Genomic DNA, 455,860 nt, shown 5'->3' on the forward strand with positions numbered 1-455,860 from the left:
CGCGCCCGCGCCGGACGACACGACGTTGCCGACGTCCGCACCGGACCTCGCCGAGTCGGTCGTCTACAGCGCCGGCAAGCCGGAAGCCCTCGCGCTGCTCAAGAACAAGAACATCGTCCTCGACGCGGCCGGCAAGAAGGAGCTCAGGGCGTCCCACGTCGATCCCCGCGTCGTCGCCGTGCTGACGAAGCTCAGCGCCGACCACAAGATCACCGTCAACCGCTTCGCCGACGGCGTCGACATCTCGGCGATCGACGGCGAGCCCGTCAGCCCGGACAGCCCGATCGCCCGCGAGGTCGCCTCCGAGCTCTCGCAGCTCAACAAGGACTACCGGCCGGACGAGATCGGGTCCCCGTTCCAGATCCGCGGCCACGGCTACTTCACCGACGCCGAACACCAGACCTCGATCCACGTCGGCTTCCAGGACGACCTGCCCGAGGACTGGAAGCCGCCGTCCGACGTCGCCGTCAAGGAGACGGTGGCGCCGCCCGAAGCCGCCCCGCAGACGCCCGCCGTCGCGCCCGCGCCCGACGCGGCGCCCGTCGCCGCGCCGCCGGTGACGCCCGCGCCGGTCGCCCCGACGCCGGCGCCCGTCGCCGAGGCCGCCGCGGCCGACCCGCCGCCCAAGCGCAACCGCGAGTCCCAGCTCTTCCTGAAGGCCGTCTCGGCCACGGCAGCGGCGAAGGAGTCCAGCGAGGCGCGCAAGAACCCATCCCAGATCTTCCAGCAGGTCGTCGAGGCGCCGAAGCCCAAGACGCCCGTCGCCGTGGCCGCCGCGGTCGACCCGGCGGCGCTCGCGCAGGCCGTCGCCGCCCCCGGCGCCTACCCGGGCGACAGCGCGTCGCAGGAGCAGGTCGCGGCTTGGATGGCGTCCGAGGCGCAGCGCCGCGGCCTCCCGCCCGAGCTGCCGCTGATGGCCTCGCTCGTCGAGTCGGGGATGAAGAACCTGCACTACGGCGACGCCGACTCGGTGGGGTTCTTCCAGATGCGCGTCGGGATCTGGGACTCCGGGCCCTACAAGGGCTTCAGCGACCATCCGGAGCTGCAGCTCAAGTGGTTCCTGGACAACGCGGAGACGGTCAAGAAGGCGCGGATCGCCGCGGGCAAGCCGATCGACGACCCGAACCAGTTCGGCGACTGGATCGCCGACGTCGAACGCCCCGCCGAGCAGTACCGCGGCCGCTACCAGCTCAAGCTCTCCGAGGCGCAGGAGCTGATCAAGAACCGGCCCGCCGTCGCCGCGCCGGCGGCCGCCCCGGCCGCGGTCGAGGCCGCCGCCGCGGTCGCTCCCGCCGGCGGTGGCGGCAGCTCGCTCGGCGCCGCGGCACTGCAGATCGCCCACTCCCAGAAGGGCGTGCGCGAGATCGGCGGCGCGAACATGGGCCCGCAGGTCAACCAGTACCTCGCCGCGGCCAAGGTCGCTCCCGGGAACCCGTGGTGCGCGTCGTTCGTCACGTGGTCGCTGGAGAAGGCCGGCCACAAGATGCCGGGCCAGGGCTGGGCGGCCGTGCAGACGTGGGTGCGCAACGCCGAGGCGGGCCAGAACAACCTCAAGATCGTCAGCCCCGAGGACGCGCGGCCCGGGGACATCGTCGCCTATGACTGGGGCGGCCAGGACGACTTCGGCTCCGACGGCCACATCGGCTTCCTGGACAGCACCGTCCAGGGCGGGAAGTTCAAGGCGCTGGAGGGCAACAACGCCGACGCGGTCACGAGCACGGACCGCCAGATGGGCAGCGCGAACATCAAGTTCATCCGGATCGAGGGCAACGCGTCGCCGGGCGCCGCGGCGCAGGTCGCCCAGCCGTCGGGCAACGGCGTCGCGCAGGTGGCCGACCAGGCACCCGCGGGCGGCCGCGCCTCGGCCCCGATCGACCCGACGCAGTTCGGCGCCGAGGGCGGCGGCGGCCAGGCATCGGCCGAGGCGCTCGCGCTGCTGAACAACAAGAACGTCGTCTTCGACTCCGACGGCATCGCCGACATCAAGGCCGGCCGGATCGACCCGCGGGTCGTGGCAGTGCTGACCAAGCTCTCCGGCGAGCACAAGATCACGGTCACGTGCATGTGCTCGGACCACGACAAGTTCACCGCGGGCGGCTCGGTCTCCAACCACCACTTCGGCCGCGGGATGGACATCGGGGCGATCGACGGCGAGATCGTCGGGCCGGGCAGCCCGCTGGCGCGCGAGGTCGCGTCAGAGCTCTCGCAGCTGAACCCCGACTACCGCCCGAACGAGATCGGCTCGCCGTTCGCGATCGCCGGCCCCGGCTACTTCACCGACGCCGCCCACCAGAACCACATCCACGTCGGGTTCAAGCAGGAGATCAGCGCGGACTGGAAGCCGCCGGCGGACGTCGCGTCCGCCGCCCCCGCGCCGGTCGCCACCGCGGCCGCCGTCCAGCCCGGCACGCCCGCGCCTGCCGGAGCCGCCGCCGCTGCGGCCGCCGCCGAGCCGCCGCCCAAGCGCGACAAGGCGTCGCAGCTGTTCCTGAAGGCCGTCACCGCGAAGGCCGCCGAGTCGGACGCCAAGGAGCGGGCGAGCACGCCGTCGCAGCTCTTCCAGAAGGTCGATGCGCCGCCCAAGGCCGCGGCCGCCGCGGCACCCGCACCCGCGGTCGACCCGGCCGCCGCACAGCAGGCCGCGCCCGCCCAGCCCGCGGTGGGGCAGGCCGCCGCGGCCGCCGATCCCGCTGCCGCGGCGGCCGTCGCCGCCGCCGCGCCCGACGCCTACCCGGGCGACAACGCGCCGCAGGCGGAGATCGCGGCGTGGATGGCGGGCCAGGCGCAGAAGCGCGGGCTGCCGCCGCAGCTGCCGCTGATGGCCTCGCTCGTCGAGTCCGGCATGAAGAACCTCAACTTCGGCGACGCGGACTCGGTCGGGTTCTTCCAGATGCGCGTCGGCATCTGGAACCAGGGCGCTTACGCGGGGTTCCCGGACAAGCCGGAGCTGCAGGTCAAGTGGTTCCTCGACCAGGCCGAGGCGGTCAAGCGCCAGCGTCTGGTCGCGGGCAAGTCGGTCAGCGATCCGAACCAGTTCGGCGATTGGATCGCGGACGTCGAGCGCCCCGCCGCCCAGTACCGCGGCCGGTACCAGCTCAAGCTCGATGAGGCCAACAGCCTGCTCTCCCAGGCGCCGTCGCAGCCCGCCGCGGCGCCCCCCGCGGCATCGCTCCCCGTGGCTGACCCGGCCGCCGCTGCCGCTTCCGCCGCCGCGCTCGGCGACGCCAAGCTCCCGGCCGAGGTGCTCGCGCCGGTCGAGCAGGCGATCGCGGCCGGCGACGCGCCCGGGCCGAAGGCGCTCGCGGCGATCCAGGAGGCGTCGAAGTACATCGGCACCGATTACAAGTGGGGCGGGTCGACGCCGCAGACCGGGTTCGACTGCTCGGGCCTGATGCAGTGGGCCTACGCGCAGTCGGGCATCCAGATCCCGCGCGTCACCTACACGCAGATCGCGGCCGCCAACGGGGTCGAGATCGCCGACCGCGCCGCGCTCAAGCCCGGCGACCTCGTGTTCTTCGCCAACCAGGGCGACGTCCACCACGTCGGCATGTACCTCGGCGGCGACAAGTTCCTGCACGCGCCGCACACCGGTGACGTGGTCAAGGTCTCGAGCCTCGACGAGCCGTACTACGCGTCGCAGTTCGCGGGCGGGCGCCGGTTCGACCAGGCCGCCGGCGTCGCCGCCGTCCCCGCCTCGGCCCCCGCGGCGGCGCCGGTCGCCGCCGCCGCGGCAGCGGCACCCGCCGCACCCGCGATCGACCCCGCCGACGTCGCCAAGGCCCAAGCCGCGGTCGCGCGCGACGCCGCCGAGGTCCGCCGCAACGCCTCGCAGCTCTTCCAGGCCGTCAAGGCGGTCGAGGCCTCCAAGGAACGCGAGAAGAAGGTCTCGATGATGTTCCTGAAGGCGATCGACCCGTCGCAGGTCAAGCGGCCCGCCGCCGCTGCCGCCGCGGCGGCGCCGCCGCCCGCCGCGCCGCCGGTGACCCCGCCCGCGGAGCCCGCCGCCGCCTCACTCCCCGTCGAGCCGACCCCACCCGCCGCGCCGGTCGCTCCGACGCCGCCGTCGGAGGTGGCCGCGCCCGCTCAGCCCGACGCCGACGCCGCGACGCCCGCGGGCAAGCCGGCGCAGGCCGGCGCGCCCGTCTCGATCGACCTCGCCGACACGACCACCGACTACCCGGGCGACAACGCCGGCCAGGCCGCGCTCGCCAAGTGGCTGGGCAAGCAGGCCGAGAAGGCGGGCCTCCCGCCCGAGCTGCCCGTGATGGCCTCGCTCGTCGAGTCCGGCGTGCGCAACCTCAACTACGGCGACCGCGACTCGGTCGGCTTCTTCCAGATGCGCACCCAGATCTGGAACTCCGGCGCGTACGCCGGCTACCCGCAGAAGCCCGAGCTGCAGGCCAAGTGGTTCATCGACCAGGCGCTCGCGGTCAAGAAGCAGGCGATCGCCCGCGGCGACGTCAACTTCGGCAAGGACCCGAACGCGTTCGGCGAGTGGATCGCCGACGTCGAGCGCCCGGCCGAGCAGTACCGCGGCCGCTACCAGCTGCGGCTCGGCGAGGCCCGCAAGCTGCTGGGTTAAGCGGGGGGTTCCGGGGGCGGCAGCCCCCGGTGCAAATCGGTGCGGCCGCTCCGAGGGGCGGCCGCAGGCGAAGCGTGTGTTTCGTGCGGGCGGTCTAGCCCTCGCCGCCGCCGCTGACGCCGCCGCCGCTGCTGCCGCCGCTCGAGCCGCCGCTGCTGCCGCCGGACGAGCCGCCGCTGCTGCCGCCGGTCGAGCCGCCGGTCGAACCGCCGGTGCTGCCGCCGGTCGAACCGCCGGTGCTGCCGCCGGTCGAACCGCCGGTGACGCCGCTGCTGCCGCTCTGCGGGGTGACGTTGTTCTGGGGCGTGACGTTGTTCTGCGGCGCGGTGTTGTTCGAGGCCGCGGCCTTCTTCTTCGGGTCCTTCTTGAGCGTCGGCAGCTTCGTGAACTTCGCGGCGGCCGCGGAGCCGGCGGGCAGCGAGTAGCCGGCGTTGGTCATGCCCTCGAGCGCCGTCTTCATGTCGTCCTGGAAGCCGAGCGCGGCCTTGCCCTGGCGGGCGTATCCGGCGCGGTCCTTGCGCTTGCCCTCGCCGGCGGCCTTGCGGTACGCCGCGCCGGCGCCGCCCAGAGCGTCGACCATCTGCTTGCGCAGGACGGTGTCGGCCGGGCTGATCTTCAGCTTGCCCAGCGACTTGGCGGCGCCGCTGTACGCGCCCCACAGCTGGTTCGTGGCCGCGACCTGGGAGGTGCGCTTGCCGGCGTTGCTCAGATTGCGGGCCGCGGTCTTCTCCTTGGCCTCGAGGCGGCCGAGGATCGTCTGCACGTTCTTGGCGAACTTGGCGTCGGGGCCGACGCCGAAGACCGTGCCGTCCGTGATCTGCATCGAGGAGGCGATCGAGCCGCAGGTGTCGCCCTCGGCGAAGCACGCCATCGTCGCGACGCCCGCGCTGGTGGGCACGGAGTAGACCGACGCGGTCTTGTCGCCGACGGTCACGCCTTCGTGCAGCAGCGCCTGCTTGCCGTCGCCGATGTCGACGGTCTTGGCCTCGGGGATGTCGCCCTTGCGCAGATCGCCCGGCAGCAGCGTCGAGTTGTTCGCGGACTTGTCGGCGGTGCCGATGACGACCGTTCCGCCCTTCGGGCCGCCGATGGCGACCGGGCTCTCGATGCCGGGAACCGCGGGAGCCTCGCCGGTGCCCTGGGACCAGCCCGCGGGCACCTGCAGCGCGATGCCGCCGGCGGAGATCGGCACGGCCGCGCCGGGCGTGGGGGAGGCCTTCGCCTGCGGGGTGCTGGTCGGGGTCGCCGAGCCACCGCCGCCACCGCCGCCGAGCGCGACGACGCCGATGATGGCCACCGTGGCGACGCCACCGACGATCGCGGCGGGCACGATCCACTTCGGCCGGCCGCCGCCGCTGTCACCCGTGTCCTGCTTGGGCGGCTTCGGCGTCTTCTTGGGCGGCTCCGGCAGCGTCTGCGGCATCATCGTGTCGGCGACGAGCGGCGTGGACGGCTGCGGATCCGGGGTGAGCGGCGGCGCGCTGTACGGCGCGGGCGTGACCGGGGCGGGGGCGACGGCCTCGACCGGCGGCGGCGTCAGCGCCGGCTCCTCGGTCGGCGGGCGTGACGGCTCCGGCGCGATGTAGGTCTCGAAGGACTTGGCGGGCTCCTCGACGGGCGGCGGCGCGAGGCCGGCCGGCGGCGCGGAGAAGTTCTCGGCGGGCGTCGGCGTGACGACCTCAGGAGGCGTCGGCGTCGAGGGCGCGACGTTGCCGAGGCCGGGCGCGGTCTGGAAGCCGGTCGGCGCGGCGTCGACCACGGGCTCGGCGGCCGGCGGCTCAGGCGCGGCCTGCGGGGCGGCGGCGATCAGCGCGTCGGTGGGCGGCGGCGGAGCGGGCGTGCCGAAGGTGACGAAGCCGGTCTCGGCGATCGGCTCGGGGTCCGGCTGCGCGATCGGCGTGGACGGAACCGCCTGCGAGGGCATCGGCGTCGGCGGGCCGACGATGGGCTCGGGCAGCGGCGTCGCGGTCTCCGACGGCGGCGGCGTGTACATCGGCGGCGCAGCCGAAGGGCCGGTGTCGGACGCGGGCGCGCCCCAGGCGAAGGACTTGAACTCCTCGGACGCGGCGTCGCCGGTGGAGGTGCCCGGGAACGGGGCGGGCGTCAGCGGCTGGGCGCCGTTGGACTGGGCGGTCTCGCGCTCGATCAGGCGGGCCTCGCGGCGCCAGCGCGGGCCGAGCAGCCCGAGCACGATCTCCTCGAACTCGTCCCACGCGTCGTTCGCGTTCTGCGTGCGCGAGCCCGGCTCCTTGACCAGCAGCTTCTCGATCCAGTCCGAGATGCGCTGATCGACCTCGGGGCGGATCGACTTGACCGGCGCGATCGGCTCGTTGACGTGGCGCAGCAGGATCGCCATCGGCGCGTCGGAGTCGTGGAACGGGACGTTGCCCGTGAACATCTCGAAGGCCATGCAGCCGACCGAGTACAGGTCGGTCCAAGGGCCGATCTCCTGCGCCATCGCCTGCTCGGGCGCCATGTAGGTCGGCGTGCCCACGGTCGTGCCGGTCGCCGTCAGGAACGCGCCCGTCTGCATCTTCGTGGTCGCCTTGGCGATGCCGAAGTCGGCGATCTTCACGCGCCCGTCCGAGGTGACCATCAGGTTCTCGGGCTTGAGGTCGCGGTGCACGATGCCCTGCGCCTCGGCGTTGGTCAGGCCGGCGAGCAGGCCTTCCAGGACGCCGCCGATCTGCGCCAGCGTCATCCGCCCCACATACGGTCGCAGCGAGCCGCGCTCGACGTACTCCATCGCGATGTACGGCGTGCCGTCGTGCTCGAAGTAGTCGTGCACGGTCACGATGTTCGGGTGGCTCAGCGAGCCGGCGACCCGCGACTCGCGCAGGAACCGCTGGGCGAACGAGGGGTCCGAGGCGTGGAACGCGCCGAGCTCCTTGAGGGCGACGAACCGGTCGAGGTCCGTCTGACGCGCCAGGTACACCATCGCCATACCGCCGCGACCCACCTCCCGGAGGATCTCGTAACGGCCGACTGTTTTCATAATGGCGTCAGGCATCCCTGCGTTCCCGTTGTTGCTGACCTCGGAGGCTCCGCGTAGTATCGCCACGCAACCTCAAAGCGGCAACCACTCTTAAGGGTGAAGCTCTTCGTCCTCGACACCCACACGATCTACCGCCGGGGACTGGTGGCTTGTCTTGACCTGCTCGAGGAGGTCGAATCGGTCGCCGACGCCGAGCGTGTGCGCGACGCGTGGGAGCATCCGGCGCTGTTCGATGCGGACCTCGTGCTGGTCGATCCGTCGCTGCCGGGCGGCGCGGACTTCGTCACCGGCGTCCGCGAGACGATCGGCTCGCGGGTGATCGTGTGCGCCTCAGAGGCCGGCAAGGACGCTGCGCTTTCCGCTCTGCAAGCGGGCGCGGTCGGCTACTTACGCAAGGACGAGCTGACCCCGGAAACGCTGTCGTCGGCGGTGCGCGCGGCAGCCGACGGGACGAGCGTCGTGGCCCCCGACATGCTCGAGCACCTGCTGGCCAAGCTGCCCGAGTCCGCCGAGGCCAAGCCCACACCCGCGCGGCTCACCGATCGCGAGCAGCAGGTGCTGGCGCTGATCGCGGCGGGCCATCCCACCCGCGAGGTGGCGTTGGAGCTCTCATACTCTGAACGCACCGTGAAGAACGTTCTGCACGATGTCGTCACGAAGCTCAACGCGCGCAGCCGCTCGCAAGCAGTGGCTTTCGCAGTACGCGAAGGTCTCATCTAGATTGTCGTTGTGCTGACGCAGTGGCTGGACGGGCGGCGCATGGTCATCTGCGCCGGCTCGGGCGGCGTCGGCAAGACGACCACCGCTGCCGCGGTCGCGCTCGGGCTCGCCGAGCAGGGCAAGAAGGTCGCCGTGGTGACGATCGACCCCGCGCGGCGGCTCGCCGACGCCCTCGGGTTGCAGGAGCTCGACAACGAGCCGCGTCGCGTCGAGGCCGACGTCGCGGGCGAGCTGTGGGCGATGATGCTCGACGCCAAGCGCACGTTCGACGAGCTGATCGAGGCGCTGGCGCCGGACGAGCGCACCCGCGACGAGGTCTTCGCCAACCGGATCTACCAGCAGCTGTCCAGCGCGGTCGCCGGCTCGCAGGAGTTCACCGCGATCGCCAAGCTCTACGAGCTCGACCGCTCCGGCGAGTTCGACGTGCTCGTCCTGGACACGCCGCCGTCGCGCAACGCGCTCGACTTCCTCGACGCCCCCGGCCGCCTGACCCGCTTCTTCCAGGGCCGCGCGATCCGCGTCTTCCTGCGCCCCGCCGGACTGAGCGGGCGCATCATCGGGCGCGGCGGCAGCGTCGTGTTCAGCATCCTCCAGCGGGTCACGGGCGTCGACCTGCTGCGCGACCTCTCGGTCTTCTTCCGCTCGCTCGGCGGGATGATCGACGGCTTCACCGAGCGCGCCCGCCGCGTCGGCGCGCTGCTCTCGGACCCCGCGACCACGTTCCTGATCGTCACCGCCCCGCGCCACGACCCGGTGGAGGAGGCGATCTACTTCCACCGCAAGCTGCGCGAGGCCGACATGCCGTTCGGCGGCCTCGTGGTCAACCGCGTGCATCAGCCGCCCGACGACGCGTTGCCGGACGCGGTCGCGTCGGGCCTCGGGCCGGCGCTGGCCGAGCGGGTCACGCTCGCGACGAGCGAGCTGGCCGCGCTCGCCGCCCGCGACGCCGCGAACGTCGCCCGCCTGCGCGACGCGCTCGCCGACCCGCCGACGATCCTCGTCCCCGAGCTCGACGACGACGTCCACGACCTGGACGGCCTTGCGCAGATCCGCGAACACCTCTTCTGAGGCGCTCGTCCGCATGGTCCGGCTGCCGCCTGAGCGGCGCGGCTCCGGCTGGCCGTGGACGATCCCCGCGCTCGCCGGCTTCGAGGAGCTGCCGCTGAACCCGGCGGTGACGTTCCTGGTGGGCGAGAACGGCTCGGGCAAGTCGACGCTGGTCGAGGGGATCGCGGTCGCCGCCGGGTTCGCGCCCGAGGGCGGCAGCCTCGGCTTCGGGGCGCGCACCCGGGACGAGACGCCGCCGCTGGGCGACGCGCTCGTGCTCGTCCGCGGCGCCCGCCGTCCGCGCACCGGGTTCTTCCTGCGCGCCGAGAGCTTCTTCAACGTCGCCACCCGGATCGACGAGCTCGACGAGGACCCGCCTCCGCGCGGGCAGGACCGGCTGATCGACGCCTACGGCGGCGTCTCGCTGCACGAGCGCTCGCATGGCGAGAGCTTCCTCGCGCTCGCCATGCACCGCTTCGGCCCGAACGGCCTCTACGTGCTCGACGAGCCCGAGGCCGCGCTCTCCCCGCAGGGACTGCTGACGCTGCTGCGGCGCATGCACGAGCTGGTCGTCGAGGGCTCGCAGTTCATGATCGCCACCCACTCGCCGGTCCTGCTCGCCTACCCGGGCGCGCTGATCTACGAGCTGGGCGAGGACGGGCCGGCGCCCACGGCCTACGAGGACACCGACCACTTCCAGCTGACGCGCGCCTTCCTGGACGCGCCGGACCGCTTTCTACGCCGGCTCTTCGACGACGCGTAGGTCGTCGGCGATCCGGCGCAGCGCCGGGTCCAGGTGACCGCAGAGCACGTCGCGCAGGACCGCCCGCAGGCAACCGCCGAGCTCGGACACGAGTGCCTCGACGCCCTCGCCAGGGCGAACGAAGCCGGCGACCGCGGCGCGCTCGAGCGAGATCGCCTCGCGCACCCGCGCCTCGAGGCGGGCGCGGTCGGGCGCCTCGGCGCAGATCGCGGCCATCCGCTCGGCGACGCCGTCGTAGCCCGTCCGGTCGACGTCGGCGAACAGCGCCTTGGCCGCCAGCAGCCAGTCGGTGAGCGCCTCGACGTCGTTGCCGCGCTCGCAGCCGAGCTCGAACCGGCGTAGCGCCCACGCGAGCTCGCCCGAGCGGGGCATGCGGCGGGAGACGAGGCCGCAGAACGCGCGCAGCGGGTCCTCCTCGTCGGCGTGGAGCAGGCAGTCCCCCGCAGGGCGGCGCAGGCCGGTGGCGAGCGGGATCGCCATCCACGTGCTGCCGTCGGTGCGGGCCCAGGCGGTCGGACCGAGCGCGGGCTCGGCGTCATCCCACAGCCGCAGGGCGGTCTGGAGCTTGCGCAACCGGCGGCCGGCCGCCTCGAGCGCGCGGCCCTCCCCGCGTGAGCTCTCCAGGGCCAGCACCGCGACGGTGGCGTGCGGGTCGTCGGACAGGCCGTCGGGCGCGTCGGCCAGCGTCGTCCCCCGCACGAGCGCGAGGCCCTCGCCGAGCGGGACCTCGTCCGTCTCGATCACGAGGCCCTCGACCTGCGCCAGCACGACCGAGAGCTCGCAGCCGCTGTAGACGACCTCCTCGAGCTCCGCGAACGCGGCGCGGAAGCGGTCGGCGTCGAAGACGAACTCGGTCTGGTCCCCCCAAACGGCGCCGAGGAAGGCCTGCAGCGCACAATCCGGCAGCGCGCGGGCGTCGCCGGCGGGGACGCGGCGGCCGCGGTGGCGCAGGTATCCGGGCAGGTCGGGCAGCTGGGCGAGCCCACGGGCCGCGGCTGGGTAGGAGGGCAGCCGGGAGAGCATGCCGATCCGCTGCGCGATGAAGCGGCCGGTCAGCGGCTTGTAGCAGTACAGCGGCGCCGATCGGGTCGGCGTCGCGTCGAGCTCGAACGGGATCTCGGCGCCCCCGGACACCTCCTCAGCCAGCTGCCAGGCGGCTTCCTCGACGAAGGCCGCGAGTGAGTCATGCAGCGCCCGGTTGTGCATGGCGGCGCGATTCCACGCGCAGGGGCGGGCTCCTGCCCGCTGCAACGTTTCCGTCCGAAGACTGTGCTACGCGGCGACGACTTCGGGCGCTTCGGCGCAGGAACCCTGCGCGCCGAGCCACTCGGAGCCGTAGGTGCGCATCGAGTCGATGATCGGCACCAGCGCGCGGCCCTTGTCCGTCAGCGCGTACTCGACCCGCGGCGGGACCTCGGGGAAGGTCGTGCGGTGCAGGATCCCCTCCTCCTCGAGCGAGCGCAGGCGCAGCGAGAGCGTGCGCGGGGAGATCCCCCCGAGCGAGCGCTCGAGCTCACAGAACCGCGACCGCCCTTCGGCCAGGTCGCGGACGATCAACAGCGTCCACTTGCCGCAGACGATCTCAGCGGTGCGACAGACTGGGCAATCGGGATCCGGCATCGATTACCCAGTCTAGCCGCAAAGCTTCATTTCATGAAGCGAGCTGGCCCGCGCGCCGGCCGAAATGCGGCGCCAGGGTCTGGCCCCTTAGATGTCGGTCGGTCCCGCCGCGCGACTTCGTCCCGCGGACCTAAAGGGGCCTGACCCCTTTAACCGTTGAGCAGGCTTCCGAGGCCGCCGCCCGAGGAGTTCTGGGCGACCGGGACGATCCGGCCCTCGGACGGCTGGACGAGCACCCAGCCCTGGCCCTGGAAGGACATCTGGACCGACTCGCCCGAGCCGCGGCCGACCAGGTTCTTCATCTTGAAGTCGGTCTTGATGCCGGTCGAGACGCCCGAGGACCAGGTGATCGCGGCCTGCGCGTCGGCGAACGTCGGCGCCGAGGCGACGTTGAGCAGGACGGGCGGGCCGTCGGAGAGGATCGCCACCCAGCCGGTGCCCTGGAGGGCCATGTTGAACAGGCCGCCGCCCATCATCGAGGAGGCGCCCTCGACGCGGCGGATGTCCCAGTCGATCCCGGTGTCGAACGCGAGCAGGTTCGGCCCGTTGACCGTGATCATGTCGTTCTCGAGGTAGATCAGGTGGATGTCCTGCGCCTGGTCGGCCAGGAACACTTCGCCCCGCCCCGTGACCTTCATCAGCTGCGTGCCCTCGCCGGTCACGGCCTTCTTGAGCATGCGGCCGAGGCCACCCGAGCCTGCATGCTCGAAGGTCACGTCGCCCTGGTAGGCGACCATCGACCCCAGCTTGGACTGGATGGTCACCTGGTCGAGGCGGACCTTGAGGAGCTTCGAGTTCTGAAGCGCGAAGGCGTCCTGCGATTGCGTCTCGTTGAACTGCCCGAGGGTGGTCTGCATGAGCGCAAGCCTCGCGACCAATCCGGTGACCGTCAAGGTGAGTTACCCCGCGTAATGCAGCTGGGGCAGCCGTCAACGCAGCGGGACGGAAAACTTCTCATCCGGGACTCACCCTGCTTAGAGTCGCTGGGCATGTCCACTGCAGCCCGAGCGCTCCTGGCGGCCACCGCCGCGGTGGCGCTGATCGGGGCGCCCGCCGCCCAGGCGTCGCCCAACAACAACACGGTCGCCAAGCTCACCAAGGCCGTGACCGCCGAGGGGGTCCTCGACCACCTCGAGGCGCTGCAAGCCATCGCCGACGCCAACGGCGGCAACCGCGCCGCCGGACGCCCGGGCTTCAAGGCGTCGGTCGACTACGTGGTCGGCCAGTTGCGCGGCGCGGGGTACACCCCGCAGGTCCAGGAGTTCACCTTCGACTACTTCGAGGAGAACTCCCAGCTGATCCGCAGGAGCCCCTTGCCGCGGACCTTCGCCGAGGGCACGGACTTCCTGCGCAACGCTTTCGACAGCGGCACGCCCGAGGGCACCGCGACGGGGGCGCTGCGGCCGGTCGACCTCGTCATCAACCCGGCAGGCCCGCCCAATTCGAGCTCGAGCGGCTGCGAGGCCGCCGACTTCGCCGGCTTCCCGGCCGGCGCCGTGGCGCTCGTCCAGCGCGGGACCTGCGGCTTCGCGGTCAAGGTCCTCAACGCCCAGGCCGCGGGCGCGAGCGCGGTCATCGTGATGAACGAGGGCCAGCCGGGCCGCACCGGCCTCGTGAGCATGATCGGCGACGCCACCGGCCTGCACATCCCCGCGGTCTTCACGACCTTCGACGCGGGCGTGAACCTCGCCGAGGTCCCGGGCTCGACCGTGACCGTGACCGTCGACTTCACCGCCGACCAGCGCACCGCCTACAACGTCCTGGCGGAGACCGCCAACGGCAACGACGCCAACGTCGTGATGGCGGGCGCCCACCTCGACTCGGTCCAGGACGGCCCGGGCATCAACGACAACGGCTCCGGCAGCGCCGCGCTGCTGGAGACCGCGATCCAGATGGCCAAGGTCAAGCCGGCCAACACCGTGCGCTTCGCGTGGTGGGGCGCGGAGGAGTCGGGCCTGCTCGGGTCAGAGCACTACGTGGGCGAGCTGACCGAGGCGCAGGCCGACGACATCGGGCTCTACCTCAACTTCGACATGGTCGCGTCGCCGAACTACACGTTCGGGATCTATGACGGCGACAACTCGGGCGGCACCGCGGCGCCCGGGTTCATCCCGCCCGGCTCGGCCGAGATCGAGGACGTCTTCGAGCGCTTCTACGCGTCCCGCGGCGAGCCGTTCGTCGACAGCGAGTTCTCCGGGCGCTCGGACTACGGGCCGTTCATCGCGGTCGGGATCCCGGCCGGCGGCCTGTTCACCGGCGCCGAGGTGCCCAAGACGGTGGCCGAGGCCGCGATCTTCGGCGGCACCGCCGGCATCGCGCTGGACCCCTGTTACCACGCGGCGTGCGACGACATCGACAACATCAACGTCCACGCGCTGGACGTCAACGCCGACGCGATCGCCACGGCCGTGCTGACGTTCGCCTACGACACGTCAGCGGTCAACGCCGTCGCCGGCAAGCCCGGCAAGAGCAACGGGCTTTACAAGCTCAGCGCGAAGCGCTGACCCGTCTGTCGCCCTCCGGCGTGGCTAGAACGCCACGCCGGGCGGCGGCGCCGAAGGCGCGGGCGGCGCGGCCGAGGGCGCGACCGTCGCCTGGACCTGCGGCTCGGGCTCGGTGACCGTGGAGAGGTCGGCGACCGGGCCGCTGGCGGCGACCATCAGCTTGAAGTCGTGCGGCGAGGTGGCGGCGCGCATCGCCTCTTCGTAGGTGATGCGGCCGGCATGCAGGTGCTTGAGCAGGTGCTGGTCGAACGTCTGCATGCCGTAGTAGCCGCCCTCGGCGACGACCTCCGGCAGCTGCCCGGTCAGCTTCGGGTCGAGGATCATGTCGTGCACGCGGCCGGTCATGATCATGATCTCGCAGCACGCGACGCGGCCGTGCCCGTCGGCGGTCTTGACGAGGCGCTGGGAGACGATGCCCTTCAGCGTGCCGGCGATCATGGCGCGCGCCTGCTGCTGCTGGTGGGGCGGGAAGAAGTCGATGATGCGGTTGACGGTCTCGGGGGCATCGACCGTGTGCAGCGTGGAGAGCACGAGGTGGCCGGTCTCGGCCGCGGACAGCGCGGTGTGCACCGTCTCCTCGTCGCGCATCTCGCCGACCAGGATCACGTCCGGGTCCTGACGCAGGACGCGCCGCAGCGCGCGCTTGAAGGACGCCGTGTCCTGGCCGACCTCGCGCTGGTTGATGATCGAGTTGCGGTCGCGGTGCAGGAACTCGATCGGGTCCTCGATCGTGACGATGTGCTTCTGCATCGTCCGGTTCATGTGGTCGATCATCGCCGCGAGCGTCGTCGACTTGCCGGAGCCCGTGGTGCCGGTGAGCAGGATGATCCCGCGCTCCTGGGTGGCGAGCTTGGTGACGGCCTCGGGCAGCCCGAGCTCGTCGACGGACTTGATCGTGACCGGGATGGCGCGCATGACGATCGAGATCGAGCCGCGCTGCAGGAACGCGTTGACGCGGAAGCGGCCGAGGCCCTCGACGGAGTAGGAGAAGTCGACCTCGTTCTCGGCCTGGAACTCGGCGACCTTCTCCGGATCGACCAGCATCTGCTGCAGGGCGTTGCGCGTGTCCTCGGGGAACAGGCGCTCGGTGCCGGCGATGGGCTCCAGGTGGCCATGCAGACGGATCAGCGGATAGGACGGAACCTTCAGGTGCAGGTCGGAGCCCTCCGCGGCAATGAGATAGCGCAGGGCGTGATCGAGATCGAAAGCCATACGCCCTCATCATCGGCGCCCCCGGTACGCCTCTTGAGCCGCCCTGGGGTCTTCACCCCATACCGTCAGAGCTCCGACGGGCGGACCCGGCGGGCGTTGACGGCGGTCATCGCGCCGCGCGCCTCGAGCGCCTCGCGCAGCGTCTCGGCGGCGGCGGCCACGCGCTCCGCGCCCAGCGCGGCGACCAACTCGGCGTTGAGCTCGGCCCGGATGGCGCGGCCGGCCTCGAGGACCGCGCGGCCGCGCTCGGTCAGCGCCACCCGCCGCACGCGCCCGTCCGCCGGGTCCGACCAGCGCTCGACGTAGCCGAGCCCTTCGAGCTCGCGCACGGTCTTCGAGACGGCCTGCGACGTGACGCCCAGGTTCTCGGCGATCTCGCCCACGGCCCGCGGGCCCTCGACCAGCTGCTGGATCAGGAACCCGTGGGCGTACCGGACCCGCGGATGCTCGACCGCCAGCCGCTCGAGGACCTCGCCATTGAGCACCTCGCCCAGCAGCTGCGTCCAGAGCACGAAGTCCTTGTCATGTAACCCTGATTGTGTAACCATGGTTTCATGATACTCCATGACTTCTTCGACGCCGTCGCCCGCTTCGACGACGACGCCATGGCGCGCCTGATGCACCCCGAGGCGCAGATCTCGGAGATGCCCAACGCGATCAACCGCGAGGGCACGGAGCGAGACGTCGAGCAGGCGCGCGCGGCGTTTGCCCGCGGCCGCGGCCTGCTCGCGTCACAGACCTACGACGTGCACCAGATCGTCGAGGCCGGCGACACGATCGCGGCCCGCGCGACCTGGCACGGGAAGATCGCGGCGACGGGTCAGGAACTGACGGCGCACATCGCCACGTTCACGCAGGTGCGTGACGGAAGGATCTTCCGCCACGCGACCTACGACTGCTACGAACCGATCGGAGAGCCGACTTAAGGTCGGATGATCGGGGTGGGGCGGAGGGGATGTCCGCCCTTATTTCGTTTACGCCACGTCGCGGAGCTTCTGGGCTTCCGCGAGCGACTGCAGCTTCTTGAGCGACTGGTTCTCGATCTGGCGGATGCGCTCGCGCGTCACGTTGAACGTGCGCCCGACCTCGTCGAGCGTGCGCGGGTGCTCCCCGCCGAGCCCGTACCGCAGCTCGAGGACGCGGCGCTCGCGGTACGAGAGGTTCTCCAGCGCCTCGCGCAGCGCTTCCTTGGTGAGGATCTCGGCGGCCCGCTCGTAGGGGGACTCGGCGCGCTCGTCAGCGATGAACTGACCGAACTCCGACTCCTCCTCGTCGCCGACCGGCTTCTCGAGCGAGACCGGCGCCTGCGCGGAGCGCTTGATCGAGTCCACTTCCTCGGGGTCGATGCCGGTGACTTCGGCGATCTCCTCGGGGGTGGGCTCGCGGCCGAGCTCCGTGACGAGCTTGCGCTCGGCGCGACCGATCTTGTTGAGCTTCTCGACGACGTGGACCGGGATGCGGATCGTCCGGGCCTTGTCGGCGAGGGCACGCGCGATGGCCTGGCGGATCCACCACGTCGCGTATGTCGAGAACTTGAAGCCCTTGCGGTAGTCGAACTTCTCCGCCGCGCGAACGAGACCGAGCGTCCCCTCCTGGATCAGGTCCAGGAACGGCAAACCTTGGTTGCGGTAGTTCTTCGCGATGGAGACGACGAGCCGCAGGTTGGACTCGACCATCTTCTGCTTGGCGTCAAGGTCGCCACGCTCGATCCGGCGAGCGAGGTCCACCTCTTCCTGCGCTGTGAGCAGGCGCACCTTGCCGATGTCCTTCAGGAACAGCTGAAGGGAATCGGTCGTCATGTCCGGCTTGAGGTCGATCGTGGTCTTCGCCTTGCGCCGACCTCGCTTGTCCGGCGCACGATCTTCCTGCCCGGCGGCCAGCGCCGGGTCGATCTCCTCGACCAACTCGATCTCGGAGCGCTCGAAGAACGCGTGCAGCTCTTCGAGATCCGCCTCGTCGATGTCCTGTTCGGACAGCGCCGTCGTGATCTCGGCAAACGTGAGGACGCCGACCTGCTGACCCTTGAGGATCAGCCCTTTGACTTCTTCGAGTTCTTGCAGATCCACAACAGACATGGATGTCCCGTTCTAGCGAGGCTCTGTGAGAGCCGGCCTTTCTGGATATGTGTTGCCTGGCGGTCCTGCGGTAGGGCGATGTGACCACCCTCCCCCACGGCCGTCGAGGCTGAGTCTAGGCGCAACGAATCGCGACTTCCAGCACCAGTTTTCGGCGGGTCCGGAATCCGGCGGCCCACTTGGCCCGCGCGTACACTCCAGCATGCATGGCGGAGAACCCTCCGAAGCGGAAAACGAATGCCAAGCGCCCGCCCGACGGCGTGCTCGGCAAGCTTCCGGCGAGTCGCCCCGAACGCATCGGCAAGCCGCGCCACGCGGCCTCCGCGAACGGCACACGTCCGAAGCGCAAACCGGCCGCCGTCACGCCCGGGTGCCCGCCGCTGAAGGTGTCACGGGCGACTGACGCGCCGCCGCCGCGACCGATCGGCCCTCCGAAGGGGACGGAGTTGGTCGCCACGTCGATCCGCGCCGTCGGCGAACTCGCCCAGGTGGGCCTCGTCGTCGGGGGAAAGGTCCTCAAGCGGACGATCGATCGGATACCTCGGCCTTAGCGTCCAGGTAGCCGAGCATCCGATTTGTCAGGGCGGTCAGGCCCGGCGCCGGGCTCTCGACCGCGAGCGGGCGGTCGGCGAGCATCGCCAACAGCCGCTCCGACCACTCCGGCGTGCTGCGCGCCGCGATCGCCGCGCCGACCTGCGCCGCACGGCGCACGACCGTCGGGTCCATCGTCCAGACCGCCTCGAAGACCCGAGCGCCATTGTCGGGGAGCGGCGTCTCCCACCCGACCAGGCACGCGGCGTAGCCTGGCGCGTCGACCACCACCGCCCACTCGTGGCCGAGTGGCTCGAGGTGGCCGATCGGGATCTCGGCGGGACGGTTCTCGTCGTCGGCGCGCAGCTCGTCGAAGCCCGCGAAGACGCCAACCGCGTCGGCGATGTGCGCCAGCCGCCGGTAGCGGTGCTCGACCGCCCGATAGTTGGCCTCCGACTGGAAGGCACCGATCACGATCGGCCCCGCGGCGCGCGCCAGCGCCTCCTCCTCGATCGCGCGCGAGAGCGCGATCAGCGTCGGCCGGTGCAGCTTCTGCGGGCGTACCGGCGCGTCACCGGAGGCGAGCGCGGCGAAGATCGACGGGCGGTCGGTCGCGCCCTCCAAAGACCTGGCGCGCTCGAGGGCTGCCGGAACGGAGAGCCCGCGGTTGCGGTAGGCGACGACGCGCCGCAGCGCGACCACGTCCTGCTCGGTGTAGACCCGATAGCCCGCCGCGGTGCGGGAAGGCTCAGGAAAGCCGTACCGCTGCTCCCACATGCGGATCGTCCCGGCGGCCACACCGGTCTGCTCGGCCAGATCCTTGATCGCGAGCTTCTTCATGCCAACCGGAGAACGTACGGGGCCGCGCCCAATCGGGATTCCCAACGTCCCAGGTGGGTAGCGAAACGTTCGTGCGCGAACCCGACCCGATCCTGATCACCGGCGCGACCGGCTACGTGGGCTCCGAACTGGTTGCGGAATTGCAGGCCCGAGGGCACGCGATCCGGACCCTGAGCCGGAGCGGCGCAGGCGGAGGCGACGCACGCACCGGCGACGTCTTCACCGGCGACGGCCTCCCCGAGGCGCTCGCCGGGGTGAACACGGCGTACTACCTCGTCCACTCGATGGGCGCGGGCCGCGACTTCGCGGCCATGGACCGTCAGGCGGCGGTCAACTTCGCCGAGGCGGCCGCGCAAGCCGGCGTCGAACGCGTGCTCTACCTCGGCGGGCTCGGCTCCGAGGACTCCGAGCACCTGCGCAGCCGCCACGAGGTCGCCGAGCTGCTGCGCGCCCGGCTCGGCGAGCGGCTCGTCTACGTGCGGGCGGCGATGATCATCGGCCCCGGCAGCGCGTCCTACGACATCCTCGAGCACCTCGTCAAGCGGTTGCCGGTGATGATCGTGCCCCGCTGGCTGGACACCAGGACGCAGCCGATCGCGCTCTCCGACGTCGTGCGGACGCTCGCCGACGCGGGCGAGCGCGAGACGGCGCCGGAGGAGCTCCAGCTCGGCGGCGCCGAGGTCCTCACCTATCGTGAGATGATGCGCCGCGCCGCACCGCTCATGGGCCGCCGCCCACCGCTCGTCATCCGCGTTCCCGTGCTCACGCCGCGCCTGTCGTCTTACTGGGTCGCCCTCGTGACCCCGGTCTCCTACGGGCTCGTCAAGCCGTTGGTGGACGGTCTGGGCGCCGAGATGATCGTCGAGCGCGAGCCGCCGGCGGGCCTCAACGACCAGCCGCTGGGCTTCGAGGACGCGGTGAGGGAAGCAATCGCGTGAAGCTGCTCAACCGCCAGGGCGAGCGCAGGATCGCGAACGCGGTCCTCGCGGATCCCGAGGAGCACACGGTCATGGACGCCGAGGGCGCTGTGCGTTCGATCCAGGCCGCGAACGTCGACATGCCGACCGACGAGCTGCTCGAGCTGTGGAAGCCGGTCAACCTCGAACGCCTCGCCCGGACCTACTGGAAGTACCTGTCGCGGGTCACGCTCGGGATCATCCGCGTCACCTACACGGAGTCCGAGCGCGCGGTCGTGGTGATCGGCCGCCCGCTGGTGCTGCTGCGCTTCCGCGCGCCCGAGTACGACATCTCCGACGACCGCGGGATCGTGCGGTGGCAGATCCAGGACGGGCTGCTCGTGTCCAAGCGCAACGAGGGCTACCTGGAGATCGACGTCAAGCGGATGGAGTCCGACCGCGAGGGCTATTCGCGCGTGCATGTCGAGGTCGAGGTCGCGAACTTCTATCCCGCGCTGTCGACATTCATCGCGCGCTGGGTCTACGTCAACACCCAGTCGCGCATCCACGTGCTGGTGACGCACGGCTTCCTGCGCTCGCTGGCGCGGCTGCAGCTGGAGGAGTCCGCCGTGGGGCGGTTCTCGGGCCGGGAGCTCAAGGGCGCGGTCAACGTCGGCGACACGCCCTGGCAGGGCGTCGCCGCGCTCACGCTGATCCTAGGAGTGCTCGCGTCATCCCTGCGACTTCGACGAGCGCGGCGTGCGAAGAAGGGCTGGCGCCGATGGAGTTGATGAAGCCGTGGAAGAGCCCGGGGAACCGCCGCAGCTGCGACGGGACGCCGAGCTCGCGCAGCTTGGCCGCGTAGGCCTCGCCCTCGTCGCGCAGCGGGTCGAAGCCGGCGGTCACGAGCAGCGTCGGCGCCGAGTCCTTCAGCCGCGGGTTCAGCAGCGGCGAGATCAGCGGGTCCGCGGGATCGGTGTCCTGCGCCAGGAAGTGGCCCGTGAACCACGTCATCAGCTCGTCGGTGAGGAAGAACCCCTCGCCGAACATGTGGCGTGACGGGCGCTCCTGCGTGGCGTCGACGACCGGGTAGATCAGCAGCGCGAGGGCCGGGTCGAACTCGATCGCCAGCGTCGCGGCGAGGTTCCCGCCGGCGCTGTCGCCGCCGACGGCCACGCGCTCGTGGCGCTCCGCCGCCCAGCGGTACGCCGCGCGGGCGTCCTCGACGGCGCACGGGAACCGGTGCTCGGGCGCCTTGCGGTACTCGACGCTGAGCACGTCCACGCCCGCGTGGCGGCACAGCACGCGGCACGGCGCGTCGTGGGTGTCGAGGTCGCCGACGACGAAGCCGCCGCCGTGCAGGTAGAGCAGCAGCGGCTTGGTGCCCGGCTCCGCCGACGTGTAGCGGCGGGCGGGCAGGCCTTCGACCATGAGGTCCTCGACGCCGCCGACGGGCACGGTCCGCGTCCCGCGGGCGAGGAACGCCTCTTCGCGGGTCAGCTCGCGCGCCCGCTCGACGGTCAGGTGCTCGTCCCAGGCGGGCGCGCCGAGCACGTCGCGCAGCGCGAGCATGAGCTGCACGTCGGCCTCCAGCCGCTGGCCGTCGATGACGATCGGCGGCTGCCGCGACAGGCGCCGCTGGACCCGCGGCGAGAGGCGGGCGAGGCGCTGCGCGATGTACGCCTCGCCCTTCACCCCATCCGGTAGCCGGTCAGCTGGCGCAGCTTGGTGCGGTCGTGGCGTGAGGCGATGCGGCGCACCGTTCCTGAGCGGCTGCGCATCACCAGCGACTCGGTGGTCGCGCCGCGCGCGCCCTCGTAGTGCACGCCCTGGAGCATGTCGCCGTCGGTCACGCCGGTGGCGCTGAAGAAGCAGTTCTCGCCCTTGACCAGGTCGTCGTGGGTCATCACCTTGCTGACGTCATACCCGGCGTCCACGGCCTTCTGCGTCTCTTCGTCGTCGCGCGGCCACAGCCGGCCGATCATGCCGCCGCCGTAGCACTTCAGCGCGGCCGCGGTGATCACGCCCTCGGGCGTGCCGCCGATGCCCCACAGCAGGTCCACCGGGCGGTCCGGCGCGGCCGCCAGCAACGCGCCGGCGACGTCGCCGTCGGTGATCAGCCGCACGCGCCCTCCCGCCTCGCGGATCTGCTTGATCCCCTCCTCGTGGCGCGGGCGGTCGAGCACCACGACCATCACGTCGCGGACCTCGACGCCGCGGCGCTCGGCGATCAGCTCGACCGTCTTGCCGAGCGGGCGGTCGAAGTCGAGCAGGTCGACCAGACCCTCGGCGGCGGCCATCTTCTCCATGTAGAAGACCGGTCCCGGGTCGAACATCGTGCCGCGCTCGGACAACGCGATCACGCTGACCGCGTTGGGGCGCCCCTGCGCGGTCAGGCGGGTGCCGTCGAGCGGGTCGACCGCGATGTCGACGTGCGGCGGCGTGCCGTCGCCGACGACCTCGCCGTTGGCCAGCATCGGCGCCTCGTCCTTCTCGCCCTCGCCGATCACGACCACGCCGTCCATGTGGATCGTGTGCAGCACGGCGTGCATGCCGTCCACCGCCGCCTGGTCGGCGGCCTCCTTGTCGCCCATGCCGACGAAGCGCGCGGCCTGCAGCGCGGCGGCCTCCGTCACGCGCACGAGCTCGAGCGCGAGGTTGCGGTCCGGCGGCATGTCGTCGCGTGGCGCGGTCATAGGACTCCTGGGGGCTTTCGTGGTCGTTCAGTGCCGCCGGCACGCGTCGCGCCGCCGACGATGATCGCCGCGATGCCGAGCAGCGCGACGAACCAGCCGTACTTCAGCGAGATCTGCCCGGACGGGTCGCCCGGCCGGTCGATCAGCCCCACGTAGAGGACGAGGACGAGCGCGATCATCCCGACCACCGCGGTCATCTCCCCGCGCGGCCAGGACAGCTGGTGGTCGCGCACGATCACCCACGCGAGGATCAGCGGCGCGGCCGCCGCCGCGAGCAGCAGCCAGCGCAGGATCGGGTGCGCCTCCCACGCGCTGAACGAGCCGGTGGCGCCGTCGATGTTCGCGTTGCGGTTGTCCGGGTTGGTCGCGTACCAGGGCAGGAACACGCCGAGCGCGAGCAGCAGGCCGCCGACCACGGCGACCAGTTCCCCGCGTCCAAGACGGCCGAGGCTCATGTGGGGCGAGCCTATAACGTGCCGTGAGGTGAGCGACGCACTGGTGGTGGGGGACGACGGCAAGGCGCGGTGCTACTGGGCGACGTCGGCGCCCGAGTACATCGCGTACCACGACGAGGAGTGGGGCCGACCGGTCACCACCGACCAGGGGCTGTACGAGCGGATGACGCTCGAGGCGTTCCAGTCCGGGCTCGCGTGGATCACGATCCTCCGCAAGCGCGAGGGCTTCCGGGCGGCGTTCTCCGGCTTCGACATCGAGGCGGTCGCCGCGTTCGGCGAGGAGGACGTGGCGCGGCTGATGGCCGACGCGGGGATCGTCCGCAACCGGCTGAAGATCGAGGCCGCGATCAACAACGCCCGCGCCGCGCAGGACGTCGGGCTCGCCGAGCTGATCTGGTCGCACGCGCCCGATCCGCTCCCGCCGAGGCCGCGCGGGCGAGGCGAAGGCCAGGCGACCACGCCCGAGTCCGTCGCGCTCGCGAAGGCGCTGAAGAAGGCGGGGTTCCGCTTCGTCGGCCCGACGACCGCCTACGCGATGATGCAGGCATGCGGCCTCGTCGACGACCACTTCGAGGGCTGTCATGTTCCGGCGCCTGATCGACGGGGGTGAGGTCGGCGCGCTCGAAGCGCTCGGCGACCTCGGTGCCCGCGCCACGGACGAGCGGCCGCACGTCTTCTTCAACTTCGTCACGACGCTCGACGGGCGGGCGGCGCTGGACGGCACGACGCGGCCGTTGGGCGGCGAGGGCGACCTCGAGCTCCTGCTGTCGCTGCGCACCGTCGCCGACGCCGTGCTCGTCGGTCCGGGAACGATCCGCGCCGAGGGCTACGGCCGGCTGATCGGTCCCGACCGGCGCCCGGAGCCGCCGCCGGTGGTGCTGATCTCACGGCGGTTCGACCTCCCCTGGGCGGCGCCGCTGTTCGAGGCCGCCGACCAGCCCGTGATCGTCTACACGCAAAGCGACGGACCGGTGCCCGAGGTGGCCGCGCCGGTCGAGGTCGTGCGGCTCGCCGACGCCCGGCCGGCCGCCGTGCTGGCCGACCTGCGCGCCCGCGGCGTGCGGGCGCTGCTCTCAGAGGGCGGGCCGACGCTCTTCCACGCCCTGCTGCAGGACGGGCTCGTCGACGAGCTGTTCCTCACCGTGTCGCCCCTGCTCACCGGCGACCAGGCCGAGACCGGCATCCTCTCGGGCGCGCGCCTGCCCGAGCCGGCGCGCATGCAGCTGTCGGGGGCGTTGAGGGCCGGGGACGAACTGTTCCTGCGCTACGCGACCCTCCGCTAGCTTTGGGCTCGATGTTCCGGGGGATAGTGGTTGCGGTCGCGCTCGTGTGCGCGCTGCCGGCATCGGCGCGGGCCGCCGACATCAGCGTCGACGCCAACGGCGTCCTGCACTACACGGGTGCCGCGGGCAAGACGAGCAACGTGCGGTTCGCGGAGACCGCGCCCCTCACGGTGACCGTGCAGCGGTTCGCGGGCAGCGGCGACGACGACGACATCACGACGCCCGGCGCGGGATGCACCGGCACGAACCCGTACGTCTGCAGCGGCGTCGAGAGCGCGATCCTCGACGCCGGCGACATGAGCGACCGCGTCGAGGCCGGCTGGCTCGCGACCCCGAACGACCCGAGCAGCTTCACCGGCCTGAAGACGATCCCGGCGCTCATCACCGGCGACGAGGGCAACGACGTCCTCGCCGGCGGCAACGCCGACGATCGCATCGACGGCGGCGCCGGCAACGACGACATCGACGGGTTCGCCGGCAACGACACGCTGCTCGGCGCCGACGGGAACGACGACCTCAAGCCCAACAACGGCAGCGACACGGTCGTCGGCGGCGATGGGATCGACACGGTGACCTACGGCCGCCGCGTCTCGCCCACCTACTCGCTCGACGGGCTGCGCAACGACGGCACCGCGGGCGAGAACGACCTGATCGGCGCCGACGTCGAGAACGTCGAGGCCGCGGCCGACAGCGACACGCAGACCGTCACGATCACCGGCGACGGCCGCGCCAACCGGCTGACCGTCCAGGTGGGCAAGGGGAACATCACCGGCGGCGAGGGCGCCGACGTCCTCGAGGGCGCGAACCAGGACGACACGATCAACTCGCGCGACGGCTCGCCCGACGTCGTGATCTGCAACGGCGGCACCGACACGGTGCTCGCCGACACGCTCGACCAGATCTCCCCCAGTTGCGAGAACGTCCAGGTGCTGGCCACGCCGGGCGGGCCCTTCGACGACCGCCCGCCGATGCTCGCCTGGGCCGCGCCCGTCGCGAACGCGGCGATCACCGCCAACGCGACGACGGTGCTGTCGGTCAACGCCTCCGACGACCGCGGGCTGGCCAAGATGCAGTTCTACGACGACGACCGGCTCATCTGCGAGCTCACCGCCCCGCCGTTCGACTGCGCGTATCAGCCGCGCGGCGGCGACGTCGGCCGCAACACGCTGATCGCGGTCGCCACCGACGGCGCCGGCCAGACGACGAGCGCCGTGCGCGCGATCACCGTCCGCCGCTTCGCGGCCAAGGACATGACATTGACGCTGCGCCCGAGCCGCGACCGCAAGGCGCCGTACGCGTTCAGCCTCGAGGGCAAGATCACCCGCCCGGAACCGGTCTCGCCCTCGCAGGGGTGCACGGGGACGATCACGTTCTCGGCCAAGCGCGGCACCAAGCTGATCTCCATCAAGCGGGTGACGCTCACCCGCACGTGCGAGTACAAGTCGACGTTCTCGTTCAAGACCCGCACCGCATCGAGGGTCCGCTTCCAGGCGAAGTTCGGCGGCAACGAGGTGCTCACCGGCGCCTCGTCGAAGGTCCGCAGCGCCCGCCTGGGCTAGCGTCCCTGGGATGCACATCGAGGGAGCGAACGCGCTCGTAGCGGGAGGGGCGTCGGGTCTCGGCGCCGCCACCGCGCGGGCGCTGCATGAAGCCGGCGCCAACGTCACCATCGCCGACATCGACGCCGAGCGCGGAGCCGCCCTGGCCGACGAGCTCGGCGCGCGGTTCGTCGCCACCGACGTCACCGACGAGGCCCAGGTCCAGGCCGCCGTCGACGCCGCCGCGGGCGAGGACGGGCTGCGCGTGAGCGTCAGCTGCGCGGGCATCGGCCCGGCCGAGAAGACCGCCGGCCGCAAGGGCCCGCACGACCTCGCGCTGTTCGAGCGCGTGATCGCGATCAACCTGATCGGCAGCTTCAACGTCCTGCGCCTGGCCGCAGCGAAGATGCTCGCCAACGCCCCCGACGACGAGGGCCAGCGCGGCGTGCACATCAACACCGCCTCGATCGCCGCCTTCGACGGCCAGATCGGCCAGGTCGCCTACTCGGCGTCCAAGGGCGGCATCGTCGGCCTCACGCTCCCCGCCGCCCGCGACCTCTCGCGGGACGGCATCCGGGTCTGCGCGATCGCGCCGGGCCTGTTCGACACCCCGCTGCTCGCCGGCCTCCCGGAGGAGGTCCGCACCTCCCTGGGGGCGACGGTCCCCAACCCGCCGCGCCTCGGCCGCCCCGACGAGTACGCCGCGCTGGCGCTGCACATCGTGTCGAACACGATGCTCAACGGCGAGGTCATCCGCCTCGACGGCGCGCTGCGCATGGCGCCGCGCTAGCCGCGTCAGCACACCGACCCGGGTGGGCGCGCCCGATCGCGGCGCGCGCCCGCTGCGCAAACGGAGCAGGCGAAGTAGCATCTCAGTCCACCCCACTGAGATCTATTGCGTGTGGCCATAGCGGGTGGTACTCTTACGAGAAGTAAGTACCTTCGAGAAAGTGAAACCGCACGCGATGACATCCCTCTTGCTCGTCCCGCTGGACGACACGGTGGTCTTCCCCACCATGGATGTGACGCTTCCCGTCCACGTGGGCGACGAGGAGCGGGTCCTGTTGATCCCGCGTCACGACGGCGAGTTCGCCAAGGTCGGGACGATCGCGGAGGTCACGGACCACATCCGACTTCCTGGTGGCGGCCGTGCCGTCGCCCTCTCCGGCGTCGCCCGCGGCGTGGCCGGGGCGGCCCACACCGATGAGCTCGGGCGCCTGCTGATCGAGGTCGCCGAGCACGTCGACGACAAGCCGGTCGACGGCCGCACCCGCAACCTGGAGCGCGAGTACCGCGCGATCATCGAGGAGATCCTCGAGCTGCGCGGCGCGGACGACCGGATCGCGCAGTTCCTGCGCGCGATCGCCGACCCGGGCCCGCTCGCGGACACGATCGGGTATGCGCCCGACGTCTCCTTCGAGGACAAGGTCCGCGCGCTGGAGACGCTCGACGTCGCCGATCGCCTCGCGATCGTCGTCGAGCTGCAGCGCGAGCGCCTGACCGAGCTGCAGCTGCGTAAGAAGATCCGCGAGGACGTCCAGTCCGGCGCGGACAAGCAGCAGCGCGAGTACATCCTGCGCAAGCAGATGGAGTCCATCCAGCGCGAGCTGGGCGAGGACGGCGCGTCGGTCGCCGAGGAGTACCGCAAGAAGATCGCCGAGGCCGGCATGCCTGACTCCGTGAAGGAGCAGGCGGACAAGGAGCTCGCGCGCCTGGAGCGCATGGGCGAGCAGTCCGGCGAGGCGTCGATGATCCGCACGTACCTCGACTGGCTGATCGCGGTGCCGTGGAGCAAGACCTCCGACGAGAAGCTCGATCCGAAGTCCGCGCGTGAGGTGCTCGACGCCGACCACGCGGGCCTGGACGACGTCAAGGACCGCATCACCGAGTACCTGGCCGTCAAGAAGCTGCGCACCGAGCGGGGCATCAAGGAGGACAAGCGCTCCGGCGCGATCCTCACGCTGATCGGCCCGCCTGGCACCGGCAAGACCTCGATCGGCGAGTCGATCGCCCGCGCGACCGGCCGTGAGTTCGTCCGCATGTCGCTCGGCGGCGTCCGCGACGAGGCCGAGATCCGCGGTCACCGCCGCACGTACATCGGCGCGCTCCCGGGCCGCCTGGTGCGGGCGCTGCGCGACGCGGGGACGATGAACCCGGTGATCATGCTCGACGAGGTCGACAAGGTCGGCGCCGACTGGCGCGGCGACCCGTCCGCGGCCCTGCTCGAGGTGCTCGATCCGGCCCAGAACCACAGCTTCCGCGACCACTACCTGGACGTGGAGCTCGACCTGAGCCAGGTCATGTTCATCGCGACCGCCAACGTGGCTGAGACCATCCCCGGTCCCTTGCTGGACCGCATGGAGGTCATCCGCTTCGACGGCTACACGGTCGCCGAGAAGACCGCGATCGCGCGTGGCTACCTGTGGCCGCGGCAGCGTGAGCGCAACGGCCTGCTCGAGGAGGAGATCTCGATCTCCGACGAGCTGCTGACCCAGATCGCCTCCGAGTACACCCGTGAGGCGGGCGTCCGCAACCTCGAGCGCGAGCTCGGCACGATCCTGCGCAAGACCGCGACCCGGATCGCCTCCGGCAAGGCCGAGGCGCCGGTCGAGATCAACCTGGAGATCGTGCGCGACGCGCTCGGCCGCCAGAAGGTCTTCCAGGAGGCGGCGCTGCGCACGGCGGTCCCGGGCGTGGCCACGGGCCTCGCGGTGACCGGCACGGGCGGCGACGTCCTGTTCATCGAGGCGACCCAGATGAAGGGCAAGGGCCAGGGCGGCCTGACCCTCACCGGGCAGTTGGGCGACGTGATGAAGGAGTCGACGCGGATCGCGCTCTCCTACGTCCGCGGCCACGCGGACGAGCTGGGCATCCCGGCCGACGCCTTCGATGACCGCGAGTTCCACGTCCACGTGCCCGCCGGCGCGATCCCGAAGGACGGCCCGAGCGCCGGCGTCACGATGACGACCGCGCTGGCGTCGCTCCTCACCGGGCGCCCGGTCAAGCACACGGTCGGCATGACCGGCGAGGTCACGCTGCAGGGCCGCGTGCTGCCGATCGGCGGCCTCAAGCAGAAGGTCCTGGCCGCGCACGCCGCGGGGCTGACGACCGTGATCCTGCCCGAGCGCAACCGCGGCGACCTGGACGACGTCCCCAAGGACGTGCGCGACGTGATGTCCTTCCACCCCGTCATGAGCATCGACGAGGTGCTCGAGCTGGCTTTGGAGCCTGCGCCGAATACGGTGGCTGTGTGACGGCAGCCTTCCGGCGCTTCGAGGGAGGCGGTGACGGCCCGGGAGGGCGTCACCGCCAACCCCCTCCTGCGGGCAAGCCCAAGACGCCCGACCTGACGCGCCGGATCGTCCGGCTGTTCCGCCCGTACCGCGGGCGCCTCACCGTCGTCCTGATCCTGATCGCGATCGCGGCGGCGCTGTCGATGATCTCGCCGTTCCTGCTCAGGGACGTGCTCGATCACGCGATCCCCGACAACGAGGACGACCTGCTGTTCGCCCTGGTCGGCGGGATGATCGCCATCTCGATCGCGACCGGGGTGCTGGGCGTCGGCCAGACCTGGCTCACCAACGTGGTGGGCCAGCGGGTCATGCACGACCTGCGCACGCAGGTCTACCAGCACCTCCAGCGGCTCTCGCTGGCGTTCTTCACCAAGACCCGCACGGGCGAGATCCAGTCGCGGATCGCCAACGACATCGGCGGCGTGCAGAGCGTCGTGACGTCGACCGCGGCGTCGATCGTCTCCAACGTGACGACGGTGATCGCGAGCGTCGTCGCCATGTTCCTGCTCGACTGGCGCCTGGCGCTGTTCTCGCTCGCGCTGCTGCCGTTCTTCGTGCTGCTCTCGCGCCGTGTGGGCGCGCAGCGGCGCAAGATCACGACGGTCAAGCAGGGCGCGATGGCCGACATCTCCTCGCTCGTGCAGGAGTCGCTCTCGGTGAGCGGGATCCTGCTCGGCAAGACGATGGGCCGCTCGCCCGAGCTGGCCTCCCGCTTCGAGCGCGAGTCGGAGAACCTGGCCGACCTCGAGGTGCGCTCGCGGATGGCGGGCCGCTGGATGATGGCCGCGATCCAGACCTCGTTCGCGGTCATGCCCGCGCTGGTCTACCTGTTCGCGGGCCTGGCGCCGGGCGCCGCCTCGATCGGCACGATCGTCGCCTTCACCACGCTGCAGACGCGGCTCTTCTTCCCCGTGCAGTCGCTCTTGAGCGTCGCCGTGGACATCCAGACCTCGGTGGCGCTGTTCGACCGCGTCTTCGAGTACCTCGACCTGCCGATCGACATCCACCCCGGCACGCGCACCTTGGACGACGTCCGCGGCGAGGTCCGCTTCGAGGGCGTCTGGTTCCGCTATGGGGACGAGTGGACGCTGCGCGACATCGACGTCACCGTCCCGCCGGGCACGCGCACGGCGCTGGTGGGCGAGACGGGCGCGGGCAAGACCTCTTTGGGCTACCTCGCCGCGCGGCTGTACGACCCCGAGCAGGGCGCGGTGACGATCGACGGCACCGACCTGCGCGAGCTCACCTTCGACTCGCTCGCGGACACCGTGGGCGTCGTCTCACAGGAGACGTACCTCTTCCATGCCTCGGTGCGCGAGAACCTGCGGTTCGCGCGGCCGGACGCGACCGACTCCGAGATCGAGGACGCGGCGCGCGCCGCCCAGATCCACGACACGATCGCGAACCTGCCCGACGGCTACGACACCGTCGTCGGCGAGCGTGGGTTCCGCTTCAGCGGTGGCGAGAAGCAGCGGATCGCGATCGCCCGCACGATCCTGCGCAACCCGCCGGTGCTCGTGCTCGACGAGGCGACCAGCGCGTTGGACGTCGCCACCGAGCGGGCGGTGGGCGAGGCGCTGGAGCGGCTCGCCGAGGGCCGCACGACGCTGGTCATCGCGCACCGCCTCTCGACGGTCCGCGACGCCGACCAGATCGTCGTCCTCGACCAGGGCGAGGTCGCCGAGCGCGGCACCCACGAGGAGCTGCTGGCGCTCGGTGGCAAGTACGCCGCGCTCGTGGCGCGCGACGAGGGGTCCGCGCTCCGTGCGTAGCGCGGCGTGGGCCGGCGCACGGTGCGTCGCGGCGCGTCAGCCGCGGGCTTTCGCGCCGCCGCGGAAGCGGCGCACCTTCGCGCCGCCGCGCGGCCGCTTCCCCGGGCGCGCTTTGGTCACCTTGGCGTCGATCGGCGTGCTCATGTCGGCCTGGATCTGGGCCGGCGTGAGCGCGCTGTCGTAGACGCGGACCTCGTCCAGGCGGCCCTTGAACCACTCCTTCCAGACCGCGTTGCCGCCGAAGCGCAGCGGGTAGGAGCCGCCCGCGATCGTCCCGCTGAACGGGGCGCTGCCGGACAGCCTGCCGTTGACGTAGCGGCGGATCGTCCTGCCGTCGTAGGTCATCGCCAGGTGCGTCCAGGTCCGCAGCTTCGGCGCCGTGCCGCGGGCGAACTTCGAGCCGATGCCGGCCTCGTCGCCATAGAGCGACCAGGCGGCGTCGCGCCTGGTCTCGCGCAGCGCGAGCGAGCCGCCCTTGCGGGTCGGGTACACCCACGCCTCGACCGTCATCGCCTTGGCGAGCTTCGGCGCCTTCACGGTCACCCAGTCGTCGACGCCGTCGAAGTCGAGCGCATTGCCGAACTTCCCGCCGCGCACGCGTAGCGGCCCTGAGAGCTTCCCGTTCGTCACCTTCGTGCCCGACGGCTCGTCGAAGCCCCAGGCCGCGACCGCCTTCGGGCGAGGTGGCGCCGCGCAGACGCACGGCGGCGGGCCGGCAGAGGCGAAGTTCGCCGTGTAGGTGATGCTGCCGCCGTCGGGCACGGTGGTCGTGTGCACGCGGGCGCCGCCGTCGCTCCATGACGTCCATGGGAGGCCCGCCTGCGGCGAGGGCGCGTTGAGCGAGACCACCGACCGCGCGAGCACCGTGCGCGTGAAGGGCGCCGGCAGCGACTCGCTCCCGAACGGCAGCTGCATGCCGGGCGGCGAGCTCGCGAGCGTGACGTCGGTCGTGCGCGGGTCGAGCCGGACCGTCTGCGTGGTGTGCAGCCCGTCGGCGTCGGTCGCGGTCGCCGAGAGCTCGAGGTGCGACGGGTACTCGTGGTCGGGGGCGACGAACGAGCCGGACGTCCCGGTGAAGTTCTGGAGCGCGTGCGTGTGGCACTGGCTCGCGTCCAGCCGCGAGCAGTGGCGCAGGTTCAGCGCCCACGTGAGCGTGCTGCCAGGGCTCCCGTGGCCGGCGAAGGCGATCGTGTCCCCGACGGCCCAGGTCGTCGCCGACGTCGGCGTGTCGATGGCGGCCGTCGGCGGGACGCCGACCGTGATCGTCCTGCTCGCGGTCCCGCTCAGGCCGGCGCGGTTGGTCACCCGCAGGCGCACGTCGACGTACCCGCGCCTCGTGTAGGTGAAGACCGGCGTGTCCGAGGTCGAGTCGTCGTAGGCGCCGTCGCCGTCGAGGTCCCAGGCGTAGTCGAGCGCGCCGTTCTCCGGATCGTGCGATCCGCGCCCGTCGAAGTGGACCTCCAGCGGCGGCTCCTTCGCGTCCGCCGAGGCCGTGATGCTCGCCGTCGGCGCGCGGTAGGAGATGCGGCGGATCTCGCCGTCGTTGAGGTCGGCGTAGTAGAGCGCGTCGTCCGGCCCTTCGGTGAGGAACACCGGCCCGGGGGCGTCGCCGGCGAACAGCCGCCGCTGCGCGGGGTCCGGCTGCCCGTCGTCACCGAGCGGCATGAACCAGAGGCAGTTGCGCGAGTAGTCGCCGAAGAACAGCCCGCCGCGATAGGCCGCGGGGAACGCGGTGCCGGTGTAGAAGGTCACGGCGGAGATCGACGAGTCGCCGGGCGCGCAGCCGTCGCCGTCGACGACCTCGTCCGCGTGGTTGTAGGTGAAGACCGGCGGCGTCGCGGAGCCTTCGGCGTAGAGCGTCTCGCACGTCGTGAAGTCGTAGTCGTCGTAGGCGGGCTGGCGGCCCGGACCCTCGTAGCAGGGCCAGCCGTAGTTGCGCACGATGCCGTCGACCGGCACGCGGTTGAGCTCCTCCCACGTGGTCCAGCCGACGTCGCCCAGCCAGATGTCGCTCGTGCCGGGGCGGAAGGTAAAGCGGAAGGGGTTGCGGAAGCCGTAGGCGACGACGTTCTCGCGGCTGAACGACGGGTGGTCCGGGTCGATGCGCAGGACCGCGCCGTCGGGGGTGAACGGCTGCCCCGCGGGGCGGCGATAGGCCTGGGCGCGCAACGCGCCGCCCTGGCTGTCGGGCGGGCCGATGTCGCCGGCGGTGTCGGGCGGGTCGCCGCAGACGTTGCCGATCTGGCCGAAGTCCGGGAAGTCGAAGTGCGCGCCCTCGCCGGCGCTGAGGTAGAGCATGCCGTCGGGCCCGAACGCCAGCGTGCCGATCGAGTGGCTCGGGAACTGCTGGCAGAAGTCAGTGGCCAGCACGTGCTCGCCGCCGGACGCGTCGAGCCACGAGAGGCGCCCGTCGATCCTGCAGCCGGGCGCGAGGGTGCCGCCGTTCGGGCAACTGTCGCCCCACCCGGTGTCGTGCGAGTACAGGACGAAGACGCGGCCGTCGGGCGCGATCGCCATCCCCAGCAGACCGCGGTCCCAGTAGTCCTGCACCTGCGCGCGCAGGTCGGCGAAGCGCGTCGGGGTCGGGTCGTCGACGGAGTCGTACGTGTAGATCAGCCCGGCCTTGGTGGCGACGAACACGCGGCCGTCAGGCGCGAAGCGCACCACGGTCGGGTTGCCGAGCCCTCGCCACACGGTGGACTCGCTGAACCCGGGCGGCAGCGTCGTCGCACGCGCGGGTGCGGCGAGAACTCCGACGAGCAGGACAGCGACCAGCAGAACCCTCCGCACGGGGCGGACTGTACGGCCCGCCCCGTGAGAGAACCTAAACGAACGTCACGGGTGCAGCCATTTGCCGTGGTGGGTGAAGCGGCCGCGATAGTGCTTGATCCTCGCCCCGGTGCGCCTCGGCGGCTTCTTCACGCTGGCCGTCGCGACCTTCCGCGCGAGTGTCGCGGTGCTGACCGCCTTGGCCATGTCGGCCTGGATCTGGACCGCGCTCAGCGGGCGGTCGTAGACGCGGATCTCGTCCAGCCGGCCGCGGAACCACTCCGGCCAGATCGCGTTGCCGCCGAAGCGCAGGGGCTGCGTGCTGGCGCGCAACGTCCCGATCTGGGCGCGGGTCCCGGTCTGGACGCCGTTGACGTACATGCGGATCGTCGCCCCGTCGTAGGTGACGGCGAAGTGCGTCCACGTGTTCAGCGCCGGCGCGGCGGTCCCGCGCGCCCACAGGTCGCCGCTCGTCGCCATGTGCCCGCTCGGGAGCCCGCCGTCGCCGAACGGGTACAGCGCCCACGCCAGGTCGCTCGCGGTCTCCTTGAGCGCCAGCGTGCGCCACCCGCTTCCCCCCGTCGGGTACGCCCAGCCCTCGAGCGTCATCCCGGTCGTCACCCGCAGCGACGCGCTGTCGGCGACGGTCACCCAGTCGTTGACGCCGTCGAAGTCCAGCGCCGAGCCGAACCGGCCCGCGCTCGTCCGCGCCGGGCCGTTGAGCGTGCCGGTGTTGCCGTTGCCGGACGCGTCGGCGGTCGTGGCACCGGCGGTCTCGTCGAAGCCCCAGGCGCCGACGAGGCCGGAGGAGGGCGCCACGACCGAGAACGTCACCGGCACGGTCTTCGTCTGGCTCGCGCCGACGAGGGTGACCGTCGCGTTGTAGGTGCCCGGGCTGAGGCCCGCCGGATCGGCCGTCAGCGTGACGGTCGCGGGCGCGGTCCCCGAGGCCGGCGACGCGGACAGCCACGCGGCGTCGTCGGACACCGTGAACGCCAGGGCTCCGTCGCCCGCGTTGCTCACGGTCAATGGCTGCGAGACCGCGCCCTGTGACGAGGCCAGGGTGACCGCGGCCGGCGCGACGGCGAGCACGGGCGGGAGCGGGGTCGCCGAGCCGTAGGCGGCGCCGGAGACCGGACCGTCGCTGTAGCGCCCGCCGATCGCCCACGTCGCGGGCAGCGCGGTCAGCGTCGTGCCCGCGCTCGTGCGCTCGAGCCCGCCGCTGCCGCCCGCGCGGTCGCGCCAGGCCAGTTGGCCGGTCGAGTCGGCGGGGTTGAGCAGGGCGAACCAGTACGCGGTCCCGTTGACGAGGTTCACCGGCGCGTTGAGGGCGGCGCTGTTCCACGCGCCCGCGGTGGGTGCGGCGATCGTGCCGGTGCCGAGGAGCGCTCCCGCCTCCCCGCCCGCGTCGGCGTAGAGGCCGAGCACGACCTTGGACGCTCGGCTGGAGGCGTCGAGGTAGAGCCGCAGCGAGCGCGCGGGGCCGGTCCGGGACGCCGTGATCCGGTAGACCTCGCCGTGGCCGGCCGCGGCGGAGGACGTGTTCGTCCCGATGGCCTCGGTGCCCGCGAGCGGCACGTCGGCGGTGGTGTCGGTGAACGTCGCCGTGTAGGTCGCGGTGCCGGAGGCGGGCGCGGTGATCGTGTGCGTGCTGCCGCCGCCGTCGCTCCACGAGGCGAAGCTGAACGCGCCCTGCGGGGTCGGCGCGGCGACCGTGGTGGCCGAGCGCGCGATCACGGTGCGGGTGAACGGCGCCGCGAGCGTGTCGCTTGCGAGCGAGAGCTGCAGGCCGGCCGGGACGGTCGTCAGCGTCAGGTCCGCGGTGCGCGGGTTCAGCTGAACCGTCTGCGTCGCGGTCAGCCCGGCCGCGTCGGTCGCGATCAACGACAACTCGAGGTGCGAGGGGTACTCGTGGTCGGGCGCGACGAAGCTGCCGGAGGCCACGCCCACGAAGTCCTGGATGTGGTGGGTGTGGCAGTTGGTGGCGTCGGTGCGCGAGCAGTGGCGCATGTCCAGTGCCCAGCGCAGGGACGCGGCGGGCAGCGTCGCTCCGGCGCTGTTGCGGGCCGAGCCGGAGAAGCTGATCGTGTCCCCGACCGCCCACGTGGTGGCGTTGGTCGGGGTGGCGATCGTGACCGTGGGCGGGGCGCCGACGGTGATCGTCGTCGAGGTCGTGCCGGTCGAGCCCACCGTGTCGGTCACGCGCAGGCGCACCGTCACGGTGCCCGCGGAGGGGTACGTGAACGAGGGCTTGGCGGCGGTCGAGTCGTCGTAATCGCCGTCGCCGTCGAGGTCCCAGGCGTAGGTGAGCGCCTGACCGTCGGGGTCGCTGGACGTCGTCCCGTCGAAGGCGACCGTCAGCGGAGCGAGGCCGGAGGTCGGTGTCGCCACGATCCGCGCGGTGGGCGCGCTGTTGTTCGCCGCGATCCGGCGGACGGTCCCGCCCGCGAGGTCGGCGTAGTAGAGCGCGCCGTCCGGGCCCTGGGTGAGGAAGACGGGGCCCGCCGCGCCGGCGAGGAACGTCTGGCGCGTCGCCATGTCCGGCAGGCCGTTGGCGCCGGGGTAGGCGACCCAGATGCAGTTGCGCGAGTAGTCCGCGAAGAAGAGCGCGTTCTTGTAGGCCGCGGGGAAGGCGTCGGCGGTGTAGAAGGCCAGGCCGGAGATCGAGGACGAGCCGGTCGTGCACGTCTCGTTGGCGACGATCTTCTCGTTGTGGTTGTAGGCGAAGTACGGCGCCTGCACCGCGCCCGTTCCCTGCGCGTAGAGCGTCTCGCAGTTGTCGAGGTTCAGCGCGTCGTAGGAGCCCATCCGCGGCGTGCCCTCGTAGCACGGCCAGCCGTAGTTGCGGACCTGGCTCGCGTCCGGGACGCGGTCGATCTCCTCCCACGTGTTCCAGCCGACGTCGCCGGCCCAGATCTCCCCCGTGCCGGGGCGGAACGTGAAGCGGAACGGGTTGCGGAAGCCGTGGGCGACGATCCGGCGGCGGTTCGGATCGGCGTTGCCGATCGCCGGGTTGCCCGCGGCGGCGGCGCCCGTGTCGGGGTTCACCCGCAGGATCGCGCCGTCGAGCGAGGCGGTCTGGGACGTCGGGCGCCGGAAGGACTGCGCGCGCAGCGCTCCGCCCTGCGCCGTGGGTGGGGTGAGCGTGGCGCTCGGCGGGTCGCCGCACGGGTTGACCGGGCTGCCGTCCTGGCCGTAGTCGGCCCAGTTGAAGGAGGCGCCGTCGCCCGCGCTGACGTAGAGCATGCCGTCGGGGCCGAAGTCCAGCGTGCCGATCGAGTGGCTCGGATACTGCTGGCACCAGTCCTCGATCAGGACCGTCTCGGCGCCGGTGGTGGAGATGCGGCTCAGGCGCCCCGTGACGACGCAGCCGTCGGCGGTCGGGCCGGGCGGGGTCGGGCAGCCGTCACCCCAGCGGGGCTGCTGGGTCGAGTCCGGCGCCTTGTCATAGGCGTAGAGGACGTAGACGTACGGGCGGCCGGTGGTGAAGCCGGGGTCGAGCGCCATGCCGAGCAGGCCGCGATCCCAGTAGTCGTGGACCTTGCTCCGCAGGTCGACGAACTGCGTGGGCGTGGTGTCGTTGAGGTTGTCGAAGACGTTGACGATCCCGCTCTTGGAGGCCACGAAGACACGGCCGTCGGCGGCGAAGCGGATCACCGTCGGGTTCCCGAGCCCGCTCCACACCGTCGTCTCGGTGAAGCCCGCGGGCAGCGTTCCCGCCAGCGCCGGTGCCGCCAGGGGCGCCCGCCCGAACACCCCCGCGACAGCTCCCGCAGGTGCGGCTAGGGCGGCGGCGAGCAGCACGCCGACGATGGTCAGACTCCGGACCAGGCGCATCCGCCGACCCTACGTCTCATGAGAACCGGTCCGCTACTACACCTTGGTTCAGTGCTTCGAGCCTCGTACGTCCGCCGAGTCGCGCTTGCAGACCGGCTCCGCGTTCGTACGGTAAGCGCGTGCGCCGCCCCTCGGCTCCCATGCTCGTCGCCCTGCTCGCGCTCTTCGTCGCCCTCGGCGGCCCGGCGCAGGCCAAGCACCTGATCAACGGCAAGGACATCCGCCGCGGCACCGTCTCGACGACGCAGATCAAGGACGGCACCGTCGCGGTCCGCGACCTCGCGCCGAGCACCGTGCGCACGCTCCTCGGCACCCCCAACAGCTCGATCACGTGGGACAAGCTCGCGGGCGGCGCGATCGGCACCTTCGCGATCGCCGACGGCTCCGTCGCCGCCGCCGACATCGCCGACGGCGCGGTGGGCGGGTCGAAACTCGCCGACGGAGCCGTGACCGGCGCCAAGGTCGCCGACGGCACCTTGACCGCCGCGGACATCGCCCGCTTCAGCGGCGCCTTCCGGATCCTCGCCGACGACCTCGGCACCATCCGCGCGCACACCTGCTGGAGCCGCGAGCCGCGCGGCCTCGCCCCGGAGACCGCCGGCGCCGACATCTCCCAGGACGCCCTCCTCGTCGTCCCCCGCGGGTCCTTCAACGGCCAGATCTTCAGCTTCAACTACAAGACGAACGCCTCGAACCCGAACGACCCGGGCGCGGTCAGCCGCTTCGTGTTGACGCTCTGCAACCGCACGGACGCCGACGAGACACCCCCGTCGATCGCGTTCAGCTACATCGTCTTCGACCTGCCCTAGGCGTACTTCCGGGCGACACGCTCGGCTGACGCCGGGTAGCCGCCGCCGAAGAGCGCCGCGTGCACCAGCAGCGGGAAGAGCTGGTAGAGCTCGACGCGGTCCTCGTGGCCCGGGGCGAGCGGGTAGCGGTCCTCGTAGGCGTTGAGGAACGCTCGGCCGGGGGCGCCGAAGAGACGCAGCATCGCGAGGTCGACCTCCCGGTGGCCGCCGTACGCGGCGGGATCGATCAGCCAGGGCCGCCCGTCGCGACCCCAGAGGACGTTGCCGCTCCAGAGGTCGCCGTGCAGGCGGGCGGGCGGCTCGGGCGGGCCGGCGAGGTCGGCCATCCGCGCGCAGATCGACTCGACGGCCTTGTTGCCGAAGCGGGTGAGGCCGGCGTGGGGCAGAACCGCGAGCAGCCGCCGCTCGGCGTAGAACGTCGCCCAGTCCGGCGTGGGCGCGTTGGGCAAGGTCAGCCGCCCGAGCCGCATCGTCTCGCCGCCCTGACGCGGCGTGCCGAACTCGTCCGCCCCCGCCGCGTGGACCGCCGCGAGGCCTGCCCCGAGCGCGGCGGCGTCGCCGCGTCCGCCCTCGTCGACCCAGTCGAGGACGAGGACGTCGTCGCGCACGCCGAGGACCTCGGGGACGCGCAGGGCGCCGGGCTCGGCGAGCCAGCGCAGGCCGGCGGCCTCGGCCGCGTACTCGCCCGGCGCGACGTCGTCGCGGGTCTTGACGAACGCGAAGCTCTCGTCGGTGAACTGGACGCGGTAGGCCTCGTTGATGTCGCCGCCGCCGACGCGCTCGATCCGGCCGATCTCGCGTCCGGTCGCGGCGCGAACCGCGTCGTCAAGGCGCACCGCGCGACCCCCGGGACGCCCGAGACCGCGCGGCCGGGGCCTCGGCGCGATGGGCCGGGCTCCTCACCGGAGCGCGTCGAGCAGGCCCTTACAGGCCGCCTCGACCTGGTCGAGGACCTTCTCGAAGCCGTCCGGCCCGCCGTAGTAGGGGTCGGGGACGTCGAGGTCGGGCGAGCCGATCGACGCCGGGTCGAACTCGCGCAGCAGCCGCGCCTTGCCGGCGACGTCGCCGTCCGGGGAGAACGTGCGCAGCTCACGGAGGTTCTCGCGGTCCATCGCGAGCAGCAGATCGAAGTGTTCGAAGTCGCGCGGGCGGACCTGGCGGGCGGCGCCCTCGAGCGTGATCCCACGGGCCGCGGCGGCGGCCGTGGCGCGGCGATCGGGCGAGTCGCCCGCGTGCCAGGAGCCGGTGCCGGCGCTGTCGATCTCGAACTCGTGCTCGAGGCCCTCGTCACGCACGAGGCGTCGCATCACGCCCTCCGCCGTCGGCGAGCGGCAGATGTTGCCCATGCACACGAAGAGAATCCGGTTCATCGCGGGCGTCCTCCCTCTTGCGCCACGGCCTGTGCGGCGAGCTCGACGCCCGCGGCCAGCGCGGCCTCGCGGTCGCCGGGCCAGACCGACAGGAAGCCGGCGGCGAACGCGTCGCCCGCGCCGGTCGTGTCGACCACGTCGTCGACCGCGACGGCCCGCGTGACGATCCGCTTCAGCCCATCGCTCCAGTACGCCCCGTCGCGCCCTTGCTTGACCGCGAACTCCTTGACGCCGGGCAGGTCGCCGCCGAGTGCCGCGAGCTCGTCCTCGTTGGGCAGCAGCAGATCCACCGGGCGTGCGCGGTGCAGAAAGGCGGGGTCGTCGATCAGCAGCGCGGCGGACGCGGGGTCGACGCTGATCGACATCCCCGCGTCGCGCGCCCGGTCCATGGCCTCGAGCGCCGCCCCGCGTGACCCGGGCCGCATCAGCGAGTAGCCCGACACATGCAGGGTCGCGCCCGCCTCGAACACGTCGTCGGGCAGCTCGGAGGCCGACAGCGCCGTGTTCGCGCCCGGGTCCGGCAGCATCGTGCGCTCGCCGCCGGGGCTGACGAGGACGATGCAGGTCCCCGTCGGCAGGTCCAGATCGACGCCCACCCGCAGATCGACACCGTCCATCGCGCTGAGCGCGACGTTGCGCGCGTCGTCGTCTCCGACCCGTGCGATCAACGTGACCTCGACGCCCGCCCGCGCCAGCCACGCGGCCGTGTTCGCGCCGGCTCCGCCGGGCCGGAGAGAGATCCGCGCGGGCGTGTCCGACGCCACCGCGAGCGGCGCGTCATGAAACGCGACGACGTCGAGCATGACCTCGCCGAGCACGACGACGCGCTTCACCGCGCGCCTCGCCGGCCGTGCCCGCTCGTCGCGTCACCGCGCCGCGCGCTCATGCCGCCGCGATCTCCGCCGCCAGCGCGGCATTGCGCAGCACCAGGCGGACGTTGGCCCGCAGCGACTCGCCGTGCGTCTCGGAATGAAAGCGCTCCAACACGAACGGGGTGACGTCGCGGCCGCGGACGCCCGCCTCCGCGGCGGCGGCGAGACCCTCCACCAGCGTTCGCTCGTGCAGGTCCGGGTCCATCTGCTCGTCCAACGGATTCGCGACCACGACGCCGCCCGGCGCACCCACGGCGAGCCGCGCGCGCAGGACGTCCGCCGCTTCCGCGGGCGAGTCCACCCGCCACGGCACCGGCAGCCCGCTCGACGTCAGATAGAACGCCGGGAACGTGTCGGTGCGGTAGCCGAGCACGGTCACGTTCAGCGTCTCCAGTCGCTCCAAGGTCGCCGGGATGTCGAGGATCGACTTCACACCCGCGCAGACGACGCAGATGCCGACCCGCGCCAGCGTGCCGAGGTCCGCCGACTCGTCGAACGTGTCGGCCGCGCCACGGTGGACCCCGCCGAGGCCGCCTGTCGCGAAGACGCGGATGCCCGCCCGCTCGGCGAGATGGGAGGTCGCGGCCACGGTGGTCGCGCCGAACGCGCCCCGCGCGAGCACCGGCGCGAGGTCGCGGACACCGCACTTGGCGACGCCGTCGGTGTTCGCCAACGCCTCCAACGCCTCGTCGTCGAGCCCGATCCGCACCTCGCCGCCGACGATCGCGATCGTCGCCGGCACGGCGCCCTTCGAACGCACCACGTCCTCGATCTCGCGCGCGACCCGCAGGTTGTCGGGCCGCGGCAACCCGTGGGCGATGATCGTGCTCTCGAGCGCAACGACAGGACGCCCCTCCTCGAGGGCCGTCCGGACTTCTTCGTGGACCCGCATCGCGCGCCCACGTTAGCGCCGAACCTAAAGGGGCCTGACCCCTTTAGGTTTGCCGGCGCCGCCCGGGGAGCGGGGCGACGCCGGCCGGGGGCAGCTAGGCCGCGGTGGGCGTGTCGTCGTCGCCGGGGTCGTCCTCGGCGAGGATCTTGTAGAGCGCGCGGCGGGTGTCGGCGAGGATCTTGCGGGCCTCGTCGGTGTGACCGGCGGCGGCGACCTGCATGGCCGCGGCGCCGACCTGGAACATCAGGCCGCGGAGGTCGAAGACGCCCTCGTCCATGCCGCCGGTGGCGGCCTCGAACGGGTCGCCGAGCTCCTCGCGGTTGTTGGCGACGTAGTCGCGGCCTTCGGCCGTGAGCTCGAACGCCCGCTTGCCCTCGGACTCGGCGGCCTTGACCAGGCCCTCGTCCTCGAGCTGCTGGAGCGCGGGGTAGACCGAGCCGGGGCTCGGCTTCCAGACGCCCTCGGTGCGGCGCTCGATCTCCTGGATCAGCTGGTAGCCGTTCTGCGCCTGCTCCTCGAGCAGGAGGAGCATCGCGGCGCGGACGTCACCGCGACGGGCACGCCCGCCGCGACCGCGGCCGCGGTGGCCGCCGGGACCGCCCCAGGGCGGACCGCCGGGGCCGGGGCGGGTGGGATCTCCCCAGAAAAAGGCCTTGAACTGCCGGGGGTCGCCGCCGAACGGGCCGCCGCGGCCCGTCATGAACGCGACGAGGTCCTCCCAACCGCGGGGACCGCGGTGGTGGTGGTGGTGCTGGTGGTGGCGACGATGACCGCCGCCCCAGGCTTCTGCGGATGCAGCATGCATGTCGGAAGTCCTTTCGCTTCGATCTATTCCGATGCATCAACGATATATCGGAACCTATCGTCTGTCAAGCTCATCTCAGAAATTCGCGCTTCCGTACGATCAGTAAGTGGCCGACTCCCCTCCCACATCCCGCATCGCCCGCACCCGCCGCTTCGGCGGGCTCGTCGCCGGCCAGGGCCTCAGATGGGCCGGCACGCGCGCGGCGAACACGCTCCGCAGCGACGAGAAGGCCGACGCGGCCACGGGTGAGCGCGCGGCGGCGACCGCCCGCGAGCTCGTCAAGCAGCTCGGCCAGATGCGCGGCGCGGCGATGAAGATCGGCCAGGTCCTCTCGACCGTCGACTTCACGGCCATCCCCGAGTCCGAGCGCGAGGAGTTCAAGCAGACCCTCGCGGCCCTGCGCGACGACGTCCCGCCGCTCCCCTTCAACAAGATCGAGAAGCTGCTCAAGGACGAGCTGGGCGAGAAGCTCACCGACGTCTTCAGCGAGTTCGAAGAGCAAGCCTTCGCCGCGGCGTCGATCGGCCAAGTCCACAAAGCGGTCACGACCGAGGGCAAGCGCGTCGCGGTCAAGATCCAGTACCCGGGCATCGCGGAGGCGGTCGAGACCGACCTGCGCAACATGCAGATGATCTTCCCACTCGTGAAGCGCCTCGCCCCGGGCCTCGACGTCAAGGCACTCGGGCAGGAGCTGCGGGAACGCATCGGCGACGAGCTCGACTACGAGGTCGAGGCGCAGAACCATCGCGCGATGGCGCGCGCCTGGCGCAACCACCCGTTCGTCCACGTCCCACCGGTGGACACACAGCGCTCGAGGAGGCGCGTCCTGGTCACCGAGCTGATCAGCGGCAAGCGCTTCGAGGAGATCAAGCGGCTCCCGGAGGCCGAGAGAGACCGCTTCGGCGAGATCGTCTTCCGCTTCTTCTTCGGCACGCTCAAACACACCCGCCGCGCGAGCGGCGACCCGCATCCCGGCAACTACCTCCTGCAAGACGACGGCAAGGTCGGCTTCCTCGACTTCGGCCTGATGCGCGTCGTCGACGCCGACTACCTCGAAGGCGAGCGCCAGCTCGCCCAGGCGGTCGAGCGCGGCGATGCCGCAGCGGTTCACCACGGCCTCGCCCGCCTCGGCTACCTCCCGCAGCCCGACGAGTTCGACGAGAACCGCCTGCTCGACCAGATCCGCACCGCCGGCGAGTGGTACCTCGAACCGGGCTTCAGGCGCCTCAGCCCCGCCTACGTGACCGACCTGATCGACCGCGGCTCGAGCCCCCGCAGCGCCTTCTTCGAGGAGATGCGCCGCCAGACGATCCCACCGCAGGCGCTGCTGATCCGCCGCATGGAAGGCCTCGTGCTCTCCACGCTCGGCGAGCTGCGCGCCGGCGCCGACTTCTCCAAGCTCGGCAGCGAGTACTGGAGCGACGCGCCGCCGAGCACTCCGCTCGGCGTCCAAGACGCCCGCTTCTGGGGGTTACCCGGATATACCGGCTAGCGGCGCGCCCGTACGCTGCGCCGACATGCTCGCCGCCGCCGCCACCGCCATCGCCCTCCTGCCCGGGGTCCTCACGAACACGGTCCCCGAGGTCAAGCAGCAGACCCCGCTCCCGATCCTGCTGCCGAACAACTTCTACAGCGACTTCGACCCGGTCTATCCCTACGGCTCCGGCGACAAGAAGTCCTACGACATCGGCGTCGCCGCGGCGCCCGATTGCGGCGGCGCGAACGCCTGCTTCGCCGCCAGCTTCTCGGCCCAGAAGGGCGGCAAGCCCTACGGGAAGGGCAAGGTCACGCTGACCAAGGGCCGGCACGGGCGCTACCAGCCGCTCGGCTGCGGGGCCTCGTGCTCACCGCCGTCGATCAGCTGGAAGGAGCGCGGCGTGACCTACACGATCCAGGCCAAGGTCGTGGGCAAGCAGAGCGACCGCGCGCTGCTGGTGAAGATGGCGAACGAGGCGATCAGGCAGGGACCGCGGTAGCCCCGGCCTCGCGCTCGGCGGCGATCAGCACCGCGTCCAGCAGGCCCGGGAAGCGCGCGTCGACGTCCTCGCGGCGCAGCGAGACGTGCCGGTGCGTGCCCTCGGCCCGCGTATGCGTGATGCCCGCCTCGCGCAGCACGCGGAAGTGGTGCGAGCGGGTGGCCTTGGAGATGCCGAGCTCGAACGTCCCGCAGGTGCGCTCGCCTTCGGCCGCGAGCTGACGCACGATCGCCACGCGCATGGGATCGCTGAGCGCGGCCATCACGGCCGCCAAGGTCATCTCGTCCAGATGAGGCTCATCGGAGTGCATGGTTCGACAGCCATCGTACTAGGCGATCCTCGCGAGCGAATTCGTCGCTGCTTCGGTCGCTTGGAGAATCGCTTCGCGGATTCTCCCACGTGCTACGTTCCAGAAGCAATGTTCGAAGATCGTCGAACTTCCGATGCCCTCCCCTCCCTGACCGCCGCGCTCGCGTGGGGCGCGATGTTCCCCATCGCCGCCTCCGCGATCCACCACGTCGACGCCTTCCACCTGACCGCGGTGCGCTACCTCGTCGCCACGGCGATCTTCCTCGGCCTGCTGGCGCTGATCGAAGGCGGCCGCGCCCTGCTCCCCCAGGGCCGCGCGCTCGAGCTGTTCATCCTCGGCACGCTCGGCTTCGCCGGGTTCAACCTGTTCACGTATCTCGCGCTCGAGCACGTCCGTCCCCAGGACGCCTCGCTGATCGTGGCCACCTCGCCGCTGCTGACCGTCTTCGCCGTCTGGCTCACGACGCGCCAGAAGCCGAGCAGAACCACCTTCGGCGCGATGCTCGTCGCCCTGTTCGGCGTGATGCTCGTGATCACGCACGGCGACCCCTCCGCACTGGGCGGCAGCGCGGGGGACCTGCTCGTGCTCGCCGGCGTGGCCAGCTTCGTCGCCTACACGACCGGCGCGCGCCGCTTCGCCGACTTCTCCCCGCTGCGCTACACCGCGCTGAGCGCGACCGGCGGCACGCTGACGATCCTCGCCGTCACCGCGATCCTGACCCTCACCGGCACGTACCCGATGCCGAGCGCCGCCAACTGGGGCGACGCGTGGACGCAGACGATCTACATCATCGTCGCCGGCGCCGTGATCGGCGTGCTCGCCTGGAACGAGGGCGTGAGGCGGATCGGCGCGGCCAACGGCGCGCTGTTCATGAACCTGGTGCCGGTCGTGACCTTCGCGGTCGAGATCGGCCGCGGCTACCGGCCGGGCGAGTTCGAGATCCTCGGCGCGCTGCTGACGATCGGCGCGCTCGTGTTCGCCAACCTCGCCGCGCGCCCCCGCCGGGTCCTAGAGCCCGAGCTCGCGAACGCCTAGCTCGTCCGCGCCGAGATGGTGCGCCAGCTCATGGCGCACCGTGCGGGTGACCTGATCGCGCAGCAGGTCCGGGTCGTGCCCGAAGTCCCGCAGCAGCGTGTCGCGGAAGATGATGATCCGGTCGTGGTAGTTGTCGCGGGCGACCGTGTCGCCCTGGTAGAGCCCGTAGGCGCCGGCCTGGCGACCCTTGTCGGAGATCACGACCGGCACGCGGTCCAGCGCCTTGATCAGCAGGTCCGGCAGGTCGTCGAGCGCCTCGCGGACGAGCGTCTCGAAGTCATGGCGGTCGTACGGGTCGAGCGCGAGGAACTCGCCCTCGTCCGGCTCGGCGGCGAGGTTCTCGCGTGCCAGCTCCTCCGAACGGATCACCAGCCGCTCGAACTCGGCCTCGTCCTCGGGGTCCTGATAGTTGGCCATCTTGCTCACGATCAGCCCGATCGCGAGCGCCGCGACCGCCGCGCAGACGACGACGATCGCGAGCACCTCGAGGAAGCGCAGCCAGCCACTCGGCGACAGGCCCTGGAGCAGGGTCGCGGCGGTGAGCGCCACCGCCAGGCACAGCACCGTGGTGAAGGCGACCCGTCGCCCGGTCGGCCAGCGCGAGAGCATGAGATCCAGGCTACCTGAGTGACCTTGCGATCACGAGACGTTGGATCTCGTTCGTGCCTTCGTAGATCTGCGTGATCTTCGCGTCGCGCATGTAGCGCTCGACCGGGTACTCGTTGACGTAGCCGTAGCCGCCGAGGACCTGGACGGCTTCGACGCTCACCGCCATCGCCGTGTCGGAGGCGAACAGCTTGGCCATCGCCGAGTACTTGCCGGCGTCGGGCTCGTGGCGGTCGATCTTCGACGAGGCGCGGTAGAGCAGCTCGCGCGCGGCGGCCGTCCGGGTCTCCATGTCGGCGAGCTTGAACTGGATGCCCTGGAACTCGGCGATCGCCTGGCCGAACTGCCGGCGCTCGTTCGCGTAGGCGACGGCGTGGTCGGTCGCGCCCTGCGCGATGCCGACGGCCTGGGCGGCGACGCCGAGCCGCGAGTGGTCGAGCGTGCCGAGCGCGACGTTCATGCCCTTGCCCTCGGTCCCGATCAGGTTCGAGGCGGGGATGCGGACGTCGTCGAAGATCGGCTGGCCGGTCGGCGAGCCCTTGATGCCGAGCTTGTGCTCGAGCTTGCCGACGGAGAACCCGGGGCGGTCGGCCTCGACGACGAAGGCGCTGATGCCGCGCGAGCGGCCGGCGCTGGGGTCGGTCTTGGCAAAGACGATGTAGAAGTCGGCGACGCCGAGGTTCGAGATCCAGTTCTTGGTGCCGGTGACGATCCACTCGTCGCCGTCCTTGACGGCCTTGGTGATCATGCCGCCCGGGTCCGAGCCCGCCTCGGGCTCGGAGAGCGCGAACGCGGGCGACCACTCGCCGCTCGCGCACTTGGGCAGGAACCGCTGCTTGAGCTCGTCGGAGCCGAACAGCTTGATCGGCAGCGTGCCGAGGTCCTGCAGCATCAGGATCAGCGCCGTCGAGGCGCACGCGCGGGCGACCTCCTCGATCGCGACGCTGAGCATCAGCGCGCCGGTACCGGTCCCGCCGTACTCCTCGTCGAACGGGAGGCCGAGGAGATCCTGCTCGGCGAACAGCTTGCGGAGGTCCCAGGGGTACTCCGCCTTGGCGTCGATCTCGGCCGCGCGCGGAGCGACTCGCTCGCGCACGATCTGGCGGATGGTGTCGCGGAAGTCGACCTGATCCGGTGTCAGGGCATACGCGTCAACGGCGCTTGTCGGCATCCCGTCCAGCTTAGTTTGCTCCGGAGTTCGGCTGGGGATGCCAGCACTGTGGAACTCGGAACATCACTCTTCCTGATCGCCGTCGGAGCGATCCTCACGTTCGCCATCAACGCGAGCATCAGCGGCATCGACATCGCGACCGTCGGGATCATCCTGATGATCGTCGGCGTCGTCGGACTGCTGATCTCGCTGCTGTATTGGGGCCCACGCCGACGGAGCGCCGTTGTCGAGCGCCCCGTCGTTCGTGACCGCGAATACCTCTAGAGGCCTTCCGGGTGGCGGGCGGTGTAGCCGTCGCCCGGACGCATCTCGGTGCTCCAGCGCGGGCCATTGCCGCCGTTCCAGCCGGTGTCGAACCGCAGGCCGGCGACCACGAGGTAGGAGTGCCCGCTGTTGGCATAGCTCGTGATCCACTGCCCCTCGCCGGCCTCGCCCCAGGACATGAACTCCGTGGAGTTCATCGGCCGGCTGACCAAGCCGGCGCCATGCAGGGCATAGGACTCGCTCCCCGAGCAGTCGTAACCAGAGTCTTCCCAATCCCCGTGGCCGCCGCCGTACTTGTACGGCTTGCCCACGATCTCGTTCGCGGCGGCGATGACCGCCGCGACCTCGGGCGGTGCGCCAGCAGGCGCGACCGCCAGCCCGTCGGACCCCAGCGTGGCCTTACCGGTCGGCGCAGCGACGGGCTGCACGCCTCCCGTGTTCTGCAGACCGGCAGCGTCCTGGCCGACCTGGCCGCGGAGCGTCGCCGCGTCCTCGCGGGTCACGACGCCGTCGATCGGCAGCTTGGACCTGCGTTCCCAGGACCGCACACGCTTCTTCGTGCCGGGGCCGAACTGACCGTCGACCGTGGTCTTGAGCCCGACCTTCGTCAGGAAGTCCTGGAGGACGCGGACGTCGGTTCCGCGCATTCCCTGGCGCAGATCCCGTTCTCCGAAAGTGATGCGGCGAGCGTCTGCCTGAGCGACAGGCAGCACTAATACAGCCAAAAGCAAGCCCGCACAGAGCGTGCGACAGCGTGACAAGACGATCTCCTCTTTCCGACCGCCTACGGGGTTAGCTGTCGGGCTCGCGCGGAAAGCGTCGCGCTACACCGCATATTGCGGCGATTCGCCCCCGGAGCAGTGACCCCTGCTCCAAACCTTGGTTCCCCCGCCCGCTCGTGACCTCGGTCAGTCGCGGCTCGGCGTTATGTCCCGTGTTCCGGCGGGGACTGTAGCTGATCCTGGAGCGGATAGCCTCCCCGATTCGGGTGAACTTAATCCAGACACCTTTCAAAAGCACGTTCGATATCGCCACCTCCGAGCTCGATCCGCCCTTCGCCGTGATCGACCTGGATGCCTTTGACCACAACGCTTCCGACCTGCTCAGGCGGGCTTCCGGGGTGCCGTTGCGGCTCGCCTCGAAGTCCCTGCGTGTGCGCGCTCTACAAGATCGAGCGTTGGCCGCCGGGTTCGCCGGAACGCTGTGCTTCACCCTCCCGGAAGCGCTCTGGTTGGCGGAAAACGGGTCCGACGATCTGGTCGTCGGCTACCCGACGGTGGACCGGAAAGCGTTGCGTGCGCTGGCTCACAGCGACGCCCGTGAGCGGGTCACGTTGATGGTCGACTGCATCGAGCATCTGGACGCGATCGAGGCCGCCGGCGGGGACGGTCCGATCCGGGTCTGCATCGACATCGACGCGGGTTGGCGGATCGGTCTTATGACGATCGGGGCGAAGCGCTCACCGCTGCACGATTCCGAGCATGTGACAAATCTTGCAAGCGCAATCGTCTCGCGCGGGCTACTGCTGGACGGTCTGATGGCCTACGAAGGGCAGATCGCCGGCGTCGGGGACCATCCGCCCGGGAAGCCGCTGCTGCAGCTCGTGCTGCCGATCGTGCAGGCGTTGTCAGCGCGCGAACTCGCGCGCCGGCGGGCGGAGATCGTCGCCGCGGTGCGGGCGATCGCGCCGCTGCGGTTCGTCAACGGCGGCGGCACGGGGTCGATCGAGCGCACGGCGGCCGAGCCGGCCGTGACCGAGGTCGCCGCCGGCTCGGGGCTCTTCGGCCCGACGCTCTTCGACACCTATCGCTCCTTCAAGCCCGCGCCCGCGGCCTGGTTCGCGCTGCCCGTGGTGCGCAAGCCGTCGCCGAAGCTGGCGACCGCGCTCGGCGGCGGCTACCCCGCGAGCGGTGCCCCGGGGCGCGACCGTCTCCCGCGCCCCGTCCTGCCTGCCGGGTTGAAGCTGGACGCTCGCGAGGGCGCGGGCGAGGTGCAGACGCCGCTGCTCGGTCGCGCCGCCGCGGCGTTGAAGGTCGGCGACCGCGTCTGGTTCCGCCACGCCAAGGCGGGCGAGCTGTGCGAGCGCTTCGACGTCGTGCACCTGCTGCAGGGCGGGCGCCTGGTGGACACGGTTCCCACCTACCGCGGCGAGGGCAAGACCTTCCTCTAGTCGTAGTACTCGAGGTTCTCGCCGAGGCGCACGAGGCTCCGCTCGCGGCCGTTGCCCCACTGGATCTTGTTCGAGTCGGGGTAGACCGAGTACCAGACCTCGTCCTTTGTGGAGAGCATCATCAGCCGGACGGTGTCCTCGCTCGCGTTGAAGACCTGATGCGCGCCGTCCGGTCCGACGGCGAACGCCGCCGTGTCCCCCGGCCCGAGCACGTCGGTTCCTTCGGGGTGGCGCACGCTCACGCTCCCTTCGAGCACGACGATCCACTCCTCGTCGGACTCGTAGTGGTACGGGCACAGCGCCTGGCCGGGCGGGAGCTCGTAGATCGAGGCGCCGATCCGGCTCGCCCCGATCCGGGGCCCGAACCGGTCCATGCCCGCGCGAAAGCCCTCGGGATCGGCGTCGTCGTACTCGAAGGTCGGCTTGAAGATGTTGAACGTCTTCATGGACCCAGGATGTCGCGGATCCAGGCGTTGGCGAAGCGACCCTGCGGGTCGTAGGCGGCGCGGATGCGCTGGAAGTCGTCCCAGCGCGGGTAGCGCGGGGCGAGCTCGTGGCTCGTCAGGAAGCTTCGCTTGCCCCAGTGCGGGCGGCCGCCGAGCTCGGCCATCGCCGCCTCGACCTCCCTGAACGCCGGCTCGTACGGCATGCCTTGGAAGACGTGGACGGCGACGAACGCGCTGTCGCGGCCGTGGGCGGGTGAGAGCAGGGCGTCGTCCCCAGCGGTGAAGCGCAGCTCGATCGGAAAGCTGACGTCGTGGCGCTCGAGGGCATCCCGGGCGGCGTTGAGCGCCGGTACGGCGTGCTCGCGCGGGACGCTGTACTCCATCTCCTCGAAGCGCACCAGGCGGTCGGAGGCGAAGATCGCGTAGGACCAGTCGACCCGCTCGCGCTGGGAGGCGACCCTCGAGGCGAAGCGGTTCAGGCTCGGGATCGTGCGCGGGAAGCGCTTGGCGACCTCGTTGACGGCCCGGAACGCGTGGTTCTCCAGCAGGATGTCCGAGACGTAGGCGCTCGCCTTGTTCGGGGTGGCGGGGGCGTCCTCGGTGCGGTCCAGCGTGCGCGTGATCGCGACGTCCGCGTGCGGGAACGTCCAGAACTCGAAGTGGTCGTGGGCGTCGGCGCGCTCGTGCAGGTGCTCGAGGACAGGCCCGAGCGGCTCCGGCTTGTCGGTGTGACGCAGGCGGAACGCGGGCACACATCGAACCGTGACCGCCGCGATGATCCCCAGCGCGCCGAGGCTCACCCGCGCGGCTTTGAGCTCGTCGCCGTCGGTGATCGTCCGCTCGCGGCCGTCGGCGTCGATCAGCTCGACGCTCTTCACTTGGCCCGAGAGGTTCGGCAGCCTGGTGCCGGTGCCGTGGGTACCGGTGGCGAGCGCGCCCGCGAGCGACTGGACGTCGATGTCGCCCAGGTTCGGCATCGCGAGGCCGCGCACGTGCAGCTCGCGCGACAGCGCTTTCAGGCGGATCCCGCTCTCGACGCGGACGTGCGTGCCGTCGACGTCGAGGACACGGTTGAGGGCGTCGAGCGAAACGAGCGTCCCGTCCGTGACGGCGCCCGCGCTGAAGCTGTGGCCGGCGCCCGCGACGCGGATCGGGCCGGGCGCCGTGGCGACGATCTCCGCCAGCTCGTGGCGGGACCTCGGCTGCGCGAAACGCCGGGGAGTGGCGCGTTGCGAACCGGACCAATTGACCCATTCCACGCTTGCGCACGGTACCGTCAAGGCGATGGATGTCGCGCCTGAGCGGGTGGCGGAGCTGCAGCGTGAGGGGTCGATCCAGCTGATCGACATCCGCGAGCCCTACGAGTGGGAGGCCGGCCGGATTCCGGGTGCGCGCTTCCTGACGATGGGCGAGCTGACCGCGCAGGCGGGCACGATCCATCCGGACACGCCCGTGGTCTTCTACTGCCGCGTGGGGGGACGCTCGGCGATGGCCGCCAACGCGTTCCGCCGTGCGGGCTATGACGCGTACACGATGACCGGGGGCCTGATCGAGTGGGAGGCGCAGGGATTGCCGCTCGAGCCCGACGATGGGCATGTAGCGGATCACTGATCGCGGTCTTGCTCTGCGCGGCGCCCGCCTCTGGAGCGCCATCGCTGGTCAAGGTGGGCGACTTCGACGGTCCGACCTACGCGACGGGTGCACCCGGCGACGCCTCGCGGGTGTTCGTGGTCGAGAAGCCCGGGCGGATCCGGCTGGTGCGCGACGGCGCGGTGCTGGCGCAACCGTTCCTCGACGTCTCTTCGATGACGCTGAGCGCCGACGAGGAGCGCGGGCTGCTCTCGGCCGCGTTCGCGCCGGACTACGCGACGTCGGGAAAGTTCTACGTCTACCTGACGGCGCGGCCCGACGGCGCGCTCCAGATCTGGGAGTACACGCGCTCGGCGGCGAACCCGGACGTGGCGGACGCGTCGAGCGGGCGGCTCCTGCTGGCGATCCCGCACGCCGACGCCGCCAACCACAACGGCGGCCAGCTGCAGTTCGGGCCTGACGGCAAGTTGTGGCTCGGGACCGGCGACGGCGGGGGCGGCAACGACCAGTTCGGGCACTCGCAGGACCCTGCGTCGCTGCTGGGGAAGCTGATCCGGCTCGATCCGGCGTCGCCGGCGCCTGAGATCGTCGCGCGCGGGCTACGCAACCCGTGGCGCTTCTCGTTCGATCGCGCTTCGGGGCAGCTCGTGGTCGGTGACGTCGGCCAGGACGCGTGGGAGGAGATCGACGTCGGCGTCGCCGCGAACTACGGCTGGCCGTGCTTCGAGGGCACCGCCCGCGGGCCGTCGTCGCCCGCCTCGTGCATGTCGGGCGCGACGCTGCCGGTGCTGACCAAGTCACACGCCGACGACGGGTTCTGCTCGATCACCGGCGGCTACGTCGTGCGCGACCCAGGGCTGCCGACGCTGGCGGGCCGCTACCTGTACGGCGACTTCTGCAACGCGGCGCTGCGCTCCGTCGACCTGGCCGCGCCGGCGTCCGATGCCGCCGTGGGCCTGTCGGTGAACTCGTTGAGCTCATTCGGCGAGGACACGTGCGGGCGGATCCTCGTGGTGTCGCTGGCCGGGCCGGTGTACCGGCTGGTCGACGGCGCGTTGTCGGCATGTCAGTCGAGCGCACCTGGACCGACGGCGCCTCCCCCCGACACCCGCGCCTGCGTATTGTCCGCCCGCGTGACGGGGATGCGCAGCCTGCGCCGCACACGTCGGCTGACGGTCGCGCTGCGGACGGACGAGGCGTGCACCGCGGTCGTGAGCGCCCGCGTGCGCGGCGTGGCGTCGTTCCGCGGCGCCCGCGTCGGACTGGAGCGCGGCAAGCGCACCGTGGTGCGCGTGCGGCTGACCACCCGTGGCGCCCGGGCACTGCGACGCGCGCTCCGCCACCACACCTCCGTGCGCGTGGCGGTGACCGTCCGCGCCACAGACGCCGCCGGCAACGTCGCCCGGTTGTCGCCGACGGTGAAGGTGCGCCGATGACGCGCCCGCCCACCGCCTCGCGGCCCGCGGCCTCGCGGCCCGCCGCCACGCGGCCCGCCGCCACGCGGCCCGCGGCCTCGCGGCCCGCCGCCACGCGGCCCGCGGCCTCGCGGCCCGCCGCCACGCGGCCCGCCGCCACGCGGCCCGCCGCCACGCGGCCCGCGGCCCCGCCGCCCGCCGCCACGCGGCCCGCGGCCTCGCCGCCCGCCGCCACGCGGCCCGCCGCCGCGCTCCTCCTCGCGGCCCTCTTCGCGCTCGCCCTCGCCGCGCCCGCCCACGCCGCGCCGAGCCTCGTCTCCCTCGGGTCCTTCTCCACGCCGACCTACGCGGCGGCGCCCGCGGGCGAGCCGACGCGGGTCTTCGTCACCGAGAAGGGCGGGCTCGTGCGGCTGATCGTCGACGGGCGCGTGCAGGCGGCGCCGTTCCTCGATCTGCGGTCGATCGTCCAGTCGAGCGAGAGCGAGCGCGGGCTGTTGTCGATCGCGTTCGCGGCCGACTATGCGACGTCCGGCAAGTTCTACGTCTACCTGACCGCGAAGGCGCCGCTCGGGGAGATCCAGGTCTGGGAGTACACGCGCTCGGCGGGCGATCCGAACCTCGCGGATCCCGGCTCCGGCCGGCTGCTGATCGGCATCCCGCACACCGACGCGGCCAATCACAACGGCGGCACGGTGCAGGTCGGGCCGGACGGGAAGGTGTGGCTCGCGACCGGCGACGGCGGCGGCGCGAACAACCAGTACGGGCACTCACAGGACGACGGGTCGCGGCTCGGGAAGCTCCTCCGGCTCGACCCGGCGGCGCCGTCGACCAGCGTCGAGCAGCTGAGCCGCGGCCTGCGCAATCCGTTCCGGTTCACGTTCGCGCCCGACGGGACGATCGTGATCGCCGACGTCGGGCAGGGCGCCTGGGAGGAGATCGACGTCGGCGTCGCCGCCAACTACGGCTGGCCGTGCCGAGAGGGCGCCCACGCCTACCGCTCCGACCCCGGCTGCGCCACCGCCACCCTGACCGACCCGGTCGTCGAGAAGAGCCACTCGCCGGACGGCTTCTGCGCGATCGTCGGCGGCGTCGTCGTGCGCGATCCCGGCCTGCCGACCCTCAACGGCCGCTACGTCTACGGCGACAACTGCAACCAGGCGCTGCGGTCGGTGAACCTCGCCGCACCGACCTCCGACGCCGCCGTCGGCCTCAACGTGCCGCAGCTGGCGGGCATCGGCGAGGACGCCTGCGGCCGCGTCCTCGTCGTCTCCCTCGGCGGCACCGTCTCACGCCTCCAGGACGGCACGGCGACGCCCTGCGAGGTCGTGACGCCCACCCCGACGCCGACCGCCACCGCCACGGCGACGGCGACGGCGACAGCCACGGCGACCGCCACCGCGACGGCGACGCCGACGGCCACGCCCACCGCGACGGCAACCGCGACGCCGACGGCCGACCCGACGGCCACGCCCACCGCGACGGCCACAGCCACCGCGACGGCAACCGCGACGCCGACGGCCGACCCCACCGCCACGCCCACCGCGACGGCCACAGCCACCGCGACGCCGACGGCCGACCCCACCGCCACGCCGACCGCGACCGCGACGGCGACGGCGACGGCGACGGCAACGGCCGACCCCACCGCCACGCCCACTACCACGGCGACGCCGACCGCCACCGCTTCGGCGACCGCCACGGCGACGCCGACCGCCACCGCCACGCCGGACGTCACCCCCGCGCCGTTCTCGGCCCCGCCCAACCTCTTCCCCGCCGCGGACCTGCGGCCGTGCACGATCTCCAGCCGCGTCACCGGCCTCCGCTCACTCGCCCGCCGCGGCTATCTCTCGGTCGCCCTGCGCACCGACGAGGACTGCCGCGCGACCATCAGCGCACGCGGGTTCCGCACCGTGAAGGCGAACCTCGAGCCCCACCTGCGGATCGTCGTCAAGCTGCGCCGCACGACGAACCGCGCGCGCTCGATCCAACTCACGATCGAGACGCGCGACGCCGCCGGCAATCTCCGTCGCCTGCGCCAGACGGTGAAGACCCGCTAGTCCGACTCGACCCCGCGGATCATCCCGTTCCGGAACGCGTCGACGAAGCGGCGGTGGTCCTCGCGGGTCAGCCGGCCGTAGTCGGCGCCCCACTCCGCCAGGGACGACACGAACTCGTCCTCGCGGCCGCCGATCACCGCGGTGATCTTCTCCTCGACCTGCACGTCCACCAGCGGGTGCTCGTTCCCCGCATCCGAGACGCAGTGGACCTTGGCCGTCGCCCGCCCGAGGTCGTTCACCAGCGGCACCATGTCGTCCATCTCGGACACGGCGTCCCAGTCCAAGTCCGCCTCGTAGGGCGAGAGCTCCTTGATCACCTGGCCGACGCCGTCGAGCTCGCACCATCCGACCCACGGGTCGGAGTGGGCCTGCAGCGCGCCCTGGGACACAGCGGTGCGGTGACCCTGGTGCTCGAAGTAGGCGCTGATCTTCTCGTCATGGACGATCCGCGAGACCGCGGGCGTCTGCGCCTGCTTCATCGACAACACGACGTCGTTCTCGAGCGCCTGCGTCCGCCCCTCGACGAGCAGGTTGTACGCGCGCAGCCCCGCCGAGCCGATGCCGAAGCCCGACCGCCCCACGATGTCCTTGACCTCGTACGAGATCGACTGCTGGCGCTTGGCCTCGGGAATCGACTCCAGATAGGAGGCGTAGGCGCCGCGGACGGCGTCCTTCTCGGCGTCGTCGAGCACCCGCACGCCGGGTACCACCGACAGCCGCCGGTCGCCGCCCTCGATGTGCGTGGTCATCTCGAGGATCGAGAGCCTCGTCTGCATCCGCGCATCCTCCAGAACGGCGTGCAGAGGCCCGCTCGTGTTCTCCAGGGTCAGCCGGAAGTCGCGATCGACCTCGGAGGTCGCAAACAGCCGCACCGTCTTCACGTACGCCCGCGCGTAGGTCTCGATCAGCGACGCGATCGAGGCATCCGAGAGCGCCTTGCGGAACCCGAGCAGCGCCAGCGACGCCGCCATCCGCTGCAGGTCCCACGTGTAGTGGCCGAGGTACGCCTCGTCGAAGTCGTTGACGTCGAACACGAGGACGCCGGCCGAATCCATGTACGTGCCGTAGTTCTCCGCGTGCAGGTCCCCCTGGATCCAGACCCGCGACGTCGACGAGTCGACCCACGGGTCCTCGAGCCGGTCGACGTCGGAGTAGAACAGCGGCGCGCTGCCGCGGTAGAAGGCGAACGGGTCCGCGGCCATCTTGCGGAACTTCCCGCGGAAGGCGCGCGGGTCGCGCTCGATCAGGTCCTCGAAGGCGTCGACGAGGACGGAGACGATGTGCTGCTGGCGGTCTGAGTCGGATGCGGCGAGATCGGAAATGGCGCTCATCGCCGCGAATCATCGCGGTTAACGAGAAACGGCCACGACGATGTCGTGGCCGTACTCTGCGAATCCTTCCGCGCCCCCTCCGTGAGGATGAAATCCTGTCCGAACGCCCTCCGTAAGCGTGAGGATCAGGATGGCATCGCACCCGGAACGGGCCAATCGGACATGTGTCTAGGCGGCTGCTTCCTCCGCCAGGGGCTCGCGCTCGTAGGCGGTCGCCGGAACCCGCTTGTAGGGCTGTTCCGGCTCCTGATGCTCCTCGTGGTAGGCCGATTCGGCGTTCACGGCCCAGAGGTCATGCTTCGTACCGGCGATGATGTTCTCGACCGCGCGCATGGCGGTGAGCATCGAGTGGTCCGAGTTGTTGTAACGGTGCAGACCGTTGCGGCCGACCTGCTGGATGTTGGCGATGCCCTCGAGCCACTCGCGGATGACCGCGACGCGGTCGGAGTAGTCGGCGTCGTACATCGGGTAGGCCTTCGGGACGCGCGTGACGAACCCGCGCTCGACCTTGGAGGCCGAAGCGAGGCCCAGCTTCTCGATCTCGCGCTTGCCGAGCTCGACGAGGTCCTCGTCCGAGGACTCCCACAGCTCGTCGCCCTTGAAGCAGAAGTACTCCATGCCGATCGAGGCCTTGGACTGGTCCGGGACCATCCACGGCGACCACGAGCGGAAGTTCTGGATGCGGCCGACCTCGACACCGGGCTCGTGGATGTAGATCCAGTTGTCCGGGAACAGGTCCTCACCGTCGATCACGAGCGCGATCGTGAGGAAGTCGCGGTAGCGCAGGCCCTGCGCGGCGGCCTGCACGGTGCCGGTCGCGGCCGCGCCGGAGAGGCCGACCGTCGCCCGCAGCGGAAGCGAGGAGATGACCTCGGACGGCTCGATGCGCTCGCCGCCGGCCTCGATCGCGACGATCTTGCCGTCGCGGACCTCGAGCTTGGTGACCGGGCAGTTGAGCCGCACCTCGCCGCCGTGGGCGATGATCTCGTCGGCCATCGTCTCCCACATCTGCCCCGGGCCGAAGCGCGGGTAGTGGAACTCGTTGATCAGCGACTTGATCTTGTTGCCCTTGTTGCCGAAGAACGCGGCCTTGGCGGCGGAGAAGAACGAGAGGCCCTTGATCCGCTGCGCGGCCCACTCGGCCCGCACCTCGGAGGCCGGCACGCCCCACACCTTCTCGGTGTAGGACATGAAGAAGTGCTGGTAGAGCCGCTTGCCGAACCGGTTCGATACCCACTGCTCGAGGTTGTCCTCACGACCATTGGGCGTGATCGCGGCCCAGAGGTAGGAGAGAAGACAGCGCGTGAGCTCGACCGGGCCGAGCTTCTTGATGACGTCCTGCCCGTTCAGCGGATAGTCGAGGAACTTGCCGCGCCAGTAGATGCGCGACATCCGGGGACGCTTGAGGAACTCCTCCTTCATCACTTCGTGCCAGAGGTCGTCGACCTCCTTGGACTTGGTGAAGAAGCGATGGCCGCCGAGATCGAACCGGTAGCCGTCACGAACCTCGGTCTTGGCGATGCCGCCGACCTGATCCTCCGCCTCGAACACGATGACGGGGCGCCCCTCCTTCGCGAGGAGGTATCCAGCCGTGAGGCCGGCGGGGCCGCCGCCAAGGACAGCGACCGGCTTCTCAGGCCGGAACCGACGCGGGGCGTCGGTCGGCGTGTAGTCAACGGTGGACATGGCCATCACCTTGCCCACTCGCCGGGTCTTTCCCGCGCGTTGCTAAAGCCCGCTAACACCCCTTAAGCCCAGGCTCTAACCTCTCCGCCCGTGCAGGCAAGCAGTGCGCTGGACATCCTCCTGGTCGATGACGACCGTCCCTTGCGGGAGATGCTGACGCGTTCCTTCGAGCGCGAGGGCCACCGAGTCACGGCCGTGCCCGACGGCGAGTCCGCTCTCGCCACCGCCCAACAGCGGTCCTTCGACGTGGTGCTGCTCGACGTCGCGCTCGGTGCCGGACCCACGGGGTACGACGTCGCCCGCGAGCTCCGCAGCCGTCGCGACGTCGTGCCGATCATCATGCTGACCGCCCTCGATTCCGAGGCCGACGCGGTCCAAGGCCTCGAGGCGGGGGCCGACGACTACGTCACCAAGCCCTTCGGCCTCGCCGAGCTGCGCAGCCGCATCCGTGCCGTCCTGCGCCGCGCCCAGGGCCGCGTCGTCGAGGGCAACCTGCGGGTCGGCCCGGTCACGCTCGACCGCGACCTGCGCCGCGTGACGATGGAAGGCGAGCCCGTGCGACTGACCTTCAGCGAGTTCGAGCTGCTCGGCTGCCTGATGTCGCGCCCCGGTTACGCGTTCAACCGCCAGGAGCTGCTGCGCGCGATCTGGGGCGACTCCGCCTACCGCGACCCGCGTGCGATCGACGTCCACATCCGCCACCTGCGCGAGAAGCTCGAGCCCGTCCCGGAGGAGCCGAGCCTGATCCTGACCGTCCCCGGCCAGGGCTACCGCTTCCGGGAGGCATGATCCGAACCGCACTCCGAGGCCTGCGCGGGAGGCTGCTGCTCTCCCTCGTGGCCACGAGTGCGATCACGCTCGCGGTCGCCGCCGCGATCACCCTGGGCCCGCTCCAGTCGCGGCTCCGGGACGAGAGCCAGACCGCGTTGCAGCAGGCGACCCAGGAGACCCGGTACGACTTCGCCAACGCGCTCGAGAAGACGGCCAAGCCGAAGAAGGACGAGAACGAAGTCGGCCGGCAGAGCCGCCGGGCCGCCGCGCTGGGTGACGTCGCCCGCGACCTGCGCGACCGGACCAACGGCGCGCGCGTCATGGTCACCGACCTCACGTTCACCGACCCGTCCGGCGAGAACGCTCCGGCCTTCCTGTACGACACGGACTTCCAGTCGATCGCGTCCGGCAACGCCCTCCGGCTCGCGATCCGAGCGTCCGTCGAGGGCGTCGAGGAACGGCAGATCGTCGACGACGAGCTGACGTTCGCGATGCCGCTCTTCAAGGGCAACGAGGTCGACGGCGTGGTCGTCGCGCAGCGCAACCTGACCGAGGTGTCCACCACGGTCCGCTTGGTGCGCAACGCGCTGCTGACCGCGGCGGCGATCGGGCTCGTGGTCGCGATCGGGCTCGCGCTCGGCCTTTCCAGCACGCTGACCCGCAGGCTTGGGCGCCTCCAGCGCGCCGCGCTGCGGATCACCCAGGACGGCCCTGAGGCGCCCGCCCCGGTCGACCGCGGCCGCGACGAGGTCGGCGACCTCGCCCGCGCCCTCGCCCGCATGCAGGAGGAGCTCAGGCGCCAGGAGGCGGCGCGACGGTCGTTCGTCGCCACGGCCTCGCACGAGCTGCGCACGCCGCTGACGACGCTGCAGGGCACGATGGAGCTGCTCGACGAGGACCTGCAGGAGGGCGGCGACCTCACCGACGCCCAGGAGCAGGTCGCCAGCGCCCGCGGCGAGCTGCGGCGGCTCTCGGTGCTGGCGAGCGAGCTGCTGGACCTCTCCCGCCTCGACGCCGCCATCCAGCTGCGCAACGAGCCGGTCGAGCTCGGCGAGATCGCCCGCGCCGTCGCCGCCGAGTTCTCGCTGCGCGCCGCCGACCGCGGCGTCGACCTGCTCGTCGACTCGCCCGGACCGTGCTGGGCGCACGCCGACCCGGCCGCCTGCGTGCGGGTGGTGCGCATCCTGATCGACAACGCGCTGCGCTACGCGCCGCGCGGGAAGCCGATCTCGATCACCGCGACGTACGCGGGCTCCCGCGTGTCGGTGCGGGTCTCCGACCGCGGCCCGGGGGTGCCGGTCGAGGAGCGCGAGCACGTCTTCGAGCGCTTCCACCGCGGCAAGGCGACCAGCACCGAGACCGGGTTCGGGCTCGGGCTCGCGATCGGGCGCGAGCTGGCCGAGCGCATGAACGGCACGCTCGAGCTCTCCGACTCCTACGAGCGCGGCGCCTGCTTCGTGCTCACGCTGCCGGCTAGCGCGTCTTCACCAGCACCGTCGCCTGCACCGGATTCGGCCGCGGCGGCGTGAACGCTGACGGCTGAATCGAGGCGATCTCGAGCCCCGGGTAGTTGGAGAGGAACTGCGACCACTCCTTCGACCGGATCCGGATCAGCTTCGTCCACGGCGCCCGCCAGCGGTTGAGCGTCCACGTGATCGGCTCGACCAGCACGACCCGCGCGCCGACCGGGAGCGCGTCGATCACCGGCTTCAGGTCCTTCTCGGGCGTCGTCCTGTCCAGGCGCTCGACGCCGTCGCGCCAGTCCCAGACGCCCAGCTCGGTCTGCGCGCCGGTCAGCGTCGCGTACTTCAACCCGTCAGGCAGGTAGTAGTGCAGGACCGGGATCGTCTCCGGCTGCGTGGAGATGACGAGGTCGCCGGGCTGCAGGCTCGGCGCGATGTTGTGGGCGATCGCGCGCACGTTGGACTTCTCGACCGGCGCCTTGTCCTGCGCCCACATGATCACGACCAGCGCGAGGCCGACGACGCCGAGCCGCCGCGCGGAGGCGAGCCCGCCGGCGGCGAGCAGGACGAACGGCGGCAGCGCGACGGCCAGGTAGCGGTTCGCCCACGCCGGTGAGCTCTGCGAGAGCAGCCAGGCGATCGTGGGCGTCAGCACGGCGATGATCGCCAGGCACAGCGCGGCCTTCCCGCGCTCGCTCAAAGGTCGCCTGAGCAGCGTCAGGAGCCCAGCCCCGGCGCAGATCAGCAGCACGATCTGCGGCATCCGCCCGAGCAGCACCCCAGGGACGCCGAGCAGCGAGTCGAACGCGGGCGCGTCCGCCCAGGGCGCGCCGGTGTGGGCGGCCTGGTAGAGCGTCGTGGGGATCCACGGCAGGTAGAGGACGAGCAGGCCGCCGAAGCCGAGCAGCGCGTCGCGGAAGAGCTGGCGGCGACGCGGCTTGTCCGCCAGCGCCCAGAGCATCACCCAGGCGACCGCGGCGCTCATCGTGAAGAAGATCGGCCAGTTGTGCGTGTAGAGCGCGACCGCCACCGAGACCGCGAAGCCCGCGATCCATGGTCGCCGGTTCTCGGTCTCCAGCGCGTAGGCCTTGATGAAGCAGGTGGTCGCCGGGATCGCCAGCAGCGTCACGAGCGAGTACATCCGCGCCTCTTGGGCGTACTGCGCCAGGAACGGGTTGAAGGCCATCAGCACCGCCGAGAACCACCCGGCCCGCAGCGTCCCCCAGATCAGCCGGCCCGCCCAGAACCCGGCGGGGATCGCCAGCAGCGCGAACAGCAGCGACAGGCCGCGCACGCCGGACTCGCTGCGACCCGCGACGTCCAGCCAGAAGTGCAGCAGCATGTAATACAGCGGCGGCGAGCCGTCCTCGCGCAGCGCGAACGGGATGTCCGACAGCGGGCGGTCGGCGATCCCGACGCTCAGCCCCTCGTCGATCCAGAAGCCGATTCCGAGCTCGCTCGTGCGCAGCAGCAGCGAGATCGCCACCAGCGCGCCGATCCCGGCGGGCACGGCGACGCGCGCACCGGTGATGGCGCGCGCCTTGACGCTCCAGGACGGTCGTGACGCGATCGTGCTCATCGGGCGCAGGAAGAGCCGATGACCCACTTGCGCGTCCGGGCGATCTCCGGGAAGCGCGGGTCGCGGGACAGGGCGGAGTAGCTGGGGGCGATGGTCGAGCCGGGCGGGAAGGCGAAGATCTCGGAGTCCATCTCGTGCAGATGCATGTACCACGCGACGGCCTGCGTCTGGAAGGCCCCCGTGTACACCGTTCCGCAGGACTTCAGCTTGGCCTCGCCGCCGCCGGCCTTGATCGCGTCCGGGACGGTGCCATACAGGTCGGCCTCGGCCTGGATGCGCATGCCGGCCTCGTCGAGCTCGTGGATGTCCTCGAGCACGAACGGCGCGGAGGCGCCGGCGATCGCCAGCGCGAGCAGCGCGGCGGGGATCATGCCGAAGCGGGCGTTGGTGGACTTCACCAGCCACACCCACCCGGCGCCCGCGAGCACGCACACGAGCGCGGCGGGCAGCGCGATGTAGCGCAGGTTGCCGGCGAAGCCCGCCTGGGTCATCGCCGCCACCGCGATCATCAGCACGGTGCCAATCAGGGCCATCGCCAACTGCAGCCCGTCCTCGCGGCGCTTGATGAACGCCCACAGCGCGGCGGCGACGGCGATCACGCCGCCCACGTAGACCGGCGGGCTCAGCACCGACGCCGATCGGTTGAAGACCTCGATGAACGGGTGCGCCGCGAACGCGGCCGAGTCCGGGTTGGGCTGACGGGCGCGCGCGGCGGCGCGGAAGAAGTCCCCCGAGCCGAAGTACTCCGGCACGAACCAGAGCACGATCAGCGCGAAGCCGCCGCCGAGCACCAGCGCCGTCGTCTTGACCGGGAGCTTGTTCTCGCGGTGCCAGTCGGCGGCGATCAGGTAGAGCCCGTACAGCGCGATGAACGGCCACACCTCGGGTCGCAGCAGCGCGGCGCCGAGCCCGAGCAGGAACGCGTCGCGGCGGCGGCCGTCGAGGTGGCGCTCGATCGCCCACAGGCAGAGCGCGACGAGGATGCCCTCGGAGTTGCCGCGGAAGAAGTTGCGGATGAACTCGTCGGCGAGGATCAGCGCGCCCGCCGCGATCAGCCCGGCGACCGGTCCGGCGAGACGCTTGCCGAGCCGGAACGCCATCGCGAACGCGAGGATGCCGCCCGTCCGCGCCACGACCAGCCACAGCAGCGGCGCGCCGTCGTCGCCCGCGAGGCTGAACGGGGTCGTGAAGATCACCGGGAGCGGCTTCCAACTCGGCCCAGTGCTCGTCACGAGGTCCAGGTGCGCGACCTCGCGCCCCCAGATGATCCACGCCCACGGGTCGTAGGTCGGGACGCTCGGGAGCAGGAGCGAGAGCGCGGCCAGCGCGACGCAGCCGAGCAGCAGCAGCTTCCACGGCTGGGCGGGAGCCGATGCCGTGTCGGCGGTCTCGGGCGGCGGCGCGAACCGGTCGAGCATGCGCGACGCGCCCGGGGCCAATGCGGTCAGGGGCGCGAACGCCAAGCGGTCACCTCAGGCCGAGGGCGGCGGCGATCCCGGGATGGGGCTCGGCGGTCAGGTCGATCTGGACGGTCGGCTGGCCCCACACGGCGAGGCCGCGGTCGAAGGCGCTGATCGGCAGCTGGGACGCCTCGGCGAGGTCCCGGGCGCGCCGCTCGAGCAGCATCCGATCGCCGGACACGAGCAGGCGCTTGGCGGCGTCGGTCGTGGCGTCGTCGTCGGCGAAGTGCAGCGCGTCGGCCTCCAGCGGGTAGATGTCGGCGGCGCCGAGCGCGGTCAGCAGGTCGTAGCGCATCGCGCGGGTGAAGCCCGGCAGCGCGAGCCGCTCGAAGACACGCGCGAAGCGGCGCTCCGGCGTCCAGATCTCCTCGCCGGTGAACGCCTCTTCCTGCGTCGGGCCCTGGCGCTCCACCCAGGCGCGGTACGCGGCGGCGGTCTTGGCCTTGGCCTCGGGGAGCGCGTCGAGGTCGCCGGCGTCCTCCCACGCGGGCCGGGTCTGGTCGATCAGGTCGTAGAGCTCGGGCGCGAGCGCGAAGAGGAACGCCAGCCACGTCGCGTGCTCGACGTCGGGCGTCTCGTCGATCGCGGTGAACGGGCCGGGCGGGTCCAGCCGCTCGTGCGCCTGCGTGACCGCGATCGCCAGCCGCTCGGCATCGGCCGTCGCCTTCAGGCCGGGGGCGAGCGGGTTGCGGTAGCCGTCGTCGGTCGCGCGCGCCAGCTGGCGCGTGACGAGCCGGCCGGAGCCGCGCGAGTTCGACGAGGACCCCTTCGTGGTCTTCGCTCGCGACTTCGGCGTCGACGTCGCACCCGGCTTGCGCACGGTGACGTGGCGCACCGGGGTCGCCTCGCGGAGCTCGCGGGCGCAGATCGGGCACTTCGAACTCAGCCGGTTATGACGGCAGAACATGCCTGGCATCAACAGATCACGCTAGCGGGTTGTGGGAATGATCGAGCCTTCTCGCGATGGTGCTAACACGACGCTTCGACGCCGCATCCGCTCCCCCTCCGGGCGGTCGGGGGCGAGCGTGAAGCGCTGGTTGATCGCTCTGATGACTTCCCGCATCTCGAGCGTTGCGAACGCGGCGCCGAGGCATCTTCTCGTTCCGCCGCCGAACGGGATGTAGGGCGCGTCCGGGCGACGGTGGGCGAGGTAGATGCACGCGGCGACGTAGACGTCCTTCGGGATCGTGTGGCCCTGCAGGCTGTAGGGCTGGAGCGTCTTGCGGGCGGTGATGCTCAGGACAGGGCGCGTGGTCAGGACGTGCTTGACGAAGGCGTCGATGTCCTGGTCGGTGTCGAGCGGCGGTTGCTCGCGGGCGAGGCGCTCACACGCCCACGCGAGCGCGGTCGCGGTCGTCTCGTGGCCGGCGGCGAGCAGCGTGACGAGTTGGTCGCGCAGCTCTTGGCGGGTCGCGCCCGCGGCCTTGAGCGTCGTGAGGATCGAGTCGCCGTCGGTGGCGTCGTCGATCCGCGCGTAGACGAGCTCGTCGATCCGGGCGACGGCTCGGGTGAACCGCTTGTGCGGCCCGAGCAGCGCCATCGCGATCAGGTTCGGCATCGAGCCGGTCATGTCGAGGGCGGTTCGGAGCGCGTCTTTGAGTGCATGGTCGCGGCTGCCGAAGATCACCCGCTGGATCACCTCGAGCGTGATCGCCTGCATCCGCGGGAGCGTCTTCACGGTGGTTCCGGCCGGCCACGTGTCGAGCTCCGCGTGGGTGATCTCGGAGACGGTCGCGGCCCACTTCCTGAGCTGCTCCCCGTGGAACGGCGGGAGCATCAGCCGGCGCTGCTTGAGGTGCTCCTCGCCGTGCAGGATCAGCACGCTGTTGGGGCCGACGAACGGCTCCATGATGCTCGAGCTGTCGCCGGCCTGGAGGACGTCCGGCGGCGCGGCGTAGATGCGCTTGATCTCCTGCGGGTCGGAGGTCAGGACGAGCGGCGCGTCCATCCAGACCGTGTTGAGCGTGAACGGCTCGCCGTAGCGCGCTTGGGCGCGGCGCAGCAGCGCGGTGGGCCGGATGATCCACTCGACGGTCTGCAGCGCGGCGGGCTCCTTCGGACCGGGCGGCAGACCGTCACGCATGCGGCAGTATGAGCACGAAACGGGCGCCTGTCGGTTCGCCGGGCCCCGGTTCCTCCTCCTGCAGCTTCAGCTCGCCGTTCATCCGGCGCGCGAGCTCGGCGCCGATCGCCAGCCCGAGCCCGAAGCCCGGGGCGGTCGTGTGCTCGCCGCGCTGGAAGCGCTCGAAGATCGCGGCGCGCTCCTGCTGCGGGATGCCGTCGCCGCCGTCGAGGACGCGCACCTGGACGTGGCCGTTGACCTGCTCGGCGCGCACCTCGACGGGCGCGTCGGGCGCGTAGCGGACCGCGTTGTCGATCAGCAGGCGCACGATGCGGGCGACGCCCTCGGGATCGCCCTGCGCCCAGCACTCGTCGTCGGGCTCGATCCACCGGGGTTGCGCGAACTCGGCGGCCACGGCCCGGGAGAGCTCGCCGAGCTCGATCGGCTCGCTGCGCAAGGGGGCGCCGGCGTCCAGCCGCGAGAGGTCGAGCAGGCCCTTGCTCAGGCCGCTCAGCCGTTGCGCCTGCATGAGCGCTTGTCTGACGTCCGCCTTGATGCGCTCGGGATCGGTCTCGTCGACGGTCAGCTCGAGCAGGTTCTGGAGGCTGGTCAGCGGTGTCCGGAGCTCGTGCGAGGCGGTGGCGACGAACATCCGTCGCGCGTCCTCCTGCTGCGCGAGTCGCTGCTGCAGGCCGGCGAACGCTCTCGCCAGCTCGCCCAGCTCGTCGCGGGCGGTGTCGACCTCGGCGGGCGCGAGGACCGGGTCGGCGGCGAGCATCGCGTCGCTCAGGCCCCGGAGCCTGCGCAGCATGCGCCCGGAGAGCGCGAAGCCGGCGATGAGCGCGAGCGCGAGGCCGGCGAGCGCGGCGCCCGCGAAGGCGTCGGCGACGACCGAGTAGGTGCGGCCGACGTCGCCGAGGTGGCGGCGCAGGGTGAGCGCGGCGGGCTTGTCGTCGAAGCGCAGCGGGATCGCGGCCTGGGCGACGCCGTGGTGGATGTCGCGCACGTCGCGGCGGGTGGTGAGCGCTTTGTGGGCGTCGGCGAGGCTGCCGCGGACGTCGGGGTCGGTCTCCGCCCGGACGCCGTTGGCGTCGACGAGGACGATCTGGGCGCCGGTCGCTCGTGCCAGCGCGCGCATCAGCCGCGCCGGGTTGGTGTGGGGCGGGAGGCGCTCGAAGCCGGGTCTCGCCGCTTCCGCGCGGAGGATCAGCGAGCGGGCGGCGTCGTCTCTGAGCCGGGCCTCCAGCGGCGGGAGGAGCGCGAGCGCGGCGACGGCCAGCGTCGTCGCCGCGGTCGCGAAGAGCGCGAGCACGAGCCGGGCGCGCAGCCCCACGCCGCCCCGTGGCAGCACGGCGCGGGAGCGAGCCGCCAGGCGAGCTCCCGCCGGAGCACGCGAGCGCGCAGCGCGAGTCGTGCGTCGCATCCTCACGCGGCGAGTCGGTATCCCGCTCCTCGCACGGTCAGGATCAGCTCGGGCTTCTCGGGCGCGTGCTCGAGCTTCTCGCGCAGGTGGCGGACGTGCACGTCGATCCCCCGCGGGTCGCGGAACGCGCTGTCCCCCCAGATCGCCCGCATCAGCTCCTGCCGGTTCAGCAGGCGTCCCGGCGCGGCCATCAGCGCGGCGATCACCTCGAACTCGCTGAACGTCAGGCTGACCGGCTCGCCGTTGCGCTTGAGCTCGCGGGCGCCGCGGTCCAGTGAGAGCGGGCCGGACTGGAGCACGTCGTTCGCTCGCGGGCCCGCCCGTCTCAGGACGGCGCGGATGCGGCTCCGCAGCTCCGCCAGCCCGACCGGCTTGCCGACGTAGTCGTCCGCGCCCGCCTCCAGGCCGAGCACGGTGTCCGCCTCGGAGTCGAGCGCGGTGAGCATGATGATCGGGACCGTGTTGTGCCGGTTGCGCAGCGTGCGGCAGACCTCGTAGCCGTCCGGCCCGGGGCCGAGCGCCGCGTCGAGCAGGACCACGTCGAAGCGGTCCGTCGTCGCCCGGTCGATCGCGGTCCTGCCGTCAGCGACCGCGAACGTGGCGTGTCCTTCCCGCTGAAACGAGCGGGTGAGCGTTTCGCGCAGCGTCGACTCGTCGTCGACGATGAGGATCGAGAGCGAGCCTTCTTGCATTGGTCTTGTGGGTACCGGCGCGCGCTGAGGCGGGGATGAGCGCGAACAATGTCCCGGGCTTCTGTTGCGCTTGGCGACTGACGTCTTTTCCGTGTTTCACGGCCCAGCGGGCGGCCTGCCCGCAGCCGCTGCGCCAGGTGTGCGGCCCGCACGGCCCGGCGACCAGCACGTAGCCGACCTCGTCGTTTCGCACGTCCTTGCGCAGCGTCCTGAGCGGCGTCAGGGGCTTCCCGAGCTGCGTGCCGAGCATGAGGATGGGCCGGTCGTCGCGCTCGATGAGCGGGGCGGCCTTGGCCGCGGTCGCCGACGCGAGCTCGTACCGCGTGCGCTGATGGCGCTTCAAGAAGGCGGACAGGTGGGTGGCTTCGGTGGGCGTCAACGAGCCGAGATGCCCGGAGTCCGACGCGTCCAGGCGCACCACCCGCACGGCCTGCACAGCGGGTGGGGCCAGCAACGCCGCCAGCAGCAGCGCGCCGACGGCCTTGCGCTGGGTCAGGGAGACGATGCCGGCGCCGAGCGCGAGCGCCACGGGCGGAGCGAGCACGTCCACGTACCGGACCTTCAGGTCAGGCATGAACGACAGCACCGCCACCCCGGTGGCGAGCCACGCCGCGACGAACAACGCACCCGCCCTGGCGCGCCGGTCCGCCCGCCACCCGAGCGCCACCGCGAACGCCCCGATGACGACGGCGGGCAGGAGCTCGACGCCGAGCAACCCCCGCAGGTCCGCCTTCGTCGAGAGGAGCCGCCCGGGCCCGGCCTCGGCAGGAGCCACCGCCCCGAGATCGCTGCCCGCAACCGCGCGCGCCCGACCCGCGCCACTCCGCGCCGCGCCACTCCGCGCCGCGCCAGTCCGCGCTGCCCCACTCCGCGCCGTCCCACCCGCGCCACTCCGCGCCGCCCCAGCCGCGCCACTCCGCGCCGTCCCCCTCCGCGTCGCCCGACCCGCGCCACTCCGCGCCGCGCCGCGCCGCGTCGCCCCACCCGCGCCACTCCGCGCCGCCCCAGCCGCGCCACTCCGCGCCGTCCCGCTCCGCGCCGCCCCACCCGCGCCACTCCACGCCGTCCCACCCGCGCCACTCCGCGCCGTCCCACCCGCGCCGCTCCGCGCCGTCCCACCCTTCACCGGGCCCGCCAGGCGGGCGAGGCCGTCGTACGCGAACGCGGCGCTGATCGCCGTGCCGTCGTGGGAGCCGTAGGCCCACGGTTGTTCGCGGCCCGGGGCCGTGCTCACGACGACGAACCACGAGAGGCCGACCGCGAGCGCGACCGCTGCCCACAGCACCAGGCGCGAGAGGCGTTCACCGACGGCCAGCGGGCTCGCCGCGAAGTAGAGGACGACGAGCGCCGGGACCGGGATCAGCGCCTGGAAGAGCTTGACCGCGAACGCGGCGCCGACCGCGGCGCCCGCGCCCGCGAGCAGCCAGCGGCCGGTCGCCGCGTCGCGTTCCTCCGCGCGCGTCGCCGCCACGAGCGCCACCGCGGCCAGCAGCGCGAAGGCGACCGCCAAGGCGTCCATCGTGTCGCTGCGGTCGGTCAGCACCGCCAGCGGCGCGACCGCCACGGCGGCCGCGGCGGCCCAGCCCGCGTACCGTCCCCACAAGGCGCTGCCGAGGCGCTGCACCAACGCGACCCCCGCCAGGCCCGCGAGCGCCGCGGGCAGCAGCAGCGACACGGTCGAGAACCCGAGCAGCTTCGTCGCGATCACCTGCGGCCACAACGCGACCGCGGGCTTGTCGATCGCCACGCTCCCGCCCGGTTCGAGCGCGCCGAAGAGGAAGTCGTGCCACGAGGTTCCCATCGAGCGCACGGCGGCGTCGTAGAAGGGGTCGGGCGCGACGCCCCCGAGTCCGCTCAACCGCAGCGCCAGCGCGGCGGTGCAGACGAGCACCGCGGCGCTCGTCGCCGCCGCGCGCCCCGTCGCGAGCGGGACGGCGGCGGCGACACGCCGGCCGTTCACGCGAGCGCGCGCCGGAGGCGCAACAGCTCCGCGGACGCCCGGAACACGACGCGTGGCCGCAGCCCGCTCTGGCGGCCGGCGTTGCGGGGCAGGTGGCGGACGTCGCGCTCGCAGATCCGCGCGCCGGCCATCCGCGAACGGGCCAGCAGCTCGGCCGAGATCACGGCGCCGCTGCTCGTCAGCTCGAACGACTCCAGCACCGAACGGCGCACGAGCTTGAACGCGCAGTCGACGTCACGCACCCGCAGGCCGAGCGTCAGGTCGACCATCCGGTTCCAGACGGCGGCGGCGGCGCGGCGCCGGCGCGGGTCGTTGCGCACGCGGCGGTAGCCGGCGATCAGGTCGTGGTCGGCCGCCAGCGGGACGAAGCCGGCGAGATCGACCAGGTCGAACTGCAGGTCGGCGTCGGTGAGCAGGACCCACGGCTGCGTCGCGGCGGCGATCCCCGTCCGCAGCGCGGCGCCGTAGCCGCGGTTGCGCGGGTGGGCGACGACGTGGACGTGCGGGTCGCCGGCGGCGAGCCGCGTCGCCACGGCGTTGGTGCCGTCGCGCGAGCCGTCGTCGACCACGATCACCTCGTAGGCGAGCGCGTTCATTCTCCCCGCCCGGCACGCCATCCGCACCGAGGCGGCGACGTTGGCCTCCTCGTTGTGGCAGGGGAGGACGATCGACACGCCTTCGAGCACGGCGGCGGTGGAGGGGGAGGCAACTGCGGTCATGTCCCCAAGCTGCGCCAGAAGCGGTTGGAGCGGCCTAGCCATCCCGTTGCGATCTCGTTGGTTCAACGGAGCAGCCGCTGCATGAAGCGGTTGTTCTCGCGACCGGTCGCGGTGTGGGTCGGGTGGGCGCCGAGCCGGTGCAGGAGCGGCGCGGTCGCCGGCGCCCACACCGCCAGCAGGAACACGGTCAGGGCGATCGCCGCCGCACGCGGCGCACCCGGCAGCGCCAACGCCGCGAACGGCAGCACCCACAGCACGTACCACGGCATCGCCCACCCGAGCGAGACGACGAGCGCCGCCAGCACCCACGCCGCCGCGACCTCCCAGCGCCGCGTCCGCCACGTCCAGCAGGTGAAGCCCACGGTGACCAGCACCACCGCGACCTCGAGCTGGCCGCGTAGCTGCGCGTCCAACCCGCCGTGCCCGAGGGCCAGCCCGGCGAGGTTCGGCAATGACAGCCCGGCGACGAGCCGCGCCTGCGTCGAGTCGTTCGGCAGGTGCCCGTGGAACCCGAGCCAGACGACCGCGAGCGCGGCGGCGCCGCCGACCGCCACGCCCGCGGCCGCCCGCCCGCGGCGGGGTGACCCCGCCACGAGGACCGGGATCGCCAGCCCGGCGCTCAGTTTCACGGCGGCCGCGGCCGCCCAGAAGCTCCCGCCGAGCACCTCGCGGCGACTGATGGCGAGCAGCGCCCCACCCAGCAGGAGCGCCATGAAGAACACGTCGTTGTGCACGCCGCCGACGCCGTAGATCAAGACCAGCGGGTTCAACGCGACGAAGGCGACGGCCCGGGCGGGATCGCGTCCGAGGCGCCGCGCGAGCAGCGCCACGAGCACCGCGACGGCGATCGCTGCGACCCCCACGCTCGCCTTCAGCACCCAGTACGCGACCGGCAGCGAGAACGCCGCCAAGCCCTCGGTCGCGAGCGTGAACAGCGGTCCGTACGGGCTCGGCAGGTGGTGCCAGGTGGAGTAGGGATAGGCGGGATCGCCGCGCGCCTGGATCGGCAACGACGTGTACGGATCGAGCCCGTACAGCGGCACCATCCGCCCGTAGTGCAGGTAGTTGAACGTGTCCGTGAGCGAGAACGGCGGTGCGAGCGTGAGCACGGCGACGGCCGCCACGACCGTGGCGAGGACGGGCGCCAGCCCGACCCGCGGCGCGGTCGCGACCGCGAGCAGCCAGCACGCGGTCAGCCCGAGCAGCACCAGCGTGATGTCCCAGCGCAGCGATCCCACGCTGGTCGTCAGCCCCGGCCAGCGCCCCGCGAGCGGTCCGCCGAGCCAACCTTCGTCCCCGTGCAGTGTTGGAGGGGACAGGAACGAAGGCCGCTCGGCTGCGGCGAGCGCGGTCACGGTCGCGCCCGCCACCACTCCCGCCAGGGAGAGGGCGGCCGCGGCGCCTCCGATTGATGTTGCGGAGGCGCCGCGGCCGGGGTCGTCAGACGACGGCGGGGTCAGGAGGGAAACCGTCGGCTGCGTGCCATCCATTCCACCTCGCGGCCTGTTGGGATTGGGTTGGGAGGTCTTGAGGATCGCCTTGCGCCACGCGGATAAAGGGGCCTGACCCCTTTAGGTTCGAAGACATGGCCCGCTTCGTCCGCTTCTGCCTTGTGGGTGTCCTGAACACCGTCGTGACGCTCGGCGTCTATGCCGTGGCGCTGCGGCTCGCGGTCCCGTACCTACCGGCGGGTGCGCTGGCCTACGGACTGGGTGCGGTCAACGGGTTCGTGCTCAACCGGGCGTGGACGTTCCGGGTCCGCGGGCACCCGATGCGGTACGCCACCGTGGTTGGCATCGGTTTGGCGCTGAACGCGCTCCTCCTGCGTTGCGCGGTGGGCATGAACGTGCCGCGAGGACTGGCTGAGGTGGCCGTTGCGGCCCCGGTTACCCTCGTGACGTTCGCCCTCAGCCGCAGGTGGGCGTTCGCCTCTGATGTCACGTCACGTAAGCCTCAAGCTGGCCTTGGCCGCGCTCGTCGTTTTGAGCGTCCTCGCGCTGCTCGCGTACGACACGACCGACCCGCCGCAGACAGCGGTGGCGGCCACTGACTGCGTGGCCAAGCCGGGCGATCAGCGCCTCGGCGACACCCTTCTGCACATCCCGCCCAAGCCGCCCGTGGGGCTCGTGATCGCGCTCCACGGCGCGGGCGGGACCGGGGACGGCTTCGCGGGCGGGACCGGCTTCTCCGACGCGGCCGACGATCACGGCTTCGCGGTCCTCTACCCGAGCGCCGCGAAGCGCCACTTCTGGAGCCTCAACGACCAGATGGGGACGACCGACCTCGAGAACCTCCGCGCGCTGCTCCCGCAGGCCGAGGCGCTGGCGTGTACCGACCGCGTCTTCGCCACGGGGGTCTCCAACGGCGGCGGGTTCACCGCCCGCGTGGCCTGCGAGCTCGACGACATCGTGGCGATCGCCCCCGTCGCCGGCGGCTACCGCGCACTCGACCCGTGCCCGTCCACCCGCCGCGTCTCGCTCCTGGAGATCCACGGCACCGCCGACCACGTCGTCCCGTACAACGGCAAGAAGCCCGACTACGCGGGCTCGGTGCCGCGGTACCTGTCCGGCTGGGCGAAGCGGGACGGCTGCACCGGCAAGACCTCCAAGCGCGAGACGAAGGTCGTCACCCACCTCCGCTACTCCGGCTGCGCAGCCGGCCTCGCGGTCGAGCACCTCCGCCTCAAGGACGTCGACCACGGCTGGCCGGACGCCGCCTGGGGCCTCGACACCAACGAAGCCGTCCTGCGCTTCTTCGCCCGCAACCTGAAGGGTCAGACCCCTTAAGCGAAGCACGCTGTAAAGCCAAAACGAATGTTGAGGGGACTGACCCTTCAGGTTGCGCGGAGGGCCTCGGTGGGTGAGAGGCGGGCGGCGCGGAGGGCTGGGTAGAGGCCCGCGACCCCGCCCGCCACGACCGCCACGATCACGCCGCCGGCAAGCGCCACGGCCGGCAGTGCGGTGGTCCAGTTCTCGTGGGTGGCGTAGCCGAACGTCACGACGGCGCCGAGCAGCGTCCCGAACGCGCCGCCCAACCCCGCCAGCAGCAGTGACTCGGCGAGGAACTGCACACCCACGTTGCGGCGGGTGGCGCCCAGGGCACGACGGAGGCCGATCTCAGAGCGGCGTTCCAACACGCTGATCACCATCACGTTGGCGATCCCCACGCCGCCCACCAGCAGCGCCACGGCCCCCAGCCCGAGGAACAGGGACGTGAACGCGGTCTTGGCCGCCGCACGCGCCTCCAACGCATCCGAGGGCCGCGAGACCTCGACCTCCTCCGGGTTCTCCGGGTTCGCGGTCGCGCCCAGCAGCGCCCGCACCTCCTCCACGCGCTCCTGGTCGGCGCGCACGTAGACCGTCGACGCCGTGCCGTCGGCGTCGAAGAGCGACTCGGCGATCGGGAACCCGATCAGCGCGGCGGTATCGAGCTGCGGCGCCAAAGTCACCGGGTCGAGGATGCCGACGACCGTGAACCAGCGGTCGACGAGCCACACCCGCGAGCCCGTGTCGGCGATCCCCAACGTCAAGGCCGCCTCAGCGCCCAGCACCACCGCCGGGTACCGACTCGTCGCCGCGTTCAGGAACGTCCCATGCGACAGCGTCGCGCCCACCGTCCCCCGCAGCGACGGATCCGCGGCGGAGATGTTGATCCCGCCCGTCTCGTTCTTGTCGACGTACGGCGAGCGCCGCACCGTCCCCTGCACACCCACGGTCGCCGCCACCGAACCCACGCCATCGACCCGCCCCAGCATCGCCGGCGCCGCCTTGGGCAGCACCGCGTCGTCGCCCATGAACGACTGTCCGGGCGCGACCTGCAACAGGTTCGTCCCGAGCTTGTCGAGCTGGGCCAACAGATCCGCCTTCGAGGACTCCGAGATCCCCAGCACCGCCACCATCGAGGCGACGCCGATCGCGATCCCCAAAGCGGACAGCGCCGCCCGCGCCCGCCGCGTCCGCAGCCCGAGCGACCCGGTGCGCAATACGTCCGCCGCGGTCATGCCACCAACTCCCCATCACGAATCTCCACCCGCCGCGGAAACGCATCCGCGATCGCCAGGTCGTGCGTGATCGTCACGATCGTCGACCCGGCCGCGTGCAGCTCCTGCAGCAGCGCGAGGATGTCCGCACCGGTCCGCGAGTCGAGGTTGCCGGTCGGCTCGTCGGCGAACAGGATCGCCGGACGTCCCACGAGCGCCCGCGCGATCGCCACCCGCTGGCGCTCGCCACCCGACAGCTTCGACGGCGAGTGCGTCAACCGGTGCGACAGACCCACCGCGTCAAGCGCCGAGCGCGCGCGCCGCCGCCGCTCCGCCTGCCCGAAACCCGCATACAGGAGCCCCGTGGCGACGTTGTCCAACGCGCTCATCCCATCCAAGAGGAAGAACTGCTGGAAGACGAACCCGATCTCGCGCGCCCGCAACGCCGCCAACGCGCGCTCACCGAGCTTCGCGGTGTCCTGCCCGGCCACGTGGACCGAACCCGCGGTCGGCCGCTCGAGCGTCCCCATGACGTGCAGGAGGGTCGACTTCCCCGAACCCGACGGGCCGACGACCGCGCACGCTTCGCCCGCCCGCACGGTCAAGGACACGCCGCGCAGCGCGTCGACGCCACCCGGGTAGGACTTGCGCACCTCCACGAGGTCGAGGACCGTCGACGGCGGCGCAGCCACGAGCGTCATAGCGCCGTCACCACCTTCTCGCCCTCGCGCAGGTCGCCTTCGACCTCGACGAGATCGTCCGCGTACAGGCCGGGCGTGACCTTGACCATCCCACGCCCGACGACCTCGACGGCGTACCCGCCGCCCTGACGCGCCAGCAGCGCCTTGATCGGGACGGCCAACGCGTCCTTGCGGGTCTCGACGGAGAAGCCGACGTCGACCGGCGCCTGGTCGAGGTTGTCCGCCTTGCCCGGGAGCGTGATCGTGACCGTGATCGTGGACCCGTCCTCGGACTTGGTGGCGACCTTCCCGACGTCGGAGATGCGCCCGTTCACGGTGCGCCCCGACGGCAGGTCGACGGTCACCCGATCGCCCGCGTGCGCCAACCGCTGACGTGACGCGTCGATGTCGACGCTGACGACCCGGTCCTCCGACGAGAGCTCGCCGAGCGGCTTGCCGGCGCCGACCTGATCACCCACAGCGGCCTTCGCCTCACCCACCCGCGCCGGCCCGTCGTGGAAGACGACCGAGCCCCGAGCGAGCTTGCCGGTGTCGTCGAGATCCCGGTCTCGCTGGAACTGCTCGACGGCGTCGGTGGTCTCCCACGTCCAATCGCGGTCGACGTCGCCCGGGTCGTACCCGAGCTCGCGCAGGTTGCGCTCGAGCTGGCGGACGTCGTCGCCGTCGGTCATCCCGGGCCCGAAGTCCCGCCACGCGGGGAGCGTGCCGTAGAAGAGGAACGCAGACGGCACGTCGTTCACCGCGTACAGGGAGTGCCCGCGCGTGACGACGCTGCCCGGGTCGCGCAACGCCGTCAAGGTCCCCGTCGCGGCGCACACGAGCGTGGTGGTGTCGGCGTAGCCGAGCGTCCCGGCGACGCTGGCGCGGTCGACGAGATCCGTCCGCTCGACCGGCGCCGTCGCCCGCGCCGGCCCTTGCGACGCCGCCTTGACCGGCGTCTCGCCGCCGGTCGCCACCACGACGCCGCCGGCGGCCGCGGCGACCACCGCGACCCCGCCCGCGAGTCGCCGGCGCATCAGTTCTCATCCTCTCCGGCCGACGAGGTGCTCGGCCCGTCCGGCATCGTCTTCTCGCACGCCTTCTGGGCGGCCTGGAACTTGGCCCCTTCCGGGTTCATGCTCTTGTCGATCCGCACCCGCGCGCCGCCGTTGGAATCGAACTGCGGGTCCGGGAAGTTGTCGATGCCGTGCTCGCGCATGCACCGCGCGTTGGCCAGCGCCGCCTTCTTGAACTCCTCCTTCTGCTCGGCGGACATCTCCGGCGCCTTGATCTGGGCGCGGTACTTGTCGCACGCCTTCTCGGCCTGCTGGACCTTCTCCGGGTTCTTCGGGTCGCCCTTCATCCGCTGGGTGACGCGCCCGCCGTTGAACTGCGGGTCCGGCATGTCGACGCCGTTGGACCGCATGCACTTCGCGAAGTCGAGCATCGCCTTGCGGTTCTTGGCCTCCTGCGTCTGGGCGGAGGCCGGCTTCGAGGGGTCCTCCTCGGCGCCACAGGCGACGAGTGAGGCGGCCGCCGTGACGGCGACGAGAAGGGAAACGATCTTCATACCCGACATCTCGCCGGTCGGGTATGAGACCGCCTTCAGCCGAACCTAGGGATTTGCTGAGAGGACCGGGAGACGCAGGCGCAGCAGCGCGCCGCCGCCGTCCGCGGCCTCCGCGGCCACGGTCCCGCCGTGCCCTTCGGCGACCTGGCGCACGATCGCCAGGCCGAGGCCGGAGCCGGGCCGTCCCCGCGCCGTGTCGGAGCGGAAGAAGCGGTCGAAGACCAGGTGACGCTCATCCGGGTCGATCCCCGGGCCGCGGTCGCGGACCGTCAGCTCGCCGTCGCGCAGGCGGACCTCGACCACGCTCCCGGCCGGGCTCCACTTGGCGGCGTTGTCGAGCAGGTTCGCGACCGCGCGGTCGAGCCGCGCCGGCACGCCCTGAACGAGCGCCGGTTCGAGCTGCGTCTGGAACGTGACGAGCGGCGTGTGCCTTCGCGCCCGCTCGACGGCCGTCGCGACCAGCCGGTCGAGCCGGACGTCCTCGACGACGGGCGCCTCGGGCTCCTCGTCGCGGGCGAGCTCGACCAGGTCGCCGACGAGCGCGCTCAGCTCCTCGAGTTGCGCGACGAGGTCGGCTCTGAGCCGGTCGCGGTCGCCGGGGTCGGGCGGACCGCCGCGGGCGAGCACCTCGAGGTTGGTCCGCAGGCTGGTCAAGGGTGTGCGCAACTCGTGCGAGGCATCGGCGACGAGCTGGCGTTGCGCGCGCTGACTTCGCTCGAGCGCCTCGAGCATCGTGTTGAAGGACGTGGCGAGGCGCGAGACCTCGTCCTCGCCTTGGGCGTCGATGCGCCGTGACAGGTCACGCGTCGTGGCGACGTGCTCGGCGGTCTCGGTCAGCTCCACCACGGGACGGATCGCGGTCCGCGTCGCCAGGCGTGAGAGCACGATCGCGAGCGCGATCCCCGCCAGCGCCAGCAGCCCGAGCGCCCAGCGCAGCGTCCCGAGCGAGGAGTCGACCTCGGCCAGCGGCCGGGCGACGAAGATCGCCAGGCCGTTCGGTCCGCGGCTCACGAGCACGCGCATCCGCGTCCCCTGGATCTTCTGGTCGGCGATGAACGGCTGGCGCTTGCCGACCGCGACGTCCTGCATCTCCTGCGTGTCGCCGAGCGGCTCCGGGCCTGGCTCCTGCCGGATCGTCCCGCCGGCGGCGAAGCGCGAGACGCGCACCAGCGCCGGCGACTCGCCGGCGAGCAGCATCGTGTCGGCGGCCGCGCCGGCCGGGCCTTGGCCGCGCACGGTCAGCTCCGGCGGGACCGGGGCCATCGCCGCCTGGTCGCGCAGCGACTGGTCGAGCCGGTCGCGCAGCGTGTCGCGCACGACCCAGTAGGCGAGCGCCGAGCCGAGCACCACCGTGACGGCCACCGCGACGCCGCATGAGAGCGCGACCCGCCTCCGGAAGCTCACTGTTCCCGCAAGACGTAGCCGACGCCGCGCACCGTCTGGATCACGCGCGGCTCCCCCAGCTTGCGCCGCAGGTAGCCGACGTAGACCTCGAGCGAGTTCGAGCTCGGCCCGAAGTCGTAGCCCCAGACGTGCTCGAAGATCTGCGTGCGGGTGAGCACCTGGCGCGGGTGGTTCATCAACAGCTCCAGCAGCAGGTACTCGGTGCGGGTGAGTTCGATCAACCGCTCGCCCCGGTGCACCGTGTGGCCGGCCGGGTCGAGGACGATGTCCGCGTAGCGCAACGGATCCTCGACCGGGCTGCCGGTCCGCCGCAGCAGCGCCCGCAGCCGCGCGCCCAGTTCCTCGAGCGCGAACGGCTTCACCAGGTAGTCGTCCGCTCCGGCGTCCAGCCCCTTCACGCGGTCGGGAACGGCGTCGCGCGCGGTGAGCATCAACACCGGCGTGCGGTCACCCGCGGCGCGCAGCCGCCGGCACACCTCGAGCCCGTTCGGCTCGGGCATCAGCACGTCGAGGACGATCGCGTCCGGCGGCGTGTGGGCGAGCGCGTCGAGCGCCTCCGTACCGTCGGAGGCGAGCTGCACGCGGTAGCCGTCCATCCGCAGCGCGCGGTCCAGCGCGTCGCGCACCGAGGGCTCATCGTCGACGACCAGGATCCTCACGGACCCATGGTCTGTGAGTTAACTGAGAACTGAGTAAGAGACCGCTACGTCCAGGGGTCCAGCGGGAGGCGGCTGGGGTAGCCGGTCTCCGCCGCGTGCCAGTGACCGACCTCGTTCTCGTCGACCTGCCAGCACAGGTAGACCTCGCGCCCGTCGCGCAGGGCGGGGAAGTCGATCAAGCCCGCCTCGAGGTCCCGAACCAGGAGATCCAGTTCCTCGAGGTGCTCGAAGCCCAGCGTCGCGGCCACGGCGGCCTGCGCGCGGACGCGCCCCGGGAACGCGCCGCCGACGACGTCGGCGAGCGTCGCGAAGCCCGCGTCGAAGCCCTCGTCCTGCAGGACGTGCTTGGCGTCCTGGAGACGACGGACGGTCATGCGGACCTCCGGGAGGAGCGCATTCGCCTGCTCGGCGGTGTAGTGGCGCTGGTGCAACATCTCGAACATGGTGTTACCCGTATTCGGCCGCATCAGACGTTTCTCCCCCATGTCTAGACCAAGGTCTAGGGCGCTGAACCTTCGATCAGCTGCGCCTCCCAGGAGGAGGGGGTGAAGATTCTGCCCGGCTGGGCACCGATCGCGAGGACCGTCGTTCCGGGCTCTTTGGCGACCGCGACACGCGACAGCGAGGGGTCCTCCACGAAGACGACCGTGCCGGTCGGCGCGTCGACCGTCTCGGTGCCGACCGCGAACGACGCGACCCCGCTCAGCACGACGTAGACCTCCTGGTGGCCGGAGTCGATCTCGTCGTGATCGACGATCACCTGCACGCCCGCCTCCGGCGCGCGGTACGCGTTGAGGCCGAACGCGCTGACGCCCAGCCGGTGACGCAGCGTGATCCAGTCGGCGCCCGTGTCATCGTCACGGATGGTGTCGACCGCGTCGATCCTGAGCGTCTTGAACCCGGACATTCGTAACCCCCTACTGTTGTTCACAGGTTATGGCCACCGTACCCGCTGAGCTGGAACTCGTGTTGGATTTCCTCAACACGCGCGAGCTCGGTGCGGGAACTGACGTGCTCACAGGCGAGTGGCTCGTTGCGCACGGGCTGGGAGATGACGCCGATGTCGAGGCGGCGCGGGCGTTCCGAGAGCGGCTGCGCGCCGTGCTGAGCGGCGAGCCGGTCTCGCTCGACGCGACGCTCACGGTGCGCCTCGAACCGGCGGGTCCGCGGCTCGAGGGGTCCGATGCGGTCTCGCGCGTGCTGGCCGTCATCGCCGCCTCGACCTCCTGGGACCGCGTGAAGGTCTGCTCCGCCGAGGACTGCCGGTGGGCGTTCTTCGACACCTCGCGCAACCACTCGCGCACGTGGTGCTCGATGAGCGACTGCGGGAACCGCGCGAAGGCCCGCGCCTACCGCGCGCGTCAGTCGCCGAACGCGGGCGCGTAGCGAAACGCGCCGCGGATCTCCGGCGCGTAGGCCGGCAGGGCGAGCGCCATCCACGCTTCCGGCGGCGCGTCGTAGTGGGTGGTGATGCCGAACGCGGCGGCGGCGGGGCGAAAGCCGAAGCGCGGGTAGTACGTGGGGTGGCCGAGGAGGGCGATCAGCGGGTACTCGGTGCGGCTCGCGCGCTCGATCGCCTCCTGCATGAGCGCCGTGCCGATGCCTTCGTGTTGGTGCGCCGGGTCGACCGCGATCGGGCCGAGGCCGAGCGCCGGGTGCTCGCCGACGTGGGCGTGGCTGATGGTGACGTGGCCGCGGAGCTCGTCGTCGACGAGACACAGGCCGGGGACGTGGTCGTCGGCTGCTCTGAGGGCGTCGACGAGCTCGGCCTCGAACGTGCTCGGCGCGAACGCGGCGAGGTCGAGCTCGCGGATCCTGGCGTAGTCGCCGGGCTGCTCGGGCCGGATGCTCACAGCTCGAACTGGTCGTCGCCGGCCTGCAGGACGACGGGTTCCCCTTCGCGCGCGGCGAAGGTGATCGGCAGCTGCGGGTCGTGCGTCTGGAACTCGGCCGTCGCCACGGTCAGGCCGCCGAACGCGGCCGCGAGCGCGAGCGTGATCGATGCGAGGTGGTCGATCGTGCCGAGCGGCGCGGCGAGCTCGCCCGTGTTCGGGTCGAGATGGATCGCGGAGGCCGGGGTCGGGCGGATCTCCGGCAGCGGGCGGGCGGGTGCGGGCACGGTCGCGTCGGCCGGAATGAAGGCGAGCGTGTCGCCCTCGGTGATCTCCAGGCCCTCGGCGGTCGACTCGAGCATCGCGTTCTCGCCCTCGGGCGTGTGGATCAGCAGCACGACGCGGGTGGCGTGCGAGGCCTGCTGGAACGTGCGGATGGTCGCGATCTCCTCGCTGTGGCGGGCGAGGGCGATGAGTGCGGCGGGGTCCATGGTCCTTATGCGGCGGCGGCGCCCGCGTGGCGCGCTTCGACTTCGTGGGGATTGTTCTCGTAACCGCCGCGCACGTAGCTCCACCACATCTTCAGCCGGTGGTCCTGGTCCTGCCACACGTGGCACAGCTCGTGGGCGATCAGGCTCGGCGAGACCTGGCTGAGCGGGAACTTCAGCAGGATCAGCGGGCCCATCTCGTAGCCGTGGAAGCGCCGGAACCACGGCAGCTTGAAGAGCAGCGGGACGTGCAGGATCCGGACGTGGTCGATGTTCACGAGCGTGGGATAGAAGCCGAGCTGGTCGAGCGTCGCCTTCGCGCGTTGCAGGGCGGCACGTTCCTCGGGCGTCTTGCGCAGCGTCACAGCTCGAGCAACGGCGAGATGTAGGCCGCGACCGCCTCGTCGGCGAGCGTCGCCGCGTCCGTCGGCACGGACGCCTGGCGGGTGCGGATGTGGTTCGCGGCCTCGATCAACACGCCCGCCCCGAGCGGCGCCCCGAGCGCGAGCAACGTGTCGACCGCCTCCTGCGCCCGCGGGTCGGACTGCGCCACGAGTGCCTTGAGCGTGTCCGCCGGCGGGCGGGCGACGTCGATCGCCGCGAACCGCCGCAGGACGTTCGCCCCGCGCGGCGGCGAGCCGTTCCAAGTCGCGACGACCCGCCAGCCGCGGGCGGGACCGGCCTCCTCGCCGTCGAGGGTGACGGGCACGCCCGCGAGCAGCGTCGAGAGCGGCTTGAGCGCCTCATCCGGATTCGCCTGGTCGAGCTCGTCCGCGATCACCCAGCGTCCCCGCGGCGCCGCGTCGGTGAGGAGTGCCTGTGACGGCGCCCCGGTGATCACGGTCGCCCCGTGCGCATGCCCGGCCTGCGCCGCCGCCCGCGTGATCGCGAGGGCGAGCGTCGTCTTCCCGGACCCGGGCGCCCCGGTGAGGACGAGGTGCTTCCCGGCGTTGAGCGCGGCGGCGACGTTCGCGTACGTGTCGTCGGCGAGTCTGAGCCCCGCCTCCTCCGCTGCGGCCCGGATCGCCCACGCCTCCACGAACACGCCCGCCGGCGGCGGCGTCTCCCGCCGCGGCGTCGTCGGCGTCGGCCCGGCCACGGGCACGACCGGCGGCCCCTGCGACACGGCCGGTGCGGGCTCCGGCGCGACTGTGGGCGCGGCCTGTTCGGGCGCGGCGACGGGCGGCGCGGACGACACGGGCGGCTCCCCGACGGCCGGCGCGGCCTGGCCGGGCGCGGCAACGGGCGGCGCCGACGACACCGGCGCGGCCTGCTCGGGCGCGGCAACGGGCGGCGCGAGCGACACCGACGGCTCCGCCGCCACCGGCGCGGCCTGCTCGGGCGCGGCAACGGGCGGCGCGGACGACACCGACGGCTCTGCCGCCACCGGCGCGGCCTGCTCGGGCGCGGCAACGGGCGGCGCGGGCGACACCGACGGCTCCGCCGCCACCGGAGCGGCCTGCTCGGGCGCGGCAACAGGCGGGGCGGACGACACGGGCGGCACGGCGACCGGCGGCACGGACGCCACAGGCGACTCGCCGGCCGCCGGCGCGGCCTGTTCGGGCGGCGCCGACGACACGGGCGGCTCGGCCGCCGCCGGCGCGGCCTGGTCGGGCGCGCCAACAGGCGGCGCGGAGGATACGGGCGACTCGGCGACGACCGGCGCGGCCTGTTCGGGCGGCGCGGACGAGACCGGCGGCGCCACAACCTCCGGGGGCGGCGGCGACGGCGCGGCCGCGAGTGGGTCGCCGGCGACGACGGCCGGCGGCGCGAAGTCGTCCGCCGGGGCCGTTTCGGGCGGCGCCGAGGACACCGGCGGCGCGGCCACCTCAGGCGGCGCCGAGGACACCGGCGGCGCGGCCACCTCGGGCGGCACCGAGGACACCGGCGGCGCGGCCACCTCAGGCGGCGCCGAGGACACCGGCGGCGCCGCCACCTCGGGCGGCGCCGAGGACACCGGCGGCGCCGCCACCTCGGGCGGCGCCGAGGACACCGGCGGGGCTTGCGACGCCGGCACCTCCGGCGCGGCTCCCGCGAGCGGGTCGCCCGGGGCGACGTGCGGCGGCGCGGTCTCCTCCACCGGCGGGGGCGTGGACGCGGTGGCGCCGGGGGTGATGACGGTCGGGGCGTCGACCGGCGGCGGGTAGACGACGTCGGGCTCGGCGGCGAGCGGGTCGCCGGAGGTCAGCTCCGGGGCATCGTCGTCGTCGCCGTAGTCGGTCGACGCGGCGCGGGGGACGATCGGCGGGCGCGCGGGCTCCTCGGGCTCGCGAGGCGGCGCGACCGACCCGATGCTGCCGACCACCGTGTGGTAGCCGTTGTCGTCGTCATCCTCGGGCTCGGGCTCAGGGGCCTCCGCCACGACCGGCTCCGCTGCCGGCTCCGGCGGGGGCGGCGGCGCTTCCTCCACCGCGTACTCCGCCTCCGCGGCCGCGGCGACGGCGTCGGCGCCGCCCGGGTTCAGCTGGGCGGCGATGTCCGGCAGCGACATGTGGACGGGCAACGTGAGCTCGCCGCGGACCAGGTCGCCGGTCGGCGTGAGCCGGTCCTCGGCGTCGATCATCTCCATGTCCCGCAGCAGCGCGAGGTGGCGCTCGCCCTGGATCTGCAGCGTGTTCTCGTTGTCCCAGCCGGCGCGGCCGAGGTAGGCCATCGAGCGGCCGAAGTCCATCGTCGCGACGCGGGTGCCGGGGGGCGTCGAGGCCAGCAGGCTCAGGCCGATCGCCAACCCGTGGAAGATCGAGTCGGTCATGTGCTTCTCGCGCAGCTGGCGGCGAAGCCACTCGGCCTGCTGGTCGCCGATCGAGAACGGAGCGTCCGGGTCGCCGGAGCGGATGTAGCGCTTGCCGACCTCGGTCAGCTCGACGACACCGCGGTCCTCCTTGACGAGACCCGCGGCGCGGGCGAAGGAGATGAAGTGGCGCATCCGGCCGAGCGCGTTCTCGAGATCGGGTGGGAACAGCTCGTCGAGGCTGAACTCCGTCACGAACTCGTCCGTGCGCAGCCGGCCGCGCTTGTCGATCGCTCGGAGGAGGCCGTGCGCGTGGCCCAGGCTGTCGGCGGGGATGGGACGCATACGCGCTGACTTTAATGCGCGCGCGGCCCCGCACTCGGGCCGCGCGCACCAACACGGTCAGCCGGAGGAGGGCCGGCCGGACGCGGTCGACGTCTCCGTGGGCGTCGCGGCCGCCGCGTTCGCGGTCTCCTTGGGCTCCGAGCGCGGGGGCGCCTTTGCGGTCGGGCTGGTCGCCGCCGGCTTGGCGCCCGCGGGCTTCGGCTTCGCCGCCACCGGCGGCTTGGGCTGAGCGGGCGCGGACGGCTTCGGCGCCGCCGGGTTCTTCGCCGCCGGCTTGGCCTTCGCGGGCTTCGGCTTCGCCGCCACCGGCGGCTTGGGCTGAACGGGCGCGGACGGCTTCGGCGCCGCCGGGTTCTTCGCCGCCGGCTTGGCCTTCGCGGCTGGAGGCTTGGGCTGGGCCGGCACGGTCGGCTTCGGCGCCGCCGGGTTCTTCGCCGCGGGCCGAGCCGGCCTCGTCCGCCCCGCCTTGACGGTCGAGGCGCGGCCCGACGGCTTCGGCTTGCTCGCCCGCGCCGCGGGCTTGCGCGTGGCGGTCGCCGACTTCGGGGCGGCAGGAGCACCCGGCCGGGGCGCCCCGACGCCTTCAGGCGACGGTGAGGTGGTGGCCGGCGGCGGGACGGTGGTGTCGTCCTCGCGCCGCAGCAGCCCTTCCGCCACTCCGACGGCCTTGCGGGCGGCGCCGGCGGCGGTCTCGATCAGTGTCTTCGGTAGGGACATCTCACCTGAGTCTGCCCGCGCCCGCCGAGAACTACGCGAGGATCGCGAGCGCGGCGTCGCCGCAGGCCAGCGCGAGCGCCTCGGTGGCCGTGATCCGCTCGACGAGCGAACCGTCCCCCAGGCGCAGCTCGCCCGTCACGCGCCCGCCCATCAGGGCTTCCGCGAAGTGCAGCTCGAGCTCGCCCGAGGAAAGCTCCTGCGACCGCTCCCACGCAGCGTCCACCTCGGCCAGCACATGCGCGGGCGGGCCAAGAAGGGGGTCGTGGGCGTGCGTGAAGCGGTACATCAGTGTCCTCCAGACGATCTACGGAGCTTGCACTCCGATTGATCGACTGGGCACCTCACGCACTCATGGGGTGGACACCCCAAGGCACCTCAAAAGTCGCTAAAGGCCCGCGGGATGCCGCGCGACGAAGCCCGCGGTGGAGCGTCCGTCGTTGGACCAGCGCGAACCGGTGACCCGCGTGGCGGAGGTGTCGAAGCGGATTCCCGCCACCTCGAGGAAGACGTGGCCGGCGTTCGCGTAGATCGTGACCCACTTGCCCTTGCCCGGCTCGCCCCACGACATCAGCGGCCCGGACGCCAGCGGCGCGTTCAGCAGCCCCGCCGCGGCCAGCGCGAAGGAGACCGAGCCCGAGCAGTCGTAGCCCGTGTCCAACCACTTGCCGTGCCCGCCGCCCCACAGATAGGGCGTGCGCGCGATGCCGTTGCCGGCCTCGATGATCTGCTTGACGGCCTCGGGCGCCTCCAGCGGCGGGAGCGCGACGCCGTTGCCGAGCGCGACCGCCTTGTCGACGGCGTTGTTGCCGCCGCTCGCCGGGTTCTTCCCGCGCACGGCCGCGGAGGCCTCGCGGGTCGGCTTGGCGTCGTTCGCGTTCAGGCCGGGATCGGCCGCAGGCGCCTGCGCCGTCGGCGACGCCGCGCCCGCCACGGGCTCGACGGCCTTGGCCCGTGAGCCGGTCAGCGGCGGGAGCGACACCTGGTCCTCGGACTTGGGCGCCACGAGCGGGGTCTTCGCGGCCGCCGCGACCTGGGGCGACGGGTCTTCCTTCCCGGCCGCACCGAGCGCGTACCAGCCCCCGCCGAGCGTGACGAGCCCGGCCGTGGTGGCCATCAGTGCGAATCGGCGCATCCAGCCACTATGCCCGCGGGGGCGTTTCGAAGACGTAAAAATTCCCACCGCGAACCACATCGGCGGGCGAAGCGAACAACTTAACTTCCGATCGCCTGCGCGAGGTCCTCGACCAGGTCTTCGGCAGCTTCGATCCCGCATGACAGCCGGACGAGATCCGCGGGCACCGCGGCGCCCGAGCCTTCGACCGACTGGTGCGTCATGGCCTGCGGGACCTCGATCAGCGACTCGACCCCGCCGAGCGACTCCGCCAGCGAGAAGATCTTCGTGCGCGAGACGATCCCGACCGCGTCCGGATGCCGGAACGAGACCATGCCCGAGAACCCGGGCCAGCGGATGTCATACGCGCCCTCGACGCCCTCGAGCCACGACACCATGACGCGCGCGTTCTCGGTGTGCGCGTTCATGCGCAGCACGAGCGTGCGCAGCCCGCGGTGGGTGAGGAAGGAGTCCAGCGGCCCCGGGACCGCGCCGATCGAGTTCTGCACGAACCGCACCGCCGCGTGGCGCTTCTCGTCGCGCACCACCACGGCCCCGCCGACGGCATCGGAGTGCCCGCCGAGGTACTTGGTCGTGGAGTGCACGGCGGCGTCGGCGCCCAGCTCGAGCGGCCGCTGGTAGACCGGCGTCGCGAACGTGTTGTCGACCGCGACGAACGCGCCGTTGGCACGCTCGATCACACCCGCCAGGTCGATCACCTTCAACGTCGGATTCGTCGGCGTCTCGACCCACACGAGCTTCGTGGAGCCGTTGACCGCCGCCGCGACCGCGTCGAGGTCCGTCTGGTCGACCATCGTGTAGTCGAGGCCCCAGCGCGACAGGACCTTGTCGACCAGCCGGTACGTCCCGCCGTACAGGTCGTCGGGGATGACCACGTGATCGCCCGCGTTGCAGACAGCGGTGATCAGCGCGTGCGTGGCCGCCATTCCGGACGAGAAGGCGCTCGCCAGGCCGCCCTCGAGCTCACCGAGCGCCCGCTCCAGCGCGGACCGGGTCGGGTTCGCCGAGCGCGAGTAGTCGTAGTCCTCGACGAACTGCCCGGGAGCGGGCTGCACGTACGTCGTCGACTGGTGGATCGCCGGCACGACCGACCCGTACGTCGGGTCCGGCTCGAGCCCCGCGTGGACGGCCTTGGTCGCGAAGCGGGTCATGCGATCACCAACGATTCGAGGAGGTCCGTCCGGGTCACGATGCCCACGGGCCGCCCGTGCTCGGACACGATCAGCGCCTGCGACTCGCCCGTCAGGAGCTCCACCGCCTCGCGCACCGGGTCCTTCGTCGAGACGCCGTTGAACGGCGCCTCCATCACGTCGTTGATCGTCGCCCCCATCACCGCCGGATCGCTCATCGCGGCGCGCAGCAGGCCGCGCTCACCCACGCTGCCCACCACCGTGTAGGGATCGTCCGCGGAGACGACCGGGAGCTGGGAGACGCTGTGCTCGTGCAGCAGCGAGATCGCCTCGCGCACGTGCTGGTCGGTCTGGACGACGACGAACGGCGGGATCTCCCCCGCGGCCGTCTTCTGGCGCAGGACGTCGCCGACCGTGCGGTCGCCGCCACGCTCCAGGAAGCCGTACTGCTGCATCCACTCGTCGTTGAAGATCTTCGAGAGGTAGCCGCGCCCGCCGTCGGGCAGGATCACGGCGACCATCGCGTCGGGGTCGTCGATGCCGGCCGCGACCTCGAGCGCCGCGTGCATCGCCAGCCCGCAGGAGCCGCCCACGAGCAGCCCTTCGGTCTCGGCCAGGCGGCGGGTGGTGAGGAACGAGTCGCGGTCGGAGACCGTCACGTAGCGGTCGACCACCGACGGGTCGTAGGTCGCCGGCCAGAAGTCCTCGCCCACGCCCTCCACGAGGTACGGGTGGACCTCCTCGTTGGAGTAGATCGAGCCGACGGGATCGGCGCCGATCACCTCGATCGCCGGGTTCTGTTCCTTGAGGTACTTCGCGATGCCGGAGATCGTCCCGCCGGTGCCGACCCCCGCCACGAAGTGGGTGAGCTTCCCGCCCGACTGGCGCCACAGCTCCGGGCCGGTCGTGGTGTAGTGGGTCTCCGGGTTGGCCGGGTTCGCGTACTGGTTGGGCTGGAACGCGCCCGGGATCTCCTTCGTCAGCCGGTCGGCGACCCGGTAGTAGGCCTGCGGCGACTCGGGCGACACGTCGGTCGGGCAGACCACGACCTCGGCGCCGTAGGCGCGCAGCAGGTCGATCTTCTCGCGCGACATCTTGTCGGGCATGACCGCGATCACGCGATAGCCCTTCAGGCGCGCGGCGATCGCGAGGCCCGTGCCGGTGTTGCCGGACGTCGGTTCGATGATCGTCCCGCCGGGGCGCAGGCGGCCGTCGCGCTCGGCGGCCTCGACCATGCGCATCGCCACGCGGTCCTTGATCGAGCCGCCCGGGTTGAAGTACTCGACCTTGGCGACGATCTGCGGCGCGCAACCCTGGCCGATCCGGCTCAGGCGTACGAGCGGCGTCTCACCAACGGTGTCGAGGATGGAGTCTTTGATCTCGGTCATGACGCGACGGCCTTGTAGCCGGTCTGGCCTCCTGGCAGTTCGGTCTTCTCCAGCTTGCCCTGCTCGATCAGCTTCGCGAGCGTGTTGTACGTCACCGCGCGGGAGATCTTCGTCACGTCGGAGATCTCCGCCGCGGTCGCGCCGGGACGGTCCCCGACCACGCTGAGGATCGCCTCGCGGTTGGCGCCCCGCGGCGCGCGCGTCCGGGCCTTGCGTGGGCTCGTGCCCTTGGTGGCCGCCGGACGGCTCGGCCCGGCGAACGGCGGCAACGCCAACGCCGCCTGCAGCCGCTCACGCTCACGCATGAGCGGCTCGACCCCGGCGAGCTCGCGATCGACCTCCTTGAGCCGATTTTCGAGGTCCCGCCGTAGGTCACCGATGAAGTCGCTCACGGCGCGTGAGGGTAGCGGGGCGCGAAAAACACCGCAATTTGCGGACAAATCGCCGAACGGGGAGGGACGAGAACCGCACCGATCCGCCTAAATGCTGCGAGAGGGCGAACGGAGAGGATTGCTGTAGTGGCGGCGTTGGGCGAACGCGGCGTGGCAGATGACGCGCGGAGGGTCGAGGCGATGGTCGCGCGGCACGGCGCCGCCGTCCTGCGCGTCGCGAACCAGTTCTCCCTCTGCCACGACGACGCCCTGGACGCCTACCAACGCGCGCTGGAGATCTACCTGCGCAAGCTCGCGACGGTCGACCCGGCCACCGAAGGGGCGTGGCTCCGGGTCGTCGTGAAGCATGAAGCGATGGCGATCCGGCGCGCGCGGCTGGCCTCCGTCGACCGCGAGGACGTCGACCTCGACACGAGCGTGCACCACGGCTTGCGCGATGTCGAAGACGAGGTCGCCGGCGGCGAGCGGGTGGACCGGTCGGTCGAGGCCCTGAAGGCCTTGAAGCCCGACGAGGCGCGGGCGCTGCTGCTGAAGGCCGAGGGTCTCTCCTACCAGGAGATCGGCCGCCACTTCGGGTGGACGTACACGAAACTCTGTGGCTCGGTTTGGCTCGGCGGTGGCGCGAGCGCGAACGCCTGCCACGGCCCCCGGTAGTTCTCGGTCGTGTATTGCTGGAAGACGCGCTCTCCGGCTCGGAGCCGCACGTCGGCGCGGAAGCATCCGTTGTTGATGTCCAGGTACACGCCTTGCATCGTCTTGCGTAGCGCGGCGTTGAGTTCGTCCACCCCGCGCGCTTGCTTGAGTTCGCCGCGCACCACACCCACGATCTCGCTGTAGTAGTCGAGTGCGGCGTCGTGGCTCGGGGCGGCTTCCCACTCCGCTACCCGCGCCTCGGCATCCCCGACCGTCACGGCCTGCGCGCTGGCGGCCTGCTCGGCGGGCATCACCGCGCGCAGCGCCGCGTCCGCCAGCGTCTCGTCGCTGTCCTCGAGCAGCCGGAGGTGTTGCTCCCGCAACCGTTGGACACGGCGCTCGAGGCCGCGCAGCTTCTCGCGCTCGCGCGCGAGGGCGGCACGCAACGCCTCCAACTCGCCGTCGCGATGCTCGGACTGCGCCAGCACCCACTGCGCGAGTTGCTGGCCGATGATGCTTTCCAGGTGCCGGAGTACCGCGCCCTCCGCCATCTCGCACGAGATAGGCGGCGCATCGCAGAGCCCCGAGTTCTGCATCACGCGTCGGCACCGGTAGCCGTAGCCGCCGAGCTTCGCGTAGTGGCGCACATAGAGCGTCCCGCCGCACCGCAGGCAGAACGCGAGCCCGCCGGAGAGCATCCGCTTCTGGCTCTGCGATGGCCTGCCGCCTTTCCGGGCTTGCACCGCCGCCGGGTCCATCCGCTCAAGCTCAGCGTTGATCCGCTCCCACCGCTCGCGCTCGATCACGGGCGGGTAGCCGGTGCCGCCGCAGTAGTCCTCGTTCCGCACGATGCGGCGCACTGAGCGCGCCTCCCACGGCTTGCCCCGGCGCGTCCGCAACCCGTCCGTGTTCAGCTTGCGGGCTACTTCGCCGGGCGTGCTCCCCGCCTCCACCGCGTCCATGATCGGGTGGTACACGGCCCCCATGCGCTCGTCGTTCACGACGCGCTGACTGCACCCCACGCCGTCCACGATGACGGGCACTGCGTCGTAGCCGTCTGGGAGCGCGCCCACCGGCTTGCCCGCGCGTGCCCGCCTCGCCAACCCGCGCGTCACCGCCCGGCTCTTACGCTCGCTGTCCGCGTTGTTCCGGTCGCCGCGTGAGGCCACGCTGCTCAGGTCGCGGAACGTGGCGTCGTCGTCTACGGAGCGGAGCCGGATCGTGCCCCCCTCGAACTTGAGCGCCCACAGCGCCAGCTCCACGAGGTGCCGCGCCTGCTTGCCATCCCCGCGCGCCAATCGGTCACTGTCCTGTACCCAAAGGTCGCATCGGCCGTGCTCGCGGGCCAGGCGTTCCGTGTGCTCCATCGCCCGCACGAGATCTTCGCCACGGTTGCCCTTCCACGCGCTCGCGTTCTCGTCCTTGTACTCGGCTTCGACGTGCTGCCCCGCTCTCTCGGCGGCGGCACGCGCGTCGTCTAGCTGCTCCGGGATCGAGTCGCGTTCGTCCGGTGTGCTCTTGGCCGCGTAAACGACGGCCGGTGGGGGTGCGTTACGCTCGTGAGCGCCCACGTTTGTCCTCTCTGTCTTGGCTTGGCTTCGTGGGCCGTGGCCTCGGAGCGTTGGCGCGCTCGCGAGGCCGACTACTTGGCCCGCCCCAATTGTACGGGCGGCCCCGGCAACTCGACCCGAAGCGGCGCCGGCATCTCGCCACTCAGCTAGGGACGCCCTCGCATCCGGGGTGAGTGCCCACTAACGTCCGGCCGGTACCGCGTTCCGCCGCGCAGCGGCAGGCCCGCATCCGGCCCTCGCCCATCCCTCCGAGGACCGCGCCGATCCCGACGTGCCCCATCGTTATGGACCTCAACGATGGGGCACGTGGCGTTTCATGGTGAACGCGCCGCGATGTGTGTACGTTCTGGGTACGGCGCGCCTCTAAATTGACCGGGGGAGCGACGGCGGCAGGTGAAACAGGCACCGATGCCGTGCCGGGGTGGTAGCTGGCGCGGGCCGCCGAACCCGAACGGTGCGAGGGATGCGGGCATCTTTCTCCCCCGTTGAACTCGCACCGTTCCGGGGCCGACTCACTCACAGCATTCTTTTTCACTGTGAGCCTCGACATGTGTGAGTGACCGTGCTTCATTCATCTCAGTTGCCCACCACCCACCGGCCACTGAGCCAGGGAGCACCACATGTCCGAGCAGACCGCCACCCCCACCCTCCGCGAGCAGGCCGACGCCGCCGCCGCCAAGCTGAGCACCGTGCAGGACGCCATCACGGCGATCACGGTGGAGCTGGAGAAGGGCGAGGCTAAGGGAGCCGCCAAGAGCAAGCTGACGAAGGCGCTCGGCAAGCTGGAGGCCGAGGCCGCCGCGCTGAAGCCCACCGCCGAGTTGTTCGCCACGAAGAGCGGCCGGAAGCGCCCCGCCGCCAGCGTGGCGAGCACAGACGGCGAGATCACCTGCAAGACGTGCGGTGAGACGCAGCCGGAGACCAAGTTCCCGACGATCAACAGCGCCAGCGGCAAGCGGGGCGAGGAGTGCCGCGCCTGCCAGCGTGAGCGCCGCGCCACGAAGGCCGCCGAGCGCGAGGCCGCCGCCGCACCGAAGCCGAGCGCCCGTAAGCGCGCCCCGAAGGCCGGGCCTGCCGAGCAGCGTGGGGCCGCCACCGAGGCCCCCGTGAGCGCGCCCGCCGCCGCGTAGCCACCACCGAACACCCGAGCAGCACCCGCGCCCCGGCTAGCCACCGGGGCGCTTTGCTGTGCGGCCCCGTGCGGGCCGCGTGAGCCCGAGGACCGGCAGGCCCCTACTCACGGCCCGGCCGCCGCTCCCTCGGCCTGAGAGCGGGCTACGCTCCCGCCGAGCGGTGGAGGGCTCACCCTAGGAGGTCAGCCGTGCTCACCGGGTCCCATCAGCCCGGACGCGTCGGTGCCGAAGCCGCTCACCTCTGCCGTGTCCCGGCCGCGTCTGCGCCCCGGTGCCCGAACCGCTCGGACACCACCCGAGGCCGCCGGCATCAATTCCCGTGACGACCGCCGACGACGTGCGACAGCGGCACGTTCCCTCACACATCCGGCCCGCATCCGACCCGAAGGAGGGGGGGCGGGGTCGCATCGCCGACCGCCCGCCGGGGCGGCACCCGGCAGGTGCTCACCGCGCGCGCCGCGCCATCGTGTTACGGGAGGTGACAGTAACTTCCCGTGGTGTTCGTGGGGAACGCCCAGATTGTGATGTTCTGAGTGTTCGTGTACATCGTTGAGTTATGCCGTATGTGAACATCTACCTCAGCGATGAGGTAAAAGAGCGGTTCGACTCAGCTCGCGGTGATGTGAGTGCAAGTCGATGGGCCGCCAGAGCCATCGAGCAGCGGTTGGAACGTGAACCGCCGCCGGAGCTGGTGAACACTGAACCGTTGCTCGGGATGGGCCGGGGCCGCATGGGCGGTCCGCGGTCGTCAAAGCGCAAGCCGAGGGGTGAGCGATGAACCGCCAGCAATGGGTGACGGCGCTCGTGCTCGTCCTCGTGTTCATCGCGTTGATGTATGGGTTCGTGCTGCCGCTCGTGCACAGCGTCCAGGACACCGTGGGGGCCGCGCAGACGGCCACGCAGACGGCGCAGCAAACCGCGAGCGCCATGCAAGCGATGGCCGCGTCGATGAAGCGCCTACAGGCCGCCATCGACCCCGACAGCGACGCCGCCAAGAACGTCGCCACGAAGGAAGCGCAGAAGGCGTGGTGCAAGGACTGGCAACACGGGTTCAAGCCGTGGGACCCGGAGGTCAGCGGCACCGGCTGGTTCCTGAAGATGCCGAGCGGCCCCGGCAAGCACTACGCGACGGAGGACGAGGCGCGGGCGGAGGCGCAGCGGCTCGCGGAGCAGTTCGGAGAGAAGGCGGGGTGCTGACGTGGTTATCCGGACGATCGATGTGGTGGAGCGGGCGCTCCGGCACGCGCCGCTCCTCGTAGCGCTCGCCGTCTGGTTCGTCGCGGTGGCGGTGCTCGGGAGCGTGCTCGGCACGGTCGCCGCCTACGGGGGCGGGTGGTGGCTCGCCAGGGACGCGATGCGCGGGCTGCATCGGCGGTACGGCCCGGCGGTGCTCGTCGCCGCCGTCGCGCTCATCGTCTGGGAGTTTGCGGTGAACGCGCTCGGGTTGTGGCTCGGCACCGCCGGGACGCTCGCGACGGTGGCGCTCACGGTGTGGGCGAACTGGCCGTGGTTCCGGGCTCAGTGGCGTGTCCTCCGGGCGTGGCGGGATTGGCGGAGGGCGTGCGCGGCGTGCGGGCTCTCCCGCCCGGATCGCCCGGCCCCGAGGTTGCGGAGGTTCGCGAACTCCCGCGTGGGGATCGAGCTCACCGTCGATTGTGGGCACGGGTGGACCGCGAGCGATGTGGAGCGAGCCGCACCCGGCCTTGCATCGTGGTACCGGGCACGGGAGGTGCGAGTGAGCCAGGACACGGCCGACGCGGGCCGCTGCACGGTGCTTGTCGTGGCCCGCGACCCACTTGCCCGGATGGCGGGCACCCCGTGGCCCAACCTAGACGCCATCGGGCTCAGCATGTGGGACCCCATCCCGCTCGCGCTGGATGCGAACGGCCAAACCAGACGAATCCGGCTCCCCGACAGCCACCTGCTCATCGGCGGCGAACCCGGCGGCGGCAAATCCGTCGCCATGTCGATGATCGTCGCTACCGCCGCGCTCGACACAACCTGCACCGTGTTCGCGCTCGACGGCAAGCAAGTCGACCTCGTGCCGTGGGAGAACTCGTGTGCCGCGTTCGCCGGGGCCAACATGGAAGATGCGCTCACGGTCCTGCGGGACGCCGAAGTCTGGATGGACAGCGCATACGCGGCGCTCCGGGCCGCCGGTAAGCGCAAGGTCACCGAGGGCGATCCGCTCGGCGTGCTCGTTGTCGATGAGCTGGCGTACTACGCGAACTCGGGCAAGACCAGCAAGGAGTTCAACGGCAAGCTCCGCGATCTCGTGGCACGCGGGAGGGCCGCCGGCTTGATTGTTGTGGCCGCCACGCAGAAGCCGAGCACCGACACCATCCCGTCCTCGATCCGTGACCTGTTCCCGGCCCGGTGGGCGCTGCGCTGCTCCACCCCGGAAGCCTCGGACACCGTGCTCGGCAAGGGCCGCGCGGCAGCGGGCACGGACGCCTCCCGCATCGCCCGTGAAGCCAGGGGCACCGGGTACGTTCTCGATGAAGGATCCGCGCCCGTGCTGTGCCGCTCTTACTTCATCAGCGATGACCAGCTAGAGGCCTTGGCAGGGAGGGCCGCCAACCAACGCAGCGCAGGGCCGCCCACGCACTCCCTCCCCGGTGCGGTCGGTGTTGTCGCTCCGGGTGCGGTGCCCGGTGGCGGGGAGGTGGGGATGGGGAGCGGCGAGCACGCACGAAGTGCGAGCGCAGTCGGGGAGCCTTTCCCCGCGCTCTCCCCTTCCCCGGCGGTAGTCGTCCCGGGTCCGGGGGGTCCTGAGCCGGGCGTGTCGGGTGGGGGGAAGGAACCCGTGGCGGCCAGGGCTCACGGGGCGGGGGGCCAGTGGGGGCCGCTTATCGCGGTGGAGCTGGCGGAGCGGCCGGGCAGCAACGCGGAGATCGCGCGGCGGCTCGGGTGCGACCGGACGACGGTGGCGTACCACCGGAGGCGGCTCGCTACGTCTGATCTGTCGTGACGGTTGTGACGCGACGCATATGTCCGCCATAGCCGGTAGCGTCACGACTTGACTAGTCATCCGTGGCTAGCGGTACAGGAGCGCCCGCCCCGTAGCTTCATCTCGCCAAAGGTTCCGCTACGGGGCGGGAACCTGCTTGCCATGCCTGAGGGGTTATACGGATCGTCCCGGTCGGTACCGGGCGGTGTCCGGGCGTTGGCCGGACACGATTTGACACCAGTTGACATCTTTGGACACCGTTGGACACCGTGGTTGCCGTCACGGGGTTCCGCGAGAGCGCGCGAAAACCCGCATTCGCCCGTAAAAGCCCTCCGAAGCGAACGCCGACGCGCCAACTTGGTTCCGCAGGTGCGGTTGCGGTCCCCCTGGCCCCGGATTTCGCCCGGCTCGAACCTGTGTCCGGAGGTGCTGAGCCCGGAGCCCTGGGTGGCAGGACTCCGGGCGGCGAGGTGCGGCTACCGGGGCGCGGGTGGTTTGCGCCGGGGCGGGGTGCCGCCGTAGCCCCGGTGCACGATGTGCGGGTCTGGCGCGGCGGCCTCGTCGCGCAGCGCCCGGATCTCGTCCACGGTCACGCCGAGGTCCCTGGCGAGCTTGTAATCGCCCCGGGGGTCCGTGAGGGCCGCGCGCTTGATCCACGGCGCGATGGTGCGAGTCTTCACCCGCCTCATCCGAACCCCCCGGCGCGGGCGTGCGTCTCCGTGAGGAGCACGTAAACGACGCGGCCGTCGAGGTCGGGTTCGTTGCGGCGCACGTAGGAGGCTTCGCGCGGCCCGAACTCGGAGCGCTCGAAGACGCGTAGCTGGCGCGGTAGGTCTTCTGCGTCACGGTCCTGGCAGCGGCCGTCGAATGGCCCGCCGTGGAACGTGGCGGTCACTGGCGCGTTCATGGCTACTTGATCTTCAGTGCCCTGAACGCGCTGGGCACGAGGACGGTGGACGTGTTCCGCCAGAACGCGTACAGCCCGCGCTTGCCCATCGGGCGGCGGTTCGGCCCCATCACGTGCTGCACGAACTCGACGCTCAAGCCGACCCGGTCCGCGATGAGGAACTGCTTCCAGTCCCCCGCGATCATGAACACGTTGCCGGTGCTCACGGCACCGTTCATCGCGGACCACTCGAACTTACGCCGTCCGATCATTGCCCCCTCGCGCGTCGGGAGCAGCGGCGGCGTTGGGCCGTTCCCGCCGACGAGCTGGTACGCGTAGTCGAACGCCACCGGGGAGGCGGCCACGGCCGTGCGCTGCTGCCACCGCGTCGGCACCGCCTGAAGCAGCGTGTACACGTCGCCCACCGCGAACGTCGCCGAGCCCGCGCCCGTCACCACGGCGATGGCGAGGGTGCCGGTGCCGCCCATGATTCCGCGTGGCTCGTCCACGCCTGTGCCGTCGTAGAACTTCTGGTTCTCGAGGTTGTTCTTGGCGTCGCGGAGCAGGCCGCCGAGCTCGGCCTGGAGGCCCTGCCAGTCCTGCCCGATCTCGATCGAGTATTCGATCCATGCCTGGGCCTTCGCGGTGTCCGCCTCCGGCTGCCCGAACGTCGGCGTGTCGTCGCTGACCTCGCTCAACTCGGGGTCGTAGGAGGCGACGACACCGGCGCTCGTGACGCCCTTCCACTTGTCGGTGGAGATCGTCTCGACGCGGGCGAAATCGCGCACGCCGCTGTAGCTGCCGTCGTTGGTCAGCATGATCGTCGGATCGAGCGTGAGCGGAAGGGCGTAACCGCCCGCCGAGCCGGTACCCACCGCCATGGCGCGCACCGCCTCGGCCTCGATGACCTCCTGCCACGCCGCGCTCTCCTTCTCGGTGAAGCTCAGGTGCGCCAACGCGCCGCGCGTTGCGACCTTGTGGAACGCGCCCGCGTAGGCCGGGTCTGCCACCGCCGCGAGGTACCGGCTGTCCATGCCGGTCCGATCCCCGGTGCGCACGAACGCGTCGAGTCGGTCGCCGGCCTCGGGGCTGAGAACATCGGCGTTGCGCTCGATGGCGCGGAGCGCGTTGTTCCGGTAGTGGTGCGGGGAGCGCTGCGAGGGGTGCTCCGCCTCCACGCGGCGGGTGTGGAACGTCGCTCCGCGTTCGGTGCCGGGGCCGCCTCCGTTGCGGGTGAGTTCGGCGATGCGCTCGGAGCGTGCTCGCGCATGTTCGAGCTGCTCGTTGACCGCGTTCCAGCGGAGGCGGGCTGGCTCGTCCATCAGCCTGCCCGCGTACTCGGCGTCGAGATCTCGGAGCGCCTCGACCATCTCGTCGGTGTCCCGGTACTCGTACGTGACGCCGCCGACTGTGACTCTGAACACTTCTGCACCTCACAGGTGTGAATCTCCCTGTGAAGTGCCGTGCGCGGCGGCTTCACCCGAACGGGCTCATCGTAACCGGGTGTGCAAGATGAGCGAGTGCCTTTGGAGTTACTCGAACTGCCTGAGTACCGAGTGTTCAGGCTGCTACTTGAGGAACAACTCGTTGCCGGGTGGGACTTCGATACAGCGTGGCAGCGGGCGGCGGAGTACACGCACGCGGACGGGGATGCGCGCTTGGCCGCCGCCCGGCACCGCTGGCGGCCCGTCTACAGCGGGGGGTGCAGCAACCCTCTGAGGCCGAGAGACACCCCGCCACCGAAGCCGCTACGTAATCCAGCGCACCCCGTCCGCACGCCCGAGCCCGCCGTGCTCGAACGCGAGTACAGGCCCATCTCGGAGTTGCCGCCGCCCGCACCCATCGGCACGTGCCGCATCTGCGGCGACCCCGAGCACATAGGAGGCCTGTGCGGCTACCACTACATCGTTAGCGGCCGGACAGTGCCGTCGGCACCCACTACCCCTTGAAGTCGTTGAAGGCTTTGAGCAACTTCATCGTGGAATCGTGGTCGAGGCCCTCACCCTCGAAGCGGACCTCGTAGAGCCCTTGGAGGTTGGAGGGAAGCGTCGTGCCCTTCTCCACCAGCAGGATGAAGCGCCCCGCGTAGAGGGCCATTGCCGCGCCGATCTCGATCAGCACGTTCTGGTTGACCATCTTGTACTCGTTGCCGTCCTCGTCCTTGACGAGCCTCTCGGTGCCCACGTGGATGATGCCCGCGCCGCACGAGCGCATGTCGTCCATCACTTTGTCCGGCACCGGCTTCGAGATCGTCTCGTGCTCCACCGACACGACGGGCTCGAAATCTCCGTAGGCGAGAAGTTCCTTGAGTTGCGCCACGACCTTCTTGTTCTTGCCGTGGCTGATGAAAACGCGCCGGTTCGGCTTGAGCGCCTCCTCCACGACGGCCGGGGGCACGGGTGCCTGCGGCTGCGCGATGCGCTTAGCAACCGCCACGTCCTCCGCTGTCAAGCTATTCGGAAGCGCCGCTTGCTCGTCGGTATCGGCGTCCTCGTCGTACAGCAGGTCCGTATCGGTAGCGGCGGTGTGCGCGGACTGCAAGTTGACGTACTTCTTGCCGTTGATCTCCGTCAGGAGGCCAAGGCCGTCCGCGCTTTCCACGATGAGTTCGAGCGTGCGTTCCGTGGCGCTGGCGGCCACGCCCATGGCCTCAAGGACGTTCTGGCCGATATCCGCTCGCGGCAGCGGAGAGCCATCGTACTTTTCTAGGAACTCTCGAACCACCCGTGGCCGCAGCACGGCCTCGCGCTTTGCGGTCTGGTCGTCGCCCTCCAATGTGGGAGCGACCACCCGAAGTCCCAACTCGGTGATGGAGATCGACGACGCGTTGGGTCCGCCCTCCGTGAAACCGTAGGCAATGGACGCTCCTGCCAACATCCGGAACGTTCCAGTCGTAGGTGCCATGTTCATCGCCGCCGCAACGTCGAGTGGTCGCGTGGGCTGCTTGCCGTAGTGCTCGGCGATGGCCCGCGGAATCCGCAGCGCCTCCTCGATCGTGTGCCGGGGCACGTCGGCCTGGCTCACGTAGTTCCGCCCGGCGGGCTTCGAGGTGGCCGGAGTGGCCGGGGCGGCCTTCGGCTTGGGCTTGGCTTTCGCCTTCGGTTTGGCGGGTTCGTTCTTTGATGCCACGCCCTCTTTGTATCAACGGTCACGGACGGCGTTCAAAACGCGCCGCGCACTTCGGGCTTCTTGCGTGGTAGTGGCGCTACTCGCTTCCGGCCTCCAGCGCGGCGATCTCCGCCCGCAGCTGATCGCCCCACGCACCCCGCACCGCCAGTTCGTCCCGCGTGCGGGTAAGCAGCACCTCCGGCCGCACGAATTCTCGATCGCACGGCAGCGCCACTAGATCGTTGCCGTCCAAGTCGAGCGCATGAAGCAGCCCAACGTCGTCCGGCTCGTACGGTGGGTTCCCTTGTCCGTAAATCCAGATCGTCACCGTAGTTCCCTTCGTTGCTGTTCTCACCTGAGCCCAGGCCCATCCAATGAAGAAGGAAACGTTGGCGGGGCTCGGAGCGTACTGCCCCCATTCTGGGAGACAGTAACGCTTTGAGGTATCCAACGAAGTGAGGTATCGACGGAGACTCATCGCTGCGGGGACTCAAGTGACGCCAGGTACCAGCTTCCTCGTCTCGTCCCCACCCTGCCAGCGCTCGCGCGCTCTGGACTTTCAATCCGTACCGGGCTCAGTACGGCTCTGGTGATTCGAGCCCCCCGGCTATCCGACGCCGTTCGCCTTATCCGCCTGCCTATTGAAGCGAGTGAGAGTTGCGAGGCTCTTCCAACTTTTCACTCACCGAGGAGGTAACAGCGTGTTACGCTGCGCTCACTCTCTGTGCTCACGGGGAAACGTACAACGCCTCTCAGGAACGGGCTCAAATTCCTGGGAGGCGTTTTTACGTTCAAGTGTGTGTCACTTCACCCCCGGTGCCGGTATCTCGCTCTGCTCCGGGGCGCAGCACCCCGCCTTACGGGCCGGGGAGCGCCTGAGCGGCCCCACAGGCGTGCCAGGTGGCACCGGCAAGCTGAGCGGTGGGAGCGCGAGCCCCCCACTCCAAACCCCGCCATTGACCAAGGTCAACCGGTCGATCACCGAGGGTCGCGCGCGGTTCCTGAAGGTCTTCTCGCGGCTCGAGGCGGGCGAGGAGTGCTCGGCGCACGAGGACGCGTTGAACGCGCTCGCGGCGGGGACGGCGACGAGCGCCGACGTGGTCTCGATCCGCCCGCACCTGCGCCACTGCGCGACGTGCCGGGCGGCGGTGCGCGACATGCGCTTCTCGCGGACGCGGCGGCTCGCGCTCCTGCTGCCGTTCGGGTGGCTCGCGCGGCTCTTGTCGCGGTCGGAGGTGGCGTTGTACTCGTCGGCGGGCGGTGGGCGATTCGGTCCGGCGGCCGCGGTGCTGGGGATCTGTCTCGGCGGCGGGGTCGCGGGCGCGGCGTGCGTGATGACGGGCGCGGTGCCGGCGCCGCCGATCATCGCCCACATCGCGAGTGATCCACCGAAGGCGAAGCCGCCGAAGCGGGTGGAGACCAAGAAGCGCTCGCCGGCGCGCGTGGCGAGGGTCACGCCGACCCCGGTCGCCACGCCGTTCGCCCGCGCGACCGCCACTGCGACCGCGGCGCCGCGGGTGAAGACCGTGCGCACGAAGGCGGCGGCGAAGAAGAAGCACCCGGTGGCCGCCGCGAGCCGCGACGAGTTCACGTTCGAAGGCGCGGCCGGCTCGGGCGGGGCGACGACGCCGCCGCGCGCGTCCGCCGCGAGCGTGAAGTCGGGCGGCGGCAGCACGAAGTCGGCGTCATCGGGGAGCGGCAGCGGCGGCGGCGGCGAGTTCGGCTTCGAGGGCGGCTGACAAGATCCGCGGCATGGAACTGATGGAGTACCTGACGCGCTTCGCCGGGCAGGACGACGTGCTGGCGCGGGTCGAGCGCGAGACCCGGGAACGCCCGAACGCCGCGATGCTGTCCCGCCCTGACCAGGCGCGGCTGCTGACGTTGCTGGCGCGGATGCTGGACGCGCGGGAGGCGCTCGAGATCGGCACGTTCACCGGCTACGGCGCGATCTGCATCGCGCGCGGGCTGGCCGAGGGCGGGCAGCTGACGTGCTTCGAGGTCGACCCCGAGCTCGCGGACGTCTCGCGAGCGAACGTCGAGGCGGCGGGCCTGAGCGATCGCGTGACGATCAAGGTCGGCCCGGCGGGCGAGAGCCTCGCCGCGATCCCCGAGGTGCCGCACGTCGACCTCGCCTACGTCGACGCCGACAAGGACGGCTACCCCGCCTACTACGAGGCGCTGGTCCCGCGCATGCGACCGGGCGGCGTGATCGTGCTCGACAACATGCTGCTCGGCAAGCGGGTGCTCGAGGAAGGCAACGAACGCGGCGAGCGGATGACCGCGCTCAACGAGCGGATCGCGGCCGATGAGCGCGTCGAGTCGGTGCTCCTGGGCCTCCACGACGGGCTGACGATCGCGCGGATCATCGGATCGTGAGCGGGGTCCCGATCGGGAGCTCGCGCGCCAGCTTCAGGATGTCCGCGTTGCGCAGCCGGATGCAGCCGTGCGACACCGCGCCCGGGATCAGGTCCGGACGATCGGTGCCGTGGATGCCGACGTACCCCCCGCCCGGCCAGTCGGTGAGCGTCTCCGAGCGCGCGCTGGTCCCGAGCGCCACCGGCCCGTAGAACGCGCTCTTGTAGCGGGTCAGCCGGTTGCGGACCACGAACGTCCCGCGCGGCGTCGGCGCGTCGCGCGTCCCGATCCCGACCGGCACCCGCAGCACCGTCCGCCCGTCCTTCGTGAGCGTGAGGCGTCGCGCCGCGAGGTCGACGACGATCCGCGTCCCCACCGTCCCGTAGGCGCCGAGCGCCGACCGCGGCACCCACCCGGTCGTCCCGTTCGGCAACGCGGGCAACCGCACCTTGACCCACAGGTGCCGCCGCCCCAGCGGCAGCACGATGTTCGTCGTCGCCTCCGGCGTGAGCGCGCTGAGCGTCCCGACCTTGCGCGCGGCGCGCGACGGCGCCGCCCGCGCGACCACGTCGGACCGCACCGCCGCCCACGTCGTCTCGCCGCGGTGTCGCGGGAGCGGCACGGGCGCACCGATCTCGAACGCCCCCTTGGGCGTCGCGGGCAGCCGCGCGGCGGACTCGCGTGGAGTGGCGCGCGCGGGGGAAGAAGCGCCGCCGCGCGGCACGAGCGCGGCACCGGCGAGCACGACCGCGGCGATGACGAGGCCGGCCGCGACCGCAAGCGCACGCGACCGACGAACGCCGGCGCGGCCCGGCGGGGCGGCGCCGCCCGGCCCGGCGTGGCCCGGCGCGGCGTCGCGGCCCGGCTCGGCGTGGCCCGGCGCGGCATCGCGGCCCGGCGCGGCGGCGCGGCCCGGCGCGGCGTCGCCTCCCGCCGCGGCGGCGCGGCCCGGCGCGGCGGCGCCGCCCGGCCCGGCGTGGCCCGGCGCACCAGGTGCGCCGGTTTCGTCGCGGTTTCCGCGACGAAACCGGCTCACCCGGTGAACTTGGGCTTGCGGCGCGAGCGCGTCTTCACCACGAAGTGGGTGTCGGCGACGATCGCCAGCGTGGACTTCATGGAGCGCGGCTCGTCGAAGGCGTCGGCGGCCGGCGCCACACCCGCCAGCCGGCGGATCCATGCGGCGTGGCGCGCTTCGACCGAGTGGATCGCCAGCGCGGGCACCAGATACGAGCGGCTCTGGATCAGCGGCGCCTGGGCCTTGTAGGCGGCGACCGCGAGGTCCTCGAACGCGACCGCGGTGTTGCGGAAGCGCTCGGCGTCCTCGGTCGCGCCGCGGAAGTCGAAGCGGGGCCGCGCGACGGCGCGCGACCCGAGCACCTCGCGGAACGCCTTGACGTGGGCGCGCTCGTGGGCGGCGACGACCTTCGCCTGCTCGGCCAGGGGACCCGTCAGCGCACCGATCCGCTCGACCTCGGAATAGAAGGAGTCCTGGACGTACTCGAGCGTCAGCGCGTAGTTGAGGATCGCTTCGTCGCGGCGCGAGATGGCCGCCGAGGCGGGCGCCGAGGATGCGGCGAGCAGCGCTGCGCTCCCCAGCGCGGCACGCGCGAAGAACTGCGCCCGCGTCGTCCCGTGCAGCGTGTCCAACGCCGATCCGATCGCTCCGTCGCGGTCGACGTCGCCGAGGTTCACTGCACGTACCCGCTGCCCTTGAAGGTGTCGATCACGCGCTGGGCGTCGACGGTCGGCTCGGCCGCGTGGGGGGCGGGGTTCATCCCGCGCAGGTCGCGAATCCAGGCCGCGTGGCGCGACTCGACGGACACGATCCGCGCGGCCGCGCGCAGCGACTCCTTGGTCAGGTTCGGCGCCTGCGCGTTGTACGCCGCGACGCCGAGGTCCTCGAGCTTGAAGGCCGCGAGCGAGAACTTGTCCGCGTCAGACGTGTCGTCGCCGAAGTCGGTCTTCGGCGCCTTGCGCGCCGCGCTCCCCAACGCCTGTTTCAGGAACGCGATGTGCTCCTGCTCCTGCGCGGCGACCGTCGACGCGAACGTCTTCAACTCACCCGTCAGCCCCGCCCGCGACAAGCCCTCCGCGTAGAACGCCGCCTGCACGTACTCGAGCAGCAGCGCGAAGTTGAGGATCTCCGCATCCTGCTTGGCCGACGGCGCGGAGACGGCGGGATCCGCGTGCTCGCCGAGGACCACGCCTCCCACGGCGATCCCGCCCAGCGCCACCGCGCCCGCCTCGAACGCCGCCCGCCGCGTGATCAATGCGGCTCCCGCTGCGCGGTGCGCGCAGGAACCGCGTCGCGCTCGGCCTCGAGCGCGGCCTCGAACGACGGCGCGCGGGCGCCCGGCACCGGCGGAGGCGGCGGAGCGGGCCGCGCGGGCTGCGGGTAGTCGCGCCACTGGAAGCGCCTGGGCGCGACCGGCTCCGCGGCGGCCGGCTCCTCGATCGGCCGCTCGCGTCGCCGGCGCAGCCCGAGCCCGACGCCCGCGCCGAAGGCGAGCACCGCGGCAAGCCCGATCGGGACGGCCAGCGGCACACCGCCGCCGCCGTCGTCAGCGGAAACCGCACCCGCCGGAGTCGCCGACGGCGCCGCGGACGCAGATGCTGACGGTCCCGGAGTCACGGTCGCGGGCGCCTGGCCGGGCTGCAGCGGATACGCCTGCCAGAGCTCCTTGGGCGAGGGGGTCTGCTCCTGCGCGCGCGCCGGGGCCGGCGACAGGACCGCCAGCCCCACGACCACCCAGAAAGTCCGTGCGCTTACAGTCAGAGGTTCAGCCTAACGGGATCGGATGACCCCGTCACGCCATCACTGTTCGACTTCGGACGGGGCCTTGATCTCGCGCTTGAGGATCTTCCCGGTCGGCCCCTTCGGGAGCTCGGAGGAGAACCAGATCTGGCGCGGGTACTTGTACGCGGCGACACGCTCTTTGACATACGCGCGGATGTCGTCGGCGGATGCCTCGGCACCTGTCTTCAAAACGACAGCCGCCGCGACCTCCTCGCCCAGCGCGTCGTCCGGCACGCCCACGACCGCCGCCTCCGAGACCGCCGGGTGCTCGTAGAGCACCTCCTCGATCTCCCGCGGGTAGACGTTGTATCCGCCGCGGATGATCATGTCCTTCTTGCGGTCGACGATGAAGAAGTAGCCGTCGTCGTCCACGGTCGCCATGTCGCCGGTGGCGAACCAGCCGTCGCGCATCACGTCGGCGGTCGCGTCAGGCCGGTTCCAGTAGCCCTTCATCACGTTGTGGCCGCGGATCACGATCTCGCCCACGCCGCCCTGCTCGACGTCGTCGCCCTCGTCGTCGACCACCTTCATCTCGACCCCGGCGATCGGCGTCCCGATCGAGCCCGCCTTGCGCTCGGCGTCGGGGTGGTTGAACGACGCCACCGGCGAGGTCTCGCTCAGCCCGTAGCCCTCGAGGATGATGCAGTCGAACTTCTTCTCGAACGCCCGCATGACCTCGCCCGGCATCGCCGACCCTCCGGTCACGCACACGCGCAACGAGGCGGTGTCCGAGGGCTCGGGCACGTTGAGCATCGCGTGGTACATCGTCGGCACGCCCTCGAGCACGGTCACGCGATCGCGCTCGATGATCTGCAGCGCCTTGGCCGGATCGAAGCGCGGGATCAGCGTCAGGCACGCGCCGTGGGCGATCGCCGCGTTGAGCCCGCACGTCTGCCCGAAGGAGTGGAACAGCGGGAGCGCGCCGAGGATCACGTCCTCCTCGCCCACGTCGATCAGCGTCTTCGCCGTCACGGTGCAGTTCTGGCGCAGGTTGTCGTGGGTGAGCTCGGCGCCCTTCGGCGTCCCGGTCGTGCCGCTCGTGTAGAGGATCACGGCGGTGTCGTCACCCGCCCGCGGCTCGTCCTCCGGCGCCCGCGGCGCGCCCATCAGCAGCTTCTCGAACTCGTTCGGCGTCACGAGGATCAGCTCGGCGTCGGTGGCACCCTCGCGGGCCGCCTCCTCGAACCCGTGCCACGCGAACAGGACCTTCGCGCCGGAGTCCCCGAGGTAGAACCCGACCTCGCGCCCCTTCAGCAGCACGTTCATCGGCACCACGACCCCGCCCGCGCGCAGGATGCCGTAGTAGACCGCGCCGAAGTACGGGACGTTCGGCAGCATGATCCCGACCCGGTCACCCGGCGCCACGCCCTTGTCCTTGAGCAGGCCGGCTACGCGCGTCGCTGCCTCGTTGAGCAGCGCGTAGTTGAGGACGGCGTCGTCGAGCTTGAGGGCCGGACGGTCGGCGAACTTCGCCGCCGTGTCCGTCAGCAGCGTGGCAAGGGACATGAGAGCGACCCTACCGTCACGAGAACGGTTTGGCCGCCATCACGAAGATCGCGAGCAGCACGACCACGCCGAGGAAGCTCTCGGACGCCATGTAGCGCCGGTACACGCGGTCGTATTCGGCAGAGCCCGGGTCGAGCGCCGCCAGCTGCCGCACGGCGGGGACCACCACCCCGCCGCCCACCACCGCGATGATCGCGATGGCGCCGATCCCGACGCCCACGAACGGCTCGTCCCAGCGATGCCCGTCGGTCGCGAGGTAGATCCCGAACACGAGCACGAGCACGGTGAACGGACCCGTCACGACGTTGTTGAGCCGGTGCTGCGCGGCGTGCAGGCCCGGCAGCGCGGCCGGATGGTGGCGGCGGACGTACGGCACGAGCAGCGGCGCGCTGAGCGGAAGGCCGTACGCCGCGACGACCGCGATGATGTGCAGGGCGACGACAACGGTGTAGGTGCTCACGTGCGTCCAGGATGCACCGACGGACCCCTGGAGAATTCCCCTGACTTTGCTCGAACGCGACTCCGAGCGCGCCGCGATCGCGGCGGTGCTCGACGGTGCGGGTGGTTGCGTGCTGGTCTCCGGGCCCGCCGGGATCGGCAAGACCGCGCTGCTCGCCGAGGTCACGCACGAGCGCGTCCTGCGCGCCCGCGGGTCTGAGCTCGAGCGCTCGTTCGCGTTCGGCGCCGTCCAGCAGCTCTTCGCCCACGTCCCGGTCCCCTACTCCGGCGCCGCCCGCCACGCCGCCGGGGCGTTCTCAGCCGGAGGGGAGCCTGACCACGCCGTCCTGCACGGCCTCTACTGGCTGACGGCGGGCCTCGGCCCGGTGGCGATCGTGGTCGACGACGCCCACTGGCTCGACCAGCCCTCGCTGCGCTGGCTGGCCTACATGGTCAACCGCGTCGCCGACCTCCCGCTGGCGCTGGTGATCGCCGCCCGCAGCGACGAGCAGGACGAGCTGCTGCGCCGGATCGCTCTGCACCCGTCGACCACCGTCGTCACGCCGAAGCCGCTGTCACGCGACGCGGTCGCCGAGCTGGCGGGCGAGGAGCGGGCGACGGCGATCCACGAGGCCACCGGCGGCATCCCGTTCTACGTCCACGCGATGGCGGCTTCCGACGACGACTCCGCGCCGCGCTCGGTGGTGGAGTCGATCGCGCTGCGCCTGCAGGAGCTCGAGCCGAACTGCTTGCGCCTGGCCCGCGCGATGGCCGTCGCCGGCGGCGGCGGGACGATCGCCGCGCGGCTCGCGGGCCTCGACGTCCGCGACACCGTGACCGCCGCGGAGGCGTTGGCGAACGCCGAGATCCTCGACGGCGACAACTTCGCCCACCCGCTCGTCCACCAGGCGATCTACGCCGCGATCCCGGCCGCCGACCGCGCCGAGCTGCACGCGCAGGCGGCGAAGCTCGTGACCGGCCCGGAGCGGATCGCCGCCCACGTGCTCGCGGCCGGACCCGGCGGCGGCGTCCCGGCCGCCCGCGCGTTGCGCGAGGCCGCGACGGCCGCCTGGGCCCGTGGCGCGCCCGAGACCGCCGTCGCCTACCTCGAGCGAGCCGCGGAGGAGCAGCTCCCACGCGGGGAGCTCGTCCCGGTGCTGCGCGAACTCGCTCGCGCGCTGATCGCCACCAAGGGCCCGGGCGGCTTCCCGGTCCTGCGCCAGGCGCTGGCGCTGGCGTCCGGCGACGAACGTGAGGAGCTGGTGCTCGAGCTCGGCCGCGCGCTGATGATCCAGGGCTACTTCAGCGACGCCGCCGCCGTGTTCGCCCGCGGAGACGGTGAGGAGGCGCGGACCGAGCTCGCGACGGTCAGCGTGCTCGACCTCGCCCTCGTGCGGGGCTTCGGCGGCCTCGACGCGCTCGCGGCGCAGCTCCCGCCCGGGGCGTCCGCGGTGGGGGCGTGGATCGAGGTCGCTCGCACACCTCCCGCCGGCGTCGGCGCCGATCACGCCGAGCTCGCCTTCCCGGACGCCGGGCCGACGTCGATCGCCGCGGCGCTGATCGCGCTGATGGCGGCGGGCCGGCTCGAGCAGGCGGACGCGTGCTGGACGGCCGTGGCCGACGCCGCGCGGGCGGCGGGGGAGCTCGAGCGGCTGCGGCTCGCGGTCGCGCTGCGGGCCCTGGTGCGGGTGCGCCAGGGGCGGATCGCCGAGACCGAGGCCGACCTGCGCGAGCTGATCGCGTGGGTGAGCGAGCTGCCGGTCACGTACGGCGACTACCGGATCGCGCTGCCGTGGGTGATCTCGCCGCTGGTCGACGCCCTGCTGGAGCGCGGCGAGGTCGCGGAGGCGAGCGAGTGGGTGAGGCGCACGGGGCTCGAGCGCGACTGGCCGGAGATCTTCGGCTTCACGTTCCTGCTCGACACGCTCGCGCGGCTGCGGCTCGCGGAGGGACGGTTCCCGGAGGCCCTGAACCTGGCGCGGGAGTGCGCGAGGCGCCAGCGGGCGTGGGGCTTCAAGAACCCTGGCTTCGTCGCCTGGGGCTCGACGTTGGCGCTCGCCGCGCACGCGACCGGCCGCACCGAGGAGGCGCTCGACGCCGTCGACGAGCAGGCCGACTGGGCGGAGCGCTTCGGCGTCGCGCGTGAGCACGGGCGCGCGCTGCTCGCCCGCGCCCGCATCACCGGCGAGGGAGCGGAGCGGGCCGCCGCGGTGCTGCAGGGTTCGGAGGCGCGGCTGGACTACGCGCACGCGCTGGCCGAGCTCGGCGACCGCGACTCGCTGCGCGCGGCGCTCGAGCTGGCGGAGCGCTGCGGCGCCACCGCCCTGGCGTCCCGCGCCCGCGACGCGCTCGTCGCCACCGGCGCCCGCCCGCGCCGCACCGCGCTCACCGGCGCCGCGGCGCTGACCGCGGCCCAGGAACGCGTCGCGCGGCTGGCCGCCGGCGGCCTCGGCAACCGCGAGATCGCCGAGCTGCTCTTCGTGACCGAGAAGACCGTCGAAGGCCACCTCGGCGCCACCTACCGCAAGCTCGGCATCGCGTCCCGCAGTCAGCTCTCCGACGCGCTCCGAACCGATCCCGCCGACGCCGCGTAACGCGACCGCCACTGCGGAGGGGAGGGCCGCGGTGCCCAGCCGCCGGAGCCGTGGCGCGCCCGCGCCCGCGCGCCCGCTCCGGCGGCCGCCCCTACTTAAGGGGTCAGACCCTTAACAATTGTTTTGGCTCTACAGCGTGCTTCGCAATGTTGAGGGGTCTGACCCTTTTAGGTGAGCGCTTCGCGGGGGACCACGACGACGGGGACCGGGGAGTGGCGGACGATCTTCGCCGCGCGGGAGCCGAGGAAGACGCGGGCGATCGGGCCGACCGAGGACGAGCCCACGACGAGCACGTCGCCGTCGGCCCACTCGATGTCCTCGAGCGCCTCCTCCCACGTCTCGCCGCGGCCGACGACCACCTCCTGGTCGAGCGCGCCGACCACGTCGTCGGTCCACTGCGCGACGATCGCGTCCTCGCCCGACTGGCCGACGCCCGCTTCGATCGGCGCACGCGGACGCACGGCGAACGTGACGACCCGCAGCTCCGCACCCACCCGCGCCGCGACCCGCGACGCCGCGGCGACCAACGTGTCGTCGGTCCCCCCGAACGCCGCCGTCACGCGCCGCACCGGGCACCCGCCGCGGCAGCGGAACCCGCGCGGCGCCAAGGCGATCGGGATCGGCGAGCTGTACAGCAGCCGCCCGCTGACCGACCCGAGCGCGACCTGGCCCATCGCCCCCGCCGCGGCCGAACCGAGCACGATCATCGACGCACCCCGCTCCTCCGCGACCTCCAACAGTCCGGCGGGAGTCGAGCGGGCGTGATGGACCACGTACGACGCGTCCACCGACAGCCGCGAGCGCGCCTCGTCCAACGCGGCCTGGGCCGTCTCGGCCAGCGACGCCTGGTACTCAGCGTCGACGCGGCCCGGTCCGGGCAGCCAGGGCTGGGGCACGACCGAGACCACCACGAGGTCCGAGTCGCCCGTCCGCGCGAGCATCGAAGCGAGCTCCAGAACAGCCCGCCCACGCCCATCTGGCGCGTAGCCGACGACGAACGTCATGCGGCCTTCTTCCCCAGCTCGGAGTGCTTGATGCCGTAGAAGAAGTACCAAGCCAAAGCGACGGAGGACCAGATGACGAACACGTAGATCGTGACCGCCCGCAGGTCCTTGATGATCCAGAAGCAGCCCGCGATCGACAGGATCGGCACCACCGGGTAGAGCGGCACCTTGAACCCGCGCTCCAGGTCCGGCGCGGTGCGCCGCAGCACCATCACCCCCACCGACACCACCAGGAACGCGACCAGCGTCCCGATGCTCGTCATCTCCGCGAGGAAGTTGATCGGCAGCACGCCTGCGAGCAGCGAGACCACGATCGCGACGATGATCGTCGCCGGCACCGGCGTCATCGTGCGCGGGTTCACCTTGTGGAAGATCGGCGGGATCATCCCGTCGCGGCCCATCGCGAACAGGATCCGCGTCTGGCCGTAGATCACGACCAGCGTGACGCTGAAGATCGAGACCACGGCGCCCGCGGCGAGCACGGTCGCCGGCCAGGTCGAGCCGGTCACGTCCTCGAGGATCGCGGCGAGGCCGGCCTCCTGCCCGTCGAACGCGGACACCGGCTGCGCGGCCACGGCGACGATCGCCACCAGCACGTACAGCGACGTCACCGCGACGAGCGAGATGATGATCGCCAGCGGCATCGTCCGGCGCGGGTTGCGCACCTCCTCGCCCGCGGTCGAGACCGCGTCGAGTCCGATGTAGCTGAAGAAGATGATCCCCGCCGCCGACGTGATCCCGCCGAGGCCGAACGGCGTGAAGTCGGACAGGTTGTTGGAGTCCCAGCCCTGGACGCCGAGGACGACGAACAGGATGAGCACGCTGATCTTGATCATCACCATCGCGGCGTTGACCTTCGCCGACTCGCTCGCGCCGCGGATCAGCAGCAGCGTGCACAGCCCGACGAGCACGACCGCGGGCACGTTGAAGACGCCGCCGGCCTCCGGAGCCTTCGAGAGCGCGTCCGGGATCGTGAAGCCGAAGAGGTTGTTCAGCAGCTCGTTCAGATACTGCGACCAGCCGACCGCGACCGCCGCCGCGGACACCCCGTACTCGAGGAGCAAGCAGGCGGCGACGACCATCGCGACGCCCTCTCCAAGCGTGGCGTAGGCGTACGAGTACGACGAGCCCGACACCGGCACCGCGCTCGCCAGCTCGGCGTAACAGATGGCGGTCAGGCCGGCCACGGTGCCGGCGAGCACGAACGACCAGATCACCGCCGGCCCGGCGACCGGCACCGCCTGCGTGAGCACGATGAAGATGCCGGTGCCGATCGTGGCGCCGATCCCGAACATCGACAGCTGGAACAGGCCGATCGAGCGCGACAGCTCACCGGAGCCCGAGTCCGCCCCGGTCTCCGCGGTCATCGCGGCTACGGGCTTACGACGCAGAACCTGCTCCCGCAGGGGCTGCTTCACAGCATCCATATCTCTCCTCTCGAGGGGTGCTTCTATGCGTCTCGCGCGAGCAGGTCCGCCCACGTCTCGCGCCGTACGACGACCCGCGCCGCGCCGTCGCCGGCGAAGACGACCGGGATGCGGCGGGTGCCGTTGTAGTTGTTGGCCATCGTGTGGCAGTAGGCGCCGGTCGCCGGCACCGCGATCAGATCTCCGACGACGGGCGTCTCCAGCGCCACGCCGTCGATCAGCACGTCGCCGCTCTCGCAGTGGCGGCCGACGAGCGCGTACCGCTCGCCCCCACCGGTCACGCGGTTGGCGACGGCCGCCTCGAAGCGCTGGTCGAACAGCGCGACCTCGAGGTTGTCGCCCATGCCGCCGTCGACGGCGACGAACTGCCGCTTGCGGGTGACGACGCGATACAGGGTCGACGCATTCGCCGCGACCATGCTGCGGCCCGGCTCGATGATGATCTCGGCCTCCGCCGGCAGGTGCTCGCGGGCCGCGCCGATCAGCGCGTCAAGGTACTCCGGCACGCTCGGCGGGTGGTCGGCGTACGAGTACCGCGCGCCCAGACCGCCGCCGAGGTCATAGATCTCGAACTCGCCCAGCGCGGCGACGGGCGCGACCGAGTCGGCGAACGGCTCGACGTCGAGGATCTGCGAGCCGACATGGACGTGCAAACCGCGCATGCGGAGCCGGTCCGACCGCTCGATCCGCTTGATCAGCGGCGCGGCGTCCACCGGCAAGAGGCCGAACTTCGAGCCCTCGTGACCGGTCAGGACGTGCGCGTGGGTGTCGGCGGTGACGCCCGGGATCACCCGCACGAGGACGTCGTGCCGGGCGCCGGTCGCCTCCAGCCGGTCCACGTCGTCGGCGTTGTCGACGACCACCAGCCCGATCCCGTGCTCGGCCGCGAGCGCGATCTCCTCGTCGGTCTTGGCGTTGCCGTGGTGGACGATCAGCGCCGGATCGACGCCCGCCTTCAGCGCGGTGACGATCTCGCCGCCGCCCGCGACGTCGAGCCCCAGACCCTCCTCGACCATGACCCGCTGCACAGCGGTCGCGGGGAACGCCTTGGACGCGAACACGACCCGCGAGCGCGGCCAGCGCGCCGCCAGCTCGGCCCGGTACTCGCGCGCCCGCGCCCGCAGCGCCGGCTCGTCGACGATCAGCGCCGGGGTTCCGAACTCCTCCGCGAGCGCGTCGGCACGACATCCACCCAGGAGCAACATCCCGTCCGCGGCGAGTCCGCTCGAAGGCGGGAAGAGCGAGAGCAGGTCGGCCATGGCGGGACCTTATGAGTGGGAAACGAACGTTGCCTCTGTGGGAACTCCAACATCGTGCCCGCCGCTTCGTTAGCGTGCCGAACATGGCTGTCCTCGATCGCTTCCGGCTCGACGGCAAGGTCGCCGTCATCACCGGCGCTTCGTCCGGGCTGGGCGCCGCGTTCGCGGTCGGCCTCGCCGAGGCGGGGGCCGACGTCGTGATCGCCGCCCGCCGCGCGGACCGGCTCCAAGAGACCGCGGAGCGCGTCGGCGCCCTCGGCCGCACCTCCCTGGCGGTGACCGCGGACGTCGCCAAGCCGGAGGACTGCACGCGGATCGTCACCGAGGCGATGGACGCGTTCGGCCACGTCGACGTGCTCGTCAACAACGCGGGCGTCGGCACGGCCGTCCCCGCCTCGCGCGAGACGCCCGAGCAGTTCCGCGGCGTGATCGAGGTCAACCTCAACGGGTCCTACTGGATGGCGCAGGCGTGCGGGCGGGTGATGCAGCCCGGGTCGACGATCATCAACATCGGGTCGGTGCTCGGCCAGACGACGGGCGCGCTCCCGCAGGCCGCGTACGCGTCGAGCAAGGCGGCGATCATCGGGCTCACGCGCGACCTCGCGGTCCAGTGGACGGCGCGCAAGGGCATCCGCGTGAACGCGCTCGCCCCCGGGTTCTTCCCGAGCGAGATGACCGAGCAGTACCCGGAGGGCTACATCGAGAGCATGATGGCCCGCGTGCCCGCCGGCCGGGCCGGCGATCCCGACGAGCTCGTCGCCGCGCTGCTGTTCCTCGCCAGCGATGCATCTTCCTACGTAACCGGCGTAGTCCTTCCGGTTGACGGCGGCATGCTCGCTACCTGAAAGGCGAGGTAGCCGAACCCAAAAGCACCCCCGACCCGGATTAGGGTCGGTTGGTGATGCGCACCCTCGCCGCGACGCTGTTTGCCGTCCTCGCCTTCTGCTCGCCCGCATTCGCCTCCTCGGTGACCAACGTCACCGTGGACAACTCAGCGCCGTCGTCGGCGGCCGGCGCGCGGACGAGCTACGTCGTCTCCTTCAAGGCGACGAACGGGATCGCAGCGTCAGGCCGCGTCACGGTGACGTTCCCGGCGGCCGCGGCCTTCGAAGGCTGGGCGGGCGGGACGATCGTCGCCGGCGGCACGCAGGTCGGCAACTGCGGCTCGCCCAACAATGCGGTCGTGCAGTGCTCGCTCTTCACCGGCCAGACGGTGGCGACGGGCGCGACCGTCACCGTCACGCTCAACGGCGTCCGCAACCCCGGGAACGGCGCGAACACGCTGAGCGTGTCCACCACCGTTGACGCCGATGCCGTCAACGCACAGTTCGCGCTGACCGCGGCCGGAACACTCTCCCAGGTGATTGTCGACAATTCGACACCGTCCCCCGCGACGGGTGCGCGGACGCGCTACCTCGCCTCGTTCAAGGTCTCGGCCGGCGGCGGCCTCTCGCAGCAGGCGAACAGCCGGATCGACGTCGTGTTCCCGCCGGGCACGAGCTTCCTCGGCTACGCGGGCGCGAGCGTGACCGTCGGCGGCACTCAGGTCGGCAACTGCGGTTCGCCGAGCAACGGCGCGATCCAGTGCTCGCTGTTCACCGGCGAGACGGTCGCCGCGGGCGCCACGGTGAACCTCGCCTTCAACGGCATCACCAACACGACCGACGTCGGCCAGCGCACGATCAGCGTCGACACCACCTCCGACACCGCACTCACGCCGTCCGCGGCGTTCACGGTCACCGCCGCGAACCCGGTGACGGGCGTGAACGTCGTCAACGCCAGCCCCTCGGCCGCCGCGGGCGCGCGCACCCGCTACGTGATCAGCTTCACCACCTCGGCCACCGGCGGGCTCTCCAACGCCGCCAACAGCCACATCCAGATCCCGTTCCAGAGCGGGACGACGTTCGCGGGCTGGGCGGGCGGCACGATCAGCGCCGGCGGGCAGGACGTCGGCAACTGCGGCGCGCCCAACGGCCTGCTCCTCGACTGCTCGCTGTTCACGAACGCTTCGATCCCGCCGTCGACGCAGGTGACGATGACCCTCACCGGCGTCAGCAACCCGGACACCCCGAGCACGGCGACCAAGCTCAGCGTCAACACGACGTCCGACCCCGCGCTGGTCTTCTCGCAGAACTTCACGGTGCTACCGGCGAATGCGTTGACCAACGTGACCGTCGCCAACGCCGCCCCGAGCGCCGCGGCGGGCGCTCGCACGCAGTACGTGGTCCGGTTCACGACCTCGGCGACCGGCGGGCTGTCCAACGGCGCCAACAGCCGGCTCGACTTCACGTTCCCCGCGGGCACCACGTTCCCCGGCTGGGCGGGCGGAACGATCAATGTCGCGGGCGCCGCGGTCGGCAACTGCGGGGCGCCCAACGGGCTCGCCGTGCAGTGCTCGCTGTTCACCAACGGCGCCATCGCCCCGAGCACCGCGGTCGAGGTCGCTTTCACGGGTGTGACCAACCCCACGACACCGGGCGCGGACAAGGCCGTCTCGGTGTCGACGACGTCGGACCCGGGCGCGGTGGCGTCAGCGCCCTTCACCGTCGTTCCGGCGGGGACGCTGAGCGCGATCACGGCCGCCAACGCGAACCCCTCGAACGCCGTGGGCGCGCGCACGACCTTCGTCGTCACGCTCAAGCTGTCCGCCACCGGCGCGCTGTCCACGGGCGGGAACAGCCGGCTGACGTTCACCTTCCCGACGGGGACGACGTTCGCCGGCTGGACGGGCTCGACGATCCGCGACGTGACGAGTGCCACGGACATCGGCAACTGCGGAGCGCCGAGCGGGCTCAACGTCACCTGCTCGCTGTTCACCAACGCGAGCGCCGCCGCCGGTGACGTGCTGCGGGTCACGTTCAACGGCGTCGCCAACCCGACCACGACGGGCACGGACAAGACCGTCTCGGTCTCGACGACGTCGGACCCGGCGGTGATCGCCTCAGCCCCGTTCAGCGTGATCTCGGGCGGCGCGCTCACCAATGTCGGCGTGACCGCCGCCTCGCTCACGCCGTCGGCCTCGACGACCTACGTCGTCCGGTTCACCGCGTCGGCGACCGGCGGGCTCTCCAATGCCGCCAACAGCCGCATGGACTTCACGTTCCCGACGGGCACGACGTTCACCGGCTCCAGCGCCAGCGTGCTCGACGTCACGAGCGGGGCGGTCGTCGGCAACTGCGGCGCGCCGAACGGGCTCACCGTGGAGTGTGGCTTCTTCAGCAACGCCGGCGTCGCCGCGGGCGACGAGCTGCGCACGACGTTCAGCAGCGTCACGAACCCCCCGACGGCCGGGCCGTACCAGCTCAGCGTCACGACGACGTCCGACCTGCCGGCGACCGCTTCGGCGAGCTACGCCCAAGGCGACACGGTCGCGCCGGACACCACGATCGACTCCGGCCCGACCGGTCCCGATCCGTCGCGTTCCTTCACGTTCTCCTCCAGCGAGCCGGGCGGGACGTTCGAGTGCCGTGTCGACTCGGGGCCGTTCACCGCGTGCACGTCGCCGTACACGACGCCCGCACAGACGGCCGGGGCGCACACGTTCGGCGTCCGCGCCGTCGATGCCGGCGGCAACCCCGATCCCACGCCCGCCACCAGGACGTTCACGATCACCCTGGGCGCGCCGGACACGACGATCACCTCGGGCCCGTCCGGCACGATCGGTGTGACCTCCGCCGCGTTCAGCTTCGATTCCCCGGACGCGGGCGCGACGTTCGAGTGCGCGCTCGACGGCGGCTTCACGCCGTGCACGTCGCCGAAGTCCTACAGCGGGCTGAGCGAGGGCGCGCACACCTTCAGCGTCCGCGCAGTGAGCGCGGGCGTGACCGACCCGACCCCCGCGACGCGGACGTTCACGGTGGCGACCGCGACGCCGACGCCGACGCCGACGGCAACCGCGACGGCCACGGCCACCGCGACGCCGATCCCGATCGCCACGACCGCTCCGACGCCGGTCCCGACCGCCACCGCCACCCCGACGCCCACGCCCACGCCCACGCCGCAGGCGGAGTTCAAGCAGGACGTCGTCGTCGCTCCGATCGAGGGCACCATCGACGTGTGCGACAAGCCCGGCGTCAACTGCCGCAAGCTCGCCGCGGGCACGGAGGTGCCGCTCAACAAGACGATCGACGCGCGCAACGGCACCGTCGAACTGAGCACGGTCGGCGCGGACGGGAAGGTCGAGACCGCGAAGTTCTACGACGGCATGTTCAAGGTCTCCCAGACCGCCACGACCACCGACCTGACCCTCAACGAGCCGCTCGACTGCTCGAAGAAGGGCAAGCAGGCGAGCGTCTCGGCGGGCAAGAAGAAGCCCAAGTCGCGCAAGCTCTGGGGCGACGGCAAGGGCCGCTTCCGCACCAAGGGCAGCTACAGCGCCGCGACCGTCCGCGGCACCAAGTGGCTGGTGCAGGACACGTGCACGAGCACGCTGACGCGGGTGGCCCAGGGCGTGGTGTCCGTGCGCGACAACGTGCGCGGCAAGACGGTCACGCTGCGAGCGGGAAAGAGCTATACGGCAAAGCGGCGTTGACCTCCCAGAGCGAGATCGGGGCCCGCGCCCCGGTCGAGATCGCCATGATCGACCCGAGAGCCTGCAGGAACGCGGGGCCGCGGTCGCGCAGCGGGAGCTCGGCGTCCTCGCGCGTCTCCCACAGCATCAGCATCAGCGCCTTGCCGGTCTCGCGATCGACGAGGTTGAGCGTGCCGGCGAAGCCGCGCTCGGCCTCCAGCGCGGGGAGCATCTCCTCGCGCACGATCCGGTCCATCTGCTCGCGCAGCTCGGGGGTGGTGCCGCCTTCGACGAGTTGGCAGTACATGTCAGGTCTCCTGGTTCGAGTTGGAGACCGGACGATCCCGGACGCGGCGCCCCGCCACCTCGGGGGGACCCCCGAGGGGTTCCCCTAAAGCGGGGGGGTCCGGGGGGCGGCAGCTCCCCGGTGGATCACAACGATGTCGTCCGCGCCGACGCCCGCGCGGAACAGCCGCTTCGCGGCCTCCATCACGGCGCCGTTGCGCTCGGCCACCGGCAGCCACACCCGCGCGCCGTCGGCGTACGGCGGCTGCTCGCTCATGTCCTCCAGCGCGATCATCGCCGCGTGGGCGGCGGCGGGATGCGTCAGCGTGACCTCGATCTGCATGCGCACATGCTCGCGCGCGATTAGGTCTGGTTCTGTCCTCAATACACGCGATGATGGCGTTGTGAGCGAGACCACCTCGAGCCGCCTGCTGACCCTGCTGTCGCTGCTGCAGGGCCGTCGCGACTGGCCGGGGTCCGAGCTCGCGGACCGGTTGGAGGTGTCCGCGCGCACGGTCCGGCGCGACGTCGAGCGGCTGCGTTCGCTCGGGTACCCGGTCGAGTCGATGACCGGCCCGGCGGGCGGCTACCAGCTCCGCGCCGGGACCGCGATGCCGCCGCTGCTGCTCGACGACGACGAGGCGATCGCGATCGCCGTCGGCCTGCGGACCGCCGCGGGCGGCTCGATCTCGGGGATCGAGGAGACCGCGGTCCGCGCGCTGGTCAAGCTCGAGCAGGTCCTTCCCTCCCACCTGCGCCGCCGCGTCCAGGCCCTGACGGCCGCGACCCAGACGCTCAACGTCTACGGCGGCCCGACGATCGACCCGCAGACGTTGACGCTCCTCGCCGCCGCGGTGCGCGACCACGAGCGCGTGCGCTTCGCGTACACCTCCCGCGACCGTGCCGGCACCCAGCGCGAGACCGAGCCGCACTCGCTGGTCAACGCGGGCCGCCGCTGGTACCTCGTCGCCTACGACTGCGGCCGCGAGGACTGGCGCACGTTCCGCGTCGACCGCATCGAGGGCGCGGCCTCGACCGGCGCCCGCTTCCACCCGCGCGAGCTCCCGGCCAAGGACGCCGCCGAGTACGTCCAGCGCTCGCTGCACTCCTATCCCTCCCGCTACGAGGCCCGCCTCACCGTCGAATGCGCCGCGGAGGAGCTCCAGGGCCGCCGCTGGCTCGGCGGCGACATCACCCCGCTGGCCGACAACCGGTGCGAGTTGCGCACCTCCGACGACAACCTCGACTGGCTGGCGATGCGGATCGCGATGCTCTCGGCGCCCTACACGGTCCACGAGCCGCCCGAGGTGATCGAGCGCCTGCGGGCCATCGCCGACGGCATCGCGAGCGCTACGGTTCGCTCACCCACGACGGGAGGAGAACGCGATGCCGGTCGACCCGCAGATCCAGGCGCTGCTCGATGAGATGGAGGAGGCCGGGGCGAAGCCCTTCGAGGAGTTGACCGTGGCCGAGGCCCGCGCGGCCGCGTGGTCGTTCGCGGCGCTGCAGGGCGAGCCCGAGGAGGTCGCGTCGGTCGAGCACACGTTCATCCCCGGCCCGACCGCCGAGATCCCGGTGCGGATCTACACGCCCGCGGGCGCCGAAGGTCCCTACCCCGGCCTTGTCTACTTCCACGGCTCGGGCTGGGTGGTGCTCAACATCTGCGTCTGCGACACGACGATGCGCGCGCTGGCGAACTCGACCGGCTGCAAGGTCGTCGCGGTCAACTACCAGAAGGCGCCGGAGCATCCGTTCCCGATCCCGTTCGAGGACTGCTGGGCCGCGACGAACTGGGTCGTCGAACATGCGGACGAGCTCGGGCTCGACGCGGCGCGCATCGGCCTGATCGGCGACTCGGCGGGCGGCAACCTGGCGGCCGCGGTCGCACTGCGGGCACGTGACGAGGGCGCACCCAAGATCGCCTTCCAGGCGCTCATCTACCCCGCCGTCGAGCACGGCTGGGACACGGCATCCGCGCACGAGAACGCCGAGGGCTACCTGCTCCAGCGCGAGTCCATGCACTGGTTCTGGGACCACTACATCCCGGACAAGTCGGTCGCGAAGGACTGGCGCGTGTCACCGCTGCTGGCGGCCGACCACTCCGGCCTGCCACCGGCGTTCATCGCCACGGCCGAGTACGACCCGCTGCGCGACGACGGCCGCGCCTACCACGCCAAGCTGCACGACGCCGGCGTCCCGTCGACCTACGTCGAGTACGACGGGATGATCCACGGCTTCTACTGGATGCAGGGCATCGCCGATGGCGCGCGACGCCTGCACGAGGACCTCGCGGAATCGATCCGCGCGGCCCTGCAGCCGATCGCCGCCTGACCGTACGTCTTTCGTATTAAGGATCCTAGGGCGGGTCCTCATGTTGCCCACATCAACAGGCACTGGGGATCCCCCGGATGCGATAGAGGTTCTTGAGCGGAGAGGATTGCCTTGTTCGATCCTCCCCCAATTCAAGGAGCTCCATTGCTCTCGTTCTCCTCACTCCGCCGCCTGCGCACGGCGGCGGCCGGCATCGCCGTGGTCGGTGCCGTCGCCCTCGTGCCGACCGCGGCTCAGGCGTACAGCACGCCGACCCAGTCGTGCACGTTCACGCCGTTCAAGTACTGCTACGACGACGGCGGCTCCCCGCTGGCCCGGACGAACTCGCAGGACATCGGGTCCGGCAAGCACATGACCTCGACCGCGACGGAGTTCCGCAACGGCCTCCTCACCGTCGACAGCTACGCCAAGAACGACAACTGGTTCTACGGCATGCGCCCGAAGACGCTCGTCGTCGCCGTCGACAACATGGGCCGCGCGATCTGGGTCTCCCAGGTCTTCAACAGCGCGACCGTCTGCGGCGTCACCGACCCGACCTGCGCCAGCCAGCGCCGTGAGACGTTCACCGAGTCGTTCCCGGACGCGGTCGGCCACTACACCGCGGACCTGCGGATCTACCACGCGGACAGCCCGAACTACATCGACCTGCGCAACCGCACGATCGACGCCATCAAGGCGACCGGCGACATCGCCCAGGAGATCAAGGACGTCCTGAACCAGCTCCAGAAGTGACGTGACGCGGGCCGCTCGTGGGAGCGGCCCGCCTGCGTTCAGTCCAGCAGGACGTGCAAACGGCGCTCGATCGCGCCGGCCATCGCCTCGCGGATCGGGCCTTCCTCGAAGCGCTCGATCAGCTCGGCCATGAAGCCCTCGATCACGAGGCGCTTGGCGAGCGCGTCGCCCAGCCCGCGCGAGTTCAGGTAGAAGACCTGCTCGGGGTCGATCTGGGCGATCGCCGCCGCGTGCGTGCAGCGCACGTCGTTGGCCAGGATCTCGAGGCCCGGGATCGCGTCGGCGTGCGCCTTCTTGGAGAGCAGCAGGTTGCGGCACTCCTGGAAGGCGTCGGTCTGCTGGGCGCCCGGGTCGACCTTGATCATCCCGCGCCAGACCGCGCTCGAGCGGTCGGCGAGGATGCCGCGGAAGGCCAGGTCGGACGTGGTGTTGGCCGCGCCGTGCTCCTGCAGCGTGTGGAAGTCCACGTGCTGGCGGCCGTGCGGGGCGTAGGCGCCGGTGACCTTGGCGTGCGAGCCCTCGCCCGCCAGCAGGGTCTCGGTGAACACCTTGCCGTTGCCCGAGCCGAAGCCGGCGGTCACCCAGTCCAGGTGGCCGTCGCGGGCGACCTCGGCGCGCTGGGACCCGAACACCCACGACTTCTCGTTCATGTCCTGGGCGCCGACGAAGCGCAGCTTGGCGTTCTGGCCGACGCGCAGCTCGACGACGCTGTTCAGGACGGTCTCGTTCTCGGCCGTGCCGGAGAGGTGCTGCTCCCAGACCTCGGCCTCGGCGCCCTCCTCGACGACGATCAGCACGCGCCGGTGCAGCGCGACGTGGTCGGCGTCGGAGATCGCGGTCAGCACGATCGGCTGCTCGACCTTGACGTTGCGCGGGACGTAGACGAACGCGCCGCCGGTCCAGCCGGCGTCGTTCAAGGCCGTGAAGACGTCCTGCTCGGTGTCGACGACCTTGCCGAGATGCTGCTCGACCAGGTCGGCGTGCGTCTCGCAGGCGAGCGTGAGCGGCAGCACGAGCAGGTCGTCCGGCGTGTCGCCGCCGTCGATCACGCGACCGTCGACCTGCCCGAGATGGTGCGCGCCCTCGGGCGGGGTCAGCAACGTCTCGACGCGATCGACAGCGCTCGCATCACCCTCGCCGGGCGCGGCGGCGGAGAACGCCGCCAGGTCGAGCTTCGTGATGTCCGTGAACTCCCAGCCGGCCTTGCCCTTGTGGCGCGGCAGGTCGAGCTCGGCGGCGCGGCGCGCCGCGTCGTTGCGGCGCTCCTTCAGCCACTCGGGCTCGCGGACGGTGGCCAACTCAGCCAATGGAACCCTCCATCTGGAGCTCGATGAGGCGGTTCATCTCCACCGCGTACTCCATCGGGAGCTCCTTGACGATCGGCTCGATGAAGCCGTTGACGATCAACTTGCCGGCCTCGTCCTCGGGGATGCCGCGGCTCATCAGGTAGAAGAGCTGCTCCTCGCCGATCTTGGACACGGAGGCCTCGTGTCCGACGTCCACGTCGTCCTCGCCGATGCGGATCGTCGGGTAGGTGTCCGAGCGCGAGTGCTCGTCGAGCAGCAGCGCGTCGCAGACGACCTTGGACTTCGAGCCGTGCGCGCCCTTGGCGACCTCGAGCAGACCGCGGTACGAGCTGCGACCGCCGTCCTTGGAGATCGACTTGGCGAAGATGTTCGACGTCGTGTTCGGCGCGGCGTGGACGATCTTCGCCCCGGCGTCCTGATGCTGGCCCTTGCCGGCGAAGGCGATGCTCAGCACCTCGCCGTGCGCCCGCTCGCCCGTGAGGTAGACGCTCGGGTACTTCATCGTCAGCTTGGAGCCGAGGTTGCAGTCGACCCACTCGACCGTCGCGTCGGTCTCGGCGATCGCGCGCTTGGTGACGAGGTTGTAGACGTTCTGCGACCAGTTCTGGACCGTCGTGTAGCGGATCCGCGCGCCCGGCTTGGCGATCAGCTCGACGACGGCGGAGTGCAGGGAGTCCGAGCTCCACACCGGCGCGGTGCAGCCCTCGACGTAGTGCACGTAGGAGCCCTCGTCGGCGATGATCAGCGTCCGCTCGAACTGGCCCATGTTCTCGGTGTTGATGCGGAAGTAGGCCTGCAGCGGCATCTCGACGTGCACGCCCGGCGGGACGTAGACGAACGAGCCGCCCGACCAGACCGCGGAGTTCAGCGCCGCGAGCTTGTTGTCGTTGGCGGGGATGATCGACGCGAAGTACTGGCGGACGAGGTCCTCGTGCTCGCGCAGCCCCGAGTCCATGTCCATGAAGATGACGCCCTGCTTCTCGAGGTCCTCGCGCACCTGGTGGTAGACGACCTCGGACTCGTACTGGGCGCCGACGCCGGAGAGGAACTTGCGCTCGGCCTCGGGGATGCCGAGACGGTCGAACGTGTTCTTGATGTCCTCGGGGACGTCGTCCCACGTGCGCGACGACTTCTCCGAAGCGCGCACGAAGTAGTGGATGTTGTCGTAGTCGACCTCGGCCAGCATCGGCGAGCCCCAGGTCGGCTGCGGGCGGGCCAGGAAGTAGTCGAGCGACTTCAGCCGGAACTCGCGCATCCACTGCGGCTCGTTCTTGAACTCGGAGATCTGCGCGACCAGCTCCTTCGACAGGCCCTTCGGGGCCTTGAAGGCGTAGCCCGTCTCCGGGTCGTGGAAGCCGAACTTCGACTCATAGTCAGAATTGATGCCGACCAGCGCCTGCTGCTCGGCGATCACCTCGGGAGTAGCCATCAGGTCAGTCGACCTCCACTCGAATCACGCCGTCCTCGACGACCACCGGGAAGGTGTCGACGGGCACGTACGCAGGCAGGTTCAGGGGCTTTCCGGTTCTCAGGTCGAAGCGCGACCCGTGCCGGGGGCATTCGATGACGCAATCCTCTTCGTCGAGCTCACCGTCGACGAGCTCGCCGTCGTCATGCGAGCAGCGGTCCTCGATGGCGAAGATCTCGCCGCGACAGTTGACGACGCCGATCTCGAGGTCCTCGTGTACCACCAGGCGCTTGGCGCCGGGCGGCAGGTCCTCGAGGGCACAGATGTCGATCAATTCGCTCACGCAGAGAAAATCCGAGTCCGGAGGTATGGATTCTATCGACGGGCCTGTGGCTAGCCTGGGCTGATGGCTCTGAGGCCGCTCGTGGGGGTCACCACGTCCGAAGTCCGACGCGCGGAGCGCACGCAGCCGCTCCCTGAAGGCGAGCCGCCGCAGCACGAGCTGGCGCTCGGCATGCCGTACGTGCGCGCGCTGGCGCGTGCGGGAGCGATCCCGGTCGTGCTCCCGCCCCTGCGCGTGGACGACGTCCCGGCGCAGCTGAGCTGCCTGCAGGGGATCTGCCTCTCGGGCGGCCCGGACCTCGACCCGACGAAGTACGGCGCGTCGCCGGTGGCCGAGCTCGGGCCGATCGAGCCCGCCCTTGACGACTTCGAGCTCGCCGTCGCGCGGGTCGCCGACGCCGCCGGCCTGCCCATCCTGGGCATCTGCCGCGGCGCGCAGGCGCTCAACGTCGCCCGCGGCGGCACGCTGCACCAGCACCTCCCGGCGATCACCGACCACTCGATCGCCCACCGCCAGACCGACCCGGGCTGGGTCGAGACGCACCCGGTGCACGTCGCGGGCGACTCCCGCCTCGCGCGCGTGCTGGGGCTGGAAGAGCTGTGGGCGAACTCCTTCCACCACCAGGCCGTCGACCGGCTGGGCAGCGGTCTGACCGCCGTCGCGTGGGCGCCGGACGGGACGGTCGAGGGGATCGAGGACTCGGGTGAGCGCTTCGTGGTCGGCGTCCAATGGCACGCCGAGACGCTCGACCGCGGTCCGGTCCACCCGCGCCTCTTCGAGGCGCTCGTCGCCGCCGCCTCGGGCGCGCGCCTGGACCTCGCGGCCTAGCTGGCCGCGTAGAGGAACATCAGCAGCACGACCGCCTCGATCGCGCCGATCGCCACCCCGACCCAGCCCAGGATGAGCCCCACCTGGGCGTTCTGGCCGCCGCCGATCCGCCCGCGCGACTCCGCGATCTCCGCGCGCGCCTGGGTGGCGAACACGATCGCCAGGACCGAGCACACCAGTGGGCACACGATCAGCCCGGCGATGCCCAGGATCAGCGAGGCGAGCGCCTTTCCGCTCGACTCCGGTTGCGGGTTGTACGGCCGATATGCGTTCTCCCAGCTCATCGGTGCGGCAACCTACACCGGCAGCGGGCCGCCGTCCATGGCAGACTCGTTCGCGATGCGTGACGGTGCCGGGCTTCTCGCGCTGGGCTGCGCGCCGTTCGTGGCGGGCGCGATCGTGCCCGCGGACGGGAACACCGGGCTGATCTGCCCGTTCCGCGAGATCACCGGGCTCCCCTGCCCGCTGTGCGGGGCGACGCGGGCGTTCGCGCTCGCCGCGCGGGGGGACGCGCGCTTCCTCGACTACAACGGGGTCTGGGTCGTGCTCGCGGCGCTGCTGATCGTCGCGGGGGTGGTGGTGCTCGTCACCCGTTGGCGCCCGCGCGTGAGCACGGCGCTCCTCGCGGGTGTGGTGGTCGCCGCGGCGTGGGGCTACGCCTTAGCGCACCGCACCGCGATCGTCGGTTGACGCGTTAGCTCGACGCGATGCCGCCGATCACGGCGAGCGTGAAGAACAGGCCCCAGAAGCCCAGCGAGACCCAGCCGAGGACGATCCCCGCGACCGCGACGCCGCGGCCGCCGAGCTGGCCGCCCGCCGCGTCGATCTGGCTCTTCGCCTGGTAGCCGAAGACGAGCGCGAGGACCGAGGCGATGATCGGACAGAACACGAGCCCGACGATCCCGAGGATCAGCGACGCGACGGCCTGACCCGGGGTCCGCGGCTGCGGGGTCCAGCCTGCGTACTGCTGCTGCGGCGCGGGCTGCTGCCACTGCGGCGCGGGCTCGCGTTGCCACTCCGACTGCGGCTGCTGCTGCCACGCGGGCGGCTCGTCGGGCTGCTCGCCGAGCGGGTTCCCGGACGTCCACTGGGGCTTGGACTCGTCCTCGCGCCGCTGCCACTGCGGGTTCGGGTTCTCGTCTCCCGGGAGGCTCATGTGCGCACAACCGTACCCCAACCTTTAGCGTTCGTGGCGATGTCCTGGAACCTCGACGGGCGCGTGGCGCTCATCACCGGCGGCGCGTCGGGCATCGGCGCCGAGCTCGCGCGCCAGCTCGCGGCGCGTGGCATGCGGATCGCGCTGATCGACCGCGACGAGCGGGTCGCCGCTGTCCTCCCCGGCGCCGAGACCGCGGTCGCCGACGTGCGCGACCGGGACGCGCTCACCGCGGCCGTCGACGACCTCGCGCGCCGCCTCGGCGGGATCGATGTCGCGGTCGCCAACGCGGGGATCGCCACGGGCGGTCCGCTGCGGATGGTCGGTCCCGACACGGTCGAGGACACGATCGAGATCAACCTGCTCGGCGTGTGGCGGACGGTGCGAGCGGCGATCCCGCACGTGCTCGAGCGCCGCGGGCACATCCTGATGATCGCCTCGGCCGCGGCGGTGCTGCCGGCGTCGGGGCTCGGGGCGTACAGCGCGTCCAAGGCGGGTGTCGAAGCGCTCGGCCGTTCGCTGCGGGTGGAGCTCAAGCCGCACGGCGTCTCCGTCGGCGTCGGCTACTACCTGTTCCTCAACACGCCGATGGTGACGGTGGGTGAGGCGAGCCCGGTGCTGAGCGGGTCCAAGTCGCGGCTCCCGTCGCCGATCGCCAAGACCTGGCCTTTGGAGCCCGCCGTCGCGCGCACGGTCGCGTCGATCGAGAAGCGCTCGCGGGCGGCGGTCTACCCGCCGTTCCTGCGCGGGATGATGGCGCTGCGCGGGCTGCTCGACAACCCGCTCGCCGACCGCGCGATGGTCGCGGGCGTCACCGACATGGAGACGGCGTTCGCCGCCGAGGCCGAGCGGGTGGGTGCGGACGCCGCGGCTCGGAGCGTCGGGAACAATTGATCGATCGTGTCATCGCCGGGCACCGCATCACGCGGCTGGTCGGCCGGGGTGGGATGGGCGTGGTCTATGAGGCGGTCGAGGAGGCGCTCGGGCGCACGGTCGCGTTGAAGCTGGTCGCGCCCGAGCGGGCGGGTGAGCCGGGTTTCCGCGAACGGTTCATCGCGGAGTCGCGGCTGGCGGCGTCGATCGATCACCCGAACGTCCTGCCGGTCTTCAAGGCGGGTGAGGAGGACGGGCTGCTGTACCTGGCGATGCGGTTCGTCGACGGGGCGGATCTGCGGTCGCTCTCACCGCTGGAGGAGATGCGCGCCGCGCACGTCGTCGCGCAGGTGGGGTCTGCGTTGGACGCCGCGCACGCCCGCCGGCTCGTGCATCGCGACGTCAAGCCCGCCAACGTGCTGATCGCCCCGGGCGACCACGCGTACCTGACCGACTTCGGGCTGGTGAAGGCGCTCGACGACAGCGGCGGGCAGACGGTCAGCGGGCATCTGGTGGGCACGCTCGACTACGTCGCGCCGGAGCGCATCCGCGGCGAGGGGGACGGCCCGGCGGCGGACCTCTACTCGCTCGGCTGCGTGCTCTTCTACGCGCTCACCGGGCAGGTGCCGTTTCCTTTGGAGGGCACCGAACGCAAGCTCTGGGCGCACCTGTCCGAGCCGCCGCCGAAGCTCGACTCGCCGTTCGACGCGGTGATCGCGCGAGCCTTGGCGAAGGATCCGCTGGAGCGGTACGAGTCGGGCGCCGCGTTGGGCGTCGCCGCGATCGCCGCCGCGGGCGGGTCGCAGCCTTCCCCGCTGTTGGACGCCGCACGTCGGTGCGAGCGGGGCATCCGCGTCGCTGCGCCGGAGTTCGCGGGCGAGGCGGCGGGGCTGCTGGCGGCGTTCGAGCACGCCGCGCACCGTGCCGCGCTGCTGCGGGAGGCGCTCGCCGACACGCCGCCGGAGCGGATCGAGCGGCGCCTGGCGGAGGTGCGCGGCGGGCAGGACGCGGGCAAGGCGAAGCTCGTCGCCGCTTTGGCGCGCCACCTCGCCGTCCAACGCAAGATGCAGACCGCGCTGGCCGCCTACGACGCCGACACCGAGCGCATCCTGATCGAGCTCGAGACCGTGAGGGGGCGGGTGCTGGCCGACGACACCGCGGCGGCCGAACGGCTGGCCGCGCTGCAGGACGAGATCGAGACGATCGCCGACACGCTCGACCGCGCAGGTGGGGAATCCACCACCTAGGGAAGCTTTTCGCTTCCTCGACGTCATCAGATAGTGACGACATGTCGACGATCTTCAGCACGATGCGCCGCACAGGGCGGCGCCGCTTCATCGAGAGCTACGAGTTCTCCGCGGCTCTGCGCGACAAGCTGGTGGGCGAGCTCGGCAGCGGCCACGCCGCCGACGTCGCGCTCGACGGCCTGCGCGGGTGGTACCTCGCCTGCCTGTACGCCGACAACCGCCTGATCGGGATGCCCTCCAAGGCCGTCGACGAGGCCTGGCACGAGATGATCCTGATCACCCGCGAGTACACGTCCTTCTGCGACCGCGCCTTCGGCCGCTACCTGCACCACAACCCGGACTCGACGCTCTCGGTCTCGATGGACGACATCACGGCCCTCACGCTCGCGATCGTCGACAAGCACGAGCTGCCGATGACGCTCTTCACCGCCGACCAGGAAGCCGCCCTCAAGGACGGCTTCAACTGGAGCTCGCGCGACCTCCGCCGCCTCCGCAACATCACCAGGCGCAACGACCGCGCGCGCAACCGCCGCCGCAACGCGACCGCGGGCGCGGGCTTCGCCGGCGCCTACGTCCCCGGCGACGGCTCCTCGTCCGACGGAGGCTGGTCGTTCTTCGGCCTCTTCGGCGACGACGGAGGCGGAGGCGGAGGCGGCCACCACGGCGGGGGAGGCCACGACGGAGGCGGCGGCTGCGGCGGAGGCGGGTGCGGCGGAGGCGGCGGCTGCGGAGGCGGCGGCAGCTAAACCCCACCTAAGGTGCCTGGCACTTAAGGTTGGCTTTAGCTTCGGATCGCGCTGCAGAGCGGCGTTCGGAACCTAAAGCTGCGATAAGGGGTCAGGCAATTTAGGTTGGGTTTAGGTTTCTAGTCCGAGGACGTCCCAGGCCGGGGTGGGGGTGGCGAAGCCGCGCAGGGGGAGTTCGCCGGCCGGTTGGGTGATGGCGAGGGACTCGGTGGTGGCGAAGACGCGGCGGCTGATGAGGATCTGGCCCGGGGCGGCGGACTCGCAGAGGCGTTCGGCGAGGGTGGGGACGGTGCCGACCGGGGCGTACTCCCAGCGGTGCTCGGAGCCGATGCGGCCGACGGTCGCGTGGCCCAACGCGATGCCCGCGGCGAGTTGGAGGTCGAAGCCGAGTCGGCTCCAGGCCTCCGCCAGCTCCCACACGCGGTCGCGTAAGGACAGCGCGAGGCGCACCGCCGCGCCCGCCGGGTCGTCGCATGGGGTCGGGTCGTTGAAGACGACCATCAGCTCATCACCCGTCAGTCGCACGAGCGCGCCCTCGGAGGCGTCGACCAGCGCGCCCAACGCCGCGTGGTAGCCGTTCAGGACCGCGATCACGTCCTCCGGCTCGGCGCGCTCGGCGAACGAGGCGAAGCCGGCCAAGGCGCAGAAGCAGACGGCGATCTCGCGCCGATGCGCGTCCAGGACGGCCGGGTCGGATTTGACCAGCTCGGCGACCTCGGCCGGGAGGAAGCGACGCAAGCCCCGGTTGAACGCCTCGATCTCGTCGTGGTAGGCCTTCACGCGCAGGAGAGAGCGGACCCGCGCGAGCAGCTCGGCGTGGTCGAACGGCTTCGTGACGAAGTCGTCGGCCCCCGCGTCGAGCCCGCGCCGCTTCTCGGCCTCGCCCGACGCCGTGATCATGATCACCGGGATGAACGCGGTCGCGGCGTCCGCCCGAATCCGCCGGCAGACCTCGTAGCCGTCGATCCCCGGCATCATCACGTCGAGCAGGACGAGGTCGACGCCGCCGGCCGCGACGAGCGACAACGCCTCCGCGCCCGACCCCGCCTCACCCACGGCGTACCCCCGCGGTTCGAGCACCGCCCGCAGCAGCCGCACGTTCGCGGGCAGGTCGTCGACGACGAGGATCACCGGCGGATCAGCGCCTCGACCTGCCCCGGCAGCGCGCGGATGTCGACCGGCTTCTCCACGTACCCGTCGAACCCCGCCGCGAGGATCCGAGCGCGGTCGTCCTTCATCGCGTACGCGGTCACCGCCAGCACCGGGATCGACGCCGTCGACGTGTCAGAACGCAGCGCCGTCAGCGCCTCGAACCCCGTCATCCCCGGCAGGTTGATGTCCATCAGGACGGCGTCCGGCTTCTGCACCCGCGCAAGCTCGATCCCCGCCTCGGCGTCGCGCGCCTCCAACACGGAGAACCCGGCATGACCCAGGACGTCGCGCACGAGCTTCAGGTTGCGCTCGTTGTCCTCCACGATCAGCACGACGCCGGTCACAGCACCGCACCCACCGGGATCGCGAACCCGAACGTCGACCCCACACCCACCGCGCTCTCCACCCACATCCGCCCGCCGTGCAGCTCGACGAACCGCTTCGACAAGGTCAGCCCGAGCCCCGTCCCCTCGACCGACGCCCGCCGGTCGCCACGCTGGAACGCCTCGAAGATCCGCTCCTGGTCCTCGACCGCGATCCCAACGCCCGTATCGCGGACCGAGACCACCGCCTCCTCACCCACCACGCGCGCATCCACGGAGACCGACCCACCCACCGGCGTGAACTTGACCGCGTTGGTCACCAGGTTCACCACGACCTGCTTGAGCTTGACCTCGTCCGCCCACACATCACCCACGCCGGAGGAGATCGACAAGGCCACCGTCAGCCGCTGCCGCGCAGCCCGCTCGCGCACCAACGCCAGCCCCTGCTCCAACAACGACGGCAACGAGACCAGCGACGGCTCGAGCTCCATCCGCCCCGCCTCGACCTTCGACAGGTCGAGGATCTCGTTGATCAGCTCGAGCAGGTGCCGGCCGGAGTCGCGGATGTCCCGCACGTACTCCTCCTGGCGCTCGTTCAAATCCCCGAACATGCGCTCCAACAACACGTCGCTGAACCCGATGACCGCGTTCAGCGGCGTCCGCAGCTCGTGTGACATCGAGGCCAGGAACTCCGACTTGTGCGCGGACGCGATCTCCAGCGCCCGCGCGGTCATGACGTTCTGGATCGCGATCACGCCCTGCGTCGCGAAGCCCTCGACCAGCGCGATCGTGCGCTCGTCGAACGGCGCGATCCGCGCCCGCCACAACACGATCACGCCCAGGACCCGATCCTCGGCCAGCATCGGCACCCCGAGCATCGTGTGGAATCCGCCGAGCTCGAGCGCCCGCGACATCGTGTACCGCGGGTCCGACGCCGCGTCGTGGATCTGCATCGTCCGGCGCTCCGCGAGCACGAGGTCGACGACGCCCCCCGAGCCCGCCGACAGCGGCACCTCGGTGATGTACTCGCGGTACGCCTGCGACGCGCCCAGCATCGCCTCGACGCGGTAGACGTCGCCGTCGAGCACGTAGATCAGCCCCGCGTCCGCGCGGCACAGCCCGACCGCCTGCTGCAGGACCGTCTCGAACACCGGGTCGAGTTCGAAGGTGGAGGACCCGAGCACCTCCAACACGTGCGCGGCCGCGGACTGGCGCTCGAGCGCCTCCGAGAGGTCGCGCTCGAGCTCCGCGATGCGCGCCTGAAGACCGGCCGTCACACGGCCAAATCTGTCACATCTCGTCGCACGACCCAGATCGCGAGCAGCGGCAGGACGAGCACCGCGGCGAGACCGCCGATCTCCGCGACCGCGTCACCGGCGGAGAACCCGTCGAGATGCAGCGCGTGGAAGATCCCGTGCACCAACGAGAACACGGCCCAGGCCACGCACAGCGGGACGATCAACGCGCGCGCCAGCGTCACCGCCGCCCACACGAAGAGGATCGTGAACGCGAGATAGAACCCGCCGACGTCGCGGATCAGGTGCTCGTTGTACGGCGGGAGCAACTCCACCCACCCGCGCCCGAACGGGAAGCCGTCGTAGAAGGACCGGGGCGCCACCGTGCCCTGCACGGCGATCACCGCCGTCGACACGGCAAGACACACCATCGTCACGCGCAACAAAGACCTCATGGCAGCCTCCGCAGCTTCTCCGGGTTGCGCTGGACGTCGATCGCCACGATCTTGCCGTCGTCGATCGTGAAGCTCATCACCGTCGCCTGGCCGTCGTGACCGATGCCCAGCCAGCCCGGCAGGCCGTTGACGTCGACCAGCTCGAAGTGGCCGCCCGCCTCAGCGGCTTTCTCCGCGAGCGTCTTCGCCAGCCGCGCGACGCGGTCGGCGCCACCGATCGGCTTGCGCGCCGCGGTGACGATCCCGCCGCCGTCGGACGTGAACACGACGTCCGGGTGCAGGAGCTCCATGAGCCCTTCCAGGTCTCCCTCCGCGGCGGCGCGGCCGAACGCGAGGACGACGTCGCGCTGCTGCTCCGGCGAGGCCGGGAAGCGCGGGCGCCGCGCCTCGACCGCCTTGCGCGCCCGCGACGCGAGCTGCCGCGCCGCCGCCGGCGAGGTCTGCAGCGAGCTCGCGACCTCGTCGAACGCGTAGCCGAAGATGTCGTGCAGGACGAACGCGATGCGCTCGTTGGCCGACAGGCTCTCGAGCACCACCAGCAGCGCGAGCGACACGTCCTCGGCCTGCACCGCCCGCTGCTCGGGAGACGGCTCCTCGACGATCGGCTCAGGGAGCCACGGCCCGACGTACGCCTCGCGCCGCACCCGCGCGGAGCCCAGCGCGTCGAGCGCCAGCCGCGACACCGTCGTCGTCAACCAGCCCTGCAGGTCGCGGATCTCGTCCGCGTCCACCCGTTCGAGCCGCAGCCACGCGTCCTGGACCACGTCCTCGGCCTCGGCGAGGCTGCCGAGGTAGCCATAGGCGAGCCGGACGAGCCGCGGTCGCAGCGCCTCGAAGCGATCCGCAAGCGTCTCGGCGGTCATGACGCGAGCCAGCGGTCGAACGTCACGGTCCCGCGCCACGCGGACGGGTTGGTCAGCCCACCGCCGCGCAGCGAGCGGGTGACCAGCACGCGCAGCAGCAACGCCCGCGACCCGGTCGAGGAACGCCAGCGCCGGGCGAGCTCGCGCGCGTCGACGACCTCCGGCCCGGCGAACTGGGTGATCCCCCGCGACGGCTCGGCCTCGGCCGTGTCCGCCAGCACCCGCCCCACCTCGCATGGATCGACGGGCTGCAGCGGGACCGCCACCGACGGCACCACGCCGAGCTTCGAGGAGACCGCGAACGTGCGCGCCACCAGCGTGTGGAACTGCGTCGCGCGGATGATCGTCCACGGGACGCCGGCGCGGGCGATCTCCGCCTCCTGGGCGAGCTTGGTCTTGTAGTACCGGCCGCCGACGCGGTCGATCCCGACGATCGACACGCCCACATGGTGCCGCACGCCCGCGGCGAGCTCGGCCGCCAGCAGCCGCCGGGTGCCTTCGACGAGCACGTCGCGCCCGCCGTTGGACGCATCGATGACGACATCGACCCCCGCCAGGGCGCGATCCAACCCGCTGCCGTCCTGGAGGTCCACCGGGTATTCCGGCGCGTGCCGTGAAAGCACCCGCACCGAGTGCCCGCGCTCGGTCAGCTCGCGCGCCGCCTCGGCGCCCACCGTTCCGGTCCCACCCACGATCGCGATGTTCATATCGAGTGGACGGGATAGCCCCGCGAGATGTGACGTACGGGCAGCCACACTTCCGATCGCCCGGCCGTCGACTACGCTGGCGCGGTCATGACGATTTGCTGAGACGCCCCCCGCAGCACCTCGGTCGTCCGCAATCGTTCATGCTCGTCGCCGCCCATTCGCAGGTTGCCGCGACAGCGCGCACGACCGCTCCGCCGCCTCATCTCGTCTGAAACGGAGCGTTCCCATGCCTCGCAAGCCCCAGCTTCCGCCGAAGAAGCGCGTCGTGCTGCCGCCCAAGAAGGCCGCCCGCCCGACGCCCAAGCCCCAACCGCGGGTGCTGCACAAGCAGCACCGCGGCGGACGGTAGGCAACGACCTAGGCGGCTGTCTCGGCCGCGTCCCACGACGCGGCGTGGCCGAGGCTGGCCGACTTGATCACCTTCAAAGACAACATCGCGCACTTCAGGCGCGTCGCCGAGATCTCGATGCCGAGCAGGTCGAGCACGAAGTCGCGCTCGAGCTTCAGCAGCGACTCCACCGGCATGCCGATCAGCTCGTCGGAGGCCATCGACGCCGACGCCTGTGAGATCGCGCAGCCGTGGCCGGAGAAGGCGATATCGGCGACCTTGCCGTCGTCGTCGACCTTGATCTGCACGCGAAGCTCGTCCCCACACAGCGGGTTGGTGTCGAAGAACTCGAGATCGGGCTCTGCAAGCTCACCCCAGTGATGTGGGCGCTTGTAGTGCTCGAGGATGTTCTCGCGGTACAGGTCGTCCATGCTAAGCAAACACCTCCTGCACCTTCGCGAGGCCGGCGACGAGCGCGTCGATGTCCTCGCGGGTGGTGTGGACGGCGATCGACGCCCGCGTCGACGCGGGCGCGCCGAGCCGGCGCATCAGCGGCTGCGCGCAGTGGTGACCGGCGCGGACGCAGACGCCGTCACGGCCGAGGATCTCGGCGACGTCGTGCGGGTGGATGCCCTCGAGCTCGAAGCTGACCAGCGCGCCCCGCGCGTCCACGTCGGACGTGCCGTGGTAGGTAAGGCCTTCCACCTCGGACAGCCGCTCGAGCGCGTAGGCGGTGACGTCGCGGCCGTGCTCGCGGACGGCGGCCATGCCGACCCCGCTCAACCAGTCGACCGCGGCGCGCAGGCCGATCGACTCGGCGATCGGCATCGTGCCGGCCTCGAAGCGCGCGGGCGGCTCGGCCCAGGTCGACTCGAAGTCGCCGACGCGGGCGATCATGTGCCCGCCGCCGAGGAACGGCGGCATCGCCTCCAGGAGCGAACGGCGTCCGTGCAGCACGCCGATCCCGGTCGGCCCGTAGGCCTTGTGGCCGGTCCAGGCGTAGAAGTCGGCGCCCAGCTCGGACACATCCACCGGCATCGACGGCACGGCCTGCGCCCCGTCGACGATCACCAACGCGCCCGCGGCGTGCGCGCGCTCGACGATCTCGGCGATCGGGTTGATCGTGCCGAGGACGTTGGAGACATGGGCGACCGCGACGAGCTTCGGGCCTTGGGCCAGCAGCGAATCCAACACGTCGAGGTCCAGGAGCCCCTCGTCGGTCACCGGCACGTAGGCGAGCCGACAGCCGAGCAGTTGCCAGGGGACGATGTTGGAGTGGTGCTCCATCTGGGTGATGAGCACCAGATCGTCGGGACCCACGTTCGCCCGGCCCCAGGAATACGACACGAGGTTGATCGCCTCGGTCACGTTCTTGGTGAAGATCGTCTCGCCGGGCGTGGACCCGACGAACCGGGCGACCGTGTCGCGCGCCGCCTCGTAGGCGTCGGTGGCCTCGGAGGCGATCTCGTAGATCCCGCGGTGGATCGACGCGCGGTAGGTCTCGTAGTAGCGGTCCATCTCCTCGATCGCCGGGCGGACGGTCTGCGAGGTGGCCGCAGTGTCGAGATACACGAGGCCCTCACGGGCCAGCGTGGGGAACTCAGAGGAGGTCGGGACCGCTAGGGACATGGCTAGGCCGCCGCCGCAACCTCGTCGCGAATCCAGCCGTAGCCCTTCTCCTCGAGCACGGCGACGAGCTCCGGCCCGCCCTCCTTGACGATCCGCCCCTCGAACATGATGTGCACGAACTCGGGCTGGATGATGTGCAGGATGCGCTGGTAGTGGGTGATGATCAGCACGCCCATGTCGGTGCCCTCGGAGACCGTGTTCACGCCCGCGGCGACCGTGTTCAGCGCGTCGATGTCGAGGCCCGAGTCGGTCTCGTCGAGCACGGCCAGCTTCGGCTTCGTCAGCGCGAGCTGGAGGATCTCCATGCGCTTCTTCTCGCCGCCCGAGAAGCCGTCATTCAGGTAGCGCGACGAGAACTCCTTCGGCACCTTCGTCAGCTCCATCGCGGCCTCGACGGTCTTGCGGAAGTCCTTGAGCGAGATCGCCTGCTCGCCGCGGCCCTCGCGGTGCGCGTTGATGACCATGCGCAGGTACTTGGCGACGGTCACGCCCGGGATCGCGACGGGGTACTGGAAGGCCATGAAGAGCCCGGCGCGAGCGCGCTCGTCCGGGTCGGCCTCGGTGATGTCCTCGCCGTCGAAGATGATCTGGCCCTCGGTCACCTCGAGGTTCGGATGACCCATGATCGCGTTGGCCAGCGTGGACTTGCCGGAGCCGTTCGGGCCCATCAGCGCGTGGAACTCGCCCGCGCGGACGTGCAGGTCGACCCCCTTGAGGATCTGCTTGTCGCCGGCGCTGACGTGGAGGTTCTTGATCTGGAGCTCGCCCATGTGTCCTTGGTGTTCTGTCGCTTAGGAAGCCGGTACGGATTGCGTGACGGTGATGTGGCCCGCCGCGGGACGCTGGTCGAACTCGACGAGCTCCGCGAGGGTGGTGCGCTGCAGCGAGCGGATCACGCCCATCTGCACCCGCGTCCACAACAGCTTGGTCGAGCACGCGCCGGCGTTCTCGCCGTGATGCGAGCACTGCACGCGACCGTCTGAGTCGTCGAGGAAGCAGTCCATCGGGGCGATCGCGCCCTCGAGCGCGAGCACCGCCTGGTCCATCGTGATCTCCTCCGCCGGCCGGGCGAGCACGTAACCGCCGTGCGCCCCGCGCGTGGAGGCCACCAGCCCGGCCTTCTTGAGCAGCGCGGCAATGCGCTCGCAGTAGGCCAACGGGAGGTTCTCCGCCTCGGCGATCGCCTTCAGGGAGACCGGATGCCCGTTGCCGTGACGCCCGAGCTGGATGAGCAGCCGCACGCCGTATTCGGCCTTGGTGGTGAAGATCATCGCCGCTAAAGCCTACCAACGAGGTCGGAGTTGCCCGTGCGAGCCCGCACAGGGCCAAGATGTGCCGGAAAGCAGGGCCCATGGGGCGTCCACCCCTGGGGGGAACACCCCTTCCCCGGGTGGGGGAGGAGCGATTTATCGGGGCTTTGGGTCCGCTCCGATGCGTCAGCCATCACCGCCCGGCTTGGTTCGCCGGGCACCCATGTACCTCCCCGTCCCCGGTCCCCCTTGCCGGGGACGGGTGCCCCCTTGTCGGCCCCGTTTGTTGAGGTCTCGATGTCCCCTGCTTCATCCGTTCTGCGTCCGCCCGCGGTCGTCAGCACGCCTGTCTCGGCGCCCACCGTCGCCGTCGTCGGGCTCGGCTACGTCGGGCTGCCGACGTCGCTCGCCCTGCACGAGTCAGGCGCCTCGGTGATCGGCCTCGACGCGTCAGCGGAGCGCATCCGCGCCATCCACGCCGGCGCCGTCGACCTCGTCGAGCGCGACCGCCCGCGGCTGGAGGCGGCGCTGGACTCCGGCCGCATGGTGATGACCACCGACGCCGCCGACCTGGCCGCCGCGGACGCCGTGATCATCTGCGTCCCGACCCCGGTCGACGAGCGCCTGCGCCCCGACCTGCGCGCCGTCCGCGGCGCCTGCGCGACCGTCGTCGCCCACGCCCGCGAGGGCCAGACGATCGTGCTCACCTCCACCACGTACGTCGGCACGACCCGCGAGCTCCTCTGCGCCCCGCTGATCGAGCGCGGCCTCGAACCCGGCCGCGACGTCCACGTGGTCTTCGCCCCCGAGCGCATCAACCCGGGCGACACGATGTGGGAGCAGGCCCGCGTCCCGCGCGTCGTCGGCGGCGTCACCCCCGAGTGCGCCGCGGCCGCCGCGCGCGTCCTCGGCCCGACCGCCGAGCGCCTGCACATCGTCTCCTCGCCGGAGGCGGCGGAGCTGACCAAGCTGCAGGAGAACACGTTCCGCGCGCTCAACCTCGCGTTCGCGAACGAGATGGCCGCGGTCGCCGCGCACCACGGCCTGGACCCGATCGAGATCGTCGACGCGGCCGCGACCAAGCCCTACGGCTACCTCGCCCACTACCCGGGCCCGGGCGTCGGCGGCCACTGCATCCCCGTCGACCCCTACTACCTGCTCTCCCCGCTGCAGGCCGCGGGCGTGCGGCTGCCGGTGATCGAGCGCGCGATGGCCTCCGTCGCCGCCCGGCCAGGTCAAGTCGCCGAGCGCGCGATCACGCTCCTCGCCGAGCAGGGCGTCCATGCCGAGGGCGGGCGCGTACTCGTCTGCGGCGTCGCCTACAAGCCGGGCGTCGAGGACTACCGCGAGTCGCCCGCGCTGCAGATCATCGAGCACCTCGAGCGCTACGGCGTCAGCGTCGGCTACCACGACCCGCTCGTCCCGGCGGTGCCCGGCCACGGCCTGCGCTCGATCGCCCACCCGCGTCCCGGCGACCACCACCTGGTGATCGTCGCCGTCGTGCACCCCGGTCACGACCTGTCCTGGCTCGACGCGTGCCCGCACGTGCTCGACGCGACGTACAAGACCCCCGGCGGCCGCGCCCGCCACTCCCTCTAGATGTCTCCCAAGATCCCGTCTCCTCCCTCCGCGCTCCGCGGCGGGGCGCTGGACCGCGCCCTGCGCGGCGTCAGCGTGCTCTACCTGGTGGTTCTGCTCGCCGCGATCGTCGCCTACAAGGCGGTCTTCGTCGGCATGCTCACCGTCGATCCGTGGTTCACCCTCTACGGCCTCGTCGTCTGCGCGTACATCGTCACGCGTTTCTTGCTCAGCCTCCTCTACAAGCCGGCCCCCGACGCCGGCCTGGAGCCGCGCGTGGCGATCGTCATGCCGGGCTTCAACGAGGAAGCGGCGATCGCCGGCTCGCTGCGGTCGCTGCTGGCGCTCGACTACCCCGCCGACAAGCTCGAGATCGTGGCCGTCAACGACGGCTCGACCGACAGCACCCTGGCGCAGATGCACGAGGTCGCGGCGGAGGCCGGCGGCCGCGTGCACGTGATCGACCTCGGCACCAACCAGGGCAAGCGCGCGGCGATGGCCGCGGGCATCCGCGCGACCGAGGCCGAGATCATCGCCTTCGTCGACTCCGACTCCGTGCTCGAGCCCGACGCGCTGCGCATCCTCGTGCAGGGCTTCGCCGACGAGACCGTGGGCGCGATCTGCGGCCACGCCGACGTGCTCAACCTCAACGACTCGTGGATGACCCGCATGCAGGCCGTCCGCTACTACGTCGCGTTCAAGGTCTGCAAGGCCGCCGAGTCGGTCTTCGACGCCGTCACCTGCTGCTCGGGCTGCTTCTCGGCCTACCGCCGCAAGGCGATCATGCCCCACCTGGAGTGGTGGGAGGACCAGCACTTCCTCGGCCTGCCGTCGACCTTCGGCGACGACCGCTCGCTGACCAACTGCGTGCTGCGCGACTGGAAGGTCCGCTACGAGAGCCGCGCGATCTCGCACACGCTGGTGCCGGACAACTTCCAGGTCTTCATGCGCCAGCAGCTGCGCTGGAAGCGTTCCTGGACGCGTGAGTCACTGATCGTCTCGACCTTCATCTGGCGCGAGCATCCGGTCGCCTCCGCGAGCACCTACCTCGGGATCGTGCTGCCGGTCATCGCGCCGATCGTCGCCGTGAAGGCGGTGCTGCTCTCGCCGCTGCTGCACCACACGGGGATCCCGTTCCTGTACCTGCTCGGCGTCTACGCCATGGCGGTCGCCTACGGCCTGTACTACTCGGCGCGCCGCCCGCGCTACGACTCGCTGTGGATCTACGGCGTCGTCTTCTGCTTCTTCTACCTGATCTTCCTGGTCTGGCAGACGTATTACGCGATCGCGACGTCGCGCTCGGCCTCGTGGGGCACGCGCCCGGCGACCGCCGGCATGGAGACCACGCCATGACGTTCAAGCGCCTGCGGTCGATCGCCATCGTGCCGCTCTCGCTGATCCCGTTCGTGATCGCCGTGCCCGGGATCGCGAGCTCGCATGACCGTTACAAGCGCGAGCACGCGTCGGACCCGTACGCCGCCCCCGCGGTGAAGCTCGTGGCCCGCGAGCGGGAGGCGATGCCCGCGTTCGAGACCGGCACGGGCGGGATTCCGGTGCTCGTATGGCACGGCATCGGCCCGGCCGATGACGGCTACACCGTCACGCAGCAGGCGTTCGCGAAGCAGCTCGCGCTGCTGCACAGCCTCGGCTTCGAGTCGATCTCGAGCGAGCAGTACGCCGCCTGGCGCGCGCACAAGCCGGTCGAGCTGCCGGCCAAGCCGATCCTGCTCACGTTCGACGACGGCCGCCTGGACAGCTACCGCGGCGCCGACCTGGTCCTCGAGCGCGAGGGCATGCGGGCGACGATGTTCGTCATCACCGGCCGCATCAAGGACACCGCCGACGACGCGGTCCTGAGCTGGGCGGAGCTGCAGAAGATGCACCGCAGCGGCCGCTGGGACGTCGAGCCGCACGCCGATCTGGGCCACACGCTGATCCCGATCGACGCCCACGGCGGCCGCGCGCCCTTCTACGCGGCGCGGCGCTTCACCCGCTCGACCGGCTACGAGAGCCTCGCCGACTGGGAGGCGCGCACGACGACCGACGTGCTCGCCGTGCGGGCGGACCTGCTCGCGCAGGGCTTCACGCCCCACCTGTTCGCGTTGCCCTATGGCGACTACGGCCAGTACCGCTCGGACCCGGACATCCCGCGCCTGCTGAGCGAGCTGCTCGAGCGCCAGTTCGGGACCTTCTTCACGCAGCCGAGCCAGCCCGGCTACTCGCGCCCCGGCGACGGCGCCGCGCCGCGCTTCGAGCTGCACACCGACACCGGGCTCGCCGCCCTTTACAGCTGGCTGCGCTACAGCGCGCCGGCGAACGACCTCAAGGACTAAGACATGTGCGGAATCGTTGGTTACACGGGCCGCCGGCCCTGCCGGCCCCTGCTCCTGGACGGCCTCTCGCGGCTCGAGTACCGCGGGTATGACTCGGCCGGGATCGCGCTCGCCGCAGACGACGAGGTCGTCACCACGCGGGCCGTCGGCAACCTCGACGCGCTGCGCGCGTCGCTCCGCGGTGAGTCGGACGCGTTCACGGGCATCGGCCACACCCGCTGGGCGACGCACGGCCGCGTCAGCGAGGAGAACGCGCACCCGCTCTCCTGCGAGCAGGGCCGCGTGCACCTGGTGCTCAACGGCATCGTCGAGAACCACCTCGAGCTGCGCGCCCGCCTGCAGGGCTCCGGCGTCACGTTCTCCTCGCAGACCGACGCGGAGGTCGTGGCGCACCTCGTCGCCGCCCACTACGACCGCGACCTGACCGCCGCCGTGCGCGCGGTCCTGCCGCAGCTGCAAGGCCACTTCGCGATCGTCGTGATGGCGGCCGACGCTCCCGGCGTGCTGGTCGGCACGCGGCGGGAGTGCCCGCTGGTCGTCGGCGTCGGCGAGCACGGCCACTTCTTCGCCTCCGCGGTCGCCGCGTTCCTGAGCGAGACCCGGCGCGTGATGGAGCTCGAGGACGGCGACATCGTCACGCTCACCCCCGACGGGCCGCAGCTCGACGGCGCCTTCCGCGCGACGATCGACGTCGGCTTCGAGCACGAGACGCCCACGCGCGGCGCGTTCGACACGTTCATGCGCAAGGAGATCTCCGACCAGCCGGCCGCGGTCGCGCGCACGCTGTTCGACTCCGGCGCCGCCGGGCTGGACCCGCAGCGGGTCCGCGACGCGCGGTCGCTGCGGATCGTCGCCTGCGGAACGTCCTACAACGCCGGACTCGTCGCCCAGCACCTGATCGAGCACTGGGCCGGGCTGCCGGTCGAGGTCGAGGTCGCGAGCGAGTACCGCTACCGCACGCCGCTGCCGGGCGCCGGCGACCTCGTGCTCGGCATCACCCAGTCGGGCGAGACGGCGGACACGCTGGCGGCGATGCGCGCCGCCCGCGAGCGCGGCGCGCTCGTGCTCGCGCTGACCAACGTCGAGGGCACCGCCGCGACCCGCGAGGCCGACGTGACCCTGTTCACCCGCGCGGGCCTCGAGGTCGGCGTCGCGGCGACGAAGACCTTCACCGCGCAGGTCGCCGCGCTGGCCGCGTTCGCGGTCCGGCTCGGCATCGCCCGCCGCCACCTCTCGCCGGAGGAGGCGGACGCGATCGTGCAGGACCTCGCCCGTCTCCCCGACCTGATCGAGCAGACGATCGCGGGCGCCGAGGACTGGGCCGAGCGGGCCGCGGAGGAGCTGCACGACGCGCCGCTGTGGATGTTCCTCGGGCGCGGCGCCGGCACCGCGGTGGCGATGGAGGGCGCGCTGAAGCTCAAGGAGGTCTCCTACGTCCCGGCCGACGCGTACGCGGCGGGCGAGATGAAGCACGGGCCGATCGCGCTGCTCGGGCCGGGGACCCCGGTCGTGTGCGTCGCGACCTACTCGCCGGTGCTGGACAAGCTGCTCTCGAACATGGCCGAGGTGCGGACGCGCGGGGCGCGAGTCCTGGCGGTGGCGACGGCGGGCGACACGCGCCCCGCGGCCTACGCCGACGACGTCGTCGAGGTCCCGGACTCGCGGTGGGAGCTGCAGCCGCTGCTGGCCGTGATCCCCCTCCAGCTGCTGGCGTACCGCGTCGCCTCGGCGCGCGGCCTCAACGTCGACCAGCCGCGCAACCTCGCCAAGACCGTGACGGTGGAGTGATGAGACGCAGTCGAATCGTCGGGCTCGCCGTCGCCGGGCTCCTCCTCGCCGCCCCCGCGCAGGCCGAGGCCGCCTCGGCCTGCGCGGGCCTGAAGCCGACGTCGCTCAAGGCCAAGGCCGACGCGGCCGGCACCTCGGTCACGCTCACGTGGAAGGCCAAGCGCGACAAGCGCACCGCCTGGCGGGTCGTGCGCGACGGCAAGACCGTCGGTCAAACGCGGACGCTGAAGATGCGCGTGCGGCTCAAGCCGGGCCGCAAGCACACGCTGCGCGTGACCGCCTACGTGGGTGGGCGGGCGACCAAGTGCCGCGCGTCGTACGTCGTCGCCGCGGCCAAGGCCGCGCGGACGGGGCTGCCGAGCGCGGTCAGCGCGCTCTCGGCCACGCCGGTCGGCGCCGACCAGCTGCGGATCGCGTGGGGCGCGGCGGAGGCGGGCGGATCGCCCATCGCCGGCTACCGCGTGCTGCGCGACGGCCGCGTGGTCGGGCAGGTGAACGCGCTGTCGACGATGGTCAAGATCGCGCCGGCGCGCTCGTACACGATCCAGGTCGCGGCGGCGGGCCGCGACGGCAAGCTCGGGCCGCTCTCGACGACCGTGACCGTCGCCGCCGGGCACGTGGGGCCGACCGCCCCGCTCGCGCCCGCGATCGCCGACGTCACCGACACGAGCGCGACGCTCTCGTGGGGCGCGTCGACCACGTCCGACAACGCGACCATGTCCTACCGCGTGCTGCGCGACGGCAAGGTCGCGCAGACCGCGCGCGGGCTCTCGTCGGCGGTCAAGAACCTCGTCTCGGCGCGCAAGGTCGCCCTGTCGGTGCAGGCCGTCGACTCGTACGGCTGGACCTCGCCGGTGTCGGAGGAGATCAGCTTCGTGACGGGCCACACCCCGCCGGGCGTGCCGGGCACGCCCGCCGCCGACAGCGTCGGCGACACGCGCCTGCACCTCGGCTGGGGAGCGGCGTCCGTCCCGGCCGGCACCGCGTTGCGCGGCTACCGGCTGCTGCGCGACGGCGTCGTCGTCAGCCAGGGCGCGTCGCCGGACGCGTGGGTGGGCAACCTCGCCCCGCTCGCCACGCACACGTGGACCGTGGCCGCGGTGGACACCCTCGGGTACACCTCGCCCGCCTCCGCCCCGGTGACGGTCAAGCAGGCCGCCCCGCCCGCCGCCGCCGGCAGCGCGCAGACGTTCCTGCTCGCCTCCACCGACGCGTCCTTCGCGGCCTTCCAGAAGCACTACACGCAGATCGGCGTCGTCTATCCGACGTACTACGACTGCGACATCACGAACGCGGCGTGGATCGGTCGCAACGACCCGCTCGTGACGAGCTGGGCGCAGGCGCGGCAGGTCAAGGTGCTGCCGCGCGTGAACTGCCAGAACACCGCGATCAACCACCGGATCCTGACCGAGCCCGCGCTGCGCGCGCAGTGGCTGGACACGATCGTCGGCGTCGTCCGCGACAACGGCTACGACGGCATCAACATCGACTTCGAGGCCGTCGCCGCCGCCGACCGCAACGCGCTGACGTCGTTCATGACCGAGCTCTCGTCCCGGCTTCACGCGATGGGCAAGCTGGTCTCGCAGGCGGTCTCGGCGAAGGTCAAGGACGTCCTGAACCACCCGCGCTCGACGGCGTTCGACTATGCGGCTCTCAGCCAGCAGGTCGACTGGGTGTTCGTGATGGCCTGGGGCATCAAGTACGCGAGCTCGACGCCTGGCGCGCAGGACGACATCCGCTGGGTCAAGCAGGTCGCCGACTACGTGGCCACGATGCCGCTGAAGTCGAAGTTCGTGATGGGCACGATGCTCTACGCGATGGACTGGCCGGCGGGCGGCGGGCCGCAGCATCTCGCCTCCGCGTGGCACTTCGGCGAGCTCACCGACCTGGCGTCGCGCTACGGCGCCACGCCGGTCTACGACGCGGCCCAGGACTCGATGCACCTGGCCTACACGGACGCAGGCGGCGTCCCGCACGACGTCTACTACTCCGACGCCGCGCTGGTCGAGCACCGGATGGAGCTCGCCCGCGCGCGCGGCCTCGGCGTCGGGTTCTGGCGGGTGGGCCAGGAGGACGAACGACTCTGGTCGTCCGCCCTCCTGCAGTAGCGGCTACTTGCGCTTGTTCGCGCGCGCCTGGGGCGCGGACAGCGTCGTCGGCGCCTTCGCCGTCCCGACCGGATCGACCGTCCAGTCGGGATGGCCGGGCATCTTCGGCGTCTTGGTGCTGTAGAGCCAGTCGCGCAGGAACGGGGTGACGGACCGGTCACCGCTGATCTGCGTGGCGAGCGCGATGTAGTCGTCCGTGGACACGGACTGGTCCTTGAACCGGTCCACGTAGGCGCGCTCGATGCGCTGGAAGGCGGCGGCGCCGATCTTCTGGCGCAGCGCGTAGAGCACGAGCGCGCCGCCGTGGTAGCGCTGGAGGTCGAACAGCGTGTCCTCCGAGGTCGGCAGCGCGACCGGGCCGGAGTCCGCGCGCCACTGGTCGCCGTGGGCGTAGACGGCCTTCATGAGGTCGTCGAAGTCGGCGTAGCCCGTGTCGTCCGGGTAGCCCTCGGTGTCGCCCTCGAGGAAGCCCTTGGACTCGGCGTAGAGGAACTCGTACCAGCTCGCGTGCCCCTCGTTGAGCCACAGGTCGCTCCACGAGTACGGGGACACGCTGTCGCCGAACCACATGTGCGAGAGCTCGTGCAGCAGCGTCGGGTCCCACGTGTCCTGGGTGAAGAAGGTGAACCACGAGGTGTCCATCAGCTCGAGCGTCTGGGTCTCCAGCGCGAACCCGAGGTCGGCCTCGACCACGAGCGACCCGTAGAGGTCGAACGGGTAGCGGCCGACGGCGTTCTGCATGTAATCGATCTGCCCCGGCGTGACGCCGAGCAGCGGCTGGATGTCCGCGGTGATGTTCTTGGACGTGACGTCGCGCAGGAACACGCCGGAGTGGAAGCCGACGTTGGTGACGTCGTACTGGCCGACGGCGAGCTGCAGCAGCTCGGTCGCCATCGGCTGGCGCTGCACGTAGACGAAGTGGCTGCGGCCGCGGTCGGTCCACTGCGCGAGCTTGACCCCGTTGGAGACGGCGGTCTGGCCGGCGGGAACGTCGAAGCGGATGTCGAACGTCGCCTTGTCGCGCGGGTGGTCGTTGGACGGCAGGAACAGGTGCGCCCAGTTCGGCTGCGGCGCCGTCGCCGAGCCCTGCGGGTGGAAGAAGAACGCGGTCGTCGAGAAGTCGTCGGAGTTCGCCTCGGTCGGCACGGCGACGAAGTGCGAGACCTGGACGACGAACGGCAGCCCGTTGCGCAGCGGCAGCTTCGGCGTGATCACCAGGTCGTCGGGCGTGCGGGTGAACCTGGCGGGCAGCCCGTTCACGGAGATGCTCCCGACCGACTGGCCCGCGAAGTCGAGATCGAAGCGGCTCAGGTCCTGCGTGGCCTTGGCCAGGATCGTGACCGTGCCGTCAATGCTCTGTGTCGGCGCGCTGGTGGCGTAGCGCAGGTCCAGGTCGTAGTGCTGGACGTCGTAGCCGCCGTTGCCGAGGTTCGGGAACAACCGATCCCCGAGCCCGGGCGCTCCGGGCGACGGCGCGGCCTGCGCGGACGCTGCGAACGACAACGTCGCAGCGACGGCTGCGAGCAGGAAGACCCTCTTCATTGACCCTCTCCCTCGGGTTGCGACTGGCTTGGCGGCCGACCCTACTCCGTCCGCAGACCCTCCGGTCGCATAGTGCGCCACAAAACAGGAAGACTGGCCGCCGTCACCAGCAGGACCACGAGCACGCCGACGAGCGCCATGGCCGCGGCGTCCCCCCACGCGACCCGCACGGTGGTGTCCAGGATTCGCAGCAGGACGGCGCCGAGCGCGACGCCGGTGACGACCGCGATGCCGATCCCGAGCGCGACGGGAACCGCGGCCTGCCACAGCACGGACCAACTGAGGGTGCTGCGGCGCGTCCCGAAAGCGACCAGCACCGCAAGTAGGCGCCGCCGCTCCCGCAGCTGCTCGAGCGCGGTCAGCAGCAGGCTGAGTCCGATCAGGCCGATCACGATCGACGCCCCGATCAGCATCGCCCGCCGCAGCTGCGCGAACTGTGAGTCGGTGCGGGTGCGGCGCAGCTCCTGCACGTCGATCCGCGGGCTGAGCGTGGCCGCGGCGTTGCGCACGCGCTCCTGGGCGTCGGCGCCCGGGGCGCGGACCCACGCGAACACGAACGGCCGCGGGAGCTGAGCGCCGCGGAGCGCGCCAGGCGTGGCGAACAGCCCCGTCCGCATGAGCCCGGTCGGGTCCTCGCGGGTCGCGGCCGTCTTCACGCCGTCCGGGACCTGCCACGTGGTCGCGCCGAAGGTCAGCCGCGCGGGCGGCGTCGCGCCCGCGGCGAAGATGTCGCCGTCGCGGCAGTCCCCGACGCGCGCGACCTCCCGCAGCGCCGCGCACGGCGCGACCGTGAGCGTCGCGTCCGGCTCCTCCGGCGTGTACTGCGTGAGCGCCGCGAACGCGCCGAGCCGCCGGCCGAGCGCATCCGCGCCGACCCCGCGACCTTCGAACTGGGCGTACAGGGTGGCGCGGTTCAGATCCGCGCCCGTGTTCTTCGTGAAGTCGTCCTGGATGCCGGTGAAGACCATCTGCAGGGCGATCGCGCCCGCGACGGCGACCGTGATGCCGCTCACGGCGCGGGCCGGGCCGCCGGGGTCGAGCTGCAGGCGGCGCACGGCGAGCTGCCACGCCACCTTGCCGCCGCCCAGCCGGGCGACCACCCGCTCGACGACCCACGGGAGCAGCGCGGCGACCCCGACCAGCAGCGCGATGACGCCGACGGCGACCTGCAACTCGCCGACGTTCTCTGTGGTGTCGCCGGCGGCGGGCACGAGCGCGAGCAGCCCGGCCACGGGCAGCAGCAGGCGCCACCAGAGCCGGCGGCGGCGCGCCGCCTCCGCGCGGCGGACGACGCCGAGCGGCTCGGCCACCACCCGGCGCAGCGCGAGCAGCGAGACCAGCACCGCCGCGGCCGGCACGCCGGCGACGACCGCCGCCCCGAGCAGCGGGCTCGGCGTGACGTCGCGCGGGTACACGCTCACGTCCCAGATCGAGACGTGGTCGGCGAAGCCGCGCAGCACGACGAACGCGAGCGCGCCGAGGACGAGTCCCGCCCCGGCGCTGATCAGCGCCTCGCCCGCCGCGATCCGGCGCGCCATCCGCTGGTCGGCGCCGATCAGCCGCAACGCGGCGAGCCGCCGGTCGCGGTCCTCGCCGCCGGTGCGCACCGCCGCGCCGACGAGGACGGCGACCGGCAGCAGCAGCGCGACGAGCACGATCACGATGAGCAACGCGAGGATCGGATTCAGCGGCGTCGGCGCCGCGTTGGAGCCGAAGTCCTCGATCCGCCGCACCCCCGCGCCCTCGGTCAGGTCGCGCGCGCCCGCGTAGAAGGCGAGGTCGGTCGGGCCGAGCAGCCCGGCGGGCGCGATCGTGCCGACCACCCTGCCGGGGATGCGCGGCGCGAGCAGCCGCCGCCCGTCCGGCGTGGCGAGCAGGTCGCGCAGCGCGGGCGAGACGAAGACCTCACCGGCGCGCGGGACCCGCGTGGTGCCGGGCGGGAACGCGTCGCCCTGCAGCAGCCGCCCGCGGATGTCCCGCCCGCGGAACCGCGTGTCGGCGTCGGCGACCAACACGCCACCCGCGCGGGCCGCCCCCGCGGCACCGCTCTCCCCGGCGGCGCCGCCGTCCGTCGCCCCGCCGGCCCCCGCGGCCCCGCTCGCCCCGGCCGCGCCGCCGTCCGTCGCCCCGCCGGCCCCCGCGGCCCCGCTCTCCCCAAGGTCACTCCGGGCCTGGCCGCGGGCCTGGCGGCCGTCGTGGATCGCGGGGATCGACGCGGCGATCAGCAGCACCGCGACGCCGAGCGCGACGCCCAGTGCGGTGATCGCCGAGCGCAGCAGCCCCGCGCGACCGCCCGCCAGGGTCAGCCGCGCGCCGAGCGCGAGGTCGCGCACCACGCGCCCTCGCGGCGCGACGCCTTGGGCGACCTGGGCGGTCACGACGAGACCGGGCTCAGCGTGCGGCCGTCGCGGACGATCACCTCGCGGTCCGAGTACGCGGCGACCCGCGCCTCGTGGGTGACGAGCACGATCGCGGTGCCGCGGTCGCGGGCCGCGCGGGTCAGCAGCTCCATCACCCGCTCGCCGTTGAGCGAGTCCAGCGCGCCGGTCGGCTCGTCGGCGAAGAGCACCCGCGGGTCGGTCACGAGCGCCCGCGCGACCGCGACCCGCTGGCCCTCGCCGCCCGACACCGTGCCCGGACGCTGGGCCGCGACGCCCGCCACCTCGAGCACCTCGAGCAACTCGTCGGCCCGCGCCTCCGCCACCCGCCGCGACACGCCGTCGAGCCGCAGCGGCAGCGCGACGTTCTCGCGGCAGGACAGCTCCGGCACGAGCTGCCCGAACTGGAACACGAACCCGAACTCGGAGCGCCGCAGCGCGGACCGCTGCACGTCGTTCATCGCCGACAGCTCGCGGCCGTCGTAGACGACCGTTCCGGCATCCGGCGGCACGATCCCCGCGATCACGTGGAGCAGCGTCGACTTACCCGACCCGCTCGGGCCCATCACGGCCACGATCTCACCGGCGTCGATGGCGAAGTCGGCGTCCAGCAGCGCGTCCGTCGCGCCGTACGCCTTCCGCAGGCCCGTCCCCGAGAGAATCACGCCGTCATCTCCGCGCCCAGCGCGTCCAGCCGCGCCGCGGTCAGCTCCAGCCAGCGCAGGTCCGCTTCGAGATGGAACAGCGCGTGGTCGCAGATCAGCTGGTCGGCGATGTCGCCGCCCTGCTTGCGCCTGGTCAGCTCCCGCATCAGCCGCAGGTGCTCGCCGCGCTGCGCGTCGAGCAGCTCGTTCGCGCTGCGCCCCGTCAGCAGGGCCAGCACCACCTTCGAGTACAGGACGCTCTGCAGGTAGGGCTCGGGCTTCTCGGGCTGGCTCAACCACCGCTCGATGTCGGTCACGCCGGCCGAGGTGATCGCGTAGCGCTTGCGCTCAGGCCCCGCCCCCGGCTCGACCCCGTCGACCTCCACGAGGCCGTTCTTGAGCAGCCGCGCGAGCGTCGCGTACACCTGCCCGTACGACAGCGGCCGGTCCGCCCCGAAGCGCTCGTCGTAGGCCCGCTTGAGGTCGTAGCCGTGCCGCGGGCCGCCTTCGAGCAGCCCCAAGAAGGTGGTTCCGATCGCCATGCGACAAACTATACACACCGCGTATACGCACAGCGTATACAGAGCGGCCTTCTACTGTGCAGGCCGCTCATGGCTCTCCGCGAAGACCTCAGAAACGTCGCCATCATCGCCCACGTCGATCACGGCAAGACCACGCTGGTGGACGCCATGCTCTGGCAGTCCGGCGCGTTCCGCGACAACCAGGACGTCAACGACCGTGTGATGGACTCGATGGACCTCGAGCGCGAGAAGGGCATCACGATCCTCGCGAAGAACACGGCGGTCCGTTACAACGGCGTCAAGCTGAACATCATCGACACGCCCGGGCACGCCGACTTCGGCGGCGAGGTCGAGCGCGGGCTGAAGATGGTCGACGGCGTGCTGCTGCTGGTCGACTCGTCCGAGGGGCCGCTGCCGCAGACGCGGTTCGTCCTGCGCAAGGCGCTCGAGGACAAGCTGCCGGTGATCCTCGTGGTCAACAAGGTCGACCGCCCGGACGCCCGGATCGCGGAGGTCGTCGACGAGGTCTACGAGTTGTTCATCGACCTCGGCGCGTCCGAGAGCCAGATCGAGTTCCCGATCGTCTACACGAACGCCAGGGCGGGCAAGGCGAGCCTGACCACGACCGACCAGGGCGAGACGCTGCAGCCGTTGATGGACACGCTGCTGGAGACGATCCCGGCGCCGGCGTATGACGAGGACGCGCCGTTGCAGGCGCACGTCACCAACCTCGACGCGTCGCCCTACGTCGGCCGCCTGGCGATCTGCCGCGTGCACAACGGCACCATCAAGAAGGGTCAGCAGATCGCCTGGTGCCGTGCGGACGGGGAGGTCTCCAGCGTCCGCGTGGCCGAGCTCTACATCACCGAGGCGCTCGATCGCGTCGACGCGGCGGAGGCCGGCCCGGGCGAGATCATCGCCGTCGCCGGCATCCCGGAGGTCACGATCGGCGAGACCCTGGCCGAGAAGGACGACCCGCGCCCGCTGCCGGTCATCACCGTCGACGAGCCGTCGATCTCGGTCACGATCGGCATCAATCACTCGCCGCTCGCCGGCCAGGACGGCGACAAGCTCACCGCGCGCCAGATCCAGGACCGGCTCAACCAGGAGCTGATCGGCAACGTGTCGATCCGCGTGCTGCCCACCGAGCGCCCCGACACCTGGGAGGTCCAGGGCCGCGGCGAGCTCCAGCTGGCGATCCTGGTCGAGATCATGCGCCGCGAGGGCTACGAGCTCACCGTCGGCAAGCCGCAGGTGGTCATCCGCGAGATCGACGGCAAGCGCCACGAGCCGGTCGAGCGCATGACGATCGACATCCCCGAGGAATACGTCGGCGTGATCACGCAGATGCTCGCGCTGCGCAAGGGGCGGATGGAGCAGATGATCAACCACGGCACGGGCTGGGTCCGGATGGACTACCTCGTCCCGGCCCGCGGGCTGATCGGCTTCCGCACCGAGTTCCTCACCGACACGCGCGGCACCGGGCTCCTGCACCACGTCTTCGAGCGCTGGGAGCCGTGGGCGGGCGACATGCGCCTGCGCCCGACCGGCAGCCTCGTCGCCGACCGGCGGGGGAAGACGGCGAGCTTCGCCCTCTTCAATCTGCAGGAGCGCGGGACGATGTTCGTCGAGCCCGGCGAGGAGGTCTACGAGGGCATGATCGTGGGCGAGAACGCCCGCCAGGAGGACCTCGACGTCAACGCGGTCAAGGAGAAGCAGCTCACGAACGTGCGCTCCTCCACGTCCGACGTGCTGGTCCGGCTCGTGCCCGCCCGCAAGCTCTCGCTCGACCAGGCGCTGGAGTTCGTCCGCGAGGACGAGTGCGTCGAGGTCACGCCGCATTCGGTCCGGATGCGCAAGGTGGTGCTCGCCGGCGTGGACCGCGTGCGCGAGGCCCGCCGTCTCAGGGCGTGATTCCCCGCCTACACTAGGGCCGCAACGGCACAGATGCCCATCGGCCCCCCGAAGTTCGAGGACTTACTCGAGGCTGCTCCCGACGCCATGGTGGGGACGGATGCCTCCGGCGTCGCCGTGTTCGCGAACGAGCGGGCGAAGGCCATCCTGGGACGCGATCCGGTGGGCGAGCCGCTCGGCGAGCTCCCCGCCGGCCTCGACGTGACGACGCATCCGATGGGCTCCTACCAGCTGGTCGTGCTGCGCGACGCCGACCCGCGCGCGCTGCGCGCCGTGCTCGACAACACGCCCGCCGCGATCTTCCTCAAGGACCCCGACGGGCGCTACCTGCTGGTCAACCGGGCCTTCGAGAACCTCCACGGGCGGCCGGCGAGCGAGCTCGTGGGCCGGCTGGACCGGGACGTCCTGCCGCCGGACATCTCCGAGCGCATGCGGGTCGACGACCTGCGGGTGATGTCCGACCGCAAGCCGATCGAGCTGCAGGAGGAGGTCCGCCACGGTGAGACGACACGGACGTTCCTCTCGGTCAAGTTCCCGCTGATCGACGACGAGACCGGCGAGCTCTACGGCGTCGGTGGCGTCGCCACCGACATCACGCATCACTCGCGGCTCGAGGCCCGCCTGCGCGAGGCGCAGCGGCTCGAGGCGGTCGGCCAGCTCGCGGGCGGCGTCGCCCACGACTTCAACAACCTGCTGGCGGTGATCGCCAATTACGCCCAGTTCGTGCGCAAGGAGCTCGACGACGGCTCGCGCCCCGCGGGCGACATGGACCAGATCATCACGGCGTCGCGCCGCGCGAGCGAGCTGACCCGCCGGCTGTTGTTGTTCAGCAGGCGCCAATCGGGGACGCCGGAGGTGCTCTCCCTGCGCCGCGTGATCGAGGGCGTCGAGCTGCTGCTGCAGCGCACGCTCGGAGATGGCATCCACCTCAAGGTCGAGTGCGACGACCGCCTCTGGGACGTCGAGGCCGACCGCAGCCAACTCGAGCAGGTCCTGATGAGCCTGGCGCTGAACTCGCGCGAGGCGATGCCCGAGGGCGGCGAGCTGCTGATCAGGGCCGAGAACGCGGTCATGCGCGACCAGGCGAGCCCGAGCTCGCGCGCCGTGCGGCTCACGGTCGCCGACACCGGTCGCGGGATGGCGCGCGAGGTCACCGCCCACGCCTTCGAGCCCTTCTTCACCACCAAGGCCGTCTCCGGCCACGGCGTCGGCCTCGGGCTGGCGACGGTCTACGGGATCGTGACCAACGCCCGCGGGCGGATCGACCTCGAGTCAGAGCCCGGCGTCGGCACGACCGTGACCGTGATGCTGCCCGCGGTGCGGCGAGCGGGCGATGACGCGCCGTCGCCGAGCGCCCCGCGCGGACGCGGCGAGACGGTCCTGGTCGTCGAGGACGCGGACGCGGTGCGGGTGCTCACCGGCCGCCTGCTCTACGCGGCGGGCTATCAGGTGGTGAGCGTCGAGTCCGGCGCGGTCGCGCTGGAACGGCTGGACGCCGCCGACGTCCTCGTGACCGACGTCGTCATGCCCGGCATGAGCGGCGTCGAGCTCGCCGTGACCGCCCGCGAGCGCCGCCCCGGCCTCCCGGTCGTCTTCGTCAGCGGCTACACCGGAGACACGACGATCGCCGGGTCCGATGACCCGGCGACCGCCTTCCTGGCGAAGCCGTTCGACGGCGATGACCTCCTACGTGCGGTGCGCTCGACGCTCGACGGCGCGAAGTCGCCCCGAACCTAAAGGGGCCAGGCCCCTTTAGGTTCACTCGTAGGCCAGCGCCCTGAGAACGTCGATCCGCGATGCCCGGCGTGCGGGCAGCGCGGCGGCGATCACCCCCGCGAGGGCGGCGATGATCGCCACGGCCGCCAGGCTCGGGGCGGGGACCGCGTAGCTCAGCCCGTACTTCCCCAACCAAGCCACGACGCCGGCGGCGAGCGCGAGGCCCGCGCCGATCCCGAGCACTGCGCCGATCAGCGCGGTGATCACGCTCTCATGGCGGACCATCCGGCGGACCTGACGGCGATGCATGCCCAGCGCGCGGAGCGTGCCGAGCTCCCGCGTGCGCTCGAAGGTCGAGAGCACGAGGGTGTTGACGATCCCGAAGAGGGAGACGATCACGGCCAGCGCGAGCAGCACCCACAGGACGGCCAGGATCTGCCCGATCCAGCTCGTCTGCGAGTCGATGAACGCGTCCTTGTCCTGGACCTGCGCGTTCGGGTACGCCGCGAGCGCGCGAGCCACCGCGTCACGCGGCCCGTCCACGAACGTCAGGCGGTTGCGCTGTTGGTCGAACGCCGAGTCGTACGCGGCGTGCGAGATCGTGATCGGGCCGAGGCTGAGCACGTCGAACGCGGGTGAGTCTTCGATCCCGCGCACGACCAGCTTCAGCTGCTCGCCCTTCATCGAGGTGACGGAGAACGTCGACCCCACGCGAAGCCCATGCTTCTTCGCGTAGCCGTCGTTGACGATCGCTCCGTCCGAGCCGAGCGTTGCGAGTGCCTCCTGGTCGCCCTCCTTGTAGTCGTAGTGGAAGAGCCGTGCGATCGATGCCGGATCGACGGCGTTGATGCCTTCCTGCTTTCCGAACACGAGCGCGCCGTCCTGGCGCAGCGAGCTGACGGTGCCGATCCGTGACACGGCCTGCTCGATCTTGGGGTCGATCGGCGACCATCCGTCGGCCGCCGTGACGATCGTCTGCGCCTGCACCTGGCGGGCGAGTTGTCCCCGGCCCTGGTCCTCCAGACCCTGGGCGACGATGGTGACCGCGGTCACGAGCGCGACGCCGATCATCAGCGCCGACGCGGTGGCCGCGGTGCGGCCCGGGTTGCGCATCGCGTTGTCGCGGGCGAGCCGGCCGGCCGCGCCGCCGAGCCATGCGGCGGGCCGGCCCACGACGCTCGCGACGCCGCGCACCGCGCGGGCGAAGAGCCGGACCTTGATGGGGTTGGCGTTCTCGCGCAGCGCCGCGACCGGGGCGATCCGGGTGGCGCGGCGGGCGGGGATCGCGGCGGCGAGGACCGTCGCGAGCGTGCCGACGAGCAGCGACACGACGATCGTGCGGGTCGCGAGCTCGAGGCCCTCGGCCGGCAGGTCCATGCCGAGGGCGGTGAAGATCTCGTTCAGCCCCGCGGCGAGCCCGACGCCCACGCCGATGCCGGCCGCGGACGCCAGCAGCCCGACCAGCAGCGCTTCCAGCAGGACGCTGATGCGCACCTGGCGGCGGGTGGCGCCGACCATCCGCAGCAGGCCGAACTCCTTCGTGCGCTGCGCGACCGTGATCGAGAGCGAGTTGAAGATCGTGAACGCGCCGACCAGCACCGCGACGCCGGCAAACGCGAGCAGGACCGTACGGATGATGCTCACGAACAGCTCGAGCGAGTCGAACGTGAAGCGGTCGTCGTCGGCGGCGCTGCGGACCTCCGCGTTCGGGACGGCGGCGGCGATCGAGTGCCTGATGTCGCTGCGCTTGTGCGCGCGGACGAGGATCCGGTCGTAGCCGTCCTTGGCGAACAGGCCGCGCGCCGTCTCGAGGTCGAAGATCGCCGCGCTCGCCTTGCCGAGCGACTTGACGTCGGCGAACGTGGCGATGCCCGTGATCTTGGCCTTGACGGCCTCGCCGCGGGCGGAGACGCGGATCGTGTCGCCGATCCGGTGGTGCTGGGACTCGGCCGTGGCGCGGTCGATCACGACCTGGCCGGGCCCGCTCGCCCACGTCCCCAGATGCAGCCGGAACGGCGTCAGCCGCTGCGCGCCGGGGACCTCCGAGTCGAATCCGATGCCGAAGTACGGCCCGGTCCCGACCGGCTTGCCGTCCGTGCCGATCACCTGCGCGGTGTCGGTGATGTCGCCGACCGCGACCGCGACGCCGTCCGCCTCGCGCACCTTCTCGAGCGCGTCGGCCGAGATCGTCGGCGCCTGCGCGCGCACGTCGGAGGTCTGCGAGCCGCGGAACGCGGTCTTCGTGACCACGACGGCATCCGTGCCGTCGTACGCGGCGTGCGTGAGCGTCTTCGCCGCGCCGGACATCGTGTCCGTGAGCGTGTAGGCCGCGCAGACGAACGCGACACCGACCACGATGGCAAGCGTGGTCAGGGCCGTTCGCACCGGGCGAGCGGCCAGGCCCTTCCACACGACTTTGATCACGACGCGGCCTTGAGCGCGTCGAGGATCGCGTCCTCGGTCGGGTCCTGGAGGTCCGCGACGACGCGACCGTCCGCGAGGAAGAGCACGCGGTCGGCGGTCGCGGCGGCGCGGGCGTCGTGCGTGACCATGACGGTCGTCTGGCCGTCCTCGTCGACCGCGGTGCGCAGCAGATCGAGCACGCCGGCACCGGCCGCGGAGTCGAGGTTGCCCGTCGGCTCGTCGGCGAAGAGCACGGTCGGCCGGCAGATCAGGGCGCGGGCGACCGCGACGCGCTGCTGCTGGCCGCCGGAGAGCTGGGCGGGCTTGTGGTCGCGGCGCTCGGCGAGGCCCATCTTCTCCATCAGCTCGTCGACGACGTCGCGCTCGGGCTTGCGGCCGGCGATCGCCAGCGGCAGCAGCACGTTCTCCTCGGCCGACAGCGTCGGCAGCAGGTTGAAGGACTGAAAGACGAAGCCGATGTGCTTGCGGCGCAGGCGGGTCAGCTCGCGGTCGGACATGCGGGTGATGTCGACGCCCGCGATGTGCACCGCGCCCGCGTCGGGCGTGTCGAGGCCGGCGAGCAGGTGCATCAGCGTCGACTTGCCCGAGCCCGACGGTCCCATGACCGCGGTGAACTGGCCCTGCGGCACCTCGATCGACACGCCGCGGAGCGCGTGCACCGCGCTCCCGCCCTCGCCATAGGTGCGGGTCAGGGCGGTCGCGGAGACGGCGGCGTACTCGAGTTCGGGGAGCTGCGCGAGAGCGGTCATTTCCATCCTTGGGGAGAAGGTCAAGCAGTCAGTGCGGGGAGGGGAGCGCGTCGGTCGTGTCAGCGAGCGGGCGGGCGGCGCCCGGAGACCCGTGCACTGCTCCCGGCCAGCAGCGGGCGCCCGCTCTCGGCGTCGAACGGGACCGGGGCCCAGCGCGAGCAGGCCTCCGGGTCCGTCAGGACGGCGAGCACGGCCGCGGGGGGCGTGGTGGCGGTCCGGGTCTTCATGGGAGGAACCGTCGCAGTCCGGACGTCGCACGTCGTCGGCCCGGATGACGATTGTCGATCTGCCTCAGGAGGACACGGGGTCATCCTCAGGGATGACCCGCAGATCCTTCGCGCTGACGAGGACAGCGGGTGACGCGGGCGTCAGACTTGTCCGGATGCCCGCCAGTGTCCGTTCGCGCCTCCCGCTCCTGGTGGGAGTGGCGCTCGCGCTGGAGTTCTGGGCCGAACTGTTCTTCACCGTCCCCGCGGACACGCCGTACCGCGGGCTCGTCTTCGTGCTCCTCGGCGTGCTCGCCGTCGCGGTCGTCGAAGGCCGCAAGTACCCGCTGGCGGGCGCGGTGACGGGCTACGGCGTCGTCGCGCTGCTCCCCGCGTTGTCGCACGTCTACTACGACCAGCTGTTCCTGGCGTTCGCCGCGCCGTTCGTCACCGCCTACTGGCTCGGTGCGCACGGCTCGCGACGGACGCTGGCGATCGCGATCGTCCCGTGCACGGTGTTGTCCGCGATCGCGACCGAGCCGTACGACAACGAGCGCTTCACCGGCGCGCTGTTCACGGTGATGATCTCGCTGGTGGCGCCGATCGTCGTCGGGCGCCTGCTGCGCAGCCGCGCGGCGCTGAACCGCGCGCTGCGCGAGAAGGCGGCGCTGCTCGAGCGCCGCCGCGAGGAGGCCGCGGGCCGCGCGGTCGTCGACGAGCGCACGCGGATCGCGGGCGAGTTGCACGACGTCGTCGCCCACGCGCTGAGCGCGATGACCGTGCAGGCCACCGGCGCGCGGCGGCTCGCGCTGACGCGACCGGAGCTCGCCTTGGCGGCCTTCGGCGCGATCGAGACGGCGGGCCGCGAGGCGCTCGACGAGCTCCGCCGCCTGCTCGGTGTCCTGCGCCGCGAGGACGCCGAGATCACGTTGAACCCGCAGCCGTCGCTGCGCCACGTCGGATCGCTCCTGCGCCGCACCGCGGCCGCGGGTCTCCCCGTGACGATCAAGGTCGAGGGCGACGAGCGCGAGCTCGCCGCCGGCCTGGACGTCACCGCCTACCGCGTGGTCCAGGACGCGTTGGCGGCCGCGCTCGACGTGGGCGGCGCCGGCCGCGCCGAGGTGCGCCTGCGCTACAGCGCCGCCGCGCTCGAGGTCGTCGTCCGCGATGACGGCCCGGGCGCCGCCGCCGCCCGCCCGCTGATGGGCATCCGCGAGCGCGTCGTCCTGCACGGCGGCCGCTTCGTCGCCTCCCCCCGCCGCGGCGCCGGCGGCCACATCGTCCGCGCGACCCTCCCCCTCGACGGCGCTCCGATCGCCCAGACCGACGAGCCGGCGGAGCCGCCGTGCGAGCTCTCCCAGCGCCGCGACCGCGCCCTGCGGAGCCTCCGCGCGGCGACGCTGGGCCGCGTGGCGGCGCTGCGCACGCGCGGTGTGACGGCGCGACGCGGCGACGCGACCGAGCGCCGCGGCCTCCCGCCCGCGTCCGCCGCCGTGGGCGCGCCAGCCGGCGCACGGCCGCTCGGCGCCGCGCCCGTGTCGCTCGCCGCGCCCGCCCCGCGTGGCGCCGCGTCGCGGCTCTTCCGGCGGCTCAGCCGCGCCGATCGGTTCGACCTCGCGGGCGCCGCGGTGCTCGCCGTCGCCGGGATGGTCGAGGTCGCGTTCCTCCCCACCCTGAGCGGGCCGCTGGTCGCGAACCTCGTCGTGGCGCTCGGCTACACGCTGCCGTTCGCGTGGCGGCGGAGGGCGCCGATCCCGGCGGCCCTCACCGTGGTCGTGGCGACGCTGACGATGGCGTTCTTCCTGACGCCGATCAAGGACCTGTTCGTGCCGTTCGTGGTCGTGCTCGCGGTCGTCTACACCGCGGCCGCCTATCGCGACGGCGTCCAGGCGTACAGCGCGCTGGGGATGGTGCTGGTCGCGATGCCGATCATCGTCGCGACATTCGACCACCACGAGCCGGGCGATTACTTCTTCCCGCCGCTGGCCGCGGTGCTGGCCTGGCTCGCGGGGCGGATCGTCCGCGCGCGCACCCGCCTCAGCGCCGAGCTGCACGAGACCGCGGCGCGGCTCGCGGAGGCCAACGAGGACGCGCAACGCCAGGCCGCGACCGACGAGCGGCGGCGGATCGCCCGCGAGATGCACGATCTCGTCGCGCACTCGATGAGCGTGATGGTCGTCCAGGCGGGCGGCGCGCGGCGGATCCTCGCCAAGGACCCGGCCCGCGCGCTGGAAGCCGCGACCCGCATCGAACGCACCGGGCGCGAGGCGCTCGGCGAGATGCGCCATCTGCTCGGCGTGCTCAACGGCTCCGACCAGCCGCCGGCGCTCGCGCCGCAGCCGACGCTGGCCGAGATCGGCGAGCTCGTCGCCCGCGCCCGCGCCGCCGGGCTGCCGACCGTGCTCGAGTTCCGCGGCGACCGTCGCGACCTGCCCGCCGGCCTCGACCTCGCCGCGTACCGCATCGTGCAGGAGGGCCTGACCAACGCCCTCAAGCACGCCGGCCGCGCGCCCACGACGGTGATCGTCGACTGGTCGTCCGAGCACGCCCTCACGCTCGAGATCCGCGATCACGGCCACGCCACGCCCCGCAACGGCGCATCCGGACACGGCCTCGTCGGCATGCGCGAGCGGGTGCGCCTCTACGGTGGCGAGCTGGACACGGGTCCCGCCGACGGCGGCGGCTGGCGCGTGCGCGCAACCCTTCCCATGGCAATCCGAGAAGAATTGACGGTGGCATGAGCGTCCGACTCCTGATCGCAGACGACCAGGCGCTCGTCCGCGCCGGCTTCCGGATGATCCTCGACGCCGAGGACGACCTCGAGGTCGTGGGCGAGGCGACCGATGGCCTCGACGCGGTCGAGCAGGTCCGCAGGCTCAGGCCCGACGTCGTGCTGATGGACATCCGCATGCCGGAGCTCGACGGGATCGAGGCCACGCGCCGCGTGCTCGCCCAGGCCGGCGAGCACCCCGTGCGCGTGCTGATGCTCACCACGTTCGACCTCAACGAGTACGTCTACGAGGCGCTGCGCGCGGGCGCGAGCGGCTTCCTGCTCAAGGACGTCCCGCCCGAGCAGCTCGCGGCGGGCATCCGGATCGTCGCCCAGGGCGAGGCGCTGCTGGCGCCGTCGATCACCCGCCGGCTGATCCAGGAGTTCGCCGCGGCCACGCCCACGCCGCCCGCGCCCCCGCCCGGCCTGAGCGAGCTGACCGCGCGCGAGCTCGAGGTCTTCCGCTGCGTCGCGCGCGGGCTCTCCAACGCCGAGATCGCGGCCGAGCTCGTGGTCTCCGAGACCACCGTCAAGACCCACGTCGCCCGGCTGCTGATGAAGCTCGGCCTGCGCGATCGCGTCCAGGCCGTCGTGCTGGCCTACGAGTCGGGCATCGCGGTGCCGGGCAAGAGCTGACTCCCGCCTGGCGCCGGGGGCCCGACCGAGGTCCCCGCGCCGCCCCAGCCGAACGACGGCTCGGGCTTTCCATTCGCCATCAACCTGACCCGCCCCGACCCGTCACACGCGTAGCAGTGCGACGTCTCCCGGTACGTCTTCGAGTGGTGGACGATCCGCTTTCCCAGCCCGCGACACTGCAGGCACATCCGTGTCCTGTCAAACAAACCCATCGGTGCGAGAGCGTACCCGACGCTCGCTCAGGATTCCTGGACTAAGTGCTAGGCCGCGAGTGCTGTGCCTCCCGCGGTCCGCAGCCAGACAATGTCGCCCGCGCTGAGGTCGAGCTGCTCGGCCTCGGTGCGCGTGAGCTGCGCGAAGACCGGCTCGCCCTCGGGCAGCAGGAGCTCGACGCGGACCTCGAAGCCCAGGTAGCTGACCCGCTGGACCTGCGCCTCGCGGCCGCCGCTGTCGGGATCGGGGTCGATCGCGATGTCGTGCGGGCGCACCAATGAGCGATCGAAGCGCGCTACCGGGCCGAGGAAGCCCATCACGAACTGGTTCGCCGGCCGGTCATAGAGCTCGCGCGGCCCGCCGACCTGCTCGATGTGGGCGTTGTCCATCACCGCGATGTTGTCGGCGATCGACATCGCCTCCTCCTGGTCGTGGGTGACCAGGAGCGTGGTGACGTGGACCTCGTCGTGCAGCCGCCGCAGCCACTCGCGCAGCTCGGCGCGGACCTTCGCGTCCAACGCGCCGAACGGCTCGTCGAGCAGCAGCACGCGCGGCTCGACGGCGAGCGCGCGGGCGAGCGCCATCCGCTGGCGCTGGCCGCCTGACAGCTGCTGCGGGTAGCGCGTGGCGAACCCCGCGAGCCCGACGATCGTCAGCAGCTCGTCGACCCGCGAGTCGATGCGCTCCTTCGGCGTCTTGCGGATCTTCAGCCCGAAGGCGACGTTGTCACGCACGGTCATGTGCTTGAAGGCCGCGTAGTGCTGGAACACGAACCCGATGCCGCGCTTCTGCGGCGGGACGCCGGTGACGTCGTCGCCGTGGATCTCCACCGACCCCGAGTCGGCGAACTCGAGCCCGCCGATGATGCGCAGCAGTGTCGACTTGCCCGAGCCGGACGGCCCGAGCAGCGCGGTCAGCGAGCCGTCGGGGATCTCCAGGGACACGTCGTCCAGGGCGACGAAGTCACCGAAGCGCTTCGTCACATGCGACACGGTGATCATGCTCGCCTCCTCTGCAGCGTGGTCATCAGGATCAGGGTCAGGACCGCGAGGCCCATGAGCACCGTCGACGCCGAGTACGCGCCGAAGGCGTTGTGGTCGTCGATGTAGCGGGCGTGGACGAGCAGCGTCAGCGTCTGCGACTCGCCGGGCACGCCGCCGGCGACGACGGTCAGCGCGCCGAACTCGCCGAGCGAGCGCGCCACGGTCAAGACCACGCCGTAGGCGACGCCGATCTTGATCGCGGGCAGCGTGACCCGCCAGAACGTCTGCCACCGCGAGGCGCCGAGGGTCGCCGCCGCCTCCTCCTGCTCGGTGCCGATCTCGTGCAGCACCGGCTCGACCTCGCGCACCACGAACGGCAGCGTCACGAAGGTCGTCGCCAGCACCATGCCCGGCAGCGAGAAGATCACGGGGATCGCGTCGTCGAGCCAGCCGCCGCTCCCCCAGAAGAGGATCAGCGACACGCCGACGATCACCGGCGAGACCGCGAACGGCAGGTCGACGACCGCCTGCAGCAGGCCCTTGCCGCGGAAGTCCCCGCGCGCCAGCGCCAGCGCGGTGACGAGGCCGAAGACGACGTTGAGCGGCACGACGATCGCGACGATCGTCAGCGACAGCGTGATCGCGCTGATCGCCGCGGGGGTCGACACCGACTCCCAGAACGCGACGAACCCGTGCTCGAAGGTGCGGTACAGGATCATCCCCAGCGGGACGAGCACGAGGGCGCCGAGGTAGGCGAGCGCGCTGTAGCGCAGGAGGTACTTCATCGCTTCGGCCTCGTGACGAAGCGGATCACGAACAGCACCGCGAACGAGATCAGCAGCAGCGCCACCGACACCGCCGCGGCGTTGGCCGGCCGGTCGATCTCGATCTGCTTGGCGATGTACTGCGACGCGACCTCGGTCTGACGCGGGATGCCGCCGCCGATCAGCACGACGCTTCCGAACTCGCCGACGGCGCGCGCGAACGCGAGCCCCGCGCCGCCGAGCAGCGCCGGGTACAGCGCGGGCAGGATGATGCGACGGAAGATCGTCCACCCGCCCGCGCCGAGCGACGCGGCGGCCTCCTCCGCCTCGCGATCGACCTCCATCAGCACGGGCTGCACGGAGCGGACCACGAACGGCAGCGTCACGAACGCCAGCGCGACGATCAGCGCGGGCCGCGTGGCGTAGAGGTCGAGCCCGATCGGGCTGCGCGGGCCGTAGAGGCTCAGCAGCACGATCGACGCGACGATCGTCGGCAGCGCGAACGGCAGGTCGATGATCGCGTTGACGAGGTTCTTGCCCTTGAAGTCGTCGCGCACCAGCACCCACGCGATCAGCGTGCCGGTGACGACGTTGATCAGCGCCACGATCGCCGAGATCACGACCGTGATCAGCAGCGCGGCGCGGGCCGCGGGCGCGTTGATCGCGTCCCACAGCCCGCCGATCCCGTTGTCGAGCGACTTCGTCAGCACCGCCGCCAGCGGCAGCAGGACGATGACGCTCAGCCACAGTGACGCGATGCCGAGCCCGAGCGGCCCGACGGCCGCGCCGGTGCTCGCGCGCGCCCGGCGGCGAGGAAGCGCGACCGCCATGCGACTAGCTCGTCGCCTTGTCGTAGATCTTGGCCACCGAGCCCTTGTCCGGGTCGAAGAGCTCGTCGTTGACCTTGCTCCAGCCGCCGAGGTCGTCGATCGTCCACAGCTTCTTCGGCGCCGGGAAGTCGGAGGCGAACTCCTGCGCGACCGTCGGGTCGACCGGGCGGAAGCCGGCCTCGGCCCACGCCTTCTGGCCCTCGGGCGTGTACTGGAAGTCGACGAACGCCTTCGCCTGCTCGAGGTGCTTGGAGGTGTTCACGACCGCGATCGGGTTCTCGATCTTGAACGTCGTGTCGGGCGTGTGGTGCTCGACGGCCTCGCCCGAGCGCTCGGCGAACAGCGCCTCGTTCTCGTAGGAGAGCAGCACGTCGCCGGTGCCCTGCAGGAAGGTCTCGGTCGCCTCGCGGCCGGACTTCGGCTGGACCTTGATGTGGTCGCCGATCAGCTTCGACAGGTACGCGAGACCGGCCTTGGGGTCGGCACCGCCGTTGGACTTCTCGGCGTACGGCGCCAGCAGGTTCCACTTCGCGCTGCCCGAGGAGAACGGGTTGGGCGTGACGACCTCGACGCCCGGCTTGAGCAGGTCGTCCCACGTCGTGATGTTCTTGGGGTTGCCCTTGCGGGTCACGATCGTCACGACCGAGCCGAAGGGGATGCCCTTGTGCTCGTTCTGGTTCCAGCTCGCATCGACGAGACCGGCCTTGACCAGGCGGGTGACGTCGGGCTCGACGCTGAAGTTCACGACGTCGGTCGGCAGGCCGGCCTCGACCTTGCGCGACTGGTCGCCGGAGGCGCCGTAGGACTGGCTGAACGTGATCCCCTTGCCCTCGGGCGTCGCGTCGAACGCGGGGATGACCTTGTCGAAGCCGACCTTCGGCACGGCGTAGGCGACGAGCGACAGCTTCGTCGACGCTCCACCGCCGCCGCTCGCGGCGGACTTCGCGGTGTCGCTGGTGCCGCCGACCTCATCGCTGGCGCCGCCGCACGCCGCCACGACCAGGGCGAGGAGGGCGACCGCCAAGGCAGTGGCGTTCTTCACGGGAAGGGCTCCTTGAAATAGACAAATCCCGACTGGGATTCGCCATATTAGCCCAATACCACTAACCCGATGGGATTTATAACTGTTATCGAGTATGCCAGGCGTCGGGATCGTCCGCCAACGCGTCAACTTGCGTCGGCAGCGACCCCGCGGCGAGGTCCGCGAGCGTGACGTGCTCGACCACGTCGCGCAGGTTCTTGCGCACCGCGATCCACACGCGCTGCAGCGGCTCGGCGGGCCCGGAGTAGGTCACACCCTCGGGCCGTTCGCCACGCACCGCGGCGAGCGGACCGTCGACGGCGCGGATGATGTCGGCCACCGTGATCTCCTCCGCCGGGCGGTTGAGCCTGTGGCCTCCCTCCGCCCCGCGCACGCTCTGGACGAGTCCGGCGTGGCGCAGGTCGGAGAGGATGTTCTCGAGGAAGCGCTGGGGGATTCCCTGGGCGGTCGCGATCGCTTCGGCGCGCACAGGCGCGCCCTTGTCTTGGGCGGCCGCGAGCTCGGCGGCCGCCCGCACCGCGTAATCGGCCTTGGCGGAGACTTTCACCCGCGCATTGTGACCTCCTAGAACGCCGGGAGGACCGCGCCCCGGTACTTCGAGTCGATGAAGTGCTTGACCTCGGGTGACGTCAGCAGCTGCGCGAGCTTCTTCACGCGCGGATCGTTGCGCTCCTCAGGGAGCGTCACGAGGATGTTCTGGTTCGGGTTGTTCTGCGCCTGCTCGAGCGCGAGCGCGTCCTCGGCCGGCGTGAGCTTGGCCTCGAGCGCGTAGTTGCCGTTGATGACGGCGAGGTCCGCGTCGTCGAGCGCGCGCGGCGTCTGCGCGGCTTCGACCTCTGCGAACTTCAGGTTCTTCGGGTTGGCCGCGATGTCGCGGACGGTCGCGGTCTCGCCCGAGTCCTTGAGCGTGATCAGCTGGTTGGCGGCGAGTAGGCGTAGCGCGCGGGCCTCGTTGGTGGCGTCGTTGGGGATTGCCACCTGGGCGCCGTCCGGCACCTCCGTGAGTGCCTTGACCTTCTTGGAGTAGATCCCGAGCGGCTCGATGTGGACGCCGACGATCGAGACCGCCTTGAAGCCCCGCGCCTTCTCCTGGTCGGCCAGGTACGCGGGCGTCTGGAAGTAGTTGGCGTCGAGCTGGTGGTCGACGAGCGCCGTGTTCGGGAGCACGTAGTCCGTGAACTCCTTGACCTCGAGCTTCAGGCCGGCCTTGGGCGCCAGGTCCTTCGCGATGTAGTTGAGGATCTCGGCGTGGGGAACGGGGGAGGCGCCCACCACGAGCGGCTTGTCCGGCGAGCTGTTCGCCGCCGGCTTGGCGTCGTCGCCGCCGCACGCGGCGACACCCAGGGCGAGGGTCGCCAGGGCGAGTGCGAGGAGTCGCATGCGTTTCCTTTCAGGTATGAGAGAGGCGTCTCGCCAAGCGATCGCCGAGGAACTGCAGGACCTGGACGAGGGCCACGAGGACGACCACGGTCGCGACCGTGATGGAGGTCTCGTAGCGCTGGTAGCCGTAGCGGATCGCCACGTCGCCCAGGCCACCGCCGCCCACCGCACCCGCCATCGCGGAGTAGCCGAGGACGCCGATGGTGGTGATGGTCACGCCGGCCACGAGCGAGGGGAGCGCTTCGGGGATGAGGACCTTCGTGACCACGTCGCGGCGACGGGCGCCGGACGCGAGGGCGGCCTCGACCAGGCCGCCCGGGACCTCGCGCAGCGCCGTCTCGACGATCCGCGCGAAGAAGGGGATGGTCGCCAGAGCGAGCGGGACGATCGCGGCGGTGGTGCCGATCGTCGTCCCCACGAGTGCCCGTGTGAGCGGGATCACCGCGACCAGCAGGATGATGAACGGCACCGAGCGCCCGACGTTGACGATCGCGCCGAGCAGCCTGTTCAGGAGCGGCTGCTCGAGGATCTGCCCGCGGCCGCTGATCAACAACAGCACGCCGAGCGCGAGCCCGAGCGGGATCGTCACCGCCATCGCGATGCCGACCATCACGAGCGTCTCGCGGGTCGCCTGCCAGATCAGGGAAGTGGTGTCCTCGTTCACGCCGCGAGCCTCCGGCGCGACTCCACCAGCAGCGCGCGGGTCACGCGCCGCCCGCCGATCCGTTCCGTGACGCTCGCTTCGACGCGCGCGCCGCGCGGCACCTTCAGCTCGGCGTCGTCGAGGAGGACGATCTCGCGCGTGGTCTCGTCGTCGCCGACCTCCACCCGCCCGAACGCGGGTAGCAACCCGGCGGCCAGGCGTGAGTCCCGCCGGGCGACGACCTCGCCGAGCGGGCCGTGCTCGACGACCTTGCCCGCGTCGAGCAGCGCGACCGAGTCGCAGACTCGGCGGACGACGTCCAGCTCGTGCGTGATCAGCAGAACCGTGAGGCCCAGCTCGGCGTTGATCGCCCGCAGCAGATCGAGCACCGAGCTCGTCGTCTCGGCGTCGAGCGCGGACGTCGCCTCGTCGGAAAGCAGGATCGAGGGCTCGCTCGCCAGCGCGCGGGCGATGCCCACCCGCTGTTTCTGGCCGCCGGAGAGTTGCGCGGGGTGCGAGGACGCGCGGTCGGCGAGCCCGACCAGGTCGAGCAGCTCCAGCGCGCGGCGCCGGCGCTCGGCACGGTCCACGCCCGCGATCTCCAACGGCAGCGCGACGTTCTCGGCCGCCGTCCGCGAGCTCAGGAGGTTGAACTGCTGGAAGATCATCCCGATCCGGCGGCGCGTGGCGCGCAGCTCGGCGCCGCGCATGGTCGTCACGTCGCGGCCGTCGATCAGGACTCGGCCGGAGGTCGGTTCCTCCAACCGGTTGATGCAGCGGATCAGCGTGCTCTTGCCGGTTCCGCTGCGGCCGATGACGCCGACGATCTCGCCCTCAGGGACGGTCAGGTCGACGCCATCGAGCGCGGTGACACCGTTCGGGAAGACCTTTCTCAACTGCCGGATCTCGAGCATCGAGCCCGGCAGGATAGAAAGGCACTAAATCAGATTGGATTTAGACCTATTAACCCGCGGCGGCCTTGATCGTCTTGTCGAACTTCAGGTTGCCGTTGGCGATCGAGTAGACGCCGTAGTCGGTCAGCGACGTGTCGCCGTTGGCGTCGATCGAGTACGTCCCGAGCACCGACTTGCGGTCCTTGGTGTTGAACAGCGCCTTGAGGATGTCGGCCTTGTCGCCGGTCCCGGAGCGCTTGATCGCGTCCAGGGCGAGCTCCATCGCCTCATACCCATAGATCGCGTACGGGTCCGGGTTCTGCTCGCCGAACTTCTCGGTGTAGGACTTGAAGAACTCCTGGCCGGCGGGCGGATACTCGGTCGGGTCCAGCGTCGCGATCGTGACCTTGGTGCGGTTGGCGACCTCGGTCGGGAGGCCGTCCTTCGTGCTGGCGAAGGTGGTGTCGGCGACGCCGTCCGGCCCGTAGAGCTTCGCCTTGGGCAGGGCCGCGGCGAAGTCCTTGAACACCTGTACCGCGTTGTTGGCGGTGATGCCGGCGAAGACCATGCAGTCGTCGTTGGCGGCCTTGGCGTTCTGTGCCAGCGAGCGATAGTTGGGCGCGTTCTTGTCGATCGCCTCGTTGGAGGAGATGGTGAGGCCTTGGGCCTTTGCCGAGGACTCGATGTTGCTCGCGAGGCCTGCGCCGTAGACCTCCTTGTCGTTGAGCAGCTGCACCTTGGTGCAGCCGTCCTGCTTCATCAGCGTCGCCAGGGCGGCGCCTTGGATCGTGTCCTTCGGGACGATGCGGACGTACGTCCGCTTCCCCGTCGGGTAGTACTTGTCCGGCTCTCCCGGGGTCGCGCCCGGGTCGTTCGTGGTCAGGCCGACCGCGGTGTTCGACGGGCTGATCTGCGGGATGCCGGCCTCGTTGAGGATCGGGATCGACACCGCGCTCGCACCCGAGTTGAACTCGCCGAGGTACAGCGCGGTGGACTTGTCCTGCGCCGCCTTGCGCGCGTTGGCCGAGGTCTGCTCAGGGGTCCAGGTGCCGGCCTGGGCGGTCGAGTCGTCCAGCGGGTCGTACTTGACCAGGAAGTTCCCGGCCTTCCCGCCGGCCTGCTCGAGCGCGAGCTTCGCGCCGTTGACCGCGGCTTCGGACGGCGCGCGCCCAGCACCTTGCAGCGGGTACGACGAGTAGATCGTCAGCGTCTTCGGCGCCGGTGTTCCGGACGACGATGCCTTGGTGCTCGAGCTGTCGCTACCACAGGCGGCGACGCCGATTCCGAGCACGGCGACGAGGCAGCCGGAGGCCGCCATGGAACGTGATTGCATGAAACCCCCTCCAGAAGGGATTGTTCGATGCAATCGTCGCCAGCGTGCCTTGCGATCCGATGAGGGAACTGTTGTGGCTGCGTTAGCCCGCGTTCCAGCGATCGAACACGCGGTACTCGTGCTCGAAGCCGAGCTCGGACAGCGTCGCGGTGTCGAGCTTGAAGTCGGCGCCGTGCTGCGGCGGCAGGTTCAGCCAGCGTGCGCCGAGGATCCGCAGGATGTGGCCGTGGGCGAACAGCGCGACGTCGCCACCCGCGGCCAGCGCGCGGGCGATCACGCGGTCCACCCGCTCCGCCGCCTGTGCGAGCGTCTCGCCACCCGGGTCCTGCCACACGGTCCAGCCGGGACGCTGCTCACGGATCTCCACCGTCGTGCGACCTTCATATGGCCCGTAATCGAGCTCGACGAGGTCCGGCTCGAGCACGGGCTCGTACCCGGCGAGCCGCGCGGTCTCGACCGCCCGCTGCCGCGGCGAGGCGAGCACGAGCGCGAACTCACGGCCGGCGAGGCGGGCGCGCAGGGTGCGCGCGGCATCGCGGCCGCGCTCCGTGAGGGGGATGTCCGTCGTCGACGTGTGGCGCCCGGACGCGCTCCACTCCGTCTCGCCGTGACGGGCGAGGACGATCACGTGAACCTCCTCGCCAGCGCGATCACCGCGTCCGCGTGCCGCTTCGCCGGCGCGCGGCCCGCTTTGAGCTCGACCACGAACGCGCTGCCGTCGTGCAGGAGGCGGTTCTGCCAGCCGATCGCCGTGCCGCGATAGGCCGGCAGCGAGCGCAGCGGCAGGCCGGTGCGGCGGGCGTACTCACGTTGGATCGCCGGGTCGGCGCCCGGTGCGCGCACGGTGATGCCGAGGTGCTGGTGGTAGTAGATCCCGAGCTGCGGGCGCACGCGGCGGACGAGCCGCATCAGCGCCTTCGTCTCAGGCTCGGACCCCGCCTTCGGGCCGGGGTAGTAGGTCCCGCGCGCACCGCCGCGCCAGCGCCAGGGGAAGTTGCGGTTCAGGTCGACGCCGCGGGCGTTCTGCCGCGTGTCCGCCGCGCGCCCGTCGGGGTTGCCCGTGCGCACGAGCCAGAACGTCACGCCCTCCACCTCCGCGGACCGCAATCGCGCCACGATCGCCTCACCCGCGGGCTCGTTGCCGTGCACGTCCCCGACCACCAACACGTTCACCGCCGCCCCTTCCTCACCCACCCGCGTGACCCGCAACTCGCGCCCCTCCACGGAGTGCCCGATGACCATCGTGGCGAGCGCGGCGGCGACCAGCACCCACGCAACATAAAGGGGCCAGGCCCCTTTATGTTGGGTGCGTGCGGGTGGTGATCGTGGGTGCGGGGGTCTTCGGCGCGTCGCTGGCGTGGACGCTGGCCGGGCGGGGGGACGAGGTGGTGCTCGTCGATCAGTTCGAGCCCGGCGATCGGCGGGCGACGTCGGGCGGGGAGACGCGGCTGATCCGCTGCGGGCATGGCGCGGAGACCGACTACACGGCGATGGCGCGGCGCGCGTGGGCGCTCTGGCGTGAGCTGGACGCCGACGTCCTCACCGAGACCGGCGTGTGCTGGTTCTCGCACGCGGACGACGACTGGGTGGCGGAGTCCGAGGCGAGCTTGCGCGAGCTCGGCATCCCGGCCGAGCGGTGGTCGGTCGACGACGCGGCCAAGCGGTTCCCGAGCCTGAGCGTCGACGACCTGTCGTGGGTGCTGTACGAGCCCGAGGCGGGCGTGCTGCAGGCGCAGAAGGCGGTGCGGGCGCTGGTCGCCCAGGCGCAGGCCCGCGGCGCGGAACTCGTCCGCGGCCGTGCGAAGCCCCATGGCGACGCCGTCCTGGTCGACGGCGCGGCGTTGGAAGGCGACCGCGTCGTGTGGAGCTGCGGCGGGTGGCTGTCATCGCTCTTCCCCGACGTGGTCGAGGTCCGCGTGGCGCTGCAGGAGCTGTTCTTCTTCGCCGGCGGGCCGGCCTGGCGCGACGTGCCGTCCTGGATCGACCCGGGGCACAACATGTACGGCACGCCCGACCTGCACGGGCACGGCGTGAAGGTCGCCTGCGACGACACCGGCCCGGCGCTGGACCCGGACGCCGAGCTCCCGCCGGCGAGCGAGACGGGCGAGAAGCGGGCGCGCGACTACCTCGCCGCCCGCTTCCCGGCGCTCGCGGACGCGCCGTTGGCCGGGAGCACGACGTGCCGCTACGAGCTCTCCGCCGACACCCACTTCATCGTCGCGCCGCACCCCGACCACGCGTCCGTGTGGCTCGTCGGCGGCGGGTCGGGCCGCGGCTTCAAGCACGGCCCGGCGCTGGCGGAGCGGATCGTCGCGGACTGGGACGGCAAGGCGGCGCTGCCGGCCCACTTCGGCCTCGCCGGGCGCTCGCTCAGGGGCGCGGGCTGGCGGTTCTGACGGCCACGAACCACGGGCCGTCGTGCAGCACCTCGCCGCCGCCGAGCTCCTCCGCGAGCCCGGCGCCGGTGAACCAGCGCTTGTAGACCGCGTGTGTCGAGCCGTCGTCGAGCACCCGCTCCTGCCACGCCTCGGGCCGGCCGTCGGGCCGCAGCGCGGAGTCGACGATCACGAGCTCGTCACGCGGCAGCGCGTTCAGCGCCTCACGCTGGTCGGCATCGAGATGCCCGTAGAAGTGCGACGAGAAGATCCGCGTGTAGCCCGGCCGCGGCGCCAGCGCGTCGCCGACCTCGAACGTCGCGTCCTTGCAGCGCGCGCCCGCGATCTCGATCATCGCCGCGCTCTGGTCGACGCCGTGCACCTCGCCCGGGAGATGGCGGGTGATGAAGCCGGTCCCGCACGCGAGGTCGAGCGTCCGCGCCGGCGGCAGCGCCAGCAGCACGTCGATCAACGCGGACACGTCCTGGTACCAGCCCGGCCGGTCGCGCTGCTCGAAGAGCCCCGCCCCGAGCCACCAATCGTCGTATTCCGCCGCCCGCTTCTCGTAGTACGCCCGCATCGCCGCATTCATCACCCGCTAGCGTGGCAGGAACGATGCCCGCGTTGATCTTCGACCTCGACGGAACGCTCATCGACACCGTCTACGCCCACGTGTTCTCCTGGCAGAAGGCGTTCCTGGAAGCCGACATGTCGATCGACGGCTGGCGCATCCACCGCAAGATCGGGATGAGCGGCGGCCTGTTCACCCGCGCGGTCAGCCGCGAGATCGGTCACGACCTCTCGGACGAGCAGGCGCGCGACCTCCAGGCCGTCCACGACCGCCTGTTCCGCGAGATGCTCCCGGCCGACGAACGCCGCCCGCTGCCGGGCGCGAAGGAGATCCTCGTCGAGTTGCGCAACCGCGGCGTCACCCACGGCATCGCCACCTCGGGCAGCCGGCCCGGCATCGACGCGAGCCTCGCCGCGCTCGAGGTGCCGGACGACATGGTCGTCGTCCAGCGCGGCGACGTCGCCCGCGCCAAGCCCGAGCCAGACCTGTTCCTCGAGTGCGCGCGGCGACTGAACGTCGAGCCCGAGGACTGCTACGTGATCGGCGACGCCGTGTGGGACCTGCTGGCCGCCCGCCGCGCGCGGATGCTGAGCATCGGCCTGCTCTCAGGCGGCTACGGCGCCGACGAGTTGCAGGGCGCGGGCGCGTACCGCGTCTACCGCGACGCCGCCGAGCTTCAGAGCTCGCTCGACGAACTCGGCGTCTAGGGGCCCGCCGAAGCGTCCCGGCACACCTGCTGCAGCACATCCGCAGCGCCTCGCGCCACCCGCGCTGCTCACGGCCCAGAGGGCCGCATCGCGAGCGCGTGCGTCACGTGTCACTGGCGGCTGCACCACATCAGGCGGGCCGATCACGCTTCGGCGAACCCCTGCCCCGCACAAAGGAGCGCGATCCGCATCGAGCTCTCGCCGCCTGACCCCTTCGTCGGGCCGATCCCCCGGTTCAGGCCGTCGCCGGACGAGACGAGCGTCGTGGTCTGCGTCGTGAGATCGCGGAGGAAGATCCCGCGCGCCGGGTTGCACTTGGCGGGCGAGAGGTTGTAGGCGTCGGAGGTGAACGCGACGCGCGTGCCGTCGGCGCTCAATGATGGGTGCGAGGAGCCGCCGAAGGCCGGCGCGCCGGCGACGCCCGAGGCGCGTGAGGCGAGCACGGTCGTGCCCGCGTCCAGGTCGCGCACGTAGACGCCGGTGTCGTCCTCTCCCGCGCCGCGGGCCGTGAACGCGACCCGCGTCCCGTCGTCGGAGAGCGACGGCTCGGCGGCCGAGGACGACGCGGCCGGGGGCGCGACGACGGTGTCGGCGCCCGACGCCGTGTCGTGGACGATCACGCGGGGCCCGCGCGTGAACGCGACCCGGCTGCCGCCGCGGCTCACGACCGGGTCCCACGCGTCCCCGGAGGACACGCGCGTCGTCACCCCCGCCGCCAGGTCGCGCAGGAACACGCCGTCGACGGCCGTGAACGCGAGATAGCGGCCGTCCGGCGAGAGCGCGGGCTCGTAGATATCGCCCGCGCCCGCCGGCGGCACCACCCGCGTCGCGCGCCCACGGCGCAGGTCCGCCACCCACACGTCGAGCGCCCCGCGCGACGACTCCGACGTCTCGTACGCGACCGTCCGCCCGTCCGCCGACAGCGACGGGTTGTACGCGGAGTGGTGGTCGCGCGAGAAGTCGATGCCGAGCGACGCGAGCTGGGACCGCCCGGTCTTCGTGTCGGTCACGTAGACGCGCATCTGGCCGTAGCGCTTGGCGAAGTTCAGGTTGCCCTCCGCCGACTCGAACGCGACGTAGCGCCCGTCCCCCGACACGGCCGGGTTGTAGGCCGAGCGCGGGGTGCGCCGCTCGGCCGACCGCAGCGCGGCGACGGCGCCGAGCGCACCGGTGGCGACGCTGATCTCCCCGCGCGCCTTGGCCGTGGCCAGCTTCGCGTCGTAGGACTCGTACGCGACGTGCTCGCCGTCGGCCGCGAGCACGGCGTTGTTGGAGTAGTTGGAGGCGGTGGCGATCGAGCCGCGCGGCTGCTTGAGCGGCGGCGGGCCGTTGTAGCGCGTCTGCTGCAGCCAGCGCGGGACCTGGCGGAGCTGGCGGGCGAGCAGCCGTCGTGCCTGCGATGGCGGGATCGCCCGCCCGCGGACGCCGCGCTGCACCATGTCGCGCAACGTCTGCTCGGCGGCGCCCTGCGCGTGCGCTCGCGACTTGCCGTTCAGGCGGCAGATCATCAGCGGCGAGAGCTCCGAGCGCCGCAGGTAGCGGAACCGCGTCGTCGAGGTGCCGAAGATGGCCGGCGCGGCGTCCGGGATCGCGTCCTGGTGCAGCGAGTGGAAGAAGATGTGCTGCGAGAGGTGGCCCTGCGTCAAGGTCCGCAGCGCCCTGGACTCGAGCAGCGCCATCCGCCCCGGCTCGTGCAGCTTGCCCTGCCAGGGCTTCACCAGCTCGCGCGCGAGGTCTTGCGCCTCCCAGCCGTGCAGCGCGGCCAGCCCGGCGAGGTTGCGCGTGTCGTCGCGCAGCCAGCGCCACACGTCCCCGCGCGTCACGCCCAGGAGCGAGTAGAGCCGCGTCTCGTCGTAGGGCAGCCAGTGCTGCATCACCCACGTCTCGTTCGGCAGCCAGTGGGGCGGCGAGCCCGGCGGCGCCTCGGAGTCCAGCGACTGCGTCTGCGGCTTGGCGCCCTGCGCGTACGCCGTCGGGGCCATCAACAACGCGACCAGCAACGCCAACGCCACCCTCATGGCCGCGAGCCTACTCCCGCAGCCGGTCGCCCAACTCCCGCGCGTCCGCGAACAGCGTCTCGCGCAGCGACCGGTTGTAGATCGCCGCCGCGGGGTGGTAGAGCGGGAACAGCCAGTCGTCGAGCAGCTGCCCGTGGACCTCGGCGATCTTCGCGTCGGGCGCGAAGTGCTTCAAAGCATGGCGCCCCAGCGGCACCACGAAGCGCGGAGCGATCAGCTCGCGCTCGCGCTCCAGCCACGGCATGCAGTGGGCGATCTCCGCGGGCTTGGGGTCGCGGTTCTTCGGCGGGCGCGCCTTGACCACGTTGGTGATCCAGACGTCCTCCCGGACCAACCCCGCCTCGGCGAGCAGCTCGTCGAGGAGCTTGCCCGCGCGGCCGACGAACGGGCGTCCGAGCTGGTCCTCGGTCGCGCCCGGCGCCTCGCCCACGAACATGACCCGCGCCGCGGGATTCCCTTCCCCGGGAACCATCCGCGACGCGGTCATGCACGGTTCGAAGTCACAGCCCGTGTGGGCCACGATCTCGTCGCGCAGGAGCAGCAGGTCGGCGGTCATGGCGACCGCCGACCTTAGCCACCCTTACGGCGTCGTCGTCGACAACGTGAACGTGAGCGTCTTCGAGTACGCCCCCGTCCGCAGCGCGTCGGTCGCCTTGATCTGCTGCTTGAACGAGATCGTCACCGACTCGTTCGACACCGGCGCCGTCCAGCTCGACTTGCTGAACGCGACCTGCAGCGGCTCCGGCAGCGTGAACGCGCCGTTGGCCAGGTAGGCCGGGGACGGCGCGACGCTCAGCGCCGCGTCACCCGCCGTGGAGAGCACGTTCGCCGTCGTCGACGCCGTGTACTCCTTGGCCAGGCCCGGGGTGAAGGCCCCGAAGCTCGCCGGCGCGCCCAGCGAGAGCGCCAGCGTCGCCGGCACGTTGCCGCCGACCGTGCTCGGCACCTCCGGGAAGAAGCCCGGATCGATGCCCACGCCCGGGCCGGAGAACTCGACCCAGTTGATGTTGCCGAGCGTCGTCGTCGGCGCGCCGGTGCCCGTGGCCGCGCGGAACGTGAAGAACAGACGCTGCGTACCCGAGAAGTTCAGATCGAACGTCTGGTTCGTGTACGTGTTGTTGTTCGTGCCCGTCGACTTCAGCGCGACCGTCTGGACGATCGGGCCCGTCTGCGAGCCGGTGCGGATGTCGACGATCATGCGGTCCTGGCCGACGGCCTGGGTGGCCGCGCCGCCCGCGTAGCGGAACGTGATCTTCTTGTCCGCGTTGGTCAGGTTGTAGCCGCGGTTGAGCGCGATCCAGTCGCCCGGATCGATGCCGCTGCGCACCTGTCCGCCGCCCGGATCGGTCTCGCCCGCCGGGATGGTGGCCAGCGTGGTGCCGGACTCCTCCAGCGCGTACTCGAGCTGCTGGCGGTGGACCTGCACCACGTGCTGCTTGACCGTCGTCAGCGGCGGGGTCGACCCGGCGCCGCCCTTGTCGGTGTACTCGACGGAGATGCCGCCGGCGATGTAGCCGCCGTGAGAGGCGTCCTCGGCGAGCGTGTCGAGCCAGCCCGAGCAGCCGAGCTTCTCGTCCTCGCCGTGGCCGTGCTCGTTGTGCAGGAGCACGAACGTGGCCTTGACCTTGGAGCAGTCGACCGTGCCGTCCTCCGGGTCGGTGACCGTGACGCGGTACGGGATCCGCTGGCCCCACTCGAAGAAGTCACCGTCGGTCGGGATCTGGATCGTGATCGTCGGCGACGTGTTGCCGACGGTGATCACGGTGGACTTGATGTCCTGGTTGCCCGAGGAGTCCTTCACGGTCAGCTTCGCCGTGTAGACGCCGTTGGCGGTGTACGTGTGGGTGGCGTTCGGCGTGGTCGCGTCGACCGTGCCGTCGTTGGTGAAGTCCCACTCGTAGGTGAGCGCGTCGCCGGGGTCGGCGTCGGTCGTGCCGGTCGAGGTGAAGTTCACCGTCAGCGGCGCCGGGCCGTCGGTCCGGTTCGTGTTGAGCACGGCGTTGGGCGCACGCTGGCCCTTGACGTACTCCCACTTGTACATGCCGGCGTCCGGGTTGGCGGCGAAGAAGCCGTCACCGTACGTCAGCAGGTAGAACGCCCCGTCGGCACCGAACTGCATGTCGTTGGGGTTGTCGCACTCGAACGGCTGGGTGCGGTTGGTCTGCACCGCGCCGCAGTTGAGCAGCTGGTTGATCTTCAGGATCTTGCCCTGCGAGTCGAGCTTGACCTCGCGCAGCGTGTCCTGGCCGAACTCGCCCAGGAACATCGAGTTGTCGTAGTAGGGCGGGAACTTCTTCTTGTTCGGGTTGGCCGCGTTGAACTCGTACGTCGCGGCGCCGTGCGGGGCCACGCCGCCCGTGAACAGCTCCGGGAAGAGCCGCGGGCAGGTCCCGTTGGAACCGTCGTAGTAGGCCAGGCACGGCGTGCCGAGCAGCGAGCCGGGGGTGTTGTCGCGGTACGAGTACCAGATGTCCGGCTGGACGATCGGCGGCGCGTACTCGAGGCCCGGCTCGACCGCCGGACCGCCGTTGGCGACCCAGCGCGAGGTGTTCTGCGGACCGCGGGTCGGGTCACCGCAGTTGTGCGCCTGGGGCGTCTGGTCGAGCGGGCGCGAGTTGTTGAAGTTCCAGCGGTAGTACGGCAGGTTGGGCGCGTAGCAGAGCGGCCAGCCGTAGTTGGACGGCTTGGTCACGATCTCGACGCGGCCGGTGCCGGCCGGGCCGCGGAAGTTCTCGGGGACGTTGGAGTCCGGCGAGTAGTCGGTGATGTAGGCGACGCCCTTGGAGTCGACCTGGATCCGGTACGGGTTGCGGAAGCCCATCGCGTAGATCTCGGGACGGGTCTTCGCGGTTCCGGCCGGGAACATGTTGCCGGCCGGGATCGTGTACGACCCGTCGGCTCCGACCTTGATGCGCAGCACCTTGCCGCGGAGGTCGTTCGTGTTCTGGGACGTGCGGCGGGCGTCGACGTGCGGCGCCTGGTAGAGGTTCGGCAGCTGCGACGTCGCGATCGCCACGGCCGCGCCGGTGCCGGTCAGGCCGCTCGTGTTCGCGGTCAGGAGCGGCACGTCCTGGCGGGCGAACTGGCCGTCGAAGCCGACGACCTGGTTGGCGGTGTTGATCGCGTTGCCGGTGACGCCGATGTCGAAGTCGCCGATGTTGCTCAGCGCCTCGAGCGCGGCCCGGGTCTGCGCGTTGGTCGCGTTGAACGGGATCGGCGCGGTCGTCTGGCCGTCGAAGGTCAGCGTGAACGTGCCGCCCGTGGCGTTGTTGACGCGCACGGTCTGCTGCTCGGACGTGATCAGGTCGTTGAACGGCCCGAAGCCGCCGGAGTTGCCGCCGCCGGCCGGCGTGTCGTCACCCGTGACCATCCACAGGTTGTTGTCCTTGTCGAAGTCGATGTCGCCCGCGACGTGGCAGCACGCGCCGCGGTTGTTGGCCACCTGCATGATCTTCTGCTCGGACGCGAGGTCCAGCGACGGCGTCGGGCCGTCGACGAACTTGAAGCGGGAGAGCTGGAAGTAGCCCGCCCACGTGTCCGTCCACACGCACGGATCGGCGGAGAGGTTCGGCGCCGAGCCGGTCGGGGTGGTCACGTCGGCCATCGTGCCGTCGCACTTCTTGATGCGGACGGTCGGCGGCGCGTAGTACAGGTACACCCACTTGTTGGTGGCGAAGTCGTTGTCGACCGCCGGGCCGTAGAGGCCGTCCTCGGAGTTGGTGTAGACCGGGATGTTGGCGATGATCTGCGACGTCCCGGCGACCGGGTCGTGCAGGCGCACCTGGCCCGCGCGGGCGGTCTGGATGATGCGGCCGTCCGGGAGCTGGTCGAAGCCGATCGGCTCGTTCAGGTTCGGCGGGGCGCTGATCTTGGTCTGCTGATAGTTCGCGAGCACGGTCGCGCCGCAGTCGCTGTAGACCGCGTCGGCCTTGCCGGCCGCCCACTGGACGGCGCCGCCGAGGTGGCTGCGGAACTGCGCGTTGGCGAAGCCGTCGGTGGTGTTGCCCAGCGCCGTGTAGAAGGAGCGGCCGCCCTGGTAGTCCTTGCACCAGACCACGGGGTGGTCGTTGGTGCGGGGCGTGTCCAGCGCCATCGTGTTGCCGCCGACGTACGTGTTCTCGTCGACGGTCGCGATGATGTGCGAGACCCCGCGCAGCGTCGTCGCCGGGTCGAAGTTGTACCAGCGGTCCGTGCGCTCCCAGCGCTCCGGCAGCGCCTTGCCGCCGGCCGCGTGGCCGCGGTCGGCGACCTTGACCGTCGCCAGCTGCGCGGTCGTCGGCTCGCCCACGGCGCGGGTGCCGAGGATGTTGCTGAAGAACGTCGAGCTCGGCTCGGTGGTGATCGCCGCGCCGATGCCGAGGAAACCGCCTCCGCCACGGAAGTACTTCTCGAACGCGGCCTCCTGGCTCGCGTCGAGCACGTCGCCGGTCGTGTTGAGGAACACGACGGCCTTGTACGGGGCGAGCCCCGCGTCGGTGAACTTGCTCGCGTCGTTGCTCACGTCGAACGACGCCCCGGGCGGGGCGGCGGCCTGCAGGGCGGCCACGCCCTCAGCGGCGCCCACGGTCGCGTTCTTGGTGAAGACGAGGACGCTGTACGGGTCCGACTGAGCGGACGCGGCGTCGACGGCGGCGGCGAATGGCAGCACCGCGCATGCGGCGGCCAGCCCGGCGCGCCGGCGCCAGGTTCTACGACCCATCCTGAACTTCTCCCCCTTTGGTCTGTATCCGGTCCTAAGCGCGCACCGTTAGAACTGGATGAGAACTACTTCGGGAGGAAGCATCTCCCGAAGTTCTCATGAAGTCAAGATGAGAGCGTTTTTAGTCGACCAGTCGACGCTGCACGGCCCAGCGGGAGAGCTCGTGGCGGGAGGAAAGTTGCAGCTTGCGCAGGACGGCCGAGACGTGGGCCTCGACGGTCTTCGTGGAGATGTTCAGCCGCGCGGCGATCTCCTTGTACATGTAGCCCCGGGCGATGTGGCGCAGGACTTCCCGCTCGCGCGGGGTGAGTTGGTCGAGCTCGGGGTCGACCTCGGCGGGCGTGATCGTGGCGAAGGCGTCGAGCACGAACCCGGCCAGGCGCGGGGAGAAGACCGCGTCGCCGTCGGCGATCCGCTTGACGGCGTCGGCCAGCTCGGTGCCGGAGATCGTCTTGGTGACGTAGCCGCGCGCGCCGGCGCGGATGATCGCGATCACGTCCTCGGGCGCGTCCGAGACGCTGAGCGCGAGGAAGCGCTGCGCGGGCCGCTTCTCCGCGACCTGGCGGATCACCTCGAGGCCGCCGCCGCCCGGCATGTGGACGTCGAGCAGGACGACGTCGGGCTCGAGCTCGACGATCCGCTCGATCGCCTCCTCGACCGTGGGCGCGTCGCCCAGGATCTCCACGAGGCCCTCGAGCTCGGACTTGACGCCCGCGCGGAAGAGCGAGTGGTCGTCGACGATGAAGACGCTCGTCACTCCATCACCAGCTCGACCTCGGTGCCGGAGCCCGGGTTGGAGTGGATGGTCGCGTGCCCGCCGTGGCGTTCCATGCGTCCGATTATCGAGTCCTTGACGCCGCGGCGGTCCTCTCCCGTCGCGTCCGGGTCGAATCCCGGACCGCGGTCGCGGACGAAGACCTCCGCGCGGCCGTTCTCGACCTCGGCGTAGAGCGAGATCGGCTCGGGGCCGGCGAACTTGCTCGCGTTCACGAGGGCTTCCCGGGCCGCCGCCACCAGCGCGGCGGCGCGCTCGTCGAGCGGGCCGTCGCCGACGGTCACGACCTCGATCGGCACGTGGTGGTCGGCCTCGACCTCGGCGGCCGCGGACTCCAGCGCGCCCGCCAGCGTGGCGGTGCCGGCGGGGCGGGTGTTGTTCAGCCAGGCGCGCAGCTCGCGCTCCTGACGGCGGGCGAGGGCGGCAACCTCGCGCGGGTCGTCGGCGCGCTTCTGGACCAGCGCGAGCGTCTGCAGGACGCTGTCGTGCAGGTGGGCGGCGACCTCGGCGCGCTCCTGGCTGCGGATGCGCTCGGCGCGCTCGTGGGCGAGGCCCTGGACGAGCCGGATCCACCAGGGCGCGAGGATGATCGTGAAGGCGATCAGGACGACCGCGATCGGCAGGACGACGTCGCGGGCGGGCGCGAGCGAGTCGTTGAGGCTGAGGAAGAGCAGCGCGCCGCCGATCACCAGCGCGGCCCCCACGCCGGCGCGGTTCATCGCGGTGCGCGGAAGCTCGGTGCGCTGCGTCTTGGGCTCGTCCGGCTCCGCGGCCGCCTGCGACTGGCGCCAGATCAGCGCGCCGCCGGCGGCGACGACCACGAACGGCCAGGTGATCCGGTCGCCGAACCAGAGGCCCCAGTTGCGCAGCACGAGCACGGCGGCGAGCGTCAGGCAGCCCATCCCGGCCGCCACCAGCCAGGTGTCGCGGCGGTTGAGCAGGCGGGCGACGACGGGTCGCTCCGGCCCTTCGGCGGGGATGAACGCCCAGGCGATGATGTACAGCGGGATGCCGACGCCGCCCGCGGCGAGGGTGAGCACGAACCCGATCCGGATCAGGATCGGATCGATGCCGAGGCGGGCGGCGAAGCCGGAACACACGCCGGCGATGACGCCGGTCGAGGGCGTCCTGGTGAGCGGGACCGGCGTGGTGCTCACTCGAAGAGCCCCGCGGCGAGCAGGACGGCGCCGATCGCGGCCAGCACCGCCGGGAGCATGTAGTCGAAGCGGACATCGATGACGCCGGTGCGATCGAGCAGCAGCAGCGTGCCGAGCGCGACCGTCGCCAGACCGGCGGCGATCAGGGTGCGATCGGCACGCGCACGCTTCATCGGACGCCGCTCCCAAAAGGGGGACCCTGAAACCCGCGGCCGAGCCCGTCGTGACCGCTGGTCAGGATCACGTGCAGCGCTCCGCGTTGTCGATCAGGAGGTGTCCGACGCCGATGTCGGCGTTGACCTTCAACGTCTTCATGCCCGCCGTCCCGTGGTCGATCGCGATATCGAAGCCCTGGCCCGCCCGCTCGGGCAGGTCGGCGGCGCCGACGCCGATCTTCGCGTCGGTGACCACGCAGGTCCCGGCCGGGACGCGCACGCGCGCCTCGCCCATGCCGAGCTTCACGTTGAGTTGCGTCGTCCGCGCCGGAAGCTCGATCCGGCGCAGGTCGAGGTCGAGGTGGCCGACGCCGAGCTTGTACTGCGGCTGCAGGTCGGCAACGGTTGCGGGGCGGATCTCGCGCTCGCCCACGCCGCCGCGCAGGTCGATGTCGGCGGCGGAGACGACGGCGAGCGGCAGGACGAGCACGACGACGGGAAGGATGAGCCATCGCGGCCCGCCCAGCATCCCGGCGGCCACGAGCCCGAGGCCCGCGCAGATGGCGATGATCGCGACCGCGACGCCCCCGCCGATCGCCGCGATCAGGCCGATGCCCGTGGCCGCGCCGAGCATCGCCACGAGCGCGATCAGCACGAGCGTGGCCCGCGCGATCGCCCGCGCCGGGTCGTCGCGCACGGTTCCACCGAAGCCGCGGTAGAGCACGAGCCCGGCGACGCTGCACGCCGCGACGGCGAACAGGCCCGGGCCGATGAAGAAGCCCGGCCCCCGCACGGTCGTCAGCGCGATCAACGACAGGACCCCGGTGACGATGATCGTCGTCGTCCGCGACCGCCCCTCCATCCACGGCGGCTCCCCGGTGTCGGTCGGCAGCAGCAGCCGCAGCGCGACGTAGGCGATCAGGCCGATGCCGCTGACGAGCGTCGCGGCGGCGAACGCCACACGGACGATGACCGGGTCGATCCCGAAGTAGCGGCCCAGGCCGCCCGCCACACCCCACACGTGCTTGTCCGTCGTCGAGCGGGTGAGCTTGCGCGCGCCCGGCACGTCCTCCGGACCGGGAAGCGGGTCCTGCGGGACCATCTGGGGATCATCACCTGTGGGGGGCATGGCCCACAGGCTGCCGTCGCGAACGCGTGCGCGCCATTGGGGATCACCCTAGGTGACCCTGAGATCTCCCTATGCCAGGTGGACGACTTTGGTGCGGGTGACGGCGTCGAGGAGCTCGGGCTCGGCGGCGGTGCGGCCGGCGCGGAAGACGCTGTTGATCGAGACGGTGCGGGCGGGGAGCTCGCGCCAGGCGCGTTGGGCGTGTGACTGGGAGGGCGTGAGGACGCTGGCGAGGCCGACGCGCCCCGCGTGGAGGGCCTCGTCGAAGGTCTCGGCGACGCGGATCGTCACGACGGGGCCGCGGGTCTCGCCGCAGTGGACCAGGGAGTCGTCGGGGGCGCCGGAGAGGACCGTGGGCGGGTAGAAGAACCCCGGGCGGGGCAGCGGCTCGCCGCCCGCGTGCAGGTCCGCGCCGGCGTAGATCGCGTCCTGCACCTGGCGGTGCACCCACAGGCGATGGTCGGCGTCGATCAGCGGGCCGAGCTCGGTGTCCGGGTCCATCCCCGGCCCGACCCGCAGCGTTCCCGCGCGCCGTGCGAGCGCGTCGAGGAAGGGCTCGGCGACCGCCCGGTGGACGTGCACCCGCTCGACCGACCCGCAGGACTGCCCGGCGCCCGCGAACGCCGAGATCGCGACCTGCTCGGCCGCCCAGGCGGGATCGACGCCCGCGTCGACGATCGCCAGGTGGCTGCCCGCGGCCTCCTCGCCCGGGCGCATGACCAGGTCGATGCCCGCGTGGGTGCTGAGCGGGCGGGCGGCCCGTTCGTCGCCGTGCAGGAGCTGCAGGATCGGGCCGAGGTCGAGCAGCTCGGTGAGCCGCTCCGCCGCCAGCGGCGCCTTCTCGGACGGCTTCAGCACGACCGCGTTGCCGCTCACGAGCGCCGCGCCGAGCGCGCCGCAGCTCGCCGCGAGCGGGTCGCACCAGGGCAGGAGGATCGCCACGACGCCGCGTGGGTCGCGCAGCACGAGGTCGCCCCGCGGCGGCCGGCCGCGCTCCAGCGGGCCGATCTCGGCGTAGGCCTCGAGCGCGCCGATCCCCGCTTCCACGCCGCCGAGGGAGTCCGCGAGCGGCGTGCCGGCCTCGAGCGTCTGCATCGCCGCCAGCTCGCGGGCGTGGTCGCGCACCCGCCGTGCCGCGGCCTTCAGGAGCGAGCCGCGCGCGTCGGCCGCGATCCGCGCCCACGCGCCCTGCGCGGCGCGCGCGCTTAGCACGGCGTGGTTGGCCTCGGGGACCCCTCCGGCCGGGATGTGGCCGATCGGCTCGCCGGTGGCCGGGTCGAGAACCGCGAGCTCGGGAACCCGGCTGATGACACGCGTTTGGAGCACCCTGGCCATTTGGCTACCCCCCGACCCCACCTCGAACACTTGTGGAGTCCGGTACTTAACCGCCAATTCAAAACTTCAGAACCGTTGCTCTCGTGACGAAGACTCCGTCCAAGGAGACCACGTGTCATGACCAACGAACGCACACAGGCCTACGGGCGCGTTGTACAGACACTCGCCGAGCTGGGGCCGACGAAGCTCCTGCCCGCCGAGCAGGCTCGCATCCGCGACGCCGCCGACACCCTCATCTTCGCCTCCGACCTCGAGGAGGCCAGAGGCGCCCTCCAGGACATGGGGGACCTCACCGACCACCTGCTCTCGAGCGGCCGCTGGCTCGAGGAGCGCATAGACATGCTCGTCGCGAACCTGCTCGCCTGCGGGCCGTCCAACGTCCCCGCCGCCGCATAAGCGCCACCTAAAGGGTCAGACCCCTTAGGTGGGCTTTACCTAAAGGGTCTGACCCCTTAAGGTCTCACGAGCCATGTACGGGTGTGCGCCGCGCTGTCGTCCTGCTCGTGGTACTCGCCGGCTGTGGCTCGTCGAAGGCGCCTGAGGCGTCGAAGCAGCGAGCCACGGCGGTCCCCACCCCCGTGCCGGAGCTGACCGCGGCGCACGCCTGCGGCAAGGCCACGTGCGCGACGCTGAAGGTGCCGCTGGACCGCTCGAAGCCGGGTGGGGAGACGCTGTCGTTGAAGGTCGCGGTGGAGGGCGAGGACACCGCGCCCGTGTTCGTCTTCCTCAGCGGCGGCCCGGGCGAGCCGGGCGTGCCGTTCATCACGCGCGTGCGCAAATGGCTCGGCCCCACCGCGGACACGGTGCGCATCGTCGCCTTCGACCAGCGCGGCACCGGCGGCGCCGCGCTCGACTGCCCCGACCTGCAGAAGGAGATGGGCGCCTCGGACCTGACGCCGCCGACCGAGGACGCGGTCACCGGGTGCGCGACCGATCTCGGCGACCGCCGCCAGTTCTTCACCACCGCGGACACCGTCGACGACCTCGAAGCCCTGCGGATCGCGCTCAAGGCCGACAAGCTCGCGCTCGACGGCATCTCCTACGGCACGTACACGGCGCAGCGCTACGCACTCGCCTACCCGAAGCGGGTCGCGGCGCTCGTGCTGGACAGCGTCGTGCCCGCCGAGGGCTCGAGCATGCTCGCCACGACCCAGATGGACGCCGCGAGCCGGATCTTCGGCCCCAGCACGACCAAGGCGATCGCGAAGGTCGTCAAGGACCAGCGCCTCGGCCCGCAACTGCTCGACATGCTCACCGCGCTGTCGGTGGGCGCGCCCCGCGACCAGGGGTATATCGACGCGATCCACCAGGCCGCCGCCGGCGACGACGCGTCGCTGCAGCGCTGGCTGACCGGCGTCGGCAAGGTCGTGCACCGCTGGCCGGCCGATCAGCTCAGCCAGGGCCTGCACGCCAGCACCCTGTGCGCCGACTGGCCCGCGCCGTGGGGGGACGCCTCCGCGCCGGAGAACGGGCGCGAGGAGGCGGTGAACGCCGCCGCGGACAAGCTCACCGAGGCGGACATGTACCCGTTCGACCGCGGGACGGCGACCGGCAACGGCTTCGTGCTGCAGTGCCGGTACTGGCCGCCGGTGAGCGTCGCCAAGCCCGCGGGGCCGCAGGACCTCCCGAACGTCCCCACGCTGCTGCTCAACGGCGACCGCGATCTCTCCACCCCGTACGAGTGGGCCAAGCAGGCGCTGACGCACGCACCCGGCGGCAAGCTGATCATCGTCAAGGGCGCCGGCCACGACGTGCAGGACCAGGGCGACCCGAAGGCGCTGGCCGCCGTGCGGCGGCTCGTAGCATCCGCCGGGTGATCGACGACCTGATCCGCACCCGCCGCACGCACAAGGCGTTCGGCCCCGACCCCGTCCCGCACGACGTCCTGCTCGAGCTGTTCGAGCTCGCGCGCTGGGCGCCAAACCATCACGTGACCGATCCCTGGCGCTTCCGCGTGCTCGGCCCGAACGCCCGCGAGGCGCTCAAGCAGGCCGCCGACGAGGCCAAGCCGGGCAGCGGGTCCAAGCTGGACCGCGCGCCCACGCTGATCGCCGCCAGCGCCAAGCAGACCGGCGACAGCGCGCAGGATCACGAGGACGTCCTCGCCACCGCGGTCGCGTCCTACATCGTCCTGCTCGGCGCCCACGCCCGCGGCCTCGCCGGCTACTGGCGCACCGTCCCGGTGATGGAGTCGCAAGCCGGCCGCGCCGCGCTGAGCATCCCCGCCGACGAGCTGCCGATCGGCCTGCTGCACCTCGGCGACCCGCGCCAAGAGCAGCGCGTCCCGGACCGCGCGCCGGTCGAGGAGTTCGCGTTCTTCCTGCCGTAGCTGGGTAAGCCGTCCGGCATGGCCCCGCGCTCGATCTGGAACGGCACGATCGTGTTCGGGCTCGTCACCGTCCCGGTCAAGGTCTACTCGGCGACCGAGTCCAAGAGCATCCACTTCCATCAGGTCCATCTCAAGGACGGCGCCCGCATCGAGCACCGCCGCGTGTGCCCGAAGCACGACGAAGAGGTCGACAAGGACGAGATCGTCATGGGCTACGAGCTCTCCGACGGCTCGTTCGTGGAGCTCACCAAGGACGAGATCGCGGCGGCGGCGGGCGGGCGCTCGAAGCTGATCGACGTCGAGCACTTCGTCGCGGGCGAGCAGATCGACCCCGCCTTCTACGACAAGACCTACTACCTCGGCGCCGGCGACGACGGGGAGGCCGCCTACCGCCTGCTGCGCAAGGCCTTGGAGCAGTCCGGCAAGGTCGCGATCGCCCGCTGGACCTTCCACGACCGCGAGCGGCTGGTCGCGATCCGCCCGCTGGACAAGATCCTCAGCCTGCAGGTCATGAACTTCCACGACGAGGTCGTGCAGGTCGACGACCTGGATCTCCCGAGCCCGCAGCGCAACCCGTCCGACAAGGAGATCGAGATGGCGGGGAAGCTCGTCAAGTCGCTCGCGGCGAAGTTCGAGCCGGAGAGCTACGAGGACACCTATCGGGAGGCGGTCCTCGACGTCATCGCGCGCAAGGCCAAGGGCGAGGAGATCGTCGAGGCGCCCGAGGAGACCAAGCAGCAGGACGCCGACGACCTGATGGCGGCGCTGGAGGCGAGCCTCTAGCCATGCCCCGCCCGCTCTGGTCCGGCTCGCTCAACTTCGGCCTGGTCAACGTGCCCGTGCGCCTGACCAGCGCGGTGCGCGACCTCGACCTGCACTTCCGCCAGCTGCACGCGAAGGACGACACGCCGGTCGAGACCCGCCGCGTCTGCTCCGAGGAGGGCGTCGAGGTCGACTACGAGGACATCGGCAACGAGTACGAGGGCACGATCGTCACCGACGCCGAGCTCGCCGCCGCCGACCCGAAGAAGACCAAGACGATCGAGATCGAGGCGTTCGTCGCACTGGACGAGATCGACCCGATCTACTTCGACCACCCGTACTACCTCGTCCCCGCGGGCGAGACCGACGGCACGGTGCGCGCCTACCGGCTGCTGGCCGAGGTGATGGGCCGCACCGACCGCGCCGCGCTCGGGCGCTTCGTCCTGCGCAGCAAGGAGTACCTGGTCGCGATCCGCGCCCGTGACCAGGCGCTGACGCTCGAGACGATGCGCTTCCACGACGAGGTCCGCCCCACCGACGGCATCCCGGGCGCCGGCGGGCGCACGAAGAAGGCCGAGGTCGACCGCGCGCTGAAGATGATCGACGCGATGACCGTCGACTGGGACCCCGCCAACTACGACGACGAGTACCGCAAGCGGCTCCAGGCTGTCGTGCGCAAGAAGCGCAAGGGCGGCGCGGTCACCGCGCCCAAGGAGGACCGCAAGGCCGCCGAGCCCGTCGCGGACCTGATGGCCGCGCTCGAGGAGACGCTGAACAAGATCGAGAAGGGAGAGCCGGTCGGGGTCCGTTAGATTCGCGTGACCTTGCGCGCGCTCATCTTCGCCTCACTGCTGGTGCTGTGCGCCGCCGCTCCCGCCCACGCGGCCGACACGGCCGACACGGCCCTGCGGACCTTCGACAAGACGGACATCGGAACGCTCGACGGCTACCGCGACCGCGTCGCGTGGACAGAGGCGAACGGGACGCTGTGGACCGTCGAGGCCGGCGCCGCCGTCCAGGTGGACGTCAAGCGCGTCGACGGGATCGACGTCGCCGCCGGGCCCGACGGCCGGCCGGTCGCGGTCTATGAGCGCGGGTCGAAGTTCTACCTCTACGACTTCGCCGCCAAGCGCGAGCGAAGGATCAAGAGCCCCGGCAAGGTCCAGAACTGGGCGTTCTGGAAGGACCGGTTCGCGGTGATCCGCGACGGCCGGCTGCAGATCGTCCCGCAAGGCGGGAAGGCGCGCGACGTCGGTCGCGCCAAGAGCCTCGCCGGCAACTCGATCGACTTCAACGGTGTCGGCGTCGCGTACGTCAACGAGTTCATCCGCGATGACGAGGACGTCGAGGAGTTCGAGCTCGCCTACTGGCCGGCGACCGGCCCAGGAGCCGGCCGGATCGTGATGCGCGTGGCCCACGGCGCGTCCGGGGACACGTCGCTCGCCGGGGCGGTGTTGTCGCCGACGAAGGCCTACGCGACACAGCGCGGCGGCGAGTTCGGCGGCCCGTACCGGCTGTGGCGCGTCGACCTCAAGAGCGGCAAGAAGCACTACGCGGGGCTGCCGGCCGGCGCGAACCTGGCGGTTCCGCTCGGGGCCGAGCAGGCGGTCGCCTACGTGTGTCCGCCCGAGGACGACTTCGACGAGGACGACGCCGAGCAGCCGTGCCGGCTCATCCTGCGGAGCGTGACCTGGCGCCGGTGAGGCTCGAGTCCAGCGGCGGCGGGTCGCCGGCCAGCACCCAGTGGCGGCCGGAGCGGCGCAGGCGCCCTTCCTCCGCCAGCCGCGTCAGCGCGCCCGACACCGACGGACGGCGCGCGCCCGCCAGGTGGCTCAACACCTCGTGGGTCAGCGGCAGGTCCAGGTGAACGCCGTCGGCGTGGACCTTGCCGAAGCGGTCGGCCAGATCCCAGAAGAGCATCCACAGCCGCTCGTCGAGCCGCGGCTGCTGCGCGATCGCCATCGCGATCACGAGCCGCAGCGAGCGCATCAACGCCCGCCCGGCCAGCTCGGCGCCGATCTGCGGCCACGCGGCGGCCCGCGCGGTCCAGCGCGGGTCGAGCACGGCCACGCGCGCGGGCGAGACCACGCGGAACGCCCAGTCGACCTCGAGCGTCGAGTCGCCGGCGTCGTGCTGCCAGGGGCGTAGGAGGTCGCCCGGGCCGAGCAGCTCGGCCGCGTGCCGACCCTCGATCCCGGCGCGCCGCAGCATCAGCCCTTCGAGCACCAGCAGGCCGTAGCCGCCGCGGAAGGACTCGGAGTCGACCGGCTCGGTCCAGCTGCCCACGTCGAACTCGATCGTGGCCGCACCCGTCGCCTGACGCGCCTGCGCGCGCTGCTCGATCGGGATCAGGTCGGCCAATGCGGTATCGACGTCGAGCACGTTGACCGGATCGCTCACTGCTCCGGTTCTAGCAGCAACCGGACAAAATGGTCCGCATGGACGTTCTCGTCGCCGGAGGTCACGGGCAGATCGCCCGCCGCCTCCTGAGGCTGCTGGCCCAGCGCGGAGACATCGCGCGCGGCCTGATCCGCAACCCCGACCACGCCGCCGACCTCGAGGCCGACGGCGCCCAGCCAGTGCTCTGCGACCTCGAGCGCGACGACGTGCGCCCGCACGTCGCCGGCGCCGACGCGATCGTGTTCGCCGCGGGCGCCGGGCCCGGCAGCGGCGCCGCGCGCAAGCAGACCATGGACCTCGGCGGGGCGGTCAAGTGCATCGAGGCGGCGAAGGAGGTGGGCGTCGAGCGCTTCCTGATGGTCTCGAGCATGGGGACGCTCGAGATCGACCCGGACAGCCCGATGCGTCCCTACCTCGAGGCCAAGCGCGACGCCGACCTCGCGCTGCAGGACTCAGGACTGCGATGGACGATCGTTCGACCAGGAGGGCTGACCAACGATCCGGGCACCGGAAGGGTCGCGCTCGCGCCGCGGCTCGCATACGGCCAAGTGACGCGCGACGACGTCGCCGCGGTGCTGCTCGCGTGCCTGGGCGCGGACAACACCGTGCACGGCGCGTTCGACCTGCTCAATGGACCAGACCCGATCGAAGACGCCGTTCTCTCATTTACAAGTCGTTAGCGTCTTCGGCATGCAGCGTCGCATCCTCACCGGGATCCTCTTCTTCGCCATCGCCGCGCCGGCCAGCGCCGCGGTCGACAACGGTCCCGCCGGGGACGCGTTCTACACCCCGCCCTCGAAGCTCCCCAGCGGGCACGGCGCGCCGATCTGGCAGCGCAAGCTGACCGGGCCGGCCGCGCTCAAGAGCGCGAAGGCCAACACGCTCCTGCTCTACACCTCGACCGGGATCGACGGCAAGACCGTCGCGGTCTCGGGCGACGTGGCGGTCCCGAAGGGCAAGGCGCCCAAGGGCGGCTGGCCGGTGATCACGTGGGCGCACGGGACCGTCGGCATCGCCGACGCGTGCGCCCCGAGCAAGATCGGCACCCAGGCCAACTACGACAGCCCGCTGCTCAACCGCTGGCTGAAGGCCGGCTACGCCGTCGTGCGCACCGACTACGAGGGCCTCGGGACGCCCGGGCCGCACCCGTACCTGATCGGGGACTCCGAGGGCCGCAGCACGCTCGACATGGTCAACGCCGCGCGCAAGCTCAACCCGGACATCGGAAAGAACCTCGTCATCGCCGGCCACTCCCAGGGCGGCCAGGCCGCGCTCTTCGCCGCCTCGCTGGTCAAGAAGGTCGCGCCGCAGCTCAAGCTCAAGGGGACGGTCGCGTTCGCCCCGGTCAGCCACCTCAGCCAGCAGTCGACGCTGCTGACCGCGCTCACCAGCCCGGGCGGCCTGGCGCCGCTGGCGGCGATGATCCTGCGCGGCGTGGACATCGCCAACCCGGCGCTGAACGTCCAGAGCTACCTGTCGGACCCGGCCAAGGCGCTCTACCCGCAGATCGACGAGCGCTGCCTGGACGCGCTCGGCAAGCCGGACTCGTTCGGCTCGATCTCGCCCGCGGGCCTGGTCAAGGAAGGCGCCGACATCGCCCCGATCACTTCCGCGTTGAAGGCCGACGACGATCCGGACACCCTGAAGATCTCCGGCCCGGTGCTGATCGAGCAGGGCAAGGCCGACACGACGGTGCTCCCGAACTTCACCAACGCGCTGACCACGAGCCTGAAGGCGAAGGTGACCTACAAGACCTACGACGGCGTCAACCACGCCGGCGCGGTCGTCGATTCCAAGCCCGCCGCGGACGCGACGGACTTCATCAAGTCCAAGCTCGGCTAGAGGCCGGCGGCGCGGGCGATCGAGGAGATGTAGCCGGCGGCGGAGGCGGGACGGTCCTCCGCCTCCTTCTCCAGTGCCTTGTTGATCGCCTTCGCCACGGCGGGGGTGATGTCGCCGCGCTTCTGCTCGGAGAGATCCGGCGGCTCCTCCTGCAGGTGGGCGAAGAGCACGCGCATCGACGGGCGCCCGCCGAACGGCGGCGTGCCGGTGAGGCACTCGTGGATCATGCAGCCGAGGGCGTAGATATCGGTCGCCGCGCTGACCTCTTCGCCGCGGATCTGCTCAGGCGCCATGTAATCAAGCGAACCCAGAGCCTGACCCGGGCGGGTGAGGTTGGACGCCTGGCTGTCCTTGGCCAGGCCGAAGTCGGTGACGTACGCCGTCTCGCCGTCGAGCAGGATGTTGCCCGGCTTGATGTCGCGATGGACGAGCCCCGAGGCGTGCAGCGCGTCGATCCCCTCGGCCGGCCCGCGCAGGAGCTTGACCGTCGTCGCGAGGTTGAGCGAGCCCTCCTTGACCAGGCGGTCATGGAGCGAGCCGCCCGCGATCAGGGCCTGGACGAGGTACGGCAGGCCGCCTTCCTCGCCCGCGCCGAGCACGGGTACGACGTGCGGGTGCGAGATCTTCTGCGCCGCGGCGACCTCACGCTGGAAGCGCCGGACGAAGACCTCGTCCTGCGAGAGCTCGGTCGTGACGACCTTGATCGCCACGGGGTCGCCGCCATCCGCGACGCCCTCAAAGACGACCCCCATCCGGCCACGCCCAATGGTCCTGGTGATCCGGTAGGGGCCTACGGAATCGCCCGGCCTGGGCTCGAGTGCAATCTCAGGCATACGAGCGGGCGAAGCATATCCGCTCGACGTGAGGTCCAGCATCACCACCCGACAAACGGTCAGGCGCGACTTGCGGCTCACCGGTAAAGCCGAGAGACTAGATGCCGATCTCGCTTATGGACAAGCCAATGCTCGGTGACTACAGGATCGAGGGGATCGTAGGTGTGGGGCGCATGGGCGTCGTATATCTGGCGATCGACCGCATCACGGGACGCGCTGTCGCGTTGAAGGTGCTGCGTGACGACGTCTCGATCGATCCCGTGTACCGCGAGCGCTTCCGGCGCGAGGGCGAGCTGCTGGCCTCGCTCAGCCACCCGCACATCATCCCGATCCACGGGATGGGCGAGGTCGACGGCGAGCTGTTCATCGCCAGCCGCCTGGTCTCCTCGACGCTGCGCAACGCGATCGTGGCCGGGCCGATCCCGGTGGACACCGCGATGAGGATGCTCGCGTGCGTGGCGAGCGCGCTCGACGCCGCCCACGCGGTCGGGGTCGTCCACCGCGACGTCAAGCCCGCCAACGTCCTCGTCGACCCCGGCCTGGGCGACGTCTTCCTCGGCGACTTCGGCCTCGCGCGCGATCCTGAGGGCGAGGCGCTGACCGCCCCCGGGCAGGTCCTGGGGACGATCGACTACATGGCCCCCGAGCTGCTCGACGGGGAACGCGTGGGCGCCGCGACCGACATCTACGGCCTCGCCTGTCTCGCGATCGAGACGTTGACCGGTACCGTCCCGTATCTGCGCGACACTGACGCCGCCACCATGTACGCCCACATCGTCGAACCCCCGCCCAGCGTGTCCGAGCGTCGGCCCGAGCTGCCGAAGGCGCTCGACGACGTGCTGGCGACCGGCATGTCGAAGGATCCCGACGAGCGCCAGGCCACTGCGGGCGGCCTGGTCGTCGAGATGCTCGGCGCGATGAACATGCCGGCTCCCGACTGCCTGGCAGAAGCCGCTTAGGGGGACGAACCGAGCACTTGACGCGACCGGATCAGCAGGCGACTGCCGTCGGGGGGGAAGCGCTCAACGGGCGCTATGAGATCGTTGCGCCCATCTCCAGTGGAGCGATGGGTGCGGTTTACCGTGCCATCGACCGGGAATCGGGCACCGACGTCGCCGTCAAGCGCCTGCTGGACGTGCGTCACGCCGCGCGCTTCGAGATCGAGGCGCGCCTGCTGGCGAGCCTCAGCCACCCGCGGGTGGTCAAGGTGCTCGACCACTCGAGCGACGAGCAGGGCCTGTACATCGTCATGGACCTGGTCCACGGCGTCGACCTGGGCGCGATCCTCAAGCGCGCCGGCGACCCCGGCCTGACCATCGGCGACGCGATCGAGTACGTCCGCCACGGCTGCGAGGCGCTGTCCTACGTGCACAGCCAGCAGATCGTGCACCGCGACGTCAAGCCGCAGAACATGATCCTCGGCGACGACGGCGTGATCCTCGTGGACTTCGGCGTCGCCCGCGCGCTGGGTTCGGAGGAGGACCAGGGGACGATCGCGGTCGGCACCCCGCGCTACATGGCGCCCGAGGTCTTCGCCGGCGGCACCGTCTCGGCCGCGAGCGACATCTTCAGCCTCGCCGCCACGCTGTGGACGCTGCTGATCGGCTCGCCGCCGCGCTACGGCGACGTCCTCAAGCTCGACAAGATCGCCCCGAGCCTGCCGCCGGAGCTCCAGCAGGCGCTCGCGGGCGGCCTGGAGATGCTGCCCGAGCAGCGGATCTCCTCGGCGGCCTCGTTCGCCGAGGCGATCGGGGTGCCGCTGACCGGCGACCGTGGGCACTCGCTCGCCCAGTCGCTGGGCCGCGGGACGACCCGCCGGCGCGTCATGGAGGCGATCGTGCGCACCGCGGCGGGCATGTTCGACGCCGCGGCCTGCTCGATCGCGCTGACCGACCCGGCCAACGGCGAGCTCGTCTACGAGGCCGCGTGGGGCGCGGGCGCCTCCGAGGTCGTCGGCATGCGGCTGCCGCCGGGCGTCGGCATCGCGGGCGCGGTCGTGGCCTCCGGCGACGGCGTGTTCGTCCCCGAATGCCGCAAGGACCCGCGTTTCGCCCGCCAGGTCGCCGCCGGGACCGGGTACGTGCCATACACGATGGTCACCGCGCCGCTGCACCGCGACGGCAAGACGATCGGCGTGCTCGCCGTGCTCGACCGCCGCGACGGCGGTCCCTACCTGCGCGAGGACCTCAACAAGGTCATGTTGTTCGCCGATCTGGCGGTGGTCGCGCTCGACCTGGACACGTTCCCGCTGTCCACGGGCGGCGGCCGTACCCTGTTGGCGTAAGGGCCTGGACGTTTCGTACTTGCTGACCTTGGCGCGACCCCGTTAGGTTGCGTGCTGATGAGCTTGGACAGCCACTACGACGCCATCGTCGTCGGGTCGGGCTTCGGCGGGTCGGTCACGGCCTACCGCTTGGCCGAGGCCGGCAAGCGCGTGCTCGTGCTCGAGCGCGGGCGCCCGTATCCCCCCGGGTCGTTCACGAGAAGTCCGTTCCGGGCGCGCGAGAGCTTCTGGGACCCGCCCCGCGGCCTGGTCGGCATGTACCACTACTGGTCGTTCAAGGGCATCGACGCGCTGGTGAGCGCCGGCCTGGGCGGCGGGTCCCTGATCTACGCGAACGTGTTCATCCGCAAGGACGAGAACTGGTTCGTCCAGGAGGACATGTCCGACGGCGGCTACGAGTACTGGCCGGTCAACCGGGCCGACCTGGACCCGCACTACGACCGCGTCGAGAAGATGCTCAAGCTCCAGCAGTATCCGTTCGACCACGAGCCGTACGCGTCGACGCCGAAGACGATCGCCTTCAAGGAGGCCGCCGAGGCCAACGGCCTGGAGTGGTTCCTCCCCAAGCTCGCCGTCAGCTTCTCCAACGAGGGCCGGCCGCCGGTCCCGGGCGAGGCGGTCGTGGAGGAGATCCCGAACCTGCACGGCCGCACGCGCACGACCTGCCAGCTGTGCGGCGAGTGCGACGTCGGCTGCAACTACGGGTCCAAGAACACCCTCGATTACAACTACCTCACGTACGCCAAGCACCACGGGGCCGAGATCCGCACGCTGGCGGACGTGCGCCGGATCGGGCCACGTGCCGACGGTCATGGCTACGACGTCACGTACGCGGACCTCGCCGAGCATCCCGAGCACCCGGTCACGTACGACCTGACCTGCGACCACCTGATCCTCAGCGCCGGGACACTGGGCACCACGAACCTGCTGCTCAAGAACCGCAGCGCGTTCCCGGCGCTCTCGCGCAAGCTCGGCAGCCGCTTCTGCGGCAACGGCGACCTGCTGACGCTCGCACTGAACACGACCAAGGTCACCGACGGCGTGCGCGAGCCGCGGATCGTCGACCCCGGCTACGGCCCGGTGATCACCTCGACCGCGCGGATGCCCGACGCGAATGATCCCGGCGGCTCCGGCCGCGGCTTCTACCTGCAGGACGCCGGCTTCCCGCAGCACCTGGCCTGGATCCTGCACGTGGTCTCCGCCCCGAAGCAGCTCTGGCGCTGGCGCGAAGGTGCGGCCTACCTGGTCAAGAACTGGCTCTCGAAGGACGCGGACACCGACGTCACCGGTCACATCGCCGATCTGATGCTGCCGTCCGAGCTGTCCTCCGGTGGGCTGCCGCTGCTCGGCATGGGACGCGACGTCCCCGACGGGCGGATGTTCCTGCGCAAGGGGCAACTCGACATCGACTGGCGCAAGGCGTCGGGCTCGGACGAGTACTTCACCCGCCTGCGCAACACGTCGCGGGACTTCGCCACCGCGCTCGGTGGTCGCTTTACGGACAACCCGCTGTGGTTCCTGCGGCGGGTGATCACGGTGCATCCGCTCGGCGGCGCGCCGATGGGACGCCACGCGGGCGAGGGTGTGGTGGACGCCTACGGCAACGTGTTCGGCCATCCCGGCCTGCACATCGCCGACGGCTCGGTCATGCCTGGCCCCACGGGACCGAACCCCAGCTTTACGATCGCGGCGCTGGCGGACCGCTTCGCCGACCAGATCATCGATCCCGACCGACGCGCCGCGGAGGCGGCGGCCTCATGAGCTCAAGCGTTCGCTTCACCGAGGAGATGCTCGGGCACGTCACGTTCGGCGAGCTCGACTTCGCCCGTGGCGCACAGCCGAACCGCGACGGGTCAGGGGCGTTCAAGTTCCACCTGACCATCGAGGTCGCGGACATCGAGTCCTTCTCCCACGACCCGCTGCGGCCCGCCACCGCGGCGGGCTGGATCGAGTCCGACGCCTTCGGCGGCAAGCTGCCGGTCGAGCAGGGCTGGTTCAACCTGTTCGTGGACGTCGAGCCGGGCGTCAAGCACATGCTCTACCGGCTCTGGTTCCGCGACGGGGTCGGCCACCCGCTGACGATGACCGGCTTCAAGCTGGTCAAGGACGACGCGGGCTTCGACGTCTGGAAGGACACCACGACGCTCTTCACGCGCGTGCTCCAGGGCCACGTGGCGGCGGGCGACGACGACGCGGCGACCGTCATCGCCTCCGGGATCATCATCATCCGTGCGCGCGATTTCGCCAAGCAGTTGACGACATTCCGCGGCCAGGTGCCCGGGATGGCGAAGTTCGGGGTGATCTTCGTGCAGCAACTGGCCGAGGCCTACCTGCGCAAGGGGCGGCGACATGGCGTCCACGCGTAAGGCCAAGCGCCTCGCGGCCGCCGACGCGGCCCGCAACGCCACCTCCAACCGCACGCACGTGCTCGGCGTCCTCGCGGGCGGCGCGGTGCTGACCGTGTTCACCGCCGAGGTGATGCGGGTGTGGCGGCTCGGGACGCTTCCGCGCAGCCGCCAGATCTCGTCCGAGGAGGATCGCCGGGCGAAGCCGATCGAAGCGGTGATCACCCTCAAGGAGGGCTACGCGGTCAGCCGCACGCGCGAGAACGCGCTGTTCAACATGCTCGCGTCGTTCACCGTCGCCTTCGGCATCACGCGCGGCATCACGTGGACGATCCGCACCAAGGGCGGCATCGGGCCGATCAAGGACGTCGTGGTCGGTGACCGCCACATCCACCACTTCCTCCCCGGCGGCATCATCGCGCTGGCCGCCGGCGGCACCGCGATCGGCACCAAGGGCGAGAAGCTCGACAAGTACCTGGCGTTCCCGTTCGGGGTGGGCGTCGCGCTCGTGCTCGACGAGACCGCGCTGCTGCTCGAGCTCGACGACGTGTACTGGACCGAGGAAGGCGTGCTCAGCGTCCAGATCGCGTTCGCCGCGATCGCGATGCTCTCCGCGCTGGCGTACCTGATCCGGATGCTGCGCCACGGCGAGGCGCAGGACTCCGAGACCGACTGGGAGCTGGCCGCCAAGGCCTGGGACGACCTGCAGATGAGCTCCGGCGGGGTGCCGGGGATCGGCTTGTGACAAGGAAGGGAATCTGAATGGCCAAGACGATCCGCTCGGCGGACTTCAGGCTGACCGCCCGGCAGATCCTGCAGGCGAAGAACCGCCCGCAGACCGAGCCGTGGGAGGACTGGGTGACGATGGCGCTGTCCGTCTTCACCCTGTTCGCCGTCTTCTGGGACGGCTGGCTGCACAACAACTCCACGACGCTGGACAGCTTCTGGTCCTCGGCGCACATCATGATGTACGCCGGGCTGAGCTTTCTCGGCGGCTGGATCGGGGTCGTCTTCGTCAAGCGCCAGCCGAAGGGGTTGAAGAAGCTCAACATCAGCATGGAGGCCGTGCCCTTCGGCTACGGGCTCGCGCTCGTGGCGTTGCCGCTGGCCGCGCTCGGCGGCCCCGGTGACTTCGCCTGGCACGCCGCCTACGGCTTCGAGAACCAGATCGACGCCCCGTTCAGCCCGACCCACCAGATGCTCTTCCTCGCGGGCGGCCTGCTCGGCGGGATCGGCCTCGCGTCGACCTGGAACCGCCCGGGCCGCGTCCTGCCGCTGAGCAAGCTCTGGCCCGCGCTGATCTCGGCCACGGCCGTGCTGGCAATGGTCTCGTTCACGTTCATGAACCTGCTGCCGTGGTTCTGGACGATGGTCCCGAGCGGGGACTTCCAGGACAACCTGCTGACCTTCAAGGACGCCTACGCCCCGGGCTCGGGCGACTCGGTCAAGCACGTCGAGGGGCTCTACGACTCCGCGATCAACTACAGCGGCGACGTCTTCCCGTACTACCTGTTCTCGAACATGGCCTCGATCGGCGGCATCCTGATCTGGACCGCCGCGTTCGTCGCCACCGTGCTCTACGTGCGGCGGCGCTGGGTGCTGCCGTTCGGCTCCGTGACGATGATGTGCACGCTGCTCGCGGTGCTGTTCCCGTTCTTCACGCGGTTCACGCACATCGAGTTCATCTTCACGCTGATCGTCGTCGGCCTGCTGGTCGACACCCTCTCGCGACTGATGCTCGTCGAGGACCCGGTCTCGCGGTTCCGCATCCGCGCGTTCGCGCTGATCGTGCCGCTGCTGATCTGGGGCCCGTGGGAGGCCGCGATCGCGCTCTTCGGCGACGGCGGCCTCGGCTGGCATCCCACGATGTGGACCGGCGTGCTGACGACCTCGATGGGCGTCGGCTACGGGATCTCGCTGATCATGTTCCCGCCGGCGCTGCCGGCCGTGGAGGACGAGGCGGAGGTGGCGTAGTGCTGAACCCGTTCGTGATGACCAAGCTGATGCTCAACGCCCGGCGTGCGCCACTGGATCGCACGCCCGCCGATGTGGGCCTGGAGTACGAGGACGTCTCCTTTCCCTCATCCGACGGGATCGGGCTGAAGGGCTGGTTCATCCCGAACGGGTCCGCCGAGCCCGGCCCGGCCGTGGTCTTCGTGCACGGGTGGATGTGGAACCGGCTCGGCAACGTCGCCCACCAGGTCAAGGGCCTCAAGGACGCCGACGTCGACTTCCTGCCGGCCGCCAAGGGCCTGCACGACGCCGGCTACCACGTGCTGCTCTTCGACGTGCGCTGGCACGGGGAGTCCGAGCGCAGCTCGAAGCCGTTGTCGTACGGGCCGGTCGAGGCGCGCGACTACATCGGCGCCGTCAACTACCTGCGCGCGCGCCCGGACGTCGATGGCGACCGGATCGGCGCGATCGGCACGTCGATGGGCGGCAACATCGTCATGTACGGCACGCCCGACGCGCAACCGATCAAGGCGATCCTGGCGATCCAGCCGACCCGCCTGGCGGTGTTCAACAACAACTTCATGCGCACGGAGATGGGGCCGCTCGGGCCGCCGATGACCAAGCCGATGGAGCTGGTCTACGCGGCGATGCGGACGCCCCGCCCGGGCAAGCACGACCCCGCGGTGCCCGCCCGCAAGCTGGGCGACACGGTCGTCCAGTACGTGCAGGGGACGGGCGACCCGTGGGGGCGGATGGAGATCGTCGAGGAGTTCGCCTCGGTCACGCCGGCCAACGCGGGGCCGGTGATCAAGTTCCCCTCGACCGGCCGCTACGAGGGCTACGGCTATATCTCCGAACGGGTCGACGAGGTCGTCGGCTTCTTCCGCGAGCACCTCTAGCGCGATCTTCGCGAGCGGACTGCGTCCGCTGTTTAGGGGGTTCCCTCATTTAGTTCTCCGTGGGCTGACCATAGGGTCGGCCCATGCCGTTTCGCCCGCTGCTGCTGACAAAACTCATGCTGCGTTCACACCGTGCGCCGCTCACGCGCACGCCCGCTGACGCAGGACTCACTTATGAGGATGTGTCGTTCCAAGCGAGCGACGGCGTCGGGTTGCGGGGCTGGTTCGTGCCCGCCGAAGGCGTCGCGCCGGCGGTCGTCTTCGTGCACGGGTGGATGTGGAACCGGCTCGGCAACATCGCGGGCCAGACGCCGGTCCCCGACCGCGACGTCGACTTCCTCCCCGCCGTCCGCGCGCTGCACGATGCCGGCTTCGGCGTGCTGCTGTTCGACCTGCGCGGGCACGGCGAGAGCGCCGACGCCCCCGGCCCGCAGACCTACGGGCCCGTCGAGGCGCGCGACTTCGTCGGTGCCGTCGACTACCTGCGCTCGCGCGCGGACGTCGACCACGAGCGCATCGGCGCGATCGGCACGTCGGCGGGCGGCAACGTCGTGCTCTACGGGACGCCCGACGCGCAGCCGGTCAAGGCCGTGCTCGCGATCCAGCCGACCAAGCTGACCTCGTTCAACACGAACTTCGCCCGCACCGAGCTCGGCCCGCTCGGGCCGGCGCTGATCAAGCCGGTCGACCTGTTGTACGCCGCCCTGGGCGCGCCGCGACCCAGCCGGCAGGACCCCGCGGTCCCGGCGCGCCGGCTCAACGGCACCGTCGTCCAGTACGTCCAGGGGACGGGCGACCAGTGGGGCGAGATGGCGGTCGTCGAGGGCTTCGCCGCCGCCACGCCGCACACCGCCGGACCGGTGATCCGCTACCCGTCCACCGAGCGCTACTCCGGCTACCAGTACATCTCCGACCGCTCGGACGACGTCGTGGCCTTCTTCGCGACGCACCTCTGACGGACGAATGTCGGACGTGCGCTCAGGCTTCCCTCATCTAGGGTGCGCCGATGCTTCGGATCCTGCCGGCGCTCGCCGTGCTCGCCCTGGCCTTGCCCGCCACCGCGTCAGCCGCGCCGTTCGGCGATCTGCCCTTCCAAGCCCTCAAAGGGCCCGCCGTCTGCCTGCGGGCGACGGGCGCTCCCGGTGAGCTCGTCCGCCAGACCGAGACCACCGCGCCGTTCCTGACGGCCGCGCCGGCGGGTCTGACGGCGGGCGGCGTCCTGCCGACCGACGGCGCGCAGGACTGCGTCGAGGTCGCGAGCTGGCCCGGCGGCGGCGGTGTGCTGGCGTTCCCGGTCTACTCCGAGGCCGACGGGGAGACATGGGTGCGCGGCTTCCTGCGCGAGCCCGGACACGACTGGGGCGAGCCGGTGGACATCCTCCCTCCCGGCCCGCGATCCGGGATCGAGCTCGCGGTCGCGGCCTCAGCGCGCGGCGACGCGCTCGTCGCGACGAGAACGAGCGACGAACGCCGGCGCCAGGTCGTGACGGTCGCGCGCCGGCTCCCGGGCGGAGCGTTCGGAGCCCCCGAGCGGCTCGACTCGCGCCGGGCGAACCCCGAGGACCCCTCGGCCGTGCGCGCGGGGTACAGCGCGGCGGGCGAAGCGGTGGTCGTATGGACCGTGCGCGGGCCTGACGAGGATGCGCGGACCGAGTTGTGGGCGGCGGTCGCGCCGCCCGGCGCGGCCTTCGGCGCGCCCCAGCGGGTGGGTGAGACGGACGGCGGGCCGTACGCCCTCGCGGTCGGCGAAGACGGTCGCGCCCTGGCCGTCTTCACGTCCGCGGATCGCCTGGTCGCTGCCGAGCGGGCACCGGGCGGCCAGTTCGCCGCACCGACCACGCTCGTGCGCCCCGCCGACACGCTGCGCAACTCCCCGGCGGCCGTGCTGCGCCCCGGCGGCGGGGCGGTCGTGGCCTGGACGAGCCCGACCATCGCAGGCTTGACGGTGCGCACGCGCGAGCAGGCGGGCCGCTTCGGGCGGGCGATCGATCTCGTGTACCCGAAGCGCCTCCGCGGCGACGCGATGCGGATCCAGCAGCGGTTCGTGCTGTCGGGCGGGGGTGACCTCGCGCGCGCGGTCGCGACCGCCGACGGGCGGGTCATGGTGACCTGGGGTCATCTGGCCAAGCGCCAGGGCGCCTGGCAGGTCGTCCCGGGCGTCGCGCAGGTGAACTTCGCCGGGGACTCGTACGAGGTCTACGGCCTGACGGGCAGCCTCCGGGACATCGCCGAGATCACGCCCGTCGTACTCGCCGACGGGTCGTCCGCCGTCGCCTGGAGCGACAATGACCGGCTCGGAGCGGGCGGCCGGATCCGGGTCGCGCGCGACGGCGCCCCCGAGGCCGCCGATCCCCCGGCGCCCAGGGTCACGCTGACGCCGCCACGCTCGCGCGCGCTCAAGGACTCTGACTCGTTGGTCCTGCGCGTCAGCTGCTCCGCCGCGTGCGACATCGACGCGCAGCTCGAGGGCAGGCCGCCGATCGCCGCGTCAGTGTCGTTGGCGAAGGCGGGTTCCGACCGCCTCGTGTTCTCTCCGTACGACCGTCCGCTCGTCCCGCGCGGCGGCGGCAAGGTGCGCATCGTCGTGCGCTCGAGCGCGCCGGGCGCGCGCACGGTCACGGTGCGCACCCTGTCGCTGACCCTGCGGCGGGCCAAGATCCTCTACCCGCCGCGCGTGCTCGGCCTGACGCTCGCACGCGACGGCGACGACCTGCTCGTGCGCTGGCACACCGCGAAGCCCGCCCGTCCGCGCGACTACTTCGTCATCGCCGTCGACGACCAGGACGAGACGGTCGGCGTCGGCAATCCGACCGGGCGTGCGCGGCGGACGAGCTTCAGCGTGCGGATCCGCAAACCGACCGGCGCCGTGCGGGTCGACGTTTATTCGATCGCCGAGAACGACGACAACAAGTACCGCCGGACGACGGTGAAGGTGCCGCCGCGCTAGAGCATCTTCTGGGTGTTGCCCTTCTTGACCCGCATGACGCGGCGCATCGTGCGGGCGAGGGCCAGGGGCTGCTTGAGCGCGCCCAACGCCATCTGCACGTTCGAGCCGCCGGCCAGGGCCGCCTTGCCGGAGATCTTCATGATGTCGTTGATCATCTTCTGGTCGCGCTCGAGCAGCCAGTACTCGACCATCTGGCCGTTCTCGATGTGGAAGACGCCGATCGCCTCGCCGGGGATCTCCATGCCCTTGCCGACGACGATCCGGTACTTGACGAGCGCGCAGGCGTGGTCGTCGGAGGTGACCGCGTCGTGGAGCTCGCCGATGAAGGTCCCCTGCTCAAGGCCGAGCTTGTAGAGCTTCTTGTAGAGCTCCAGGATCGCGTCGTGGCCGACGTGGTCGCCGGAGAGGAAGTGGTTGCCGGGGTAGTGGACGATGCAGTTCTGCCCCACGAGCGTGGAGAACGTCTCCATGTCGTTCTCCATCAGCGAGTTCCAATACTTGCCCAGGAACTCGAGCTGTTCCTGCTTGCGGGCCTCCGAGGTGCTGGTCGGGGAGGTCACGTACTCGTCCTTTCTCAGGCGACCGCCGCGGGCTCGCGGCTCTCGTCGTGGGCGGTGTCGGACTCGAAGTCCGCGTTGGGAAGGATGCGGTCCAGCCACTTCGGCAGCCACCAGTTGGCGTCGCCCATCAGCTCCATCGTCGCCGGGACGAGGACGAGCCGGACGAGCGTGGCGTCGAGGAAGATCGCCACCGACAGGCCGACGCCGATCTCCTTGATCTGCGGCACGCCGGTGAGCGCGAACACGGAGAAGACCACGACCATGATCAGCGCCGCGCTCGAGATCACCTTGGCCGAGCCCTGGAGCCCCTCGGCGACCGCGCGGCGGTTGTCGCCGGTCGCGTGGTAGCGCTCCTTGATCCGGCTCAGCAGGAAGACCTCGTAGTCCATCGACAGGCCGAACACGATCGCCAGGAGCAGTGGCGGGGTGATCGCGTTCACGTAGCCGAGCGAGTCGTAGCCGGTCCAGTCGAACCAGCCGTACTGGAAGAACATGACCAGCACGCCGTAGGCGGCACCGACGGTCAGGAGGTTCATCACGACGGCCTTCAGCGGCAGCACGACCGACCGCAGCACCACCAGCAGCACGACGTAGCTGCAGATCAGCACGAAGAGGAAGATCTTCCACAGGCCGCCGGAGATCTGGTGGGTGAAGTCGCGCGTCTGGGCGCTCGCGCCGCCGACCTGGACGTCGGCGAGCTTCGCCAGGCCTGACGCCTTGCCGCCCTCCTCGCGCAGCCGCTCCACGAGGTGCAGCGTCGCCTCTGACTCCGGATCCTGCGCGGGCACGACCTTGATCAGGGCGGCCTTGCCGTCGTCGGAGGCGATCGCGTCGTCGACGCGGGCGACCCCGTCGGTCGCCTTCAGGCCGGTGATGTAGCTCTGCAGCGCGGTCTGGTTGGCGGGATCGGAGATCGCGCTGTCGAAGTTGGCCACGATCAGCGTCGGCGCGGACTCGCCGGGCGCGACGAGCTTGCCGGCCAGCTCGGCGCCGACGCGGGTCTCGTTGTCGGCCGGGAACTGGCGCAGGGCGCCGTTGCCGAACTGCAGCGAGAGCGCGGGAATGGCGAGCGCGAGCAGGATGCCGGCGGCGACGATCGCCGACAGCGCCGAGCGCTTCATCACCGCGGTCGACCACTTCTCCCAGAAGGTCGGCGTGCCGGCGGGCTTGGGCTTCTTCGGCCTGACCCGCCGGTAGAGCGACCCGGTGACCGTGACGATCTTGCCCTTCTTGTCGGCGCGGTCGCCGAGCATGGCGATCAGCGCGGGCAGGAGCGTGACCGCACCGATGATCGCGATCGCGACGACGACGATCGCGCCGATCGCCAGCGAGCGCATGACGGTCGAGTCGATCAGGAACAGGCCGGCGAGCGAGACGATGACCGTGATGCCGGAGAAGACGACCGTCGCGCCGGAGGTCCGCATGGCGACATCGAGCGCCTGGGCCTTGTCCTTCCCGGCGTGCAGCTCCTCGCGATAGCGCGAGAGCACGAACAGCGAGTAGTCCACCGCCACGCCGATGCCGAGCATCGACGCGACGTTGGTCACGAACACCGACATCGTGATCGCCAGCGAGAGGAAGAACACGACGGCGCCGGTGATGATCACGGCGGCGACCCCGAGCCCGACCGGCAGCAGCGCGGCCAGCACGGAGCCGAAGACCGCGAGCAGCACGATCAGGATCGCCGGGAAGCCGGAGCTCTCCGCCTTCTCGAGGTCCTTCTGCTGGAGCTCCTGCATGCCCGCCCACAGCGCCTGCTGGCCGACGACGTAGGGCTGCACGCCGTCGGTCACCTGGTCGACCTTGAGCTCGTCGCGCAGGTCGATCGCGGCCTTGAGCACCTCGTCGCGGGTGCCGGTGACGGCGAGCGGGAAGACGATCGCGTTGTCCGCCGACGGCTTGGCCTGCTTGGCCGCCTCGGCGGCCTGGTCGGTGAGCTCGACGTGGTCGACCTTGGCCGCCGCCGCCTTGACGCGGTCGACGGCGGCGCTCATGTCACCGCCGTTCTCGGCCCGCAGCACGATGCCGAGCGGCTCGGTGCTCTGGCCCTGGAAGCGGGCGATCTCCTTGTCGACCTTGTCGGAGCCGGCGCCGGGGACCTCGAAGCCACCGCCAGAGAGGTGCTTGGTCTGCTGTGACGCGAACGGCACGGACAGCACCAGCAATCCGATCCAGATCCCGAAGACGAGCTTTCGACGCGTCCGGACAAATCCGGAGAGTCGGTTCATCGCGGATTGCACTCACTGCCTCCTGGGCGCACGACTATGGGCGGAACGGGTCAGAGCGCGAGCATAACCCCGCGCTCAGGCCCAGCGCTACCCCCTTGTGGAGGGCTCAGGAGAGGGAAACTGGCTGCGGATGAACGCGTCGAAGGCCGCGTCGGGCAGCAGCTTGCGGGTCGTCAGCATCAGCGGCGCCGATGCCGCCACGCGGTAGCGGGCGCGCGGCCGGTCCTCGTCGATGGCCCGGCGGATCGTCGCGGCGACATCCTCCGGGTCGCAGGCGAGCCGCGCCATCGGCCCGTCCTGGTAGGTCAGCGCCGACTCCACGACCCCGCTCATGTAGTCGGAGTACGGACCGTCGTGGTCGCCCGAGCGGCGCTGCACCGCGGTCTTGCCGAGGTCGGTCTTGACCATCCCGGGCTGGATCAGGGACACGTGGACACCGAACGGGCGGACCTCGTGGCGCAGCGCGTCGCTGGTCGCCTCGATCGCGTGCTTGGTCGCGCAGTAGCTGCCCATGCCGGGGAACGTGAAGCGGCCGTTCATCGAGCCGACGTTGACGATCCGGCCCCAGCCCTGGGCGCGCATGCGGGGCAGGACGAGCTGGCACATGCGCATGAGGCCGAACAGGTTGGTGTCGAACATCGCCTGCACGCGGTCCAGCGGCAGCGTCTCGACGGCGCCGAGCTCGTTGATGCCGGCGTTGTTGACGAGGACACCGACGGCGCCCTCCTTCGCGATGACGTGATCAACGGCGCGGCGCGCCGACGCCTCGTCGGTCACGTCGAGCTCGAGGAGCCGGCAGCCGAAGGACTCCAGGTCCGCGATCGAGTCCAGGTTGCGGGCGGTGGCGTAGACGGGCGCGCCCTTGCCGGCGAGCAGCTTGGCGGTTTCGCGGCCGATTCCGGTCGAGGTGCCGGTGATGAGAACGGCGTGAGATTCGATGGGCATAAGTCGTCAGACGACTTAACGGCCCGGGATATTCCGCACGATCAACTCGGCGGCCGCCGGCGCCCCCTTGACGAAGCCGAAGAAGGGCCCGAAGTCCTGCGTGGCGGCGAAGCCGGGGATGTAGAGACCGAGAACGGAGGTCTGCATGTGGGCGTCGAGGACGGGGAAGCCGTCGCGGGTCTCGATCCCCAGCCCGTTCAGGTACGGGACGTTGGCGAGCTGCGCCTTGTAGCCGGTGGCGAACACGATCCGGTCCGGGCGGAAGCGCCCGGCGTCGATCTCGCTGACGCCGGCGTGGACGCGCACGCCGTTCAGGCGCGGCTCGAGCCAGTGCTCGAGCGTCAGACGACCGACCTCCCAGAACTGGCGCGCGATCGCGTCGCGCTCTGACTGGGGGAGTCCCCGCCACCAGCCGTCCGTCGCGAGGGTCGCGTCGATCAGCGGGTCGACGAAGCGCCAGCTGACCCGCTCGAAACGCGGCTGCGGGTGGCGGTGTACGACGTCGACGCGCGCCGCGCCGTGCTCGACCGCCAGCGCCGCCCACTCGTACGCGCTCTGGCGCCCCCCGACGATCAGCACCCGGGCGCCGGCGAGCTCGTCCAGGTCGACCAGGTCGCACGTGTGGTCGCCGACCGTCGCCCACTCCGGCCGGTGGGTGAAGCGGGCGATGCCGGGCGCGGCGACGACCTGGCGTGCGCGGATCGTCTCGCCGCTCTCGAGCACGGCCTCGAACCCGGACTTGAGCTCGACCACCCGCTCGTCCTCGACGACGATCCCCGCCTGCTCGGTGAACCAGTCCGTGTAGGCGAGGAAGAGCCCGATCGGCAGCGGGTCGGGCGTCTCGCCGTGGAGTTCCAGGAAGCGCTCCAGGGTCAGCTCGTACGCGGGATCGAGGTGCCAGTCGGGCCCGGAGCGCAGGAACATGTCCGCGGGCATGTGCTCGCGCCAGAAGGACATGTGGCGGCCGAGCACGCGGGTCTCGAGCCCTTTGTCGCGCGCGGCCTTGGCGGCGGCGAGGCCGTACGGGCCGGCACCGATGACGAGGAGGTCGATCACACCTCGAGCAGGATCGCCTCGCCCTGGCCGCCGCCGCCGCAGAGGGTGGCGACGCCGAGCCCGCCGCCGCGTCGGCGCAGCTCGTAGGCGAGCGTGAGGACCAGGCGCAGGCCGGAGCCCGCGAGCGGGTGGCCGAGCGCGACCGCGCCGCCGTTGACGTTCACGCGCTCGAGATCGATGCCGAGGTCGATCGCGCTGGCCAGGACGACCCCCGCGAACGCCTCGTTGATCTCCCACAGCGCGATGTCCTTCGCCTGCAGGCCGTGGGCGTCGAGCAGCTTCCGCGACGCCTCGGCGGGACGCAGGTGCAGCGTCGAGTCCGGCCCCGCGACCACCGCCCGCCCGCGGACGGTCGCCAGCGGGTCCTGCGCGCGGTCGCGGGTGGTGACGACCGCGGCGGCCGCCCCGTCGGAGACCTGCGAGGCGTTGCCGGCGGTGATCGTCCCCTCGCGGGTGAACGCGGGCGGCAGCTGCGCGAGGACCTCGAGGCTCGTCTCGCGCACGCCCTCGTCGGTCTCGAGCTGCGGCAGCCCGACGATCTCCTCGGCGAGCCGGGTCACCCCGGCGGCGGCGTTGGCGTGCGAGCGCGCGGCCAACTCGTCCTGCGCCGCCCGCGAGATCCCCAGCCGCGCGTTCTCGGCGTCGGACATCGCCCCCATGCCCGCGTCGGCGATCGAGCAGTACAGCCCGTCGTTGACCATCACGTCGATCATCGGCGCGTCCCCCATGCGCAGCGGCGGTCGCGTCCGGAGCGCGTGGGGCGCCCGCGTCATCGAGTCGAAGCCGCCGACGAGCACCGTGCCCGCCTCGCCGCCGCGGATCAGTGCCGCCGCGATCCCGACGGCGCTCATGCTCGCCAGGCACACGTCATTGAGCGTGATCCCCGGCACGGTCCGCCCCACGCCGCCCTGCAGCGCCGCGCGACGGCCGGGGTTCTGCCCGTTCGCCGCCTGCAGCACGTTGCCGACGGCGATGTAGTCGGGCTCCAGGCCGGTCCGCTCCAGCGCGCCCCGAACGGCATGCGCGCCCAGGGCGACGGCGTCGACCTTCGCGAGCGCCCCGTTGAAGCGCCCGATCGGCGTCCGCGCGCCGCCGGCGATGACGACCGGGTTCACACCGGCGAGGCTACCGGAGCCTCCTCGTGCTTCTCGCTGCCGGAGGACTCGAAGTCCATGTCCGGCAGGATGCGGTCCAGCCACTTCGGCAGGTACCAGTTCCAGTCGCCCATCAGCTCCATCGTCGTCGGGACGAGGATCAGGCGCACGATCGTGGCGTCGAGGGCGATCGCGACCGCGAGGCCGACGCCGATCTCCTTGATCTGGGGGACGCCGGTGCCGGCGAAGATCGCGAAGACGGCGACCATGATGACCGCGGCGCTGGAGATCGTCTTGGCGCTCGCCTCGAGCCCCTGCGCCACGGCCTTGCGGTTGTCGCCGGTGGCCTGGTAGCGCTCCTTGATCCGGCTGAGCATGAAGACCTCGTAGTCCATCGAGAGGCCGAACACGATCGCCAGCAACAGCGCGGGCGTGATCGCCTGGACGTAGCCGAGGTGGTCGAAGCCGGTCCAGTCGAACCAGCCCCACTGGAAGACCACGACGAGCACGCCGTACGCGGCGGCGACCGAGAGGACGTTCATCAGCACGGCCTTGATCGGCAGCACGACCGAGCGCAGGACCAGCAGCAGCACGATGAACGAGAGGACCATCACGAAGACGGCGACCTTCCACAGCGAGCCGTTGACGAGCGAGGCGAAGTCCTGGTTCTGCGCCGCGGCGCCGCCCACCGCGCTCGTGGCGCCGGCGGGGAGCGGGATCTGGTCGCGCAGGCGGTCGACCAGCGCGTAGGTCGCCTTGCTCTCCGGCGCCTGGGCGGGCGTGATCACGAACAGCGTCCGGCGGCCGTCCGCGGAGGACACGGGCGCCGCGACCGCGGCGACGTCGGGCTGTGCCTTCAACGACGCCAGGATCTGGGCCTGCTCGGCCGCGCTGGCGCCGGTGACGACGTACTGGACCGGGCCCATCGCGCCGGGGCTGGTGGCCTGCGCGGCGAGGTCGTAGCCGACGCGCGTCTCGAAGTCCTTCGGGAACTGGGCGATCGCGGCGTTGTCGAGCTTGAGCTTGAGCGCGGGCGAGGCGATCAGCAGCATCAGCAAGGTCGCGCCGATCGCGAACGGCAGCGGGCGCTTCATCAGCGTCGCCGTCCAGCGCTCCCAGAAGCCGGGGCCGGTCTTGGCCACCTTCTTGCGCTTCAGGCGGCCGACGATCTTGCCCGGCTCGCTCACCCGCCGGCCGAGCACGGCGATCAGCGCGGGCAGCAGCGTCACGGCGGCGAGGACGGCGATCGCGACGACGACGATCGCGCCGACGGCCATCGAGCGCACGACGGTCGCGTCGATCAGGAACAGCCCGGAGAGCGCGACGATCACCGTCACGCCGGAGAAGACGACGGCCATGCCGCTGGTGCGCATCGCGGCCTCGCGCGCCTCGTCATGGCTCAGACCCGCGTGCAGCTCCTCGCGATAGCGGGCGAGGATGAACAGCGAATAGTCCACCGCCACGCCGATGCCGAGCATCGAGGCCATGTTGGTGACGAAGATCGACATCTCCGCGTTGAGCGAGAGGAAGTAGACGACGGCGCCGGTGAGCATCACCGAGACGACGCCGAGCGCGAGCGGCAGCGCGGCGGCGGCCAGCGAGCCGAAGACCAGCAGGAGCACGATCAGCACGATCGGCAGGCCGATGAACTCGGCCTGCTCGAGGTCCTGCTTGGAGAGCTCCTGCATGCCCGCCCACAGCGCGCCCTGGCCGACGAGGTGCAGGGGCGCGGCGGCGTCCGCCTGGTCGTCGATGCCGAGGTTGAGCCGCATCTGCGCGGCCTCGTCGACCGCCTCGTCGCGCGAGGCCGTGACGTCGAGCGGGATGACCACGATCTGCTTGTCCCCGGCCGCCTTCGCCGCGGCAAGCGCCTGCGGGTCGAGCGCCACGCCTGAGACGTCTTTGAAGCCGTCCTTCTGGATCTTGGCGATCGCGGCGTCCACCGCGCCGGGCTTCTGCGCCCGGTTGTCGATGACGATCGCCAGCGTCTCGGCCTGCGCCCCCGGGATCTCCTTGAGCGCCTGCGCCACTTCATGGGAGCCCGAGCCCTTGTTGTCGAACCCACCTCCGGTCAGGTTCTTGGTCTGCTGAGAGGCGAACGGCAGCGCGACGACCAACAGGCCGACCCACACACCCAAGACGAGACGGCGGCGGCGCGCGATGAAGCGCTCGAGCCGGTCCATGGCAGCTTGCATGTGCGTGTTGTACCTCGCACCTGACCCTTCGGGCTTGCAATTCTCGACGAATGGCCGGTAGAACACGGTTTCTGACTGCGCTCACCCTTCCCCCGGCCGAGGTTCACTCGGTCCCGACGTCGGACGGCACCGCGGTCCGGCTCACCCGCTACAGGTTCGGCACCAAGGGCCCGCTGATCCTTGCCCCCGGTTACGGCAACGCCGCGCGCGCCTTCGCGATCGACACCGTCCCCAAGAACTGGGTCCAGTACCTCGGCGAGCACGGCTACGACGTGTGGCTGCTCGACTACCGCGCGAGCCCGGACCTGCCGTCGAGCTTCACGCAGTTCACGGTCGACGACATCGCGATGCGCGACTGGCCCGCCGCCGTGGACATGGTGCGCAGCCAGACCGGCGAGGACCAGATCCAGGCGATGGGCCACTGCGTCGGCGGCCTGAGCCTGTTCATGGCGATCGGCGGCGGCATGGAGGGCCTGCGCAGCGCGACCTTCAGCTCACTCGCCGGCCACCCGATCCCGACCCCCGGCAACCAGGCGCGCGCGTGGGCGAGGCTGGCGACGATCTTCAAGCTGCTCGGGATCAAGGGCCTGAACACCGACTACGACCCGAGCCGCTGGGACGGCAAGCTGATCGAGACCGTGATGAAGGTCGCGCCGTTCCGTCACATCTACGACAACCCGGTCGCGCGCCGCATCTACTTCATCTACGGCGACGTCTACGACTACGAGAACATCAACCAGCCGACGATGGAGCAGGCCGTCCCCGGCTTCTTCGGGAACGGCAACATCACGTTCTTCGAGCACATCTCGCTGATGATCCGTGCGAGCGCCGCGCGTGACGCCCAGGGCCGCGACGCCTACCTCGCGAACCTGGACCGCTTCAAGTTCCCGATCAACTTCATCACCGGCGAGCACAACAAGATGTTCGTGCCGAAGGGTCTGCAGCGCACGTATGACACGCTTCGGCGCGCGCACGGCCCGCAGGACTACACCCACCACGTGATCAAGGATTACGCCCACCTCGACCTGTGGCTGGGCACCAACGCCGAACGCGACGTCTGGCCCACCGCCCTCGCCGAGCTGGAGAAGCACAACTAGATGACCCCTGACCACAAGGGCCTGCAGGACCTCTTCAGCTACCCGCTGACCTCCGCCCTGCAGGACCGCCGCACGCGCCGCGTCCCGCAGGGCGTCTCGCTCGAGCACGGCGCGCAGCCGTACACGAGCCCGAACCAGCCCTCGCCGCTGACGCCGCTGGAGGAGGCGATCCTGATCGCCTCGACGAGCGTCACCGGCGCCGTCATGCACGACGGGCCGACGCAGAAGACCGACGGCTCGCCCGAGCTCGGGACGATGTTCCTCGAGGTCGCCGGGCGGGCGGCGTCGAGCGCGGACAACGCGCAGGCGACGTCGTTCTTCATGATCAACGACGAGGGCGTGTGGCTGATCAAGCGCCCGCGCGGGCGCGAGGCGATCGACCTCTTCACGCAGATCCCGCCGCGCTGGGAGGACCGCACGGAGGACGACTGGCTCTCGTTCGCCAACGCGGTCAAGCGCAAGGTCTACGACGGGCGCTTCGCGTTCCCCGAGAAGCAGTGGCCGTACTTCCTCGGCTGGAACGGCCAGATGTCCAACCAGCCGGGGACGACGCAGTTCCTGCCGGTGGTCGACAACACGCGCCAGTACATCAACGTGCTGCTGATCCTGCTGTCGGAGCCTCACGGCAAGGTGCCGCTGTTCATCGACGACTGGCAGCCGTTCCGGCCCAAGAACGCGATGGAGTGGGCCGGGTGGGCCGCGTCGAAGATCGGTCTCGTGGACCCGATCCCGTACCAGCCGATCGGCGGCCTCGCGCGCGCCCGCGGCGGCTTCGCGTCGCCGGACGTCCCCGCCCCGCTGGGCTCGGTGACGACGGTGCGCACCGACTACGAGGCGCACTTCCTCTTCCAGAACCTGATGCTGACCGGCGAGGCCCTGCGACTCGCCGGCTGGGTCCACGGCGCGCCGATGATCCCGGGCGTCTGGCAGCGCGATCCCGCGAAGGGCATCCTCGGCCTCGGGTTCCGCGAGTACAGCGCGAAGGACTTCACGAAGTCGCGCTTCAAGCGCTGGCCCCCGGTGCCCGCGTCGCAGCCCGCGTACGTCGGCATCGACGGCGTGCTCGAAGGCCTCTGCCCGCCGTACGTGACCGACATGGACGCGGCGGTCGACCAGGTGCTCGAGGAGAAGTTCGGGCCCGGCGGCACCTACGAGGACACGAAGGTCTTCGCCCAGGCCTACAAGGACGAGGCGACCGCGGAGACCTACATCAAGCACGCGGGCCACCCGCCGGCGGAGGCGATCGCCTACACCAAGGAGATCTGCCGCTACCTGGTGGAGACCTACGGCCGCTTCCCAGCGCACACCGACCCGTTCCACCTGCCCGGCATCTGGGTGCAGTTCTCGCACCCGGAGATCGAGTACTACGAGCAGTACGCGTCAGAGCGCCACATCAAGCGCCAGCGCGAAGGGCGAGAGATCTGGGATCGTCAGTAAGAGGCGGCAACGTGGCCGGTCGCATGACCGGCCTGACGCTGTTCACGCCGATCCACAGGCACTACCTGTGGTTCATGCGCATCGGCCTCGTCGTGACGCGCCACCTGCCGTTCATGGCGCGTCACATCCTGCAGTTCAACTTCATCAAGTTCGTGCGCTGGACGGTCGTCAAGCGCCTCGACGGCGAGCGCCTGCACTACCCGTACCTGTTCTTCGAGTCCAACTTCGACGGGCCGTGGCAGCACTACATCGACGCGTTCGCCTACGTGATCCCGCTCGACATCCGCGTCACGTGGGGGCGCGGGCCCGGGTTCCCGGCCCCGCCGCCGGCGGAGCCGCTGAAGGCGTGGATCGGCCACAACTCGATGGAGGGCGGGACCTACTACTGCGCGCACGCCGACGCCTCCACCCGCGAGGTCAACAATGCGCTCGCGGTGCAGGAGCGCTTCGAGGCGTTGCGCCGCGACGCCGACCAGCTGTCGCCGGAGGCGTTCAAAGCCGCGTGGGAAGCGTTCCTGACCGATGCCCAGGCGCATCTCTGACCGCGGCAACACGGTCGGGACCGCGTACGCGCTGACGACGTTCGCGCGGGTGCTGCCGGGCCGCGAGGAGGAGCTCGAGGCCTGCCTCGGCGCGTTGCCGCGTGGCGCCGACTCGCCGTTCGCCCGCATCGACACGCTCCACATCGCCCGCGTGCAGCTGTTCCGCGCGCTCGTGCACCAGGGACCGAAGCAGCGACACACCGATGTGCTGCAGAATGCTCATCTGGTGTTCACATCGACGATCGACGGCCCGCTCGACGCCTACCTGGACGCGCTCTGCGCGAAGGTTCCGGAGTGCGACGAGTGGTGGGGCCGCTGCGCCGGGTATCCCGGACGCGCCGACGCCGCGGCGTTCCGCGCGTACGTGCGCGGCATCCAGGCGCCCGCGGGGCTCTTCCGGTCGGCGATGCCGAGCGCGTCGGTGGTCGAGGTGCGCGAGTCGCTGGCGCTGCGCGAGCGGGTGATCGACTTCGCCGTCGCCGCGCAGGGCCTGGACGCCGCCGAGTTGCAGGCCCGCTTCCGCGCCGAGTTCTAGGTGCTCGGGCGCCCGCCGAACGTCCCACGCCGGGCGGGCCGCCCGGCGCACATCGAGCTGGCCGACATCCAGGGCAACGTCCTGCGCGGCTACACCATGCCGGCGGCCGCGTACCTGTTCCTGCGCATCGTGGACGTCGGGCGGGCGCGGGCCCTGATGCGACGGATGCTGCCGCAGGTGATGACCGCCGCGCCGTGGACGGCGCCGCCGGCGAGCGCGATGAACGTCGCGTTCACCTTCGCCGGCCTGGCGCAGCTCGAGCTCGGCGACGACGTCCTCGCCTCGTTCCCGGAGGCGTTCCGCGAAGGGATGGCCGCGCGCGCCGACCGGCTGGGCGACCGCGGGCCGAGCGCACCGCCGGAGTGGGAGTTCCACGGCGCGCACGTGCTCGTCGCGGTCTACGCCGTCGACGTCGAGCACCTGCGAGCGGCGCTGGCGGAGATCCTCGCCGCCGACACCGACCACGGGGTCGAGCTCGTCCACCTGCAGCGCGCCGAGGCGCTGGCGGGCGGCAAGGACCACTTCGGCTTCTACGACGGGATCGCGCAACCGGCGATCGCGGGCACGGGCGTCGAGCCGCGCCCCGGCGACGGGCAGCCCGACGGCGCCGGCGGCTGGCGCGACGTCGCGACGGGCGAGGTCCTGCTGGGCTACGTCGACGAGGACGGCACGCTGCCCGCGGCGCCGCTCGCGCCCTTCGACCGCAACGGCACGTTCGTCGTCTACCGCAAGTTGCGCATGGACGTCGCCGCGTTCCGCCGGTACGTCGCCGCCGCGCGCTATCCCGGCGGGCCGGAGCAGCTGGCGGCGAAGATCGTCGGCCGCTGGCCGGACGGGACGCCGCTGACGCTCTCACCGGACGCGCCCGACGCCGCTGTCTCCAGCGACCCGCGGCGCATCAACGCCTTCTCCTACGCCGACGACGCCGATGGCTTCAAGTGCCCCGTCGGCGCGCACATCCGGCGCGCCAACCCGCGCGACGCGCGCGGGTTCTTCGACGGGCGGCTCTCCAACCGCCACCGGATCGTCCGCCGCGGCCGCGCCTACGGCGCCCCGCTCGAACCCGGCGTCACGGAGGATGACGGCGCCGACCGCGGCCTGGTCTTCGTCTGCTTCCAGGCCGACATCTGGCGCCAGTTCGAGACCATCCAGGGGCTCTGGATCGACGACGGCGACCCGTTCGGCCTCGGCCGCGACAAGGACTTCCTGGTCGGCGAGCCGCACGGGACGCAGGGCAAGATGACGATCCAAGGCCGGCCCCCGTTCTTCCTGAAGCCGCAACCTCGGTTCGTCACCCTGCGCGGCGGCGACTACCTCTTCCAGCCGTCGCTGAGCGCCCTGCGCTTCCTCAGCGGAGCGTGAGCGTCCGGCGCACGCCGCCGGCGCTCACCGTCACCTTCCGCACGCCGGCGAGCGCGCGCCGGCGCGCGCTCGAGAGCTTGATCGTGACCTTCGAGCGCGATGCCGTCGCGGTCAGCTTCGTCGTGCGTCCCCGCGCTCGCCAGCTCACGGTCAGCTTGCCCGCGCAGCCGTCAGGGCGGCAGCCGAGCACGACGACCAGCGACGAGCCCTTGCGCTGGGCCGAGCGGATCGCGGTGACGCCGCGCTCGACCGGGTTGCCCTTCGGCGAGACGGGCGTGGGCGTGGGCGCCGGGACGGACACCGGCGTCGGGGTCGGCTGCACGGACGGCTCCGGCTCGGGCTCGTCCACGACCGGGGCGGCGGCGACCGTGACGGCCGCGCTGACGACGGCCGCGCTCTCGCCCGCGTCATTGACCGCGACGACCGAGCACGCCAGCGAGCGGCCCGCGTCCTCGGCGGCCGGCACGCGCTGGGCGCCGGTCCCGGCCGCGACGCCGTCGCGCAGCCACGTCACGAGGAAGCTGACGGGCGAGTTGCTCCACGTCCCCGGGGCGCAGGTCACCCTCTCCCCGACCCGCGCCGTCCCCGTCACCGCCGGCGGCGTGGCGCTGACCGGCTTGGCGACGTCGAACGTCAGCAGCGCCTCGTCGCCGATCTCGAAGTAGCCGCCGCCGCCCACCGAGAGCAACCGGCTCCCATAGGCCGCGAGCGCCACCGACTCGCTGAAGCCCGGCAACTGCGGCAGGAACGCCTGGTCGACCGCGCCGGTGACGAGATCCAGCGCCGCCAGCCCGTCGACGGACGGGTCGTTGTCGATGCGCGCGCCGGCGACCAGCAGGCGGCCGCCGTGGACCAGCAGCGCGCCGGACTGCGTCAGCTTCGGCGCGAACGCCGGATCGCGCGCGCCGCTGGTCGCGTCCAGCGCGGCCGGCCCGGCGCTCCCGGCCACGTACAGCCGGTTGCCGGAGATCGCCAGCTGCGCGATCCCGTCGACGGCGGGCGGCGCGAACGCGGCGTCGGGCGCGCCGGTCGCGGCCGACACGCGCGCCAGGCCCGGGCGGGCGTCCCCGCCCACGTGGGTGAACGAACCCGCGAGCCACACAGCGTCGCCGCGCGCGACCAGCCGCGTGACGGCGCCGTCGATCCGCGGCCTGAAGCCGGGGTCGAGGGCTCCGGTGGCGGCATCGAGCGCCGCGACGCCGTCCACCGGCTCACCGCCGGCGAACGCCAGCGCACCCACGACGTACACGCGCCCGCCCGCCGCGACGAGGCGGTTCACGCCGCCGACGACGTCGAGGGCGAAGCCGGGATCGCGGACGCCGGTGCGTCCGTCGAGGCGGCGCACCGTCCCGTCCTGGACGTAGTACAGCCAGCCGCCCGCCGCCGCGACGATGGTGCTGAACACGTCGCCGGGGTTGAACGTCGGGTCCATCCGCCCGGTGGTGAGGTCGATCGCCGCCAGGCCGCGCTCGACCCCCGCGACGGCGAACGTGCCGCCGATCAGCGCCGCGCCGCGGCCGGCCGCGAGCGTCGAGATCGTGCCCTCGCCCCCGCCCTCACCCACGACCGACGGCCGCCAGCGCGCGTCCCACCGGCCGGTCCGCGCGTCCACGCGCGACACGGCGAGATCGCCGCCGACGCTGCGGACGTACAGCTGACCGTCGGCGTAGGCCAGCGGCGTCGCGCCGGGCTGGGTCGACGTGGTCAGGCCGAGCGGCGGGGTGAAGCCGGGATCGACCGCGCCCGTGACCGGGTCCAGCGCCGACAGCCGCTGCGTCGTGTCCGGCCAGGCCGCGAGGTTGTTGTTGGCGGCGAGATACAGCCGCCCGCCCGCGAGCACCATCCCGCCGACCCGCGTGGCCGTGTTGCCGCGGAACGAGGGGGCGAACGCCGGCACGACCGCGCCGGCGTCCCCGACGAGCGCGACGCCCGGGCGCGCGACGCCCGAGATGTTGGTGAAGCGCCCGCCGACGTAGACGCCGGCTTCGCCGAGCGCGAGGTTGGAGGCATCGCCGAAGGAGCCGGCGAGTTGCGGCGCCCACGCCGCGTCGACAGCCCCGGTGGCCGCGTCGAGGCGGCCGAGACCGGCGTGCGCGGCGCCGCCGAGGGTCTTGAACGCGCCCGCGAGATAGAGCTTTCCGCCCCCGGCGGCGAGCGCGTTGACCGCGCCGTCGACCGCCGGGCCGGCGAACGGGACGTCGGCCGTGCCGGTGGCCGCGGCGAACGCGGCGACGCCCCACGCGCCCGCGGCGTAGACGCGTCCGCCGTCGACGGTCAACGCGGTCACCGTCCCCGCGACGGAGGGTGCGAACGCGGCGTCGACGCTGCCGTCGGCCTTCAGGTGGGCGAGGTTCGACCGCTCACCCGCGGTGAAGGCGCCGCCGATGTAGAACCCGCCCACGCCGTCCGGGGCGGACGCGACGACGCTGCCGTCGATCGCGGGCGCCCCGCCCAAGGGCACGCCGGCACCGGCGCTGAACAGCGCGGCGCCCGACTGCGCGCGCCCCCAGTTGCCGCGCCCGCCGAACGCGTTCGGGCCCGTCACGAAGAGGCGGTCGCCGCCGCGCGTCGCGGTGTCGAGCTGGAAGTCCGGGCGCAGTCCGGCGAGCGTCCCGATCGGCGCCGGCGCGGGGAGGCCGGTGGCCGCGCCGGGCTCGACCGCCGTGCGGGGGAAGCGCAGGCCGGAGTCCGAGAGCTCGCCGCGGCGCGCGAGCGTCCACAGCCGGCCCTGCGCGTCGAGCGTCATCCGCGGCTGGAGGCGTTCACCCGCGACTCGCGGCAGCCGCCCGGCGTCCGTCGCCGCGACGGTCGTCCCGTCGGGGACACCCGCGACGTGGAACAGGTGCAGGCGGCCGGCCGAGCCGTCCTCGTCGGCGATCTCCGGGCTGTCGAGGACGAGCAGATCGCCGTCCGGGGTCAGCGCGGCGTCCTCGGGGGTCTCGTCGTTCCCGGCGCGCTTGAGCGTGCGCACGGCACCGGTCGCCACGTCAAGGGCGTAGATCCGGCTCGTGGGGCGCGGCCGGTAGGTCTGGCGGTCCAGCTCCCACGCGACGACGTAGACGGTGCCGCCGTCCGGCGAGACGACCACGGCGCCGTATATCACCCATACGTCCGGCGGGTCGGGCAGCGCGACCGGCGTCGCCACGCCGGTGCGGCTCACACGCCACAGCGTGCCCGGTTGGCCGCCGCGGATCGCCCAGAACCCGCCGGTCAGCGGATCGGCGGCGATGTCATGGCTGACGCCGCTCGCGTCGAGCGGCTGCCCGTCGGCGGTGAGCGTGTACAGCGCGTCGCCACGCGCCTCGCCGAGGTCCGCGCCGTCGCCGGCGTCGACGGTGCCGACCCGCATCACGTAGTCGCCTGTCAGGAACGCGAAGCCGCCGTCGACGCCCGTGCCGATGCTCTGGGTGCCGTGGAACGCCGCGCCCGGGATCCGGACCTGGCGATGCGGGCCTGGGTCCGAGCCGCGCGGCCGGAGCTGGTAGATCGACCAGCCGCCGGCGCCCGCGTCGGCGTCCGGCGAGATCGCGAGCCGCCGCTGCGGCACCATGAGCACGCCCTCGGGCTCGGGCCCGCCGGACGAGACGGACTGGCGCAGGACGGGCGCCACCGGGTCGGTGATGTCGTAGAACTCGACCGCGTTGCCGCGCTCGGCGCCGACGATCGCCCAGTCGACGCCCGCGATCGTGCCAGCGTCGGCGCCCTCGGGCTCGGAGCCCTTGCTGCGGCCGATCGGATACTGCCCGCGCTCGGCGAGCGCCTTGTCGAACGCGTTGCCGGAGTCCCACACCGTCGCGCCCGTGCGGTCGAGGACGCTGATCGAGCGGCCGCCGTCGCCGCCCTCGCCCTCGTTGGCGGCGAGCGCGTGCTGTCCGTCGCGCGTCCAGACCACCTCGTCGGGCTCGCGCGGCGCGGTGAACGGAACGTCGAACGCGGTCCCGTCGTCGAGCGTCAGTTGATCGGTCTCGCCCGCGCTGAAGGTCTTCGTGATCCGGGCGTGCGCGACGTCGAGCAGCGCGTAGCCGTTGTTCTCCTGCAGGCTGACGATCGCGACGTTGTCGGCGGCGATGTCCACGAACTCCGGCTGCGGGTCGCGGTAGGCCGCAAAGCTCGGATCCAGGACCACGGGCACCTGCTCCCGCGCCCAGGTCGCCGGGGGGCCGTCGAGCGTGAAGATCACCAACGAGCCGGGGGTGGAACGGTCGGTCTCGTTCTCGATCGCGATCACGGCGTAGCGGCCGTCGGGCGAGATCGCCACGCCGTCAGGGCCGTCCGGGATCGCGAACGAGCGGAGCCGCGCGTGCGTGGCCATGTCGTAGGCGGCGAGGTAGGAGCCGGTCCCGAGGGCGCTCTTGGCCGTGACCAGGAGGTACTTGCCGTCGGGCGTGACATTGACCGAGGTGATGTGCCCGCCCGGCGTCTGGCGCTCGAGCAGCTTCGGCGCGGTCGGATCCGTGAGATCGATCCAGGCGAACCCGGCCTCGCCCAGCGTCGAGACGAGCGTGCGCCCGTCGGGGCTGACGTCGACGATCTCGGGGACGGTGGACGAGCCGCCGGCGATCGACTCGGGGCGTGGGAGGAAGCCGACGCGCTCCCAGCGACCGGGATCGGGGGCGGCCTGCGCGAGCGCCGGCAACGCCAGGGCGAGCAGCGCGAACAGCACGACGAGACGACCAGCGCGTGGCATGAGACGGGTCCTTCCGGCTGAGGCTTGAGCTGGCCCGTCTCCGGGTGGACCGGCCGGTCCGGCACTCTGCCCGGGCCGACTACGGCCCGCAAGCGCGCTTCACGGGATGCTCACAGATGTGAACCCGGTCAGCTCGGGCGGTCGACGACGGCCAGGTGGCCGAGCCGGAACCCGAGCCGGCGAGCGTCGAGCATCTCAGGCCCCGGGATCCGGTGCTCGCGCAGGCCGCGCAGCATCACGTCGCGGCAGCGCTCGAGATAGAGGCAGCGCTCGAGCTGGGTCGTCCCGGCGTACTCGGCGAGCGTGAGCAGCCGCAGCGTGGCGTCGATCGCGAGCTCGTAGTCGCCTCGGCGACAGGCCTCGGCGATCGTCCGCACCCACTCCGCGGTCGGCTCGGCACCCGCGTCGGACGCGAACCAGCCGGGACGTCCCGGCACGTAGATGCTCGCGCCGGCCGCCGGGACGAGATCCGGCCGCAGTCCCACGAGCTCGGCGACCGACGGCATCGGGCGCACCGGGAGCGCGACGTTGCGCAACTCCCCCTGGTGGCCGGGCTGCGCGACGAGCCGGCGGATCTCCGACACGCTGAACCGGCGGTGCCCGCCGGGCGTCCGGATCGCGCCGATCCGCCCCGTGTTCGCCCACCGGCGCAGCGTGCTCGCCGACACGCCGAGCGCCTCGGCGGCCTCGCTGAGCCCGACGGTGGCCGCGCTCGTGGACGGCTCCGGCGCCTCCCGCGGCCACGCGAGCCGCTCGGCGGGCAGCCCGGTGCGCAGGAGCGCTTCGATCGTCTCCGCGGGCTCGGGCCGGGCGAGGCCGAATCCCTGCACGACGTCGCAGTCCATCCCCGCCAGCCACGACGCCTGCTCGGCGGTCTCGACGCCCTCCGCGAGCACCGCCAGATCGAGAGCGGCGGCCATGTTGAGGATCGCCCGCAGCATCGCCCGGTCGCTCTCGTCGCCCGGCAGGCCCGCGACGAACGACCGGTCCACCTTGAGCCCGTGCAAGGGGAAGCGCTTGACGTGGTTCAGCGACGAGTAGCCGGTCCCGAAGTCGTCGAGCAGGAGCCGGACGCCGAGCTCGCGGAGCCGCTCGAGCACCGCAGCGGGCGAGCTGGTCTCCTCCATCAGGACGCTCTCGGTCAGCTCGAGCGCGAGCTGCGCAGGCGGGACGCCGGTGCGGCGCAGCGTCGCCCGGATCTCGTCCGCGAGCCCCGGCACGCTGAGCTGACGGCCGGACAGGTTCACGGAGACGTAGATGTCCTCGAGGCCGGGGATCGTCCGCCACGCGGCGAGCTGCCGGCACGCGGCGTCGAGCACCCACCGGCCGAGCGGAACGATCAGCCCGGTGGCCTCGGCCACGGGGATGAACTCGGCGGGCGAGATCATCCCCCGCTCGGGATGCCGCCAGCGCACGAGCGCCTCGACGCCCACGATCCGCCGCCGGTGCAACGAGACCAGCGGCTGGTAGTGCAGCGTGAGCCGGTCCTCGTCGAGCGCGCGCCGGAGATCCTGCTCGAGCCGCAGCCGCTCGGCGATGCGCCGTCGCATCGCGGCGTCGAAGAGCTCCAAGGTCCCGCTCTCCTTCGCGCGGTGCATGGCGGTGTCGGCGTCACGCAGGAGCTGTGCGGCGAGCGCGGCGCCAGGAGCGGCCACGTCGACCGCGACGGCCACGCCCACGCTGGCCGACACGTGCAGCTCGCGGTCGCCGATCACGACGGGGGCGTCGAACGTCGCCAGCAGCCGCCTGACCGAGGTGACCGCGCCACGCTCGTCGTCGATCATCTCGTAGAGCACGCCGAACTCGCCACCGCCGATCCGCGCGACCGTGTCGGTGGCCCGCAGGACGTGCTCGAGTTGCCGGGCGAGCGCGCGGAGCAGCTTGTCGCCGGTCGCGTGCCCGAACGTCTCGTTGACGTCCTTGAGGCGGTCGACGGCGATGCGGGCGACCGCGAGCGCCGTCCCCTCGCGCGCGGCGCGCTCGGCCGCGTGGGCGATCCGGTCGGCGAACAGCGCGCGGTTGGGGAGACCGGTGAGGGCGTCGCGGGCCGCGTCCTCGGCCGCGGCGCGCCGCTCCCGCGCGGCGGCCAGCAGGTGCGCGGCGGCCTCGGCGAACTCCAGCTCGCCGTCGGCGACGGCCGTGTCGTGGCGGCTGAGAACCGCCAGCCACGCGCCGGCGCCGATCGGCGCGACGAGCGCCCGCCGGACCCCGCGGGCGAGCCACACGCTCGGGACGCGGCGCGCGTCGAGCGCGACCGGCTCCAGCGGCAGGTGCTCGGGCAAAGAGTGATCCGTGGCGCCCGCGGTGACGATGGCGCCGGCCGGGGTCCGGGAGAGGACGAGCGCGTGGGAGGCGTCGAGCGCGGACGCGATGTCCGGCAGGACGGCCTCGACGAGCTGGGCCCAGGAGAGACCGTCCAGCGCCCGCCGGCCGATCGCGGCCAGCACGCCCTGGCAGCGCACGTGGCGGGCCAGGCGCAGCTCGTCGCGGCGCCGGTCGGAGATGTCGAGCGCCCGCAGCATCCCGTACCGCGGCTCGCCCGTCTCGTCGCGGACCAGCGAGATCGTCAGCTCCACCAGGATCTCGCCGCCGCTGACCGGCAGCGCGCGCTGCTCGACGGTGAGCACGCCCTCCTCGCCGGCCAGCAACCGCTCGAGCGCCGCGACGGCGCGCGGGAAGTCGTCCGGGTGCAGGAAGTCGCTCGGCGTCGGGTGGCGGCGCAGCGCCTCGGGCGTCGTGCCCAGCAGATCGGCGATCCGGGGGTTGAAGTCCAACAGCTGGAACGGGCCGGGCCCGAGCGTGAACAGCCCGAGGCCGACGGGGGAGTCCTGGAAGGCCGCGGCGAAGCGCCGGCGGGCGAGCGTGAGCTCATGCGCGGTGCGCGCCTCCTCCTCGGCGCGCTCGCGCATCTCCCAGAGCAGCCGCTCGCGATCGAACGCGCCCGCGACAGCGGCGGCGATCAGTCCCAGCGCGTCGCGGTCGGCGACCGTGAAGCGCCGGTCCTCGTGGCGCCCGACCGCGAGCGCGCCGACGACGCCCGCGCCCGGGTCGATCACCGGGACGACCAGCAGTGAGCGCAGACCCATGCGGGTGGCGTGGCCGGACGGCGGCGAGCCGAACCAGGCGTCGATCTGCTCGGGCGTCCCGGAGATCAGCACCGTCGCCTCGGCCTCGAGCGCGCCGCGCACCCGCGAGCTGATGAACGAGGACGACTCGCCGAGGAACTCCTCGAACCGGGCGGCCAAGCCCGGATCCTCGACGTAGGAGGCGACGGGCACGAGGACGCGGCGCAGGTCGGACCACAGGTGCACGACGCACGCGGCCTCGAAGCGCGTGGCGAGCAGCTTGGCCACCTCGGCCAGACCGTCCGCCCGCTCACGACGCGCAGTGATCAGCAGGGCGTCGGTCTCGTTGGCGATGTCGACCGGGTTGAACGTCATGAACCGCTTCAGCGCGTGTTCCCCCGACCGGCGAATCGCATGTCCGAACTTGTCGGGTGTCAGCGCCCTGTCACCGAACCTTCCACCCCGTCGGCAAACCCTCCACCTGCTCGCGGAGCCCGTAGAAATGCCGAGGAGTGAGCCCATGTCCCCGACCGCTGCGGTCATCGCGCCGCTCCAGTCCTGCCCACGGACCGCGTCCTCGGTCTTCTGGCAACTCTCCACCGACCTGCTGTGCATCGCGGACCGCGAGGGCCGGCTGGTCGACGCCAACCCCGCGTGGGGGGAGATCCGCTTCCGGCGCTCCGACGGGACCCACCGCTGGCTGCGCTGGATCGGCCTCGGCGACGGCGTCTTCATCTACGCCGCGGCGGCCGACATCACCGACCAGCGGACGCGGCAGCTCGAGCTCCAGCGCGAGCGCGAGTCGGCGCTCTGGTACGGGCGCTGCCTGGAGGCGCTGTCGGACGACCGCTTCGAGCTGTTCGCGCAGCCGATCGTCGACGTCAGCACGGTCCAGCACGAGCTGCTGATCCGCATGCGCGACCGCGAGGGCGCGCTCGTCCCGCCAGGCCTGTTCCTGCCCGCGGCCGAGAAGCACGGCATCATCGCCGACATCGACGGCTGGGTGATCCGTGAGGCGTTCCAGGTCGCGCGGCGCGGTCATCCCGTCGAGATCAACCTGTCGGCGCACTCGCTCGGCGACCCGGCGTTGTTCGCGTTCGTCCAGCACGAGCTCGCCGAGAGCGGCGCGCGCCCGTCGCTGGTGGTGTTCGAGATCACCGAGACCGCGCTGCTGCGCGACGAGACCGCGGCGTCGGCGTTCGTGCACCGCGTCAAGCGGCTCGGGTGCCGGGTGGCGCTCGACGACTTCGGCACCGGCTATGGCGGCTTCACGTACTTGAAACGGCTTCCCGTCGACTATCTGAAGATCGACATCGACTTCGTCCGCGATCTGCCGCAGAACCCCGCCGGCCAGCACGTGGTGCGCGCGGTCGTGAGCCTCGCCCGCGGGTTCGGCCAGCGCACCGTCGCCGGAGGCGTCGAGCACGCCCAGACGCCGCGGCTGCTGCGCGAGCTCGGCGTCGACTACGGCCAGGGGTACGCGATCGGGCGACCCGCTCCGCTCGCGGACACGCTCGGGTGGTGCGCGGCATGAGGCGCTTGAGCGAGTTCGACGTCGTCACCCTCAACGTCCCGTTCGAGGCGCTGCACGCGCGGACGATCGATGTCTTCGACGCGCGGGTGCTCGCGGTCGTCGGGCCGACCGCGGCGCTCGAGCCGATCGGCGGGGTCGACGTGTACCGACTGCCGGAGCGGGTCAGCGGTGCGCTGCTCTCGTTCCGCAACGGGCGGACGCTGGTCGGCCTCAAAGGAAGGCTCACGGCGCGCCGCGACAGCGGCGACGTGCGCTTCACGGTCGGCGACGGCGTCCAGCTCGACCGTCGCGCGGCGACGCGTGTCCCGGCGTCGTTCGCCGTCCACCTGCACCGGCTCGGCACGCTCGAGACCCGGCCCGGCCGCAGCATCGACCTGAGTGCCGACGGCCTGCTCGTCCAGACGACCCTGAAGGTCATCCACGGCGACGCGCTCCAGGTCTCGATCTGGCTCGAGCCCGACGCGCCGCCGGTCGAGGCGACCGCGCACGTCACCCGCATCGAAGGCGACCTCATCGCGCTCCAGTTCGCCGTCGCCGAGGTCGGCGCGCGCTCGCGGCTCGCCCGCCTCGTCGTCGAGCACAACCGTGCCGAGCTGCGCAGCCGCGCGGCGGCATACGCGGCGGTGGAGTTCTAGGGGGTACTCAGGCGCTGAGCGCGAGCTCGACCGCGTCGGCGAGCGGGAGCGCGTTGCCGCGAGCGGCGGCGCGGGCCGTCGCCTCGGCGCCGAGGCGTTCGCGCGCCGGCGCGAGGAACCGGTCCCGGATGCGGGTGTAGACCGGCTCCTCGGCGGGCGTCACCGGGCGGTCGTTGTACACCCACGCGGCGGCCTCGAGGATCGCCGCCCGCTCGTCCTGGCCGTCGATCGCGGCCAGCGCGGCGAGGCCGAGGAACGCCTCGAAATAGAACGTGGGGAGCGTGCGCGCGTGGGCGATCTGCAGCTCGGCGACGAAGCCCGCTCGCGCCTCCTCGTGGGCGCCGCGCAGCAACGACGTAAGCGCGCGGTTGCCCTCGACGAGCGCGGTCAGGTAGCGGCTGCGGGTCTGGTTGACCGCGTAGACCGCCTGGCGATGCAGCGCTTCGGCCTCCTCGTAGGCGCCGAGGCGGAGCAGACCGAAGGCGAGCGTGGACAGCGCGCCGGGGATGCGGTTGACCGCGCCCGCCTGGTGGAGCGCCGCCAGGCCGGCCTCGAGCAGCGGGCGGCCGCGCTCGATGTCGACGCTGCCGATCGCCATCTGCGTCAGCGCGAAGCCCTCGAGCGCGACGTCGCCGGCCGCGCGGGCGAAGGCGAGCGCCTGCTCGGCCTCGGCGTACCCCTCGGGCTCGGCGCCGCTCATGATCGAGATGTTGCTCAACCGCAGCAACGCGAGCGCGATCCCCGCGTCGTCCCCCGTCGCGCGGTAGTGGGTGAGTGCCGCTTCCGCCTCGGCCCGGGCGCGGGGATCGGTGATGGACAGGTTGGCGGCGAGCGCGAGCCGGACACGGGCCACGTCCTCCGGGTCGGCATCCGGCGTCTCGAGCGTGTGGATGAAGATCCCGCGCGCTTCGAGCTCTGCATCGGCGGCCCGCATATAGGGATCGAGCAGGCCGGCGAGGCGGGTGTGGCGCGGCGTGCCATCCGCCCATGCGAGCGCGGCGCGGAAGTTGTCACGCTCGGCGTGGACGTCGTCGAAGCGGTCCGACGAGACGCCGCGCAGCCACAGCTCGTGCGCCGTGCGCTCGGCGACGCCCAGGTAGTGGTCGTAGTGCCGGGCGCGGACGGCGTCGCGGTCGGCGCGCTGCTCGAGGCGTTCGACCGCGTACTGGCGTACGGGTTCGAGGAGCGCGAGGCGGCCGCGGGCGGCGGTCACCAGGCTCTGGTCGACGAGCGCCTCGAGGGCTCCGAGCGACGCGCCGACGTGCTCCGCCGCCGCCAGCTCGCAGCCGCCGGCGAAGGCGCCGAGCGCGCTGAACGCGTCCTGCTCCTCCGGCGCGAGCAGGTCGTAGCTCCAGTCCAGCGTCGCGCGCAGCGTGCGGTGGCGGGCGGGAGCATCCGCGGGCCCGGGGCCGAGCAGGGCGAGCGCGTCGCTCAGGCGGGCGGCGAGCGCGGCGGGGTCGAGCACCCCGAGGCGGGCGGCGGCGAGCTCGATCGCCAGCGGGTGCCCGCCGAGGCGGCCGCACAGGTCCTCGATCGCCGGACGGTCGTCCTGACTGAGCGCGAACCCTCGCGCGGCGGCTCGCGCCTCGAAGAGCTCGACCGCGGCCGACGCCGTCAACGGGGTCACGGGGTACCGGTGCTCGGCGAGCAGGCCGAGCGGGCCGCGGCTCGTGCCGAGGACCGAGAGCGTGGGCGCGCGCTCGAGCAGGCGGCCGACCACGGCCTCGACGCCGGCCAGGTGCTCGAGGTTGTCGAGGACGACCGCGCCGTGCTCGTCGGCCAGCTCGCGGTGCAGGGCGTCCTCGGCGCCCTCGCCGGGGACGCGGGTGACGTCCAGCGCATCGCAGATCGCGGTCGCGACCTGGTCGGCCTCGCCGACCGACGCGAGCGAGACGAACCGCCCGCCATGGGCGCGAGCGATCTCCAGCGCCAGCCGCGTCTTGCCGACGCCGCCGGGACCGATGAGCGTGAGCAGGCGCACGTCGGGGCGGACGAGCAGCTCGCCGATGCGGCGCAGGTCCTCCTCACGGCCGACCGTGGGCGTGGGCGGCTCGGGAAGCGGACGTCCGCGCGACGGGAGCTGGTGGGTGAGGATCGCGCGTTCGAGGTCTCTCAGCTCCGGCCCGGGCTCGAGGCCGAGCTCGTCGGACAGGCGGGTGCGGAAGTCGCGGTAGGTGGCGAGCGCGTCCGCCTGACGGCCGAGGCGGTACAGGGCGAGCATCTGCTGGCCGCGCAGGCGCTCGCGCAGCGGGTGCTCGGCGACCAGCACCTCGAGCTCTGAGGCGAGCGGGCCGTGCTCGCCGCGCTCCAGGTCCGCCTCGACGCGCTCCTCGAGCGCCAGCACCCGCAGCTCCTCGAGCCGACGAACCTCCGGCAGCGCGAACGCCTCGTAGCCGAGCTCGCCGAGGACCGGGCCGCGCCACAGCGCGAGCGCGCGGACGAGCGTCGCCGACGCGTCGTCCGCCCGGCCGGCGGCGAGCAGCGCGCGGCCGTCCTCGTAGCCCTGGGTGAAGCGCTCCGCGTCGAGCTCGTCCGGCTCGACGTGCAGTCGGTAGCCGCCCGCCTCGGTACGCAGGCGGTCGGCGAGCGGCCCGAGGTCGCGGCGCGCTCTGGACACGGTGACCTGGAGGGCGTTGGCCGCGGGCTCGCCCCACAGCGCCTCGCTCAGCCAGTCGGCCGTCAGCGGCGCCCCGGCGCGCAGGAGCAGCGCCGCGATCAGCGCCCGCCGGCGCCCGCCCGGGACGTCCAGCGACCGGCCTTCGTGGCGGATCTCCAGGGGCCCGAGGATCAGGAATTCCGCCGCCACCGTGCGCGAGTGTAAGCGCGGTGTAGGCGTCGTGACAGCGGCCGAGCCGAAGCTGCGCCTCATGACCTCCCAGATCAACGCCCAGCTCGCCAAGACCATCGCCGCCGAGCACCGCCGGCGTAATGCGTCGAACAGGACTCACTAAAGATCGCCGCCGGCACGGCGACTTCCAAGGGGGAGAGATCCTGTCCCCCTCCTTGGAGTCGCCGTGCCCCCCTTGCGTTTGTCCGTCCTCGTTGCCAGCCTGCTCGCGCTGCTGGCCATGCCGGCCGTTGCTGCGGCGGCAGAGCCGATCTGTACCCCGGCAGCGTGTACAGACCTCGGCAAGACCCGGTCCGTCGTCCTCAAGCGCTCGGGCGCGAAGAAGGCCGTGGCGGGCATCGCGCGGGTGAGCAAGCGCACGGCGCTGCGCGTCTCGGTGAAGTTCGCGCCCAAGGGCGCCAAGCCGCGCGTGACCGTGACCGGGCCGCGCGGGTTCAAGCGCGTGATCTCCAAGTCCACGTCGTTCCGCGGGGCGCGGCCGGGGCGCTACCTGATCTCCGCCGATCCGATCCCGGGAACCGAGGTGACCACGTTCGCCACCTACCGCCGCACCAGCGCGAAGCTGCGCCGCGGCATCAACGGCTGGGTCGGCGTGCGCTACATGCAGCAGGTCCAGAGCACGACGCGGGTGGCCGAGCCGTCCGCGATCGAGACCGTCTCGGGTGACCCGAACGGCGTCCGCGACGTCGTCGTCGACGACCCGCAGGCCCTCGTCCAGCCGGGCACGGTCCTGGCCGCGGGCGTCGGCCCGCAGACGCCGGGCGGCCTGCTCGTCGCCGTCGACTCCGTCACCCGTTCAGGCGACAAGACGATCGCGCGCGGCGGCCCCGCGCCCTTGACCGCGATCGGGCCGAGCGCCGAGATCGAGTCCAAGCCGCAGCTGTCGATGAGCAAGGAGGACTTCCAGAAGGCGCTCGAGGCCGACAGCGGCGGGGCCGCCGCCCGCTCGTTCAAGCGGACGCTGCCGGGCTTCTCGCTGGAGGGCAAGCCGCACGCGTTCGCCGCCGCCAAGAAGAACAAGGGCTTCGAGAGCCCGCTGGAGTGCAACACGTCCGCGACGGCCAACTTCGACGGCGACGTCAACTTCGACGCGGGTACCAGCGTCGGCATCGCCTGGGGCGGCTTCTGGCATCCGCTCACGATCCAGGCCCACGTGGGCGTCAAGCTCCACCAGGACGCCACGATGCAGGTCTCGATCGAGGGCGAGGCCAAGTGCGAGCTCGAGCTCGACCTGCTGCCCAAGGACTACCGCTTCACCCCGTGGGAGTTCATGGTCGGGCCCGTCCCGGTCGTGATCGTCCCCAAGCTCAACTTCCAGGTCACCGGCGAAGCCTCGGTCGGGGCGAAGATCTCGACCTACGTCGAGCAGTCGCTGGACACCGAGTTCGGCGTCCAGTGGGATGGCAGCCGCTTCGGCCCGTACGGCAAGGCGTCCGCGTCGTTCAAGACCTACAAGCCGACCCCGAGCGGCAACCTCAACCTCAAGGCCGCGATCGGCCCCAAGCTGATGTTCGACTTCTACGACGTCGCCGGCCCATACCTGACCGCCGACCTGTTCCTGCAGCTGAAGGCCGACACCGCGAAGGACCCGTGGTGGCGCCTCTCCGGCGGCCTCCAGGCCGGCGGCGGGCTCCGCTTCAAGGTCTGGAAGTTCGACTTCGACAAGGGCATCCGCGACATCTGGTCCGAGGACTGGACGATCGCCAAGGCCGACAAGCCGCCGGTGCCCGCGTTCACCACCAAGACGCTGCCTGACGCCGACAACGGCAAGGCCTACAGCTCGAAGGTCGTCGCGAGCTCCACGCGCGGCCCGCTGACCTACACCGTCAACTCGGGCCGCCTGCCCGAGGGCCTCAAGCTCGAGAGCGACGGCCGGATCACCGGCACGGCCAAGGGCTACGGCACGACCGAGTTCGAGGTCGCCGCGAAGGACTCGCTCGGCCAGAAGGGCCTGCGCTCCTTCAAGGTGCTGACCAAGACGCCGCCGGCGGTCGTCAAGACCACGTCGCTGGCGGGCGCCACCGTCGGTGCGGCGTACTCGGCGACGCTCGAGGCGAGCGGCGCGGTCGCCCCGTACAAGTGGGCGGTGACCGCGGGCGCGCTGCCCGCCGGTCTGCGCCTCGACGGCGACAAGCTCGTCGGCACGCCGACCGCGCTCGGCTCCTCGGCCTTCACGGTCAAGGTCCGCGGCGTGGACGGGAACGAGGCGTCGCGCCAGCTCACGCTGGTCGTCGACCCGGCGCCGCTGGCGGTCGCGACCCACTCGCTGGCGACCGGCAAGGCCGACACCGCGTACTCGCAGGCGCTGACCGCGTCCGGCGGCCGCGCGCCCTACACGTGGGCGGCGGCCAACGCCCCCGCGGGTCTGACGCTGGCCGCTGACGGCACGCTCTCGGGCACGCCGACGGTGGCGTTCGCCGGGCCGCTCCAGGTCACGGTGACCGACGCCGACGGCCGCACGAAGTCGGCGGAGATCGCGTTCACCGTCGCCGACGTCGACCCGGTCGCGATCACCACCACGGCGCTGCCGCAGGCCATGTCGGGCGTCGCGTACGACCAGACGCTCGCGGCCGTCGGCGGCCGCGCGCCCTACACGTGGTCGCTGATCGCGACCAGCACCGACCTGACGGTCACGGCTGGCGGGCACGTGTCCGGCACGCCGTCGGCGGCGGGCTCGAACGAGTTCGTCATCGTCAAGGTGACCGACCACGACGGCCGCAGCGCCACCAAGACGCTCCCGCTGGAGGTTCTCCCGCCGGGCATCTCGATCACGACGGCGTCGCTGCCCAGCGCGCAGAAGGACGAGGCGTACGACCAGGCGCTGACCGCGCTCGGCGGGACCGCTCCTTACACGTGGGCCGTCGAGTCGGGCACGCTTCCCGCGGGCCTGTCGCTGGACACGTCGACCGGCCATGTGAGCGGCACGCCGACGACGGTCGAGTCCCAGCAGGTCACGTTCCGCGTGACCTCGTCCGACAACGCGACGGTGACCAAGACGCTGACGCTGGCGGTGGTCAACCTGGCGGCCGTGCCGCTCGACGACGTCGACTGCCCGACGGCGAACTTCTGCCTCGCCGTCGACCGCAAGGCCAAGGCGTACACGCGCACGGCCTCCACGGGCTGGAGCGCGGGCGTCGACATGGCGGGCGTGCCGCAGAGCTCGATGTACCAGAACCGCGTCTCGTGCGCCTCGGCCACGTACTGCATCTACCTGACCAACGCCGGCAAGGCCGCGAAGTTCGACGGCACGAGCTGGACCCGCCTCCCGGACCTCCCCGGGTACGTGAGCGGGACGAGCCACTCCTACTGGGACATCGACTGCGTCTCGTCGACCAACTGCGTCGTCGCCGGCGGCAGCTCGGACATGAGCAACCGCAACGGGTTCGTCGTCAAGTGGGACGGCTCGGCCTGGTCCGGCGAGATCGGCACCGCCAACAACAACGGCTGGACGCGCATCGCGTGCCCCGTGGCGAACGACTGCATGGTCACCGGCCCGGGCAGCTGGGCGCGCTTCGACGGCACGACCATGTCGGCGATGACGTCGCTGGCGCACGGCGGCCGGACGCTCGACTGCATCTCGATGACCGAGTGCTTCACGGGCTCCTACGCCGACACGTCGATGAAGTGGAACGGCACTGCCTGGGCCGCCTCGGACCCGTCGAGCGGCGGCGACACGCTGCGCTACAGCCCGATCGGCTGCGCGCCGACCGGCACGTTCTGCGCGGCGGGCGGCGACTACGGCACGGGCAACGCCTACATGTGGACCTATGACGGGTCGACCTGGACGAAGGGCCCGTCGACCGAGATGAAGACGACCGAGGTCTCGTGCGGCGGTCCGTCGCTGTGCGCCGCGGTGCTGCTCACTGGCGCGGCGCGCACGTGGGACGGCTCGTCCTGGACGCTCTCGAGCGTGTTCGCCCGCGGCTGATCGGCCGCTTGCATACCAGCTGCATACCGGGGTCTGACCCCGGTATGCAAGCTGTGTACCGGGGTCTGGCCCCGGTATGCAAGCGGTGTGCGTCAGTTCGGCGCGTGCACGCCGGGCGCGTCGTGGGTGCGGTTGCGGCCGAAGACCTGGATCGTCGCATCCTGCGGCTTGTCGGTGGTCGAGACCAGCTGGCAGACGGCGCCGGGGAACGGGGTCGTCTGCGCGTTGCCGCCGTAGGGGTCGGTCCAGTAGAGCTTCCGGCCGCCCGTGTTCTTGACGGTGGTGCCGGCGAGGTAGACGTCGCGGCGGGTGCCGTCGAACGGTGACCTCGGGTCGTCGAAGGCGGTGACGCTCAGGGCGTTGGCGGCCGAGCAGTCGACGCCGTCGGCCTTGTCACCGTCGGCCGCGGTCTCCCAGCACAGCGGGAGCGTGCGGCCGATCGTGGCGTCGGCGTTCGCGTAGCGGCTCGGGTTGAAGACGCCGAAACCGGTGTTGAAGCTCGCGATCGTGTCGCCGTTGGCGGCCTTGATCGTGTTGCCCGACGTCCACTTCTCGTACAGCGCCCAGGCGGACGTCGTGCGTCCCGCCGGGACCAGGACGTTGCGCTCGACGCACTCGCGGTCGGGGATCTCGCGGGCGCCGTCGCCGGCGGGGTAGCCGTTGTTCGTGGTCTGGATGCGGGTCGCCGGGTCGCACGAGCGCTCGTAGAAGCCGGGATCGCCGAAGCGGCTCAGCGTGGTCGAGATCAACTGCGTCCCGTCGTCGCAGCGGGTCGCGTAGAGCAGCTCGTGCGCGTTGTTGGAGAGCGCGTCCACTGAATGGCTGCCCTGGTGGACGACGGTCATGTAGTCGCAGGTCACGCCGAGCGCGCCTCCATCCGATCCGAGCAGCCGCACGTCGTTCTGGACGTCGACCTTGTAGCCGACGTGGTCCTCGCTGCGCTTGGCCGTCCCGGCGTGTGCGTCGGCGTAGGCGTTGAGCGCCTCGGCGGCGAGGCCGAACGGCAGCCCCGCGTAGTCCTCGTAGCCGGCGGCCGCGAGGTGCCCGGCGACCCACGGAGCGATGTCCGAGGTCGCCGGATCGTCGCCGTGCTCATGGCCGAACGTGCACGTCTCGCCCGTGGCGGGGTTCGTGTACGTGGGCGGGTGCCAGGTCGGGTAGCGCTTGCCGTCGGGGCCGACGACGCTGAACCGGTCGTGGATCGCGGCGCTGCAGGTGTCGCGGGCGGTGGGGACCCATGCGCGGGTGGTGGAGGCGACCGACGCGGGGACGTTCGGCAGCTTCGCCGGCAGGCCGTCGCTCGGCGCAGCCGTCGGCGTGGGCGTGGCGGTCGCGGTCAGCTCGGGCGTCGGCCCCGGGGTCGCGGCGGCCGGCGCGGGCGTCACCACCGGCGCGGGCGCCGGTGCGGGCTGCGGCACCGGGCGCGCACTCACGCGGATCACGATCGCCCCGCGATAGCGCCGCCCGTCCTTCCCGCGCAGCGTGTAGCGCACGACGTCGCGCCCGGCGGTCCTCGCCGAGTACACGACCCGCCCGGTCTTCGCGGCGAGCTTGCCGAGCGACCCGCGGGTCGGCTTGACGACGATCGCCGTGGCCTTGCGCCCGCTGCTGCCGGCGACGTGCCCGCGACAGTCGAGCTTCAGCGTCACCGCGGCGCCCACCACGACGCCGACCTCGGTCGTCTTGCACGCCGCGACGCCCGCGGCGTGCGCGGGCGCGGCCGCGAAGAGGGCCGCGACGAGCGCGGCGGCGGCGCCCACGCGGCGCGTGTCGCGCCACGCCGCCCGGCCGCGCGCGGCGGCGGCGCCCACGCGGCGCGTGTCGCGCCGCGCCGCCCGGCCGCGCGCGGCATCGCCGCGCGCCATCCCGCCGCGCGCCTCCACTCGCCGCGTCATCGCTTGGCCCCGCGGAGCGTGACCGCGAGCGTGCGCGGGGTGCCGTCGACCGTCAGCGTGACCTTCGCCGCCAGGGACCCGTGGCGCTTGAGGGAGCGGCGCTGGGCCGTCGTGAGCGTCATGCGGACGGTCGCCTGGGCGGTGAACGACGCGGTGCGGCGGACGCCGGCCGCGGTCAGGGTCAGGCGTCCGGCGCAGGCGCACTTGATCGTCAGCGTGACCCGGCCGCGGGAGTCGACCGAGAGGGTGCGGCTCGCCAGGCCCGGGATCGGCCTCGCGGGCGTCGGTGTTGGCGTCGGCGAAGCCGTGGGGGTCGGGGAGACCGTCGGCACCGCGGTTGCGGTCGGCTCAGGCGACGCCGTCGCCGTTGCCGTTGCCGTCGCCGTGGCCGTGGCCGTGGCCGTCGGGGTGGGCGTCGGCGTGGCGGTCGGCTCCGGCTCCGGGGCGTCCGGCTTGTCGCCCGCGAGCAGCGCGACCGTCACCTCGCCCGCACGGGTGCGGCCGAAGCGCAGCGCGAAGTCGGCGCCGATCGCGAGGTCGTCGGTGCCGTTGCCGTCGACGTCGCCGACGTTGGCCACCTGGCGGCCGAAGCGCTCCCCCGCGGTCACGCCGTCGAGCGTCGAGCCCGCGGTGCCGAGCGTGGCGAGCGACCGGTAGCGGGTCGTGTCGGCGAGGTTCGCCGGGATGATCGCCGAGACGCCGCCGGTGTTGTTGAGCGGCAGCGTGGTGAGGTCCGCGACGCCGTAGACGATCCAGGCGCGGCCGGCGCTCCCGGCGCCGTACCCACCCACGAGCACGTCGCCGAGGCCGTCGTGGTTGACGTCGCCCGCCGGCGCGACGCCATAGCCCGTGGAGGAGCCCGGCTCGCCGAGGATGCGGAAGCCGCGGGTCCCGAGCGCGGCGCTGTCGAGCATCGCGCCGTCGACCACCGCCGAGCCGTAGATCACGTACGCGGCGTCGCTGTTGGCCGCGGCGGTCGAGTCCGCGCCCAGCGCGATGTCATCGAAGCCGTCGCCGTTGACGTCGCCGAGCGGCGCCACGCCGATCCCAAGCCGGTGGCCGGCGAAGGCCCCGCCGACCGCGAACAGCGAGGTGCCCGCCACGTCGAGGTCGATCAGCCCGCGCTTGGTCCCGCTGACCACGTAGGCGGCGCCGGACGCGGTCGAACGCCCGAAGGCCACGGCCGTGTAGGCGCCGATCGCGAGATCGTCCACGCCGTCGCCGTTGACGTCCCCGCCCGGGGTGACGACCGACAGGCGGCCGGAGGACGGCGCCACGATCGTCGCCAGCGTCGCGGTCCCCGCGTCCTGCGTCGACGTCGTCGCCTTGCCGGGGAGCAGGTAGGCGCGGCCGGCGCTCGAGCGCACCGGCGTCACGTCGGTCGAGTCGGCGGTGTTGGCGAACACGAGGATGTCGTCCTTGCCGTCGCCGTCGACGTCGCCGACGCCGGTGACCTGATAGCCGAAGTGGTCGTACTCGACCGCGTTCGGCGCGACGATCCGGTAGCCGCGCGTGCCGAGCAGCTTCAAATCCAGCGGCCCCGCGTCCGGCAGGTCCTCGGCGCCGAACACGACGTAGGCGGCGCCGCGCGGCGCGTTGATCCCGGCCGGTCGCCCGTCGTACTCGTACGCCCAGGCGCCGATCAGCAGGTCGTCGATGCCGTCGCCGTTGACGTCACCCGCGCAGCCGACGCCGGTGCCGGTCTGGGCGCGTTCCTTCTCACCCTCGATCCGGATCGCCCGCCCCGCGACGGGCGCGGCGAGGTCGCTGGAGCCGAAGCGCGGCCCGCCGAACGCCACGTAGGTCGCGCCCTCCCACGAGGACTCGGCCGGCTTGACCGACCACAGCGAGGCGCCGCCGATGACGTCGGAGTAGCCGTCGCCGTTGAGGTCGCAGCCACCGGTGGTCAGCGCGGCGCCGAGGTTGTCGCTGCCGTCGCCGTTCAAGCGCGCGACCGGCACCTCGGCGAACGCGAACGGGGAGAACGGGTCGCTGTCGGTGCCCGTGCCGAGCCAGCCGTCGACGCGGGCGACGATCGGGGAGCCGGCGAGGTTCGACGCGCCGAGCTCGAGCGTCGCGGTGCGCCACCCGGGATCGCCGCTGCGGGTGACGGCCAGCGTGCAGCTCGTCCCCGGGGCGACCGTCTTGCGCGAGCAGGCGTCGGCGCCGATCGTGAAGCCCGCAGCGATCTTCGCCGTCCCGAGCCTGAGCGCCTCGTTGCCCGAGTTGCGCACCATGAAGGTCTGCGGCCCCGCCGTCAGGTCCGCCACCGCGGGCGACACCGCCGCAACCGCCTCGGTCCCCGTGCCGCTCAGCGCGATCAGGTTCGGCTTGTGGCCGGCGATCGTCACGAAGCCGGTCTTGACGCCGCCCGACGTCGGCGCGAAGGAGACCTCGACCTCGCACGAGGCGCCCGCGGCGAGCGTCTTGGACCCGCACCCGTCGACACCCTTGACGTACTGCGACGGCGCCGCGACCGCGCCGAGCGGGTAGTCCTCGGCTCCCTCGTTGGTGATGCGCAGCGTGCGCTTGACGGTCGTCCCGACGTGCAGATCGCCCCAGTCGACCGAGGTCGCCGCCGTGAGCTTGCGGCCGAACCCGGTGATCGCACCCGTGGTGAAGGTCGGGCCGTTCGTGACCGTCGTCAGCGTCACCGACTTCGGGCCGGTCGACGTCGGCTTGAAGCCGACGATCACCGTGCAGGTCTCGCTCTTGGCCAGCGGGTTCGCCTGCCCGCGGGTCGCGCACGTCCCGGTGACCTCGAACTGGGAGACGTCGGCGCCGCTGAGCGTGCTCGACACGACCCACAGCGGCTCGTCGCCGGTGTTCGTGACGAGCCAGGAGCGGCTGGCGGGCGTCGTGCCCGTGTTGATCTGCGTGTCGCCGGCTGCGTACGTGCCGGACGGGCCGGTCCCGGTCGGGTCGGCGGAGGCTGGGGCCGCGACCAGGAGCGAAGCGAGGGCGGCAAGTAGGACAGTCTTTGTCAAGGTGCCCTTACATTACCGCCCTCCCCAAGGCTACGGAGACGTTGTTGACAGCGTGAACGTCAACGTCTTCGAGTACGTCCCGGTCCGCAGCGCGTCGCCCGCGTCGATGTGCTGCTTGAAGTCGACCGCGACGCTCTCGTTGCTGGTCGGCCCCGACCACGCCGCCTTGCTGAAGCTCACCGCCACCGGCGTCTTGAGCGCGAACGCGCCGTTGGTCAGCGTGCCGCCGTCCGTCGTGAGCGCGGCGTCCCCGGCCGTGCTGGTCACGGTCGCGGTCGTCGACGCCGTGTAGTCCTTCGTCACGCCCGGCGCGAAGGCGCCGAAGCTCGCCGGCGCGCCCAGCGTCAGCGCGAGCGTGGCCGGGACCGAGCCGCCGACCGTCGAGCCCGCCTCGGTGACGACCTTCAGCGGCGGCGCCTGGTCGGTCGCCTGGTGGCCGTTGCCGTCGGCGTTCGCGAGGCGCTCGAACGCGTAGGCCATCCCGACGAGCTTGTCGTCGTCCCACGCGCGACCGAGCAGCTGCAGGTTGATCGGCTGGCCGTGGTCGTTGCGGCCCGCGGGGAAGACCACGGTCGGGACGCCCGGGCCGGCGCCCGGCGTGTCGCGGCGGCCGAAGCTCGACTTGCCGCCACCGCCGTCGTTGAGGCTGATGTCGCTCAGCAGGCCCGGGTAGACGACGGCGTCGACGCCCTGGTGGTCCGCGCCCGCGGTGTCGAGCCAGGTCTTCGTGTTCGCCTTGTACGCGACGCGATAGGCCCGCCGCGCGGCGAGCTCGTCGGCCGTCATCCGCGCCGCGGGTGCCACGTCGCAGGCGCTGATGTCCTGCCGCACGTACCAGACCTTCTTCTGCGAGCAGCTCACATCGACGGCGTTGCGGATGGCGAAGCCCTGCTCGGCCAGCTCGGGATGCGCGTCGATGTACTGCATCCAGCCCTCCTGGGTGGTGTTGCCGGACGGGTTGTTCGCCGGCGCGCTCGGCGTGTTCGCCCCGCCCACGGTCGAACCCATCTCGACGATCGTCGCGCCCGCGTCGGTCAGATACTTGAGCGCCGCCTTGGACGCCTGGACCGTCCCCGTGGTGCCGAACGGGTCATCCCACGTAGAGGGGATGTAGCCGATCCGCTTCCCGCGCAGCGCGTTGACGTCGAGCACCGTCCGCCAGTCCGCCGGCCGCTCCGCGTCCGCCGGAGCCGTCGTGGGATCGGCGGGGTCGGTGCCCGTGACGACATTGAGCATGTCGGCGAGGTCGCCGACCGAGCGTGTCATCACGCCGCCGAAGTCGGTCAGCCACGACAGCGGCATGATCCCCGAGCCACTCTCGAGCCCGTCGGTGCCGCGCAGCGTCACCAGCGAGGCGCCCGAGGCGGGACCGTAGAGCGAGTCGCCGGTCTGCGAGCCGAGCGCGCCCGCCGCGAGGTTCGCCGCGACCGCCGTGGCCGAACCGCCGGACGACGCGATCGCCGACTTCGACGGCGCGAACGCGTTCCACACCTGACCCCACGGGTCGTTGGAGTAGTTGCCGGAGGTCGCGTACTCCTCCAAGGCGGCCTTGCCGATGATCACCGCGCCCGCCTCGCGCAGCTTGGCGACCTGGAACGCGTCGTTGCGCGGCCGGAAGCCCGCGAACGTCAACGAGCCGTTCGTCGTCGCCATGTCCTTGGTGTCGTAGAGGTTCTTGATCGCGATCGGGATGCCCAGGACCGGCGTCTTGGAGCCCGCCGCGCGCGCTTCGTCGGCCTTGCGCGCCTGCTCCATGGCGTCGGCGGCGACGATCTCGTAGGCGTTGAAGCCGAACTGGCCCTGGTCGTAGACCTTGATGCGGTCCAGGTACGCGCGGGTGATCGCCTGCGACGTCGTCAGCCCCGACTCCATGTCGGCGCGCATCTGCCCGATCGTCTTCTCGACCACGTCGTAGCCGGACGTCGTCTCGGGCTTGACCGGCGCGGGCGCGGCGATCCGCGGGATCGTCCCGGCCGTGCACGGCAGGCCGGAGAAGTTGTCGACGGTGCACGCCTCGGCGGGCGTCACGCCGGCCAGGTCCGGCGTCGCCGCGAGCGCCGTCGCCGTCGCTTCGACCTTCAGCCGCGGAGGTCGCCGTCGTGACCCGCTGGCCGAGCACGACGTAGTGCAGCAGCGACTTCACCGCGCCCGGCGCGAGCGTGAACGTGTTGACGTACGCCTGGAAGTTGCCCTCGTGCCCGCCATAGGCGAGTGGGTTGTTGAACGTGTCGTAGAGCCAGTTGCCGGTGAACGTCATCGCGCCGCCGAACGGCGCCGGCGTGCCGATCACGGTCGCCTGCGGCCCGCCCACGAGCGTCGTGCCGTTCAGCGGCGTGGCGACCTCGGCCCAGCTGTCGGCGCCGGTCACCGCGACGTCGCCGGAGGACGTGTTGACCATCGCGCTCGAGTTCGCGCCGGAGGCGCTGTACCCCGTCTGCCCGCCGAACGCGACCTTGACCGTGATCGGCGCGCCGGTGGTGTTGCGGAACGTGTCCAGCCACCGCGACCAGCTCGCCTGCCCCGCGGGAACGTCCTTCTTGACGTAGACGCTGCGGGCGATCTCGACCCCGCCGAGCGGCACCGCCGCGGTCGTCGCGAACCGGTCCACCCCGTCGAACGTCAGCCCGAACCCGCGCATCAGCTCGCCGTTGAAGCGCGGATTCGTGGATACGGAGACCTTGATCCCGCCGTACCCGTTGATCGTCGTGCTGTAGGCGGGGTTCTGCCCGGCACCGATCTGCGTGGCGCGGATCGAGCCCGTATCCACCCGCGGCGGCGCGACGTCCTGGAAGCCCCAGAACGTCCCGTTGGCGTCGGACACGTAGTTGAACGCACTGCTCTGGCCCGCGGCGACGAGGGCCATGCCGGTCGCCAGCGCGACCGCCTGGACGAGGAATCGAGACATGACGCGCCCATCCAACCGATCGCGGCGCGGCTCCGATAGTGCCCACCGGTCGAGGCGATCTCGACCGGCGGGTGTGGAGATCAGCCCACGCCGGGCGCGGGCGCGTACTCGCCGAGGAAGTCGGGGCCGACGATCTTCTGGCGCACGGCCTCCTGGCCGATGTAGCACGTCCATTCGCGGCCGTCGGAGCGCAGCGAGCGGCAGCCCCCGTTGACGTGCTTGGTCGCGTCGACGGTCGGCTCGACGGTCCCCTTCATGTCGGAGATCTCGGGGTCGTTGAACTTGCCGGCGACCGTGCAGTGGTACTCGACGCCCTCCTCGACCACCTCGCACTTGGGCGTGGTGCCGACGAGGAACTTCGTGCCGGCGGGCATCGAGCGCTCGACCTCCTCGGTGGAGAGCAGGCCGGCGGCGAGCGCGCCGCCGGGGACGAGGATGGCGAGCGCGACCGCGCCGCCGATGACGCGGCGGCGCCGGCTGGTGTGGCGGCGCAGGTCCTTGCGGGCGGCGCGCTCGAGGTCGTCGCCGATGGCGATCAGACGGTCGGTCATCGAGAGGTCCTTTGCTTGCGCAGGGCGGCGAGGCCGCGGTGGACGCGGACGCGCGCCGCGCCCGGTGTGGTGCCGAGGGTCGAGGCGATCTCGTCGTAACTGAGCTCGTCCACCACGCGCAGCCTGACCGCCTCGGGAACGTCGTCGTCGTCGAGGTTCTCCAGCCACGCCTCCTGCGGCGAGACGCTCACCGGCGTGACCTGCACGCCGAGGCGCTCGCGCGCGCGGGCCTCCAATGCCCGGCGGCGGACGGAGACCAGCAGGACGTTGCGGGCGATCCCGAACAGCCAGGGGGCGGCCGAGCCGTCGCACTCGTCGCGGAACCGCTTGCGCACCAGCCACACCTGCGCGAACGTCTCGGCGGTCAGCTCGTGCGCGGCGTCCTCGTCGCGACAGCGCCGCTGGTGGTAGGCCAGGATGCGGTCGGCGTAGCGGTCGTACAGCTCGCGGAACGCGGCCGGATCCGTCCGGGCCGCGGCGAGCAGGGCAGCGTCACTTCGTTGCACGCGGGTTAGATGTTGCGGCGGCGCCGCAGCGTTACAACCGCGATCACGCCGCCGACGGCGATCACGACCACGACGATCAGCGGCCACGGGAACCCACCGCCGTCGTCGGCCCCGCTCCCGCTCACGGTGCCGCCGCCGAGGTCGAGCACCGCGGCGGGGCGCTCGGCGTCGGCCGTCGGCTCCTGGATCCAGCGCACGACCTGCCCGTCGGCGTAGTACTGCAGCGCCTTGAAGACGAGCCGCGGCTGCTTCGGGAGCGGACCGAGCTTGACCTTGAAGTCCTCGGTGCGGCCCGGCTGGATGGAGACGCCCTCGTCCGCCGCCCACTGGATGCCGCCCGGGATCCGCGTGATCGTCCAGCCCTTCATCGGCTCGGCCTCGACCGGCACGCCGTCGGGGATGAAGACCTCGACCTTGACCGTCGCGGCGTCCTCGCGCTCATTCGGGGTGCGGAAGCGGAACTCGCCCGTCTGCCCCGGCCGCGAGGTCTCGGGGAGGACCGTGACGTGCGCGAGCGCCGGCGCCGGGGCCACGAGCAGGACGAGCAGCGCGAGCAGGAGCCTCAACGGATCTTCACCGGGACGTCGATGGTCTTCTCGTCGATGTCGCTCGTGCGGACGATCAGCCGCAGCGTCCAGTCCCCCGGCGACGGCACCGTGAGCGCGGTCGCGACGTAGTGGCCGGGCTCGGCGTTGGTGAGCTCGACCGGCAGGTTCTCCTCGCCCTTGCGCAGCCGGACCTCGAACTCGGGCGGGATGTAGAGCATGCCGTCGGGCTGCACGAGGTAGAAGTCGGCGACGTTCTGGCCCTGCTTGGCCGGTGTGACCTTGACCTCGGCGGTTCCGCCCTGCACGCCCTTGACCTTGACAGCGATCGGCTTGGAGTACTTCACCCGCGCCGGCGTGGCGTTCACGAGCCCGGCGGTCACGCCCAGCACGACGACGCCGAGCGCGACCTCGGCGAAGACGGTCCGTGCCAGCCGCGGGACCGCGCGGCGCGAGAACCACGCGAGCGCGACGATCGCGAGCACGACGCCGCTCTTGATCAGCAGCAGCCGGCCGAACTCGGTCCCGGGCAGCGCGGCGAGCTCGCCCGCCTGGCGCCACGCCAGATACACGCCGGTGACGCCGAGCGCGACGAAGCACCCGAGCGCGAGCTGCGAGAACCGCGGCAGCGCCTCACGGACCGGCGGGACGGCGATCAGCGCGGCGAGGCCGCCGAACCAGAGCGCCATCGCGAGCAGGTGGACCGTCGCCGCCGGCACGCCGAGCCACGTCTGCACGCCCGTGCGCGAGTGGTCGGTGAGCGTCCACGTCAGCGCCAGCGCGACGGCGCACGCGCCGAACGCGACCCGGTTGACCTGCGGGCGCGCGACGAGCCACGTGAAGACCAGCGCCAACACGATCCGCGCCAGCAGCGCCAACCCGAAGTCGGTCGACAACGAGAACCGCAGCAGCGACGGCTTGAACGCATCGAACAGGCCGCCACCGGTCGTGTACGGACCCTGCAGGAGCAGCAGCGAGACCGAGCCCAACATCAGCGCGCCCACCGAGACCGCGAGGAACAGCCGCCCGCGCGGGCTCACGGACCCGGCCAGGAACAGCACCACGACCGCGCCGCCGACCGCCAGCGCGAAGCCGATGAACGACAGCGCCCGCGCGATGCCGTCGGCCGCCTTGACGACCCCGCTGGACGCGCCCGGCGCACGCGCCGTCACGAGCGCTGACGGCTGCCCGATCGAGAACGAGAACGCGCCGGAGACCGGATGCGAGTCCGCCGACGTGACCCGCCAGGCGACCACGTACGTGCCGTCCTTCAGGCCCGGCGGGAGCTTGAGCACCGCGGTCTGGCGGTCGCGGTGGGCGGCCTTGGGCGTGTCGATCGTCTTGCCGGTCGCGTCGAGCAGCCGCACCGAGTTCGGGCCGAGGTCGACCGGCTCGCTCCAGCGGATCGTGACCTCGCTCGGCTGCTTGCCCACGACCGAGCGGTCCGCGGGCGTGACGCGCACGATCGTCGCGTGCGCGCCGGCCACGGCGGGCAGGACCGCCATCCACACCAGCGCGGCCAGCAGGCCGCGCGCCACCACCTTCATCCGAGCCGCTTGACCACCGTGCGCAGGACCGATTCAGCCGTGGCCGAGGCGTCGGAGCGCTCGCCGATGATTTTGTGGTGGGTCACGTCGAGGTAGAGGATGACGTTCGCCCGCTGGACGACGACGTGGGCGGCGTCCTCGTAGTAGACCTGGTCGAAATCCGACGTGTGCGCGATCTGCTGGATGACGCCCGTCCAGCCGCCGGACTCGACCGGCCGCGCGGACACGCTGTAGGTGCCGAGGATCGTCGAGGGCCCGCCCCGCACCTCGTACTGCGCCGGGCACTTGGCCATCGCGTTGCCGACCGCGTCCATCCCCTCGTCGGCGATCGAGGTCGTGCCGAAGACGAGCGCGCCCTGCGTGATCTCGGGAGTGCGCTGGTCGTCGGCGGACGCCGGGCCGACCACGAACTCCGGCACGGGGTCGCCCGCGGTGGGCGTGATCGCGTTCGCGGCGGCCGTCGCCGCGCTGGCGCGCTGCATCAGCGGGCAGGTCTCCAGCGACTCGCGCGGGACGTAGTTGGCGTGCGAGTGGAAGTCCTCGTCGACCCAGTAACTCTTGAACGCCGAGGCGCGCGTGCCCTCGTCGGACGTCTTGTAATAGGCGCTCGACACGTCCTTGCTCGTGTAGGCGGCCTTGCCGGACCCGCCGCACCCGGCGAGCGCGGCCAACAGCACGACCAGGACAGCCGACCGCCGCATCTCAGGCGTCGGACCGTAGGAGGTTCTCGACCGTGAACTGGCCGCCGTCGACCTTGAGCACGATGTTGTTGTCGTACTTGATCGTGTGGTCGGACGCGAAGGAGAGGCCCTTGTCGAGGAAGGTCTTGTAGTCGTCGTCGAGCACTTCGAGCTCCTGGCTGTTGCGCTCGCGGTCGACCTTGCCGCTCTGCGTGACCGCGTGCGCCAGCGCCAGGACGCCGTTGTAGGCCTGCAGCGCGTCGAGCCCCGGCTCATGGCCGAACTTCTGCTTGAAACGCTCCGACCACTCAGCCGCCTCGGGCAGGTTCTGCGGCGTCGCGGGAGCGATCACGAACGCGCCCTCGGCCGCGTCGCCCGCCGCCGCGAGGAATTCAGGCGACTCCGATGCCTCCGACGCGACGAACCCTCCATGGAAGCCGGCGTCGGTCAGCGCCGCCAACAGCTTGCCGCCGTCGGCGGGCGGCCCGGCCCAGTAGACCGTGTCGGGATCGCCCGCCAGCGCGGACTTGACCACGGTCTCGTCGATCGCGTCGACGGCCTGCTGTGAGACCGGCTTCGGCACCGGCGCCGAGAGGCCGAGCACCTGCTCGCCGAGATAGCGCGACGCGCGATCGGTCGCGGTCACCACGGACAGCTTCTGGGCGTGCGAGTACGCCAGCCAGTGCACGGCCGCCAGGGCCGACTGGTACGGCGTGCCGTTGATCAGGTACGCATTCGGGGTCTTCTTCGCCGAGACGATCGACGGCGTGTTCGCCGACGTGACCAGGAACGGCTTGACCGGACCGAGCTCGCGCGCGGCCGAGCGAGCCGCGCTCGCACAGATGCCGCCGACCGCGCCCACGGCCTCGCTGGTCTTCACCGCCTCCGCGCCCGTCCGACCCGCGCCGGCCTGGCACTTGTCGTCATAGGTGGCGATCGCGACCTTCTGGCCGAGCACGCCGCCACGGACGTTGAGGTCGGTCATCGCCATCTTGGCGCCGTCGACCAGGTCCTTGCCGCGCGTGGCCTCAGAGCCGGTCAGCGGCGCGAGGACGCCGAACGAGACCTGGCCGGGCTGGAACCCGCCGTTGGCCGGGACCGGCTTGGAGGCCGGTTCCTTCTTCTCCTCCGAACCACCGCATCCCGCGAGCGCGAGAACGGCAAGGGCGCCGGCAACGCCGGCGCCCTTGTATGCCTTGAACTTCCTCACGAACTCCTACGGGTTGGTCGTGGACAGCGTGAACGTCAGCGTCTTGGAGTACGTGCCCGTGCGGAGCGCGTCCCCGGCGCTGATGTGCTGCTTGAAGTTGATCGTGACCGACTCATTCGACGTCGGAGCGGTCCAGGTCGACTTCGAGAACGAGACCTCCAGCGGGGACGGCAGCGCGAACGTGCCGTTCATCAGGTTGCCGGGGGTCGAGGACGTCAGCGAGGCGTCACCCGCGGTGGAGATGACGTTGGCCGTCGTCGACGCGGTGTAGTCCTTGGCGACGCCCGGCGTGAACGCGCCGAACGTGGCGTTGGAGCCCAGCGCCAGCGAGAGCGTCGCTCCGACGGTGCCGCCGGCGGAGCCGCCGGTGTCCTCGGAGACCTGCATCGTCTGGTAGTCCGCGCACGAGTTCCAGCACGTCTTGGGCTGCGTCTTGCCCGCCCCGCCGTGGAACTTGATCACGTCGATGCCGCGGGCGTAGTCCGAGATGTACACGTACTTGCCGTGCCAGTAGGCGCCGGCCGTGTTGGACGAGACGACCTCGCCCGGCGTGCCGCGCGTGCCCTGCGCGGGAACGCGGAAGTAGCCGACCTGCTGCGGGTTGCGCGGGTCGGTGACGTCCACGAAGCGCGTGCCCTGCTCGTAGTTGCCGAGCGCGACGATGTTGCCGTTGACCGTGAACCAGTGCGCCGAGCAGTCGCCGATGGCGCGCGTCCCGGACGGATCGATGAACTCGCCGGGCTTGCCGAGCGTCGAGTAGGAGGCCAGCCGCTCCATCTTGGGCGGCGTCGTCCCGAACGTGTCGGTGGCGTCGCGGGTCCCCTTCAGGGAGGAGATGAGGAACTTGCCCGCGGTCGCGCAGTTCTGCAGGTTGTTCTCGTTGGTGATCAGCATCACGTCGCCCGCGGCCTGATCGCCGAGCGCCTGCGGGACGTGGTACGCGTTGTGCAGGAAGGAGCCCTCGTTGCCGGTGATCTGGCCGCCGGCGTAGGGGAGCGGGTCGTACGGCGTGGCGTAGCGGTCCGTACCCGTCTTCGGGTCCTTGTGCAGGCCCTCGGTCCAGTAGCCGCGGACGCCGGCGGAACCGGACACCCAGGCCACGCCGTCGAAATCGACGTCGACCGAGTGCGTGCTGCCCCGCGCGCCGTTGCGGCTGACGTCCGAAGCGATCGGCGAGGAGTACGTGAACGGATGCTCCACGTCACGCACGTCGGTGACCGAGACCGCGGAGGCCTTGGCCGGGCTGGGCCCGTTCTGCACGCCACCGACCGACCACAGGAAGCGGCAGTCGTTCAGGCAGGTCATCGTGTGACCCTGGAAGACCTTCTGGAAGCCGATGACCGACGGGTGCCACGGGTCTTTGAGGTCGATCGCGAAGAACCCGCGGGTCAGCGCGTCGCGCGACATGAAGGCGATCTTGCGACGGCTGTCGACCGTCATGTTCTCGCCCTCCCAGAACTGGGTCATGTTGCCGTCGGTGGACGGCTGCTTGGCCTGCAGCGCGGAGATCGGGACCTGGGAGACGAACACCGGGCGCGCCGGGTCCTTCAGCGACCACACGCTCAGCCCGGCGGTGCCGTTGGCGACCATGAAGTCGTAGCCGAGGTTCTCGTAGCGGATGAAGTTCAGGGCGGAGAACCCGGGGCACTTGCTCGGGTTGTAGGCCGGGCAGCTCGCGCCGGAGTTGTACGGCTCGCCCGGCTTGTAGGACAGCTTGCCGGTGACGTGCGACAGGTAGTCGACGTTGGAGCTCTTGTCGACGGCGGGCATCGACGTGTCGTCGGCCAGCGTGTCGGTCGACTCCGTGCTGGTGCCCGGGTTGAGCTTGGCGAACGACGCGGCCTCACGCTGGGCGTTGGCGGCGGCGGCGATCGAGTTGGCCGCGGCCGTGGCGGCGGCGGCGGACTTCGTGTCGAAGTCCTGCTGGGCGGTCGCCTGGGCGGCGGAGGCCGCGGCGGCGGCCGCGGTGTTCTCCGGCGTCGGGTTCGCGGCGGCGGCGGCAGCGGCGGCCGCGGCGGCGGCCTTCGCGGCGTCGAGCGCCGTGGCGGACAAGGCCTTGACGCGGTCGGCCTCGGTGGACGCCGCAGCGGCGGCCGTGGCCTCCGCCTGCGCCGAGGCGACGGTGGCCGCGGTAACGGGTCCGCGCGGAAGCTCCGCGGCATAGGCCGTCCCTGACCCCAAAATCGCGGCGGTGGCGATCACCAAAGCCGCGCGAGCCCTCACTCGCATGCACTCCCTCCTGACGCCAGACCCAAATGCACGAGCCCCGCGAAGGCGGAGCTCAAGAAGGCGAGACTGTCAAACCCGCGTCAGCCGGTCAACGAGACATACGTCGAGATCCCTACACGGGCTCTCATGCTTCGACGGTCGCGGAGGCCTCGGAAGCGGGCGCTGGCGGGGTGGAGTCCTTCAGCGACCAGAGCAGGACCTTGGCCTTCCGGCCACGCACCTCGGCCTCCCCCACGGCGACGAGGTCGTCGGCCGGGCGGGTGAGCCGCTGCTTGGTCGTGTCGGCGATGAAGAGCTGGTGCGGCGTGCCCTTGGTCATGCCCTCCAGGCGCGCCGCGGTGTTGGTCGTGTCGCCCAGCGCCGTGTACTCGAGCCGGCGCTCGGAGCCCACGTTGCCCGACATCACCGGCCCGCTGTTGAGGCCGATGCCCATCTTGAAGCCGTCGTGCAGCTCCTGCTCGCGCAGCCAGCCGTTGAACGTCTCCATCCGCGAGAGCATGTCCCGGGCGGCCTCGAGCGCGCGGTCGGCGTGGTCTTCCTGCTTCAGCGGCGCGCCGAACACCGCCATGATGCCGTCGCCCATGTAGGCCACGAGCGTGCCGCCGTGGTCGAGGATCGCCTCGCTCATCTCGGTCAGGTAGCGGTTGAGCGACTCGATCACCCGCTCCGGCTCGAGCGTCTCGCTGAAGCTCGTGAATCCGCGGAGATCGCTGAACATGACCGTCGCCTCGCCACGCACGCCGCCGAGCCGCACGCCCTCGGCGTCGGCCAGGACCTGGTCGACGACCGCCTCGGGCACGAACCGCGCGAACGCGTCGCGCGCCTGCTCGCGCTCGAACGCCACGGTGAGCCCGTGGATCGCCGCCGTCAGCAGGATCGCGGCGACACCGGCGACGAGCGGATAAACGACGGTGACGATGACGTTCTCGCGCTGGAAGAGGACCTGGGCGAGCACGAGGAACGCCGCCACCGCCACGACGCCGGCCAGCACCGCGGTGCGCACCCCGAACCGAAGGCCCGCCAGCGGCGCGACCGCGCCCACCACGACGATCAGGATCACGTCCAGCCACCACGGGGCGCGGTGCAGCGGGAAGTCCTCGAGCGCGGTCGCGATCGAGTTCGCCTGGATCTCCGGGCCCGGCATCAGGAAGTTGCGCGTGGTCGACGTGTTGTGCTGGTCCTGCAGCGAGGACTGCGTGGCGCCGATCACGACGACCTTCCCGCGCACCGCCGCCGGATCGAACCGGCCGTTCTTGACGTCGAGCAGGCTGAGGTAGGAGACGGTGTGGTCCTTGCCGGCGTAGTCGATCCACGCCGAGCGTCCCTGCGGCCGCACGATCGGGCGGCCGAGGTACGCCTCCGCCGCCGCCACCGGGAAGCTCGTGAGCATCTGCTTGCCGAACAGCAGCCGCCGCACCCGGCCGTCCGAGTCCTTGACGACGAGCGTGATCGCGGGCTGGCCGCCGGTGTAGGCGAGCCCTTTGCCGAACGAGAACAGCTGGGTCCCGCCCGCCGAGTCGGACTCCGTCGTCGAGAGGATCACGTTGCGCGCGTCGTGCAGCGACTCGATCAGCGCGTTGTCCTTCTTGGGCTCCTCGCTCGCCTCGGAGAACTGGACGTCGACCGCGAGCACCTTCGCCCCGGCCTTGGTCAGGTTGCGGATCGTGTCCGCGTACCAGTCGCGCGGCAGCGGGTAGCTCGGCTTCGGGTCGGTGGTGAGCGTCTTGTCGTCGATCGCGACGATCACGACGTCCTTGGGCGCCGGCTTCTCGCCGCGGAGGCTGAAGCGCATGTCCACGGTCGAGTAGTCGACGTTGCGCAGCAGCTTGGCGGCGTCGGCCAGCAGCGTGACGCTGACCACCGAGAACCCGGCGACGAGCAGCAGCAGCGCGCGGACGCGGCGGGTCCGCTGGTTGCCGCCGCTTCGGGTGACGAGGTCCAGCACGCGGTTGATCGCCGGCGACTCGGTCGGCCGCGACACCGCCGCGGTCCCGAGCAGCCCGACGACGGCACCGGCGAGGACCGGGACGACCGTCATCACGACGTCGTTGCCGAACGCGAGTTGCGCCGCGACGAGGTAGGCGAGCAGGACCACGAGGCCGGCGCCGAAGGCGATCACGACCCGGAAGCGCAGGGCGAGCAGCGGCGCGGCGGCCGCGACCAGCAGCGCGAGGAGCAGGTCCAGCCAGGCGGCGGGCGCGCGCATCGGGAAGCCGCGCAGCGCGGTGGACACCGCCGCGGCCTCGACCTCGGGGCGCGGCATCAGGCCGCCGCCGCTGGTCGCCGTCGCGAGCTCGTCGTTCGCCCGCGGCGACGTCGCGCCGACGATGACGATCTTGCCGCGGATCTTCGCCGGGTCGAAGCGGCCGCTCTCGACGTCCGCGAAGCTGAGCACCGGGATCGTGCCGGGCGGCCCGGGGAAGTCGATCAGCGCGTCCTTGCCCTTGGGCACGTGGAACGCGCTCCCGCGCGCGAGCTTGGCGACCGCGATCGGGAAGTTGTCGAGGCCTTGCAGCGCGAACGGCATCCGGCGGACGCGATCGCCCTCGTTGTCCTCGCCGCTCTCGTCGGCCAGGAAGCGCGTGTCCGCGGGCGTCGCGCCGGAGTACTTGAGCCCCTCGCCGCCGCCGAAGATCGCGGTCGTGCCGTCCGTGTTGACGTCGCCCGTGCCGAGCACGATCTTCTTCGCCGCCGCGACCGCCTCGATCAGGGCGTTGTCGGCGTCCGGGTCCTCGCTCTCGCTCGTGAACTGGAAGTCGTAGCCGATCACGCCCGCGCCGGCCTTCGTGAGCTGCTCGATCACCTTCGCGTGACGGGAGCGGTTCAGCGGCAGCGACCCGCCCGCCAGCGTCTTGTCGTCGACGCCGACGACCACGATGTCCGACGGCGGCTTCTCGGCGCCGCGCAGCTTGAAGCGGGCGTCGATTGTGCTCTGCTCGAGGCCCTTGAAGCCGTCGGTCGCCGTCAGCAGCACCGCCACGCCCATGGCGAGGAGAGCCACGGCGAGCAGCACGAACCGCCGCCGGCCGCGGTCGACGTTCACGCCGCCCCCACCACCAGGGCAGCCAGGAACAGCGACACGACGTGGAAGGACTGGTCGACGGACGCCGCGAGGCTCAGGTTGAGTCCCTCGACGCCCTTCACGCGGGCGAGGTACAGGGCGACCAGGCGGCCGTCGTCGATGATCAGGTGCGGGATGAACACGAGCGCGGCCGCGACGATCGCCCACACGGCATCAAGCTCGGAGCCGATCCAGATGAACGCCGGCAGGAACGCGAGCGTATAGGTGGTCACGTGGGTGAGCAGCGCGCGGCGCGACTCGGCCGGACCGCTCAGCCCGCCGCGCTTGTTGCGCGCCTGCCAGTCGGTCTGGAACAGGTAGTCACCCACCATGTGGGCGACCAGGAACCCGGCGAAGATCGAGACCCAGCTCACTTCTTGCGTGCGAGGTACTGCTTGCCCGCGCGAACGACGACGTTCTTGCGCGCCTTGAAGTCGCGGACCAGCACGGTCCCTTCCTTGACCTGGGTGAGCGTGCCGTCACAGCGGTCGATGACCACCCAGCGCGTGCCGCGCACCGTCGCGGAGCTGAAGTTGCCTTTGGTCTGGAACTTGCCCTTGCCGTTGCCCCAGAGCTTGCGGGACTTGGGCTTCTTCGCCGACGCGGAGGCCTTCTTGCCCTTCGGGCAGCTCAGCTTGGGGCCGGCGAGCGTGAGCACGGTCGTCTGGTCGGAGAGCTGACCGACCTTGAAGATGCCGGAATAGAACCAGGCGTTCTGGACGCCGCCGCCCTTGTCGGCGGCGGAGATGAGGTTGATCTGGCCCTTCGTGGTGTCGATCACGCTGCCGACGGGGATCTGGACCGGCTCGGTGAGCTTGATGCACTTCTTGGTCTTGGGCGGCGTGTAACAGACGGTGCCGCTGCGCAGGCTGATGTTGATCGTCTTGCCCGGCTGCGGCGGCGGCAGGATGCCGCCGGGGGACGCGTGGACGACGCCGTTGGAGTCCGCCTGGTTGGCGGCGGGCGGGGAGACCGTGCCGGGAGGCGCGGGCGAGGCCAACAGCCAGCGCACGTCGATCCCGCGGGTCTCCCCCGGGGCGAGGTTGTCGAGCTGCCAGGTGGCGCCGACGCCGTTGTCGGGCGCGGCCGAGTCGACGGTGTTGTTGAGCCCGCCGGCGGCGAAGTTGTCGAAGACGAGCTCGAAGTCGCCCTCCTGGAACGCGCTCCAGGGCGTGACCTCCTGGAGGCCGTAGACGAGGCCGCTGAGCTCGTCGCGCCCGCCCACGAAGCGCGGCGGGCTCGGGGCGATCACGCCGTTGCCGCTGTCGTTGTTGCCCACGTAGAGGTCAGCGAGCGCGCCCACCCGGATCGACGTGGGCGCGGCGGAGACGTTCGTGATCGCGTAGTGGACGTCGACCTGCGCCGTGCCGTCGGTGTACGTGTAGTCCTCGCCGACGCGGATGTTCGGCCCGACCTGGTAGGCGGTGTGCATGGTCCGGGCGGCACCGTTGGCGGTGATCGTCAGCGGCTCGACGTTGGTCCGGCCGGGCGCGGTCGAGAACCCGTCCTGCAGCGGGTAGTTGGCGTCGCCTTCCTTGATCTCGATCCCGGCGTGCGCGGGTTGGGTGGTCGGGTCGCTCGGGTCGTAGAACAGGCCCGAGGAGACGCCGTCCTGGCTCACCTGGATCGCGCCGAGGCCGTCGGCGAAGACGTTGAGCGGCGTGCCGTCCAGCAGCAGCCCGCCTTGGGCGTGCGCGGACGCGGGCAGGCAGAGCACGGCGAGGACCGCAAGAGCAGCCGCCGATCGAGCCAAGGTGCCGCCTCGCGTGCGCAAACCGCCACGATGGTCTTGCAGGCGGAGTGTTCCTGTCAAGTCCGCTCGTATGGTGTTCCGCGTGCGCTGCTACGTCGAACCGAGCCCCGCGGGCGGCTACTTCGTGCGTCTGCGCGGGGAGTCGGCGCCGCTCTCGCGCCACGACACCGAGGAGGAGGCCGAAGCGGCCGCGGCGGCGTACGAACGCGGGCTGGCGCGCCGCGACACGGGCGAGTACGTGACCTTGCGCGACGGCGCCGAGGTGCTCGTGCGCGCGGTGCAGCCGGAGGACAAGCCGCTGTTCGTCGCGGGCTGGTCGCGCCTGTCCGACGAGTCGGTCTACAAGCGCTTCCTCGTGTCCCGCGACTCCCTCTCGGTCGACGAGTTGGCGTTCTTCACCGAGATCGACCACGTCGACCACGAGGCGATCGGGGCGCTGGACCTGGCGTCGGGCGAGGCGGTCGGCGTGGCGCGCTACGTGCGCGATCGCGGCCGCCCGCACGTCGCCGAGGCCGCGGTCACGGTCGTCGACGCGTGGCAGCACCGCGGGCTCGGCGGCAAGCTGCTGCGCCGCCTCTGCGCGCGGGCCACCGAGAACCGCATCCGCGTCTTCACCGCGTCCCTGTTCGCCTCCAACGACGCGATGCTGACGCTCTTCGAGGGCCTCGGCGAGGTCAAAGTGACCCGCCGTGACGGGCCGACACTGGAGATCGACGTCGAGTTGCCGGTCGAGCTGCCGACGCTCGAGCACACGCTGCGCGAGGCCGCCGCGGGCCGCGTCCGGGGGCGGCACGCGTGAGTTTCGGGCTGGACAACCTCCCCTACGGCGTCGTCGACGGCCGCTGCGTGGTCCGCTACGGCGACGAGCTCCTCCCGCTGGAAGGCCGGCTGTTCGAGGGTCCGACGCTGAACCCGTTCCTGGCCGCGGGCCGCAACGTCTGGGAACAGACGCGCGAGGACGTCGTCCGCCGCCTCCAATCGGGCAACGCCGACCTGCTCCCGCTCGGCACGCCGCAGCTGCCGATCGCGATCGGCGACTTCGTCGACTTCTACTCCTCGATCGAGCACGCGACCAACATCGGGCGCCGCTTCCGCCCCGAGGAGCCGCTGCTGCCCAACTACCGCCACCTGCCGATCGGCTACCACGGTCGCGCCGGCTCGATCGTCGTGTCCGGCACGCCGATCGCCCGCCCGCACGGCCAACGCCCGAGCTTCGGTCCCACCGACGAGCTCGACGTCGAGGTCGAGCTCGGCTTCGTCACCGGCCCGGGCAAGCCCGCGATCACGACCGCCGAGGCCGCGGACCACGTGTTCGGCTTCGTGCTGGTCAACGACTGGAGCGCGCGCGATCTCCAGCGCTGGGAGTACCGGCCGCTCGGCCCGTTCCTGGCGAAGTCGTTCGCGACGTCGATCTCGCCGTGGATCGTCCCGCTGGCCGCGCTCGAGCCGTACCTGGTGCCCGCCCGCGAGCAGGACCCGGAGCCGCTGCCCTACCTGCGGACGCGCGGCGACTGGGCGCTCGACCTCTCCCTCGAGCTGGAGCTCAACGGGACGGTCGTGAGCCGGACGAACGCGCGCGGCCTGTATTGGACGTTCCCGCAGCTGCTCGCCCACGCGACCGTCAACGGCGCGTCCTGCCGCCCCGGCGACCTCTTCGCGAGCGGCACGATCTCCGGCCCTGACCCGGGCACGGAGGGCTCGCTGATCGAGCTCGGGCTGCCGTTCCTGGCCGACGGCGACGAGGTCGTGATCCGGGGCGCGGCGGGCAGCGTGTCCTTCGGCGAGGTCCGCGGGACGATCGTCAGCAGCCGATGATCGCCCCGACCTCGCCCGGCAGGCTGAGCGGGTCGAACGGCTTGGCGATCACGCCGATCGCGCCGAGCGCCTTCAGGCGGTCGATGTCGGCGGCCTGGGCCTTGGCCGTGAGGAAGATCACCGGCACCTCCTGACCGAGCACCGTGCGCAGGCGCACGAGCGTCGCCGGACCGTCGACGTCGGGCATCATCACGTCCAGCAGCACCGCGTCGGGCCGCTCGGCCGTGGCGGCGGCGACCGCCTCGCCGGCCGAGCCCGCGGCGGTCACCGTATGGCCGCCGATCCGCTCCAGCGCCATCTTCGCGATTGCCCGGATGTCCGGCTCGTCGTCGATCAGCAGGACCTTCACCCACCGACCTCTTTGAGCAGCTCCACGATCCGCTTGTCCATGTCCTCCCCTGGGAGCAGGCTGAGGATCGGCACGCCGGGCTCGAGCTCGTCGAGCCCGCCCGCGTGCGAGACCACCACGGCCACGAAGGACTCCTGGGCGGCGATGAGCTTCTCCGGCGCGTCGAACGACACGACCCGCGCGCCGTGGCGGCGCACCGCGCGGGCGAGCTCCTCGCGCGGCGCGCCGCGGCGGTCGTAGACCGCGATCGTCGCCGCGGGGCGGTGAAACGGAAGCGTGAAGAAGAACGTCGAGCCCTCGCCGGGGGTGCTCTCGGCCCAGATCCGTCCCGCGTGCTGCTCGACGATCGCCCGCGCGATCGACAGCCCGAGCCCGGTCCCGCCCTTCTCGCGCGCGTCGGAGGCGTCGACCTGCCGGAAGCGCTCGAAGATCGTCTCCAGCTGCTCAGGGGGGATGCCGCGGCCCTTGTCGGCCACCGAGACCAGCGCGCGGTCCCCGAGGCGTGTGATGCTCGTCCGCACGCAGGTGCCCGCGGGCGAGAACTTGACGGCGTTGGCGACGAGGTTCACGAGCGCCTGCACGATCCGGTCGGCGTCGGCCATCAGCTCGAGCTCGTCGGCCTCCCAGCCGAGCTCGACGTCGGCGGCGTCGGCGACGGGCTGGACCACCCGCGCGGTCGTCGCGAGCAGCGTCGCCGGTGTGACGGGGCGCGGCTCGATGTCGACGCGGCCGGCCTGGAGCCGCTCGAGGTCCAGCGTGTCGTTGACCAGGCGCACCAGGCGATCGGTGTTGTCGCGCGCGATCCCGACCATCTCGCGCGCCTCCTGCGGCAGCTCGCCCGCGACACCCGCCTCGAGCAGCCCGAGCGAGCCGCGGATCGAGGTCAGCGGCGTGCGCAGCTCGTGCCCGACCACCGACAGCAGCTCGTCCTTGATGCGCTCGACCTCCTTGCGCTCGGTGATGTCCTCGATCATCCCGATGCCGAGCTCCGGCCTGCCGTCCGCGTCCCGCAGCAGTGCCGCCGTCAGCGCGCCCCAGATGACCGTCCCGTCCGGGCGCACGTAGCGCTTCTCACGGCGGTAGAGCTCGCGCTGGCCGGAGAACAGCTGCTCGACCGACTCGCGGTCGCCCTCGCGGTCGTCGGGGTGCGTGACCGCGCCGATCGACAACCCGCGCAACTCGTCGGCAGGGATGCCGACCATCCGGCTGAACGCGGCGTTGGCCTCGACGCAGCGCCCGTTGCGGTCGATCAGCGTCATCCCGATCCCCGCGTCGCGGAAGACGGCCTGGAAGCGCTGCTCGCTGCCCCGCCACGCCGCCAGCGCCTGCGAGAGCTCGCGGTGGTTGAGCTCGTCCTCGGCGATCCGGGCCAGGTCGTGCAGCAGCGCGACCTGGTCGGGGCCGAACTCGCGCGGCCCGTAGTCGACGAGGCAGATCGTCCCGACGCGATAGCCGTCGACCGTCGACAGCGGGTGGCCGGCGTAGAAGCGGATGTGCGGCTCGCCGGTCACCATCGGGTGGGTGGCGAAGCGCTCGTCGAGCAGCGTGTCCTCGATCACGAGCGGCTCGGGACGCTGGATCGTGATCGTGCAGAACGTCAGCGCGCGGTCGGTCTCGGCCTCGAAGGCGCCGACGCACGCCTTGTGCCACTGGCGCTCGGCGTCCATCAGCGAGACGAGCACGGTCGGCGCGGCGAACATCGCCGCCGCGATCCGCGAGATCCGGTCGAAGCGCTCCTCCGGCGGGGTGTCGAGGATCTGGAGCGCGCGCAGTGCTTCCAGGCGTTCGGCTTCGAGCGAGTCGGCACCCGTGGACACGGTCACAACGGTAGCCGCCTACCATCAGGCTTGATGCCAGAGGCGGCCGACCTTCAGGGAGCCATCGCTGCGCTCTGGAACGACGCGCGGCCGCGGATGCTCGCCCGCGTCGATGCACTGGATTCCGCCGTCTCGGGGCCGTTCGACGCCGCGGCGCGCGACCACGCGCTGATCGAGGCGCACACGCTGGCGGGGACGCTTGGCGCGTTCGGGCGCATGGACGGGTCCGATGCCGCCCGCGACGCCGAGCGCGCGCTGGAGGCCGCCGACCGCTCCGCGCTGGCCGAGGCGGTCAGGACGCTCCGGGCGCTGATCTAGCCCGCCACATCTGGCGGCCGACGATCACGACCACGAGCCCGATCGTCACCCACAGCGCGTAGCGCCCGACGGCCTTGGCGACGTCCACGGCCTCCTGGCCGATCGCGTAGCCGAGCCCGACGCACAGCGCGATCCACAGCAGGCAGCCGAGGAGGTCGAGCAGCAGGAACGGGATCAACCGCATGCGCGTCCAACCCGCGGCCGCGTAGATCAGCACGTTCGGCACGGGCTGGAAGTAGGCGATCACGATCGCGATCCAGCCGAAGCGGTGGATGAGCTTCTCCAGCCGAGCGGTCCGCGCGGCGGCCTTCGGGTGGTTGCCGACGAACAGGTCGATCGCGTTGCGGCCCCAACGACGGCCGGCCCACCAGTAGATCCAGTCGAAGATCATCAGGCCCGGGATCGCGGCCAGTACGGCGACGACGATCGAGGCCTCGCCGATGCGTGCCTTGGCGCCCATCGTGACCATGCCCGACATCGAGCCCTTGAACAGCTCGAGCAGGACCGGGTGGTCGGCGACCAGGACCGGCGTGAGCGGGATCCACGCCAGCAGATACAGGCTCGACAGCACGATCGCCGCCATCAGGAACCGGTCCGCCCGTTCGGCCTGACCGTCGCCCCAAGGAAGCTGCGGTGCCGTGTTGCGCGGCACTGCGGCCCCGTCCTCACTCATGGTTGCGAGAGTAGAGGACGGGGCCTAAAGCGTTCCTACGGAGTCGTGGTGCTCAGGGTGAACGTCAGCGTCTTGCTGTACGCACCCGTGCGCAGCGCGTCCGTGGCGCCGATGTGCTGCTTGAAGCCGATCGTGACCGACTCATTCGACGTCGGGCCGGTCCAGGCCGACTTGCTGAAGGAGACCTCCAGCGCGGACGGCAGCGCGAACGTGCCGTTCATCAGGTGGCCGGGATCGGACGACGTCAGCGCCGCGTCGCCGGCCGTCGAGATGATGTTCGCCGTCGTGGACGCGGTGTAGTCCTTGTCCACGCCGGGCGTGAACGCGCCGAACGTGGCGTTGCCGCCGAGCGTCAGCGAGAGCGTGGCCGGAACGGTCCCACCGCCGTCGCCGGACGCGTCGACGCCGTAGTCCTTGCAGCCGCCGTTGGCGTCATAGAAGCCGCCGCCGGCCAGGCCCGGGCCCGTGATCTGCGGCCGGTTGCCCGCCGCCGCGGAGCCCGTGTAGGACGTGAACCACCACTGCTTGAAGAACGCGTCGAGCTTGTTCGAGCAGCCGATCGACTTGTTCGGCATCCACTTGTGGAAGATTGCGATCTCGTCCTGCGGCACGACCGCGCCGTACCGGTAGGTCGTCTGGATCTCCGTGGAGGCCTTGCGGAAGTTGTCGGCGCCGAGGATCGCGCGCAGGGCGATGTAGGACTGGCCCGGGCGGTTGTACGTGTTCGGGTTCGAGAACAGGTTGCCCGAGGTCGGATCCGCCGGGATGACGCTCCAGAAGTTGTTCTGCGTGGTCTGGTAGCGCCCGTTCCAACGGGTCACGATCGCGGCCTCGAACGCCGCGTTGTACGCGGCCGAGCCCACCGGGCCCGCCGCCTTGCCGGCGACGTCGGCCAGGAAGAGGTACTCCGACATGTCGGCGTATCCCTCCTTGAAGAACGTGTACTTCGGCTGGGCGTAGGAGACCGCGTCACCCCACCACTGGTGCATGTTCTCGTGCGAGAACGTCTGCGCCGTGGTGCCGATGCTGCCGCCCACGAACACGATCTTCGTCTGCATCTCCTCCTCGAAGGAGGCGCTCGGAGCGGCGACGACGATGCCGTTCGCGTTGAACTGGAACGGCCCGTTGACCTGCTGCTCCTGGAAGTGGGTGATGTCCTCCTGCATGTCCATGATCGCCTTGTTGGTGACCTTGCGGGAGGCGGTGATGTTGGAGCCCTGGTACTCGTAGTAGATGACGTCGCCCGCGCTCGCCATGCGCTCGGACTCGTCGAAGTGGCCGATGCTGTTCTCGACCAGGTAGGAGGCGATCGGCTCGGCCGAGTGCCAGTTGAACGTGCGCGAGCCGCCGGTCGGGAAGTTGGCGTCCGGCGGGTTGACGACCTTCGACACGAGGCGGCCGTTGCCGATCGCGACGCGGTTTCCATCGACGCCGTTCACGACCAGCGCGGGGTCGTAGTTGATCGTCGTGTGGATGTCGTAGGTGGGCTTGACCGACGCCTGGTTGTTGAGCGGCATCCAGGCCATCGAGCCGGACGGCTCGTTGGTGACCATCGCGCCGTCGGCGGTCGGGGTGTTGTTGCGGAACCAGCCCTCGTTGCCCAGCGACGGGTTCGAGCGGATGCCCGGCTGGCCCGTGTAGTTGATGACGACCTTGAACGTGGTGCCGTTCGGGATCGGCTGGGCGGGCGTGATCACGAGCTTGGTGTCGCCGCACGCGGCGCCCTGCGAGGACGCGTTGTTGTTGATCGGCGCGCAGGCCGGCGGGTTCGGGTTGGTGGCCGAGACCGGGTTGGTGTTGGAGGCCTGGTGCGCGAGCGGGTTCGGGTCGTCCAGGCCGTTCGGATCGCCGGCGTAGGTCGGCTGCTTGTGCGCGAACGTCGCCGGGACGCCGTCGATCGTGATCGACTGGATCGTCATGTCCGGGCCCGGCGTGGCGGCCGTGCTCGAGATGTTGTTCTTGCGGTCGAAGTCGAGGCTGAACTCGGTCAGGCACTGCGTCGCCTGCTGCGTGAGCTCGACGTGGTTGCCCGGGAGGAACTTGTTCGTGACCGCGTCGTAGACCGTGAAGATGTCGGTGTGGATCGACTTGTAGCCGCCGTTGCCGAGCTCCGGCCAGACCTTGTTGCCCGGCTCGGAGAGCGTGCGCGCGCCCGGGCTGCAGGCGGGCGCCTGTGAGGCGCGGGCCTTGCTCGTCGCGACCGTGCCGTTCTGCACGTCGAACGCCCTCGTGGCGAGCGGTCCGCGCACCGGGTCGCCGCCCTTGATCCGGAGATCGGCGGCGCTGGTGGCGCAGCCGAGCGCGCCCGCGTCGGCGCCGCCCTGCGGCGTGCAGGCGGCGACGTAGTACGTGCCCTTCTTCAGGCTCGACGGGACCTTCACGTCGACCAGGAAGCTCTTAGAGCCGTGCGCGGCGACCCTCACCGCGGTGCGGCCGATCAGCGCCCCGCCGGTTCCGCGGCGCATCACGCGCACGCTGACCACGGCCTTGGTGTCCTTGGCGGACTCGTTCGTGACGAGGCCGGTCAGGTTGCCGGCCTTGGCGCCGGCGGGCAGCGAGCTGACGGACGTCACGCCGACCCCCGCGGCGTGCGCTGCCGGCGCCAGCGCGAGCGCGCCGACGAGCACTAATGACACGCCGAAGGCGCGTCCCTTCCGAGAATCCATTCCTCACCCTCCGTTGAGACCCAATGGGCCTCGCAGACCATCGGCCGGAGATGGGGCGAAGATGAAAAACAGCCCGGTGTGGAGTGAAATCCACACCGGGCTGCGGACCGTGTTTACGGGTTCGTGGTGCTGAGCGTGAAGGTCAGCGTCTTCGAGTACGAACCGGTGCGGAGCGGGTCGGTCGCTCCGATGTGCTGGGTGAAGCCGATCGTCACCGACTCGTTCGAGGTCGGAGCCGTCCAGGTCGACTTCGAGAGCGAGACCTGCAGCGGCGAGGCCAGGGCGAACGTCCCGTTCATCAGGTAGCCCGGGTCCGAATAGGTCAGCGCCGCGTCGCCCGCGGTGCTGATGATGTTCGCGGTCGTGGACGCCGTGTAGTCCTTCGAGACGCCCGGCGCGAAGGCGCCGAAGCTCGCCGGGGCGCCGAGCGACAGGCTCAGCGTCGCCGGGACCGAGCCGCCGGCCGGCTGCACGCCGTACTCGCCGCAGCCGCCATTGGCGTCATAGAAGCCGCGGCCGGCCAGGCCCGGGCCCGTGATCTGCGGCTTGTTGCCCGCCGCCGGGGAGCCCGTGTAGACCGTGTCCCACCACTGCTTGAAGAAGTCGTCGAGCTTGGCGGCGCACTCGGCCGTCTTGTTCGGCATCCACTTCTTGTAGATCGCGATCTGCTGCGGCTGGGTGACCGTGCGGCCGCCGTACGTCGTCTGGATCTCCTGGCTGGCCTTGTTGAAGTTGTCCTTGCCGAGGATCAGACGCAGCGCGATGTAGGCGCGGCCGGACCGGGTGTAGGTCTGGTTGCCGAACAGGTTCGCGTTCGTCGGGTCCGAGGGCGCCACGCCCCAGGCCGCCGTGTTCGCGTTGGTGCTGTTGTACGTCGTGTTGAAGCGGTTGACCAGGCTGGTCTCGAACGCCGCGTCACCGGCCGGCGTGCCCTGGCCGCCGGCGGCGTTCGCCGCGGTGCGCGCGGCCGCGTAGCCCTCGGACAGGTCCGCGTAGCCCTCCTTGAAGAAGGTCCGCTCGTACCGGTCCTCGGAGACGTTGTCGCCCCACCACTGGTGCATGTTCTCGTGGTTGAGCGTCCCGAGGCTGATCCGGCCCCCCTGGAACGTGATCTTGGTCTGCATCTCCTCGGCGAAGCTCACCGAGGGCAGGCCGATGATGACGCCGTCCGCGTTGAACGGGAACGGCCCGTTGAACTGCGTCTGGAAGTTCATGATGTCTTCCTGCTGGTTCATCGTCGCCAGGTTCGTGACCTTGGTGGCGGCGGCGATCGCGGAGGCCTGGAAGTGGCTGAACAGGACGCCGCTGGGCGCCAGGTACTCGTCACGGTCGTAGTTGCCGACGCTGTTTTCGACCAGGTAGTTCGCGATCGGCTCCGAGGACTTCCACTTCCAGGTGCGCGAGCCGCCGGGGAAGTTCGCGTCGGGAGCGTTGTCGGTGAAGCCCACCGGGCGGCCGTTGGAGATCGCCGTGCGGCCGGTGCCGGTCGCCGAGTCCCAGTTGGTCGTCGTCGCGAAGTCGTACGTCGGCTTGACCGTCGGGTGGTTGTTGATCGGCATCCAGGCCATCGTGCCGACGGGCTCGGTGGTGACGAAGCCGCCGTCGCCGGCCGGGCTGTTGTTGCGGAACCAGCCCTCCGTGGCGCCGTCACCGTCGGCGAGGACGCCGGGACGGCCGGTGTAGTTGACGACGACCTTGAAGTCGGTGCCCGCGGCGATCGGCGCGGAGGGCGTGATCACGAGCTTGGTCGCGGGGCACTGGATGCCCTGCAGCGCGGCCGACGTGCCCGTGGGCGCGCAGGCCGGCGGGTTCGGGTTGGTGGCGCTGACCGGGTTCGAGTTCGAGGCGGCGTGCGCGAGCGGGTCGGGATCGTCCTGGCCCTTGGGGTCTCCGGGGTAGGTCGGCTGCTTGAACGCGAACGTCGCCGGCTGACCGTCGATCGTGACCGACTGCACCGTGAAGTTCGGGCCCGGGACGGTCGTGCTGGTGATCGTGTTGTTGAGCTCGAAGTCGAGGCTGAAGTCGGTCAGGCACTGCGTCGAGCGCTGCGTGAGGTCGACGTGCGTGCCCGGCAGGAACAGGTTCGACGGCGCGTCGTAGACGAGGTTGACGTCGGTGTGGACGCTCGTGTAGCCCGTGTTGCCCGTCTCGGGATAGAGCTTGGAGCCCGGCGCCTGCAGCGAGCGGCCGCCGGAGCTGCACGCCGGAGCCTGCGACGAGCGGGCGCGCGGCGCGGCGAGCTGCGTGCCGGGCACCGGGATGCCGCCGTCGATCAGCACGTCCTTCTCGGCCGTCGCGCAGCCGAGGCCGCCCGCGCCCCTGTCGTTGGGCGTGCAGGCGGACAGGAAGTAGTTGCCCTTCTTCAGGCCGGCCGGCAGCTTGACGGCGACGCGGTACGCGGCCGAGCTGTGCGCGCCCACGCTGACGTGCGTGCGACCGACGACCTTGGCGTGCAGACCGCGCTTCATGACCCGGACGGAGACGTCCTGGCTGACGGCCTTGCCGGAGTCGTTGACGACCGTCCCGGTGAGCGTTCCCGCCTTCGCGCCGGCCTTCAGCGAACTGAGGGCCGAGACCGAGACGCCGGACGCGGCCATCGCCGGCGTGACCCCCACGCCTAGCGCCGCGACCGTGAACAAAGACGCGCCGATGGCGCGCCCCCAACGAACATCCATGTCAACCCCTTCCATGCGGGCACCGTGGCCCAAGACCCAATGGCCCCGAACCAGATCATCCGGAAGATGAGATGACGGTTAAACGGCGAGCACAGCTAGCCATTCGGGCGGGGCCTTCAGGACCTCGATCCCGGTCGCCCCCCGCCAGGCGGCGAGGCGCTCCAACTCCTTGCGGATCGCTTGCGGCAGCCGCTTGCCTCGCGGCGCTGACGGCTCCTTGTGGACCGTGATCGCGCTCAGGACGCTGCGCTTGCGGTCGATCGCCAGATCGATGCGGGCGACGAGGCGGTCGCCGTCGAGCACCGGGAGCACGAAGTAGCCCCATTGGCGCTTGGGCTTGGGGACGTAGATCTCCAGGCGGTGGTGGAACCCGAACAGCGCCTCCGTGCGCGCGCGGTCGCAGAGCAGGTTGTCGAACGGGCTCAGGAGGGAGGTGCGGGGCTTGAACTCCGCGGTCTCGAGCGTCTCGAGGTCCTCGCTGTGGATCCACCAGTCGTCGCCGAGGCCGTCGACGGCGATCCGTTCGACGACGCCGTTCCTGCGCAGCCGTTCGAGGATCTGCGGCAGGTGCGGGTAGCGGTTGCGGGTGAAGTGGGCGCGGATGTGCGGGATGCGGCCCGCGCCGAGCGCCTTGATCGCGTAGGGCGCCGCGCGGTACGTGACTTCCTCGTCGGTCAGCCGCTCCTGCGGCGCGTCGGGGGCGACGCAGCGCTCGAGCAGGTCCCAGACGCGCTGCGTGCCCTCCCGGCGGCTGATGCCCGTCTGCCCGCGCACCCACATCAGGTCGAGCATGCGGTTGACGTTCGGGCGATTGGTCCACTCGTCCCTCGACTCGTAGCCGTCGACCGCACGGTCCTCGATCTCCCGCGCGCGCAGCGGGCCCTCGGCTTGGAGGCGCTCGAGGATGTGCGCGCGGAACTCGCCCTCCGCGTCCCACCAGGCGTTCTGCTTGGCGCGCCAGGCGCCGCCCTGCGGCGCCTTCATCGCGAAGCGGTGGATCGGGAGGTCCTCGCTGAGGACGTAGGAGGCTTCATGCGCCCAGTACTCGAACAGCGCGCGGTCGTTGTAGGCGAGTTGGTCGAAGGCCTGTTCGTCGAAGGCCCCGTGGCGGCTGAAGAGCACGAGCAGGTGGTTGCGGGCGACCACCGCGGTCGGGTCGAGCTGCAGGCAGCGCAGGGCCTTGACGGTCTCGAGGATGTCCGTGGCGCGCGGCCCGGCGAGGCGCTGGTTGCGGATCGCGAGCCGGCGGATCGCGGTGGGCGCGACGGTGATCACCGGGTGAGCGTACGAAACAGGTAGGCGGCTCCCAGCCTGCCGATGGCGATGCCGGCGACGCACCACGCGACGGCGAGGATCGCCTCGTCGCCGACGGGCATGCCGAGCAGAAGCTCGCGGATCGTGTCGGCGATCGGGGTGACCGGCTGGTGCGCGGCGACCCAGCTCAGACCGTCCGGCATCGACTCCGGCGGTACGAACGCGCTCGACACATACGGCGCGAACGCGGCGATGAAGGTGCAGGCGCCGGCCGCTTCCACGCTCTTGGTCAGGAGTCCGAAGCACGCGGCGAGCCAGCTGATCGCGGTCATCACCGCGAGCAGGAGCCCGGCGACGGCGAGCCATTGGAGAGGGCCTGCCTCGGGGCGGAAGCCGCAGATGAGCGCGATCCCGATGACGAGCATCGTGGAGACGACGTTGCGGATCACGCTGGCGGTCACGTGTCCGGTCAGGACCGCGGCGGACGAGATCGGGAGCGTGCGGAAGCGGTCGATCACGCCCGTGGTCATGTCCAGCGCCACCGCGACCGCGGTGCCCGCGGACCCGAAGCCCGCGCACAGGACGATGATGCCGGGGACGACGTAGTCCACGTAGCGGCCGCCGGTGTCGATGGCGCCGCCGAAGACGTAGACGAACATCAGGAGGATCGCGACCGGCAGCAGGATCGCGGTGAGGAGGGCGTCGATGCTGCGGACGCTGTGCTTGAGGCTGCGGTCGATGAAGGTCAGCGAATCGGTCATGTCAGTGCCAGGAAGACCTCGTCGAGGGTGGGCTTGTGGAGCTCGAGGCGGGCGATCGGGAGCCCGTCGAGGGCGTCGAGGACGCGGCGGACGTCTTGTGGCCCGCCCGCCGGAAGCCGCAGGGTCGCCGCCTGCGCGCGTCCCCCGACTCGCAAGGCCGCCGCTTCGCACGTCGCCGCGTCCGCGAAGATCAGCTCGAGGGTCTCCTCGCCGACGCGCTGTTTGAGCTCCTGCGCGGTGCCTTGGGCCGCGATCCGGCCGTCGTTGACGACCGCGATGCGCTTCGCGAGGCGGTCCGCCTCTTCGAGGTACTGGGTGGTGAGCAGGATCGTGGCGCCATCGTCGGCGAGCGCCTGGACGGCCTCCCAGACCGCGAGACGGCTGCGCGGGTCCAGGCCGGTGCTCGGCTCGTCGAGGAAGATCACCTCGGGCTTGGAGATCAGGCTCATCGCGAGATCCAGGCGGCGCCGCATGCCACCGCTGTAGGTCTCCACGCGGCGGTCGGCCGCGTCTTCGAGATCGAAGCGCTCGAGCAGGTCGTCGGTGAGCCGCCGCGGGTTCTTCACACGGCGCAGGCGGGCCATCATCTTGAGGTTCTCGGCGCCGGTCAGGACGCCGTCCACCGCCGCTTCCTGCGCGGTCAGGCTGATCCGCCTGCGGACCTCCTTGCGCTGCGTGACCACGTCGTGGCCGGCGACGCGCGCGGAGCCCTCGTCCGGCTCTAGGAGCGTGGCGAGGATGCGGACGGTCGTGGTCTTGCCGGCGCCGTTCGGTCCGAGCAGCGCGAACACCTCGCCGGCTTCGATCTCGAGGTCGAGACCCTCGAGCACCTTGTGGGTGCCGAAGGCCTTCGTGAGGCCACGTGCCTCGATTGTGTATGCCATACACAATGTGTACCACATACACTTACGCCATGCCAAGGGGACTTTCGGTGGAGTTGGTGGTGGACGCCGCGGTCGAGATCGCCGACGAGGCGGGGCTCGGCGCGGTGACCATGGCCGCGGTCGCCAAGCGCTGCGGGTTCACGACGATGTCGCTCTACCGCCACGTGACGGGCAAGGACGATCTGGTGCGGCGCATGCTCGACGTCACGCTCGGCACGGCGCCCACCTTGTCGTCCTCGGGGTGGCGCGCGGGGCTCGAGCAGTGGTCGCGGGACATGCTCGCCGTGCTCGACGAGCACCCGTGGGGCATCGACGTGCCGATCACCGGCATGCTCGGCACGCACGCCCAGCTCTCCTGGCTCGACCGCGGGCTGGAGGCGCTGCGTTCGACCGGGTTGGACGAAGGCGTGAAGGCCGAGCTCGTGCTGTTGGTGAACGGCTACGTCTTCTGGGCCGCCCGCCTGCGGCTGCAGGTGCCCGACGAGGCCGTCGAGGTCGTCCCTTCGGGGTTCGACCTCTCGGCCTACCCGTCCTTGAAGGTCGCGGTCGAGGCGGGCATCTTCACCGACGAGTCCTCCACCCGCGACGAGGACTTCGAATTCGGGCTCGCCCGCGTGCTGGACGGGATCGCCGTCGCGATCGGCCGCGTAGGCTGATCGCCCGTGCGTGTCGTCGTCGTCGGATCGATCAACGTGGACCTCGTCGTCTCGGTCGCCCGGCTGCCCGCGGCCGGCGAGACCGTGGCGGGCGGGCGCTTCGCCCGCTTCGGCGGCGGCAAGTCCGCCAACCAGGCCGTCGCCGCGGCGCGGGTGGGCGCAGCGGTCGCGTTCGTCGGCGCCGTCGGCGCCGACGAGATGGGCGACGGCGCCGTCTCCGAACTGGCGCGCGAGGGCATCGACATCTCCGGCGTCGCACGCGTGGACGCCCCGACCGGCGTGGCGCTGATCGTCGTCGACGCCTCCGGCGAGAACCAGATCGCCGTCGCCTCGGGCGCCAACGCCGCCCTCACCGCGCCCCACGCGACCGCCGCCCTGAACACCCTCCTCGACCCCGCCCGCGCGTCCTCACCGCCCGCCCCCGCGGCGCCTTCGTCCTCACCGCCCGCCGCCACGGCGTCCTCACCGCCCGCCGCCACCGCGCCCGCGTTCTCACCGCCCGCCCCCGCGGCGGCCGCGTCCTCACCGCCCGCCCCCGCGGCGGCCGCGTCCTCATCGCCCGCCCCCGCGGCGTCCTCCCCCGCGACCCCTCCACGCGGCGTCGTTCTCCTCTGCAACGAGGTCGCCCCCGACGTCGTCGCGGCGGCGGCGCGAGCGGCGAACGCCGCGGGCTGGCCGGTCGTGCTGAACCCCGCGCCCGCCCGCGAGCTGCCCGACGCGACCTTCGCCGTGCTGACGCCCAACGCGTCCGAGGCCGCTGAGCTCACCGGCTGTGACGACCCGGAGGCGGCCGCGCGCGAGCTCGTCGCCCGCACCGGCGCCGCCGTGCTGATCACGCTCGGCGGTGACGGCGCGCTTCTACTCGAACCGGGCGGCTCACCGGTGCGGTTGCCGGCCGCGAAGGTCGACGTCGTCGACACGACCGGCGCCGGCGACACCGTCAACGGCGCGCTCGCCGCCGAGCTCGCCCGTGGGTCCGCACTCGCGGACGCCGCCCGCTTCGCGCTCTCCGCCGCGGCCCTCTCCACCACCGCCGCCGGCGCCCGCGGCGGCATGCCCACCCGCGCCGCCGTCGAGGCCGCCCGATGACTCCGCCCGCCGCCGCGCGCCGCCCCACCGCGCCCACTCCGCCCGCCGCCGCCCACCGGCCCACCGCGCCCACTCCGCCCGCCATCGCGCGCCGGCCCACCGCGCCCACTTCGCCCGCCGCCGCCCACCGGCCCGCCGCGCCCACTCCGCCCGCCGCCCACCGGCCCACTCCGCCCGCCGCCACGTGAATCTCCCCGCCTCCCTTCTCGGCGCCGGACTCGCCGCCGGCGCCGGGCTCGCGGCCTACGCGGGGTTCGTCGAGCCGCGCCGGCTCGTCGTGCGGGAGCTCGAGCTCGCGTTGCCGCACTGGCCCGCGCGGCTCGCGGGGCTCACCGCCGGGGTGATGTCCGACCTCCACGCCGGGGTTCCTCACGCGGGCCTCAAGGCGATCCGGCGCGCCGTGGACGAGCTCAACGCGCGCGAGCCGGACGTGCACCTGCTGCTCGGGGACTACCTCGACGCGAGCCAGAAGTGGCGCAAGCCGCTCACGCCGGAACAGGTCGCGGAGGAGCTCGCGCGGCTCGAAAGCCCCAACGGCACGGTCGCCGTGATCGGCAATCACGACTGGCGCAACTCGGGCGACCGGATGTGGCGGGCGCTCGAGCAGGTCGGGATCACCGTGCTCGAGGACGAGGCGGTCGAGGTCGCCGGGTTCTGGGTGGCGGGGCTCGCCGACCTGCGGCATCGCCGCCCCGACATCGGCAAGGCGCTGCGCGACATCCCGGCCGGGGCGCCCGTGCTCATGCTCAGCCACGACCCGGACCTGTTCCCGGGCGTGCCGAACCGGGTCAGCCTGACGCTCTCCGGTCACACGCACGGTGGGCAGGTCGCGATCCCGGGCCTGCGCCGGCCGATGCTCCCGTCCTACTACGGCGAGCGCTACGCGCGCGGCCACATCGTCGAGCACGGCCGCCATCTGCTCGTCACCAGCGGCGTCGGCACGTCGGGTCTGCCGATCCGGTTCCTCGCCCCGCCCGAGGTCTACGTCCTGACCTTGCGTAACCTCTGAGTTACGTGTAACCTGACGGTGACATGACCGACTCCATCGAACGCACCATCCTCATCGCCGCGCCGATCGAGCGCGTCTGGGACATCGTCACCACGCCCGAGCACATGGGCCGCTGGTTCGGCGACGCCGGGGCCGAGCGCGACGGCGACGTCATCAAGATGCGCTGGGCCGAGCACGGCGAGGCCGAGCTGCGCGTCGTCCGCGCCGACGCCCCCACCGACTTCGCCTACCGCTGGGACGCCAATATCCCCGGGATCGGCGACACGCTGGTCGAGTTCACGCTCGCCACCGAGGGCGACCGCACCCGCGTCACCGTCGTCGAGTCCGGCTGGACCGAGCTGCGCACGAGCGCCGAGGAGCAGGCCCGCCTCCAAGAGGGCAACACCCGCGGGTGGAAGCACGAACTGGGCGACCTGGAGCAGTACGCGGCGCAAGTGGCGGTGTGACCGAGGACGTCTTCACCGCCCTCGCGGACCCGACCCGCCGCCGGGTCCTCGACCTGCTGGCCGAGCACGGGCACGGCACGGCGACCTCACTGGCCGCCGAGCTGCCCGTGAGCCGGCCGGCGGTCATCAAGCATCTCGCCGTCCTCGACCGCGCCGGGCTCGTCGCCGCGCAGCGTCACGGGCGCGAGGTTCGCTACGTGGTGTGCTCCGCTCCGCTTCAGGAGACGGCGGCGTGGATGGCGAAGCTCGCGGCGTCGTGGGACGCGCGCCTGGACGCGATCCGCTCCCTCGCCGAAGACTCCACACGCGAAGCGCGAGGATGATCACCGCGAACACGGCGAGTATCCACACCCCCTTCACCAGCACGATCACGATGAAGGCGATCCACAGGGCGAGCGCGATTTTTCGCACCATTGGCACGAAGTTGTAACGATCGCGCGTAGATCCGTTACACGAAACGCCGCAGCATCCAGGGGGTGAGTACGCCCACTGCGCCCACGCCGCACTCAACGTACGGACCCCCCGTCGACCTCGCGCTGTCGGCCCTCGCCCGGCGCCAGCACGGGCTCGCCACGAAGGATCAAATCGTCGCCGCCGGGCTGACGCAGAGCGGCATCAGGGACCGGGTCCACCGCGGTGCGCTGCATCGCGTCTACCGCGGCGTCTACTCGGTCGGCCACGCCTCTCTCTCCCAATACGGCGAGTGGCTCGCGGCCGTCCTCGCCGCCGGCGACGACACCGGCCTCGGTCACACGGCGGCGACGGAGCTCTTCGAGGTGCGCCGGTGGAGAACGGGCGAGATCCACGTGGTGTCGCCGCGACGACGAACGGTGCCCGGCGTCCACGTCCATCGCACCACCCTCCACCCGCTGGACATCGTCGTCTACCGCGGCATCCCCGTGACCAACGTCGCCCGGACGCTCGTCGACCTCACGGACGTCACCGACGAGCACGAGATCCTCGCGATCGTCAGCGAGGCGGCCTGGCGCAAGCGCCTGGACCTCGACGCCGTGCAACGAGCCATCGCACGAGCGAACGGCCGCCGCAACCTGCACGCGCTCGAACACGCGATCGCGCGCTATCGCCGCGGCGAGAAGGGCCCCAAGAGCCGCGCCGAACTCACCTTCCTGCGACTCGTCCAGCACACGCACCCGCTGTCGAACGCGCACGTCGAGGGCGAGGAGGTCGACGCCCACTGGCCGGATCGCAGGCTCATCGTCGAGGTCGACGGTCACGGCCACCGGCGGCCAGCCCAGAAACGCGACGACGCACGGCGCGACGCCAAGCTGCGGGCGGCGGGTTGGACCGTCGTCCGATTCGCCGCCGAGGAGGTGGAACATGCGCCGGAGCGGGTACTCAGTCAACTCGGCAGAACAACAGGTTTGTAAGCGCTTACAGCGAGGTACCCATGTAAGCGCTTACAGCGTGCCGAGCGGGAGACCGGCGACGCGTGAGCTGGAGCGATGACAGCGCCACGCGCGAACATCTATGCCGTCGCCGAGCGCGCCGGCGTCTCGATCGCCACCGTGAGCCGCGTGCAGCGCGGCGTCGGGCCGGTGAGCACCGAGACGCGCGAGCGGGTGGAGCAGGCGATCGACGAGCTGGGCTACAGCCCGGACCCGACGGGCCGCGCGCTCGCGGGTCAGCGGCTGGACGCGATCGGGATCGTGTTCCCCGACCTCGCGGGCCCGTACTACTCGGCGGTCCTGCTCGGCGCCGAGGCGGCCAGCGTGTCAGCGGGCTCGAGCCTGCTGATCCTGGCGACGCACGGCCGCCCGAGGGCGAGTGAGCTCGCGCGGGAGCTGTCGGCGCGGGTCGATGGGCTGATCGTCATGGGTCGCACGGTGGATGACGCCACCGTGCGGGCACTGGCCGCACGGGTACCGCTCGTGCTGCTGGCGCGGGAGCCCGTGGACGATCTGCCCACGGTCCGCAGCGCGAATCGCGAGCCGGCGGGTCGGCTCGTGGCGCACCTGGTCGAGATCCATGACCACACGCGCCTCTCCTTCATCGGCGACCCGGGCGCGTCACCGGACGCCGAAGACCGCTGGCAGGGGTTCCTGGACGCGCACGACGCGCTGGGAGTGCCGGCACCGCCCGCCGCCTTCGCGGCCCCGTTCCATGAGCGCGGGGGCCGGGAGGCGGCGGGCGCCGCCTTGGACCAACGCACACCGCCGTCGGCGCTGGTGTGCGCCTCCGACGAGATCGCCATCGGCGCGTACGGCGCGCTGAGGGAGCGGGGCCTGCGCCCTGGGATCGACGTCGCCGTCACCGGATGGGACGACATCCAGCTCGCGCATTTCGTCTCACCCGCCTTGACCACCGTCCGCCAGCCGATGGACCGGCTGGGCCGCATCGCCGCGGAGCTGCTCGCGCAGCGCGTGGCGGGCGCGCCCGCCGAGTCGCAGACGCTGCAGTGCGAGTTGGTCGTCCGCGCGAGCTGCGGCTGCGAGATGCCGCTCACCACCAGGGAGGTAGTCCGATGATGCGAACGACGATCGCGGCCGCCACGGCCGCGCTCGCCCTGCTCGTGGCCGCGTGCGGGGGCGGCGGCTCGAGCAGCGGCGCACCGATCTCGAACGGCAAGGCCAGCGGCACGATCAACGTCTGGGCCTGGGGCAACGAGGGCGAGATCCTCGGCAAGCTCACGAAGGAGTTCGAGGCCGAGAACCCGGGCGTGAAGGTCAACGTGACCTCCATCCCCGTCGACGCCTCGCACGACAAGATCCTCACGAGCATCGCGGGCGGGCAGGCGCCCGACGTCGCGATGGTCGGCACGACCTGGATGGGCGAGCTCGCCCGCACGCAGGCGCTCGAAGAGGCGCCGAGCAGCATCGACCAGTCGCAGTTCTTCAAGGGCGCCGCCGACACGGTCAAGGTCGACGGCAAGACCTACGGCGTGCCGTGGTACGTCGAGACGCGCCTCCTCTACTACCGCACGGACATCGCCAGGAAGGCCGGCGTCACCGAGCCACCCAAGACCTGGGACGAGCTCAAGACGATGGCGCGCGCGATGCAGGACAAGGGCGGCGCCAAGTACGGCATCAACCTCTCGACCAACAACTGGCAGGAGTACCTGCCGTTCGTGTGGCAGGCGGGCGGTGACCTCGCGCAGGGCGACAAGTTCACGCTCAACACGCCGCAGGGCGCGGAGGCGACCGCGTTCTACAAGTCCTTCGCCGACGAGGGCCTGAGCCCGAACACGACCAAGCAGGGCTTCGACATCACGCCCGCGTTCGTGCGCGGCACGCACCCGATGTTCTTCTCCGGCCCGTGGCACATGGGCCTGATCAAGGAGGCGGGCGGCGCGGGGTTCGACTCCAAGTGGGCGGTGGCGCCGATGCCGACCAAGGAGACCAACACGTCCTTCGTCGGCGGCTCCAACTGGGCCGTGTTCAAGTCGAGCAAGAACCGCGACGCCGCCTGGAAGTTCGTCGAGTGGACGGCCAAGCCCGAGACGCAGGCCAAGTGGTACGAGATCTCGAGCGACCTGCCGGCCAATCAGGCCGCCTGGGACCTGCCGGCGCTCAAGGACGACCCCAACGTCGAGGTCTTCGGCAAGCAGCTGGAGAACGCGAAGTCGCCGCCGCCGTTCCCGAAGTGGGAGGAGATCGGCACCGCGCTCAACAACGAGCTCGACAAGGTCATCCGCACCCAGGACACCGGCCGGCAGGCCGCTGAGCAGCTCGAGAAGACAGTCGACTCGATCGGGACTGCGTGACGACCCTCTCGACGCGCCGCAACCTCGCGGGTTGGGGGTTCTCCGCCCCCTTCACCGCGATCCTCGGCCTGTTCCTGCTGGTCCCGATCGGAGCGTCGCTGGTCATCAGCTTCACGAGCTTCTCGATCGGCAACATCCAGGCCTGGGGAACGACCGAGTTCGTCGGCCTCGACAACTACACGAAGCTCTTCGACGACCCGGTCTTCACCCGCGCGCTGCGCAACACGGCGTACTTCGTCGTCGTCGGCGTGCCGTGCACGCTCGCGCTCGGGCTGCTGCTGGCGGTCGCGCTCAACCAGGGCATCGGGAGGCTGCGCGGGGTCTTCCGCGTCGCCTTCTACCTGCCGGTGGTCACGAGCATCGTCGCGATCGCCGTCGTCTGGCGCTACATGCTCGACCCGGACGTCGGCATCCTCAACGCCGCGCTGGCGCAGGTGGGGATCGACGGACCGGACTGGCTCGGCGACCCCAAGACGACGATGCCCTCGATCATCGCGCTCGCGGTCTGGCGCAACATCGGCAACGCGATGGTGATCTTCCTCGCCGCGCTGCAGACCGTCGACCCGCAGCTCTACGAGGCCGCGCGCGTGGACGGCGCCAAGGGCCGCCAGCTGTTCCGCCACGTGACCGTGCCGATGCTGCGCCCGGCGATCCTGTTCACGGCGGTCATCACATCGATCGGCTACCTGCAGGTCTTCGAGGAGCCGTTCGTGATGACCGGGCCGCAGGGCGGCGCCGACCAGTCGGGCTTCACCGCCTCGATGTTCGTCTACCAGCAGGGCTTCCGGTTCTTCAACCTGGGCTACGCGAGCGCCGCGGCGTACACGCTGTTCGTGTTCATCGCCGTGCTGGCGATCGTCCAGTTCCGCGTGCTGAGGCCGAAATCATGACCGCGCTGCCGCTCTCGACGACGCGCCGCCGCACGAAGCGCAGGACCCATCGCGAGGTCAAGGGCAGGGCGCCGCTGTGGCTGTTCGTGCTGCTCTTCCTCGGGCTGATCCTGATGGTCGGGCCGTTCATCTGGATGCTGCTCGGCGCGTTCAAGACCAACGCCGACTTCGTCCGCACGACACCCACGCTGCTGCCCGAGACGTGGACGTTCGACAACTTCAGCCGGCTGTTCTCCAAGCAGGACTTCTTCCGCTATTTCGTCAACAGCGTGGGCATCGCGATCGTCGTCACCGTCGCCAATTGCGTCTTCTGCTCGATGGCGGGCTACGCGCTGGCGAAGCTGAAGTTCGCCGGGCACCGGCCGCTGATGGGGCTGACGCTGGCAACGCTGATGGTGCCGGGCAGCGTGACGCTCGTGCCGCTGTTCGTGCTGATGTCCAAGCTCGGGCTGGTCAACTCCTACGCGGCGGTGACCGTGCCGTTCATGGCGGGCGCGTTCGGCGTGTTCCTGATGCGCCAGTTCATGCACAGCGTCCCCGACGACCTGATCGACGCGGCACGGATCGACGGCGCGGGCGAGTGGCGGATCTTCTGGCGGATCGTGCTGCCGCTGCTCAAGCCGGCGCTGGCCGCGCTGGCGGTGTTCCAGTTCCTCGCCACCTGGAACAACTTCCTCTGGCCGCTGGTCGCCCTGACCGACCAGTCCAAGTACACGCTTCCCGTCGCGCTGGCGACGTTCTCGATCGGCCAGAACAAAGCCGACTACGGCCTCCTGATGGCGGGCTCGGTCGCGCTCGTGGCCCCGGTGGTCGTGCTCTTCCTGGCACTCCAGCGCCACTTCACACAGTCGATCGCCATGACGGGGTTGAAGGGATGAGCGCACGTGCGCACTGGGAGTCGAACATCTCAAGACGGCGGGCGAGCCAGGCGCCGCCGCGAAACCTGCCGGCGCCCTCGACGCTGACCGCGAGAGCGGGCTCGGGGCACGTCTCGCTCGAGTGGTCGAGCGTTGAGGGCGCGGCGGGTTATCTGATCCACCACGCGCCCGGCCCGGACGGGCCGTGGACGCGGCTGGACCACCATTCCCGCGACGTCCTCGCCCACCCCGGCCCGCGCTACGCCGACACGACGGGCGAGGCCGGCGTCGAGCGCTTCTACGCGATCGCGTCCGTCGCGGGCGCGGACGCGGAGCCGGGCCCGTTGTCGCTGGTGGTCTCGGCGACCCCGACGAGCGAACCGCGCCCGATCAGCGCCCATGTGGACCTCCACGGCGACGGGGGGCGACTGAACCGCGTGTGGCAGATGGTCGGCAGCGAGCGGCTCTCGCAGCTCTACACGCCCGGTGTCGGCAAGGAGTTCGAAGCGGCGTTGGCGCTCGCGCGCGATGAGCTCGGCGCGACCCGCGTGCGCGCACACGCGATCCTCCACGACGACCTGGCGGTGTACCGCTTCGGCGAGCACGACTTCACGATGGTCGACGCCGTCTACGACCGCGTGCTCGAGCTGGGTCTGCGGCCCGTCGTCGAGCTCTCGTTCATGCCCCGCGAGCTGGCCGAGGATCCGGAGGCGACCGTCTTCGAGTACGGCGCCGGCATCAGCGTCCCGCACGACTGGGAGGCGTGGGGGACGCTGTGCGGCGCGCTCGCCGCCCACCTCGTCGAGCGCTACGGGATCGACGAGGTCTCCAGGTGGGGCTTCGAGGTCTGGAACGAAGCGAACCTCGACGTCTTCTGGACCGGCACCCGCGAGGACTACTTCCGGCTCTACGACCTCGCGGCCGAGGCGGTCAAGGGGGTCGACGAGCGGCTGCTGGTCGGCGGTCCCGCGACCGCGGCGGCGGGCTGGATCCCGGACTTCCTCGACCACGTGATCGGCGCGGGCTCGCCGTTGGACTTCCTGACCTCCCACACGTACGGCAACCTCCCCCTGGATCTGCGCGAGGCGCTGCGCGTGCGTGGGCTCGAGCACGTCGAGGTCTGGTGGACCGAGTGGGGCGTCACGCCGACCCACTTCTACGAGATTAGCGACACGGTGTTCAGCGCCGTGTTCCTCCTACACGGCATGAAGTCCGCCCAGGGCCGCGCGGACGCGCTCGCCTACTGGGTCGTCTCAGACCACTTCGAGGAGCTCGGCCGCCCGCCCGCGCTGCTGCACGGAGGGTTCGGACTGCTGACCGTCGGCAACCTGCGCAAGCCCCGCTGGTGGGCGCTGGCGCTCGCGCACCAGCTCGGCGACGAGCTGCTGCCACTCGACCTGTCCGGCGACGGCGCGGGCACGCTGGTCGACGGCTGGGCCGCCCGCGGCGCCGACGGCGCGATCGACGTCCTGCTGTGGAACGGCACCCTCGATCAGGAGAAGGCCGGCGGGGACCCGCTGCTGGACCGCACGGTGACGATCACCGGCCTGCCTGCGGGGCACGCCACGCTGGCGCGCGTGGACGCGACGCACTCGAACCTCGCCGCGCACTGGCACGCGCAACGCCCGTGGCCGACCGAGACCGAGCTCGCGGAGCTGCGCGCCGCCGACCGCCTGCACGTCGAAGACCTCGGCGACGTCACCGGCGAGGTGACGATCGAGCTGCCGATGCCGGGGATCGCGCGCCTGCGCCTCACCTAAGGGGCATCACCCGCAACCGCTTCTTCATATGAGACTATGGGTCTCAGTGGTGCGATGCCCCGGATCGCTGCATATTTGACACACAGCTATCGCGCGGCGGACCGAACCGTCAATGAGTTCTTCTGGGATCTTCTTTGGCAGAGCGGATTCACCTGTACAGTCGACCCGAAGTCGGGCGTCCTGTCAGCGCCGCATCTGGAGTTCCTGGTCAAGCGCAGCGCTTGTCTCATCGGGATCATCACGCATCGCGCGTTGCAGCCGTACTACGGGTGCTCGCCGTTCGCGCTCTACGAGTACGGACTGGCGGTTCTGGCGCAGAAGCCGCACCTCGTGTTCGTCGAAAGCGGGGTGAGCGGCCGCTACTTCCCTCACAGCGCGACCGTGTGCGACTTCGATCGCGACCTGCTCGAGGACGACCGCCTCCGGTTCCGCGCGGCGCTCAAGGACCTGAAGGCCGCCACGCCCCCGAATCCTCCGCGACGCAGCAGGCTGCGAGGGAGGATCGGCCTGATCTTCGATCCCCTTACCGAGAGCGGCAGCTGCTTCCGGGCGATACGTGAGCAGATCCTGGAGCGGGGATATACGCCAGTCGAGGTCTCGTGGAGGGACTCGAGCAATCTCGATCTCTGTCTCGTACTCGACACGTTCGACCTCGTCGCGATCGATGTCACACCCGGTGGGTTGCCCGCCTGGTTGTATTCGTTCGTCCATGGCAGAGCAGTCCCAAGCCTTCGACTCCTTCACCTGTCCGCTGAGATCGATAGGGAGGCGTTGGGGCCCCTGGTGAGCGGGCAACTTCTCCGCGGCGTCTCAGTCGTGGACGACCCGGTTGTGATCTGGCAGGACTTGGACGAGGCCCGCGAGAAGGTCCGACGTCAACTGCTTCCGTTGTGGTCGTCCCGAAAGCAATTCAGCACGCTGAGCGACGGGTTGAAGTACTTCCGCGGCCAGGGACGGAAAGGCCGCAAGGTCTTCGTCAGCAACTTCAACGACGCGAACTCGCTCGCGGAGCGCCTGTCGGCCCGACTCAATGAGGAGGACATCGAGCACTTCCACTACCGGTTCAACAATGCCGCGATTCCGCTCGGCGCGAACTGGAAGCAGATGCTCGATCAACTGGTCCATGAAAGCGACCTCTTCGTCGTCCTGGTAACACGCGGGTATCACGACAGCCCGTATGCGCAGAAAGAGTTCCTTGAAGCCACCAAGGCCGCGAAGGCGGGCAGCCTGCGCGTCGTCCCGTACCTTCTGGACAAGAGTGTGGGTGCAGAGGTGGAGGAACAGGGCAAGGATCTATCGGACCTCGACGACGAAGCTCGGGTCGAGACGATCGTGCGAGATGTCGATGATCTGCTCGTTCGCGAGCGCGTGGCGCAACCTGTGACCATGGATCAGTCCCGCTCGGTGGACGTGGCGTTCGTGACGATCTTGCCCGAGGAATACGCCGCGGTTCTCGCGCACGTCGATCGACACGAGGAAGCACGCCCCACACGCTCGTCGCCGAATCAGCACGCCTGGCAACTCGCTGAGCTCGACACGCTGAGTTATGACCGGCCGTACCGCGCGGTCGTCGCACTGGCCGGCGACCCGGGGAACAACAACGCGGTGCTCGTGGTCAAGAACACGATCAAGCGTTTTCGCCCGCGATACGTGCTCCTGGTCGGAATCGCCGGAGGCCTGCTCCCCTTCGGTGTCAGCGCATTGCCGGAGGGCGACCCGCCGGACCTGATCGCACCTGGCGACCTCGTGATCTCATCTGAGATCTACGGCTACGAGTACGGGAAGATCGATGAGGGCTTCAGCCCTCGACACAATTTCACGACGCAGGCGGATCCCTCAGTGGTGACGGCCGCTCGCGTCTTCGACTTCAAGAGCCCGGATTGGCACACGAGCATCCGGGCCAAGCCGTATACGGAAGGGTGGACCCCCCGGGTCAAGGTGGGCACGATCGCGTCGGGCGACAAGGTTGTCGACAACCCGATGAACGAGTTCTTCGCGAGCGTCCACAGAAGCTGGCCCAAGCTCATCGCGGTCGAGATGGAGAGCGCCGGGGCCGGCCTCGCCGTCAGGGATGCCGTCGCGGGCGGGCGTGCCGTCGGGTTCGCGATGATTCGAGGAATCTCGGATGTCCCGCGCCCACCGGCGCCGAATGCCGAGGCGCGCGGGCCGATCTCGCAGCAGACCCGGGAGCGCGACACGTGGAAGGCCTATGCGGCCGACGCCGCGGCCACATTCGCCACGGCAATGGTGCGCTCAAGTTGGCCGGTTCCTCCGAGGGGTTAGGCCGGCGGCTCGATTCTGTATCCCAATACGAGCGTCGCTCGAAGCGTCTCGATCGCCATCCGTCGGTCAATTCGCTTCTCGGACTCGGGCAGCCGGTCGTACGGGACGAGACAAGGGTGTCTCCGAAGACCATCGTCACGTGTATCCCCGAACGTCCACCCCTGATCGAGGCGCTCCTGCGCCCAGACGTCGTGCGTGTGCTCGGCGAGCGCTTCGACGAGGGCGCTGAGTTGCGGGGGCAGGGAGACGCCCGCCGTGTCGATCGGACGCGGAACGTAACGCACGGCGGCCTAGCTTCCTGAAGCTGAACGACGGAGATACGCCGCCCGGAACGGGCGCAGCTCACCACGGGCGATGCCGCTCGCGATCGTGGGGTCTTCCTCCATGTACGCGCGGGCGGCGTCCTCGTCGGGCGCCTCGAACACGCAGATGCCGGTGTTGATCTGGCCCAGCGTCGGCCCGGCGAGGATCAGCGAGCCCTCGTCCAAGCGGCGCTGGAGCAGCTGCATGTGCTCGCCCCAGACGGCCTGCTCGTCCGGCGTCATCGTCGCGCCGAAGTTCTCGCGGGGCGCGTGGATGAAGTAGACCCATTGGCTCATGTCGCGAGCCTATCCCGCGGTTCGCGCACCAGGAGGGCGGGAACGAACGCCAGCGTGAGCAGGCCCGCGAGCACGACCCAGATCGCCCGGTAGGTGCCGGCGACGTCCGCGACGAGGCCGAGCACCGGCGGCGTGAGCGTGACCGCGGTGACGGTGAAGGTGATCGCGAAACCGGTCGTGGCGCCGACGCGGCCGGCCGGGGCGAGCTCGGCGAGCATCGTCACCCACAGCCCCTGGAAGCCGACGACCGAGGCGCCGGCGACGGCGGCGACGCCCATCAGCACGGCGAACGGCGCCGAGCGGGGAACGGCCACCAGCAACAGCGCCGCGAGCAGGCCGGTCGTGGTCAGCGCGAGCAGCATCGGCTTGCGGCGCGGCTTGTCGCCGCGGTCGCTCAGCCAGCCCCAGAGCAGGCGCCCGCCGATCCCGAAGGCCTGCGCGACGACGACCAGGATCGACGCGGAGGCCAGCGAGCGGCCGGTCGCCTCGTGAACGTCGAGGGCGAGGAACGCGAGCAGCGAATACTGGCCGACGACGACCAGGCTCCCCCACAGCGTGGTCAGCTTGACGTCGCGGTCGCGCCCGGGCGACGGGCCGTGCGACGCGATCGGGCGCTCGGAGCGTTCGAGCTCCACCCGCAGGAGCGGGAGGACGAACGCCACCGTGAGCACGCCCGCGACGACCAGCGCCCAGCGCCACCCGGCGGCGTGCGCGAGCGACGGCAGCGCGGCGGTGGCGATCAGCCCGCCCAGTGGGATCCCGGTCTGGCGCACGCCGAGCGCGAGCCCGTGGCGGTGCGGCGGGAACGCGGCCAGCACCATCCGCCCGCCGGCGGGCGTCGCCGCGGCGCTCGCCGCGCCTGAGAGAAGGAAGAGGCCGCACAGCGCGGCGACGGGTGCGCTCGCAGCGAGGACCGTCAGCGCGCCTCCGGCCATCCCGCCCGCGATCAACACCCGCCGCTCGCCGAAGCGGTCGGCGGCGATGCCCGCGGCGTAGGAGCCGACGATCCGCCCCAACGGGAAGCACGCCACGATCAGCCCCGCGACCGCGGCGCTCACCCCGAGGTCGGTCTTGATGAACCCGGTCAGCGCCGGGATGCCCTGCTCGGTGATCGAGAACCCGACCTGCGCGACGACCGCCAGCCCAAGGACGCCCCAGGTCTTGCGACTTACTCGCACAGCACGACGCAACCGCGGTCGACGAGCGCCGCGGGCGGCTCGTAGACCTCATTCCAGCGCAGGTCGAGCTTCTCCAGGCGGGGCAGCTCGGCGATCCAGTCGGGCACGGACGTCAACGCGTTCGCGCGCAGGTCGATCAGACGCAGCTCGGTGAACGCCCGCACCTGCTCGGGGAACACGGTGAACGCGTTCCGGCGCAGGTGCAGCTCGCGCAGCTTCGGCAGCGCGACGTCCGGGAACGCGCTGAGCCCGAGGTCGAGCATGCGCAACTCGATCAGCTCCGGCAGATCCGGCAGCGCCAGCTCACGCCACGGGTTCTCGGAGATGTTCAGGTAGGTCAGCGAGGGCGGCAGCGCGGGCAGCGAGGTCAGCGCGTTCTCGTGCAGGTAGAGGATCTCCAGCCGCGTCAGCGCCGACAGATCGGGAACGCTGCGCAGCGCGTTGTGGCCGAGATCGAGCGTGCGCAGGTTCGGCAGCGCGCCGTAGAAGTCCGGCACGGACTCGATCCCGAGCTCGCAGGTGTACAGCCGCTCCAGCTCGTCGTCAGGGGCCTCCAGGAGACCCCTCAGCCGTCGTACAGCCCCTCCAGCGCCAGGATCCGGCGCATGATCGCCACCGACGACGCGTAGGTCGAGTCCAGGCCGTAGTAGGACAGCCCGCGGGCACCGAGCGTGCGCGCCTGCGAGTACGGCGTGTCAGAGGCGTAGTGGATGATGCCGAGGTCGATCGGGAGCTTGGCGAAGTTGACCGCCTCGCCCTGCGGGTAGCGGTCGGCGTCGGCGATCTCGTAGACCGCGTTGCAGAACGGACCCGCCTCCATCTCCACCACCGTGTAGGCCTCGCGGTAGTAGAAGTCGAGGTAGTTGCGGTTCTGCAGGAAGGTCGACTTGACCGTGACCGCGCGCTGGTTGTCGAGGCCGCTTCCGAAGACCAGGTACGGCGCGACGTCGTCGAAGCTGAACGCGTTGTCGAGCCAATAGGTCGACCCCGAGTGCTCGTCGTGGATGACGCCCGAGATCAGGACGTCGCCGACGTCGGCGTTCAGCGTCGCCGCCTTGCCGAGCACGTAGACGCCGCGGAGGGTGTCGTGCGCGGTCGTGATCTCGCGCAGGATGTTGTACGCGGCGAGGCCGAGCGGGTACTCGATGTTCACGACCACGCCGGGGGCGTGGGCGAGGCGCTCCGGGTCGATCGGCCCGAGCCGCGAGTCCAGCCCCGCCGGGTCGAGCTGCGAGAGCTCGATCACCTGCGCGCTGACCCGCAGGCCGGTGCGCGACGAGAGGTGCCTGACGCCGACCTCGTGCTCGTGCCGGCGCCGCAGCTCCCACGCTGGGCTGTCATCCGGCTGGGACTCGTAGTACAGCCGCGCGCCGTAGTAGAGGAAGTTCTCCCACGAGCCTTCGGTGCGGCCCGTCCGGAAGCGCTCGAGCTCCTCGTTGAGGTAGTCGGGGCCGGAGCGCTCCACGAAGTCCACGATCTCGTCCGCGCTCGCGCCGGCGGTGCGCGTCAGCAGGTTGATCAGGGAGTGCGTGTTGGAGGAGACGAAGTACATCGGCCGGTCCGACAGGCCCTGGTCGGTCAGCGTCGCGCGGATCGGCGCCCACCAGCGGCGGGTGAGCCGCGCGTACCCCGCCTGCGAGCCGCCGAGCATCCGCAGGCGCAGGTTGAGCTTGCGGTCGCGGACCTCGTTCACGAACCCGGCGAGTCCCTCCGGCCACGACTCGCCCATCCGGGTCCAGTCGTCCTCGGAGCCGCCGATCGTGTCGGCGACGTCGAGCGGCTCGGGGTCCTCCGGCAGGTCCGCGGAGCGCAGCAGCGTGTGCAGCTTGTTCCACTCGAGCTGGTAGGCGACCAGCGTCGGGATCGCGTCGTCGAGATCGCTGGTGGAGGCCAGCAGCACGGCCAGCGTGCCCTGACCGGAGTCGTACCAGCGCCGCCGCCGGGCGGGTGCCTCGACCGCCTCCCAGTCCTCGATCCGCCCGACCCCGGCCCGCGAGAACGCCTCCGCCTCCTGGCCGACGACGATCACGCTCGCCTTCCAGATCGACGCGGGCAGCCGTCGCAGCGCGTACAGGAACGCGCCGAGGTCCGGCGACTGCATGTCGTGGGCGAGCGCGTGCAGGCTCGAGTTCATCGCCGCGTGCGAGGGCTCGAGGACCCGCAGCATGGTCTCGCCCGACGAGCGCAGCAGCGTCGTGTACGTCCGGTGGTAGAGCTCGACCTCGTCGGAGGCCTGACGCAGGGTCGAACCGTTGTCGACGGGTGGGACGCGAAGGCGAGGGACGGCCATGGATTGACGCTAGCGCACCGTGGGGAACCCGGCGCGGGTCCACGCGGGGACGCCGCCGTCGACCACGTGGAAGACCTGGCGGGCGCCGTAGCGCTGGATCAGGCTCGCGCCGACCGCGGCGCGCTGGCCGCTCGCGCACACCACCGCGATCGGGCGGGTGGTGTCGAGGCCGTCCGGGAGCTCGCGGATGCCGTGGTAGGGAGCGAAGTACGAGCCGGGGATGTGGCCCGCCTCCCACTCGTCGCGCTCGCGGACGTCGAGCACCTGCAGGGTGTCGGCGCGCTCGTGCAGCTCCGGCACGGTCAGGCGGGGGATCGACTGGGTCGGCAGGCGCTCCTCGCGCCAGCTCGTCATCCCGCCCGCGAGGTAGCCCGCGATCCGGCCGACGCCGACCGCGGCGGCGAGCTCGACCGCCTGCAGCGCGTCGTCGTCATCGCGGCCGACCAGCACGACGGGTGTGTCCGGGCCGGCGATCCACGCCAGCCGCGTGCCGAAGCCGGACTGCAGGACGGTGTTGGAGATCGCTCCCGGGATGTGGGCCTCGTCGAACTGGAGCGCGGTGCGGATGTCGATCACCGGCACGTTGCTCTGCTCGACCTGGCGAGGCGTGAGCGGCTCGGCGTCCAGCGGCCGCCGTTCGAGCGGGCCTTTGTTGATCGCCACGATCGCCTGGAAGTTCGGCGGCTGGGGGCGGAGGTTCGCGGTCGAGCGCTCGACGAACGCCGCCTCGTCGCCTTCGTTGAGCAGCGCGTTGTGGCGGCGCTCGTACCCGATCGTCGTCGACACCTTCAGGTCCATCGACGGACCACCGCACAGCGACCCGCCGAGGTGCCCCGGCCAGACCTCGACGTCGTCGCCGAGCTCGAGCAGGGTCCGCATGGAGGCGAAGATCCCGCGGGCGCCGTCGGCCTTCTCGACTGCCAGATCGGGGCGCGCGATGTCGCCGACGAAGAGCGAGTCGCCGGTCAGCACGGCCCACGGCTCGTCACCGCGCGCGGTGTCGACCAACACGAACGCCGTGTGCTCGGGCCGGTGCCCGGGCGTGTGGACCGCGCGGACGACGACGCTTCCGAGTCTCAGCTCCCAGCCGTCCGTGAACGGCTCGTGCTCGTACTCGGCCGCGGCCAGCTCGTGGATGTGGATCAGCGCGCCGGTCGCCGCGGCGAGCCGGCCGTGGCCGGAGACGTGGTCGGCGTGGTTGTGGGTCTCGAGGATGTGCTCGATGTGGACGCCCAGGTAGCGCGCCACGCGCAGGTACTCGCCGATGTCGAGCTTCGGGTCGACGACCGCGGCCACGCCGGCGTCCTCGTCGCCGATCAGGTAGGACGCGCAGCCGAGGTCCTCGTGGGCGATCTGGCGGAAGATCACAACTCGGAACCGTACAGTGCGCGTCATCACATTGCGCGTGCAACCATGTCGCTAATCTTAGTGACCGTGACTGAGATTTTTAACACCCAACCCTGCCAGGCCTGCGGCCTTCGGCCGGGCACGGTGCGGATGGTGTTCGCCGCCGGCGCCGACCGGCGCGCGGCGGTGCTGTGCGAGCAGTGCGCGGAGGAGGTCAAGGCCCGCAAGCCCAAGCGCGATTCCGCGCTCGAGGAGTTCGGCCGTGACCTGACCGCGGACGCCGCCAGCGGTCGCATCGACCCGGTGATCGGCCGCGCGGAGGAGATCGAGCAGACCGTCGAGATCCTCGCCCGCCGGCGCAAGAACAACGCCGTGCTGATCGGCGAGGCGGGCGTCGGCAAGACGGCCATCGCCGAAGGCCTTGCGCTCCGCATCCACCGCAACGAGGTCCCCGAGACGCTCGCCGAGACGCGCATCGTCGCGCTCGACCTGTCCGGCATGATCGCCGGCGCCCAGTTCCGCGGCCAGTTCGAGGATCGCTTCAAGAAGGCGCTCAACGAGGCCGTCGAGTCCGAGGGCAAGATCGTCCTGTTCCTGGACGAGCTGCACACGATCCTCGGCGCCGGGGCGCCCGAGGGCGCGATGGACGCCGCCAACATCCTCAAGCCGCTGCTCGCCCGTGGTGAGCTGCGGGTGATCGGCGCGACGACGTTGGCCGAGTACCGCAAGATCGAGCGCGACTCCGCCTTGGCCCGCCGGTTCTCCGCCGTGACGGTCGAGGAGCCGACGGTCGACGACACCGTCGAGATCCTGCGCGGCCTGCGTGGCGCGTACGAGACCCACCACGGCGTCTTCATCGACGACGCGGCGCTGGTCGCGGCCGCCCGGCTGAGCGACCGCTACATCAGCGAGTACCACCTGCCCGACAAGGCGATCGACCTGATCGACCAGGCCGCCGCGAAGCTGCGGTTGGCCGGTGGCGTGAACCTGCGCCCCGAGCTGGAGAAGGCGATCGCCGACGAGGACTACGAGCGCGCCGCCGGTCTGAAGAAGCAGATCGACGCCGGCGACGTGCTGCAGGTCGGCGAGACGCAGATCGCCGCGGTCGTGGGCGCGCGCACCGGGATCCCGGTGGGCGAGCTGGTCGCGGGTGAGCTGGAGCGCTTGAACGAGCTCGAGGCCGACCTGCATGAGCGGGTCGTCGGCCAGGACAACGCCGTCGAGGTCGTCGCGGACACGATCCGCCGCGCCCGCGTGGGCCTGTCCGAGGGCGACCGGCCGCTGGGGTCCTTCCTGTTCCTCGGCCCGACCGGCGTCGGCAAGACCGAGCTGGTCAAGGCGCTCGCCGAGCGACTGTTCGCGACCGAGAAGGCGCTGGTCCGGATCGACATGTCCGAGTTCCGCGAGCCGCACACGGTCGCGCGGCTGATCGGCTCGCCGCCCGGCTACGTCGGGTACGGCGACGGCGGCCAGCTGACCGAGCCGGTGCGCCGGCGCCCGTACTCCGTGATCCTCCTCGACGAGATCGAGAAGGCGCACCCCGAGGTCTGGAACGTGCTGCTGCAGGTCATGGACGACGGGCGGCTGACCGACGGCGAGGGCCGCACGGTCGACTTCACCAACGCGGTGATCGTCATGACGTCCAACCTCGGCGCGGGCAAGGCCAAGCGGGGCATCGGCTTCACCGCCGGCGAGCCCGCGGCGGAGGCCGCGCGGATGGAGGACGCCGCCAAGCAGGCCTTCCTGCCGGAGTTCATCAACCGCATCGACGAGATCGTCACGTTCGACTCCCTGACCCCGACCCACGTCGAGCGGATCGCGGGCCAGATGGTCGCCCGCGTCGCCCTGCGCCTGCGCGAGGAGCGCGGGATCGAGCTCTCGGTCGACCCGGACTACATCTCCGAGCTCGCCCGCGACGGCTTCGACGAGGCGTACGGCGCCCGCCCACTCCAGCGCCACGTGCGCCGCACGCTGGAGAAGGCCCTGACCCGGGCGATCCTCTCCGGCGACATCCACGACGGCGACCACGTGCACGCCCACGCCGACGGCTCCTTCACCATCGACGTCCACGAACACGCCCTCGCGGCCTAAAGACAACCTAAGGTGCCTGGCACTTTAGGGACGGTTTAGGAACGCCGCCCGCAGCGGGCGGCGTTCCGACGTTAAACCCACCCAAGGGGTAGGGCAATTTAGGTGGGGTTTAGGTTCTGAACAGTGGCGAGCCGACCCAGTCGCCCGGGCGGGCCGCGCCCGGTGGGGCGTAGAAGTAGCCGCCTCCGACCGGGGTGATGTAGTCGGTCATCGGCTCGCCCGCCAATCGCTTCTGCAAGGTCGCGAACTGGCGGGAGATGTCCTGGTTGAAGGCGACGAAGATCAGGCCCTGGTCGAGTTGGCCGGCGGCGTCGAAGCCGCGGTGGTAGTTGAAGCCGCGGCGGAGGATGCGGCCGTCGCCCGCGTCGTGGGCGAGGCGGATGTGGGCGTCCGTCGCGATCCGCTCGCCCTTCGGATCCCGGTCGAGCTTCGGGTCCTGGAACTCGGTGCGACCGCCGAGCGGGGCGCCCGTGTCGCGGCGCCGGCCGATCATCGTCTCCTGCTCGCGCAGCCCGACGCGGTCCCAGAACTCCACGTGCATGCGGATGACCCGCACGACCTGGAACGTGCCGCCGTCCGGCGTCCAGACCAGGCGGCGCATCAGCGCGTCATCGTGGATGTCCGGGTTCGCGGTGCCGTCGCGGAAACCGAACAGATTGCGGCGCGACCCGCCGTCACGCGCGGCGCCCTGGAAGCCGTCGATGGTCCACCGCAGCGCGAACGCGTCGCGCACCGGCCGGAGCAGCTCGCGCAGCGTGTGCACGACGGTGTCGCGTCGGTTGGCGCAGATCTGCAGCAGCACGTCGCCGTGGCAGCGCGCCGGGTCGAGATCGTCGTCGGCGAACGCGGGCATCCGCGTCAGGCCCGCCGGCGGCTTCAGCCCGAACCGGCGATCGAACAGCGACGCGCCGAACGAGATCGTCACCGTCAGGCGGTCGGGGGCGATCACCGGCCCGAGCGTGCCCGAGTCGCCCGGCGGGTCGTCGACCTCGCCGATCCGCGCCGTCGTGCCCTGGGTGAGCTCCCGCGCCCGCGAGCTCAATGCCTCCAGCGCGCTGGCGAGCTGGCCGCGGTCGAGCGCGATCGCGTCCAGCGCGGCGAACGTCGCCTCGTTGTCGCCCGGCGTGATCACACCAGCCTGGTGGGGACCGTCGAACGGGATCGCGTCGCTCGACGACGGCTCGCGAGCGGCCAGCGACGGTGCGGCGACGCCGAGCCCCGCGACGGCGGACCCCGCCAGGAAGGCGCGGCGCGAGACCCTCATCGCAGCGCGGGGATCGAAGCAGGCAGGGACGTCTCGAGCGCCCCCGGCACGCCGGCCAGCGCCTCGAGCGCCGCCCCGAGCTGGCCGAGGAGCCGCTGACGCTGCGCCCGCGGCAGCGCCGACGGCGCCGGCCAGGCGCCCCGCTCGCGCCGGATCACCGTCAGCGTGGCCGAAAGCTGCGTCAGCCGCGAGTCGACAGTCTGCAACACGTCGCCCCGCCCGGCCAGCACACCGTGCAGCGTCGAGATCACCTCCCGCGTCGCGGCGACACCGTCGGCCGTCGCACGCACGCCGGTCGCGTCGCCGAGACGGTCGCGCTGGACGTCTTCGAGGATCTCGTGCGCGCGGATCGCGTAGTCGACCGGAGCGAGGTCGGCGTGGCGCAGCGCGGCGGGAAGAGCGTGCGCCGCGACGGCGAGCGAGCGCGCCGCACGCGCGTCGAGCGGGTCGCGCAGCAGCGTGGCGAGCGCGCCCGTGACCCGCGCGTCGAGGTCGCCGAGGGCGCCGTACGCGGCGCCGACGAGGAGCCAGCGGTCGAACGCGGCGTCGGCCGCGCGGCGGGCGGCGGCGCGTGACGAACCGGCGCGCAGAGCGTCGGACGCGCGGCGGGCGGCGACGCGTGACGAGCCGGCGCGCAGAGCGTCGGCCTCGCGGATCAGCGCTCGCGCCTGGCCGACGGCGTAGGCGCGGTAGCGGGCGATCGGGCGCGCGAACGCGGCCTCCGGGAGCGGGACGAGGTCCGGGTGCTTGCCGTCCTCGACCGCCGCGTCGGCGGCCTGCTGGGGTGACATCTTCGTGCCGGCGACCGTGCCGTCAGCGCGGCTCGACGAAGCTCCCGGGGCGATCGCGACGTGCGGCGCCGCGGCGGCCTCCGGCTCGGGGTCGCGATTGACGATCCCAAGGACGCCCGCGGCCACGACGACGGCCGCGAGAACAGCGATCACGAGACGCATCCGAGTCGACACTAGGCGGCCCGGAAACCTGACTCGTGAACGCCGCGTTATCGCCCATGAGAGCGAAAAGGCCTGCTCTCACGCGTAATTCAGGGTAACGCTGCGGTCACACGGGAGCAGCGCATCAGCGCTTTGGATGACCGGCATGCGTACACGTCCGATCCTCGCCGGTGGCCTCGTGGCCGCGGCGACGGCGGCGGTCGCGGTTGGCCTCACGGCCCACGCAGACCCGCTTCCGCTGGCTCCGACCAGCACCCCGATCAAGCACGTCGTCGTCCTGTTCGACGAGAACGAGTCGTTCGACCACTACTTCGGCACCTATCCCAACGCGACGAACCCGGCGGGCCAGCCGCGGTTCGCGGCCAAGGACGGAACGCCGTCGGTCAACGGGCTCGATCCGACGCTGCTCACCAACAACCCGAACTCCTCGCCGCCGCAGCGACTCGACCGCTCCGAGGCCGTCACCTGCTCTCAGAACCACGGGTACGGCGCCGAGCAGCAGGCCTTCGACAACGGCCTGATGGACAGGTTCCCCGAGTTCACCGCTGGCGGCTCCTGCGGGCCGCGCGGCAAGTCGATCGTGATGGACTACTACGACGGCAACACGGTCACCGGCCTCTGGAACCTCGCGCAGGGCTTCTCGATGAGCGACAACTCGTTCGGAACGAACTTCGGGCCGTCCACGGTCGGCGCGGTCAACCTCATCTCCGGCCAGACCCACGGGACCGACGTCCCGAGCGGCTCCGGCGTCGAGAACAACACGATCATCGGCGACCCGCAGCCCAAGCTCGACGATTGCGCCAACCCCGGCGGCGTCCAGCTCTCCGGCAGGAACGTGGGCGATCTCCTCAACGCCCACAACGTCAGCTGGGGCTGGTTCCAGGGCGGCTTCAAGCCGACCTCGGTCGACGCGACGGGCAAGGCGACCTGCGCCAGCTCGCACCGCAATGTCGCCAACGCGACGATCCGCGACTACGTCCAGCACCACGAGCCGTTCCAGTACTACGCGTCGACGGCGAACATCCACCACCTGGCGCCGACCTCGACGGCGATGATCGGCTCGACCGACCAGGCCAACCACCAGTACGACCTGAGCGACTTCGACGCCGCGCTGGCGTCCGGCAAGCTCCCGAGCGTCTCGTTCCTGAAGGCGGCGGCGTTCGAGGACGGCCACCCGTCGAACTCGGACCCGCTCGACGAGCAGCGCTTCATCGCGCGGACGCTGAACGCGCTGGAGCAGTCGCCCGAGTGGTCGAGCACCGCGGTGATCATCGCCTACGACGACTCCGACGGCTGGTACGACCACGTCATGTCGCCGATCACGAGCCCGTCCGCCGCGCCCGCGGACGCCCTCAACGGCGCCGGCAAGTGCGGCAATGTCCCGGCGGGCTCGACCGCCTACCCGGATCGCTGCGGCTACGGGCCGCGGCAGCCGCTGCTGGTCATCTCCCCCTACGCCAAGGTCAACTACGTCGACCACGCGCTGACCGATCAGACCTCGGTCCTGAAGTTCATCGAGGACAACTGGCAGCTCGGCCGCATCGGCGACCAGTCCTTCGACGCCCGCGCAGGGTCGATCGGCAACATGTTCGACTTCAACCCCGACGCCAAGCGCGCGCCGAAGGTCTTCCTGGACCCGGACAGCGGCCAGGTCGTGAAGAACCCGCCGACCCCGACCGCCACGCCCACGCCCACGCCCGCCGCCTCGGTCACCGCGAGCACCACGGTCGGCGGGACGGTCGAGAACTCCAGCGAGCCGCCGGCGGCCAACACCAAGCCGCTCGGAGCCGTGACCACCTCCGGCACGCCCGCGAAGCTCAAGCTGACCTGCACCACCAGGCGCGCCGCCAAGGCGGTGAGCGTCTCCTGCTCCGCGACCGGCGACGACGCCACCAGCAAGGGCATCGCCGTGCGCCTGCGCCTGGTCAAGGGCTCGTCGGTGCTCGCGACCACGCGCACGACGCTCAAGAACGCGAAGGTCAAGGCCACGCTGAAGAGCAAGCGCGCCTTGAAGAAGGGCAAGTACACGCTGCGGATCGCCGTCACCCACAAGGGTGGCGTGATCGGGATCACCAAGAGCGTGTGATGCGGGTACCTGGCGGCCATGGACTCGTTCCCGCTGCCAGGTAGCTCGCCCGCCACGGTCGTCGCGCCCGCCCCGGGGCGAGGACCACAGTTCTGGACCGGCGCGCCGTCGGCGTCCTTCGACGACGACGGCGCGATCGTCCTCGGCTACCGCGTCCGCAACGGTCCGGACACGGTCGACGAGACCGTCGTCGCGCGCTCGACCGACGGCGAACGGTTCGAGACGGTGTTCAGCCTCGGCCAGGACCACTTCGGCGCCCAGTGGACCGAGCGCCCCGCGCTCGTCCGCTTCGAGGGCGGCTGGCGGATGTACGTGAGCCTCGCCACGCCGAACACGAAGCACTGGTGGATCGGCGTCGTCACGGCGCCAACCCTCCAACAGCTCCCCCAAGCGCCCGTCGAGACCGCCTTCGCCGGCGACCGCGACACGGCCGTCAAGGACCCGATCGTGCAGCTGCGCGACGGCGTCTGGCACGCGTGGATCTGCTGCCACCTGCTCGACCTCCCCGGCGAGGAGGACCGCATGAACAGCGCGTATGCCACCTCCCACGACGGCCTGTCGTGGGACTGGCACGGCACCGTGCTCGAAGGCCGCCCCGGCGAATGGGACCAGCGCGGCGCCCGCCTGTCCACGATCCTCCCCGACGGCCGCGCCGCGTATGACGGCCGCGCGAGCGCGGAGGAGAACTGGTTCGAGCGCACCGGGATCGCCACGCCGCACGGCGCCGGCTACGCCTCCACCGGCGCCCCGGTCGCCGACGTCCGCTACCTCGAGGCGCTCCCGCTCGCCCGCGGCTTCCGGATCTACTACGAGGCCCGCCTCGACGACGAGACGCACGAGCTACGCACGGAGCTGCTCGAGTAGCCCGAGGCGGTCGACGCAGTTCCAGTGCTCGACGATCCGTCCGCCGTCGACGCGGACGATGTCGATCACGTGGATCTCGACCTCGGCGCCCGTCGGCTCGATCCCGTTGAAGGCGCCCGCATGGGTGCCGCGGAAGACCTTGCGGGTGACGACCTTGTCGCCCTCGGAGACCTGGTCGAGGATCTCGGCGCGGAAGCCGGCGAACGCGGCCCGGAAGCCGTCGAACTGCTGGCGCACGCCTTCGGCGCCGGGGGCGACGCCCGGCGGGCGGCTGTGGTCGAGCACGTCCGGGTCCAGCAGCTCGGCGAACGCGCGCTCGTCGGCGCGGGTCTGAAACTCGTCGACGAAGCGACGGACGACGGTCTTGGGTTCCATGCCGCGCACCTTCCCGCGTCCGCGCGGCGCGGTCATCGGTAGATCTACCCAAGCAGCTGGTGCTCGAGGGCGAACAGCGCGGCCGCGGCGCGGCTCGCGACGCCGATGCGCGCATAGACGTCCTGCACGTGGCGCTCGGCGGTGCGGCGGGAGATGACGAGCTCGTGCGCGATCTCGGGGTTCGAATGGCCGCGCGCGACGAGCCGCAGCACCTCGACCTGACGCTCGGTCAGGCCCGCCGGGCGCGGTGCGTGGATGCGCGGCGGCGGCGCGCCCGCGGCCTCGGCCACCGCGCGCGCCGCGTCAGGGTCCAGCCGCCCCGCCGCGACCTCGTCGGCGAGGACCGCCACGGCCGCCTCCAGCTCGAGGGCGGGACGATGCGCCCGGGACTCGGTCAGCGCGCGCAGGACGTCGGCGGCCGCGAGCACGCGCTGCGCCGGCGACAGCGCGTTCGCGCCGACGCCGCGGTGATAGCCGGACCCGTCGAGCCGCTCGTGGTGGGCGCCGGCCAGCGGTGCGAGCTTCGCGAGCGCCCCGCAGCGCGCCAGCACCCGCTCGGAGTGATAGGCGTGCAGCCGCACCCGCTCCTGCCCCGCCCACGTCAGCGGGCCGGGGTGCTCCCAGACGCCGTTCGGCACCGCCGCGCGGCCGAGGTCGTGGACGAGCGCCGCGCGTCGCAGCTCGCCGGCGTCGAGGCCGAGGCGCAGCGCCGCGCCCGCCGCCAGCTCCGCCACCCCCGTGCAATGGCCGTGGTGCAGCGGAGTCTTGATGTCGACGACCTCGCCGAACGCCCGGCACACGCGGTCCAGCCCGGGGTCGTGGGTGAACGTCACGTGCGGTGGCGGCTCGGCGGCGACCGCCGCGGCGATCGGGTCGTCCACGCGGTCGAGCACCGCGGCCGCGCGCGCGGCGCGGCGCGCGAGCTCGGGGTCGAGGCCGCCGACGAGGCCCGCAAGGCCGGTCGCGCCCGCGGCGCCTGCGGCTCCGGCAAGGCCAGCGGCTCCGGCGAGCCCGGCGGCGCCTGCGGCTCCGGCAAGGCCAGCGGCTCCAGCGAGCCCGGCGGTTCCCGCGGCGCCGGCTGGGCCCGCGGCGCCGGCGAGGCCGGCGGCGCCCGTCGTCGCCGCGCCGCCACGGCGGTGCGCGAGCGCCATCGTCGCCGCCGCCTGGGCCACCCGCGCCGGGAGCGCGATCTCCTCGCCCACGAGCCCGCGCGGCCCGCCCGTGCCGTCCCAGCGCTCGTACACGTCGAGCAGCCCGTCCACGACGCCCGGGCCGAGCCCGATCCGCTCCGCCGTCCGCGCCGCGACCTCGCAGTTCGCGCGGCTGTACCCGACGACGACCGCCCGCGGCAGCTCCGGGCCCTCCCCCAGCACCGCCGCTCGCTTGACCGCGATCTCGTCGCCTCCCATCGCCCGCGCGGCTTCGAAGGCGTACGCCGTGCAGCCGATGTGCTGCAACAAGGTCACCCAGTAGGCGTCGGGGTCGTCGGTCAGCTCCATCGCCACGAGCGCGGCGCGGCTCGCCTCGCCCGGCTCGAGGCCCATGCCCAGATCGGCCACGAGCGAGAGGCCCGCCAGCAGCTCGGCCAACCGCAGGGATTGCATGCACGCGCGATCATCCCCGACCATGCGGGTGCTCGTCGCCTCCACGGCCGGAGCCGGCCACCGGCTCCCGCTCGCGCCGTTCGCCGACGGCCTCCGACAAGAAGGCCACGACGTCCGGACGCTGATCAGCGACCCGCCGCGCGACCCGCGCTGGGACACGTTCCACCTGATGTCGCGCGAGGAGCAGCGGGCGTTCGGCGAGCGCGAGTGGTTCGGCCGCATCTGCACCGCCCACATGCGGCCGTTCGTCGAGGCCGCCTGCGACGAGGCGCGGCCGGACCTGATCCTCCGCGAGCCGTGCGAGTACGCGTCCGCGATCGCCGCCGTCGAGCGCGGCATCCCCTTCGCGACGGTCGCGATCACGAACGCGGAGGGCGAGTGGAGCGCGACCGCCTTCGTGGCGCCGGTGCTGCCGGACGCGGTCGTCGGCCCGTTGCGCGAGCGCCCGTTCCTCAGCCGCTTCCCCGCCTCGATCGACCCGTCGCCCTACCCGCGCACGTTCCGTTACGCCGAGCCGGCTCCGCCGGAGACCACCGGCGAGTACGTCTATGCCACGTTCGGCACGGTCGCGCCCGGCCTCGGCTACGACCCGTACCGAGCACTCCTCGACGCCGTCGACGGGCTCGACGTCCCGGTGCTCCTGACCACGAGCGCGGACCTCGGCCCCGTCCCGCCCAACGTCACGGTCGAGCGCTGGGTGCCGCAGCTGGAGGCGCTCGCCGGGGCGCGGATGGTCGTCTGCCACGGCGGCTCCGGCACCGTACTCGGGACGCTCGCGGCCGGGCTCCCGCTGATCATCCTGCCGCTGTTCGCCGACCAGACCGCGAACGCGCAGCGGCTCGAACACGCCGCCCGAACGGTCACGCCGGACACGCTCCGCGACGCGATCCTGCATCCACCGCCGCCCCCGAAGGAGCTCGCCGCCGAGATCCGCGCGGCACCGACCCCCCTGACCGCGCTCGGGAAGGGGATCGGATAGGGAGACACCGGCGTCTAGCGGGACATGGAAACCCTGAAGATCGGCAGCGACGAGATCGCCATCCACGTGTCCAGCGGCACGCTGCTCGCCACCGAGGTCACGATCCCCGCCGGCGGCGGCCCGCCCGCGATGCACCGCCATCCCTCCGAGGAGCTCTACCGGGTCGAATCGGGCGAGCTCGCGATCTACGTGAACGACGAGCGCGTCGTCGCCGGCCCCGGCTCGGTCACCCACATCCCCGGCGGCACGCTCCACAACGTGCGCAACGAGAGCGACGCACCCGCCCGCGCCTACGTCGTCTTCTCCCCCGGCACCGAGTTCGAGGCCTTCGTGCGCGCCGTCGCCGCCGACCCCGAGAACGTGATCTTCCACGCGATGGCCAACGGGATCGAATTCACGTAGTGTCGCCTCGGCCGTGGCTCACCTTGCCGAGCAACTCGTCGGGCGCGCGGAGGAGCTCAAAGCGCTCGAGGACGCGTTGGAGCGTCAGTCGGGCGCGATCGAGCTCGTGGGCGAGCCCGGCATCGGCAAGACACGGTTGCTGGCCGAGCTGGAGGCGATGGCCGACGATCGTGGCTGCCTCGTGCTCTCCGGGAGCGCGTCCGAGCTCGAGCGCGACCTGCCGTTCTGGGTCTTCGTCGACGCGCTCGACGAGTACGTCCGCGGCCTGCCGCCCGCGGTGCTCGAACCGCTAAACGGCGAGCTTGACCGCGTCCTGAGCCAGAGCGCCGGCGGCCTCGCCGACGAGCGCCACCGCGCCCACCAGGCGGTCCGCGAGCTGCTGGTGATCCTGGCCAGCCGCCAGCCGCTCGTGTTGATGCTCGACGACCTGCACTGGGCGGACCCGGGGTCGCTCGAGCTGCTCGGCACGCTGCTGCGCCGCCCGCCGCAGGCGCCGGTGCTGCTGGCACTCGCGGTGCGTCCTCGCCAGGTGCCGGAGAAGCTGCTGCCGTCGCTGGAACGGGCGAACCGCGGCGGGACGCTCACGCGGATCGAGCTCACAGCCCTCAGCAGGGCGGACGCCAAGGCGCTGCACGGCGACGCCGCCGACTCCGTCTACGAGGAGAGCGGCGGGAACCCGTTCTACCTGCAGCAGCTCGCCCGCTCGCTCGGGCGCACCGGTCAGGTCCCGCGGGACGTCACGGCCGCGCTGTCGGAGGAGCTCGCGCTGCTGGGCGAGGACGCGCACAAGCTGATCCGCGGCGCGGCGGTCGCGGGCGACCCGTTCGTCCCCGAGCTGGCCGCCGCGGCGGCCGACCTCGGCGAGCACGCGGCGCTCGACGCCCTCGACGAGCTGCTGCGGACCGACCTGATCCGCCCCACCGACGTCCCGCGGCGCTTCCGGTTCCGCCACCCGCTGGTGCGCCGCGCGGTGTACGACGGCGCACCCGCGGGCTGGCGGCTCGGCGCCCACGAGCGCGCGGCGATGCTGCTGCTGGCGTCCAAGGGCTCGATCACCGCCCGCGCCCAGCATGTCGAGCGCTACGCCCGCGAGGGCGACCTGGAGGCCGCGACCGCGCTGCGCGACGCCGGCCTCGCCGCCGACCCGTCGGCGCCCGCGAGCGCCGCGCACTGGTTCGCGGCCGCGCTGCGGTTGATCCCGGAGGGCCAGGAGCGGATGCCATTGCTGCTCCTCTACGGCCGGGCGATGGCGCAGACCGGCGAGTTCTCGGCGAGCCGGGACGCGCTGATCGAGGCGCTGGCGCTCGCCCCGCCGGACTTCCCGCTGCGCGGGCGGATGATCAGCGGCTGCGCGACGATGGAGCGGCTGCTCGGCCGCCATGAGGAGGCGCGCCGGCGGGTCGAGGCCGCGCTGGACGCCCTGCCCGACCGCGGCAACCCCGAAGCGGTGTTCCTGATGGTCGAGCTGGCCGCCGACGCGTTCTTCGCGACGGACTTCAACCGTCAGTGGGAGTGGTCGCGCAAGGGCCTGGCGCTCGCGGGCGGGCTCGGCGACCCGGCGATCCTCGCGGCCTGCACCGCGCAGTCCGCGATCGCGGACGCGTGCGTGGGTTTGATCGAGGACGCCAAGCGACACACCGCCGAGGCCGCGGCGATGGTCGACGCCCTGTCCGACGAGCAGCTCGCGCAGCGGCTGGATGCCGCGTTGTTCGTGATGGGCGCCGAGCTGCACCTCGATCGATTCGCCCGCGGTCGCGAGCACGGGGTGCGCGCGATGCGGATCGGGCGCGCCACCGGCCAGGGCTTCCTGCTCCCCGCGCTGGTCCCCGCGCTGTGCGCCTGCCTCGAGATGCTCGGCCTGCTCGACGAAGGCATCGAGGTGATCGAGGGGGCGATCGAGGGCGCGCGGCTGTCCGGCAACCGCCAGGCGCTCTCGCTGGCGCTGATGAACCGCAGCCTGCTCGCCCACGCGGCGGGCGAGATCGAGCTCGCCCTGACGTGCGGCGAGGAGGCCTTGGCGACCGCGCGCGGCGTCGGCAACCGGATGGCCGAGTCCTTCGCGAGCTTCGCGCTGATGCGGGCGCTGCTGTCCGCGGGCGAGCCGGCGCGCGCGCTGGCGACGCTGGTCGAGGGCGGTGGCGGCGAGGACCTCGTGGCGATGCCGAGCGCGTGGCGGACGGGCGGCTTCGAGCTGCTCGCGCTCGCGTACCTCGCGCTCGGGCGCCACCGGGACGCGATCCATGTCGCCGAGCGCGCCGCCCAGCACGCCGAGGAGGTGGGGCTCGTCTACGCGGCGGGTCAGGCCGCCCGCACCGCCGCAGCGGTCGCGCTCGAGACCGGCGAGCCGGAGCGAGCGGGAGCACTTGCGCTCGGGGCGGCCGCGCGCTTCGAGGCGATCGAGGCGCCGATCCATGCCGCGACCGCGCGCCTCCTGGCCGGCCGCGCGCTGGCGGCGTCGGGCGATCGCACCGGCGCGATCGTCCAGTGCGAGCGCGCCGCCGAGACCTTCGAGACGTGCGGCGCGCCGAAGCGCCGCGACGAGGCCGAGCGCGAGCTGCGCCGGCTCGGCCGCACGATCTACCGTCGCAGCGGCGCGAGCGGGCTCGAGTCGCTCACGGCGCGCGAGCTCGAGATCGCGCGGCTGGTCGTCGACCGCCAGACGAACACGCAGATCGCCGCCACCCTCTTCCTGTCCAAGAAGACCGTGGAGACGCACCTGCGCAACATCTTCGGCAAGGTCGGCGTGTCATCCCGCGTGGAGCTCGCCCGCGCCGTCGAGCGCAGCGACGCGAACGCCGGTTAGCTGCTCGACGATCTGCGCGTTGCGCGCGCCGATCGCGCGCGGGTCGAGCCCGATCGTGGCGGCGATCTCGCGGTCCGGCGTTCCCGCCAGGCGCATCGCGAGGATCGCCCGGTCGGTGCCGTCGAGCCGCGCCGCGGCGTGCCGCTGCAGCCGCGGGGTGATCGGCGGGAGGGGGTTGTCGCCGCGGACCGCGGCGACCAGCTCCGCCGGGCTGCACGCCTTGTCGACGAGGGCGTGCGCGCCGGCGAACGCGGCCGGGACGACCATGCGGAAGCTCGCCTCGGCCGTGTGCAGCACCACGCGTGCCTGCGGGCATCGCGCGCGCACCGCCAGACAGAGACGCAGGTCGTCGAGCACGACGACGTCGGGGTCGGTCCGGTACAGCAGCGGCCACAGCGCGCGCCGATCGGCGGCGACACCCACCGGAACGATTCCCGCGTGCTCGTGCAGGATCGCGTTGACCCCGGCGCAGGTCGCGGGGTGATGGTCGAGGACGACGACGCGGATCATGCGTACGCCACCTCCCGCGACCGCAGCACGCGCGGACGGGCGGCGACCGCGTAGCCGACGGCGGTGATCGCCAGGCCGGCCGCGACGTCGAACACGTAGTGGTTGGCGGTCGCGACCGTCGAGAGCGCGACGATCGGCCCCCAGCTCAGCGCCAGCACCTTCAGCCAGCGCCGCTTGACGGCCGCGGCGACGGCGACGCCGAGCGCCATCGCGAACCCGCAGTGCAGCGACGGGACCGCCGCGATCGGGTTGTAGAACCAGGTCGAGTGGCCGGCCAATGCGACCGCCGACTGCTCTGAGACGGCGTCGGTCATCCCGATCCCGGCGAGCCGCGGCGGCGCGACCGGGAACAGCGCGTAGATCGGCAACGACAGCATCCAGGTGACGATCACGGTGTCGCGCAGCCGCGGGTAGATCCTCGGCGCCCACCGGTACATCGCGGCCAGCACGGCCGGCAGCACGACGATCTGCGCCGCCAGGTAGATGTGGCTGAGCAGGGTCATCCAGATGCCGCCGAACGCGTCCTGCACGGAGCGCTCGACCCCGGCCCCGCCCTCGAGGTCGAGGACCCGGTTGGCGTTGGCGACGGCCAGGTTCATGTCGCCGTCGGTGAAGCCGCGGCCCGCGTTGTAGAGCAGGTAGGCGGCGCCGAACAGCAGCAGCTCACGGCGCCACTTCATGAGGTCAGCTCCACGACGTCGCGGCGGAACGCGGCGGCGACGGTCCAGTCGGCGAGCACGCGGGCGCGGCGGGCGACGAACGGGAGCGCCATCAGGTGGTAGCCGCGGGCGACGGTCCAGCCGGCGATCCCGCGCAGGCGCAGGCCGGCGACGGTCGCGATGCCGTGGCGGCGCCCGAGCGTCGCCATCGAGCCGAGCGACTTGAACGCGTACGGCTTCACCCGCCCGCGCAGGTTGCGCGAGAGCCGGCGGGCCTGGCGCAGCGCGTGCTGGCACGTGGGCGGGTCGAGCTCGCCGGTCGCCTCGTTGGGGACCGCGGCGATGTCGCCGAGCGCGAGCACGTCGTCCAGCCCCTGCACGCGGAAGAGCTCGTCCACCGGGATCCGCCCGCGCGCGTCGAGCGGCAGCCCGAGCTGCGCGGCGATCGGGTTCGCGGCGACGCCGGCCGTCCAGACGACCGTGCCGGTCTCGATCCGGCGGCCGTCGGACAACACGGCGCCGCCGCGGTCGATGGACACGAGCGCGGTCGAGGAGAGGATCTCCACGCCGCGTCCGGACAGCGTCCGCGCGGCGAACCGCGCGAGGCTGTCGGGCACCTGCCCGAGGATGCGCGGCCCCGAGTCGACCAAGACCCAGCGGGGTTTCACCGCCGCCAGCCGGGGATGGCGGCGGAGCGCACCTTCGGTCAGTTCCTGGAGCTCGGCGACGGCTTCGACACCCGCGAAGCCGGCGCCGGCGAAGACGAACGTCAGCCGCCGCTCAGCGCTGGACGGGTCGGCGTCGGCCAGCTCGAGCTGGCGCAGCACGTGGTTGCGCAGGCGGATCGCGTCGCCGATGTCCTTCAGGCCGAGCGCGTGCTCGCGCAGGCCGGGGACGTTCGGCGTGCTGGTGATCGAGCCGAGCGCGACGACGAGCCGCTCGTAGCCGATGTCGAACTCTCCCGCCTCCGAGCTCACATGGACGACCTTGCGGTCGGGCTCGAGCGAGACCGCGCGGCCGAGCAGCAGGTCGGCGTGCGGGCACATCGTGCGCAGCGGCACGGTCACGTGGCGCGGCTCGATGCTGCCCGCTGCCGCCTCGGGGAGCAGCGGCGTGTAGAGCATGAAGTTGGCGGGGTTGACGATCGTCGCGCCCTGGCGGCCGAGCCCGCGGGCGACGTACGCGCCCGCGAAACCGCCGCCGAGGATCAACGTGCCGCCAACTGAGGAGCGGTGGGGAGTCATGGGATGTCGACCTCGTCGACGCGTGTCGCGGTGGCGCGCTCGGCGATGAAGAAGGGGAGCAGCGCGAGCGCCTCATCAGGACCCGCGGCCTCGACCGACCACCAGATCGCATGGCCGCCCGTGAGGCACGAGGCCAGCGCCGCCTGATGGCGGAGCGGGCTCGCGTGCCCCCGGAAGGACGCGAACGCCACGCCGCACTCGTGCGGCTCGTGGCGGTGGTGGAGGAGGAAGCGCGGCATGGCACAGAGAGTCCCGTCCACACGCGTTTGATTCATCGGGGCGCCACCCTGATCTCGGACCCTGAGGGGGCGCCTAAGGGTCACGAATGAGGGTCGCGCCCTGAAGTCAGGGCGCCGCCGTCCCGGCAATCTCGCTGCCACTCCCCAACTCCCCCCGTTCCCAAGGAGAGGCAATGGCAACGTATCTGTACAAGCTCGGACGATGGTCACATGACCGGCGCCGGCTCGTGGTCGGGCTCTGGCTGGTCGTGATGATCGCCGTCGCCGCCTGTGCGGCCGCGTTCTCCGGGCAGACGAACAACAAGTTCGAGGTGCCGGGAACGGAGTCCCAGCAGGCACAGGAGCTGCTCGAGGCCAAGTACCCGGCGGCGTCGGGCACCTACGCCCGCGTCGTCTTCGCCGCGCCCGAGGGCGAGACCCTCAAGGACGCCGACAACGCCAAGGCGATCGACGCGACGATGGCCGAGGCGAAGAAGGCCGACGAGGTCTCCGGCGTCACCGACGTCACGCTCTCCAAGGACGGCACGATCGGCTACGCCGACGTCATCTACCCGGTGCCGTCGGGTGAGATCGGCGAGCAGGCGCGCCAGGATCTCGCGGACATCGCCGACACCGGCGAGGCCGCGGGCCTGCAGGTCGAGTTCTCCGGCGGGATCGCCGCCGAGGAGGGCCACCACGGGTCCGAGTCGCTCGGCATGATCGTCGCGTTCTTCGTGCTCGCGATCACGCTCGGCTCGCTGCTGGCCGCGGGCATGCCGCTGCTCACCGCCGCGTTCGGCGTGATGGTCGGCATCACCGGTCTGACTGCTCTTTCAGGCGCCGTCGAGCTCTCCGAGACAGCCCCGATCCTGGCCACGATGCTCGGCCTCGCCGTCGGCATCGACTACGCGCTCTTCATCCTCGCGCGCCACAAGCAGAACCTCGGTGACGGCATGGACGTGCGCGAGTCGATCGCCCAGTCGGTCGGCACCGCCGGCAGCGCCGTCGTCTTCGCCGGCATGACCGTCGTGATCGCGCTCGTCGGCCTGGCCGTCATCAACATCCCGTTCCTCACCGTCATGGGCCTGGCCGCGGCCGGCACCGTGACCATCGCGGTGCTCGTCGCGATCACGCTGCTGCCCGCGATCTTCGGGTTCTGCGGCGGCCGCCTCGCCCGCCGCAACCGCCTGTTCGCGCCGCGACGCGCCAAGCGGGGCACGCCGGTCAGCGCCCGCTGGGTCGGGTTCGTCACGCGTCATCCCGTCGCGGTCCTGCTCGTCGGCCTGGTCATGCTCGCCGGCGCCGCGATCCCCGCCGCCCACATGGAGCTCGGCCTGCCGGACGGTTCGTCGGAGCCGACGTCGTCGACCGAGCGCCAGTCCTACGACCTGCTCACCAAGGGCTTCGGCCCGGGCTTCAACGGCACGCTGACCGTCGTCGTCGACGCGCCGTCGGTCAAGCGTGAAGAGCAGGAGGAGTTCGGCAAGAAGGTCTCCGCGACGCTGCAGGACTTCCCGGGCGTCGCCGCCGTCTCGCCCGCGATGCCGAACGAGGCGGGCGACCTCTGGATCGTCCAGGTGACCCCGACCACGGGTCCCGCGTCGGATGAGACGCGCGACCTCGTCAACGCCCTGCGCGACAAGGCCGACACGCTGCCGAAGGACGCCGGCATCACCGCGTACGTGACCGGCCAGACCGCCGTCAACATCGACACCGCGGACCGTCTGACCAAGGCGCTGCCGACCTACATCGTCGTCGTCGTCGGCCTCGCCCTGCTGCTGCTGATGGTCGTCTTCCGCTCGATCCTGGTGCCGCTCAAGGCCGCCGCCGGCTTCCTGCTGTCGATCGGCGCCTCGCTCGGCATCGTCGTCTGGATCTTCCAGGACGGCAACCTCAACGGGTTCTTCAATGTGGCCGCCAACGGACCGGTCACCTCGTTCCTCCCGATCCTGCTGATCGGCATCCTGTTCGGCCTGGCGATGGACTACGAGGTCTTCCTGGTGTCGCGCATGCGCGAGCGCTTCGTGCACACCGGCGACGCGCGCGAGGCCGTGAAGACCGGCTACGTCCAGAGCGGCCGCGTCGTGATCGCGGCGGCGACGATCATGTGCGTCGTCTTCGGCGCCTACGTCCTCGCCGACGACCCGATCACCAAGTCGATCGGCCTCTCCCTGGCCGTGGGCGTCCTCGCCGACGCCTTCATCGTCCGCCTCACCCTCGTGCCCGCCGTGATGTCGCTGCTCGGCAAGCGCGCCTGGTGGATGCCCACGCGCATGTCCAACTTCATCCCGAACCTCGACATCGAGGGCGAGCAGCTCGCCCACGCCTCCTAAAGGCCACCTAAAGGGTCAGACCCCTTAGCTTGCCTTTATCTTAAAGATCGGGCCGCGTGTCGATTTCGACCGCGGCCCGTTCGTCGTCCCGGTAGAACCAACGTTCAACCACAGGGAGACGCAATGCCGCGCTTCATGATGTTCATCTACCCCAACATCTCGGACGAGGTGTACGCCGCCGGGCCGACGGCCGAGGACGTCGCGTCGATGAACCGGTACAACGAGGAGCTGACCAAGGCCGGGGCGCTGCTCGCGCTCGACGGACTGCGGCCGGAGGCCTCGCGGGTCTCGACCTCCGGCGTCACCGACGGTCCGTTCAGCGAGGCGAAGGAGCTCGTGGGCGGCTACTGGATCATCCAGGCCAAGGACCGCGAGGAGGCGATCGAATGGGCCAAGCGGTGTCCGCAGGAGCCCGGCTCGTTCGTGGAGGTGCGGCAGATCTTCGAGCTGTCGGACTTCTCCGAGGACCTCCAGGACGCCGCGAAGCTCTCATCGCCGCCGCCGAACCAGCCGATCGAGCGGTGAGCGCCACCCAGCGGGCGATCGAGGCGGTCTGGCGGATCGAGTCGCCGCGGCTGATCGCCGCGCTCGCGCGGATGATGCGCGACGTCGGCGTCGCCGAGGACCTCGCGCAGGACGCGCTCGTCGTCGCGCTGGAGACGTGGCCGCGGTCAGGCGTCCCGGAGAACCCGGGCGCCTGGCTGATGACCGCGGCCAAGCACCGGGCGATCGACCTCATGCGGCGGTCTCGCACCCGCGACGAGAAGCACGCCGAGATCGGGATGGTGATGGCGCTGAGCACGGTCGAGGAGGCCGGCTCCGACGACCTGCTCTCGCTGATCTTCACCTGCTGTCACCCGGTCCTCTCGATGGAGGCCCGGGTGGCGCTGACGCTGCGGATGCTCGGCGGGCTCTCGACACCCGAGATCGCGCGCGCGTTCCTCGTCAGCGAGGCCACGGTCGCGCAGCGGATCGTGCGGGCGAAGAAGGCGCTCGCGGGCCTCCCGTACGCGCCGCCCGACCCCGACGAGCTGGCCGAGCGGATGGCGGGCGTGCTCGAGGTCCTCTATTTGATCTTCAACGAGGGCTACGCGGCGACCGCGGGCGACGACTGGGTCCGCCCGGAGCTGTGCCAGGACGCGCTGCGCCTCGGCCGCGTGCTCTCCACGCTGGCGCCGCGCGAGGGCGAGGTCTGGGGCCTGCTCGCGCTGATGGAGATCCAGGCCTCGCGGATCAGGGCGAGGGTCGCCCGCGACGGCACGCCGATCCTCCTCGCCGACCAGGACCGCTCGCGCTGGGACCGGCTGCTGATCGGGCGCGGGCTCGCCGCGCTGCACCGCGCCGAGGGTCTCGGGCTCGGCGTCTACGGCCTCCAGGCCGCGATCGCCGCCTGCCACGCCCGCGCCGCCCGCGCCGAGGAGACCGACTGGATCCGCATCGCGGCGCTGTACGAGACGCTCGCGCAGATCGCCCCCTCGCCGGTCGTCGAGCTCAACCGCTCGGTCGCGCTCGGCATGGCCTTCGGCCCGCAGGTCGGGCTCCGTCACCTCGACGCGCACGTCGCCGAGCTCACCGGCTACCACCTGTTGCCGAGCGTGCGCGGGGACTTCCTGCAGCGGCTCGGCCGTCGCGACGAGGCGCGCGAGGAGTTCGAGCGCGCGGCCGCGCTGACGGGCAACGCCGCCGAGCGCGAGCTCCTACTCTCCCGGGCCGAGGCGCTCGCGTGAGGTCTTCACCCGCAGCGTCCCGCCCATCCCGGAGGTGATGATCCGCAGCCGCGGGGCGTCGCCGACCGGGCCGGTGTCCGGCAGGTCGATGTCGCGGCTGGAGAACGCGCCGCCGCCGTCGACGGACACGTGCACGCCGCGCGGGACGACGATCGTGACCGTCCCGAAGACATTGCGGACGTGCATGACGGTCTCGGCGCCGTGCAGGGTGGCGAGCCCGAGGTCGAGCACGACCGTGCCGCAGACCGAGACGACCTTCGACTCCGGGGAGAGCTCCCACCGCCCACCGCGGGTCAGCCGCGAGAACCACGCCCCATGTTTGACCGGCAGGTCGGCGACGCCGGCCGACGGGAGATCGGCGACGATCTCGGCCAGCTCGGTGTCGGTGCGTGCGAGCTCGGCGCGCTCGACGCGGTCGGCGAACTCGTCGAGCGTGAGGCGGCCTTCGACGGTCGCGTCGCGCAAGCTGACGATGGCCTTCGAGCGATCGGCGTCTCCGGCGAGGGTCATACGGGAAAGTATGCGCCGTGGGGTACGCCGAGCTCGGGACCGTCCGCCTGCACTACGTCGAACAGGGAGAAGGGCCACTGGTCGTGCTTCTGCACGGCTTCCCGGAGTTCTGGTACGGCTGGCGGGCGCAGATCGGGCCGCTGGCCGAGGCCGGGTTCCGCGTCGTCGCACCGGACCTGCGCGGCTTCAACCTCTCCTCGAAGCCGCAGGGCCGGGGCAACTACACCCTTGACGCGCTCGCGGTCGACGTCGCCGAGCTGATCGAGGAGCGCGGCGCGTCCAGCGCGTGCATCGCCGGCCATGACTGGGGCGGCGCGGTCGCCTGGCACACCGCGATGCACCACCCCGAGGTCGTCGAGAAGCTCGCGATCCTCAACGCGCCGCACCCGCGGCGCTTCAAGGAGGCCGTCTTCCGGCCGCGGCAGGCGCGACGCTCGTGGTACATGGCGCTCTTCCAGCTGCCGTGGCTGCCCGAGTTCCTCGGGCCGAAGGTGTTCCCGCAGCGCGACGACCCGCGCTACCAGGAGGCGTGGGCGCAGCCGGGCGCGATGACCGCGTCGCTGAACTACTACCGGGCGATGACGCCGAAGACGTGGATCACCCGGGTGGACGCGCCGACGCGGGTGATCTGGGGCCGCAACGACCGGTACCTGATCCCCGAGCTCGCCGAGCCGCCGCGCGACGAGGTCCCGAACCTGGAGCGGGTCGTTGTGTTGGACACGTCACACTGGGTCCAACACGAGGCCCCGGAGGAGGTCACGCGGTTGCTCGCGGAGTTCTTCGCGCTACCCTGAGTGATGTCAGATAGCGAGGGCAACCGGAGGGCTGAGACCTTCAGCTTCACCGAACGTCCCCCTGCCACACACGCCTGATCTTCTGATGGCCGAGGCCCGCCTAGATGCGGGTCTCCGCGTTTAAGGGCCCGCTGACGAATACCGGTACGCCCGCTGCGGCACATCCGCAGCGTCTCGCGCCACCCGCGCTGCTCACGGCCGAGAGGGCCGCATCGCGAGCGCGGCCGGCCCGAGCCACTGGCGGCTGCACCACATCGGTCGGACCGACCATTCGTCAGCGAACCCTCGGGGTGGCTTTCGCCCGCGAGAGCGCCAGGCAGCCGAGGCCCGCGAGCGTCCACGCGACCAGGACCGCGATGTGCCCGCCCGCCGCGGCGCCGTCGAAGAACCCGGTCGAGCGCAGGAGGTTCCCGCCCGCGCCCGGCGGGAGCAACTGGCCGAGCGTGCCCGCGCCGGTCGGGAGCATCTCCGGCCCGGTCGCCACGCCCGAGAACGGGTTGCCGACGAACACCATCAGCAGCGCGCCCGCGGCGATCCCCGCCTTGCCGAACAGCGCCTCCAGCCCGGCGACGAGCGAACCGATCGCCAGAACGGTCAGGGAGAGCGCGCCGGCGTTGGCGAGCCAGTCGCCGCCGACCACTCCGAGCCACGTCTGCACGATCAGCGTGGCCGCGAGGCCGGTCAGCAGCGCGCCGCCGAGCACGAGCCCGGCGCGCCGGCCGCGGCGGCGGGTGAGGTGGGCGGCGAGGCCGCCGGTGAGGATGCCGGCGAGCACGAGCGGGAGGACGGACGCGGCGAGCGCGTTGCCGGCGGGCTTGGCGGCGACGACGTCCTCGACCGGGCGCTCGCCCGCCGCGTGGGTCAGGAACTGGGCGACCGCGGGCGACGCGGCCGAGGCGACGAGCATCTTCTCACCGGCGAGCGCGCCGTAGACCTCGCGGTCCTCGATCGCGGCTCGAGCCTCGGCCTCGGTCGTGTAGCGGTGCGTCTCGAACTGCGGCGGCAGCTGCTCGCCGCCGACGACGCCGACGGGCAGGTCGCGCGGCCCGATCTTCGCGGCGGGCCACGCGAAGAGCGTGAGGACGAGCGCGGCGACGAGGGGGACGAGAAGGATCTTGTTCATGTCCGCCAGCGTCGTCGGCGCGCGGGCGCCGGTCATCCGGGGTGGACCCTGGTCGTGCTCCCTGAGATGCTCCTCAGGGATGCGTCATATGGCTGAGCCGCTGGTGGGGCGGGTCGCTGAGCTCGCCGCCCTCGAGGACGCCCTGACCGAGGCGCGGCGCGGCTTCGTCGCCCTGGAGGTGCTGGGCGAGCCGGGCATGGGGAAGACGCGGTTGCTGGCGGAGCTCGAGCAGCGCGCCGACGGCCGCGGCTGCCTCGTGCTCACCGGCAGCGCGTCGGAGCTCGAACGCGACCTGCCGTTCGGCGTCTTCGTCGACGCGCTCGACGAGTTCCTGTACGGCCTCGACCCGCACCGCCTCGCGAACCTCGACGAGACCACGCGCGACGAGCTCGCCCACATCTTCCCGTCGCTCGACCGCCCGTCGGGCGGCAACGGAGTCGACGAGCGCTACCGCCTGCACCGCGCCGCGCGAGCGCTGCTCGAGGAGCTGGCGCCGCTGGTGCTGATCCTCGACGACCTGCACTGGGCCGACTCCGGCTCGCTGGAGCTGCTCGGCTCGCTGCTGCGGCGCCCGCCCGCCGCGCCGGTGTTGCTCGCGCTGGCGGTCCGCCCGCGCCAGGTGCCCGAACGGCTCGTCGGAGTCCTGGAGCGGGTGCGGCAGGTGGAGCTCGGCGAGCTGACCGCAGACGAGGCGCGCGAGCTGGTGGGCGAGCATGCCGACCGGCTGTATCCCGCCGCCGGCGGCAACCCCTTCTACCTCCAGCAGCTGGCGCGCGCGCCGGCACGGCTGGCGACCGGGCCGGCCGTGCCGCTGTCGGGCGTCGAGGTCCCGCGTGCCGTGGCGGCGGCGTTCGCGGGGGAGATCGCGCAGCTCTCCGACACCGCGCGACAGGTGTTGGCGGGCGCGGCGGTGGCGGGCGATCCGTTCGAGCCCGAGCTGGCCGCGATCGCCGCGGGCGTCTCGGAGTGGGACGCGATCGACGCGCTCGACGAGCTGCTGCGGTCCGACCTCGTCCGCCACACCGACGTCCCGCGCCGCTTCCGTTTCCGCCACCCGCTCGTGCGCGCGGCCGTGTACGCGACCGCGCTCGGCGGCTGGCGCCTCGTCGCCCACGAGCGCTGCGCCACGGCGCTGAAGGAGCGCGGCGCGAGCGCGCTCGAGCGCGCGCATCACGTCGAGCGCTCCGCCCGGCGCGGCGACTCCGCCGCCGTCGCCGTGTTGCGCGAGGCGGGCGCCGCCGCCGCGCCGCGCGCGCCCGCCTCGGCCGCACGGCTCTACGAGGCCGCCGCCCGGCTCCTCGGCCCGACCGCGCCCGAGCGGGCGGCGGTCCTGGGCGACCTGGCCCGCGCCCACTGGGGTGCCGGCCAGTGGTTCCCCGCCTACGAGGCGATCCACGAGGCGGTGACGCTCGCCCCGAGCGTGCGCGCGATCGCGGCCGCCGCGTCACTGGAGCACCTCCTCGGGCGCAACCAGGAGGCGCACGCGCGGCTGGAGGCGGCGCTCGCCGGGCTGCCCGGGGGCGTGAGCGAGGACACGGTCCTGCTGATGATCGAGCTCGGCCGCGACGGGCTCTACCGGCGCGACTACGCGGCGATGCTCGCGTGGATGCGCCGCGCGCTGGACGCTGCGCGCGAGCTCGGCGACACGAGCCTGCTGGCGACCGCCACCGGAGCGGTCACGCTCGCCGCCACCTTCGCGGGCGACGGCGCCCAGGCCCGCGCCGCGGCAGACGAAGCCGCCGCGCTGTCGGATGCGCTCCCCGACTCCGAGCTCGCGCAGCACCTGGACTTCGCCGCCAACGGCCTCGCCGGCGCGGAGTTGCTGCTCGACCGCCTGGCCACCGCCGCCGCCCGCGCCGAGCGGGGGCTGTACGTGGCGCGCGCGACCGGCCAGGGCCAGGTGCTCCCGGTGCTGTTCTGGACCGCGACCGTCCGCGCCGACGCCGGCCGCCTCCGCGAGGCGGGCGAGCTGCTGGACGAGGCGATCGAGATGGCCCGCGTCGCCGGCCAGGCCCAAGGCCTCGCGTGGAACCTGTTCGCCCGCTCGTTCGTCGCCACCGCCATGGGCGACACCGCGCTCGCCCTCGCGACCGCGCGCGAGAGCGTCGCGGTGCTGCGCGACGCCGAGCCGAGCTTCCCGGCCTCGGGCGCCGGCCACGCGCTGGCGGCCGCGCTGCTCGCCGACGGCGACGCTCCGGGCGCGCTCGCCGCGCTGCTCGAGGCGGGCGGGGGCGAGTCGCTCCCGCTGATCCCTGCCGGCTGGCGCCCGCGCGCGCTCGAGCTCCACACCCGCATCCTGCTCGCCCTCGGCCGCCTGGAGGAAGCGGCGAGGGTCGCCGCCGCGGCGCAGACTTTGGCGGAGCAGCTCGGCGTTCGCACCGCCGGCGCCTACGCCGACCGCGCAGCCGCCGCGGTCGCGCTCGCCGGCACGGACGATGCGGGCGCCGCGCCGCACGCAGCCGCGCCAGACGACGCCGGCCCGGCCCGCGCGGCGCAACTCGCGCTTCGTTCCGCGGCGGCGTTCGACGAGCTCGGCGTGCCCGTCGAGGCCGCGCTCTCGCGCGCGCTCGCCGGGCGTGCCCTCGCCGGCAGCGACGCCTCGCGGGCCGCCGCGGAGCTCGACAAGGCCGCGGGCGCGTTCGAGCGCTGCGGCGCCCTCGGCCGGCGCGACGCGTGCGAGCGGGAGCTGCGGCGGCTCGGCCGGCGCACGACCTACCGCCGCACGAAGGCGGCCGGGGACGGGTCGCTGGTCGGCTCACTCACCGAGCGCGAGCTGCAGATCGCGCGGCTCGTGGTCGACCGCCGCACCAACGCGGAGATCGCCGCCGAGCTCTACCTCTCGACCAAGACCGTCGAGACCCACTTGCGCAACCTGTTCCACAAACTCGGCGTCTCCTCGCGCGTCGAGGTCGCCCGCGTCGTCGAGCGAGAAGATAAAGGGGTCAGGCCCGTTTAGGTTTGTGGACGGCGACGCCGCGCACGCGGTCGTCGGCGATGTCGAGGACGAGCATGCGGTGGGGCGTGCCGTCGGGCTCGTGCAGGTCGACCGCGGGCGAACCGTTGACCCATGTGGCCGAGGCGGTGTACATCCCGAATCGGGCGCTGAGGAACGCCGCGATCGCCTCGGCGCCGATCAGATCGGCCTGCGGCGGCATCGTCATCACCGCGTCCTCCTGCAACAGCGAGAGCAGCGCGTCGATGTCGGCCCGCTCCCACGCGTCGACGTAGCGGTGCAGCAACTCGCGCTGGTACCCGCGGCCGGGGGCGACGCGGTGGGCGGGCGCCTCGGCCTCGATCGTCGCCCGCGCCCGCTGCAACGCGCTGTTGACCGCGGTGACGGTCGTGTCGAGCAGGTCGGCGGACTCGGCGGCGGACCAGCCGAGGACGTCGCGCAGGATCAGGATCGCGCGCTGCCGGCCGGGGAGCCGCTGGATCGCCGTCAGGAACGCGAGCTCCATCCCCTCGTGCAGCGCGTAGCGGGCGGCGGGATCGGCGATCGACGTGTCAGCGTCCTCGAGCCGCGAGTCGGGATAGGGCTCGACGGCACGCCGCGGGCGCTTCTCGAGCTCGTCGAGGCACGCGTTGGTCGCGATCCGGTACAGCCACGTCTCCACCGAGGAGCGACCCTGGAAGCGGCCGAACGAGCGCCATGCGCGCAGCAGGGTGTCCTGGACGACGTCCTCCGCGTCGTGGATCGAGCCGAGCATGCGATAGCAGTGGACCTCGAGCGCGCGACGGTACGGCCCGACGACGGCGCGGAAGGCGCGCTCGTCACCGGCCAGGGCTTCGGCGACCTGCAGGGTGCTCATACGCGGTTAGACACCTCCGGCCGGCGAAACTCATCGGTCAGTTCCACGCGCCGCGGGTGTCTAACCCGGGCATGACACACCGCAACTGGGTCCTGGTGCTCGGCGCCGTGGCCTCCTTCATGGTCGCGCTCGACGCGCTCGTCGTCGCGACCGCGCTGACGACCATCCGCCTCGACCTGCACGCCAGCGTCGAGCAGCTGGAATGGACCGTCAACGCCTACAACCTCTCGTTCGCCGTGCTGATGATGACCGCTTCGGCGCTCGGCGACCGCTTCGGCCGCCGCCGGATATTCGTCGCCGGACTGGCGCTGTTCTCGCTGGCCAGCGCGGCCTGCGCGCTCGCTCCGGACGCCGGCACGCTGATCGCCGCCCGCACCGTCCAGGGCATGGGCGCGGCCGCGGTCACGCCGCTCGCGCTGACACTTGTGGGCGCCGCGTTCCCGCCCGAGAAGCGCGGCGCCGCGATGGGCGCTCTGCAGGGCCTGACCGGCCTCGCGGTCGCGAGCGGGCCCGTGATCGGCGGCGCCGTCGCGCAAGGGCTCGCCTGGCAATGGATCTTCTGGATCAACGTCCCGATCGGCCTCCTCGCGGTCCCGCTCGTGCTCGCGAAGATCCCGGAGTCGCGCGGCGCGGACGCGACGCTCGACATCCCCGGCGTGACCCTGATCACCGCCGCGGCGCTCGGCGTCGTCTGGGGTCTCGTCCGCGGCAACGGCGCGGGCTGGGGCAGCCCCGAGGTCGTGGTGAGCAGCACCGCCGGCATCGTCCTGCTGATCGCGTTCGTCGCCTACGAGCTCCGCGCCCCGACCCCGATGCTCCCGATGCAGCTGTTCAAGAACCGCGCGTTCAGCGCCGGCAACGCCGCGGGGTTCCTGATGCTCGCCGCGCTCTTCAGCGCGGTGTTCTTCCTCGCCCAGTTCCTCCAGATCGTGCACGGGGACGACGCGCTCGGCGCCGGCCTGCGGCTGCTGCCCTGGACGGCGACGCTGTTCTTCGTCGCACCGGTCGCGGGCACGCTCGTCGACCGCTACGGCCCGCGCCGGTTCATGGGCGCCGGCCTCGCACTGCAGGCGGTCGGGCTCTCGTGGCTCGGCCTCAACCACGACACCTACGCCGAGATGATCCCGGCGCTCATGGTCGCCGGCGCGGGCGTCTCGATGGCGATCCCGGCCACGATCAGCTCGGTCGTCAACGCCGTGCCGCAGCACATCGGCAAGGCCGCGGGCGTCAACAGCATGATGCGCCAGCTCGGCGGCGTCTTCGGCGTCGCGATCGCCGTGGCGGTGTTCAGCGGCGCGGGCGGCTACGCGTCCTTCGCCGACGGCTTCGAGCGCGCGCTCCTCGTCGCTTCGGGCATGTCGCTCGCCGGCGCGCTCTGCGCGACCGCGCTCCCCAGCCGCCGCGCGGCGACAACGGCGGTGCCGGCCACGACGTAGGGTGTCCCGATGCGCCTCGACCACGTGATCTACGGCACCGCCGACCTCGACGTCGCCCAGCGGCGGATCGAGACCGAGCTCGGCCTCGAGGTGCTTGCCGGCGGGCACCACGTCGGGCAGGGCTCACACAACCGGATCGTCCCGCTCGGCGACGGCTACCTGGAGCTGATGGCGATCGACGATCCCCAGGAGGCCGCGACGAACCCGTTCGGCGAGGTGCTGCTCGAGGTGCTGGCGGTCGAAGGGCTCGTGGCGTGGGCGGTGCTGGTCGACGACGTCCACGCGATCGCCCAACGCCTCGGCACGCCGCTCGTGGAGGTCCGGCGGGAGACGCTCGGCGCGACCGTGACCGGGGTGCAGGAGGCGCTGCGCGAGCCGACGCTCCCGTTCTTCATCGGTGCCAACGAGCGCGGCACGCGGCCGGGGACCGCGCGCGACGCGGGCGGCCTGACCTGGATCGAGGTCGCGGGCGACGAGGCGCGCCTGCGCGACTGGCTGGGCGACGCCGAGTTGCCCGTCCGCGTCGTCCCCGGCGACCCGGCGGTGCACGCGATCGGGATCGGCGAGCGGGAGTTCAGACCCTAGGGCCGGCCCGCCCAGGACCAGCGCAGGGGCGCCCGGAGGAAGCCCGCGACCGTCGAGTTGTCGGCGGGCGCGAGGTCCGGGCCCTCGGCGTGGGCGTCGATCGTCACGCTGGTCGCGCTCGGGTCCTCGGCGTGGACCACGAACTCCCGCGTCTCGCCCGGCGCCAGCGGCGTCGTCGCGCACTGCGGGAACGCCGTCAGGCAGGCGCCTTCGATGCCGGCGCCCGCCAACCACGAGACGTCGAATGACGGCCGATCGGCGGTCTGCGCGCCCGCGTTGGTCAGGGTGACCTCGACGCGCAGGCGGCCGTCGTCCTCGCGCGCCGGCAGCACGTTCACGCGCAGGTCGGTGCGGTCCTCGGTGAGGTCGCCGCGCAGGTCGCCGTCGACGTCCGGCTCGGTGTGGAACGCGACCGCGAGCTGCGCGCCGCGGTCGCGGACGGTCTCCGCGTCCGGGCGCTGGACGTCGAGCCACGTCGTCTCACAGGGATCGAGCGAGCGCTCGATCGTCGGCCGGCACGCCTCGCGCGAGACGATCGCCAGCCCTCCGGTCTCCTGGACGAGTCCCTGCGGCGCCGCCGCGGTGTGCGCGAGCGGGAACGTGTACGTCCCCGGCGCGGCCGGGAGCTCGACCGGCTCGCCGGCGACCCCGCCCACGAGCGGGCGCACGACACCCGCGCGCCCACCCGCCGCGACCGTCACCGTCCAACTGGTCAGCACCCGACCGGACTCGGGCATTGCGGCCGTCCTGGAATGGCTGATGAACGTGGCCGGCCCGTCGGGCGTCCGCTCGGTCGCCGCGGCGCCCGGGAGCAGCAGCGACGCGACGACGGGCGCGGCCCACTTCATCTGAGGACCTTCGTGGTGGCGGTGATCGGCGTCTTGCCGCTGATCGTGCGCACGGTGATCTGTGCCGGCAGCGCACCGTTGCGAACCGCCCGCTGGAGCGAGCGCAGCTTCGCCCCGGTGGCGCGCACGGTGACGGAGCGCTCCGTCCCGGCCTTGAGCGTGACGATCTTGCCGAGCTTGACGGTGCGCCCGCGCACCTTGAAGGCGACGGTCACCCGGGCACGGCCGTCGTACGCGGCGCGGACCTTCACGGTGACGCCCTGCTTGAGCTTCTGCGACTCGGCCGCCGTGAGCGTGAACGGCGGCACCGCGGCGATGCTGACGGCAGCGTCGTTGTCGGCGGCCGCGAGGTCCGGCCCCTCGGACTTGACGTTGACGAAGACGGTCTGGCCGGCTCGCGCGACGTCGCCGGTGAGCGTCACCGTGCGCGTCTCGCCCGGGGCGATCCGCTCCAGCGTGCAGCCGCCGAAGGACCACTGCCACCAGATCTTCGGATCGTCGGTCTTGCAGCCGTCGGACTTCTGGACGCGACCCAGCGACGTCGTGACGTTCGGGAGGTCGGCGGCCAACGGCCCGGCGTTCGTGATCGCGACCGTCACCGCGGCGTGCCCGTCGTCGACGCGGGTCGCCGTCGCGCTCACGCGCAGGTCGGTCCGGTCCTCGGTCGAGTCGCCCACGAAGTCCTCGTCGCGATCGGGCTCGAAGATCCCGGTGACCGCCAGCTGCGCACCCTCGCGGACCTGGCTCGGGTCGCCATCGGAGCCCGCCGGGGTCCAGATGTTCACCCGCTTGATCTGGCAGGGGTCCATCCCTCGCCCGAGGGCCGGATTGCAGGCGTCCTGGATGAGGATCGCGTGGTCGCCCGTCTCCTGGTCGATGCCGATCTGCCCGAAGCGATAGTCCCAGCGGATGTGCGGCGCCGCGAACGTGTACGTGCCCGGCTCGGCCGGGAGCGTCACCGGCTCGCCCACCTTCGTCACGCCGCCCTGGCGGGCGCGGATCCGGATCGTCCCCGCCTGCCCGCCCGCACCGACCACGACGCGCGCGGCCACGAGCACCTCCGGCGACCGGCCCTCCATGGTCGACGCGCCGGTCCATTCGTTCAGCAGCGTCGCCGGTCCCGCCGGCGTGTTGTCCGCGCTCGCCGCCGCCGGGAACGCCAGCGCCAGCCCAAGGACACCCAGACCCACCCTCATCGCGTCACCGTCACCTTTGTCGTCACCGGCGTCTTGCCTTGGATCGTCCTGATCGTGATCTCGGCGCCGACCGCGCCGCCGGCCAGCATCCGCCGCAGCGAGCGCAGCTTCGCGCCCGCGGGACGGATCGTCACGTCCCTGGCCGTGTAGGGGGCGAGCCGCACGACCCGCCCGATCTTGACCGTCTTGCCCGCGCGCGTGAACGCCACCGAGATCCGCGCGCGCCCCGCCCGGATGCCCCGCGCCCGCACCGCGATGCCCTTGCTGAGCCGCTGCGACGTCGCGGCCGCCACGTCGAACGCGGGCGCGGCCGCGAGCGTCACAGCCGCCGAGTCGTTCGCCGGCGCCGTGTCCGTGCCTTCGTAGCCGACGCTGACCTGGCCGGCGAGCGCCTCCGGCGCGTCGCCCAGCAGCAGGAACGTCCGCGAAGCGCGCGCGTCCAGTCGCGGGGTGATGCAGGCGGGGTAGATCGTGAGCGGCGTGCAGGTCTCCCAGCGCAGACCCGGGAGCGAGGCGGCGTTCAGCATCGGGAGGTCCGCCGCGAGCGGTCCGGCGTTGGTGAGCGTCACCTCGATGCGGGCACGGCCGTCGGGATCGCGCGTCGCCTTCGTGGCGATCCGCAGGTCGGTGCGGTCCTCGGTGAGATCGCCGCGAAGGTCGCCGTCCTTGTCCGGCTCGGTGACGAGCGTCGTCGTCAGCCGCGCGTCGTCGATGCGCTCATCCGCCTGCCCGTCCCGCTCGACGATGAGGTGCGTGTCGTTCGCGTCCTCGACGATCGCGTGCGCGCCCGTCGTCTGGACGATGCCCACCGTCTCTCCACAGGCGCCGCCGCTGAAGACGTGCGGGGCGGGGAACGTGTACGTGCCGGGGGTCGCCGGGAGCTCGACCGGGTCGCCGACGACGCCGCGAACGACCGGCCGGACGGTTCCGCCCTGCCCGCCGTCGCCCACCACGACGCGCCAAGCGACCGAGACGGTCGGGACGAACGCCGCGCCGCAGACCGACGGCACGTCGGGGACGGTGGCGATCGTCGCCGCGCCCGCGGGCGTCGTGCCCGCGGCGGACGCGGTGGCCGGAAGGGCGGCGACCAGCATCCCCGCGGCGAGGACCGGAACTCTCATCATGGCGCGTCCAAACTAGCCGCGCACTAACGGAATCTGACGCGTTAAGTCGTGGCTTGTCTGGCGGAGAACTGCTCGCGCAGCGTCTTCTTGGAGAATTTGCCCACGGAGGTCTTCGGGACCTCGTCGATGATCTCCAGGTCGTTGGGGATCCACCACTTCGGAACGCGCTCGGCGAGGAACGTGCGCAGCTCGTCGAGCGTGATCTCGGCGTCGCCGTCGGGGACCACGCACGCGAGCGGCCGCTCGCTCCACTTCTCGTCCGGGATCCCGATCACCGCGGCCTCGGCCACCTTCGGGTGGGCCATGATCGCGTTCTCGAGCTCGACGCTGGAGATCCACTCGCCGCCGGACTTGACGAGGTCCTTGGTGCGGTCGACGAGGCGGACGTAGCCGTTGGGGCTGATCGTGGCGACGTCGCCCGTCCGCAGCCAGCCGTCGTCGGTGAAGGACTCCGACGAGCGCTCATCGTTGTAGTAGCCGGCCGCGATCCACGGCCCGCGCGCCTGCAGCTCGCCGCGCGCCTCGCCGTCCCACGGCAGCTCGTCGTCGGTGCCGGGCTCGACGATCCGCAGGTCCACGAGCGGGATCGCGATGCCCTGCGCCGCGCGCAGGTCGGCCAGCTCCTCCTCGCTGCGATCCAGCAGCGTCGACTTGATCCGCCCGGTGGAGGCCACCGGCGAGGTCTCGGTCATGCCCCAGGCCTGCAGGATCGGCAGGCCGATCTTCTCGCGATAGGCCTCCGACAGCGACTTCGGCACGGCGGACCCGCCGCACAGGATGTCGCGCAGGGAGGAGAGATCGCGGCCTTCGAGCTCGGGCAGCACGCTCATCCAGATCGTCGGGACGCCCGCCGCCAACGTGACCTTCTCGGACTCCATCAGCTCCGCCAGCGCCTTCGGCTGCATGTTCGAGCCGGGCATCGCCAACGACGCGCCCGCCATCACGGCCGCCTGGCAGAGCCCCCACGCGTTCGCGTGGAACATCGGCACCACGGGCATGATCGTGTCGCGCTCGGAGACGCCGGCGGCGTCGGCGACGAGCGAGCCCATCGAGTGCAGGACCGTCGAGCGGTGCGAGTAGACGACGCCCTTCGGATGACCGGTCGTGCCGCTCGTGTAACACATGGCCGCGGCCTGGTTCTCGTCGGCGATCGTCTCGAACTCGACGGGCGAGGCCGCCGCCAGCAGCGTCTCGTAGTCGCGCACGCGCGGGTCGTCGGGGATCTCGTCGGCGACGCCGTCGTCCATCACGACGACGTGCTTGACCGTTTCCAACCGGTCGACGAGCGGCCAGAGGACCTTCAGCAACGAACGATCGACAAAAACGACCTCGTCCTCGGCATGATCGGCGATGTAGACGATGTCGTCCGGGAAGAGCCGAATGTTCAAGGTATGCAGAACGCGCCCGCTGCACGGAGCCGCGAAGTAGAGCTCGAGGTGCCGCGCGGTGTTCCACGCGAACGTCCCGACGCGACCGTCGGCGGAGATCCCGAGGTCGTCGAGCACGCCTGCGAGCCGGCGCGTGCGTTCCGCCCACTCGCCGTACGTGGTCCGCTCGATCCCGCCGGCCTGAACGGTCGCGATCCGTTTCTCTGCAAACAGTCGTTCCGCGCGCCGGAAGACGTGTGTGAGCGTCAGCGGATAGGACTGCATCAAACCCTGCATCGTGCCTCTCTCCTTGCACCGAGGTGGCGCAAGCGTACCCCCGATCCTCGTCCTTCGGGCGTGTTTGGGCGCGGCCGCAGCGAGCAGACTGGAGGTGCCGTGCCGGACGCCGATCACACGGGCAGGATGCCCCGCCTCACCCTCCTGATCGTGCTCGGCCTCCTCGTCCTGGCGGGCTGCGGCGGCGACCAGGCGCCGAAGGCGGCGGCGCCGCGGTTCCCGACCTCGCCGCCGCCGCCCGGGGCGCCGCTGGACTCGCTGCCGCCGAAGGACGACTCGATCCCCGCCTTCCGCCAGCTGCAGTACGAGCGCTGGCTGCGCGCCGAGATCGCGGACCTGCGGCGGTCGCCGACCGTCGAGGCCTCGCTGCGCGTCGCGCGGCTCACCGAGCGGATCTCGCCGGAGCTCGAGACGAGCCTGCGCGCCGACTGGGACAACGCGAACCGCACCGTCGGCAAGCTCAGCGGCACCCGCCGCACCGAGCTCGCGTACGTGATCGGGACGGTCCGCTCGCTCGCCGCCCAGCACATGCTGACCATCGACCGGTTGCGCCCGGTCTTCCTCGTGCTGCGGACCAACACCCGCTTCTGGGCGACGCAGCCGCTCCCGGCCTCCGGCTTCCGCACCAGCCCGGAGACCGATCCCGCGGTCTTCCAGTACTACCCCGGCCACGGCCTGCAGCTTCAGCCGCTGGCGTCATGGGGCCGCGCGAACGCGATCGCGGGCGCGTGTCTGGCGGCGCTGCGCAGCAAGACGCGCAAGGACCGCTGCCGCCCGGCGGCCATGGCGAGGGCGCTGGACCGGCTCTCCGCGCTCGGCGCGCGCCGCAGCGGGTACCTGGCGTGGGAGTACTACTTCGCCTACGGGACCGGCACGCCGCCGTGGGTGAGCGGGATGGCGCAGGCCACCGCGATCCAGGCGCTCTCGCGCGGGTACCGGGCGACCGGCAAGGCGCGCTGGCGGCACGCGGCGCTCGAGGCGCTGGGCGCGTTCGAGCAGGCACCGCCGTCCGGCGTGTCCGTGCCCGTACCGGGCGGACGCCACTACGCGCTCTACTCCTTCGCCCCGAACCACCTCGTGTTCAACGGCGGGCTGCAGGCGGTGATCGGCCTGCGCGACGCCTCGGCGCTGCTGCACTCCAAGCGCGCGGAGCACCTCTACGAGCGCGGCGAGCGCGCGGCGCGGCGCGAGATCCCCGAGTACGACACGGGCGCGTGGTCGCTGTACTCCGAGGGCGGCGCCGAGGCGACCCTCAACTACCACTCGCTGATCGCGGGCTTCCTGACGAACATCTGCGACCGCACCCACCGGCGGACCTACTGCAGCGCCGGCGAGCGCTTCAAGCGCTACGAGCGGGAGCCGACGAAGATCGGCATCGCCCTGCCGCACACGACCCGCTGGGATCGCACGAGCACGTTCCGCTTCTCGATCTCGAAGATCTCCGACGTCAAGGTGCGCATCTGGGGCACGCGCGGCATGAACCTCTCGCGCGACCTGCGGATGGGCCGCGGGTCGCGCTCGCTGTCCTGGCGCCCGCCCGGCCGCGGCCGCTACACGCTGCGGATCACCGCGCAGGGCCCGAGCGGACCGCTCGGCGTCGAGACGCGCACGATCCGCGTCACGCTGCCCAAGCCGAAGCCCAAGAAGAAGAAAAAGCACAAGAAACCGGCACACGATCGCCTGACCAGCGATTCCAGATGAGAAACTGGGGCTACCTGCAGTACCGAACGCCTGACGACGTGCGAGACTTGCGCCCCAGATGGCCGCGACCGTTAGGGATCCCGAACAGCGCGACGACGTCCAACCCGTCGCGAACGAATCGCTTGACCGGTTTCTGACCGGCACCGTGACCGTCCTCCCGATCCTGGCTCTGGGCCTGGTCGCGTGGCAGGTGTGGTCCGAACTGCTGGGCTGGAGCGACCTGATCGTGTTCGCGATCATGTACATCGCCACCGGGCTCGGGATCACCGTCGGCTTCCACCGCCTCTTCACCCACCGGGCGTTCAAGACCGGCAAGGCCGTGCGCGCGATCCTCGCCGCGCTCGGGTCGGCCGCGATCGAGGGTCCCGTGATCTCGTGGGTGGCCGACCACCGCAAGCACCACGCGTTCTCGGACCAGCCGGGCGATCCGCACTCGCCGCACGTCGACCACGGCCACGGCCTGCGCGGCGCGCTGCGCGGGCTCTTCCACGCCCACGTCGGCTGGCTGTTCATCCACACGCAGCGAGGCCTGAAGTCGCGTTACGCGCCGGACCTGATCAAGGACCCGGTGGTGAACTTCATCAGCCGCACGTTCGTGCTGTGGGTCATCGCCGGCCTGGCCGCGCCGTTCTTCCTCGGCTGGGCGATCGGCGGCACCGTCGCCGAGGGCCTGACCGGCCTACTGTGGGGCGGCGCCGTGCGGATGCTGGTCCTGCACCACGCGACCTACAGCATCAACTCGCTCTGCCACTTCTTCGGCAAGCGGCAGTTCAAGACCACCGACGAGTCGCGCAACCTCGCGTGGCTGTCGGTCTTCACCTTCGGCGAGGCGTGGCACAACAGCCACCACGCCTTCCCGACCTCGGCCCGCCACGGTCTCGGGCGCTGGCAGTTCGACCCTTCCGCGTGGGTCATCTGGGCGCTCGAGAAGACCGGTCTGGCGTGGGACGTCGTGCGCATCGCCCCCGAGCGCCAGGCCGCGAAGCTCGTGACGTGACGAGCGATCTGCGGACAGCGCTCGCCCAGGCTCTCCCGGATCGGCCGTTCGAGCTCCAGCTGTGGGATGGGACGTCCCTGCCGTCGACGAACGGCAACGGCGGCCCCGTCTTCACGATCACGTCGCCTGAGGCGCTCGGCCACGTGCTGCGCTCACCGGGCCAGCTCGGCCTGGGACGCGCGTACGTCAGCGGCGGCATCGACGTCGACGACATCGACAAGGCGCTCGAGGTCATCGGGACCTGGAAGCCGCCGTCCATCGACAACAAGAGCAAGCTGGCGATCGCGAAGGGCGCGGTGAAGGCGGGCGCGCTGCGGCAGATCCCGAAGGTGCCGGCGATGGAGCTGCGCCCCGAGGGCAAGCGCCACTCGATCCTGCGCGACAAGCGCGCGGTCACGCACCACTACAACCTCTCGAACGAGTACTTCTCGCTGTTCCTGGACGAGTCGATGACGTACTCGTGCGCGATCTTCTCGCGCGGCGCGACGACGCTGGAAGAGGCGCAGCGGACCAAGCTCGACCTCGTCTGCACGAAGCTCTCGCTGCAGCCGGGCGAGCGGATCCTCGACGTCGGCTGCGGGTGGGGCGCGTTCGCGATCCACGCCGCGCGCGAGTACGGAGTCCACGTCACCGGGATCACTTTGAGCGAGCCGCAGGCCCAGCTGGCGCGCGAGCGCGCCGCGGCCGCCGGGCTGGCGGACAAGATCGACATCCGCGTCATGGACTACCGCGAGATCGCGGGCGAGACGTTCGACGCGATCGCCTCGATCGGCATGGTCGAGCACGTCGGGTCGGTGAACATCGACCAGTACTCGGCCAAGCTGGCGTCGCTGCTGCGGCCGGGCGGGCGGCTCCTGAACCACGGCATCGCGCGGCTGCGGGTGGGCGACGCCGAGGCCGGCCCGTTCTCGGAGCGCTACGTGTTCCCGGACGCTGCGCCGCTGCATCTCTCGCGGATCCAGCTGTCGCTCGAGCGGGCGGGGCTGCACACCCGCCACGTCGAGGACTTCCCGGACGACTACGCGCGCACGCTGCTCGAGTGGCAGCGGCGCTTCGAGGCCAACATCGACCGGGCGCGCGAGCTCGGCGGCGACGAGCGCGTGCGGGTCTGGCGGATCTACCTGCGCGTCTCGCGCCAGGGGTTCGAGAACGGCTTCATCAGCGTGTACCAGGTGCGCGCGGTGAAGGGCGATCCTCGCTAGCGGGCTTCGCCCGCTGCTTCGGTCGCTTCGGAAGGGCTTCGCCCTTCTATGCCCGCCTGAGCAACCCGTTGTAGACCTCCATCAGGAAGTCGACCATCTCCGGGTTCGGCATCGGCTTGTCCTGCGAGCGGCGCCGCAGGATCTCCGAGCAGAGCCGGATGTAGGCCTCCCCGAGCGCGCCGGTCAGCGCGCCGGCGACGGCGGCGTTGAGCACGTTGCCGCCGGGGAGCTTGAGGACGAGCGTCTTGCCGGCCCGTTCGATCGCGCCCTGCCCGACGGCGGCCTTGAGCAGGCCGCCGGCGTCGTCCTTTGAGAGCTCGACGCCGAAGATCGCGGTGATCGCGGCCAGCATGCCGAGCTGGATCGGCTTCAAGAGGATCGCGTCGGACATCGGGACCGGCGCCGCGGCGGTGGCCGCGGCCGCCGCGGAGGCGGCGACGACGACGGCGCGCGCCTGGTCGGCCTTGAGGTCGAGGACTACCCCTTGGGCGTTCACGAACGCCCGTCTCACCGCCTCGGGGAGGGTGTCGTTCGTCAACCGGACGAGCTCCTCCAGCCCGCGCACGGCGAGCGTCTGCGTCCCGATCGTGCGCGGCTGCGCGAGCGTGCGGACCGGCCTGTTGCCGACCAGCTGCAGGTTCTCGAAGCGGACCGCCCGCTCGAGCGCGTCGGCGCGCTCGTCGTCGATGACCTGCGTGAAGACGAGGATCACCGGGACCTCGTCGGCGAGCGCCCGGATGATCTCCAGGTCGTAGTCCTCGACCCGCGTCTGGCCGGCGTCCATGCAGTACCAGAGCAGGTGGAGGTGCTCCGAGACGGGCGCCTTGCGGTGGTCGGCGATCAGGCGCTTGTAGTCGCGGATCACGGTGCGCTTGGAGTCGCCGAGCTCGACGCCCTTGGTGTCGTAGAGCGTGACGGGGACGTCGGGGTCCTCGAAGCGCTGGACGACCTTGGTGACCGGCCGGCCCGTGCCGGTCGTGGCCAGCGGCTTGCGGAAGATCGCGTTGATCAGCGTGCTCTTGCCGACGCCGGTCTGGCCGATCACGAGGATGTTCGCGTGGCCGATCTGCTCCAGTTCGCGCGCGTGGTCGCGGTCGAACAGGGCCGCGTCGTCGAGCTCTGAGTCCGGCTTCGGCGGCTCGATCTCGGGCTCCGGCTTGCGCCGGCGATCCTTGATCGCGCCCCATGCGCGGCCCACCTGATGGGTGACTCGATCCCGTCGCGTGGCCATCCGCCTGCTAGCGTACGACGTACGGAACGGCACCGATGCCTTCCGCGAGACCGCCTTGCTCTGCTTTGTCAGCGTGGTCTCCCGCTTTCAGCAAGGAGTTCCTCCCCTCTTGTCTTCGCAGTCTTTCGCCGAACTCGGCCTGTCGCAGCCCGTCGTGCGCGCGCTCGCCGATCGCGGCATGAAGCACCCCTTCGCCATTCAGTCCCTCGTGATCGAGGACGTGCTGGACGGCGTCGACGTCCTCGCCAAGTCGCCCACCGGATCGGGCAAGACGATCGCGTTCGCCGCGCCCATCGTCGACGTCCTCGAGCGCGATGCGCGCCGCCCGACGGCCCTGGTCCTGGCGCCCACGCGTGAGCTCGTCTCCCAGATCGTCGAGGAAGCGCGGCCGCTGGCCGAGGCCCGCGGTCTGAAGGTCGCCGCCGTCTACGGCGGCGTCGGCTTCGAGAAGCAGACCCGCGAGGCCAAGGCCGCGCACCTGCTCGTCGCCACCCCCGGTCGCCTGGAAGATCTCTTGCAGCGCCGCTCGCTCTCGTTGAGCGACGTCGAGATCCTCGTGCTCGACGAGGCCGACCGCATGCTCGACATGGGCTTCCGCCCCGCCGTCGACCGGATCGTCAAGCAGTGCCCGCAGGATCGCCAGACGCTCTTCTTCTCGGCGACGCTGGACGGCGAGGTCGGCCGCATCGCCGCCGACTACACCGTCGACGCCGTGCGCCACGAGCACCGCCCGCCGGAGGAGCACAAGGCCGAGATCGAGCACCGCTTCCGCCTCGTCAGCCGCGACACGCGCGTGCGCGCGCTCGTCGAGGAGCTGCGCGTCGAGGACCGCGAGCTCGCCCTCGTCTTCGTCCGCACCAAGCGCGGCGCCGACCGCCTGGTCAAGCGCCTCGGCAACGAGGGCGTCCGCGCCGTCGCCATGCACGGCAACAAGTCCCAGAACCAGCGCGAGCGCGCCCTGGCCGAGTTCGGCTCGGGCAAGGTCGACGTCCTGGTCGCCACCGACGTCGCCGCCCGCGGCATCGACGTCACCGGCGTCTCGCACGTGATCAACTTCGACGCGCCGGACGACCGCGAGTCCTACGTGCACCGCATCGGCCGCACGGGCCGCGCCGGCCGCACCGGCATCGGCATCACGTTCGTCGAGGCCGAGCAGGCCCGCGACATGGGCAAGATCGCCGCCGCCCTGCGCCTGCACGAGCAGTTCGAGCACGCCGGCCTCGGCCAGACCCCGCGCCCGCACACCTCGGGCCCGAACACCACCCGCCACCGCCCGCGCAGCAGCGGCGGCGGCCGCAAGCCCCGCTCGCGCGCCTCGCGCTAGCCGCGCATTCGGTCACTGAGCGTTGCCAGGCAACGTTCAGTGACCACTCGCCGCGTCTAGCCCTTCCCCGCGTTCGATGAGACGTAGTCCGCGATCTGCTTGATCTGGTCGTCGGTCAGCTTGCCCTTGAAGGAGGGCATCGCGCCGCCGCCCGTGTTGACCTGGTTGGTCACGAGGTCCGGGCCGGGCTTGAGCTGGTCGAGGTCTGGGCCGACCTTGCCGGAGGCACCCGCCGCGGCGAGCGTGTGGCACGTGGAGCAGTTGTCCTTGAAGAGCTGCTCGCCGCCTCCGGCGGAGGCGGGCGGTGTGGAGGAGTCCCCCTCGTCCGAGCCGCCGCAGCCGGCGACGAACGCGAGGAGAACAGCGGCGACTGCGAGACGGAGCTTCACAGGCGGCACTGTACCTGGCGTCACGCTGGCTCTACATTAGGCAGCGCATGCGCTCGCCCCGTGCCCTTCTGGTCCTCCTCGGTTGCGCCGCGCTGGCGCTGATGGCGCTGCTGGGTCTGACGGGCATGCAGGAGATCGTCTTCTACGGCGGGCCGTTCCTGCTGCTGATCGGCCTGCTGCTGAGCGGGCGGTTCATCGGCGAGGAGGCGATCCTCGCGCGGCACGCGGGTCCCGCGGCCAAGCTGCGGCCGCTGCCGAAGCGCTGGACCCCGGTGCGCGAGCGCCCGCTGGCGTCGCTGCTGGAGCGCAGCACGCGGCAGCTCAGGGGTCCTCCGGGCCAGGCGTTCCACTTCGCCTAAGCCCGTCAACTCCTGAGCTCTAATAAGGAGGTCCCGTTGCGGACCCTCACCGTCACCGCCGCGGTGATCGCGCTCCTGCTCGGCGCACCCGTGGCCCTCGCCCACCAGGGCAACCCGAACTACCGATCGGTCGTCACATCGGTCACGCCCGCCACCAAGGGCGTCGACGTGTCGGTCCTGAACTTCGATGACCGCCTGCTCATGCACAACACGAGCGGCAAGGACATCACGATCTACGACTACCAGGACCCGCCGAAGCCCTACGCGCAACTGCTCGCCGACGGCACTGTCCAGGTCAACACGAACTCCGAGGCCTACTACCTCAACGAGGACCGGCTGGGCGAGACGTCCGTGCCGGCGAACCTCGGCACCGAGCCGAAGTGGAAGGAGCTCTCCAAGAGCTCGCGCTTCGAGTGGCACGACCACCGCGCCCACTGGATGGGCAAGAGCGACCCGCCCAACCTCAAGGACAAGAACGTCAAGACCAAGATCGACGACTGGACCGTGCCGATCGCGGTCGGCGCCTCCAAGGGGACGATCGCGGGCACGCTGACGTGGGTCCCGCTGGACGAGGGCGGCCTGCCGCTGGCGGCGATCTTCGCCTTCGCCGCGCTGCTGATCGTGCTGTCGCTCGCGGTCTTCATCATCCGCCGCCGGCGTGCAGACGACGACGGCGGGGATGACGCGCCGCCGCCGCCGAAGCAGGAGGTCGTGGAGGCGTGGTGAGACGCGCCGCCGCGGCACTCGCCGCACTTCTGCTGGCCCTGACGCTCCCCGCCTCCGCGCTCGCCCACGCGACCCTGCAGGCGACGATCCCCGAGCGCGGGGCCAAGCTCGACAAGCCGCCCGCCGAGGTCACGTTCCGCTTCGACGAGTCGGTCGAGGCGAGCTTCGGCGCGCTGCGCGTCTTCGACTCCAAGGGCCAGGAGGTCCAGACCGGCAAGGCGTACCACCCGGACGGGAAGGGCGCGGAGATCTCCGTCAAGCTCAAGCCCGGCCTCGGGGACGGCACGTACACGGCGACGTACCGCGTCGTGTCGGCCGACGGCCACGCCGTGTCCTCCGGCTACGTCTTCACCGTCGGCGAGGCGTCCGCGCCCGCCGAGTCGCTCGACCAGCTGCTCGCGGCGGGAGGGAAGACCGGCCCGGTCACCAACACGGCGCTCGCGGTCGCCCGCGGCGTCCAGTACAGCGCGATCGCCCTCGGCCTCGGCGCGCTGATCTTCTTCCTGGTCGTCTGGCGCCGAACCGGCGCGACCTCGCGGGCCTTCACGGCTCGTCTCGAACGGCTGATGCTGGTCGCGGCGATCGCCGGCGTGCTGTCCGCTTTGGCCGCGCTCGTCCTGCAGGGCGCCGTCGGCGAAGGCGGCTCCTTCTGGGACGCCGCCCGCGTGGACACCGTCCGCGAGGTCCTCGGCACGCGGTTCGGCCGCGCCTGGGGCATCGGCGCTCTGCTGTGGATCATCACGCTCGTCGTCCTCGCCACCCGCCCGCTGCGCCCGCGCGGGGAGCCGCGCCACGACGGCCCGGAGGGCGAGCCGACACTGGTGGGCGGCGGCTGGGCGCCCAACGGCGGCTCCGCGCCGGAGGCCGACGAGGCGGAGCCGGCCCTGGCCGGCGGCGCGCCGGCCGCGGTGGCCGTTGCCCCGCCGCGCGTCGCCGCGGCCGCCCCGCGCGTCTCCACCGCGCACCTCGTCGCCCTCGGCGTCCCGCTCGGCGCGCTCGCGCTGCTGCCCTCGTTCGGCGGCCACACGAGCGTGCAGTCGCCGGTCGCGATCCTGCTGCCCGCGAACATCCTCCACGTGCTCGCGATGAGCGCATGGCTGGGCGGGATCGCCGTGCTCGTGTTCGCGCTGCGACACGCCACGTCCGAGCTCGCGCCGGACCGGCGGACGCCGCTGCTGGCCGACACGGTCGGCCGCTTCAGCGCGCTCGCCAGCATCGCGCTGCCGGTGCTGCTGCTCTCGGGCGTCGTCCAGGCGATCGTCGAGGTCCGCAGCTTCCCGGCGCTGCTCGATAGTGCGTTCGGCCGCAGCGTCCTGATCAAGATCGTGATCGCGCTCGGCATCGTCGCGCTCGGCTACATCAACCGGCAGGAGCTCCTGCCGCAGCTGCGCCAGGCGGCGAAGGACAACACGACCCCCGGCCACACCGGCGTGCTGCTGCGGCGCACGCTGCGCTTCGAGCTGGCGCTCGGCCTCGCCGCGCTGGCGGCCACCGGCGCGCTGTCGAGCTACGCGCCGTCCGTCGCCGAGTCCAGCGGCCCGTACGCCACGACCACGAACGCCGGCCCGATCCGGATCGAGGTCACGGTCGACCCCGCCAAGGTCGGCCCCAACCAGCTCCACCTGTACCTGTTCGATCGAAAGACCGGCGCCGCGTTCCAGGGGACCAAGGAACTGCGCGTCACGGCCGCCCTGCCGGCCAAGAAGATCGCCCCGATCACATTCAACTCGCACGTCGCCGGACCGGGCCACTACGTGGTCGACGGCGCGACCCTCTCGGTCGCGGGCGACTGGACGATCTCGGTCACCGACCGCGTGTCGGACTTCGACGAATACGAAACCCGCTTCTCCGTACCGATCAAGTGAGCCGTCACATGTTCAAGAAGACCCTCGCGACAGCCGCGGTCCTCGCCCTCGCCGCGCCCGCCGCGGCGCAGGCCCACGTCACGCTGCAGCCGAACACGGCCGCGGCCGGCGCCTACACCCGCCTCGACGTGCGCGTCCCCAACGAGCGCGACGACGCGAGCACCAACAAGGTCGAGGTCCAGTTCCCCGACGGCTTCGCCTCCGCCTCCTTCGAGCCGGTCGCCGGCTGGGACGTCAAGGTGACCAAGAAGCAACTCGCCAAGCCGGTCCAGACCGACGACGGCGAGATCACCGAAGGCGTGAACACGATCACGTGGACCGCCAAGTCAGAGGCGGATGCGATCCCGCCCGGCGCGTTCCAGGACTTCGGCCTCTCCGTGCAGATCCCGGGCAAGGCGGGCGACAAGCTCACCTTCAAGGCGCTGCAGACCTACACCGGCGGCGAGGTCGTGCGCTGGATCGGCGCCGAGGACTCCGACAACCCGGCCCCGATCGTGTCCGTCACCAACGGCGACGCGACCGCCCCGGCCGCCGCCACGCCCGCGCCCACGCAGGCCGCCGCGACGCCGGCGCCCGCCGACACGAGCGACGACTCCGGCAACGGGCTCGCGATCGTGGCGCTGATCGTCGGGGCGCTCGGCCTGATCGCCGGCGCCGCCGGGCTGATGGCCGCCCGCCGCGCTAACGCACGGTCCGGCGTAGCAGCATGAAGCAGATCGCGGCGATGATGAGCGAGATGATCGGCCAGCCCGCGCCGAAGCTCGTGAAGATCGCCAGCAGGATCCCGGCGACGCCGATCAGGCCGAACGTCCCCGTCGCGAGTACGAGCCGGTAGGCGCGCTGCTCTCGCTGCTTTCGGGATGGACGGGATCCGCCGCGGCGCTGGATGTCGCTCATGTGACTGATGATGCCACGCTCACCCCCCGGTGCGACAGTGCTGGGGGGCTAACCCCCGGAGCTGCGACGGGGGCACCGCGGCGCCACTACGATCCCGGCGGATGAGCGAGGCGCTGCGATCGCTCGCCGACGCCGCGCGCGCGGTGACGGCGGCGGCCACCGACGAGGATGTGCTGGCGATCGTCGCCCAGGCCGCCCGGGACGTGATCGGCGCCCGCCACGGGATCGCCCGCCGCGACGCCAACGGGGCGCCACCCGGGCCGCGGCTGGTCGCGCCGCTGCTCGCCCGCGACGGGTCGAGCCTCGGCCTGATCGAGCTCTGGGACAAGGAGGGCGAGTTCACGCCCGACGACGAGGCGATCGTCATCCACCTCGCCCAGATGGCGGCCAACGCGATCGAGACGCTCGAGCTGCTCGCGCGCGAGCACGCCGCCCGCGTCGAGGCCGAGGAGAACGGCCGCCGCCTGCTGCGCGAGAAGCAGCGCGCCGAGGCGCTCCAGCGCGTGGGAAGCGCGATCGCCGGCCGCCTGGACCTGCAGGAGATCGTCCAGCTCGCCACCGACGCCGCCCGTGAGCTCACCCCCGCCCAGTTCGGCGCGTTCTTCTACAACGTGATCTCCGACGTCGGCGAGGCGTACATGCTCTACACGCTCTCGGGCGTCGAGCGCAGCGCGTTCGAGCGCTTCCCGATGCCCCGCAACACCGCGATCTTCGCGCCCACGTTCGACGGCACCGGCATCGTCCGCCTCGACGACGTGCTGGCGGACGGCCGCTACGGCCGCAACGAGCCCTACAACGGCATGCCGGAGGGTCATCTGCCCGTCCGCAGCTACCTCGCGGTGCCGGTCATCACCTCCGACGGCGCGGTCGCCGGCGGGCTGTTCTTCGGCCACCCCGAGCCGGGCATGTTCTCCGCCGAGGACGAGGACATGGTCGTGGGGATCGCGTCCCAGTCGGCGATCGCGATCGAGAACGCCCGCCTCTACCAGGAGCGCACCCGCACCGCCCAGACGCTCCAGCGCGCCCTGCTCCCGCCGCATCTGCCGCAGATCGCGGGCCTCGAGCTCGCCGCCGGCTACCGCGCGGCGGGCGAAGGCAACGAGGTCGGCGGTGACTTCTACGACGTCTTCCAGCAGGGCGACGGGAGTTGGGCGCTGGTCGTCGGCGACGTCTGCGGCAAGGGGCCGCAGGCCGCGGCGGTGACCGCGCTCGCCCGCTACACGCTGCGCGCGCACGCGGTCGCGGGGCTGCGGCCGAGCTACATGCTCGCCCGCCTCAACGACGCGCTGCTGCGCCAGCGCGCGCCCGGGTTCGTGACGGTCGCGCTCGCGCGGCTGGAGCTGCATGAGCGCGGCGCCACGCTGGAGCTGGCGACCGCCGGGCATCCGCTGCCGATCGTCGCCCACGACGGCTCCGCCCGCCCGCTCGGCGACGTCGGGACGCCGCTCGGGATCGTCGAGCGGCCGGACCTCCCGGAGGTCTCGCTCGAGCTCGAGCCCGGCGACCTGCTCGCGTTCTACACCGACGGCGTCACCGAGGCCGCGGCGCCGCGGCGCCTGCTGTCCGAGGCCGAGCTCGCCGCGCTGGTGGCCGAGCATGCCGCCGACGGCGCCGCCCGCGTGGTCGAGCGGCTGGAAGGCATGGCGGTGGCGATCGCGGACGGCAACCCGCGCGACGACATCGCCTGTCTGGCCGTCGGCGTCCAGGTGCCGCCGCGGGTCGCCCGGCGGTTCCCGGCCACGCGCCAAGCGGCCCGTGACGTCGCGGCCGCGCTCGCCCCGCTGGCGCCCGAGCTCGGTGACCGCACCGCCCAGGACCTGCGGCTGCTCGCGACCGAGCTGGTCGCCAATGCGGTCCGCCACACCGGGATCGCGAACGGGTCGGTCGAGATCCAGCTGCGGCTGACCGAGGACCGCGTGCACCTGAGCGTGCTCGACGACGGACCCGGCTTCGATCTGCCGGAGCGCCCCGTGGTCACGCCCGAGGGCCCGGGCGGCTGGGGCCTGTACCTCGTCGACCGCTGCGCGGTGAGCTGGGGCAGCGAGCGCGGCGAGCGCCACCGCGTGTGGCTCGAGCTGGAGCGCGAGGATGCCGCCTGATCCGCCGATGCTCCTGCCCGTCCGGGGCGAGGTCACGTTCTCCAACGTCGCGTCGCTGAACCGCAAGCTCGAGCAGGCCTTCGGCGACGGCGCACGCAGCCTCGTGATCGACCTCAGCGAGGTCACGTTCATCGACTCCTCGGGCCTGTCCGCGCTGCTGGCGGCCAGCTCCCGGGCACGCGAGCGTGGCGGCGCCGTCGCGCTGGTGCTCGCGCAGGGCGAGCCGCCTTCGCTGTTCCGCTTCCGCGGCATCGACCGCCTGCTCTCGCTGCACTCGAGCCGCGAGGACGCGCTGGCGGCGCTAGGCCGGTAGGTCGAGCGCGGACCGCCGGATCTTGGCCCGCGGGCCGAACGGCACGCGGGGACGACGCGCGAAGGTTCCCGGTCGTGATCGGTCTCGTCCTGCCCGGCGGCGGCGCGCGCGGCGCCTACGAGGCGGGCGCGCTGTCCGTCCTGATCCCCGCGCTGGCTGCGCGCGGGGAGCGCGTGACGATCGTCTGCGGGACGAGCGTGGGCGGGATCAACGCCGCGGTCGTGGCCGCGGTCGCCGCGCAGCCCGCCGCGCGCCAGGCGGAGACGTTCCTGCGCCATTGGCGCTCCGTGCGCAAGTCGAGCGTGATCTCGCCGGTCATCGGCCTCGGGACCGGGCTCGGGCTCCTGCGGCTGGCGGGCGAGGTGCTGGAGCTGCCGGGGATGCGCGCGGCGTCGGTCCTGGACCCGTCGCCGCTGGCGCGCAGCCTCGACGCGTGGATCGACTGGGACGCGCTGCACGCCAACGTGGCCGGCGGCGTGATGCAGGCGGTGTGCGTCGTCGCCACCTCGCTGGACCGCGGTCTGCCCGTCGGGTTCGTCGAGAGCGCGGACCCGCCGCCGCGGTCAGATCGCGAGATCCACTACGTGCACACGCGCCTCGAGGGCCAGCACGTCCGGGCCTCGGCCGCGATCCCGATGCTCTTCCCGCCCGTCGAGGTGACGTCGCCGCTCGGCGCCTCCGGCCACTACGTGGACGGCGCGACGCGGCTGAACGCGCCGATCGCCCCGGCGCTGGCGCTCGGCGCCGACCGGGTGATCGTGGTCGGCTACGAGCCGCTGGCGGCCGAGCGGGCGCCCGCCCCGCGGCGCGGCCTGCCCCGCCTGGCCGACGTCGCCGCGAACGCGCTCGACGGCCTGCTGCTCGACCAGGTCGCCCACGACGTGCGCCGGATGCTGGCGGTCAACGCGTTCTTCGCCGAGTCGCCGGCGACGGGCACGTCGCGCGCGGCACGCGCCTATCGCGAGGCGCACGGCCGTCCGCCGTACCGGCGGATCTCCTACGCGCTGGTGGCGCCGTCGCGGCGCGGCGAGCTCGGCGCGCTGGCCGAGACCGTCTTCCGCGAGCGCTACGGCGGGCTGCGGGGCCTGCGTTCGCCGGACTTCGCCCTGCTCGCGCGGCTGCTGGGCGGCGGCCGCGCCTCCTCCCGCGGCGAGCTGCTCTCCTTCATCCTCTTCGACGAGGTCTTCATCGAGCGGCTGCTGCAGGCGGGCCGAGCCGACGCCAAGCGCTGGCTGGCCGATCACCCCGGCTTCTGGTCCGCGGACGCCGCCGCGGTCGGCTTCGAGGCGACGCCGCTGTCACCGGACACGATCGCGCTCGACGAGTTCCGCGCCCTCAGGCGGCGCTAGGTCCCCTGAGCACGGAGACGCCGGAATGCCCCGGGTCGCCGTCGCTGGGCTCCAGCGAGAGGTCGAAGTAGGTGAACTGCTTGGGGTCGACGGGCAGCGGCAACGTCAGCGTGGCCTTGCCCTGCGCGTCGACGCGGAACGACCCGAGCCCCACGAGCCGCTTGTCGGCGCCGAGCAGCCACAGCTCGTAGAACTGGCCTCCGCCCGTCGGCTTGAGGCCGCTGACCCGCACGTCGACGCCGTCGCTCACGAGGCTCACCTTCCCGCTCGCGGACGGGTCGAGGTCGCCGATGGGCCGCAGTGCGAGCTGCGCGGAGGGCGACGGCTCCCGGTCGAGCAGGAACCCGAGCCCTGCGCCGGCGGCCAGCAGCACGACCGCGCACGCGGCCGCGGCGAGGGGGCGCAGGACGAGGCGACGCCCGCGGCCCGGCGCGTCGCCGCGCACCCCGGCGGCCTCGCCCGGCAGCCTCAGCGGCGGCGGCTCCGGGCCCTCCCACGTGTCCACGGGCAGGCGCTCCAGGCGCGTCACGATCGGCCGCAGCCGCTCGACCTCGTCGCGGAGCTTCGCGTCCGCGGCCAGCGCGCGCTCGAAGGCCGCGGTCTGCTCCGGGTCGAGCTCGCCGAGCAGGTACGCCGAGACGTCGGTCATGTCTCGCCCTCCAGCGCCTCGCGCAGCCGTCGCAGCCCGCTGACCATCCGCGACTTCACGGTGCCGAGCGGCAGGCCGGTCGCCGCCGCGATCTCCGTCTGGGACTGCCCGAAGTAGAAGCGCCGGCGCAGCAGGTCGGCCTCCTGATCGGGAAGCTGGGCGAGCTCGCCCGCCATCCGCCAGTGATCGAGCAGCTCGTCCATGCGGGACTCGTCGGCGCGATCGGCGAGCGCCACCGCGCTGGCCGGGTCGTGTGGCTCGGGGACGCGCCGGCGCAGGTGGTCGATCGCCCGCGAGCGCGCGATCTGCAGCAGCCAGGTGAGCAGGCCACCGCGCTCGGGGTCGTAGCGCTCGCCGCGCTGCCACGCCTCGAGGAAGACCTGCTGCTGGACATCCTCGGCCGCGGTGCGCTCGCCGAGCACGCGCACGAGAAAGCCGAAGGTGGCGCGGCCGTGGACGTCGTAGAGCTCGCGCAGCGCGTCGGGGTCGCGGCGGGCCAGCCGCTTGGCGAGGCGTCGCTCTGCTCGGTCCCGGGAGGCCAAGGCACCATCGTCGCATCGCGATGTGGCACGTCCGCGCCCGGTTGCGCCAACCCACCCGTCACGAGCCCTCGTAGCGAAGGGCGATGACCAGATCCGTGATCGCGGGAGCCGCGGCTGCGCTGCTGCTCGCCGCCGCTCCCTCCGCTGCCCGCGCGAGCGACACGCTCACCGGCGGTACGACCACCCTCAAGCTCGACGCCGGCGTCGCGAACGCGCTCAAGGACGCCGGGGTCAAGGTGTCCGGGACCCGTTACAAGGTCACCGGCGGCTCCCTCGACGGCGCGACGGGCACGATCCGCCACTCCGGCAGCTTGAAGCTCTCCGCCGGCGCGGCCAGGCTGACCGCGTCGAGCTTCACGGTCAAGCTCGGCAAGACCTCCACGCTCTCCGGCAAGGTCGGCAAGGCGCGCGTCACGCTCCTGACGCTGGACACGAGCAAGGCCAGGATCGCCCGCTCCGGGCTCGACTACCGGATCACCGGCGTGCGCGTCGCGCTCACGGGCGCCGCCGCCAAGGCGCTCAACGTCACCTTCCACACCACCCTCTTCAAGCGGGGCCTTCGACTCGGCAGCGTGGCGGTCACCGCCAAGCCGAAGACGATCGGGCTGACCGGAGGCACGACCACGGTGATGCTGGACCAGGGCGCGGCGAACGCGCTCCAGAGCCTCGGGATCAGCGCCGCGCCGATCGGCTCGGACTCGCTCGCGTTCCCGATCACCGGCGGCAAGCTCGACGCCAAGACGTTCGCGGGCACGATCGCCCACGGCGGCGGCATCTCGCTCACCAAAGGCTCGACGACGGTCCAGCTGACCGACTTCGAGATCGGCATCGACGACGCGCCGGAGCTGACCGCGCTCGTCGGCGGCTCGCGCGTCCCGATCCTCAGCGTCGACCTCAGCGGCCTGAAGTCCGACGTGACCGGCGGGACCATCACGCTCACCGGCGCCGCCCTGAAGCTGACCGCGGCCGCCGCCGGCGCGCTCAACCAGGCGTTCGGCACCAGCGCGTTCAGTGAGGGGCTCCTGCTCGGGACCGCCACGGTGCGCGCCAACCCGTCCGCACGAATCGCGAGCGCACGCAGCTACGGGACCACCACGCTCAAGCTCGATGCGGGCGCGGTCGCCGCGCTCACCGGGCTCGGCGTCACCCCCGCGCCGATCGCCCCCGCCGGCGCGCTGCCCAGCGGCGAGCTGGCCTTCCCCATCACCAACGCGCCGTTCGCTGCGCTGCTGAGCGGCACGATCCGCCACAGCGGCGGCATCTCGCTGACCGCGGGCGCGACCACGGTCAAGCTGGAGAACTTCTGGATCGACCCGCTGCGGCGCGTCCTGACCGCCACCGTCAACGGCGGCGCACGCGTGCCGATCCTCGACCTGAGCTTCGGCGCCACGCGGATCTACCTCGGCGGGCGGGCACTCAACGTCGGCCCGGTGGGCGGCGCGCTGACCGCGGTCGCGGCGGGCGCCCTCGACGGCGCGTTCGGGCTCCCGCCGGGCACGGTGCCGCCCGGCCTCCAGCTCGGCGACGCGACCGTCCGCTACCGCCTGCTCTGAGATCGGTCGTCTCCCGCGGTCCGGGCGCCCGGACCGCGGGCCGATGAGCTAGATTGCCTGCCGATGCTGCTCGCCGACTACGCGCTGAACGTCACCCTCGTCTCGCTCTTCATCTGGGTCGTGCTCTTCCCGGTGCTCGTCCAGGGCCTGATCGTGTACGCGATCGTGCAGGCCCGCGGCGAGAAGCGCCAGAACGACCTCGCAAGACGAGTCGGCGACTAGCTCGCCGTGAACCGCTCGGCGATGACGTAGCTCTCGCCGAGCTCGAGCAGGCAGAGGCCCTCGCGGCCCGGCCCTGTGATCGTCATCTGTGTCTGCACGCCGTGCGCGTGCGCGACCTCCGCATAGCGCCGCAGCAGGGTGATCGGACCGTTGGCGAGCTGGCCGTAGCCGAGCTTCAGGAGCGTCTCGACGCCGAGCAGCGCGTTGACGACCTCCTCGAAGCCGATGAAGCCGTCCGCGATCTCCGCGTGGGCGGCGCGCAGGGCGTGCGCGAGCCGCTCGGGATCCTCGGCGCGGCCGTGGAAGGAGAGCCCGCCGAAGTCGTCGGCGTAGGGCAGCAGGCCGGGATGCTCGGCGTGCAGCGCCGCGCGATGGAACCGGCTGCTCGAGACGACCCACCGGACGACGCCGTCGGCCCGGATCGTCCGGTCCCACGTGCGCGCCTTGGCGCCCGCGAGGCGGACATTGAGCCGCAGCGCGTCGCCGGTGCGCTCCGAGGCGAGGACCGCGCCGAGGGCGTCGAGGTCCTCGTCGGCCAGCAGCGCCGGCAGGTCGCCCAGCTCCGAGCGCCCGATCCCGGGCCAGTGCTTGATCTCGGCCCGCGGCGCTTCGGTCGCTCCCGGCCAGATCTGCAGACGGTACGTATCGGGCGGGTCGTCACCCTCCCACTCCGCGGCCTCGCTCAGGTTGCGCCCGCTCCAGCGCGCGCGATAGGCGCCGGGCGCGATCCCGACGGTGACCTCCTCGATCCCGGCCGAGGCGAGCGCGAGCTTGCCGGACGGGACGGTGAGCGAGAACTCGGTGACCTGGTCCCACGCGTCGAGGTCGAGCGGCGGGCGGCCGCCCCAGGCCTCGACCCGCAGCGGCACGAAGAAGTTCGCGCTGCGCGGCATCCGCACGTCGACCTCCGCCTCGCTCCAGTGCGTCTCGGCGTCGACCACGTACAGGTGACCGTGGTCATAGGCGAACTCGAGATCGGTGGCCCAGGCGGTCACGGGCCGAAATGTAGGCGCTAGTTGGCCAGCCGTTCGAGTAGTTCTGCGAAATCGGGCGTCGCGTCGACGCCCTCGAGGCGTCCATCGCGCAGCCAGAACAGCCGCGTGGTCAACGGTGCGGCGTCCTGCTCGGCGGCCGAGCGGGCGAGGTCCATCATCGGCTCGATCACGCCCGCGACACGGGCGTCCCGGATCGGGTGGGCGAGCACCGCGTTGCGGGTCGGGACGGCGACGAGCGTCCCGTACGCCGGCGCCGGCGTCTCGAACTCGTCCGCCCACAGGGCGTGCGTCGCGGTGAAGACGGACTGGCCGTGCAGGACGAACAACGGCGCGGCGGCGTCGTCCAACGCGACCTCGTGGCGGTCGAGTTGCAGCCCGGGCTCGTTGCGCACCCGCGCCAGCGCCTGGACGAACAGCTCCTGGTCGCCCCAACCGTCGGGGAGCAGCATGACCCCGTCGGGCAGGTCGTACGCGAGCAGGACGTGGAGGTCGTCGCCCGCCAGCAGCGCCTTCACGGGGACCTCGAAGTGGTCGAAGAGCTCCGCCGCGCCCTCGGCCACCTGCGGGGTCGCGGTCGCCAGGCGCGAGGTGACCAGCCCGACGATCTCTCCGACGCTTCCCGTCAGGGCGTCCAGCAGCGCGTCGTAGTCGTCGTCGTCCGCCGTGGCGAGCGCCTCCAGGAACCGGTCGACGTCCGCGCCGTCGCGCGTCGTCAGCGAGGCGGCCAGGGCGAGCAGGTCTTCCATGGGCGATCAGGTTAAGGGTCCGGTTCACCGAGCTCCCTCATGACTCCTCGCCGGGCTGGCGGCCGAGCGCCTGCAGCGCCGCCGGCTGGCGCGGGTGAGCGGCGCGGCCTACATCGGCCTCGGCGTTCTAGACCTTGTGGACGCGCTTGCCGTTGGCGTTGGCGGAGAAGTGCGTGCCGTCCTTGAAGTAGAGCTGCCACTCGTCCTTGCCGAGGAGGTCGATCAGCACCAGATAGTCGATGTCGGACACGTGGCGGCCGGCGCGCTTGGCCGCCGTGCGGACGATCCGCAGCGGCGCGGCGGTGTTGACCTTGATCGGCGCGGCGCGGCCGGTGGCGGGCGTGGTGATGTCCTGGACGTCGCCGCCCGCGGTGACCTGGACGACGTGCATCTTGCCGTCAACGATCACGTTCGCGTTCAGACGGTCGGGGGCGAGCCGCAGCAGCTCGATGTCGCCCTTGGGGAGCTGCGCCAGCGCGGCCTTCAGCGCCGCGGCGGTCATCAGCGACGTGCCCTTGGACTTGGAGGTCTTGGTGGTCGACGTCGTGGTCGTGGTGGTGCTGTTCGTCGCCGAGTCGATCGTCGAGGTGATGCTGTCGAGGGCATCGTTGCCGGCGTTGAACGCGAAGATCGAGCCGCCGATCGCGAGCGCGATGAAGCCGATGACGAACAGCGGCACGATCACGCCGATCGCGCTGCGCCGGCGGCGCCGCGTGTAGCTCTGCCGCGGGCCCGGCGTCCACGCTTGCGCGGGGCCGTTCGGCGGGAGGTCGCCGGCGCTCATCGTCGGCTTGACCGGGGTCGGCGTGGGCGTCGGCGTGGCCGACGAACCCATCGAGCTGCTCCAGCCCATGCCGGCGAGCGAGTCCTCGCCCTTCTCACGTCCGAACGCGTCACGCTCCATAGTGCGACGCATCCTCTGCGCGCGGAAAGTGTGCGTCAACCACCTTCCAGAGTGAACCGAGCCACCCCGCGGTGTAGGTTCGAGCCTCCATGCGCAAGCTCCAGAGCCAGGGTGTCCACCACATCACGATCGTCGGAGCCGGTCGGCAGACGTCGATCGACTTCTGGGAAGGCGTGCTCGGGATGCCGTTCATCTTCGAGCAGCCCAACCTCGACAACGCCGCCGAGTCGCACCTCTACTTCGACCCGGGCGACGGCCGCCTGATCACGATCTTCACCAACGAGGAGCGCTCGGGATCGCCCGACCGCACGCCCACCGACCCCGGCTGCGTGCACCACATCGCGTTCTCGCTCTCCAACGCGACGTTCCGGCAGGCCGTCGAGCGCCTCGACGAACGCGGGATCCGCCACTCGGGCGTCAAGGATCGCGGGTTCATGGACTCGATCTACTTCACCGACCCGTTCGGGCTGCTGATCGAGCTCGCGTCCTACCGGTTCGAGCCGCCCGCGGGCTTCACCCACGCGGATGTGCTGTTCGAGGCGCACAACCTGCGGGTCGCCGCGGGCGACGAGAACATCCTGCCGATCCACCTGGCCGACGCGATCGAGAACCTCGTCCTGCGCTCGCGCGGCTCGTTGTCGGAGGACCGCTCAGCCAAGCATCCCTACTGAGACCGGGTCGCCTGCGAGGTACGCGGACAGGTGATCGATGACCTCGCGGGCGTCGTCCTCGATCCCGTGGATGAACGTGGACTTCCGGCGCCGCAGCACCGGCAGGCCGAGCGCGAACAGCCCCGGGCTCTCGACGACGACGCCGCCGTCGTGGCGCAGGTGGCCCTTGGCGTCGACCACGTCGACCTCGAGCCAGGAGTAGTCCGGCCGATAGCCGGTGGCCCAGAGGACCGACCGGATGCCACCGTCGCGCAGGTCGATCCGCCAGCGCGGTGAGCCGGGCACCTCGGTCGGCGCGTACCGCTCGGCGTCGGCGCCGTTGACGCCTTCCGTCCTCGCCCACGCGTCGAACCCGTCGAGCATGCGTTCCTGCTTGAGGTCCGCGAGCGCGCACACGTTCCGCAGGCCGCCGGAGAACAGCGCCGTGCCGTCGCGCACCGACGCCCAACGGCCGACCAGCTCGACGCCCAGGCCTTGCAGCGCGTTGAGGTCGAGCGTCTCGCGCTCGGGCGTGCCGACGAGCTGCGGCGAAGGCAGCCTGCGGGCGCGGGTGAGATCGTCCACCTCGTCGTGGCGCTGGTCCCACACGCCCGTGGCGTCCATCCACCAGAGCACGTCGCGGCCGCGGTAGGTCCGCGGCATCCGGACGTGCTCGCCCACGGCGAGCGTGACCGGCCGGCCCGAGCGCTGGATCTCCGCCGCCAGCTGCACCCCGGTCGCCGACGCGCCGACGACGAGCACGCCGCCGTCGGGAAGGCTGTCCGGGTTGCGGTAGCCGAACGTCGTCAGCTGCTCGACCTCGGCCGGGACGGCGGCGGCGAACGCCGGCGACGTCGGCCGGTTGCACGCGCCGCTGGCGATCACCACGGTGCGCGCGTGCAGGTCGCCCTGGTCGGTCGCGACGAGGTAGCCGTCTTCGTCGCGCCGGACGGCGGTCACCGTCGTGCCCGTGCGGACGGGCGCGTCGCTGCTCGCCGCGAAGCGGGCGATGAAGTCGGCGACCTCGGTCGCCGACATGTAGCCATCGGGGTCATCGCCGTCGTACGGCGAGCCGGGCAGCCGGCTCTGCCAGTTCGGCGTCAGCAGCCGCAGCGAATCCCAGCGCTCGTTGCGCCACGAGTTCGCCACCTCGCCGCGCTCGAGCACGACATGATCGATCCCCTGCTCGGCGAGGAAATGGCTGGCGGCGAGCCCGGCGTGCCCGCCACCGACGACGACAGCGGTGAAGCGCTCAGGCGACAGCGACGGTGACCTCGGTCGGGTTCGTCAGCGCGTCGAAGACCGCCGAACGCTTCTGCGACTGGGCGACGAGCGCCTCGATCTCCTGCTGCGTGGCGTCCGCGTCGATGTTGAACGTCACCTTGATGTCGTTGTAGCCGTTGCGGACATCGCTGTCGGCGCCGAGGATGCCGCGGATGTCGTGGTTGCCCTCGACGGTCGCCTCGACCGAGCGCAGCTGGATGCCGCGGTTCTGAGCCACCGACGCGACGCCGGCCGTCAGGCAGCTCGCCAGGCCGACGAGCAGGTACTCGATGGGCGTGATCGCGCCGTCCTCGGCGGCGAAGATCTCCGGGTGGTCGGCGTCGAGGACCGTCTTGGCCTTATGGCTCTGCTCCTCGCCGAGACCGAAGAAGTTCTCGATCGTCGTCGTGCTGTTGACGCCCTTGTTCCACTTCGACGTCGCCTTCCAGACGAACGCCGCAGCCTCGGGCGCGGCCGTCAGCGCCTCACGAGCGTCGAGCAGTGCCTGGACGTTGACACCGTTGTCAACGTGATCGATGGTGGCCATCGCTTCCTGCCTTTCCGTGTAAATAGGTAATCCTAGGTCGGAAAACCGAATATACGGAGCAAGGCCGCGAAAGTGGCAAAAAACGCGAAAGGCCCGCAAAAGCGGGCCTTTTCGTTGCATAGCGGGGGCAGGATTCGAACCTGCGACCTTCGGGTTATGAGCCCGACGAGCTACCTGGCTGCTCCACCCCGCGGCGGGCAAAAAACAATAGCAGCGCCCTAGCCACCTTCAAGGCGCCCAAGCTCGATCGCCGGGCACCGGTCCATCACGACCCGCAGCCCCGCCGCGCGGGCGCGCTCGGCCGCGTCGTGGTCGATCACGCCGAGCTGCATCCAGACCGCCTTGGCGCCGACCGCGATCGCCTCGTCGACATGCGCGGAGACGGCCGAGGAGCGGCGGAAGAGGTCGACGACCTCGATGCCCTGATCGGGCGGCAGGACCGGGTGGCAGCGCTCGCCGAGGACCTCGTCGCACGCGGGGTTGACCGGGATCACGCGGTAGCCGCGGCCCATCAGCATCGCCGCGATCCGGTGCGAGTCGCGAAACGGCGACGGCGAGCAGCCGACCACCGCCCAGGTGCGGTACTCGGTGAGCACATGGCGAATGTCGTCGTTCACTCCGACAAGGCTCGCAGGCGGAGCGCGTTGGCCGGCGCGAAGGCCTCCCAGTCGTTGTTGAAGTAGGCGAAGACCTCGGCGTCGCGGCGCACGTCGCGCACCCGCGCCGCCCAGTCGCGCAGCTCGGTCTCGGAGTAGTTGCCGCGACGGCCGCGCGAGCCGTGGTGGAAGCGGATCAGCGTCCAGTCGGTGGTCAGCTCGAGCGGCTGCCACGGGCGCTCGGGGTGGTCGCCGTAGACGAGCGCGGCGCCGTAGGCGCGCAGGATCTGCAGCACGTCGGCGGTGAACCACGACTCGTCGCGGAACTCGAAGCAGTGGCGGCCGGGCGGGAAGCGCTCGAGCGCGTCGGCGAGCCGGTCCTCGTCGCGCTTGAAGTTCCCCGGCAGCTGCCAGAGCACCGGACCGAGCTTCCCCGACTCCACGAGCGGCCCGATCGCCTCGTAGTAGCGGGCGAGCGGCTCGTCGAGCTCGCGAAGGCGCCGCACGTGGGTCATGTAGCGGCTCGCCTTGACCGTGAACACGAAGTCCGGGGGCGTCTCGGCCACCCAGCGCGCGACCGCGTCCGGCTTGGCCAGCCGGTAGAAGGTGCTGTTGACCTCGACGGTCTCGAACTCGGTGGCGTAGTGCTCGAGCCAGCGGCGCTGCGGCAGCTTCGGCGGGTAGAACGCGCCGTCGCGCCAGTCGCGGTACTGCCAGCCCGAGCAGCCGATATGAAGCGGGTGGATGCCGGGAGTGCTACCCGACCTTGAACTTGACGACCGGGCCCTCCTGCAGGCAGTCGTCGATGCCGCTCTCGCACTGGATGCGGTGGGCCTGCCAGTAGTAGGTGCCCGGCGAGTTAAGCCAGAACTCGTCGAAGTCGAAGAACTTCGGCTTGTACTGGAAGACGCCGCCCTTCTTGCTGGCGCGGCCGATCGACTCCTCGGAGCAGATCACGCCGTCGGAGTTCTTCTTGTTGGACTTGCAGACGTGGACCCAGACCTGGCCCTTGCCCTTGCCCTTGACCCGCATCTTGAAGGTCGGGGACTGGCCGGAGGGGACGGTCGCGTTGGCCTTGGGGGAGAGAGGAGTGATGCCGTTCTTTGTCGCCGCGAGCGCAGGGGACGCGCCGGCCAGGATCAGCGCGGTGACAAAGACACCGGAAAGGGAGCGGAGGGTCATCGCGCGACCTTAACCGCCATGATTGCCGCCGTGGGAAAGGTGTTCGTGACCCGCACGTTCCCGTTCGAGGCGCTCACCCGGCTGCAGGCGGAGCATGAGGTCGACGTCTGGGACGACAACGCGCCGCCCCCGCGCGAGGCGCTGCTCGAACGCGCGGCGGGCGCCGACGCGCTGCTGACGATCATCACCGAGAAGGTCGACGCGGAGTTGTTCGATCGCGCACCGTCCGTCAAGGCGGTGGCCAACCTCGCCGTCGGCACGGACAACATCGACCTCGACGAAGCGAGACGGCGCGGGATCGCGGTCGGCAACACGCCCGGCGTGCTGACCGACGCCACCGCGGACATCGCGTTCGCGCTCCTGCTCGGCATCGCCCGCCGGATCAACGAGGGCGAGCGCCAGGTGCGCGACGGCGAGTGGGTGCCCTGGTACCCGATGCACATGGTCGGCGGCGACACGGCCGGGATGACACTCGGGATCGTCGGCTGGGGCCGGATCGGCCAGGCGATGGCGCGCCGCGGCGAAGGCTTCGGCATGAACGTGATCCACAGCTCGCGGTCCTCCGGCGTGAGCCTCGAGGAGCTGCTCGAGCAGGCCGACTACGTCTCCCTGCACACGCCGCTGACCCCCGAGACGCGCCACCTGATGGGCGCGGCCCAGTTCAAGCGCATGAAGAAGACCGCCTACCTGATCAACACCGCCCGCGGCGGCGTCGTCGATCAGGAGGCGCTGCGCGAGGCGCTCGTCGACGGCGAGATCGCCGGCGCGGGGCTCGACGTGACGACGCCGGAGCCGCTCCCCGCGGACGACCCGCTCCTGACCGCGCCGAACCTGCTCGTCGTGCCGCACGTCGGCAGCGCCACCTTCCGCACCCGCTCGCGGATGGCGGACATGGCGGTCGACAACCTGCTCGCCGCGCTCGCGGGCCGGGACATGCCGCACCCCGCCTCGTGACCCGGGTCGCCGCGGTCGACATCGGCTCGAACTCCACCCGCCTGCTGGTCGCGACAGGCGACACGGAGCTCGCCCGCGCGTCGATCGTCACCCGCCTCGGCGAAGGTGTGGACCGCACCGGCCGCCTCGCCGACGCGGCCCAGCAGCGCGTCCTCGACGTCCTGGCCGGCTTTCGCGTCGCGATCGACGACTGCGACGGAGCCGCGGCCGTGATGACCTCGGCCGTCCGCGATGCCGCCAACGGCAGCGAGTTCGCGGCGCGCGTGCAGAGCGTCCTGGGCTTCGCCCCGCGCACGCTGAGCGGCGACGAGGAGGCGCAGCTGACCTACGCCGGCGCGACCTACGGCCGAAGCGGCGAGTTCGTCGTGATCGACATCGGCGGCGGCTCGACGGAGCTCGTCACCTCGACCGCCCACGTGTCCACCCAGATCGGCGTCGTCCGCCACTCCGAACGGCACCTGCACAGCGATCCGCCGACGGCCGCGGAGCTCGAGAACCTCACGTCCGACGTGCGCGAAGCTCTCATGGCGCACGTCCCGGTGCGTATGCGTGAGAACCCGGTGAAGGCAATTGCGGTTGCCGGCACGCCAACTCAGTGCGCGGCCATCGACCTCGGCCTGGCCGAATACGACGCGGACCGCGTCGAAGGCCACATCCTGACGGCTTCCCGCTTGCGCGAGCTGCTGGCCGAAATGGCCGCGATCCCCCTCGCACAGCGCAGTCGGGTCACCGGCCTGGACCCGTCCCGAGCCCCCGTGATCGTTGCGGGAATCGCAATCATGCTAGAAGTAGTGAATTGCTTAGGCCTCGAACGGGTCGAAGCCTCCGAGCACGACATCCTCTGGGGTCTCGCACGCTCAACCACACAAGGAACCTGAAGTCAAGGTTCAGCGTGTCCGATGGTGGACATCTGTTCGATTGCTCCGCCGACGGCTCAAGGTGGAGAATCCCGCGTGTCGGAAGGGCGGTCGTGCCTCCCGCCGCCGTCCACCGACACATAGGTCCGGGCGATGCCGCATCATCGGCGCCTCCCGCCGCCTGGACCACTCAATAGGCCCCTCAAGGCACGTACCCCTGCCCGTCCTGACGGGGCCATCTGGTAGCCGCCCGCCCCCGCCGCGGGCGGCTCCTTTTTAAGCAGGTCTTTCCGCCGCCGTGACCCACCGGTTCCCCCACGTGGGGGACGCGGATCAGGCCAGGTTCGCGGAGCGCGGGTACTGCACGGCCGGGTCGGTGAGCACGTTCACCAGCGCCGGCTTGCCGCTCTCGAACGCGCGCACCAGCGCGGGACGCAGGTCGCCCGGGGTGCGCACGAGCTCGCCGTGGCCGCCGAGGGCGGCGACGACCTCGTCGTACCGCGTCTCCGGCCGCAAGTCGGCAGCGACCGACCAGCCGCCGTAGAGGAACTCCATCGGGTGCTTCTCGAGCGCCCAGATGCCGTTGTTGCCCATCACGCCGACGACGGCGACGCCGTGGCGGGCGAGCGTGTCGAAGTCCATCCCGGCGAAGCCGAACGCGCCGTCGCCGAGCAGCAGCACGACCTGACGGTCCGGGTGCGCGAGCTTGGCCGCCAGCGCGTAGCCGGGGCCGGAGCCGAGGCACCCGAACGGGCCGGGGTCGAGCCAGCAGCCGGGCTGGTAGGAGTCGACGACGCGGCCGGCGAAGGAGACGAAGTCGCCGCCGTCGCCGACGACGATCGCGTCGCGGTCCAGGAGTTGCGCGAGCTCCCCGTAGACGCGCATCGGGTGCAGCGGCGCGCGCGGATCCTCGAACTGCGCGCGCTCCGCGTCGCGCTTCTCGATCTCGATCCCGCGGAGCCGCGCGACCCACGCGTCAGTCGCCAGGCGCGACCCGTTCAGCGCGTTCAGCGTCGACGTCAGGTCCCCGTAGAGCTCGGCGGCGACCGCGCGCGGATGGTCACGGCGCGGCTCGGCGACGTCGATCACCACGACGTCGCAGTCCTCGGAGAACGCGGTGCCGAACCCGAGCCGGAAGTCCATCGGCACGCCGACCACCAACGCCACGTCAGCCTCCCCCAGCGCCGTCTTGCGCGCCCGGGCGAACGCCAGCGCGTGATCGGCGGGAACGCAGCCACGTGCCAGCCCGTTCAGGAAGACCGGGATGCCGCGCGCCTCGGCGAGCGCCAGCAGCGCGGCCTCGCCGCGCCCCCAGTAGAGGTCCGTGCCGGCCATGATCACCGGCCGGTCCGCGTCGTCGAGCAGCGCCCGCGCGCGGTCGACGGCGGCATCGTCGGCGAGCGCGGCGCGCGGCGCCGGAACGTCGGCGATCTCCTCCGCGTCGGCCTCCATGAAGACGACGTCGAGCGGGAAGTCCAGGAAGACCGGCCCGGTGTGCGGGCGGCGGGCGACCGCGAACGCCTCGTCGACCAGGCCCGGGATCTCGGGCGTCGCACCCGCGGTCGCGGCGAGCTTGACGGTCGGCCGGACGAACGGGACGTGATCGATCTCCTGCAGCGAGCCCTGACCCCAGCGAAACGCGGGCGCGCGCCCGCCGAGGACCACGATCGGCGAGTGGTTCTGCAGCGCGGACGCCATCCCGCTCATCGCGTTGGTCACGCCCGGACCCGCGGTCACCGCGGCGACGCCAGGCTCGCGGGTGACCTTCGCCCACCCCTCGGCGGCGAACGTCGCGGTCGCCTCGTGGCGGACGTCGACGATCTCGATGCCCTCGTGGCGGCAGCCCTCGTAGATCGAGAACAGATGGCCGCCGGAGAGCGTGAACAGGCGGCTCACCCCCTGCGCCCTCAGGCGCTGGGCGATCAGGCGGCCACCGTGATGGCGGATGGGCTCGTCAGACATGGCCGCGCGGAATCTATCCCCCCGCCCGGGGGGTCGCGCCGCCCATGGGGTGGCGCCGCCGCGGCGCGCGGGTCTAGCGTGCAGGAATGGCCGAACCGCAGCCGCATTTCACCGACGCCGACCTCGAACTGCTCCTGCGCGAGGCCGACCGCGAGGACCCGATCCTCACGACGCCCCGCATCGAGAACGCGGAGGAGCCGCGCGAGTCGCTGGACTCGCTGATCCTCGCCGGCCTCGTCTCGCCGTAGAGCCAACCTAAAGGGGTCAGGCCCCTTTAGGTTTAGGCGCGGCCCGCTGCGGCCGCCAGGCGCGCGGTGGCGACCGCGTCGCCGACGCGATCCTCGCCCCAGAACACACCGCGGGACACCCACAACGCGGGCAGCCGGTCGGCGCCCGCGCCGAGCAGGCGGCGCGCGGCCGCCTCGATGGCGCCGTCGCGGCGCTCCTCGCGAGCCGCCCGCAGGCAGTGATCGAGCCGCAGGCCCGCGGCGGCCGCGGCCTCGGTCAGGATCTCGAGGTCGTCGAGGTCGAAGCCGCCCGCGAACGCGAGCCGTGTCGCGGCGAGCACGAACGCCGCCCCGCGCCCCTCGGTGGAGGCGTAGTGGGCGACGCGCATCGCGGCCGGCACCGGCATCGGCCAGCGTTCAGGCCACTCGAGCGGGAGGCGCAGCGCAGCGGCGCGCTCCTCGGCCAGCTCCATGATCTGCTCCGCCTCACGCTCGTTCGCGGGGACCGCGCGGCAGCGCAGCGTCCGCGAGCAGGCAGGCGTCCAGGCGACCGCGTCGAACGCGCGGTCCACTCGCTCCGCCGCCAGATACGTGAACGGCGACGCGAGGTCGAACAAGAACTCGGCCCTCACCGGGTCCCCTACTACTGCATCCGGCCGGAGTCGCGCTCGGCGGTCCTCCAGCCGTATGACCTCACCCATTCCGTACATCCTCAGTCTCGTGTCGTTCCCCAGACGCGAGAGCGTTGGCCCCCGTCGTCTTCATACAACGTGTGAAGAGGCGGGAACTTGCGCTCGTGATCACAACCGTGTCATCGACCGTAATTGTCGATACCAGCAACCTTCCGTTGTCGAAGCGAGTATTCTGCGCAAACCGCCAGGCCGCACCAGGGAGGCCTCTCATACCACCTGTCCCACCGCCCAAACGTCACCCATACGATCAATGGTCGCCCGATGCTCGGGCGCTCGATCTCGTGGGTGATAAGTGGACGCTACTAATCATCCGCGATCTCGCCGCCGGTCCGCGCCGGTTCGTTGAGCTCCAGCGCGTACTACCCGGTATCTCTACCGAACAACTTCGGTCGAGATTGAACCGGATGGTGGCCGATGGGCTGCTCACCCGCCAGCGCTACCGCGAGGTTCCGCCGCGGGTGGACTACGAGCTGACGGAGCGCTCGCGAGAGCTGATTCCCGTGCTCGGCGCGCTTGCGCGCTGGGGCTACGACTGGACGTGGAGCGCCCCACGGCCGGGCGAGGACGTCAATGTCGGCGCCATCTTCCGGCTCGCGCCGGGCATTCTCGAACCGCCGGCGGGCCTCGAGGGGACCGTCGAGCTGATCGTGGAGGCCGAGGGCGACCTGCCCGAGCGCCAGTACCTGGTGACGCTCGTGGGCGGTCGCGCCGAGATCTCCGAGGTCGGTGGAGCGTCGCCGAGCGCATCGGTGCGGGGTTCCGTGCAGGCGTGGGTGCGTGCGCTCGGCCCGGACGGAACGTCCGAGTCGCTGCAGATCTCCGGCCGTGACGGCCTGGCATCCGCGGTGCTCGACGGCTTCACCAACGCAAGGACGCGTGCAGCCAGCGCTGCTGCTTGAGCGGGCGTCCCGGGGGGCGGACGCCCCCCGGTCCTAGTCCGTGCGCTGACCGAGTAGCGCGATCTTCAAAATTTCTTCGGTCACCCCGTCGACCCGCACGATCTTGTCGCGCGATGTCTGACCACGGACCACGCTGACGCGCGACGGCGGTACGCCCGCCGCGCGCGCCACGAACGCGCACAACGCCGCGTTCGCCTTCCCGTCGACCGGCGGCGCGGTCAGACGGATGACCGTGGCGCCGGCGCGCTCGCCCACGACCTCGTTTCGACGACTGCGTGGTTGGACGCGGATCGCGATGTCGCCCATCAGTGCCCGGGGTGGGACTCGAACCCACACGCCCAATTCAAGACAATCGGGTTTAAGCCGATCGCGTCTGACCTATTCCGCCACCCGGGCCAGCGGCAGATCGTAGATGGTCCCGTGGGTACCCTGGTTATCGGATCGCCGCAACTTCCCCACCCGCAGACGGTTATCGCGTGTGGGCCCTGACGCTCCACCCTGTCCACTTGGAAGCTTCCGCACTACAGCACTCCGGCGCTGCCGGTCTCCACGGTCGTTCGCCGCTCCTGCGCCTGCAGTCGGATGAGCGGCTCGTCGCGCTGATCCGGCGCGGGAATCACCACGCCTTCGAGGCGCTGGTGGCCCGCTATCAGTCGCGGCTGTTGGCGTTCTGTCGCCACATGCTGTCCTCGCGTGAGGACGCGGAGGACGTGCTGCAGGAGGTCTTCGCGGCCGCGTTCAACGCGATGCTGGCCGACGAGCGCGAGATCAACGTGCGGCCGTGGCTGTACCGGATCGCCCGCAACCGCTCGCTCAACCACCTGCGCCGCGCGCAGGCGGTCGGGATGGACTCGATGGACATCCACCTGTCCGAGGGTGGGCTCACGACCGCGGACAAGGTCCACAAGCGCGAGGAGTTCCGGCTCCTGATCGCGGACGTCCAGGATCTGCCGGAGACGCAGCGGACGGCGCTGCTGCTGCGCGAGATCGACGCGCTGTCCTACGACCAGATCGCCGAGGCGATGGAGACGACGGTCCCGTCGGTCAAGTCGCTGCTCGTCCGCGCCCGCGTGTCGCTGGCCGAGGCCGCCGAAGCGCGGCTGCTCTCCTGCGACGAGGTGCGGCTCGAATTGGGCGAGGTCGCCGAGGGCCTGACGCGCACGAGCGCCCCGGTGCGCCGCCACCTGCGCACCTGCGAGCGCTGCAGCGCCTTCAAGAAGCAGCTGCGCTCGACCAACAAGGCGCTCGCCTCGCTCTATCCGGTCGGCCCGCTGATCCTGCTCAAGAAGCTCCTGCTCACCCACATCGGGACGGGCGCCGCGACCGGCTCGGCCGCGGCTGCCGGCGGCGCCGCCGCGAGCTCCGCGGGCGCGGGCATGGCGGTGCAGGTCGGGTTCAGCGCCTTCGCGTCCAAGGCCGCGGCCGGCCTCGCGGCCGCCGCGATCGTCACCGCCGGCGCCGTCGAGGTCCAACACGCCGCCAAGCCGCGGGCCGAGCGCAACCCGGTCGTCGCGCAGGCGAGCCCGGCCGACACGGCCGTCGCGCCGGCGCCGACCCCCGTCGCCACCCAGCCGCCGGTGCTCGCCAACTCGGGCCCGCAGCCGTCCGGCGAGAACGCGCGCAAGGTCAAGCTGACCAAGGAGACCGAGCGCAAGGTCCCCGCGGCCGAGGACAAGGCCAAGGACAAGCCGACCGCGACGCCGACCGGCACCCCCGCCGCCAGCTCGACTCCGACGTCGACCCCGGCCCCGAGCGGCGAGGCCAAGGGCGGCGACACGACCGCGCTGCCGACCGACACGCTCGGCACCGCCCAGTCCGGCGCGGGCTCCTACACGCCGCCGGCGCCGACCGCGACGTCGACCGGCCCGGTCCTCGCCTCCGTCCAGCCGACCGAGCCGACGCAGGACCCGACCGCAACCTCCACGCCGGAGCAGTCCGCGACCCCCGAGGCGCCGCCCGCCCCGACCCCGACGCCGCAGCCGGTCGTCACCCCGACGCCGACGCCGAACGCGACCCCGGCCCCCACGCCCGAGTCGACGCCGCCCGGCGACGACGCTCCGCCGCCCGCGGGTCACTGAGCGCTCAGCGGGGGCGCGGCGGGGCTGCCGCCGAAATGTCCCCCCTCCCCGGGCGAAGCCCGATTTCGGCGGCGGCCCCGACGCGCCGCCGCCCGAGTGAAGAGCCTCAGTGGATCCGGGAGCCGAGGGGGACCTCGGCGTCCGGCGCGAGCAGGATCACGCGTCCCTCCTCGTCCGCGGCGCCCAGCGTCAGCACCTCTGAGCGCACCGGGCCGATCTGGCGCGGTGGGAAGTTCACGACGGCCACGACCAGGCGGCCTTCGAGATCCTGGCGGCTGTAGTTCGTGATCTGCGCCGAGGAGCGCTTCTCGCCGAGCTCCTCACCGAAGTCGATCGTCAGCTTCCAGGCGGGCTTGCGCGCCTCGGGGAAGTCCTCGACCTTCACGATCCGGCCGACGCGCATGTCGACGGCGAGGAACTGGTCGAAGTCGATCTTGCTCATGGGGCCTCCGTGCCGAAACGGAACGAGCGGTAGGGGGTCTTGAGCTGGCCGCGGGTGCCGACGTCGGTCGCCTTCCCCGCCCCGCCCGCGGGCGTCGCCAGCAGCAGCAGCTTCACCCCGTCCCGCGCGCCGGGCACCGGCTGCGGGAGCAGCACGAGCCGCCCGTACTGGCGCGGCGAGCGGCTGACGCGGAACGACAGCGAGTACCCCGCCGCCTTGTTGATCCGCGCCTTGCCCTCCTCGACCGGTTCGAGGTCGGGGAAGCGCTTCTTGAGCGCGTCCAGCTCACGGGAGGCGACGACCGGCAGGATGCCGCCGACGTCGCCCTTGTACTCGGGCAGCGACAGCGGCGAGACGACGATCGAGTCCTGGCCCTTGCGCTCGAGGTGCACCCACTCACCGGCGGCCGGCTCGAGCTGGGTCATCCCGGGCGGGATTCGCAGGTTGAACGTCACCGGGCCGCGGTGGGTGATCACGCGGCCGTCGGCGCTCGAGCCCCCGCCGAGCAGCGCGACCGCGATCAGCGCGCCGACCACGATCAGCACGCCGAGCACCGCCCAGCGCGCGGGCGCGGGCAGCGGCGCGAGCTCCTCGCGCAGCGTCGGGCGGTGTTCGGGGGCGACGACGCTCAATTGCCGATGCTGAAGAGCGCCTCGAGGTCGTGCTGGGAGAAGACCTCGAAGGCGACCATGGTCTGCGTGCGCTCGATCCCCTCGATCTCCGCGAAGCGGTGCGTGACCACCTGCGCGACCTCCTCCGGGTTGCGCACGCGCAGGATCGCGACGAAGTCGTACTCACCGGTGACGCTGTAGGCCTCGGCGACGCCTTCGATGTCGGCGAGCTGGCCGCCGAGGGTCTGGAGCGCGGCGCGCGTGGCGCCGATCAGGACGACGGCGTGGGTCATCGCAGCGTGTGGGTGTCGCCGGGATCGAGCACGAGCACCTCGCTGAAACCGGCGTTCTGGACGTCCTGCTTGAACGCCTGCGCGTCGGTCTCCACGGGCGGGAACGTCCCGTAGTGGATCGGGATCGTCTGGAAGGGGTTGATCAGCTCGACGGCCGTGACGGCGTCGTAGCGATCCATCGTGTAGTGGCCGCCGATCGGCACGAGCGCGAGCTCCACCCGGTCGCCACGACCGGCGATCAGCTTCATGTCGCCGAAGAGGGCGGTGTCGCCGAGGTGGTAGATCAGGTGCCCGCCGTAGTGGATCAGCAGGCCGGCGGGCATGTGGGCGGTGCCGGAGGGCGAGACCGCGGTGTGCCACGCCGGGACGAGCTTGACCCAGCCCCAGTCGAACACGACCGTGCCGCCGTAGTTGGGGTCGACCACGTTCTCGACGCCGTCACCCCGGATCTCGGCCGCCAGCTCGACGATCGCCAGCACGGTCGCGCCGGTGCGCTTGGCGATGGCGACCGTGTCGCCCAGGTGGTCGCCGTGCCCGTGGGTGAGCAGGATCACGTCCGCGGGCACCTCGTCGGCGGTCGCGGCCGCCTTCGGGTTGCCGGTCAGGAAGGGATCGATCAGCACGTCCGCGCCGCCCCCGGAGAGGTGGAACGCGGAGTGCCCGAGCCAACGTACGTCCGCAGCCATGTCTCAGGTCTCCTCGTGGTCGATGAGCTCGTGGGCCAGCTCGTAGCCGACGGCGACGCCGATCAGCATCGCGACGCGGGTCTCCTCGGCGAGCAGCAGCCGCACGGCGTGCAGCCGCTCTTCGATGTCGGCCTTGCCGGCCGCCTGCAGCACCTGTTGCTGGTGCGCGGTGTCGAACCAGTTCTCCTCCTGGAGCGCCTGGTTGAGGATCCGCTGCAGCGCAGGTGCGCTCGCCTCCACGACGCGCTGGGCCTGGGCCAGCCGGTCCGGGTCCGTGAGCGCCTGGACGGCCGCGTCGACCTCGGCATCCGTGTATTCGCGGCGTGAGGCCATTAGTGGCCTCTCTCAGAACTACGACGGGTTCTGGCGGGCCCCGCCCGCCGCTGCCGGGCGGCGGCCGCCGCCACCGGACAACCAGTACGACCGCGGCGGCCGCCGCGGGCACCGACGACCGGGGATCTGGCCAGCCCCCCCGCCGTATTTCTGGTCGCGGCCACTGGAAAGCCATCATACGAACGCATGGCCGTTCCCCTCACTTCGTTGAGCCACGGCGCGGGCTGCGGCTGCAAGCTGTCGGCCGCCGACCTGCGTCCGATCGTCGCCGGATTGCCCCGTCCCACCGACCCGCGCGTGCTCGTGGGCATGGACCTCGCCGACGACGCGGGGGTCGTGAAGTTGACCGAGGAGCTCGCGATCGTGCAGACCGCCGACTTCTTCACGCCGATCGTCGACGACCCCTATGCGTTCGGCCGGATCGCGGCGACGAACGCGCTGAGCGACGTCTATGCGATGGGCGGGACGCCGGTCTCGGCGCTCAACCTGGTGGCGTACCCGTTGGAGACGCTCGGCCCGGACGTCCTGCGCGAGATCCTGCGCGGGGGCGCCGACGCGGTGGCGGCCGCCGGCGCCTCGATCGTGGGCGGGCACTCGATCGACGACCCGGAGCCCAAGTACGGGCTCGCGGTCACCGGCGTCGTCGACCCGCGGGCGGTGCTGACCAACGCGGGCGGCGTGGTGGGCGACGTGCTCGTGCTGACCAAGCCGCTGGGCGCGGGGACGATCGCGACGGCGCTGAAGCGGGGCCTGGCCGAGCCGGCCCTCGTCGCGCGGGGCGTCGAGGTCATGACGACGTTGAACGCCCGCGCCGCTGAGCAGGCCCGCGCGGCCGGCGCCCACGCCCTCACGGACGTCACCGGCTTCGGCCTGCTCGGCCACACCCACGAGCTCGCCTTCGCCTCAGGCTGCGCCGCCGAGATCGACGCGTCCGCGGTCCCGGCGATCGAGGGCGTCCTCGAACTGCTGACCGACGAGCGCGCCGTGGCCGGCGGCTCGAAGCGCAACCGCGCCGACGCCGACACCTTCACCACCTGGGGCGACGTCCCCGACAACCGCAAGCGCCTCGTCTGCGACGCGATGACGTCCGGCGGCCTCCTCGCCGCCGTGCCGGACCCGACCGAGATCGACGGCTGGGTCGTCGGCCGCCTCGTCGCCGGCCCCCCCGGCATCCTCAACGTCACTTAAAGGGTCTGACCCCTTAGGTGGGGTTTAGGTTCGGGCGTGGTTTGACAGCTAGATACTCGATATGTATAACGAGTATCTAGATGCGATTTCCGCTGCTGGCACTGCTCGCGAACGGGCCGGCTCATGGGTATGAGCTCAAGTCCGCGATGGAGCAGCGGTTCGGGGCGGTGCTGCCGCCGCTGAACGCCGGGCAGATCTACACGACGCTCGGCCGGCTGGAGCGGGACGGGCTGGTGGACGACGACGCAGTCGCGCAGAACGGGCGGCCGAACAAGCGCGTCTACAAGCTGACGGAGAAAGGGAAGTCCGAGCTGGCCGGCTGGGTGGCGGACTCGACGCCGCAGACCCGGCTCAAGGACGACTTCTTCATCAAGCTCGTGCTCGCCCGGGCCGCGGGGATCGCGGACCCGGCCGAGTTGATCGACCGGCAGCGCACGGCCTACCTGCAGGCGCTCCGCGACCTCGATGACGTCGCGGCGCAGGCCAACGGCGATGACACCGCCGCGCTGCTCGTCGAAGGGGCGGCGCTGCACCTCGAGGCCGACCTGAAGTGGCTCGACCTCTGCGAACAACGACTAGGGAGCGACCGATGGTGATCGTCGCGCGCGGCCTCACCCGCGACTACGAAGGCGGCGTCCAGGCCCTGCGCGGCGTGGACGTCAGCGTCCCCGAGGGCGAGTTCGTCGCCATCACCGGCCCGTCGGGCTGCGGGAAGTCGACGCTCCTGAACCTGCTCGGCGGGCTCGACCGGCCGACGAGCGGCGAGATCGAGCTCGGCGGCACCCGCGTGGAGCGCTTCAGCGAGGCCAAGTGGGCGCACGTGCGCCGCAACGAGATCGGCTTCGTCTTCCAGTTCTTCAACCTGATCGGGAACCTCTCGGTGGCCGACAACGTCGAGCTGCCGGGTCTGCTCGCCGGCCTGAGCGCCCGCGAGGCGAAGACCCGACGCACGGAGCTCCTGACCACGCTCGGCATCGCCGACCACGCCGGCCAGTCCCCCACCCGCCTCAGCGGCGGCCAGCAGCAGCGCGTCGCGATCGCCCGCGCGCTGATCAACCGCCCGAAGGTCCTGCTGGCCGACGAGCCCACCGGCAACCTCGACTCCACGAGCGCCCGCGACGTGATGGCGCTCCTGCGCACGATGCACGACGAGCGCGGCCAGACGATCGTCCTCGTCACCCACGACGCCCGCGTCGCCGCCCGCGCCGACCGCGTGATCACGATGCGCGACGGCCTGATCGCCAACGAGACGCGCCTGGACGAGGGCCGCACGGACGTCGCCGCCACCGTCAGCCGCCTGATGCAGCTGGGGGTGTGAGGGGATGACGACGCCGCACGGGCCGCGCGCGGGCGCGGCCGACGACGTGGCCGGGCGGGGCGGTGCCGCGGCGTCGTTGCGCGCCGCAGCGCGGATCGCGCGCGCCGACCTGCTCGGGCGGCCGGTCCAGACCGGGCTGACCGCGCTCGCGATCTTCGCGGCCGCCACCGCGCTCGTCGTCACGCTCGCGCTGCGCGCCGGCCTCGATGACCCGTTCGCGGCCGCGCAGCAGGCCACGCGCGGCTCACACGTGTCCGCGTACGGCGAGGGCGACCTCTCCGACCTCGCCACGTTGCCGGGCGTCGTCGTCGCCGACGCGCGCCCCGTCGCGCAAGAGAGCGTCACGCTGGGCGGCACGCCGGTCGTGGTCGGCCTCGAGCGGCTCCCCGCCGCCGACGCTCCCGTGGATCGCCCCCAGGTCACCGACGGTCGTCGCCCGACGGGCCCTGGCGAGGTGCTCGTCGAGCGCAGCTTCGCCCGCGAGACCGGCCTGCGCGTCGGCGACACGCTCGCCGGCCGTCGCGTCACCGGCCTCGCCGTGACCACCGAACGGGCGACCTACCCGCGCTGGCGACCGGGTGTCGCCTGGGCGCCCGACGTCGCCGGCCCCACCACCCGCGTGGCCGTCCGGCTCAGCGACCCCGAGGCCACCGACGCCTTCAAGCGCGCCGCCCTCGCTAAGCACGCCGACCTGCGCTTCTCCGACTGGCACGAGGTCCGCGACACGATCACCGACCAGGCGCGGACGAACACGATCATCATCGGCGTCAACACGTTGCTGGCGCTGATCGCCGTCGGCTTCACCGTCGCCACCGTGATCAGCGGCCGGGTGCTGGCGCAGCGGCGCGAGATCGGCCTGCTGAAGGCGATCGGGATCACCCCGCGAGGGGTTGTCTCACTCCTGGTCGCCGAATACGCGGCGGTCGCGCTCGCCGCGGGCCTCCTCGGGCTGGTCGCCGGCACCGCGATCGCCCCGCTGCTGCTCGAGCCGATGTCGAACCTGCTGGCAACCCCCACGCCGAGCGCCTTCCAGCCCTCGACGCTGATCGCCGCGCTCGTCCTGATCGTCGCCGCCGTCGCCCTCTTCGCCGCGCTCCCCGCCACCCGCGCCGGTCGCCTGAACACCGTCGACGCCCTCGCGCTCGGCCGCGCCCACCTCTCCGGCGGCGCCTCCCGAGCCGCGCGGATCGCCGCCGCGCTCAGGCTCCCCGCCACCGCCCGCCTCGGCGTCAAGGACGCGTTCACCAGCCCCGCCCGCGCCGCCCTGACGACGGGAGCGCTGACGATGATGGTCGTGACCCTCGTCGCCGCGCTCTCCATGGAGGCGACCTACGACCGCGTGATCGAGGACCCCGCGCTGCGCGCCAAGCCGTGGGACATCCGGATCGAGGGCGATCAGCTCGCCCGAGTGCAGAACGAGCCCGGCATCGAGCGGGCGACGACGATCGCCGGCCTGCAGGTCTCGACCAAGGCGGGCGAGCTGCAGGCCCGCGCGGTCGGCGACGGCTTCGCCGAGTTCCCCTACGCCGTCCCGGACGGGCGCATGTTCGCCAAGCCCGGTGAGGCGATCGCCGGCCGCGGCTTCCTCGACAAGCTCGGCCTCCACGTGGGCGACAGGGTCACGGTGACCGTCGAGGGGCGTCCCGTCAGGTTGACGCTGGTCGGCCGCCACGTCGAGCCCGACAACCACGGCGAGGTCGTGATCTTCCCGGCGGCGACGCTGACCAAGCCGCCCACCGGCGACGTCATCGCCGACCTGGAGCCCGGCACCGACGGGACCGCGCTCGCGAACACGTTCCGCAGGAGCGGGCTCGACGCGGAGCTGGTCAGCGCCGAGGTCCGCCAGGAGCGCGCCGACGTGCGCCCGATCGTCTACGGCTCGAGCGCGCTGCTGGTCGCCGTCGGGCTCGTGAACCTGCTGACGACGCTGCTGCTGGTGACCCGCGAGCGTGCCCGCGACTTCGGCATCCTCAAGGCGCTCGGCCTGACCCCGCGCGGCGTCCTGACCGTCGTCAACGCCGGCGGCGCGGCGCTGGGGGCGATCGCGATCGTCATCGGCATCCCGGCCGGGATCGTCATCTTCCGGGCGCTGATGTCCGCGATGAGCCCGAGCGAGGGCGCGGACATCGTCGGCACGCCCGGCCCGCTGGCGCTGCTGCTGATCCTCCCCGCGGTGGCGCTGGTCACCGCGCTGGCGAGCTCGCTCCCCGCACGCAACGCGGGCCGCGCGTCGGCGGCGACCGTGCTGCGAGCTGAGTAGGCGCTCGGCGGAGACTCGCCGAGGTCGGATGATCGGGGTGGGCGGAGGGGGTGCTCTGCTTCGAATCAGCGTTCGCGCATGCGAGCGAACATCAGCCCGAAGAGGATCCCGATGACGCCACCGACGACGCCCGCGACACCGCTGGCGTCCGTCGTGGCGAGCGGCATCAGGACCATCACGGCGGCGATCGCCAGCACGCCCAGCAGGTCGCTGTCGTCCTCGAAGCCCTTGCGGCGCCCGAGGATGTCGCGCATCGACCACGCGGCGAGCAGGCCGAGCGCCGCGCCGTTGGCGCCGAGCGCGATCCCCTCACCCGCGAACTCGACCGCCACGTACGCGCCGCCGGCGCCGGCGACGAAGAAGACGAGCAGCGGCGCCCACCAGCCGTGGCGCCGTTCGAGCAGCCAGCCGAACAGCGCGATCGTCCCCACGGTGACCGCCTCGTAGCCGGTCGAGTTGTACGTGAACAGCGTGGTGAACGCCCGCCACGGGTCGTCGTAGGTCGACGAATAGCCGAAGTCCTCGTAGCTGATCAGGTTCGACTTCAGACCCACCGTGATCAACAGCGACGCGAGGACGAGCGCCCAGGCCGCCCACGGGCGCCGGTCGGCGCGGATCCCGGGGATCTCCCCCGGCCGCAACCGCGGCAGCTGCGGCCGCTGGCGGGCGCGGCGCGGCGCCTTGGGCACGCCGCCGCGATCCAGCTTGGGCGCGCGCTTCTGGATCCGGGTCCCGCAATAGGGACACTCCGTGATGTAGGGGGATACCTCTGCGCCGCAGCTCTTGCAGACGAGGTACAGATCCGGACCGCTCGACATGAGGGACAGTCAAGGATACGCCGCCGGAGGCCTCGGCTCGACGTTTATCGAAACTACGGCGCCGTCGCGGCCACGATGTCCTGCAGGAGCTCACTGAAGTCGCGGTTCGCCTCGTACACCTTGCGCTGCCGGTAGGCCCCGTTGCCGCGCTCCAGGAGGTCCGCGACGCCCTCGAGCTCGCTCGCCGCGCCGAGGTCCTGCGCGTGCTCGCGCAGGCGGTCGTGGAGCCGGTGCGCGAGCGCCCTCGCGCTCACCCGGTCGCGGCTCGGGAGGTCCACCAGCTCGCCCTCGAGCCCGTGCCGGGAGGCGAGCCACTTGTTCTCGTCGAGCATCTCGAACGGGTAGTCGCTGAGCTTCTTGCCCTCGTCGAAGTGCTCGGCGAGCTCCTTGACCATCGCCTGGATCAGCGCCGCGAGGCCGAGCGTGTGCTCGACGTGGGTCTGCGCGTCCATCGCCCGGATCTCGACGGTCCCGAAGTTCGGGTGCGGGCGGACGTCGTACCAGAGCCAGGTGTAGTCCTCCATCACGCCGGTGTCGACCATGAAGCCGATCCGGCGCTCGTAGTCCTCCCAGCCGTCGTAATAGGGCGGGATGCCGACGCGCGGGAAGGCGCGGAAGATCGGCATGCGGGTGGAGGCCAGGCCGGTGTCGTCGCCGCGCCAGTAGGGCGAGTTGGCGCTGAGCGCGAGCAGGATCGGCACGTGGACGCGCATCCCGTTGGCGACGTGGATCGCCTTGTCGGCGTCGTCGAGCCCGATGTGGACGTGCAGCCCGAAGATCAGCTCCTGGCGGGCGACGAAGCGCAGCGCGTCGATCAGGTCGCGATAGCGCGGGGCGGCGGTGATCCGCTGGTCCTCCCAGCGCGCCGTCGGGTGCGTCCCGGAGGAGCCGATCGCCAGCCCCTTCTTGTCGGCGATGTCGCGTACCTGACGTCGCAGCGCGCGCAGCTCCGCCGAGGCCTCTCGCACGTCCGCGCACGGGTTGGTCGAGATCTCGAGCACCGACTCCATCAGCTCGGGCTTGATCTCGCCCACGGAGGTGTCCTGCACCAGGTCGTCGATCGCGTTGACCAGCGCGTATGACGACGGATCGAGGATCATGAGCTCCTCCTCGATGCCGACCGTGTACGCCGGGCCGCTGAACTTCGGCTCCATGTGGTCGCGTACAGTACGAGCCTCGTGGGCGGCACGCGATTCCTGCTCGCAGCGGTGGTGCCCGCGTTCGCGCTGGCGCAGGACTCGGAGACGCTGACGCCGACAGGCCCCGCGACGCTCTACAGCGACTGGCACGGCGGCCAGACCGACGAAGGCCTTCCGCCCGCCGTGTTGACCGCGTTCACGGTCACCGTGGGCCCCGGCGGCCAGGCGGGACGCGTGCGACTGCGCGTCCACGATCGCGAGGGCACGGTGCGCGAGGGGGCGGCGGTGACGCTCCCCGTCGAACCCGGCACGTACACGTTCCCCGCGCCGCACATCGCCTACGACTACCGCGACGTCACGCTCGGCCTGGACCAGGAGACCGGCGGCCACGCGATCGCGGCCCAACTCACGTGCGAGCCCGGCGAGGGCGACATCTGCGACGACCAGTCCGTGGACGTCTACCGGCCGGTCCTCGGCGACGGCGTCATGCCCGACCGGAGGCTGGCCGAGGTGCAGCGCGGGCGCAAGCTGACGATCGACGCGGTCTCAGAGCCCGACAGCGACGAGGACCTCGTCGGCGACACGACCGAGGACCGCACCAACCTCCGCACGACGATGCGGGTCGAGCCGCTGGGCGGACACCGGCTGCGGGCGATCGTGAGCATCAGCAACGCCGGCCCGCGAACGGCCGACCGGCCGCGACTCGCGCTTCGCGCCTACCCGTCGCTCGGGCTCGCGCAGTGGGGGCAGTCGTGCCTGCCCACGACCCGCAACTCCGAGGACATGAGCCAGACGTGCCTGCTCGACCCCCTGCCCGCCGGGACGACCCGCGACGTCACCTTCGTGCTTTCCGACCCGGGGCGCCTCGAGATCGGCGTCGACGTCGAGGCCGAGGGGCCGGATCTGGCGGCCGGTGACGAGTACGCTTTCGAGGAACGCCATCACGTCCGCCCGCCGGTCACGCTCGAGGTCGTCCCGTGGCCGAGCATCTCGCGCCGGCCGCTGTATCTGACCGTGCGCTCGCGACGCGCCGGCACCGTCCGGCTGCGCCTGGCGACGGGCCGCCGGACGTGGGTGAGCCGCGACGTCCGCTTCGCGCGCGGCGGCTCGCGCCGGATCGCGTTGCACCTCTCGGACGCCCAGCGCAAGCGGCTCCTCTCCACCCGTGCCGACTCGACGCTCACCGCCCGCTCAGGCGCGGCGACCTTCAGCGTCACGGTGCACCCTTCATACTGAGAGGCTCACTCACGAACACGCGAGGTATGTGACGATGGCCCTCGGTTACGACGGCAAGCTCTACATCCTGGCCTTCGATCACCGGGGGTCGTTCCAGAAGAAGATGTTCGGTATCGAGGGCGATCCGACGCCCGAGGAGACCGCGACGATCTCCGACGCCAAGAAGCTGATCTATGAAGGCATGGAGAAGGCCGTCGCCCAGGGCCTGGACGCGTCCTCGGCCGGCGTGCTCGTGGACGAGCAGTTCGGCTCGGACATCCCCGAGCTCGCGCCGAAGCAGGGCCTCTCGCTGACGATGCCCGCCGAGAAGTCGGGTCAGAACGAGTTCGACTTCCAGTACGGCGATGCCTTCGGCGACCACATCGCCAAGTACGACCTGCTCGCCACCAAGGTGCTCGTCCGTCACAACCCGGACGGCGACGCCGAGATGAACGAGCGCCAGACCGCGCGCCTGAAGCAGCTCGCCGACTGGCTGCACGCGAACGACCGCAAGTTCCTCTTCGAGCTGCTCGTCCCGGCCGAGCCGGAGCAACTGGAGTCCGTCGGCGGCGACGAGGCGCGCTACGACGCCGAGCTGCGTCCCGAGCTGATGCGCCGCGCGATCGAGCACTACCAGAACTCCGGCGTCGAGGTCGACATCTGGAAGATCGAGGGCGTCGACACGCAGGCCGACGCGCAGATGCTGTCCGACCAGGCCCGCAAGGGCGAGGGCCGCGAGAACGTCAAGAGCGTGCTGCTCGGCCGCGGCGCCTCCGACGAGAAGGTGGACCACTGGCTCCGCGAGGCCGCCCCGGTGGACGGCTTCATCGGCTTCGCCATCGGCCGCTCGATCTGGTGGAACCCGCTGAAGGCCTACCTCGACAAGGAGCTGGACCGCGACGCCGCGGCCCAGCAGATCGCCGACAACTACCTGCGCTTCATCAAGGTCTACGACGAGGCCGCGAGCAGCGTCAGCGCCTAGCTCGTCGGGACCTCCGCCTGCCGCGGGCTGCGCTCGCGGCGGGCGATCCCCGACTCCACCGCGGCCTTCGCGACGGCCTCCGCGACCGCGGGGGCCACGGCCCGGTTGAACACCGACGGGATGATGTACTCCGGCCCGAGGTCGGACTCCGGGATCGCGGACGCGATCGCCCGCGCGGCGGCGAGCTTCATCGCTTCGTCGATGCCACGGGAACGGACGTCCAGCGCGCCGCGGAAGATGCCCGGAAACGCCAGCACGTTGTTGATCTGGTTGGGGTAGTCGCTGCGGCCGGTGGCCATGATCGCGACGTCCTCCCAGACCTCCTCGGGCTGGACCTCGGGCGTCGGGTTGGCCATCGCGAACACGATCGCGTCGTTGGCCATCGTGCGGACGCCCGCCGCAGTGAAGGCGCCCGGCGCGGACACGCCGATCACGACGTCGGCGTCCTTCAACGCGTCGTCGGCGCTGCCGACGAGGCCGCGCTGGTTGGTCCGGGCGGCCATCGCCGCCAGCTCCGGCGTGAGGTCGGTGCGGCCGGTGTGCAGCGTGCCGCCGATGTCGCAGACGATCAGGTCGCGGACGCCGTTCTCGAGGATGATCTTCGCGCACGCGAGGCCCGCCGCTCCCGCGCCGACCATCACGACGTGGACGTCCTCGGCGTTCTTGCCCACCACCTTCAGCGCGTTCAGGAGCGCGGCCAGGACGACGACCGCGGTGCCGTGCTGGTCGTCGTGGAAGACGGGGATGTCGAGCGACTCCTTCAGGCGCCGCTCGACCTCGAAGCAGCGGGGCGCCGAGATGTCCTCGAGGTTGATGCCGCCGAACGTCGGCGCGACGCCCTCGACGATGCGCACGATCTCGTCGACGTCGGTCGTGCTCAGGCACAGCGGGAAGGCGTCCACGCCCGCGAGCTCCTTGAAGAGCATCGCCTTGCCCTCCATCACCGGCATCGCGGCCTCGGGGCCGATGTCGCCCAGGCCGAGCACCGCGGTGCCGTCGGAGACGACCGCGATCGTGTTGCCCTTGATCGTCAGCGTCCACGCCGAATCGGGATCGTCATGGATGGCGGAGGACACGCGCGCGACGCCGGGTGTGTAGGCCATGCTCAGGTCGTCGCGGGTCTTGATCGCGACCTTGCCGACGATCTCGATCTTGCCGCCCTTGTGCATCAGGAAGGTGCGGTCGGAGACGCTGGTGACCTGAACCCCGTCGAGCGCCCGCACGGCGTTGACCACGCGCTGCCCGTGCTCGGCGTCCACACACGCCACCGTCACGTCACGGGTGACCCCGCGCTGGCCGACGCGCACGAGGTCGATCGCGCCGAGCATCGCGCCGGACTGCCCGATCGCGGCCGCCACCGCGGCGAAGGCGCCGGGCAGCTGGCGCAGCTCGATGCGCATGGTGAAGGAGTAGGAGGCCGAGGGCTGGAGCCCCGCCGGCGCCTGCAGGCTGGACATGGTCTCCATCGTTTCACGGGGGCGAGGTTTGTCGCGTGACGCCTAAACCGGGTATGCGAATCGCACTCATCGCCCTGCTGCTCGCCGGCTGCGGCGGAACCGCCTCGACCGCACGGGTCGAACGGGTCGTCGACGGCGACACGATCGTCGTGCGCATCGACGGCCGCTCCGAGCGGGTGCGCTACATCGGCGTGGACACGCCGGAGTCGGTCAAGCCCGGCGTGCCCGTCCAGTGCTTCGCCAAGGCCGCGGCCGCGGCGAACCGCCGGCTCGTGCTGGGGCGCACCGTGCGGCTGGAGTACGACGCCGAGGCGCGCGACCGCTACGGGCGGCTGCTGGCCTACGTCTGGCGCGGGGACGTGCTGGTCAACGCCGAGCTGGTGCGCCTGGGTTATGGAAAGCCGCTCGAGATCGCGCCGAACCTCGTGCACGCCGCCGAGCTGCGCCGGCTGGCCTCCACCGCCCGCCGGTCCCGGCTGGGGTTATGGAGCCGCTGTTAGATTTCAGGGCGTATGCGGATGCGGCAGAGCATCGCCGAGATCGAGGACGCCTTCTTCGAGGAGATCGAAGAGGACCGCGAGCGGCGCGAGAACCTGCGCCGGCGGGCTGAGCGGCGCGAGAAGCAGCGCGCGGCCCAGCGGCGGCACCGTCACGGGTCGATGCGCTTCTTCCTGCTGGTCCTGGTGCTGCTCGGAACCGCGGTCGTCGTGACGATCGCGATGTTCCAGACCCTCTACTACCTCTTGGGGTAAGCCTTAAGGTCGGATGATCGGGGTGGGGCGGAGGGGATGCCCGCCTTTACTTGCTGCTCAACCGCTTCAGGGCGTCGTCCACCTCGGCGCGCGCGGATGCGCCCGCGGCGACGTTCTCCTGCTGGATCTCCAGGTAGACCTCCTTGCGGAACACCGGGATGTCCCTCGGCGCCTGGATGCCGATACGAACCTTCTCGCCCATGATCGACAGCACCGAGACCTCGATGTCGTCGCCGATCATGATCGATTGGTTGGACTTGCGTGTCAGTACCAGCATGACGCCGCCTCCCTGGCGATTTCGAACTCGATCCCGAGGACAGACCCGCTTCTGTCCGCAAGGTGAGTACGGGTGAGGCTACTTGGTGTTGTGGTGGACGAGTATGGGGCGTGCACCCGAGTGCCCGGGGATGGTTGGACCCTATGCGCTAGTCTCCGGCCCTCCTATGAGCCGCCGGTCCCTGCGTCCTCAGCTTAACCAGATCCGCGGGTGGGTGCGACAGGGTCGCACCGATGCGTGGATTGCGCACCAGCTGGAAGTCACCGTTCAACAGATACAGGCCTTCAAGCGCGAGCAAGGCCTAGAGCCCGACTTCGAGGAGAACGGCGGCGCCACCGATGAGGTGGACCTGCGCGCGGAAGACGACGCGCAGATCGCTGCCGAGCTCGAAGCGGAAGCGGCCAGGAAGGCCGAGGAAGAGGCGCGTGCTGCTGAAGAAGCCGCGCGCAAGGCCGCCGAGGAGGAGGCTGCTGCAGCCGCCGCCGCGAAGGCCGAAGATGACGAGAAACCCAAGCGTGCGGCCCGTCGCCGCGGTGGGCGTTCGCGCCGCCGTTCCGCGCCCGCAGGCCCGCTGGAAGGCACGTTTGATCACGGCGAAGAGGGTTACGGTCTGTGGCTGGACCCCGCCGTGCAGGACGATCCCGTGTACGCCGAGCACTGGGCGGGTCACCGTCCGGTCGAGATCACGATCGAGGAAGACCAGATCGTGATCCGCCGCGCCGGCGGGGGCGAGGACGACGCCGAAGACTGATCCGCGGCGCGCTGCCGCGATCGCGTGGCGGCGCTCGCAGGATTCGTTGCAATGCGATGTGGTCGAGCCGTGGGAGCACGGCTCGGTCCTCCGCACCCCCTCGGCCCCGAACTTCTGGGACGCCAACTTCGTCCGCGTCGAGGGTGACGCGTCCGATCTGGAACCTCTCGACCTCGTGCGGGTCGCCGACGAGCTGCTCGCGGACTCGCGCCATCGCAAGCTCGAGGTCGAGGACGAGCGGGCCGGGGCGCGCATGCGGCCGTTCTACGAGGCGGCCGGCTGGGTCACCGACCGCAACGCGGTGATGCTGCGCGAGGGCTCGGCGCCGTCGCATCGGGACGTCGAGGAAGTGGGGCTGCTCGAGACGCGCCCGCTCCGCGTCGAGTGGTACCTCAGCTACTCCAACGACGAGTCCGAGCAGGAAGCGCTGGCGGACGCTCAGGACCGGATCTCGCGGCGCCGCGGGATGCGGGCGTTCATCGTGCGCGACGCGGGCGGCTTCCCGGTCGGCTTCACCACGCTGGCGGTCGCCGATGACGGCGTGGAGATCGACCAGCTCTACGTGACCCCCAAAGCCCGCGGTGGCGGGATCGGCGGGCGGCTCGTCGAGGCCGCGCTCCACGCGGGCGGGCGCGACACGGGCTGGGTGATCGCCGACGACGACGGCCTCGCCCGCGCGCTCTATGAGCGGCTCGGGTTCGAGACCGTCTGGCTCCAGCACGCGTTCGTCAAGCAGCCCTAGGGCACGCCGCTCCGGGGCGGGCCGCCGCCGCGCCGCGCCGCTCCCGGGGCGGGCCGCCGCCGCGCCACGCTGCGCCGCTCCGGGGCCGCCGCCGCGCCACGCTGCGCCGCTCCGGGGGCGGGCCGCCGCCGCGCCACGCCGCGCCGCTCCGGGGGCGGGCCGCCACCACGCCGCGCCACGCCACGCCGCGCCGCGCCGCGCCGCGGCCTACCCGAGGCGGCGCCCGCCCGCGAAGTCCGTCGCGGCGCGCATGTAGCGGCCGAAGGCGGCGTCGGCGACGACCCGCGCGTCCCACGCGAAGGGCTCCTCCGGGGCGGTCTCGACCGCGAGGTCGGTCGCCCAGCCGGTGCCTTCGTCGTAGAGCTCGGCGAGCTCGTCGAGCGTGAACTGCCCGCCGAGGCGGCGGCGCAGCTCGTTCTGGATCTCGCGCGTCACGCGCTCGAGGGTCGGCTGCTGCTCGGGGTAGGCCTCGTCGAGACGGCGCAACCCGGCGGCCCACTGCTCCTGTGCGGTCTCGTACGACACGTAGACCAGCATAGAAATCAGTCCTTCGCGGGCTGCGGGACCGGTTCGCCGCCGCCTCCTGGCAGGGCGCTTCGCGGGCCGAGCAGCAGCGCCAGGAGCACGCCCGCCACGGCGAAGACGGCGCAGGCCAAGAACGCCGCCTGCAGACCCTCGGTGAGCGCGGCGGGACCCGGCCCGTCGGTGTAGGAGACCGCGACGGTCGACACGATCGCGGTCCCGATCGCCCCGCCGATCTGGAACGCCGTGTTGTTCAGGCCCGAGGCGAGGCCCGCCTCGCGCGGGTCGACGCCCGCCAGCGCCGCGATCGAGAGCGTCACGAAGACCAGCCCGACGCCGGGCCCGGAGATCAGCAACCCGAGCAGGATGTCGCCGAGGTAGCTGCCGTCGGGCGAGACCTGCGCCAGGTACAGGCAGCCCGCGGTCAGTAGCGTCAGGCCGAGGGTCGCCACGGGCCGCGGTCCCAACCTGCCGACCAGACCTTGGCCGACGATCGCGCCCACCGTCACGCCGATCGGGAAGACGATCGAGCTCAGGCCGAACTCGAGCGGCGAGAACCCGAGCACCTGCTGCGCGTAGAGGGTGAGGATGAACGGCATGCCGTAGCCGACGCCGGAGAACACGAGCATCACCGCGTTCGCGCCGACCAGCGTGCGCGAACGCAGGATCCGCAACGGGAGCAGCGGCGCGTCGACCCGGGACTCGATCGCGACGAACAGCGCGAGCAGCACCGCGGCGCCGGCGAACAGCGCGATCGTCCGCGGGTCCCCCCAGCCCTCCTCGGGCGCCTCGACCACCGCGTAGACCAGCAGCGCGAGCGCGGCGGTGATCGTCAGCGCGCCCGCGGGATCGAACGCCCGCGGTTGGCCGTCGACCCGGCTCTCGGCGAGCAGGCGCGGCGCGAGCGCCAGGGCCGCGATCCCGACCGGCACGTTGATGAGGAAGATCAGCCGCCAGTCGATGTCGGTGAGCGGGCCGCCGATCAGCCAGCCCGCGGTGCCGCCGACGCCGCCGAGCGAGCCCCAGATCCCGAGCGCCTTGTTGCGCTCCGGGCCCTCGGGGAACGTCGTGGTGACGATCGACAGCGCGGTCGGGGTCATGACCGCCGCGCCGACGCCCTGGATGGCGCGGGCCGCGATCAGCGACGCGGGGGACCAGGCGAGCCCGCACAGCAGCGATGCGAAGGTGAAGAGCGCCAGCCCGGCCATGAACACGCGGCGCCGTCCGAGCAGGTCGGCCGCGCGCCCGCCGAGCAGCAGCAGGCCGCCGAACGTGAGCGCGTAGGCGCTGAGGACCCACTGCAGGTCGTGTGGCGAGAAGCCGAGGTCGGTCTCGATCGACGGCAGCGCCACCACCACGATCGCCGCGTCGAGGATGACCATGAAGAACGCGCCGCACAACAGCGCGAGCGCCTTCCACCGGCGAGGGTCCAACTCGTGATGCGTCATCGCAAGTCTCCTCGTTTTTTACAAGTCCGCTTGCAAGATACACTCCTGTCAATGGCGGCTCGCAGCTATCACGAGCACTGCGGCCTGGCGCACGCGCTGGAGCTGGTCGGCGAGCGCTGGGCGCTCCTCGTCGTTCGTGAGCTGCTCCCCGGCCCGAAGCGCTTCACGGACCTCGCGACCGGGTTGCCGCGGATCCCGAGCAACGTCCTCTCAGGACGACTGAAGGAGCTCGAGCAGGCGGGCGTGGTGGCCCGCCGCGTGTTACCGCGGCCGTCGGGCGCGGTCGTGTACGAGCTGACCGATCACGGCCGCGAGCTCGACGCGATCGTCGTCCAGCTCGCCCGCTGGGGCGTGCGCACGCTCGGCGAGCCGCGCGAGGACGACAGCGTGAGCGCCGCCTCGTTCATGCTCGGGCTGCGCTCGCTGTTCGTCCCGGAGGCGGCGGGCGACCTGCGCGCGACCTTCGAAGTCCGCTTCGACGAGACGGTCGTCACCGCCCGCGTCGCGGACGGCGCGCTGGAGGTGGCGGAGGGGCCGGCGGAGCACGCCGACCTCGTCATCCACGCCGACCTGTCCTTGCGCGCGGTCTTCGCGGGCGGCACCTCGGACACGATCCGCGTCGAGGGCGACGAAGCGCTGTTCGAGCGCTTCGTCGAGCTCTTCCGAGCTATTTGATGCCGGTCACGACGTAGGCGCGCTCGCCGGCCTTCACCATGCCGAGGCGGCGTGCCTCGCGCTCGAGGGAACCCGGGGCGCTGAGCTCAGCCTTGCGCTGCTTGAGGCGGGCGTTCTCGGCACGCAGCTCGGCGACCTGCTCGCGCTGCCGGCCCGCCTCGCGGTAGGTCTTCACCCAGCTCAGCGCCGGCCCGATGTAGAGGTAGAGGACGAGCGCGAAGACGCCGATCAGCGCCCAGCGCCCCAAACGATCCCAGCGGATCCGGGTACGGCCTTCCATACCTGACGCGTTCGTTCGACGCGCCCGCCCACCTTCCTCTGCAACGAACCGTTCCTAAAGGGGCCTGACCCCTTTAGGAACGGAACACGCTCCGGCCCGGGTACGTCGCGTCGGCGCCGAGGGCCTCCTCGATGCGCAGCAGCTGGTTGTACTTGGCGACGCGATCGCTGCGCGAGGGCGCGCCGGTCTTGATCTGGCCGCAGCCGGTGGCGACGGCGAGGTCGGCGATCGTCGTGTCCTCGGTCTCGCCCGAGCGGTGGCTCATCACGGCGGTGTAGCCGTTGGAGCGGGCGAGGTCGATCGCGGCCAGCGTCTCCGACAGCGTGCCGATCTGGTTGACCTTGATCAGGATCGAGTTGGCCGTGCCGGCGTCGATCCCGCGCTGGAGGCGCTTGACGTTGGTGACGAAGAGGTCGTCGCCGACGAGCTGGACCTTGTCGCCGATCGACTCGGTGAGGGCCTTCCAGCCGTCCCAGTCCTCCTCGTCCATCCCGTCCTCGATCGAGAGGATCGGGTAGCGGGCGGCGAGGTCGGTCCAGTAGGCCGCGAGCTCGGAGGCGGAGAGCGTGCGGTTCTCGTGCTCGAGGTCGTAGGCGCCGTTCTTGAAGATCTCCGAGACGGCGGGGTCGAGCGCGATCGCGACGTCGGTTCCGGGCGTGTAGCCCGCGGCCTCGATGCCCTCGATCAGGGCCTGCAGGGCGGCCTCGTTGGACTCGAGGTCGGGCGCGAAGCCGCCCTCGTCGCCCACCGCGGTGTTCAGGCCGCGCTTCTTCAGCGTCGACTTCAGCGCGTGGAACACCTCGGCCCCGGTCTGGAGCGCGGACGCGAAGGACGTCGCGCCGACCGGGACGACCATGAACTCCTGGAAGTCCACCGAGTTGTCGGCGTGGGCGCCGCCGTTGAGCACGTTCATCATCGGCACCGGCAGGATGTGCGCCGCCTCGCCGCCGAGGTAGCGCCACAGCGGCAGGTTCTCCTCGGCCGCGGCCGCGCGGGCGGTGGCGAGCGAGACGCCGAGGATCGCGTTGGCGCCGAGGCGGGACTTGTTCTCGGTGCCGTCGAGCTCGATCAGCTTCGCGTCGAGCCCCTTCTGGTCGGACGCATCGAGGCCGGCGACCGTCTCGGCGATCTCGCCGTTGACGTTGCCGACGGCCTTCGTGACGCCCTTGCCGCCGTAGGCGTCGCCGCCGTCGCGCAGCTCGGTGGCTTCGAACTCGCCCGTGGAGGCGCCGGAGGGCACCGCGGCGCGCCCGTGTGCGCCGGAGCGCAGGGAGACCTCCACCTCGACGGTGGGGTTGCCGCGGGAGTCAAGGATCTGGCGTGCGTGGACCGATTCGATCTGGCTCATAGTCGCGGGCCACCTTACGCGACTCCCTACCCCAGGCTCAGCCTCGCCTTGGCGTAATACGACACTTGGGTGTCGGGATCGAGGTCCTCCCACTTGGCGCCCTGGGCGTGGGCGAGCTCCTCGGCGGCCTCGACGCGGCCGCGAAAGCGCTCGGCCGACGCGCGCAGCGCCAGCTCCGGATCGACCTTGAGCTTGCGCGCGACGTTGACCGCCGCGAACAGCACGTCCCCCACCTCGTGGAAGCGCTGCTCGCGGGTCTGCGCCTCCTCGAGCTCGGTCAGCTCGTCGCTCACGTGGTCATACGGCACGTGGTCGAAGTCAAAGCCCGTCGACGCCGCGCGCCGCTGTGTCTTGAGCGCGTACAGCGGCCCCGGCAGGTTCTCCGGCACGTCGCCGAAGATCCCCGGCTCGCGCCCGTCCTCTGACTTCTTGATCTGGTCCCAGTTCCGGAGGACCTCGGACGTTCCCTCGACCTCGACCTCGCCGAAGATGTGCGGATGCCGCCGCACGAGCTTGGCGTGCACATGCTCGGCCACCTCGGCCAACGACCCGTGCCCCCGCTCCTCCAGCAGCAGCGACAGGAAGTGCACCTGGAACAACACGTCCCCGAGCTCGTCGAGCAGCTTCGCGTCGTCACCGTCGTGCGCGGCCTGCGCCAGCTCGTACGCCTCACCGACCGTGTGCGGCACGATCGAGCGCTCGTCCTGCTCCCGGTCCCACGGACACTCGCGCCGCAGCTTGCGGATCAGCTCGTCCAGACGCGCCACCGCGTCGCCAGAGGTGCTCATCGCCCCCAGGCTACTTAAACGCGAAGCGCCGCCCTGGGGCGGCGCTTCGACGAAACGTCTGAGGTGAAGGCTTACTTACCCGTGGTCGGGGCCGGTGTCGCGTCGGTGGCCGGGGCCTGCTGCGACGGGTCGGTCGGGACCTGCTGCGTCGGGTCCGTGGCCGGGGCCGTCGGGGTGGGCGTGGCCTTCGGGCCGTTCTTGCAGTCCGTGGTCTTGTAGCCCTCGGAGCACTCGGTCTTGTCCTTCCAGCGCTTCGTGAAGTCCTTCACGAAGGTGTCCAGCGCCTTCTGCTGGTTCTGGGACTGGAGGGTCTGCTTGATCGTCTCCTTGGCCTCCGCGAGCGTCTGCTGGCTGGCGGCGGTGATGTCGGTGACGGTGAAGACGTAGTAGCCGTACTGGGTCTTGATCGGGCCCTTGAGCTCGTTCTTGTCCGCGGAGAAGACGGCGTCGTCGAGCTCCTTGTCCAGCGTGCCCTTGGCCTGGGCGGGCAGCTTGCCGCCGGCGGCCTTGGAGGTGTCGTCGATCGAGTACTTCTTGGCGACCTTGGACCAGGAGTCGCCGCCCTTGAGCGCGGCGTACGCCTTGTCGGCCTCGGCCTTGTTCTTGGTCAGGACGACCCGGAGGTCACGCTTCTCCGGCTGGGCGAAGCGGGCCTTGTTCTTGTTGTAGAAGTCCTCGATCGCCTTGTCGGAGACCGTGTCCTTGCCCTTGACGACCTTGTCGCGGATCTTGTTCGACAGGAGGTCGAGCTTGACGCGCTGGAGGATGTCGGCCTCGGTCTGGCCGGACGTCTGGAGGAACTTCTTGTAGTCGGCGTCCTTCGGGAAGCTCTGCTTCTTCTGCTCGTCGAAGGACTTCTTGACCTCGGCGTCCGTGACCTTGACCTTCATGGTGTCCGCCTCGCCCTGGATCCACTTGAAGGAGATCAGGAGCTGGAGGACCTGGTTGCGGAGCTGCTCGTACTCCTGCTTGCACTGGGTCTTGAGCTGCGTGTCGGTCACCTTCGGCTGGCCCTTGGCGGGCGCCGGGGTGGCCTTGCGCTTGGCCGCAACGCACTTGGCGTAGTCGGATTCAGGGTCCGGAACAGCGGCGTTGGCCTGGCCCGAGGACTTGGCGGCGACCGTCAGCCAATGGCTGAAGTCGGTCTTCTCGATGGATTCACCGTCCACCGTCGCCACAGAGTTGCCGGGTACGCCGCCACAGGCGGCGAAGGTTGCCCCGACGCCAGTGACGGCGGCGAGGCTGAGTGCGATGCGAGCAGCCTTGATCATGTAGTGCCTGAGAAGGGGGACGTGGACGTACAGGGCCGGGGCTAATTGGCCCGGTGCAAACGAAATAGACCTTCTCCCGGCTGCGCATGGTAGCGGCGGGTTCCGCGTAACCGCCGCTTTTTGACTCGACTTTTAGGCAGCGTCCTGGACGGATAGCAGAGCATCCGCCGCCCTGACCACCGCTGGGAACCGCTGGATCGGGTCGTCGGGAACCCGCAATGAAAGCTGGGAGCGCCCCGCTTCGTAGTTCGCGCCGGGCAGGATCTCGCGCAGCCGGCGGGCCGTCGCGGCGTCGAGATCGATCGGCGTGACCGCCAGCCGGCCGCCCTTGAAGGAGACCGCCGTGGCGCCCGCGCGGCCGAGCTTGATCCGCGCCTGCTGCAGCGTGATGAGGTTCTCGAGCGGGTCGGGGATCTCGCCGAACCGGTCCTCGAGCTCGTTGCGCAGCTCCATCAGCTCCGAGTTCTCGCGCGACCCGGCGATCCGGCGATGCACGTCGACCTTCGCCTGCTCGTACGGGATGTAGTCCGCGGGCACGTACGCGTCGACGTTGATGTCCAGGCGCACCGGCTCGGGATGCTCCGCACCCTCCTCGTCCGGGTCCGCCGCACGCACGGCCTCGTCGAGCATCTGCATGTAGAGCTCGAAGCCGAGCGCCGCGACGTGGCCGGACTGCTCGTCGCCGAGCAGGTTGCCCGCGCCGCGCAGCTCGAGGTCGCGCATCGCGACCTTGAAGCCCGCGCCCAGCTCGGTGTAGTCGCTCAGAGCCGACAGACGGTCCGCCGCCTCGGGCGTCAGCGCCGCCGCGCTCGGATACAGCAGGTACGCATAGGCCCGCTCGCGTGAGCGGCCCACGCGGCCGCGGATCTGGTAGAGCTGGCTGAGCCCGAAGAGATCCGCGCGGTCGACGATCAGCGTGTTCGCCTGCGGGATGTCGATCCCGGACTCGATGATCGACGTCGAGACCAGCACGTCGGCCTCGCCGCGCAGGAACGCCAGCATGCGATCTTCGAGCGTCTTCTCGTCCATCTGGCCGTGGGCGACGGTGAACTTGAGATCCGGGCAGAGCGAGCGCAGCCGCTCGGCGGTCTCGTCGATGTCGTCGACCCGGTTGTGCAGGAAGAACGCCTGCCCGCCGCGCGAGGTCTCGCGGAGCAGCGCCTGCTTGACCAGCTGCTCGTCGTACTCGCCGACGTAGGTCTTGACCGGCCGCCGGCCCTCGGGCGGGGTCTCGATCACGCTGATGTCGCGCAGCCCCGCGAGCGACATCTGCAGCGTGCGCGGGATCGGCGTCGCGCTCATCGAGATGACGTCGACCTTGAGCTTGAGCTGGCGCATCAGCTCCTTCTGCTTGACGCCGAAGCGCTGCTCCTCGTCGACGATCAGCAGCCCGAGGTCCTTGGCCCGGACGTCGCGGGACAGCAGGCGGTGCGTGCCGATGAGGATGTCGACCTTGCCCTCGGTGAAGCGCTTCACCGCCTCGCGCTGGTCGGCGGTGGAGCGGAAGCGCGAGACGTGCTCGATCACGAACGGCTGGTCGCGCAGGCGCTCGACGAACGTGCCGTAGTGCTGCTGGGCGAGGATCGTCGTCGGCACGAGCATCAGGACCTGCTTGCCGTCCGACGCCGACTTGACCGCCGCGCGCAGCGCGACCTCGGTCTTGCCGTAGCCGACGTCGCCGCAGATCAGGCGGTCCATCGGGCGCTCGGACTCCATGTCGGCGATCACGTTGTCGATCGCGTCGCGCTGGTCGGGCGTCTCGCGGTACGGGAACGCCTCTTCGATGTCGCGCAGCTCCTCGGAGAACTCCGGGAACGCGTGGCCGCGGCGGCGCTTGCGCTCGGCGTAGAGGTTGAGCAGCTCGCCCGCCAGCTCCTGCGCCGCGCGGCGGGCGCGCGCCTTGACCTTGTCCCAGCGCGTGCCGCCGAGCTTGGAGAGCGTCGGCGCGCCGCCGTCGGCGCCCAGGTAGCGGGAGATCTTCGCCAGCTGGTCGACCGGCATGAAGACCTTGTCGTCGCCCTGGAACTCGAGGTTCAGGTAGTCGCGGGTGACGCCGGCGACGGTCTTGGTGTCAAAGCCGGCGAAGCGGGCGATGCCGTGGTCCTCGTGGACGATGAAGTCGCCGGTGCGCAGGTCGGTGAAGGACCGGAGCAGGCCGCGGCCCTTGCGGGTCGGCCGCGTGGAGGCCTTCTTGCGGTGGATCAGCCGGTGCTCGGGGAACGCCGCGAGCTTCAGGCCGGGCGCCACGAACCCGTCGCGCAGGTTCGCCTCGGTGAACACGAGGCCGCGGGTGGCGCCGTTCAGGGACGCCTTGATGCGGTCGAGGTTGTACGCCGCGCGCTCGGCGGCGCCCAGCTGCGGCCAGGCGACGACGGTCGTGTAATCGGAGCGGACGAGCTTCTCCAGCTCGGACTCCGCCTCGCGCAGGTTGCGGGCCGCGAAGTCCGCCGCCTGGGCGCGGATCTCGATCGGCTGATCCTGGGAGATGCTGCTCAGCCGCGCCTCGGCACGGACTCCGAGCGCCTCGTTGATCTTCTTCGGGTTGACGTAGAGATGGCGCGCGTCCTGGTCGTCGAACGCCGTGCAGACGTCCTCCCAGTGGTCGCGCAGCGTCGGCTCGACGTCCTCCTCGGCCGCGACGATGATCTGCGTCCGCTCAGGGATCAGGTCCAGCAGGGCGTGGAAGTGCTCGACCGGCAGCAGCTCGGCGATGTCCGGGCGGTCCTCGTCGGTCGCGGCGATCTCGGCCAGCTCGCGATGCTCGGGCGCCAGCTCGGCCGCGGGCGAGATCTCGACGCACTCGGTCTCCCCCAGGCTGCGCTGGGTGAACGTGGAGAACCAGCGCAGCGCCTCGATCTCGATGTCGAAGAGGTCGACGCGCACGGCGCGGTCCTCGGTCGCCGGGTAGACGTCGAGCAGGCCGCCGCGGATCGCGAACTGGCCGCGGTCGTCGACCTGGTCGACGCGTTGGTAGCCCGCCGCGACGAGGTCGTTGGCAGTCTCGTCGAGGTCGAGCAGGTCGCCGACCTTCAGGACGAACCCGTGCGGGCGCAGCTTCGGGTCCGGGACCTTCTCCGAGAGCGCGGTGGCGGAGACGACCACGACCGGCTGCTCGGAGCCCTCGGGCGTGTCGGTGAGGGCGTCGAGCGCGGCGACGCGCAGGCCGACGAGGTGCGGCGGTGGGGTCAGGTGCGACTCGTAGGTGACGCCGCGGCTCGGGTAGTACCGGACCGAGCGCGGCGCCAGCCACGCGCGCAGATCGGCGGCGAGGTCGCGCGCGGCGCGGTCGTCACCCACGACGACCAATGCGGGACGCTTCGCGTCCTGGTCGGCGAGCGCGGCGACGACGAACGGGCGCAACGAGAGGCTGACGAAGGCGGAACCGCCCTCGTTGGCCAGGCGGACGGCCTGCGGATCGTGGTCAAGGTGGTTCAGAAAAGCTCGGAGCAACCCTTTTACTCTAGGACGGGTACATTTCTAGTCGTGTTGACCAAAACAGTCTTCGAGATCCTCGGCGAGCCCGTCACGTGGGCCGAGCTCGCCGGCTTCGTCACCGGCATCGCCTGCGTCGCCCTGGCGGTCGCGCAGCGGATCGAGACCTTCCCGATCGGAATCGCCAACAACGTGTTCTTCATCGTCCTGTTCGCCGACGCGCGGCTGTACGCCGACATGGCGCTGCAGGCGGTGTACATCGTGCTCGGGTTCATGGGCTGGTGGGTGTGGTGGAAACGCACCCACCAGCCGCTGCGGGTGACGCGCGCGTCGGTCGGCCTGCTCGTGGGGACCGGCGTGGCCGTGATCGCGGCGACACTGATCCTCGTGCCGATCCTGCGCGAGGCGCACGGCGCGGCGCCCGGCTGGGACGCGGCGACGACGTCGATGTCGCTGGGCGCGCAACTACTGCTGAACCTCAAGCGCCTCGAGACCTGGGTCGTGTGGATCGCGGTCGACGTGATCTACGTGCCGCTGTACTTCTCCCGCGACCTGAACCTGACCGCGGTCGTGTACATCGTGTTCCTCGCACTCTGCGTCCAGGGATGGCGGCAATGGCGCATCGTCACGGTCTAGTCCTCGGGAAGTTCCTGCCGCCGCACGCGGGCCATCACGAGCTCGTCGAGTTCGCCCTGTCGCGGTGCTCGCGCGTGACCGTGCTCGTGCTCGGGGCGTCGTCGGAGCGGATTCCGCTGGCGCTGCGGCGCGACTGGATGCGCTCGCGGCATCCGGGGGCGCGGGTCGTCGCGGGGTGGGACGAGATCCCGGTCGACTTCGATGATCCGTTGATCCACGACGCGCACATCGAGCTGATGGAGCGACTGCTCAACGAGCCGATCGACGCGGTCTTCACGGGCGAGGCGTACGGCGACCTGCTGGCTTCGCGGTGGGGTGTCGAGCACGTGCGGCTGCAGCGCGGGGGCGAGATCTCGGGGACCGCGGTGCGGGCGGATCCGGCGGCGTGGTGGTCGTCGCTGGATCCGGACGTGCGGGCGTACTTCGTGCGGCGCGTGGTGATCACGGGGGCCGAGTCGACGGGGACGACGACGTTGGCGCGGGCGCTGGCCGAGCGGCTGGGGACGCTGTGGGTGCGGGAGGTCGGGCGCGAGGTGAGCGAGGCGCGCGGGCTGCCGTACCGCTGGCGCCACGCCGATTTCGAGATGATCGCCCGCCGCCAGCAGCTCGACGAGGACCGGGCCGCGCGGGCGTCCGGTCCCGTGCTGGTCTGCGACACCGACGCGTTGGCGACGTGCATCTGGCAGGAGCGCTACATGGGGCGCTCGACAGGCGCGGTCGAGCGGATCGCGGCGTCGCGGTCGTATGCGCTCTCGGTGCTGACGAGCGACGACATCCCCTGGGAGCAGGACGGGTGGCGCGACGGCGAGCACCTGCGTGGGTGGATGACTCAGCGCTTCCGCGAGCGCCTCCGCGGACCCTGGATCGAGGTCCGCGGAAGCGTCGCGGAGCGGGTGGATCAGGTGCTCACGGCGCTGTCGTCGACAGCGTGAAGGTGAGCGTCTTGGCGTAGGTTCCGGTGCGCAGCGCGTCGGTGGGGCCGATCGCCTGCGTGAACGTCACCGGGACGTAGTCGCCGATCATGCGGCCGGTGCCGTTGGTCGTGCGGTCGGCCGTGTCGTCGTGGAGCGACGAACTTCCCGTCCTTGGCCTGCTGGACGTCGACCTCGACGAAGTCCACGCCGAACGCGAACGCGTACTCGTAGGACTGCAGCGTGTTCTCGGGGGCGTAGGTGATCGGGAGGGGTCGTCTGGGCGCTCGCCGGCGCGGCGTGGAACGCGGCGTCTCATCTTCATGCCCGCATCCCTTCACGGGCGCGGCGATCTCAAGTGAGTTTCTTGCGCGCCAGGATGTTCAGCCGCACGTAGTTCGCGTGGGTGCCGTGCTCGAGCACCGCGTCCACGAACGGCTCGCGGTCCGCTTCCGGGAGGCGCTCGAGGTGCGAGCCGAGGATCACGGTCGTGAAGTACTCCTTCGGGTGCGGCGGCTCGACCAGCCAGGGCTGCAGCCACGTCCAGATGTCGGTGAAGCCCGCGTTGCTCAGCCGGCGCGTGGTCTCCTCGGGGGTCGCGAAGTTCCACGGGCCGGGCCAGCCGCGGAGCGCGGGATGGTCGACGGCGTCGATCGCCTCCTGGACGTTGGCGACGTTGCCGAAGCCGCCGCATTGGGCGCTGATCCGGCCGCCGGGGCGCAGCGCGTCGTGCATGCGGGCGAACAGCGCGTCGTGGTCCTTGATCCAGTGGAAGGTGGCGGTGCTGAGGATCGCGTCGACGGGCTCGTCGAGCTGGAGTTCCACCAGGTCGGCGGTGAACGCGTCGATCCCGCGGGCGCGGGTCTGCTCGACCATCGCGGCGCTGCCGTCGACGGCGATCACGGTGCCGTTCGGGACGCGCTCCTTGAGGAGCTCGGTGACGCGGCCGGTGCCGCAGCCGGCGTCGAGCACCCGCTCGTCCCCGCGAAGGCCGAGCCGGTCGAGAACGTCGCGGCCCATCGTGAGCTGCGGGTTCGACATGCGGTCGTACGAGCTGGCATCCCATTCACGAGGCGGCATACGCGTGTACGTTATCGCATACGGTCGCTTCCCAGGCGGACGATCACGTCGGGCGCGCCGGGATCGGCGGGCTCGGTCTCGTGGGTCGTGTAGCCCGTGCGGAGCGTCTGCGCGATCGGGTTGGCGATCGTCGTCCGCCGGACGCTGTCGATCGTGGTCCTGTGCCGGTTCGTCCTGGGTGAGCGATCGACCAGGAACGTCGCCTTCATGTCGCCGAGCGCCGCACGCAGCTCGTCACGGGTCGCCGCGGCAAGGCCCTCGGTCTGCGTCTCGTTGATCAGCAGGATCCGCGGCGGATCGGCGAGCCGAGTGGCCGTGAACGCGTCGCCGGGCCGGAGCCCGCCGAACTCCTCCCGCACGACATTTGCGCTCACGGGCAGTCGTGTGCGGGTTCCCTGGATGCCGAACTCGACCTGGCCCCAGCTGTCCGGCACGAGCCCGGTGACCCAGCCGCTGTCCAGCTCGAACGCGCGGCCGGCGAGGATCTCGTCGAGCGTGAAGCAGAGACCCGCCGTCGGCTTTTCGGTGACGAGGCAGACCCCGGGGCCGCGATCTCGGACGGCCCCGCAGCGTGTCGAGCGGTCGAGCACGCGGTCCGTCGGCACGAGCAGCACGTCGCCGACCCGGCGCGCGGCGTCGCGCCCGTAGTTCCCGATCGGGAGCCACCCCAATGCGCCCCCGGGCAGCGCGTCGGACCTGCGCGGCTCGCGGCGGAGCACGGCGAACTCCCGCAGGATGGCGTCCGGCGTGCCGTGCGCGGTGACCGTCATCGGCCCGCGACAGTCCGCGGGCGCCGCAGGCGCGGGCAAGCTCGTCCCGCGCGTCGCCGGCGTCTCCGGGGCCGGCGCGGGCCGGACGACGAGCGTGAGCACCGCGGCCAGGGCGGCCAGCGCGACGAGGACCGCGCCGCCGCGCGCCAGGCCGACCCGGCCCGCGCCGCGGCGAGCGCCCGCCCTCGGCCGACCTCGCCCCGCGGCGCCGACGCCGCGCGCGCCCAGCACGCGGCGCCACCCCGCGCTCACGCCACGCGCCGCCGCGGTCCGGCGGCGGGCGGCGGCGAGCAGCTCCCGCTCGAGGTCGTCGACGAAGTCGTTCATTGGCCCTCCAGTCGTGAGCGCAGGCCGGCGAGGCCGCGGGAGACGCGCTTGCGGACGACGGACTCCGACGTGCGGGCGCGGGTCGCGATCTCCGCGTAGTCCTGCTCCTCGAGGACGCGGGCGAGGACGGCGTCGCGCTGGTCGGGCGGGAGCGCCGCGAGGCCCTCGTGCAGCAGCCGGGCGGAGGCGTCGGCGGTGGCCAGCGCCTCGACCCGCTCGAGCCCCTCGTCGGTGAGGGTGATCGGATCCATGCCGAGCCGGCGGCGGGCGCGGTCCTCGACCGCGCCGCGCCGGGCCGCCTCGGCGAGCTGGCGGCGCGCGATCCCGTACAGCCACGCGATCGCCGGTCCCTTCTCCGGGCGGTGGCGGTGCGCGCCGCTCAACGCAGCAGCGAACGTCTCGGCGGTCAGGTCGGCGGCGAGCTCCGCGTCGCGGGTGCGGCGCGCGAAGTAGGCGAGCAGCACCGTCACGTGGCGGCGGTAGAAGACCGCGAAGGCCTCGGGCTCCGCGCGCGTGGCGGCGAGCAGGTCGTCGTCGGAGCGTTCGTCCATCTGCTCCGTACTTAGGGACCTGGCTCGTTGTTGTGACTCAGCTGAGCTCGAAGCGCAGCGTCGCGGGCTGCGGGCCGGCCTCGGACACGGTCAACTGGCCGTGCGCGTTGCGGTAGGCGCCGGTCCCGCCGGTGATCGCCTGGATGAACGGCGACGTCTCCTCCTGCGCGTCGGTGACGAGGCCGGTGGCGACGATGTCACCGGCCGGGAGGTGCGTGACGTTGTCGCACTGGGCGACGTCCGCGCGGACCCGGACGCAGACGACGTGGCTGGAGCCGATCTTCTGAGCGCCCTTGAAGACGTCCATCGAGATGATCTGCTGGTCGCCGACGCCCGGGCCCGGCGTGCCGAGGTCGATCATCGTCGGCGGGGCGATGACCTTGCCTGTGACCTCGAAGGCCTTGCCGTTCTCGTGGGCGGACGCGCCCGCGGCGGTGAGGGCGAGGGCGACGATCGGGATGGGGAGGAGTCGAGTGATCTTCATGGCGCCGGAGGCTCCCCGGCCGGCGCTCAGCCGACCTCAGGGGCGCCCCCGAGACTTTCCCCGAGAGCACGCGGGAGCTGCGAGCGCGAGCTGATGTCGAGCTTGCGGTACGTGCTCGTCAGGTGGACCTCGATCGTCTTCTCGGTCAGGAACAGCGCCTGCGCGATCTCGCGGTTCGTCATCCCGTCGCCCGCCATCCTCGCCACGCGGCTCTCGCTGGCGGTCAGGCGGCTGCGGCTCTCGATCGGGTCGCGTCGCGGCCGCGCCCCGGCGGCGACGAGCTCGTCATGCGCCCGCGCCGCGACCGCCGTCGCGCCGCACTCCGCGGCGACCGCGACGGCCTCCCGCAACGGCTCCCGCGCGTCGGCGCGCTTGCCGCCGCGGCGCACCGCGGCGCCGAGCTCGAGGAGGGAGAGCGCGAGCTCGAGCCGCGCGGGCGAGGGCCGCAGCACCGCGACCGACTCCGCGAGGAGCGCCGCGGCGCCCCGCGCCGCCTCGCCGCCCACGGGCGCCGCGCGCCCGCCCTTCGCGGCCGCCAGGCCCGCGGCGCGCAGCGCCATGCCCAGCGGCCGCGGGTCGCCGAAGCGCCGGGCGCGGGCGACGTCCTCCTCGGCCAGCGCGAGCGCCTCGTCGACGCGGTCGAGCGTCGTGAGCAGGCGGACGGCGTCGGAGCGCCAGGTCGAGTGGGCGGGTGTGCGGATGCCCCAGGCGGCCTCCAGCTCGCGGCTCGCGAGCAGCTCCGCCAGCGCCTCCTCGTGGCGACCGGTCGCGGCGCGGACACGGGCGCGGACCTGGCGGGTGCCGACGGAGGCGCGGCCGGACATCGGGTCCTGCTCGAGGCCGAGGTCGTGCCAGAGGCGCTCGGCGCCCTCGACGTCGTCCTGCACGAGCCGGATCTCGACCAGCGCGAGCGCCGCGGGGCGGATCATGAAGCTCGGGTGGGCGGCGGCGTTCTCGGCGTCGGCCTCCGCCTCGGCGAGGTTCCCGCGCCGCCACCACGCGCCCGCCCGCAGGTGCGAGCCCTGCACGAAGGAGAGGAACGAGCCGTGCTCGCGGGCCCAGTCGATCACGCGCGTGAACCCCTGCGTCGCCTCGACGAGCGCGCCGCTGAACAGGAGCGCGAGCGGCGCGCTGTAGACCGCCGGGCTTCCCGGGCCGGGATCGTCGAGCAGGCCGAGCGTGCGTTGGCCGAGCTCGCGCGCCCGCGCCGCGTCGCCCGTCATCGCCTCCCGGTAGGCGAGGCCGGAGACGAACAGCCGCTCGCCGGGCGTGCGCGGGTCGTCGACCTCGGCGCCGAACCGGAAGCCCGCCTCGCGCGCGAGCGCGGCGGCCTCGCGGTTCCCCTGCGAGGCGGCGGCCCGCGTCGCCTGCAGCAGCAGCCCGAGCTCCCGCTGCTCGTCGGACAGCGCGTCGATGGCGGCCGAGAGCGCCGCGACCGCCTCCACCGGCCGGCCGGCGAGCTGCAACGCCGCGCCGAGCTCGGCCGCGACGGCGGGATCGTCGGCCGCCGCCGCGAGGTGCTCGGCGGCCGCGTCGTACTGCGCCGACTGCAGCTCGACCGCACCGAGCTCGCGCTTGACCGCGCGCTCGTCCTCGGGCGCCGGCGGCTCGAGCAGCGCACGCCGGAGGTGGCTCAGCGCGACCTCGGTCGCCCCGCGCCGCCGAGCGCTGGCGGCGGCCTCGCGCAGCACCCGCACGGCCTCCGGATCGCCCGCGGGATCGCCCTCGTGGCGATGGATCGCGACCCGCTCCGCGTCCGCTCCCGCAGCGGTGAGCAGCTGCGCCGCCCGCGCATGCCCGCGCGCCCGGTCGCCGGCGGACAGCTCCGCGTACACCGACTCGCGCACGAGGGGATGGACGAACGAGAGCCGCCGCCCGCCGCGCTGCTCGGGCCCGCCGGCCGAGGCTGCGGCGGCGCCCGCCGGGGCCGCGTCGTCGCGCGACGTCACGATCGCGGCGTCCTCCAGCGCGTCGGCGGCGCGGCTCGCCTCGTCGGGCTCGAGCTCGGCGAGCGCGGCTGCCAGGGCGGGTTCGGCGCCGTCGCCGAGGATCACGACGGCGCGCGCGAGCGCGGTCGCCGCCGGGGGCAGCCGGCGCAGCCGCGCCAGCGCCGAGCGCGACACCGTCCGCGAGGTCTGCCGCTCGACCAAACCCGCGTTGGCGGCCGTCGGGGCGACCGTGGCCAGCTCGCGGAGGAGCTCGCCGAGGAGGAACGGGTTGCCGCCGGTGACCCGCGCGCAGGCGGCGGTGAACGCGTCGTCCGGGGGGCCGAGCGTGTCGGCGATCGCGCGGGCGACGGCGTCGACGCTGAGCCCGCGCGGCTCGAGCACCTCGATCGACGGGTTGTGGGCGAGGTTGTCGAGCACCGGCTGTCCCTCGCCCGCCTCGGCCGGGCGGGCCGCGGCGATGAGGCTCACGGCGAGACCGTCGAGCCGCTGCGCGAGGTACGCAAGCCAGCGCAACGACGCCAGATCGGCCCAGTGGATGTCGTCCACCAGCACCAGCAGCGGACGCTCGGCCGCGAGGTTCGCGACGAGCCAGTAGAGGCCGTGGAGCGCCGAGCCCGCGTCCTGCTCACCGCCGACGCCCTCGAGGACCGGTCGCGCGAGGGCCGCCGCGCCCGCGAACACGCCCTCGTGCGCCGCCGGTTCAAGCAGCTGGCGCACGACCGCGAACGGGAAGTCGCGTTCGAGCTCGGACCCCCGCGCGCTGAGCACTCCGTGCCCGCCCGCCAGCTCACGCGCCGCGGCCAGCAGCCGCGTCTTGCCGATCCCCGGCGGCCCTTCGATCAGCAGCCCCGCCCCGCCGTCCGCCAGCACGCGCCGGATGGCCGAGATCTCCGCGTCGCGCTCCTGCACGGCCGAACTCTATGGGGATGCGGTTCGGGGGTGTCCCCAATGTCGCGCGGAGCGGGAAGCGGGATCGTCGACGGCATGAACTCGACGATCGATCCCGGCGCCCAGATCGGCCACGTCCACCTCAAGGTGGCCGACCTCGACCGCGCGCTCGCCTTCTACCGCGATGTCCTCGGCTTCACGGTCACCGGCCGCATCGGCGACCAGCTCGCGTTCCTCGCTGCAGGCGGTTATCACCACCACATCGGGCTGAACACGCTCGAGAGCGCGCACGGCACCCCGCCCGCGCCGGCCCACACCGGGCTCTATCACGCCGCGATCCGGTACCCCAGCCGCGCGGCGCTGGCGAAGGCGCTCGCGCAGATCCGGGCGAGCGACTACCCCGTCAGCCACGGCTCCGACCACGGCGCGTCGGAGTCGATCTACCTCACCGATCCTGACGGCAACGGCCTCGAGCTCTACTGGGACCGCCCGTTCGACGAGTGGCCGCGCACGCCCGACGGCGAGCTCGCGCTCGTCAACCTGCCGCTCGACCTGGACGCGTTCAGCCGATGATGCGCTCGGCCTCGTCGGCCGCGCGCGACACCAGGTCGGCGACCTCAGCCGTCGACTGGCGCCAGCGCCCGAGCACGTAGGCGGCGACGATGTCCGGGTCGGTCGAGTCCGGCCGCCCGACGCCGATCCGCACGCGGTGGAAGTCCGCCGACCCCAGCTCGCGCTTCAAGGACTTCAGCCCGTTGTGGCCCGCCAGCCCGCCGCCCAGGCGGGAGCGGATGTCCCCGAACGGCAGATCGATCTCGTCGTGCAACACCACCACACGGTCGAGATCGAGCTTGAATGACCCTCGGGCGGGGCCGGCCGAACGCCCCGCCTCGTTCATGTAGGTCTGCGGCTTGAGCACCGCGACGCGGGGGCCGCCGGAACGCGTACGTCCTTCCGAAAGCTCACCCGCGAACTTCTTCTTCGGCTTGGGGAGATCCCAGCGCCGGGCCAACTCCTCCGCGACCTTGAAGCCGACGTTGTGCGGCGTCTCGACGTAGCCGGGCCCGGGGTTGCCGAGCCCGACGATCAGCCAGTCGACCGGTGTGGAGGAGAAGACCTTCAGGACTCGTCGCCCGAGGCGTCGCCCTCGGCGGGCGCCTCGGCGTCGCCCTCGGCCTCAGCCTCGGCGTCGCCCTCACCCACGAGCTGCGTCTCGGTCTCGATCTCATCCTCGACCGGCTCGACGGTCGGCGGGGTGATCGTCGCGATGACGGTCTCGTCAGGGTCGTCGAGCAGCGTGATGCCCGCCGGGGCGGTGACCGCGGAGAGCGTGAGCGTCTCGTTGATCTCCATCGCGGAGACGTCGTGCGTGATCGAGTCCGGGATGTCACCCGGCAGCGCCTCGATGTTGACCTCGCGCGTCTCCTGGGAGAGCACGCCGCCCTGGACGACGCCAGGCGCCTCGTCGGCGCCGAGCAGCTCGAGGACGACGGTCGTCTGGATCGTCTCGTTCATGTTCACGCGGAGGAAGTCCACGTGCATGATGTCCCCGCGCACCGGATGGCGCTGGAGGTCCTTGACGAGCACAGGAGCGCTCTTGCCACCGTCGACGGAGATGTCGAGGATCGCTCCCGAGTGGGCGAGCGTGTTGCGGAGGATCCGCGCGTCAACGGAGAAGTGAGACGGCTCACCGTCACCGCCGTAGATGACGCCGGGCACCTCGCCCGAGCGGCGGAGCCGCCGGGCGGTACGCGAGCCCTCGGGGTCGCGGGCGTTGAGGGAAAGCTTCGTGGAGTCGGCCATGATCTGAGTTGTCACCGCGGGCATGGGTAGTCGGCGCGATGAGCGGCCGAGCATGGTAGCGAACCTGGGTTATGGACAGCGGGCCGAGTGGGTAATCATTGAGCAATGTCCCCCGACGCGGAGCTGCTTGTGATCTTCGGCGTTCTCCACCTCGTGGCCCTCGTGCTGGGCGGCGCGCTCTTCTTGATGTTCCTTCGGTCCGACGGCGCGTCTTCTTGGTCCGGCGACGACGAGGACGACTCCGGCGGCGGCGGCAACGACCGCATCTCGGACAAGCCCAAGACCTCGCCCTCAGGCGGCATCCCGCTCCCGTTCGCCGTCCAGTCGGACAAGCGCATGCGCACGGGTCACGACAAGCTCGCGGACCCCGGCCGCCGCCGGGTCCGGACGCGCAAGCCCGTGGAGCCCGCGCGCCCGAGCCGTCGCCGCGTGACTAGGTAGCCGGGACGAACTGCTGCGTCGACTTGTACCAGCGCTGGACCTCGGCCCAGGCCGGCTTGCGTACGCCGTCGTACGTGATCAGGCCCTTCTGGTGGATCGGGTTCGTCGGCCGCGGGTTGCCGCCGTCCCAGCCCGGTCGCACCCAGAACTCGTTCAGCGCCCAGTAGATCGCCCCGCTGAGCCACGGCTTGGAGCCGATCACGCCCAGCTGGTAGTTGATCCACTCGTTCTGGAAGGCCCAGGTGCCCTTCTCCTCGGCCGGGCCGTCGCGGTTGGCCTCCGCGCCGAACTCGGTGATCATCAGCGCCTGGTTGGGGTAGCAGGCGCGGGCCGCGTCGAGGTAGCCGGAGAGCTTGGTGCGGTCGAAGATCTGGCCGCTCGGCCCCGGGTACCAGCCGAAGTAGTCGTTGAGCCCGAGCACGTCGAGTGACTTGTACTCGGCCGCCTGGCAGAGCGAGCTCGGGTACGCCGCGACCGCGAGGCCCACGGGCCGCGTCGGGTCCATCTGCTTGGCGAACTTGACCGCGGCGTTGATGTAGGCGACCTGCACCGGTCCCGGCTGGGACGAGAGCTCGTTGCCGACCGACCAGAGCATCACCGACGGGTGGTTCTCGTTGGCGTTGATGTTCTTCGAGAGCTCCTCGACCGCCAGCCGCCGCACCGTGGGCTCCTTCAAGACCTCCGTCTTGACGCTGTAGACCGGGATCTCCGACCAGATCAACAGGCCCAGCCGGTCCGCGAGCTCGTGCGTGTACGGGTGCAGCGGGTAGTGGGTGCGCAGGACGGTCGCGCCGAGCTCCTTGGCGTCGTTGACCAGCTGCTCGCGTCGCGCGTTGTCGATCGCGAAGCCCTGCGCCTTGGAGTCCTCGTGCAGCCCGACGCCGCGGACGTTCAGGTACTGCCCGTTGAGTATCAGCCGCCCGTTGACCACCTTGATCGACCGGATCCCGCTGTGCAGCGAGTAGCCGGCGACCTTCTTGCCGTCCACGCGCACCGTGAAGGCCACGTCGTACAGGTACGGGTCCGACGGCGACCACAGGTGCGGCTTGTCGATCCGGACGCTGTCCGAGAACTCGACGATCGAATCGCGCCCGACGGTCTTGGTCCCCAGATTGAACTTGCGGTCGCCGAACTTGCCCGTGATCTGGGCCCGCTGCCCGTCACGCGCGTAGTTCTTGAGGTTGATCTTCGCGTCGATCCGCGCCGGGCAGGTCGCGCAGTCGATGAGCGGGCGCACGAGGACCTTCTGGAAGTCGAGCTTGTCGACCTTGCGCAGGTAGACCTCGCGCTGGATGCCGGAGTAGTTCCACCAGCCACCGGTCGGGACGCCGTCCGTGTTGAGGCCGGAGGGCGGGAAGTCGGTGATCTTGCGGCGCGAGTCCACACGCACGACGAGCCGGTTCGTGCCCGTGCGCTTGAGCGCCTTGGCGACCATCTCGAACGGGATGTACGCGCCGGTGTTCTCGCCCAGCGGCGTGCCGTTCAGCCACACCTTCGCGCGGTAGTTGACCGACTCGAAGCGGAACACCCACGCCAGGTCGGTGTCCGCGCTCGGCAGCACGAAGTCCTTGCGATACCAGCCGATCCCACCCGCCATCGACTCGTTCGACGGGTCGCCGAGGTTCCACACGTTCGGCACCGTCGTCTTGATCCAGCCGCTCGTCGACGTCTGGCGCATGAAGCGGTTCTTGACGCCCTGGTCCTCGTTGTCCAGCCGGAACAACCACTGCCCGTCGAGCAGGTAGCGGCCCTCCGGACCGTCCTTGTAGAGGGCTTTCTCGGTGGGTTTATCGGCGGCGTGCGCGGCCTGGGGAACGACCAGGAGCAGCACGAATACAGGCAGGAGGAATCGAAGGCGCGACCGCATCACGGGCAATCTCAACACGGGCGGCGGCGGATAGTTCCGCTACGGGCAGGACGATTCACGGCCGATGGGGGCGGAGATCGAGAGCAGTTCGACGGTGGCGCCCGAGAGCGGGCCGTCGCGGCGCACACGCACGCACTGGACGACCGGCAGTCCGTCGCGTCCCGCGCGCCAGGCGACGCGGCCGGTGCCGACAGCGTTGGTCAGCGGGAGTTGGACGCTCGGGCGGTACTGGAGGATCTCGACGTCGCCGGGACGCTTGAGCTTGCTCACGAACGCGTCGGTGGCGGCGGCGCACGCGGGCTCCTTCGCACACGCCGGCGTGTCATGCAGGACCGCCTTGGCGTCCCCGCGCGCCTGGGCCTGGGTGATCTCGAGCACCTTCGAGCGCTCGGTCCCCGTGGCGGTCAGCGATCGCGCGAGCATCGCCGAGATGCCGAGGAAGAAGAACAGCCCGAAGCCGATGACGATGTAGAGCTGCGACCGCTTCACGCGGCCGCAACGCTATCCCGTCTGATGAAAATCTTCGCCTGAGAGTTCGAGGAACCGCTGCACGGACGCCTCCTGGCGGCCCAGCTGCTCCGCCAGCTCGCGGGCGTGTTCGGCGGCCAGCTGGAGGAAGTCCTCGAGGCAGCGCTCCGGGTCGTCCGGCAGCGGATAGACGCGCACGACGTCCTGCTGGCCGACGGCGATCCCCATCGGCGGCCGGCCCGCGGCCAGCGGGCGGGCGCCGCAGACCGCCGTGACGACGATCTGCTTCTCGGGCGAGACGAGCGCGGTCGGGAGCAGCCGGTGGGCGGGCAGGCGGACGTCGAGCTTCAGGCGCCGGTCGACCCGCACGTGGTCTCCGACCATGTCCTCGAACGGCTCGCGCCAGATGTCGAGCACGGTGTCGGCGCCGATCAGGGCGTCGCGCAACGCGCCCGCCTGTTCGGCGAAGAGGTGCTCGGCCTCCGCGCGGTCCTCGGCGGCGGCGAGATCGAGGTCGAGCGGGACGCGCATGAGCTCGTCCTTGCCGACGGCCTCACCGGCCCCGCGGCCGCCGTGGGCGATGTAGGTCTGGATCGTCCCGAGGTCCTTCCGGCCGTGGAAGACCACGGTCAGCGCCTCGGAGAGGCTGAGCGGGGTGACGCGCAAGGCGACCGAGGCCGCGGCCTCGGCGTCGATCAAAGCCCGCTTGAGGATGTCGTCTGCGTGTTCGTCCATGTCGTGCTTCCCAGAGACGAGTATCGGTCCTTGTGCCTAACATCATTACCGCCTCGCGGTCGGATTACGCTACCGCCGATTGGACAGGCCGTCGGAACGGGTATCGTCGGCGTCCGTGAGCTTCATCTACAAGCCGTTCGGCTTCATCCTCGGCATCGTCGCGGGCCTGCTGAGCAGGCGGCTGTTCGACTACACGTGGACGAAGATCGACGACTCGGAGCCGCCGAAGGGCATCACGGAGCAGGCCGCATGGCCGAAGATCCTCACCGCCGCGGCGCTCCAGGGCGTGATCTTCCAGACCACGCGCGTCATCGTCGACCGCTATGGCGCGATGGGCTGGCGCTACCTCACCGGGTTCTGGCCCGGCCCCAAGCAGGTCAAGCTCGACGACGAATGACGAAGCCGCGTTCGCGGTAGTCCGCGAGGGCGTCCTCGAACCCGGCGAAGTCCTGCTGCACGAGACGTTGCAGCGGGCTCGGGTCGCCGGCGCGCAGCCACGCGCTCGGCGGCGGGCCGGTGCCCTCCTCGAGCAGCTGGAGCAGGATCATGATCTCCGGCCGCAGGTCCTCCTCGCCCGTGATGACCGCGATGGGGTCGCTTCCGAGGGTCTGCAGCAGCTCCTCGTCGGTGAGGCCCAGGACGGTCTGCAGGCGTGCGGCGCTCAGAACAGCTGGTTCTCGCCGCCGAAGACCTCGGCGACGGAGTCGTCGGTGAAGATACGGCGGATCGAGTCCGTCAGCAGGTCGGCGACGGACAGCACCGTGATGTTGTCCGGGGCGCCGGGGCGCAACGGGATCGTGTCCGTGGTGACGATCCGCTCGAACGGGCTCGCCGCGAGGTTCTCGAAGGCGTTGCCGGAGAGCACCGGGTGGGTGGCGGCGGCGAAGACGCGGCGCGCGCCCTCGTCCTTGACCGTCTCCCCCGCGGCGCGCAGCGTGCCGGCGGTGTCGATGATGTCGTCGACGATCACGGCGGTCTTGTCCTTCACGTCGCCGATCACGTAGGCGATCTCCGCCACCTGCTGGGCCGGGCGCTCCTTGTTGAGGATCGCCAGCTCGGCGCCGACCTTCTCCGCGAACTTCTTGGCCAGCTTCACGCGGCCCGCGTCGGGGCTGACCACGACCAGGTCCTCGAGCTGCTGGTCGCGGAAGTACTGCGTGAGGATGAACATCGCCGTCATGTGGTCCACGGGCTTGGAGAAGAAGCCCTGCACCTGGCCGGCGTGGAGGTCCATGGTCAGCACGCGGTCCGCGCCCGCGGCCTCGAGCATGTGGGCGACGAGGCGGCTGGAGATCGGCTCGCGCGGCGCCGACTTCTTGTCCTGGCGGCTGTAGCCGAACCACGGCGTCACGGCGATCACGCGGTGCGCGGAGGCACCCACCGCCGCGTCGATCATGATCAGCAGCTCCATCAGCGCGTCGTTGGCGGTGATCCCCGTCTCCGGATTCCCGCACGTCGGCTGGACGATGAAGACGTCAGCGCCTCGGATCGACTCCTCGTAGCGGCAGTACACCTCGCCGTTGGAGAAGGTCTTGAGGGTGACTCCGCCGAGCTCGAGGCCCAGCTTGTTGGCGATCTTCGCGGCGAGCTCGGGATTCGAGCGGCCGGCGAAGAGCATCAGCCGCTTGTCATAGCCGCTGAGCGGCAGTGACGTGGCCGATGAGGTTCTAGGCGACAGGGCGCTCACGGCATGAGGGAGTGTACGTCGGGCGGCGGTCGTCACGGCTTCCGGCGTTCCGCATAGTCCGCGATGTTCGTCTGCCGGGCGCGGGCGATCCCGAGCGCGTTCTCCGGGACGTCCTCGGTGATGACGCTCCCAGCGCCGGTGAAGGCGCCGTCGCCGACCTCGACCGGGGCGACGAATGCGGTGTCAACGCTCGTTCTCACGTTGGACCCGATTTTAGTGCGGTGCTTCTTGAAGCCGTCGTAGTTGGCCGTGATGTTGCCGGCGCCGATGTTCGTGTTCTCACCCACGTCGGCGTCACCGATGTAGGACAGGTGCGGGACCTTCGTGCCCTTGCCGATGCTCGAGTTCTTGATCTCCACGAACGCGCCGGCCTTGGCGTTCGGGTGCAGGTGGGCGTCGGGGCGCAGGTAGGCGAACGGGCCGATCGTGCCGTGGTCGTCGACGCGCGCCTTGACCAGGTAGGAGTGTGGGATCGACACCCCGTCGCCGATCTGCGAGTCCGTGATCGTCGTGAACGGGCCGATGCGGCAGTCGTTTCCGATCGTCGTTGCGCCCTTGAGGACCGTGCCGGGCTCGATCACCGTGTCGCGGCCGATGTCGACCTCGACGTCGATGTGCGCCGTGTCGAGGTCGACGATCGTGACCCCATTGCGGGCGTGCCACTCGTTGATGCGCCTTTGCGCCAACTTGCGCACCTGCTCGAGCTCGACCCGGTCGTTGACGCCGAGCGTGATCGTGAAATCCGTGACCAGGTGACCGGCGATCGTCTCGCCCGCTTCCCGCAGCTTCGGGAGGGTGTCCGGCAGGTACAGCTCGTTCTGCGCGTTGTCGGAGTCGATGTTCTGGAGCGCCTCGAGGAGGTGCTTCCCGCCGAACGCGTAGACCCCGGTGTTGACCTCGCGGATCGCGAGCTGCTCGGGCGTCGCGTCGCCGGCGGCGCCCTTGGCCTCGACGACGCGCGTCACGTTGCCGTGCTCGTCCCTGAGGACGCGGCCGTACTGCGCGGGGTCGTCAGGCTCCATCGTCGCCATCGTGGCCGCCGCGCCGCTCTCCTCGTGCGCGGCGACGAGCTCCCTGATCGCCTCAGACGAGATCAGCGGCACGTCGCCGTTGATGATCACCACGGTGGCGTCCGGGGCGATGTGCTCCGTGGCAGCGGCGACCGCACCACCGGTCCCGTTGGGCTCGGGCTGCACGGCGAGGGCGACGTCGTCGGGCAGCCAGTCCTCGAGCCGCCGCTTCGGGTTGTCGACGACGACGACCTTGCCCGCACCGGCCTCCTGCGCGGCGGTCACCGGCCAGAGGATCAGCGGGCGCCCGCAGAGCGGGTGGAGAACCTTGGGCAGCGCGGAACGCATGCGCGTTCCCTCGCCGGCGGCGATGATGACGACCGTGGGCGCGGACACCGCTCGCATCGTAGTATCGGGGCGCCTCTACTTTGGTGGGGAGTCGTCCAACAGGCCAGGACACCGGGTTTTGGTCCCGGGAATCAGGGTTCGAGTCCTTGCTCCCCAGTCGCGGTGCCGTCCGGCACCGATGCGAACATGTGTTCGTGCAGCGCTACGCTCGCGACGAACTCGAAGCCGCGGTCGCCGTGTCGGCGACGATGACCGAGGTGCTGCGCCATTTCGGGCTGCGTCCGGCGGGTGGGAACCACCGTGTCCTGCGCCATTGGCTGACCGAGTGGGAGATCTCGACGGAGCACTTCACGGGAACTCCGCCGCCGCGGGGCCGCGAGCCGATCCCACTCGAAGACGTCCTCGTCGAGAGCTCGCAGTACAGCCGGCGCAGCCTCAAGCAACGGTTGTACGACACCGGTCTCAAGGACAGGGTCTGCGAGCTCTGCGGTCAGAACGAGCTGTGGAACGGGCGCCACATGTCGCTGGTCCTGGACCACATCAACGGCCGCGCCGACGACAATCGACTCGAGAACCTTCGGATCGTCTGCCCGAACTGCAACGCCACGCTCGAAACGCACTGCGGCAAGGCGAATCTGCGAACGATCCAGGACCAGGCATGCGAGCGCTGCGGTCGGTCCTTCCGTCCGAAGTCGGCGAAGCAGCGGTTCTGCTCGCGGGAATGCGGGACGCGCTGGGAGCGGGGCGGGTTGCCGCGGCCGGGAGCGCGGCGGGTGGAGCGGCCGTCGTATGAAGTGCTCGTGAGGGAGGTCGAGGCGGAGGGGTGGCGTGCGGTCGGGCGGCGGTACGGCGTGAGTGACAACGCGGTCCGGAAATGGGTGCGTGGGTACGAGCGCGCACGCGCAGGTGCGCCTTCGGGGAGAGATGGCGTCGAATCGTTCGAATAGCGCCTAGGCTGGCGGCCTCCATGCGCATTCGTTCGTTCGCCGTCGCCGCGGTCGCGGCCTTTCTCGTGCCCGTCGCTCCGGCGTTTGCGGGCGATCCGACCATGCCGTTGTCGCAGGTGCAGGCCGGGATGCAGTGCACCGGCCGGTCGGTGATCCAGGGCACCGCGATCAGCACGTTCGACGTGACGGTGCTGGATGTCGCGGCGGGTGAGGCGGCGGGGATCGGGAACATCCTGATCCAGGTCTCCGGGCCGGCGGTCGACGCGACGGGCATCGGGCCGGGGTTCTCGGGGTCGCCGATCTACTGCCCGGACGCGCAGGGCGTGCAGCGGGTGATCGGGGCGATCTCGCAGTCGGTGAACGAGTACGGCGGGAAGGTGGCGCTGGCGACCTCGATCGACGCGATCCTCGGGACGCCTGTGGACGTGCCGAACCGGCCCGCGTCGACGCGGATGAAGGCGGCGATGGCACGGGCGAAGCCGATCGCCGCGCCGCTGTCCGTGAGTGGGTTGAACGCGCCGCTGGCGAACGCGCTGACGAAGGCGGCCGCGAAGGCGGGGCGGCCGGTGCTGGCGGTGCCGGCGGGGCCGCTGGGATGGTTCCCGCCGCAGACCCTGCAGCCGGGGTCGGCGGTGGCGGTCGGCTACTCCAACGGTGACGTGCGCACGAGCGCGACCGGCACCGTGGCCTACGTCGACGGCGACCGGGTCTGGGTCTTCGGCCACGAGCTGGAGGGCAACGGCAAGCGGGCGCTGCTCCTGCAGGACGCATACGTCTACAAGATCATCAACAACCCGCTGCAGATCGGGGCGATCGCTTCGACCTACAAGCTCGCGGCGTCGGGCCACGATCTGGGCACGGTCACCAATGACGGCTTCAGCGCGGTCACGGGCCGGACGGGCGTGTTCCCGCACACGGTGCCGATCCAGGTAATCGCCGATGACGAGGACACCAAGGGCCGCAACGTGGTCAACACGGGCGCGGCGGACGAGGCGGCGGTCGACCTGCCGAGCGGCGGGTCGTGGACGTCGGCGATCGCGCCGCTGGCCGTCACCCAGGGGATCAGCAGCGTGCTCGGCAGCGTGCCGGGCCGCCTGACCGGCGAGATGTGCGCGCGGATCACGGTCGCGGAGATCAAGAAGCCGCTGCGGTTCTGCAACCGCTACGTGTCGGCGAGCGGCGGCCAGAGCGAGGACGGCGGCGCGTCGAACGCGGTGCTCAGCGGCGCGGCCAACGACCTCGGCTCCGCGCTCGCCTCGATCGACGCCTACACCGGCACGCCCCCGAACGTGACCGGCGTCAACGTGCAGGTGAAGGTCCACCGCGGCACCGACCAGGCGTTCATCCGCGACATCTCGCTGCCCGAGAACGTGCGCGCGGGCCAGAAGGTCAAGGTCAAGGTCAAGCTCCAGGTCGTGCGCGGCAAGAGGCTCACCCGCACCTACTCGATGACGATCCCGCGCGACACCCACTCCGGTCGCCAGACGCTGCGCCTCGTCGGCCAGGACGCCGACCAGGGCGCCGACGCCTTCACGACGATCATCCTCGGCGGGGACGAGGAGCAGAACGAGGGCGGCGACCCGGGCCCGGCGTCGCTCGACGAGCTCGCCGCCCAGGTCCGCTCGACGGCGCGCTACGACGGCGTCTCGCTGCGCATCGGCCGCGTCCGCGGCGAGGCGTTCCGCGACGACGACTACCGCATCTCCGGCCAGGCCGAGACGACGATCCGCGTGTCGCGCTAGGGGCGCATCACCTTGGGCGGTGGGCCGCCAGGCCCACGTCAGTCCGAAGCGGCGAAGCGGTAGACGATGCCCGGGGGCTTCGGGGCGTCGATGTGCGGGAGCGCGGCGCGCAGCACGGACGCGAACGCGTCGGCGGATGCCGCCATGTTCTCCACGAGCGCCTCGACGGGGGTCGCGTCGTCCTTGACGCCGTTGGCGTAGTCGGTGAGGAAGCCGAGGAGCGCGTAGGGAAGCTCCAGCTCGCCGCTCAGCACCGTCTCCGGGCCGGCGGTCTGCGACACCGCGGTGACGCCCGCCGCCGCCAGCGACCGGATCTCGGCCGCCGTGTTGAAGCGGGGTCCGTCGACGTGTCCGTAGACGCCGCCGTCGCGAACCGGCACGCCCGCGTCGGCCGCGCCCGCAAGCAAGGCGCCCCGCAACTCCGACGAGAACGGGCCCTCGTAGATCCAGTGCCCGCGGTCGACCGCTCCCGGCTCGGTGAAGTACGTGCACAACGACCCGTCGGGCAGCCGGTTCGACAGGAAGTGGAGGTCGTCGAAGCAGACCAGGGACCCCAGCGAAGCCGACGGATCGACCGCGCCGCACACCGTCACGGCCAACACACCCACCGCACCCGCGGCCTTCAGCGCCGCGATGTTGGCGCGGTGCGTCACCTGGTTGGAAAGCCGCGGATGGCCCGGCCCGTGGCGGGAGATGTGGATCACCTCGACACCCGCCCACGTTCCGCGCGACAGCAGGACCTCGCCCCACGGCGTGTACTCCGGTAGCGGCCCTGAGCTCTCCAGTCCGGGGAGCGCGTAGGTCCCCGACCCGGTCAAGATTCCGATCGCCATACCGGCGGCACGGTATACAGATCTTGTGTTCGCCGCCCTGATCGATGTCGGAGCGAACGTCGGCTACACGGTCGTGTTCGTGCTGATCGCGATCGAGACGATGGGCATCCCCGTGCCGGCGGAGACCGCGCTGATCGGCGCGGCGCTGCTCGCGCACCGCGGCCACATGGACATCGGCACGCTGACGGTCCTCGCGGCGACGGCCGCGATCCTCGGCGACAACGTGGGGTTCGCGATCGGACGGCACTTCGGGCGACGCGTCTTCACCCACCCGGGCCCGCTGCACACCCACCGGCTCAAGGTCCTCGAACACGGCGAGCCGTTCTTCGCCAAGCATGGCCCGAAGGCGGTCTTCCTCGGCCGCTGGGTCGCGGGCCTGCGGATCGCGTCCGCGTGGCTGGCGGGGATGAACAAGATGGCGTGGCCCACGTTCCTGTTCTGGAACGCGCTGGGCGGGATCGCGTGGGCGGCGAGCATCGCGCTCTCGATCTACTTCCTCGGCGACCTCGCCGAGCACGCGATCGAGGTCGTCGGCCCGATCAGCGCCGGCGTCGTGGTCGCCGCGCTGATCGCGTTCTGGCTCTACCGGCGCCGTCGCAAGGCGGTCGAGTCGCGGACCACCAACTCGGGCAGCGACGGCGAGTAGTCCGGCGGCTCCCCGCCCGCGATCGCGGCCAGCAACGCGCTCGCCGCGGCCGCCCCGAACTCCGCGTAGTCGACCCGCACGGACGTCAGGGCCGGCGTCGCGAACGCCGCCAGGAAGGAGTCGTCGAAGCCGACCACCGAGAGATCGTCGGGGACGAGCAGGCCCAACGACCGGGCCGCACCGCAGACCGCCAGGGCGAGCGCGTCCGACGCGCACACGACCGCGGTCGGCTCCTCCCGCAGCAGCGAGACCGCCGCCGCGTGCTGGTCCAGGACGACGTGGCCGAGCGGGCCCGGCGACAGCCCCGCCACGGCCAGAGCCGCGCGCCACGCCGCCTCGCGCAGCCGCTGGTGCTCGAAGTCCGGCCGCCCGGAGAAGAACCCGATCCGCTCGTGTCCGAGCGCGACGAGATGCGCGACCGCGGGCGCGATCCCCTCGTCATGTCGCGTCTCCAGCCACGGGAACGGCGACGACCCGACCGGCCGCCCCGCCAGGACCACGGGCATCGCGGCGGCGGCGAGCAACTCGATCCGCGGGTCGGCGGCCTCGACGTCGGTGAGCAGGAACCCGTCCACCCGCCCCGCGGCGGCCAGCCGCTCGTACGTGGGCAGCGCCGCCGACGCATCGCCCGGCACGATCTGCAGCAGCAGCGCGTAGTCGACCGCGGTCAGCGTCGCCTCGATCCCGGACAGGAAGCGCAGGAAGAACGAGTCGCCCTCGAGCTGCGCCGCCGAGCGCGCCAGCACGAGCCCGACGGCCCGGGTCCGCGCCTCGGTCAGCGCCCGCGCGGACGCCGACGGCTGCCAACCCAGCTCACGCGCCGCCGCAAGAATTCGTTCACGTGTCCCGGAAGAGACGCCGGGCCGGTCGTTGACGGCGAACGACACGGCGGCCGCGGAAACGCCCGCGCGGCGCGCGACATCGGCGATCGTGGGGCGGCGACGCGGCGGGTCTGGGGCGTGTGACGACATTACGGTGGCTCGTCCCACCGCTTACCCACACCCGCGCACGCGTACCCTGCCTGCTCAAGAGAGTTCCGGGGAGGAAGCACGATGCGGGGGAAGCGACTGGTCGCGCTGGGGATGGCGCTGGCTCTGATGCCGGCCACCGCCCATGCCGCCGAGCAGCTGACGGTGACGAAGCGCCTGAAGGACCGGCGGGCGGTCGCGGCCGGTACCCGCGCGTACTCGATCGGCTTCGAGGACGGCCGCTTCTACGCCAACGGCTGGCACATCACGGGCGAGATGGGCGGGATCTGGGCACCGCCGCTCAAGCTGGCCGACGGGATCTGGTTCGGCATCGACGACGACTGGGTCGGCCCGGCGACCAAGTTCACGAGCGGGCGCGGCTTCGTCCGCTACGCGCTGCCGCCGATCGACGGGCTGCTGATGCAGCGGACCGACTTCGCGCCCGACGGCACGCGGGCCGTGCTGTACGGGTTCCAGATCGCGAACCCGACCCCCGCGGCGAAGACGATCACGGTCAAGGTCGACGTCCACTCGGAGCTGATGGGCGCCTATCCGTGGTCGGCCTCCACCCCGGCGGCCGGGGGCAACCTCCCCGACATCGCCACGTTCGAGAACAACGGGCTGACGTTCATGGACCGCGGGACGATCACCGGCGGCGAGCCGCACGACTACACCGCGCTGGTGGCCTCCAACCGCGTTCCCGACGCGGGCGAGGTCGGCCCGGACCACCGCGGCCCGCAGCCGGGCGCGATCTGCAAGGACGGCGACAAGTCCACGCCCAGCGTGTGCGACGACGGCCCGTTCGGCAAGGGCACCGGCGGCCAGCTGCGCTACAAGCTCACGCTCGGCTCGCGCACCGCGCAGACCGTGTGGGTCGCCGTCGCCGGCTCCGACCGCGGGATCGCCGACGCCAAGAAGGAGCTCGCCAAGGCGCTGCAGGACCCGGACGCGCAGTTCGCCGCCAAGGTCGCCGAGCGCGACGAGCTCGCCGCGCGCTCGACGGTCGACCTGCCCGGCGACCGCAAGCTCCAAGAGGCGCTCGACTGGGGCAAGCAGAACCTCGCGGACCTCACGCAGACCGCGACGAACATGCAGATCCGCTTCACGAACCAGGGCAAGGCGTTCCCGGCGCCGGTGCACAACGTCAAGCGCGCGACGTTCATCGGCGCCGGCTACCCCGACTACCCGTGGATCTTCGCCACCGACGGCGAGTACACGGCGTTCGCGGCGGTCGCGCTCGGGCAGTTCGAGGCGATCAAGAACCACCTCAGCGCCCTGCGCGAGATCTCCGACGACCTCAACGCGAACTCGGGCAAGGTGGTCCACGAGACCGTCACCGACGGCTCGGTCTACTTCGGCGCCAACACCGACCCCGGCAACACCGACGAGACGGTCAAGTTCCCGTCCGCCGTCGCGCTGGTCTGGCGCTGGACCGGCGACAACCGCTTCCGCGACCGCATGTACGACTTCAGCCGCCGCGCGCTCAAGTACGTCACCACCAAGCTCGACGCCGACAAGGACGGCTGGCCCGAGGGCCTCGGCAACGTCGAGCGCACGAACATGGGCGAGGAGAAGCTCGACAACGCCGTCTACCTGATCCGCGGCCTCTACGACTTCGCCGACATGGCGAAAGCCAAGAAGAAGACCGCCGACGCGAAGTGGGCGAACGATCTGGCGAACAAGCTGCGCGCGAAGTTCGATGACACCTGGTGGGACCAGACGAGCCAGTACGCCGACTCGCTCAAGACGGGCCAGCAGGTGCAGCAGAAGCACTGGATCGGCGTCACCCCGATGGAGGCCGAGCTGACCCGCAACGGCCTCGCCACCCCGGGCCTCGCGGACGCCGAGAACGCGTCAACCGCGCTTGACGAGCGCGAGACCGATTGCTTCAGCGGCACCGACCCGCTCAACCTCGGCCTCTTCCACACCGGCTGCGAAGGCGGCCCGGACGGCAAGGGCGAGGCGATCGTGTACTCGCTCACGAACTCGGTCGCCGCCGTCGCCGAGGGCAACTACGGGCGCATGACCGAGGAGCAGCAGCGCCGCTACACGGACGCCAACGCGCTGCCGATGCTCGAGCCCGACGAGATGCCGGGCGCGCTGCCGGAGACGCTTCCCTCCCCCGACCAGGACGCCAACATCGGACGCTGCTGGACCTGCCGCTCGATGTTCATGCAGGCGTGGGGCCAGTACGGGATCGCCTGGCCGGTGATCCACCAGCAGCTCGGCGTGCGCCCGTCGATCGGGACCGGCAAGCTCGAGATCGTCCCGCAGATCCCCGAGGGCCAGAAGCGCATCGCCGGCAAGGACATCCGGCTCGGCAAGGGCGCCGCGGCGGTCGAGGCGACGGTCAGCGGCAGCAAGTACACGACGACGACCACGGTCGAGGCGATCGAGGGCGTCAAGGAGGTGCGCGTCGGCGCGACGCTCCCCGCCGGCGAGGAGGCGAGCTCGGTCACGCTCGACGGCGAGAAGGTGTCCAAGCCGACTGTTCGCGAGACCAACCGCGGCGTCGAGGTCACCGTCAAGGTCCCGACGTCTGGCAAGCACGTGGTAGTCGTGCGTTCATAGCGGGTACCGCCTCCCACGGGAGGTACGCGTATGCGATGGAGGAGCGCGCTCACGTTGAGCGCGGCAATGGCGCTTGTGCCGGCGGTGGCGCAGGCGCAGTCCGAGCTGTCCGTCCAGGACCGGCTGCAGGACCGCCGGGAGGTGGCCGCGGGCACGCGGTCGTACTCGGTCGGCTTCCAGGACGGCCGCTTCTACGCGAACGGCTGGCACATCACGGGTGAGATGGGCGGCATCTGGGCGCCGCCGCTCAAGCTCGCGGACGGCGTCTGGTTCGGCGTCGACGACGCCTGGGTGGGAGCGGCGACCAGGTTCACGAGCGGGCGCGGCTACGTCCGCTACGACCTGCCCGACGCGTCGGGCCTGAAGCTGCGCAGGACGGACTTCGCACCCGACGGCAAGCGAGCGATGCTCTATGGGCTGCAGTTGAGCAACCCGGGGAGCGCGGCGAAGACCGTGACGGTCAAGGTCGACGCCCACTCGGAGCTGATGACGGCCTACCCGTGGGGCTGGACGACGCCGAGCGCATCGTCCAACGGCGCCGACACCGGCGCGGTGAGCGATGGCGCGCTGGCCTTCAGCGACGGCTCGTACAGCTCGTTCGTGGCCTCCGACCGCCGCGCCGCCGGCGCCGAGGCCGGTCCCGGCCACTGGGGGGCGCAGCCCGGCACGGTGTGCGCCGCCGACTCGCAGTCGCTCCCGAGCGGGTGCGACGACGGCCCGTACGGCAAGGGCACCGGCGGCCAGCTGCGGTACTCGGTCACGGTCAGGCCCGGCGGCTCGGAGACGGTCTGGATCGCCGTCGCGGCAACGAAGCAGGATCTCGCCGGCGCCCTGCGCGACCCGGACCGCCAGCTCGCGCAGAAGGCCGGCGACCGGGCAAGGCTCGGCGAGTACTCGAAGGTCGACCTGCCGGGCGACCGGCAGCTGCAGGAGGCGATCGACTGGGGCAAGCAGAACCTGGCCGACCTCACGCAGACCGCGACCGACCTGAACCTGCGCTTCACCGACGAGGGCAAGGCCTTCCCGCCCCCGATCGCGAAGATCCCGAGCGTCACCTTCTTCGGCGCCGGCTACCCGGACTACCCGTGGCTGTTCGCCACCGACGGCGAGTACACGGCGTTCGCGGCGGTCGCACTCGGGCAGTTCGACACGATCAAGGCGCACCTGATCGCGCTGCGTGACATCAGCGATGCGTTGAACGAGCGCTCGGGCAAGGTCGCCCACGAGATCGTCACCGACGGCTCGGTCTACTACGGCGCCAACTCGAGCCCCGGCAACACGGACGAGACCGCCAAGTTCCCGAGCGCCGTGGCGCTGGTGTGGCGCTGGACGGGCGACGACCGGTTCCGGGACTCCCTGTACGACTTCTCGGTCCGGAACCTGAAGTACATCGTCACCACGCTCGACAAGGACGGCGACGGCTGGCCCGAAGGCCTCGGCAACGTCGAGCGCACCGGCATGGGGCCGGAGAAGCTCGACAACACCGTCTACTTCATCCGCGGCCTCTACGACCTCGCCGACATGGCGCAGGCCAAGCACGACCGGGGCACCGAACGCTGGGCGGGCGGGCTGGCGGACAAGCTGCGGGCGAGGTTCGACCCGCAGTGGTGGGACGCGGCATCGAGCCAGTACGCGGACTCGCTGAGCGACACCAACACCCGCATCCAGCAGAAGCACTGGATCGGCGTCACCCCGATGGAGATCGAGCTGACCGACGACGGCGAGACGATCCCCGGCCTCGCGCCCGCCGATCACGGCGCCGCCGCGCTGGCACAGCGCGAGACGGACTGCTACAGCGGCACGCCGCCGTTCAACCCCGGCCTGTTCCACACCGGCTGCGGCGGCGGCCCGACCGGGGCGGGCGAGCGGATCATCTACTCGCTCGGCAACTCGATCCAGGCCGTCGGCGAGGGCAACTACGGTCGCTCGGCGAAGCGCTACACGGACGCCAACGCGGCGCCGATGCTCCAGCCCGACGAACAGCCGGGCGCGCTGCCCGAGGTCCTGCCGTCACCGGACCAGAACGCGAACATCGACCGCTGCTGGTCGTGCCGCTCGATGGTCATGCAGGCCTGGGGCCAGTACGGCACCGCCTGGCCGGTGATCCATCAGCAGCTCGGCGTGCGACCCTCGCTGGGCACAGGCCGGCTCGACGTCGTCCCGCAGGTCCCCGACGGCCAGCCGAGCGTCGCGGGCCGCAACATCCGGCTCGGTGACGGCTCCGTCGACGTGGCGGCCACGCCGAGCTCGACCACCGTGACCGTCCGCACCCGCCTGCGGGAGCTGAACGTCGGCCTGACGCTCAAGCGCCCGCCGTCGAAGGTGACGCTCGACGGCCGGACCGTCCGCAGGCCCGACGTCCGGCAGACGAACCGCGGCTACGAGGTGACCGTCAAGACGCCGCCCAACGGAAGGCACACGGTCGAGGTTCGCTGAAGGACGGTCGGCCCGCCTGATGTGGTGCAGCCGCTGCGGATGCGCCACAGCAGGTGTGCCGGAATCCTTCAGCGGGCCTCTATAGCTCGCTAGCTGACACCGCGCCCGCTTGGAACGCGACCTCTACGAGCTTGGCGCGCTTGGCGTTGTGGGGCAGGTCCTCCACGCCGAGCCGCTCGTAGAGGTCGTGCAGGTGCGCCTTCACGCGGGGGACGCTGAGCGCGACCTCGTCGGCGATCGCCTGGTTGGACGCCGGGATCGCGAACGGGCTGCCGTCGCGGTACGGGCGGCAGAGCGCGATCAGCACGCCCCGCTGGGTGGGCGTCAGCGACTCGGCCACCTGCGACTCGGCCGCCGGGCGCGTCTCGCGGTCGGTGCGCTCGCCGGGCGCGCGATACGTGACGACGGTCGCCCCGAGCCGGATCGTGTCGCCGTCGTGCAGCGCCCGCTCGCCGTGCACCCGGTCGCCGTTGAGGTACGTCCCGTTGCGCGAGAGGCCGTGGTCGCCGAGCACCCAGTGCCCGCCCACGAACTCGAGCTCGCAGTGCAGGCGCGAGACCTCGTGGTCGTCGAAGCACAGGTCGCAGGCGGGCTCGCGCCCGAGCGTCAGCCGCCCGTCCCCGGGCAGGACGCGCACCTCAGGGCCGACGACGAGGAACGGCCCGCCCGCGCGCTCGGCGTCGAGCTCGGCCTTGAGTTCGGCGGGGCTGCGGCTGTGCATGACACAGGTCCCGATACCCAGGTCTCGCAAGTCGATACCCGCGGTGGCGAACTCGATCCCCGGGATACCTGAGGATCGCCGCACCGCACGCCATGTTGGAAAGGGGTTCGGCGCGACCTTCCGGCGAAGGAGCGCCGGACCCGAATCATCGGCTTGGACGCTGGTGATGGGCGGCGGGGCCTGGAAGGCCTCGTCGCCCTACCGATCTTTGAGCTCGCGTTTCACGCGCCCGCCCCCGGCACCCGCCTCGGTGGCCGGGCCGCGCGGGGCCGCGATGCCGAGCACCCGCATCGCCTTCAGCCCGAGGCCGAGCTTCTCGCGGCCGTCGGTCGAGGCCACGTCCAGCGACGTCAGGTCCTTCACGCGCTCGAGCCGGTAGCGGACGGTGTGGCGGTGGGTGTACAACCGCGCCGCGGTCCCGGCGACGTTGCCGTCGGCGTCCAGGAACGTCTCCAGCGTCTGCACGAGGTCGGTCTCGTATTGGTCGTCGTACGCGACCAGCGGGGCGACCGTCTCGGCGTAGAAGCGCTGCAGCTCCGCCGGGTCCTCGCTCATCGCGGGCAGCAGCAGCCGGTAGGCGCCGGTGTCCTCGAAGGCGAGCATCGCGACGCCGTCACCGGAGGCGTCGGCGGTGGCGACGTTGGCGGCCAGCAGGGCCTCGTTGCCCGCGCGGTAGAGGTCGACCGGGTCGTGCGCGATCCGCGAGTAGCCGAGCGTGAACGTGAAGCCGTGGACCGACGCGTGCAGCTCGCGCGAGATCCCGTCGGCCACGCGGCGCAGTCCGGCGACGCCCGATGTCGGCAGCAGTACGACGACGTGGCCGGCCGGGTCGGCGGTGCTCTCGAGCACGGCGGCGAGCGAGCCGGCGGCGCCCGCGCGGGCGGCCCGCTCGGCGGCGGCGAGCACGCGGGCGCGCCAGTCGTCGTCGGCCGGGGCGAAGTGGTAGGCGCGCACGACGACCACCGCGCCGCCCTCGGCGAGGTCGGCGCCGAGCTCGGAGGCGCGCGCGAGGATGTCGCCGCGGTCGGTCACCTTGCGCTCGAAGAGCGCGGTGAGGAACGCCGCCTGGGCGGCCTCGGAGGCGCGGTCCGGGGCGCGGAGGCGCTCGACCTCGCTCGCGATCATCGTGGTCGCGATCCGCAGCACGGCGGCGCTGGGCGGCCCGCTTCGGGGCCGCAGGCGCAGGCGGCCGACGACCTCGTCCCCCACCCGCAGCTCATGGGTCTCGACGCCCTCGGCGTCGCGCATCAGCGTCCGCTCGTCCGCCGTCGAGCGCGCGGCGACCGCGAGCACGGAGCTCGAGCGGTCGATCAGGACCAGCGAGGAATCCAGCGCACGCGCGGCGGCCCGGACGACTTCCGGGAGGCCGAGGCCGGATTCGACCGCGTCCGACATCGCGCTGAGCGCGCCGAGGTCCGGCATGGCCGCCTCTTTGCGGGCGGGCGATGACACCCGTAAGAGGTTAGAGGTCTACAGCCGGTCGCTGAAGTACCAAAGTACAGCCGCGCCGACGCCCGCGCCGGCGAGCACGAACGCCGCCAGCACGTAGACGCTGAGCAGCGTCGCGACCAGCCGGTCGCGCACCCGCCAGTACGACCTCCAGGCCGGCACGACGACCAGGAACAGCCAGGCGATCAGCGAGATCGCGGCGGCGGCCCCGGCGATGGCGTAGGTCTTCTGGTCGTCCGTCACGGCCTACACATTGTTACGAAGGCGTCCGGCGAACAAGGCGAGAATGCCGATGAAAGACCAGATCGCCACCGAGAGCGCGATTCCTGCAAGAACGTCCGTCAGGTAGTGCGCGCGCAGGTAGACGCGGGTCACGCCGACCACGCCGACGATGACCACCGCGACGGTCACGGCGGCGATCCGGACGGCCCAGCCGACGCCCGCGCGGACCAGCACGGTCGCGCACGCGACCCACGTCACCGCGTACGCGGCGTGGCCTGACGGGAACGCCTCGTTGAACGTCTGCACGAGGCTCGCGGGCGGGCGGGCGCGGTCGTAGCCGTTCTTGGTGACCTGCACGGCCAGCCAGACGAGCGGCCAGCCGCACGCGACCGCGACGGCGTCGATCCAGCGCCGCCGCGCGAGCGCGAAGATCACCGTGGCCAGGGCGAGCGGGCCGGTCACCCAGGAAGCGCCGAGGTCGGTCACCACCTTGGCGACGCTCACGAGCATGTCGGTGTTCAGGCGCTTGGCGACGTCCTCGGCCCAGCGGTCGATCCGCGGCTCGCCCTCGTTGAGCACGATGTCGCCGAGCAGGAAGAACGAGAACGTCCCGACCGCGGCCAGCGCCAGCAGCGTCGTCAGCTCGAGGCCGAGGTTGCCGGGCGTCACGCGGGCCTGCGTGAAGCGGGCGAAGAAGTCGAGCACGGCCGCGGTCGGCCGCAGGAAGAAGTGCCAGACCGGGCGAGCGATCCGAGCGAGGAGGCTCCAGCCCCGCCGGTCCTCGCGCTCGGCGATCCAGTCGCGGACCTTGGCGCGGGCCTCGGGGCTGCGCCGGAGGTGGATCAGCGCGACGATCCCGACGATCACCACGACGAGCGTCCCGAAGGCGAACAGCCCGCGCGAGACGTAGGTGGTGAGCTGGTTGATCGAGCGCCAGAAGATGAACCCGAGCGTGCAGAACGTCGTCGCCCACGCACCCGCGGCCAGCACGTCGTAGGGGAAGAAGCGCTTGAACGGCATCCGCGAGGCGCCGGCGATGAACGGCATCAGCGGGCGGACGAAGCCGAGGAAGCGGCCGACGATGATCATCACCGGACCGTGGCTCTTGAGGAGCTTCTCGACCTGGTCGAGCCGGCTCTCGGTGATCTGGACGCGCGCGCCGTACTTGAGCAGCCATGCGCGGCCCTTGTGGCGGCCGAGCTCGTAGGAGAGGGCGTCGCCCATCAGGCAGCACGCCCAGACGATCGCGATCAGCGCGAGCAGGCTGATCTTGCCCTGCCCGGCGACGAGCCCGCCGACGATCACCGCGGTCTCCCCGGGCGCGATGAAGCCCAGGAACGCGCCGGTCTCCAGGAAGGCGAACAGGCCGACCACCGCGTACGTCCACGCGCCGAGCGCCTGTCCGGCGTCCTCGAGGAGCTTCTCGAAGTTCGGGAGGTGGATGACGCCGACGCCGATCAGCACCGCGACCGCGATCACCACCAGCTCGGCGATCTGGAACCAGCGCTTCTGCTTGTGCCGGCGGGCGATCAGCCAGCCCGCGAGCGCGACCGCCGCCGCGAGCCAGGTGAACTTCATGCCGCCAGCGCGCGGTGGTAGCCGGCGGCGTGCAGGCGGGCGACCGCGTCGGGGTCGTCGCCGATGCCGAAGACGGTGGGTCCGGAGCCGCTCACCATCGGATGCTCTACCCCGTTGAGCCGCAGCGCCTCGAGCGCGGGCTCGATCAGCGGGCACAGGCGGCGGGCCGCGGGCTCGAGATCGTTGATCGGGTCGAACTCGCCGCGGCGGATCCGCTCGGCCGCCGCCGCGAGCTCCTCGGGCGTGCGCGGCGTGTCGCGCGCGTCGAACTCGCGGTAGACCTCGGCCGCGGTCAGCTGCGCGTCGAGCGGGACGACGATCAGCGGCGGCTTCTCACCCGGCAGCTTCTCCACGTGCTCGCCGGCGCCGGTCATCAGCGCCCGCTCGGCGTCGATCATCACGGTGACGTCGGCGCCGAGGCGCTTCGGCAGGTCAGGCGGGATCGCGAACCCGGACGCGGACGCGGCCAGGCGCAACGCGGCGGCGGCGTCACTCGACCCGCCCGCCATGCCGGCGGCGACAGGGACCCGCTTGGTGATCGTGAGCTTGAGGCCGGTGATCTCCCAGTCGGTCGCGAAGCGGAACTCCTCGAGGGCGCGGAACGCGAGGTTCGGACCTTCGACCCCGGGGCAGATGATCTCGTCGAAGTCGGCGGGCTCGAGCGAGACCTCGTCGGCCAGGTCGGTCGGCTGCACCACCGAGACCAACGGGTGCAGGCCGTCGGCGCGCGGCGCGCCGACGAGCAGGCAGAGGTTGACCTTGCCGGGCGCGAGCGTCGTCAGGGGCACAGGCGCTCCCACAGTGCGCGCCAGTCGGCGGGCGAGAGCGACTCGGCACGCGCGTCGGCGGGGTGGCCGAGCGCTTCGAGGGCCTCGCGGGCCTGGTCGCGGATCTCCTTGCTCGCTCCGGGGGCGAGCGAGAGCGAGCGGGCGAGCGCCTTGCGCCGGTGGGCGAAGCCGTGCTGGACCAGCGTGCGCAGGCTCTCCGAAGGCGCCGGCCCGTGTCGTTTCAGGCCGACCAGCACCGAGTCGACGTTCGGGACCGGGGTGAAGACACCGCGCGGGATCTTGCGCACGACGCGCACGTCGCAGGCGAGCTGGGCCAGCACGGAGGGGACGCCGTAGGCGGAGGTGCTCGGCTTGGCCGCGAAGCGCTCCCCCACCTCCTTCTGCACCATCGCCACCCACGTGTGCACGGACTCGAGCTCGATCGTCTTGATGATCACGGTCGCGGCGACGCCGTACGGGAGGTTGGCGACCACCTTGTCCGGGGGCGGGTCGAGCGTCGTCAGGTCGAGCTTGACGGCGTCGCCCATGTGCAGCGTCGTGTTCGGGTGCGGGTCGAGCGCGTCGCGCAGCGGCGCCTCGAGCGCGCGGTCGAGCTCGACGACGTGCACGTGCCTGGTTCTCTCCGCCAGGTACTCGGAAAGCACACCCAGCCCGCCGCCGACCTCGAGCACGACGTCGTCGGCCGTCAGCTCGGCGGCGCGCCCGATCACGTCGAGGATGTTCGAGTCGACGAGGAAGTTCTGGCCGAGGTCGCGGTTCGGGCGGATGCCGAACTCGCGCATTCTTCGTACGGAGGGCTGGGTGGGCTGCGTCACCAGTGGAAGAGCTTGGCAGCGTTGGCCGTCACGGCGGCGTCAAGCTCCTCGTACGGGATGCCGCGGCGCTCGGCGATGAAGGCCGCGGTGTGGGCGACGTAGGCGGGGCGGTTGCGCTCCTTGCGCACGACCTGCGGGGTCAGATAGGGAGCATCCGTCTCGACCAGGAGCCGGTCCAGCGGCGTCTGGATCGCCGCTTCCGCCAGGTCCTGCGCCTTGGGATAGGTGACGTTGCCCGCGAAGGAGATCCACCAGCCGTTGGCCAGGCACTCGTCGAGGCGGGTGGGCATCGAGAAGCAGTGCATGACGACCTCGAGGCCTTGCGCCTTGGTCGTCAGCCACTCGATCGTGTCGTCCTCGGCCGCGCGCGTGTGGATGATCAGCGGCTTGCGCAGCTCGTGCGCGAGCGCGATCTGAGCGTCGAACGCGCGCTCCTGGTCGGCGCGCGGCGCGTAATCGCGGAAGTCGTCCAGGCCGGTCTCGCCGATCGCCAGGCAGCGCGGGTGCTGGGCGAGCTCGCGCAGCTCGTCGGTGATCGCGCTCGTGTAGCCGGTGGCGTCGTTGGGATGGTGGCCGATCGCGGCGTAGACCTCGGGGTAGGTCTCCGCCGCGCGCAGGGCGGCCTCGCGCGATCGGGCATCCATCCCGATCGTGAGGATGCGGGTCAGACCGGCCTCGCGGGCCTGCTCGACGAGCTCGTCCTCGGGAGCGGGCCCACGGTCGAGGTGGGTGTGGCTGTCGATCACTCGGGCTTCGGGAAGAGGGGCGCGAGCTTGGAGACGGGCTGGCCGCCGGGGTGCGAACCGTAGACCGCGCCGGCCAGTTCCGTCTCAGGCGCGCCGAGCGCGGCCAGGAGCTTCTCCGCCGACTCCGGGATGTACGGCGTCAGCAGCACCGTGACCACGCGCAGGCCCTCGGCGAGGCTGCGCAGCACCGTCTCCAGCTCAGCCTTGGCGTCGGGGTCCTTGGCCAGCTTCCACGGCGCCTTCTCCTCGACGTACCGGTTCAGCCGCCGCACGCGCTGCCAGATCCGCTCCAGCGCCTGGGTGATCTCGGCCTCGTCGAGCAGCGCGCCGACCTCCTCGGTCAGCCCTTCGAAGTCCGCCGCCAGCTCGGGGTCGAGGTCGACCGCCGGGACGTGGGAGTCCGTGTAGCGGCCGAGCATGTTGGTCGTGCGGCTCGCGAGGTTCCCGAGATCGTTGGCCAGCTCTGACTCGTAGCGGTCGCCGAACGTCTTGGTCGAGACGCCGCCGTCCTGCCCGAAGGAGACCTCACGGAAGCAGTAGTACCGCAGCGCGTCGGTGCCGAAGCGGTCCATGACCTCGAACGGGTCGAGCACGTTGCCCAGCGACTTGCTCATCTTGTGCTCTTCGCCCGACGCGTCCTTCATCAGCAGGTAGCCGTGGATGTAGATCTCGCGCGGGAGCTCGACGCCGGCCGCCATCAGCATCGCGGGCCAGAAGACCGCGTGGAACTTCAGGATGTCCTTGCCGATGATGTGGAACGCCGGCCAGAACGTGTCCGTCAGGTCCTTCTCGGGATCCGCGAACGAGAGCGCCGTGTAGTAGTTCAACAGCGCGTCGAACCACACGTAGAAGACGTGGTCCGGGTCCCACGGGACCTCGACGCCCCACGTGAGCTTGGACCGGCTGAGGCTGACGTCATTGAGGCCGCCGGTGATGAACGCGCGCGCCTCGTTGTATCGGTGGCGCGGGCGCACGAACTCCGGCTTGTCCGTGTAGAGCTGCTCGAGCCGCTCCTGGAAGGCGGAGAGCTTGAAGAACCAGTTCTCCTCCTTCTCGCGGTCGAGCGGGATCTTGTGGATCGGGCAGGTGTTGTCCTCGCCGACCTCGTTCTCGGTCTTGAAGTCCGCGCAGCGCGGGCAGTACCAGCCCTCGTAGACGCCCTTGTAGACGTAGCCGTTGTCGTAGACCGTCTGCATGAACTCCTGGACCGCGCGCTTGTGGCGCGGGTCCGAGGTCCGGATGAAGAAGTCGTTGGTGACGTTGATGCGCGGGATCAGCGCCTTGAAGCGCTCCGCGTTGCGGTCGGCGAGCTCCTTCGGCGTGACGCCCTCGCGCTCGGCCGCCTGGGCGACCGGCTCGCCGTGCTCATCGGTGCCGGTGAGGAAGAAGACCTCCTCGCCGCGCTGGCGCATGTGCCGCGCCAGGATGTCGGCGCCGATGGTGGTGTACGCGTGACCCAGGTGCGGGGCCGCGTTCACATAGAAGATGGGAGTGGTGACGTAGTAGGCCATCGGCCCTGAGGAGGCTAGTAGGACTCAGTCTTTGAAGGTGCGCAGCGCGAGCAGACCGCCGAAGCCGAGCAGGCCGACGCCCGCCAGGCCGTCGACGATGCGCAGCATCCGGTCGCCCACGCGACGCCGGAGCAGCGAGACGCCACCGGTCAGCACCGTCATCCACGCCATGGAGCCGAGTCCGACGCCCGCCAGCAGCGTCAGCACCGCGGCGCCCTCGGTCGCGCCCGCCGTACTCGCCGCGGCGAACACCGCCGCCCACGAGGCGATCGTCAAAGGGTTCGAAGCCGTTGCGCCGAGCGCGACGACGAACGCCTTCTTCGGCGTCGCCAGCTCCTCGCCCGTCTCACCGCCGAGCCGGATCCGGAACGCGCTGTACAGCGTCTTGACGCCGAGGTAGATCAGCACCACCGCGCCGAGGACGCCCGCGACGACGCGGATCGGCTCGAACGTCAGCACCGCGCTCGCCCCGGCGGCGCCCGCCGCGGCGTACAGCGTGTCGATCACCGCGATGCCCGCGCCGATCGCCAGCCCGACCCGGACGCCGTTGCGCAGCGTCGAGCGGATCGTGAGTAGCGAGAGGGGGCCGAGCTGAGCGGCCACTGAGGCGCCAAGGCCGAATCCGATGAGCAGAGCGGCGAGCATCGAGGCGACGGTACAACTTCCCCCGAAACGCCCGCGGTCCGGTTACAGTGCGCGGATCTTGATCCGCCCAGTCATGCGTTTCGTCGCGCAGTCGCCCGGCCGGGCCTGCGTGTATCTGCTTCTCACCACCATCGTCGTCGGTGGCGGGCTGTTCAGCTGGGTCGAGGAGAAGGGCAGCTGGCTCGACGGGATGTGGTGGGCGATCGTCACGCTGACGACCGTCGGCTACGGCGACTACTCGCCGGCCACGATCCCCGGGCGCTGGGTCGCCGCGTTCGTGATGGCGGGCGGCATCGGCACCGTGGCGATCCTGACCGGTCTGCTCGCCGACGAGATCCGCGAGGCCAGGGTCCACGACCGCGACGAGACGCCCGAGCTCGACGACGACATCGAACACGTGATCCAGGTATTGGAAGCCGAGATGGACAAGCTGCGCGCGAAGGTCTCGCACCCCGAGGTCGTCGACGCACTGCGCAGGGTCCACAACGAGACACCCAAGGAGGAGGCGCTGTGAAGCCACGCCGTCGCTTCAGATCCCGCAACGTCACCCTCATGGCGGTCCCCGTGCTCGCGCTCGCGTTCACCGCCTGCGGCGGGGACGACGACACCGCGTACTGCGTTGACCAGAACGACCAGATCGTCGAGAACCAGCACTGCGACGACGACGCCATCCACGGCGGCAGCTCGTTCTTCTGGCTGTACGGAGGGAGCCTCGTCAACGGCAACCGCTACGCCACCGGCCAGCGCCTGAAGGGTGGCAGCCGCGTGGCGGCGTCCAACATCGCCGAGAACGCGCGCCGCGGCGGGTTCGGATCCAGCTCGGGCAGCAAGTCGAGCGCCAGCGGCGTCGGCCGGGCGGCCGCGTCGCACAGCGGGGGCGGTTGATGGAGCGGATCGAAGTCGAGCCCCGCGAGGGCTGGCCGTCGATCATCGAGCAGCAGGGCCTGATCTACTGGAAGACCGAGTTGCCGGACGGCAGCATCATGCCGTACTGGCACGAGTCCAACGCCTACACGCTCGGCAGCGACGAGGTCTACGAGATGGAGGCGAGCGTCCGTCTGCTGATGGAGATGCTCGTCGAGGCCGGCGACTACATCATCGAGAGCAACCTGTTCTCGCAGATGGGCATCCCCGGGTGGGCGATCCCGCGGATCAAGGAGACGTGGGAAGCCGAGCCGCCGATGGTCTACGGCCGCTTCGACTTCGCCTACGGCCCGGACGGCTTCAAGATGCTCGAGTACAACGCGGACACGCCCACCGCGCTGGTCGAGACCGCCGTCCAGTGGCATTGGTGCCAGGACCTCTACGGCGCCGGCGGCGACCAGTGGAACATGGTCCACGAGTTGCTCGTGCAGCGCTGGAAGGAGCTCAAGCCGCGCCTCCCCGGTGACCGCCTGTACCTCCTGCACACCAGCCAGGAGAAGTCCGGCGAGGACTTCATGACCGTCGGCTACATGGTCGAGACCTGCCGCGAGGCGGGCTACACGTGCGAGCTGATGCCGATCGAGAAGCTCGGCTACCACGAGCACCTCGGCTTCGTCGACCCGCAGGGCCGCTCCGTCCGGACCGTCTTCAAGCTCTACCCGTGGGAGTGGATGATCCACGAGGAGTTCGCCGACGACGCTCTGCGGCGGATGGGCGACGAGCAGGGCCAGACGCTCTGGATCGAGCCGATCTGGAAGATGCTGTGGTCCAACAAGGGCATCCTGCCGGTCCTCTGGCGGCTGTTCCCGGACCACCCGAACCTCCTCCCCGCGTACTTCGAGGGCGAGAACCACTCGCTGACGAGCTACGTCAAGAAGCCGCTGCTCGCGCGTGAGGGCGCGAACAGCCTCATCGTCATCGACGGCCAGGAAGCCGACCGCGGCCCGGACCAGGGCTACGGCGAGGAGGGCTACGTCGTCCAGCAGTACACGGACCTCGGCAGCTACGACGGCAATCACCCCGTGCTCGGCGTGTGGACCGTCGACATGGAGCCGGCAGGGCTGGGCATCCGCGAGTCGAACGGGCTCGTGACCAACAATCTTTCGCGGTTCGTGCCGCACATCATCGCCGACTGAGAGGGAGTCGCAAAGTGTTCGAACTCGTCCTGCAGGTGCTCGCCTACTCGGGCGTCGGGCTCGTGGTCCTGGTGATCGGCTTCTACGTCCTCGACCTGCTGACGCCCGGCAAGCTCGGGCAGCTCGTGATGGAGGGCAACCCGGGCGCCGGACTGCTCGCCGCGACCGGGCTCGCTTCACTCGGCCTGATCCTGTATTTCGCGATCCACTTCACCGGCGCGGGCTGGGACGGGCTCGACGACGCCGCCGTCTTCGGGCTCGTCGGCGTGCTCGTCCAGGCGGTCGGCTTCTTCGTCCTGGACATGGTGATCCCGGGCAAGCTCGCCGACCACTGCTTCAACCCGACGCTGCACCCCGCGGCCTACGCGACCGCCGGCATTCAGGTGTCGGTCGCGCTGATCGTCTGCGCCTCGCTGACGTAGGCCAGCCAGCGCGGGTCCGGGGAGCGCTCGCCGCGCTCCATCGAGTGCACGAGCTCGACCACCGCGTCGTTGCAGGGCGTCGCGATGCCGAGCTCGCGACCCTTGCTCGCCACGCCCCCGTTGACGACGTCGACCTCGGTGTCGCGCCCCGCGTCGAGGTCCTGAAGCATCGAGGGGCGCACGTTGTACATGTGGCGCATCATCTGCGCCACCGCCTCCGGGCCGAACTCGTGCGCCTCGACGTCGTGGATGCGCTCCAGCTGGAGGTTCTGCGCGTCGCCGACCGCGACGCCCTCGGCCCACAGCGCGAACACGGCCTCCGGCCCCTGCTCGGCGACGCCGCCGTAGCGCAGGCCGGACACCGCTGACAGCCCGGTGAACGTGGAGTTGATCAGCAGCTTGGACCAGATCATCCCGCGCACGTTGTCGGTGACGCGGGTGCGGCCGACCGGCTCGAGCGCGGCGGCCAGCGTGCTCGCCCGCTCGGAGCGCGTCCCGTCCAGCTCGCCCACCATGTAGCCGCCGAGCGAGTCGCGGATCAGGTGGCCCGGCCCGACGTTGGATCCGCCCCATTCGACGATGCAGGCGAGCAGGTTGCCCCGGCCGACGATCCCCTCCATCCGGTCCTGGATCAGGCCGTTGCCCATCGAGACGAACGCGCCGATCCCACCGCGCGCGACCAGCGGCTCGAGCGCGACGTGGTGCAGCGGCGACTTGACGGCGACCATGGCGTAGTCGAACTCGCCGTCGAGCTCGTCGACGCTCGCCACCGCGTCGAGGACGGCGGTCCGCTCCTCGCCTTCCTGCTCGTAGATCAGGCCCTTGCGGAGGGCGGCGACGTGGTCGGCGTTGGCGTCGAGCACGACGACGTCGGCGTCCATCTGCGCGGCGGTGATGCCGCCGATGGCACCGCCACCGACGACCAGGATCCTGGACGGCATCCGCCTAGCGTAGGCGGAACGTGGCGCTGCGCGCGAGCTCGGTGGCCGCGTCGGAAGCGGTCAGCAGCACCCGCGCCTGGACCTTGCGGCCGCGCTTGAGCGTGAAGCGGACCTTCGAGGACGCGTCGAGCTCGGCGACCTTGACCGGCCACCAGCCGAAGTGCTCCTTGAGCTTGAGCTGGAGCACGACGGTCGCGCCCTTGGACGCCGGGGTGACGGTCGCGTCGATCTGCAGTTGCTTGCCCCGCACCTTCTGTGTCGCGCTCACCTTGCGGTCGAGCACGAGCACCTGCACGGGCGGCGCGGACTCGCCGTCGACCACCGCCGTGTACGCCGTCGTCTCGCGCGGAGTCACCGTCGCGGTGAACGCGCCGCCGGCTCCGACCTTGGCAGTGCTCGTCTCCACGCCGCCCGCCTGGATCGACACGGTCGCACCCTCGGGCAGCGCGGCGCGGCCGGTGAGCGCGTACGGCTTGCCGGGCGCGGCGGGTTCCTTCGCGGCGTCGAGCAGCACGCGATGCACGGCGACGTCACCGCGCATTGACGGATGCAGCTGACAGAAATATGCGAAATCGCCTGGGGTGTCGAAGCGCAGTTGGTACGAGGCCGACATCAGCAGCCGCGGCGACGCGAAGCTGCCGTCGTCGGCGTTGACGTTGTGGGTGCGCAGGGAGTCGTTGTGCCACGTCACCGTGTCGCCGGCGAGCACGTCGACGTGCGGGATCCCGAACGCCGCGTTGTAGATCGGGACCGCCGGGCCGTGATCCATCTCGGACGCCGACGCGGGTGCCGCGAAGAGCACGAGGAACGCGAGCATCAGGGGCAGGCTTCGGCGCATCGCACCGACTATCTCGATTTCGATCAGCCGGTGATAGGGAGTTCTCCGAACGGGGGTTTGAGAGCTAGCCGTACGGGGGGCCTCGTACGACCTCTAGACCTTCCCTGTATCACTTGACATGGCCTCCGCGCTCCCGTTGGCTATCTCAACACCACTTAAAGGAGCGCCATGATGGTTCCCCTCCGGGCGGTCGCGTTCGCCAGTGCGGCGGCGGCTCTGCTCGTGCCTGCGGCAGCTCAGGCGAAGACCACGACGGTCTCTGTCGGCCCCCCGCTCGCGGCCGCCAAGAAGATGGGCGAGACGACCACTGCCAACGCCTTCTTCCCGTCCAAACTGAAGGTCAACGTCGGCGACTCGGTGAAGTTCGTGCCGGCCGGCTTCCACACGGTCAACTTCCCGAAGAAGGGCGACGGGCCGTTCGACCTGATCATCCCGACCGGCCAGAAGGTCGCCGGGTCCAACGACGCCGCGGGCGTCGCGTTCTGGTTCAACGGACAGGACGCCCTCAGCCTGAACCCCGCGTTCGCCACCGCGAACGGCTGGGGCAAGAAGGCGACATACACGGGCGCCAAGGGCGTCGAGTCCGGCCTGCCGCCCGACAAGGCCAAGCCGATGACGGTGAAGTTCACCAAGGCCGGCAACTACACCTACTACTGCGACCTGCACCCGGGCATGAAGGCCTCGGTGACGGTCGTCAAGAAGGGCGCCAAGCAGGACGCGGCGGCCGCGAAGAAGCAGGCCGACGCAGCGGTCAAGGCCGCCAAGGACCTGGACAAGACCGATCCGGGTGCCAACACCGTCAGCGTCGGCGTGGCGGCCAAGGGCGGCGTCGAGTACTTCGGCATGGTCCCGGCGGCGCTCACGGTCGCCAAGGGCACCACGGTCAAGTTCCAGATGAGCAAGGGCTCCTACGAGGCCCACACCGTGACGTTCGGGCCCGGCAACATCGAGGACCCGTCGTCCTACATCGGTGGCATCGCGGCGTCGTTCGAGTCACCCTCGATCGACCCGAAGGGCACCTATCCGTCCGACGTCGGCGCACTGGTCTCGCTGACCCCCACCACGCACGGCAACGGCTTCTTCAACACCGGCGTCCTGGACGCCAACTCGAAGTCGCCGCTCCCCGAGTCGGCGAGCGTCAAGTTCGACACGGCCGGCACCTACAACTACTACTGCCTGATCCACCCCTTCATGCACGGTACCGTCACCGTCCAGTGAGACGGCTGACAACGGTTTTGACCATCGGGGCGGCGAGCTTGCTCGCCGCCCCGTCGGCGTCCGCGGCCACCCGCGAGTACTGGGTGGCGGCGGTGCCCGTGACGTTCAACATCGTCCCCAACGGCAAGGACGCGATCATGGGGATGGAGTACCCGCCGGCCGACACGGTCTTCGGCACGACGGTGTACCGCCGCTACACGAAGGGCTGGAAGAAGCCGATGGCCAACGTGTCGGCGCCCGGCTCCGGCAACGCCGACCTGATGCCCGGGCCGCTGATCAAGGCCCGCGTCGGCGACAAGATCCGGGTCCACTTCAAGAACCTGGACACGACCTTCAACCGGCCGCACTCGATGCACTTCCACGGCGTCGAGTACAAGCCCTCCTCCGACGGCGCCTACCTGCCCGGCTTCTCCGGCCGCGACGCCGACGTCAAGCCCGGCCAGACCTGGACCTACAAGCTCACCGCCGGCCGCGACTCCGCCGGCGCCTGGCCCTACCACGACCACGGCCCGGAGATGGAGGCCTCGATCGACGGCGGCATGTTCGGCATGCTCTCGATCCTCGGCAAGCGCGAGAAGGCCCCCGACCGCGAGTACGTCGTCGTCTTCTCCCCGATGGGCAAGTTCCAGGCGATCGACGGCCGCGCCTTCGTCGGCAACACCCCGGTCTTCAAGTCCCGCGTCGGCGACCTCGTCCAGTGGGACGTGACCGTGATGGGCTCAGAGCACCACACCTTCCACGTCCACGGCCACCGCTGGCGCGACCCCGCCGGCACCCCCGTCGACACCGTCACCCTCGGCCCCGCCGAGTCGATCCGCATCCGCTGGCGCGAACGCGACCCAGGCACCTGGCTCTACCACTGCCACGTCGAGACCCACATGGCGGCGGGCATGATCGGCACCTACCAAGTTAAACGCTAGATAAGGGGTCAGGCACCTTAGGTTCTCTTTAGGTTCTCTTTGGGCGAGCGCCGCGCTGCTGCGCCGCGCGTGGAACCTAACGGCGAGGTAAAGGGTCTGACCCCTTAGGTGGGCTTTAGGTTGCGACCTCGCGGTAGAGGGCGTTCGCGGGCGCTCCGGTGAGGTCGGAGACGACCTTGGCGGCGGTCTTTGCGCGGGCGCCCGCTTCGACCAGTGTGCGGACGGCCTCGACGGCTGCTGGGTCGAGGCCCTCGGGGGCGGGGGCGGCGCCGACGACGAGGACGATCTCGCCGCGGGCCTCTTCGCTGGCGTACTTCTCGGCCAGGTCGGCGGCGGTGCCGCGGACGACCTCCTCGTGGAGCTTGGTGAGCTCGCGGCAGACGGCGACGGGGCGGGTGGGGTCGAGCTCGGCGAGGATGGCGAGGCTCGCGGCCAGCCGGCGGGGGGACTCGAAGGCGACGAGCGTCTCCGGGTTGGCGAACGCGGTCTCCAGCGCGCCGCGCTTGCGGGGGAGGAAGCCGGCGAAGCGCCAGACGTCGGACGGCAGTGCGCTCGCGACGAGGGCGGTGAGGGCCGAAGACGGGCCCGGGAGCACCTCGACCGCCAGGCCCGCGGCCACGCAGCCCTGCACCAGCGGGAAGCCCGGGTCGGACACGAGCGGCATGCCGGCATCCGAGACGAGCGCGACGACCGCGCCCCCGCGCATCTGTTCGACCAACTCGGCCGCCCTCGCGCGCTCGTTGTGCTCGTGGTAGCTGACGAGCTTGGCCGAGACGCCATAGCGCTCGAGCAGCACCCGCGTGTGGCGGGTGTCCTCGCACGCGACGACGTCGGCCTCGCGCAGCGCGGCGAGGACGCGCAGCGTGACGTCCTCGAGGTTCCCGATCGGCGTCGGGCAGACGACCAGCCGGCCGCTCACGACGCCACCCTCGGAATGCCCAAGACCCCGCGGTCGGTCCCGCGCAGGCGGTTGCCGGGCTCGATCACGGTCGCGCTTCGATGGCGCCCGTGACGACCCCGTCGAGCATGTCGCGCGCCAGCAGCCCCGCTCCGATCATTCCCGCCTGGGGGCCGAGCTGGGCGGCCTCGACGCGCACCACGTCCTTGCCCGGGGCGAGCGCCCGCTCGAGCATCACCTCACGGGCGGGCGCGAGCAGCAGCTCACCCGCCGCGATCACGCCGCCGCCGATGACGACCATCTGCGGGTTGAAGATGTTCACGAGGTTGGTGATGCCGACGCCCAGCGCGCGGCCGATCGTCTCGATCGCGCCGCGGGCGACCGGGTCGCCGCCGGTGGCCAGCTCGGTGATCAGCGGACCGGTGAGCTCCCGTCCTTCTTCCAGCGCCTGGCCGAGTGCGGTGTCTGGCCGCCGCGCGACCGCCAGCGACGCCTCGCGGACCAGCGCCGAGCCCGACGCCACCGACTCGAGGCAGCCCCAGTTCGGGCAGTTGCCCTGGCACGGCCGGCCGTTGATCTCGACCACCATGTGGCCCATCTCGGCGCCACCGTTGATCCAGCCGCGGTAGATCTGCCCGTTCAGCAGCAGGCCGCCACCGATCCCGGTCCCCAGCGTCAGCAGTGCAACGTCCGTTGCACCCTGCGCGACCCCGAGCCGCGCCTCGCACACGGTGTGGCAGTTCGCGTCGTTGTCGACGACGACGGGGATGCCCAGCCGCTCCGCCATCACGTCGGCGAACGCGATGTCCTTCAGCGGCACATTGACGGCCTGGACGGCCATGCCGGTGCGGGAGTCGAACGTGCACGGGATGCCGAACCCGATCGCTTCGATCGGCGCGCCGATCGCCGTCCGGATCTCATCCATCGCGTCGGCGATCATCTGCACGAGCTCGTCCTGCGAGAGGCCGTAGACAAGGCGGTTGGTACGGTGGATCACTGAAAGGTCCGCGCCGACCGCTCCCGCCAGCAGCTTCGTGCCGCCGAGGTCGACGCCGATGACGTAGCCCTCGGCCATCGCGCCACCTTACCGATCTGCCATGGCCGATTCTCGCGACGACGAAGAACCCCAGTACACGCTCTACCGCGCCAAGCCGAAGCTCTTCGGCCGCCGCGGCGGCGATGACGGCGGTCTGCGCTCGATGCAGGAGGAGCCGCCACGCGGCTACGAGGAGACGCCCCCGCAGCCCGGCCGCGCGCCCAAGCCGGGCCGCCGCCGTCGTCGCGGCCCGCGCCCGCGGATCAGCTTCTGGCGGGTCCTGCGCTGGCTGGTCGTCGCGCTCGTCGCCTGGCTCGCGATCAGCCTCGTGCTGTTCCTGATCTCCGCGCAGGTGCAGTCGTCGAAGGTCTCCGACGCCGCCGACAACGAGCTGGGTGGCGCCGGCTACCCGCTCACGTCGCCCAACACGATCCTCGTGCTCGGCTCGGACGCCCGCACCAAGGGCTCCAAGGAGCCGGGAGCGCAGAAGATCGGCCAGCCGAGCCGCTCGGACAGCATCCTGCTCATGCGCATCGGCGGCGGCCACAACTCCACGCTCAGCATCCCCCGCGACACCGTCGTGAACATCCCCGGGAGCGGCCAGAACAAGATCAACGCCGCCTACGCCATCGGCGGCCCCGCCCTCGCGATCCGCACGGTCGAGTCCTACCTCGGCATCCCGGTCAACCACCTCGTCGAGGTCAACTTCGAGAACTTCCCGCAGCTGATCGACGCGCTCGGCGGCGTCACCTACCGCGGCGGCTGCGTCGTCTCCAAGCTCAACGGCGGCTTCAAGAACGGCGGCTACACGCTGCGCCTGCACGCCGGCAAGCAGGAGATCAACGGCAAGCAGGCGCTCGCCCTCGCCCGCACGCGCAAGAACGAGTGCAACCCGAAGGAGTCCGACCTCACCCGCGCCCGCCGCCAGCAGAAGATCCTCGGCTCGATCAAGGACAAGGTCACCTCCTTCGAGACCTTCGTCCGCCTCCCGTGGGTCTCCTGGGCGGCCCCGAAGGCGATCCGCTCGGACATGTCCGGCCCCTCGCTCCTCGGGCTCGTGGGTGCCGAGCTGACCGGCGGCACCGCCAAGCCGACCGTCCTGAAGCCCACCGGCGCGGTCACGCTGCCCGACGGCGGCGCCGGGCTCACCGTCGACGACGCGACCAAACGCCGCGCCGTCGACACGTTCCTCAACGGCTGATCGTCAGGCGCTTGGTCACCGTGGCCGCTCCCGGCGCGGTCACGACGACCTGCACCTTGAGCGAGCGCACCTTGCGCAGCGCCTTGCGCGCCTTGGAGGTGAGCTTGACCTTGACCGTCGCCCCGCCCTTGCCACTGCCGAGCGTGGTCGAACGCAGCTTGAGCTTCCTCGCCGTCGCCTTGCTCACGGTCAGCTTCACCGTCGCCCGACATGTGGCCGAGCAGCCGGTCTTGACCGTCAGCCCGCGTGAGCGCAGCGCAGCGAGCCTCGTCTTGGCGACCTTCACACGCAGGCTGAGGCGACCGGCCGGACGCGCGGCGTACGCGGCGTAGTGGACCCCGACCTCCTGATCGGCGACGACCACGGCCACGCCGACGCGGGACGGCTGCGCCGGAGCCGGCACGGAGGGGCCGACGGCGTCGTCGAACGCGCCGTCGCCGTCGAGGTCCCATGCCTCCTTGGCGATCGCCCGGCCGTTCGCACCGGCGACCGAGACCTTCAACTCGCCGCCGTCGGCCGTCCACGTCGGAACGGGCGGCGCGGCACCGACCGTGAACGTCTGGCGGACGTACGAGCTCTGCCCTCGCGCGTCGGTGATCCGCAGACCGATCGTGTGCTCGCCGGCTGTCAGCCGAAGGGTCGGGTACCGACCCACCGCGTCGTCGTAGACGCCGTCGCCGTCGAGGTCCCACTCGGCCGTGCAGCACGTCGCGCTCTGGCCGTTGGTCGCGCTGTAGTCCGCGAGCAGAGAGCCAGTCCTGGAGACTGCCAACGAGAGCCGCGCATGCGCCGTCGGCGTGCTGTTCGGCTGGACCTGGATGCGGCGAACCGTGGTCTCGCCGTTCTGCTTGTCGACCGCCTTGACGGCGACGATCGTCGGAGCCGTGAACGCCCAGTAGAACCCGTCAGCGGCGGCGCGAGGGGTCTCGTCGAACTGACCGTCGCCGTCCAGGTCGAACTCCAGCGTCGCGTTTCGCGGGTCGTAGGAGATCGCGATCGGGCGTTCCTTCCCCCAGACGGTCTCGCCCGGCGTCGACAGACCGAGATCCGGCAGGCGGGATCTGTGGCCGCTGGCGCCGATCGTGACCACGGAGCCGAACTCATAGACCACGCCGGCTGGACCGGTGACGCGGAAGCGGACCTCGTGGACCCCGGGCGTCGTGTAGACGTGCATGAGATGCGCGGCGCCGTCCGGGGATGAAGTGACGCCCGACCCATCATCGAATTCGCCGTCGCCGTCGATGTCCCAGGCGACGCCGAAGCCGGCGTTCCCGAGCGGCCCGACGACGGCGGCGAGGTCGATCGGCTCGCCGACGTACGCGTACGCCGCGGCCAGCCTGCCCGTGATCACCTCCGAATCCGGCTGCGAGCGCGAGAAGACCCGCGAGAGGGTGCGCGCGGTCACGACGTTGCCGCGGACGTCCGTGACCCGCACCCCGATCGTGTGCGGACCGGCCGCGAGGGTCGGCCGCACCACCCCGTTCGGCCCGTTGTCGAACTCATACGTGCCGTCCCCATCGAGGTCGAACTCGTACTTGACCGCCGGGAACATGCTGGCGGCGGAGACGTACACGGGCTCGTCACTGAAAGCGGCCGAGCTCCAATCGTTCGAGCCCGACAACGAGATGGTCGCGAGCGGGATGTCCTCGAGCACGTTGACCGTCCCGCTCGCCGTCGCCGTCAGGCCGTCGTCGTCGGTGACCCGGGCGCGGATGACGCGCTCGCCGCCGGTATGGAAGGTGATCGAGTCCCTGAGGAGCCAGAATCCGAATCCACTGTCCTCGCCCGGCCCCGAGATCTCGTACGTGCCGTCGTTGTCGAGGTCCAGTTCGAGCCGCTCGATGGCGCCGTCGGCGTCGCGCCCGACGACAACCGCCGATAGCTCCCTCTCGGCCTGGATCCCGGGCTGCAGCATCAGCTCGATCGTCGGCGGCTTCAGATCGGCGTCCACCTCGACCGAACGCTCCTCGAGAGCGGTGCGGCCGAACTGGTCCGTGGCCCGAACCCGCACCGTGTGCGTCCCGATCTCGTATGCGCGCTGCACCGACGGTCCGGTGGCATCGGTTAACGCCCCGTCACCATCGAGGTCCCACGCGTACGACACGCCGAGACCTGGACTCGAAGCCTTCAGCGTGACCATGTCACCGGGACGCGGCGAGACGGGCGAGATCGTCGTCGATACGAGCGGACGGTCGGCCGTGCAGTCTCCGATCTGCACCGGGTCCTCGCCGCGGCACGGGTCGTCGGTCGCGTGGGCGGCCGCCGGGAGCAGGGCCAGCGCCGCGAGCGCTGCCGTGAGGCACTTCGTCAGGGTCATCTCCGAACCGTGAACGTACGGGCCGCGCTGCCGATGCGGCCATCCGCGGATGTCGCGCGGATCGAGACCTGGAGCTTCACCGCCCGCGTGGTCCGGAGCGCCTTGCGGGCCTTGGCGGAGAGCTTGACGGTCAGCCGCGACGCTCCGGTCGCCGAGCCGAGCTTGGTCGTCCCGCGCTGCGCGAGCGTGGCCGTCGTGCGGCATGCCGTCTCGCAGCGCACGGTGACGGGCAGGCCGCGTGAGAGCAGACGCGAGAGCGTCACCTGGCCGACGCTCGCGGTGACGTGCAGCGGCGCAGGGGCCGCGGGCGGAGCGTCGTCCTCCGGCGAGACCGGCGGCTCGACTCCGACGGTGTCGCGCTCGGGCACGACGAACGAGGCGACGCCGATGTCCCCGGTGGCGTCGGTGGCCTTGAGCTCGACGCGCCCACTCGCCGGACGCGGGACGGTGGCACCGGTGGCGTCGTCGAACTCGCCGTCGCCGTCGAGGTCCCACTCGAGCGCGGTGATCGCCTCGCCGTCGGGGTCGACGGCGGTGGCGGTGAGCAGGTCGTCGTCCGCGGCGAACGTGATCTCGGGCGGCGCGCCGCCCACGGTGAACGTCCGGCGGGTCGTCGTGGTCGCGCCGTCCTCGTCGTCGACGCGGACGCCGATCTCGTGCTCGCCGGCGGCCGGCGTGAAGGTGGCGTCGAAGCCGGCGGCGTCGTCGTAGGCGCCGTCGCCGTCGAGGTCCCACGCGGCGGTGCAGCAGTCGGCGGTGTCGCCGCGCACGGCGGCCGTGGCGTGCGAAGAGTGCCCCGCGCGCGGCGGCACGAAGTCGATATCGGCCTGGATGCCGACGCCCGCGACCGGCGTCACGCTCGCGGTGCTGATCGCCGTCAGCCCATTCGCGCCCGTGACCTTGGCGGCGACCGTCACCGGGGCGGTGAAGCGCCACACGTAGGCGTCGCCGTCGCGGGCCGGGACGTCGTCGAACTGGCCGTCGCCGTCGAGGTCGAAGCTCGGCGACGCGGCCGACTCGATCCCGAAGCGCGTCGTGCGTCCCTGCCGGATCACCTGGCCCCACGGGAACTCGAAGTCGCCCAGCACGGGCGGGACGGGCTGCGCGGTCGCGGCCACGTCGATCGTGCGCGTCGCGACGCGAGAGACGCCACCGGCGGTCACCCGCGCCCGGATCTCGTGCACGCCAGGCGTGTCGTAAGCGAAGGAGACCGAGGAGCCCGGCGCGTCCGCGGGAAGCGTCACGTCGCCGTCGTCGAACGCGCCGTCGCCGTCGGCGTCCCATTCGACCGTGCGGTCGCCGCCGCCGGAGACGGACTCCAGTTGCACCTTCCGGCCGACGACCGCCCCACCCGGAGCGGTCAGGCTGATCCACGGGGCGCCACCCGCCGCCTCGACGTCGATCCCGATGCGGCTCGTGGCCACCGTGCCGCCGGCGTCGGTGACCCGCAGCCCGATCGTGTGCGTGCCCGCCGCGAACGTGTGGAACAGCGAGGTCGCCGAGCCCTGGTCGGACTCGTAGCTGCCGTCGCCGTCGAGGTCGTACTCGTAGTGGCCCGGGCCGGCCTCGACCGGCGTGGCGGCGAGCGTCACCAGTTCACCCGCGAGCAGCGGGCCGGCCGGGGCGACGGTGAAAGACGCGGTCTGCCCCGTCCCGACGATGTTGAAGGTCCGGCTGGCCGTCGACGTCAGCCCGTTGTCGTCGGTGATGCGAGCGTGGATCACATGCCCGCCGCCGACCGTGAAGTCGGCAATGGGTTTGCGCCGCGCATCCGCCTCGAAGACGCCGTCGCCGTCGAGATCCGCTTCCTTGGACGCGATCGAGGTCCAGTTCGACGTGCCCGGTATCGGCACCACGAACGGCTGCCAGGCGTCGTGTTCCTCGAAGGGCCCGAAGCCGATCGACGGTGGGAGATGCGAGCCATGGACCGTGTACGTGCGCCGCTCGATGCCGACGCGGCCGAACCGATCCGTCGCCTTGACGGCGAACGTGTGCACCCCGGTGTCGAGCTTCAGCGGCTGGTCGCCCCCGTGTCCCCACGGGTAGGCCACGGTGTCGTCGAAGTCCCCGTCGCCGTCCCGGTCCCACGTGTACGCGATCCCACTGCCCGGGCTCACGGCAGAGGCCCCTTGATCGACGCCGGCCGGCGCCCAAGGGGTCGTGTTGACGATCGACGGGAGCGGGCGCTCCGTGTCGGCCAGCGCGGCGGCGGGCAGGGCGAGCGAAGCGGTGAGGAACAGCGCAACGGTTCTCATGGCGGCGACCAATCTAGTCATCGTCGTCTCATTGATGACGCACGATTTATCTAACGGATCGTCATCGACTTGGTTGCGTTGACCCTCCGGCCGTCGGCGCCGGTGGCGGTCACGACGATCCGCACCTTCAGCGAGCGCACCTTCGACAGGGCCTTGCGGGCCTTGGCGGTGAGCTTGACCTTGACGGTGTTCGCGCCGGACCCGCTGCCGAGCGTGGTCGAACGCAGGTCGAGCTTCTTCGCGGCGGCCTTGCTGACGGTGACGACGACCTCCGCGTTGCACGTCGCCGAGCAGCCGGGCTTGACCGTCAGCGCGCTCGAGCGCAGCGACAGCTTCCCGACGATCGGGCGCAGCCCCAGGGCCGGAGGCGGCGGCGGCTCGACGCCAGGGCCCGCGGGCGTGGGCGTGGGCGTCGCGACCGTGTCGATGGGCGTAACCGGCGACTCCTCCGGAGGGCCCGGATCGACGGTGAACGTTTGGCGGATCGACGAGTTCAGGCCGTTCTGGTCGATGACCAGGACGCCGATCGAATGGCGGCCCGCCGTGGTCCTGAACGGCTTGAGCGGGCCTGAGGCGTCGTCGTAGACGCCGTCGTCGTCGAGGTCCCAGAGCAGCGCGCAGCACCCCGTGTGCGTCACCGTGCTCTGCGTCGTCTCGGCCACCAGCAGGCGGCCGCCGACCAACGGCGACCCGCCGCCGTCGGCGCGCAGCTCGAGCGTCGCGCCGGGTGAGGGTTGCCCGTTGGGCGTGACCTGGATGCTGCGCACGTTGGTGTCGCCGCTCGCGGCGTCCGTCGCCCTCACGGAGATCATCGTCGGTCCCTCGAAGGCCCAGAGGTAGAAGCCGCGTTCCGAGGACGGCGGGTGCTCGTCGAACTGGCCGTCGCCGTCGAGGTCGAACTCGAGCGTGCTCGTGGGGTCGGAGTAGGTGCTCACCAGGCGCTGGTAGCCGCGCGCGGTCTCGCCCGGGACGGTCACGTCGAGCGTCGGGGTGTGGAACGTCCGGCCCGTGGCGCCGATCGTCACCGTGTAGGCGAAGTCGTAGGTCGGCCGGCCCGCGGCGCTCACCCGGACACGCACCTCATGGACGCCTGGCGTCGTGAAGGTGTGCATCAGGTGGGCCTTGTTGCCCGAACCTTCGTCTCGGGTCGGCGTGTTCACCAGGCCGTCGTCGAACTCGCCGTCGCCGTCGACGTCCCACGCAACGGTGAAGCCGCCGAACGAGAACGGATCGACCACGACCCCGAGGTCGATCGGCTCACCGACGTAGCCGAATTCCTCGAGCGGGCCGGCCTCGAACATCTCGTTCAACGGCTGTCCCGACGCGAACACCATGTCGGAGCGGTGCGAGACCGTCACGTTGCCGCGAACGTCGGTGACCCGCACGCCGACGGTGCGAGGTCCGGCGGGGAAGGTGGCGGAGACCTCGTTCGACGTCCCGTTGTCGTGCTCGAAGCTGCCGTTCCCGTCGAGGTCGAACTCGTACTTGACCCCGGGATAGTTGCTGTAGGCGCTCACGCGCACCGGCTGCCCACCGCGGGGCGGCCCGTTCGCGCTGTCGCTGAAGACGGTCGCCCACGGCACGTTCTCGACGACCCGTACGTTCGCGGTCGCCGACGCCGTGAGCCCGTCCTCGTCGGTGACGCGGGCGTGCATCACGCGTTCCCCGGCGCTGTGGAACGTGACGACCCGATGGAACATTCGGCCGTTGGCGTTGTCGTCGAAGCCAGGGTCAGAGATCTCGTATGTCCCGTCGCCGTCGAGGTCCAACTCGAACTTGACGATGCTGCCGTCGCTGTCCCGGCCGATGATCGGGATCTCCAGCTCGTTCTCGGCCCCGACCATCGCGGGCACGGGGAAGCTGATCTGCGGCGGCTTGCGGTAGTCGATGACGAACGAGCGCTCCTCGGTGCTGGTGCGCCCGGACCGGTCGGTAGCGCGCACGCCCAGCTTGTGCGCGCCGCGCGCGAAGGTCTGCTCGACCGTGGCGCCGGTGGCATCGGTGAACGTGCCGTTGCCGTCGAGGTCCCACCCGTAGCTCACCCCCGCGCCCGCGCTCGACGCCGTCAGCGTGACGGTCTCACCGGGCCGCGGCGACGCGGGTGACATCGTGGTCGAGACGAGCGGGCCGTCGCCGTCGGCGGCCTGCGCCGCGGCGGGGAAGAGGGCGAGCGCCAGCAGCGCCGCCGGGAACAGCTTCACTTCGTCCTACCTCCGGACCGTGATCGTCTTGGCGGCCGAGCCGATGCGCCCGTCGCTGCCCGCGGCGAGGATCGCGACCTTGAGCTTGAAGGAGCGCAGTGTGCGCAGGGCCTTGCGGGTCTTGGACGAGAGCTTGACCGTGACCGTGGTGGTGCCCTTGGCCGTGCCGATCTCGGGTGTCTTGAGCTTGAGGCGCTTGGCCGTGGCCTTGTCGAGCGCGATCGTGACCGTCGCGCGGCAGGCCGTCTCGCAGCCCGTGGTGACGGTGAGGCCGCGCGAGAGCAGCGTCGCGAGGCGCGGCGTCGGGATGCGCGGCTTGAGCGCGAGCGGCTTGTTGACCGGGGCCGGGGTCGGCGGACCCGGGACGGGCGACGCGGTCGGGGTCGGGGTCGGGGTCGGGGTCGCCGTCGGGGTGGGCGGCGGCTCGCACACGCAGGTGGCGAACGGCACGTCTATGTAGGAGATGCCGATGTCGCCGCCCGCGTCGGTGGCCTTGAGGCCGACGCGCGCGCCAGGCTTGACGGCCACGCCGGTGGCGGTGGCGTCGTCGAAGGCGCGGTCGTTGTCGAGGTCCCACTCGTACTTGTCGACCGCGTCCCCGTCGGGGTCGACGGCCGACGCCTTGGCCGTCTTGTAGTCGTTGGTGAGCGCGATCGTGACCACGGGCGGCCGCCTACCGAGCGTGAACGAGTCGCGGGTCGTGGTGACCGTCCCCTCCGGGTTCTGCACGCGCACGCCGACCGTGTGGCGGCCGACGCCGGGGGTGAAGGCCGGGAAGGTGTCGGTGCCGTCGTCGTAGTCGCCGTCGCCGTCCGCGTCCCAGCTCACGTCGCAGCAGTCGTCCTCGTCGCCGAGCACGAAGTAGTCGGCCAGCATCGGCTCGCCCGCCCGCGGGAACGGGTTGTCCTCGTCGTCGCGGTAGGCGAACAGGTCCGACTGGAACCCGATGCCGCTCAGCGGCTGGACGCTGGCGCGCGAGATCGCCGAGACGCCGTTGGCACCGGTCGACTTGACCGCCATCGTCACCGGACCGGTGAACGTCCAGCGGAAGGCCTCTCCGTCGTCGTCCGGCACGTCGTCGAACTGCCCGTCGCCGTCGAGGTCGAAGCTGAGTGTGCCCTCGTCGTCGGAGTCCACCGAGAACGTCGTCGGCCGGCCGGCACGGACCATGTCCGGAAGGAAGATCCGGCCGAGCCGCGGCGCGAGCGCCTCCGCGGCGGGCACGACGAGGATCGTGCTCGACGCGATGCGCGACATGCCGTTGCTGCCCCGGGTGACCTTGGCGCGCACCTCGTAGGTACCCGGCGCCGTGAAGGTGTGCTTGATCGACACCGCGGTGCTCGTGTTCTCGAACGCGGTTCCGTCGTCGAACTCGCCGTCGCCGTCGAGGTCGTAGGCGACGGTCCGATCGATCTGGCCGGGATAGGCGTAGACCGTGAGGTCGACGGGCTCGCCGGCGACCGCGGCACCGCTGTGCGCGAAGCGGATGGCGGTGAGCTGGCCTGAGTAGGACGGCTCGACGGTGAACTGCTGACTGGCCGTGTAGACGTGGCCGCCGCTGTCGGTGGCGCGTGCGCCGATGCGGTGGTCTCCCGCCGTGAACACGTGCTCGAGCTGCGAGACGCCGCCCGCGACGGCGTCGCCCTGGTCAGTCTCGTAGGCTCCGTCGCCGTCGAGATCGAACTCGAAGTGCCCGGAGTCCGGCGCCGCCCAGTACGCGAAGAGGTCCAGCGGCCGGCCGGCGACCAGGATGTCATCGCCCGAGTCGCCGACCCCGAGCAGGAGCCGCTGGCCGGGGCCGCGCACGTTGACGGTCTGGGCGACGATCGAGGACGCGCCCTCGTCGTCGGTGGCCCGCACGCCGATGGGGTGTGGGCCACCGGTGAAGTAGTAGCCGAACACGTCGCCGTTGGGCCATTCCCAGATCTGGTCGTCGAACGCGCCGTCGTCGTCCGTGTCCACCTCGACCTTGCGGACCGCGCCATCGTCGGGGGTCGAGAGATGAGCCTTGAAGTCCTTGTTCGTCGCGAAGACGTCGTCATCGAGCCCGAACCTGATGTGCGGCGGGCGATTGACGTTGTCGACGAGGAACGTGCGCCGCTCGGTGGCCGTGCGGCCGAACTGGTCGGTGACCTGCAGGCCGACATTGCGCGTGCCCGCCGCGAAGCGGTACGTGAGCGTGTCGGCCGTGCCGTCGTCGAAGGCGCCGTCGCCGTCGAGGTCCCAGGCGAAGCTCAGGCCGCGGCCGGCGCCGCCGGCGTAGAGCTCGACGTCCTTGTTGGCCCGCGGCGACGGGGGATCGGTCGCGATGTACGCCGTCGGCGTGTCCGCGTGACACAGCCAGTAGTCGTCGTCGCACGGCGATTTGACGGCCGCCGCCGCGGTCGCCGGAAACACGCTGATAACAACAGTGAGGCAAAGCAGAACGATGCGCATGGACCGCGCCACCGTACTGTGTCGCCTCACCCTCCTCTAATCGCACATCTGTCTAGAGCAATGCGGCGGCGACCTGCTCGCGATGCCAGCCCGAGTCGCCGTAGGCGTGCGCGTTGGCCTCCGCGCGCTTGAGGAAGAGATGCAGGTCGTGCTCCCACGTGAAGCCGATGCCGCCGTGCACCTGGAGGGCCGAGCGGGCGACGTTGACCGCGGCGTCGGAGGCGTAGGCCTTCGCGCAATTGGCCGCCATGAACGCGGTCTCCGGGTCGTGGTCGAGCGCCCACGCCGCCCAATACGTCACGTTCCGCGCGCCCTCGGTCTCCAGGAACATCTGCGCGCACGCGTGCGAGACGGCCTGGTAGGAGCCGATCGGGCGGCCGAACTGCTTGCGCTCCTTGGCGTAGTCGACCGTCGTGCGCGTGACCCGAGCGGCGACGCCCACCGACTCGGCGGCGGCCATCACGGCGATCGCGTGCCAGGCGTGGCCGAAGTCGCCCTCGAGCTCCACGGCCGGCGGCCCGTCCAGGCGCACGGTGAACAGCGGGCGCGTCGCGTCCAGGGCGCGCGCGGGCTCGATCGTCACATCATCCGCCGCCACCGCGAAGTGGCGACCGCCTTCCGCGGTCACGACGATCGTGTCGGCGACGTCCGCGTTCGGCACGGCGATCTTGACGCCGCGCAGGTCCGCGCCCAGCGACGGCGACTCGGGATCGGCGCCGCCGTCGGCGTCCCACTGCGCGACGGTCCCGCGTCCCTCCAGCCCCGGGTGCAGCAGCTTCGCCGCCCAGTGCGCGGCCAGCGGCGACGGCGCCAGTGAGTACCCGAGCTCCTCGGCGACGACGGCGAGCTCGACGATGCCCAGCTCGGCCACGTCCGGCCAGCCGAGCTCGACGATCGCGTCCCAATGGGGATCGGGTTGCCCGTCGAGCGCGATCGCGCGGATCGTCTCCGGCGTGTAGCGGGCGGCGAGGAAGTCGCGCGCCGTGCGCTTGATCTCGCGCTGGTCTTCGGTCAGGTCGAAGTTCATCCGCGTGGCAGTCCCAGGACGCGTTCCGCGACGATGTTCTTGAGGATCTCGGTGGTCCCGCCCTCGATCGAGTTCGCGCGGGCGCGCAGGAAGCGGTACGTCCAGACGTCGTCGACGAGCTGCGCGGATGGTCCCTTGATGTCCATCGCGAGCGTCGTCAGCGACTGGTTGATGTCCGCCCACAGCCACTTCCCGAGCGAGCCCTCGGGTCCGGGCTCGCCGGACTTCATCGCGGTCGTCAGGCCGCGGTAGGCGAGCAGGCGCAGGACCTGCGCCTCGATCGCGATCTGGGCGAAGCGCTGGCGGATCACCGGGTCCGTCGTCCCCTTGATCTCGTCGGCGAGCTCGCTCAACGCCACCTGGACCCGCGCCTGCAGCGCGAACGCCAGGCCGGCGCGCTCGTGCATCAGCGTCGTGATCGCCACGCGCCAGCCGTTGTCGACGCCGCCGACGACGTTGTCGACCGGGATCCGCGCGTCCTCGATGAAGAGCTCGTTGAACTCGGCCTCGCCGGTGATCTGGACCAGCGGCCGGATCTCGACGCCCGGCTGGTCCATGTCCATCAGGAAGTACGTGAGCCCGCGGTGCTTGGGCGCGTCCTGGTTCGTCCGCGCGAGCAGCATGCACCACTTGGAATGGTGCGCGAACGTCGTCCACACCTTCTGGCCGGTGACGCGGTACTCGTCGCCGTCGAGGACCGCGCGCGTCTTCAGCGACGCGAGGTCGGAGCCGGACTCGGGCTCCGAGAACCCCTGGCACCACATCTCGTCGGCCGAGAGGATCGGCGCCAGGAACCGCGCCTTCTGCTCGTCGGTGCCGTGCGCGATCACGGTCGGCCCGCCCATCGTCAGGCCGAGCACGTTGGCCAGCTGCGGCGCGCGGGAACGGGCGAACTCCTCGAACAGGATCGCCTGCTCGATCTGGGTCGCGCCGGACCCGCCGTACTCGGTCGGCCAGGTCAGCCCGGCCCAGCCACGGTCGTTGAGCTTGCGCTGCCAGTCGCGGCGGAACTCGAACGAGGCCTCGTCGCCCTCAGGCTCCTTGCCCGGATGGTTCTCCGCGATCCAGGCGCGCAGCGTGTCGCGGAACTCCTCCTCCGCGGGCGAGAGCGTCAGGTCCACGCCGCGGAAACTAACACGCTGTCAGAAGCGGGGGGTTCCGGGGGCGGCAGCCCCCGGTCGTTCAGGTGGCCGTTGCCACTTCCGCGGCGGGCGCGCGGACCTTCTTCGGCCGCGAGGCGATCGCCACGCCGCCGAGGATCAGCACGAGCCCGCCGACCGCGGCCGCCGTGACCGGCTCGTCGAGGAAGATCGCGCCGTAGAACAGGGCGACGCCCGGCGCGAGGTAGGAGACGAGCGCCGCGCGCGCCGGCCCGATGCCGTTGATCAGCTCGTAGTAGATGACGAACGCGATCGCCGTGCCGACCGCACCCAGCGCGACGAGCGCGGCGATCGCGCCGGCCGTCGGCGTGTGGCCGGGGGTCGTGGCGATCCCGGCCGGGAGCACGAGCAGACCCGCGACGGTCACGCTGATCCACGAGGTCTGCACCGCGGCCAGCTTCCCGTAGCGGCCCTTCACGACGAAGCCGGACAGCGCGTAGAAGAACGCCGCGCCGATCATCGCCAACGCGCCCAGGAACTGCTCGAGCGTGTGCACCGACTCGACGCCGACGACGAGCGCCACGCCCGCCAGACCGAGCAGCATGCCGGCCGCCTGGCGGCGGTCGATGGACTCCGACGGCAGGATGAACGGCGCCAGCAGCGCGACGAAGAGCGACGCGGGCGAGATCAGCACCGCGGTCAGCCCGCTCGGCACGACGTGCTCGCCGAAGGTGATCAGCAGGAACGGCGCCGCGACCGCCGTGATCGCCAGGATCAATGCCCACTTCGGCCGCTCGCGGATGTCGCGGATCGTCGCGCCCGCCAGGCCCTGGTGGCGCAGCACCACGAACAGGACGGCCGACGCGATCAAGCTCCGCAGCGAGACGATCATCGCGGCGCTGAAGCCGTCGAGCGCGTACTTGATCAGCAGATAGGAGCCGCCCCAGACCGCGGCCAAGGCGGCCAGAAGCGTGGCGTGGCGAGTGGACATGCCAGCAGTGTCGGGCTCACGGCCCGCAAGCGCAAATGATGATCCCTCCTACTGGGGATCAGAAACGCTTATGCGTCGGACTTCGCCGGGGTGCTGCTGCTCGTGGAGCTGCCGGAGTCCGAGGACTTGCTCTCGGACTTCTTCTCGGCCTGCTTGGCGTCGTGCTTGTCGGCGCCGGAGTCGGCGGACGACGAGGACTGACGGTTGCGCTTGGCGGTCCCGTAGTCGGTGTTGTAAAAGCCCGAGCCCTTGAAGTGGACGGCGACCGGGTGGAAGACGCGCTGCACAGGGGCTCCGCACACTTCGCACTCGGTGATCGGTCCGTCGGTCATCTTCTGCATCACGTCGAAGTGATGTCCGTTGTCACAGCGGTACTCGTAAATCGGCATCCGGGCGGGTGAGTTTAGCCGCCTAGACTGCGGGTCCTATGCCCGCAGCCACCCTGGACGAGGTCGTCGCGCTCTGTAAGCGGCGAGGCCTGATCTTCCCCGCCTCCGAGATCTACGGCGGCATCGCCAATACCTACGACTACGGGCACTACGGCGTGCTGCTCAAGCGCAACGTCTCGGATCTGTGGTGGAAGGCGATGATCCAGGAGCGCGACGACGTCGTCGCGCTGGACTCGGCGATCATCCAGCACCCGCGCACGTGGGAGGCCTCCGGGCACCTCGCGGGCTTCTCGGATCCGCTCGTCCAGTGCCTGGGCAAGTGCAAGCGGCGCTTCCGGCTGGACACGCTGCAGGAGGAGGCCGAGGCCCGCGGCGAGGATCCGGAGACGGTCAAGTGCCCGGTCTGCGGCGGGGACCTGACCGAGCCGCGCGCGTTCAACCTGATGTTCCAGACGACGATCGGGCCGGTCCAGGAGGAGGGCTCGACCGTCTTCCTGCGCCCCGAGACGGCACAGGGCATCTTCCTCGACTTCAAGACGACGTTGACGTTCGCGCGCAAGAAGCCGCCGTTCGGCATCGCGCAGATCGGCAAGTCGTTCCGCAACGAGATCACGCCCGCGAACTTCATCTTCCGCACCTTGGAGTTCGAGCAGATGGAGATGGAGTTCTTCGTCCCGCCGGACGAGGCGCAGCAGTGGTACGAGTACTGGTGCCAGACCCGTCTGGAGTGGTACGTCGGGCTCGGCATCAAGCGCGAGAACCTGCGCCTGCGCCCGCACACCGAGGAGGAGCTCTCGCACTACTCCTCCGGGACCAGCGACGTCGAGTACCTCTACGCGGGCACGTGGCGCGAGCTCGAGGGCGTCGCCAACCGCGGCAACTTCGACCTCACGCAGCACTCCGAGTACAGCGGCAAGAACCTCGAGTACAAGGACCCGCAGACCGGCGAGGGGTACATCCCGCACGTGATCGAGCCCGCCGCCGGCCTCGGCCGGACCGTGCTCGCGCTGCTCTGCGACGCCTACGACGAGGACGAGATCGGGGGCGAGAAGCGCACCGTGCTGCGGCTGCATCCCTCCGTCGCCCCGGTCAAGGTCGCCGTGCTCCCGCTGCTGCGCAAGGACGGGCATCCGGAGAAGGCGCGCGAGATCTACGAGGCGCTGCGCAAGCGGATGTCGGCCGAGTACGACGAGGGCGGCAACATCGGCAAGCGCTACCGGCGCCAGGACGAGATCGGCACGCCGTACGCGATCACCATCGACCACCAGACGCTCGAGGACGGGACCGTCACGCTGCGCGACCGCGACTCGCTGTCGCAGGAGCGCCTGCCCGTCGAGGGCCTGGTCGAAGAGCTGGAGCGCCGAATCACGTCGTGAGCGCCGGCGCCCAGGTCTCCTACGACGATCTCTACGCGCGCTGGGAGCGCGGTAACTGGCGCGCGACCGAGATCGACTTCACGGAGGACCGGCGCCAGTGGCACGAGGTACTCACGGAGCACGAGCGCCGCGCCGCGCTGTGGAACTACGCGATGTTCTTCCACGGCGAGGACGCGGTCGCCGATGACCTCGCGCCGTTCATCGACGCCGCCCCGCGCGAGGAGCAGAAGTACTTCCTCGCCACCCAGCAGGTGGACGAGGCGCGCCACGCGATCTTCTTCAAGCGCTTCCTGCACGAGGTCGTGGGGCGTGGCGACGGGTCGGTCGCGGGCGGCCTCGCCGCGGTCGAGCCGGAGCTGACGTGGGGCTTCCGTCGCACCTTCGCCAAGCTCGACGAGGTCACGGGCGCGCTGCGCTCGGACCGCTCGGCGGTGGCGTTGGCGCGGGCGGTCGTCATGTACCACGTCGTCGTCGAGGCACTGCTCGCCCAGCCGGGGCAGCACTTCATCTCGGACTACCTCGAACGGCGGCAGCTGCTGCCGGGGTTCCGCGAGGGGATGCGGCTCGTCGCGCTGGATGAGCAGCGTCACATCGGCTTCGGGGTCAAGCTGCTGCACGACCTGCACGTGGCCGATGCGGATGTGATCGGCGCCGTGGCGGATCTCGTGCGCGAGGTCACGCCGTTCGCGCTCGCGGTGTTCATCCCGCCGGGGTGGGACCGCTCGTACACGGAGTGCTTCGGCTTCACGCTGGAGGAGATCTACACCGAGGGCGCGCGGTCGTTCGAGGCCAAGCTGCGTTCGGCCGGCCTGCCGCTGGAGTCGCTGCCGGGCCCGTCGGTGTTCCCTTTGGAGATGAGCGCGCGCGAACGGGCGGAGTACGGCCTGGCGATGCTCCGGGCCGGGTTCCTCGGCCCGGGCAACGGCGCGCCGCCGCGCGACCCTTCTTCGATGGAGCTGCTGTTCTCGTCGGTGGCGCGGGCGGTCGACCTGCGCACCGCGCCCGCGGCGCCGTTCGTCGTGCAGTGGGAGTTCCCGGACGCCGAGCCGTGGCACCTGCGGGTCGGTGAGGGCGCCTTCGCGGGCCGTGCGCGGCACGTCGACGTCGAGGTGCGTGTCCGGTACGAGGACTGGGTCGATCTCGTCGCGGGGCGCCTGGACCCTCGCCGCGCGCTGGCGACGGGCAAGCTGCGCCCGCACGGCTCACCGCGCGCGCTGTGGGCCGCGCGCGGCCTGTTCCAGTAGGGCCTCCGCCGCGGCCTTGGCGTCGCGCGCCGCCGTCGGGTCGTTCTTGACGAACGCGACGGTCCTCGCGCCTTCGACGAGGAGCAGCAGCTGACGCGCGAGCGCCTCGCCGTCGCCGGTCAGCTCCTGCAGCAGGTCGAGGTAGCGGTCGAGATGCGCGGCGGCGATCGCGCGCGCCTCCGTCTGCGCGCCGCGCGCCTCGATCGCCCCGTTGACCAGCGCGCAGCCGTTGAACGCGGGGTCGGCGAACCAGCGCTCGAGCGCGTCGAACAGGGCGAGGATGCGCGCTCTCGCGTCGAGGCCCTGGGAGACCTCGCGCAGCCAGGCGGAGACGCGCTCGCTCCGGGCCCGCAGGTAGGCGGAGACGAGCGCGTCTTTGGAGTCGAAGTGGCGGTAGAGGGTGACCTTGGACACGCCGGCCTCGGCGGCGAGCTCGTTGACGCCGACGGCGAGGGTGCCTTTCTCGTAGAGGACGCGCGAGGCGGCGTCGAGGATCCGTTGACGCGTCGCCGCGGGGTCGAGCGGTTCGCCCTTGGCGACGGGCATCGGCTAGATCGCCTGCAGCACGACGTCGGGGCGGTCGCGATGCACCGAGTGGCCGGCGCCCTCGACGACCCGGTACTCGACGTGGGGACGGCCGTCGGCGAGCGCCGGCATGGCCACCGGGTCGAGCCCCGCGCCGAGGATCAGCGTCGGCACGGTGACGCGGTCGAGCAGGTGCGCGTGGTGCCAGGGCGCGTTGTCGTCGATGATCCGCCCCATCGCCTCGGGGCGCGCCTGCCGGCTCGCGAGCGCCTTCGTCCGCACGGTCTGGGCGTCCCAACCGGGGTTCGCCGCGCGGACCTCCGCCTCGGATGCCGGATTGGTCGCCTCGTCGATGATCGCCGCGCGGATCGACGGGTCCTCCCGCAGGTCCAGCGCCGGGTCGAGCAGGATCAACCGCCGCGCGAAGCCGGGATCGTGCGCGGCGGCATGGGCCGCGACCGCGCCGCCGAGCGAGTGGCCGACGACGAGCTCGTAGCCCGTCCCGAGGCCCGCTGCGAGGTCGGCGAACGTGTACCGGTCGCTGTCGGGGCTCTCGCCATGGCCGAGCAGATCGGGCGCGAGCGCGCCGCGCTCGGCGAGCGCTTCGCCGAGCTGCCACATCGTCGCGCCGGATGACGTGATGCCATGGATCAGCAGGACGCGGGCGGGCTCGGGGCCCCAGCGGTGGAAGTGCAGGCTCGACATGGAACCGAATGGTATGTACCGTTCGGTTTCATGTCAATGCGCCTCTGGTTGGCCGTGTTGTGCGGCTACTTCGCCTTGGGCGCGACGATCCAGGCGCTGCCTTCGGTGGTCGCGGGCGGCCCGGGCACGATCGGCCTGCTCGTCACGCTCGCGGCGGCCGCGACCGCGATCACCCGTCCGTTCGCCGGCCGCCTCGCCGACCGCGGCCGCGCGCTTCCGGTCGCCCGTGTGGGCGCCGCACTGGTGGCGGTCGGCGCGGCCGCCCACCTCGTGGCGGACACGCCGGTGGCGCTGGCGCTCGCCCGGCTGACGATCGGCGCCGGCGAAGGAGCGCTCTTCACGGGCGCGCTCGCCCGCGTGCTCGAAGCGGCCGCGGTCACCCGCCGCGGCCGCCTGATCGGCCACTTCGGCCTGTCGATGTGGGGAGGCCTCACCCTCGGCCCGGTCGTCGCCGCGACGATGAGCCCGCGCGGAGCGCTGTGGCTGGCGGCGACGATGGGCGCGGCGGCGCTCGCGCTGACGGCCGCGCGTCTCGCCACGCCCGGCCGCGTCGGCGCCCCACGGGCGCGCCTCGCCGCGCCCGCCCCCGAGGTCACCCCGCCCGCGCGTCTCGCCACGCCCGGCCGCGTCGTCGCCCCGCCCGCGCGCGCCGCCGCGCGGCCGTCCCTCATCCCCCGCGCGGCGTGGCGGCCCGGCCTCGTGCTCGGGCTGGCGTCGTTCGGGTACGGGACGGTGATCGCGTTCGCGGTGTTGGAGGCCGGGAGCGGCGCGCTCGGCGTGTTCGCCGGGGCGTTCCTCGTCGTGCGGCTGCTCGGGAGCCGCCTCGTCGACGACCTCGGGCCGCGCACCGTCCTCGTCGCGTCGGCGGTGCTCGAGGCCGGCGCGCTCGCCACCGTCGGTGTCGCCGGGCTCGTCTCGCTGGCGGCCGCGGGCGCGGCACTCGCGCTCGTCTTCCCCGCGCTCGCGCTCTGGGTCGTCGAGGCCGCGGGGGAACGCGAGCGCGGCGCCGCCGTGGGCGCGATGACGTCGTGCTGGGACGTGGGGATCGCGGCCGCGGGACCGGTGGGCGCGCTGCTCGTCTCGCCCGGGCACCTCGCGCCGGCGTTCATCGCGGCGAGCGGTCTGGCAGCGCTCGCGGCGGTCGGCGCGACCCCTGAGCGGACTAGGGAGTTCCCTGATTTAGGGCGCGCCGCGAGGCAGCAGGATGCGGCGCCATGACTTACCGCATCGCCGCCGCTGTGGCGGCTCTCGGCGCCTTCGCTGTCGCCGCTGCCCCCGCGGCCGCGGCTCCGAAGAAGAACACGATCACCGCCGTGGGCGGGATGAAGGTCAAGGCCAACGCGTACGTGCAGGACGCGCAGCACTGGGACGCCGACAGCTACACGGTCAAGTCCGGCGACACGGTGACGCTGCGCGACAAGTCGACCGACGGGCAGCCGCACACGCTGTCGTTGATCAAGAAGCTGCCCAAGACGACCGCGCAGATCATGGGCTGCGAGGCGTGCGGGCCGCTAATGGAGGCCCACCAGGCGAACCCGGAGACGGGTGAGGTCGGCAAGGAGCTCGTCGAGGCCGGGGGGTCCGGCTTCGACACCGGCGGCGACAAGTCCGCCGCCGGCGACTCGATCTTCCTGCCGCCGAAGGGCAAGGTCACCTTCAAGGTCACGGCCAAGAAGGGCACGACCCTGAACTTCGTCTGCGCCGTGCACCCCTGGATGCTCGGGACGATCAAGGTCTCCTAGCGCGGAGGGTGCGGGCTGCCGTGGGGGCGGCCCGCACCCGATCGCGTCAGTCCGCCGCAGCGGCGTTGTAGACGCTTTGCGCCGTACCGTCGAGGTACGGACCGAACATCACGTCCGGCTGGTTGGAGTACCCGTAGGAGTTCACCGAGTAGAGGTTCGAACCCACGATCCAGCCGCCGCCGCTGGACCCGCCGGTCATGTCGCAGCCGATGCCCATCGTCGCCGGGCTGGCCGAGTTGTCCGACGTCTGCAGCGGCGAGCTGCACGTCCACAGCCGCTCACCCGTGAACGGCGGCGCCGCCGGGTAGCCGTAGGACACGTAGTTCTGCGAGCGGTTGTAGTTGAACGAGATCCCGCGCCCCCCGACGCGGTCCGTCAACGCCGTCCCGCCTGAGGGAGCGACGACCGCCGCGCCCACGTCGTAGCTGAAGTCACCGCTGTTCCCCCACGCCGACGACGTGAAGAGGTTCGAGGCCACGTAGACCCCGAGCGGCGCCGACCCGTCCTTGTAGGCGGGCACGAACTCCCAGTTGGTGGCGAAGTCGCCGGGACCCTCGTTCACGCAGTGCCCCGCGGTCCACACCACGCTCTTGTTCGAGCTCAGCAGCGCGGTCCCGGAGCAGACGTAATCCACGCCTCCCAACGTGAAGAACACCTTGCCGTGGGTGCGCGTGGGAGCGTTCGTGTAGGGCGTCGTGACCTCCGCGGAGGTCCACGGCAGCGGCGCCGCGGCGGCCTTCGAGACCGAGCCGTCGGCGTTGATCGTGCGTACCGCGGGCTTCGCGTTCTGCATCCGCTCCGCGGTCCAGTAATCCGCCACGTCGGCCCGCTGCGCCGAAGAGACGGTTCCCCGCTCGAGGACCTGCGCCTGCGCGGGTCCGGCCAGGACGAAAGTGGCAGCCAGCAGCGCCGGCGCCAGAGTGAGACGTCGCAAAATTGCCTCCCGAAAGGGACGTCTGTTTTCCCACCAGCCCGGACACCCCTGCCTCGGGAACTGGTGACGGTTGCCACACCGTAGCGCGGAGCGTTCGGGCAGCCGCACCATATGTCCGCAATCGAATCGCTAGCTTCGCCTCAATGAGCGATCACGCGATCGCCGTGGAGGGGCTCGAGAAGTCGTACGGGACGGTGCGGGCGCTGTGCGGAGTGGACTTCGCCGCGCAGACCGGCTCGATTCTCGGCCTCCTGGGTCCAAACGGCGCTGGAAAGACCACTGCGGTACGCATCCTGGCCACGCTGCTTCAGCCCGACGCCGGCACGGCGCGCGTCGCCGGGCTGGACGTCGTGCGCGACGCGGATGCCCTGCGCGCCAAGATCGGCCTGGCGGGCCAGTACGCCGCGGTCGACGAGAACCTGACCGGCTTCGAGAACCTCGAGATGGTCGGCCAGCTGTACCACCTGCCGCGCAAGGAGGCGCGTTCCCGAGCGGACGAGCTGCTCGAGCGCTTCGACCTCGCCGACGCCGGCGGGCGCCCGGCCAAGACGTACTCCGGCGGCATGCGCCGACGGCTCGACCTGGCCGCCGCGCTCGTCTACCGCCCGCCGGTGATCTTCCTGGACGAGCCGACCACGGGCCTGGACCCGCGGGCGCGGTTCGGCATGTGGGAGACGATCGAGGCACGCGTGGCCGAGGGCGCGACCGTCCTGCTCACCACCCAGTACCTCGAAGAGGCCGACCGCCTCGCCGACCAGATCGTGGTGATCGACCACGGCAACGTCATCGCCGAGGGCACGTCCGACGAGCTGAAGGACCGCGTCGGTGGCGAGCGCCTCGACGTCACGCTCGAGACGGGCGCGGACCCGGCGGCGGCGATCGCCGCGCTCGCCGAGATGGCCGCCGACCGGCCGACCCAATCCGAAGGGGTCGTCCACGTGCCCGTCCGCGGCCGGACCGGCGCGATCGCCGAGGCCGTGCGGCGCCTGGACGCCGCCGACGTGGGGATCGACGACATCGCGCTCCGCCGCCCCACGCTCGACGACGTGTTCATCACGCTCACCGGCCACGCGGCCGAGGAGGAAGCGGAGGAGGTCGCGGTATGAGCCTCGCCTACACCTTGAGCGACACGGCCGTCCTCGCCCGCCGCAACCTCAAGCGGATTCCGCGCCAGCCCGACCTGCTGATCGCCTACACGGTGCAGCCGGTGATGTTCGTGCTGCTGTTCGTGTACGTCTTCGGCGGCGCGATCCAGACGCCCGGCTTCGACTACGTCGACTTCCTGATGCCGGGCATCATCGTGCAGTCGATCGCGTTCGGCGGGTTCGTCACCGCGCTCGGGCTCTCCGAAGACGTCCAGAAGGGCCTGATCGACCGCTTCCGCTCGTTGCCGATGTCGCGGGCGGCGGTGCTCACCGGACGCACGCTGTCGGACATCCTGCTCAACTGCCTGTCGCTGACCGTGCTGCTGGGGGTCGGCTTCATCGCCGGATTCAACTTCCAGGACACGAGCGTCCCCGAGGTGCTGCTCGGGATCTTCCTGCTGCTGCTGTTCGGATACGCGTTCTCGTGGATCTTCGCGCTGGTCGGGCTCTTCTCGTCCTCGCCTGAGACCGCGAACTCGATCGGTTTCACGGCGATCTTCCCGCTCACCTTCGCGTCGTCGGCGTTCGTCCCGGCGGAGTCGATGCCGGACGGCCTGCAGCAGTTCGCCAACGCGAACCCGTTCACGACGGTGGTCGACGCGGTTCGCCACCTGTGGCTCGGCACACCCGCCAACAGCGACGTCTGGGTGGCGTTCCTGTGGTGCGCGGTCCTGCTCGTGGTCTTCGTGCCGCTCGCCGTCCGCCGGTACAGGCAGGTCTCCGCCAAATGAGGGCTGGCACACTCTGTAGGTGCGCGTTTTCGCCACAGTGATCGTGGTGGCGGTGGCGGCGGTGACGTTGGTCTCCGCGGCCACCGCGCAGGGCCCGGCGAAGGCTTCGGTGGCCGTCGTCTCGGGCACCCTCGGCAACGTGTCGGCCAAGAAGGTCTCCGGCGGCGGGTCGACCAGCGGGGCGATCCCGGCGAAGCTGCCGAAGGGGATCGAGCTCGGCGACGGCTTCTACAGCCTCACGACGTCGAGCGACGGGACCGCGTCGGCGCAGGCCGAGGCCGACGACCTCGAGCTGTTCGGCGGCGCCGTGACGGCGTCGCTGGTCTCCCGCAGCGCCACCGCGACCGCCAAGCGCGTCAAGTACAGCGGCACCGTGCGCGACCTCGTGCTCGGCGACGAGGACATCGGCTCGGTCAGCCGGGCCAAGACGTACACGTTCGCCTCCGGCAAGGCCGTCGTGAACACCGACGGCGCGGCGCTCACGGTCACGTTGACGAAGGACCTGAACGGCTTCCCGGCCGGGACGAAGGTCGTCGTCGCGGAGGTCTCGGCCACAGCGGGCGCGGCCGCGCCGGAGCCCACCGCGACCGCCTCGCCCACCGCCGAGCCCACGACGACCGCCACGCCCGAGCCGACCGCGACGCCGAAGCCCCGCGACACGACCCCGAGCTGGAAGAAGCGGCTGATGTCCAGGCGCTTCATGTTCCCCGTGGCGGGCCAGACGACGATCGGCGGCCCGTTCGGCTCCTTCCGCGCCGACACCGGCGCCCACCAGGGCAACGACCTCTTCGCCGACTTCGGCACCCCCGTCGTGGCGGTCGCCGACGGCACGATCAAGAACGTCGGCTCGCTCCCGATCTCCGGCAACCGCCTGTGGGTGTACGCCGACGGCGGCGACCAGTTCTTCTATGCCCACCTCGCGTCCTTCGCACCGGCCGCCGTCGACGACCGCCACGTCGAGGCCGGCACCGTCCTCGGCTACATCGGCAACACGGGCGACGCCGAGCCGACCCCGCCGCACCTGCACTTCGAGATCCATCCGAACGGCGGCAAGGCCGTCGACCCCAACTCGTTCCTCGTCGCCTGGCAGAAGCGCGCCGGCAACCTCACGGACACGTCCGAGCGTCCCGGCGCCCTCGTCGAGGTCCGAGACTTCATAGGAGAAGGATGAGGAGCCTGACCACCGTTCGACGAGGCACCAATCGCAGGTTTCAGGCATTCCGGAGGTGCCGTGATGGCCAGTAGCGAAGAGCCGTCCCCGAAGCCCACGTTGGTCGAAAGGATGCGCGCGCAGCGGGAGATCCACGCCTTGCGCCCGCTCTACCTGCGGGTGCTGATCACCGTCGCCGGCTTCACGCTGCTGTTCACCGGCCTGGCGATGCTCGTCCTCCCCGGCCCCGCGCTGGCGGTGATCCCGATCGCCCTGGCGATCCTCTCGCTCGAGTTCGCCTGGGCCGGCCGCGCCCTCGAGACCGCGCTCGAGAAGGCCGAGCAGGCCAAGCAGTCGGCCAAGGAGACCTCCCGCACCCAGCGGATCGTCGTCGGCGTCGCGATCGGCCTGGCGGTGATCGCGGCGGTGATCGCCTCGATCCTCTGGGAGATCCCGGTCGTCCCCTTCACCTAGCGGAGCAGGCCGAGCGAGCCTGTGAGGCGGCGCAGGACCTTGCCGTCGCCGTAGAACGCGAGGCCGAGGTAGTCGGGGGCGTCGGTCGAGGCGACCATCGCGCGGAAGTGCTCGTAGTCGGTCGTCGTCTGGCCTGAGCGGGGGAAGCCGACGACGCCGATCTCGGCCGCGACGGCCTTGGCGCGCAGCGACGGCAGCTGGTCCGCCTGCGCGCGCAGGACCGGGAGCCCGGTCGTGATCAGGCCCGGGTGCTCGTGCCCCGCGCCGTCGACGAAGGCCTCGCCGACCATCCCCGGCACCTTCGTCCCCAGCGTCATCGCCAGCACCGCGGCGGCGTTCGCCGCCAAGCCGGGCGCCAGCGCCTCGTCGACCACCACCACAGCACGTGTTCCGTTCACACGACAATCAGAGCACAGCTGCGGAGGATCGGGCCCAACTTCGCACGTCGTGCGGAAGAATCACCGCATGGTTCGACTTGATGCGACGGACTGGGCGATTCTCGACGTCCTGCAGGACGATGCACGGACGAGCAACCGCGACCTGGCGGCGGCGGTCCACGTCTCGCCGTCCACGTCGTCGGAGCGGGTCCGCAACCTCAAGGCCGACGGCGTCATCCGCGGCTACCACGCCGACGTGGACTACGGCGCCCTCGGCCGCCACGTGCAGGCGCTGACCGCGGTCACGATCCGCCCGCCCACCCGCGAGATCATCGAGGCGTTCCGCAACTGGGTCTCGGAGCTGCCGGAGATCGTCGGCGTGTTCGTGGTCTCCGGCGCGGCGGACTTCCTGCTGCACGTCGCGGTGCCGGACACCGACGCGCTCTACGCCTTCGTGATCGACCGCCTGACCGAGCGCGCCGAGGTCGCCGACGTCAACACCTCGGTGGTCTACGAGCACATCCGCCGCACGGTGCTGGAGCCCCTCACCCACTCGGGATGATGCGGCGCGCCGGCGCGGGTGCGAGCGTCGCCGGCAATGAGCGCAGCCGACGGCCTGAAGTCACCCACGCCGATCCTCGTCACACTCGCGTCCGGCCAGTTCCTGATGACCCTGGACACGTCGGTGATGAACGTCGCGATCGCGACCGTCGCGGAGGACGTCGGCACCGACGTGAGCGGCATCCAGACGGCGATCACGCTCTACACGCTGGTGATGGCGACGCTGATGATCACCGGCGGCAAGATCGGCGGGATCATCGGCCGCAAGCGCGCGTTCGCGATCGGGTGCGTGATCTACGGCTGCGGCTCGCTGACGACCTCGCTCGCGCCGTCGCTGCCGGTACTGCTGATCGGCTGGTCGTTCCTGGAGGGCGTCGGCGCGGCGCTGATCCTGCCCGCGATCGTGGCGCTCGTGGCGTCCAACTTCGCGCCCGACGGCCGCCCGCGTGCGTACGGCCTGGTGATGGCGGCGGGCGCGATCGCCGTCGCCGTCGGGCCCCTCATCGGCGGCCTCTTCACCACCTACCTGAGCTGGCGCCTGGTGTTCGCGGGCGAGGTGCTGATCGTGCTGATGATCCTCGTGCTCACCCGCCGGATCGAGGACGAGCCGCTCGGCAAGCGGCCGAAGATCGACGTCGTCGGCGTGGTGCTGTCGGCCGCGGGCCTCGGAGCGGCGGTGTTCGGCGTCCTGCGCTCGAGCAACTGGGGCTGGGTGAACCCCAAGCCGGACGCGCCGGACCTGTTCGGGATCTCCGCGACCCTGTGGCTGATCCTTGGCGGCCTGTTCCTGCTGTGGGTGTTCTTCGAGTGGGAGCAGCGCTTGGAGAAGCTGGACCGCGAGCCGCTCGTGCGGCCGTCGCTGTTCGCCAGCTCGCAGCTGGTCGGCGGGCTGCGGATGTTCCTGTTCCAGTACTTCGTGCAGTCCGGCGTCTTCTTCGTCGTCCCGCTGTTCCTCTCGGTCTCGCTCGGGCTCTCGGCGATCGACACCGGCGTGCGGCTGCTCCCGCTCTCGGTGGCGCTGCTGATCACCGCGGCCGGGATCCCGCGCTACCGGCCGAACGCCAACCCGCGCCGGGTCGTCCGGCTCTCGCTGATCTCGATGTTCCTCGGGACGGTCGTACTGCTCGCGTCGATCGACGCCGACGCCTCAGCCGAGATCGTCACGGTCCCGATGCTGCTGCTCGGCCTCGGGATCGGCGCGCTCGCCTCGCAGCTCGGCAGCGTCACCGTCTCGGCGGTCCCGGACGAGTTCAGCCCCGAGGTCGGCGGTCTGCAGAACACGGCGACGAACGTCGGCGCCTCGCTGGGCACCGCGCTCGCGGGCTCGGTGCTGATCGCCAGCCTGACCGCGACGCTGCTCACCGGCATCCAGAACAACCCCGCGATCCCGGACCAGGTCAAGCAGACCGCGAGCACCGAGCTCGCGAGCGGCGTCCCGTTCATCTCCGACGCCGACCTCGAATCGGCCCTGACCGAGGCGGGCGTGACGGGCGAGACCGCGACGCAGATCTCCGACGAGAACTCGAAGGCGCGCCTGAAGGCCCTGCGCACCAGCCTCGCCGTCGTCGCGCTGGTCGCGGTCGTCGCCCTGCTGTTCTCCGGCGGCATCCCGACCGTCCAGCCCGGAGCGGCGGCCCCGGACCGAGCGCCGCCGCCCCGCGAGATCACGGTCTAGGACCAGGCGCCCGAGGCAGCGGTGGCCCGCGCGTACTCGCCGAAGTCGCGCGGGGCGCGGCCGAGCGCGCGGCGCACGCCGTCCTGGGGTTCGACGTTGCGGCCGTCGAGCACCTCGCGGAACAGGAACGAGACCAGGTCGGCCTCCTCGTCCGGCACGCCCGCCTCGAGCATCCCGGCGTGGAAGGCGTCGGCGGGGACGCGGACGAAGCGCACCTCGCGGCCGAGCGCGGCCGAGATCTCCGCGGCGGCCTCGTCGAAGCGCAGCGCCCGCGGACCGGTCAGCTCGTAGATCTGACCGTCGTGCCCGTCCTGGGTGAGCGCCGCGACCGCGACGTCGGCGATGTCCTCGGCGTCGATGAAGGGCTCGGGCACCGCGCCCGCCGGCAGCGCGATCTCCCCCGCGAGCACCGAGTGCAGCAGGAACGCCTCGCTGAAGTTCTGGGCGAACCAGCTGCAGCGGACGACGGTCCACGCCGTGCCCGCCGCGATCAGCTCCTGCTCGGAGCGCTGGGCCTCGGGCTCGCCGCGGCCGGAGAGCAGCACGAGCCGCTCGACGCCGCGCTCGGCGGCGAGCCGCGCGAACGCGCCGATGATCTCCGGCGCACCCTCGATCGCGAGGTCCGGATAGAAGGAGACATAGACGGCGGAGACGTCGTCCAGCGCGCGGTCCCACGTGGACGCGTCGTACCAGTCGAACGGCAGCGAACGCGACCCGACGCGCACGGAGACGTCCTGCGCGCGCAGCCGCTCGACGATGCGGCGACCCGTCTTGCCGGTGCCGCCTAGAACCAGGGTGTGAGTGCTCATGTGCGCATTGAAAATGAGATGCGCGAGCGCCTCCATAGTTGAATTGCGCGAGTTCATGCGCAATCGTCTAGCGCCGTGGATGCCGTAGCCGGCCTGCTCGACGGTCCCCGCGCCCGCGGCGCGTTCCTGTTGCGCTCGACGATGGACCCGCCGTGGTCGCTGCGGATCGAGGACGAGGCGCCGCTGACGCTGGTCGCGATCGTCCGCGGCAGCGCGTGCATCGTGCCCGAGGGCGGCGAGACGGTGTGGCTTCGGGCGGGTGACGTGGCGATCGCGCGCGGCCCGGACCCGTACCTCGTCGCCGACGATCCCGCGACCCGGCCGCAGGCGGTGATCCTCCCGGGCGGCGAATGCCGGACCCCGGACGGCCAGACGCTGAAGGTCATGGACTTCGTCGGCACCCGCAACTGGGGCAACAGCCCGGACGGCGAGACCGTGATGCTGACCGGCACCTACCAGCTCGAGGGCGAGATCTCGGGGCGGCTGCTGCGGGCGCTCCCGCCGCTGATGGTGCTGGAGGCCAGCGCGTGGGAGACGCCGCTGATCGGCCTGCTCGCCGACGAGATCGTCAAGGACCAACCGGGCCAGGAGGCGGTACTGGACCGGCTGCTCGACCTGCTGCTGATCGCCGTCCTGCGCACCTGGTTCGCCCGCCCGGAGGCCGAGGCGCCGGGCTGGTATCGCGCCTACGCCGACCCGATCGTCGGGCCGGCGATCAAGTCACTGCACGCGGACCCCGCCCACCAGTGGACGGTCGAGGAGCTCGCCCGCGGCGCCGGCGTCTCCCGCGCCGCGCTCGCCCGCCGCTTCAACGACCTCGTGGGCGAGCCGCCGATGAGCTTCCTCACAGGCTGGCGGATCGCGCTCGCGGCGGACCTCCTGCTCGAGCCCGACGCCACGGTCGGCTCCGTCGCGGCGAAGGTCGGCTACGGCAGCCCGTTCGCCCTCTCGACGGCCTTCAAACGGCTGCGCGGCGTGAGCCCGAAGCAGTACCGCGTCACCGCGCTGGCATGAGGCTCGTGCTGGCCCTCGTGGGGCTCCTGCTCCTCGCCGGGCCCGCCCACGCCGCGCCGCGCTGCTTCGGCGCCGCGTCGCGCGACCCCGAGCACCGCTGCGTGAACCCGAAGCTGGCCAAGCTCGTCACGCCCACGCCCGACCAGGCGCTGTTGAACCCGAACTTCGCCTGCGTCCGGCACGCGGTGACCGAGCGGTTCGCACCGTGCGAGTTCGGCTCCAAGGCGCCCGCGGCCACCGTCGCGCTGATCGGCGACAGCCACGCGCAGCACTGGCGCTCGGCGCTCGCGGTCGTCGCGAAGCGGCACAACTGGCGTGTCGAGGACGCGTCGGTGCCGCTGTGCATGTTCTCGACGGCGACGACCAGCGCCGAGGCGCCATTCGACACCTTCTGCCCCGCCTGGAACCAGGACGTCGTCGACTGGCTCGCGGCCAACCCGCAGATCAGCACGATCTTCGTCGCCGGCAAGACGCGCCAGTACGTCGAGCCCGCGCCCGGGCAGTCGAGCTACGCGGCGCGCGTCGAGGGCTACAAGGCCCGCTTCGCGGCGCTGGCGGACCGGACGCTGATCGTCATCCGCGACGACCCGGACGAACGGGTCACGACCAAGGACTGCGTGCGACGCCGGATGGCGCGCCGCCAGACGCTCGTGCGCGCGTGCGGCGTCCCCCGGAGGACCGCGGTGACCGCCGACCCGGCGATCGCCGCCGCCCGCGCCGTCGGGGCCCGGACGATCGACCTCACCGACCAGTTCTGCGGACCGAGCCGCTGCTACCCGGTGATCGGCGGCGCGCTCGTGCACAAGGACGCCGACCACCTCACGCAGGTGTTCTCGCGGACGCTCGGCCCGTTCCTGGACCGCGCCTACCGCGACTTGACGATCAGCAGCACCCCGGCGCCCACGGTCACGAGCGTCGACGTGACCGCCGGGTCGGAGTAGACGAGCTCGGAGAACTCGACCAGCTCCTTGGCGTGCGAGAGCGTGTTGTCGACGACGAGCAGGCCGTTCGGCCGCAGCGCGCGGATCAGGTCGGGCCAGTAGTCGACGTAGTGCGTCCGCTCCGCGTCGAGGAAGATCAGGTCGAAGGCGCCGTCGGCGAAGGAGCGCAGCGCCTCCGCGGCGTCCTGCGTGCGCAACTCGACGAACCCCGCCACGCCGGCCTCGGCGACGTTCGAGGTCGCCTGCGCCGTGCGCTCGGCCTCGATCTCGATCGACAGGACCGTGCCGCCGACGGCCTCGGCGGCGTCGCCGAGCCAGATCGTCGAGTAGCCGTTGGAGGTGCCGACCTCCAGCACGCGCGTGGCGTTCATCGAGCGCACGAGCACGCCGAGCAGCTCGGCGGTCTCGGGTTCGACGTTGCGCAGCCGCTGGAGGCGGTCCTCGCGCTGCTCGTCGTGCGCGCGCCCGTGCGCGTAGAGCTCGTCGAGGAAGGTCTGGCGCGTCTCGTCCATCAGTCGGAAGCCTCGTCGAGTCGGGAGAGCTGGTCGGCGGAAAGTGTCAACGAAACGCCCGCGAGGACGTCGGCCAGCTGCTCGGGGGTCCGTGCGCTGGCGATCGGCGACTCGACGCCGGGCTTGGCCAGCAGCCACGCGATCGCCACCGCCGCGACCGGCACGCCGTGCTCGGCGGCGACCGCGTCGAGCGCGGCGAGCACCCGCTTCCCGCGCTCGTCGAGGTACCCCGAGGCGCGCTCGGCGCGCGGGCTGTCGCCGTTCTCAGCACCGCGGTACTTCCCGGTCAGGAAGCCGCTCGCCAGCGCGTAGTACGGCGCGACCTCCAGGCCGAACCGCGCGACGACCGGCGCGAACTCGGCCTCGTAGCCCTGGCGCTCGACGAGGTTGTAGTGCGGCTGCAGCCACTCGTAGCGCGCCAACCCCTCGCGCTCGGCGAGCTCCAGCGACTCCGCGAGGCGCTCGCCGGTGGTGTTGGACATGGCGACGTGCAGGACCTTGCCCTCGCGCACCAGCGCGTCGAAGGCCCGCACGGTCTCCTCGACCGGCACCGACCCGTCGTCCTTGTGGGCGTAGTAGAGGTCGATGCGGTCGGTCTGGAGCCGCTCCAGCGATCCGTCGACGCGGGACGCGATGTTGGCCGCCGAGAGCCCGCCCTCCGAACCCACCTTGGTCGCGATCACGAGCGCGTCCCGGTTCCCCCGCGCCGCCATCCACTCGCCGATGATCGTCTCGGAGATGCCCATGTTCGGGCGCATGTAGGTGTCGGCGGTGTCGATGAAGTTCCCGCCCGCCTCGACGTAGGCGTCGAGCACGGCGAAGGACGCGTCGCGGTCGGCGGTCCAACCGAAGACGTTGCCGCCGAGGCAGAGGCCAAAGACGTCCATGGAGGCCTCCACAGTACGAAACGAGAGAGGGCGCCCGGCGGGCGCCCTCTCAGAAATCAGGCCGCGGTGCCCGCTGGTGTGGGTGTGGAGGTCGTCGAGGTGTACTCGAACTCCTCCTCCGCGCCGAACAGCGCGTCCAGCACCTTCTTGCGCAGGCCCTCGGAGACGACGAGCGCGATCGCGCCACCGACGATGCCGAGCAGGATCAGCTTGCCGAACCCACCGCCGCCACCGCGGCGCTTCTGCACCTTCGGCGCCTCGTAGAGGCCGACCGAGACGTCGCGGACGCTGCCGGCGGTCTCGCGAATGTGCTTCTGCAGCTTCTTGTCGTCGAAGATCTGCTTGGTCGGGTTCTTGCCGTTGTTCAGGCGCCCGTAGGCATCGCGCGCGGACTCGAACGCGGACACGATGTTCTGCCGCAGCTCCTCGTCCTCGATCAGCCGCTGCACGTACGGGTTGGAGCGGGCCGACTGAGCCGCCTTCCCGGCCTTTTGCACCTTCTTGTTCGCCATCGCTCCCTCGCTCAACTCGCTTTCAAATGCGTGATCTTGGCCGAGCATACCCACCTGCGCCATTCACGAGTGCGGCATCGAACACGTCGCCGATCTCGTCGACCCAGACGAAATCCAGGTTCTTGCGCAGTGCCTCGGGGATGTCATCGACGTCCGGCTCGTTGCGTGACGGCGCCAGAATCCGCCGCACACCCGCCCGCTGCGCCGCCAGCGCCTTCTCCTTCAGGCCGCCGATCGGCAGCACCTGCCCGGTGAGCGTCAGCTCGCCCGTCATCGCGACGTCGTCGCGCACCGGCCGGCCGGTCACCAGCGACATCAGCGCGGTCGCCATCGTGATGCCCGCGCTCGGCCCGTCCTTGGGGATCGCGCCCGCCGGCACGTGGATGTGCAGGTCGCGGGTCGCGAACCAGTCGTCGGGCAGGTCGGCATGGCCGCGCACATACGACAACGCCGCCTGCGCGGACTCCTTCATGACGTCCCCGAGCTGACCGGTGATCGTCAACTTGCCCTTGCCGGGCATCGCCGTCGCCTCGACGAACAGGACGTCGCCGCCCACGGGCGTCCACGCCAGCCCGGTCGCGACGCCCGGTTCGGCGGTGCGCCGCTTGGTGTCGGACTGGAACCTCACGCGGCCGAGCAGCTCGCGCGCCTTCGGGGCGGTCACGGAGACCTTCTTCGAGTGCGTTCCCTCCGCGACGCTCAACGCGACCTTCCGGCACGCGGACGCGATCTCGCGCTCCAGCCCGCGCACGCCCGCCTCCCGCGTGTACTCGCCGATGATCGTCTTCAACCCGGAGTCGGTGAAGCCGACCTGCGAGCGCTTGAGCCCGGACCGCTCGATCTGGCGCGGGACGAGATAGCGCTTGGCGATCTGGAGCTTCTCCTCCTCCGTGTAGCCGGCGAGCTGGATGATCTCCATGCGGTCGCGCAGCGGCGGCGGGATCGTGTCGAGCGTGTTCGCGGTCGTGATGAACAGCACGCCGGACAGGTCGAACGGCACGTCGAGGTAGTGGTCGCGGAACGACGAGTTCTGCTCGGGGTCGAGCACCTCGAGCATCGCGCTGGCGGGATCGCCCCGGTAGTCCGCGCCCATCTTGTCGATCTCGTCGATCATGAACAGCGGGTTCTTGGCCCCCGCGTCGCGCAGCGCGCGGATGATCGTCCCCGGCATCGCGCCGATGTAGGTCCGCCGGTGGCCGCGGATCTCGGCCTCGTCGCGCACGCCGCCCGCGCTGATGCGTTCGAACTTGCGCCCCATCGCCCGCGCGATCGACTTCCCCAGCGACGTCTTGCCGACCCCGGGCGGGCCGACGAAGCACATGATCGAGGAGCCGGAAGCCTCGGGCTTGAGCTTGCGGACCGCCAGGAACTCGAGGATCCGGCCCTTGACCTTGGTGATGTCGTAGTGGTCCTCGTCGAGCACTGTGCGGGCGTGCGCCAGGTCGAGGTTGTCGTCGGTGCGCTTGTCCCACGGCAGCGACGCGATCCACTCCAGGTAGGTGCGGATCACCCCGTGCTCGGCGGCCGCCTGCGGGAGCTTCTCCAGCCGCGACAGCTCGCGGTCCGTCTGCTTGCGGACGGCCTCGGGCAGGTTGAGCTCGGCCAGTTGCGAGCGCAGGTCGTCCAGCTCGGCCTCGAGGGGGTCCTTCTCGCCGAGCTCCTCCTGGATCGCCTTCAGCTGCTGGCGCAGGACGTACTCGCGCTGCGAGGACTCCATCTCCGACATGACCTGCGACTGGATCTTGGACCCGATCGCGACGATGTCGAGCTCGCGCGCGAGTACCTCGGAGAGCTGCCGCAGCCGCTTGCTGACGTCGACCTCCTCGAGCAATGCCTGCTTCTGCTCGACCTTGATCCGCAGCGCGCCCGCGATCAGGTGCGCGAGCGCGGCCGGGTCCTCGAGGTTGGCGACCGCCATCTGCAGCTCCTCGGGGAGGTACGGGACCTCCTCGATGATGTGCGTGAACGTCTGCTGGACGTTGCGCATCAGCGCGGTCAGCTCCGGGCCTTCCTCGACCTCGTCGGGCAGCTCGGAGACCTTGGCGACGAGGTACGGCTCCTCGCCCACCCACTCGTCGATCCGCACCCGCTGGCCCGCTTGGACGAGGATCCGCAGCGACCCGTCCGGGACCTTGAGCATGCGGGCGACGACGCCCGCGACGCCGACCGTGTGCAGCTGGTCCGGGCCGGGCGTCTCGAGCTCCGGGTCCTTGGAACCGAGCATCACCAGCATCCGGTCGCCCGCGAGCACATCGTTGACGAGCTGGATCGACCGGTCCTGCCCGACCGCCAGCGGCGTCAGCGTGTCCGGATAGGTGACGGTGTCGCGCAGGGGCAGGACCGGAACCGTCTCCGGCAGGACCGCGGGCAGCTCGTCGTCATGGGTGGCGCTCACCGGCGCCGATGCTACTCGGCCTTCTCGGACGACCGTCCGTTTGCGGGGGACGCCACGTCATGCCGCGAGTACCTTCGGCTGGATGCGCCTGCTGTTCGCGCTCATCGTCGTCGCCCTGGTCGCGCCCGCCACCGCTCACGCGCGTGACACGCTGCTGTGGGCCTGCCACGGGCCCGACGGGCGCGCGTTGCCGGGCGGCTACGACTCCGTGCGCTCGGCGGGCACGTTCGTCACGCCGACCTCGGGCGTGCCGTGCGCGACGCCGAGCGACACGGTGCGCGTCGGCTTCTCCAACCCGGCCCCGGCGGAGGGGAGCCTCGCCGCGCTGCGCCTGAACGCGCCGCCCGGCGTGCCGGTCACCGGTGTCTGGCTCGGGCGCGACGTGACCGGCCCGGGCTACTTCGCGCGCACGTCGACGATGGACCTCGAGACGCTCGACACCAACCAGACCCTCGGCGGAACGTTCACGCGTGCGGCGACCGGGTCCCGGGTGGAGCTCGGCATGCGCTGCGCGAGCGCCGGGTGCGACGCGAGCGGCGTGCTCGACTTCCGCTTCGCCGCCCTGGTGGTGCAGGACGCGACGAGCCCGACCTTCTCCGTCAGCGGCCTCCCTCCGTACGCCGCGGGGGTCAGCGAGGTGCTCCTGGACGCCCGCGACACCGGGCTCGGGCTGGCGAGCGCGAGCGCGACGCTCGCCGGCATCCCGCTGGCGTCGATCCCGCTCGGCGGGAGCCGGTGCACGGAGCTCTCGCCCGGCGACGCGACCGCCGACCTGCCGCTCGCGGAGGACTGCCCGGCGGCGCGCCGCATCTCCCTCGCCCTCGACAGCGCCCAGGTGCCGGACGGCACCCATCGGCTGGAGATCACGGTGACCGACGGGGCCGGGAACGCCACCGTGCAGGGGTTCGACCTGAAGGTCGTCAACCACCCGCCGATCACGGTCACGCCCACCCCCACGCGCACCCCGGTGCCGACGGCGACGCCGACAGCCACGCCGGTGCCGAACACGGCCGTGGTGGGCGCGCTCGGGCGTTATAAGGCGGGCGCGGTCGCCGTCAACGCCAGTTGTCCGGCGCGCGCCGCGGCCGCCTGCGCGGTGAAGCTCACGCTGCGCGCCAAGGTCCCGCCGAGCAAGCGGACGGCGACGATCGCCCGCGCCCGCTCGACGGTCAAGCCGGGCGCGAAGGCGAAGCTGACGCTCAAGCTCTCCGCGGCGGCGCAGCGGGCGTTGAAGAAGCGGAGCTCGTTGCGGGCGACGCTGACGCTCGCGGGCGCGAAGCCGGTGTCCGTGACGGTGCGGCGGGGATGATCAGCGGGGTCTGCGTCTCCGGGTCCTCGATCACCCGGCAGCGGACCCCGAAGACGGCCTCGACGAGCTCGGCGTCGACGACGTCCGCGGGCGCGCCCCGGGCGACGACGCGGCCGTCGCGCATCGCGATCAGGTGGGTGGCGTAGCGGCATGCCTGGTTGAGGTCGTGCAGGACGGCGACCAGCGTGCGCCCGCTCGCGTGCAGCTGGGCGCACAGGTCGAGCACCTCGATCTGGTGCTGGAGGTCGAGGAACGTGGTCGGCTCGTCGAGCAGCAGCAATGGTGTGTCCTGCGCGAGCACCATCGCCAGCCACACCCGCTGGCGCTGGCCGCCGCTCAGCTCGTCGACCGGGCGGTCGGCGAGGTCGGCGACGCGGGTGGCCTGCATCGCCTGCTGGACGGCCTGCTCGTCCTCGCGCGACCATTGCCTGAGGAAGCTCTGGTGCGGGTGCCGGCCGCGGGCGACGAGGTCGACGACGCTGATCCCGTCCGGCGCGGTCGCGGACTGGGCGAGCAGCCCGAGGCGCCGCGCGACGTCCTTGCTCGGCTGTCTGGCGATCTCGCGGCCGTCGAGCAGCACCGCGCCCCGCTTCGGCTTGAGCATGCGGGCGAGTGCGCGGAGCAGGGTCGACTTGCCGCACGCGTTCGGCCCGACGATCGCCGTGAAGCCGCGGTCGGGGATCACGACGTCGAGCCCTTCGGCGACGACGCGCTTGTCGTAGGCGAGCGTCAGGTCGTGGGCGGTGAGCGTCACGCGGAGCGCCTCCATTGGGCCGCGAGCAGCGAGACGAGGTAGACGCCGCCGACGGCGCCGGTGACGACGCCGACCGGGAGCGGCGTCCCGGGCACGAGCCGCTGGGCGACGAGGTCGGAGGCCTGCACGATCAGCGCGCCGGTCACCGCGGCGCCGATCAGCGACGGCTCGGCGGTGCGCAGGACGCGCTTGGCGATCTGCGGCGCGGCGAGCGCCACGAACGCGACCGGGCCGATCGCGGTCGTCGTCGCCGCCACGAGGCCGACCGCGAGCGCCACCAGCGCCGCGCGTGCACGCTCGACGGGCAGGCCGAGGCCGTGCGCCGCGTCGTCCCCGAGCTCGAGCGCCTTCAACGAGCGGGCCGCCGGCGCCGCCAGCGGCAGCAGCACGACGCTCGCGATCAGCAGCGGTCGGACCTCCTCCCACGTGCGGCCGTTGAGCGACCCGAGCAGCCAGCGCGTCGCCTCCTGCGCCTCTTCGATGCGAGCGCGGGAGAGCATGAAGTCCGTCAGCGCGAGCATCAGCGCCGCCATCGCGATGCCGACGAGCACCAGCCGGAAGCTCGACAGGCGCCGGCTCTTGAAGGCGAGTCCATAGACGATCGCGGCGGTCACCAGCCCGCCCACGACCGCGCCGGCAGAGGCCTCGAGCCCGCCGCCGCCGACGATCGTGATCACGAACAGCGCGCCGGTCACGCAGCCGGCCTGGAAGCCGACGACGTCCGGCGAGCCGAGCGGGTTGCGGGTGATCGCCTGGAAGATCGCTCCGGAGATACCGAGCGCGGCGCCGCTGACGAGCGCCGCGAGCACGCGCGGGAGCCGCAACTCGTTGACGATGAAGTCGGCGCCGGGCGGGCCGCCGCCGAGCAGCGTGTCGACCACCGCCGCGGGCGAGAGCGCGAAGTCGCCGGTGCCGATCGCGACGACCGCGAGGGCGCCGGCGGCGAGCGCCAAGGCCGCGGTGGCGACGACGCCGCGCGGGCGGACGCGGGCCGAGAACACGGCTGCCCTCACAGCTCGGCGATCCTCCTTCTGCGCACCACCGAGATGAAGATCGGGACGCCGACGAACGCCATCACGATCCCGGCCTGCACCTCGCCGGGGCGGGCGAGCACGCGGCCGAGCGAGTCGGCGACGAGCATCAGGGTCGCGCCGAGCAGCGCGCTGTAGGCGAGGACCCAGCGCTGGTCGGTGCCGGCGATCGCGCGGGCGACGTGCGGGACGGTCAGGCCCACGAAGGCGATCGGGCCGGCCGCGGCGGTCGCCGCTCCCACCAGCAGCGTGATCGCCACCGCGCCGCCGATCCGGGTCCGGCCGGCGTGGGTGCCGAGCGCCCGCGCCTGGTCGTCGCCGAGCGCGAGCGCGTTCAAGGCCGCGCGAGGACGGCGGCGCCGACCGCGCCCAACGCCACGAACGGCAGCGCCACCGTGAGCTCGGTCGTCCCGCGCCCGCCGAGCGAGCCGACCGACCACTGGTTGTACTTCTGCAGTAGGTACGGGTCCGTCAGCGCCAGGCCGTAGACGAACGCGATCAGCGCGTAGGTGATCGCCGTCCCCGCCAGCGCGAGGCGGACCGGCGTGGCGCCGCCGCGGCCGGCGCTGCCGATCGCGTAGACGAGCACCGAGGCGAGCGCGGCGCCGAGGAAGCTGAACCACACGTAGCCCTCGGGCTGGGTGATGCCGAGCAGCCCGATCGCGGTGACGACCGCGGCGCTGGCGCCCGCGTTGACGCCGAGGACGCCCGGGTCCGCGAGCGGGTTGCGGGTCAGCGCCTGCATCAACGCGCCCGCCAGCCCGAGCGCCGCGCCGACCAGCAGCCCGAGCGCGGTGCGCGGCACGCGGACGTCGGTCACGACCGTCGCGTCGCCGCCGTCGAGGTGGCCGAACAGCGCCTCCACCACGTCGCTGAACGGGATCGCTCGCGCCCCCACCGCCAGGCTCAACAGGATCGCGAAAGCGAGCGCCGCAAGCGCGGCGGGTACGGCAACAACGCGCATTAGGGTGCCCTAATCTAGCCGGTATGACACGCGTTGTACTGCTTGCTTTACTCGCTCTCGGTCTGCTCGCCGGCTGCGGGAGCGAAACCACCGAACAGCCGTCGTCACCCGCGGCGGCAGGCGCCTTCCCGGTCACGGTCGAGCACAAGTTCGGGGAGACGACGATCAAGGCGCAGCCGAAGCGGATCGTGGTCGTCGGCCTGCGCGAGCAGGATTCGCTGCTCGCGCTCGGCATCGTCCCCGTCGGGACGACCGAGTGGTACGGCGAACACCCGGGCGCGATCTTCCCGTGGGCGAAAGCGGCGCTCGGCGACGGCAAGCTCCCGACCAAGCTCAGCTTCACCGACGGCATCCAGTACGAGAAGGTCGCCGCGCTCGCGCCTGACCTGATCCTCGCGATCTACTCCGGACTGAACCAGAAGGACTACGACACGCTCTCCAAGATCGCCCCGGTCGTCGCGCAGCCGCCCGGCCAGGTCGACTGGGGCTCGAGCTGGCAGGACGAGATCACGATCACCGGCAAGGCGGTCGGCAAGCCCGAGGAGGCCGAGGCGCTGAAGGCCAAGGCCGAGCAGCAACTCGCGGCCGCGGCCGCCGCCCACCCCGAGTTCAAGGGTCAGACCGCCGCGGTCGCCTCCCCGTACCAGGGCATCTACGTCTACGGCCCGCAGGACGCCCGCTCGCGCCTGATGACCGACCTCGGCTTCACGTTCCCGAAGGACCTCGAGGACATCGGCGGCAAGGAGTTCGGCGGCCAGCTCTCCGACGAGAAGGTCGACCTGCTGGACGTCGGCGCGCTGCTCTGGTTCGCCGAGCCCGGCCCGGAGGCCAAGCTCAAGCGCAACCCGGTCTACTCCGAGCTCGACGTCCGCAAGCAGGGCCGCGACGTCTTCCTGCCCGAGAAGGGGACGCTCTACGAGGCGACGTCCTTCATCAGCGTGCTGAGCATCCCGCTGCTGGTCGACGAGCTCGTCCCGAAGCTCGCCGCGGCGGCCGACGGCGACCCGCGAACCTAAAGGGTCAGACCCTTTAGAAAGCGCTGGGGCGCACGAGGCGGGTGTCGACCGCCATCGGCTTCTCGGTCGGCTGACCGAAGTAGAAGCCCTGGCCGAGGTCGACGCCCAAGTCGGCCATGGCGCGGAACTCGTCCACGCGCTCGACGCCCTCGGCGACGACCTTGGCGCCCATCTCGTGGGCGCACTCGACGAGCGCCTTGACGAGGTTGCGACGGGCCGGGGAGTGCTGGATGCCCGAGGTCAGCGCGGTGTCGATCTTGGCGACGTCCGGGCGCAGGAGCTCGAGGCAGGCGAGCGAGTCCGGGCCGCCGGAGAGGTCGTCGAGGGCGACCATCGCGCCGCGCTTGCGGTGCTCGGCGACCATCTCCTGCAGCAGCTCGCGGTCGGCGCAGCGCTCGGGCTTGATGATCTCCAGGCAGATCCGCGACGGGTCGGCGCCGAGGCGGCCGACGATCGGCCACGTGGTGCGCATCGAGCTGTCGACGTCGAGGACCGCGCGCGGGTCGAGGTTCACGAAGAGGATCTCGCCGGGCGGGAGGATCGGCATGCCGACCTCCAGCGCCGCGGTGCGGGCGCGGTAGTCGAAGGAGAAGAGCGCGTCGTGGGCCTCGGCGGCGGCGATCAGCTCCGCGCCGCGCAGCTCGACCGTCCCGAGCATGCCGCGCATCAGCGCCTCGCGGCCGTAGGCGAGCCCGTCGCGCAGGTCGACGATCGGCTGGAAGTGGGGCTTCATCTGGCCGTGCGAGAGGAACTCGGGGAACCAGTCGGTCCGCGTGCGGTCCAGCAGCGTCTCGGCCGGCACCGGCAACGACTGCTCGTCGGCCAGCCGGACCGCGAACAGGCACGCGCGCTCGGAGATCGAGAGCGCCTTGATGACCGCCTTCAGCCGCTCGTCCCAGCCGGGACCGGCGAGGAGGAGTCCCTGCACGGCAATATCGCCCGAGGAAGGCTCGGAAGCGAGGTGCTCGACTTTGTAGAGCACGGACGGCCGGTGCGATAGAAGACGCACACCGTCCATTGCGGCGGTGGCTAGGGTCACGACCCTATAGATCGGCTTTTCTGAGCCAGGCTTTACCGGCCGAGCTCGTACGTGGCCCCTTCGCGGGCCGCGTCGACCGGCGCGCCGAACCCTGCGGCGCCCTCCGCGAGCGCCCATTCGACGTCGAGCTCGTCGGAGAAGTGCGTCAGAACCACGCGTTTCGCTCCCGCGCGGGCCCCGTGCTCGCCCGCCTCGCGCGGCGTCAGGTGGCCCCCGTTGTCCGAGACCGGCAGCGTCGCCTCGATCAGCAGCAGGTCCGTGTCCGCGGCGAAGTCGCACAGCGCCTGGTTGGGCCCGCAGTCGGCGGAGAACGTGAACCGCGCGCCGTCCGGCTCGGTGAACTCGACCGCGTTGCACGGGATGTAGTGCGGGACGGGCTGGAAGCGCACGGTCAGCTCGCCGATCGACAGCACGTCGGCCGGGTCGTAGATCGTGACCTCGAACGCCAGCTCGATGTGCTCGGCGGTCATGAACGTCGCCTTGCTCATGCCGGCGAACGTGTCGAGCGCGCCCGGCGGCGCGAACAGCCTCGGCCGCGCCGAGCGCGGGCCGTAGCGCAGCCCGGACGCGAACGGGACGAGGTCGAGCACGTGGTCGGCGTGCAGATGCGAGATCACGACGGTGTCCACGGCGGCGTAGTCGACGTGGTGGCGGAGCTTGGAGAACACGCCCGGGCCGCAGTCCAGCAGCACGGTCTGTCCGCCGCCTTGGACGAGATAGCCGGAACAGGCGCCGCCGGCGTCCTGCCAGGCGGGGGACTTCCCTAGGACGGTGATCTTCACGGGCTGTGAGACCCTACCGGCGTGACCGTCCTCGCCGCCGCGAGCTTCGATGTCGTGGCGCTCATCTTCGGCGCGCTGCTGGTGATCGGGGCGCTCGCCTCCGGCATCGCCCACAGATCGTTCCTGTCGCTGACCGCGGTCTTCGTGCTTGCCGGCTTCCTGCTCGGCGACGCTGGGTTCAGCGTGCTCGACATCGACCCGA

General features: G+C 71.6%; 419 protein-coding genes, 3 tRNA genes, 2 pseudogenes and 1 riboswitch (2 of these 425 only partly in view). Of the genes and pseudogenes, 174 read left to right on the plus strand and 250 right to left on the minus strand.

Translation table 11 applies throughout. From position 1 onward, the window contains the following. A protein-coding gene (locus G569_RS59750; RefSeq protein WP_028067016.1) for an NlpC/P60 family protein crosses the window boundary here: on the plus strand, positions 1-4,582 show its 3' portion. It extends 1,394 nt beyond the left edge of the window; the window shows 4,582 of its 5,976 coding nt (coding positions 1,395-5,976); its start codon lies off the left edge, out of view; the stop codon is at positions 4,580-4,582. Between the two features lie 94 nt (positions 4,583-4,676). Here G569_RS59750 and G569_RS59755 read toward each other — a convergent pair whose 3' ends face one another. After that, entirely contained in the window at positions 4,677-7,592 is a 2,916-nt protein-coding gene (locus tag G569_RS59755; RefSeq protein ID WP_084286107.1) for a serine/threonine protein kinase, read from the minus strand. A gap of 81 nt (positions 7,593-7,673) precedes the next feature. On the opposite strand from G569_RS59755, the gene G569_RS0136120 reads away from it, so the two are divergent. From G569_RS0136120 to G569_RS0136130, 3 genes are read left to right on the plus strand one after another with little or no spacing between them, the layout of a single operon-like run. After that, positions 7,674-8,297, plus strand: coding sequence for a LuxR C-terminal-related transcriptional regulator (locus tag G569_RS0136120; RefSeq protein WP_028067017.1), 624 nt, complete (start codon positions 7,674-7,676; stop codon positions 8,295-8,297). Between the two features lie 9 nt (positions 8,298-8,306). Next, positions 8,307-9,365, plus strand: coding sequence for an ArsA family ATPase (locus G569_RS0136125; protein ID WP_053227513.1), 1,059 nt, complete (start codon positions 8,307-8,309; stop codon positions 9,363-9,365). Between the two features lie 13 nt (positions 9,366-9,378). After that, positions 9,379-10,107, plus strand: coding sequence for an AAA family ATPase (locus G569_RS0136130; protein ID WP_028067019.1), 729 nt, complete (start codon positions 9,379-9,381; stop codon positions 10,105-10,107). On the opposite strand, the gene G569_RS0136135 is transcribed toward G569_RS0136130, so the two are convergent. The 3 genes from G569_RS0136135 to G569_RS0136145 form a co-directional block, all read right to left on the minus strand. Continuing rightward, positions 10,081-11,313, minus strand: a complete 1,233-nt coding sequence (locus G569_RS0136135) for a hypothetical protein (protein WP_028067020.1) — start codon at positions 11,311-11,313, stop codon at positions 10,081-10,083. The two genes, G569_RS0136130 and G569_RS0136135, sit on opposite strands and share 27 nt — an antisense overlap. A 66-nt stretch (positions 11,314-11,379) precedes the next feature. Further along, the gene (locus tag G569_RS0136140; protein ID WP_028067021.1) at positions 11,380-11,727 is read right to left on the minus strand and encodes a winged helix-turn-helix transcriptional regulator; all 348 of its coding nucleotides are present in this window, start codon (positions 11,725-11,727) and stop codon (positions 11,380-11,382) included. Positions 11,728-11,876: 149 nt separating this feature from the next. After that, complete coding sequence (locus G569_RS0136145) at positions 11,877-12,584, minus strand: AIM24 family protein (protein ID WP_028067022.1); 708 nt, start codon at positions 12,582-12,584, stop codon at positions 11,877-11,879. A 132-nt stretch (positions 12,585-12,716) separates the two neighbouring features. Here G569_RS0136145 and G569_RS54530 point away from each other — a divergent pair, with 132 nt between their 5' ends. Further along, the gene (locus G569_RS54530) at positions 12,717-14,231 is read left to right on the plus strand and encodes a M28 family metallopeptidase (RefSeq protein WP_169542322.1); all 1,515 of its coding nucleotides are present in this window, start codon (positions 12,717-12,719) and stop codon (positions 14,229-14,231) included. Between the two features lie 24 nt (positions 14,232-14,255). On the opposite strand, the gene G569_RS54535 is transcribed toward G569_RS54530, so the two are convergent. Then, positions 14,256-15,443, minus strand: a complete 1,188-nt coding sequence (locus tag G569_RS54535) for a type IV pilus twitching motility protein PilT (RefSeq protein WP_064750536.1) — start codon at positions 15,441-15,443, stop codon at positions 14,256-14,258. Positions 15,444-15,508: 65 nt separating this feature from the next. Continuing rightward, a complete protein-coding gene (locus G569_RS0136160) occupies positions 15,509-15,991 on the minus strand; it encodes a MarR family winged helix-turn-helix transcriptional regulator (RefSeq protein WP_169542323.1) in 483 nt (160 codons plus the stop codon). A gap of 6 nt (positions 15,992-15,997) precedes the next feature. Between G569_RS0136160 and G569_RS59760 the strand changes: the two genes are divergently transcribed. Beyond that, positions 15,998-16,369 carry a nuclear transport factor 2 family protein gene (locus tag G569_RS59760; RefSeq protein ID WP_053227515.1) on the plus strand — a complete coding sequence of 124 codons (372 nt, stop codon included), beginning with the start codon at positions 15,998-16,000 and terminating at the stop codon, positions 16,367-16,369. A gap of 48 nt (positions 16,370-16,417) precedes the next feature. Here G569_RS59760 and G569_RS0136170 read toward each other — a convergent pair whose 3' ends face one another. Then, entirely contained in the window at positions 16,418-17,518 is a 1,101-nt protein-coding gene (locus G569_RS0136170; RefSeq protein ID WP_064750537.1) for a sigma-70 family RNA polymerase sigma factor, read from the minus strand. Between the two features lie 516 nt (positions 17,519-18,034). After that, a complete protein-coding gene (locus tag G569_RS0136180; protein WP_028067026.1) occupies positions 18,035-18,889 on the minus strand; it encodes a DICT sensory domain-containing protein in 855 nt (284 codons plus the stop codon). 71 nt (positions 18,890-18,960) lie between these two features. On the opposite strand from G569_RS0136180, the gene G569_RS54545 reads away from it, so the two are divergent. Further along, positions 18,961-19,827, plus strand: coding sequence for an NAD(P)H-binding protein (locus G569_RS54545; protein ID WP_084286197.1), 867 nt, complete (start codon positions 18,961-18,963; stop codon positions 19,825-19,827). After that, entirely contained in the window at positions 19,824-20,576 is a 753-nt protein-coding gene (locus G569_RS0136190) for a hypothetical protein (RefSeq protein ID WP_028067027.1), read from the plus strand. Before G569_RS54545 ends, G569_RS0136190 begins: the two co-directional genes overlap by 4 nt. On the opposite strand, the gene G569_RS54550 is transcribed toward G569_RS0136190, so the two are convergent. The 3 genes from G569_RS54550 to G569_RS0136205 are packed head-to-tail and all read right to left on the minus strand — an operon-like array spanning position 20,491 to position 22,936. Beyond that, entirely contained in the window at positions 20,491-21,480 is a 990-nt protein-coding gene (locus tag G569_RS54550) for an alpha/beta hydrolase (RefSeq protein ID WP_037501740.1), read from the minus strand. The genes G569_RS0136190 and G569_RS54550 overlap by 86 nt on opposite strands. Beyond that, positions 21,477-22,481 (minus strand): class II fructose-bisphosphatase, encoded by a 1,005-nt coding sequence (gene glpX / locus G569_RS0136200; RefSeq protein ID WP_028067028.1) that lies wholly within the window; start codon positions 22,479-22,481, stop codon positions 21,477-21,479. The genes G569_RS54550 and glpX overlap by 4 nt, the downstream gene beginning before the upstream one ends. Further along, positions 22,478-22,936, minus strand: a complete 459-nt coding sequence (locus tag G569_RS0136205) for a hypothetical protein (RefSeq protein WP_157592552.1) — start codon at positions 22,934-22,936, stop codon at positions 22,478-22,480. Before G569_RS0136205 ends, glpX begins: the two co-directional genes overlap by 4 nt. Between G569_RS0136205 and G569_RS0136210 the strand changes: the two genes are divergently transcribed. From G569_RS0136210 to G569_RS54560, 6 genes are all read left to right on the plus strand, one after another. Further along, on the plus strand, positions 22,935-23,546 hold the full coding sequence (locus G569_RS0136210) for a DNA-3-methyladenine glycosylase I (protein ID WP_084286198.1): 612 nt from the start codon (positions 22,935-22,937) through the stop codon (positions 23,544-23,546). The two genes, G569_RS0136205 and G569_RS0136210, sit on opposite strands and share 2 nt — an antisense overlap. After that, positions 23,518-24,219 carry a dihydrofolate reductase family protein gene (locus G569_RS54555; RefSeq protein ID WP_084286113.1) on the plus strand — a complete coding sequence of 234 codons (702 nt, stop codon included), beginning with the start codon at positions 23,518-23,520 and terminating at the stop codon, positions 24,217-24,219. Before G569_RS0136210 ends, G569_RS54555 begins: the two co-directional genes overlap by 29 nt. A gap of 11 nt (positions 24,220-24,230) precedes the next feature. After that, positions 24,231-25,778 (plus strand): Ig-like domain-containing protein, encoded by a 1,548-nt coding sequence (locus G569_RS63310; RefSeq protein WP_157592553.1) that lies wholly within the window; start codon positions 24,231-24,233, stop codon positions 25,776-25,778. 10 nt (positions 25,779-25,788) lie between these two features. Next, positions 25,789-26,547: an SDR family NAD(P)-dependent oxidoreductase gene (locus G569_RS0136225; RefSeq protein ID WP_028067031.1), complete on the plus strand. Its 759-nt coding sequence runs from the start codon at positions 25,789-25,791 to the stop codon at positions 26,545-26,547. Between the two features lie 175 nt (positions 26,548-26,722). Then, the gene (lon, locus tag G569_RS0136230; RefSeq protein ID WP_028067032.1) at positions 26,723-29,011 is read left to right on the plus strand and encodes an endopeptidase La; all 2,289 of its coding nucleotides are present in this window, start codon (positions 26,723-26,725) and stop codon (positions 29,009-29,011) included. A gap of 92 nt (positions 29,012-29,103) precedes the next feature. Then, positions 29,104-30,822 carry an ABC transporter ATP-binding protein gene (locus G569_RS54560; RefSeq protein ID WP_037502017.1) on the plus strand — a complete coding sequence of 573 codons (1,719 nt, stop codon included), beginning with the start codon at positions 29,104-29,106 and terminating at the stop codon, positions 30,820-30,822. A 36-nt stretch (positions 30,823-30,858) separates the two neighbouring features. Here G569_RS54560 and G569_RS54565 read toward each other — a convergent pair whose 3' ends face one another. Together G569_RS54565 and G569_RS60610 are read right to left on the minus strand one after the other, a co-directional pair. Further along, positions 30,859-33,612: a LamG-like jellyroll fold domain-containing protein gene (locus G569_RS54565; protein WP_053227517.1), complete on the minus strand. Its 2,754-nt coding sequence runs from the start codon at positions 33,610-33,612 to the stop codon at positions 30,859-30,861. 45 nt (positions 33,613-33,657) lie between these two features. Further along, complete coding sequence (locus tag G569_RS60610) at positions 33,658-37,428, minus strand: PQQ-dependent sugar dehydrogenase (protein ID WP_084286119.1); 3,771 nt, start codon at positions 37,426-37,428, stop codon at positions 33,658-33,660. Between the two features lie 119 nt (positions 37,429-37,547). Between G569_RS60610 and G569_RS59765 the strand changes: the two genes are divergently transcribed. Continuing rightward, positions 37,548-38,237, plus strand: coding sequence for a hypothetical protein (locus G569_RS59765; protein WP_157592554.1), 690 nt, complete (start codon positions 37,548-37,550; stop codon positions 38,235-38,237). Here the strand turns inward: G569_RS59765 and G569_RS54580 are convergent. From G569_RS54580 to G569_RS0136275, 5 genes are all read right to left on the minus strand, one after another. Beyond that, positions 38,234-39,073, minus strand: a complete 840-nt coding sequence (locus tag G569_RS54580; protein WP_053227519.1) for a fructosamine kinase family protein — start codon at positions 39,071-39,073, stop codon at positions 38,234-38,236. The two genes, G569_RS59765 and G569_RS54580, sit on opposite strands and share 4 nt — an antisense overlap. A 63-nt stretch (positions 39,074-39,136) precedes the next feature. Continuing rightward, entirely contained in the window at positions 39,137-39,607 is a 471-nt protein-coding gene (locus G569_RS0136260; RefSeq protein WP_028067033.1) for a low molecular weight protein-tyrosine-phosphatase, read from the minus strand. Beyond that, the gene (locus G569_RS0136265) at positions 39,604-40,440 is read right to left on the minus strand and encodes a carbohydrate kinase family protein (RefSeq protein WP_028067034.1); all 837 of its coding nucleotides are present in this window, start codon (positions 40,438-40,440) and stop codon (positions 39,604-39,606) included. The genes G569_RS0136260 and G569_RS0136265 overlap by 4 nt, the downstream gene beginning before the upstream one ends. A 49-nt stretch (positions 40,441-40,489) precedes the next feature. Beyond that, positions 40,490-41,371 carry a pseudouridine-5'-phosphate glycosidase gene (locus G569_RS0136270; RefSeq protein WP_028067035.1) on the minus strand — a complete coding sequence of 294 codons (882 nt, stop codon included), beginning with the start codon at positions 41,369-41,371 and terminating at the stop codon, positions 40,490-40,492. Positions 41,372-41,465: 94 nt separating this feature from the next. Continuing rightward, positions 41,466-42,176 carry a PadR family transcriptional regulator gene (locus tag G569_RS0136275; RefSeq protein ID WP_211233186.1) on the minus strand — a complete coding sequence of 237 codons (711 nt, stop codon included), beginning with the start codon at positions 42,174-42,176 and terminating at the stop codon, positions 41,466-41,468. Positions 42,177-42,282: 106 nt separating this feature from the next. Between G569_RS0136275 and G569_RS54585 the strand changes: the two genes are divergently transcribed. After that, positions 42,283-43,668 carry an ABC1 kinase family protein gene (locus G569_RS54585; protein WP_037501744.1) on the plus strand — a complete coding sequence of 462 codons (1,386 nt, stop codon included), beginning with the start codon at positions 42,283-42,285 and terminating at the stop codon, positions 43,666-43,668. A gap of 25 nt (positions 43,669-43,693) precedes the next feature. Then, positions 43,694-44,152 (plus strand): hypothetical protein, encoded by a 459-nt coding sequence (locus G569_RS54590; RefSeq protein WP_053227520.1) that lies wholly within the window; start codon positions 43,694-43,696, stop codon positions 44,150-44,152. Here G569_RS54590 and G569_RS0136290 read toward each other — a convergent pair. Next, positions 44,133-44,462 (minus strand): ArsR/SmtB family transcription factor, encoded by a 330-nt coding sequence (locus tag G569_RS0136290; protein ID WP_028067037.1) that lies wholly within the window; start codon positions 44,460-44,462, stop codon positions 44,133-44,135. The two genes, G569_RS54590 and G569_RS0136290, sit on opposite strands and share 20 nt — an antisense overlap. Positions 44,463-44,570: 108 nt before the next feature. Between G569_RS0136290 and G569_RS54595 the strand changes: the two genes are divergently transcribed. Further along, complete coding sequence (locus G569_RS54595) at positions 44,571-45,497, plus strand: DMT family transporter (protein WP_053227521.1); 927 nt, start codon at positions 44,571-44,573, stop codon at positions 45,495-45,497. On the opposite strand, the gene G569_RS61835 is transcribed toward G569_RS54595, so the two are convergent. Together G569_RS61835 and G569_RS0136305 are read right to left on the minus strand one after the other, a co-directional pair. Next, entirely contained in the window at positions 45,471-46,106 is a 636-nt protein-coding gene (locus G569_RS61835) for a metallopeptidase family protein (protein ID WP_053227522.1), read from the minus strand. The genes G569_RS54595 and G569_RS61835 overlap by 27 nt on opposite strands. A 10-nt stretch (positions 46,107-46,116) precedes the next feature. Continuing rightward, complete coding sequence (locus G569_RS0136305) at positions 46,117-47,274, minus strand: acyl-CoA dehydrogenase family protein (RefSeq protein ID WP_053227523.1); 1,158 nt, start codon at positions 47,272-47,274, stop codon at positions 46,117-46,119. A gap of 48 nt (positions 47,275-47,322) precedes the next feature. Here G569_RS0136305 and G569_RS0136310 point away from each other — a divergent pair, with 48 nt between their 5' ends. Continuing rightward, the gene (locus tag G569_RS0136310; RefSeq protein ID WP_028067039.1) at positions 47,323-47,538 is read left to right on the plus strand and encodes a DUF6458 family protein; all 216 of its coding nucleotides are present in this window, start codon (positions 47,323-47,325) and stop codon (positions 47,536-47,538) included. Here G569_RS0136310 and G569_RS59775 read toward each other — a convergent pair. Next, on the minus strand, positions 47,535-48,185 hold the full coding sequence (locus tag G569_RS59775; protein WP_053227524.1) for a peptidoglycan-binding domain-containing protein: 651 nt from the start codon (positions 48,183-48,185) through the stop codon (positions 47,535-47,537). The genes G569_RS0136310 and G569_RS59775 overlap by 4 nt on opposite strands. A 118-nt stretch (positions 48,186-48,303) precedes the next feature. Then, positions 48,304-48,473, minus strand: a riboswitch (cyclic di-AMP (ydaO/yuaA leader). Between the two features lie 53 nt (positions 48,474-48,526). Here G569_RS59775 and G569_RS0136320 point away from each other — a divergent pair. Further along, complete coding sequence (locus tag G569_RS0136320) at positions 48,527-49,708, plus strand: amino acid deaminase/aldolase (RefSeq protein WP_245602662.1); 1,182 nt, start codon at positions 48,527-48,529, stop codon at positions 49,706-49,708. Here G569_RS0136320 and G569_RS54610 read toward each other — a convergent pair. Then, complete coding sequence (locus tag G569_RS54610) at positions 49,705-50,154, minus strand: cupin domain-containing protein (RefSeq protein ID WP_053227525.1); 450 nt, start codon at positions 50,152-50,154, stop codon at positions 49,705-49,707. The genes G569_RS0136320 and G569_RS54610 overlap by 4 nt on opposite strands. Next, on the minus strand, positions 50,151-51,413 hold the full coding sequence (locus tag G569_RS0136330; RefSeq protein WP_053227526.1) for a D-arabinono-1,4-lactone oxidase: 1,263 nt from the start codon (positions 51,411-51,413) through the stop codon (positions 50,151-50,153). Before G569_RS0136330 ends, G569_RS54610 begins: the two co-directional genes overlap by 4 nt. A gap of 25 nt (positions 51,414-51,438) precedes the next feature. Between G569_RS0136330 and G569_RS0136335 the strand changes: the two genes are divergently transcribed. Genes G569_RS0136335 through G569_RS59780 form a run of 3 tightly spaced genes read left to right on the plus strand, consistent with a single transcriptional unit; the run spans position 51,439 to position 55,213 of the window. Continuing rightward, positions 51,439-51,765: a rhodanese-like domain-containing protein gene (locus G569_RS0136335; RefSeq protein ID WP_028067389.1), complete on the plus strand. Its 327-nt coding sequence runs from the start codon at positions 51,439-51,441 to the stop codon at positions 51,763-51,765. A 53-nt stretch (positions 51,766-51,818) separates the two neighbouring features. Then, positions 51,819-53,180 carry a PQQ-dependent sugar dehydrogenase gene (locus G569_RS54615; protein WP_053227527.1) on the plus strand — a complete coding sequence of 454 codons (1,362 nt, stop codon included), beginning with the start codon at positions 51,819-51,821 and terminating at the stop codon, positions 53,178-53,180. Next, positions 53,177-55,213 (plus strand): PQQ-dependent sugar dehydrogenase, encoded by a 2,037-nt coding sequence (locus G569_RS59780; protein WP_053227528.1) that lies wholly within the window; start codon positions 53,177-53,179, stop codon positions 55,211-55,213. The genes G569_RS54615 and G569_RS59780 overlap by 4 nt, the downstream gene beginning before the upstream one ends. Here the strand turns inward: G569_RS59780 and G569_RS0136350 are convergent. Continuing rightward, positions 55,210-56,544, minus strand: a complete 1,335-nt coding sequence (locus tag G569_RS0136350; protein WP_053227529.1) for a DUF2252 domain-containing protein — start codon at positions 56,542-56,544, stop codon at positions 55,210-55,212. The two genes, G569_RS59780 and G569_RS0136350, sit on opposite strands and share 4 nt — an antisense overlap. A 168-nt stretch (positions 56,545-56,712) precedes the next feature. Continuing rightward, complete coding sequence (locus G569_RS54625) at positions 56,713-58,230, minus strand: NAD(P)/FAD-dependent oxidoreductase (protein WP_053227655.1); 1,518 nt, start codon at positions 58,228-58,230, stop codon at positions 56,713-56,715. A 90-nt stretch (positions 58,231-58,320) separates the two neighbouring features. Between G569_RS54625 and G569_RS0136360 the strand changes: the two genes are divergently transcribed. Together G569_RS0136360 and G569_RS0136365 are read left to right on the plus strand one after the other, a co-directional pair. Then, positions 58,321-59,019, plus strand: a complete 699-nt coding sequence (locus tag G569_RS0136360; RefSeq protein WP_028067043.1) for a response regulator transcription factor — start codon at positions 58,321-58,323, stop codon at positions 59,017-59,019. Then, on the plus strand, positions 59,016-60,530 hold the full coding sequence (locus tag G569_RS0136365; RefSeq protein ID WP_028067044.1) for a sensor histidine kinase: 1,515 nt from the start codon (positions 59,016-59,018) through the stop codon (positions 60,528-60,530). Before G569_RS0136360 ends, G569_RS0136365 begins: the two co-directional genes overlap by 4 nt. Here the strand turns inward: G569_RS0136365 and G569_RS0136370 are convergent. The 9 genes from G569_RS0136370 to mptB all read right to left on the minus strand — a co-directional run bounded on the left by G569_RS0136370 (position 60,475) and on the right by mptB (position 71,714). Beyond that, a complete protein-coding gene (locus G569_RS0136370) occupies positions 60,475-62,043 on the minus strand; it encodes a glycosyltransferase family 39 protein (protein WP_157592555.1) in 1,569 nt (522 codons plus the stop codon). The genes G569_RS0136365 and G569_RS0136370 overlap by 56 nt on opposite strands. Further along, positions 62,040-63,506, minus strand: coding sequence for a hypothetical protein (locus G569_RS0136375; RefSeq protein ID WP_028067046.1), 1,467 nt, complete (start codon positions 63,504-63,506; stop codon positions 62,040-62,042). Before G569_RS0136375 ends, G569_RS0136370 begins: the two co-directional genes overlap by 4 nt. 4 nt (positions 63,507-63,510) lie before the next feature. Then, a complete protein-coding gene (locus tag G569_RS0136380; protein WP_037501751.1) occupies positions 63,511-64,419 on the minus strand; it encodes an alpha-glutamyl/putrescinyl thymine pyrophosphorylase clade 3 protein in 909 nt (302 codons plus the stop codon). A gap of 12 nt (positions 64,420-64,431) precedes the next feature. Further along, positions 64,432-65,586, minus strand: a complete 1,155-nt coding sequence (locus G569_RS0136385) for a cytochrome P450 (RefSeq protein WP_028067048.1) — start codon at positions 65,584-65,586, stop codon at positions 64,432-64,434. Then, positions 65,579-66,916, minus strand: coding sequence for a sensor histidine kinase (locus G569_RS59785; RefSeq protein ID WP_157592556.1), 1,338 nt, complete (start codon positions 66,914-66,916; stop codon positions 65,579-65,581). The genes G569_RS0136385 and G569_RS59785 overlap by 8 nt, the downstream gene beginning before the upstream one ends. A 74-nt stretch (positions 66,917-66,990) precedes the next feature. Further along, positions 66,991-67,680, minus strand: a complete 690-nt coding sequence (locus G569_RS0136395; RefSeq protein ID WP_028067049.1) for a response regulator transcription factor — start codon at positions 67,678-67,680, stop codon at positions 66,991-66,993. Further along, complete coding sequence (locus tag G569_RS0136400; protein ID WP_028067050.1) at positions 67,571-69,640, minus strand: glycosyltransferase family 39 protein; 2,070 nt, start codon at positions 69,638-69,640, stop codon at positions 67,571-67,573. The genes G569_RS0136395 and G569_RS0136400 overlap by 110 nt, the downstream gene beginning before the upstream one ends. After that, a complete protein-coding gene (locus G569_RS0136405; protein WP_064750539.1) occupies positions 69,637-70,359 on the minus strand; it encodes a glycosyltransferase family 2 protein in 723 nt (240 codons plus the stop codon). The genes G569_RS0136400 and G569_RS0136405 overlap by 4 nt, the downstream gene beginning before the upstream one ends. A gap of 62 nt (positions 70,360-70,421) precedes the next feature. Continuing rightward, positions 70,422-71,714, minus strand: a complete 1,293-nt coding sequence (gene mptB, locus G569_RS0136410; protein WP_211233187.1) for a polyprenol phosphomannose-dependent alpha 1,6 mannosyltransferase MptB — start codon at positions 71,712-71,714, stop codon at positions 70,422-70,424. A gap of 230 nt (positions 71,715-71,944) precedes the next feature. Between mptB and G569_RS61840 the strand changes: the two genes are divergently transcribed. Both G569_RS61840 and G569_RS59790 read left to right on the plus strand, forming a co-directional pair. Next, the gene (locus G569_RS61840; RefSeq protein WP_084286128.1) at positions 71,945-72,409 is read left to right on the plus strand and encodes a GtrA family protein; all 465 of its coding nucleotides are present in this window, start codon (positions 71,945-71,947) and stop codon (positions 72,407-72,409) included. Continuing rightward, positions 72,324-73,145 (plus strand): CE1 family esterase, encoded by an 822-nt coding sequence (locus G569_RS59790; protein WP_169542325.1) that lies wholly within the window; start codon positions 72,324-72,326, stop codon positions 73,143-73,145. The genes G569_RS61840 and G569_RS59790 overlap by 86 nt, the downstream gene beginning before the upstream one ends. 47 nt (positions 73,146-73,192) lie before the next feature. Here G569_RS59790 and G569_RS0136420 read toward each other — a convergent pair whose 3' ends face one another. The 8 genes from G569_RS0136420 to G569_RS0136455 are packed head-to-tail and all read right to left on the minus strand — an operon-like array spanning position 73,193 to position 79,558. Beyond that, positions 73,193-74,359, minus strand: a complete 1,167-nt coding sequence (locus G569_RS0136420; RefSeq protein WP_028067053.1) for an ABC transporter permease — start codon at positions 74,357-74,359, stop codon at positions 73,193-73,195. Further along, positions 74,356-75,039 (minus strand): ABC transporter ATP-binding protein, encoded by a 684-nt coding sequence (locus tag G569_RS0136425; protein WP_037501755.1) that lies wholly within the window; start codon positions 75,037-75,039, stop codon positions 74,356-74,358. Before G569_RS0136425 ends, G569_RS0136420 begins: the two co-directional genes overlap by 4 nt. After that, on the minus strand, positions 75,036-76,055 hold the full coding sequence (locus G569_RS0136430; protein ID WP_037501757.1) for a peptidoglycan-binding protein: 1,020 nt from the start codon (positions 76,053-76,055) through the stop codon (positions 75,036-75,038). Before G569_RS0136430 ends, G569_RS0136425 begins: the two co-directional genes overlap by 4 nt. After that, the gene (locus G569_RS59795; RefSeq protein ID WP_028067056.1) at positions 76,055-76,588 is read right to left on the minus strand and encodes a hypothetical protein; all 534 of its coding nucleotides are present in this window, start codon (positions 76,586-76,588) and stop codon (positions 76,055-76,057) included. The genes G569_RS0136430 and G569_RS59795 overlap by 1 nt, the downstream gene beginning before the upstream one ends. 45 nt (positions 76,589-76,633) lie before the next feature. Continuing rightward, on the minus strand, positions 76,634-77,950 hold the full coding sequence (locus G569_RS0136440; protein ID WP_157592557.1) for a sensor histidine kinase: 1,317 nt from the start codon (positions 77,948-77,950) through the stop codon (positions 76,634-76,636). 38 nt (positions 77,951-77,988) lie between these two features. Beyond that, positions 77,989-78,651 carry a response regulator transcription factor gene (locus G569_RS0136445; protein ID WP_028067058.1) on the minus strand — a complete coding sequence of 221 codons (663 nt, stop codon included), beginning with the start codon at positions 78,649-78,651 and terminating at the stop codon, positions 77,989-77,991. Positions 78,652-78,695: 44 nt separating this feature from the next. Then, complete coding sequence (locus tag G569_RS0136450) at positions 78,696-79,094, minus strand: DUF2203 domain-containing protein (RefSeq protein ID WP_028067059.1); 399 nt, start codon at positions 79,092-79,094, stop codon at positions 78,696-78,698. A 56-nt stretch (positions 79,095-79,150) separates the two neighbouring features. Then, positions 79,151-79,558 (minus strand): hypothetical protein, encoded by a 408-nt coding sequence (locus tag G569_RS0136455; RefSeq protein WP_028067060.1) that lies wholly within the window; start codon positions 79,556-79,558, stop codon positions 79,151-79,153. 29 nt (positions 79,559-79,587) lie between these two features. On the opposite strand from G569_RS0136455, the gene G569_RS0136460 reads away from it, so the two are divergent. After that, complete coding sequence (locus tag G569_RS0136460) at positions 79,588-80,037, plus strand: CGNR zinc finger domain-containing protein (protein WP_037501763.1); 450 nt, start codon at positions 79,588-79,590, stop codon at positions 80,035-80,037. Here G569_RS0136460 and G569_RS0136465 read toward each other — a convergent pair. From G569_RS0136465 to G569_RS0136510, 10 genes are all read right to left on the minus strand, one after another. Continuing rightward, entirely contained in the window at positions 80,013-80,504 is a 492-nt protein-coding gene (locus G569_RS0136465) for a GNAT family N-acetyltransferase (protein WP_028067062.1), read from the minus strand. The genes G569_RS0136460 and G569_RS0136465 overlap by 25 nt on opposite strands. Then, the gene (locus tag G569_RS64210; RefSeq protein ID WP_028067063.1) at positions 80,501-80,974 is read right to left on the minus strand and encodes a hypothetical protein; all 474 of its coding nucleotides are present in this window, start codon (positions 80,972-80,974) and stop codon (positions 80,501-80,503) included. Before G569_RS64210 ends, G569_RS0136465 begins: the two co-directional genes overlap by 4 nt. A gap of 5 nt (positions 80,975-80,979) precedes the next feature. Then, positions 80,980-81,336, minus strand: a complete 357-nt coding sequence (locus G569_RS0136475) for a hypothetical protein (RefSeq protein ID WP_028067064.1) — start codon at positions 81,334-81,336, stop codon at positions 80,980-80,982. After that, positions 81,333-84,047, minus strand: a complete 2,715-nt coding sequence (locus tag G569_RS0136480) for a P-loop NTPase family protein (protein WP_028067065.1) — start codon at positions 84,045-84,047, stop codon at positions 81,333-81,335. The genes G569_RS0136475 and G569_RS0136480 overlap by 4 nt, the downstream gene beginning before the upstream one ends. A gap of 57 nt (positions 84,048-84,104) precedes the next feature. After that, the gene (locus G569_RS54645) at positions 84,105-84,764 is read right to left on the minus strand and encodes a hypothetical protein (protein WP_053227533.1); all 660 of its coding nucleotides are present in this window, start codon (positions 84,762-84,764) and stop codon (positions 84,105-84,107) included. Between the two features lie 31 nt (positions 84,765-84,795). Beyond that, a complete protein-coding gene (locus tag G569_RS0136490; RefSeq protein WP_028067066.1) occupies positions 84,796-85,050 on the minus strand; it encodes a hypothetical protein in 255 nt (84 codons plus the stop codon). Between the two features lie 99 nt (positions 85,051-85,149). Next, complete coding sequence (locus G569_RS59800) at positions 85,150-85,896, minus strand: hypothetical protein (RefSeq protein WP_053227534.1); 747 nt, start codon at positions 85,894-85,896, stop codon at positions 85,150-85,152. An 80-nt stretch (positions 85,897-85,976) separates the two neighbouring features. Beyond that, positions 85,977-87,047: an aminotransferase class I/II-fold pyridoxal phosphate-dependent enzyme gene (locus tag G569_RS0136500; protein WP_028067067.1), complete on the minus strand. Its 1,071-nt coding sequence runs from the start codon at positions 87,045-87,047 to the stop codon at positions 85,977-85,979. Beyond that, the gene (locus G569_RS0136505; protein ID WP_028067068.1) at positions 87,044-88,414 is read right to left on the minus strand and encodes a cystathionine beta-synthase; all 1,371 of its coding nucleotides are present in this window, start codon (positions 88,412-88,414) and stop codon (positions 87,044-87,046) included. The genes G569_RS0136500 and G569_RS0136505 overlap by 4 nt, the downstream gene beginning before the upstream one ends. Continuing rightward, a complete protein-coding gene (locus G569_RS0136510) occupies positions 88,411-88,806 on the minus strand; it encodes a MarR family transcriptional regulator (protein ID WP_028067069.1) in 396 nt (131 codons plus the stop codon). Before G569_RS0136510 ends, G569_RS0136505 begins: the two co-directional genes overlap by 4 nt. Positions 88,807-88,986: 180 nt before the next feature. Here G569_RS0136510 and G569_RS0136515 point away from each other — a divergent pair, with 180 nt between their 5' ends. Then, positions 88,987-89,460 carry an RNA polymerase sigma factor gene (locus G569_RS0136515; protein WP_037501766.1) on the plus strand — a complete coding sequence of 158 codons (474 nt, stop codon included), beginning with the start codon at positions 88,987-88,989 and terminating at the stop codon, positions 89,458-89,460. On the opposite strand, the gene G569_RS0136520 is transcribed toward G569_RS0136515, so the two are convergent. Beyond that, positions 89,355-91,010, minus strand: coding sequence for a recombinase family protein (locus G569_RS0136520; RefSeq protein ID WP_028067071.1), 1,656 nt, complete (start codon positions 91,008-91,010; stop codon positions 89,355-89,357). The genes G569_RS0136515 and G569_RS0136520 overlap by 106 nt on opposite strands. A gap of 620 nt (positions 91,011-91,630) precedes the next feature. Between G569_RS0136520 and G569_RS0136525 the strand changes: the two genes are divergently transcribed. The 3 genes from G569_RS0136525 to G569_RS59805 all read left to right on the plus strand — a co-directional run bounded on the left by G569_RS0136525 (position 91,631) and on the right by G569_RS59805 (position 95,114). Beyond that, positions 91,631-92,140, plus strand: coding sequence for a hypothetical protein (locus tag G569_RS0136525; RefSeq protein ID WP_028067072.1), 510 nt, complete (start codon positions 91,631-91,633; stop codon positions 92,138-92,140). A gap of 777 nt (positions 92,141-92,917) precedes the next feature. Beyond that, positions 92,918-93,340 (plus strand): hypothetical protein, encoded by a 423-nt coding sequence (locus G569_RS0136530; protein ID WP_028067073.1) that lies wholly within the window; start codon positions 92,918-92,920, stop codon positions 93,338-93,340. Positions 93,341-93,365: 25 nt separating this feature from the next. Continuing rightward, positions 93,366-95,114: an FtsK/SpoIIIE domain-containing protein gene (locus tag G569_RS59805; RefSeq protein WP_157592558.1), complete on the plus strand. Its 1,749-nt coding sequence runs from the start codon at positions 93,366-93,368 to the stop codon at positions 95,112-95,114. A gap of 455 nt (positions 95,115-95,569) precedes the next feature. On the opposite strand, the gene G569_RS0136540 is transcribed toward G569_RS59805, so the two are convergent. The 5 genes from G569_RS0136540 to G569_RS0136560 all read right to left on the minus strand — a co-directional run bounded on the left by G569_RS0136540 (position 95,570) and on the right by G569_RS0136560 (position 99,415). Next, positions 95,570-95,773, minus strand: coding sequence for a hypothetical protein (locus tag G569_RS0136540; protein ID WP_028067074.1), 204 nt, complete (start codon positions 95,771-95,773; stop codon positions 95,570-95,572). A 5-nt stretch (positions 95,774-95,778) separates the two neighbouring features. Continuing rightward, positions 95,779-96,000, minus strand: a complete 222-nt coding sequence (locus tag G569_RS0136545) for a hypothetical protein (RefSeq protein WP_028067075.1) — start codon at positions 95,998-96,000, stop codon at positions 95,779-95,781. A 2-nt stretch (positions 96,001-96,002) separates the two neighbouring features. Then, positions 96,003-97,403, minus strand: coding sequence for a phage major capsid protein (locus tag G569_RS0136550; protein WP_028067076.1), 1,401 nt, complete (start codon positions 97,401-97,403; stop codon positions 96,003-96,005). 514 nt (positions 97,404-97,917) lie between these two features. Beyond that, positions 97,918-99,108: a TIR domain-containing protein gene (locus tag G569_RS0136555; RefSeq protein WP_157592559.1), complete on the minus strand. Its 1,191-nt coding sequence runs from the start codon at positions 99,106-99,108 to the stop codon at positions 97,918-97,920. Positions 99,109-99,184: 76 nt separating this feature from the next. Beyond that, positions 99,185-99,415 carry a hypothetical protein gene (locus tag G569_RS0136560; protein ID WP_028067078.1) on the minus strand — a complete coding sequence of 77 codons (231 nt, stop codon included), beginning with the start codon at positions 99,413-99,415 and terminating at the stop codon, positions 99,185-99,187. A 628-nt stretch (positions 99,416-100,043) separates the two neighbouring features. On the opposite strand from G569_RS0136560, the gene G569_RS0136565 reads away from it, so the two are divergent. Together G569_RS0136565 and G569_RS0136570 are read left to right on the plus strand one after the other, a co-directional pair. Continuing rightward, the gene (locus tag G569_RS0136565) at positions 100,044-100,826 is read left to right on the plus strand and encodes a hypothetical protein (RefSeq protein WP_028067079.1); all 783 of its coding nucleotides are present in this window, start codon (positions 100,044-100,046) and stop codon (positions 100,824-100,826) included. Between the two features lie 13 nt (positions 100,827-100,839). Further along, positions 100,840-101,463 carry an O-methyltransferase gene (locus G569_RS0136570; RefSeq protein WP_053227536.1) on the plus strand — a complete coding sequence of 208 codons (624 nt, stop codon included), beginning with the start codon at positions 100,840-100,842 and terminating at the stop codon, positions 101,461-101,463. Here the strand turns inward: G569_RS0136570 and G569_RS59810 are convergent. The 6 genes from G569_RS59810 to G569_RS0136600 form a co-directional block, all read right to left on the minus strand. Then, positions 101,450-102,478 (minus strand): L,D-transpeptidase, encoded by a 1,029-nt coding sequence (locus G569_RS59810; protein WP_053227537.1) that lies wholly within the window; start codon positions 102,476-102,478, stop codon positions 101,450-101,452. The two genes, G569_RS0136570 and G569_RS59810, sit on opposite strands and share 14 nt — an antisense overlap. Continuing rightward, positions 102,475-103,134 (minus strand): ferritin-like domain-containing protein, encoded by a 660-nt coding sequence (locus G569_RS59815; RefSeq protein ID WP_053227538.1) that lies wholly within the window; start codon positions 103,132-103,134, stop codon positions 102,475-102,477. Before G569_RS59815 ends, G569_RS59810 begins: the two co-directional genes overlap by 4 nt. Next, positions 103,131-103,712 (minus strand): ferritin-like domain-containing protein, encoded by a 582-nt coding sequence (locus G569_RS59820; protein WP_053227539.1) that lies wholly within the window; start codon positions 103,710-103,712, stop codon positions 103,131-103,133. The genes G569_RS59815 and G569_RS59820 overlap by 4 nt, the downstream gene beginning before the upstream one ends. Beyond that, the gene (locus G569_RS64215) at positions 103,709-104,185 is read right to left on the minus strand and encodes a hypothetical protein (RefSeq protein ID WP_169542326.1); all 477 of its coding nucleotides are present in this window, start codon (positions 104,183-104,185) and stop codon (positions 103,709-103,711) included. The genes G569_RS59820 and G569_RS64215 overlap by 4 nt, the downstream gene beginning before the upstream one ends. A 72-nt stretch (positions 104,186-104,257) precedes the next feature. Continuing rightward, the gene (locus G569_RS0136595) at positions 104,258-105,745 is read right to left on the minus strand and encodes a long-chain-fatty-acid--CoA ligase (RefSeq protein WP_028067081.1); all 1,488 of its coding nucleotides are present in this window, start codon (positions 105,743-105,745) and stop codon (positions 104,258-104,260) included. A 16-nt stretch (positions 105,746-105,761) separates the two neighbouring features. Then, a complete protein-coding gene (locus G569_RS0136600; protein ID WP_028067082.1) occupies positions 105,762-106,205 on the minus strand; it encodes a hypothetical protein in 444 nt (147 codons plus the stop codon). Between the two features lie 46 nt (positions 106,206-106,251). Here G569_RS0136600 and G569_RS0136605 point away from each other — a divergent pair, with 46 nt between their 5' ends. Next, positions 106,252-108,777, plus strand: a complete 2,526-nt coding sequence (locus G569_RS0136605) for an AAA family ATPase (protein WP_028067083.1) — start codon at positions 106,252-106,254, stop codon at positions 108,775-108,777. Between the two features lie 167 nt (positions 108,778-108,944). Here G569_RS0136605 and G569_RS0136610 read toward each other — a convergent pair whose 3' ends face one another. The 3 genes from G569_RS0136610 to lysA all read right to left on the minus strand — a co-directional run bounded on the left by G569_RS0136610 (position 108,945) and on the right by lysA (position 112,467). Continuing rightward, positions 108,945-109,781: a universal stress protein gene (locus G569_RS0136610; protein ID WP_028067084.1), complete on the minus strand. Its 837-nt coding sequence runs from the start codon at positions 109,779-109,781 to the stop codon at positions 108,945-108,947. Then, entirely contained in the window at positions 109,778-111,148 is a 1,371-nt protein-coding gene (locus G569_RS0136615) for an amino acid permease (RefSeq protein WP_211233188.1), read from the minus strand. Before G569_RS0136615 ends, G569_RS0136610 begins: the two co-directional genes overlap by 4 nt. A gap of 83 nt (positions 111,149-111,231) precedes the next feature. Beyond that, entirely contained in the window at positions 111,232-112,467 is a 1,236-nt protein-coding gene (gene lysA / locus G569_RS0136620; RefSeq protein WP_028067086.1) for a diaminopimelate decarboxylase, read from the minus strand. An 83-nt stretch (positions 112,468-112,550) separates the two neighbouring features. Here lysA and G569_RS0136625 point away from each other — a divergent pair, with 83 nt between their 5' ends. Further along, a complete protein-coding gene (locus G569_RS0136625; RefSeq protein ID WP_028067087.1) occupies positions 112,551-113,312 on the plus strand; it encodes an SDR family NAD(P)-dependent oxidoreductase in 762 nt (253 codons plus the stop codon). Positions 113,313-113,368: 56 nt separating this feature from the next. After that, positions 113,369-116,998 (plus strand): beta strand repeat-containing protein, encoded by a 3,630-nt coding sequence (locus G569_RS63315; protein WP_028067088.1) that lies wholly within the window; start codon positions 113,369-113,371, stop codon positions 116,996-116,998. Here G569_RS63315 and G569_RS0136635 read toward each other — a convergent pair. Then, positions 116,955-117,284 carry a hypothetical protein gene (locus G569_RS0136635; protein WP_028067089.1) on the minus strand — a complete coding sequence of 110 codons (330 nt, stop codon included), beginning with the start codon at positions 117,282-117,284 and terminating at the stop codon, positions 116,955-116,957. The two genes, G569_RS63315 and G569_RS0136635, sit on opposite strands and share 44 nt — an antisense overlap. Before the next feature lie 84 nt (positions 117,285-117,368). After that, a complete protein-coding gene (locus G569_RS0136640; protein ID WP_028067090.1) occupies positions 117,369-117,605 on the minus strand; it encodes a hypothetical protein in 237 nt (78 codons plus the stop codon). A gap of 61 nt (positions 117,606-117,666) precedes the next feature. On the opposite strand from G569_RS0136640, the gene G569_RS54680 reads away from it, so the two are divergent. From G569_RS54680 to G569_RS0136655, 3 genes are all read left to right on the plus strand, one after another. After that, on the plus strand, positions 117,667-118,686 hold the full coding sequence (locus G569_RS54680; protein ID WP_037501770.1) for a helix-turn-helix transcriptional regulator: 1,020 nt from the start codon (positions 117,667-117,669) through the stop codon (positions 118,684-118,686). Further along, positions 118,649-119,593, plus strand: a complete 945-nt coding sequence (gene lipP1 / locus G569_RS0136650; protein WP_028067091.1) for a LipP1 family hormone-sensitive lipase — start codon at positions 118,649-118,651, stop codon at positions 119,591-119,593. The genes G569_RS54680 and lipP1 overlap by 38 nt, the downstream gene beginning before the upstream one ends. Before the next feature lie 144 nt (positions 119,594-119,737). Continuing rightward, positions 119,738-120,325 (plus strand): hypothetical protein, encoded by a 588-nt coding sequence (locus tag G569_RS0136655; RefSeq protein WP_028067092.1) that lies wholly within the window; start codon positions 119,738-119,740, stop codon positions 120,323-120,325. 38 nt (positions 120,326-120,363) lie between these two features. Here G569_RS0136655 and sufD read toward each other — a convergent pair whose 3' ends face one another. The 3 genes from sufD to G569_RS0136670 are packed head-to-tail and all read right to left on the minus strand — an operon-like array spanning position 120,364 to position 123,383. Further along, the gene (gene sufD, locus G569_RS0136660; RefSeq protein ID WP_037501773.1) at positions 120,364-121,623 is read right to left on the minus strand and encodes a Fe-S cluster assembly protein SufD; all 1,260 of its coding nucleotides are present in this window, start codon (positions 121,621-121,623) and stop codon (positions 120,364-120,366) included. 1 nt (position 121,624) lies between these two features. Further along, positions 121,625-123,061, minus strand: coding sequence for a Fe-S cluster assembly protein SufB (gene sufB, locus G569_RS0136665; RefSeq protein WP_028067094.1), 1,437 nt, complete (start codon positions 123,059-123,061; stop codon positions 121,625-121,627). A gap of 4 nt (positions 123,062-123,065) precedes the next feature. Further along, the gene (locus G569_RS0136670) at positions 123,066-123,383 is read right to left on the minus strand and encodes a Rieske (2Fe-2S) protein (RefSeq protein ID WP_028067095.1); all 318 of its coding nucleotides are present in this window, start codon (positions 123,381-123,383) and stop codon (positions 123,066-123,068) included. Positions 123,384-123,446: 63 nt separating this feature from the next. On the opposite strand from G569_RS0136670, the gene G569_RS0136675 reads away from it, so the two are divergent. Next, complete coding sequence (locus G569_RS0136675; protein WP_053227542.1) at positions 123,447-124,211, plus strand: gamma-glutamyl-gamma-aminobutyrate hydrolase family protein; 765 nt, start codon at positions 123,447-123,449, stop codon at positions 124,209-124,211. Here G569_RS0136675 and G569_RS54685 read toward each other — a convergent pair. Next, positions 124,208-124,495: a DUF4190 domain-containing protein gene (locus tag G569_RS54685; RefSeq protein WP_053227543.1), complete on the minus strand. Its 288-nt coding sequence runs from the start codon at positions 124,493-124,495 to the stop codon at positions 124,208-124,210. The genes G569_RS0136675 and G569_RS54685 overlap by 4 nt on opposite strands. 55 nt (positions 124,496-124,550) lie before the next feature. Here G569_RS54685 and G569_RS54690 point away from each other — a divergent pair, with 55 nt between their 5' ends. After that, positions 124,551-124,901 carry a DUF2752 domain-containing protein gene (locus G569_RS54690; RefSeq protein WP_169542327.1) on the plus strand — a complete coding sequence of 117 codons (351 nt, stop codon included), beginning with the start codon at positions 124,551-124,553 and terminating at the stop codon, positions 124,899-124,901. A 4-nt stretch (positions 124,902-124,905) separates the two neighbouring features. On the opposite strand, the gene G569_RS54695 is transcribed toward G569_RS54690, so the two are convergent. Then, complete coding sequence (locus tag G569_RS54695; protein ID WP_053227544.1) at positions 124,906-125,367, minus strand: DUF4190 domain-containing protein; 462 nt, start codon at positions 125,365-125,367, stop codon at positions 124,906-124,908. A 39-nt stretch (positions 125,368-125,406) separates the two neighbouring features. Here G569_RS54695 and G569_RS54700 point away from each other — a divergent pair, with 39 nt between their 5' ends. The 3 genes from G569_RS54700 to G569_RS64955 are packed head-to-tail and all read left to right on the plus strand — an operon-like array spanning position 125,407 to position 128,233. After that, complete coding sequence (locus G569_RS54700) at positions 125,407-126,261, plus strand: short-chain dehydrogenase/reductase (RefSeq protein ID WP_053227545.1); 855 nt, start codon at positions 125,407-125,409, stop codon at positions 126,259-126,261. Continuing rightward, positions 126,258-127,487, plus strand: a complete 1,230-nt coding sequence (locus G569_RS59830) for a serine/threonine-protein kinase (RefSeq protein WP_053227546.1) — start codon at positions 126,258-126,260, stop codon at positions 127,485-127,487. Before G569_RS54700 ends, G569_RS59830 begins: the two co-directional genes overlap by 4 nt. A gap of 41 nt (positions 127,488-127,528) precedes the next feature. Then, entirely contained in the window at positions 127,529-128,233 is a 705-nt protein-coding gene (locus tag G569_RS64955) for a glycine-rich domain-containing protein (RefSeq protein ID WP_053227547.1), read from the plus strand. Positions 128,234-128,344: 111 nt separating this feature from the next. On the opposite strand, the gene G569_RS0136710 is transcribed toward G569_RS64955, so the two are convergent. Genes G569_RS0136710 through G569_RS0136735 form a run of 6 tightly spaced genes read right to left on the minus strand, consistent with a single transcriptional unit; the run spans position 128,345 to position 132,968 of the window. Continuing rightward, entirely contained in the window at positions 128,345-129,364 is a 1,020-nt protein-coding gene (locus tag G569_RS0136710) for a response regulator (protein WP_028067097.1), read from the minus strand. Further along, complete coding sequence (locus tag G569_RS0136715) at positions 129,361-129,729, minus strand: response regulator (protein ID WP_028067098.1); 369 nt, start codon at positions 129,727-129,729, stop codon at positions 129,361-129,363. The genes G569_RS0136710 and G569_RS0136715 overlap by 4 nt, the downstream gene beginning before the upstream one ends. After that, positions 129,726-130,985, minus strand: a complete 1,260-nt coding sequence (locus tag G569_RS54715; protein WP_053227548.1) for a GAF domain-containing sensor histidine kinase — start codon at positions 130,983-130,985, stop codon at positions 129,726-129,728. Before G569_RS54715 ends, G569_RS0136715 begins: the two co-directional genes overlap by 4 nt. After that, the gene (locus G569_RS0136725; RefSeq protein ID WP_053227549.1) at positions 130,982-131,398 is read right to left on the minus strand and encodes a hypothetical protein; all 417 of its coding nucleotides are present in this window, start codon (positions 131,396-131,398) and stop codon (positions 130,982-130,984) included. Before G569_RS0136725 ends, G569_RS54715 begins: the two co-directional genes overlap by 4 nt. Then, the gene (locus tag G569_RS0136730; protein WP_028067100.1) at positions 131,395-132,261 is read right to left on the minus strand and encodes a sigma-70 family RNA polymerase sigma factor; all 867 of its coding nucleotides are present in this window, start codon (positions 132,259-132,261) and stop codon (positions 131,395-131,397) included. Before G569_RS0136730 ends, G569_RS0136725 begins: the two co-directional genes overlap by 4 nt. Next, positions 132,258-132,968, minus strand: a complete 711-nt coding sequence (locus G569_RS0136735) for an SDR family oxidoreductase (RefSeq protein ID WP_028067101.1) — start codon at positions 132,966-132,968, stop codon at positions 132,258-132,260. The genes G569_RS0136730 and G569_RS0136735 overlap by 4 nt, the downstream gene beginning before the upstream one ends. Before the next feature lie 226 nt (positions 132,969-133,194). Here G569_RS0136735 and G569_RS66190 point away from each other — a divergent pair, with 226 nt between their 5' ends. Further along, a complete protein-coding gene (locus tag G569_RS66190; RefSeq protein ID WP_306765371.1) occupies positions 133,195-133,317 on the plus strand; it encodes a hypothetical protein in 123 nt (40 codons plus the stop codon). An 8-nt stretch (positions 133,318-133,325) separates the two neighbouring features. Here G569_RS66190 and sufU read toward each other — a convergent pair whose 3' ends face one another. From sufU to G569_RS0136760, 4 genes are read right to left on the minus strand one after another with little or no spacing between them, the layout of a single operon-like run. Further along, positions 133,326-133,727 (minus strand): Fe-S cluster assembly sulfur transfer protein SufU, encoded by a 402-nt coding sequence (gene sufU, locus G569_RS0136745; protein WP_028067102.1) that lies wholly within the window; start codon positions 133,725-133,727, stop codon positions 133,326-133,328. Position 133,728: 1 nt separating this feature from the next. Further along, positions 133,729-134,925 (minus strand): SufS family cysteine desulfurase, encoded by a 1,197-nt coding sequence (locus G569_RS0136750; RefSeq protein WP_028067103.1) that lies wholly within the window; start codon positions 134,923-134,925, stop codon positions 133,729-133,731. A gap of 2 nt (positions 134,926-134,927) precedes the next feature. Beyond that, entirely contained in the window at positions 134,928-135,695 is a 768-nt protein-coding gene (gene sufC, locus G569_RS0136755; RefSeq protein WP_028067104.1) for a Fe-S cluster assembly ATPase SufC, read from the minus strand. Between the two features lie 21 nt (positions 135,696-135,716). Next, a complete protein-coding gene (locus tag G569_RS0136760; RefSeq protein WP_028067105.1) occupies positions 135,717-136,196 on the minus strand; it encodes an RrF2 family transcriptional regulator in 480 nt (159 codons plus the stop codon). Positions 136,197-136,472: 276 nt separating this feature from the next. Here G569_RS0136760 and G569_RS0136765 point away from each other — a divergent pair, with 276 nt between their 5' ends. Genes G569_RS0136765 through G569_RS59840 form a run of 5 tightly spaced genes read left to right on the plus strand, consistent with a single transcriptional unit; the run spans position 136,473 to position 143,982 of the window. Next, the gene (locus G569_RS0136765) at positions 136,473-137,774 is read left to right on the plus strand and encodes a nucleotide sugar dehydrogenase (RefSeq protein ID WP_084286140.1); all 1,302 of its coding nucleotides are present in this window, start codon (positions 136,473-136,475) and stop codon (positions 137,772-137,774) included. After that, entirely contained in the window at positions 137,775-139,106 is a 1,332-nt protein-coding gene (locus G569_RS0136770) for a glycosyltransferase family 2 protein (protein ID WP_053227550.1), read from the plus strand. Next, positions 139,103-140,086 (plus strand): polysaccharide deacetylase family protein, encoded by a 984-nt coding sequence (locus tag G569_RS59835; protein ID WP_157592560.1) that lies wholly within the window; start codon positions 139,103-139,105, stop codon positions 140,084-140,086. The genes G569_RS0136770 and G569_RS59835 overlap by 4 nt, the downstream gene beginning before the upstream one ends. 3 nt (positions 140,087-140,089) lie before the next feature. Beyond that, on the plus strand, positions 140,090-141,874 hold the full coding sequence (gene glmS / locus G569_RS0136780; protein ID WP_028067109.1) for a glutamine--fructose-6-phosphate transaminase (isomerizing): 1,785 nt from the start codon (positions 140,090-140,092) through the stop codon (positions 141,872-141,874). After that, complete coding sequence (locus tag G569_RS59840; RefSeq protein WP_028067110.1) at positions 141,874-143,982, plus strand: glycosyl hydrolase family 18 protein; 2,109 nt, start codon at positions 141,874-141,876, stop codon at positions 143,980-143,982. The genes glmS and G569_RS59840 overlap by 1 nt, the downstream gene beginning before the upstream one ends. 3 nt (positions 143,983-143,985) lie before the next feature. Here G569_RS59840 and G569_RS0136790 read toward each other — a convergent pair whose 3' ends face one another. From G569_RS0136790 to G569_RS0136805, 4 genes are read right to left on the minus strand one after another with little or no spacing between them, the layout of a single operon-like run. Then, positions 143,986-145,524 carry a M1 family metallopeptidase gene (locus tag G569_RS0136790; protein ID WP_028067111.1) on the minus strand — a complete coding sequence of 513 codons (1,539 nt, stop codon included), beginning with the start codon at positions 145,522-145,524 and terminating at the stop codon, positions 143,986-143,988. Positions 145,525-145,565: 41 nt separating this feature from the next. Then, complete coding sequence (locus G569_RS0136795; protein WP_064750540.1) at positions 145,566-147,902, minus strand: FtsX-like permease family protein; 2,337 nt, start codon at positions 147,900-147,902, stop codon at positions 145,566-145,568. Then, positions 147,899-148,621 (minus strand): ABC transporter ATP-binding protein, encoded by a 723-nt coding sequence (locus tag G569_RS0136800; RefSeq protein WP_053227656.1) that lies wholly within the window; start codon positions 148,619-148,621, stop codon positions 147,899-147,901. Before G569_RS0136800 ends, G569_RS0136795 begins: the two co-directional genes overlap by 4 nt. Then, complete coding sequence (locus G569_RS0136805) at positions 148,564-149,088, minus strand: PadR family transcriptional regulator (RefSeq protein WP_028067114.1); 525 nt, start codon at positions 149,086-149,088, stop codon at positions 148,564-148,566. The genes G569_RS0136800 and G569_RS0136805 overlap by 58 nt, the downstream gene beginning before the upstream one ends. Before the next feature lie 69 nt (positions 149,089-149,157). Here G569_RS0136805 and typA point away from each other — a divergent pair, with 69 nt between their 5' ends. Together typA and G569_RS0136815 are read left to right on the plus strand one after the other, a co-directional pair. Further along, a complete protein-coding gene (gene typA, locus G569_RS0136810) occupies positions 149,158-150,981 on the plus strand; it encodes a translational GTPase TypA (protein ID WP_028067115.1) in 1,824 nt (607 codons plus the stop codon). An 87-nt stretch (positions 150,982-151,068) separates the two neighbouring features. Beyond that, positions 151,069-152,718, plus strand: coding sequence for a hybrid sensor histidine kinase/response regulator (locus G569_RS0136815; protein WP_053227551.1), 1,650 nt, complete (start codon positions 151,069-151,071; stop codon positions 152,716-152,718). A gap of 21 nt (positions 152,719-152,739) precedes the next feature. Here G569_RS0136815 and G569_RS0136820 read toward each other — a convergent pair whose 3' ends face one another. The 3 genes from G569_RS0136820 to G569_RS63320 are packed head-to-tail and all read right to left on the minus strand — an operon-like array spanning position 152,740 to position 156,097. Next, positions 152,740-155,121 (minus strand): ABC transporter permease, encoded by a 2,382-nt coding sequence (locus G569_RS0136820; RefSeq protein WP_028067117.1) that lies wholly within the window; start codon positions 155,119-155,121, stop codon positions 152,740-152,742. Then, the gene (locus tag G569_RS0136825) at positions 155,118-155,870 is read right to left on the minus strand and encodes an ABC transporter ATP-binding protein (RefSeq protein ID WP_028067118.1); all 753 of its coding nucleotides are present in this window, start codon (positions 155,868-155,870) and stop codon (positions 155,118-155,120) included. The genes G569_RS0136820 and G569_RS0136825 overlap by 4 nt, the downstream gene beginning before the upstream one ends. Positions 155,871-155,929: 59 nt before the next feature. Beyond that, positions 155,930-156,097 carry a hypothetical protein gene (locus tag G569_RS63320; RefSeq protein WP_157592562.1) on the minus strand — a complete coding sequence of 56 codons (168 nt, stop codon included), beginning with the start codon at positions 156,095-156,097 and terminating at the stop codon, positions 155,930-155,932. 155 nt (positions 156,098-156,252) lie between these two features. Here G569_RS63320 and G569_RS61850 point away from each other — a divergent pair, with 155 nt between their 5' ends. Next, the gene (locus G569_RS61850) at positions 156,253-158,817 is read left to right on the plus strand and encodes a sensor histidine kinase (RefSeq protein WP_169542328.1); all 2,565 of its coding nucleotides are present in this window, start codon (positions 156,253-156,255) and stop codon (positions 158,815-158,817) included. Then, positions 158,814-159,482 (plus strand): response regulator, encoded by a 669-nt coding sequence (locus G569_RS0136845; RefSeq protein WP_028067119.1) that lies wholly within the window; start codon positions 158,814-158,816, stop codon positions 159,480-159,482. The genes G569_RS61850 and G569_RS0136845 overlap by 4 nt, the downstream gene beginning before the upstream one ends. A 260-nt stretch (positions 159,483-159,742) precedes the next feature. Here G569_RS0136845 and G569_RS0136850 read toward each other — a convergent pair whose 3' ends face one another. The 11 genes from G569_RS0136850 to G569_RS59850 all read right to left on the minus strand — a co-directional run bounded on the left by G569_RS0136850 (position 159,743) and on the right by G569_RS59850 (position 168,832). Then, positions 159,743-160,696 (minus strand): sulfate/molybdate ABC transporter ATP-binding protein, encoded by a 954-nt coding sequence (locus tag G569_RS0136850; RefSeq protein WP_028067120.1) that lies wholly within the window; start codon positions 160,694-160,696, stop codon positions 159,743-159,745. Further along, positions 160,693-161,463, minus strand: coding sequence for a sulfate ABC transporter permease (locus G569_RS0136855; protein ID WP_028067121.1), 771 nt, complete (start codon positions 161,461-161,463; stop codon positions 160,693-160,695). Before G569_RS0136855 ends, G569_RS0136850 begins: the two co-directional genes overlap by 4 nt. Next, entirely contained in the window at positions 161,460-162,272 is an 813-nt protein-coding gene (gene cysT, locus G569_RS0136860) for a sulfate ABC transporter permease subunit CysT (protein WP_028067122.1), read from the minus strand. The genes G569_RS0136855 and cysT overlap by 4 nt, the downstream gene beginning before the upstream one ends. A gap of 4 nt (positions 162,273-162,276) precedes the next feature. Beyond that, on the minus strand, positions 162,277-163,314 hold the full coding sequence (locus G569_RS0136865; protein ID WP_028067123.1) for a sulfate ABC transporter substrate-binding protein: 1,038 nt from the start codon (positions 163,312-163,314) through the stop codon (positions 162,277-162,279). A gap of 85 nt (positions 163,315-163,399) precedes the next feature. Next, positions 163,400-163,861 carry an RrF2 family transcriptional regulator gene (locus G569_RS0136870; RefSeq protein WP_028067124.1) on the minus strand — a complete coding sequence of 154 codons (462 nt, stop codon included), beginning with the start codon at positions 163,859-163,861 and terminating at the stop codon, positions 163,400-163,402. Between the two features lie 17 nt (positions 163,862-163,878). Then, positions 163,879-164,694: a MetQ/NlpA family ABC transporter substrate-binding protein gene (locus tag G569_RS0136875; protein WP_028067125.1), complete on the minus strand. Its 816-nt coding sequence runs from the start codon at positions 164,692-164,694 to the stop codon at positions 163,879-163,881. Positions 164,695-164,704: 10 nt separating this feature from the next. After that, positions 164,705-165,358, minus strand: coding sequence for a methionine ABC transporter permease (locus G569_RS0136880; RefSeq protein WP_028067126.1), 654 nt, complete (start codon positions 165,356-165,358; stop codon positions 164,705-164,707). Beyond that, positions 165,355-166,251, minus strand: coding sequence for a methionine ABC transporter ATP-binding protein (locus tag G569_RS54740; protein ID WP_053227553.1), 897 nt, complete (start codon positions 166,249-166,251; stop codon positions 165,355-165,357). The genes G569_RS0136880 and G569_RS54740 overlap by 4 nt, the downstream gene beginning before the upstream one ends. A gap of 49 nt (positions 166,252-166,300) precedes the next feature. After that, positions 166,301-167,563 (minus strand): branched-chain amino acid ABC transporter substrate-binding protein, encoded by a 1,263-nt coding sequence (locus G569_RS54745; protein ID WP_084286144.1) that lies wholly within the window; start codon positions 167,561-167,563, stop codon positions 166,301-166,303. 82 nt (positions 167,564-167,645) lie between these two features. Continuing rightward, entirely contained in the window at positions 167,646-168,191 is a 546-nt protein-coding gene (locus G569_RS0136895) for a histidine phosphatase family protein (RefSeq protein WP_028067127.1), read from the minus strand. After that, positions 168,188-168,832, minus strand: a complete 645-nt coding sequence (locus G569_RS59850) for a M14 family zinc carboxypeptidase (protein ID WP_053227555.1) — start codon at positions 168,830-168,832, stop codon at positions 168,188-168,190. The genes G569_RS0136895 and G569_RS59850 overlap by 4 nt, the downstream gene beginning before the upstream one ends. Positions 168,833-168,873: 41 nt before the next feature. Between G569_RS59850 and G569_RS0136905 the strand changes: the two genes are divergently transcribed. Next, positions 168,874-169,959: an FAD-dependent oxidoreductase gene (locus tag G569_RS0136905; protein ID WP_084286146.1), complete on the plus strand. Its 1,086-nt coding sequence runs from the start codon at positions 168,874-168,876 to the stop codon at positions 169,957-169,959. Here the strand turns inward: G569_RS0136905 and G569_RS0136910 are convergent. Continuing rightward, entirely contained in the window at positions 169,934-170,530 is a 597-nt protein-coding gene (locus G569_RS0136910) for a class I SAM-dependent DNA methyltransferase (protein WP_028067129.1), read from the minus strand. The genes G569_RS0136905 and G569_RS0136910 overlap by 26 nt on opposite strands. Before the next feature lie 23 nt (positions 170,531-170,553). On the opposite strand from G569_RS0136910, the gene G569_RS0136915 reads away from it, so the two are divergent. After that, complete coding sequence (locus G569_RS0136915) at positions 170,554-171,216, plus strand: HAD family hydrolase (RefSeq protein WP_028067130.1); 663 nt, start codon at positions 170,554-170,556, stop codon at positions 171,214-171,216. Positions 171,217-171,359: 143 nt separating this feature from the next. On the opposite strand, the gene G569_RS0136920 is transcribed toward G569_RS0136915, so the two are convergent. The 8 genes from G569_RS0136920 to G569_RS54765 form a co-directional block, all read right to left on the minus strand. Next, complete coding sequence (locus G569_RS0136920) at positions 171,360-173,234, minus strand: TolB family protein (protein WP_157592563.1); 1,875 nt, start codon at positions 173,232-173,234, stop codon at positions 171,360-171,362. A 10-nt stretch (positions 173,235-173,244) separates the two neighbouring features. Further along, entirely contained in the window at positions 173,245-173,790 is a 546-nt protein-coding gene (locus G569_RS54755) for a uracil-DNA glycosylase (protein ID WP_053227556.1), read from the minus strand. Between the two features lie 24 nt (positions 173,791-173,814). Then, entirely contained in the window at positions 173,815-177,933 is a 4,119-nt protein-coding gene (locus G569_RS59855; RefSeq protein ID WP_028067132.1) for a ThuA domain-containing protein, read from the minus strand. Between the two features lie 121 nt (positions 177,934-178,054). Then, on the minus strand, positions 178,055-178,690 hold the full coding sequence (locus G569_RS64960) for a response regulator (protein ID WP_028067133.1): 636 nt from the start codon (positions 178,688-178,690) through the stop codon (positions 178,055-178,057). After that, positions 178,687-179,865 (minus strand): ATP-binding protein, encoded by a 1,179-nt coding sequence (locus G569_RS64965; RefSeq protein WP_053227558.1) that lies wholly within the window; start codon positions 179,863-179,865, stop codon positions 178,687-178,689. The genes G569_RS64960 and G569_RS64965 overlap by 4 nt, the downstream gene beginning before the upstream one ends. Beyond that, positions 179,862-180,038 carry a LiaI-LiaF-like domain-containing protein gene (locus G569_RS63325; protein ID WP_157592564.1) on the minus strand — a complete coding sequence of 59 codons (177 nt, stop codon included), beginning with the start codon at positions 180,036-180,038 and terminating at the stop codon, positions 179,862-179,864. Before G569_RS63325 ends, G569_RS64965 begins: the two co-directional genes overlap by 4 nt. Positions 180,039-180,105: 67 nt before the next feature. Beyond that, a complete protein-coding gene (locus tag G569_RS0136950) occupies positions 180,106-181,149 on the minus strand; it encodes a PspC domain-containing protein (RefSeq protein WP_084286148.1) in 1,044 nt (347 codons plus the stop codon). 69 nt (positions 181,150-181,218) lie between these two features. After that, positions 181,219-182,475 carry an aldehyde dehydrogenase family protein gene (locus tag G569_RS54765; protein WP_053227559.1) on the minus strand — a complete coding sequence of 419 codons (1,257 nt, stop codon included), beginning with the start codon at positions 182,473-182,475 and terminating at the stop codon, positions 181,219-181,221. A gap of 126 nt (positions 182,476-182,601) precedes the next feature. Here G569_RS54765 and G569_RS0136960 point away from each other — a divergent pair, with 126 nt between their 5' ends. The 6 genes from G569_RS0136960 to G569_RS0136985 all read left to right on the plus strand — a co-directional run bounded on the left by G569_RS0136960 (position 182,602) and on the right by G569_RS0136985 (position 187,278). Beyond that, positions 182,602-182,880, plus strand: a complete 279-nt coding sequence (locus tag G569_RS0136960; protein WP_028067136.1) for a hypothetical protein — start codon at positions 182,602-182,604, stop codon at positions 182,878-182,880. Between the two features lie 83 nt (positions 182,881-182,963). Further along, on the plus strand, positions 182,964-184,301 hold the full coding sequence (locus G569_RS54770) for an alpha/beta fold hydrolase (RefSeq protein WP_084286150.1): 1,338 nt from the start codon (positions 182,964-182,966) through the stop codon (positions 184,299-184,301). Next, positions 184,298-184,813 (plus strand): nitroreductase family protein, encoded by a 516-nt coding sequence (locus tag G569_RS54775; RefSeq protein WP_053227561.1) that lies wholly within the window; start codon positions 184,298-184,300, stop codon positions 184,811-184,813. Before G569_RS54770 ends, G569_RS54775 begins: the two co-directional genes overlap by 4 nt. Positions 184,814-184,831: 18 nt before the next feature. Then, positions 184,832-185,596: a non-homologous end joining protein Ku gene (gene ku, locus G569_RS54780; protein ID WP_037502141.1), complete on the plus strand. Its 765-nt coding sequence runs from the start codon at positions 184,832-184,834 to the stop codon at positions 185,594-185,596. A 2-nt stretch (positions 185,597-185,598) separates the two neighbouring features. After that, positions 185,599-186,387 (plus strand): non-homologous end joining protein Ku, encoded by a 789-nt coding sequence (gene ku, locus G569_RS54785; protein ID WP_053227562.1) that lies wholly within the window; start codon positions 185,599-185,601, stop codon positions 186,385-186,387. 12 nt (positions 186,388-186,399) lie between these two features. Further along, the gene (locus G569_RS0136985; protein ID WP_157592565.1) at positions 186,400-187,278 is read left to right on the plus strand and encodes a hypothetical protein; all 879 of its coding nucleotides are present in this window, start codon (positions 186,400-186,402) and stop codon (positions 187,276-187,278) included. Here G569_RS0136985 and G569_RS0136990 read toward each other — a convergent pair. Further along, complete coding sequence (locus G569_RS0136990) at positions 187,247-187,975, minus strand: Crp/Fnr family transcriptional regulator (RefSeq protein WP_028067138.1); 729 nt, start codon at positions 187,973-187,975, stop codon at positions 187,247-187,249. The genes G569_RS0136985 and G569_RS0136990 overlap by 32 nt on opposite strands. A gap of 38 nt (positions 187,976-188,013) precedes the next feature. Here G569_RS0136990 and G569_RS0136995 point away from each other — a divergent pair, with 38 nt between their 5' ends. Beyond that, positions 188,014-188,655 carry an SDR family oxidoreductase gene (locus tag G569_RS0136995; RefSeq protein ID WP_028067139.1) on the plus strand — a complete coding sequence of 214 codons (642 nt, stop codon included), beginning with the start codon at positions 188,014-188,016 and terminating at the stop codon, positions 188,653-188,655. A gap of 10 nt (positions 188,656-188,665) precedes the next feature. Beyond that, complete coding sequence (locus G569_RS54790) at positions 188,666-189,817, plus strand: alpha/beta fold hydrolase (protein ID WP_053227564.1); 1,152 nt, start codon at positions 188,666-188,668, stop codon at positions 189,815-189,817. On the opposite strand, the gene G569_RS54795 is transcribed toward G569_RS54790, so the two are convergent. Continuing rightward, on the minus strand, positions 189,814-190,692 hold the full coding sequence (locus tag G569_RS54795; protein WP_306765389.1) for a serine/threonine-protein kinase: 879 nt from the start codon (positions 190,690-190,692) through the stop codon (positions 189,814-189,816). The two genes, G569_RS54790 and G569_RS54795, sit on opposite strands and share 4 nt — an antisense overlap. An 86-nt stretch (positions 190,693-190,778) precedes the next feature. On the opposite strand from G569_RS54795, the gene G569_RS54800 reads away from it, so the two are divergent. From G569_RS54800 to G569_RS0137050, 9 genes are all read left to right on the plus strand, one after another. Then, complete coding sequence (locus tag G569_RS54800) at positions 190,779-191,609, plus strand: serine/threonine-protein kinase (RefSeq protein ID WP_306765390.1); 831 nt, start codon at positions 190,779-190,781, stop codon at positions 191,607-191,609. Between the two features lie 17 nt (positions 191,610-191,626). Next, positions 191,627-192,934, plus strand: a complete 1,308-nt coding sequence (locus G569_RS59860; protein WP_306765375.1) for a protein kinase domain-containing protein — start codon at positions 191,627-191,629, stop codon at positions 192,932-192,934. Positions 192,935-192,991: 57 nt separating this feature from the next. Beyond that, complete coding sequence (locus G569_RS0137020; RefSeq protein WP_028067140.1) at positions 192,992-194,695, plus strand: GMC oxidoreductase; 1,704 nt, start codon at positions 192,992-192,994, stop codon at positions 194,693-194,695. Next, on the plus strand, positions 194,692-195,300 hold the full coding sequence (locus G569_RS0137025; RefSeq protein ID WP_028067141.1) for a hypothetical protein: 609 nt from the start codon (positions 194,692-194,694) through the stop codon (positions 195,298-195,300). The genes G569_RS0137020 and G569_RS0137025 overlap by 4 nt, the downstream gene beginning before the upstream one ends. Further along, positions 195,284-196,024 carry a hypothetical protein gene (locus G569_RS59865; protein ID WP_053227568.1) on the plus strand — a complete coding sequence of 247 codons (741 nt, stop codon included), beginning with the start codon at positions 195,284-195,286 and terminating at the stop codon, positions 196,022-196,024. The genes G569_RS0137025 and G569_RS59865 overlap by 17 nt, the downstream gene beginning before the upstream one ends. Positions 196,025-196,041: 17 nt before the next feature. Beyond that, positions 196,042-197,253, plus strand: a complete 1,212-nt coding sequence (locus tag G569_RS0137035) for a hypothetical protein (RefSeq protein WP_028067142.1) — start codon at positions 196,042-196,044, stop codon at positions 197,251-197,253. After that, positions 197,253-198,131, plus strand: a complete 879-nt coding sequence (locus tag G569_RS0137040) for an alpha/beta hydrolase (protein WP_053227569.1) — start codon at positions 197,253-197,255, stop codon at positions 198,129-198,131. Before G569_RS0137035 ends, G569_RS0137040 begins: the two co-directional genes overlap by 1 nt. A gap of 182 nt (positions 198,132-198,313) precedes the next feature. Further along, the gene (locus tag G569_RS54815) at positions 198,314-199,087 is read left to right on the plus strand and encodes an alpha/beta hydrolase (RefSeq protein WP_211233190.1); all 774 of its coding nucleotides are present in this window, start codon (positions 198,314-198,316) and stop codon (positions 199,085-199,087) included. Between the two features lie 50 nt (positions 199,088-199,137). Further along, entirely contained in the window at positions 199,138-201,078 is a 1,941-nt protein-coding gene (locus G569_RS0137050) for a hypothetical protein (RefSeq protein ID WP_028067144.1), read from the plus strand. On the opposite strand, the gene G569_RS59870 is transcribed toward G569_RS0137050, so the two are convergent. From G569_RS59870 to G569_RS54835, 6 genes are all read right to left on the minus strand, one after another. Next, the gene (locus tag G569_RS59870; RefSeq protein ID WP_053227570.1) at positions 201,075-201,638 is read right to left on the minus strand and encodes a nuclear transport factor 2 family protein; all 564 of its coding nucleotides are present in this window, start codon (positions 201,636-201,638) and stop codon (positions 201,075-201,077) included. The genes G569_RS0137050 and G569_RS59870 overlap by 4 nt on opposite strands. Before the next feature lie 14 nt (positions 201,639-201,652). After that, positions 201,653-203,866: an MMPL family transporter gene (locus G569_RS54825; RefSeq protein ID WP_053227571.1), complete on the minus strand. Its 2,214-nt coding sequence runs from the start codon at positions 203,864-203,866 to the stop codon at positions 201,653-201,655. Between the two features lie 87 nt (positions 203,867-203,953). Further along, the gene (locus G569_RS54830) at positions 203,954-204,811 is read right to left on the minus strand and encodes an SDR family NAD(P)-dependent oxidoreductase (RefSeq protein ID WP_037501785.1); all 858 of its coding nucleotides are present in this window, start codon (positions 204,809-204,811) and stop codon (positions 203,954-203,956) included. A 15-nt stretch (positions 204,812-204,826) separates the two neighbouring features. Continuing rightward, positions 204,827-205,867, minus strand: a complete 1,041-nt coding sequence (locus G569_RS0137070) for an FAD-dependent oxidoreductase (RefSeq protein ID WP_028067145.1) — start codon at positions 205,865-205,867, stop codon at positions 204,827-204,829. Next, positions 205,864-206,982, minus strand: coding sequence for an acetyl-CoA C-acyltransferase (locus tag G569_RS0137075; protein ID WP_028067146.1), 1,119 nt, complete (start codon positions 206,980-206,982; stop codon positions 205,864-205,866). Before G569_RS0137075 ends, G569_RS0137070 begins: the two co-directional genes overlap by 4 nt. Beyond that, positions 206,979-209,156: an MMPL family transporter gene (locus G569_RS54835; RefSeq protein ID WP_084286154.1), complete on the minus strand. Its 2,178-nt coding sequence runs from the start codon at positions 209,154-209,156 to the stop codon at positions 206,979-206,981. The genes G569_RS0137075 and G569_RS54835 overlap by 4 nt, the downstream gene beginning before the upstream one ends. 50 nt (positions 209,157-209,206) lie before the next feature. On the opposite strand from G569_RS54835, the gene G569_RS54840 reads away from it, so the two are divergent. From G569_RS54840 to G569_RS0137105, 5 genes are read left to right on the plus strand one after another with little or no spacing between them, the layout of a single operon-like run. After that, complete coding sequence (locus tag G569_RS54840; protein WP_053227573.1) at positions 209,207-210,253, plus strand: hypothetical protein; 1,047 nt, start codon at positions 209,207-209,209, stop codon at positions 210,251-210,253. Next, entirely contained in the window at positions 210,254-211,690 is a 1,437-nt protein-coding gene (locus G569_RS0137090) for a hypothetical protein (protein ID WP_028067147.1), read from the plus strand. An 11-nt stretch (positions 211,691-211,701) separates the two neighbouring features. Beyond that, positions 211,702-212,232 carry a hypothetical protein gene (locus G569_RS0137095; RefSeq protein ID WP_157592567.1) on the plus strand — a complete coding sequence of 177 codons (531 nt, stop codon included), beginning with the start codon at positions 211,702-211,704 and terminating at the stop codon, positions 212,230-212,232. Further along, positions 212,213-212,767, plus strand: coding sequence for a hypothetical protein (locus G569_RS0137100; protein ID WP_028067149.1), 555 nt, complete (start codon positions 212,213-212,215; stop codon positions 212,765-212,767). Before G569_RS0137095 ends, G569_RS0137100 begins: the two co-directional genes overlap by 20 nt. Next, the gene (locus G569_RS0137105; protein ID WP_053227574.1) at positions 212,768-214,129 is read left to right on the plus strand and encodes a Dyp-type peroxidase; all 1,362 of its coding nucleotides are present in this window, start codon (positions 212,768-212,770) and stop codon (positions 214,127-214,129) included. Here G569_RS0137105 and G569_RS0137110 read toward each other — a convergent pair. Both G569_RS0137110 and G569_RS59875 read right to left on the minus strand, forming a co-directional pair. After that, positions 214,116-218,816 carry a choice-of-anchor I domain-containing protein gene (locus G569_RS0137110; protein ID WP_157592568.1) on the minus strand — a complete coding sequence of 1,567 codons (4,701 nt, stop codon included), beginning with the start codon at positions 218,814-218,816 and terminating at the stop codon, positions 214,116-214,118. The genes G569_RS0137105 and G569_RS0137110 overlap by 14 nt on opposite strands. 128 nt (positions 218,817-218,944) lie before the next feature. Next, positions 218,945-222,256 (minus strand): EAL domain-containing protein, encoded by a 3,312-nt coding sequence (locus G569_RS59875; protein ID WP_053227575.1) that lies wholly within the window; start codon positions 222,254-222,256, stop codon positions 218,945-218,947. A 145-nt stretch (positions 222,257-222,401) separates the two neighbouring features. Between G569_RS59875 and G569_RS54850 the strand changes: the two genes are divergently transcribed. Continuing rightward, on the plus strand, positions 222,402-223,415 hold the full coding sequence (locus tag G569_RS54850; RefSeq protein ID WP_028067152.1) for an EAL domain-containing protein: 1,014 nt from the start codon (positions 222,402-222,404) through the stop codon (positions 223,413-223,415). Next, entirely contained in the window at positions 223,412-224,050 is a 639-nt protein-coding gene (locus G569_RS0137125) for a PilZ domain-containing protein (protein ID WP_157592569.1), read from the plus strand. The genes G569_RS54850 and G569_RS0137125 overlap by 4 nt, the downstream gene beginning before the upstream one ends. A gap of 7 nt (positions 224,051-224,057) precedes the next feature. On the opposite strand, the gene G569_RS59880 is transcribed toward G569_RS0137125, so the two are convergent. Then, positions 224,058-226,856, minus strand: a complete 2,799-nt coding sequence (locus G569_RS59880; protein ID WP_169542329.1) for an ATP-binding protein — start codon at positions 226,854-226,856, stop codon at positions 224,058-224,060. Positions 226,857-227,073: 217 nt separating this feature from the next. Between G569_RS59880 and G569_RS0137140 the strand changes: the two genes are divergently transcribed. Then, positions 227,074-230,826, plus strand: coding sequence for an Ig domain-containing protein (locus G569_RS0137140; protein WP_211233191.1), 3,753 nt, complete (start codon positions 227,074-227,076; stop codon positions 230,824-230,826). 92 nt (positions 230,827-230,918) lie between these two features. On the opposite strand, the gene G569_RS0137145 is transcribed toward G569_RS0137140, so the two are convergent. The 3 genes from G569_RS0137145 to G569_RS59885 are packed head-to-tail and all read right to left on the minus strand — an operon-like array spanning position 230,919 to position 237,736. Beyond that, positions 230,919-232,721 carry a hypothetical protein gene (locus G569_RS0137145; protein ID WP_157592570.1) on the minus strand — a complete coding sequence of 601 codons (1,803 nt, stop codon included), beginning with the start codon at positions 232,719-232,721 and terminating at the stop codon, positions 230,919-230,921. Beyond that, positions 232,718-235,708 (minus strand): choice-of-anchor D domain-containing protein, encoded by a 2,991-nt coding sequence (locus tag G569_RS0137150; RefSeq protein WP_028067156.1) that lies wholly within the window; start codon positions 235,706-235,708, stop codon positions 232,718-232,720. Before G569_RS0137150 ends, G569_RS0137145 begins: the two co-directional genes overlap by 4 nt. A 30-nt stretch (positions 235,709-235,738) precedes the next feature. Then, positions 235,739-237,736: an amidase gene (locus G569_RS59885; RefSeq protein WP_053227577.1), complete on the minus strand. Its 1,998-nt coding sequence runs from the start codon at positions 237,734-237,736 to the stop codon at positions 235,739-235,741. 218 nt (positions 237,737-237,954) lie between these two features. Between G569_RS59885 and G569_RS0137160 the strand changes: the two genes are divergently transcribed. Further along, entirely contained in the window at positions 237,955-238,254 is a 300-nt protein-coding gene (locus G569_RS0137160) for a hypothetical protein (RefSeq protein ID WP_028067157.1), read from the plus strand. 439 nt (positions 238,255-238,693) lie between these two features. Here G569_RS0137160 and G569_RS0137165 read toward each other — a convergent pair whose 3' ends face one another. The 10 genes from G569_RS0137165 to G569_RS0137210 form a co-directional block, all read right to left on the minus strand. Further along, entirely contained in the window at positions 238,694-239,164 is a 471-nt protein-coding gene (locus G569_RS0137165) for a hypothetical protein (protein WP_028067158.1), read from the minus strand. After that, positions 239,161-239,670 (minus strand): RNA polymerase sigma factor, encoded by a 510-nt coding sequence (locus G569_RS0137170; RefSeq protein WP_028067159.1) that lies wholly within the window; start codon positions 239,668-239,670, stop codon positions 239,161-239,163. Before G569_RS0137170 ends, G569_RS0137165 begins: the two co-directional genes overlap by 4 nt. A gap of 5 nt (positions 239,671-239,675) precedes the next feature. Continuing rightward, a complete protein-coding gene (locus tag G569_RS64225; protein WP_053227578.1) occupies positions 239,676-240,236 on the minus strand; it encodes a DUF1775 domain-containing protein in 561 nt (186 codons plus the stop codon). Continuing rightward, positions 240,233-241,762, minus strand: coding sequence for a copper resistance protein CopC (locus G569_RS0137180; protein ID WP_028067160.1), 1,530 nt, complete (start codon positions 241,760-241,762; stop codon positions 240,233-240,235). The genes G569_RS64225 and G569_RS0137180 overlap by 4 nt, the downstream gene beginning before the upstream one ends. After that, entirely contained in the window at positions 241,759-242,463 is a 705-nt protein-coding gene (locus G569_RS0137185; RefSeq protein WP_028067161.1) for a hypothetical protein, read from the minus strand. Before G569_RS0137185 ends, G569_RS0137180 begins: the two co-directional genes overlap by 4 nt. Before the next feature lies 1 nt (position 242,464). Beyond that, entirely contained in the window at positions 242,465-243,652 is a 1,188-nt protein-coding gene (locus tag G569_RS0137190; protein ID WP_028067162.1) for an ABC transporter substrate-binding protein, read from the minus strand. A 6-nt stretch (positions 243,653-243,658) separates the two neighbouring features. Beyond that, positions 243,659-245,881, minus strand: coding sequence for an LVIVD repeat-containing protein (locus tag G569_RS63330; RefSeq protein WP_157592572.1), 2,223 nt, complete (start codon positions 245,879-245,881; stop codon positions 243,659-243,661). Between the two features lie 124 nt (positions 245,882-246,005). Continuing rightward, the gene (locus G569_RS0137200; RefSeq protein WP_028067164.1) at positions 246,006-248,924 is read right to left on the minus strand and encodes a CHASE2 domain-containing protein; all 2,919 of its coding nucleotides are present in this window, start codon (positions 248,922-248,924) and stop codon (positions 246,006-246,008) included. Then, a complete protein-coding gene (locus tag G569_RS54875; protein WP_037501793.1) occupies positions 248,921-249,316 on the minus strand; it encodes a DUF3307 domain-containing protein in 396 nt (131 codons plus the stop codon). The genes G569_RS0137200 and G569_RS54875 overlap by 4 nt, the downstream gene beginning before the upstream one ends. Further along, the gene (locus G569_RS0137210; protein WP_028067165.1) at positions 249,313-250,659 is read right to left on the minus strand and encodes a hypothetical protein; all 1,347 of its coding nucleotides are present in this window, start codon (positions 250,657-250,659) and stop codon (positions 249,313-249,315) included. Before G569_RS0137210 ends, G569_RS54875 begins: the two co-directional genes overlap by 4 nt. Before the next feature lie 118 nt (positions 250,660-250,777). On the opposite strand from G569_RS0137210, the gene G569_RS59890 reads away from it, so the two are divergent. After that, positions 250,778-251,494, plus strand: coding sequence for a GNAT family N-acetyltransferase (locus G569_RS59890; RefSeq protein WP_157592573.1), 717 nt, complete (start codon positions 250,778-250,780; stop codon positions 251,492-251,494). Then, positions 251,491-252,510 carry a fumarylacetoacetate hydrolase family protein gene (locus G569_RS0137220; protein WP_028067166.1) on the plus strand — a complete coding sequence of 340 codons (1,020 nt, stop codon included), beginning with the start codon at positions 251,491-251,493 and terminating at the stop codon, positions 252,508-252,510. The genes G569_RS59890 and G569_RS0137220 overlap by 4 nt, the downstream gene beginning before the upstream one ends. On the opposite strand, the gene G569_RS0137225 is transcribed toward G569_RS0137220, so the two are convergent. Continuing rightward, positions 252,497-252,859, minus strand: a complete 363-nt coding sequence (locus tag G569_RS0137225; RefSeq protein ID WP_028067167.1) for a response regulator — start codon at positions 252,857-252,859, stop codon at positions 252,497-252,499. The two genes, G569_RS0137220 and G569_RS0137225, sit on opposite strands and share 14 nt — an antisense overlap. Next, the gene (locus G569_RS54885) at positions 252,856-254,676 is read right to left on the minus strand and encodes a GAF domain-containing sensor histidine kinase (protein ID WP_157592574.1); all 1,821 of its coding nucleotides are present in this window, start codon (positions 254,674-254,676) and stop codon (positions 252,856-252,858) included. The genes G569_RS0137225 and G569_RS54885 overlap by 4 nt, the downstream gene beginning before the upstream one ends. A 33-nt stretch (positions 254,677-254,709) precedes the next feature. Here G569_RS54885 and G569_RS54890 point away from each other — a divergent pair, with 33 nt between their 5' ends. Then, positions 254,710-254,994, plus strand: coding sequence for an Hpt domain-containing protein (locus G569_RS54890; protein ID WP_037501796.1), 285 nt, complete (start codon positions 254,710-254,712; stop codon positions 254,992-254,994). On the opposite strand, the gene G569_RS54895 is transcribed toward G569_RS54890, so the two are convergent. The 6 genes from G569_RS54895 to G569_RS0137265 form a co-directional block, all read right to left on the minus strand. Further along, positions 254,969-255,667 (minus strand): DedA family protein, encoded by a 699-nt coding sequence (locus G569_RS54895; RefSeq protein ID WP_084286158.1) that lies wholly within the window; start codon positions 255,665-255,667, stop codon positions 254,969-254,971. The two genes, G569_RS54890 and G569_RS54895, sit on opposite strands and share 26 nt — an antisense overlap. A gap of 35 nt (positions 255,668-255,702) precedes the next feature. Continuing rightward, entirely contained in the window at positions 255,703-258,333 is a 2,631-nt protein-coding gene (locus G569_RS54900; RefSeq protein WP_084286159.1) for a M1 family aminopeptidase, read from the minus strand. Positions 258,334-258,446: 113 nt separating this feature from the next. Continuing rightward, entirely contained in the window at positions 258,447-261,008 is a 2,562-nt protein-coding gene (locus G569_RS54905) for a M1 family aminopeptidase (protein ID WP_157592575.1), read from the minus strand. A 78-nt stretch (positions 261,009-261,086) separates the two neighbouring features. Continuing rightward, entirely contained in the window at positions 261,087-262,283 is a 1,197-nt protein-coding gene (locus tag G569_RS0137255; protein ID WP_028067168.1) for a winged helix-turn-helix domain-containing protein, read from the minus strand. After that, positions 262,280-263,023: an ABC transporter permease gene (locus G569_RS0137260; protein WP_028067169.1), complete on the minus strand. Its 744-nt coding sequence runs from the start codon at positions 263,021-263,023 to the stop codon at positions 262,280-262,282. The genes G569_RS0137255 and G569_RS0137260 overlap by 4 nt, the downstream gene beginning before the upstream one ends. Next, complete coding sequence (locus G569_RS0137265) at positions 263,020-263,907, minus strand: daunorubicin resistance protein DrrA family ABC transporter ATP-binding protein (RefSeq protein WP_028067170.1); 888 nt, start codon at positions 263,905-263,907, stop codon at positions 263,020-263,022. Before G569_RS0137265 ends, G569_RS0137260 begins: the two co-directional genes overlap by 4 nt. Before the next feature lie 29 nt (positions 263,908-263,936). Between G569_RS0137265 and G569_RS0137270 the strand changes: the two genes are divergently transcribed. From G569_RS0137270 to G569_RS0137330, 12 genes are all read left to right on the plus strand, one after another. Beyond that, on the plus strand, positions 263,937-264,563 hold the full coding sequence (locus tag G569_RS0137270; RefSeq protein ID WP_169542330.1) for a TetR/AcrR family transcriptional regulator: 627 nt from the start codon (positions 263,937-263,939) through the stop codon (positions 264,561-264,563). Between the two features lie 6 nt (positions 264,564-264,569). Beyond that, positions 264,570-265,652, plus strand: coding sequence for a PfkB family carbohydrate kinase (locus G569_RS0137275; protein WP_028067172.1), 1,083 nt, complete (start codon positions 264,570-264,572; stop codon positions 265,650-265,652). A gap of 184 nt (positions 265,653-265,836) precedes the next feature. Next, positions 265,837-266,661, plus strand: a complete 825-nt coding sequence (locus tag G569_RS0137280) for a metallophosphoesterase (protein WP_028067173.1) — start codon at positions 265,837-265,839, stop codon at positions 266,659-266,661. A 23-nt stretch (positions 266,662-266,684) separates the two neighbouring features. Beyond that, a complete protein-coding gene (locus G569_RS0137285; protein WP_028067174.1) occupies positions 266,685-267,107 on the plus strand; it encodes an SRPBCC domain-containing protein in 423 nt (140 codons plus the stop codon). Beyond that, the gene (locus tag G569_RS0137290) at positions 267,104-267,430 is read left to right on the plus strand and encodes an ArsR/SmtB family transcription factor (protein WP_028067175.1); all 327 of its coding nucleotides are present in this window, start codon (positions 267,104-267,106) and stop codon (positions 267,428-267,430) included. The genes G569_RS0137285 and G569_RS0137290 overlap by 4 nt, the downstream gene beginning before the upstream one ends. A gap of 153 nt (positions 267,431-267,583) precedes the next feature. Continuing rightward, positions 267,584-268,495: a DUF559 domain-containing protein gene (locus tag G569_RS0137300; protein WP_028067176.1), complete on the plus strand. Its 912-nt coding sequence runs from the start codon at positions 267,584-267,586 to the stop codon at positions 268,493-268,495. Between the two features lie 75 nt (positions 268,496-268,570). Then, positions 268,571-269,593 (plus strand): LacI family DNA-binding transcriptional regulator, encoded by a 1,023-nt coding sequence (locus G569_RS54910; protein WP_053227582.1) that lies wholly within the window; start codon positions 268,571-268,573, stop codon positions 269,591-269,593. Next, complete coding sequence (locus G569_RS0137310) at positions 269,590-270,828, plus strand: sugar ABC transporter substrate-binding protein (protein ID WP_028067177.1); 1,239 nt, start codon at positions 269,590-269,592, stop codon at positions 270,826-270,828. The genes G569_RS54910 and G569_RS0137310 overlap by 4 nt, the downstream gene beginning before the upstream one ends. After that, complete coding sequence (locus G569_RS54915) at positions 270,825-271,718, plus strand: carbohydrate ABC transporter permease (RefSeq protein WP_037501806.1); 894 nt, start codon at positions 270,825-270,827, stop codon at positions 271,716-271,718. Before G569_RS0137310 ends, G569_RS54915 begins: the two co-directional genes overlap by 4 nt. Further along, positions 271,715-272,596, plus strand: a complete 882-nt coding sequence (locus tag G569_RS54920) for a carbohydrate ABC transporter permease (RefSeq protein WP_053227583.1) — start codon at positions 271,715-271,717, stop codon at positions 272,594-272,596. The genes G569_RS54915 and G569_RS54920 overlap by 4 nt, the downstream gene beginning before the upstream one ends. Beyond that, positions 272,593-274,335 (plus strand): GH39 family glycosyl hydrolase, encoded by a 1,743-nt coding sequence (locus G569_RS0137325; RefSeq protein ID WP_028067178.1) that lies wholly within the window; start codon positions 272,593-272,595, stop codon positions 274,333-274,335. Before G569_RS54920 ends, G569_RS0137325 begins: the two co-directional genes overlap by 4 nt. Before the next feature lie 54 nt (positions 274,336-274,389). After that, positions 274,390-276,618: a TIR domain-containing protein gene (locus G569_RS0137330; protein ID WP_028067179.1), complete on the plus strand. Its 2,229-nt coding sequence runs from the start codon at positions 274,390-274,392 to the stop codon at positions 276,616-276,618. On the opposite strand, the gene G569_RS66595 is transcribed toward G569_RS0137330, so the two are convergent. The 6 genes from G569_RS66595 to G569_RS0137360 all read right to left on the minus strand — a co-directional run bounded on the left by G569_RS66595 (position 276,615) and on the right by G569_RS0137360 (position 282,053). Further along, on the minus strand, positions 276,615-276,902 hold the full coding sequence (locus tag G569_RS66595; protein WP_028067180.1) for a RyR domain-containing protein: 288 nt from the start codon (positions 276,900-276,902) through the stop codon (positions 276,615-276,617). The genes G569_RS0137330 and G569_RS66595 overlap by 4 nt on opposite strands. Before the next feature lie 6 nt (positions 276,903-276,908). Continuing rightward, positions 276,909-277,217: a YciI family protein gene (locus tag G569_RS54925; RefSeq protein ID WP_053227584.1), complete on the minus strand. Its 309-nt coding sequence runs from the start codon at positions 277,215-277,217 to the stop codon at positions 276,909-276,911. After that, positions 277,214-278,395 (minus strand): MFS transporter, encoded by a 1,182-nt coding sequence (locus G569_RS0137345; RefSeq protein WP_028067181.1) that lies wholly within the window; start codon positions 278,393-278,395, stop codon positions 277,214-277,216. The genes G569_RS54925 and G569_RS0137345 overlap by 4 nt, the downstream gene beginning before the upstream one ends. Next, positions 278,386-278,892 (minus strand): leucine-rich repeat domain-containing protein, encoded by a 507-nt coding sequence (locus G569_RS0137350; protein ID WP_053227585.1) that lies wholly within the window; start codon positions 278,890-278,892, stop codon positions 278,386-278,388. The genes G569_RS0137345 and G569_RS0137350 overlap by 10 nt, the downstream gene beginning before the upstream one ends. 68 nt (positions 278,893-278,960) lie before the next feature. Beyond that, on the minus strand, positions 278,961-280,685 hold the full coding sequence (locus G569_RS54930) for a DUF6909 family protein (RefSeq protein ID WP_053227586.1): 1,725 nt from the start codon (positions 280,683-280,685) through the stop codon (positions 278,961-278,963). Positions 280,686-280,694: 9 nt separating this feature from the next. Continuing rightward, positions 280,695-282,053, minus strand: a complete 1,359-nt coding sequence (locus G569_RS0137360) for an MBL fold metallo-hydrolase (RefSeq protein ID WP_028067390.1) — start codon at positions 282,051-282,053, stop codon at positions 280,695-280,697. 66 nt (positions 282,054-282,119) lie between these two features. On the opposite strand from G569_RS0137360, the gene G569_RS54935 reads away from it, so the two are divergent. Then, positions 282,120-284,123, plus strand: a complete 2,004-nt coding sequence (locus G569_RS54935; protein WP_245602666.1) for an ATP-dependent Clp protease ATP-binding subunit — start codon at positions 282,120-282,122, stop codon at positions 284,121-284,123. Between the two features lie 109 nt (positions 284,124-284,232). Here the strand turns inward: G569_RS54935 and G569_RS0137370 are convergent, their stop codons facing one another. Next, complete coding sequence (locus G569_RS0137370) at positions 284,233-285,387, minus strand: Dyp-type peroxidase (RefSeq protein WP_028067183.1); 1,155 nt, start codon at positions 285,385-285,387, stop codon at positions 284,233-284,235. Next, the gene (locus G569_RS0137375) at positions 285,384-286,331 is read right to left on the minus strand and encodes a hypothetical protein (protein ID WP_169542332.1); all 948 of its coding nucleotides are present in this window, start codon (positions 286,329-286,331) and stop codon (positions 285,384-285,386) included. Before G569_RS0137375 ends, G569_RS0137370 begins: the two co-directional genes overlap by 4 nt. A gap of 154 nt (positions 286,332-286,485) precedes the next feature. Between G569_RS0137375 and G569_RS54940 the strand changes: the two genes are divergently transcribed. Next, the gene (locus G569_RS54940; protein WP_211233192.1) at positions 286,486-288,426 is read left to right on the plus strand and encodes a phospholipase C; all 1,941 of its coding nucleotides are present in this window, start codon (positions 286,486-286,488) and stop codon (positions 288,424-288,426) included. An 18-nt stretch (positions 288,427-288,444) separates the two neighbouring features. Next, a complete protein-coding gene (locus G569_RS0137385; RefSeq protein ID WP_037501812.1) occupies positions 288,445-289,290 on the plus strand; it encodes a hypothetical protein in 846 nt (281 codons plus the stop codon). On the opposite strand, the gene G569_RS0137390 is transcribed toward G569_RS0137385, so the two are convergent. Together G569_RS0137390 and G569_RS0137395 are read right to left on the minus strand one after the other, a co-directional pair. Continuing rightward, positions 289,267-289,665 carry an ester cyclase gene (locus tag G569_RS0137390; RefSeq protein WP_037502212.1) on the minus strand — a complete coding sequence of 133 codons (399 nt, stop codon included), beginning with the start codon at positions 289,663-289,665 and terminating at the stop codon, positions 289,267-289,269. The two genes, G569_RS0137385 and G569_RS0137390, sit on opposite strands and share 24 nt — an antisense overlap. A gap of 44 nt (positions 289,666-289,709) precedes the next feature. Then, a complete protein-coding gene (locus tag G569_RS0137395; protein WP_028067187.1) occupies positions 289,710-291,269 on the minus strand; it encodes an HD domain-containing phosphohydrolase in 1,560 nt (519 codons plus the stop codon). Positions 291,270-291,291: 22 nt separating this feature from the next. Here G569_RS0137395 and G569_RS0137400 point away from each other — a divergent pair, with 22 nt between their 5' ends. From G569_RS0137400 to G569_RS54950, 3 genes are read left to right on the plus strand one after another with little or no spacing between them, the layout of a single operon-like run. Continuing rightward, positions 291,292-292,248: a glycosyltransferase gene (locus G569_RS0137400; protein ID WP_028067188.1), complete on the plus strand. Its 957-nt coding sequence runs from the start codon at positions 291,292-291,294 to the stop codon at positions 292,246-292,248. A 24-nt stretch (positions 292,249-292,272) separates the two neighbouring features. Further along, positions 292,273-292,650: a cupin domain-containing protein gene (locus tag G569_RS59895; RefSeq protein WP_053227590.1), complete on the plus strand. Its 378-nt coding sequence runs from the start codon at positions 292,273-292,275 to the stop codon at positions 292,648-292,650. A gap of 13 nt (positions 292,651-292,663) precedes the next feature. Next, positions 292,664-295,453 carry a helix-turn-helix transcriptional regulator gene (locus tag G569_RS54950; protein ID WP_053227591.1) on the plus strand — a complete coding sequence of 930 codons (2,790 nt, stop codon included), beginning with the start codon at positions 292,664-292,666 and terminating at the stop codon, positions 295,451-295,453. Here the strand turns inward: G569_RS54950 and G569_RS0137415 are convergent. Genes G569_RS0137415 through G569_RS0137430 form a run of 4 tightly spaced genes read right to left on the minus strand, consistent with a single transcriptional unit; the run spans position 295,397 to position 298,105 of the window. Further along, positions 295,397-295,963 carry a response regulator gene (locus G569_RS0137415; RefSeq protein WP_028067189.1) on the minus strand — a complete coding sequence of 189 codons (567 nt, stop codon included), beginning with the start codon at positions 295,961-295,963 and terminating at the stop codon, positions 295,397-295,399. The genes G569_RS54950 and G569_RS0137415 overlap by 57 nt on opposite strands. Next, positions 295,960-296,643, minus strand: a complete 684-nt coding sequence (locus G569_RS0137420; RefSeq protein WP_028067190.1) for a phosphatase PAP2 family protein — start codon at positions 296,641-296,643, stop codon at positions 295,960-295,962. Before G569_RS0137420 ends, G569_RS0137415 begins: the two co-directional genes overlap by 4 nt. Continuing rightward, positions 296,640-297,866 (minus strand): NAD(P)/FAD-dependent oxidoreductase, encoded by a 1,227-nt coding sequence (locus G569_RS54955; RefSeq protein WP_064750544.1) that lies wholly within the window; start codon positions 297,864-297,866, stop codon positions 296,640-296,642. Before G569_RS54955 ends, G569_RS0137420 begins: the two co-directional genes overlap by 4 nt. Next, positions 297,863-298,105, minus strand: a complete 243-nt coding sequence (locus tag G569_RS0137430; protein ID WP_028067191.1) for a hypothetical protein — start codon at positions 298,103-298,105, stop codon at positions 297,863-297,865. The genes G569_RS54955 and G569_RS0137430 overlap by 4 nt, the downstream gene beginning before the upstream one ends. A 173-nt stretch (positions 298,106-298,278) precedes the next feature. Here G569_RS0137430 and G569_RS0137435 point away from each other — a divergent pair, with 173 nt between their 5' ends. From G569_RS0137435 to G569_RS0137445, 3 genes are all read left to right on the plus strand, one after another. Beyond that, the gene (locus tag G569_RS0137435) at positions 298,279-300,417 is read left to right on the plus strand and encodes an MMPL family transporter (RefSeq protein WP_028067192.1); all 2,139 of its coding nucleotides are present in this window, start codon (positions 298,279-298,281) and stop codon (positions 300,415-300,417) included. Between the two features lie 123 nt (positions 300,418-300,540). Then, the gene (locus G569_RS0137440) at positions 300,541-300,942 is read left to right on the plus strand and encodes a YciI family protein (protein ID WP_037501815.1); all 402 of its coding nucleotides are present in this window, start codon (positions 300,541-300,543) and stop codon (positions 300,940-300,942) included. Next, the gene (locus G569_RS0137445; RefSeq protein WP_028067194.1) at positions 300,939-302,144 is read left to right on the plus strand and encodes an RNA polymerase sigma factor; all 1,206 of its coding nucleotides are present in this window, start codon (positions 300,939-300,941) and stop codon (positions 302,142-302,144) included. The genes G569_RS0137440 and G569_RS0137445 overlap by 4 nt, the downstream gene beginning before the upstream one ends. Here the strand turns inward: G569_RS0137445 and G569_RS54960 are convergent. Next, positions 302,115-302,654: a DUF1707 domain-containing protein gene (locus G569_RS54960; protein ID WP_053227593.1), complete on the minus strand. Its 540-nt coding sequence runs from the start codon at positions 302,652-302,654 to the stop codon at positions 302,115-302,117. The two genes, G569_RS0137445 and G569_RS54960, sit on opposite strands and share 30 nt — an antisense overlap. Positions 302,655-302,671: 17 nt before the next feature. Here G569_RS54960 and G569_RS0137455 point away from each other — a divergent pair, with 17 nt between their 5' ends. Then, the gene (locus G569_RS0137455) at positions 302,672-303,448 is read left to right on the plus strand and encodes an alpha/beta fold hydrolase (RefSeq protein WP_028067195.1); all 777 of its coding nucleotides are present in this window, start codon (positions 302,672-302,674) and stop codon (positions 303,446-303,448) included. Positions 303,449-303,722: 274 nt separating this feature from the next. On the opposite strand, the gene G569_RS54965 is transcribed toward G569_RS0137455, so the two are convergent. After that, positions 303,723-304,571, minus strand: coding sequence for an ABC transporter permease (locus tag G569_RS54965; RefSeq protein ID WP_064750558.1), 849 nt, complete (start codon positions 304,569-304,571; stop codon positions 303,723-303,725). 88 nt (positions 304,572-304,659) lie between these two features. Between G569_RS54965 and G569_RS0137465 the strand changes: the two genes are divergently transcribed. Further along, a complete protein-coding gene (locus G569_RS0137465; RefSeq protein WP_053227594.1) occupies positions 304,660-307,527 on the plus strand; it encodes a helix-turn-helix transcriptional regulator in 2,868 nt (955 codons plus the stop codon). On the opposite strand, the gene G569_RS0137470 is transcribed toward G569_RS0137465, so the two are convergent. Beyond that, the gene (locus G569_RS0137470; RefSeq protein ID WP_028067197.1) at positions 307,514-308,380 is read right to left on the minus strand and encodes a sigma-70 family RNA polymerase sigma factor; all 867 of its coding nucleotides are present in this window, start codon (positions 308,378-308,380) and stop codon (positions 307,514-307,516) included. The two genes, G569_RS0137465 and G569_RS0137470, sit on opposite strands and share 14 nt — an antisense overlap. A gap of 71 nt (positions 308,381-308,451) precedes the next feature. On the opposite strand from G569_RS0137470, the gene G569_RS54970 reads away from it, so the two are divergent. Both G569_RS54970 and G569_RS54975 read left to right on the plus strand, forming a co-directional pair. Then, entirely contained in the window at positions 308,452-309,816 is a 1,365-nt protein-coding gene (locus tag G569_RS54970; protein WP_037501821.1) for an MFS transporter, read from the plus strand. A gap of 9 nt (positions 309,817-309,825) precedes the next feature. Next, on the plus strand, positions 309,826-310,401 hold the full coding sequence (locus tag G569_RS54975; protein WP_053227595.1) for a VOC family protein: 576 nt from the start codon (positions 309,826-309,828) through the stop codon (positions 310,399-310,401). Here the strand turns inward: G569_RS54975 and G569_RS0137485 are convergent. From G569_RS0137485 to G569_RS0137500, 4 genes are read right to left on the minus strand one after another with little or no spacing between them, the layout of a single operon-like run. Then, positions 310,398-311,249: a hypothetical protein gene (locus G569_RS0137485; protein WP_028067198.1), complete on the minus strand. Its 852-nt coding sequence runs from the start codon at positions 311,247-311,249 to the stop codon at positions 310,398-310,400. The genes G569_RS54975 and G569_RS0137485 overlap by 4 nt on opposite strands. Then, positions 311,246-312,445, minus strand: a complete 1,200-nt coding sequence (locus tag G569_RS0137490; protein ID WP_157592578.1) for a hypothetical protein — start codon at positions 312,443-312,445, stop codon at positions 311,246-311,248. The genes G569_RS0137485 and G569_RS0137490 overlap by 4 nt, the downstream gene beginning before the upstream one ends. Continuing rightward, positions 312,442-313,569 carry a hypothetical protein gene (locus tag G569_RS0137495; protein ID WP_157592579.1) on the minus strand — a complete coding sequence of 376 codons (1,128 nt, stop codon included), beginning with the start codon at positions 313,567-313,569 and terminating at the stop codon, positions 312,442-312,444. The genes G569_RS0137490 and G569_RS0137495 overlap by 4 nt, the downstream gene beginning before the upstream one ends. Positions 313,570-313,610: 41 nt before the next feature. After that, positions 313,611-315,233: a long-chain fatty acid--CoA ligase gene (locus G569_RS0137500; RefSeq protein ID WP_037501824.1), complete on the minus strand. Its 1,623-nt coding sequence runs from the start codon at positions 315,231-315,233 to the stop codon at positions 313,611-313,613. Positions 315,234-315,359: 126 nt separating this feature from the next. Between G569_RS0137500 and G569_RS0137505 the strand changes: the two genes are divergently transcribed. From G569_RS0137505 to G569_RS54980, 3 genes are read left to right on the plus strand one after another with little or no spacing between them, the layout of a single operon-like run. Then, on the plus strand, positions 315,360-316,934 hold the full coding sequence (locus G569_RS0137505; protein ID WP_028067202.1) for a D-glucuronyl C5-epimerase family protein: 1,575 nt from the start codon (positions 315,360-315,362) through the stop codon (positions 316,932-316,934). Positions 316,935-316,992: 58 nt separating this feature from the next. After that, entirely contained in the window at positions 316,993-317,931 is a 939-nt protein-coding gene (locus tag G569_RS0137510) for an acyl-CoA desaturase (protein WP_053227596.1), read from the plus strand. After that, complete coding sequence (locus G569_RS54980) at positions 317,928-319,133, plus strand: SAM-dependent methyltransferase (protein WP_053227597.1); 1,206 nt, start codon at positions 317,928-317,930, stop codon at positions 319,131-319,133. The genes G569_RS0137510 and G569_RS54980 overlap by 4 nt, the downstream gene beginning before the upstream one ends. 46 nt (positions 319,134-319,179) lie before the next feature. On the opposite strand, the gene G569_RS0137520 is transcribed toward G569_RS54980, so the two are convergent. After that, entirely contained in the window at positions 319,180-320,364 is a 1,185-nt protein-coding gene (locus tag G569_RS0137520) for a GTPase (protein WP_084286165.1), read from the minus strand. A 109-nt stretch (positions 320,365-320,473) separates the two neighbouring features. Here G569_RS0137520 and G569_RS54985 point away from each other — a divergent pair, with 109 nt between their 5' ends. After that, positions 320,474-321,688 carry a DEAD/DEAH box helicase gene (locus G569_RS54985; protein ID WP_157592580.1) on the plus strand — a complete coding sequence of 405 codons (1,215 nt, stop codon included), beginning with the start codon at positions 320,474-320,476 and terminating at the stop codon, positions 321,686-321,688. 56 nt (positions 321,689-321,744) lie between these two features. On the opposite strand, the gene G569_RS54990 is transcribed toward G569_RS54985, so the two are convergent. Then, positions 321,745-322,077: a c-type cytochrome gene (locus tag G569_RS54990; RefSeq protein ID WP_053227599.1), complete on the minus strand. Its 333-nt coding sequence runs from the start codon at positions 322,075-322,077 to the stop codon at positions 321,745-321,747. A 47-nt stretch (positions 322,078-322,124) separates the two neighbouring features. On the opposite strand from G569_RS54990, the gene G569_RS0137535 reads away from it, so the two are divergent. The 4 genes from G569_RS0137535 to G569_RS0137550 are packed head-to-tail and all read left to right on the plus strand — an operon-like array spanning position 322,125 to position 325,737. Continuing rightward, the gene (locus G569_RS0137535; protein ID WP_028067205.1) at positions 322,125-322,436 is read left to right on the plus strand and encodes a hypothetical protein; all 312 of its coding nucleotides are present in this window, start codon (positions 322,125-322,127) and stop codon (positions 322,434-322,436) included. A gap of 36 nt (positions 322,437-322,472) precedes the next feature. Then, complete coding sequence (locus G569_RS0137540) at positions 322,473-323,162, plus strand: hypothetical protein (protein WP_028067206.1); 690 nt, start codon at positions 322,473-322,475, stop codon at positions 323,160-323,162. Then, complete coding sequence (locus tag G569_RS0137545; RefSeq protein WP_169542334.1) at positions 323,159-325,027, plus strand: copper resistance CopC/CopD family protein; 1,869 nt, start codon at positions 323,159-323,161, stop codon at positions 325,025-325,027. Before G569_RS0137540 ends, G569_RS0137545 begins: the two co-directional genes overlap by 4 nt. An 8-nt stretch (positions 325,028-325,035) precedes the next feature. Then, positions 325,036-325,737, plus strand: coding sequence for a YcnI family protein (locus tag G569_RS0137550; RefSeq protein ID WP_028067208.1), 702 nt, complete (start codon positions 325,036-325,038; stop codon positions 325,735-325,737). Here G569_RS0137550 and G569_RS0137555 read toward each other — a convergent pair. After that, on the minus strand, positions 325,709-325,924 hold the full coding sequence (locus G569_RS0137555; RefSeq protein WP_028067209.1) for a hypothetical protein: 216 nt from the start codon (positions 325,922-325,924) through the stop codon (positions 325,709-325,711). The two genes, G569_RS0137550 and G569_RS0137555, sit on opposite strands and share 29 nt — an antisense overlap. A 101-nt stretch (positions 325,925-326,025) precedes the next feature. On the opposite strand from G569_RS0137555, the gene G569_RS59900 reads away from it, so the two are divergent. The 3 genes from G569_RS59900 to G569_RS55005 all read left to right on the plus strand — a co-directional run bounded on the left by G569_RS59900 (position 326,026) and on the right by G569_RS55005 (position 329,685). Then, positions 326,026-328,023 carry an ATP-binding SpoIIE family protein phosphatase gene (locus tag G569_RS59900; protein WP_053227600.1) on the plus strand — a complete coding sequence of 666 codons (1,998 nt, stop codon included), beginning with the start codon at positions 326,026-326,028 and terminating at the stop codon, positions 328,021-328,023. A gap of 7 nt (positions 328,024-328,030) precedes the next feature. Beyond that, the gene (locus G569_RS55000; protein ID WP_064750560.1) at positions 328,031-328,336 is read left to right on the plus strand and encodes an STAS domain-containing protein; all 306 of its coding nucleotides are present in this window, start codon (positions 328,031-328,033) and stop codon (positions 328,334-328,336) included. 74 nt (positions 328,337-328,410) lie between these two features. After that, positions 328,411-329,685: a patatin-like phospholipase family protein gene (locus tag G569_RS55005; RefSeq protein ID WP_053227602.1), complete on the plus strand. Its 1,275-nt coding sequence runs from the start codon at positions 328,411-328,413 to the stop codon at positions 329,683-329,685. On the opposite strand, the gene G569_RS55010 is transcribed toward G569_RS55005, so the two are convergent. Both G569_RS55010 and G569_RS55015 read right to left on the minus strand, forming a co-directional pair. After that, on the minus strand, positions 329,672-330,334 hold the full coding sequence (locus G569_RS55010) for an anti-sigma factor domain-containing protein (protein ID WP_053227603.1): 663 nt from the start codon (positions 330,332-330,334) through the stop codon (positions 329,672-329,674). The genes G569_RS55005 and G569_RS55010 overlap by 14 nt on opposite strands. Then, entirely contained in the window at positions 330,331-330,876 is a 546-nt protein-coding gene (locus G569_RS55015; protein ID WP_037501831.1) for an RNA polymerase sigma factor, read from the minus strand. Before G569_RS55015 ends, G569_RS55010 begins: the two co-directional genes overlap by 4 nt. An 83-nt stretch (positions 330,877-330,959) precedes the next feature. Here G569_RS55015 and G569_RS59905 point away from each other — a divergent pair, with 83 nt between their 5' ends. After that, positions 330,960-332,429, plus strand: a complete 1,470-nt coding sequence (locus tag G569_RS59905) for a hypothetical protein (RefSeq protein WP_053227604.1) — start codon at positions 330,960-330,962, stop codon at positions 332,427-332,429. Between the two features lie 63 nt (positions 332,430-332,492). Further along, entirely contained in the window at positions 332,493-332,651 is a 159-nt protein-coding gene (locus G569_RS63335) for a hypothetical protein (RefSeq protein ID WP_157592582.1), read from the plus strand. Here the strand turns inward: G569_RS63335 and G569_RS55030 are convergent. The 3 genes from G569_RS55030 to G569_RS0137605 form a co-directional block, all read right to left on the minus strand. Continuing rightward, the gene (locus G569_RS55030; RefSeq protein WP_037501834.1) at positions 332,648-333,646 is read right to left on the minus strand and encodes a hypothetical protein; all 999 of its coding nucleotides are present in this window, start codon (positions 333,644-333,646) and stop codon (positions 332,648-332,650) included. The genes G569_RS63335 and G569_RS55030 overlap by 4 nt on opposite strands. Before the next feature lie 17 nt (positions 333,647-333,663). Then, entirely contained in the window at positions 333,664-334,392 is a 729-nt protein-coding gene (locus tag G569_RS0137600; RefSeq protein WP_028067211.1) for a hypothetical protein, read from the minus strand. Positions 334,393-334,519: 127 nt separating this feature from the next. After that, on the minus strand, positions 334,520-335,296 hold the full coding sequence (locus G569_RS0137605) for a hypothetical protein (protein WP_028067212.1): 777 nt from the start codon (positions 335,294-335,296) through the stop codon (positions 334,520-334,522). A gap of 89 nt (positions 335,297-335,385) precedes the next feature. On the opposite strand from G569_RS0137605, the gene G569_RS0137610 reads away from it, so the two are divergent. After that, positions 335,386-335,967, plus strand: coding sequence for a VOC family protein (locus tag G569_RS0137610; protein ID WP_028067213.1), 582 nt, complete (start codon positions 335,386-335,388; stop codon positions 335,965-335,967). On the opposite strand, the gene G569_RS0137615 is transcribed toward G569_RS0137610, so the two are convergent. The 6 genes from G569_RS0137615 to G569_RS0137640 form a co-directional block, all read right to left on the minus strand. Beyond that, on the minus strand, positions 335,947-337,209 hold the full coding sequence (locus tag G569_RS0137615) for an NAD(P)-binding domain-containing protein (RefSeq protein ID WP_037501837.1): 1,263 nt from the start codon (positions 337,207-337,209) through the stop codon (positions 335,947-335,949). The two genes, G569_RS0137610 and G569_RS0137615, sit on opposite strands and share 21 nt — an antisense overlap. Beyond that, complete coding sequence (locus G569_RS0137620; RefSeq protein WP_028067215.1) at positions 337,199-337,756, minus strand: OsmC family protein; 558 nt, start codon at positions 337,754-337,756, stop codon at positions 337,199-337,201. Before G569_RS0137620 ends, G569_RS0137615 begins: the two co-directional genes overlap by 11 nt. A gap of 119 nt (positions 337,757-337,875) precedes the next feature. Then, positions 337,876-337,949 (minus strand) — tRNA-Met (locus G569_RS0137625). Positions 337,950-337,974: 25 nt separating this feature from the next. After that, a complete protein-coding gene (locus G569_RS0137630; protein WP_028067216.1) occupies positions 337,975-338,373 on the minus strand; it encodes a CoA-binding protein in 399 nt (132 codons plus the stop codon). Next, positions 338,370-339,098, minus strand: a complete 729-nt coding sequence (locus tag G569_RS0137635; RefSeq protein ID WP_028067217.1) for a DUF72 domain-containing protein — start codon at positions 339,096-339,098, stop codon at positions 338,370-338,372. Before G569_RS0137635 ends, G569_RS0137630 begins: the two co-directional genes overlap by 4 nt. A 10-nt stretch (positions 339,099-339,108) precedes the next feature. Further along, positions 339,109-339,534, minus strand: a complete 426-nt coding sequence (locus G569_RS0137640) for a hypothetical protein (RefSeq protein ID WP_028067218.1) — start codon at positions 339,532-339,534, stop codon at positions 339,109-339,111. Positions 339,535-339,552: 18 nt separating this feature from the next. Here G569_RS0137640 and G569_RS0137645 point away from each other — a divergent pair, with 18 nt between their 5' ends. Together G569_RS0137645 and G569_RS0137650 are read left to right on the plus strand one after the other, a co-directional pair. Then, positions 339,553-340,488, plus strand: a complete 936-nt coding sequence (locus G569_RS0137645) for a 2-hydroxyacid dehydrogenase (RefSeq protein WP_028067219.1) — start codon at positions 339,553-339,555, stop codon at positions 340,486-340,488. Further along, a complete protein-coding gene (locus tag G569_RS0137650; protein ID WP_028067220.1) occupies positions 340,485-341,366 on the plus strand; it encodes a Ppx/GppA phosphatase family protein in 882 nt (293 codons plus the stop codon). Before G569_RS0137645 ends, G569_RS0137650 begins: the two co-directional genes overlap by 4 nt. A gap of 312 nt (positions 341,367-341,678) precedes the next feature. On the opposite strand, the gene G569_RS0137655 is transcribed toward G569_RS0137650, so the two are convergent. Next, positions 341,679-343,307: an acetolactate synthase gene (locus G569_RS0137655; RefSeq protein WP_028067221.1), complete on the minus strand. Its 1,629-nt coding sequence runs from the start codon at positions 343,305-343,307 to the stop codon at positions 341,679-341,681. A gap of 86 nt (positions 343,308-343,393) precedes the next feature. Here G569_RS0137655 and G569_RS63340 point away from each other — a divergent pair, with 86 nt between their 5' ends. Then, positions 343,394-343,555 carry a hypothetical protein gene (locus G569_RS63340; RefSeq protein WP_157592583.1) on the plus strand — a complete coding sequence of 54 codons (162 nt, stop codon included), beginning with the start codon at positions 343,394-343,396 and terminating at the stop codon, positions 343,553-343,555. Between the two features lie 32 nt (positions 343,556-343,587). Here the strand turns inward: G569_RS63340 and G569_RS0137665 are convergent, their stop codons facing one another. Further along, complete coding sequence (locus tag G569_RS0137665; protein ID WP_169542335.1) at positions 343,588-344,166, minus strand: DsbA family protein; 579 nt, start codon at positions 344,164-344,166, stop codon at positions 343,588-343,590. 341 nt (positions 344,167-344,507) lie between these two features. Between G569_RS0137665 and G569_RS61875 the strand changes: the two genes are divergently transcribed. Continuing rightward, the gene (locus G569_RS61875) at positions 344,508-345,125 is read left to right on the plus strand and encodes a winged helix-turn-helix transcriptional regulator (RefSeq protein ID WP_169542336.1); all 618 of its coding nucleotides are present in this window, start codon (positions 344,508-344,510) and stop codon (positions 345,123-345,125) included. 33 nt (positions 345,126-345,158) lie between these two features. Here G569_RS61875 and G569_RS0137675 read toward each other — a convergent pair whose 3' ends face one another. Both G569_RS0137675 and G569_RS0137680 read right to left on the minus strand, forming a co-directional pair. Then, positions 345,159-345,431, minus strand: coding sequence for a DUF167 domain-containing protein (locus G569_RS0137675; protein ID WP_037501840.1), 273 nt, complete (start codon positions 345,429-345,431; stop codon positions 345,159-345,161). A 3-nt stretch (positions 345,432-345,434) separates the two neighbouring features. Next, positions 345,435-345,521, minus strand: a tRNA-Leu gene (locus G569_RS0137680). A gap of 110 nt (positions 345,522-345,631) precedes the next feature. Here G569_RS0137680 and G569_RS66195 point away from each other — a divergent pair. Next, positions 345,632-347,203: an RNA polymerase sigma factor gene (locus tag G569_RS66195; protein WP_028067224.1), complete on the plus strand. Its 1,572-nt coding sequence runs from the start codon at positions 345,632-345,634 to the stop codon at positions 347,201-347,203. Between the two features lie 106 nt (positions 347,204-347,309). On the opposite strand, the gene G569_RS0137690 is transcribed toward G569_RS66195, so the two are convergent. Genes G569_RS0137690 through G569_RS0137710 form a run of 5 tightly spaced genes read right to left on the minus strand, consistent with a single transcriptional unit; the run spans position 347,310 to position 349,568 of the window. Continuing rightward, on the minus strand, positions 347,310-347,645 hold the full coding sequence (locus G569_RS0137690) for a tRNA-binding protein (RefSeq protein ID WP_028067225.1): 336 nt from the start codon (positions 347,643-347,645) through the stop codon (positions 347,310-347,312). Further along, positions 347,642-348,277 carry a hypothetical protein gene (locus tag G569_RS0137695; RefSeq protein WP_028067226.1) on the minus strand — a complete coding sequence of 212 codons (636 nt, stop codon included), beginning with the start codon at positions 348,275-348,277 and terminating at the stop codon, positions 347,642-347,644. Before G569_RS0137695 ends, G569_RS0137690 begins: the two co-directional genes overlap by 4 nt. Beyond that, positions 348,274-348,549, minus strand: a complete 276-nt coding sequence (locus tag G569_RS0137700; RefSeq protein WP_028067227.1) for an Lrp/AsnC family transcriptional regulator — start codon at positions 348,547-348,549, stop codon at positions 348,274-348,276. Before G569_RS0137700 ends, G569_RS0137695 begins: the two co-directional genes overlap by 4 nt. Continuing rightward, positions 348,546-349,235 carry a metal-dependent hydrolase gene (locus G569_RS0137705; RefSeq protein WP_028067228.1) on the minus strand — a complete coding sequence of 230 codons (690 nt, stop codon included), beginning with the start codon at positions 349,233-349,235 and terminating at the stop codon, positions 348,546-348,548. The genes G569_RS0137700 and G569_RS0137705 overlap by 4 nt, the downstream gene beginning before the upstream one ends. 3 nt (positions 349,236-349,238) lie before the next feature. Then, positions 349,239-349,568 carry a hypothetical protein gene (locus G569_RS0137710; RefSeq protein ID WP_028067229.1) on the minus strand — a complete coding sequence of 110 codons (330 nt, stop codon included), beginning with the start codon at positions 349,566-349,568 and terminating at the stop codon, positions 349,239-349,241. 186 nt (positions 349,569-349,754) lie between these two features. Between G569_RS0137710 and selD the strand changes: the two genes are divergently transcribed. From selD to G569_RS0137730, 4 genes are all read left to right on the plus strand, one after another. Next, positions 349,755-350,756 carry a selenide, water dikinase SelD gene (gene selD / locus G569_RS55040; RefSeq protein WP_053227606.1) on the plus strand — a complete coding sequence of 334 codons (1,002 nt, stop codon included), beginning with the start codon at positions 349,755-349,757 and terminating at the stop codon, positions 350,754-350,756. Between the two features lie 80 nt (positions 350,757-350,836). Further along, on the plus strand, positions 350,837-351,352 hold the full coding sequence (locus tag G569_RS0137720; RefSeq protein WP_028067230.1) for a PadR family transcriptional regulator: 516 nt from the start codon (positions 350,837-350,839) through the stop codon (positions 351,350-351,352). Next, positions 351,346-352,074 (plus strand): ABC transporter ATP-binding protein, encoded by a 729-nt coding sequence (locus G569_RS0137725; protein WP_037501844.1) that lies wholly within the window; start codon positions 351,346-351,348, stop codon positions 352,072-352,074. Before G569_RS0137720 ends, G569_RS0137725 begins: the two co-directional genes overlap by 7 nt. 4 nt (positions 352,075-352,078) lie before the next feature. After that, complete coding sequence (locus tag G569_RS0137730; RefSeq protein WP_028067232.1) at positions 352,079-354,334, plus strand: ABC transporter permease; 2,256 nt, start codon at positions 352,079-352,081, stop codon at positions 354,332-354,334. 65 nt (positions 354,335-354,399) lie between these two features. Here G569_RS0137730 and G569_RS0137735 read toward each other — a convergent pair whose 3' ends face one another. Continuing rightward, positions 354,400-355,152, minus strand: a complete 753-nt coding sequence (locus G569_RS0137735; RefSeq protein WP_028067233.1) for a rhomboid family intramembrane serine protease — start codon at positions 355,150-355,152, stop codon at positions 354,400-354,402. 53 nt (positions 355,153-355,205) lie between these two features. After that, positions 355,206-356,306 carry a carboxylate-amine ligase gene (locus G569_RS0137740; RefSeq protein ID WP_028067234.1) on the minus strand — a complete coding sequence of 367 codons (1,101 nt, stop codon included), beginning with the start codon at positions 356,304-356,306 and terminating at the stop codon, positions 355,206-355,208. 24 nt (positions 356,307-356,330) lie between these two features. Here G569_RS0137740 and G569_RS0137745 point away from each other — a divergent pair, with 24 nt between their 5' ends. Together G569_RS0137745 and G569_RS0137750 are read left to right on the plus strand one after the other, a co-directional pair. Next, on the plus strand, positions 356,331-357,527 hold the full coding sequence (locus G569_RS0137745; protein ID WP_157592584.1) for a hypothetical protein: 1,197 nt from the start codon (positions 356,331-356,333) through the stop codon (positions 357,525-357,527). Then, positions 357,457-358,488, plus strand: a complete 1,032-nt coding sequence (locus G569_RS0137750; protein WP_306765387.1) for a 2-deoxy-5-keto-D-gluconate 6-phosphate aldolase domain-containing protein — start codon at positions 357,457-357,459, stop codon at positions 358,486-358,488. The genes G569_RS0137745 and G569_RS0137750 overlap by 71 nt, the downstream gene beginning before the upstream one ends. Here G569_RS0137750 and G569_RS0137755 read toward each other — a convergent pair. Next, complete coding sequence (locus tag G569_RS0137755) at positions 358,485-359,945, minus strand: NAD-dependent malic enzyme (protein ID WP_053227658.1); 1,461 nt, start codon at positions 359,943-359,945, stop codon at positions 358,485-358,487. The two genes, G569_RS0137750 and G569_RS0137755, sit on opposite strands and share 4 nt — an antisense overlap. A 53-nt stretch (positions 359,946-359,998) precedes the next feature. Here G569_RS0137755 and G569_RS55045 point away from each other — a divergent pair, with 53 nt between their 5' ends. Next, on the plus strand, positions 359,999-360,445 hold the full coding sequence (locus tag G569_RS55045) for a thermonuclease family protein (protein ID WP_053227607.1): 447 nt from the start codon (positions 359,999-360,001) through the stop codon (positions 360,443-360,445). A gap of 12 nt (positions 360,446-360,457) precedes the next feature. After that, positions 360,458-360,697, plus strand: coding sequence for a hypothetical protein (locus G569_RS0137765; protein WP_028067238.1), 240 nt, complete (start codon positions 360,458-360,460; stop codon positions 360,695-360,697). Between the two features lie 46 nt (positions 360,698-360,743). On the opposite strand, the gene csrA is transcribed toward G569_RS0137765, so the two are convergent. Continuing rightward, positions 360,744-360,974: a carbon storage regulator CsrA gene (gene csrA, locus G569_RS0137770; protein ID WP_028067239.1), complete on the minus strand. Its 231-nt coding sequence runs from the start codon at positions 360,972-360,974 to the stop codon at positions 360,744-360,746. 166 nt (positions 360,975-361,140) lie between these two features. On the opposite strand from csrA, the gene G569_RS55050 reads away from it, so the two are divergent. Together G569_RS55050 and G569_RS59910 are read left to right on the plus strand one after the other, a co-directional pair. After that, positions 361,141-361,725, plus strand: a complete 585-nt coding sequence (locus tag G569_RS55050) for a hypothetical protein (RefSeq protein ID WP_037501850.1) — start codon at positions 361,141-361,143, stop codon at positions 361,723-361,725. Positions 361,726-361,771: 46 nt separating this feature from the next. After that, positions 361,772-362,467, plus strand: a complete 696-nt coding sequence (locus G569_RS59910) for a GNAT family N-acetyltransferase (RefSeq protein WP_157592585.1) — start codon at positions 361,772-361,774, stop codon at positions 362,465-362,467. 207 nt (positions 362,468-362,674) lie between these two features. Here G569_RS59910 and G569_RS0137790 read toward each other — a convergent pair whose 3' ends face one another. Together G569_RS0137790 and G569_RS55060 are read right to left on the minus strand one after the other, a co-directional pair. Next, positions 362,675-363,004, minus strand: coding sequence for a hypothetical protein (locus G569_RS0137790; RefSeq protein ID WP_028067241.1), 330 nt, complete (start codon positions 363,002-363,004; stop codon positions 362,675-362,677). Positions 363,005-363,009: 5 nt separating this feature from the next. After that, a complete protein-coding gene (locus G569_RS55060; RefSeq protein ID WP_053227609.1) occupies positions 363,010-364,437 on the minus strand; it encodes an MFS transporter in 1,428 nt (475 codons plus the stop codon). Between the two features lie 51 nt (positions 364,438-364,488). On the opposite strand from G569_RS55060, the gene G569_RS0137800 reads away from it, so the two are divergent. Next, positions 364,489-365,112, plus strand: a complete 624-nt coding sequence (locus tag G569_RS0137800; protein WP_028067242.1) for a winged helix-turn-helix transcriptional regulator — start codon at positions 364,489-364,491, stop codon at positions 365,110-365,112. On the opposite strand, the gene G569_RS0137805 is transcribed toward G569_RS0137800, so the two are convergent. The 5 genes from G569_RS0137805 to mfd all read right to left on the minus strand — a co-directional run bounded on the left by G569_RS0137805 (position 365,105) and on the right by mfd (position 372,249). Further along, positions 365,105-365,392: an FtsB family cell division protein gene (locus G569_RS0137805; protein ID WP_084286171.1), complete on the minus strand. Its 288-nt coding sequence runs from the start codon at positions 365,390-365,392 to the stop codon at positions 365,105-365,107. The genes G569_RS0137800 and G569_RS0137805 overlap by 8 nt on opposite strands. Positions 365,393-365,465: 73 nt before the next feature. Then, positions 365,466-366,740, minus strand: coding sequence for a phosphopyruvate hydratase (gene eno / locus G569_RS0137810; protein ID WP_028067244.1), 1,275 nt, complete (start codon positions 366,738-366,740; stop codon positions 365,466-365,468). A 26-nt stretch (positions 366,741-366,766) separates the two neighbouring features. Then, the gene (gene mazG / locus G569_RS0137815) at positions 366,767-367,528 is read right to left on the minus strand and encodes a nucleoside triphosphate pyrophosphohydrolase (RefSeq protein WP_028067245.1); all 762 of its coding nucleotides are present in this window, start codon (positions 367,526-367,528) and stop codon (positions 366,767-366,769) included. A gap of 71 nt (positions 367,529-367,599) precedes the next feature. Then, on the minus strand, positions 367,600-368,697 hold the full coding sequence (locus tag G569_RS0137820) for a peptidyl-prolyl cis-trans isomerase (protein ID WP_169542337.1): 1,098 nt from the start codon (positions 368,695-368,697) through the stop codon (positions 367,600-367,602). A 234-nt stretch (positions 368,698-368,931) separates the two neighbouring features. After that, positions 368,932-372,249 carry a transcription-repair coupling factor gene (gene mfd / locus G569_RS0137825; protein ID WP_053227610.1) on the minus strand — a complete coding sequence of 1,106 codons (3,318 nt, stop codon included), beginning with the start codon at positions 372,247-372,249 and terminating at the stop codon, positions 368,932-368,934. A 33-nt stretch (positions 372,250-372,282) separates the two neighbouring features. On the opposite strand from mfd, the gene pnuC reads away from it, so the two are divergent. Both pnuC and G569_RS55065 read left to right on the plus strand, forming a co-directional pair. Continuing rightward, a complete protein-coding gene (gene pnuC, locus G569_RS0137830; protein WP_053227611.1) occupies positions 372,283-372,867 on the plus strand; it encodes a nicotinamide riboside transporter PnuC in 585 nt (194 codons plus the stop codon). Then, on the plus strand, positions 372,846-373,799 hold the full coding sequence (locus G569_RS55065) for an AAA family ATPase (protein ID WP_053227612.1): 954 nt from the start codon (positions 372,846-372,848) through the stop codon (positions 373,797-373,799). The genes pnuC and G569_RS55065 overlap by 22 nt, the downstream gene beginning before the upstream one ends. 149 nt (positions 373,800-373,948) lie before the next feature. Here G569_RS55065 and G569_RS66600 read toward each other — a convergent pair. From G569_RS66600 to G569_RS0137865, 6 genes and pseudogenes are all read right to left on the minus strand, one after another. Then, a pseudogene (locus tag G569_RS66600) lies at positions 373,949-374,119 on the minus strand (glycerophosphodiester phosphodiesterase family protein); the annotation flags it as partial. Positions 374,120-374,132: 13 nt separating this feature from the next. Next, positions 374,133-374,858: a class I SAM-dependent methyltransferase gene (locus tag G569_RS0137845; protein ID WP_028067249.1), complete on the minus strand. Its 726-nt coding sequence runs from the start codon at positions 374,856-374,858 to the stop codon at positions 374,133-374,135. A gap of 11 nt (positions 374,859-374,869) precedes the next feature. Next, positions 374,870-375,955, minus strand: a complete 1,086-nt coding sequence (locus tag G569_RS55070; protein ID WP_028067250.1) for a hypothetical protein — start codon at positions 375,953-375,955, stop codon at positions 374,870-374,872. After that, positions 375,952-376,506, minus strand: a complete 555-nt coding sequence (locus G569_RS59915) for an RNA polymerase sigma factor (RefSeq protein WP_053227613.1) — start codon at positions 376,504-376,506, stop codon at positions 375,952-375,954. Before G569_RS59915 ends, G569_RS55070 begins: the two co-directional genes overlap by 4 nt. Before the next feature lie 37 nt (positions 376,507-376,543). Next, positions 376,544-376,990, minus strand: coding sequence for an allene oxide cyclase barrel-like domain-containing protein (locus tag G569_RS0137860; protein ID WP_028067252.1), 447 nt, complete (start codon positions 376,988-376,990; stop codon positions 376,544-376,546). Between the two features lie 26 nt (positions 376,991-377,016). Next, positions 377,017-379,848 (minus strand): helix-turn-helix transcriptional regulator, encoded by a 2,832-nt coding sequence (locus tag G569_RS0137865; RefSeq protein WP_028067253.1) that lies wholly within the window; start codon positions 379,846-379,848, stop codon positions 377,017-377,019. Between the two features lie 75 nt (positions 379,849-379,923). Between G569_RS0137865 and G569_RS0137870 the strand changes: the two genes are divergently transcribed. Then, on the plus strand, positions 379,924-380,400 hold the full coding sequence (locus G569_RS0137870; RefSeq protein WP_028067254.1) for a VOC family protein: 477 nt from the start codon (positions 379,924-379,926) through the stop codon (positions 380,398-380,400). On the opposite strand, the gene pth is transcribed toward G569_RS0137870, so the two are convergent. Together pth and G569_RS55085 are read right to left on the minus strand one after the other, a co-directional pair. Beyond that, a complete protein-coding gene (gene pth, locus G569_RS0137875; RefSeq protein WP_028067255.1) occupies positions 380,390-380,950 on the minus strand; it encodes an aminoacyl-tRNA hydrolase in 561 nt (186 codons plus the stop codon). The two genes, G569_RS0137870 and pth, sit on opposite strands and share 11 nt — an antisense overlap. Beyond that, positions 380,947-381,630, minus strand: a complete 684-nt coding sequence (locus tag G569_RS55085; protein WP_064750562.1) for a 50S ribosomal protein L25 — start codon at positions 381,628-381,630, stop codon at positions 380,947-380,949. Before G569_RS55085 ends, pth begins: the two co-directional genes overlap by 4 nt. A 105-nt stretch (positions 381,631-381,735) precedes the next feature. Between G569_RS55085 and G569_RS0137885 the strand changes: the two genes are divergently transcribed. Continuing rightward, the gene (locus G569_RS0137885; RefSeq protein ID WP_028067256.1) at positions 381,736-382,071 is read left to right on the plus strand and encodes a hypothetical protein; all 336 of its coding nucleotides are present in this window, start codon (positions 381,736-381,738) and stop codon (positions 382,069-382,071) included. Here the strand turns inward: G569_RS0137885 and G569_RS0137890 are convergent. From G569_RS0137890 to G569_RS0137900, 3 genes are all read right to left on the minus strand, one after another. Beyond that, the gene (locus tag G569_RS0137890; RefSeq protein ID WP_028067257.1) at positions 382,064-383,902 is read right to left on the minus strand and encodes a glycoside hydrolase family 2 protein; all 1,839 of its coding nucleotides are present in this window, start codon (positions 383,900-383,902) and stop codon (positions 382,064-382,066) included. The two genes, G569_RS0137885 and G569_RS0137890, sit on opposite strands and share 8 nt — an antisense overlap. A gap of 75 nt (positions 383,903-383,977) precedes the next feature. Then, complete coding sequence (locus G569_RS0137895) at positions 383,978-384,427, minus strand: hypothetical protein (RefSeq protein ID WP_028067258.1); 450 nt, start codon at positions 384,425-384,427, stop codon at positions 383,978-383,980. Positions 384,428-384,439: 12 nt separating this feature from the next. Continuing rightward, positions 384,440-385,141: a hypothetical protein gene (locus G569_RS0137900; protein ID WP_028067259.1), complete on the minus strand. Its 702-nt coding sequence runs from the start codon at positions 385,139-385,141 to the stop codon at positions 384,440-384,442. A 115-nt stretch (positions 385,142-385,256) separates the two neighbouring features. Between G569_RS0137900 and G569_RS0137905 the strand changes: the two genes are divergently transcribed. Then, positions 385,257-385,538 carry a DUF4235 domain-containing protein gene (locus G569_RS0137905; protein ID WP_028067260.1) on the plus strand — a complete coding sequence of 94 codons (282 nt, stop codon included), beginning with the start codon at positions 385,257-385,259 and terminating at the stop codon, positions 385,536-385,538. On the opposite strand, the gene G569_RS65740 is transcribed toward G569_RS0137905, so the two are convergent. The 3 genes from G569_RS65740 to glmU all read right to left on the minus strand — a co-directional run bounded on the left by G569_RS65740 (position 385,519) and on the right by glmU (position 388,243). Further along, complete coding sequence (locus tag G569_RS65740) at positions 385,519-385,689, minus strand: hypothetical protein (protein WP_245602668.1); 171 nt, start codon at positions 385,687-385,689, stop codon at positions 385,519-385,521. The genes G569_RS0137905 and G569_RS65740 overlap by 20 nt on opposite strands. Before the next feature lie 113 nt (positions 385,690-385,802). Beyond that, positions 385,803-386,759 carry a ribose-phosphate diphosphokinase gene (locus G569_RS0137915; protein WP_037501865.1) on the minus strand — a complete coding sequence of 319 codons (957 nt, stop codon included), beginning with the start codon at positions 386,757-386,759 and terminating at the stop codon, positions 385,803-385,805. 101 nt (positions 386,760-386,860) lie between these two features. Then, on the minus strand, positions 386,861-388,243 hold the full coding sequence (gene glmU, locus G569_RS0137920; RefSeq protein ID WP_037501868.1) for a bifunctional UDP-N-acetylglucosamine diphosphorylase/glucosamine-1-phosphate N-acetyltransferase GlmU: 1,383 nt from the start codon (positions 388,241-388,243) through the stop codon (positions 386,861-386,863). 27 nt (positions 388,244-388,270) lie between these two features. Between glmU and G569_RS0137925 the strand changes: the two genes are divergently transcribed. The 3 genes from G569_RS0137925 to G569_RS0137935 all read left to right on the plus strand — a co-directional run bounded on the left by G569_RS0137925 (position 388,271) and on the right by G569_RS0137935 (position 390,875). Continuing rightward, positions 388,271-388,343 (plus strand) — tRNA-Gln (locus G569_RS0137925). A gap of 37 nt (positions 388,344-388,380) precedes the next feature. Beyond that, positions 388,381-389,133, plus strand: coding sequence for an HNH endonuclease signature motif containing protein (locus G569_RS59920; protein WP_157592586.1), 753 nt, complete (start codon positions 388,381-388,383; stop codon positions 389,131-389,133). Positions 389,134-389,153: 20 nt separating this feature from the next. Further along, positions 389,154-390,875, plus strand: coding sequence for a hypothetical protein (locus tag G569_RS0137935; RefSeq protein ID WP_028067263.1), 1,722 nt, complete (start codon positions 389,154-389,156; stop codon positions 390,873-390,875). A gap of 38 nt (positions 390,876-390,913) precedes the next feature. On the opposite strand, the gene G569_RS0137940 is transcribed toward G569_RS0137935, so the two are convergent. Further along, positions 390,914-391,708 (minus strand): MTAP family purine nucleoside phosphorylase, encoded by a 795-nt coding sequence (locus G569_RS0137940; RefSeq protein ID WP_028067264.1) that lies wholly within the window; start codon positions 391,706-391,708, stop codon positions 390,914-390,916. A gap of 25 nt (positions 391,709-391,733) precedes the next feature. Between G569_RS0137940 and G569_RS0137945 the strand changes: the two genes are divergently transcribed. Further along, on the plus strand, positions 391,734-392,354 hold the full coding sequence (locus G569_RS0137945) for a DedA family protein (RefSeq protein ID WP_053227616.1): 621 nt from the start codon (positions 391,734-391,736) through the stop codon (positions 392,352-392,354). Here G569_RS0137945 and G569_RS0137950 read toward each other — a convergent pair. After that, a complete protein-coding gene (locus G569_RS0137950; protein ID WP_028067266.1) occupies positions 392,291-393,325 on the minus strand; it encodes a LacI family DNA-binding transcriptional regulator in 1,035 nt (344 codons plus the stop codon). The genes G569_RS0137945 and G569_RS0137950 overlap by 64 nt on opposite strands. Positions 393,326-393,406: 81 nt before the next feature. Between G569_RS0137950 and G569_RS0137955 the strand changes: the two genes are divergently transcribed. Next, complete coding sequence (locus G569_RS0137955; protein WP_028067267.1) at positions 393,407-395,893, plus strand: glucosidase family protein; 2,487 nt, start codon at positions 393,407-393,409, stop codon at positions 395,891-395,893. A 66-nt stretch (positions 395,894-395,959) separates the two neighbouring features. After that, the gene (locus G569_RS55095; protein ID WP_211233194.1) at positions 395,960-398,329 is read left to right on the plus strand and encodes a glucosidase family protein; all 2,370 of its coding nucleotides are present in this window, start codon (positions 395,960-395,962) and stop codon (positions 398,327-398,329) included. 79 nt (positions 398,330-398,408) lie between these two features. Here the strand turns inward: G569_RS55095 and G569_RS0137965 are convergent, their stop codons facing one another. The 9 genes from G569_RS0137965 to G569_RS0138005 all read right to left on the minus strand — a co-directional run bounded on the left by G569_RS0137965 (position 398,409) and on the right by G569_RS0138005 (position 406,804). Beyond that, positions 398,409-399,050 carry an FHA domain-containing protein gene (locus G569_RS0137965; protein ID WP_157592587.1) on the minus strand — a complete coding sequence of 214 codons (642 nt, stop codon included), beginning with the start codon at positions 399,048-399,050 and terminating at the stop codon, positions 398,409-398,411. 198 nt (positions 399,051-399,248) lie between these two features. Then, complete coding sequence (locus G569_RS0137970) at positions 399,249-400,502, minus strand: PucR family transcriptional regulator (RefSeq protein WP_157592588.1); 1,254 nt, start codon at positions 400,500-400,502, stop codon at positions 399,249-399,251. An 18-nt stretch (positions 400,503-400,520) separates the two neighbouring features. After that, entirely contained in the window at positions 400,521-400,742 is a 222-nt protein-coding gene (locus G569_RS0137975) for a hypothetical protein (protein ID WP_028067270.1), read from the minus strand. Positions 400,743-400,745: 3 nt separating this feature from the next. Further along, a complete protein-coding gene (locus G569_RS0137980) occupies positions 400,746-402,299 on the minus strand; it encodes a VTT domain-containing protein (RefSeq protein ID WP_028067271.1) in 1,554 nt (517 codons plus the stop codon). Then, positions 402,296-403,087, minus strand: a complete 792-nt coding sequence (locus tag G569_RS55100) for a 4-(cytidine 5'-diphospho)-2-C-methyl-D-erythritol kinase (RefSeq protein ID WP_053227618.1) — start codon at positions 403,085-403,087, stop codon at positions 402,296-402,298. Before G569_RS55100 ends, G569_RS0137980 begins: the two co-directional genes overlap by 4 nt. Then, positions 403,078-403,869 carry a 16S rRNA (adenine(1518)-N(6)/adenine(1519)-N(6))-dimethyltransferase RsmA gene (rsmA, locus tag G569_RS0137990; protein WP_245602671.1) on the minus strand — a complete coding sequence of 264 codons (792 nt, stop codon included), beginning with the start codon at positions 403,867-403,869 and terminating at the stop codon, positions 403,078-403,080. Before rsmA ends, G569_RS55100 begins: the two co-directional genes overlap by 10 nt. 29 nt (positions 403,870-403,898) lie before the next feature. Then, complete coding sequence (locus G569_RS0137995) at positions 403,899-404,648, minus strand: TatD family hydrolase (protein WP_028067273.1); 750 nt, start codon at positions 404,646-404,648, stop codon at positions 403,899-403,901. Continuing rightward, positions 404,645-406,159: a methionine--tRNA ligase gene (gene metG, locus G569_RS0138000; protein WP_028067274.1), complete on the minus strand. Its 1,515-nt coding sequence runs from the start codon at positions 406,157-406,159 to the stop codon at positions 404,645-404,647. The genes G569_RS0137995 and metG overlap by 4 nt, the downstream gene beginning before the upstream one ends. 24 nt (positions 406,160-406,183) lie before the next feature. Next, positions 406,184-406,804: a LysE family translocator gene (locus G569_RS0138005; protein WP_028067275.1), complete on the minus strand. Its 621-nt coding sequence runs from the start codon at positions 406,802-406,804 to the stop codon at positions 406,184-406,186. A gap of 58 nt (positions 406,805-406,862) precedes the next feature. On the opposite strand from G569_RS0138005, the gene G569_RS0138010 reads away from it, so the two are divergent. Genes G569_RS0138010 through G569_RS63345 form a run of 4 tightly spaced genes read left to right on the plus strand, consistent with a single transcriptional unit; the run spans position 406,863 to position 409,286 of the window. Further along, positions 406,863-407,318 carry a potassium channel family protein gene (locus G569_RS0138010; protein WP_169542338.1) on the plus strand — a complete coding sequence of 152 codons (456 nt, stop codon included), beginning with the start codon at positions 406,863-406,865 and terminating at the stop codon, positions 407,316-407,318. Between the two features lie 38 nt (positions 407,319-407,356). Further along, positions 407,357-407,689: a hypothetical protein gene (locus tag G569_RS59925; RefSeq protein WP_053227619.1), complete on the plus strand. Its 333-nt coding sequence runs from the start codon at positions 407,357-407,359 to the stop codon at positions 407,687-407,689. After that, on the plus strand, positions 407,689-408,864 hold the full coding sequence (locus G569_RS0138020; protein ID WP_028067277.1) for a glutathionylspermidine synthase family protein: 1,176 nt from the start codon (positions 407,689-407,691) through the stop codon (positions 408,862-408,864). The genes G569_RS59925 and G569_RS0138020 overlap by 1 nt, the downstream gene beginning before the upstream one ends. A gap of 14 nt (positions 408,865-408,878) precedes the next feature. Further along, positions 408,879-409,286 carry a DUF350 domain-containing protein gene (locus G569_RS63345; RefSeq protein ID WP_028067278.1) on the plus strand — a complete coding sequence of 136 codons (408 nt, stop codon included), beginning with the start codon at positions 408,879-408,881 and terminating at the stop codon, positions 409,284-409,286. On the opposite strand, the gene G569_RS0138030 is transcribed toward G569_RS63345, so the two are convergent. Together G569_RS0138030 and G569_RS59930 are read right to left on the minus strand one after the other, a co-directional pair. Beyond that, positions 409,244-410,227: a ketopantoate reductase family protein gene (locus tag G569_RS0138030; protein ID WP_028067279.1), complete on the minus strand. Its 984-nt coding sequence runs from the start codon at positions 410,225-410,227 to the stop codon at positions 409,244-409,246. The two genes, G569_RS63345 and G569_RS0138030, sit on opposite strands and share 43 nt — an antisense overlap. A gap of 4 nt (positions 410,228-410,231) precedes the next feature. Beyond that, the gene (locus tag G569_RS59930) at positions 410,232-411,065 is read right to left on the minus strand and encodes a cupredoxin domain-containing protein (RefSeq protein ID WP_053227620.1); all 834 of its coding nucleotides are present in this window, start codon (positions 411,063-411,065) and stop codon (positions 410,232-410,234) included. Positions 411,066-411,233: 168 nt separating this feature from the next. On the opposite strand from G569_RS59930, the gene G569_RS0138040 reads away from it, so the two are divergent. Both G569_RS0138040 and G569_RS55115 read left to right on the plus strand, forming a co-directional pair. Next, positions 411,234-412,283, plus strand: a complete 1,050-nt coding sequence (locus G569_RS0138040; RefSeq protein WP_028067280.1) for a plastocyanin/azurin family copper-binding protein — start codon at positions 411,234-411,236, stop codon at positions 412,281-412,283. Further along, positions 412,280-413,203, plus strand: coding sequence for a multicopper oxidase domain-containing protein (locus tag G569_RS55115; RefSeq protein ID WP_157592590.1), 924 nt, complete (start codon positions 412,280-412,282; stop codon positions 413,201-413,203). The genes G569_RS0138040 and G569_RS55115 overlap by 4 nt, the downstream gene beginning before the upstream one ends. A 115-nt stretch (positions 413,204-413,318) precedes the next feature. On the opposite strand, the gene rsmI is transcribed toward G569_RS55115, so the two are convergent. After that, a complete protein-coding gene (rsmI, locus tag G569_RS0138050; RefSeq protein ID WP_028067281.1) occupies positions 413,319-414,122 on the minus strand; it encodes a 16S rRNA (cytidine(1402)-2'-O)-methyltransferase in 804 nt (267 codons plus the stop codon). A gap of 64 nt (positions 414,123-414,186) precedes the next feature. Then, a complete protein-coding gene (locus G569_RS0138055; protein ID WP_028067282.1) occupies positions 414,187-415,176 on the minus strand; it encodes an ROK family protein in 990 nt (329 codons plus the stop codon). A 22-nt stretch (positions 415,177-415,198) separates the two neighbouring features. Between G569_RS0138055 and G569_RS0138060 the strand changes: the two genes are divergently transcribed. Further along, a complete protein-coding gene (locus tag G569_RS0138060; RefSeq protein WP_028067283.1) occupies positions 415,199-416,338 on the plus strand; it encodes an LCP family protein in 1,140 nt (379 codons plus the stop codon). Here G569_RS0138060 and G569_RS0138065 read toward each other — a convergent pair. The 8 genes from G569_RS0138065 to G569_RS0138100 all read right to left on the minus strand — a co-directional run bounded on the left by G569_RS0138065 (position 416,328) and on the right by G569_RS0138100 (position 429,054). Beyond that, positions 416,328-418,655 carry a PKD domain-containing protein gene (locus G569_RS0138065; RefSeq protein ID WP_028067284.1) on the minus strand — a complete coding sequence of 776 codons (2,328 nt, stop codon included), beginning with the start codon at positions 418,653-418,655 and terminating at the stop codon, positions 416,328-416,330. The genes G569_RS0138060 and G569_RS0138065 overlap by 11 nt on opposite strands. Beyond that, positions 418,652-420,910: a hypothetical protein gene (locus G569_RS64230; protein ID WP_169542339.1), complete on the minus strand. Its 2,259-nt coding sequence runs from the start codon at positions 420,908-420,910 to the stop codon at positions 418,652-418,654. The genes G569_RS0138065 and G569_RS64230 overlap by 4 nt, the downstream gene beginning before the upstream one ends. Before the next feature lie 50 nt (positions 420,911-420,960). Continuing rightward, the gene (locus G569_RS0138075) at positions 420,961-423,111 is read right to left on the minus strand and encodes a PKD domain-containing protein (protein WP_028067286.1); all 2,151 of its coding nucleotides are present in this window, start codon (positions 423,109-423,111) and stop codon (positions 420,961-420,963) included. Between the two features lie 6 nt (positions 423,112-423,117). Then, positions 423,118-425,508 (minus strand): PKD domain-containing protein, encoded by a 2,391-nt coding sequence (locus G569_RS64970; protein WP_028067287.1) that lies wholly within the window; start codon positions 425,506-425,508, stop codon positions 423,118-423,120. A 91-nt stretch (positions 425,509-425,599) separates the two neighbouring features. Continuing rightward, the gene (locus tag G569_RS59935; RefSeq protein ID WP_053227621.1) at positions 425,600-426,574 is read right to left on the minus strand and encodes an acyl-CoA dehydrogenase family protein; all 975 of its coding nucleotides are present in this window, start codon (positions 426,572-426,574) and stop codon (positions 425,600-425,602) included. Further along, positions 426,571-427,695, minus strand: coding sequence for an acyl-CoA dehydrogenase family protein (locus tag G569_RS0138090; RefSeq protein WP_028067288.1), 1,125 nt, complete (start codon positions 427,693-427,695; stop codon positions 426,571-426,573). Before G569_RS0138090 ends, G569_RS59935 begins: the two co-directional genes overlap by 4 nt. Positions 427,696-427,756: 61 nt before the next feature. Continuing rightward, positions 427,757-428,665, minus strand: a complete 909-nt coding sequence (locus tag G569_RS0138095; RefSeq protein ID WP_084286178.1) for a DMT family transporter — start codon at positions 428,663-428,665, stop codon at positions 427,757-427,759. A gap of 68 nt (positions 428,666-428,733) precedes the next feature. Continuing rightward, a complete protein-coding gene (locus G569_RS0138100; RefSeq protein WP_028067290.1) occupies positions 428,734-429,054 on the minus strand; it encodes an FmdB family zinc ribbon protein in 321 nt (106 codons plus the stop codon). A 38-nt stretch (positions 429,055-429,092) separates the two neighbouring features. Here G569_RS0138100 and G569_RS0138105 point away from each other — a divergent pair, with 38 nt between their 5' ends. After that, positions 429,093-430,430 (plus strand): glycine--tRNA ligase, encoded by a 1,338-nt coding sequence (locus tag G569_RS0138105; RefSeq protein WP_037501878.1) that lies wholly within the window; start codon positions 429,093-429,095, stop codon positions 430,428-430,430. Beyond that, complete coding sequence (locus tag G569_RS0138110) at positions 430,427-431,674, plus strand: ribonucleotide-diphosphate reductase subunit beta (protein WP_028067292.1); 1,248 nt, start codon at positions 430,427-430,429, stop codon at positions 431,672-431,674. The genes G569_RS0138105 and G569_RS0138110 overlap by 4 nt, the downstream gene beginning before the upstream one ends. Here the strand turns inward: G569_RS0138110 and G569_RS0138115 are convergent. Together G569_RS0138115 and G569_RS0138120 are read right to left on the minus strand one after the other, a co-directional pair. Further along, positions 431,633-432,220 (minus strand): TetR/AcrR family transcriptional regulator, encoded by a 588-nt coding sequence (locus tag G569_RS0138115; RefSeq protein ID WP_028067293.1) that lies wholly within the window; start codon positions 432,218-432,220, stop codon positions 431,633-431,635. The two genes, G569_RS0138110 and G569_RS0138115, sit on opposite strands and share 42 nt — an antisense overlap. A gap of 3 nt (positions 432,221-432,223) precedes the next feature. Next, positions 432,224-432,904: an alpha/beta fold hydrolase gene (locus tag G569_RS0138120; protein WP_053227622.1), complete on the minus strand. Its 681-nt coding sequence runs from the start codon at positions 432,902-432,904 to the stop codon at positions 432,224-432,226. Positions 432,905-432,934: 30 nt separating this feature from the next. Here G569_RS0138120 and G569_RS55125 point away from each other — a divergent pair, with 30 nt between their 5' ends. Next, positions 432,935-434,122 (plus strand): MFS transporter, encoded by a 1,188-nt coding sequence (locus G569_RS55125; protein ID WP_169542340.1) that lies wholly within the window; start codon positions 432,935-432,937, stop codon positions 434,120-434,122. Then, positions 434,119-434,646 carry a cupredoxin domain-containing protein gene (locus tag G569_RS0138130; RefSeq protein ID WP_028067295.1) on the plus strand — a complete coding sequence of 176 codons (528 nt, stop codon included), beginning with the start codon at positions 434,119-434,121 and terminating at the stop codon, positions 434,644-434,646. The genes G569_RS55125 and G569_RS0138130 overlap by 4 nt, the downstream gene beginning before the upstream one ends. Before the next feature lie 46 nt (positions 434,647-434,692). Here G569_RS0138130 and G569_RS55130 read toward each other — a convergent pair whose 3' ends face one another. After that, positions 434,693-435,580: a trypsin-like serine peptidase gene (locus G569_RS55130; protein ID WP_211233195.1), complete on the minus strand. Its 888-nt coding sequence runs from the start codon at positions 435,578-435,580 to the stop codon at positions 434,693-434,695. Positions 435,581-435,723: 143 nt separating this feature from the next. Here G569_RS55130 and G569_RS0138140 point away from each other — a divergent pair, with 143 nt between their 5' ends. The 4 genes from G569_RS0138140 (at position 435,724) to G569_RS55140 (ending at position 439,080) form a co-directional block, all read left to right on the plus strand. Next, entirely contained in the window at positions 435,724-436,686 is a 963-nt protein-coding gene (locus G569_RS0138140) for a daunorubicin resistance protein DrrA family ABC transporter ATP-binding protein (RefSeq protein ID WP_028067296.1), read from the plus strand. After that, positions 436,683-437,456, plus strand: coding sequence for an ABC transporter permease (locus tag G569_RS0138145; RefSeq protein WP_028067297.1), 774 nt, complete (start codon positions 436,683-436,685; stop codon positions 437,454-437,456). The genes G569_RS0138140 and G569_RS0138145 overlap by 4 nt, the downstream gene beginning before the upstream one ends. Positions 437,457-437,475: 19 nt before the next feature. Beyond that, complete coding sequence (locus tag G569_RS59940) at positions 437,476-438,627, plus strand: M23 family metallopeptidase (RefSeq protein ID WP_157592592.1); 1,152 nt, start codon at positions 437,476-437,478, stop codon at positions 438,625-438,627. Positions 438,628-438,738: 111 nt separating this feature from the next. After that, positions 438,739-439,080 carry a PGPGW domain-containing protein gene (locus G569_RS55140; RefSeq protein WP_037501884.1) on the plus strand — a complete coding sequence of 114 codons (342 nt, stop codon included), beginning with the start codon at positions 438,739-438,741 and terminating at the stop codon, positions 439,078-439,080. Here G569_RS55140 and G569_RS0138160 read toward each other — a convergent pair. After that, positions 439,077-439,478 (minus strand): DUF2000 domain-containing protein, encoded by a 402-nt coding sequence (locus G569_RS0138160; RefSeq protein WP_028067298.1) that lies wholly within the window; start codon positions 439,476-439,478, stop codon positions 439,077-439,079. The two genes, G569_RS55140 and G569_RS0138160, sit on opposite strands and share 4 nt — an antisense overlap. Before the next feature lie 67 nt (positions 439,479-439,545). On the opposite strand from G569_RS0138160, the gene G569_RS0138165 reads away from it, so the two are divergent. Both G569_RS0138165 and G569_RS55145 read left to right on the plus strand, forming a co-directional pair. Then, positions 439,546-440,019: an Lrp/AsnC family transcriptional regulator gene (locus G569_RS0138165; protein WP_028067299.1), complete on the plus strand. Its 474-nt coding sequence runs from the start codon at positions 439,546-439,548 to the stop codon at positions 440,017-440,019. A gap of 36 nt (positions 440,020-440,055) precedes the next feature. Beyond that, on the plus strand, positions 440,056-441,693 hold the full coding sequence (locus G569_RS55145; RefSeq protein ID WP_053227627.1) for an MFS transporter: 1,638 nt from the start codon (positions 440,056-440,058) through the stop codon (positions 441,691-441,693). Here the strand turns inward: G569_RS55145 and G569_RS0138175 are convergent. Further along, the gene (locus G569_RS0138175) at positions 441,690-442,502 is read right to left on the minus strand and encodes a Rossmann-fold NAD(P)-binding domain-containing protein (protein WP_028067300.1); all 813 of its coding nucleotides are present in this window, start codon (positions 442,500-442,502) and stop codon (positions 441,690-441,692) included. The two genes, G569_RS55145 and G569_RS0138175, sit on opposite strands and share 4 nt — an antisense overlap. A gap of 75 nt (positions 442,503-442,577) precedes the next feature. Between G569_RS0138175 and G569_RS0138180 the strand changes: the two genes are divergently transcribed. Next, on the plus strand, positions 442,578-443,516 hold the full coding sequence (locus G569_RS0138180) for an AraC family transcriptional regulator (protein WP_028067301.1): 939 nt from the start codon (positions 442,578-442,580) through the stop codon (positions 443,514-443,516). Beyond that, the gene (locus G569_RS0138185; RefSeq protein ID WP_028067302.1) at positions 443,513-444,457 is read left to right on the plus strand and encodes an SGNH hydrolase domain-containing protein; all 945 of its coding nucleotides are present in this window, start codon (positions 443,513-443,515) and stop codon (positions 444,455-444,457) included. The genes G569_RS0138180 and G569_RS0138185 overlap by 4 nt, the downstream gene beginning before the upstream one ends. Here G569_RS0138185 and G569_RS0138190 read toward each other — a convergent pair. The 4 genes from G569_RS0138190 to lon (G569_RS55150) are packed head-to-tail and all read right to left on the minus strand — an operon-like array spanning position 444,382 to position 448,763. Further along, complete coding sequence (locus tag G569_RS0138190) at positions 444,382-444,969, minus strand: O-methyltransferase (protein WP_028067303.1); 588 nt, start codon at positions 444,967-444,969, stop codon at positions 444,382-444,384. The genes G569_RS0138185 and G569_RS0138190 overlap by 76 nt on opposite strands. Next, the gene (locus G569_RS0138195) at positions 444,969-445,856 is read right to left on the minus strand and encodes an aldo/keto reductase (protein ID WP_037501887.1); all 888 of its coding nucleotides are present in this window, start codon (positions 445,854-445,856) and stop codon (positions 444,969-444,971) included. Before G569_RS0138195 ends, G569_RS0138190 begins: the two co-directional genes overlap by 1 nt. A gap of 56 nt (positions 445,857-445,912) precedes the next feature. Then, positions 445,913-446,368 carry a hypothetical protein gene (locus G569_RS0138200; RefSeq protein WP_028067305.1) on the minus strand — a complete coding sequence of 152 codons (456 nt, stop codon included), beginning with the start codon at positions 446,366-446,368 and terminating at the stop codon, positions 445,913-445,915. A gap of 22 nt (positions 446,369-446,390) precedes the next feature. Then, positions 446,391-448,763 carry an endopeptidase La gene (gene lon / locus G569_RS55150; protein ID WP_053227628.1) on the minus strand — a complete coding sequence of 791 codons (2,373 nt, stop codon included), beginning with the start codon at positions 448,761-448,763 and terminating at the stop codon, positions 446,391-446,393. An 82-nt stretch (positions 448,764-448,845) separates the two neighbouring features. Between lon (G569_RS55150) and G569_RS0138210 the strand changes: the two genes are divergently transcribed. After that, positions 448,846-450,072 (plus strand): hypothetical protein, encoded by a 1,227-nt coding sequence (locus G569_RS0138210; RefSeq protein WP_028067306.1) that lies wholly within the window; start codon positions 448,846-448,848, stop codon positions 450,070-450,072. Here the strand turns inward: G569_RS0138210 and G569_RS55155 are convergent. From G569_RS55155 to G569_RS55160, 3 genes and pseudogenes are all read right to left on the minus strand, one after another. Continuing rightward, complete coding sequence (locus G569_RS55155; protein ID WP_037501890.1) at positions 449,963-450,841, minus strand: ABC transporter ATP-binding protein; 879 nt, start codon at positions 450,839-450,841, stop codon at positions 449,963-449,965. The two genes, G569_RS0138210 and G569_RS55155, sit on opposite strands and share 110 nt — an antisense overlap. Beyond that, on the minus strand, positions 450,823-451,839 hold the full coding sequence (locus G569_RS0138220) for a FecCD family ABC transporter permease (protein ID WP_028067307.1): 1,017 nt from the start codon (positions 451,837-451,839) through the stop codon (positions 450,823-450,825). Before G569_RS0138220 ends, G569_RS55155 begins: the two co-directional genes overlap by 19 nt. Continuing rightward, positions 451,836-452,821 (minus strand): annotated as a pseudogene (locus G569_RS55160) (FecCD family ABC transporter permease). Before G569_RS55160 ends, G569_RS0138220 begins: the two are co-directional and overlap by 4 nt. Before the next feature lie 23 nt (positions 452,822-452,844). Between G569_RS55160 and G569_RS0138230 the strand changes: the two are divergent. Further along, entirely contained in the window at positions 452,845-453,837 is a 993-nt protein-coding gene (locus tag G569_RS0138230) for an ABC transporter substrate-binding protein (RefSeq protein WP_028067308.1), read from the plus strand. A 13-nt stretch (positions 453,838-453,850) separates the two neighbouring features. Here the strand turns inward: G569_RS0138230 and G569_RS0138235 are convergent, their stop codons facing one another. Together G569_RS0138235 and G569_RS0138240 are read right to left on the minus strand one after the other, a co-directional pair. Further along, the gene (locus G569_RS0138235) at positions 453,851-454,765 is read right to left on the minus strand and encodes an EAL domain-containing protein (RefSeq protein WP_028067309.1); all 915 of its coding nucleotides are present in this window, start codon (positions 454,763-454,765) and stop codon (positions 453,851-453,853) included. A 143-nt stretch (positions 454,766-454,908) separates the two neighbouring features. Continuing rightward, positions 454,909-455,658 carry an MBL fold metallo-hydrolase gene (locus tag G569_RS0138240; RefSeq protein WP_028067310.1) on the minus strand — a complete coding sequence of 250 codons (750 nt, stop codon included), beginning with the start codon at positions 455,656-455,658 and terminating at the stop codon, positions 454,909-454,911. Between the two features lie 21 nt (positions 455,659-455,679). On the opposite strand from G569_RS0138240, the gene G569_RS55165 reads away from it, so the two are divergent. Beyond that, positions 455,680-455,860: the 5' portion of a cation:proton antiporter gene (locus G569_RS55165; protein ID WP_053227629.1), read on the plus strand. It continues 1,034 nt past the right edge of the window; only the first 181 of its 1,215 coding nucleotides appear in the window; it begins with the start codon at positions 455,680-455,682; its stop codon lies beyond the right edge, outside the window.

The sequence above is a fragment of the Solirubrobacter soli DSM 22325 genome (genome assembly GCF_000423665.1).
Taxonomy (GTDB): domain Bacteria; phylum Actinomycetota; class Thermoleophilia; order Solirubrobacterales; family Solirubrobacteraceae; genus Solirubrobacter; species Solirubrobacter soli.

Excerpts from the sequence above, each read along its gene's own strand:
- G569_RS0136335 (WP_028067389.1), top strand. The coding sequence starts at position 51,439 with ATGGATGTCGCGCCTGAGCGGGTGGCGGAGCTGCAGCGTGAGGGGTCG.
- G569_RS0137330 (WP_028067179.1), top strand. The coding sequence starts at position 274,390 with ATGCCCCGGATCGCTGCATATTTGACACACAGCTATCGCGCGGCGGAC.
- G569_RS0136350 (WP_053227529.1), bottom strand. The coding sequence starts at position 56,544 with ATGAGCGCCATTTCCGATCTCGCCGCATCCGACTCAGACCGCCAGCAG.
- G569_RS0137610 (WP_028067213.1), top strand. The coding sequence starts at position 335,386 with ATGCGCAAGCTCCAGAGCCAGGGTGTCCACCACATCACGATCGTCGGA.
- G569_RS0136130 (WP_028067019.1), top strand. The coding sequence starts at position 9,379 with ATGGTCCGGCTGCCGCCTGAGCGGCGCGGCTCCGGCTGGCCGTGGACG.
- G569_RS0138030 (WP_028067279.1), bottom strand. The coding sequence starts at position 410,227 with ATGCCGTCCAGGATCCTGGTCGTCGGTGGCGGTGCCATCGGCGGCATC.
- G569_RS55010 (WP_053227603.1), bottom strand. The coding sequence starts at position 330,334 with ATGACCGACGTCTCGGCGTACCTGCTCGGCGAGCTCGACCCGGAGCAG.
- G569_RS0137805 (WP_084286171.1), bottom strand. The coding sequence starts at position 365,392 with ATGGAAGGCCGTACCCGGATCCGCTGGGATCGTTTGGGGCGCTGGGCG.
- G569_RS0136910 (WP_028067129.1), bottom strand. The coding sequence starts at position 170,530 with ATGAATGCGGCGATGCGGGCGTACTACGAGAAGCGGGCGGCGGAATAC.
- G569_RS0138040 (WP_028067280.1), top strand. The coding sequence starts at position 411,234 with ATGATGGTTCCCCTCCGGGCGGTCGCGTTCGCCAGTGCGGCGGCGGCT.
- G569_RS0137440 (WP_037501815.1), top strand. The coding sequence starts at position 300,541 with ATGCCGCGCTTCATGATGTTCATCTACCCCAACATCTCGGACGAGGTG.
- G569_RS54925 (WP_053227584.1), bottom strand. The coding sequence starts at position 277,217 with ATGAGCCAATGGGTCTACTTCATCCACGCGCCCCGCGAGAACTTCGGC.
- G569_RS54590 (WP_053227520.1), top strand. The coding sequence starts at position 43,694 with ATGCTCGCCGCCGCCGCCACCGCCATCGCCCTCCTGCCCGGGGTCCTC.
- G569_RS0138165 (WP_028067299.1), top strand. The coding sequence starts at position 439,546 with ATGGTTCGACTTGATGCGACGGACTGGGCGATTCTCGACGTCCTGCAG.
- metG (WP_028067274.1), bottom strand. The coding sequence starts at position 406,159 with ATGGCCTACTACGTCACCACTCCCATCTTCTATGTGAACGCGGCCCCG.
- G569_RS0136545 (WP_028067075.1), bottom strand. The coding sequence starts at position 96,000 with ATGAACGCGCCAGTGACCGCCACGTTCCACGGCGGGCCATTCGACGGC.
- G569_RS0136530 (WP_028067073.1), top strand. The coding sequence starts at position 92,918 with ATGAACCGCCAGCAATGGGTGACGGCGCTCGTGCTCGTCCTCGTGTTC.
- G569_RS55060 (WP_053227609.1), bottom strand. The coding sequence starts at position 364,437 with ATGACGCATCACGAGTTGGACCCTCGCCGGTGGAAGGCGCTCGCGCTG.
- G569_RS0137510 (WP_053227596.1), top strand. The coding sequence starts at position 316,993 with ATGGCCGCGACCGTTAGGGATCCCGAACAGCGCGACGACGTCCAACCC.
- G569_RS54825 (WP_053227571.1), bottom strand. The coding sequence starts at position 203,866 with ATGAACCGACTCTCCGGATTTGTCCGGACGCGTCGAAAGCTCGTCTTC.
- G569_RS0138095 (WP_084286178.1), bottom strand. The coding sequence starts at position 428,665 with ATGTCCACTCGCCACGCCACGCTTCTGGCCGCCTTGGCCGCGGTCTGG.
- G569_RS0136625 (WP_028067087.1), top strand. The coding sequence starts at position 112,551 with ATGGCTGTCCTCGATCGCTTCCGGCTCGACGGCAAGGTCGCCGTCATC.
- G569_RS0136430 (WP_037501757.1), bottom strand. The coding sequence starts at position 76,055 with ATGCGCCGGCGACTCGCGGGCGGGGTCGCGGTGGTCGCCGCGGCCGCC.
- G569_RS55050 (WP_037501850.1), top strand. The coding sequence starts at position 361,141 with ATGAGCCGCCGGTCCCTGCGTCCTCAGCTTAACCAGATCCGCGGGTGG.
- G569_RS59935 (WP_053227621.1), bottom strand. The coding sequence starts at position 426,574 with ATGAACTTCGACCTGACCGAAGACCAGCGCGAGATCAAGCGCACGGCG.
- G569_RS0137870 (WP_028067254.1), top strand. The coding sequence starts at position 379,924 with ATGAACTCGACGATCGATCCCGGCGCCCAGATCGGCCACGTCCACCTC.
- G569_RS59900 (WP_053227600.1), top strand. The coding sequence starts at position 326,026 with ATGAGCGAGGCGCTGCGATCGCTCGCCGACGCCGCGCGCGCGGTGACG.
- G569_RS0136385 (WP_028067048.1), bottom strand. The coding sequence starts at position 65,586 with ATGCGTGACGGTCTGCCGCCCGGTCCGAAGGAGCCCGCCGCGCTGCAG.
- G569_RS55070 (WP_028067250.1), bottom strand. The coding sequence starts at position 375,955 with ATGAACGACTTCGTCGACGACCTCGAGCGGGAGCTGCTCGCCGCCGCC.
- G569_RS60610 (WP_084286119.1), bottom strand. The coding sequence starts at position 37,428 with ATGCGCCTGGTCCGGAGTCTGACCATCGTCGGCGTGCTGCTCGCCGCC.
- G569_RS0137555 (WP_028067209.1), bottom strand. The coding sequence starts at position 325,924 with ATGAGCGACATCCAGCGCCGCGGCGGATCCCGTCCATCCCGAAAGCAG.
- G569_RS0137655 (WP_028067221.1), bottom strand. The coding sequence starts at position 343,307 with ATGTCTGACGAGCCCATCCGCCATCACGGTGGCCGCCTGATCGCCCAG.
- ku (WP_037502141.1), top strand. The coding sequence starts at position 184,832 with ATGGCCCCGCGCTCGATCTGGAACGGCACGATCGTGTTCGGGCTCGTC.
- G569_RS0136515 (WP_037501766.1), top strand. The coding sequence starts at position 88,987 with ATGGTCGCGCGGCACGGCGCCGCCGTCCTGCGCGTCGCGAACCAGTTC.
- G569_RS0136875 (WP_028067125.1), bottom strand. The coding sequence starts at position 164,694 with ATGCGACTCCTCGCACTCGCCCTGGCGACCCTCGCCCTGGGTGTCGCC.
- G569_RS54965 (WP_064750558.1), bottom strand. The coding sequence starts at position 304,571 with ATGAACAAGATCCTTCTCGTCCCCCTCGTCGCCGCGCTCGTCCTCACG.
- G569_RS59755 (WP_084286107.1), bottom strand. The coding sequence starts at position 7,592 with ATGCCTGACGCCATTATGAAAACAGTCGGCCGTTACGAGATCCTCCGG.
- G569_RS0137915 (WP_037501865.1), bottom strand. The coding sequence starts at position 386,759 with ATGCTCTTCGCCGGCCGCTCGAATCCCGAGCTCGCCGCGAAGATCGCC.
- G569_RS0137370 (WP_028067183.1), bottom strand. The coding sequence starts at position 285,387 with ATGAGGGTCTCGCGCCGCGCCTTCCTGGCGGGGTCCGCCGTCGCGGGG.
- G569_RS0136730 (WP_028067100.1), bottom strand. The coding sequence starts at position 132,261 with ATGACCGCCGAGACGCTTGCGGATCGCTTCGAGGCGCTGCGACCGCGG.
- G569_RS0136405 (WP_064750539.1), bottom strand. The coding sequence starts at position 70,359 with ATGACCGCAGTTGCCTCCCCCTCCACCGCCGCCGTGCTCGAAGGCGTG.
- G569_RS54970 (WP_037501821.1), top strand. The coding sequence starts at position 308,452 with ATGACACACCGCAACTGGGTCCTGGTGCTCGGCGCCGTGGCCTCCTTC.
- G569_RS0137720 (WP_028067230.1), top strand. The coding sequence starts at position 350,837 with ATGCGATTTCCGCTGCTGGCACTGCTCGCGAACGGGCCGGCTCATGGG.
- G569_RS0138130 (WP_028067295.1), top strand. The coding sequence starts at position 434,119 with ATGACTTACCGCATCGCCGCCGCTGTGGCGGCTCTCGGCGCCTTCGCT.
- G569_RS0137495 (WP_157592579.1), bottom strand. The coding sequence starts at position 313,569 with ATGATGAGAGTTCCGGTCCTCGCCGCGGGGATGCTGGTCGCCGCCCTT.
- G569_RS0136480 (WP_028067065.1), bottom strand. The coding sequence starts at position 84,047 with ATGCGTCCCATCCCCGCCGACAGCCTGGGCCACGCGCACGGCCTCCTC.
- G569_RS0136370 (WP_157592555.1), bottom strand. The coding sequence starts at position 62,043 with ATGAGCACGATCGCGTCACGACCGTCCTGGAGCGTCAAGGCGCGCGCC.
- G569_RS59925 (WP_053227619.1), top strand. The coding sequence starts at position 407,357 with ATGGCGGTCCCCGTGCTCGCGCTCGCGTTCACCGCCTGCGGCGGGGAC.
- G569_RS59855 (WP_028067132.1), bottom strand. The coding sequence starts at position 177,933 with ATGGGTCGTAGAACCTGGCGCCGGCGCGCCGGGCTGGCCGCCGCATGC.
- G569_RS0137385 (WP_037501812.1), top strand. The coding sequence starts at position 288,445 with ATGGACTCGTTCCCGCTGCCAGGTAGCTCGCCCGCCACGGTCGTCGCG.
- G569_RS0136770 (WP_053227550.1), top strand. The coding sequence starts at position 137,775 with ATGTCTCCCAAGATCCCGTCTCCTCCCTCCGCGCTCCGCGGCGGGGCG.
- G569_RS0138020 (WP_028067277.1), top strand. The coding sequence starts at position 407,689 with ATGGAGCGGATCGAAGTCGAGCCCCGCGAGGGCTGGCCGTCGATCATC.
- G569_RS0136455 (WP_028067060.1), bottom strand. The coding sequence starts at position 79,558 with ATGTCCGGGTTCAAGACGCTCAGGATCGACGCGGTCGACACCATCCGT.
- G569_RS0137675 (WP_037501840.1), bottom strand. The coding sequence starts at position 345,431 with ATGGGCGACATCGCGATCCGCGTCCAACCACGCAGTCGTCGAAACGAG.
- G569_RS0137165 (WP_028067158.1), bottom strand. The coding sequence starts at position 239,164 with ATGACCGACCGTCTGATCGCCATCGGCGACGACCTCGAGCGCGCCGCC.
- G569_RS0136950 (WP_084286148.1), bottom strand. The coding sequence starts at position 181,149 with ATGCCCCCCACAGGTGATGATCCCCAGATGGTCCCGCAGGACCCGCTT.
- G569_RS66190 (WP_306765371.1), top strand. The coding sequence starts at position 133,195 with ATGCCTCGCAAGCCCCAGCTTCCGCCGAAGAAGCGCGTCGTGCTGCCG.
- G569_RS0136825 (WP_028067118.1), bottom strand. The coding sequence starts at position 155,870 with ATGACCGCTCTCGCGCAGCTCCCCGAACTCGAGTACGCCGCCGTCTCC.
- glmU (WP_037501868.1), bottom strand. The coding sequence starts at position 388,243 with ATGCGAGCGGTGTCCGCGCCCACGGTCGTCATCATCGCCGCCGGCGAG.
- G569_RS0136815 (WP_053227551.1), top strand. The coding sequence starts at position 151,069 with ATGGTGGGGACGGATGCCTCCGGCGTCGCCGTGTTCGCGAACGAGCGG.
- G569_RS0137755 (WP_053227658.1), bottom strand. The coding sequence starts at position 359,945 with ATGTCCAGCCTGCAGGCGCCGGCGGGGCTCCAGCCCTCGGCCTCCTAC.
- G569_RS54535 (WP_064750536.1), bottom strand. The coding sequence starts at position 15,443 with ATGGCTTTCGATCTCGATCACGCCCTGCGCTATCTCATTGCCGCGGAG.
- G569_RS63320 (WP_157592562.1), bottom strand. The coding sequence starts at position 156,097 with ATGAAGACCCGGACCGCCACCACGCCCCCCGCGGCCGTGCTCGCCGTC.
- G569_RS0137700 (WP_028067227.1), bottom strand. The coding sequence starts at position 348,549 with ATGACCCACGCCGTCGTCCTGATCGGCGCCACGCGCGCCGCGCTCCAG.
- G569_RS54895 (WP_084286158.1), bottom strand. The coding sequence starts at position 255,667 with ATGAGTGAGGACGGGGCCGCAGTGCCGCGCAACACGGCACCGCAGCTT.
- eno (WP_028067244.1), bottom strand. The coding sequence starts at position 366,740 with ATGAGCCAGATCGAATCGGTCCACGCACGCCAGATCCTTGACTCCCGC.
- G569_RS0136205 (WP_157592552.1), bottom strand. The coding sequence starts at position 22,936 with ATGAGCCTCGGCCGTCTTGGACGCGGGGAACTGGTCGCCGTGGTCGGC.
- G569_RS59760 (WP_053227515.1), top strand. The coding sequence starts at position 15,998 with ATGATACTCCATGACTTCTTCGACGCCGTCGCCCGCTTCGACGACGAC.
- G569_RS54795 (WP_306765389.1), bottom strand. The coding sequence starts at position 190,692 with ATGCTGGACCTCACGTCGAGCGGATATGCTTCGCCCGCTCGTATGCCT.
- G569_RS0136305 (WP_053227523.1), bottom strand. The coding sequence starts at position 47,274 with ATGCCGACAAGCGCCGTTGACGCGTATGCCCTGACACCGGATCAGGTC.
- G569_RS54975 (WP_053227595.1), top strand. The coding sequence starts at position 309,826 with ATGCGCCTCGACCACGTGATCTACGGCACCGCCGACCTCGACGTCGCC.
- G569_RS0138105 (WP_037501878.1), top strand. The coding sequence starts at position 429,093 with ATGCCCGCAGCCACCCTGGACGAGGTCGTCGCGCTCTGTAAGCGGCGA.
- G569_RS0137505 (WP_028067202.1), top strand. The coding sequence starts at position 315,360 with ATGCCCCGCCTCACCCTCCTGATCGTGCTCGGCCTCCTCGTCCTGGCG.
- G569_RS54790 (WP_053227564.1), top strand. The coding sequence starts at position 188,666 with ATGCAGCGTCGCATCCTCACCGGGATCCTCTTCTTCGCCATCGCCGCG.
- G569_RS0137390 (WP_037502212.1), bottom strand. The coding sequence starts at position 289,665 with ATGGAACCCAAGACCGTCGTCCGTCGCTTCGTCGACGAGTTTCAGACC.
- G569_RS54960 (WP_053227593.1), bottom strand. The coding sequence starts at position 302,654 with ATGACCCTCGCCGGAGACGCCGATCGCTCGAAGGCCATCGTCAGCTTG.
- G569_RS0136450 (WP_028067059.1), bottom strand. The coding sequence starts at position 79,094 with ATGTTCGAGATGTTGCACCAGCGCCACTACACCGCCGAGCAGGCGAAT.
- G569_RS0136525 (WP_028067072.1), top strand. The coding sequence starts at position 91,631 with ATGTCCGAGCAGACCGCCACCCCCACCCTCCGCGAGCAGGCCGACGCC.
- G569_RS0137620 (WP_028067215.1), bottom strand. The coding sequence starts at position 337,756 with ATGGCCACCATCGATCACGTTGACAACGGTGTCAACGTCCAGGCACTG.
- G569_RS0137485 (WP_028067198.1), bottom strand. The coding sequence starts at position 311,249 with ATGAAGTGGGCCGCGCCCGTCGTCGCGTCGCTGCTGCTCCCGGGCGCC.
- G569_RS0137800 (WP_028067242.1), top strand. The coding sequence starts at position 364,489 with ATGGCGGCTCGCAGCTATCACGAGCACTGCGGCCTGGCGCACGCGCTG.
- G569_RS54910 (WP_053227582.1), top strand. The coding sequence starts at position 268,571 with ATGACAGCGCCACGCGCGAACATCTATGCCGTCGCCGAGCGCGCCGGC.
- G569_RS59895 (WP_053227590.1), top strand. The coding sequence starts at position 292,273 with ATGGAAACCCTGAAGATCGGCAGCGACGAGATCGCCATCCACGTGTCC.
- lysA (WP_028067086.1), bottom strand. The coding sequence starts at position 112,467 with ATGGCCGACCTGCTCTCGCTCTTCCCGCCTTCGAGCGGACTCGCCGCG.
- G569_RS0137490 (WP_157592578.1), bottom strand. The coding sequence starts at position 312,445 with ATGAGGGTGGGTCTGGGTGTCCTTGGGCTGGCGCTGGCGTTCCCGGCG.
- G569_RS54930 (WP_053227586.1), bottom strand. The coding sequence starts at position 280,685 with ATGGCCGTCCCTCGCCTTCGCGTCCCACCCGTCGACAACGGTTCGACC.
- G569_RS64955 (WP_053227547.1), top strand. The coding sequence starts at position 127,529 with ATGTCGACGATCTTCAGCACGATGCGCCGCACAGGGCGGCGCCGCTTC.
- G569_RS0137265 (WP_028067170.1), bottom strand. The coding sequence starts at position 263,907 with ATGGCATACACAATCGAGGCACGTGGCCTCACGAAGGCCTTCGGCACC.
- G569_RS54890 (WP_037501796.1), top strand. The coding sequence starts at position 254,710 with ATGCCAGAGGCGGCCGACCTTCAGGGAGCCATCGCTGCGCTCTGGAAC.
- G569_RS0136570 (WP_053227536.1), top strand. The coding sequence starts at position 100,840 with ATGGAACTGATGGAGTACCTGACGCGCTTCGCCGGGCAGGACGACGTG.
- G569_RS0136380 (WP_037501751.1), bottom strand. The coding sequence starts at position 64,419 with ATGCCAGGCATGTTCTGCCGTCATAACCGGCTGAGTTCGAAGTGCCCG.
- G569_RS59800 (WP_053227534.1), bottom strand. The coding sequence starts at position 85,896 with ATGCGCCGATTCGCACTGATGGCCACCACGGCCGGGCTCGTCACGCTC.
- G569_RS0137765 (WP_028067238.1), top strand. The coding sequence starts at position 360,458 with ATGCGGATGCGGCAGAGCATCGCCGAGATCGAGGACGCCTTCTTCGAG.
- G569_RS0136790 (WP_028067111.1), bottom strand. The coding sequence starts at position 145,524 with ATGAAGAGGGTCTTCCTGCTCGCAGCCGTCGCTGCGACGTTGTCGTTC.
- G569_RS0136225 (WP_028067031.1), top strand. The coding sequence starts at position 25,789 with ATGCACATCGAGGGAGCGAACGCGCTCGTAGCGGGAGGGGCGTCGGGT.
- G569_RS54920 (WP_053227583.1), top strand. The coding sequence starts at position 271,715 with ATGACCGCGCTGCCGCTCTCGACGACGCGCCGCCGCACGAAGCGCAGG.
- G569_RS0136260 (WP_028067033.1), bottom strand. The coding sequence starts at position 39,607 with ATGAACCGGATTCTCTTCGTGTGCATGGGCAACATCTGCCGCTCGCCG.
- G569_RS0138190 (WP_028067303.1), bottom strand. The coding sequence starts at position 444,969 with ATGGACGAGACGCGCCAGACCTTCCTCGACGAGCTCTACGCGCACGGG.
- G569_RS0137725 (WP_037501844.1), top strand. The coding sequence starts at position 351,346 with ATGGTGATCGTCGCGCGCGGCCTCACCCGCGACTACGAAGGCGGCGTC.
- G569_RS59930 (WP_053227620.1), bottom strand. The coding sequence starts at position 411,065 with ATGCGCCGAAGCCTGCCCCTGATGCTCGCGTTCCTCGTGCTCTTCGCG.
- G569_RS0137180 (WP_028067160.1), bottom strand. The coding sequence starts at position 241,762 with ATGAAGGTGGTGGCGCGCGGCCTGCTGGCCGCGCTGGTGTGGATGGCG.
- G569_RS0137260 (WP_028067169.1), bottom strand. The coding sequence starts at position 263,023 with ATGACCGATTCGCTGACCTTCATCGACCGCAGCCTCAAGCACAGCGTC.
- G569_RS0138005 (WP_028067275.1), bottom strand. The coding sequence starts at position 406,804 with ATGCTCGCCGCTCTGCTCATCGGATTCGGCCTTGGCGCCTCAGTGGCC.
- G569_RS0136595 (WP_028067081.1), bottom strand. The coding sequence starts at position 105,745 with ATGTCCCTTGCCACGCTGCTGACGGACACGGCGGCGAAGTTCGCCGAC.
- G569_RS0136365 (WP_028067044.1), top strand. The coding sequence starts at position 59,016 with ATGATCCGAACCGCACTCCGAGGCCTGCGCGGGAGGCTGCTGCTCTCC.
- G569_RS0138140 (WP_028067296.1), top strand. The coding sequence starts at position 435,724 with ATGAGCGATCACGCGATCGCCGTGGAGGGGCTCGAGAAGTCGTACGGG.
- G569_RS63340 (WP_157592583.1), top strand. The coding sequence starts at position 343,394 with ATGGCCGAACCGCAGCCGCATTTCACCGACGCCGACCTCGAACTGCTC.
- sufC (WP_028067104.1), bottom strand. The coding sequence starts at position 135,695 with ATGGGCGAGCTCCAGATCAAGAACCTCCACGTCAGCGCCGGCGACAAG.
- G569_RS54905 (WP_157592575.1), bottom strand. The coding sequence starts at position 261,008 with ATGGATGTTCGTTGGGGGCGCGCCATCGGCGCGTCTTTGTTCACGGTC.
- G569_RS0137435 (WP_028067192.1), top strand. The coding sequence starts at position 298,279 with ATGGCAACGTATCTGTACAAGCTCGGACGATGGTCACATGACCGGCGC.
- G569_RS0136760 (WP_028067105.1), bottom strand. The coding sequence starts at position 136,196 with ATGATCTTCACCACCAAGGCCGAATACGGCGTGCGGCTGCTCATCCAG.
- G569_RS0136505 (WP_028067068.1), bottom strand. The coding sequence starts at position 88,414 with ATGACCGAGATCAAAGACTCCATCCTCGACACCGTTGGTGAGACGCCG.
- G569_RS0137645 (WP_028067219.1), top strand. The coding sequence starts at position 339,553 with ATGATTGCCGCCGTGGGAAAGGTGTTCGTGACCCGCACGTTCCCGTTC.
- G569_RS54595 (WP_053227521.1), top strand. The coding sequence starts at position 44,571 with ATGTTCGAAGATCGTCGAACTTCCGATGCCCTCCCCTCCCTGACCGCC.
- G569_RS0137730 (WP_028067232.1), top strand. The coding sequence starts at position 352,079 with ATGACGACGCCGCACGGGCCGCGCGCGGGCGCGGCCGACGACGTGGCC.
- G569_RS0137735 (WP_028067233.1), bottom strand. The coding sequence starts at position 355,152 with ATGTCGAGCGGTCCGGATCTGTACCTCGTCTGCAAGAGCTGCGGCGCA.
- G569_RS0137950 (WP_028067266.1), bottom strand. The coding sequence starts at position 393,325 with ATGTCGTCACACGCCCCAGACCCGCCGCGTCGCCGCCCCACGATCGCC.
- G569_RS63310 (WP_157592553.1), top strand. The coding sequence starts at position 24,231 with ATGTTCCGGGGGATAGTGGTTGCGGTCGCGCTCGTGTGCGCGCTGCCG.
- G569_RS0138060 (WP_028067283.1), top strand. The coding sequence starts at position 415,199 with ATGGCCGATTCTCGCGACGACGAAGAACCCCAGTACACGCTCTACCGC.
- G569_RS63315 (WP_028067088.1), top strand. The coding sequence starts at position 113,369 with ATGCGCACCCTCGCCGCGACGCTGTTTGCCGTCCTCGCCTTCTGCTCG.
- G569_RS0136765 (WP_084286140.1), top strand. The coding sequence starts at position 136,473 with ATGTCCCCTGCTTCATCCGTTCTGCGTCCGCCCGCGGTCGTCAGCACG.
- G569_RS55085 (WP_064750562.1), bottom strand. The coding sequence starts at position 381,630 with ATGGCCGACTCCACGAAGCTTTCCCTCAACGCCCGCGACCCCGAGGGC.
- G569_RS55125 (WP_169542340.1), top strand. The coding sequence starts at position 432,935 with ATGTCAATGCGCCTCTGGTTGGCCGTGTTGTGCGGCTACTTCGCCTTG.
- G569_RS54610 (WP_053227525.1), bottom strand. The coding sequence starts at position 50,154 with ATGAAGACGTTCAACATCTTCAAGCCGACCTTCGAGTACGACGACGCC.
- G569_RS0136160 (WP_169542323.1), bottom strand. The coding sequence starts at position 15,991 with ATGGTTACACAATCAGGGTTACATGACAAGGACTTCGTGCTCTGGACG.
- G569_RS0137740 (WP_028067234.1), bottom strand. The coding sequence starts at position 356,306 with ATGGAGCCGAAGTTCAGCGGCCCGGCGTACACGGTCGGCATCGAGGAG.
- G569_RS0137100 (WP_028067149.1), top strand. The coding sequence starts at position 212,213 with ATGCCCAGGCGCATCTCTGACCGCGGCAACACGGTCGGGACCGCGTAC.
- G569_RS59865 (WP_053227568.1), top strand. The coding sequence starts at position 195,284 with ATGGCGTCCACGCGTAAGGCCAAGCGCCTCGCGGCCGCCGACGCGGCC.
- G569_RS54940 (WP_211233192.1), top strand. The coding sequence starts at position 286,486 with ATGCGTACACGTCCGATCCTCGCCGGTGGCCTCGTGGCCGCGGCGACG.
- G569_RS0136915 (WP_028067130.1), top strand. The coding sequence starts at position 170,554 with ATGCCCGCGTTGATCTTCGACCTCGACGGAACGCTCATCGACACCGTC.
- glmS (WP_028067109.1), top strand. The coding sequence starts at position 140,090 with ATGTGCGGAATCGTTGGTTACACGGGCCGCCGGCCCTGCCGGCCCCTG.
- G569_RS0137035 (WP_028067142.1), top strand. The coding sequence starts at position 196,042 with ATGGCCAAGACGATCCGCTCGGCGGACTTCAGGCTGACCGCCCGGCAG.
- G569_RS0138185 (WP_028067302.1), top strand. The coding sequence starts at position 443,513 with ATGAGGCTCGTGCTGGCCCTCGTGGGGCTCCTGCTCCTCGCCGGGCCC.
- G569_RS0137955 (WP_028067267.1), top strand. The coding sequence starts at position 393,407 with ATGCGGGGGAAGCGACTGGTCGCGCTGGGGATGGCGCTGGCTCTGATG.
- G569_RS54900 (WP_084286159.1), bottom strand. The coding sequence starts at position 258,333 with ATGGATTCTCGGAAGGGACGCGCCTTCGGCGTGTCATTAGTGCTCGTC.
- G569_RS0138055 (WP_028067282.1), bottom strand. The coding sequence starts at position 415,176 with ATGGCCGAGGGCTACGTCATCGGCGTCGACCTCGGCGGCACGAAGCTG.
- G569_RS0137415 (WP_028067189.1), bottom strand. The coding sequence starts at position 295,963 with ATGATCCGCGTCGTCGTCCTCGACCATCACCCCGCGACCTGCGCCGGG.
- G569_RS0137110 (WP_157592568.1), bottom strand. The coding sequence starts at position 218,816 with ATGCCACGCGCTGGTCGTCTCGTCGTGCTGTTCGCGCTGCTCGCCCTG.
- G569_RS0137965 (WP_157592587.1), bottom strand. The coding sequence starts at position 399,050 with ATGCACAGCCGCAGCCCCGCCGAACTCAAGGCCGAGCTCGACGCCGAG.
- G569_RS0136145 (WP_028067022.1), bottom strand. The coding sequence starts at position 12,584 with ATGCAGACCACCCTCGGGCAGTTCAACGAGACGCAATCGCAGGACGCC.
- cysT (WP_028067122.1), bottom strand. The coding sequence starts at position 162,272 with ATGGCGGTCGCGCTTCCTCGCCGCCGGGCGCGCGCGAGCACCGGCGCG.
- G569_RS54850 (WP_028067152.1), top strand. The coding sequence starts at position 222,402 with ATGTCCCCGACCGCTGCGGTCATCGCGCCGCTCCAGTCCTGCCCACGG.
- lipP1 (WP_028067091.1), top strand. The coding sequence starts at position 118,649 with ATGCCGGTCGACCCGCAGATCCAGGCGCTGCTCGATGAGATGGAGGAG.
- sufB (WP_028067094.1), bottom strand. The coding sequence starts at position 123,061 with ATGGCTACTCCCGAGGTGATCGCCGAGCAGCAGGCGCTGGTCGGCATC.
- G569_RS0136420 (WP_028067053.1), bottom strand. The coding sequence starts at position 74,359 with ATGACCGCGGCGGACGTATTGCGCACCGGGTCGCTCGGGCTGCGGACG.
- G569_RS0136960 (WP_028067136.1), top strand. The coding sequence starts at position 182,602 with ATGACCAACGAACGCACACAGGCCTACGGGCGCGTTGTACAGACACTC.
- G569_RS0137935 (WP_028067263.1), top strand. The coding sequence starts at position 389,154 with ATGCGCATTCGTTCGTTCGCCGTCGCCGCGGTCGCGGCCTTTCTCGTG.
- G569_RS0138065 (WP_028067284.1), bottom strand. The coding sequence starts at position 418,655 with ATGACCCTGACGAAGTGCCTCACGGCAGCGCTCGCGGCGCTGGCCCTG.
- G569_RS63335 (WP_157592582.1), top strand. The coding sequence starts at position 332,493 with ATGCTGCTCGCCGACTACGCGCTGAACGTCACCCTCGTCTCGCTCTTC.
- G569_RS0136290 (WP_028067037.1), bottom strand. The coding sequence starts at position 44,462 with ATGCACTCCGATGAGCCTCATCTGGACGAGATGACCTTGGCGGCCGTG.
- G569_RS55155 (WP_037501890.1), bottom strand. The coding sequence starts at position 450,841 with ATGGAGGCGCTCCGCGTGACGCTCACCGCCCACGACCTGACGCTCGCC.
- G569_RS0136490 (WP_028067066.1), bottom strand. The coding sequence starts at position 85,050 with ATGTACCGCTTCACGCACGCCCACGACCCCCTTCTTGGCCCGCCCGCG.
- mazG (WP_028067245.1), bottom strand. The coding sequence starts at position 367,528 with ATGAGCACCTCTGGCGACGCGGTGGCGCGTCTGGACGAGCTGATCCGC.
- G569_RS54700 (WP_053227545.1), top strand. The coding sequence starts at position 125,407 with ATGTCCTGGAACCTCGACGGGCGCGTGGCGCTCATCACCGGCGGCGCG.
- G569_RS0136135 (WP_028067020.1), bottom strand. The coding sequence starts at position 11,313 with ATGCACAACCGGGCGCTGCATGACTCACTCGCGGCCTTCGTCGAGGAA.
- G569_RS0137900 (WP_028067259.1), bottom strand. The coding sequence starts at position 385,141 with ATGGACGAACACGCAGACGACATCCTCAAGCGGGCTTTGATCGACGCC.
- G569_RS0137285 (WP_028067174.1), top strand. The coding sequence starts at position 266,685 with ATGACCGACTCCATCGAACGCACCATCCTCATCGCCGCGCCGATCGAG.
- G569_RS0136735 (WP_028067101.1), bottom strand. The coding sequence starts at position 132,968 with ATGAACATCGCGATCGTGGGTGGGACCGGAACGGTGGGCGCCGAGGCG.
- G569_RS0136610 (WP_028067084.1), bottom strand. The coding sequence starts at position 109,781 with ATGACGTTCGTCGTCGGCTACGCGCCAGATGGGCGTGGGCGGGCTGTT.
- lon (WP_028067032.1), top strand. The coding sequence starts at position 26,723 with ATGACATCCCTCTTGCTCGTCCCGCTGGACGACACGGTGGTCTTCCCC.
- G569_RS0137145 (WP_157592570.1), bottom strand. The coding sequence starts at position 232,721 with ATGACGCGGCGAGTGGAGGCGCGCGGCGGGATGGCGCGCGGCGATGCC.
- G569_RS0137535 (WP_028067205.1), top strand. The coding sequence starts at position 322,125 with ATGCGCTCGCCCCGTGCCCTTCTGGTCCTCCTCGGTTGCGCCGCGCTG.
- csrA (WP_028067239.1), bottom strand. The coding sequence starts at position 360,974 with ATGCTGGTACTGACACGCAAGTCCAACCAATCGATCATGATCGGCGAC.
- G569_RS0138115 (WP_028067293.1), bottom strand. The coding sequence starts at position 432,220 with ATGCCCGTCGCCAAGGGCGAACCGCTCGACCCCGCGGCGACGCGTCAA.
- G569_RS59780 (WP_053227528.1), top strand. The coding sequence starts at position 53,177 with ATGACGCGCCCGCCCACCGCCTCGCGGCCCGCGGCCTCGCGGCCCGCC.
- G569_RS0137940 (WP_028067264.1), bottom strand. The coding sequence starts at position 391,708 with ATGGCGATCGGAATCTTGACCGGGTCGGGGACCTACGCGCTCCCCGGA.
- G569_RS0136210 (WP_084286198.1), top strand. The coding sequence starts at position 22,935 with ATGTGGGGCGAGCCTATAACGTGCCGTGAGGTGAGCGACGCACTGGTG.
- G569_RS61840 (WP_084286128.1), top strand. The coding sequence starts at position 71,945 with ATGGCCCGCTTCGTCCGCTTCTGCCTTGTGGGTGTCCTGAACACCGTC.
- G569_RS0136615 (WP_211233188.1), bottom strand. The coding sequence starts at position 111,148 with ATGACCGCGGAGACCGGGGCGGACTCGGGCTCCGGTGAGCTGTCGCGC.
- G569_RS54695 (WP_053227544.1), bottom strand. The coding sequence starts at position 125,367 with ATGAGCCTCCCGGGAGACGAGAACCCGAACCCGCAGTGGCAGCGGCGC.
- G569_RS0137020 (WP_028067140.1), top strand. The coding sequence starts at position 192,992 with ATGAGCTTGGACAGCCACTACGACGCCATCGTCGTCGGGTCGGGCTTC.
- G569_RS54955 (WP_064750544.1), bottom strand. The coding sequence starts at position 297,866 with ATGACTCCCCACCGCTCCTCAGTTGGCGGCACGTTGATCCTCGGCGGC.
- G569_RS64210 (WP_028067063.1), bottom strand. The coding sequence starts at position 80,974 with ATGGACCCCGCCGCACTCATCGCCCTCGCCCGCCACAGCGAGGAGATC.
- G569_RS0137310 (WP_028067177.1), top strand. The coding sequence starts at position 269,590 with ATGATGCGAACGACGATCGCGGCCGCCACGGCCGCGCTCGCCCTGCTC.
- G569_RS0138200 (WP_028067305.1), bottom strand. The coding sequence starts at position 446,368 with ATGGCGAACAAGAAGGTGCAAAAGGCCGGGAAGGCGGCTCAGTCGGCC.
- G569_RS0136805 (WP_028067114.1), bottom strand. The coding sequence starts at position 149,088 with ATGGCGATCGGAACCACCTTCTTGGGGCTGCTCGAAGGCGGCCCGCGG.
- G569_RS55065 (WP_053227612.1), top strand. The coding sequence starts at position 372,846 with ATGGCGCATCGTCACGGTCTAGTCCTCGGGAAGTTCCTGCCGCCGCAC.
- G569_RS64230 (WP_169542339.1), bottom strand. The coding sequence starts at position 420,910 with ATGAGAACCGTTGCGCTGTTCCTCACCGCTTCGCTCGCCCTGCCCGCC.
- G569_RS0137465 (WP_053227594.1), top strand. The coding sequence starts at position 304,660 with ATGGCTGAGCCGCTGGTGGGGCGGGTCGCTGAGCTCGCCGCCCTCGAG.
- G569_RS0138230 (WP_028067308.1), top strand. The coding sequence starts at position 452,845 with ATGACACGCGTTGTACTGCTTGCTTTACTCGCTCTCGGTCTGCTCGCC.
- G569_RS54745 (WP_084286144.1), bottom strand. The coding sequence starts at position 167,563 with ATGCAATCACGTTCCATGGCGGCCTCCGGCTGCCTCGTCGCCGTGCTC.
- G569_RS0136635 (WP_028067089.1), bottom strand. The coding sequence starts at position 117,284 with ATGTACTGCCAACTCGTCGAAGGCGGCACCACCCCCGAGCTGCGCGAG.
- G569_RS0136725 (WP_053227549.1), bottom strand. The coding sequence starts at position 131,398 with ATGAGGTCTTTGTTGCGCGTGACGATGGTGTGTCTTGCCGTGTCGACG.
- G569_RS54555 (WP_084286113.1), top strand. The coding sequence starts at position 23,518 with ATGTTCCGGCGCCTGATCGACGGGGGTGAGGTCGGCGCGCTCGAAGCG.
- G569_RS0137550 (WP_028067208.1), top strand. The coding sequence starts at position 325,036 with ATGTTCAAGAAGACCCTCGCGACAGCCGCGGTCCTCGCCCTCGCCGCG.
- G569_RS0137420 (WP_028067190.1), bottom strand. The coding sequence starts at position 296,643 with ATGAAGTGGCGCCGTGAGCTGCTGCTGTTCGGCGCCGCCTACCTGCTC.
- G569_RS0137845 (WP_028067249.1), bottom strand. The coding sequence starts at position 374,858 with ATGCCGCCTCGTGAATGGGATGCCAGCTCGTACGACCGCATGTCGAAC.
- G569_RS0136140 (WP_028067021.1), bottom strand. The coding sequence starts at position 11,727 with ATGCCGGATCCCGATTGCCCAGTCTGTCGCACCGCTGAGATCGTCTGC.
- G569_RS0136275 (WP_211233186.1), bottom strand. The coding sequence starts at position 42,176 with ATGCATGCTGCATCCGCAGAAGCCTGGGGCGGCGGTCATCGTCGCCAC.
- G569_RS54690 (WP_169542327.1), top strand. The coding sequence starts at position 124,551 with ATGCGTGACGGTGCCGGGCTTCTCGCGCTGGGCTGCGCGCCGTTCGTG.
- G569_RS54530 (WP_169542322.1), top strand. The coding sequence starts at position 12,717 with ATGTCCACTGCAGCCCGAGCGCTCCTGGCGGCCACCGCCGCGGTGGCG.
- G569_RS0137400 (WP_028067188.1), top strand. The coding sequence starts at position 291,292 with ATGCGGGTGCTCGTCGCCTCCACGGCCGGAGCCGGCCACCGGCTCCCG.
- G569_RS0136640 (WP_028067090.1), bottom strand. The coding sequence starts at position 117,605 with ATGCAGATCGAGGTCACGCTGACGCATCCCGCCGCCGCCCACGCGGCG.
- G569_RS0137395 (WP_028067187.1), bottom strand. The coding sequence starts at position 291,269 with ATGCAATCCCTGCGGTTGGCCGAGCTGCTGGCGGGCCTCTCGCTCGTG.
- G569_RS0137520 (WP_084286165.1), bottom strand. The coding sequence starts at position 320,364 with ATGGCCACGCGACGGGATCGAGTCACCCATCAGGTGGGCCGCGCATGG.
- G569_RS0137690 (WP_028067225.1), bottom strand. The coding sequence starts at position 347,645 with ATGAGCAAGATCGACTTCGACCAGTTCCTCGCCGTCGACATGCGCGTC.
- rsmA (WP_245602671.1), bottom strand. The coding sequence starts at position 403,869 with ATGCGCGAGTTCGGCATCCGCCCGAACCGCGACCTCGGCCAGAACTTC.
- G569_RS0137605 (WP_028067212.1), bottom strand. The coding sequence starts at position 335,296 with ATGGAGCGTGACGCGTTCGGACGTGAGAAGGGCGAGGACTCGCTCGCC.
- G569_RS61850 (WP_169542328.1), top strand. The coding sequence starts at position 156,253 with ATGCCCGCCAGTGTCCGTTCGCGCCTCCCGCTCCTGGTGGGAGTGGCG.
- sufU (WP_028067102.1), bottom strand. The coding sequence starts at position 133,727 with ATGGACGACCTGTACCGCGAGAACATCCTCGAGCACTACAAGCGCCCA.
- G569_RS59835 (WP_157592560.1), top strand. The coding sequence starts at position 139,103 with ATGACGTTCAAGCGCCTGCGGTCGATCGCCATCGTGCCGCTCTCGCTG.
- G569_RS0136995 (WP_028067139.1), top strand. The coding sequence starts at position 188,014 with ATGGACGTTCTCGTCGCCGGAGGTCACGGGCAGATCGCCCGCCGCCTC.
- G569_RS0137050 (WP_028067144.1), top strand. The coding sequence starts at position 199,138 with ATGCTTCGGATCCTGCCGGCGCTCGCCGTGCTCGCCCTGGCCTTGCCC.
- G569_RS0137185 (WP_028067161.1), bottom strand. The coding sequence starts at position 242,463 with ATGCGGCGGTCGGCTGTCCTGGTCGTGCTGTTGGCCGCGCTCGCCGGG.
- G569_RS0138145 (WP_028067297.1), top strand. The coding sequence starts at position 436,683 with ATGAGCCTCGCCTACACCTTGAGCGACACGGCCGTCCTCGCCCGCCGC.
- G569_RS0137430 (WP_028067191.1), bottom strand. The coding sequence starts at position 298,105 with ATGCCGCGCTTCCTCCTCCACCACCGCCACGAGCCGCACGAGTGCGGC.
- G569_RS0136845 (WP_028067119.1), top strand. The coding sequence starts at position 158,814 with ATGAGCGTCCGACTCCTGATCGCAGACGACCAGGCGCTCGTCCGCGCC.
- ku (WP_053227562.1), top strand. The coding sequence starts at position 185,599 with ATGCCCCGCCCGCTCTGGTCCGGCTCGCTCAACTTCGGCCTGGTCAAC.
- G569_RS54830 (WP_037501785.1), bottom strand. The coding sequence starts at position 204,811 with ATGCCCATCGAATCTCACGCCGTTCTCATCACCGGCACCTCGACCGGA.
- G569_RS0137500 (WP_037501824.1), bottom strand. The coding sequence starts at position 315,233 with ATGCAGGGTTTGATGCAGTCCTATCCGCTGACGCTCACACACGTCTTC.
- G569_RS0137600 (WP_028067211.1), bottom strand. The coding sequence starts at position 334,392 with ATGGAAGACCTGCTCGCCCTGGCCGCCTCGCTGACGACGCGCGACGGC.
- G569_RS0137885 (WP_028067256.1), top strand. The coding sequence starts at position 381,736 with ATGTCCCCCGACGCGGAGCTGCTTGTGATCTTCGGCGTTCTCCACCTC.
- G569_RS54685 (WP_053227543.1), bottom strand. The coding sequence starts at position 124,495 with ATGAGCTGGGAGAACGCATATCGGCCGTACAACCCGCAACCGGAGTCG.
- G569_RS0137325 (WP_028067178.1), top strand. The coding sequence starts at position 272,593 with ATGAGCGCACGTGCGCACTGGGAGTCGAACATCTCAAGACGGCGGGCG.
- G569_RS54840 (WP_053227573.1), top strand. The coding sequence starts at position 209,207 with ATGGCCGGTAGAACACGGTTTCTGACTGCGCTCACCCTTCCCCCGGCC.
- G569_RS59775 (WP_053227524.1), bottom strand. The coding sequence starts at position 48,185 with ATGCGCGGAACCGACGTCCGCGTCCTCCAGGACTTCCTGACGAAGGTC.
- G569_RS59915 (WP_053227613.1), bottom strand. The coding sequence starts at position 376,506 with ATGGACGAACGCTCCGACGACGACCTGCTCGCCGCCACGCGCGCGGAG.
- G569_RS0138175 (WP_028067300.1), bottom strand. The coding sequence starts at position 442,502 with ATGAGCACTCACACCCTGGTTCTAGGCGGCACCGGCAAGACGGGTCGC.
- G569_RS0136855 (WP_028067121.1), bottom strand. The coding sequence starts at position 161,463 with ATGAAGTACCTCCTGCGCTACAGCGCGCTCGCCTACCTCGGCGCCCTC.
- G569_RS0137270 (WP_169542330.1), top strand. The coding sequence starts at position 263,937 with ATGCCAAGGGGACTTTCGGTGGAGTTGGTGGTGGACGCCGCGGTCGAG.
- glpX (WP_028067028.1), bottom strand. The coding sequence starts at position 22,481 with ATGACCGCGCCACGCGACGACATGCCGCCGGACCGCAACCTCGCGCTC.
- G569_RS0138195 (WP_037501887.1), bottom strand. The coding sequence starts at position 445,856 with ATGGACGTCTTTGGCCTCTGCCTCGGCGGCAACGTCTTCGGTTGGACC.
- G569_RS0137640 (WP_028067218.1), bottom strand. The coding sequence starts at position 339,534 with ATGACCCTCCGCTCCCTTTCCGGTGTCTTTGTCACCGCGCTGATCCTG.
- G569_RS0138210 (WP_028067306.1), top strand. The coding sequence starts at position 448,846 with ATGCGCCTGCTGTTCGCGCTCATCGTCGTCGCCCTGGTCGCGCCCGCC.
- G569_RS0138120 (WP_053227622.1), bottom strand. The coding sequence starts at position 432,904 with ATGTCGAGCCTGCACTTCCACCGCTGGGGCCCCGAGCCCGCCCGCGTC.
- G569_RS59875 (WP_053227575.1), bottom strand. The coding sequence starts at position 222,256 with ATGACGTTCAACCCGGTCGACATCGCCAACGAGACCGACGCCCTGCTG.
- G569_RS0137860 (WP_028067252.1), bottom strand. The coding sequence starts at position 376,990 with ATGAAGATCACTCGACTCCTCCCCATCCCGATCGTCGCCCTCGCCCTC.
- G569_RS0137790 (WP_028067241.1), bottom strand. The coding sequence starts at position 363,004 with ATGCTGGTCTACGTGTCGTACGAGACCGCACAGGAGCAGTGGGCCGCC.
- typA (WP_028067115.1), top strand. The coding sequence starts at position 149,158 with ATGGCTCTCCGCGAAGACCTCAGAAACGTCGCCATCATCGCCCACGTC.
- G569_RS59905 (WP_053227604.1), top strand. The coding sequence starts at position 330,960 with ATGACCAGATCCGTGATCGCGGGAGCCGCGGCTGCGCTGCTGCTCGCC.
- G569_RS0136170 (WP_064750537.1), bottom strand. The coding sequence starts at position 17,518 with ATGTCTGTTGTGGATCTGCAAGAACTCGAAGAAGTCAAAGGGCTGATC.
- G569_RS0137470 (WP_028067197.1), bottom strand. The coding sequence starts at position 308,380 with ATGAGCACCCTGCAGGTCGCCGAAGCCCTGGCCGGTGACGAGCGCGCC.
- G569_RS54835 (WP_084286154.1), bottom strand. The coding sequence starts at position 209,156 with ATGCAAGCTGCCATGGACCGGCTCGAGCGCTTCATCGCGCGCCGCCGC.
- G569_RS0136180 (WP_028067026.1), bottom strand. The coding sequence starts at position 18,889 with ATGAAGAAGCTCGCGATCAAGGATCTGGCCGAGCAGACCGGTGTGGCC.
- G569_RS0137125 (WP_157592569.1), top strand. The coding sequence starts at position 223,412 with ATGAGGCGCTTGAGCGAGTTCGACGTCGTCACCCTCAACGTCCCGTTC.
- G569_RS0136425 (WP_037501755.1), bottom strand. The coding sequence starts at position 75,039 with ATGACGCTCGTGGCTGCGCCGCCGTCGACGGTCCTCGACCTCGTGGAG.
- G569_RS0136500 (WP_028067067.1), bottom strand. The coding sequence starts at position 87,047 with ATGACCCGCTTCGCGACCAAGGCCGTCCACGCGGGGCTCGAGCCGGAC.
- G569_RS55095 (WP_211233194.1), top strand. The coding sequence starts at position 395,960 with ATGGCGCTTGTGCCGGCGGTGGCGCAGGCGCAGTCCGAGCTGTCCGTC.
- G569_RS0136675 (WP_053227542.1), top strand. The coding sequence starts at position 123,447 with ATGGCTCTGAGGCCGCTCGTGGGGGTCACCACGTCCGAAGTCCGACGC.
- G569_RS54755 (WP_053227556.1), bottom strand. The coding sequence starts at position 173,790 with ATGACCGCCGACCTGCTGCTCCTGCGCGACGAGATCGTGGCCCACACG.
- G569_RS63325 (WP_157592564.1), bottom strand. The coding sequence starts at position 180,038 with ATGAAGCGTGCGCGTGCCGATCGCACCCTGATCGCCGCCGGTCTGGCG.
- G569_RS59840 (WP_028067110.1), top strand. The coding sequence starts at position 141,874 with ATGAGACGCAGTCGAATCGTCGGGCTCGCCGTCGCCGGGCTCCTCCTC.
- G569_RS61835 (WP_053227522.1), bottom strand. The coding sequence starts at position 46,106 with ATGCTCTCGCGCTGGCCGACCGGGCGACGGGTCGCCTTCACCACGGTG.
- G569_RS55140 (WP_037501884.1), top strand. The coding sequence starts at position 438,739 with ATGCGCGCGCAGCGGGAGATCCACGCCTTGCGCCCGCTCTACCTGCGG.
- G569_RS55045 (WP_053227607.1), top strand. The coding sequence starts at position 359,999 with ATGCGAATCGCACTCATCGCCCTGCTGCTCGCCGGCTGCGGCGGAACC.
- G569_RS54645 (WP_053227533.1), bottom strand. The coding sequence starts at position 84,764 with ATGTCCCTACCGAAGACACTGATCGAGACCGCCGCCGGCGCCGCCCGC.
- G569_RS0136270 (WP_028067035.1), bottom strand. The coding sequence starts at position 41,371 with ATGCGGGTCCACGAAGAAGTCCGGACGGCCCTCGAGGAGGGGCGTCCT.
- G569_RS0136395 (WP_028067049.1), bottom strand. The coding sequence starts at position 67,680 with ATGCAAGAAGGCTCGCTCTCGATCCTCATCGTCGACGACGAGTCGACG.
- G569_RS0138100 (WP_028067290.1), bottom strand. The coding sequence starts at position 429,054 with ATGCCGATTTACGAGTACCGCTGTGACAACGGACATCACTTCGACGTG.
- G569_RS0136750 (WP_028067103.1), bottom strand. The coding sequence starts at position 134,925 with ATGTCCCTAGCGGTCCCGACCTCCTCTGAGTTCCCCACGCTGGCCCGT.
- G569_RS65740 (WP_245602668.1), bottom strand. The coding sequence starts at position 385,689 with ATGATCCTGCTCCAGCTGCTCGAGGAGGGCACCGGCCCGCCGCCGAGC.
- G569_RS54625 (WP_053227655.1), bottom strand. The coding sequence starts at position 58,230 with ATGTCCACCGTTGACTACACGCCGACCGACGCCCCGCGTCGGTTCCGG.
- G569_RS55000 (WP_064750560.1), top strand. The coding sequence starts at position 328,031 with ATGCTCCTGCCCGTCCGGGGCGAGGTCACGTTCTCCAACGTCGCGTCG.
- selD (WP_053227606.1), top strand. The coding sequence starts at position 349,755 with ATGGCCGTTCCCCTCACTTCGTTGAGCCACGGCGCGGGCTGCGGCTGC.
- G569_RS0137090 (WP_028067147.1), top strand. The coding sequence starts at position 210,254 with ATGACCCCTGACCACAAGGGCCTGCAGGACCTCTTCAGCTACCCGCTG.
- G569_RS55145 (WP_053227627.1), top strand. The coding sequence starts at position 440,056 with ATGAGCGCAGCCGACGGCCTGAAGTCACCCACGCCGATCCTCGTCACA.
- G569_RS0136850 (WP_028067120.1), bottom strand. The coding sequence starts at position 160,696 with ATGATCACCGTGTCGCATGTGACGAAGCGCTTCGGTGACTTCGTCGCC.
- G569_RS0137710 (WP_028067229.1), bottom strand. The coding sequence starts at position 349,568 with ATGGCCTCACGCCGCGAATACACGGATGCCGAGGTCGACGCGGCCGTC.
- G569_RS54800 (WP_306765390.1), top strand. The coding sequence starts at position 190,779 with ATGCTCGGTGACTACAGGATCGAGGGGATCGTAGGTGTGGGGCGCATG.
- G569_RS54740 (WP_053227553.1), bottom strand. The coding sequence starts at position 166,251 with ATGCTCGAGATCCGGCAGTTGAGAAAGGTCTTCCCGAACGGTGTCACC.
- G569_RS63330 (WP_157592572.1), bottom strand. The coding sequence starts at position 245,881 with ATGCGAGTGAGGGCTCGCGCGGCTTTGGTGATCGCCACCGCCGCGATT.
- G569_RS0137980 (WP_028067271.1), bottom strand. The coding sequence starts at position 402,299 with ATGAAGTTCACCTGGCTCGCGGCGGCGGTCGCGCTCGCGGGCTGGCTG.
- G569_RS0136460 (WP_037501763.1), top strand. The coding sequence starts at position 79,588 with ATGGCCACCGTACCCGCTGAGCTGGAACTCGTGTTGGATTTCCTCAAC.
- G569_RS0137025 (WP_028067141.1), top strand. The coding sequence starts at position 194,692 with ATGAGCTCAAGCGTTCGCTTCACCGAGGAGATGCTCGGGCACGTCACG.
- G569_RS0136920 (WP_157592563.1), bottom strand. The coding sequence starts at position 173,234 with ATGAGGGTGGCGTTGGCGTTGCTGGTCGCGTTGTTGATGGCCCCGACG.
- G569_RS59795 (WP_028067056.1), bottom strand. The coding sequence starts at position 76,588 with ATGAAGATCGTTTCCCTTCTCGTCGCCGTCACGGCGGCCGCCTCACTC.
- G569_RS0137705 (WP_028067228.1), bottom strand. The coding sequence starts at position 349,235 with ATGGCTGCGGACGTACGTTGGCTCGGGCACTCCGCGTTCCACCTCTCC.